The organism is Streptomyces sp. GB4-14 (assembly GCF_022696125.1).
Classification (GTDB): Bacteria; Actinomycetota; Actinomycetes; order Streptomycetales; family Streptomycetaceae; genus Streptomyces; species Streptomyces werraensis.
This window is the reverse complement of sequence record NZ_RZHO01000002.1, coordinates 1942048-2398077: the sequence shown is the minus strand read 5'-3', so window position 1 is coordinate 2398077 and position 456030 is coordinate 1942048. Positions and strand designations below refer to the sequence as shown.

The following is a 456030-nucleotide window of genomic DNA, read 5'->3' as shown; positions in this document are numbered from 1 at the left end:
GATCAGCCGGCCGGGCTGGAACTCATGACGCAGCACGGCTCACCTCCGCCTGCCCCGCGCCGACCCGGAGGTCGAGCCGCAACGTGCCCGCCTTCCCGGCGCCGGCGGGCGGCTCCAGGGTCATCTCCTTGTACTTGCCCGGCCCCACGTCCACGTCCTTCCGTCCGTCGCCCGGCACCTGGATGTCACCGAGCCCCACCTCGACGTGCAGCCGCACGGTCACGTCCTGCGGGACGATCACATGGATGCGGCCCAGTCCCACCTCGACCTGCGTGGAGACCGTGTCGCCCGCGGGGACGCGGACCGCCGACAGGTCCAGTTCCCCCTCGCCGGCGCCCAGGTCGTACACGGGGCGAATCTGCGCGACCGAGGCGGGCTGCCAGCCCGTGCGGGTCCAGTCCGTGCCGATGTCGTCGGGCACGGCGGTCGATCCGGCGAGCAGGCCCGCCGTGAGGAGCGCGAGGACGACCGATCCGGCACCCGTGCGGCCCAGGAAGGCGCTGACGGCGATCCCGAGGCCGATGACGCCCAAGGCGCACGCCAGACCCGTCTGCAGGCTGGTGCCGAGGGGCTGCGTCTCCCAGGTGAGACCCGTGCCCAGACCGGCCGCGAGCAGCGCGAACAGGAAGACCCGGCCGCCGATCCCCCGCGGGCCTCTCGGCTTGGGCGGGCGCGCCTGCGGCGGGCGCCACACGTCCTTCACGCCGCCGCTGCCGGAGCGGACGCCGACGCCGACCGCGGTGGCGATGTCCAGATCCCGCGAGTCCTCCGGGCCCCACAGATAACCCGTGCCCCCGACATAGGTGCCGTCCTTGACGATGGGCTCGCGCCACCACGACGGATACGCGGCCGGGACCGGCGGGGCCTGCGGCTCGGGCGGGGCGTCGGCGGCGGCCTGCGCGGCTATCGGGTCCGGGCTCGGCGTACCGCGCCGCCGCGACCAGTACGCGGCGCCCGCGAGCAGCAGGGACAGTATGACGGCGAAGCTCAGCACCCCGTCGTTGCTCAGCATGGACAGGAAGATCCCGCAGCCGACCAGCGCGAACAGCACCGCCGCCAGCGTGTGGCCGTCGACCCGGCCGGTGAGCAGCCGGCGGACCTGGTTCTCGTCCTCGTCGTCGTACGGGACGAACAGCCAGGCGAAGCCGTAGAAGATGAGGCCGATGCCACCGGTCGCGGAGAGCACGGCGAGCGTGATCCGGAAGATCACCGGGTCCATGTCGTACTGCCGGGCGAGACCGGAGCAGACGCCGCCGAACATCTGGTGGCGCCGGTCGCGCCGGAAGTGCCGGCCGGGGTCGACGGTCTCCGCCGGTGCGCCGGCCGTCCCCTCCTTTCCCGCGCCCGCACGCGAGGGGCCCGCGGCGGGCGCGCCGGGTCCGGACCCGGGACCCGGTCCCGGACCCGACGCGGCATGCTGGTGATCCGTCATGCGTCCATGGTGACGGCCGGGCCGCCCGAGCGGCAGTCGGAACGACCCTGGCCGGACCCTGATATCCGCCCCTGAGGCAGGCCTCGGGGCGGCGGGGCGAGGGGAGCGCGCCTTGGCCGGGCGCCCCCAGCCCAGGACCTCGCCTCACGCTCCCAACGGTCCGGAGCCCGACGGCTCCCGGTCCGGGGCTGGGTGCTCCGTGGTCCGGAGCCGCATCCCCATGGCCGGGGTGCGGGCCTTGCGGTCGGGGCCGGCGCCCCGGGGGTCCGGGCCGCCCCGCCTCGCCGGCCCGGCGGCAGCCGGCCCGTACGCCGGGATCAGGGGAGTCTCCGGGGCGGACCCTGATGCCCTGGACTGCTCGGCGTGTGACCATCGTTGGCATGTCGGAAGCCGCAGCAGCGTCCCTCGCCGAGCCGCGGCCGCCGCGCAAGCTCTACCGCAGCAGTGACGGACGCTGGCTCGGGGGAGTGGCGCGGGGGCTCGCCGGGCATCTCGGCCTGCCCGTGATCTGGGTGCGCCTCGCGTTCGTCGCCCTGTTCATGGCCGACGGTCTCGGGGCCCTGCTGTACGCCGCGTTCTGGTTCTTCGTGCCGCTCGGGGTGGGCGGCGTCGATGCGCAGAGGCCGCCCTCGCCGGTCACCACCGAGACCACCCCGGACGGCCGCCGCAGGCTCGTCACGCGGAAACCGGACAAGGGGCAGATCGTCGCCCTGCTGCTCATGGTCGTCGTGGCCATGATCTTCGTGGGCAGCGTGGACCTCACCAACGGCGCCCGGGCCTACCTGTGGCCGACCGTCCTGGTCGGCGCGGGCGTGGCCCTGGTGTGGCGGCAGGCGGACAACGCGCGCCGGGCCCGCTGGATGGAGGTCGGCCGCCGCAGGCGGACGGTCACGCTGCTGCGGGCGGTGGCGGGCGTGCTGCTGGTGACGGCGGGCGCCTCCGGCATCTTCGTCCTGCGCGGCTCCGGCAGCCACCTCGGCGCGGTGCTGCAGGCCGCCCTCGCGGTCCTCGTGGGCGTCACCCTGCTCGCCGGGCCGTACCTCGTCCGCATGACCCAGGACCTCTCCGAGGAGCGCCTGATGCGCATCCGCGCACAGGAGCGCGCCGAGGTCGCCGCCCACGTCCACGACTCCGTGCTGCACACCCTCACCCTGATCCAGCGCAACGCGGACAGTCCCGGCGAGGTGCGCCGCCTGGCGCGGGCCCAGGAACGCGACCTGCGCGCCTGGCTCTACAAGCCGGAGGGGAACGGCAAGGACGAGGACGAGGAGCCCACCACCCTCGCCGAGGCGGTCAAGCGCAACGCAGCCGAGGTCGAGGACAAGCACGGCGTCCCCCTCGAGGTCGTGGTCGTGGGCGACTGCCCCCTCGACGAGAAGATCGGCGCGCAGATGCAGGCCGCGAGGGAAGCGATGGTCAACGCCGCCAAGTACGGTGGCGACGGAGGCGCGGTCCAGGTCTACGCGGAGGTCGAGGGGAGGACGGTGTTCGTGTCCGTCCGGGACCGCGGTCCCGGGTTCGACCTCGACTCGATACCCGCCGACCGCATGGGCGTCAGAGAATCGATCATCGGCCGCATGGAACGCAACGGCGGCACGGCGCGGCTGCGCGCGGTGCCGGACGGCGGCACCGAGGTCGAGCTGGAGATGGAGAGGGCGGAGAAGACGTCATGAGCGAGCCGACCGAGGCGAACGCAGCGGCGGAAGCGGCACCGGCGGACGGGACCGCGGAGCCGGCCGGCGGCACCGGGCGGCGCCATGTGCGCGTGGTCCTCGTCGACGACCACCGCATGTTCCGTACGGGGGTCCAGGCGGAGATCGGGCAGACCGAGCAGACCGGCGTCGAGGTGGTCGGCGAGGCCGCCGACGTCGACCAGGCGGTCACGGTCATCACCGCGACCCGGCCCGAGGTGGTGCTGCTCGACGTGCACCTGCCCGGGGGCGGCGGTGTGGAGGTGCTGCGGCGCTGCACGCCGTTGATGGGCGACCCGGAGCGGCCGGTGCGTTTCCTCGCGCTGTCCGTGTCGGACGCGGCGGAGGACGTCATCGGCGTCATCCGGGCCGGGGCGCGCGGCTACGTCACCAAGACGATCACGGGTGCCGACCTGATCGACTCGATCTTCCGGGTGCAGGAGAACGACGCGGTGTTCTCGCCGCGGCTGGCCGGGTTCGTGCTGGACGCCTTCGCGTCGACGGACGCCCCGCCGGTGGACGAGGACCTGGACCGCCTCACCCAGCGCGAGCGGGAGGTGCTGCGGCTGATCGCCCGGGGCTACGCGTACAAGGAGATCGCCAAGCAGCTGTTCATCTCGGTGAAGACGGTGGAGTCGCACGTCTCCGCGGTGCTGCGCAAGCTGCAGCTGTCCAACCGCCATGAGCTGACCCGCTGGGCGACGGCGCGGCGGCTCGTCTGAGCCGCCCGAACCGCCCGGCCGGCTGTGCCCGGTCACACCACGCGTGTCGCCCCCGCGAACGGCATCTGGTCGACGGGGGCCACGCGGACCGGGGCCGAGGGGTTCGGGGCGTGGATCATCTGCCCGTTGCCGATGTAGAGGCCGACGTGGCTGATGCCCGAGTAGAAGAACACCAGGTCTCCGGGGAGAAGTTCGGAGCGGGAGACCCGGCGGCCCGCGTCGATCTGCGCGTACGTCGTGCGCGGCAGGGAGACGCCGGCGGAGCGGTACGCGGCCAGCACGAGGCCCGAGCAGTCGAAGGCGTCGGGGCCGGTCGCGCCCCACACGTAAGGGCTGCCGAGCTTCTGGTGGGCGTAGGCGACGGCCTGCGCGGCGCGCGCATTCGGCGCCTGCGACAGGGCGGCGGCGTCCCGGACCGTACCGCCGGCCGAGCGGGCGGCGCGGCCGGAGCCGCCGGTGATCCGGACGCGCTCCTCGGGTGACATCCGCGACAGCGCCTGGCGGGCGGCGGACAGCTTCTCGGTGACCGTCCTCTTGTGACGCTCGAGTTCGGCCCGGCGGGTGGTGAGCGTCTTCACCTCGACGCGGGCCGCGCCGCGCAGCTTCTCGATCTCCCGGAGCCGGGCGCGCACCCGGCCCAGTTCGGCGTGGTGGCGGCTGCCGGCGCGTTCGGCGAGGGCCGCGCCGTCGAGGTAGGCGTCGGGGTCGTCGGACAGCATCAGCCGCAGGGCGGGGTCGAGGCCGCCGGCGCGGTACTGCGCCGCCGCGACCGTGCCCAACGCCTCCCGGGCCTTGTTGAGCCGTGCCTGGGCGCGGGCCGTCTCGTCCTGGAGGTCGCGCAGCCGCTGCCGCGCCGAATCCGCCTTCTCCTTCGCGCCGTTGTACTTCTCGGTGGCGACCTCGGCCTCGCGGTACAGGCGGCTGACGTCGGCGCCGGGTGGCGTCGGCCGCGGAGCCGCGTGTCCCGCTCCGTCGAAGCCGGCCGCGGCGGCCGCTCCCGCGAGGACCACGGTGGCGGCCGCACGGGCCGTGGTGCCGCCCACCGTGTGCTGCCGTGACCTGCGGTGCGCTGCCACCCTCGAAGCCGTCCTTCCCACCGACGCCCGCCGTGGCCGGACGACTGCCCGGCGGTCCGGCGGCGGGGTGACAGGGGAGCCGTCCGCCGCCGGACCCTTTCCTCGGCGGAGGTGTCCGGCCGCCGCTCCTGGCCCGAGCGGCGATGCGGAGCCGGTCACCTGGGGCAGGACGCTAGGCCCGGCCGCGCGGAGCGGGACACGGGTTGTGCGGAACTGTTGCCCACGGACCGCCGGGTGACCGTAAGTGACCGTAGTGCCGCACACCGCGGCTCGCTCTCACTCAGGGTGATGACCGATGTGGTGAAGGCGGGAAGGATGAGGGCGGCGGAATGCTATGGGACGCCCCTGGCTAGGCTCCGGCCTCATGGACGTACTCATCCACATCTTCGTCGGTCTGCACATCATCGGCATCGCGTCGCTGCTCGGCGGTTTCCTCACCCAGATGAAGGCGATGGGCGCGGGCACCGCCCGCTTCGTCCCCGCGATGCTGCACGGCGCGCTGACGATGCTGGTCACCGGCGTGATCCTGGTGGGTCTCAACCAGGCCCAGGACCACTCCGTGGACAACATCAAGATCGGCGTGAAGCTGGCGCTGCTGATCGTGATCCTCGGCCTGGTCTACGTGAAGCGGGACGAGGAGAAGGTGGACAAGGGCGTCTTCGGCCTGGTCGGTCTGCTGACCGTGGCGAACATCTTCATCGCGGTCCTCTGGACCTGAGCCCCCGCCCCGGAACGCCGGGCCCCCGCCGTCGACGCGAGACCGCCGGCCGAGCCGTCACAGGGCCGGCCGGCGGTTTCGTGTCCGCGCGTCGAGGGGTCCGTCAGGCCGGGCGGACGATGCTGTGGATCGCGGAGTCGCCGTCGTAGTAGACCGACTCCTCGCGGACGTACGTGCCCGGCTTCGGGGCGTGGATCATCATGCCGTTGCCGATGTAGATGCCCACGTGGGTGACGTCGTCGTAGAAGAAGACGAGGTCACCGGGTTGGGCCTGGGACACCGGGACGGTGGTGCCCGCGTTCACCTGGTCGTACGTGGTGCGCGGCAGGGAGACGCCGGCGGCCTTCCAGGCGGCCTGGGTCAGCCCCGAGCAGTCGTAGGAGCCGGGGCCGGTCGCGCCCCAGACGTACGGCTTGCCGATCTGCGCGCGGGCGAAGGCGAGGGCCTTCTCGGCCTTGGTGCCGTACGACGAGGCGGCCGGCGGGGTCCCGGTCGAGCCCGTGGACCCGGCCTCGGAGCCCTCCGAGGCGCCGCCGCCCTGCTGCGCGGCCTCCTCGCGGGCCTGCTCCTGCTCCGCCTGCTGCCGGGCCAGCTCCGCGGCCTTGCGGGCGGCCTCCTCCTGCTTGCGCCTCTCGATCGCGGCGAGCCGCGCCTTCTCCTCGGCGGTCAGCTTCGACAGGAGTTCGCGCGCGTCGGCGAGCTTCTTCTGGACGGTGGCCTTGGCCGTCTTCAGGTCGCCCTGCGTCTCGGTGAGCGTGCGGAGGCTCTCGGTGGCCTCCTGCCGCTTCTTCATGGTCTCGGTCTGCCGGGTGACGTAGTCGTCCACCGCCGCCTTCTGGCGGCCGGTCATCCGGTCCAGCACCTGACGCTGGTCGAAGATGTCCTGCGGGGTCTCCGCGAGCAGGAACGTCGCGGTGTCGGGCAGGCCCGCGCCGGTGCGGTACTGGGCGGCCGCGTACGAGCCCAGCTCGGCCCGTGCCTCGTTCAGCTTCTGCGTGCGCTGCGCCACGTCGTCGAGGAGGGTGTCGACGCGCTTGCGCTGCTTGGTGGTCTGCTCCTTGGCCGCGTTGTACTTCTCGGTCGCCGACTCGGCCTGGCGGTAGAGGTCGCCGACCTTCTTCTCGACCTCCTCCAGGCTCGGCCGGTCCTCGCCCGGAGCGGCGTCGGCGGTCTGGGAGAGCAGGGCCACGGAGGTGAGCGCGGCCGTGGCGAGGGCCGGGGTGCGTATGCCTGCCACGCGCGTGCCCGGGGTGCGCGACTTGCGGTGCGACGCCAAGGGAGGCGACTCCTTCCAGTGCTCCGCCTACCGGGTTAGCTGTCGGGTTCGGGCGAGTGGCTGGAAGGGTTGCCCTACGGCCTGCTCCGAAGAGTGGGCCGATTCACCCCAGGTCTCGGTGGGTCCCCGGATCCGGCTGCCACGGCGGACAGTGACGGACTCGGCGGGGGCCGCACGGTCCGGCGAGGTTCGCCGGCGGGGGACGAGCGGCCCGGACCGCACGGTAGCCAACTGGTGTGGCCCTTGTGAAGGTTGATGGGTGATATGCCCGATACATTTTCGTGACCTTCCCGTGGATGTCACGCAGGGTGAGTCGGTGACCGTGGAGGGTGCCCGCCCCGGCGCCCCCGGGAAGGGCCGGGGGATGTTTCCGGGGCGGCCCCGGGTTGTCGGTGGAGCGCCCTAGACTCGGAGAGCGATGAGCAGCCTCTTTGACGACAGCTTCCTGGCGGACCTCCAGGCCCAGCGCGGCCCGGCGGACGAGCCCCCGCCGCCGCCCGAGGACGAGCACGCCCCGGAGCCCCTGCCGGACGACCTGTTCGGCGGGAAGTTCGACGTGCCCCCGGAGCGGGACTCCTACTACCGGGACGGCGCCCCCCGCCCGGTGATCGACTCCGCCGCGCTGCTGGAGGGGCTGAACGACAACCAGCGCGCCGCGGTCGTGCACTCCGGCTCCCCCCTGCTCATCGTCGCGGGAGCCGGGTCCGGCAAGACCCGCGTGCTCACCCATCGCATCGCCTACCTGCTCGCCGAGCGGGACGTCCACCCGGGCCAGATCCTCGCGATCACCTTCACCAACAAGGCCGCGGGCGAGATGAAGGAGCGCGTCGAACAGCTCGTCGGCCCCCGGGCGAACGCGATGTGGGTCATGACCTTCCACAGCGCGTGCGTCCGCATCCTGCGCCGCGAGTCCAAGAAGCTCGGCTTCACCTCGTCCTTCTCGATCTACGACGCCGCCGACTCCAAGCGCCTGATGGCCCTCGTCTGCCGCGACCTGGACCTCGACCCCAAGCGCTTCCCGCCGAAGTCCTTCAGCGCCAAGATCAGCAACCTGAAGAACGAGCTGATCGACGAGGAGGACTTCGCCGCGCAGGCCACGGACGGGTTCGAGAAGACCCTCGCCCAGGCCTACGCGCTGTACCAGTCGCGCCTGCGCGAGGCGAACGCGCTGGACTTCGACGACCTGATCATGACGACGGTCAATCTGCTCCGCGCCTTCCCCGACGTCGCCGAGCACTACCGCCGCCGCTTCCGGCACGTCCTGGTCGACGAGTACCAGGACACCAACCACGCCCAGTACGCCCTGGTGCGCGAGCTGGTCGGGGGCGCCTCGGAGCACCCCGTCGACGTCCCGCCGGAGGCCGAGGTGCCGCCCGCCGAGCTGTGCGTGGTGGGTGACGCCGACCAGTCCATCTATGCCTTCCGCGGCGCGACGATCCGCAACATCCTCCAGTTCGAGGAGGACTACCCGGACGCGACGACGATCCTGCTGGAGCAGAACTACCGCTCCACGCAGACGATCCTGTCCGCCGCCAACGCCGTCATCGAGCGCAACGAGTCCCGCCGCCCGAAGAACCTGTGGACCAACGCCGGCACCGGCGCGCTCATCACCGGCTACGTCGCCGACACGGAGCACGACGAGGCGCAGTTCGTCGCCGACGAGATAGACCGCCTCACGGACGCGGGCGAGGCCAAGGCCGGCGACGTCGCCGTCTTCTACCGCACCAACGCACAGTCCCGTGTCTTCGAGGAGATCTTCATCCGCGTCGGCCTGCCGTACAAGGTCGTCGGCGGCGTCCGCTTCTACGAGCGCAAGGAGGTCCGGGACGTTCTGGCCTACCTGCGGGTGCTGGCCAACCCGGAGGACTCGGTGCCGCTGCGCCGCATCCTCAACGTCCCCAAGCGCGGCATCGGCGACCGCGCCGAGGCCATGATCGACGCGCTCGCCCAGCGGGAGAAGATCAGCTTCCCGCAGGCGCTGCGCCGCGTCGACGAGGCGTACGGCATGGCCGCCCGGTCGGCGAACGCGGTCAAGCGGTTCAACACGCTGATGGAGGACCTCCGTACGGTCGTCGAGTCGGGGGCGGGGCCGGCGACGGTCCTCGAAGCCATCCTCGAACGCACCGGCTACCTCGCCGAGTTGCAGGCGTCCACCGATCCGCAGGACGAGACCCGCATCGAGAACCTGCAGGAACTCGCGGCCGTCGCCCTGGAGTTCGAGCAGGAGCGCGGCGAGGGCGAGACCGGCACGCTGGCAGACTTCCTCGAGCAGGTCGCCCTGGTCGCCGACTCCGACCAGATCCCCGACGAGGAGGACGGCGACGGCGTCATCACGCTGATGACCCTCCACACCGCCAAGGGTCTGGAGTTCCCGGTCGTCTTCCTCACCGGCATGGAGGACGGCGTCTTCCCGCACATGCGCGCCCTCGGCCAGACCAAGGAGCTGGAGGAGGAGCGCCGCCTGGCGTACGTCGGCATCACGCGCGCCCGCGAGCGGCTCTACCTCACGCGGTCGGTGATGCGCAGCGCCTGGGGCCAGCCGTCGTACAACCCGCCCTCGCGGTTCCTGGAGGAAATCCCGGCCACGCACCTGGAGTGGAAGCGGACCGGGGGGAGCGCGCCGATGTCCTCCGGGCCGGCGTCCGGGGTGGCGGCGTCGCTGTCGTCGACCCGCTCCCGCTCGTCCGCGTCGGGCGCGTCCGGCTTCGCCACCCGGCGTACTTCGGAGAAGCCCGTGGTGTCGCTGGCGGTCGGGGACCGGGTCACGCACGACCAGTTCGGCCTGGGCACGGTCGTCGCGGTGAAGGGCACGGGGGCGAACGCCGAGGCGACGATCGACTTCGGCGACGAGAAGCCCAAGCGCCTGCTGCTGCGGTACGCGCCGGTGGAGAAGCTCTAGACGTACATGCGGGGGCCCGTCGTGGGCCGGGGTTCGCTCCGGTGCCGCGACGGGCACCGGAGCTCGGGCCGGCCTACGTGGGTTCCAGGCCGTGGCTGCGGAACCAGGCGAGGGGGTCGATCGACGAGCCGCCGCCGGGGCGGACCTCGAAGTGAAGGTGCGGGCCGGTCGAGTTGCCGGAGTTCCCGGAGAACGCGATCTGGTCGCCGGCCTTGACGGTCGCGCCGGAGGGTACCTGGTAACTGGAGAGGTGGCAGTACCACGTCTCCGTGCCGTCCATCGCCGTCACGATCAGCATGTTGCCGTAGGCGGAGTTGTACTGCGTGCGCACCGTGCCGTCGGTCGCCGCCAGCACGGGCGTGCCGTACGAGACGGGGAAGTCGATGCCGGTGTGGAGGGACATCCAGTTGATGCCGGACTGGCCGTAGTAGGCGCTGAGTCCGTGCTGGGCCACCGGGAGCGCGAACTTCGGGCGGAGCCGCTCCTTGCGGGCCGCCTCCTCGGCCGCCCGCCTGCGCTCGAGCTCCTGCTGGGCCTTGAGGTCGATGCGGCCCTGGGCGCGGCTGGCCCGGTCGGCGAAGTCGTCGGCGCCGGCGGCGAGGCTCTCGAGCTGGGTGTCCAGCTTGACGTTGGCGGCGGACGGCTGGACCGGCTGGGCGTCCGCGGCGGTCGTCCGCGCCTCCTGGCCGCCCTCCTCGGACAGATCGCCCACCGAGGCGGCCGCGATGCCGGCGACCCCCATCACACACGCCGAGGGCACGGCCACGGTCAGCAGCGCGGAGCGCTTGGGCGGGGTGCGGCGGCGGGAGCGGGACCCGGAGCGGGAGGCGGCGCGCGGTGCGGGGGCGACCTCCTCCTGCTCGTCGAGGAGGGAGACGGCGGGCAGTTCGCCGGTGTCGGCCGGTTCACCGGCGCCGGGTTCGTCCGGACCGGGCTCCCCGCGGTAGTCGTCCTCCGCGTACGGCTGGTCGGGCGCGTCCTGCTGGTAGGACTCCTGGGAGAAGTTCTCCTGGCCGAAGTCCTGTTGTGCCGCGAAGTCCTCGTGTGCCGCGAAGTTCTCCTGCTCGTACGGCTCTCCGCCGTACTGCGCGTCCGGCGCGGGCGTCCCGCCGCCGTCGGAGTTCCACTCGGTGGCGTCGTAGACGCCGCTGTCGAAGGTCTGCGTGCCCCAGTCCCACTGCTGGGTCGGGTCCGCGGGCTGCTCGGCCTGGTCGGGCTGGAGCCACGCGTTCGCGTCCCACTGGCCGGTCTCGGGGGATCCGCCCTGCTGGGGAATCACCGCCATCGGCTGCCGGCCGGTGGTCCAGGCGGTCGCGTCATGGCCGCCGGTGTCGTACGCGGCCTGCTGGAAGGCGTAGGCGTCGTAGTGCCCGGTGTCCTGCGCGCCGGCCGTCCACTGACCGGTGGTCCAGGTGGCCTGCGCGGGGTCCTCGCCCGGCATGCTCCCGAAGAGGGGGTCGGCGGCGAAGGTGCCGGCGGCGTGCTCGCCGGTGCCGTAGTAGGTGGCGTCGTAGCCGCCGTAGGAGGTGACGTCCCCGTACGGGACCCCCTGGCTGCCGTACGACGCGTAGGGCGCCGAGGCGGCATCGGAGGCCGGAGCCGGGGTCATGGTCCCCGACGGGTGACGGTCGTTCACCAACTTCTCTTTCGCCTCGACAACAGGGGCTGCCAGAGCAGTGCGGCGACTGTACCCGGCGGTATGCGGGCGCGACAATCTTCCCCAGGTTTCGCGCCCGCAGGAAACGGGCATTCGGTCGGGTTTCGGCGGTCGGCGGACGCGGTCTTGGCCCTGTGTTCGACTTGTGTTCGAAATTGTGACGCGTGGGCGCGGGCAAGTCGGCCGCCCCTGACCGATGTTGTTCGCTTCTGGACGGGAGGGATCACTAAGTGCGGGCGGAGGGGTGCGGGCGTGTCGTGCGCCCCCGCGCCTCAGGCCACCGTGAGCCCGTTCGCCCGTCCGCCGGACGGTTCACCCGGATGCGCCGTGTCCAGCGCCTCCCGGATGCCCGTCGCCACCGCCGGGTGCACCGGCAGCGCCAGGTGCCCCACGCCGCTCACCCGCACATTGACCGCCTTCAGGTCCGGGTGCTCGACGCACGCGTTCTCCAGCGGATCCATGATGTGGTCGAGGTCGCTCCAGAACGCCACGAAGTGCGTACGGCACCCGGGGGCGGGCCGGGCCAGCTCCTCCAGCACCGGCGAACCGGGACGCATCTGCCGCACGATCGGATGGGCGTTGGCCAGCGGCGCCACCCGCGTGCCGGAGTGCGGGGTGCCGAGCGTGACCAGCGTCCGCACCCTCCGGTCACCGCCCAGCCGCTGCACGTAGTACCGCGCGATCAGCCCGCCCAGGCTGTGCCCCACCACGTCCACCCGCTCGCTGCCCGTGCGCTCGCAGACCTGCTCGACATGCCGTCCGAGCAGCTCGGCGGCCGTGCGGATGTCGCACGTCAGCGGAGAGTAGTTGAGCGACTCGATCTGCTGCCGGCCGTGCTGGGCCAGGCTGCGGCGCAGCAGCACGAAGACGGAGCGGTTGTCGATGAAGCCGTGCAGCAGCACGACCGGGGGCTTGGCCTCCGTCGGCAGCTGCGCCGTCCCCCCGGGGGCGGTCAGCGCGGAACGGTCGGGGCCGCGCCGCTCCTGGACGATGCCGGCGGGATAGAGGAGGACATGGCCCGCCAGGATCGCCAGCTCCAGGGCGGTCGCCTTCAGCAGGCTCACGGAGAGATCCGCCAGCCGGGCCGGCAGAAGGCGCCGGCAGAGGGGCAGGAACGGAAGAGCTGCCTGGGTGACCTTCATGGCCGACCTCCTGTCGGCACGCGAGGGGACAGCCTCGTCCCCCGTGTGCCCTCGTGGAATGGCGCTCCGAGTGCGGTCGACGGTGCGCGCCGGTGAAGCGCGGACGGTGCGCGGTGGTGGGTCGACCTCGAGGCGCATCCCTTATGCGCATGTTCCCACTGTTGTCCGTGTGCCGCACGAGAACTCGGCCTGGAGGCCGGGCCCGGAAACGCTGCGCGACGGACATGTCCCACCGTGTGATTTCCCCCTCCCTCTGCACCGCGAAACTGCCGGTTGCGGGATGCTGGGGATAACGTTCGTTCACTTCTGCGGCCGGTTCGGGCCGGGGAATCCGTGCGATGTGTGCGGTACTGGTCGATGTCGATACGGATGGATGTAGTCGCTTCATGGAGGCAGTGATGGGTGTGGCAGCCGGTCCGATCCGCGTGGTGGTGGCCAAGCCGGGGCTCGACGGCCACGATCGCGGGGCCAAGGTCATCGCGCGGGCCCTGCGCGACGCCGGTATGGAGGTGATCTACACCGGGCTCCACCAGACCCCCGAGCAGATCGTCGACACCGCGATCCAGGAGGACGCCGACGCGATCGGCCTGTCCATCCTCTCGGGCGCGCACAACACGCTGTTCGCGGCGGTCATCGACCTGCTCAAGGAACGGGACGCGGAGGACATCCTCGTCTTCGGCGGCGGCATCATCCCCGAGGCGGACATCCCCCCGCTGAAGGAGAAGGGCGTCGCGGAGATCTTCACGCCGGGCGCCACCACGGCGTCCATCGTGGACTGGGTGCGGGCGAACGTGCGGCAGCCCGCGGAGGCGTAGGCGCGGGGTCGCTGCGGCAGGCGGGTGTCGTACCGCCGGGGCGGCTGCGCCGGTCGTGGGCGCCCGTGAGGCGGCCATCGCCTGTGCCCGAGTGGCGGCGGCCGCGGGTGCCGGGGCGGCCTCCGGGGCGTCCGGGGCGGGTGCGACCGGGGCGTCCGGTGCCGGGGAGGCGAGGGCGTCCGGTGCCGGCGCGGCCAGGGCGACGCGCGTCGGCGTCGCGGGGGGCGCGGGGTCCGGCGCTGCCGATGCCCGCGATGCGGGAGCCGTCGCCGCCCGCGTGACGGCGGGCGGCGGGATGCCCGTCTCCGGGCGCCGGCGCCGAGGGCGTCCGCCGCTGTACGCGCCGCCCCACTCGGCTCCGGCGGTGAGCCGGGACGCGACGAGGCCGACCGGTCCGGTCAGGCGGCCGGTCGCTCCGGGGCCAGCTCCGCCAGCATCGCGCCACGCAGCCGCAACGTGGTCACCAGGCGCTGGAACGCCTCCGACCAGTAGCTCCCGGCGCCGGGCGCGGCGTCCTCCGGCTCGTCCGGTATCGCCAGCAGCGCGTCCAGACGGCTCGCCTCGGACGGGTCGAGACAGCGCTCGGCCAGGCCCATGACTCCGCTGAAACTCCATGGATAACTCCCTGCGTCCCGCGCGATGTTGAGCGCGTCGACCACGGCCCGCCCGAGCGGCGGGGCCCAGGGCACCGCACACACCCCGAGCAGCTGGAACGCCTCGGACAGGCCGTGTGTCTCGATGAACCCGGCCACCCACGCCGCCCGTTCACCGGCTTCCAGGGTGGCCAGCAGCCGGGCGCGCTCGGCCAGGGACACCGCCCCGGGACCGCCCGCCTCCGGCGCGGACGGCTCCCCCAGCAACGCGCGGGACCACTCCGCGTCCCGCTGCCGCACCGCCGCCCGGCACCAGGCCGCGTGCAGTTCGCCCTGCCAGCCGTCGGCGACCGGCAGCGCCACGATCTCCTCGGGGGCACGCCCGCCGAGCCGCCCCGGCCAGGTGCCGAGAGGCGCCGCCTCCACCAGCTGACCCAGCCACCACGACCGTTCCCCCCGTCCGGCCGGCGCCTTGGCCACCACGCCGTCGCGCTCCATCGCCGCGTCGCACTCGTGCGGCGCCTCCACGACGATCGTCGGCACGTCCCGCGTACGGTCCACCGCCACGCACGCGGCGGCGCGCACCGCCATCCGCGCGGCCAGCGCCGACGCGGGCAGCGCCGACAGCAACTCGGCCGCCGTCGCCCGAACGTTGCGGCTGCGGTCGGCCAGCGCCCGTTCCAGGAAGGTCTCGTCGTCCGGGCCGAGTCCGGCGCGCAGGGAGTCCAGGAACATCAGCCGGTCCTCGGCCCGCTCCGTCGCCCACGTCTCCTCCAGCAGGGAGCGCGCGGCGGCCGCGTCACGGGAGCGCAGAGCGGTGAGCAGCGTGACCCGTTCGGCGAAGAGGCCTTCCTGCCAGAGCCGCCGTATGCCCTGCGGGTCGCGGAGGTCGGGGGCCGAGGGGCCGCCGCCGGGGGCCGCGCGCAGGGCGAACCGCCAGTCCGGGTTGAGCCGCGCCAGCCACAGCGCGCGCGGGCCCGCGAACCGCAGCGCCGCCGGACGCAGGTCGGTGCGGCCCCGCGCGGCGTCGAGCAGGGCGGGCAGCGCCTGCGGGGGCGCCGCGTAACCGCGGGCGTTCGCCGCCTGGAGCCACTGCGGCAGCAGCTCCATCAGGTCCGGCGCCGCGCCCCGGCGGCCGCCGCCGGACGCGCCGGGACGGTGGGCGAGCAGCGCCGCGAGCCTGCGTGCGGCGGCGGGCGGCAGCTGAGGGCGCGGGTCCTCGGGAGCGGGGCGCAGCCGCTCGGCGGGCCGCGCGGGGCGCAGCCCGGCCCGGCGCCGTACGGTCGCCGCGGCCGCCGCGTCGAGCAGGTCCGACGGCGCCTGCGGTCCGGGCGCCACGCCCGGCGGGGTGCGCCGGTCGGTGCCCAGCAGAGCCGTGGTCACCAGTTCCTCCCAGCGGTCCGGAAGGGACGCGGCCACGGTGGCGGTCGTCCTGCTCATGAGCTTCCTTTCCGGCGGGGGTCCCGGTGCGGTCGAAGACTCACGCGCACCGGGTGTCCAGCGATGTCCGAAAGATGCATGGGGGCGGGTGGGGTCGAGAGGGCCGAGGGGCGGAAGTGGCTGGTCAGCACAGGGGCACCGTCTCTCCCGGACCCTGCGGCCAGGCCGCCAGGGGAGTGAAACCCCGGGGGCCGCACTCGCCGAACACCCGGACCGGGGCGCCTCCGGACAGGGCGACCAGCCGCCACAGCCCCGGGCGGGACCGGGCCACCGCGCCGACCGGCAGGGCGTGGTCCTCGTCGGCGTCGGCCAGCTGCCAGCCGTCGCTGTCCGGGACCGGCACCACGCGGTCCAGCGTCACCGGGACCGACTCCCGCCACGGGTCGTCGCGCAGCGCGGCGCCGTAGCGGGCGAGCGCCCCGGACGTCGTCGTGCCCGGCGGGCGCACCGTCGTCGGCGCGGGCGCCCCGAACCGCTCGGTCAGCGCCATCCGTGGCTGTCCGGCGCCTGGGTAAGGGGTCAGCTCCGCGTCGACCGCCAGCCCGGCCGGGAGCGTCAGGTCGGGGGCGCGGCCTGCCGCCCCGTAGGAGAGGAGCAGCGCCGTACGCCCGGACGCGGCGCCGTACAGCCATGTGCGACGGGTGGTCAGGCGGCTGTCGAAGGTGTCGTACTGGGCGAGGACGAGCCAGTCGTCGCGGATCGCGGGGCCGTCCGGCGACGCGGTCAGGCCGACACGGGAGCGGACCGTCGCGGCGAGCGGCTCGGGCAGCCGGTCGCGCCGTAGCCAGGCCCGGGCCAGGAGGTGGAGCAGGGCGCACTCCTCCAGCACACGCACGGGGGCGTCCGCTCCGGTGCTCGCGAGCGCCCCCAACTCCCGCACCCGGCCGGCCAGTCCCGGGGCCTGCGCGTCGACCATGCGGGCCGCGGTCTCCTCCCACAGGGCGGAACCGGACTGCTCCGCCGAGATCAGTCCGCCGCGCAGCAGGTCAGCCAGACGCTGCTCCAGCTCGGCCGCCCCCGCCGTGATCCGCTCGGCCCGCCGCTCCGCCCGCCGCCGGGCGGCCGGGGACACGTGCGGTGGGGATGCGGGGTCTGCGGCCCCGGCCGCGCCGGGCGTGGGCTCATCGGGACCGCCCGGCACGGGCTCGCTCGAAGTGCCGGACAGGAGACCGTCCCCGCCCGTCACGGATGTGGCCAATCCGGCCGGCGAGGGCTCGTCCCCACCGTGGGACAGGGGGACGCCCTCGTCGGACGCGGGCTCGCCCGCCCCGCCGGACGGACGCCCGCCCCCGCGGAGCACGGGTTCGCGTGACCCGTCCGACGCGGCGTCACATGCCTGTGCCGGCACCTGGGTCACGGTCCGGCGCACCCCCTCGTCAGTCATGTCCTCGACGGTAGGTCCCGCCACTGACAGTCCGTGCCGGGCGGGCATGTGTGCAGGCCGGGGGTGATTGTCAGTGGCGTGGTGCACGGTGGGTGACAGATCCGAACCGGCCGAGCTGGAGGGGGGACCCAGCCATGTCTGTGTCCGCAGAACCGACGTCCGTCGACCCGCGGCGGAACGGCTCAGTGCCCGCGGACACCGGCGCCGCGCGGACGGACACCCTGCGTCCGCATGCCGAGCACGCCTTCGCGGACGAACTGGCCGCGCTGGCCGCCCAGGACGACCGCCCGCGTCCGGCCCGCTGGCGTCTGTCGCCGTGGGCCGTCGCCACCTACCTGCTCGGCGGGACGCTGCCGGACGGGACGGTGATCACCCCCAAGTACGTGGGGCCGCGCCGGGTCGTGGAGGTCGCGGTGACCACCCTCGCCACCGACCGCGCCCTGCTGCTGCTCGGCGTGCCCGGGACCGCCAAGACCTGGGTCTCCGAGCATCTCGCCGCCGCCGTCAGCGGCGACTCGACGCTGCTGGTGCAGGGCACGGCCGGCACCCCGGAGGAGGCCATCCGCTACGGCTGGAACTACGCCCGGCTGCTCGCCCACGGCCCCAGCCGCGACGCCCTCGTCCCCAGCCCCGTGATGCGGGCGATGGCCGAGGGCAGGACGGCCCGTGTCGAGGAGCTGACCCGGATACCGGCCGACGTCCAGGACTCCCTGATCACGATCCTGTCCGAGAAGACCCTGCCGATACCGGAGCTCGGCCAGGAGGTGCAGGCCGTCCGCGGCTTCAACCTGATCGCCACGGCCAACGACCGGGACCGCGGCGTCAACGAGCTGTCCAGCGCCCTGCGCCGCCGGTTCAACACAGTGGTGCTGCCGCTGCCGGAGACACCGGAGGCGGAGGTCGACATCGTCACGCGTCGCGTGGAGCAGCTCGGGCGGTCGCTCGACCTGCCGGCGGTGCCCGACGGCGTCGACGAGATCCGCCGGGTCGTCACCGTCTTCCGCGAGCTGCGCGAGGGCCTGACCGCCGACGGCCGGACCAAGCTGAAGTCGCCCAGCGGCACGCTGTCGACGGCCGAGGCGATCTCCGTCGTCACCGGCGGGCTGGCCCTCGCCGCCCACTTCGGCGACGGCGTGCTGCGGGCCGGTGACGTCGCCGCGGGCGTGCTCGGGGCGGTCGTCCGCGACCCGGCGGCGGACCGGGTCGTCTGGCAGGAGTACCTGGAGACCGTCGTCCGTGAGCGCGACGGCTGGTCGGACTTCTACCGGGCCTGCCGCGAGGCCGGCGCATGAACGGGGGGCGGTCACGGGACGCGGGGGAGCCGCTGCTGCTCGGAGTACGGCACCACGGGCCCGGCTCGGCGCGGGCCGTGCGTGCCGCGCTGGAGGCGTCCCGGCCGCGCGTCGTGCTCATCGAGGGCCCGTCCGAGGCCGACCCGCTGATCCCGCTGGCCGCGGCGGAGGACATGCGCCCGCCGGTCGCCCTGCTCGCCCACGCCGTGGACGAGCCCGGCCGGTCGGCGTTCTGGCCGCTCGCCGCGTTCTCCCCGGAGTGGGTGGCGCTCCGCTGGGCGCTGGAGCACGGGGTGCCCGCCCGGTTCATCGACCTGCCGGCCACCCACACGCTCGCCTGGGAGCGGGACGAGGAGGACGGGGAGGAGGACGGGGAGGACAGGGACGGGGAGGACGGCCGCACGGACGCCGGGGCGGAGCAGGGCGCCCTGGACGAGGACGTGCGGGTCGATCCGCTGGGCGTGCTCGCCGGCACCGCCGGGTACGACGACGCCGAGCGCTGGTGGGAGGACGTCGTCGAACACCGGGGCGCGGGGAAGGGGGACGCGCTCGCGCCGTTCACCGCCCTGGAGGAGGCCATGACGGCGCTGCGGGAGACGTACGGCAGCGGCGGGCACGGGCGGGACCTGATCCGTGAGGCCCATATGCGGCTGCGGATACGGGAGGCGCAGCGTGAGTTCGAGGACGGCGTGGCCGTGGTCTGCGGGGCGTGGCACGTGCCGGCGCTGCGACGGCGTAGGGGCGTGACGGCCGACCGGGCGCTGCTCAAGGGGCTGCCGAAGGTGAGGACGGACGTGACGTGGGTGCCGTGGACGCACCGCAGGCTGTCCCGGGCCGGCGGGTACGGCGCGGGCATCGACGCGCCCGGGTGGTACGCGCATCTGTTCGCCGCCCCGGACCGGCCGGTCGAGCGGTGGCTGACCAAGGTCGCGGGACTGCTGCGGGCCGAGGACCGCACCGTGTCGCCCGGCCACGTCATCGAGGCGGTGCGGCTCGCCGAGACCCTCGCCGCGCTCCGCGGACGGCCGCTGCCCGGCCTGGGCGAGGCCACCGACGCCGTGAGGGCGGTGATGTGCGAGGGCTCCGACGTGCCGCTGGCGCTGGTGCGCGACCGGCTGGTCGTGGGCGACGTGCTGGGGGAGGTGCCGGACACGGTGCCCGCGGTGCCGTTGCAGCGGGACCTGGAGCGGACGCAGCGCCGGCTGCGGCTCAGACCGGAGGCGGCCGAGCGGGAGCTGGACCTCGACCTGCGCGAGGAGACCGGCGCGGAGCGCAGCCGGCTGCTGCACCGGCTGCGGCTGCTCGGCATCGACTGGGGACGCCCCGCCGTCTCACGCTCCGGCACCGGCACCTTCCGGGAGACCTGGCGGCTGCGCTGGGAGCCCGAACTGGCCGTGCGTACCGCCGAGGCGGGGGTGTGGGGGACGACCGTGCCGGCCGCCGCGACCGCCAAGGCGGAGGCGGACGCGATCGCCGCGCGCGGCCTCGCCGACGTCACCGCACTCGCGGAGCACTGCCTGCTCGCCGCCCTGCACGACGCCCTGCCGGTGGTGATGCGCGTCCTCGCCGACCGCGCCGCCCTCGACACCGACGTCGCCCACCTCGCGCAGGCGCTGCCCGCCCTGGTCCGCTCCCTGCGCTACGGCGACGTCCGAGGCACCGACACGGCAGCCCTCGCCGAGGTCGCCGCGGGCCTCGCCGAGCGGGTCTTCGTCGGACTGCCCCCGGCCTGCGCCGGGCTGGACGCCGACGCGGCCGAGGAGATGCGGCGCCATGTCGACGCGGTGCACGGCGCGCTGGGCCTGCTCGGCGACGCCCCCGCGGCACGCGACGGGAGACTGCGCGCCCGCTGGCGGACCGTGCTGCGGACGCTGTCCGCGCGGGACACCGTGCCCGGGGTGCTGCGCGGGCGGGCCGTGCGACTGCTGCTCGACGAGGGCGAGCTGGCGCAGGACGAGGCGGCGCGGCTCATGGGACTCGTGCTGTCGCCGGGCACGCCCCCGGCGGACGCGGCCGCGTGGATCGAGGGGTTCGTCGGCGGCTCCGGGGGCGGGCTGCTGCTGGTCCACGACGAGCGGCTGTTCGGCCTGGTCGACCGGTGGCTGACGGCCGTCCCGGCGGAGGCGTTCACCGATGTGCTGCCGCTGCTGCGGCGGACGTTCTCGGCGTACGACCCCGGGGTGCGGCGCACGCTCGGGGAACTGGTCCGCCGCGGACCGGGACGGCACGACCGCGCGGACACCGCGGTGGCCGGCGTGCCCGGCTTCGGGCCGGGCGTGGACGAGGCGCGGGCGGACGCCGTCCTGCCGGTGCTGCGGCTGCTGCTGGGCCCGGACGGCGACGGGGAGACGCGCGGGGAGCGAGTGGAGGTGCGGCGATGACGGGGGACGCGGCGGGGGAGCGGCTGCGCCGGTGGCGGCTCGTGCTCGGCGGGGACACGGCCGACGGCACCGGACACGCGCTGTCCGGGCAGGACGCCGCGATCGACGACGCCCTCACCGCCCTCTACGGCAAGGACGACACCCCCACGACGGGGCGCGAGCGGGCGGGCGGACTCGGTGCGTCGGCGCCGTCGGTGGCGCGCTGGCTCGGCGACATCCGCACGTACTTCCCCACGTCCGTCGTCCAGGTCATGCAGCGCGACGCCATCGACCGGCTCGGCCTCGGCACGCTGCTGCTGGAGCCCGAGATGCTGGAGGCGGTCGAGGCCGACGTGCACCTCGTCGGCACGCTGCTGTCCCTCACCAAGGCGATGCCCGAGACGACGAGGGAGACGGCGCGGCAGGTCGTGCGCAAGGTCGTCGAGGACCTGGAGCAGAGGCTCGCCACGCGGACCCGGTCGACCCTCACCGGCGCCCTCGACCGCAGCGCCCGCGTCCGCCGGCCCCGCCACCACGACATCGACTGGAACCGCACCGTCGCGGCCAATCTCCGGCACTACCTGCCCGAGCACGGCACGGTCGTGCCCGAGCGGCTCGTCGGCCACGGGCGCGCCTCACGGTCGGTGAAGAAGGAGGTGGTGCTCTGCGTGGACCAGTCCGGGTCGATGGCGTCGTCGGTCGTGTACGCCTCGGTGTTCGCGGCGGTCCTCGCGTCCATGCGGGCGGTCGCCACCCGGCTCGTCGTCTTCGACACGGAGGTCGTCGACCTGACCGAGCGTCTGGACGACCCGGTCGACGTCCTCTTCGCCACCCGGCTCGGCGGCGGCACGGACATCAACCGGGCCCTCGCGTACTGCCAGTCGCGCATCACCCGGCCCGCCGACACGGTCGTCGTGCTGATCAGCGACCTCTACGAAGGAGGGATACGCGACGAGATGCTGAAGCGGGTGGCGGCGATCAAGGCGTCCGGCGCGCAGTTCGTGTCGCTCCTCGCCCTGTCCGACGAGGGCGCGCCCGCGTACGACAGGGAGCACGCGGCGGCCCTCTCGGCGCTGGGCGCGCCGGCGTTCGCCTGCACCCCCGACCTCTTCCCGGAGGTGATGGCGGCGGCGATCGAGAAACGGCCGCTGCCGATACCGCACGCGGGGACCGCCGGGCCGGACTCCCCACGCTGAAAACGGACATGAGTGCCCATCGGTGACACGGGGGTTGCGGAACCGCGGGCGTCGCGTGCAAGGATCGGGGGCGTTCGATCGAGGACCCGTGAAGGTGTCCGGTGGTCCCCGCAGTCCGGAGAGGGAACGCCCTGTCGACCTGGTCAGCAACAGCCGTGCCCGGGGCCGCCGCGCGCATGGTGCGCGCCGCGGCTCCGAGGCGTGCGGTCCGGCTGGCGCTGGTGGCGGGGGCGGTGTTCGTTCTGGGCGTCCTGTTCGGGGAGCAGGCCCAGGCCGCGGACGGACCGCCGCCCGCCGGAGGAATCGTGCGGGCCGACGCCGGGGGCGTCGGGACCGTGCCGGACGGCCTCACGGCGGAGAGTGACGAGGCCGCGGCCCGGAAGCCGGCCCGGAGTGCGGGGCGCCCCGGGGCTGAGCGGGGTTCGCGGCCCGGCGCCGGGGCGGTGGCGCGGCCCATGGCCGAGTCCGGCGCGCGGCGTGCGGAGACGCGGGTGGCGCCGTCCGGCGGTGATCAGGCCTCGCGGTCCGCGGCGCGGGCCGTTCGGCAGTCCGTGGCTGAGTCGGGCGCGCGCTCCGCGGTCACGTCGGGCGGGGCGCCCGGCGGTGAGCGGGTGGCGCGGCCCAGGGTCGAGTCCGGTGCGCGGTCAGGGAAGAAGCAGGCCGCGCTGTCTGACGGTGAGGCGGTGCGCGGCGCGGACGAGCGCGTACTGCAGTCCGCCGTGGCGCGGGTGACGCGTCCTGTGGGCGAGCGCGTGGTGCGCCCTGTCGTGGAGCGGGTTGTGCGGCCGGCCGTCGAACAGCCGGGAGAGAGGCAGGGCTCGGCGGAGAGGCCTCTCGAACGCGTTCTGCGGCCCGTCGGGCAGGTGGTCCGTGGTGTGACCCAGGAGTTGGGCGCCGTCACCTCGACCCTGCCCGCCGTCTCGCTCCCCGCGCTGGAGCAGCCCGCCGTGCTGCCGCCTCAGGTGGTGCCCGAGCTTCCCGCCCTGCCGACCCTCCCCGGACCCGCGGGACTCCCCGTACAGCTCCTTCCCGCTCCCGCCGTCCCCGCCGATCAGGCACCCGCGCCCTCACAGGCCGCGGCGGACACCCCCGCCGTACCGGCTGCGCACGGCCCCCTGCCGTCCGTAGCCACCCTCGCGACCGCCTCCCAGGCCGCCTCCACCACCCACCGGACGGCCCACCGGGCGACCCCCGCCCCGCCGCAGGCGCCCGCCGCCCCCACAGGCGGTGGCGAGGGCGACGGCGCTCCCGGCAGCCGCTCGTCCGCCGATCACGGCACTGCCCGGCACGCCGACGCCGGTGCCGTGCCCGCCGCTCACCGGCCCGTGCCCCGGCTCGTGCCGGGTGCCGCCGCGCCCGCGGAGACCCCCCGCACGCGCGAGCAGAGCCGGGACGTCCACGTCCCGCCCGCCTAGGCCGTACGGCGACACTCCCGCGCAGGCGCGCGCAGCCGTCCGTACGGACACATGCCCGGTCCCGGCCGAAACCGCCGTGGACCGGCCGTCCCCACGTCATCCGGTGCGCACCCGCCTGTCACCCGTTCCTGACTCACGGGTAACAAAGGACTCCGCGGGGCATGAGGACCCGGACAGCCGAAAGCCGTCGGTTCGTCCGGCCGCGACCTCGCGGAAGGGAGGCCGGCGCCCATTGGGGAATGGAGGCCGGCCGCCCCGCAACCCCGGACCACGGCGTCACAGCCCTGTCCGGGTTGTCCGGCAGGGCCTCACCGGGTCAACCCCAGCCCGGTGAGGCCCCTCACGCGCGGCACGCGGTGCCGGAGAAGCCGACATCATGTGACAGGTATCACCGCTCACGTGTGACCCGCGATTTAGAGGCTCCCCCCATGCGGCGATAACCTGCGAGACGGACATGCCGCGCGCTCGGACACCGTGTGCGCCTCCCTTGTGACAGAGCGGACGTCACGTTGCCCTTCGCGGCACGCCCACGCATCCAACGAACCGCGAGATCACTGATAGGGACGGAAGCGCGTGGACCTGTTCGAGTACCAGGCGAGGGACCTCTTCGCCAAGCACGATGTACCGGTGCTGGCCGGTGAAGTCATCGACACGCCTGAGGCGGCCCGCGCAGCCACCGAGCGTCTCGGTGGCAAGTCCGTCGTCAAGGCCCAGGTGAAGGTCGGCGGCCGCGGCAAGGCCGGCGGCGTGAAGCTCGCCGCCACCCCGGACGAGGCCGTCGCCCGCGCGACGGACATCCTCGGCATGGACATCAAGGGCCACACGGTCCACAAGGTGATGATCGCCGAGACGGCCCCGGAGATCCTGGAGGAGTACTACGTCTCCTTCCTCCTCGACCGTGCCAACCGCACCTTCCTCTCCATCGCGTCCGTCGAGGGCGGCATGGAGATCGAGGAGGTGGCGGCCACCCGCCCGGAGGCCGTCGCCAAGATCGCGATCGACGCCATCGACGGCGTGGACGAGGCGAAGGCCCGCGAGATCGTCGAGGCCGCCAAGTTCCCGGCCGAGGTCGCGGACAAGGTCGCGAACGTCCTGATCAAGCTGTGGGACACCTTCATCAAGTCGGACGCCCTCCTCGTCGAGGTCAACCCGCTGGCGAAGGTCGCCTCCGGCGACGTCATCGCCCTGGACGGCAAGGTGTCGCTCGACGACAACGCCGAGTTCCGTCACCCCGAGTACGAGGAGCTCCAGGACAAGGCCGCGGCGAACCCGCTCGAGGCCGCCGCCAAGGAGAAGAACCTCAACTACGTCAAGCTCGACGGTGAGGTCGGCATCATCGGCAACGGCGCGGGTCTCGTCATGAGCACCCTGGACGTCGTCGCGTACGCCGGTGAGAAGCACGGCAACGTCAAGCCGGCCAACTTCCTGGACATCGGCGGTGGCGCCTCCGCCCAGGTCATGGCCAACGGCCTCGAGATCATCCTCGGCGACCCGGACGTCAAGTCCGTCTTCGTCAACGTCTTCGGCGGCATCACCGCCTGCGACGAGGTCGCCAACGGCATCGTCCAGGCCCTGAAGCTGCTGGAGGACCGCGGCGAGAAGGTCGAGAAGCCGCTCGTCGTGCGCCTCGACGGCAACAACGCCGAGCTCGGCCGGCAGATCCTCACCGACGCGAACCACCCGCTGGTGCAGCGCGTCGACACCATGGACGGCGCGGCCGACAAGGCCGCCGAGCTGGCCCACGCCGCCAAGTAAGCACTCAGGACGAGGACACAACACACCATGGCTATCTGGCTCAACAAGGACAGCAAGGTCATCGTCCAGGGCATGACCGGCGCCACGGGCATGAAGCACACCAAGCTCATGCTCGGTGACGGCACCAACGTCGTGGGCGGCGTCAACCCGCGCAAGGCGGGTCAGACCGTGGACTTCGACGGCACCGAGGTACCCGTCTTCGGCACCGTCAAGGAGGCCATCGAGAAGACCGGCGCCAACGTCTCCGTCATCTTCGTGCCGGAGAAGTTCACCAAGGACGCGGTCGTCGAGGCCATCGACGCCGAGATCCCGCTGGCCGTCGTGATCACCGAGGGCATCGCCGTGCACGACACGGCCGCCTTCTGGGCGTACGCCGGCAAGAAGGGCAACAAGACCCGGATCATCGGCCCGAACTGCCCCGGCATCATCACCCCGGGCCAGTCGAACGTCGGCATCATCCCGGGCGACATCACCAAGCCGGGCCGCATCGGCCTGGTCTCGAAGTCCGGCACGCTGACGTACCAGATGATGTACGAGCTGCGCGACATCGGCTTCTCGACCGCCGTCGGCATCGGCGGCGACCCGATCATCGGCACCACCCACATCGACGCGCTCGCCGCGTTCGAGGCCGACCCCGACACCGACCTGATCGTGATGATCGGTGAGATCGGCGGCGACGCCGAGGAGCGGGCCGCGGCGTTCATCAAGGAGAACGTGACCAAGCCGGTCGTCGGCTACGTCGCGGGCTTCACCGCGCCGGAGGGCAAGACCATGGGCCACGCCGGCGCCATCGTCTCCGGTTCCTCCGGCACCGCGCAGGCGAAGAAGGAGGCCCTCGAGGCCGCCGGCGTCAAGGTCGGCAAGACGCCGACCGAGACCGCCAAGCTGGCGCGCGCGATCCTCGCCGGCTGAACCGCCGGCGCGGCAGCGCATCGAACGGGTGGGCCCGTTCCCCTGACGGGGGACGGGCCCACCCGTCTTTCGCGCGCGGGACGCGGCTCAGCGGGCCAGGGGGGTGAGGCGTTCCGGGCCGTCGAGCAGGGCCTTGCGCAGTCGGTCGCGCAGCTCGCGCTGCTCGTCCGAGAGCGGGCCCGGCGCCACCCGGGGCGGCACGCCCCGCACCGTCTCGCCCGGGGGCACGGGCGGCACGTAGTGCGTCGGCGCCGTGTGCAGGGTCATCGCCGTGCTGCCGATCAGGACGACGGTCACGGCCGCCGCCGTCCGCGTCCACAGGCGCGCCCGGCGCTCGCTGCCGCCGCGCACCGCCGCCGGTTCCGCCGCCCGCGTCCGGCCGGTGGACGCCAGCTCCGCCAGCCGGACGTGCAGCTCCGCCGGATCGGCCAGCTCCGGAAGCCGTTCCGCGAGGACCTCGCGCGCGTACATCAGCCTCCCGGCCGCGGCCCGCGTGCTGGCCTCCGTCTCCGCCGCCGTCTCGGGCAGGTCCAGGCCGACCCCGTCGTACAGCACGAGCGTGCGGCGGTACGGCGGCGGCAGGCTCAGCAGCGCGTCCAGCAGCGTGCGGTCGTCGTCCTCGGGCGGCGGGGGCTCGGGGTGCCGGTAGCGGCGGCGGAAGCGATGCCAGGGGGACAGCGCCCAGTCGTGCGCTGCCGCACGCACCCACCCGGGCGGGTCCGGGTCGCGCGCCACCTTCGGCCAGTGGTCCCACGCCCGCTGGAAGGCCCGCTCCACGGACTCGTGCGCGAGGTCCCGCCGCCCGGCGAGCAGGTACGCCTGCCGGACGAGGGCGGGGGCGCAGTACGCGTACAGCGCGTCGAAGGCCTGCGCGGGCGTCAGATACGGCCCCGCCTCCCGTGCGGCGGGGACGGCCCCGGACGCGCGCTCCCGCCCCGACGGCCGCAACACCCGCGCCCCCGACGGCCGCAACACCCGCGCCCACGAGGGCCGCGGCCGCCCACGCCCTCCACCACGGGACGCACGCCCACGCCCCGGCACGGCCCCGCCGCTGGACGACTCCCCGCGCGCCGGCTCGGGGTTGCCGGCCGGCATCGCTTCCTGCTCCGGGGCTGCTCCGCGCGCCGGCGCGGGTCCACCGTCCGGCCCGCGGTCGCCGGCCGGCACCGGATCCCGCTCCGACGCGGTGCTGCTTCCGGATCCGGGCCTGCCTCCCGACACCGGGCCACGTTCCGACGCCGAACCGTTCCCCGGCTCCCGTCCGCTCTCCGGGATCGGGCCGTCCTGCGACGCTGGTCCGCCGTCCGACTCGGTCCCGTCCTGGAATTCCTGGCCGCGGCCCGGGGTCCGCCCGGCCCCCGGCGGCGGGCCGTCTGCCGCGCCCGGCTCACGCCTCGCCGCCGGCCCGGCCCCGACGGACGCCCCGCTCCCTGGCTGCCGCTCGCCCGACGAACCCTCGGCCGCCGATCCCGGTCCCCCTGCTGACCGCGGCCCGGCGCTCGGCGTCGATCCAGGCCGGTCCCCCGCCACCCGGCCGGCCGGGACCGGTTCTGACGGTGCGTCCGCCTTCGGCGACACGAGCGCGGCAGAGGTCAGGACGAGCGACGTGGGGTCGGGGGCCGCGCCCTGCCCCGACGCGTCGGCGTCTCCGGCCGGTGCCGTACGGATCGTCACCTCGGCGGAGACGGGCGTCGTCTGACGGGCCGTGTCCTCCGCCAGCGTGGACAGCAGCTCCGCGTAGGCGGCCCTGTTGCGCCCCCGAGGCGTGCTGCGGCCCGACTCCCAGGCGCGCACCGTGTCCGGGCGTACTCCGAGCCGCTTCGCGAGCTGAGCGCGTGTCAGCGCACGTGCCTCCCGCAGCCGTCGGCGTTCGCTGGGCGGGGGGAGCGGAAGGGCACGGCTTCGCGTCACTGGGCGTCCCTCAGTACAGAAAAGTACATAAACGTATATTGAGCGACACAGCCGAGCTTCGCCCGTTACGCCAGTAAAGCGCGTGTCGTTGGGAGCATGGCGGGCGTGATCCAGACGACCGTACGCCGATCGATGCCGGCTTCCCTGCTCCTCCGGGTGCGTCACCGCTCGCCCGGGCTGGCCTGCGGCCTTGTCGGTGGCGCCCTCGCGGCCGGGCTGGGCCTCGCGGCGTTCACCGTGCTCGTGATGCTGCTGTGGGTCAGCTCGCCCTACCCGGACAGCGGACCCGGTGGCGCCCTGCATGTCGCGGCGGCCCTGTGGCTGCTCGCCCACGGCGCCGAACTGGTCCGCGTCGACACCCTCTCCGGCGCCCCCTCCCCGATGGGCGTGCCCCCGCTGCTGCTCGCCGCGGTGCCGGTGTGGCTGCTGCACCGGGCGGCGCGGGACACCGCCGAGGGAGGCGCCCGCGACAACGCCCCGCCGGTGCCGGGCCGCATCGCCTGGACGGGTGTCGTCCTCGGCTACCTCGCGGTCGCCGCCCCCGCCGCCCTCTACGCCGCCGGCGGTGCGCTGCGGCCCTCCTGGACGTGGACGGTGACGTGCGTGCCGCTGGTCGCGGTGGTGGCCGCCGGCACGGGGGTGTGGACCGCGTACGGACGGCCCAGCGGACCGTTGGAGCAGGTGCTGGGTGCGGTGCTGCCCCGGGGCGTGCGGCACCTGGTGCTGGGCCCGGACGGCCGTCCCGGTGTCGCGGCGCGCGCGGCGGCGGCCGGGGCGACGGTGCTGGTGGCGGGCGGTGCGGTGCTGCTGACGGTGTCGCTGGGCTGGCACCTCGGCGAGACCCGCAGGGCGTTCGGACGGCTGACCGAGGGCTGGTCGGGGTGGCTCGCGGTGGCGCTGCTCTGCGTCGCGCTGCTGCCGAACGCGGCGGTGTGGGCGGCGGCCTACGCCCTGGGCCCCGGCTTCCTGCTCGGTGTCGGCGTCCCGGTGACGCCGCTCGGTGGGCAGGGAGCGCCGCTGCTGCCGCCGTTCCCGCTGCTGGCGGCGGTGCCGGACCCGGGCGCGGGCACGGCGCTGCACGGGACGGTCGCGGCGCTGCCACTGACGGCGGGGGCCGTGGTGGGGTGGTACGTCGGGAGGGGGTCCGTGACGGGCGGGGGGCGCTTCGGCATCTGGACGACCGGGCGGACCGCCGGTGCGGCCGCATTCGCGGCGGGGCTGTCCGGGGTGCTGCTGGCGCTGCTCGCCGGGCTGGCGGGCGGCCCGCTGGGCACGGCCGCGCTGGCGAGGTTCGGCCCGGTGTGGTGGCAGGTGGGTCTGGCGACGGCGGTGTGGCTCGGGCTGACGGCCGCCGTGACGGCCCTGACCGTACGGGCGTGGTGCCTCCGGCGGTCGTACGGGCGGGGCGGGGGCGAGCGTCGTCCGGACCGTGTGGTCGCGCCCCGGCGCCGTCCTGTCCCGCCGCGCCCGGCTCCGAGGGCGCGGCTCCCTCGCGGCAGGTGGTTCGAGCGGAAGCCCGGGCGAAGCGCCCCCGCCCCTGCTCCCGTCGCCGACGACGAGCCCTACCTGCTCCTCGATGACGGTGACCGTGACCACGGCGACCGCGGCGCCCTCCCGGACGGCACAGGCTCCCTCGGCCTCCGCGACCTCCGCCCCCGCCCCGATCCCCTGGCCCCGGACGACACCGGACCCCGCCCACCCGCCTGAGCGGTTGGACGGGGTCCGGGGAGACGTCCGGTGCGCCTTCCGTCAGCCTTGCTCGTCCAGCAGGCCCCGCAGCTGCTCCGGCAGGTGGTCCGCGCAGGACTGGCGCGCCTGCTGCGTGAGGGCGTCGCTGGTGCACTCGTAGTAGTCGCTGTAGACCAGACGGGCGCCGAAGACCCCCGCCACCAGCAGCAGCGCCAGGCCCGCCGTGACCAGGCCGCTCACCGCCGCCGTGGTCTGCGGGCGGCCCTTCTGCTCGGACGCCGGGGTGTCCGGGTCCTGGCCGCGGGGCTTGGCGCGCAGGGCGCTGATGCTCCAGTACAGGGCGAGCGCGCCCAGAAGGAGCGCCAGGTAAGGCCAGTTGAACAGGGCGAAGAAGAAGGCCCACATGCCGCCGAGCAGGGCGTAGCGCGCGCGGCGCTGGGCCGGGTCCGTGGGGTCCCAGCGCATGCCCGGACCCTGCTGGCCGCCGCCCTGCCCCTCCGGGCCGCGCGGACGCTCGCCGAAGCCGCCGGGGGAGCGGCCGGGCTGCCGGTCGCTCCAGTTGCGGCCCCACGGGGAGCGGCCGCCGCCCTCGCCCTCGCCGCCCGAGGGGTGGCGGGGCTGCCAGGGGCGGTCGGGCGTGCCTTCCGGCGGGGGCGCGAACGGATTGTCGTCCTGGCCAGCCCCCTGACCGTCCCGGGAGTCCTGGCCGTCACGGCGGTCGTCGCCGTCGCCGCGGGGGGCCTCGGGCGGCGAGGAGGGGCGCTCCCGCAGCAGCACGGCGCCACGCTCCCCTCCCTGGGCCGACTGCTGGGGGAACGTGAGGAGTCGCAGGCTGCGGTCCGGCATCAAGTGAGCGTCTTCCCCTTTGTGAAGCACGGCGTGAGTGCGGTGTGACCGCCTCGCACGACGTATCGACTACGAGTGAGCGGTGAGCTGGTGCGTTCCCGTCAGCTCCGCGCGGCCCGGGTCCGTCGCCCTGTGAACGAACGGTGCGCGGTCGGCGTTCCCGTGCGCCCCGGTGTCCAGGAGCTGCGTACCCCGGCCTGCTCCTACCAGACGCTACCTTCCGGCCACGCCCCCGTCCCGTGGGGGCCCGTCGGGAGTGCCGGTATCGTTGCTGCCGGTCGGCCGCTTCGTAGGCTTCCCCGTATCAGGGGGCGCGAAGCATTCGTAGGAATGTACAAAGCGCTGTGCCGCCGGCCGTACAGACGCTCCCCGAGAAAGGGCCCCACCGTGGCCGCCAAGCCCGTGGCCGAGCGCGCCAGGCGTCGTCTCGTCGTGCTGGTCTCCGGATCCGGCACCAATCTGCAGGCGCTCCTCGACGGGATCGCCGCCGTCGGACCCGACGCCTACGGGGCCGAGGTCGTCGCCGTCGGCGCGGACCGCGAGGGCATCGAAGGACTGGCCCGCGCCGAGCGCGCCGGGCTGCCGACCTTCGTGTGCAAGGTCAAGGACCACCCGACCCGCGAGGAGTGGGACGCGGCGCTCGCCGAGGCCGTCGCCGCGTACGAGCCCGACCTCGTGGTGTCCGCCGGGTTCATGAAGATCGTGGGGAAGGAGTTCCTCGCGCGCTTCGGCGGGCGGTTCGTGAACACCCACCCCGCCCTGCTGCCCAGTTTCCCGGGAGCCCACGGCGTACGGGACGCGCTCGCGTACGGCGCCAAGGTCACCGGCTGCACCGTCCACTTCGTCGACGACGGCGTCGACACCGGGCCGATCATCGCGCAGGGCGTGGTGGAGGTCCGGGACGAGGACGACGAGAGCGCTCTGCACGAGCGCATCAAGGAAGTCGAGCGCAAGCTGCTCGTCGAGGTCGTGGGGCGCCTCGCCCGCAACGGCTATCGCATCGAGGGACGAAAGGTAGTTATCCAGTGACCGCCGAGAGCAACAAGCGGGCCATTCGACGGGCGCTCGTCAGCGTCTACGACAAGACCGGCCTCGAGGATCTCGCGCGCGGCCTGCACGAGGCCGGGGTGGAGCTGGTCTCCACCGGGTCCACCGCCGCGAAGATCGCCGCCGCGGGCGTCCCCGTGACCAAGGTCGAGGAGCTGACCGGCTTCCCCGAGTGCCTGGACGGCCGGGTCAAGACGCTGCACCCCAAGGTGCACGCCGGCATCCTCGCCGACCTGCGTCTCGCCGACCACGAGCAGCAGCTCAAGGACCTCGGCGTGGAGCCGTTCGACCTGGTCGTCGTGAACCTCTACCCGTTCCGTGAGACCGTCGCCTCCGGCGCCACGCCCGACGAGTGCGTGGAGCAGATCGACATCGGCGGCCCCTCGATGGTCCGCGCCGCCGCCAAGAACCACCCGTCGGTCGCCGTCGTCACCAGCCCTGCCCGCTACGGCGACGTCCTCGCCGCGGTCCGGGCCGGCGGCTTCGACCTCACCACCCGCAAGCGGCTCGCCGCGGAGGCCTTCCAGCACACGGCCGCCTACGACGTGGCGGTCGCCTCCTGGTTCGCGTCCGAGTACGCACCCGTCGACGACTCGCAGTTCCCCGACTTCCTCGGCGCCACCTGGGAGCGCAAGGACACCCTGCGCTACGGCGAGAACCCGCACCAGCCCGCGGCCCTGTACGTGTCCGGCACGGGCGGCCTCGCGCAGGCGGAGCAGCTGCACGGCAAGGAGATGTCGTACAACAACTACACGGACACGGACGCCGCGCTCCGTGCCGCGTACGACCACGACGCCCCGGCCGTCGCGATCATCAAGCACGCCAACCCGTGCGGCATCGCGGTCGGCGCGGACGTCGCCGAGGCGCACCGCAAGGCGCACGCCTGCGACCCGCTGTCGGCGTTCGGCGGGGTGATCGCGGTGAACCGCCCGGTCTCCAAGGAGATGGCCGAGCAGGTCGCCGAGATCTTCACCGAGGTCATCGTGGCCCCGGACTACGAGGAGGGCGCCCTGGAGGCGCTCACCAGGAAGAAGAACATCCGCGTGCTGCGCGCCCCCGAGGCGCCGTCCGCCCCGGTCGAGGTCAAGCCGATCGACGGCGGCGCGCTGCTCCAGGTCACCGACCGGCTCCAGGCCGAGGGCGACGACCCGGCGACCTGGACGCTGGCCACCGGCGAGGCCCTGTCCGAGGCCGAGCTGGCCGACCTGGCGTTCGCCTGGAAGGCCTGCCGCGCGGTGAAGTCCAACGCGATCCTGCTCGCCAAGGACGGCGCGTCCGTCGGCGTCGGCATGGGCCAGGTCAACCGCGTCGACTCCGCGAAGCTGGCGGTCGAGCGCGCCGGCGCCGAGCGCGCCCGCGGCTCCTTCGCCGCGTCCGACGCGTTCTTCCCCTTCCCCGACGGCCTGGAGATCCTCACCGAGGCCGGTGTGAAGGCCGTGGTCCAGCCGGGCGGTTCGGTCCGTGACGAACTGGTCGTCGAGGCCGCGAAGAAGGCGGGCGTGACGATGTACTTCACGGGGACGCGGCACTTCTTCCACTGAGCACCGAGCCGGACGGCGGTGGCCCGGTCCTCACCAGGACCGGGCCACCGCCGTCCGGCGTGCCCGCGTCGCACCTGCGAGGGTCATCTCCGGCCGGGCGGGGCGTACTCCTTCAGGTAATGGGCGACACGGTCGGCGTAGGAGCGGTACGTGGCGGGGACGCCCCCCGCGTCGTTCACCCTGCGCCACGACGTGCGGTAGGCGGCGGCGATCAGCACCCGCCGGTCCTCCCGCAGGTCGTCGTCCAGCCGGGGCGCGATCCAGCACAGGTAGCGGCCCATCGCGGGCACCGACTCGGCGGGCGGGAACGGCGGCTCGGGGACCGTCTCGCCCGGTGTGCCGTCCTCGTTCATCCACCACCGCAGCACCTTCGGCGTCCAGCGCGCGATGCCGTACTCGTTCCTGGCCGGGTCCGACAGGTCGGGGTCGAAGTCGCTCTCCACCTTCAGCATGGCCGCGATCAGCGGCGCGGTGACGTCCTCGCTGCGGCAGTCGTGCGCGGTCTCCACGATCAGCAGCCGGTAGGCGGCCGGCACGCCGCGGTCCGTGCGCAGCACGTCGGCGCCGTACGTGGCGGAGGCGTTGGCGCTCGCGCCCGGCTCGCCGTCGGACAGGGCCCACCGGTCGACGCCGTACCCGACGAGGGCCACCGCGGCGGTCGCCAGGGCCGCCGAGACGGCGACCGTACGCCGGGAGCGGCGCCGCGCGGACAGCCGCCGGCGCAGCCGGAAGGGGCGTTCCGCACCGGCCGCGTCCCGCACCCGGCGCACCAGTTCCTCCACGCCGATCCGCTCCGCGTGCGTGCGCGACAGACAGGCGCGGACGACGTCCCGCCAGGCGTCGGGGAGTTCGGGGGAGAGCCGCAGCTCCTCGGTGCCGGCGGCGTACGCGGCGGCGGCCGTGCGGCGGGCCGCCGGGGTGGCGCCGGGCAGCGGGAACGCACCGGTGAGCACCAGATGGGCGAGCACGCCGAACGCCCACACGTCGGCGGACGCGCGGATGCGACGGCCCCGCTCGCCGATCTCGGACCACAGCAGCTCGGGCGGGGTGTAGTCGGGTGTGGAGAACGCGGACGTGTAGGCGTGCGTGCCCTCGAGCTCGGCGGCCATGTTGAAGTCGGCGAGCCGGACGGAACCGTCCGCCATCAGCAGCACGTTGCCCGGTTTCAGGTCGCCGTGCACCCAGCCCGCCCGGTGCAGCTGCGCCAGCCCCTCGCAGATCTGGGCGAGCAGGCCGGGCCCGGCGCCGGGCCGGGGCGAGGCGTCCAGCAGCGCGGACAGCGAGCCCTCCGCCTTCTCCAGCACCAGCACGGTGGCGCCGTCCAGCTCCGGGCGGCCGGGGTCGTCGACGGTCAGCGTCTCGAACATCCGGATCAGGCGCGGCTGTCTCAGCCGGCGCAGCACCTCGACCTCACGCTCGGCCAGCTCACGCAAATGGTGCAGCTGGCGCGGGGTGCGGGTGCCGGTGGGCAGGAACTTCAGCGCGACGTCACGCGGGCCGTCCCCGCCGCCTCCGGTGCGGCGGCCGGCGTACACGCTGCCGAAGGCGCCCGTGGCGATCGGCTCGCGCACCTCCCACGCGCCCACCCGGTACCCCTTGGGCACCGGCACGGCGTACGTCTCCGTCACCGGACCTCCTGGCGGAGCGGCGCCGCCAGGACCACCAGGTCGTCCTCGCGGACCAGGTCGAAACGGAGCGCCAGGGAGACAAGCGACTCCTTCTTGCCGTTCAGCCGCGGACCCGGATCCGCGTTCTCCGGGCCGGGCTTGAGGCGCAGCTTCACCGCCAGATAGTCGATGTTCCACCGCACCGTGGTGCGGGACGCGGCCGGCCACACCGGGCGCAGTCGCTCCGCCACCTGCTCCACCGTGGGCAGCGGCGCGTGCGGCGCCCCGCGCAGCCGCGGCTCGCACAGCGCGGCCAGCACGGCGAAGTACCGCTTGGAGCGGTCCAGGGAGAAGGCGGGGGCGGTGGCGGCGCCGTCGTCGCCGGAGTCCAGGCGGACGTGCTCGTGGCAGGGCGCCCACACCTCCAGCGGCAGCAGATCGCCGCAGGCCGGCAGCACGATCCGGGAGAACTCGAACGGCACCGGCGCGTCCAGGCGGCCCGGCCCGACCTTGATGTGCTCGCCCGCGCCCTCCGGGTTCTCCACGACGTACGTCTGCTCCCGGCTGAGGTTGCTCAGCAGCCAGTAGGCGCCCTGCGCGGTGATCTCACCGGCTCTGCGGGACACCCCGTCGTGCGCGATGCACAGGCCGTTGCCGTGCGGGGCGCGGCCGAAGGAGAGGCGCTCGCCGGGGGCCAGACGGAGCCGGTCGCGGCGGCCCGAGTCCTCCGGCGCGGTCGCCGGAGGTACGACGATGAGGCTGTACACGGTGCATCCCCCCATGCCTGACAGCTACTCGGTCAGGGTAGGGCGGCACGCCTGGGCCGGGCCTCCCCCGATCGGGTGCGACACGGGTGTGCGGCGGGAATGGCGTGAATCGGGCGGGTCCGTTGCCGGAAACACCGAGGCCGTGTCCCCCTGCGAGGGGCGGACACGGCCTTGTGGTGGAACGCCGGGACGGACGGTCTCCCGGGATCAGTACCTCGGGCGCCGGAACCACTCGGCGCTCGCCCGCTTCGCGCAGAACACGATCACCAGGATCGACACGACCCAGATGACCAGGCCGAGCAGGTAGATGGCCAGCGCGAAGAGGCCGCTGACGATGGCGAACGACGCGTACACGATGGAGCAGACGCGCACCGAGCTGCCGCCCTTGGCGTACTGCAGCAGGAGGACCAGGCCGAGGATCGCGAAGACGGCGGCCAGGCCGGCGAAGAAGACGACGACGCCCTTGCCGAGGTCGGCGTACTGCTCGGCCTCGGCCGTGAGGTTCGCCTCGCGCATCGACTCGTCCCACTGCGCCAGCGCCACGCCGTACACGGCCGCGATGATCACGTGTGCGAGCGCGATCACGCCGACCAGGATCTGCGCGGCGCGCGTGATGCCGGGCATCTGGGTGGGGACGTAACCGCCGCCGTACGGCTGGCCCACCGGGGGCGCCGACGGGTAGCCGTACCCGGGCTGGCCGGGCTGCTGGGGGTAGCCGTAGCCGGGGCCGGCCTGGGGCTGCTGGGGCGGCTGCCCGTAGGGGTTGTTCGGGTCGCCGAAACTCATGGCGGTTCTTCCTCCGTTGCGCTTCTGGTGCGGGGACGCGAGGCACGGCGCGGAGGAAGTACTACAGATGCGGTCCGTCCCCCCGGTTCTGCCCGCGGCACTGTGCGTTCATCGTTCTTGACCGTTCCTTTCCTTGTCCAGCGGTACGACATATGTGTTGTGCAAGTGCAACATCGCGATCTTGCTCGTATTGCGGCCGATGGTGAGCGAATGCCCGGTCCGGGCGCCGCGGCCGACCGGAATGCGGGCTGATTGGAACAGGGGCCCGGTCATCCGCGAGGATGGGGCCATGACCGCCCAGATTCTCGATGGCAAGGCCACCGCAGCCGAGATCAAGTCCGATCTGACCGCCCGCGTGGCGGCGCTGAAGGAGAAGGGCGTCACGCCCGGCCTCGGCACGATCCTCGTGGGGGACGACCCCGGCAGCCAGAAGTACGTCGCCGGCAAGCACCGCGACTGCGCCCAGGTGGGCATCGCCTCCATCCAGCGCGAACTGCCCGCCACCGCCACGCAGGAGGAGATCGAGGCGGTGGTCCGCGAGCTGAACGAGGACCCGGCCTGCACCGGCTACATCGTCCAGCTGCCGCTGCCCAAGGGCATCGACGAGAACCGCATCCTCGAGCTGATGGACCCGGAGAAGGACGCCGACGGCCTCCACCCGATGAACCTCGGCCGTCTCGTCCTCAACGAGCCCGCCCCGCTGCCCTGCACGCCCAACGGCATCATCACGCTGCTGCGCCGCCACGGCGTGGAGATCAAGGGCGCCGAGGTGGTGGTCGTCGGCCGCGGCGTGACCATCGGCCGTCCGATGCCGCTGCTGCTGACCCGGCGCAGCGAGAACGCCACCGTGACCCAGTGCCACACCGGCACCCGCGACCTGTCCGCACACCTGAAGCGCGCGGACATCGTCATCGCCGCGGCGGGCAGCGCCCACCTGATCCGTCCCGAGGACGTCAAGCCGGGCGCGGCCGTCCTGGACGTCGGCGTCTCCCGCAGCGCCGAGGGCAAGATCGTCGGCGACGTCCACCCGGGCGTGGCCGAGGTGGCCGGCTGGGTCGCGCCCAACCCCGGCGGCGTCGGCCCGATGACCCGGGCGCAGCTGCTCGTCAACGTGGTCGAGGCGGCGGAGCGCAGTGTCGGCTGAGCGGAAGGCGCCGGACGCCCCGCAGGCGCCCGCGGCGGTGGAGGAGTCCCCTGAGGACGTCACCGTGCGCGACGCGGTCAGCGCGCCCGACGCCGAGGGCGTCCCGCGCCGCGCCACCCGCAGGTTCCCGCTGTTCACCCGGGACACCGCGCGCCCCGAGGGCGGCGGCCGCGCGGCCCCCGGCGACGCCCCCGCGCCCGCCCGGCAGTGGCCGATCCTGGCCGTGCTGCTCACCGTGGGCCTGGGCCTGCTGCTGACCGCGCTGGACGTGTTCCGGGTCGGGCTGCTGCTGATCGGCGCGGCGCTGGTGGCCGGTGCGGTCCTGCGCTGGGTGGTGCCGGACGTCGGCATGCTCGCCGTGCGCTCCCGCTTCACCGACATCGTCACGTACGGCGGCCTGGGTCTGGTGATCGTGCTGCTGGCGCTGATGATGCAGCCGGATCCGCTGCTGCGGTTCCCGTGGCTGCAGGACGTGCTGCACTTCACGGTCGACAGCTGAGCCGCCCGCACGGCGGAACGGCGGCCCGTCCACACCCCCGTGAGAGGACGGGCCGCCGCCGCGCACCACGTTCCTGCACGGCGGACGGCCCGATCAACGACGGCCCGGCCGCTGTGGCATGGAAGTAACCGTTCCGGTACGCGGTCCGGAATCCCCGTACACCCTTGCGATGACTCCGGCGCCTGTTCGCGACGCGGGTGTCCGCGCGAGGGTGATGTGGCCACCGACACCTCCGCGTGAGGGTGCCGGGGTGGTAGGACAGGAAGACGGTGGGACGGTCGTACCGGTCCGGTTCACCCGGTCCGCGGATTCCGGGGTTCCGTTCGGCCGGGAGGCCGACCGGTGGGACACTGGAGCGCAAGCGACTGGGCGTGCACGCCGCACGCGCCCTGTTGCTCCCGTGCGCCCCCACCCCGGGAACTGAGACCCGTCCCGGTGGCATCCCTGTGGGTAGCCAGACGGGACGTGGCAGCGGGCACCATGCGCGAGGGAAACACCAGCACGAACCGGGGGGAAGAGGGGGAAGCAATGCCTCGTTGGAAGGCCTTGCCGGATGAACTCGATCCGCAGATCAGAGAGTTCACCAGTCAGCTCAGGCGGCTGGTGGACCGCAGCGGGCTGAGCGTCGCGTCGGTCGCCGACCGCACGGGCTACAGCAAGACGTCCTGGGAGCGCTATCTGAACGGCCGGCTGCTCGCGCCGAAGGGCGCGATCGTGGCGCTGGCCGAGGTCACCGGGACCAACCCGGTGCACCTGACCACCATGTGGGAGCTCGCCGAGCGCGCCTGGAGCCGCTCGGAGATGCGGCACGACATGACCATGGAGGCGATCCGGATCTCGCAGGCGCGCGCCGCGCTGAGCGAGCTGGCCGGGCCGCCGTCGGGCGGAGGCGGACGCTCCCGTGGCGGCGGGACCCGTACGGGGATCGCCGGTCCGGCCGGGGTGTCGCCGAGTGTGCCGCCGCAGCCGACCGCCACCGACGTGCGCGACGCGTCGGGCAGCGGCAACTCCTGGGGGGTCGTCAACCCGGACGCCGGTTACCCGGGGGCCTACGGCCCCGGGGCGCCCGCGGCGGGCGGGTACGGCCCGCCGCCCGCGGAGCCGTCCGGTCCGGGCGCCGGTCCCGGCCGTCCCACGGGCAAGCGGCGCACGGCGATGTTCCTCGTCGGCGCGCTCGGCGCGCTGGTGGTGGTCGCCGCCGGGCTGTACGTCACCGAGACCCAGGGCGACAAGAAGGAGGCCAAGCCCTCCCCGTCGCCCACCGTCACCAGAGAGGCGAAGCTGCCTCCCGGCGTGAAGTGCAGCGGCAAGAGCTGCGCGGGCAAGGACGCCGAGGTCATGGGGTGCAGCGGCGAGCTGGTCACCACGGCCGGCTCCGCGGTCGTCGGCGCCACCACCGTCGAGGTCCGCTACAGCGAGGTCTGCGCCGCCGCGTGGGGGCGCATCACCCAGGCCGCGCAGGGGGACACCGTCGAGATCAGCTCGGGCACGTCCCAGCAGACCGACTCGGTCGGCGCGCCGGGCGACACGGTCGCCTACACGATGATGGTGCCGGTCGCCTCCGCGACCGAGGCGAAGGCCTGCGCGGTGCTGGCCGCGACGGGCGAGAAGGGCTGCACCGGCTGACGGTCCGGCCGCTCCTGCGCGGCGGCCGGATCCCGGGCCACCGGCCACCGTGCCGTCGGGGCAGGGCGGCCGATTCCCTCGCCCGTGTAGGCCGTACGGGGCGTGACATGTGAGGGAACCGTGGTGACGTGAATGCGGCCGCCTGGGGCGGGCACGCGAGAAGTACCCCCACGGGATACCGGCACGGTCGGTCCCGGACGGCGGCCGCCCCGCCCTCACCTCTCCCGGACGGAGCGGCCGCCCCCTTCCCTCTCTCCTCATCTCTCCGCCGCCACCGGTTACCCGCGTGCGCGCGCGGTCACTCTGTGGGGCGGGCCACAGGGAGCCCGGCCGTGCGCGCCGGCGGATGCGCGATAGCCTGACCGCTGGATCTCTCTTGACGCCAAGAGATCGATCATTCGAACCGGTGATCGATCATCCTGGCGGGCGCCGGTCACGAGCCGGAACGGGGATCCCGCACCAGGGGGCAGGGACCGCCCCACCGCCAGCTGTCATACGGAGAACGCCATGACCCGCACTCCCGTGAACGTCACCGTCACCGGCGCGGCCGGCCAGATCGGTTACGCCCTGCTCTTCCGCATCGCCTCCGGCCAGCTGCTCGGCGCGGACGTGCCGGTCAAGCTGCGCCTGCTGGAGATCACCCCGGCGCTCAAGGCCGCCGAGGGCACCGCCATGGAGCTGGACGACTGCGCGTTCCCGCTGCTGCAGGGCATCGAGATCACGGACGACCCGAACGTCGCCTTCGACGGCGCCAACGTCGCCCTCCTCGTCGGCGCCCGGCCGCGGACCAAGGGCATGGAGCGCGGTGACCTCCTCGAGGCCAACGGCGGCATCTTCAAGCCGCAGGGCCAGGCCATCAACGCCCACGCCGCGGACGACATCCGCGTCCTGGTCGTCGGCAACCCGGCCAACACCAACGCCCTGATCGCCCAGGCCGCCGCCCCGGACGTCCCGGCCGAGCGCTTCACCGCCATGACCCGCCTGGACCACAACCGCGCGCTGACCCAGCTCGCGAAGAAGACGGGCTCCTCGGTCTCCGACATCAAGCGCCTGACCATCTGGGGCAACCACTCCGCCACCCAGTACCCGGACATCTTCCACGCCACCATCGCCGGCAAGAACGCCGCCGAGGTCGTGAACGACGAGAAGTGGCTGGCCGAGGACTTCATCCCGACCGTCGCCAAGCGCGGCGCCGCCATCATCGAGGCCCGTGGCGCCTCGTCGGCCGCCTCCGCCGCCAACGCCGCCATCGACCACGTCCACACCTGGGTCAACGGCACCGCCGACGGCGACTGGGTCTCCATGGGCATCCCGTCCGACGGCTCCTACGGCGTTCCCGAGGGCCTCATCTCCTCCTTCCCGGTCACCGTGAAGGACGGGAAGTACGAGATCGTCCAGGGCCTGGAGATCAACGAGTTCTCCCGCGCCCGCATCGACGCCTCCGTCAAGGAGCTCGAGGAGGAGCGCGAGGCGGTCCGCTCCCTCGGCCTCATCTGACCTGGCCCTCACGGCCTTCGCGGGGCCCCGTACCGGTTCGTCCGGTGCGGGGCCCCGCGCGTCGCACGGTCCCGTCGGCCCCTGTGGTCAATTCGGTTCGCACCCGCCCGCCCTTCCCCTATGCTGATGCCCCGTCACTCCGTGTGGTGGTGACGTCGATTCGCGTATCGGGGGATCCGCGTGAGCACTGCCTTCGTGCCCCAGCAGCAGCCACAGCACCCGGGCGGGACGCCGGACGGCCCGCCGTCCGTGCCCCCGTACGCCAGCGAGGCGTCCCGGCTGCTGTGCGCGGGAACCTACCTGGACGCCGGCTACCGCGACCGGGTCATCGAGGAGCTCTACCTCCACGAACAGCGGGTCGTCGCGCCCTCGCTCGGCTTCGACGCGGCCCGCGTTCTCGCGCACGCGCTGCGGGCCCGGCGGCTGGAGATGCTGTGGGCGGCGGCGATCCTCGGCCTGTGGCTCGTGGGCGCGTTGATCAGCGGAGGGCTGCTCGCCTACTTCCTCGTCCCCAGTCTGCTGCTCGCCGTCGCGCCCCTGGCGCCCCGGGCCGTCGCGCCCCTGGTCCGCTGGAGCGGCCGGATCATCACCGTGTTCGTCCTGTACAGCCTCGGTGCCGCCGCGTTCGGCGGCACGGACGGCGACTCCGGGTACGAGTCCTCCTACGAATCCGGCGGTGACGACCCGCTGAGCGCGATCGCCGACGGCCTCGCGGCAAGCGCCGAACCCTGGCAGGCGTGGTTCGGGATCGGCGTGCTCGTGGTGATCGGCCTGTGCGTGGCGGGACGGCGTGACCAGTTCGCCCGCGTCCTCGCCGAGGAACTCTCCAGGGACCGCTTCCCCGACGCCGCGGGCGACCGCGCCGAGCAGTCCGGCGGGCAGCGCCTGCGCAGACTGATCCGGCGCATCCGGATCGAGCAGCACTCGCCGCTCGTCATGTATCACGAGGCGCGCCCCTTCTGCGGGACGGGTTCGCCGTACGACACCTGGGTGCTCGCCGTCGAACTGCGGCCCGACGAGGACGCGGACCAGCAGCCGCTGGGCAACCGGGCCGTCCTCGACCGGGTCCGGCCCCTCATCGAGCAGCTGCGGATCCCGGCCGAGCACGCGGGCCCCGGCGTACGGGACCGGCTGCGGCGGCTGGAGATCGACGAGTGCGTGTTCCTGCCCGTCGAAGGGCTGCGGAACCGCGAGGAGGCGCCGTACGCGCCGGGCGACTTCGAGCAGCACCGGACCCGGGCCGTCGAGGAGGGCGGCGAGAAGCGGAGGCACTTCCTGCGCATCCGCGTCGGAGGCTGGGAGGAGGAGCTGGTCGTCACCGTCTTCGTCCGCGTCCACACCCAGGGCCGGATGCTGATGCTGGAGATCGCGCCGCACGTGCTGCTGCCGGTCCGCGCGGACTTCAAGGACGCCGACCGTGCCCACCAGGAATTCCGTGACGACCGGACCGGCAGGATCGCCGGCGCCGCCGTCCTGGTGCCTCGCTCCGCCGGTGAAGCGCTGATCACCCTCGGCCGGGGCCTGCCCTTCGCGTGGCGGCTGCTGACCGGCGGCCACGCCCACGCACTGCCCGACGGGCCCGCCCTGTCCGTGCGGGAGCTGGCCGCGGCGCCCGCCGGGTCCACCTTCCAGGACATGGACGTCGCCCGGTACCTGCGCAGTGTGCAGGACCGCATCAGCCGCGGGGTGCGGCTGGCGCTGGGCGAAGCGGGCTACGAGACCGGCGAGTTCGTGCAGAAGATCGTCAACATCAGCAGCGGCGCGGTGCACATCGGACGCGCCGACAACTCGTCGTTCGCCTTCGGCGACCACGCGCGCGCCCAGACCACGACCGGCGGCCCCGAGCCGCAGAAGGGATCCGACTGACGATGGCAACCGACGAACCGAACGTCAGCATCGGCCGCGCCGACAACTCCTCCTTCGCGTTCGGCGCCAACGCCCGCGCCGAGACGCACAACACCACGGCGACGGCACGCGACGAGACCGCCGAGGAGCTGCTGGCCGCCGTTCGGGAACTGCGCGCCGACCTCACCAGGCTGCGGGAGAACGAGCAGGTCGCGCGGCTGGACTCCACCCTCGCCGACACCGAGGAGGAGATCACCCGCACCGGGACCGCCGGCGAGGGCCGCATACAGCGGCTGCGCGAGGCGCTCACGGACGCCCAGAGCGTCCTGACCCTGTTCTCGTCGGCCGGGGCCGTCGCCGCGCTGCTGGGAATGTGAGAGGGACGCCATGACCGGGGGACAGCGGTACTGGAACGAGGACGCCCAGCGCTGGGAGGACGGCGACGGCACGGCCGCGCCGGTGACTCCGCCGCCGCCTCCTCCGCCGTCGTTCCAGCCGGTCGTGCCCACGGCAGCCCAGGGCGGGGTGACCGATCCCGATGCCCCGGCGGGCGGGGCGTGGTCCGTTCCGGAGCCGCCGAGGCCGGGGGCGCCCGACGCCGGACGGCGGCGGATGGTGTGGGGTGTGCTGGGCGGGGCCGCGGGGGTGGGGGTCGCGGTGGCGCTGGTGTTGAGTGCGGTCGTGGGGGACGACGGCGGGGGCGGTGGCGCGGACGATCGGGCGGGGGGTACGCGTACGAACACCGCGCAGGTGTCGCCGTCGCAGGCGGGGGAGTCCGAGGCGGCGCCCGCGGAGTCCTCCGGGACGTCGGAGTCGCCCGGTGCCGAGACGCCGCCGCTGCCCGAGGGCTTCGAGCTGCACGACGACGCCGAGGGGTTCACCGTCGCCCGGCCCACGGGGTGGGAACGGCAGACGGTGCCTTCGCAGCACGGCTTCGACGTCGTGAACTACCGGAGTCCGGACGGGTTCCGGCGGCTTCAGGTGTACGAGGTCGCCGAGTCGTCGCCGGAGGAGTCCTTCGACCTGTACCTGTCGGAGGAGACGCCGAAGCCGGACGGCTTCCAGCAGGTCGAGCTGGTGCGGCTGGACGAGGAGGGCGTGAACGGACTGCGCCTCGCCTACCTCGCCGACTCGCTGCGCGGCGAGCCCGACGTGGGCAGTTGGCACGTCCAGGACGTGCGTTTCCGCTCACCGCACGACGGCAAGGTGTACGCGATCGCCGCGTACGGCGCGCCCACGGACGGGGTCGATCCGGAGCTGGAGCTTGCGCTCACGGCGGTGCGTCACTTCTGTCCGCCGTCCGCGACGTGCGCGTCGTCGTGATCTGACGTCCTGTCGGCCGCAGCGGGCCGGGGGAAGTCCGCGCGACTCGGCGCCGGCGAGGCGTCGCCCGCGCCCACCTGTGCCGCCCGGGAGTACCTCCCAGGCCCTCAAGGCACTGAGGGAGGCACGAATGCCCGCGGTCTGCTGCGAGGCCGGCCCAGCCCCGGGGGCGCCGTGACGAAGCGCACTCCGTGCGTTGATTCCGCATGTATTTCGCCCCGCAGGGCAGGCGCACCCGGTCTCGGGGGTAGCACGCATGTGACTCACGGGCGCGGAACAGGACGGAAGGCAGTAACCGATCATGGCGGACAGCACAGAACTGCGGGCGCGCGACACCATTCACGCGGGAGGCGAGTGGCGGGCCGCCGTCTCCGGGGCCACCCGGGAGATCCTCGACCCGGCGGACGCCCGGCCGTTCGCCGTGGTCGCGGAGGGCGACGAGAAGGACACCGACCTCGCCGTGGCGGCGGCGCGCCGCGCCTTCGACGAGGGGCCCTGGCCGCACACCCCCGTCGCCGAGCGGGCCGCGCTGCTGCGCCGTGTCGCCGATCTCCTGGTCCGTGACCGTGAGGAACTGGGCCTGCTGGAGAGCCGGGACGCGGGCAAGACCGTCGAGGAGGGCCGCGTCGACATCGACTGCGTGGCCGACGCCTTCCGTTACTTCGCCGATCTGGTCGCCGCCGAGGCGCCCGGCCGGGTCGTGGACGCGGGCTCGCCCGACATCCACAGCGTGGTCGTGCACGAGCCCGTCGGTGTCTGCGCCCTGATCACCCCCTGGAACTATCCTCTGCTGCAAGCCAGTTGGAAGATCGCCCCGGCGCTCGCCGCGGGCAACACCTTCGTGGTCAAGCCCAGCGAGATCACCCCGCTGACCACCGTCGCGCTGATCGGCCTGCTCACCGAGGCGGGTCTGCCCGCGGGCGTCGCCAACATCGTCACCGGCCCGGGTCACACCGTCGGCGCGCGGATGGCCGAGCACCCCGACGTCGACCTGGTGTCCTTCACCGGCGGCCTGGTCAGCGGCACCAAGGTCGCCCAGGCGGCCGCGCCGACGGTCAAGAAGGTCGCCCTCGAACTCGGCGGCAAGAACCCCAACGTCGTGTTCGCCGACGCCTGCGCCACCGAGGAAGGCTTCGACACCGCCGTCGACCAGGCCCTCAACGCGGCCTTCATCCACAGCGGCCAGGTCTGCTCGGCCGGTGCGCGCCTCATCGTCGAGGAGTCCGTGCGGGATCGTTTCGTCACCGAACTCGCCCGCCGCGCACAGAAGATCCGGCTCGGCCGGGGCACCGAGGACGGCGTCGAGTGCGGCCCGCTGGTCTCCGCGCAGCAGCGCGAGAAGGTCGAGTCGTACGTCGAGTCCGCGCTCAAGGAGGGCGCGGTACTGCGCTGCGGCGGCAAGCGGCCCGAGCCGGCGCCCGAACGCCCCGCGTCCGGCTACTTCTACGAGCCGACCGTCCTCGACCGCTGCCACCGCGAGATGCGCGTGGTGCGCGAGGAGGTCTTCGGACCGGTCCTCACCGTGGAGACGTTCCGCACCGAGGACGAGGCCGTCACCCTCGCCAACGACACCGAGTACGGCCTGGCCGGCGGCGTGTGGACGGCCGACCCGGGCCGCGCCCGCCGGGTCGCCGGACGGCTGCGCCACGGCACCGTGTGGATCAACGACTTCCACCCCTATCTCCCGCAGGCCGAGTGGGGCGGCTTCGGCAAGAGCGGCACCGGCCGCGAACTCGGCCCGGCCGGTCTCGCGGAGTACCGCGAGACCAAGCACGTCTACCAGAACCTGGCGCCGGCGCCGGTGCGGTGGTTCCGCGGCTGACGCCGTGACCCGGCGGTGCCGTGACGTCGCACGTCGCGTGGCGGCCGCGGCGCCGTGGGGGCTGATCGCGCTCACGCGGCGGAGCCGCATGTCGACAGAGCCCCGCGCCCCCTTCGGGCGCCCCTCCCGGGGCGTCCTTCCCGTCCGAGCCCCTGGAGTACCTCCATGACCCAGAAGACTCCTGTCTACGACTACGTCGTCATAGGCGGCGGCACCGCCGGTTCCGTCATCGCCTCCCGCCTCACCGAGAACCCGGACGTCACCGTCGCCGTCATCGAGGGCGGCCCCAGCGACGTCGGCCGCGAGGACGTGCTGACGCTGCGCCGCTGGATGGGGCTGCTCGGCGGCGAACTCGACTACGACTACCCCACCACCGAGCAGCCACGCGGCAACTCGCACATCCGGCACAGCCGCGCCCGCGTCCTCGGCGGCTGCTCCTCGCACAACACCCTCATCGCGTTCAAGCCGCTGCCGTCCGACTGGGACGAGTGGGAGCGGGCCGGCGCCAAGGGCTGGGGCGCCGTGCAGATGGAGGCGTACTACGCCCGGCTGAAGAACAACATCGTCCCGGTCGACGAGAAGGACCGGAACGCCATCGCCCGCGACTTCGTCGACGCCGCGCAGAACGCGCTCGGGGTGCCGCGCATCGAGGGCTTCAACAAGAAGCCGTTCACCGAGGGCGCCGGCTTCTTCGACCTCGCCTACCACCCCGAGAACAACAAGCGGTCCTCCGCCTCGGTGGCGTACCTGCACCCGGTGATGGACGAACGGACCAACCTGACGCTCTGGCTGGAGACCTGGGCGTACAAGCTGGAACTGGACGGCACCCGTGCCGAGGGCGTCCATGTGCGCACCAAGGACGGCGAGGAGGTGCTGATCCGCGCCCGCAACGAGGTGGTGCTGTGCGCCGGCGCCGTCGACTCGCCGCGGCTGCTGCTGCACTCCGGCATCGGACCGCGCGAGGACCTGGAGGCGCTCGGCATCCCCGTGGCGCACCACCTGCCGGGGGTCGGCGAGAACCTGCTCGACCACCCCGAGTCGGTGATCGTGTGGGAGACCGAAGGGCCCATCCCGGAGAACTCGGCGATGGACTCCGACGCCGGTCTGTTCGTGCGCCGGGACCCCGGACACGCGGGCCCCGACCTGATGTTCCACTTCTACCAGATCCCCTTCACGGACAACCCGGAGCGACTGGGATACGAGCGGCCGGAGTTCGGGGTCTCCATGACGCCGAACATCCCCAAGCCGAAGAGCCGCGGCCGGCTGTACCTGACCAGCGCCGACCCCGAGGTCAAGCCGGCGCTGGACTTCCGGTACTTCACCGACGAGGACGACTACGACGGCCGCACGCTCGTCGACGGCATCCGCATCGCGCGCGAGATCGCCAGGACCGAGCCGCTCGCGCACTGGCTCAAGCGGGAGGTGGCGCCCGGTCCGGACGTCACCGGCGACGAGGAGCTGAGCGAGTACGCCCGCAAGGTCGCGCACACCGTCTACCACCCGGCCGGCACCTGCAGGATGGGCGCCCCCGACGACGAGGCCGCGGTCGTCGACCCCGAGCTGCGGATCCGGGGCCTCGAGGGCATCCGCATCGCCGACGCCTCCGTCTTCCCGACCATGACCGCCGTCAACCCGATGATCGGCGTGCTGATGGTCGGCGAGCGCGCCGTTGAGCTGATCGGCGGTGATGCGCGATGAGCGCGACGACCGTGGCCGGCTCCGCCGCATCCGCGTCCAACCCGGGCACCCCGCCCGTCTTCTCCGTCGACGGACTGTGGAAGGTCTTCGGGCCCCGCGCCGACAGGGTGCCCGCCGACCCCGCACTCGCCTCCCTCGACGCGGCCGAGCTGCGCGCCCGCACCGGCTGCACCGCAGCCGTGCGGGACGTCTCCTTCGACGTCCGCAAGGGCGAGGTCTTCGTCGTCATGGGCCTGTCCGGCTCCGGCAAGTCCACACTGGTGCGCTGTCTGACCCGGCTGATCGAGCCGACCGCGGGCCGTATCGCCATCGACGGCGAGGACGTCCGCGCGATGGACGGGACGCGGCTGCGGGAACTGCGGCGCCATCGCGCCGCCATGGTCTTCCAGCACTTCGGCCTGCTGCCGCACCGCACCGTCCTCGACAACGTCGCCTACGGCCTGGAGATCCAGGGGATGGGCCGCGCCGCGCGGCGCGAGAAGGCCGCCGAGGTCGTCGCCAAGGTCGGTCTCGCCGGCATGGAACGCCGCCGGCCGGCCCAGCTCTCCGGCGGCCAGCGGCAGCGGGTCGGACTGGCCCGCGCCCTCGCCGTCGACCCCGAAGTGCTGCTGTTCGACGAGCCGTTCAGCGCGCTCGATCCGCTGATCCGCCGGGACATGCAGGACGAGGTGGTGCGGCTGCACCGTGAGGAGGGCCGCACGATGGTCTTCATCACGCACGACCTCCAGGAGGCGCTGAAGCTGGGTGACCGCATCGCGCTGATGCGGGACGGCCGTGTGGTGCAGCTCGGCACGCCCGAGGAGATCGTCGGCGCGCCCGCCGACGACTACGTGCGCGCGTTCGTCCAGGATGTACCGCGCGAGCAGGTCCTGACCGTCCGTACGGCCATGCGTCCCGCCTCGCCGGCGGAACGGGCGGGCACCGGTCCGACGGTCGCCCCCGACACCACGGTCTCGGAGGCCATAGGAACGGTCGCCACCGCCGGTGCCCCCGCCCGCGTCCTGGACGGGGGCGAGTGCGTGGGCGTCGTGGACGCGGAAGCGTTGCTGAACGTGGTGGCCGGCCACCCCACCGCCACGCCCGCGGACACCTCCGTGGATGACGCCGCGAGCGGCAGCGCCGCGCTCACGGACGCGAGCGGTCCCGCCGACGCGGCGTCGGACGGACCGGCCGCTGCCGGAGGCGCCGGCGGCTCCGCCCACCGGGGCGCGGGCACGCCCGCCGGGTACCCGGCCGCAGGCGGGGACGCTCCCGCCGGCCCGGGCACGGGCGCGTCCGCCGATGACGCCGCGGTCGGCGGTGCCGCCGGGCCGGACACCGACGGGCCCGCCGACGGCGGGGCGGACGGGCCGGCCGGCGCCGGACGGCCCGGCGTGCCCGCCCCGGGCGCCGGCAGGGCGGCCGCCTCCGCCGCCGGTGAGGAGTCCGTCTGATGACGACCCTCACCGCCACCACGCGGGGGACCGCGACCTCCGGCGTCCTCGGCAATGCGCTCGTCCGCAAGCTCGGCGTCCTGCTCGTCCTCGCCGCCGTCGTCGTGCCGTTCGCGGCGAGCCGGTGGGGGAGCGGGGCGTGGCCCGGGGCGTTGACCGTCGACCTGTCCGGGCCCCTCGGCACCGCCAGTGACTGGATCGTCGACAACCGCGACTCCCACCCCCTGTTCCTGTACTTCCTCGGCCACGTCAGCAACGCCGTCGTCATCGCCGTACGCGCCGTCTATCTCGCTCTCCTCGCCGTCGGCTGGGCGGGAGTGACCGCGGTGGCCGCGCTGACCGCCTGGCGTGTCGCGGGCGTCCGGCTCGCGCTCGGGACCGCCGCCGCGTTCCTCGCCTGCGGACTGCTGGGCATGTGGGTGCCCACCATGCAGACACTCGCGCTCATGGTGGTCGCGGTCGCCGCGTCCGTCGTGGCGGGCGCGCTGCTCGGGCTCGCGGCCGGGCTGTCCGACCGTATGCACCGGGCACTGCGCCCGGTCCTCGACACCATGCAGGTGCTGCCCGCCTTCGCCTACCTCCTGCCGGTCGTGCTGGTCTTCGGCATCGGCGTCCCCGCGGCCGTGCTCGCCACGGTCGTCTACGCCGCCCCGCCGATGGCCCGCCTCACCGCGCTCGGGCTGCGCGGCGCGGACAAGGAGGTGCTGGAGGCCGTCGAGTCGCTCGGGACGACCGCACGCCAGCGCCTGCTGACCGCCCGTGTCCCGCTGGCCCGCAAGGAGCTGCTGCTCGGCCTCAACCAGACGATCATGATGGCCCTCTCCATGGCCGTCATCGCGTCGGTGATCGGCGCGGGCGGCCTCGGTGACCGCGTCTACCAGGCGCTCGCCTCGGTCGACGTGGGCGCCGCGCTCGCCGCCGGCATCCCGATCGTGCTGCTGGCGGTCGTCCTGGACCGGGTGACCGGCGCGGCCGGCGCCCGGCTCGGGGACGCGCCCGCCCCCGACGCCCGCCTGCTCGGCGCGTGCGCCCTGGCCGCCGCGGTCGTCGTCGCGGCCGTGGGACGTCTCGCGGGCCGGCTGGAGTGGCCGGAGAGCTGGGAGGTCGGGATCGCGGAGCCGGTCAACCGGGCCGTGGACTGGATGACCGCGCACCTGTACTCGGGCGTGCCCGTGGTCGGCGGCACCGCCGACTGGGCGGGCCGTTTCACCACCTGGGTGCTCGACCCGCTCCGCGACGGACTCCAGTGGCTGCCCTGGTGGAGCGTGCTGCTGATCGTCGCCGCCCTGGCCTGGCTGATCGGTACCTGGCGCACCGCCCTCACCGCCGTGCTCGCCATGGCCGCCATCGGGGTGCTCGGCGTGTGGGGGCCGTCGCTGGACACGCTGTCGCAGGTCCTCGCCGCCGTCGCCGTGACCCTCGTCATCGGCTTCGCCACGGGCATCGCCGCCGCGCGCAGCGACCGCGTCGAGCGGCTGCTGCGCCCGGTGCTGGACGTGTTCCAGACGATGCCGCAGTTCGTGTACCTGATCCCCGTGGTCGCCCTGTTCGGCGTGGGCCGCGCCCCGGCGGTCGCCGCCGCGGTCGTCTACGCGCTGCCCGCCGTCGTCCGCATCACCGCGCAGGGGCTGCGCCAGGTCGATCCCGCCGCCCTGGAGTCGGCGCGCTCGCTCGGCGCCACCGGCGCCCAGCAGCTGCGGCAGGTGCAGCTTCCGCTGGCCCGCCCGGCGCTGCTCCTCGCCGTCAACCAGGGCGTGGTCCTGGTCCTGGCCGTGGTGATCATCGGCGGTCTGGTCGGCGGCGGCGCGCTCGGCTACGACGTCGTCTTCGGTCTTGCGCAGGGCGACCTGGCGACCGGACTGGTGGCCGGCGCCGCGATCGTCTGCCTGGGCCTGATGCTCGACCGGGTCACCCAGCCCACCGGACGCCGCACGACGAAGGGAGCGTGACATGCGGATCCGTACGATGCCCGCCGTGGCGGCGGGCTGCGCGCTCCTGCTGCTGACCGGCTGCGGGGCCGCCGACATGACCAGGCAGGCCTCGCCGTTCGCCAACGCGCGCGGGGCGAGGACGGTCACCCTCTCGGTGCAGTCCTGGGTCGGCGCCCAGGCCAACGTGGCCGTCGCCCAGTACCTGCTGGAGCACGAGCTGGGTTACCGCGTCGACACCGTGCAGGTCGACGAGGTGCCCGCCTGGGACGCCCTCAGCCAGGGCCGCGTGGACGCGATCCTGGAGGACTGGGGCCACCCCGAGCAGGAACAGCGGTACGTCGAGGAGAAGAAGACCATCGTGGGCGGCGGCGACCTGGGCGTCACCGGGCACATCGGCTGGTTCGTGCCGACGTACTTCGCCAAGCGGCACCCGGACGTCACCGACTGGAAGAACCTGAACAAGTACGCCGGTGAGTTCCGCACCCCGGAGAGCGGCGGCAAGGGCCAGCTCCTCGACGGCTCGCCGTCCTACGTCACCAACGACAAGGCGCTGGTGAAGAACCTGAAGCTGGACTACCGGGTGGTGTTCGCGGGCTCCGAGGCCGCGCAGATCACCCAGATCCAGCAGTTCGCCAAGGAGAGGAAGCCCTTCCTCACCTACTGGTACACCCCTCAGTGGCTGTCCGAGCAGGTGCCGATGACGGAGGTGAAGCTGCCGCCGTACGAGGAGGGCTGCGACGCGGACCCGGAGAAGGTCGCCTGCGCCTATCCGCACACCCCGCTGCAGAAGTACCTCAACGCGGACTTCGCGCGCAACGGCGGCAAGGCGGCGGAGCTGCTGCGGAACTTCGAGTGGACGACCGAGGACCAGAACGAGGTCTCCCTGATGATCGCCGAGCAGAAGCTGTCGCCGGGAGAGGCGGCGAAGAAGTGGGTGGACAGCCACCGCTCCGTCTGGGAGAAGTGGCTGCCCTGACCGCTCGCTAGTGGCGCTGTCCCGGCTGGTAGTGGCCGGGCGTCATCCGGCAGGTCACGCCGAACCGGTTCCAGGCGTTGATCACCGCGATGGCGGCGATCAGCTGGGACAGCTCCGCCTCGTCGAAGTGCTTGGCGGCCCGCTGGTACACCTCGTCGGGCACGAAGCCGTCCGTGAGGACCGTGACCGCTTCGGTCAGCTCGATCGCGGCGATCTCCTTCTCCGTGTAGAAGTGCCGCGACTCCTCCCACGCGGACAGCTGGATGATCCGCTCCACGCTCTCGCCCGCCGCGAGGGCGTCCTTGCTGTGCATGTCCAGGCAGAAGGCACAGTGGTTGAGCTGCGAGGCGCGGATCTTGACCAGCTCGGCCAGCTTCGGGTCCAGGCCCTTACGGGCCGCGGCGTCCAGCCGGACCATCGCCTTGTAGACCTCGGGGGCGTGCTTCGCCCACTCCATGCGGGCGGGCTCCTCCGCCGCGTAGGGGACCGTCCCGGTCGTGTCGGTGTTCGTCATGCCGTCGACCCTAGGGGCGAGGAAGCCCAGGAGTATGGTCCAGTTCCATGGCGGAACGCTGGGCCACTTTCGGCATCGACCTGCACCTCGACCCGGCCGGGCCCGGACTGCGGCGCGGCCTGACCGACGCCCTGCGCGAAGCGGTCCGCAGCGGCCGGCTCGCCCCGGACACCCGGCTGCCCTCCTCCCGCTCCCTCGCCGCCGACCTGGGCATCGCCCGCAACACCGTCGCCGACGCCTACGCCGACCTGATCGCCGAGGGCTGGCTCACCGCCCGCCAGGGTTCCGGCACCCGGGTCGCCCCGCGCACCGTCCCCGAGCGCCCGGCCGCCCCCACCCCTCGCCGTACCCCCGGCCGGCTCCCGTACAGCCTGCTGCCCGGCACCCCCGACCTCGCCTCCTTCCCGCGCGCCGAGTGGCTCAGGGCCACCCGCCGCGCCCTCGCCGCCGCACCCCACGACGCCTTCGGCTACGGCGACCCGCGCGGCCGCCCGGAACTCCGCGAGGCCCTCGCCGGCTACCTCTCCCGGGTCCGGGGCGTACGCGCGGACCCCGGGCACGTCGTCGTCTGCTCCGGCTTCGCCCACGGCCTCCAGCTGCTGTCCGAGGTGCTGCGTGCCCGCGGCGCCCGCACCCTCGCCGTCGAGCCGTACGGCCTCGACGTCCACTGGGACCTCGTCCACCGCGCCGGCCTGGAGACCGCGCCGCTCGCCCGGGACGCCCTCGGCACCCGTGCCCAGGACCCGGGCGACGCCGACGCGGTGCTGCTCAACCCGGCCCACCAGTTCCCGCTCGGCGGGGCGCTTCTCCCGGAGCGCCGGGCCGCCGTGGTGGAGTGGGCGCGCCGCACCGGCGGCCTGATCCTGGAGGACGACTACGACGGCGAGTTCCGCTACGACCGCCAGCCCGTCGGCGCCCTCCAGGACCTCGACCCCGGCCGGGTGGTCCACCTCGGCACCGCGAGCAAGTCCCTCGCCCCCGGCCTGCGGCTGGGCTGGATGGTGGTGCCGCCGTGGCTGCTGCCGGACGTCGTCGACCACGGCGGCGGCAGGACGGTCGGCGTCGTGGAACAGCTCACCCTCGCCGAGTTCCTGACCTCCGGCGCCTACGACCGCCAGGTCCGCGCCGCCCGCCTGCGCTACCGGCGCCGCCGCGACGCCCTCGTCGAGGCCCTCGCCGCACGGGCGCCCCACGTCCGCGTCACCGGCATCGCGGCCGGACTGCACGCGGTGCTCGAACTGCCCGCCGGCACCGAGCAGTCGGTGCGGCGGTCGGCCACCTGGCAGGGCCTCGCCGTGAAGGGCCTGGACTCCTTCCGTCACCCCGGCGTCACCGACCCCGTCGGCGACGCCCTCGTGGTCGGCTACGCCACCCCGCCCGACCACGCGTGGGCCGGCACCCTGGACGCGCTGCTCCGCTCCCTGCCGTGACCGCGCCCGAGCCGCCTCCCGCGACCGGAGCCCGGGGTCTTCCGCCGGCGCCGATCGGTCATAGCGCACCACACGCTGACAAACCGTCACCGCCGACGCGGGCGGGAGCGGGGGCTCCCGTGCGGCCCGGCGGAACGGTCTCTAGGCTGTCCGCCGCGAGCCGGGCGACACGGGAACGGTCCGGCGCGACACGAGGGGGAACGAAGGGCATGGCGCAGACACGGCGACGGCTGCGGTCCAGCACGGTGGTGCTGGGCGGCATGGGCGTGCTCGCGGCGGCACTGTCGGCCTGCGGGTCCGACCCGGACCGGCGGTGCGTGGACCGCGACAGCTACACCCTCGGCGACGGGTACAAGGTCGTCTCCGACAAGAACTGCTCCGGCGGCTCCTCCGGCTCCCGGGGCAAGAGCAGGTCCCGCACCACCGACGCCGACTGGTACTACGACTCCGACGTCCGCAACGGCTACGCCGAGCACGGCACCTTCAGCCGCAGCGAGGCCGTCGACCGGGGCGGCTTCGGCTGCTCCGGCAGCGGCGGGGGCTGAGCCGCCGTGGAGCGGCGCACCACCGAGCCCCGCCCCGGCTGGCAGCAGACCGTCGAGGAACAGGGGCTCATCTACCCGCTGACCCGCTACCCCGACGACTCCCTGCGCCCCTACTGGGACGAGAGCGCCTACTACGTCTTCGCCCTGGACGAGGTGGAGGCGCTGGAGGAGACCGTCGAGGAACTCCACGCGATGAGCCTGGCCGCGGCCGGGCACATCGTCACCGAGGGCCGCTTCGCCGACCTCGGCATCACCGACCCCCGGGTCGTGGACGCCGTCACCGAGTCCTGGCACCGCAGGGACGAACTGCCGTCCCTGTACGGCCGCTTCGACCTCCGCTACGACGGCACCGGCCCGGCGAAGCTCCTGGAGTACAACGCGGACACCCCGACCTCCCTGGTGGAGGCGGCCTCCCCGCAGTGGTTCTGGATGGAGGAGCGCTTCCCCGGCGCCGACCAGTGGAATTCCCTGCACGAACGGCTCGTCGACGCCTGGAAGAAGCAGTCCGCGCTGCTCCCGCCGGGCAGCCCGCTGTACTTCGCCCACACCGCGGGCGACGAGAGCGGCGAGGACCTGATGACCGTCGCCTACCTCAAGGAGACCGCCGAGCAGGCCGGTCTGGAGACCGACTGGCTCTCCATGGAGGAGATCGGCTGGGACCGCCTCTCGGGCCGCTTCGTCGACACCCGCCTGCGGTTCATCCGCAGCATCTTCAAGCTGTACCCGTGGGAGTGGCTCACCACCGACCGCTTCGCCGACCACGTGCTCGACACCCTCGACAACGGCGGAGGCACCGGCTCCACCCTGTGGATCGAACCCGCCTGGAAGATGCTGCTCAGCAACAAGGCCCTGCTGGCGATCCTCTGGGAGCTCAACCCGGGTCACCCCAACCTCCTCCCCTCCTACCTCGACGGCCCCCGCGAACTCGCGGACACCACCGGCTGGGTCGCCAAGCCGCTGCTGGGCCGCGAGGGCGCAGGCGTCACCGTGCACGAGCCCGGCACCGCCCCGGGACTCCGCGACGAACCCTGCTGCTACCAGCAGCTCGCCCCGCTGCCCGACTTCGACGGCAACCGCGTCGTCCTCGGCACCTGGGTGGTGGAGCACGAGGCCGCCGGCCTCGGCATCCGCGAGTCCTCCGGCCTGGTCACCGACGGGTACGCCCGCTTCCTGCCGCACGTCATCCTCTGACCGGCGGCCCCGCGCCGACGGCGGGGCGCCGCTCACTCCCGTATCGCGGACACCCGCCGCGCCGGTCCGGGCCACCCGGTAACCTGGCCCGCGGGCCGTGACTGGCGCGCTGGGATGGGACCAACCATCGGGGAGCGGCCCGCGAGGAACGTGCCGTGCGCCTGGGCCATCCGTACCGTGAACGCTGAACGCTACGTCCGGAGGTCCCCATGTCTGCCGAGCATTCGCTCACCCCCGAGTCCACCGCCTTCCGCTCCGCCCTCGACGTGATCCGCGCCGTCGAGCCGCGCGTCGCCGACGCGATCGGGCAGGAGGTCGCCGACCAGCGCGAGATGCTCAAGCTGATCGCCTCCGAGAACTACGCCTCCCCGGCCACCCTGCTGGCGATGGGCAACTGGTTCAGCGACAAGTACGCCGAGGGCACCGTCGGCCGCCGCTTCTACGCCGGCTGCCGCAACGTGGACACCGTGGAGTCGCTGGCCGCGGAGCACGCCCGCGAGCTGTTCGGCGCCCGCCACGCCTACGTCCAGCCGCACTCCGGCATCGACGCGAACCTGGTCGCCTTCTGGGCCCTCCTCGCCGACCGCGTCGAGGCGCCCTTCCTGGAGAAGACCGGCGTCCGCCAGATCAACGACCTCTCCGACGCCGACTGGGCGGAGCTGCGCCAGGCCTTCGGCAACCAGCGCATGCTCGGCATGTCCCTGGACGCCGGCGGCCACCTCACCCACGGCTTCCGGCCCAACATCTCCGGCAAGATGTTCGACCAGCGCTCCTACGGCACCGACCCGGCCACCGGCCTGATCGACTACGAGGCGCTGCGCGCCACCGCCCGCGAGTTCAAGCCGCTGATCATCGTCGCCGGCTACTCCGCCTACCCCCGTCTCGTGAACTTCCGGATCATGCGGGAGATCGCCGACGAGGTCGGCGCCACGCTCATGGTCGACATGGCGCACTTCGCGGGTCTCGTCGCCGGCAAGGTCCTCACCGGCGACTTCGACCCCGTGCCGCACGCCCAGATCGTCACCACCACCACCCACAAGTCGCTGCGCGGCCCGCGCGGCGGCATGGTGCTCTGCGACGACTCCCTCAAGGACCAGGTCGACCGCGGCTGCCCGATGGTCCTCGGCGGGCCGCTGCCGCACGTCATGGCCGCGAAGGCGGTCGCCCTCGCCGAGGCCCGCCGGCCCGCCTTCCAGGACTACGCCCAGCGGATCGTGGACAACTCCCGCGCCCTCGCCGAGGGCCTGATGCGGCGCGGCGCCACCCTCGTGACGGGCGGCACCGACAACCACCTCAACCTGATCGACGTCGCCTCCTCCTACGGCCTCACCGGCCGGCAGGCCGAGGCGGCGCTGCTCGACTCCGGCATCGTCACCAACCGCAACGCCATCCCGGCCGACCCCAACGGGGCCTGGTACACCTCCGGCATCCGCATCGGCACCCCGGCGCTGACCACGCGCGGGCTCGGCACGGCGGAGATGGACGAGGTCGCCGGTCTCATCGACCGCGTCCTCACCACCGCCGAGCCCGGCACCACCAAGTCCGGTGCGCCGTCCAAGGCGTCCCACGTCCTCGACGAGAAGGTCGCCGACGAGATCTCGCGCCGGGCCACCGATCTGGTCGCGGGCTTCCCGCTGTACCCGGAGGTCGACCTCGGCTGAGGTCGCCTGCCGGCTCCGTCACACGTCCAGGAGTTCCTGGCGGGGTCCGTCGCCCCGGCCCCTGCGGTCGCGCACGGCGGCCGCACCCCGGAGCGCGTACGGGCGCAGTGCCAGGGCCAGGACGGCTCCCGCCGCCAGGCCCGGTACCGCCCACCACCAGGCGGCGCCGTCACCGCCGCCGTCCGTGGCGGAGGCGGCTGCCGGCGTGGGGGCCATGTGCAGGTCCTCACGCGGGGTCGGCTGCGCCGCGGGCGCGGAGGCGCCGGTGGCCGTCACGCCCAGCTGCGCGAGCAGGGCGCGGAGCTTGGCCGGCTGCTCGGCGCGGTGCCAGGTGCCGTCGTTGCCGTCCGTGATGCGGGTGGACGTGTGTATCCAGGCGTCCTGACTGCCGTCGGGGAGGGCGATCTGGTGCACCCGCCACGGGGTCACGTCGTGGACCATCCACGTCACGTTGATGTGCTGGCCGGAGGCCGTGGCGAGGTGGGGCGGCCTGGTGCGGGTGCCCTGGTGCACGGGGCCGAGCAGGCGCTCGAGTGCTGTGTAGCGCTTGTCGGCGTAGTACAGGCTGGCGGTCTTGCCGGTCGTCGCCGAGACGATCAGGACGCTGGTGGGGCCTCCGGCGGTGGCGGGTGGGGTGGCCCAGGTGAGCAGGGCCAGGGTGGCGACGAGGATCGCCCTGAGGTGTCGTCCGGTGCCGTCCTTCCAGGTGTGCATGTGTGGTCCCCCACTGGGCTGGTCGAACTTCGTGCGGCTTGGTGAGAGCCGCCTGTCACTTTTGATACACCGGTCGGTGCGGTGGGGTTCCCAGGGGGTTTTCGCCCCCGCCGCCCCTTCCCTTCCCGTCCCTGGGGCTGCGCCCCAGACCCCCTGTCGACATCCCAGCCCCTCCGGCGTTTGAGGAGCGGGGTCCGGGGCGGAGCCCCGGGAGGGCGGTCACGTGCCGGACCCGGGGGTGATGGACGTCGCTATCTCGCGCGCCCGCGCACGCGACTCCACCCCCTCCAGGCGGAGGGTGACCCGGCCGGCCGGGCTCCACAGCAGCGTCGGCCCCGCCGTCCGTTCCTCCCGCGTGAACCTGCGCCCCTCCCCGTCCACCATCCAGAAGGTCAGCACATGCGGCCGTGGGAACCACAGCCCCTGGCCCCCCACGTCCAGCCACTCCGGCTGTTCCCGCACCGTCTTCGTGAACATGAGGTCCAGACGGCCCGGGAACTGGTCCAGGCGGACCGTCCGGCCGTCGTCGTCCATCCAGCACAGGCTGACCAGGGACCGCCCGTGCGGCAGGGCGCCGACCGACACCGCGTCCGGCGGACCCAGCGCCTCCGGGACCATGGGCGTGAAGCCCGCCCGCCGGGCCGCCTCCTCCAGCCGCACCGGAGCGGCGCAGTCCGGCACCCGGCCGCCCGGGGTGGGCACCGCCGACGGGTCGTGCCGTACCTGGACGCCGTGGAAGCCGAACCAGTCGCTCACCGTCGCCCGCACCGGGGGCGTCAGCACCAGCACCGTCAGCAGACCGCACAGGGCGGTCAGGAGAGAGCGCCAGCGGGTGCGCGTCCAGTGCCGGATCGCACGTACGCGGGACCGAGGGGGCGGCTCCGGGGCGGGGAGTTCCTCTGCGAGTATCCGGGCGAGCACCCGCTCGGCCATCGTCTCCGCACCTGCCGGCCCGTCCGGCGCGTCCAGGGTGCGGCCGTAGGCGCGCAGCTCCTCGCGCAGACGCCGCAGCTCCTCCTCCTGCCGTCCGCTCACGCCGGCGCACCCCCTTCCGGCAGCAGCCGCCGGAGCCGGCGCAGGGCGCGGTTCAGACGGGACTTCACCGTGCCCCGGGGCCAGCCCAGGGCCTCGGCCGTCTCCCGCTCGTCCATCTCCAGCAGGTACCGGTAGGTGACGACCAGCCGGTGCTCCTCGCTCAGCTGCTCCAGGGCGGCCAGCAGGGCCGCGCGACGCTCGGTCTCCAGCGTGGCGACGGCGGGGTCCGCCGACTCCGGTATCACCGGCTCGGCCCCGACGAGGGCCGCCTCCCGGCCGGCCAGGGTCGTCCTGCGTGCCGCCGCGCGCACTGTGTTCCTCGTCTCGTTGGCCACGATCGACAACAGCCACGGCCGGAAGGCCGCGCCGTCCCGGAAGCGCCCCAGCGCGCAGTACGCCTTCACGAAGGCCTGCTGCACCACGTCCTCCGCGTCCGGCCCCGCCCCGAGCGCGGCGGCCGCCCTGAGCGCGATGCCCGTATGGGCGCGCACCAGCTCCGCGTACGCCTCCGGCTGCCCGGCGCGTACGCGTGCGATCACCGCGGCCTCATCGACGATGCGGCCCCCCTCCCGCGTCCTCACTCTCTTGTTACACCCCGCGGAACGGATCGGTTCCCACCTGTTCCCGGTCCGTTCCGGACCGCCCCGCGGAACCTGAGAGAATGGTGTGCATGGCGACTGACCGACCCCGCGTGCTCTCCGGAATCCAGCCCACAGCAGGCTCCTTCCACCTCGGCAACTACCTCGGTGCCGTCCGCCAGTGGGTGGCGCTCCAGGAGACCCACGACGCCTTCTACATGGTCGTCGACCTGCACGCGATCACGGTCCCGCAGGACCCGAAGGAGCTGCGGGCCAACACCCGGCTCGCCGCGGCCCAGCTGCTGGCCGCCGGTCTCGACCCGGACCGCTGCACCCTCTTCGTGCAGAGCCATGTGCCGGAGCACGCCCAGCTCGCCTGGGTGATGAACTGCATCACCGGGTTCGGCGAGGCCTCCCGCATGACCCAGTTCAAGGACAAGTCCGCCAAGCAGGGCGCCGACCGGGCCTCCGTCGGCCTGTTCACGTACCCGATCCTGCAGGTCGCGGACATCCTGCTGTACCAGGCCCACGAAGTGCCGGTGGGCGAGGACCAGCGCCAGCACATCGAGCTGACCCGCGACCTCGCCACGCGCTTCAACGGCCGGTTCGGCGACACCTTCACGCTCCCGAAGCCGTACATCCTCAAGGAGACGGCGAAGATCTACGACCTCCAGGACCCGGCGGTCAAGATGAGCAAGTCGGCGTCCACCCCCAAGGGCCTGATCAACCTGCTCGACGAGCCGAAGGCCACCGCCAAGAAGGTCAAGAGCGCCGTCACCGACACCGACACGGTGATCCGCTACGACGTGGCGGAGAAGCCCGGCGTCAGCAACCTGCTCACGATCTACTCCGTTCTCACCGGCACCACCGTTCCGGAGCTGGAGGAGAAGTACGCGGGCAAGGGCTACGGCGCGCTCAAGACGGACCTGGCGGAGGTCATGGTCGACTTCGTGACTCCGTTCCGGGAGCGCACCCAGCAGTACCTGGACGACCCGGAGACGCTCGACTCGATCCTCGCCAAGGGGGCCGAGAAGGCGCGCGCCGTCGCGGCGGAGACCCTCGCCCAGGCGTACGAGCGGGTCGGCTTCCTGCCCGCCAAGCACTGAGAGCACCGCGCCGGACACGGCACCGGCGCGGTGAACGGGCCCACGGGCCCCGTCCGTACCACCGCACAGCGCTGTACATCACTCCTCCTGCGCCTGCCCGCATCCGGGTCGTGGTCGTACAGTCGAGAACGGGTGACCGCTTCGGCGGTCACCCGGACGCGCACCCGCTCCACCACCGCGCTTCACCACCACAACGACAGGAGACGACGTGGGGACCGTAACGATCGGCGTGTCGATCGCGGTCCCGGAGCCTCACGGCAGCCGGCTTCAGCAGCTGCGCGCGGGCTTCGGCGACGCCGCCGCCTACGGCATCCCCACGCACGTCACCCTGCTGCCGCCGACGGAGGTCGCCGACACGGCCGTCCCGGCCGTCGAGGCGCACCTCGCGGAGGTCGCGGCGGCGGGCAGGCCGTTCCCGATGAGGCTGTCGGGCACGGGCACCTTCCGGCCGCTGTCGCCGGTGGTGTACGTCCGGGTCGTCGAGGGCGCCGAGGCCTGCACGCGGCTGCAGCAGCAGGTCCGCGACCCGTCCGGGCCGGTCGCCCGCGAGCTGCAGTTCCCCTACCACCCGCACGTCACCGTGGCGCACGGCATCGACGAGGCGGCCATGGACCGCGCCTACGAGGACCTCGCCGGGTACGAGGCCGAGTGGCCCTGCACCGGCTTCGCCCTCTACGAGCAGGGCGCCGACGCGGTGTGGCGCAAGCTGCGCGACTTCCCCTTCGGGACCGCCGTGGTGCCCCCGCAGGCGGGACACGTCGACCGGGGCTCGGTCTCCGCGCGTTGACCCCGGCGGCCGGCCCTCACACCGGCAGCCGGCGGAACACCCCGCGCGGCAGATGCCGCAGCGCCGACATCACCACGCGCAGCGCGCCCGGCACCCACACCGTCTCCGAGCGGCGCCGCAGCCCCAGCTCCACGGCCGTCGCCACCGCATCCGGGGTGGTGGCGAGCGGCGCCTCGGGCAGCCCCGCCGTCATCCGCGTCCGCACGAACCCGGGACGCACCACCATCACGTGCACGCCCGTGCCGTACAGCGCGTCGCCCAGGCCCTGCGCGAACGCGTCCAGGCCCGCCTTGCTGGAGCCGTAGATGAAGTTGGCGCGGCGTGCCCGCTCGCCCGCGACGGACGACAGCACCACCAGCGAGCCGTGCCCCTGCGCCTGAAGGGCGCACGCGCACACCAGGCCCGCGGAGACCGCGCCGGTGTAGTTGGTCTGCGCGACCCGCACCGCGGCCCGCGGGTCCCGCTCGTCGCGCGCCTGGTCGCCCAGGGTGCCGAAGGCGAGCAGCACCATGTCGACGTCGCCCTCGGCGAACACCTTGCCGAGCGCGTCCTCGTGGCCGGCCGGGTCGAGCGCGTCGAAGTCGACGGTGTGCACCTCGGCGCCGAGCGCGCGCAGCTGCCCGGCCGCCTCGTCGAGGCCGGGGGAGGGGCGGCCGGCCAGCCACACCGTGCGGGTGCGGCGGGCGATCAGCCGCCGCGTGACCGCCAGCGCGATCTCGGAGGTACCGCCGAGCACGAGCAGGGACTGGGGGAGGCCGAAGGCGTCCTTCACGACAGCTCCTCAGGGGGCCGGGAGAGGGGAGGGGGTCACAGGCGGAGGCGGCGGGACAGGTCCGAGGTGAACACCCCGCGCGGGTCCAGCTCGGCGCGCAGGGCGCGGAAGTCGTCCAGCCGGGGGTACATGGCCGCGAGCAGCTCGGGACGCAGCCGGGAGTCCTTGGCGAGGTAGACGCGGCCGCCGGCGGCGGCGACCTCCTCGTCGAGCTCGTCGAGGAAGGCGCCGAGGCCGGGCAGCGACGCCGGGATGTCCAGCGCCAGGGTCCAGCCGGGCACCGGGAACGACAGCCAGCCCGGGTCGGCGTCCCCGAACCGCTTGAGGACGGCGAGGAACGACGGGCAGCGGCGCTGGGAGATCCGGCGCACGATCCGGCGCAGGGTGTCCTCCCGGCCGTGTCCGACGACGAACTGGTACTGCACGAAGCCGCCCCGCCCGTAGATCCGGTTCCAGTGCGGCACGCCGTCCAGCGGGTGGAAGAACGCGGGGATCCGCTGGAGCTGCCCGGTCCGCGAGCGGGGCGCCTTGCGGAACCACAGCTCGTTGAACAGCCCCACGGTGGTCCGGCTGAGCAGCCCCTCCGGCACGAAGGAGGGCGCGGCGGGCAGGCGCGAGGTGCGGAACGACAGCGGCTCACGGCGGGCGGAGCGCGGCAGGGCGTCGAGCGGGGCGTGGTCGCCGCGGGTGAGGACCGCGCGCCCGGTGGCCCTGCCGCGCGCCAGCAGGTCGATCCAGGCGACCGAGTAGCGGTAGCGGTGGTCGGTGTCGGCGAGACGGGCCATCAGATCGTCGAGGTCGGACGCGCGTTCGGTGTCGACGGACATCCAGGAGGTCCGCACGGGCTGGAGGCGGACCGTCGCGGTGAGGATCACCCCGGTCAGCCCCATGCCGCCCGCGGTCGCCTCGAACAGCGGCGTGCCCGGAGCCACCGTGCGCACCTGCCCGTCGGCGGTGAGCAGCTCCAACGACAGCACATGGCGTGAGAAGGACCCGCTGACGTGGTGGTTCTTGCCGTGGATGTCGGCGCCGATCGCCCCGCCGACCGTCACGTACCGCGTGCCGGGCGTCACCGGCACGAACCAGCCGAGCGGCAGCAGCACCTCCATCAGCCGGTGCAGGGACACGCCCGCGTCGCACAGCACGGTGCCGCCGTCGGCGTCGATCGCGTGGATCCGGTCCAGACCGGTCATGTCGAAGACCTCGCCGCCCGCGTTCTGCGCGGCGTCCCCGTACGCCCGGCCGAGGCCGCGCGCGATGCCGCCGCGCGCCCCGCACCCCCGGACGGCGAGGGCGGCCTCCTCGAACGTCCGCGGACGGACGAGCCGGGCGGCGGACGGAGCGGTGCGGCCCCACCCCGTGACGGAAACGGTGTCGGCAGGCATGACGGCGACCGTATCGCCCCTCTGTGAGCCGTTGGTTTTGAAACGTGAATCCCGTCCCCGAAACGGGTGATTAATGGGATGTCGTCCCGAAGCGATGGAATTCCGGTGCGCCGGGGGTGAACAGTGAGCCACATGGACGACCAGCACGACCTCTTCCGGCCCCGCGGTCTCCACGGGGTGGACCACCGGATCGTCTCCGCGCTCAGGGCGTGCGGCTCCGACCCGCGCGTGGCCGGGGCCGCGCGCGCCCTGTCCTGGGCGGGGGAGCACGGCGCCGTGTGGGTCGCGGCGGGCCTCGCGGGCGCCGTCGTGGACCGACCCCGGCGCGGCGCCTGGCTGCGCGGCACCGCGCTCACCGCGGGCGCGCACGCGGCGAGTTCCGTGGTGAAACGGGTCGTGCGCCGCCCCCGCCCGGCTCATGTCGAGCCCCTGGTCGGCACCGTCGGACGGCACTCCTTCCCCAGCTCCCACGCCACCTCCGCCGCGGCCGCCGCCGTCGCTTTCGGCGCGCTCGGCGCCCGCGCGGTGCCGCCGCTGGCCGCCGCCGTGTGCGTGTCACGGCTGGTGGCCGGCGTCCACTACCCGTCGGACGTCGCCGCCGGCGCCGCCCTCGGCGCGCTCACCGCCCGGCTCGGTGCCCGCTGGATGACGGGAGGCACGGCGTGACGCTGCTGCGCGAGCGCCCCGAGCGGGAACGGGCGGAACCGTCCGTCCGGGGCGGGCTCCTCACCGGCCTGCTGCGCACCGCGCGCCCCAAGCAGTGGGTCAAGAACGTCCTGGTGGCCGCTGCCCCGGCCGCCGCGGGCGTCCTCTTCACCGCGCACGCCCTGACCCGGCTCGCCCTGGTGTTCACGCTGTTCACCGCCTGCGCCGCCGCCGTCTACCTGGTCAACGACGCGCGCGACGCCGAGGCCGACCGCGCCCACCCCGTCAAGTGCCGCCGCCCGGTCGCCGCCGGACAGGTCCCGGTGCCCGCCGCCTACGCCGCCGGAATCACCCTCGGCGTGCTCGCCCCGGCCGCCGCCGCGCTGCTGTGCCCGCCGGAGCTGGCCGCGCTGCTCGCCGGCTACCTCGTGATGCAACTGGCCTACTGCGTCAGCCTCAAGCACGTCCTCGTCGTCGATCTCGCCGTCGTCACCGCCGGGTTCGTGATGCGCGCGACGGCCGGCGGCCTCGCCCTCGGCATCCCGCTGTCCCGCTGGTTCCTCATCACCACCGGCTTCGGCGCCCTGTTCATGGTCGCCGCCAAGCGCTACTCCGAGGCCGTGCAGCTCGCCGGGAACGGCGGAGCCACGCGCGCGCTGCTCACCGAGTACACCACCGGCTACCTGCGTTTCGTGTGGCAGCTCGCGGCCGGGGTCGCCGTCCTCGGCTACTGCCTGTGGGCCCTGGAGGAGGGCGGCGTGCCGCACACCAGCGTGCTGCCCTGGCGCCAGCTGTCCGTCGTCGCCTTCGTCCTCGCCGTGCTGCGCTACGCCGTCTTCGCCGACCGGGGCACCGCGGGCGAACCCGAGGACGTGGTCCTCGGCGACCGCGCCCTCGCCCTCATCGGCCTGGTGTGGGCGGCGATGTACGCCCTGGCGGTGGCCGACTGGTGAGGGACCGCCTGCGCCGGCACCGGCGGGAGCTCCTCGGCTTCGCGACCGCCGGCCTCCTCGCCTACGCCGTCGACCTCGCCCTCTTCACGTATCTGCGCGGCCCCGGCGGACTCGGGCCGCTCACCGCGAAGGCGCTGTCCTTCGTCGCCGGCTGCTCCGTCGCCTACACGGCCAACGCCCACGGAACCTACCGCGACCGGCGCGTGCGCGGCGCCCGCCCGTTCGCGGTGTTCTTCGCCGTCAACCTCGCCGGCGCCGCCGTACAGCTCCTCTGCCTCGCCGTCAGCCACTACGGGCTGGGTTACACCTCGCAGCGCGCGGACACCGTGTCCGGGGCGCTGGTCGGTATGGCACTGGCCACCGTCGTCCGTTTCTGGGGGACCAGGACATTGGTCTTCCGGGATGCGGGCAGAGTCGGATCGTGGACTGGCTGAAGAAGCTCCCTGTGGTGGGGCCCTGGGTGACCCGGCTGTCGCTCACGCACGCGTGGCGGTCGTTCGAGCGGCTGGACCGGGTGCACTGGACGCGGCTCGCCGCGGCGATGACGTTCCGCAGCTTCGTCGCGCTGTTCCCGCTGCTCACCGTGGCCGCCGCGATCGGCGCGGCGACCCTCGGCAAGGAGCGCCAGGACACCCTCCAGAACACCATCACCGACCAGGTGCCCGGCATCTCCGACCAGCTCGACGTCGGGGAGCTGGCGGCCAACGCGGGCACCGTCGGCCTGATCGCCGGCGCCGCCCTGGTGTTCACCGGGATCAGCTGGGCCGGCTCCATGCGGGAGTGCCTGCGCGCGGTGTGGGAGCTGCCCGACGACGAGGAGAACCCGCTGCTGCGCAAGGGCAAGGACGCGGGCATCCTCGTCGGCCTCGGCGGCGCGGTCCTCGTCACCCTGGCCGCCTCCGCCGTCGCCACCGCCCTGGTCGGACGGATCAGCGACGCCGCCGGACTGGAGAAGGGCGGCTGGGGCGGGGTGATCCTGCAGATCGCCGCGTTCGCCGTCGCCGCCGGCACCGACTTCCTGCTCCTGCTCTACGTCCTCACCCTGCTGCCCGGCGTCGAGCCCTCCCGACGCCGGCTGACCGTCGCCGCGCTCACCGGCGCCGTCGGCTTCGAACTGCTGAAACTGCTGCTCAGCGGCTACATCCAGGGCGTCGCCGCGAAGAGCATGTACGGCGCTTTCGGTGTCCCCGTGGCGCTGCTGCTGTGGATCAATCTCACCACCAAACTCGTCCTGTTCTGCGCGGCCTGGACGGCCACCCCGAGCAAGGACGACGAGGCCGCCGAGGTCACGGACGGGAACGGCGGCGCACCAGGTCCGGCAGCGGCCAGCGCCGGTTGACCAGGAACGTGCCGCCCGCGAGCAGCACCACCACCCCGCCGGCGATGCCGAACGCCACACCCATGCCGTCGGCGCCGCCGCCCGTGTGCGCGCTCGCCACCGGCTTCGACCCGGCCCCGGTGCCCCCCGCCTGGCCGGGCGACGCGGACGGACCGGCCGCGGCGTTCGCCTCCTCCACGCTCTTCGGCGGCACCAGCTCGCCCACCGGCTCGACCTTGCCGGCCGCGGCGAAGCCCCAGTCGAAGAGGCGCGCGGTCTCCTTGTAGACCCCGTTGGACTCCTTCTTCTGCGGGTTCATCACGGTCACCAGCAGCACCTTGCCGTCGCGCTCGGCGACCCCGGTGAAGGTCGCCCCGGCGTTGGTGGTGTTGCCGTTCTTCACCCCGGCTATGCCCTGGTAGACGGGCACGTCGTAGTCGCCGCTGAGCAGCCGGTTGGTGTTCTGGATCTCGAAGGACCCGCGGACCCGCTTGCCCTTCTTGTTCTTCTTCGTCTCCCCGGGGAACTGCGCCCGCACCGTCGAGCAGTACTCCCGGAAGTCCTTCTTCTGCAGCCCGGAGCGGGCGATCAGGGTCAGGTCGTACGCGGAGGACACCTGGCCCGGGGCGTCGTAGCCGTCGGGGCTCACGGCGTGCGTGTCGCCGGCCTGCAGCTCCTCGGCGTGCTCGTTCATCTCGTCGACGGTCTTCTTCACGCCGCCGTTCATCGCGGACAGCACGTGCACGGCGTCGTTGCCGGAGCGCAGGAAGACGCCGAGCCACAGGTCGTGGACGGTGTACGTCTCGTCCTCCTTCACGCCCACCATGCTGGACCCGGCGCCGACACCCGCCAGGTCCGAGGGCTCCACACGGTGCGTAGTCGTGCGCGGCCACTTCGGCAGCAGCGTGTCGGCGAACAGCATCTTCAGGGTGCTCGCCGGGGCCATCCGCCAGTGCGCGTTGTGCGCGGCGAGCACGTCGCCGCTCTCGGCGTCCGCGACGATCCACGACCGGGCGGACAGCTCCTTCGGCAGCACCGGCACCCCGGCGGCCAGGTTCACCTGGGTCCCCGGCCTGCCCAGCCGCTCCCCGCCCACGGTCGACATCCGCGCAGGCGGTACGGCGGACGGGGACGTCGTCGGCTCGGGCGCCGCGAGGGCGGCCGGCGCGGTCAGCGCGGTGGACAGCAGGACGGCGGAGGCGATCAGCGCGGAGCGCCGGACGGTCTTCTCGGTAGCGGGCACGGTCCGCAAGGTACATGCCATCCCTGGGGACGTCCCCGCCCGGTCCCCACCCCGCGAAGGGAACCGGACAGCGCGTGGCGATACTGGACGCATGAAGCTCAGCCGCCCCGTCTCCTGGTTCCTGCTCGCCTTCGGGGTGTGGAGCTGGGTCATCTGGATCACTTTCGTCAAGAACCTGGTCAAGGACAGCAGTGGGCTCGCCTTCGACGACGGGCACCCCACGGCGTACTTCTTCGTTCACCTGACGCTCGCCGTCGTCTCCTTCGTACTGGGGACGGTCGTCGGGGGCATCGGGTTGCGCGGTCTGCGCGCATTGAGCCGGACGTCACGGACCTCGTGACGCCGTAACGGGAAGCAGGGGAAGTCCGCCTCGTGGCCATCGTCTTCGTACTCGTCGCACTGCTGGTCGTCGCCGTCCTGGTGACGGGCAACTGGTACGTGTGGCGCCGACTCTTCCGGGACACCACGGCGGGGCCCGGCCCCGTGCGCCGCATCGGCGCGGCGGTGGTCGTCGGAGGGTGGCTGCTGTTCATCGGCGGCATGGTCGCCTCCCGCACGGAGGCGCCGTTCACCCTGCAGCGCGTGCTGGCCTGGCCGGGGTACCTGTGGCTGGCCCTCACCCTGTACCTGCTGCTGGCCCTGCTGGCCGGTGAGCTGGTCCGCCCCGTGCTGCGCAGGGTGCTGGAGCGGCGGGCGCGGACGTCCGCACCGGCGTCGGCCCGCGCCCCGATACCGGCCGGCCGGGCGGCGGGCGCGGACCCGGAGGCCGAGGGCCCGGCGGAGGAGCCGGAGACCACGGACACCGCCGGAGCCGGCGACGGCCCCTCCCGGCGGCTGTTCGTCTCCCGGGTCGTCGGCGGAGCGGCCGCCGCGGCCGCGGTCGGAACCGTCGGGTACGGGACCTACGGCGTGCTGCGCGGGCCGAAGGTCAAGCGGGTCACCGTGCCGCTGGCCAAGCTGCCGCGCGCCGCACACGGTTACCGGATCGCCGTGGTCAGCGACATCCACCTGGGACCGGTGCTGGGGCGCGGCTTCGCGCAGAAGGTCGTCGACACGGTCAACTCGACCCAGCCCGACCTGATCGCGGTCGTCGGCGACCTGGTCGACGGCAGCGTGCAGGACCTCGGCCCGGCGGCCGCCCCGCTGGCCCAGCTGACGGCACGTCACGGGTCGTTCTTCGTCACCGGCAACCACGAGTACTTCTCCGGCGCCGAGCAGTGGGTCGAGGAGGTCCGCCGGCTCGGCCTGAACCCGCTGGAGAACGCCCGCACGGAGCTGCCCCACTTCGACCTCGCGGGCGTGAACGACGTCGCAGGCGAGGACGAGGGCCAGGGACCGGACTTCGCCCGCGCCCTCGGCGACCGGGATCGCGCGCGGGCGTGCGTGCTGCTGGCCCACCAGCCGGTGCAGATCCACGAGGCCGTCGACCACGGCGTGGACCTCCAGCTCTCGGGCCACACCCACGGCGGCCAGCTCTGGCCGGGCAATCTGATCGCGCGCGGCGCGAACCCGACCGTGGCGGGCCTCGACCGCTACGGCGACACCCAGCTCTACGTCAGCCGAGGCGCCGGCGCCTGGGGCCCGCCCACCCGGGTGGGCGCCCCCTCGGACATCACGGTGATCGAACTGGCCTCCCGCCAGGCGTAGCACCGGCAGACGCGTTCGCCTCCGGCGACGGGCCGGTGGCAGCGCCCCGCGGGGGATGACCCGCGTACTGCCCCGGGACGCTCGGCCTCCGGCCGGCGGGCGGTGTCCGGGGGCCGGCCTCGCGCCGGGCCGGCGGCGGTCCGCGATCGGCCCGCAGGGCCGGTCGGCGGGCTTGGCCCAGGCTCTCCGGGCCGGTAGGGGGCGCCCGCCATCGCTGTTCCCTGGGGCGGTCGGCGATCGGCGTGCTGCCCCGGGACGCTCGGCCTGCGGCCTGCGGCCGGTGGGCGGTGTCCCGGGGCCGGCCTCGCGCTGGCCGACGGCGGGCCGGTTCGGCTCCCTGGGGCGATCGGAAGCGTCCGCCCGCCGCGCTCCCGGGGGCGCCCACTCAGTCCGCCCGCGCGGCCTCCTCCGTGCACGACGGCAGCGTCACCGTGACCGTCAGGCCGTTCCCCGGGGCCGTGTCCACCGTCACCTCGCCGCCGTGCGCGTGGACCACGCCTTGGACGATCGCCATGCCCAGGCCGCTGCCCGCGCCGCCGCCCGCGCGGAAGAAGCGGTCGAAGACCCGGGTCGCGTCCTGTGGGGCGAGGCCCGGACCCTCGTCCGTGACCCACAGCCGCACCTCGCCGTCCGTGCGGGAGACGCCGAGCCGTACCGGCACGTCCGCCGGGGTGTGCGTGCGGACGTTGCCGACCAGGTTGCCCAGGACCTGGCGCAGGCCCGCCTCGTCCGCGTGGACCAGGACCGCGCCGTCCGCGTCCACCCGCACCGGGCGGTCCGGCTGCTGCACCCGCAGGTCCTGCGCCGCGTCCCGCGCCAGCCGGCACACGTCCACGTTCCGCTTCCGCAGCTCCGGGCGCTGGTCCAGGCGCGCCAGCACCAGCAGCTCGTCGACCAGCCGCCCCATCCGGTCGGACTCGGTCGTCATCCGGTCCCAGGCCCGCTTGCGCTCGGTGGGGTCGCGCAGCATGCCCCGCTCGTGGAGCTGGAGGTAGCCGCGGATCGCGGCCAGCGGGGTGCGCAGCTCGTGGGAGGCGTCGGCGACGAACCGCCGCAGCTGCGCCGCGCTGCGCTCCCGGGTGCGGTACGCCGACTCCACCTGCTGGAGCATCGAGTTGAGCGCCAGCCGCAGCTGCTCCACCTCCAGAGAGGTGTCGCAGCTGGAGGGCACGCGCCGGGTCAGGTCGCCCTCGGCGATCGCCGACGACGTCTCCACCATGTCCTCCAGCGGCCGCATGCGCCGCCGCACCCCCATCATGGTGAGGCAGGCCAGCACCAGCAGCAGCAGCGTGCCGATGGCCAGGTCGAACTTGACCGCCTTGACGATGCTGTCGTGCAGCGGCTGGGTCGAGCCGGCGACGAGGACGCCGGTGCCGTCGGCGAGGCGGGTGGCGGTGACCCGGTAGGTGTTGCCGCGCACGCTGACGTCCCGGGGCTCCGGATCCCGGATCAGCGGCTCCGGGTCGCCCACGGCGTCCGCCAGGTCGCGCTGGACCCGGGACGGGGCGAAGCCGAACACGGGCACCGGCTCGCCCGCGCGGTCCACGGCGGCGAAGACCGAGTCGGGGTCGTCGTCGTCCCGGTTCCACTCCGGGTCCACCCGGTCGCGGAGGAAGCGCAGCGCGCTCAGCGAGTCGATCTGCCGCAGCGTCAGCTCAGAGCCGCCGAGGGAGTCGCGGGTGCGGAGCAGCTCCGTGTCGATCTGGTCGAGCAGGTAGTACCGCATGCCGAGCACGCTCACCGCGGTCGCGGCGACGATGCCCAGCGCCAGCAGCACGACGTTCGCCAGCGTGAGCTGCGCCCGCAGCGACCGGACCCGGGGACGGCCGGGGCGCGGCAGCCGTGTCCGGGATGTCACGTCAGCCCGTACCCGACGCCGCGCCGGGTGGTGATGACCGGCGGGCCGAGCGTGTCCAGCTTGCGCCGCAGATAGCTGATGTAGGTCTCCACGACGGTCGACTCCTGCGGGACGTGCTCGTACTGCCAGACATGGCGCAGAAGTTGGTCCTTGGGCACGATCCGGCCGGCGTTGCGCACGAGGAAGCGCAGCAGCGCGTACTCGGTCGGGGTGAGCTCGACGCTGCGGCCCGCGCGGCGCACCGAGTACGTCGTCTCGTCGAGCTCCAGGTCGCCGTGGCGCAGCGGCGCCCGCTGCGGCAGCACGTCGGCGGGGCGGGTGCGGCGCAGCACGGCCGTGATCCGGGCGACCACCTCGTCGATGTTGAACGGCTTGGTGATGTAGTCGTCGCCGAACCCGAGCGCGCCGACGATCTCCGCGGGGGCGTCCCGCGCGGTGAGGAACACGAGTGCCGTCTCGGGCCTGCGCTCGCGCAGTTCGCGGCCGAGGGCGCGGCCGTCGCCGTCCGGCAGCATCACGTCGAGGAGGGCGCAGTCGGGCCGGGTGTGCTCGGTGAGGGCGAGCGCCTCGCGGACCGTGCCCGCGGTCATGACCTCGAAGCGGTGGTAGCGCAGCGCGATCGCGAGGACGTCCGCGATGCTCTCCTCGTCCTCCACGACCAGCACCGTGCCGGGAGCTGTCGTCATGTCCCCCAGTATCGGCGTGACCGTCCGGCGAAGTGCCGGTTGTCGCTTTGGAGTTCCTTGAGAGTCCCGGGCGAGCCGTGTCCTCGGGCGGGTGCCGCCGCCGATTCTGCTGCCAGGACCCGGGGGACCGACCGAGCGACAAGGAGCGGACACGTGGCGGTATTGGCACGCTGGTGCTATCGGCATCGGCTGGTGGTCCTGGTGCTGTGGGTGGGGGCGCTGTTCGGACTGGGCGTGACGGCGAGCAGCGCGGGCACGAACTACGCGGAGGTCTTCTCCCTCCCGGACACGGACTCCAAGCGGGCCTACGACCTGATGCGCAAGGCGTTCCCGGAGCGCGCCGGGGACACGGACACCGTGGTGTGGAAGACCGGCGAGGGCACCGTGCGCGACGCGGCGGTGCGCTCCCGGATGGAGGACGCGCTCGCGGAGATCGGGCGCATGGAGGGTGTCGGCGCGGTCGCCGGGCCCTACGACGGGCGGGGCGCGGCGCAGATCAGCGAGGACGGGCGGATCGCCTACGCGCAGGTGACGTTCGCCGAGCAGGCGGACGCGGTGCCGAAGGCGCTGGTGCAGGACGTCGTCGACACGGCGCGGGCCGCGGCGGGCGACGGGCTCCAGGTGGAGCTGGGCGGCCAGGCGATCGCCCGCGTCCAGGAGCCGCCGACGGGCACGGCCGAACTGGTCGGCATCCTCGCCGCGGCCGTGGTGCTGTTCGTCGCGTTCGGGTCGGTGTTCGCGATGCTGCTGCCGATCGTGGTCGCCGTGTTCGGCGTCGCGGGCGGCATGTTCGGCACGCAGCTGATCAGCCATGCCACCGACGTCCCCGAACTGGCGTCGCTGCTGGCCACGTTGATCGGTCTGGGCGTCGGCATCGACTACGCCCTGTTCATCGTCACCCGGCACCGCAGGGGCATCCTGAGCGGCAAGGACCCGGAGGAGGCCGCGGTCGCCGCGCTCAACACCTCCGGCCGGGCGGTGCTGTTCGCGGGCGGCACGGTGTGCATCGCGCTCGCCGGGATGCTGGTGACCAACCTGCGGTTCCTGGACGGCGTCGTCATCGGCACCTCCCTGACGGTGGTGCTGAGCGTGCTCGCCGCGATCACCCTGCTGCCCGCGCTGCTCGGCGTGCTGGGGCAGCGGGTGCTCAGCCGCCGTCAGCGCCGCCGGCTCGCGGCGGCCCCGGACGCGAAGGGCGAGCCGGTGAGCGGTCTCGCCGCGCGCTGGTCGGCGACCGTGCAGCGCAGGCCGCGCGCGGTGGCCGCCGTGGCGGTGGTGCTGATGGCCGCGCTCGCGGTGCCGCTGCTGTCGCTGCGCCTGGGCACCGTGGACCAGGGCAACGACGACGCCTCGACGACCACCCGCAAGGCGTACGACCTGCTCGCCGAGGGCTTCGGGCCCGGCTTCAACGGCCCGCTCCAGGTGGTCGTGGACGGCGAGGCGCCCAGCGCGCTGATCCGGGCGGTCGAGGACACCGAGGGAGTCGCCCAGGTGGCGGCGGCCCCGGCCGCGAACGGGGTCAGCGTCATCCAGGTCGTGCCGACCACCTCCCCGCAGGACGTGGAGACGGACCGGCTGATCGACACCCTGCGCGAGGACGTCATCCCCGCCGCGGGCGTCGACGCCCATGTCGGCGGCGTCACCGCGGTGTCCAAGGACTTCGCCTCGGTGACCGGGGACCGGCTGCCCCTCTTCGTCGGCACGATCATCGGCCTGGGCTTCCTGCTCCTGCTGCTCGCGTTCCGCTCCCTGGTGGTGCCGCTGACGGCCGCCGTGATGAACCTGCTCGCGGCGGCGGCCTCGTTCGGCGTGCTGGTCATGGTGTTCCAGTGGGGCGTCGGCCTGGACGTGCTGGGGCTCGGCAAGGAGGGCCCGATCGCGTCGTTCCTGCCGATCATCATGCTGTCGCTGCTGTTCGGGCTCTCCATGGACTACCAGGTGTTCCTGGTGAGCCGGATGCACGAGGAGTGGGTGCACACCCGGGACAACGCCCGCGCGGTGCGGGTCGGCCTCGCGGAGACCAGCCGGGTCATCAACTCCGCCGCCCTGATCATGGTCTGCGTCTTCCTCGCCTTCGTGCTCAGCGGCGACTACGGCGCCGCCATGGCCGGCGTGGGACTGGCCGCAGCGGTGGCGCTGGACGCGTTCGTGCTGCGCACCGCGCTGGTCCCGGCGGTGATGCATCTGCTGGGTCGGGCCAACTGGTGGCTCCCGGCCGGGCTGGAGAAGCGGCTGCCGCACCTCGCGGTCGAGCCCAAGGAGGAGGACGATGCCACGCCGATGCCCGCGCCGGAGGAGAAGCCCGTGGACGGGGCCGCCTCGGTGGTGCACGGCTTCGTCCGCACCCCCGAGGGCGAGCCGGTGCGGGACGCGGCCGTCACGCTGCTCACGCCCGGGGGGCGTCAGCTGGACCGGGTGGCGTCCCTCGCCGACGGGGCGTACGTCGTGGCGGTCCCGTCGCCGGGCACCTATCTGCTGGCGGTGTCGGCCTCGCCGCACGGGGCGCGGGCGGCGCACGTGACCGTGGGGGAGGGGCCGCTCGTGCACGACGTGGAGCTGACGCCGGGCGGGGTGGACGTCGTCAACTGACGGCGGCGACGGCGACGTCAGGCGTCGTCGCCGGGGCGGCGCTCCTCCCCGTCGTCCCCGGCGCCCTTGCCCCGCCGGCCGGAGTCCTTCCGGCCGGCGGGGTCGGGCAGCGCCCGGGTCATTCCGGGCAGGAACTCCGTGAACAGTTCGTGCACGTCCCGCACCAGCGGGCGCAGCACCCGGAACCGGGCCAGGGCGACTCCGCGTGCGGTGAGCCGGGCGCCCCGCTCGGCGAGCCGGTAGCTGCGCTCGCGTCCCTCCGTGCGGTCGAAGATCCAGTACAGGCACAGCCCCATCTGGGACAGCCACATCAACTCGGGCAGGACGTCCCGCAGTTCCTCCGGCACCTTGGTCTTCGTCCCGGCCAGCACGGCCCGGTGCACGCTGATCGCCTCCTCGCGCGCGTGCTCCGACTCGGGCGAGAAGGGGCTGAGCGGGCTGTCCGGGTCGGCGGCGTTCTTGAAGAACTGCACCGCGAACTCGTGGTACGGCGTGGCGATGTCCAGCCAGGCCTTCAGCACGCCGGCGAGGCGCGCCTCCAGGTCGGTCTCCCGTGCCAGGACGTCCCGGACCGCCACCTGGTGCTCGGCAGCGATCCGGTCGTAGAACCCCTGGATCAGGTGTTCCTTGCCCTCGAAGTAGTAGTACGCGTTGCCGACAGAGACCCCGGCCTCCTTGGCGATCGCCCGCATGGTGGTCCGGTCGTAGCCGCGCTCCTGGAACAGCCGCATGGCCGTCTCCAGGATCAGGGCGCGGGTCTGCTCGGACTTGCTGAGGTGGGCGCCGGGGTCGGGGCCGTCGTTCTTCGCGGGCACGGGAACAGAGCCTAACGTCCGCCGCGCCCGGGCTACGGGGCGGCGCAGGCGTCGGAGCCGCAGCCCGGCGGGGTGTGGTGCCAGCCGTCGCGCGGGTCGTACGTCCACCCGTCGCCGGACCGGTGGACGCGGCCGCCCCTCGGGGCCGTCGCGCCGCGCCACTTGGCGGCGGCCAGCACCGCGGCCCTGGCGAACGGCATCCCGGAGGGTGTGCTCAGCCGGTGCGCGAGCCGCCGGTGGTCGCGCAGGGCCCACAGGGTGACGATCCAGGCGGCGGCGCCCCGGTACACCTGCCCGCAGTCCCCGACCACGGTGATCTCGGACAGGGTGGACCCGTGGTCGAGGCCGGGGAAACGGGCCTGGGCGGTCGGCGACCCCGCCGGGACGAAGTCCAGGGGGACCAGCTGGGGTCGCTTGGTCAGCCAGTCGCGGACGTAGGTGCAGAGCGGGCAGTCCGCGTCGTACAGCACGGTCAGCCTGTGGACCGGAACGCCGTACCCGCGGCCGATGGGGTGCCTCGCAGTGTCGTGCGCCGGGTGCGGCCCGTCGGGGGCCGGTCGCGCGGTTCCCCGCGCCCCTGGGTGCGTCGACCCGCCGGGGTTCGCGCTCACGCCTGGGCCGCCGGGGCGGTCCAGCCCTGCGGGGGCACCGGCGGGTTCTGTTCCCGCTCCATCACCCCGCGCCGCCGGATGCGGTTCAGCACGTACACGTTGGCCAGGTGCATCGCGCCCAGGACCAGCAGCACCACGCCCAGCTTGGCGGAGAGCGCCTCGAAGATCCCGCGGGTGTCGGTGACGGTGTCGTCGTCGCTGAGGTAGAGGGCGACGAAGCCGAGGTTCACCAGGTAGAAGCCGACCACCAGGAGGTGGTTGACGGCGTCCGCGAGCTTCTCGTTGCCGTGCAGCACGTCGGCGAGGAAGACCCGCCCGTTGCGGCTGAGCGTGCGGGCCACCCAGACGGTCAGACCGATGCTGACGACCAGGTAGATGACGTAGGCGATGACGGTGCGGTCCATGCCCCACCCCTTCTTGAACGCGTTCAAAACGCTGACGGGGGAGACTGTAGCGCCTTCTTTTGAACATGTTCAACTGGATTGTCGCCGGCGGCCCGTGTCGTCCCGGGGCACCAGGCCCGCTCGCCGGCCGGTGCGTACGCACCAGGCGAAGACGGTGACGGGCGACGATGCCCGCGAGGGCCGCCGGACGGAACGGTGGGACGTGCTCACCGACCCCTACGAGAACGGGACGTCCATGTCCGACACCCTGCTCCCGCCGCCGCGTTTACGGCGGCCCGCGATCGCCGCCCTCGGGGTGCTGGCGCTCGCCCTGGGCGCGCTCCAGTCCGTGGTGGAGCCCGCGCTCCCGCTCCTCCAGCGCGAGCTGGGGCTCGGCCCCTCCGAGGGCGCGCTCGTCGCCAACACGCTGCTCGTCACCGGCGCGGTCCTCACCCCCGTCGCGGGAAAGCTCGGCGACCGCTACGGCGGCAAACGCGTCCTGCTCCGGCTGATGGCCGTCGTCGCCGCCGGCGGACTGCTGGCCGGGCTGGCCCCCGGACTGCCGCTGCTGCTGCTCGGCCAGGTCCTCCAGGGCGCCATGGTCGGCGTGCTGCCGCTCTCCTTCATCCTGGTCCGCGTCCATCTGCCGGCCGGACGCACCCAGGCGGCGATCGGCGTGGTCGTCGCCCTGTTCACCGGCGGCGGCATGGTGGGCGTGCTGGGCGCCGGCCTGATCGCGGATCACCTGTCCTGGCACTGGATGTTCGTGCTGCCCACCCTGGTGGTCGTCGTGGCGGCCTTCTTCGTGGCGCGGCTGATGCCGTCCGACGCACCGGTCCGGCAGGGCGAGCGGATCGACTGGCCCGGCGTGGTCCTGCTGAGCGCCACCCTGCTCGTCTTCATGCTCGGTCTCGTCCTGCTGACCGGCGGCGGTCTTCCGCCCCTCGCCGCGGGCGCGTTGCTGGTGCTCGTGGCCGTGCTCGCCACCGCCTGGGTGCGCGTCGAGCGCCGGGCCGTCTCCCCGATGGTCGACCTGCGCATGCTCGCCCGGCCCGCGATGTGGCAGGCGTGCCTGCTCACCCTGCTCGTCACCGTCACCCTCGGCATGGTCACCCTGCTGCTGCCGCAGCTCCTCGCCGTGTCGGGCGACGGTTACGGCTTCGACGCCGACACCACGGACATCGGCCTCTACCTGCTCCCCGGCGCGATCGCCGGGGCCATGAGCGACGCGGTCGGCGGGCTCGCCGCCCGCAGGTTCGGCGCCCGTGCCGTGGTCGTCGTGGCCGTCCTCGCCACCGCCGCCGCCATGTTCGGGCTGGCCGCCCAGCACGACTCCGCCTGGCAGCTCGCCCTCGCCAAGACGCTGACCGCGTTCGCCGCGGGCCTCGCCACCACCGCGCTGCTGGCGGGCACCGCCACCGCCGTCGACCCCGGGGACACCGGCATCGCCACCAGCCTGCTCGTGGTCACCCGGGTGATCGGCATGGTCGTCGGCTCCCAGATCGCGGGCGCCCTGCTCACCGCCGGGACCGTCGCCGGCACCAAGGTGCCCGCCGAGGCGGCCTTCACCACCGGCTTCGCCGTCACCGGCGTCACGGCGGCGCTCGGCCTGCTCCTCGTCCGCGCCACACGCGCCTCCCGCTCCCCGCGCCCCGTCGGGCCCGCCCGGACCCCCGCGAAGGAAGGAACCCGTCCATGACCGCCCCGCGCACCGTCCTGATCTCCGGAGCCAGCGTCTCCGGCCCCGCCCTCGCGTACTGGCTCCACCGTGCCGGATTCGCGGTCACCGTGGTGGAGAAGGCCGGCGCCCTGCGAGGCGGCGGCTACCCCGTCGACATCCGCGGCACGGCGACCGAGGTGATCCGGAGGATGGGCCTGTGGCCGCGGCTGCGCCAGGCACACGTCGGCCCCCGGCGCGCCACCTTCCTCGACGCCGCCGGCCGCACCGTCGCCTCGCTGCGGGCCCACGCCGGCGAGGGTGAGCCCCGCGACCTGGAGGTACGGCGCGGCGACCTCGCCGACGCCCTGTACGGGCTGGTCCGCGACGACGTGGAGTTCCTCTTCGGCGACTCCGTCTCCCGCTTCGACCCGGCCGCGCACGGCGTGGACGTCACCTTCCGCAGCGGGCGTCAGGGCACGTACGACCTGGTGATCGGCGCGGACGGCATGCACTCGGCCACCCGGGCCGCCCTGTTCGGCCCGGAGGACCGCTACCACCGCTATCTCGCCCACTGCTTCGCCCTGTTCACCCTGCCGAACCCCGCGCATCTCCACCGTGAACTGGTGCTGTGGAACACCCCGGGCAAGGCCGCCGCCCTCTACGCCACCGGCGACGGCCCCGAGGTGCACGGCTTCCTCACCTTCCACCGCCCCGAACCCCCGCGCGACGCCCTCCGCGACCCGGACGCCCAGCGGGCACTCGTGGCCGAGGTGTTCGCGGGCGAGGGCTGGGAGATCCCCCGCATGGTGACGGCCGTGCGCGACACCGAGGACCTGTTCTTCGACACGGCCGGACAGATCCGCATGCCCCGCTGGACGCACGGCCGGGCCGCCCTCGTCGGCGACGCCGCGTACGCCCCCTCCTTCCTCACCGGGCAGGGCACCAGCCTCGCGCTGTCCGGCGCCTACGTCCTCGCCCACGCCCTGGCCGCCCACCACGACCACACGGCAGCCTTCGCCGCCTACGAGGACCGTATGCGCCCGTACGTGACGGCCAACCAGGCGCTCGTCGACGAGGGCGGCGCCACGCTCTTCCCCGTCACCGCCCGCGCCCTGGAGCAGCGCGACGCCCGGCTGCGCACCCTCGACGCCCTGCCCTCCGCGCGGCCACGCCCGGCCCACACCGCCCTGACCCTGCCGGACTACGAGGAGCCTCCGGCCCCGTCCTCCGGGGTGACCCGCGCCAGGCCGGTCCGGTAGGCGATGACGACGAGCTGCGCGCGGTCGCGGGCCTCCAGCTTCGTCATCGCGCGCTGCACATGGGCGCGCACGGTGAACGGGCTGAGGACCATCCGCTCGGCGATCTCCTGGTTGGACAGGCCGGTCGCCACCAGCGCCACCATCTCGCGTTCGCGCGGGGTGAGCACGTCCAGCCGGCCGGCGTCCTGCGGAGGGGCGCCGGCCGGCGAGGCGAGGAACCGGGCGACCAGCGAGCGGGTGGCGGCCGGCGACAGCAGCGTCTCGCCCTCGGCGACCGTCCGCACCGCGTCCGCCAGGTCCTCGGCGCCGATGCCCTTCCCCACGAAGCCGGCGGCCCCCGCGCGCAGCGCCCGCGCCACGTTCTCGTCCGTCTCGTACGTGGTGAGGATCAGCACGCGGGTGGCCCGCAGATCCGGGTCCGCGCAGATCTCCGTGGTGGCGGCCAGACCGTCCGCCTCCGGCATCCGGATGTCCATCACCACGACGTCCGGGCGCAGTTCGCGGGTCAGCCGGACCGCCTCCCGGCCGTCGCCGGCCTCGCCCACCACGGTGATGTCGTCGGTGCTCTCCAGCAGCAGCCGGAACGCGCCGCGCAGCAGCGCCTGGTCGTCGGCGAGCAGCACCCTCAGCGTCATGCCGTCCTTCCCCCGTCCGTCGCCCCGGGCGTCCGCCCCGTCCCCTCACCGTCCGCCGCCACGTCCCGTACGGGCGGCAGGGGCAGCCGGGCGGTCACCAGGAAGCCCCCCTCCGGGCGCGAGCCCGCCGTCAGCTCGCCGCCCACCGCGGCGGCTCGCTCCCGCATGCCGATCAGCCCGTACCCCGGCGGCCGGTCCGACAGGGCGGGCGGCCCGCCCGGGGCGCCGCCGTCGTCGGCCACGGTGACGGTCAGCAGTCCGCCGCCCCAGTCGAGCCCCACCCGGGCGCCACGGCCCGCCGCGTGCTTGGTCACGTTGGTCAGAGCCTCCTGCACGATCCGGTACGCCGTGAGGTCCACGCCCGGCGGCAGCGCCCGCGCCCGTCCCTGCTGACGCACCGCCACCTCGAGCCCCGCCCGCCGGAACGACTCCAGCAGGTCCGGCAGCCGCGCCAGCCCGGGCGCCGGACCCTCGCCGGCCGCCGTGTCCGCGTCCCCGGTCTGGCGCAACAGGCCGACCGTGGCCCGCAGTTCGTCCAGGGCGTGCCCGGTGGTCTCGACGAGTTCGCGCAGGCTGACCCGGGTCTGCTCCGGGCGGCTGTCGAAGAAGTGGGCGGCGACCGTGGCCTGCGCGTTGGCCAGGGTGATCTGGTGCGCCACCAGGTCGTGCAGCTCCCGGGCGATGCGCACCCGCTCCTCGGCGACCCGCCGCCGGGCCTCCAGCTCCCTGCTCTCCTCGGCCCGCCGCGCCCGCTCCTCCACGGCCGCCAGATACGCCCGCCGGGTCCGCACCGCGTGCCCGACCAGCCACGCCACGAGCGGCGCCGCCGCCACCGACCCCATCCGGCTCGCGTCCCGCCAGGAGAGGTTCCCGTCCAGCGGCACGGACCCGGCCAGCAGCGCCACGGAGGCCAGGACCGCCGCGCCCGCCGCACGCCGCTCGCCGGGCAGGCCGAGCGCGCAGGCGTAGGCGGCGACCAGGGCGGGCGCGATCACGGGCGGGCTCAGCACCAGACCGAGGGGCTGGGCCGCGACACCGGCCGCGGTGGTGGCCGCCAGCACGGCCAGGGGACGCCGCCGCCGCGCGGGCAGTACGGCGCAGGACACCAGGGCGAGCAGCCAGCCGGCGAGCGGCGGCGCGGTGAGGGTGTCCTCGACCCGCACGGTCCCGCCGAGCAGACAGACCACGAACGCGGCCGCCACGACCGCGCCCTCCCGCCCCCGCCCCGCGGTGTCCGATGCCGGCAGCACGCGGCCCAGCTTAGGGGCCCTGTTCACAGGAGTGCGCATGCTCCCACCCTCCGGTCCCGCCCCCGCCCCGGCATCCTCCTTCGGTGCCGTCCCGTCCGGTGCGTACGCACCAGACCGTCTGCCCCGCCCTGGTGCGTACGCAGCACACACACGCCCGAGGGCCCCGTCTCCGCAGAGGAGACGGGGCCCTCGGGCCTGCGGGCGGGGTACCTCAGTAGCGGCGCGTGATGAGCGCGCGCTTCACCTCGGCGATCGCCTTGGTGACCTCGATACCGCGCGGGCAGGCGTCCGTGCAGTTGAACGTGGTGCGGCAACGCCACACGCCGTCCTTGTCGTTGAGGATCTCCAGGCGCTGCTCCCCGGCCTCGTCACGCGAGTCGAAGATGAAGCGGTGCGCGTTGACGATCGCGGCCGGGCCGAAGTACTGGCCGTCGTTCCAGAACACCGGGCACGAGGTGGTGCACGCGGCGCACAGGATGCACTTGGTCGTGTCGTCGAAGCGCTCGCGGTCCTCGGCGGACTGCAGCCGCTCACGCGTCGGCTCGTTGGTGTCCTTCGTGATCAGGAAGGGCATCACGTCCCGGTACGCCTGGAAGAACGGCTCCATGTCCACGACCAGGTCCTTCAGGACCGTCAGGCCCTTTATGGCCTCGACCGTGATCGGCTTCTCGGGGTTGATGTCCTTGATCAGCGTCTTGCACGCCAGGCGGTTCTTGCCGTTGATCCGCATGGCGTCGGAGCCGCAGATGCCGTGGGCGCAGGAACGGCGGAACGTCAGCGTGCCGTCGAGGTCCCACTTGATCTTGTGCAGCGCGTCGAGGACACGCTCCTTGGGGTCGATCTCCAGCTGGAAGTCTTCCCAGGTCGCCTCGGCGGAGATCTCCGGGTTGAACCGGCGGATCCGCAGGGTGACGGTGATGTAGGGGGAGTCGGCGAAGCCGGGCTCGGGGGAGCCGGCCGCGTCCGCCTTGTCCAGTACGGGGGTAGCCATCAGTACTTACGCTCCATCGGCTGGTAGCGGGTCTGGACGACCGGCTTGTAGTCCAGACGGACGGTCTCGGTGCCGTCGGCGCCGACCTCGCGGTACGCCATCGTGTGGCGCATGAAGTTGACGTCGTCGCGGTTCGGGTAGTCCTCGCGGTAGTGACCGCCGCGGGACTCCTTGCGGGCCAGCGCGGACACGGCCATGACCTCGGCCAGGTCCAGCAGGTTGCCCAGCTCGACGGCCTCCAGCAGGTCGGTGTTGAACCGCTTGCCCTTGTCCTGGATGGCGACGTTCTTGTAGCGCTCGCGCAACTCGGCGATCTTCTCGACCGCCGTCTTGATCGTCTGCTCGGTGCGGAACACCATGACGTTGGCGTCCATGGTCTCCTGCAGCTCGCGGCGCAGCTCGGCCACCCGCTCGTTGCCGGTGGAGGACCGCAGCCGCTCGATCTGGCCGACCACGAAGGCCTCCGGGTCCGCCGGCAGCTCCACGAAGTCCGCGGTCTGCGCGTACTCGGCCGCCGCGATGCCGGCCCGCTTGCCGAACACGTTGATGTCCAGCAGCGAGTTGGTGCCCAGACGGTTGGCGCCGTGCACCGACACGCAGGCCACCTCGCCGGCCGCGTACAGGCCGGGGACGACCGTGGTGTTGTCCGCGAGGACCTCACCCCTGACGTTGGTCGGGATGCCGCCCATCGCGTAGTGCGCGGTGGGCTGGATCGGGATCGGGTCCGTGTAGGGCTCGATGCCGAGGTAGGTCCGCGCGAACTCCGTGATGTCGGGCAGCTTGGCGTCCAGCTGCTCCGGCGGGAGGTGCGTGAGGTCCAGGTAGACGTGGTCGCCCTCGGGACCGCAGCCGCGGCCCTCGCGGATCTCCGTGTAGATGGAGCGGGAGACGACGTCGCGGGAGGCGAGGTCCTTCATGACGGGCGCGTACTTCTCCATGAAGCGCTCGCCGTCCTTGTTGCGCAGGATGCCGCCCTCACCGCGGGCGCCCTCCGTGAGCAGGATGCCCATGCGCCAGATGCCGGTCGGGTGGAACTGGAAGAACTCCATGTCCTCCAGCGGCAGACCCCGGCGGTACACGGCGGCCTGGCCGTCACCGGTCAGGGTGTGCGCGTTGGACGTCACCTTGAAGAACTTGCCGGTGCCGCCGGACGCGTAGATCACGGACTTCGCCTGGAAGATGTGGATCTCGCCGGTCGCCAGCTCGTACGCCACGACGCCGGCCGACTTCTTGACGCCGTCGACCTCGGTGATCAGCTGGTCGAGGACGTAGAACTCGTTGAAGAACTCCACGCCCTCCTTGACGCAGTTCTGGTACAGCGTCTGGAGGATCATGTGGCCGGTGCGGTCCGCGGCGTAGCAGGACCGGCGGACCGGGGCCTCGCCGTGGTTGCGGGAGTGACCGCCGAAGCGGCGCTGGTCGATGGTGCCGTTCGGCGTGCGGTTGAACGGCAGGCCCATCTTCTCCAGGTCGAGGACGGAGTCGATGGCCTCCTTCGCCAGGATCTCGGCGGCGTCCTGGTCGACCAGGTAGTCACCGCCCTTGACCGTGTCGAAGGTGTGCCACTCCCAGTTGTCCTCCTCCACGTTGGCGAGCGCGGCGGCCATGCCGCCCTGCGCGGCGCCCGTGTGGGAGCGGGTGGGGTAGAGCTTGGTCAGCACGGCGGTGCGGCTGCGCTTGGTCGCCTCGATGGCGGCCCTCATACCGGCGCCACCGGCGCCGACGATGACTGTGTCGTACTTGTGGATCTTCACTGATCTCGCCTCACTGCGGGGCTTTGTCGGAGACGGTGGTGCGAGCATCGGCCGGGGGTCCGGGGGTCGTCCCCGGGGAACGCAGCATGATTCTCGCAGCCCCGTGCCTAGCGGATGTTCGGGTCGAAGGTGAAGATCACCAGCGTGCCCAGCAGGATGGTGAACACCGTGGCCGTGTAGAGCAGGCCCTTCAGCCACAGGCGGGTGTTCGGCCGCTCGGCGTAGTCGTTGATGACCGTGCGCAGGCCATTGGCGCCGTGCAGCATCGCCAGCCACAGCATCGCCAGGTCCCACACCTGCCAGAAGGGGCTCGCCCAGCGGCCCGCCACGAAGGCGAAGCCGATCTTGGAGACGCCGCCGTCCAGCACCAGCTGGATCAGCAGGTGGCCGATGACCAGCACGACCAGGACGACACCGGACAGACGCATGAACAGCCACGCGGCCAGTTCGAAGTTGCCGCGGGTGCTCTTCGGGGTCTTCTTGGTCCGCTTGCGCGGGGGCTCGATGACCGGCGCCGGGTTGTCGACGGAGTACGGCGAGGCGCCTTCGACGGGGCCGACGCCCGAGGCGGAGGTTTCAGTCGTGGACATCTGCGTCAGCTCCCGAACAGTTCACGAGCGGCGTGGCCGAGGACGGGGTAGATCGCCCCGAGCATCAGCACGATCCACACGGCGACGACGGTCCAGAGCATCTGCTTCTGGTACCGGGCGCCCTTGATCCAGAAGTCGACGGCGATGACACGCAGGCCGTTGAGCGCGTGGAAGAGGATGGCGGCGACGAGGCCGTACTCCAGCAGCGCGACGATCGGCGTCTTGTACGTGGCCACGACGTCGTCGTAGGCCTCCGGGGACACCCGCACGAGAGCGGTGTCCAGCACGTGAACGAACAGGAAGAAGAAGATGAGGACGCCGGTGACTCGGTGAGCCACCCAGGACCACATTCCTTCCCGGCCGCGGTACAGCGTTCCAGCCGGCACGGAAATTTCCTCCGGGAGCGGGGATTGGGGCCGCGCCGGCTTTCCTTGTCGGTCGGGCCCGGCCGGGTACGGTCCACCGGCCCCCAGCATGGTAGCGACGGTTGCCTGCGGCGCTTACGGGGGGCCTGCCGGTGTGATCAAACTTGCACCCGAAAAGGGGGGCCGGGGTGGGGCCGCGGCTGCCGAGGCGGGGGATTCACGGTCATTTGCCGGGTGCGGCGGTCCTCGGGTCGCTCGCGCGGCTCCCGGCGTCCCTGAGGGTGTGGTTCAGGCGCTCCCTGGCGAGCAGGCGGAGTTGCTCCTTGGTGACCTGGTGTTCGTCCTCCGGATCGTTCGCCAATCGTGACCGGATGTTCTCCAGGACGCGGTCGAGGACCTCGTTCTCGGGGACGCCGTCCAGGCAGAGGACGAAGACATGGCCGAACTTGGCCTCGTAGGCCGCGTGGGCGGCGTTCAGGGCGGTGTGCGCCGCCGAGTAGGTGTCCTCGGGGAGCGAGGGAAGGGGCTCGAAGGCCAATGCCTCGGCGACCTCCTCCGGGGAGAGGTCGTACGTCGCCTCGTCCGCGGCGGCCAGGAGCGACGCCGAGTCGGGGTAGGGGCGGTGGCCGGCCAGCAGGCGGGCCCAGCGGGGGCTGTGCAGGCAGGACAGCAGGGCGCGCTCGGCGTCGGGTCCGGGAGCGTCGTTGAACCGTGCGAGCGGGGGCGGGGTTCCGGGCGCGCCGCGGGACTGTTCGGGTATGGCGACTCGGCCGGGGAGGTCTGGGAGTCGGTGCGCAGGCAGCGTGGGTCCTCGTGGGCGTCGCGTGAGTGTCGTTGGCAGATGCTGTGAGAGTTGTGACGTCACGTTATCGAGTGAGTCCGAGACGTGTCCGATCGGTACCCCCATTTCACCCGGACGGCAGAGTTTGAGAACGGCTTGTGGACGCTTCTCACCCGAACAGGTCGTACGTTGGCAGGGTGAGTCGGCACAGGCAGCACGGTCAGCGCAGGCGGCGTCCCGGTCCGGAGGCGACGGCGAGGCGGCGGAGGGTCACCGCCGTCGCGGTGGCCGTGGGGGCGGTGGTGGTGGCCTCCGGCGTGGGCCTCGGCCTGTGGGCCTCGGGGGACGACGGCGGTCCGGCGGCCGCCCCCTCCTCGCCGTCGCCGACGCCGAGCCCCACCCGCAGCTACCCGCTGTCCGAGGCCCCGCGGACCATACCCGCCGTGCGCGAGCACACCGCCGAGCGCGGCCCCGGCTGGCGGCCCGCATCCGGGCACCGGGTGGTCGTGTCCGACCCGGCGCTCGCCGACGAGGGCCGGCTCACCGCCCAGGAGCTGGGCCTGACGTACGCGGGGGAGAAGGACGACGAGCGGCCCGGCGACGTGCGCCTGGAGCTGAACCGGGACGCGGGCGCGAACCCGGAGTCGTACACCCTGACCGTGCGCGGCGGGCGGGTCACCGTCAGCGGGCCGGGGGAGGCGGGGGTCTTCTACGGCACCCGCACCCTCAAGCAGGAGATACGCGGGGCCGGCGCCGCCCCCGAGGGCGTGGTGCGCGACGAACCCGCCAAGCCGCGGCGCGGCATGATGCTGGACATCGCGCGCAAGCACTACGACGCCGGCTGGATCGAGGACCGCATACGCGAGCTGGGCGACCTGAAGTACAACGAGATCGGTCTGCACTTCTCCGACGACCAGGGCTTCCGCATCGAGTCCGACTCGCACCCGGAGATCGTGTCCGAGGACCACCTCACCAAGGCGCAGGTCCGGAAGATCGTCGAGCTCGCGGAGAGCCGGCACATCACCGTCGTCCCCGAGATCGACTCGCCCGGACACCTCGGCGCCGTCATCGACGCCCACCCCGGCCTCCAGCTGCGCAAGGCGAACGGGGAGGCGGTGCGCGGCGCCATCGACATCGCGGACCCGAGGTCCGCCGAGATCGTCGACGACCTGCTGGACGAGTACGCCGGTCTCTTCCCCGGCGACCGGTGGCACCTCGGCGGCGACGAGTACCAGGCCCTCGTCGTCCCCGACCCCGAGGCGGCCTTCCCCGGTCTCGCCGCCGCGGCCCGCGAGAAGTACGGCTCCGGCGCCACCGTCGAGGACCTCACCACCGGCTGGCTCAACGACCGCGCCGCCACCGTCCGCGCCCACGACCGCGTCCCCCGCGCCTGGAACGACGGCTTCTTCCGCGACGGGTCCGTGCAGGCCGCCGAGGACATCCGGGTCGCCTACTGGACCGGCAAGGAGATCGGGGCGCGCAAGCCCGCCGAGTACCTGGCCGAGGGCCGCGAGGTGATCAACTACAACGACGAGTTCCTCTACTACGTCCTCGGCGAGCCGCTCACCTTCGTCTACCCGACCGGAGAGCGCATCTACGAGCAGTGGACCCCGCGGGTGCTGCGCGGCACCGAGCCCGTGCCCGCGAAGTACGACCGGCAGATCCTCGGCGGATCCTTCGCCGTCTGGGGCGACCTGCCCCGCTCCCAGACCCAGGAACAGGTCGCGGCCGGCATCAGGATGCCGCTGCGGGCCCTCGCCCAGAAGCTGTGGGACGCGCGCGAACCCACGCTGTCCTGGGCCGAGTTCCGCACCCTGGCGGGCCGGCTCGGCTGACGGATTGCCGCGAACGCCTGCGAACCCCCGTACGGCTGTGGTGATGTTCTGGCGAGCCGACGGCTCGGCGCGCCGGGCCGGGAACCGACACGCGGGGGGAACACCGGCACATGGGCTACTGGGGTTATTTCGTCGTGGGCCGCTCGGAGCGGCCGCTGGCGGGACTGGACGCGCTGGCCGGCGCGGGCGGGGAGCTGACCCTGCGCACCGAGGCCCCGGACGGCTGGCAGGTGTGGGAACTGCCGGGCCGCGAGGGCGAGCTGGGCAGCATGAACGAGCTGGCGACGGAGACGGGCGCGCCCGCGCTGTTCGGCTACGTGATGGCCGGCGAGTGCGTGGCCGTGGAGGCCGCTTCGCCCGAGAGCGGGGTGTGGACGGCCTGCCTCGGCCGGGACGCGATGGCCGGGTACCTCGACGGGCGCCAGGAGGGCCTCACCGTCGACGACTACTTCCTGGAGCCCGCGGACGCCGCCGAGCGGGCCGTCTTCTGGGCCGAGGAGGCCGGGCGCGAGGTCGCCGCCCAGGAGGTCCTGGAGGTGCTGACCGCGGACCCCGGACCGATGGCTGAAAACGGTTTCTTCCGGCTGCTCGACCGGTTGCGCGTGGTGCCCGAGTGACACTCCCGGCTTGTCGCACGCAGTAAGGGGAAATGCGGGCTCCGTGAGGGACGAGGCCCGTCAAGGCCTTATCAGGGGGCCTGCGGAACCCGCAGAGGGAGGCGTGGATGAGCCTGGAGGAACTGATCGCACAGGCCGACGAGCGCGGACTGGCCGTCAGCGGGGTGGCTTGTTTGGATCGGTGCGTGCCGCTGCTGGGCGGTGACGACGAGGCGCTGCGGCCGCTGTGGGGCGCCCTCGCCGGGAGTCCCGCCGACGGCGACTGGGGGGAGGTGCTCCAGCAGACGCGCGAGAAGCTGGACGCGGCGGCGGGCGAGGCCGCGGACGGCTGCGCCGGCGAGGCGGCGGAACTGGCGCGCGGCATGCTCGCCGCCGCCCCCCTGGACCGGTCCGGGGCGGCGCTGCGGGAGTGGGCCGACAGGTGCTCGGCCGACGCGCTGCGGATCCACCTGCTGCTGGACGGCGCGGGCGACACCGACGACGCCGACCTGGCGGCCGCGCGCCGTGAGGGCCGTACGGACGGACTGTCGCCGCTGCTCGCCGCGGAACTGCGGCGGCAGACCGCCGTCCTGGAACTCGTCGCCGCCCGCGGAGCGGCCGGGCTGCGCGGCGCGCTGGAGGTGTCCACGGAGGGGCGCCGGGTGCTGCGCGCGGCGGTCTCGCGCCGCAGCCGGCGGGACGGCTGACGGCCTGCCGGGAGCCCGGCTCGCGGACATGCGGCGACGGCCGTGTGCGTGTCCTGGGGCGGTCGTGCACCTGTTGTGGGGAAGCGCCGGACCGGGGTGACGAAACGCTTCGCCGCAGCGCTCTCCAGAGTGTGACGACTGCGACGACTGTGACGACACAGCAGGAGACCAGGCCCTCGGCGGCGACGAAGCCGGCCCGCTGGGCGGCGGACGCGGTGGCGGCGATGCGCGAGGGGGCACGGATGCGCCTCGACTACTCGGCGCGCAGTCTGTGGAGCGTCGACCGGATGATCGAGGACATCCGCCGAGAGTCGGCCCCGTACGCCGCCGTGGAGCTGGTCCTGCGCGGCTTCGGGGCCTACGCGGGCGAGGTGATCGTGCGCCAGACCGGCGGCGAGTGGTGGGCCTCCGGCGGCGACCACTGGGTCCGCACCCCCGACGGCCGCCTCTGGGACCCCATCGACGAGGCCCGCCGCTGCTACACCCAGGACGGCTCGCTCCGGCTCCTGTGCCGGGACGCGACGGCGGGGGCACGGCGGGACTGACCCCTGCCGGGGGCGGCCCTCGGCGGGGGCGGACGCCGACGGGGCTGCGGCCCGGCCGGGCACCACCCCGCGTGGCCAGGCCTTCGCCGGATCGGAGGCGGGTGAGGGCTCGGAGCTGGCGGGGGCGGAGCCTCCGCGGGGACGCCCGGCGGGGCCGGACCCGGTGGGGGTCGCGTCTGTCCGGAAGTGTGCCGTCGGGGGGCCCGTGGGGGCCGTGAGGGGCCTGGGACGGGCGTTGACCTGTGACACTTTGGCCGCCCTGCACGCTGAGGTCGCTGGGGGTGTGACACGACAGACGTGCACATGTCATGCGAGGCGCATCGCGCTCGGTACGGACGAGGACGGTTCTTGGGCCACGGAGGGGAATCCCGCCGCACGCAGGCGTTCGACGGGGAACTGGGCGACGCCGTCGCGCGTGCCCAGCAGGGCGACGAGGCCGCGTTCGCCGTGGCCTACCGGCTCGTGCAGCCCGGACTCCTCGCGTACGTGCGCGGACTGGTCGGCGCCGACGCCGAGGACGTGATGTCCGACGCCTGGCTGGAGATCGCCCGCGACCTCGGTCGGTTCAAGGGCGACGGCGCCGGGTTCCGCGGCTGGACGGCCACCATCGCCCGCCACCGCGCCCTGGACCACCTGCGCCGCCAGCGCGTACGCCCCCGCGCGTCCGCACTGGAGCAGGACGTCCTGGAGCTGCCCGCCCCGCACAGCACGCACGACCAGGCGATGGAGGCCATGTCCACCGAGCAGGCCCTCGCCCTCGTGGGCCGGCTGCCGCGGGACCAGGCCGAGGCGGTGCTGCTGCGGGTCGTCGTGGGCCTCGACGGGCCCGCGGCCGCCCGTGTGCTCGGCAAGCGGCCGGGCGCCGTACGCACGGCAGCGCACCGCGGTCTGCGGCGCCTGGCGCGGCAGCTCGCGGCCGACGGTGTGACGGATGAGGCGCCCAGGACGCTGGGTGAGTCGACGTGACCGTGGGCCGGAACGGTGGTCACGCCGCACGGCACGGCCTCGGCGGCTGAACGGGCCGGGCGGACGGAACGTATCCGTTTGTCCGGGGCCCGAACGGCTCCCCGCTGGTGGGAGGGGGCGCGCCGTCCGTCAGGCCTCGGACACGGGACACAGAGGCAACGGACGGAACCGGACAGGCCGGACATGAGCGAGCAGGGGCGGAACGGACATGGGTGAACGGCAGAGCGGCGGCGGGCAGGCCGGCCGTCGGCGTGTGCACCCAGAGCGCTCCGACTGCCCTGAGGGTGCAGCGGCCGCGTCCGGGCCCGCCGTATCCGTCTCCGCCGAGAGGCCGGCCGGTGACACGGCCCGGCTGGAGGCGTTGCTCGTCGCCGCCCTGGTGCGTGACGGGGTGGACGCCGGGGCCGAGCAGCGGGCCGTCGCCGCGTTCGTGGCCGCCCGGGAGTCGGGGGCGCATGGCGCGCGCACCCGCCACCGGGACGACTGGCGGCCCTCCCGACGGCGGTTCGGCGGGCGGTCGCTCCGGGCGACGCTGGGGGCGCTGGTCGCGGGCTGTGCCCTCAGTGGGGTGGCCTGGGCCGGGATCCAGGCGGCGGAGGCGCCGAGCGGCGGGCGGTCCGAGGACACCGGGCCGGCTCGGACGCCGTCCGCCGCCTCGGCTCCAACGGTTCCGGACGCGTCCCGTGCCGCCGGTGCCGCCGGAACTCCGCGGGTGTCGGCGCCGGCGTCCGCCACGGAGGCGGGACGTGACGGTGCGGCGCGCGGCTCGGGGCCCGCGGAGGCCGCGGGGACCGTCGAGGCGCAGTGCCGGGCCTACGAGCGGGTCGCCGGGCGGGGGCGGGTGCTGGACGCGCCGGTCTGGGAGCGGCTGGTGGCGGCGGCGGGAGGTGCCGGGCGGGTCGAGGCGTACTGCGCGGGGCGCGCCGGGGACGCGCCGCCCACGGCTTCCGTGCCGGCTCCGGAGGGTGTTCCGCCCGTGGCGGGAGACGAAGCGGGCCCAGGCCGCCCCACGGGGAAGGCGGCCGGAGCCGATTCCTCCGGCGAGGACAAGGGCAAGGGCGAGGAAGCTGGGCGGAAGCCCTGAGGTTGACGTGGGTCACCTGTACGGGGGTGTTTCGCAGCCCGGCGATCGCGGGGCGCCGTCGCGCCTGAGGCGCCGTCACCTGTGTCCGCGGGGACGGCCGGGGCCGCCACCCCCCACAGGAGAGGCCCCGGCCGTCGCGCGGTACGGGCCGCGCGCGACCCGTACCTTCTACAGCGCCGGGCATGCGTTTTCTGTCACACGTCCCGTGTCACGGGTTAGTTGCATCTTGTACGGTCATGGACGGGGAGCGGTTTCAGGTCGTAACGTGCCTTTCGCGCCAGGCCGCGGGAGACAAACGACCACATCTCCGCGGCCTCGAGACCGCAACGACCGACTGAGCAACGACGACGGCGAGCAACCCGGTCCGCGAGAGCGGCGCCGGTTCAGGCGCAGAAGGGCGCACGCGTGCTGGGGGACGACGCGGAGCTGACCGCCGCGGTGCGCGCGGCACAGGACGGGGACGAGACCGCGTTCCGGACCGTGTACCGCGCCGTGCACCCGCGGCTGCTGGGGTACGTACGGACACTGGTCGGCGAGCCCGACGCCGAGGACGTCACGTCCGAGGCCTGGTTGCAGATAGCCCGTGACCTGGAGCGGTTCTCCGGCGACGCGGACCGCTTCCGCGGCTGGGCCGCGCGCATCGCCCGCAACCGCGCGCTGGACCACATCCGTATGCGCGGCCGCCGCCCGGCGATAGGCGGCGACGAGACCGAGCTCACCGGACGGCCCGCCGAGTCGGACACGGCCGGCGAGGCGATCGAGGCGCTCGCCACCGACGGCGCCTTCACCCTGATCTCCCGGCTGCCGCAGGACCAGGCCGAGGCCGTCGTCCTGCGCGTGGTCGTGGGCCTCGACGCCAAGACGGCCGCGCAGACCCTGGGCAAGCGCCCCGGCGCCGTACGGACGGCCGCGCACCGCGGGCTGCGCCGGCTCGCCGAACTGCTCGGCGACGATCCGGACGGCCATCCGGAATCCGCCGGTGTGCTCGACGCCCTTCCGCCCCAGAGAGAACCACGCCGTCGTACGGTGACGTCCGCGAGTGTGACGCAGTTGCGAGCGCGGACGCAGAAGGACTTGTGATGGCCGATGAGCGGTACAGGTGGCTGGACGCGGAGGCGGCGGAGCGCCTGCTGAGCGGTGAGACACCCCGGGCTGCCGATCCACCCGCCGGTGACCAGGCCGAACAACTCGCCGGAGTGCTCCGCGCGCTTTCCGCGCCCCCGCCCACGGCCGAGACCGAACTTCCCGGGGAGGCGGCCGCGCTGGCCGCCTTCCGCGCGTCGAGGGACGCACGGACAGGACAGGCCGACTCGGCCCCGCACACCGGTCACGGCACCGGCACCGGGAACGCCGACGTCGGCCTGATCCGTCTCCGCGCCCCGCGCACCGGCCGTACCGGAACGCCCGGCGGAGCCCGCAGGCCGCGTACCGCCCGGCTGGCGCTGGCCGCCGCGCTGGTCGCCGGCATGGTCGGCGGCACCGCCGTGCTCGCCGGGACCGGGCTGCTGCGCACGCCCTTCGACGACTCGCGCTCCGGCCCCGCGGGCGCCGCCACGGCCACGCACCCCCAGCGCCCGCTGATCTCCCCGCCCGCCCAGGGCGCCACCCCGGACGAGGGCGACCGGGGCGACTCCGTCGACGGGGGCCGCGACGGCGCCGAGGGCGGCGAGGACCCCGACCGCACACCCGAGGGCTCGGCGCACGACGGCAAGACCGCCCACGGCGCCCGCTGGAAGCTCGTCGTCTCCGCCTGCCGGTCCTGGCACCAGGGCCGGCCGGTGAACGGCGAACGCCGCCGCGCCCTGCACGAGGCGGCCGGCGGCGCCTCCCGCGTCGCCGCGTACTGCCGCGGCGTCACCGCCGAGGACGGCGCCGAGGACGGCACGGCCGGCAAGGGCGCCGGGGGCGGCACGCACGACGCCGGGACGCGCCTCGACGGCGGCGAGGGCGAGCAGCGGAACACTCTCCCGGGCCAGGACAAGGGCCGCCCCGACACCGACGACGACAGCGGTGAGAACAAGGGCGACAACGGGGACGGCGAGGGCCACGGGAACGGCGGAGGCCGCGGCAACAGCGGCTCCCGCACCGACGACCACCCCTCCAAGGGCCAGGGGAGCGGCAACGGGAACGGCAAGGGCAACGGGAACAGCCAGGGCAAGGGCAACGACGAGGGCAACGGGAACGGCAAGCAGGACTAGGCGGGCGGGCCGGATTCTCCCCTCACCCCGCTGAGCTGCGTAAACGCCCCCGCGTCCGACGTACGTACCGACCGGTGTGACACTTCCGGCCCTCGTGACGCAGTACTGAGTGAGCCGACTGGTCATCGGCCGTAGCACTGAGCCGGGGTTCCCCCCGTACCCACGGCTCGTGCACCTGGCGCGGGCGGGACACGTTCCCCCGGTCCCGCCCGCGCCCCTCTCTCCTCAGGCCGCAGGTCTCACCAGTGGACGACGACCTTGTCGCCGTCCCGCACCTGCTCGTACAGCCGCGCGATCGCGTCCTCGTCGCGCACGTTCACACAGCCGTGCGAGGCCCCCGCGTAGCCCCGCGCGGCGAAGTCGGCCGAGTAGTGCACCGCCTGCCCGCCGCTGAAGAACATCGCGTACGGCATCGGCGAGTCGTACAGCGTGGAGACGTGGTGCCGGGACTTCCAGTAGACGCGGAAGACGCCCTCCCGGGTCGGCGTGTACTCGGAGCCGAAGCGGACCGGCGTCGTCGACACCGTCCGGCCGTCGATCATCCAGCGCAGGGTGCGGCTGGACTTGCTGATGCACATCACCCGGCCGGTCATGCAGCGCGGGTCGGGCGGGTCGGCCGGCTGGCCGCCCATCAGATACAGCTCCCAGCGGCCCGGCTCCCGCGTCATGGCGAGCAGCCGCTGCCAGGTCACCGTGTCCGTCACGCCCGTCTCCGGCAGACCGCGCTTGCCCTGGAAGCCGCGGACCGCCTCCGCCGTCAGGTCGTCGTAGGTGCCGGTGGGGCCGTGGAAGATCCAGGCGATCTGCCGCAGCCGCGCCTGGAGTTCACGGACGTCCCGCCCCTCGTCGCCCGGCGACCACAGCACACGCGCCGGCGTCGGACGGCTGGAAGGGGCGACGGGCGGAGACTTCTTCGCGGGCGCCTGAGGCGTCCGGCTCGGCGACGCGGACTTCCCTGGCGCGTCCGGCGTCCGGGACGGCACCTCGATCCGCACCGGCGGCGCGCCCTTCCCGTCCGTCCCGGCCGGCTGCACCGTGCACCCGGCCGCACCCACCGCCATCGCGCCCAGCACCGCCAGGACGCCTGCGCCCTGCCTCCCCATGACCCTGCCGCGCACCCCGGCCCCCCCCGTCGTCCCGCCGCACCGGTCCCGCCCGGTCGTCATCCCGGTTCTACCCCGGACATGACCGGAGCGGAACAAGGAGGCATGGTGGGGAGTGACCGGATGCGACGGCCGCACAGGAGAAGGCCTTGTGAGCGGGGTCCCACGGAAGTTGTGAGGAAGGTCCCAGCGTGTGCCCCTCCACCGGGCCGCACGCGCACCGCTACAGTCCGTCGAGGGGTCGGCCTGTACTGGTGAGCAACTGGCGGGTGACCGGCGATCGGATCGAGCAACGCTGCTCAGCGGGAGGCATGAACATCATGGCGCGCGAGTCGGAGTCCGGACTGCCCATCGAACCGGTCTACGGGCCGGAGGCTCTCGAGGGCTGGGACCCGGCCGAGAAGCTGGGTGAGCCGGGCTCGTACCCCTTCACGCGGGGCGTGTACCCGACGATGTACACGGGCCGTCCGTGGACGATGCGCCAGTACGCCGGTTTCGGCACGGCGACGGAGTCCAACGCCCGCTACAAGCAGCTGATCGCGAACGGCACGATGGGTCTGTCGGTCGCGTTCGACCTGCCGACGCAGATGGGGCACGACTCCGACGCGCCGATCGCGCACGGCGAGGTCGGCAAGGTGGGTGTGGCGATCGACTCGATCGACGACATGCGGGTGCTGTTCGGCGGGATCCCGCTGGACAAGGTGTCCACGTCGATGACGATCAACGCCCCGGCCGCGCTGCTGCTGCTCCTGTACCAACTTGTCGCGGAGGAGCAGGGCGTCCCCGCCGACAAACTCACCGGCACGATCCAGAACGACGTGCTGAAGGAGTACATCGCCCGCGGCACGTACATCTTCCCGCCGAAGCCCTCGCTGCGGCTGATCGCCGACATCTTCAAGTACTGCCGTGCCGAGATCCCGAAGTGGAACACGATCTCGATCTCCGGCTACCACATGGCGGAGGCGGGCGCCTCGCCGGCGCAGGAGATCGCGTTCACCCTCGCTGACGGCATCGAGTACGTCCGCACGGCCGTCGCGGCCGGGATGGACGTCGACGACTTCGCGCCGCGCCTGTCGTTCTTCTTCGTGGCCCGCACGACGATCCTGGAGGAGGTCGCCAAGTTCCGTGCGGCCCGCCGGATCTGGGCGCGGGTGATGAAGGAGGAGTTCGGCGCGAAGAACCCCAAGTCGCTGATGCTGCGCTTCCACACGCAGACGGCCGGGGTGCAGCTGACGGCCCAGCAGCCCGAGGTGAACCTGGTGCGCGTCGCCGTGCAGGGCCTCGCGGCGGTGCTGGGCGGCACGCAGTCGCTGCACACCAACTCCTTCGACGAGGCGATCGCGCTGCCGACGGACAAGTCCGCCCGGCTCGCCCTGCGCACGCAGCAGGTCCTCGCCTACGAGACCGATGTGACCGCCACGGTCGACCCGTTCGCCGGCTCCTACGTCATCGAGAAGATGACCGACGACGTGGAGGCCGCCGCGGTGGAGCTGATGGAGAAGGTCGAGGACCTCGGCGGCGCGGTCAACGCGATCGAGCGCGGCTTCCAGAAGAACGAGATCGAGCGCTCCGCCTACCGCATCGCCCAGGAGACCGACTCCGGCGAGCGGGTCGTCGTCGGCGTCAACCGCTTCCAGCTCGACGAGGAGGAGCCCTACGAGCCGCTCCGCGTCGACCCGGCCATCGAGGCCCAGCAGGCCGAACGCCTCGCCAAGCTGCGCGCCGAGCGCGACCAGCAGGCGGTCGACACCGCGCTGGCCGCGCTGAAGAAGGCCGCCGAGGGCGAGGACAACGTCCTCTACCCGATGAAGGACGCCCTCAAGGCCCGCGCCACGGTCGGCGAGGTCTGCAACGCGCTGCGCGAGGTGTGGGGCACGTACGTGCCGAGCGACGCCTTCTAGGCTTCCAGGCAGCGTTCTCGCAGGTCGAGACAGGGGCGACGAGTGCCGCACGGCGTGCGACACTCCTTGCCATGTTCGGTGTCGTCGACCTTCCCACCTATCTGGCGGGCCTGGTGCTGATCATCCTGCTGCCCGGGCCCAACTCGCTCTACGTCCTGTCCGTCGCCGCCCGCCGCGGGGTGCGCTCCGGCTACACGGCCGCCGCCGGCGTCTGGTGCGGGGACGCCGTCCTGATGACGCTGTCGGCCGCCGGTGTCGCCTCCCTGCTGCAGGCGAACGCGGTCCTGTTCGGCATCGTGAAGTACGCCGGCGCAGGCTATCTGGCCTGGCTGGCCGTCGGGATGCTGCGCGCCGCGTGGGGCATGTGGCGCGGACGCGGGGAGGAGCGCGCGGAGGAGACTGCGGGCGCCGGGACGCCCCACGAGCGTCCGTTCCGCCGGGCGCTGGTCGTCAGCCTGCTGAACCCGAAGGCGATCCTGTTCTTCATCGCCTTCTTCGTGCAGTTCGTCGACCCCGCCTACGCCTACCCGGCCCTGTCCTTCGTGGTGCTCGGCGCGTTCGCCCAGATCGCGAGCGTGCTCTACCTCAGCGCGCTGATCTTCAGTGGCACCCGGCTCGCCGCCGCGTTCCGCCGCCGGCGCCGGCTGTCGGCGGGCGCCACCTCGGCGGCGGGCGCCCTGTTCCTGGGCTTCGCGGCGAAGCTGTCCACGGCGAGCGCGTAGGGCGTACGCGGACCGGGATCCACGGATGCGCCGTCAGGGCCTCACGAACCGGGCCAGGTAGGCGCCGAGCCCGTCCGGGGTGTCCCCGGTCCAGCCCACGTAGCCGTCCGGGCGGACCAGGAACAGGCCCGTGCCGTACGTCCCGTGGGACGGCCCGCGCACCAGCCGTACACCCTCTGGCGGTTCGGGGGCGTCCGTGCCCAGCGCCAGCAGGGTCCAGTGCGGGCCGCGGAAGGCGTCGAAGAGACGTGTGCCGTCCACGCGGCCGTCCGGGGCCCGGTCGCCCGCGCGCACCGGTCCCGGCTCGGCGCGCGTCTCCGCACTGAGGGCGGAGTCCCGGTACCCCAGGTCCAGTTGCAGGGTGGCCCCGCCGCGCTTCGCCTCGCCCCGGTGGATGCGGGTGGACAGGCCGAGCATGTCCGAGGCGACCGCCCGCCGCTCCTCCTCGTAGCTGTCGAGGAGGGACGGGTCCGCGCCGCCGGACAGCACCGCGCCCAGCTTCCAGCCCAGGTTGTAGGCGTCCTGCACGGAGGTGTTGAGGCCCTGGCCGCCGGCCGGGGAGTGCACGTGCGCGGCGTCGCCCGCGAGGAACACCCGCCCCGCCCGGAAGCGGTCGGCGAGCGCGGCGCGCGGCCGGAAGTCGGAGGCCCACAGGACCTCGGCGACGTCCTCGGCGGCGAGGTGGGTGCGGGCGGCCACGACCCGCCGTACGGCGTCGGGGGAGAGGTCCACCCGGGTGCCCTCGGTGAACCGGGCGACCAGCTGGAAGTCGTCCGTGCCGGCGAGCGGGCAGAGGGTGAGGAACTCGTCCCGGCCCTCGCGGGGCGGGAACATGTGCCACCAGTCCCGGTCGAGGCCCCTGACCCGCACGTCCGCCACCAGCATCGGCAGCGGGTCGACCGCCTCGCCGGTCATGCCGGCGCCGACCGCCCGGCGCACCGCCGACCGTCCGCCGTCCGCCGCGACGAGGTACCGGGCGCGCAGCGGCGGCCCAGCGGCGAAGTGGGCGGTCACGCCGTCCTCGTCCTGGGTGACGTCCGTGACCTCCCGGCCGTAGGCGATCTTGCCGCCCAGCTCCTCCAGACGGTCCCGCAGGATCCGCTGGGTGCGCCACTGCGGCACCATCCAGCCCTCGTACGGCGCCTCCTCGGTGGTCTCCACCGGGTCCATCAGGTGGTGCTCGCCCAGCCGCTTCCCGTCGCGCCAGAGCATGCCGACCGGGTAGCGGCCGCCGCCCGCCCGGACCGCGTCCAGCACGCCGAGGTCGTCGAAGACCTCCATGGTGCGCGGCTGGAGGCCCTTGCCGCGCGATCCGGGGAACAGTCCGTCCTCCCGCTCCACGACCAGCGCCGGGACCCCGCGCCGGGCGAGGTCGATGCCGAGGGTGAGGCCGGTCGGCCCCGCGCCCACGATCAGGACAGGGGTGTCGCTCATGATCCGTCTCCTTAACAGCGTTAAGTGGCCCGCCGCCCGAGCGTCTCCCTAACGGTGTTAAGTTGTCAAGCGTGAGCACCGAACGACGCGCGCCGCTGGACCGCCGACGGGTCGCCAGCACGGCGCTGAAGCTGCTGAACGAGGCAGGCCTCGACGGGCTGACCCTGCGCGCCATCGCCAAGGAGCTCGACGTCAAGGCGCCCGCCCTGTACTGGCACTTCAAGGACAAGCAGGCGCTGCTGGACGAGATGGCGACCGAGATGTTCCGCCGGATGACCGACGGCATCGAGCCCGACCCGGACGACAGCTGGCAGGAGCGGCTGCTGCGGGCCAGCCGGGTCCTGCGCCGCACGCTGCTCGCCTACCGCGACGGCGCCAAGGTGTTCAGCGGCACCCGCTTCACCGGCCTGGAGCACGCCGAGCAGCAGGAGGCGAACCTCCGGCTGCTCACGTCCGCGGGCCTCACCCTGACCCAGGCGGCCCGGGCGCTGCAGACGACGTTCCTCTACACGCTCGGTTTCGTCGCCGAGGAGCAGGGCGTCGAACCGATGCCCGGCGAGCGCCGCGAGGGCTTCGACGTCGAGGCCCGCGCCCGTCTGATGGCCGGCCATCCCCTCGCCGCCGAGGCCGGGGCGGCGCTCTTCGGCGACTACGACGAGCACTTCGAGGAGGGCCTCGCCCTGATCGTCGCCGGCATCGAGTCCCGCTACGGGACGAACTGAGGGGCCTCGGGGCGGGTGCCGGCCGGTGGGGGCCGCTCGCGCAGTTCCCCGCGCCCCTGGGTGGGTGGTCCGACCCGCGGGCTCAGAGGCTGACGGTGCCCGATGCCACCGTTCGCGCAGTTCCCCGCGCCCCTTTCGGCGCGCTTCCCGACCGGCGCCCTCAAGGGGCGCGGGGAACCGCGCGACGAGCCCCCACCGGCCCGCGGCCGGCGTCGCCCCCGAGCCCCGGCCGGCGCGCCGCCTACCGCCTCCCGCCCCGGCGGACCGCCCGGCCCACCTTCCGTTTCGCGCGCGCCGCGCGGACCCGGGCGCGGGTGGCCGGGCTGCTGCCCGGCAGCCCCAGTTCGGCCAGGCGCAGGGCCGGGAAGTACGCGGCGGGGCTGCCGGCGAGGTGGGTGCGCAGCCACTTCTCCGCCTGGTCCCGCAGCGCCGGATACGTCCGGGGCTGCATACAGAAGCCCATCGTCCGCACCAGCGGCTCCAGCGACGCGGGCGCCGCGCCCAGCACCGCCGGGGTCTCGTCCCGCTCCAGGTCCGGCACCAGGTGGTCGACCAGCGCCAGGGGTATGCGGTTGCTGTTCTGGTAGGGCCGCAGCCGGTCGAGGACCAGCGCCGTCCCCACCCGCGCCACCGGCACGTCGTAGTAGGCGGACGCGGTCACCATCGCCGTGGAGAAGCAGCCGACGACCAGCTCCGGGCGGGCGTGCTCGTACAGCGTCTCCGCGAGCAGCGGCGCGTCCAGCACGGTGAGCTGGACGCCCGCGTCGGCCGCCGCCTTGTGCAGGGCCGCCGAGTAGCCGGCGGGGGCGGTCGGATGGGGCTTGAAGACGATCGAGCGGTGACCGGCGCGCACCGCCCCGGTGAGCATGCGCACGTGCAGGTCCTCCTCCTCGCGCGCGCTCAGGATGTTGATCGCCGCCAGGTACTGGCCGAGCAGCACGGCCGTCGGCCGCTCCTCGCGCACAGGGGCGAGGAGCGGGTCGTCCGCCGCCTCCCGGGCGACCTCGTCCAGCACCGCGCGGAACGCCCCGTCCGGCACGATCACCGGCTCCACGTCGTACTCGGACAGCAGCAGCGGGCGCAGTCCGGGCACCAGGTCGAGATGGAGCAGGCGGCGGACGCGCCGGCCGAGGGTCAGCGGCAGCTTCTCCCGGGTCGGGCCGTAGCTCATCAGCCCGTCGGCGTACACGTCGACGGAGGCCTCGGAGAAGATCGCGACCAGCGCGCGGGCCGGGTTGGCCTGGATCGACTCGACGGCCAGGTCGACCCGGTCGTCCTCGCCGATGTTCCACAGCAGCCGCAGCGCCCGCTGCCACAGCACGGTGTCGGAGCCGCGCGGGCCCCAGGCGCTCGGGTGGTACGGGCTGATCGCCTCGTTCCAGCTCACCACCTCGTCGAAGCGGGCGGCCAGCGGGCCGTAGCCGTGCATCTCGTCCAGCCGCAGCGCGGTCTCCGGGACGGCGGCGTTGTGCGAGACCAGCAGGATCCGGCGGGCCTGTCCGCGCGGTCCGTACAGCCCCGCGTCCAGCGCCGCGGCCAGGGTGGCGGCGCCGTACAGGGTCGAGACCTGGAAGATCTGAGTCGTGCGGTCCATGGGTCAGGCAGCCTTCCGCCCGTCGCGCAGGCGGCCGAGGAGCCTGCTCCGGGTGCTGTCGATGGTGGCCAGGGTCTCCTCCAGCGCGTCCTGCGGCATGCGCAGCAGCGCCTGACGCGCCTCCTGCCGCAGCCGCGCCGCCGCCGACGGCTCGTACGCGTCCGCCTTGCCGAGATGGAAGGCGATCATGGCGCAGTAGGTGCGGACCGCCTTCAGCAGGAAGCGGTCGCACTCCGGGTCGTTCCGCACGTCTGCCAGCAGCAGGTCGTACGCCGGGATGAAGTCGAGCTGACGGTCGTCCTTGATCTGGGTGAGGGAGGTCGCGACACCCCGCCGGTAGAACACCCCGTGCAGTCCGAGGGAGGCGTAGCTGCGCGCCGTGAGGTGCAGCCGCCAGATCCACAACCGGTCCTCGGCGGTGCGCAGTTCGGTGACGAAGCGCATCCCGCCGTCCTCGAAGAGGCGCCGGCGGTAGACGCCCGCCCAGACGAACGGGTAGTCGACCATGGTCTCCGTGTCGGCGGGCGCGATGCCGTCGCGCGGGTCCATCACCGCGTTCCGCACCGGCGCCGGCGGCCGCTTGATCACCCGCTCGGTGCCGGTGACCTGCACATGGTCGGTGCGGGCGAAGTCGCAGCCCAGCTCGTCCATCGCCCGCACCAGCGCGGCGAGATGACGGGGCCCGTACCAGTCGTCGCCGTCGAGGAACGCCAGGTACTCCCCTTCTGCCGCGTCGATGCCGGAGTTCCGCGCCTGGGCGATCCCCCGGTTGGTGTCGTGCCGGATCACCCGCGCGCCCGGCAGCTTCTCCGTCCACCGCTCGATCACCCAGGGTGTGGCGTCCGTGGAGCAGTCGTCGACGATCAGGAACTCGACGTCGGGGTGCGCGTTGGCGGCGAGACTGCGCAAGGTGCTCTCCGCGAACGCCTCCACGTTGTGCATCGGGACGACGACGGACAGTTTCGGCACGGGGTTTCTCTCTTTCGGGACGGGAAGCGGCGGCGGTGCGGTGGGTCAGGCCGGGCCGAACACCTCTCTCAGCTCGCCGAGGTTGGCGCGGGTGACCTCCCACAGGGGCCGCTGCGCGGCGTGCACGTCCGCCACGGCGCCCGCGTGGTCGTCGAGGACCGCCGCCGCCCGCTCCAGGAGCAGCGGCCCGAGGTCCCGGTCGTGCACCGACAGCCCCCACTCCTCGCGGCCGATGTCGGACAGGAAGTACGCCAGCTTCGGGTGCGAGACGAGACTGAGGATGGGAGTGCCGCAGCCGAACGGGATCATCCCGGCGTGCCCGCGCATCCCGATCACCAGCCGGGACGTGCGGAACAGCGCGCGGATCTCGTCGTTCGTCCGCTCGTAGAGCTGCTCCACGGGCAGCGTGAGGCCGTGCACCCGGCGCAGGTCGTCCACGAACCGCTCGTCGGCGGGCATGTGCGCCGCGTACCGCACGTCCGCCCGCTCCCGCAGGCCGCGCAGCGCGAACGCCATCTGGGCGAGGAAGTGCCCGTAGTCGTGCCCGAAACGCAGCCCCGCGCGGTCGTACGCGCAGTTCACCAGCACCGTGTCGGTCCGCTCGGCCGGGTCGGTCCAGCCGGGCACCAGACGGCGGGCGACCGTGGTGGGGCAGGGCTGGTACCGCACCCTGTCCCGCAGCCCGGCCGGGAGCAGTTCGCGGACGCGGTCGATGGAGCCGTGGTTGCGCAGGCCGAAGAACGCCGACCGCTCGACCAGGACGCGCAGGCTCTCCGCGAACCGGGCGCGCCGGTAGGACTGGCCGTCGAACACGTTGTAGCCGACCGCGAACACCGCGAGCGGCGCGGTGAGCCGTTCCAGCAGATCGTCCGGGACGTTCCACTGCCAGTGGCTGTTGCCGTTGGGGGAGGTGTCCGGCAGGAACAGCCCGCCGCCGCCCACGACCACCCCGCGCCGCGCGTTCAGCTCCTCCAGCGCCGCCTCGTCGACCAGCCGGTGCACGGGCTGCGCGTACCAGCGGCGCGGTCCGGTGCCGGGCCCGAAGCAGAGCCGTACGGCCTCCGGGAGCACCTTGTCGCCGGCGTTCTCCCGCCCCTCCGCGAACAGCGCGACGTGCGCGAGCTGTTCACGCGCGTGCGCCGGCTCCCCGCCGTCCTCCGCCTGCTCCTCCTCCGCCCGGGTGCGGACGTGCCAGGCGTGGCAGCCGGCGTCGGTGGGGTCGGCGTCCAGGCCCTGGAGGGCGTACCGGCGGGCGTCCTCGTCCCGCCCCAGGATCCAGGCCAGGCGCGCCAGTTGCGCGTAGGCGCGGGGCGCGACGTCGGGGGAGGCCGCCGCGAGCAGCAGCCGCGCCTCCGCCTCCGCGTAGCGCGACAGCGCCATCAGGCACACGCCCAGCGTCTCCTGGCAGCGCGGCGCGTCCAGCCGGTCGCCCACCACCGGGGCGAGCACCTCGACCGCCTCGTCGTACCGTCCCTGCCTGCGGTGCACCTCCGCGACCGTCCGCGCCAGGTCCAGGGAGGGACGGGCCGCCAGCAGCGGCGGCGCGAGGTGCGCGAGCAGCTCGGGGTGCTTCTCGCCGGGCAGCGCGCAGTACGCGGCCCGGAACGCCTCGTCGTCGGTCTCGAACCGGCCCCGCGCCTCGGCGGCCGGACCCGACGCCGGCGCGCCGGACCCGACGGGGAAGCGCAGCACCGCCACGTCCGCCGGCACCGGCAGGTCGTCGCCCAGCCGGGCGGCCGGGAAGTCGTACCGCCCGTCCACCGGGGTCAGCACCTTCTCCAGCGCCGTCGCCGGGTCCTCGCCCGCCGCGAGCCGCGCGAGGAGCGTCTCGTCCAGGTCGGCGCGCTGCACCACCAGCAGGCCGTCGAGCGGCCCGCCCCGCACGTCGTCCGCGCCGGTGCGCGGCACCGCGCCGACCCCGTGCCGCAGCCGCAGCAGCGGACGGACGTCGCCGAGCACGACCGAGTCCGCGGTGAGGACGACGACCGTGTCGTACCCGGCCGGCCGCAGCAGGTCCGCGAGGCCTCCGTCGCGGCGTGCGACCACGCGCGGGTGCAGCCGGCGCAGCACGTCGAACTCCTCGTCCGGCAGGCCCGGGTGCAGCACCACGACGTCCTCGCAGACGTCGGGGGCCGCGAGGGCGAGGCTGCGCAGCAGGGCGGCCGTGCCGGGCAGTCCGGCGGCGTCGGTGCGGACGGCGAAGGCGATCCGGCGTCTGCCGGTGACGGCGCTCCGGTCGTCCGCCGGGGCGGTGTTCATCGCAGGGCGGTCCTCATCGTGCGGTCGTCGACGTGCGTGGCGCGGTCCCGGACCCAGGCGGCCTCCCGCGGCCGCAGCGTGCCGCCGCCGTCGAAGCCGATCAGGTCCAGGCGGGGGGTGACGTCCAGGAAGTCCAGCAGGCGCAGGACGGTGAAGGCGGTGGTGGTCCGGGCGTCCCAGCCGTCCTCGCCGAGCAGCGCCGGATCGTCCAGCGGGCGGCGCAGCGAGGCGTCCCCGACGTGGCTCTGCGCCCCGGCCGTCAGCCGCTGCCGCAGGGCGCGCCGCCAGGCGGCCGCCGGGTCGCCGAACACCAGCCGGATCCCGGCCGGGCGAGTCCAGGCGGGCCCCTCCCACGGGGTGTCGCCGCGCAGCGTCACCGCGTGCAGGCCGGTGCGCTCCCCGGTGCCCCCGGCGCGGATCCGGAACGCGTCGCAGCGCACCACGACGTCGTAGCCGTCGATCAGTTCGCCCAGCGTGCTGTCGCCCACCGCCGGGGCGTTGGAGACCAGGCACACGCTCCGGCCCGCGAGCAGCCCTCGCAGCCCGGTGACACCGACCGGCTCGGCTCCGCCGAGCAGCGGGTCGGGCAGCGCGGACCGCTCCAGCAGCCGCCGGTAGCCGGCGTGGAGCGCCAGCAGCCGCCGTACGGCGTCGTCCTGAGGGCCCCGCTCGGACAGGCGCGCCCGCACGAACGAGGCGAACTCGGCCGCCGTGACCGACGTGGTCCGGCCCGCCGGGGCGAGCAGTGTGTCCGCCGCCCCCGGGAACAGCGCGGCGGCCTCCTCCAGGCAGGCGCGGCGGCGGCGCAGCGTGGTGACCCGGCGGGCCACTTCACCGGCCGCCTCCGCGCCGAGCTCCAGGCAGCGGTCGTACGACTCCAGCGCCTCGGCCTCCCGGCCGAGCCGGTCCAGCGCGAGACCGCGCAGCCGCCAGGCGCCCTTTGACCGTTGCCGGATCTCCACGGCTGTGTCCGCGACGGCCAGCGCCAGATCCGGCGCGCCGGGACCGCCCGCCTCCAGGGCCCGCTCGCCGACCCGCAGCAGGGCGTCGAACGGGTCCGCCGACGGACTCGCGAGCGCCCCCGCGTACCCGCCGATCGCCCGGACCAGCCGCGCGCCGCCGGGACCCGTGCCCTCGCCGCGCTCGGCGAGGTGGTCACCGCACAGGCGCAGCCCCCGGGCGAGGAGCGCTTGCGCGGGGGCCTCCTTCCGCCGCGCCCTGAACAGTCCCGCCAGGGAGTTCGTCATCCGTGCCACCGTCCTCGTTCCGGACGCCGAATGTGCCCGAGCACGGCGGGCCGCCGGTGGCGTGAGGATGGACACTCGGTGAACAGTCCTCGGCGGGCGGCCGTCGGCCGCTCGCGCCCGGTCGCGCCTCATCTTCCGACCGCCTTCCGCAGCGCCCGCACCTGCCGCACCACCCGCCGGGCGGCCCGGCTCCGCGGCAGGAACGCCAGCCGGCGCGGCACACCCCCGGGCAGCCCCAGCGCGGTGAGCCGCCGCCGGGGGAACCACCGCGCTTCCCACGCGCCCGCCGCGAGATACCGCTCCGCCTCGGCCCGCAGCGCGGGACGAACCGGCGGGCGCATGGTGAACGCGAGGGCGCTCAGCAGCCCGTCCAGGTCGCCGGCCGCGGGCGCGCCGCCCGCCGCCCCGGGCAGCACCGCCTCCGCCAGCACCAGCGCGGCCCGCCGCGGATGGTGGTACGGCGTCAGCCGGCCCAGCAGGTGCTCCGTGCCGACGCGGGCGACCGGGAGGCCGTACAGGGCGGACGCCGTGAACAGCGCGGCCGACGCGCAGCCGACGACCAGCGCCGGGCGGGACGCCTCGTACAGCGCCTCCACCGGGACGGGCGTGTCCAGAACCGTGAGGTCCACGCCGAGGCGGCCGGCCTCGGCCCGCAGCCCGGCGGCGTGCCGGGACGGGGAGGCGGGGTGGGGCGCGAACACCACCCGGTCGTGGCCGCGTCGGGCCGCCGTCCGCACCATCTCCGCGTGCGGCGCGTCCTCCCCGCCCGCCCGGTCCGGCGGGCGCTCCCCGACCACCAGCGCCGCCCCCTCCGGCACCCCCGTCACCGCCGAGGCGACCTCCTCGGCCACCGCCCGGAAGGCGTCCGCCGGGATCGCACGCGCGGGCGCGCCGAACTCGCCCAGCAGCAGGGGCGTGAGGCCCTGCACCAGGTCCAGGTGCAGCACCTGCCGCACCCGTGTGCCGATCAGCGGGTCGAGCTTGCCGCGCGTGGGCCCGTAGCCCGCCGGGCCGGCCGCGTACACGTGCAGGGGAGCGCCCGTGAACACGCGGGCCACCGACTGCGCCGGCGCGGTGTCCGGGGCGCCGAGGACCAGCTCCACCCGGCCGTCCCCGAGCCCCCACAGCTTCCTGACGTACCGTTCCAGCAGCGGCACGTCCTCCGTGCGCGGCGTCCAGGCCGCCGGGTGGAAGGGCCGTATCGCCTCGTTCCAGGACAGCACGGCGTCGAAGCGGGCCCGCAGCCGTGCGAAGCCCGGCACCTCGTCCCACGGCGGGGCCGCCTCCGGCACCGGCGTGTCGTCGCACACCAGCAGCACCCTGAGCCGCGCCTGAGGCAGCAGCCCGGCCTCGGCAGCCGCGGCGGCCACCACGACGTCCGTCAGGCCGCTCGCGCAGACGATCTGTGTACCGGCCGCCCTCACGCGGCACCCCTTCCCGCGCGCAGCGGCGCCCGTCGCAGCCGGCGCAGCCGCGCCGCCCGCCCCGCGTCCATCGAGTCCAGCACCTCGTCCAGCACGTCCCGCGGCAGCCGCCGCAGCGCGTCCGCGCACAGCCGCCGCAACCGCGCGGCCACCGCCGGCTCGAACTTGTCCCGCTCGTCCACATGACGGTCCATCACCGCGCAGTACGTCCGCACCGCCTTCGGCAGCAGCCGGTCCGCGTCCCGGTCCGCCGCCGTCTCCGCCACCACCCGGTCGAAGGCCGGGACGAAGTCCAGCTGCCGCTCGTCCCCGACGCGGGTGAGGGAGGAGGCGACGCCCTTGCGGTAGAACACGCCCAGCAGGCCCACCACGGCGAACGACTCCGCCTCCCGGTGCAGCCGCCAGATCCACGGCCGGTCCTCCGCCGTGCGCAGCTCCTCCCGGAAGTGCAGCAGCCCCCGCTCGAGCAGCCGCCGGTGATACACCCCGGCCCACACCTGCGGATAGTCCACCGCGGTCGTCCGGTCGGCGGGCAGGATCACCTCGCGCGGGTCCAGCACCTCGTCCCGCAGCCCCACCGGGACCCGCCGCACGGACCGGGAGCGCCCGGTGACCCGCACGTGGTCCGTGCGCAGGAAGTCGCAGCCCAGCTCCTCCACCGCGGCGACCAGGTCGGACAGGTACCCGGGGGCGTACCAGTCGTCGCCGTCCAGGAAGGTCAGGTACTCGCCGGTCGCCGCGTCCAGACCGGTGTTGCGCGCGACGGAGATCCCGCCGGCGCTCTCCCGTCGGACATGGCGCACGCGCGCGACACGGGACAGCTCCTCGGCGGCCCTTTCCAGGAGCACCGGGGTGTCGTCCTCGGAACCGTCGTCGACCAGAACGAACTCGAAATCCGGGCGGGCATTCGCGCGCAGGCCGCCGAGGGCGTCCGGCGCGTATTGCCGGACATTGCGGAAGGGGACGATCACGGAAAGCTTCGGCACCCGGAAAACATTAGGAGAGTGCCCGGCGCGCTTTCTTTCCGCCGGCCGTACGGACCGTGAACTCCGTGTGTCGGTCCGGTGGACCGCGCCTACCTCGGGTGTTTTCCCGGGCCGGTTCGGCCTCCGGCTGTGTGTTGTTAACTTTTCGTTGAGACGCGGTTGGGCCGTTCGCGGAATTCGCTTCCTAGCTTTTCCGGCGTGCCAGCAAGTGCAACGAAGCCCCTCAGGGTGGCGGTCCTCGCGGATTCCGACACCCGCTGGAAATGGGGCACGCTCACCGCGAACCGCATCGCGCCGCGAGACATCCGCCTGGACGGACTCCTGCTGCGGGGCCGCGCCACCCCCACCCCGCGCCAGCTCGGCGAGGTAGGGGTCACCGCGGACTCGCTCCGCGAGGTCACCGCCGTCGAGTTCCTGCGCACGATGCGTGAGGAGTCGTACGACGTCCTCGTGCTCGCCCTGGTCGGCGGCGGGGTGCAGGCGATGCTGCACGGACTCAAGCGGATCTGGGAAGACCGGCCGCGGCGGCCCGTCGTCGTCACCGGCTACGTCGGCGTCGTCTACGAGAAGCTCGCCGACGGCCTGCTGCTGCGCCACGGCGCCGACCTGGTGCTGGCCAACTCCCGCCAGGACGCGGACCGTTTCCGTGCCGTGTACGACGGCGTGGGCGCCGACGCCTCCTCGGTGACCGAGGTCGCGCTGCCGTTCCTGGGCGGCGCCGCGTACGAGGGCGAACACGAGGGGCGCGGGCCCTACACGGTCGTGTTCGCCGCCCAGCCCTCCGTCCCGGACACCCGCAGGGACCGTACGTACCTGCTGGAGCGGCTGGTGCGGCACGCCCGCCGGCACCCCGAGCGCGAGGTGCTGCTGAAGCTGCGCTCCAAGCCCGGCGAACACACCACGCACATCGAGGAACTGCCCTACCAGAAGCTCGCCCAGCGGCACGATTTGCCGCCCAACTTCCGCCTCGTCTACGGGCACATGGGCGAGGTCCTGGACCGCACCGACCTGCTGGTCACGGTCAGCTCGACGGCCGCCCTGGAGTCGCTGCACCGGCGCATCCCCACCGCGGTCCTCACCGACCTCGGCATCCGGGAGGCGCTCGGCAACCACCACTTCGTGGGCTCCGGCTGCCTCGCCTCCTGGGACCAGCTCGACGACGGACACCGCCCGGAGCCCGACGAGGAGTGGCTGGCCCGGCAGGGCGTGGCGGCCGACGGCGGCTACGCGACGGCGTTCGACACGGCCCGCGCCCGCATCGCCGCGCTGCTCGACCGGCCCGGCGGGCTTCCGCCGATCACCCCGTACTACACCCCCGTCACCGCGCCCGGCTATCTGCCCGGCGTCCTCGCCCGCCACCACCTCGGCCCCGACGGGACGCCGCTGCCCGGCGCGCCCGCCGCGGACCGGGAGCCCGGCCCGGTCCGGCGGATCGTGCGCCGCACCGCACGCGGCGCCTACCGCCACGGCGTGCAGCGCGTGGCGCCCGTGATCCGCCGCATGGGCGAGCTGTGACCGCCCGCACCCCCCATCGAGGAGCTGACCCCATGTCCGACTCTCCGGCCGTCCGCCGGGTGCTCGCCGTCATTCCCGCGCGCGGCGGCTCCAAGGGCGTCCCCGCGAAGAACCTCGCCCCCGTCGGCGGTGTGCCCCTGGTGGCCCGCGCCGTACGGGAGTGCCGCGCCGCCCGGCACGTCACGGACGTGGTCGTCTCCACCGACGACGCGGCCATCGCCGAGACCGCGCGGCAGGCGGGCGCCGAGGTGGTCCTGCGGCCCGCGGCCATCGCCGGCGACACCGCCACCTCCGAGGCGGCCGTGCTGCACGCCCTGGACGCCCACGAGGCGCTGCACGGCGCCCGGGTGGACGTCGTCCTGCTCGTGCAGTGCACCAGCCCCTTCCTCACCCGCGAGGACGTCGACGGGGTGGCCGCCGCGGTCGCCCACGGCGGCGCCGACACGGCGGTGACGGTCGCCCCGTTCCACGGCTTCGTCTGGCGCGAGTCACATGCCGGGGCCGCCGGGGGAGGCCACGGCGTCAACCACGACAAGTCCGTGCGCCCCCGCCGTCAGGACCGCCCCCAGGACTTCCTGGAGACCGGCGCCGCCTACGCCATGGACGCAGCGGGCCTGCGCGAGCACGGCCACCGCTTCTTCGGCCGCACCGAGCTCGTGCGCACCGACCCGGCGCGCGTCCTGGAGGTCGACGACCCGCACGACCTCGCGCGGGCCCGCGCCCTCGCGCCCCTTCTCGACGCGGGCCGCACCGGCCTGCCCACCGCCGACGACATCGACGCGGTGGTCCTCGACTTCGACGGCACCCAGACCGACGACCGGGTGCTGATCGACGCGGACGGACGGGAGTTCGTCTCCGTGCACCGCGGCGACGGCCTCGGCATCGCCGCCCTGCGCCGCAGCGGCCTCAAGCTGCTGATCCTGTCCACCGAGCAGAACCCGGTCGTCGCCGCGCGCGCACGCAAGCTCAAGCTCCCCGTGCTGCACGGCGTCGACCGCAAGGACCTCGCCCTCAAGCAGTGGTGCGAGGAGCAGGGCATCGCGCCCGAGCGCGTGCTCTACGTCGGCAACGACGTCAACGACCTCCCGTGCTTCGCCCTCGTCGGCTGGCCCGTGGCGGTCGCGAGCGCCCACGACGCCGTACGCGGCGCCGCCCGTGCGGTCACCACCCTCCCCGGCGGTGACGGCGCGATCCGAGAGATCGCCGGCTGGATCCTCGGTCCCTCTCTCGATTCCCTCCCCCAGTAAGGAAACCCCTGGTCATGAGCACCAACTCCCGCATCCGCACCCTCGGTTCCCGCGAGGCCGGCCCCGGCCGCCCCGTCTACGTCACCGGCGAGATCGGCATCAACCACAACGGCGACCTCGACAACGCCTTCAAGCTGATCGACGCCGCCGCCGAGGCCGGCTGCGACGCCGTCAAGTTCCAGAAGCGCACCCCCGAGATCTGCACCCCGCGCGACCAGTGGGACATCGAGCGCGACACGCCCTGGGGCCGGATGACGTACATCGACTACCGCCACCGCGTGGAGTTCGGCGAGGACGAGTACCGCCAGATCGACGCGTACTGCAAGGAGAAGGGCATCGACTGGTTCGCCTCCCCGTGGGACACCGAGGCCGTCGCCTTCCTGGAGAAGTTCGACGTGCCCGCCCACAAGGTGGCATCCGCCTCCCTCACCGACGACGAGCTGCTGCGCGAACTGCGTGCCACCGGCCGCACGATCATCCTCTCCACCGGCATGTCCACCCCGAAGCAGATCCGCCACGCGGTCGAGGTGCTCGGCAGCGACAACATCCTGCTCTGCCACGCCACCTCCACCTACCCGGCCAAGGCGGAGGAGCTGAACCTGCGGGTCATCAACACCCTCCAGCAGGAGTACCCGAACGTCCCGATCGGCTACTCCGGCCACGAGACCGGCCTGCAGACCACCCTCGCCGCGGTCGCCCTCGGCGCCTGCTTCGTCGAGCGCCACATCACCCTCGACCGCGCCATGTGGGGCTCCGACCAGGCCGCCTCCGTCGAGCCGCAGGGCCTGACCCGTCTGGTCCGCGACATCCGCACCATCGAGGCCTCCCTCGGCGACGGCGTGAAGAAGGTCTACGAGTCCGAGCTCGGCCCGATGAAGAAGCTGCGCCGTGTCACCGGCGTGGTCGCCGAGGCGGAGATCGCCACGGCCGCCGGCGAGCCCGTCTCGGTCTGACCCGCCCTCACCCACCCCTACGACGGGAACGGTCGTACGTCGATGAGCCCCCGCGCCGGCCGCACCGGCCCCCGCACGCTCGCCTTCGTGGAGAGTCCGGTCCAGCTGCTCAACGTGCTGGAGTGGGCGCACGCCCACGCGCCCGGCGCGGGGCTCGACCTCGTGGTGCTGTCCCCGGTCGACCCGATGACCCGCGGCCAGCTCCGCCGCATGGCGGAGCTGGCCCGCGAGGAGGGACACGACGTCCGCTGGGAGGAGGCGCGCGGGGGCGCGAGCGCCCCGCTGCGCACCATAGGCGGCCTCGCCGTGCCCCTGCGCCGGGCCCGGCGGGTCGTCCTCGGCGACCCGTTCTCCCGGTACGTGCAGCTGTTGCTGACCATCACCCGGGCACCCGAGGTGGTGGTCGTCGACGACGGCACGGCGACCATGGAGTTCGCGGGCCAGCTCGCCCGCGGCGAACGCCTGGTGCGCTGGCACCGCAAGGGCGGCCGCCCCGGCCCCCGCGACCTGGTGTTCGCCCCCGTGTCCGCGGTCGCCCGGCGCCGGCTCAGCCCCGGCCGGGACCGCACCGTGGAGGTCTTCACCTCCATGCCGATGGCGGACGTCCCGCCCGGCGTCACCGTCCGCGCGCACACCTTCGCCTGGACCCGCGACCGCTTCGGACCGCCCCGCGTCACCCAGGGCGCCGATCTGGTGGGCACCTCCCTGGTGGAGACGGGCGTCGTGGACGCCGACGCCTATGTGCGGGCGGTCGGCGGCCTCGCCCGCACCCATGGCGCCCGCCGCTACTTCGCGCACCGCCGCGAGACCACCGAGAAGCTGCACCGGCTGGCCGTGGAGACCGGCCTGGAGATCGTCCGCCCCGAGCTCCCCCTGGAACTGGTCGCCCGCCGGGGCCCGGTGGGCCGCACGGTGGTCAGCTTCCCCTCCACCGTCGTCCACACCCTGCCGCTCGCCCTGGCCGGCACCGGAGTGCGGATCGCGGTGTGCGACATCGACCCGGCGTGGCTCACCGCCCACGCCTCCCCGCGCGCCCAGGGCTTCCTCGCCGACGTCGTCGGCACCGCGCGCGACGCCCACCCGGTGCGGCCCGCCACACCCCCGGGTCCTGACCCGCTGTCCGCCAGATGAACCGTCCGGCGTGGGTTGGGCCGGACGTGGTAACCGTGGGAAGTACGGATGGTGCCGACGCCCGCGCGGGTACTGTGACCGGCCTCATGGCCCGGCAGGCCGAGCGCCCCTACCCTCCCAAAAGGGCGGTGAGTGTACCCATCTCGCTGAACAGCTATGCGTAGGGCAGCCGGATTATCTCCCTCCAACGGGCTGATTTTTCTTGATCAGGGGTCGGTGGAGCGCTTCGGAGCCCTACTCTTCAAAGGGTGAAGCCACTGATGTCACTGGAGTCCGAGATCGATCTCCCCGGGGGAGCGGTGCTCCCCGGCGCGCTGCCCGAGGCACTGCGCGCGGAACTCGTGGCGTTCCGGCGAGACCTCCACATGCACCCGGAGCTGGGCAACCAGGAGTTCCGTGCGACCGCCGCGATCAAGGAGCGCCTGCAGCGCGTGGGCCTGAGCCCCCGCGTACTCTCCAGCGGGACCGGGGTGATCTGTGACATCGGGACGGACGAGGAGGCCGGCACCGACGCCGCCATGCTCGCCCTGCGCGCCGACATCGACGCCCTGCCCATCCCCGACATGAAGACCGGCTGCGCCTACCGGTCCACCGTGCCCGACCGCGCCCACGCCTGCGGTCACGACGTGCACACCACCGTGGTGCTCGGCGCCGGCCTGGTGCTGGCCGAACTGCACCGCCAGGGCCTGCTGCCCCGCCCGGTCCGGCTGATCTTCCAGCCCGCCGAGGAGGTGCTGCCCGGCGGCGCCGCCGACGTCATCGCCGACGGGGCGCTCGAAGGCGTCGGCCGGATCCTCGCCGTGCACTGCGACCCGCGGGTCGACGCCGGCAAGATCGGGCTGCGCCAGGGCGCCATCACCTCCGCCTGCGACCGGCTGGAGATCGCCCTGGAGGGCCCCGGCGGCCACACCGCCCGCCCGCACCTGACCACCGACCTGGTCACCGCCGCCGCCCGGGTCGTCACCGACGTGCCCGCGCTGGTCGGCCGTCGGGTCGACACCCGCAGCGGGCTCGCCGTGACCTGGGGCCGGGTCGAGTCCGGCCACGCGCCCAACGTCATCCCGCAGCACGCCGAGCTCTCCGGCACCGTCCGCTGCCTGGACCTGGAGACCTGGCGGCAGGCGCCGGACATCGTGGTCGCCGCCATCGACGAGGTGGCCAATCTGCACCGCGCCAAGTCGGAGATCAACTACGTGCGGGGCGTCCCGCCGGTCGTCAACGAGGCCGGGGCCACCGAGCTGCTGCGCGACGCGATGATCGCCCGCCGCGGCACGGAGGCCGTCGAGGGCACCGAACAGAGCCTGGGCGGCGAGGACTTCTCCTGGTACCTGGAGCGCGTCCCGGGCGCCATGGCCCGCCTCGGCGTCCGCACCCCCGGCGAGCGCGTCGTGCGCGACCTGCACCAGGGCGACTTCGACGTGGACGAGCACGCCATCACCGTCGGAGTGGAGCTGTTCACCGCCGCGGCCCTGCTGGACGCGCTGCGGTAGACGGCGTACGTGTGAGGACGGCGGCCGTGTCCCTGGCGGACACGGCCGCCCCCTTTCCCGTGCCGCCTCCGCCCGGCCCCCTCCGCTTGCGGCCCGGTCGCCGGGGGTGCAGCGTGGGGCCGTGCAGACGCGTATGCCCGGTTCGCTCCCCTGCGACCCCCTGGTTCACAAGGGCGTAACCGGCCAGCGGCACGAATGGATAACGGCCCCGCTCGACCCCGTTCCCAGGAGTGTCTACGCGCGTTAATGTGCGCCGAACCGAGCACCCGCTGCGGGGCTTTGGAGAATGGGGAACTTCAGATGCGTCGGATATCCAAACTGACCCGCGTAGCGGTGGGGGTCGCTTCGCTCGCGCTCGCCGCCACCGCCTGCGGCGGAACCAGCAGTGACAACGGTGACAGCGGCGGTTCCAAGGACGACCTCGGCGTCGCCATCGCCTACGACATCGGCGGCAAGGGCGACCAGTCCTTCAACGACGCCGCGTTCGCCGGCCTCACCAAGGCCAAGGACGAATTCGGCTTCAAGACCGCCGACGTCGAGCCCACCGAGGGCGAGACCGACGCGGACAAGGAGCAGCGCCTGGCCTCGCTGGCCCGCCAGGGCTACAACCCGGTCATCGGCGTGGGCTTCGCCTACGGCCCCGCGATGGAGGCCGTCGCCGCCAAGTACCCCGACACCACCTTCGGCATCGTCGACTCCGTCGTCGAGGGCGAGAACGTGGCCTCCCTGGTCTTCGCCGAGGAGCAGGCGTCCTACCTCGCCGGTGTGGCCGCCGCCAAGGCCACCAAGAGCAACACCGTCGGCTTCGTCGGCGGTGTGGACATCCCGCTCATCCACAAGTTCCAGGCCGGCTACGAGCAGGGCGTCAAGGACACCAACGCCAAGGTCAAGGTCGTCTCGCAGTACCTGACGCAGACCGCGGAGGAGGGCGGCTTCTCCAGCCCCGACAAGGGCAAGGCCGCCGCCGAGGGCCAGATCGAGAAGGGCGCCGACGTCATCTACCAGGCGGCCGGTCTCTCCGGCCAGGGCGTCATCGAGGCCGCGGCCAAGGCCAAGGTCTGGGCGATCGGCGTCGACTCCGACCAGTACAACCAGGAAGCCCTCGCCGGGTACAAGGACTTCATCCTCACCTCCGCCCTGAAGGACGTCGGCGGCGCCGTCTACACGCTGACCAAGTCGGTCCAGGACGGCAAGCCGCTCACCGGCACCCAGGTCTTCGACCTCAAGGTCAACGGCGTCGGCCTGTCCGACAGCAACCCCAAGATGGCCGAGATCCCGGGTCTGAAGGAAGCCGTGGACGAGGCCAAGAAGGGCATCACCGACGGCACCATCAAGGTCAACACGGAGTGACCCCGCCGCCGGACCCGGTCCGGCGCCGGCCTCCCGTACGAAGCGGGCGGGCGCACCTCGCGCCCGCCCGCTTCGCCGTCCCCGAGGGCCGCCCGGAAACGGCCGTCCGGACGCGTCCGGACGGGCCCGGCGCTCACCCACCGCCACCTTCCGTTCGCGAACAGCAACACCTTGTCCCGGCAGGCGGAACCGGCTTGAACACGGGCGCATAACAAGGTGGACAGAAGGGGTTTTCAGGCAGGTCTACGCGCGTTAATCTGCGGCGAAGCCAGCGCCGTACCTCGTACCGTTCCCGGCGCTTGTAAGACTAGGAGCACCACACATGCGCCGGATTTCCCGGATCACGGTCGCAGGCGCAGCGACCGCCTCCCTGGCCCTCGCCCTCTCCGCCTGCGGCGGCACCTCGACCTCCTCGGGCTCCTCGGAGTCGAAGGAGGGCAAGGGTCTCGCCATCGCGTACGACGTCGGCGGCAAGGGCGACCAGTCCTTCAACGACGCCGCGTACGCGGGCCTGGAGAAGGCGAAGAAGGAGTTCGGCTACGAGACGGCCGACGTCGAGCCCACCGACGGTGAGACCGACGCCGACAAGGAGCAGCGCCTCGTCTCGCTGGCGAAGCAGGGCTACAACCCGATCGTCGGCGTCGGCTACGCCTACGCGTCCGCCGTGAAGGCCGCCGCGGAGAAGTTCCCCGACACCACCTTCGGCATCGTCGACGACGCCACCGTCGAGGCGAAGAACGTCGCCGACCTGGTGTTCTCCGAGGAGCAGGCCTCCTACCTGGCCGGTGTCGCCGCCGCCAAGAGCACCAAGACCGACGTCGTCGGCTTCGTGGGCGGTGTGGACATCCCGCTGATCCACAAGTTCCGCGCCGGCTTCGAGCAGGGCGTCAAGGACACCGACCCCAAGGTCAAGGTCATCTCCCAGTTCCTCACGCAGACCGCGGAGGAGGGCGGCTTCTCCAGCCCCGACAAGGGCAAGAGCGCCGCCGAGGGCCAGATCGAGAAGAAGGCCGACGTGGTGTACGCGGCCGCCGGTCTGTCCGGTCAGGGCGTCATCGAGGCCGCCGCCGCCAACAAGGTGTGGGCGATCGGCGTCGACTCCGACCAGTACAAGCAGGAAGCCCTCGCCAAGTACAAGGACTCGATCCTGACCTCGGCGATGAAGGATGTCGCCAAGGCGGTCTACAACCTGGCGAAGTCGGTCGAGGACGGCAAGCCCGCGACCGGTATCGTCAAGGGCGATCTCAAGACGGGTGAGGTGAGCCTGTCGAACTCCAACCCGAAGTTCGCGGACGACGCCGAGCTCCAGAAAGCCATCGAGACGGCCAAGGAGAAGATCATCAGCGGCGAGATCAAGGTCAAGTCGAGCTGAGTCACACCCTGAACCACCGCGGGGTCGCGACCGCTCGACGGGGTGCGAGGAGCCTGGCTCCTCGCACCCCGTCGGTCAGGTGTGCCACCCCTTTGTATGCCGTAGGGGCGCTACGCGCGTAGACGGCCCCCGTCCCCAGGAGAGTGCGTCATCAACGCGTCCAGCAGCCCTCCGGCCGGAGCGGCGGTCAACAAAACGGTGACCGCCGTGGAGCTCGCCGGGATCACCAAGCGCTTCCCCGGTGTCGTCGCCAACCACGACATCCACCTGACCGTCCGCAAGGGCACCGTCCACGCCCTCGTCGGCGAGAACGGCGCCGGCAAGTCGACCCTGATGAAGATCCTCTACGGCATGCAGAAGCCGGACGAGGGCACCATCACGGTCCACGGCGAACAGGTGAACTTCTCGTCGCCCGCCGACGCCATCGCGCGCGGCATCGGCATGGTGCACCAGCACTTCATGCTGGCCGACAACCTCACCGTCCTCGAGAACGTCGTCCTCGGCAGCGAGAAGCTCCACGGCATCGGCGGCAAGGCCCGCCGCCGCATCAAGGAGCTGTCCGAACGTTACGGACTGGACGTGCGCCCCGACGTCCTGGTCGAGGAGCTGGGCGTCGCCGCCCGTCAGCGCGTGGAGATCCTCAAGGTCCTCTACCGCGGCGCCACCACCCTGATCCTCGACGAGCCGACCGCCGTGCTTGTCCCGCAGGAGGTCGACGCGCTCTTCGACAACCTGCGCGAGCTCAAGGCCGAGGGCCTGTCCGTCATCTTCATCTCCCACAAGCTGGGCGAGGTGCTGTCCGTCGCCGACGACATCACCGTCATCCGCCGCGGCACCACGGTCGGCACCGCCGTGCCCTCCGAGACCTCCCCGCGCCAGCTCGCCGAACTGATGGTCGGCAGCGAGCTGCCCACCCCGGAGACGGCCGAGTCCACGGTCACCGACCGGCCCGTCATCACCGTCGACAAGCTGCGTCTGACCGCCCCCGGCGGCAAGGCCCTCCTCGACGACATCTCCTTCACCATCCACGAGGGCGAGGTCCTGGGCATCGCCGGTGTGGAGGGCAACGGCCAGACCGAACTGGTCGACGCCCTCATCGGCCTGCGCCACGCCGACTCCGGCGTCATCCGGCTGGCCGACGAGGAGATCACCGCCTGGCCCACCCGCAAGCGCCGCGAGGAGGGCATCGGCTACATCCCCGAGGACCGCCACCGCCACGGCCTGCTCCTGGAAGCCCCCCTCTGGGAGAACCGCATCCTCGGCCACGTCACCGAGAAGCCCAACGCCAAGGGCGTCTGGCTGGACCCGAAGGCCGCCCAGGAGGACACCCGCCGGATCGTCACCGAGTACGACGTCCGCACCCCCGGCATCGACGTCACCGCCGCCTCCCTGTCCGGCGGCAACCAGCAGAAGCTGATCGTCGGCCGCGAGATGAGCCACAAGCCGCGCTTCCTGATCGCCGCCCACCCCACCCGCGGTGTGGACGTCGGCGCGCAGGCCGCGATCTGGGACCACATCCGCGAGGCCCGCCGCGAGGGCCTGGCCGTGCTGCTGATCTCCGCCGACCTGGACGAGCTGATCGGCCTGTCCGACACCCTCCGCGTGATCTACGACGGCAAGCTGGTCGCCGACGCCGACCCGGCCACCATCACCCCGGAGGAACTCGGCACCGCCATGACCGGCGCCGCCGAGGGCCACCTCGAACACGAAGAGACCCCTGCCGAGACCCAGGCCGACGTGTCCAAGTCCGCCGAGTCTCCGGAAGACGAGGCCCGCTGATGAAGAAGTTCGACAAGGAGCGCGTGCTCCTCGCGGTGGCCGGCCCGGTCATCGCGCTCGCCGTGGCCTTCGTGCTGAGCGCGATCGTGCTGGTCGCCTCCGGCAAGAACCCGGTCGAGCCGTTCACCCTCATGTTCGAGCAGGCCGGGTACTCGGACGTCCAGGTGCTGATCCTCAACCAGGCCTCGATGTACTACATCGCGGCCCTGGCGGTGGCCATCGGCTTCCGGATGAACCTGTTCAACATCGGCGTCGACGGCCAGTACCAGCTCGGCGCGATGATGGCCGCCATCGTCGGCGCGCACGCCGACCTGCCGGCGTTCCTCCAGGTCCCGCTGCTGCTGCTGACCGCCGTCTTCACCGGCGCCTTCTGGGCCGGCATCGCCGGCGTCCTCAAGGTCACCCGCGGCGTCAGCGAGGTCGTCGCCACGATCATGCTCAACGCGATCGCCACCTCGCTGATCGTCTACATGTGGAAGCCGGACGTCTTCGGCGTCAAGATCGGCAACAACAGCACCACCGGCGAGATGCACGAGTCCGGCTGGATCCCGGGCATCGACCTCGGCGCGGCCGGCGAGATCTACGGCCTGGTGATCCTCGCCGTGCTCCTCGGCATCGGCTACTGGGTCGTCCTCAACCGCACCCGCTTCGGCTTCGACCTGCGCGCCTCCGGCGCCTCCAGCTCCGCCGCGGCCGCCAGCGGCGTCGACCCCAAGCGCATGGTCCTCACCGCCATGCTGCTCTCCGGCGCCATCGCCGGCCTCGCGGGCCTGCCGATCCTGCTCGGCGACTCCCACACGTACAACCTGAACTTCCCCACCGGCATCGGCTTCCTCGGCATCGGCATCGCCCTGCTCGGCCGCAACAGCCCGGTCGGGATCGTCTTCGCCGCCCTGCTGTGGGCCTGGCTCGACAAGGCGTCGCCCGAGCTGGACTTCCACGGCTACGACAAGGAGATCGCGGTCATCATGCAGGGCCTGATCGTCCTCTCGGTGGTCGTCTCCTACGAGGCCGTCCGCGAGTGGGGCCTGCGCCGTCAGCAGCGCCGGGTCGGCGCCGAACTCGCCGCGGGACACGTCCTGGGCGCCGACAACAACACCACGAAGGAGGTGGCCGGCCGATGACCGCTCCGACCACAGCGACCGACGTCAACCAGCCGTCGCTGGAGCACGCCCCGGGGACCGGCCGCCGCATGTCGCTGCCCGTCCTGATGCTGGTCATCGCCGGAGCCCTGGCCCTGACCTCGATCGTGCGCCTGATCACCGGCGCCGACGGCATCACCAACGTCAGCCAGATGTCCACCGCCCTCCAGCTCGCCGTGCCGATCGGCCTCGCCGGCCTCGGCGGCCTGTGGGCCGAGCGCGCGGGCGTGGTGAACATCGGCCTCGAAGGCATGCTGATCCTGGGCACCTGGTTCGGCGCCTGGGCCGGATTCCAGTGGGGTCCGTGGACCGGCGTCCTCGTCGGCATCGTCGGCGGCTGCCTCGGCGGCCTGCTGCACGCCATCGTGACCGTCACCTTCAACGTCAACCACATCGTCTCCGGTGTGGCGATCAACATCCTCGCCCTCGGCGCCACCCGCTACCTGGCACCGCTCGCCTTCGAGGGCCACCAGGGCGGCTCCGCCAAGCAGTCCCCGGCGGTCGAGTCCCTCGGCAACTTCACCGTGCCGGGACTGTCCGACTGGCTGACCGACCTCAACGCCAAGGGCTGGTTCTTCCTCTCCGACATCGCCGGCCTGCTCGGCGGACTGGTCACCAACGTCTCCTGGCTTACCCTGATCGCCGTCGCGCTCGTCCCCGCCACCTGGTGGATCCTCTGGCGCACCGCGTTCGGCCTGCGCCTGCGCTCCTGCGGCGAGAACCCGGTCGCCGCCGAGTCCCTCGGCGTCAACGTCTACAAGTACAAGTACCTCGCGGTGATCATCTCCGGCGGACTGGCCGGCCTCGGCGGCGTCTTCCTGTCCATCGTGGCCAACCCCTTCTACCTGGAGGGCCAGACCAGCGGACGCGGCTACATCGGCCTCGCCGCGATGATCTTCGGCAACTGGATGCCGGGCGGCCTCGCCATCGGCGCCGGCCTCTTCGGCTACACCGACAGCCTCAACCTGCGCGGCGGCTCCACCAACGTGCACGCCCTGCTGCTGCTCGGCGCGCTGCTGCTGGTCATCGGCGCGATCTGGCTGGCGATCCGCAAGAAGTACGTTCAGGCGGCCGTCACCTTCGTCGTCGGCGCCCTCGTGTTCGCCTGGTACGCCGGCACCAACGAGGTCCCGAGCCAGGTCGTCGCCGCCACCCCGTACGTCGTCACCCTGGTCGTCCTCGCCCTCTCCGCCCAGCGGCTGCGCATGCCGAAGGCGGACGGCATGCCGTACCGGAAGGGACAGGGCAAGTGACCGCGGCCGCCGACGTCGACTGGGAGGCGCTGCGCGCGGCGGCGCGGGACGCCATGTCCTACGCCTACGCCCCCTACTCGGGATATCCGGTGGGCGTCGCGGCCCGGGTCGACGACGGACGCACGGTCACCGGCTGCAACGTCGAGAACGCCTCGTACGGACTGGGCCTGTGCGCCGAGTGCGGACTGGTCTCGGAGCTGCAGCGCACCGGGGGCGGGCGGCTCACGCACTTCACGTGCGTGGACGGCGGCGGCGAGATCCTCGTCCCGTGCGGCCGCTGCCGTCAGCTGCTGTACGAGTTCGGCGGCCCCGGACTGCTGCTGGAGACGCCCGAGGGCATCCTGCCCCTGTCCGAGATGCTGCCCCAGGCCTTCGGCCCCCAGCACCTCACCAAGTAACTCCCGTGCGGCCCCTCCCGCCGCCGCCCGGCACCCGGGCGTCGAGCGGAGGGGCCGTGCTCTTCGCACCCCGGAAGGAACGCCAGCCATGGCCATGGACGTCATCTCCGTCATCCGCACCAAGCGGGACCGCGGCGAACTCACCGACGAGCAGATCGACTGGGTCATCGACGCGTACACCCGCGGGGAGGTGGCCGACGAGCAGATGTCGGCCCTCGCCATGGCGATCCTGCTCAACGGCATGAACCGCCGGGAGATCGCCCGCTGGACCGCCGCGATGATCGCCTCCGGCGAGCGCATGGACTTCTCGTCCCTGTCCCGCCCCACCGCCGACAAGCACTCCACCGGCGGCGTCGGCGACAAGATCACTCTGCCCCTCGCGCCGCTGGTCGCCGCCTGCGGCGCGGCCGTCCCGCAGCTCTCCGGCCGCGGCCTCGGCCACACCGGCGGCACCCTCGACAAGCTGGAGTCCGTCCCCGGCTGGCGCGCCCTGCTCTCCAACGAGGAGATGCTGCACGTCCTCGACACCACCGGCGCGGTGATCTGCGCGGCCGGCGACGGGCTCGCCCCCGCCGACAAGAAGCTCTACGCGCTGCGTGACGTCACCGGCACGGTCGAGGCGATCCCGCTGATCGCGTCCTCGATCATGTCGAAGAAGATCGCCGAGGGCACCGGCTCCCTGGTCCTGGACGTGAAGGTCGGCTCCGGCGCCTTCATGAAGACGATCGAGGACGCCCGCGAGCTGGCCTCGACCATGGTGGGCCTCGGCACCGACCACGGCGTGAAGACGGTCGCCCTGCTCACCGACATGTCCACCCCTCTGGGCCTCACGGCGGGCAACGCCCTGGAGGTCCGCGAGTCGGTGGAGGTCCTGGCGGGCGGCGGCCCCTCGGACGTCGTCGAGCTGACGATCGCGCTGGCCCGCGAAATGCTGGACGCGGCCGGCATCCGCGACGCCGACCCGGCGCAGGCCCTCGCCGACGGCTCCGCGATGGACGTCTGGCGCCGCATGATCGCCGCGCAGGGCGGCGACCCCGACGCGCGGCTCCCGGTCGCCCGCGAGCAGCACGTGGTGAAGGCCCCGTCCTCGGGCGTCCTCACCCGCCTGGACGCCTACGACGTCGGCGTCGCCGCCTGGCGCCTCGGCGCGGGCCGTGCCCGTAAGGAGGACCCGGTGCAGGCGGGCGCGGGCGTCGAGATGCACGCCAAGCCCGGCGACCAGGTCACCGAGGGCCAGCCCCTCCTCACCCTCCACACGGACACCCCGGACCGCTTCGAGTACGCGCTCCAGTCCCTGGAGGGGGCCTTCGACATCGGTTCCGGCGCGGACTTCACCGCCACGCCGGTGGTCCTGGAACGCCTCGCCTGACCAGCGCTTTCTCCTTTCGGGTGAACGGGACCGGTGGACCCCTGCCGGTCCCGTTCGTCATGCTGTACTCGGCGACGTACCGATAGGAGACCGCCGTGAGCGCACTCACCGTGAGCCAGGACCCCGAGCAGAGCTGGGACGACCTCGTCCGGTTCTGGGAGGAGATGGAGTGGCCCGAGGGCAGCAAGGTGGAGATCATCGAGGGGATCGTCACCGTGTCACCCGCTCCCGCGTATCGCCACAATCTGATCGCTGAGAGTATTCAGCGGCGCCTTTACTCAGTGATTCCGCTGGACTGGGGAATCTTTCAGACGCTGGCGATCGCAGTCCCGTCGCGCCTGGGCATGCTCATCCCGGACCTCGTAGTCGCTCCCCGGCGGGACCACACCGAGTCCGAGACCCACATCCCGGCCGGCCTGGCCGAACTGGTCGTCGAAGTCACCTCGAAATCCAACGCCCGCCACGACCGCGTCAGCAAGCCTGCCGCCTACGCGGCCGCCGGGATCCCCCTCTACCTGCTGGTCGACGCCTGGGCCCCCGACGGCGCGACCGTGACGCTCTACGGTGAGCCGAAGGACGACGTCTACCGGCCGTTGAAGAGCGTGAAGTTCGGCGAGCCCATCGGGCTCCCCGCCCCCTTCGGCCTGGTCATCGACACGGCCGAGTTCCCCGAAGCCTGATCACCCCAGCACCGCCGCCACTGCCACCAGGACGGGGACCGAGAGCGCCGTCGAGATCAGGATGGACTCGCGGGCCAGGCGTTCGCCGACGCCGTAACTGCTCGCGTAGGTGAAGAGGTTCTGGGCGGCCGGGAGCGCCGAGGTGACCACCACGTCGAGCAGGTGCGCCCCGCGCAGGCCGAACACGCCCACCGCCAGCGCCCAGGCGGCCAGCGGCTGGCCCACCGCCTTCAGGCCCACGGCCAGCAGCACCGCCCCCCGGTCGCCGCTGCGCAGCGGCAGGGTGCTGCCCCGCAGCGAGATGCCGAAGGCGAGCAGCACCGCCGGGACCGCCATGTTGCCGATGAGCTGCACCGGGTCCCACACCGGGCCGGGGATCTCCACGCCCGCCGCCGACACCGCGACCCCCGCGAGCGACCCCAGCGCGACCGGATTCCGCAAGGGGGTGAGCAGCCGCCGCCACAGGGGCTGCTTCCCGCCCGCCGTCGACAGGTCCAGGATCGTCAGCGCGACCGGCGTGACCCCCACCAGTTGGAACAGCAGCACCGGCGCCACCAGCGAGGCGTCCCCCAGCACGTACACGGCGATGGGGATGCCCAGGTTGCCGGAGTTGACGTAGCTGGAGCACAGGGCGCCGATGGTGGTGCGGCCCACGCCCCAGCCGCGCGCCACGCCCACCGCGACGAAGACGCCCGCCACCGCCGCCGTGCTCAGCGCGGTGACCAGCAGGCGGCCGGAGAAGACCACCGACAGGTCGGCGCGGGCGAGCGTCGTGAACAGCAGCGCCGGGGACGCCACATGGAACGCCAGCCTGGTCAGCACCTCGCTGCCCTGCGCGCCGAGGTTCCCCCGCCGTCCGATGACGTAGCCGACGCCGATGACGACGGCGATCACCAGGAACCCGCTCAGCACTCCCTGCACGGCGGCTCCCCGTGACGGTGCAGGGCGCCGGGCCCCAGGGGCGGCGATGATCTATGGCGCATACAGCCAACCCTCCGGGGAGGGCCGCGCCAGGGTCAATGTGATCCTCGGCGCCGTGCGACCGGACGCCGCGCGATGAGTTACGGACGCCCGGCCGGTCTACCGCTCGTGGACGCCATGACACCGCCCGTACTCGTGCTCAGCGGCCCCCTCACCCCGGGCGAGGTGGGCGGGCCGTGCGAGGCGCTGCGCGCCCTGCTGGACGGCGGAGGGCGCGGCCGTGTCGTGGTGTGCGACGTCGCCGGGCTGGGACCGCCGGGCCTGGCCGCCGTGAACCTGCTGGCCCGGCTGCAGCTCACCGCCCGCCGGGCCGGCGGACGGATACGGCTGCGCGACCCCTCACCCGCGCTGTGCGCCCTGCTCGACCTCGTCGGTCTCCGCTTCGAGACGGAGGGGCAGCCCGAACAGCGGGAACCACCGCTGGGTGTCCAGGAAGCAGTGGAACCCGGTGATCCGGCCGTCTGAGATCTCCAGCGCCTGGACCGCCCACGGCGTGTACCCGCCGTTCTCCGGGTCGGGCTTGTACTGCGCGAACCCGGGCAGTCCGTTGACCTCGACGGGCAGCAGCTTCGAGTGCGCGCAGGCGGCGCCCATCGTCGTCATGAAGCCCGTGATGTCGTCGGCGCCGGTCAGCCACAGGTCGAACGGCGGCATCGTCATGATGGCGTCCTCGTGCAGCAGTGCCGTCAGCGCCGACATGTCGTAGCCCTCGAAGGCGGCCACATACCGGTCGAGGAGCTTCTTCTGGTCCTCGTCCAGCGGGTCGGCGACCGCCGCGTCGGCGCCCGGCTCCCGCCGCTCGGCGAGCGTCGCCCGGGCCCGCTGCAGCGCGCTGTTGACCGACGCGACCGACGTGCCGAGCAGCTCGGCGACCTCGCTCGCCTTCCACGCCAGCACCTCGCGCAGGATCAGCACCGCCCGCTGCTTGGCGGGCAGCCGCTGCAGCGCCGCCATGAACGCCAGCCGCACGGACTCCTTGGCGACCGCGGCCTCGGCCGGGTCGGCGGGGGTGGGCAGCACCCGGTCGTCGGGCATCGGCTCCAGCCAGGTGTGGTCCGGGCGGGGGGACAGGGCGGCCCGCGCGAGCGGCGTGGACTCCGTGAGGTCCATCGGGCGGGCGCGCTTGTTGCCCGCGGACAGCATGTCCAGGCAGACGTTCGTCGCGATGCGGTAGAGCCAGGAGCGGAGGCTGGAGCGCCCCTCGAACTTGTCGATGCTGCGCCAGGCACGGATCATCGTGTCCTGCACCGCGTCCTCGGCCTCGAAGGACGAACCGAGCATCCGGTAGCAGTACCCGGTGAGCTCCACCCGGTACTGCTCCAGCGTGGCGTCCAGGTCCGTCGTCGCCGTGCCGTTCGTCATCGTCCACCCACCCCAAGCGGCCTCATGGCGGCGCGCCGTCGCGCCCACCACCTCGGAAGCTACCGCAGCCCACTGACAACGGCTCCCCGAGTGGACGAATCCGCAGGTGAAGTGCGGTGTGAACCTGCCGTGCACGCGCCCTGGGCGACCGTCAGGCGGCCCGGGCCTCCCCGGCGCGGACCGCCGCCCGCGTCCCGGCCAGGGTGATCGCCGCGACGCCCGCCACGGCCACCAGACCGACCGCCACCGTCCCGGACCAGCCGCCCGCGTGGAACGCCAGCGCCCCCACCGCGCTGCCCGCGCTCGACCCGATGTAGTACGCGGACTGGTACAGCGCCGCCGCCTGCGCCCGGCCCTCCGTCGCGGTCCTGCCCACCGCCGACGAGGCCACCGCGTGCCCCGCGAAGAACCCGGCCGTGATCAGCACGAGCCCCAGCAGCACCAGCGGCAGCGTGTCCGCGAGGGACAGCAGCAGTCCGGCCGCGGTGGTCGCGCCGCCCGCGTACAGGGCGCCCCGGCGGCCCAGCCGGCCCACCAGCCGTCCGGCCGCGGACGCCGACACCGTGCCCACCAGGTACACCAGGAACACCGACCCGGCGACGCCCTGCGGCAGCGAGAACGGCTCCTCGGTCAGCCGGTACCCGATGACCGTGTACACGCCCCCGAACACCGTCATGAACAGCGCGCCGATCGCGAACAGCCGCCGCAGCAGCGGGTTCCCGAGGTGACGGCGGACCGTGCCGGCCAGCACGCGGGGCGCGAGCGACCCCGCCCTGAAGTGCCGCGGAACCGGCAGCAGCAGCCGGAACGCCACCGCGCACGCCACCGCGACCAGCCCGATCACGCCGACGGCAGCACGCCAGCCCCATTCCTGCGCCACCCAGCCGGTGATCACCCGGCCGCTCATCCCGCCCACGCTGTTGCCGGCCACGAACAGCCCGATCGCCGTCACCAGCGCCTTCGGCGTGACCTCCTCCGCGAGATACGCCGTCGCCGAGGCGGGCAGCCCGGCCAGCGCCGCGCCCTGCAGCGCCCGCAGCGCCACCAGCGCGCCCAGCGACGGGGCGAACGGCACCAGCAGCCCGAGGGTCACCGCGACGGCCAGCGAGGCCGTCATGACCGTACGCCGCCCGAACCGCTCGGACAGGGCGCTCATCGGCAGCACGAACAACGCCAGACCACCGGTCGCCGCCGACACCGTCCAGCTCGCGTCGCTCGCGCTGACCGCGAAGTCGCCGGAGACCAGGGGCAGAAGGGCCTGGGTGGAGTAGAGGAGCGCGAAGGTCGCGACACCGGCGAGGAACAGGGCGAGACTCATCCGGCGGTAACCGGGACCGCCCGGGGACATCCGGGTCTCGACGGCGGGCGGCGGGGCGGAGGGGACGGATGCGACGGCGTCCACGCGGGTGGACGCCCCGGTACTGGCGGGAGTCATGCCTCGAACGTACGGAGGCCTCCGCTCATCCGTCCAATGCATGGAATCGCCATAATCGTTCCCATGGAGCATCAGCAGAGGTCAGGCGGTCGCCTGTCACGAACCGGTGACACACGAGACAGAGAAGAGATGGCACGGCTGCTCGCGCCGCGCCTCGCCCACTTCGCCGGGGTGGCCCGCACCGAGCACGTCACCCGGGCCGCCCAGGAGATGCAGGTGCCGCAGTCCACCCTCTCCCGCGCCCTGGTCCGCCTCGAGGACGACCTCGGCGTCGAGCTGTTCGCCCGGCACGGCCGGACCGTCTCCCTCACCCCGGCGGGCCGCACCTTCTACGCCTCCGTCGAGCGCGCCCTGGACGAGATCGGGCGCGCGGCCGAGGCGGTCCGCGCCGACGCCGACCCCGCCACCGGCAAGGTCGCCTTCGGCTTTCTGCACACCATGGGCGCCGAGACCGTGCCCGGCCTGCTGCACGCCTTCCGCGCCGACCACCCCGGCATCCGTTTCAGCCTCGTCCAGAACTACGGCGAGGCCATGCTGGAGGGACTGCGCGGCGGCGAGCTGGACCTGTGCCTGACCTCGCCGGTGCCGTCCGCCCCGGACCTGGTGGCCCGCCGCCTCGACGAGCAGAAACTGCGCCTGGTCGTCCCCGCCGACCACCGCCTCGCCGCCCGTCGCAGGGTCCGCCTGGCCGAGGCGGCCGACGAGACGTTCGTGACCCTCGAACCGGGCTACGGGCTGCGCCGCATCACCGACGACCTGTGCGCCCAGGCCGGGTTCGCGCCGCGCATCGCCTTCGAGGGCGAGGAGGCCGAGACCCTGCGCGGCCTGGTCGCGGCGGGCCTGGGCGTCGCCCTGCTGCCCCCGCCGCCCTTCCCGCGCCCCGGCGTGGCCGAACTGACGGTGACCGCCCCGAGGGCGGCCCGGGAGATCGGCGTGGCCTGGCTCGCGGGCCGCCCGGACACCCCGCCGGTGGCGGCGTTCAAGAAGTTCCTGCTGTCGAAGCGGGGGAGCCTGCTGCCGGGGTAGCGGGGCGGCCTCAGTGCCGTAACGTCGTCCCGAACCCCGCCGCCAGCGGCATCCGCAGACCCAGCGGCGGCGGAGCGGCCAGCGCGTCCTGCACCGGGCGGGAGAAGTCCCGGCCGAACAGCACGCCCATCACGAAGTCCTGGGCCAGTGCCAGCACTTCGTTCCGGTACTGGCTCAACCCGTGGCCGTCCGCGTGCACTTCGAAGCGGCACACCTCGTGGTTCGCCTTCTTCGCGCGTGCCGCCAGGCGGAAGGACAGCTCGGGGTCGGTCCGCGCGTCGTTCGTGCCGTGCACGATCAGCACCTGGCGGCCGGCGAGCTGTTTCACCGGCTCGGCCGGGGCCGCACCGTCGTCCTCCGGCAGCCAGGGCGCCAGTGCCACCACGGAGCTGACCGCCTCGTGGCCCGCCGCGCGCAACGCCGCCCTGCCGCCCATGCCGAGGCCCACCAGGCACACGGGCACGTCCCCGTAGCGCCGTACGGCCTCGTCGGCGGCCCAGGCGGCGTCGTGCGCGAGGTGCGCCTCGTCGCCGTTCCAGCCGCGGTAGCGGTAGTGGACGACATGCGTGGCCAGATGCTGGTCGCGTCCCGCACGGGCGAGCCTGCGTCCCAGGCCGCGTACGGGGACCGCCGCCAGCGGCGACGGTCTGCGGGCGGAGGACTCCTCGCCGTCCGGGAGCAGCAGCGCCACCCCATTCACCGTGGCCGGCTCCGAGCCGAGCGCCCTCCCCAGCCGGGCCGTGCGCACCGGCGTCGCTTGCTGTGCCATGGCAGAACATTCTCAGAAGACGCGGTGGACGCGACCCGTCCGTGCGGTCACCTTTCCGTATCGGCGCGTACGGGCACCAGGTGATCTACGCGCGTAGGAGTTATGGTGCGGAAATGACGAGCCAGACCATCGCGAACGCCCCCACCTCGGACCAGATCCGCCGGGCGCCCAAGGTTCTGCTGCACGACCACCTCGACGGCGGACTGCGCCCCGGCACCGTCGTCGACCTGGCCCGCGGGACGGGCTACACCGACCTGCCCCACACCGACCCCGACAAGCTCGCCCTCTGGTTCCACCAGGCCGCCGACTCCGGCTCCCTGGAGCGCTATCTGGAGACCTTCACGCACACGGTCGGCGTCATGCAGACCCGTGACGCGCTGGTCCGGGTCGCCGCCGAGTGCGCCGAGGACCTCGCCGAGGACGGCGTCGTCTACGCCGAGGTGCGCTACGCGCCCGAGCAGCACCTCGAAGGGGGGCTGACGCTGGAGGAGGTCGTCGAGGCCGTCAACGAGGGGTTCCGCCAGGGCGAGCGGCGGGCCAGGGAGAACGGCCACCGCATCCGCGTCGGCGCCCTGCTCACCGCGATGCGGCACGCCGCCCGCGCCCTCGAGATCGCCGAACTCGCCAACGGCTACCGCGACCAGGGCGTCGTCGGCTTCGACATCGCGGGCGCCGAGGCCGGCCACCCGCCCACCCGGCACCTCGACGCCTTCGAGTACCTGAAGCGCGAGAACAACCACTTCACCATCCACGCCGGCGAGGCGTTCGGACTGCCGTCCATCTGGCAGGCGCTCCAGTGGTGCGGCGCCGACCGGCTCGGGCACGGGGTGCGGATCATCGACGACATCCAGGTCCACGACGACGGCACGGTGGAGCTCGGCCGGCTCGCCGCCTACGTCCGCGACAAGCGCGTCCCCCTGGAGCTGTGCCCCAGCTCCAACCTCCAGACCGGCGCCGCCTCCTCGTACGCCGATCACCCGATCGGGCTGCTGCGGCGGCTGCACTTCCGGGCCACGGTGAACACGGACAACCGGCTGATGTCCCACACCAGCATGAGCCGCGAGTTCGAGCACCTGGTCGAGGCCTTCGGATACACGCTCGACGACATGCAGTGGTTCACCGTCAATGCGATGAAGTCCGCATTCATTCCTTTCGATGAACGGCTGGCCATGATCAACGACGTGATCAAGCCCGGATATGCGGAACTCAAATCCGAATGGCTGTTCCGTCAGACCGCCTCCACCAGCACTTCTTCCCTCACGGAAGACTGAAAGGGGCGTCACCGGTAATGGTGAACGCGCAACGCGTTCACCATCCGTCCTCATTTCGATATTTGCGGCGGACAGGGACGCCTGATTACGGTCGCAGCACCGCTCACATCCCCGTATCCCATTTCGAGGACGCCTTTCATGAAGCAGTCTGCTGCCAAGACCCTCGGTGTCGCCGCTCTCGGTGCCGCCTTCGCCGCCGCCGGTGCGGGCGCCGCCCAGGCGGCCCCGGCCCTGCCGGACGCCCCGGGGCTGAACACGGTCACCCAGGCCCTGCCGGCGGACCAGGCGTCCGGCGCGCTGCCCGGTGCGGCCGAGGCGCTGTCGACGGGTCAGGACGTGGCCGGCAAGGGTCTCGGCACCGCCAAGCCGGTCGCCGGCGAGCTCGGCTCCCAGGTGCCGGGCGCCGGTCTCCTCGGCGGGCTGCCGGTGAACCAGATGCCGACCAAGGGCCTCAACGTCAACGGCCTCCCGCTGGGCGGCCGCTGACCTCCCGGCCGGAGACAGGCCGATGGGGCGCGCCCGGAATCGGGTCGCGCCCCATCGGCGTACTCGGAGGTCCACGGTCCCGCGTGAGGCCTCAGGGAGATGATGCCGCGCAGGACCGGGAGGCCGGCGTCGTCCGGCGCCTCGGGGGTGAGGGCGCCGCACGGGCCGCCTACCAGGCCGTGCGGGCCTTGTCCTCCGAGGGCAGCAGGACCCACAGCGCCAGGTACAGCAGGAACTGCGGACCCGGGAGCAGGCACGAGACCAGGAACACGACGCGCATCGTCTTCGCGGAGGTGCCGAACCGCCGGGCCAGCCCGGCGCAGACACCGCCGATCATGCGGTCGTCGGTGGGGCGGGCGAGGCTGCTCATCGCGACTCCTTCGTGAACGGTGCGAGGCACCCCGTCCGGCTGCCTCCGTACCTCCACGTTACGGAGACGAAGGGGGCAAAGCGTCGCTCCACGGGGCGATCCCGACCCTGGGAATCGTCGGGGTCCGCCCCTGAGGGACCTCCTCCCTCCGGACAGTCCTGTCCGTCGCCGGGAGGACCGTCCGCCGGCGCAGCCAGGCGCGTCCCGCGGGCACCACGGCGGCGTGGGCGAGCGCGGCGCCCGCCGTGTTCAGCAGCAGGGAGTCGACGTCCACCACCTGTCCCGGCACCGCGGTCTGCAGCAGCTCCACAGCCAGCGACACCAGGGCGGTCGCGGCCATGGTGCGGATCAGCGAGCCCAGCCGGGACACGGCCGGCCGGCCCCCGGCCATCGGCAGCAGCACGCCCAGCGGCGCGAGCAGTGCCATCGACTCCCCGGTCCGGCGCAGCCCCGTCGCCCAGCCCAGCGCGAAGTCGGCGCGGATCCCGTCCAGCGGCCGCAGATTGGCGGGCATCACCCACGGGACGTCCAGGGGGCGCAGCGTGTACCAGGCGACGAACGCCAGATGCGCGGCCAGGAGGACGCCTCCTGTCACACGGATACGGGATGCGGCGGTGCCGCCGTGGAAGCCTTGACGCTGCACGATCCCCAAGACGCGGCGCGCGCCTCGGCCGGTTCCGGGATGTCACCCGTTCAACCGCGGAGGCGTGCGCCACACTGCGGCGCCGCCCCCGCGGACACCCGCCGGGTCAGCTTCCGGCGGCCTCGGTGGAGGGCGGCTTCCCGGCCGACGGACGGGCCCGAACGTCGTCGGTGCAGCGGTAGCGGCGCGGCGTCGCGTCGTCGGGGCCGCCCAGGATCACCGAGCCGTTGCCCTCGGCCGCCGCCGAGTCGGAGAAGGTGCACACGATCTGCGCGAGCGCCGTCGCGGACAGCTCGGCGGGCGGGGTGCTCAGCCGCAGCGTGTCCTCCGGGTCGCCGGCCCGCGGCCCGGTCACGGTCGTCCCGGGCCGCACCCGCGTGGTGTAGCCGGCCTCCCGCTCGGACGTCGTCGGCTCCCGCGTCAGCTCGTCCATCAGGCCCTGCGCCACCAGCACCCGGCGCGCGTCCGTGGCCCCGTCCGCCACCCGCACCGCCCGGTCCACGGCCACCAGCGACGGCCCGCACACCAGGAACACCTGCACCGGCAGCCCGCGCTCCCCCTGTCCGGCGCCCTCGGGCTCGCCCAGCGAGCAGCGCACCCGGGAGGGCGCGGGACCGAAGTCGGTCGGCACCTCGGTCGCCCGGATCCCGCACCCGGACAGCAGGACGCCCAGCGCCACGACCCCCACGAGGGCCGGCAGAGCGGTCCGGTGTCGTGCGTGTCGTCCGTTCATCAGGCGTCTCCCTCGGCGCCCTCGTCACCGGCGTCGCCGGCCTTCTCCCCGGACTCCGCGGCGGACACGTCCCGCGGCAGCCGCAGGGTGAACACGGCGCCGCCGTCGGGCGAATTGGCCGCGGTGATCTCGCCGCCGTGGATGTGCGCGTTCTCCAGCGCGATGGACAGGCCGAGGCCGCTGCCCTCGGAGCGCGGACGGGAGGCGCTGGCCTTGTAGAAGCGGTCGAAGACGTGCGGCAGGACATCCTCCGGGATGCCCGGACCGTGGTCCCGCACCCGGATGACGACCGAGCCGCCCGGCACGTCCTCCGCCTCGGCGCCGTCAGTGGTCTCCGCGCCCTCCGCGGGCTCCTCCCGCACCGAGACCCGCACCGGCGACCCGCCGTGCTTGAGGGCGTTGCCGATGAGGTTGGCGAGGATGACGTCCAGGCGGCGCGGGTCGATCCGGGCGTGGATGCCGCGCGCGGCGTCCAGCTCCACCGCGTCCAGCCAGGCGCGCGCGTCGATGCAGGCGGTGATCTGGTCGGCGACGTCGACGTCGTCGAGGACCAGCCGGGCGGTGCCCGCGTCGAAGCGGGTGACCTCCATCAGGTTCTCCACCAGGTCGTTCAGCCGCCGGGTCTCGCTCACCACCAGCCGCACCGCGGGCTGGATCATCGGGTCGATGCCCCCGCCCTCGAACTCCAGCTCCTCCTCGAGGACCTCGGTCACGGCGGTGATCGCGGTCAGCGGGGTGCGCAGCTCGTGGCTCATGTCCGCGACGAACCGGCGGGACGCCTCGTCCCGCGCCGCCATGTCCGCGACCCGCTTCTCCAGCGCCTCGGCGGCCTTGTTGAACGTCCTTGACAGATCGGCCAGTTCGTCGGTGCCCGACACCCTCAGCCGGGTGTCCAGCTTTCCCTCCCCGAGCCGCCGCGCCGCGGCCCCCAGCCGCTGCACCGGCTTCAGCACGGTCGTCGCGGCGGCGTGCGCGAGGAGGGCGGAACCTATCAGCGCCAGACCGGTGGCGATCCCCAGCGACCAGGCCAGCGAGCCCAGATCCTTCTCCTCCGGCTCCAGCGACTTCAGCATGTAGCCGGTGGTGCCGCCGCCGATCAGCTGGGCCCCCGCCACCAGGTACGGGGTGTCGTCCTCGACGATCCGCTGCCAGTACAGATGATGCGGGTACTTGTTGTTCGACGTGACCTTCAGCCGCTCGGTCACCGCCTCGCGCAGCGACTCGGGCACGTCCCCCAGCGAGAAGCCGTTCAGCCCGCCCGAACTGCCGTACACCGTCTGGCCCTCGGGGTTCTCGGCGACGAGCAGCACGGCGAAGCGCTGACTGCTGTTGGCCATCTGCCCCGCCGTGCGCTGCAGTTCGTCCTGCGTGGGGTGCTCGGGCAGCGCGCCCGCACGGTTCTGCATCTCCTGCTCGAAGGCGCGCAGCACCGCGTCCTGCGTACGCGTCAGCACCGACTCGCGGTTCAGCCAGTACGCGATCCCCGACGCGGACACGGCGGCCGTCAGCGCGACCAGGCCGAACACGACGACCAGCCGCAGGCGCAGGCTCGTGAAGCGCAGCCGCGACCAGACTCCCTTGCGCGCCGCGGACCAGCCGCGGCCCCCCTCCTGGTGCTCCTGTGTCACTGAGGCGGATCCAGCCGGTAGCCGACACCGCGGACGGTACGGATCAGCGTCGGGGACGACGGCACGTCCTCGACCTTGGCGCGCAGCCGCTGCACGCACGCGTCCACCAGCCGTGAGTCGCCCAGGTAGTCGTGCTCCCACACCAGCCGCAGCAGCTGCTGGCGGGACAGCGCCTGGCCGGGCCGCCGGCTCAGCTCCAGCAGCAGCCGCAGCTCCGTCGGCGTGAGCTGGAGGTCCTCGCCGTTCTTCGTCACCGTCATCGCCGCGCGGTCGATGACCAGGCTGCCGAAGGCCGCCGAGTCGCTGGACTCGCGTTCCCCGCGCCGCAGCACCGCGCGGATCCGGGCGTCCAGCACCCGGCCCTGCACGGGCTTGACCACGTAGTCGTCGGCGCCGGACTCCAGGCCGACCACGACGTCGATGTCGTCGCTGCGCGCGGTGAGCAGGATGATCGGCAGCTGGTCCGTGCGCCGGATGCGACGGCACACCTCGAAGCCGTCGATGCCGGGCAGCATCACGTCCAGCACGATCAAGTCCGGCCGCTGCTCGCGCAGCAGCTTCAGACCGTCCTCACCACTGGCAGCGGTCGCCACCCGGTGACCCTGGCGCGTCAGTGAGAGCTCCAGGGCCGTGCGGATGGCGTCGTCGTCCTCGATCAGCAACAGGGAAGGCACGCGCTCATTCTGGCCCATGGAGGGCTTCCTGTTCGACCCGTGCGCGTCGGGTGCCCCTTGGGCCCGGATACGTGCCGCTTCGTGCCCGCCGAGCTGTGAAGGAAGTGTGCGGTCACGGTGGCCTGCCCCTGTGACACGTCTGTGACAGTCGGCGGACACGGCCATGAAAGTGGCGCGGCAAGCTTTTCGGCACAGCACAACCGCAGGCGAGAACACCGGAAGTCCACGACGGGGGGCGCGAGATGAACACGCTGCACGGCACCAGCACCAGCGCAGTTGTCACGCGTCTGCACGACGTGCACCGGGGTTCCGAGAAGTCCGGCGCCGCGGGCATGCGGGGGTGCGCTCGCGGCGCCGGGCGTCAGCACACCGTGATCATGACGGTGGTTGACACGTCCACGGGGGACACCGACGGGGGAAGCGCGTACAGGGAGGAACCGGGGGAGCGTCGCTCGGTGAGCGAGGCGGAGTTCACCGCCTACGTCCAGGAGCGCCGCGCCTCCCTGTACGCCACCGCCTACCACCTGACCGGCGACCGTTTCGAGGCCGAGGACCTGCTGCAGAGCGCGCTGTTCTCGACCTACCGGGCGTGGGACCGGATCAGCGACAAGGCGGCGGTCGGCGGATACCTCCGCCGCACCATGACCAACCTGCACATCAGCGCGTGGCGCCGCCGCAAGCTGAACGAGTACCCGACCGAGGAGCTGCCGGAGACGGCCGGCGACACGGACGCGATGCGCGGCACCGAGCTGCGCGCGGTCCTGTGGCAGGCGCTGGCCCGGCTGCCCGAACTCCAGCGCACCATGCTGGTCCTGCGCTACTACGAGGGCCGCACGGACCCGGAGATCGCGGACATCCTCAACATCAGTGTCGGCACGGTGAAGTCCAGCATCTGGCGGTCCCTCCGCCGGCTGCGCGAGGACGAGGTCCTCAGCTTCGGCCGTGACGAGGAGAACGCCTTCGGGGAGCTCGTCGCCTGAGGGTCGGGGGAAACCGGGGGAGCTGCCAGGGCGTCGGGGGGCGTCCGCGCGGTGAACGGGGATCGGGGGAACCCGGGGGAAACGGGGGAGCACGGGGGAACAAGGAGGGGGAGCACCACGGGGGGTGCGGAAACAGCGGGACTGCGCGGGGCCGGGGGGCCCGTCACGCGGTCCCGCTTTTTCGTGCCGTCACGGCGCGCTCGTCGGCGCCGGCCGTCCGGCGACCGCCGCCGCGGCCAGGCGGCTCAGCGCCTCCTCACGGTCGCAGGCGTACGCGCCCAGCGCCGTCTGACGGGCGACGATCGACCGCTCGAGACGCATCAGCCGCCAGCCGCGCCGCAGCAGGAACGGCACCGATTTGCGGCCCTCCTTCAGGTCCCGCAGGAAACGGCGCCGGAACGTCCGCACCGGACCGCGGCTCAGGCACAGCGCGTCGGCCAGCAGCCCCAGTTCGCGGCAGCGGTCCACGATCTCCGCGGCGAAGATCCCCTCGGCGATGAACAGCGGTGTCCCGCCGATGTCCACGGTCGTCTCGCCGGTGCGGGCGCTCAGCGAGATGTCGTACACCGGGACCTGCGCCGTGCGCGTCCTGCACAGCCGCTCGATCGCGGCGACCGCGGTGTCCGCGTCCCAGGAGGCGGGGTCGTCCCAGTCGATGTCGGAGGTGCCCGCCACCAGCGGCAGCGTCGGGTCGTCGCCCTCCTTGTAGAAGTCGTCCAGGCGCAGCACCGGAAGGCCGGAGCGGGCCGAGACGAGGGACTTGCCGGAGCCGGAGGGGCCGCAGAGCAGCACGACTCGCGCGGATATGGGCGACTGGGAACTCACGGGACACCAGTGTGAGGCATCGCGCGGGTGGCGTACGACCCGTAGGGGCGACTTTGAAGCGCGGCTCACATCTCAACTACGCTGCGCGTCCGACCGTTGACCCTGTGAAGTCAGAAGGTGGCACAGTGATGGCCCGACACAAGGCACCCAGGACGCCCGTCGTCCGGCGCTCCATGGCCGTACTCGCGACGGCGGGAGCGGCGCTCGGCGTCGCGGCGGCGACCGCGTCCGCCGCTCAGGCGCAGGTGCTGCCCGACGACGCCGGCCAGGTCGTCGGAACGGTCGCGGACCTCAAGCCCAACCCGCTCGCCGGCACGGGCGTGGACCCGCTCGACAACGGCGCCGGCACGCAGGTCGCCGACTTCCGCGCGGTGGACTCGCGCGAGGTGACCGGCCCGGTCGCCCAGGCGGAGTCGGTCGGCTCCATCCCCGGGGTGGGCGCGGTGACCGACACGCTGAGGCGCTGACGGGCGCGTACGACACGGCGGAGCGCCGTGCCCCTCCCGGACGGAGGAGGGGCACGGCGCTCCCGCTGCAGGGGCCGGCGTACGGCTCAGTAGGAGGAGCCGGACGCGCCCAGCGAACCCGTCGGGTGCCAGACCGTCTTGGTCTCCAGGAAGGCCGTCATGCGCTCCGTGCCGGGCGCTGCCGTCCAGTTGTCCACAGGCTGTGGACGGAGAACGCGCTTCAGGTTGTCCGCGGCCGCGATCTCCAGCTCCTTCGCCAGCACCTCGTCGGCGCCCGCGAGGTCGATCGCGTTGACATCCTGGTGCGCGGCGAGCGGCGCGGCGATCTCCGCCGTACGGCCGGAGAGGATGTTGACCACACCGCCGGGCAGGTCGGAGGTGGCCAGCACCTCGCCGAGGGAGAGGGCGGGCAGCGGCGCCTTCTCCGACGCGATCACGACCGCCGTGTTGCCCGTCGCGACGACCGGCGCGACCACCGACACCAGGCCCAGGAACGACGACTCCTGCGGCGCGAGCACGGCCACCACGCCGGTCGGCTCCGGGGAGGACAGGTTGAAGAACGGGCCCGCGACCGGGTTGCCGCCGCCCACCACCTGGGCGATCTTGTCGGTCCAGCCGGCGTACCAGACCCAGCGGTCGATCGCCGCGTCCACCTGCGCCGCCGCCTTGGACCTCGACAGGCCCTCGGCCTCGCCGACCTCCCGGACGTACTGGTCCCGGCGGCCCTCCAGCATCTCCGCGATCCGGTACAGGATCTGGCCGCGGTTGTACGCCGTCGCGCCGGACCAGGCGCCGAACGCCTTGCGGGCCGCGACCACCGCGTCACGGGCGTCCTTGCGGGACGACTGCGGTGCGTTGGCCAGCCACTTGCCCTTGGCGTCAGTCACCTCGTACACCCGGCCGCTCTCGGAACGCGGGAACTTCCCGCCGACGTACAGCTTGTAGGTCTTGAAGACGGAGAGGCGCTCGGTCCGCTCGGACTTGTCGATCTTCTCGGTCTTCTCGGGCTTGTCAGACATCGAGGTACGCCTCCAGGCCGTGGCGGCCGCCCTCGCGGCCGAAGCCCGACTCCTTGTAACCGCCGAACGGCGAGGTCGGGTCGAACTTGTTGAACGTGTTGGACCAGATCACGCCCGCGCGGAGCTTGTTCGCCACCGCCAGGATCCGCGAGCCCTTCTCGGTCCAGATGCCCGCCGACAGGCCGTACGGGGTGTTGTTGGCCTTGGCGACCGCCTCGTCCGGCGTGCGGAACGTCAGGACGGACAGGACCGGGCCGAAGATCTCGTCGCGGGCGATCGTGTGCGCCTGGGTGACGTTCGTGAACAGCGTCGGGGCGAACCAGTAGCCGCTCTCCGGCAGTTCGCAGGCCGGGGACCAGCGCTCGGCGCCCTCCGCCTCGCCCTGCTCGGCCAGCGCGGTGATCCGGGCCAGCTGCTCCGCGGAGTTGATGGCGCCGATGTCGGTGTTCTTGTCCAGCGGGTCGCCGAGGCGCAGCGTGGACAGCCGGCGCTTCAGGGAGTCAAGGAGCTCGTCGTGGATCGACTCCTGGACCAGCAGGCGCGAGCCCGCGCAGCAGACCTGGCCCTGGTTGAAGAAGATGCCGTTGACGATGCCCTCGACGGCCTGGTCGATCGGGGCGTCGTCGAAGACGATGTTGGCGCCCTTGCCGCCCAGTTCCAGCGTCAGCTTCTTGCGGGTGCCCGCGACCGTGCGCGCGATCTCCTTGCCGACGGCGGTGGAACCGGTGAAGGCGACCTTGTTCACGTCGGGGTGGGCGACCAGCGCGGCCCCGGCGCGGCCGTCGCCGGTGACGATGTTCACGACGCCCTTGGGCAGACCGGCCTGGCGGCAGATGTCCGCGAAGAAGAGGGCGGACAGCGGGGTCGTCTCGGCGGGCTTCAGCACCACCGTGTTGCCGGTCGCGAGGGCCGGGGCGATCTTCCACGCGAGCATCAGCAGCGGGAAGTTCCAGGGGATGACCTGGCCGGCGACGCCGAGCGGGCGCGGGTTCGCGCCGTAGCCCGCGTGCTCCAGCTTGTCGGCCCAGCCCGCGTAGTAGAAGAAGTGCGCGGCGACCAGCGGGAGGTCCGCGTCGCGGGTCTCCCTGATCGGCTTGCCGTTGTCCAGGGTCTCCAGGACGGCCAGCTCGCGGCTGCGCTCCTGGATGATGCGGGCGATGCGGAAGAGGTACTTCGCGCGCTCGGAGCCCGGCAGCGCGGACCACTTCTCGAAGGCCTTGCGGGCCGCCCGCACCGCGCGGTCGACGTCCTCCTCGGACGCCTCCGCGACCTCGGACAGGACCTCCTCGGAGGAGGGGGAGACGGTCTTGAAGACCTTGCCGCCGGCCGCCTCGGTGAACTCGCCGTCGATGAAGAGGCCGTAGGACGGGGCGATGTCGACGACCGAGCGGGACTCGGGCGCCGGGGCGTAGTCGAAAACAGGTGCCATGGTGATCAGTCCACCGTCACGTAGTCGGGGCCGGAGTAGCGGCCGGTGGCCAGCTTCTGACGCTGCAGCAGCAGGTCGTTCAGCAGCGAGGAGGCGCCGAAGCGGAACCAGTGGTTGTCCAGCCAGTCCTCGCCCGCGGTCTCGTTGACCAGGACCAGGAACTTGATCGCGTCCTTGCTGGTGCGGATGCCGCCGGCGGGCTTCACACCGACCTGGATCCCGGTCTGCGCGCGGAAGTCGCGCACCGCCTCCAGCATCAGGAGGGTGTTCGCCGGGGTCGCATTCACCGCGACCTTGCCCGTCGAGGTCTTGATGAAGTCCGCCCCGGCCAGCATGCCGAGCCAGCTCGCCCTGCGGATGTTGTCGTACGTCGACAGCTCGCCCGTCTCGAAGATGACCTTCAGGCGGGCGTCCGTCCCGCAGGCCTCCTTCACGGCGGTGATCTCGTCGTAGACCTTCATGTAGTTCCCCGCGAGGAACGCGCCGCGGTCGATGACCATGTCGATCTCGTCCGCACCGGCGGCGACGGCCTCGCGGACGTCCGCCAGCTTCACGGCGATCGGGGCGCGGCCGGCCGGGAACGCGGTGGCGACCGAGGCGACCTTGACGGACGAGCCGGCGACGGCCTTCTTCGCCGTGGCCACCATGTCGGGGTAGACGCAGACCGCGGCGGTGGCGGGCGTCGTGCGGTCGGTCGGGTCGGGGCGGACCGCCTTCGCGCCGAGCGCCCGGACCTTGCCCGGGGTGTCCGCGCCTTCCAGCGTCGTCAGGTCGACCATCGAGATGGCGAGGTCGATGGCGTACGCCTTCGCGGTCGTCTTGATCGAGCGGGTGCCGAGGGAGGCGGCACGCGCCTCCAGGCCGACCGCGTCGACGCCGGGCAGCCCGTGGAGGAAACGGCGCAGCGTGCTGTCGGACGCGGTGACGTCGCTCAGAGCGTGGGGTGCAGTGGTGGGCATGGTCACCAGACGAGCATATCTACGCGCGTAGCGGCTGTACAGCCCCGGAACGGATCCGGGGCTGGGGTGCCTGTGGCGGAGGGGGCGAGGTGAGCGGCCTTCGGGTCCGGGGCGGGGGTCGTGCAGAATCGGGGGCATGACGACCCCCGACCCGTCGCGCGAGCCGGAGCCCACGAAGCCCGCCGGGACCGCGACGACCCCGTACAAGGACCGCGTCTACCGCTCGCCCGCAGGCGTTGTCGGAGGCGTGCTGGTGCTCGCCATCGTCGCCTGGCTCGGCATCGACGCGGTCGTCGTCGGCGAGGGCCGCACCCCCTGGCTCGCCCTCGCCACCATGCTCTTCCTCATGCCCGTGGTGTTCGCCTACACCCTGCGGCCCGCCGTCTTCGTCAACGACGACCGGCTGCGCATCCGCAACCCGCTGCGGCTGATCGTGCTGCCGTGGGGACAGGTCGCCTCGCTGCGGTCCGGGTTCTCCAACGAGGTCGTCGACGACTCCGGCACCACGTACCAGCTCTGGGCGCTTCCCGTCTCCGTACGGGCCCGCAGCAGGGCGGCACGGCAGGACGCGCGGGCCGCGCGTGCCGCCGCCCGTGCCGGGCAGGGCGGGTCGGGGCGCGGCCGTGCGGGGGCCGCCGTGCCCGGAGGCGTGGTGGGCGCCGCTGACCTGGGGACGGACGCGGCCGTGGCGGGCGGGCCGCGTCGGGCCGAGACGGACCAGGCCATGGACGAGCTGCGTGAGCTGCACGAGCGGCGGCAGGGGGAGCCGGGGACGCAGGGGGAGGTCACCGTGCGGTGGGCCTACGAGATCATCGCCCCCGCTGTGGCGGGGGCTGTGCTGCTGGGTGTGCTGTGGGGGCTGGGCTGAGGGGGCTGGGCTGAGGGGCCGGTCGGGTGAGCTGTGAGCTGTCAGCAGTGAGCTGCGGCGGGGGCGGTCCTTTCGGGCCGCCCCCCTTTTTTCAGATGCCCGCGGCTTCGGACAGGTCCCGCTTGACGGCGGTCAGGAGGGCCGTCGCCTTGGCGCGGGCCTCGGGGAGGTCCGCGCCGGTGGCGACCGGGATCACCACCTCCAGGTAGCACTTCAGCTTCGGCTCCGTGCCGCTGGGGCGGACGACGACCCGTGCGCCGTCCAGCGTGTAGCGCAGGCCGTCCGTGGGCGGGAGCTTGTCCGTGCCCTCGGTCAGGTCCTCGGCCTTGGTGATGCGCAGGCCCGCCAGCTCCGTGGGCGGCTGCTCGCGCAGGCGGCGCATCGCGGAGGCGATCAGGCCCAGGTCCTTCACGCGGACGCTGAGCTGGTCCGTCGCGTGCAGGCCGTGCTCCACGGCGAGGTCGTCGAGGAGGTCCAGGAGAGTGCGGCCCTCCGCCTTGAGTTCGGACGCCAGCTCCGTGAGGAGGAGGGCCGCCGTGATGCCGTCCTTGTCGCGTACGCCGTCCGGGTCCACGCAGTAGCCGAGGGCTTCCTCGTAGCCGTAGCGCAGGCCCTCGACGCGGGCGATCCACTTGAAACCGGTCAGGGTCTCCTCGTACGGCAGGCCCGCCTTCTCGGCGATACGGCCGAGGAGGGACGAGGAAACGATCGACTCCGCGAACGTGCCGGTCGCGCCGCGGCGGACCAGGTGGGCGGCGAGGAGCGCGCCGACCTCGTCGCCGCGGAGCATGCGCCAGTCGTCGCCGTCCTTCACGGCGGCGGCGCAGCGGTCGGCGTCGGGGTCGTTGGCGATGACCAGGTCGGGGTTCGTCTCGCGGGCCTTCGCGAAGGCCAGGTCCATCGCGCCGGGCTCCTCAGGGTTGGGGAACGCGACGGTCGGGAAGTCCGGGTCGGGGTCGGCCTGCTCCGCCACGAGGTCGGGGGCGGGGAAGCCCGCGCGGGCGAAGGCGGCCAGGAGGACGTCCTTGCCCACGCCGTGCATCGCCGTGTAGACCGTGCGGGCGGTGCGGGGGGAGTCCTTGGACAGGACCGCGTCCGTGCGGGCGAGGTAGGCGTCCAGGACGGCGTCGTCGAGGGTGTCCCAGCCGGTGGTGGGGCGGGGGACGGTGGTGAGCGACGCCACGGCGTCGATCTCCGCGGCGATCTCCGCGTCCGCCGGGGGGACGATCTGGGAGCCGTCGCCCAGGTACACCTTGTAGCCGTTGTCGCGGGGCGGGTTGTGGCTGGCGGTGACCTCCACGCCGGCGACCGCGCCGAGGTGCCTTATGGCGAACGCCAGGACCGGCGTGGGGAGGGGGCGGGGGAGGACGGCGGCGCGGAGGCCGGCGCCGGTCATGACGGCGGCGGTGTCCTCGGCGAAGGTCCGCGACTTGTGGCGGGCGTCGTAGCCGATGACGACGAGGCCGGCCGTGTCGGTCCCGTGGGGGGTCCCCTGCTTCTTGAGGTACGCGGCGAGGCCGGCGGCGGCGCGGATGACCACGGAGCGGTTCATGCGGAGGGGGCCGGCGCCGAGTTCGCCGCGGAGGCCGGCGGTGCCGAACTGGAGGGTGCCGGCGAAGCGGGCGGTCAGTTCGGCGTGATCGCCGTCGTCGATGAGGCGGGCGAGTTCCTCGCGGGTGTCCGGGTCGGGGTCCTCGGCGAGCCATGCCTGGGCCTGTGCGATGAGCGCGTCGTCTGCCACGGTCGGTCGGCCTCTCTCGGTCGGTGTGGTGTCAGGTTCGCATGGGGCAGGGGGTGCCGTGCCTGGGGCACGGGGTCCGCCCGGTGGGGGCTGGGGTCGTGTGCCTGCGGCGCCCGGAGGGGGCTGGGGTCTGACGCCTGCGGCGCAGGGTTCTGTCCGGTGGGGGTTGATGTGGCGCCCATGGCGGGTGGGTGGTGCGGGGCCGGGGTGGGGGCGGGCGTCCTCGGTCTGGCGCGAGAGTGCCGGCTGGAGAGGTGCGGGGTGTGGACGCGCCAGCCGCTGCGGGCGCCCGCCCCCACCCCGTCCCCTCCCCGCCGCGGGCGGCTCAATTCCGCCCACGCCGGGTTCCTCACTCGCCATACGCGGCTACCCCCATCGACGCGGTGCGCCCAGCCCCGCACCTGGGGACGGCGGGAGGAGTCCCCGCCACCCGCGGGCGCGCCAAGCTGCCGCCAACCGCGGGCATTCGTGCCGCTGGGGCGGCACGGGTGGGCGCGGCGGCACCGCGTGAGCGCTGGGCTGCGCGAACTCCCCCCGGCCCGCACCCACTCCGGGTGTCACTGAAGCCCACCGCTCCGAAGGCACCCACGGCCCCCAGGTGTACAGCCCCGCTGTGAAGGAGGGGGTTACAAACGCCCCAGCACCTGAGTGAGCAGCGCGCCCATGCGGGTCGCGCTGTCGCGGCCCGCCTGGAGGACCTCCTCGTGGTTCAGCGGTTCGCCGGTCATGCCGGCGGCGAGGTTGGTCACCAGGGAGATGCCCAGGACCTCGGCGCCCGCCTCACGCGCGGCGATGGCCTCCAGGACCGTGGACATGCCCACGAGGTCCGCCCCGATGACGCGGGCCATGCGGATCTCCGCGGGCGTCTCGTAGTGCGGGCCGGGGAACTGGGCGTAGACGCCCTCCTCGAGGGAGGGGTCGATCTCCTTGCACAGCGCGCGCAGGCGCGGGGAGTACAGGTCGGTGAGGTCGACGAAGTTCGCGCCGACGATCGGCGACGTCGCCGTCAGGTTGATGTGGTCGCTGATCAGGACCGGCTGCCCGGGGCGCATCCCTTCGCGCAGGCCGCCGCAGCCGTTGGTCAGCACGATCGTCTTCGCGCCCGCCGCGACCGCCGTGCGGACGCCGTGCGCGACGGCGGCCACCCCGCGGCCCTCGTAGTAGTGGGTGCGGCCCAGGAAGACCAGGGCTCGCTTCTGCCCGATGCGGTAGGAGCGGATCTTGCCTCCGTGGCCCTCGACCGCCGGCGGCGGGAAACCGGGCAGCTCGGTGACCGGGTGCTCGGCCTCGGGGGTGCCGAGCGCGTCCGCGGCCGGGGCCCACCCGGAGCCCATCACGAGGGCGACGTCGTGGGTCTCGGCGCCTGTGAGTTCGCGCAGTCGGGCTGCGGCGGCGTCGGCTGCGGCGTACGGGTCGCCCTGGATGTCGTCCGGAAGAAGAGAAGCGTTCACGTCGACGAGGGTAGCCGCAATTCGCCTACGCGCGTAGATGTGGGAGGTGACGGGATGGCGATCGTTGTCTTGTCGTTTCCGTCAGCAGGGGCGCTTACGGAGCTCCATCACGTAGTCGTGGGGCGCCCCCGCGGACTCCGCCGCGTCGGCGATCTCGCCCAGGTAGCGGGCGGAGGGCAGGCCGCCCTCGTAGGAGTTCAGGACGTACGTCCAGGCCTGCTCCTCGCCGTCCAGGGTGTGCACGCGGACCCGGGTGCGGCGGTAGATGTCCAGGCCGGTGCCCTCCCAGCGGTCCAGGGACTCCTCGTCCATGGGCGCGATGTCGTAGAGGGAGACGAAGACCTGGGAGAGCGGGTCCTCGACCAGGGTCGCGAGTGCGCCTTCCCAGCCCATGTGCTCGCCCCCGAACGTCAGCCGCCAGCCGTTGAGCCAGCCGGTGGCCCGCAGCGGTGAGTGCGGGGCGCGGCGGGACATCAGCCGGGCGTCGAGGTTGCCGGCATAAGCGGCGTAGAGCGACATGGGGGAAGGGTACGGCAGGGGGTGCCGGGACGGTCGTGGCTCGGGCGACGCACCCCCGGGCGGGCGCACGGTGAAGTGTGCGGGACAATGGAGTACGTGACTCGGATCGTGATCATCGGTGGCGGACCCGGCGGATACGAAGCGGCGCTGGTCGCCGCACAGCTCGGCGCGGAGGTGACCGTCGTCGACTGCGACGGCCTGGGCGGGGCGTCGGTGCTGACCGACTGCGTGCCGTCCAAGACCCTGATCGCCACGGCCGAGGTGATGACCACCTTCGACTCCTCCTACGAGGAGCTGGGGATCATCGTCGCCGACGACACCCCGCCCATGGAGCAGGCCGCCCGGGTGGTCGGCGTCGACCTCGGGAAGGTCAACCGGCGTGTGAAGCGGCTCGCGCTGGCCCAGTCGCACGACATCACCGCCTCGGTCACCCGGGCCGGTGCGCGTGTCATGCGTGGGCGCGGGCGGCTCGAAGGGATGCAGGCGCTCGACGGGTCGCGCAAGGTCGTCGTCACCGCTGCCGACGGGTCCGAGGAGACGCTGACCGCGGACGCCGTGCTCATCGCGACCGGCGGTCATCCCCGTGAGCTGCCCGATGCCCGGCCCGACGGTGAGCGCATCCTGAACTGGACCCAGGTGTACGACCTGGACGAGCTCCCCGAGGAACTCATCGTGGTCGGTTCCGGCGTCACCGGCGCCGAGTTCGCCGGCGCCTACCAGGCCCTCGGCTCCCGCGTCACGCTCGTGTCCTCGCGCGACCGCGTGCTCCCCGGTGAGGACCCGGACGCCGCCGCCGTGCTGGAGGACGTCTTCCGGCGGCGCGGCATGAACGTCATGGCGCGGTCGCGCGCCCAGTCCGCCAAGCGGGTCGGGGACCGGGTCGAGGTCACACTCGCGGACGGCCGGGTCATCACCGGCACGCACTGTCTGATGGCCGTCGGCGCCATCCCGAACTCCGAGGGCATGGGCCTGGAGGAGGCCGGCGTGCGGCTGCGCGACTCGGGGCACATCTGGACCGACAAGGTCTCGCGGACCACCGCTCCGGGTGTGTACGCGGCCGGTGACGTCACCGGTGTCTTCGCCCTCGCCTCGGTGGCCGCCATGCAGGGGCGGATCGCCATGTACCACTTCCTCGGCGACGCGGTCGCCCCGCTGAATCTGAAGACGGTGTCGTCGAACGTCTTCACCGACCCCGAGATCGCCACCGTCGGCTACTCGCAGGCAGACGTGGACGGCGGGAAGATCGACGCGCGTGTGGTGAAGCTGCCGCTGCTGCGCAACCCGCGCGCCAAGATGCAGGGCATCCGCGACGGCTTCGTCAAGATCTTCTGCCGCCCCGGTACCGGCATCGTCGTCGGCGGCGTCGTCGTGGCGCCGCGCGCCTCGGAACTCATCCACCCCATCTCGATCGCGGTCGACAACAACCTGACCGTCGAACAGATCGCGAACGCCTTCACCGTGTATCCGTCGCTGTCGGGCTCGATCGCCGAGGTGGCGCGGCAGCTGCACACGCGGAAGGCGGGCGCCGAGGCCTGACCCGGCCCTATACCACTTGCCGTGGGGCCGTGCGAACAACTTCTGCTATTCAGCGCAAACTGCTGAAAGCAGACGGTCGTCGGCGTTACTGTCAGTTTCGTGTTCGCTGCAGAACGTCGCCAATTGATCCTCGAAATGGTGCGAGCGAACGGAGCCGTGTCGCTCCGTGAACTCGCCCGCGTCGTCCAGACCTCCGAAGTGACCGTACGGCGGGACGTGCGCGCGCTGGAGGCAGAAGGACTCCTCGACCGACGGCACGGCGGTGCGGTGCTGCCGGGCGGTTTCACACGCGAGTCCGGCTTCCCGCAGAAGTCGCACCTCGCCACCGCCGAGAAGACCGCCATCGCCGACCTCGCCGCGAACCTCGTGGAGGAGGGCGAGGCCATCGTGGTCGGCGCGGGCACCACCACACAGGAGCTGGCCCGCCGGCTCGCCCGGGTGCCCGGGCTGACGGTCGTCACCAACTCCCTGCTGGTCGCCCAGGCGCTCGCCCACGCCAACCGGGTCGAGGTCGTGATGACCGGCGGCACGCTGCGCGGCTCCAACTACGCCCTCGTCGGCAGCGGCGCCGAGCAGTCCCTGCAGGGGCTGCGGGTGTCCCGGGCGTTCCTCTCGGGCAGCGGCCTGACCGCCGAGCGCGGGCTGTCCACGTCCAACATGCTGTCGGCGTCCGTCGACCGGGCGCTGGTGCAGGCCGCCGCCGAGGTGGTGGTCCTCGCCGACCACACCAAGCTCGGCACGGACACCATGTTCCAGACGGTGCCCACGGACCTCATCACCCGGCTGGTCACCGACGAGCCGCCCGCGCAGGACGACCGCGCGGCGACCGAGCTCCAGGCCCTCGCGGACCAGGGCGTGCAGATCGCCGTCGCGGGGGCGCCGGGGGGAAACGGCGGCGCGGGAGGTGACGGCCCGCCGTCCGGGCGGCAGCGCCGTGACGTCCCGCTGCCCGGCCCGAGGCGACAGGCCCCCGGACTGCGTACGGCCGTGGCGCTGGGCGCCGCGTCCGACCAGGGGCAGGGCGCCGAGCGGGCCGCCCGGGTGGCGGACATGCGGCGGCGCTGAACGGCGTACACGAAAGCGCCCGGCGCCCCCCGTGGGAGGGCGCCGGGCGCTGTGACGTGAGCGTCAGTCCTTGATCTCGCAGATCGCCGCGCCGGACGTGACCGAGGCGCCGACCTCCGCGTTCAGGCCCTTGACGGTGCCGGAGCGGTGGGCGTTGATGGGCTGCTCCATCTTCATCGCCTCCAGGACGACGACCAGGTCGCCCTCCTTCACCTCCTGGCCCTCCTCCACCGCGACCTTGACGATCGTGCCCTGCATCGGGGAGGCAAGGGTGTCACCCGAGGCCGCCGGGCCCGACTTGCGGGCGGCGCGGCGCTTCGGCTTGGCGCCGGCGGCCAGACCCGTGCGCGCCAGGCTCATGCCGAGCGACGCGGGCAGCGAGACCTCCAGGCGCTTGCCGCCGACCTCGACGACGACCGTCTCGCGGCCGGCCTCCTCCTCGGCGTCCGCGTCCACGGGCGAGGCGAAGGGCTTGATGTCGTTGACGAACTCCGTCTCGATCCAGCGGGTGTGGACCGTGAAGGGCTCGGCGGAGCCGGTCAGCTCGGGAGCGAACGCCGGGTCCTTGACCACCGCGCGGTGGAACGGGATGGCCGTGGCCATGCCCTCCACCGTGAACTCCTCCAGGGCCCGCGAGGCGCGCTGCAGGGCCTGCTCACGGGTGGCGCCGGTGACGATCAGCTTCGCCAGCAGGGAGTCCCACGCCGGGCCGATCACACTGCCGGACTCCACACCCGCGTCCAGACGCACACCCGGGCCGGACGGCGGGGCGAACGCGGTGACGGTGCCGGGGGCGGGCAGGAAGCCCCGGCCCGGGTCCTCGCCGTTGATGCGGAACTCGAAGGAGTGACCGCGCAGCGGCGGGTCGTCGTAGCCGAGCTCCTCGCCGTCGGCGATGCGGAACATCTCGCGCACCAGGTCGATGCCGGAGACCTCCTCGGTCACCGGGTGCTCCACCTGGAGGCGGGTGTTGACCTCGAGGAAGGAGATCGTGCCGTCGTTGCCGACGAGGAACTCCACCGTGCCCGCGCCGACGTAGCCGGCCTCCTTCAGGATGGCCTTGGAGGCGCGGTAGAGCTCCGCGACCTGCTCGTCGGAGAGGAACGGCGCCGGGGCCTCCTCCACCAGCTTCTGGTGCCGGCGCTGCAGCGAGCAGTCACGGGTGGAGACGACCACCACGTTGCCGTGGCTGTCGGCCAGGCACTGGGTCTCGACGTGCCGGGGCTTGTCCAGGTAGCGCTCGACGAAGCACTCGCCGCGGCCGAAGGCGGCGACCGCCTCGCGCACGGCCGAGTCGTACAGCTCGGGGACCTCTTCGAGGGTCCGGGCGACCTTCAGGCCGCGCCCGCCGCCGCCGAAGGCGGCCTTGATGGCGATCGGCAGGCCGTGCTCCTCGGCGAACGCGACCACCTCGTCCGCGCCGGACACCGGGTCGGGCGTACCCGCCACGAGGGGGGCGCCGGCGCGCTGGGCGATGTGCCGGGCGGCGACCTTGTCACCGAGGTCGCGGATGGCCTGCGGGGGCGGACCGATCCAGATCAGGCCCGCGTCCAGTACCGCCTGGGCGAATTCGGCGTTCTCCGAGAGGAAGCCGTAGCCGGGGTGGATCGCGTCGGCCCCCGACTCCCGCGCGGCCTTCAGCACCTTGTCGATGTCGAGGTAACTGGTGGCCGGAGTGTCACCGCCCAGGGCGAACGCCTCATCCGCGGCGCGGACATGCAGAGCGTCCCGGTCCGGGTCGGCGTAGACGGCAACGCTCGCGATCCCGGCATCCCGGCAGGCCCGGGCAACGCGGACAGCGATTTCGCCACGGTTGGCGATGAGCACCTTGCGCACGATTGAGGCTCCCTCCTTGAAACAAGCCGAGTTTAGGGACTGCCGACACGGCACTTCGACCCGTCCCCAGTGGTGAGCTTGCCCACACGGAGCGTGATGCGAGGCTCGCTCGACCCGCGAAAGCCCTTGTCGCACCTCGGTACGCAGGCCTCCTCCCGGAAACCCTAGCCTCGTCGTGTGGTCAAGGTCTCTGTGAGAGCGTGCTGCGGCCCACTTCGTTTCTTTGTGGAGTCCCTACGAATGGCCCAATGATTCTTTGCCCGTCGCACGCCCCTTGTACCTAGGTTTACCCGTTAGTAGCCTTCGCGTCGTCCCGAACATACTCGGGGTAACCACAGTCGTGCTCGAAAGTGGGTGGGGGCCGGTGGTCCGCAGACCGGTGGCGTGGATCGTCGCGCTCGTGCTGTTCGCCGAGGCGCTGGGAGTGCTGGCGGTGAACTGGTTCCTGGGGGTCGTCGTCGACCGCCAGGACATGTCGCTGGCCGGCCTCGACCCGGACGTGATGTCGGTGTCGTCGAAGGCCGGCGGAGTGGTCTTCGGGCTCTACTTCGGCCTGTGCGGCCTGGTGGCCCTGCTGGTCGCCCTGCGCGACCGGGCCCCGGCCGGGTTCGGCAAGGTGCTGCTGATCAGCGCCGCCGTGGTGCACGCGCTGCTCGGCGCCTTCGCGTGGGGCCTGATCGGCTGGACGGCGTTCCTCCTCATGGTCGTCGTCCTCGCGCTGATCGTGCTGCTCCTGATGACGTACGACGGGCGGCCGGAGGGGCCCGAGCCCGTCGATGCCGGGGCGCCCGTCAGTCCTCCCGCGGCGCCCACAGCTCCGTGATGCCGACGCCCAGCTCGGCCAGCAGGCGCCGGACCAGTGGCAGGCTGATGCCGATCACGTTGCCGTGGTCGCCGTCGATGCCGTCGATGAACGGCGCCGAGCGGCCGTCCAGGGTGAACGCCCCCGCCACGTGCAGCGGTTCGCCGGAGGCCACGTAGGCCGCGATCTCCTCGTCCGAGGGTTCGCCGAAACGGACCACCGTGGAGGCGGTGGCGGAGGCGTAGCGGCCGCTGAGGGTGTCGTAGACGCAGTGGCCGGTCTGGAGCGTCCCCACGCGGCCCCGCATCGCCTTCCAGCGCGCGGTGGCCTCCTCGGCGTCCGCCGGCTTGCCGAGGGCCTGGCCGTCCAGCTCCAGCACCGAGTCGCAGCCGATCACCAGCGCGCCCTTCACCTCGGGCCTCGCCGCGACCACGGACGCCTTCGCCTCGGCCAGCGCCAGCGCCAGCTCGGCGGGGGTGGGGGCGGAGACGGCGTCCTCGTCGACGCCGCTGACGATCACCTCGGGGGCCAGTCCTGCCTGGCGGAGCAGCCCGAGCCGGGCGGGGGACTGGGAGGCGAGCACGAGGCGGCGGCGCGGCTGATCTGTCATGCGGTCAGCGTATCGGCGTCCTCCGGATGCCTCATCCCGCGTCCCGGACGCCCCTGGTACCGGGCGGGAGGCGCCTCACCTCACGCCGATCACGAGCATCGCCACGACCATGGCCAGTGCCATGAGAACGCCCAGCCGCCGCAGCATCTCCTGCGTGTCGCGCAGTTCCTTCGGCGGCTTGTTCTCGGGGTCGGACCACAGCATTCCTCCAGCGTGCGGCGGAGCCGGCGGAGGGCGCCTGAGTACGCGTACTCAACTTGGCGGAACGCGGCCGGGGACGCCGTACGGGCCGTACGCCTCGTGTACGGCCCGTACGGCGTCCGGCGGGATCAGCCGCCCGGCCAGTACGTCCGTGACCACGACGCCGGGCCCGGCTGGGGCACGCGGCGCGCGGCGATGCGCGACGGGTCGGACCAGGCGTCGGGAACCGTGGGCGCGCCGGACGGCAGGGCGGCCGCCGCCGCGGCGCGCGCCCTGACCACCGCCAGTGCGGCGGCCAGCTCCTCCGGGGTCGGGTTGCCCCGTACGACCTTGATCGTCACAGCGGCTCCTTACAGGGGGATGTTGCCGTGCTTCTTCGGGGGCAGGCTCTCGCGCTTGGTCCGCAGCTGACGCAGACCGCGCACGATGTGGCGGCGGGTGTCGGACGGCATGATCACCGCGTCGACGTAACCCCGCTCGGCGGCGACGTAGGGGTTGAGGAGGGCGTCCTCGTACTCCTGCATCAGCCGGGCGCGGGTCGCCTCGGCGTCGTCCGACTCGGCGATGGTGCGACGGTGCAGGATGTTGACGGCGCCCTGCGCGCCCATCACCGCGATCTGGGCCGTCGGCCAGGCCAGGTTGAGGTCGGCGCCCAGGTGCTTGGAGCCCATGACGTCGTACGCGCCGCCGAACGCCTTGCGGGTGATCACCGTGATCAGCGGGACGGTGGCCTCCGCGTACGCGTAGATCAGCTTCGCGCCGCGGCGGATGATGCCGTCGTGCTCCTGGTCCACGCCGGGCAGGAAGCCGGGGACGTCGACGAAGGTCAGCACCGGAATGTTGAAGGCGTCGCAGGTCCGCACGAAGCGGGCCGCCTTCTCCGACGCGGTGATGTCCAGGCAGCCGGCGAACTGCATCGGCTGGTTCGCCACGATGCCGACGGGGCGGCCCTCGACGCGGCCGTACCCCGTGAGGATGTTCGGCGCGAACAGGGGCTGCGTCTCGAAGAACTCCGCGTCGTCCAGGACGTGCTCGATGACCGTGTGCATGTCGTACGGCTGGTTCGCCGAGTCCGGCACGATCGTGTCGAGTTCGCGGTCCTCGTCGGTGACCGTCAGGTCCGCCTCCTCGGGGAAGGAGGGGGGCTCCGAGAGGTTGTTGGACGGCAGGTACGAGAGGAGCTGCTTGACGTACTCGATCGCGTCCTTCTCGTCGCCCGCCATGTGGTGCGCGACGCCCGAGGTGGAGTTGTGGGTCCGGGCGCCGCCCAGCTCCTCGAATCCGACGTCCTCGCCGGTGACCGTCTTGATGACGTCCGGGCCGGTGATGAACATGTGGCTGGTCTGGTCGACCATGATCGTGAAGTCGGTGATCGCGGGGGAGTAGACCGCGCCGCCCGCGCAGGGGCCCACCACCAGGCTGATCTGCGGGATCACGCCGGACGCGTGGGTGTTGCGGCGGAAGATCTCGCCGTACGCGCCGAGGGAGGCCACGCCCTCCTGGATGCGGGCGCCGCCGGAGTCGTTGATGCCGATGACCGGGCAGCCGGTCTTCAGCGCGAAGTCCATGACCTTCACGATCTTCTGGCCGTAGACCTCGCCGAGGGCGCCGCCGAAGACGGTGAAGTCCTGGGAGAAGACGGCGACCGGGCGGCCGTCGACCGTGCCGTAACCGGTGACGACGCCGTCGCCGTACGGGCGGTTCGCGTCGAGACCGAAGTTGGTGGAGCGGTGCCGGGCGAACTCGTCCAGTTCGACGAAGGAGCCCTCGTCGAGCAGGAGGTCGATCCGCTCACGGGCCGTCAGCTTGCCCTTGGCATGCTGCTTTTCGACGGCACGTGCGGAGCCGGCGTGCGTCGCCTCTTCGATACGACGCTGGAGATCCGCGAGCTTGCCCGCGGTGGTGTGGATGTCAGGCTGCTGCTCTTCCGGCTCGGACATCGGGATGCGGCTCCCTGCCTGCTCAAAAGGGGGGACGGTTACTCATCCGTAGCGTAGTGGGGGGCTGTGCGTTCGGCAGTGCGGTGTTTCCCACACCTAGTGTGGGTTGCATGACACCCCGAGATGACTCCGAATCCTCCGGGCCCCGGCGTAGCCGGTGGTCCGATCTCGACCGGCCTCCGCTGAACGCCGCCGCGGTGCGGCGCGCCCTGGTGCGGGAGGGGAGCCTGTGGCGGGAGGTGGACGTGGTGCAGCGGACCGGGTCCACGAACTCCGATCTCGTGGCGCGGGCGGCTGCCGGTGGCGGGCTGAGGGAGGGGGTCGTTCTCGTCGCCGAGGAGCAGAGCGCCGCGCGCGGGCGGCTGGACCGGAAGTGGGTCGCTCCGGCTCGGTCCGGGTTGTTCTTCTCCGTGTCGCTGCGGCCTGGGGATGCCGGTGTGCCGATGGAGCGGTGGGGGTGGCTGCCGTTGCTGACGGGGGTTGCCGTGGCCGCGGGGCTGGCTCGGGCCGGGGGCGTGGACACGGCCTTGAAGTGGCCCAACGACGTGCTGGTGACGGTGGGGGGCGAGGAGCGGAAGGCCGGGGGGATCCTGGCGGAGGCCGCCGGGGACGGGGGTGTGGTGGTGGGGGTCGGTGTGAACGTCAGCCTGCGGGCCGACGAGCTGCCTGTGCCTACGGCGGGGTCGCTGGCGTTGGCGGGGGCTGTGAGCACGGACCGGGATCCGCTGCTGCGGGCCGTGCTGCGGGGGCTGGAGGACTGGTACGGGCGGTGGCGGGCGGCCGGCGGTGACGCCGGTGCGTGCGGGCTGCAGGAGGCGTACGCGGCGGGGTGCGCGACGCTGGGGCGGCGTGTGCGGGCGGAGCTTCCGGGGGATCGGGCGCTGGTGGGGGAAGCGGTCGCGGTGGACGGCGACGGGCGGTTGATCCTGGCGACGGAGGCGGGGGTGCAGGAGCCGGTGGGGGCGGGGGACATCGTGCATCTGCGGGCGGCGGGGTGAGGGGACAGCGGTGACGGCCGGTGGGGGGTCATGTTTGACGCCTGCGGCGCATCGTCCTGTCCGGTGGGGGTGGGCGTGGCCCCTGCGGTGGGTGGGTGGTGCGGGGACGGGGTGGGGGCGGTCGTCCTCGGGCCGGCGCGAGAGTGCGTCTCGAGAGGTCAAGGGTGCGGACGCGCCGGCCGCTGCGGGCGACCGCCCCCACCCCGTCCCCTTCCCGCCGTACGCGGCTACGCCGACACCGCCCGGCCCACTCCCGCCTGCGCCGGGTGTGCGACACCCGCCCCCGCCGTACGGCCGTGGCTGAAAACGCACCCCGGGGCAGGCGCGCCTCTCATACCTCACCCACGGCCCAACCTGACGGAGTGAGCTACCGCACACCTGCCGTAGAGTTGAGCCCGGTCGAGACATGGCCGTGACAGATCGGAAGGGCAGCAACGCGTGAGCGTCGACGACTCGGGTTCCGGTGCGGACGCGCAGGGCGACGGCGAGGATCCGCTTGCTCTGCGCCTCGAGCAGCTCATTCTGGGCGCCGAGCGCCGTTACACGCCGTTCCAGGCGGCCCGCAGCGCCGGTGTCACGATGGAGCTCGCCACCCGCTTCTGGCGTGCCATGGGCTTCGCCGACGTGGGTCAGGCGAAGGCCCTGACGGAGGCGGACGTCCTCGCCCTGCGCCGCCTCGCGGGTCTGGTGGAGGCCGGCCTCCTGAGCGAGGCCATGGCCGTCCAGGTCGCCCGGTCCACCGGTCAGACCACCGCGCGTTTGGCCGAATGGCAGATCGACTCCTTCCTGGAAGGGCTCACGGAGCCGCCCGAGCCCGGCATGACCCGTACCGAGGTCACGTATCCGATCGTCGAGCTGCTCCTGCCCGAGCTGGAGGAGTTCCTGGTCTACGTGTGGCGGCGGCAGCTCGCCGCCTCGGCCGGGCGTGTGGTGCAGGAGGCCGACGACGAGGAGATGGTGGACCGGCGGCTCGCCGTCGCCTTCGCCGACCTCGTGGGCTTCACCCGCCTCACCCGGCGGATGGAGGAGGAGGAGCTCGGCGAGCTGGTCGAGGCCTTCGAGACGACCGCTGCTGATCTGGTCGCCGCCCGTGGCGGGCGGCTCATCAAGACCCTCGGTGACGAGGTGCTGTACGTCGCCGACGACGCCGGGACCGCCGCGGAGATCGCCCTGCGGTTGATAGAGACCATGGCGAACGACGAGACCATGCCGGAACTGCGCGTCGGCATGGCGTTCGGCACCGTCACCACCCGGATGGGCGATGTCTTCGGCACCACCGTCAATCTCGCCTCCCGGCTGACCTCCATAGCCCCCCGTGACGCGGTCCTCGTGGACGCCGACTTCGCCCAGGAGCTGATCCGCACCGGCGACGCGCCGGCCAGTGAGGCCGCCGCCGCCGAGGCGGCTGCCGCGGCGGAGAAGGAGGGTGAGGAGCCGCCCTCGTACCGTTTCGCCCTCCAGCCGATGTGGCAGCGGCCCGTTCGTGGTCTCGGCGTGGTCGAGCCCTGGCTGCTGAACCGGAGGACTCCCCCGGAGGCCTGACCGTCGGCGTGACTCTCAGCCGCCCAGGCAGATGTTCAGCAGCGGGAGGCAGAGGCCGCGGTCGTCGTTGTCGTCCTCGTTCTCGTCGTCGTCGGGCGGTGGGGGTGGGGGTGCGGGTGTCGTTGCCGGCGGTGGCGCTGTCGGTTGCTGCTCCGGTGGAGGTTCGGGCGTCGGTGACGTGCGGGGCGGCGGGAGCGTCTCCGTGTGCGGGCTCGGTGGTGCCGTCGGCGTCCGGGACGGTGTCGGCCGCTGCGTGAGCGGCGCCTGCGCCTTTCCGCCCTGGGCCCTCGGTGACGTCGGGCTCGGGTGAGGGGCCGACGGGGATGTCGTGCTCCTGGTGGAAGCCGCTTCCTCGCTCGCCGTGGTGGGGGCGCCGCTCTCCTCCGGCGAGGGGAGGGCGGCCGCTCTCGTGTCCCTCGGCGGGGCGTCCGGCGTCGCCAGGTGGATGAGCGTCGCCGCGCCCGCCGTCAGGGTCAGGGCGCCCGCGGCCAGGAGGGCGCGGCGGTGGCGGGGTCTGCGGTGGCGTCCTCGGGGGACGGTGCGTGTCTCGTCCGGTGTCATCGTCTGTCTCCCCCCTGCGTGCGCCCCCGGCGCGCCGCGGTGTGCGCACGCTACGCGCCGGGGCCGTGGGGGCGAGGCGAGTCGGTCGTATGTCACTCGAACGGGTGGACCCTTTTCCTCGGCGGCTCCCGGCTGCCATGATCGGGGCGGGCCACGTTAACCCGCGTTAACCGGAGGGTGTCATGAGTGAGGAACGGTTCGGGGAGTTCGTGCTGGTGCGTCGGCACGAGCGGGGACATGTCGCGGAGCTCGTCCTCGACCGGCCGAAGGCCATGAACGCGGTGTCGACCGAGATGGCCCGCTCCATCGCCGGCGCGTGTGCGGCTCTGGGCGAGGACCGGGACGTACGGGCGGTGGTGCTGACCTCGTCGCACGAGCGGGCGTTCTGCGTGGGGGCCGACCTGAAGGAGCGGAACTCCTTCAGCGACGCCGATCTCGTGCGGCAGCGGCCTGTGGCGCGTGCCGCCTACACCGGGGTGTTGCAGCTGCCGGTGCCTTCTGTCGCCGCTGTGCACGGCTTCGCCCTGGGGGGAGGGTGCGAGCTCGCGCTGTCGTGCGACGTGATCGTGGCCGACCGTACGGCCGTCATGGGGCTGCCCGAGGTGTCCGTCGGCGTCATCCCGGGCGGGGGCGGTACGCAGTTGCTGCCCCGGCGGGTGGGGTCGGCGCGGGCGGCCGAGCTGATCTTCACCGCGCGGCGCGTCGAGGCCGAGGAGGCGCGGGAGATCGGGCTCGTGGACGTGCTGGTGGACGAGGGGCGGGACCGCGAGGACGCGCTGGCCATGGCCGCGCGGATCGCCGGGAACTCGCCCGTGGGGCTGCGGGCCGCCAAGCGGGCGCTGCGGCTGGGGCACGGGCTCGACCTGCCGGCCGGTCTCGAGGTCGAGGACGCGGCCTGGCGGTCCGTGGCGTTCTCCGGGGACCGCGCCGAGGGGGTGGCCGCCTTCAACGAGAAGCGGCGGCCGGAGTGGCCGGGGGAGTGACGCTCCCCTCGCCCTCGATGTCCCTATAAGCAGAAAATCTCCCTAATCTGGGGGAATGGGTGAGGAGAGCCGGCTGGCGGCCGTGGTGGCGCTGGCTCAGGGCATGGCCGCCGCGCACAGTTCGCGGGAGGCGTGGCGGGCCGCCGCCGGCGGGGCCCGCCGGGCCCTGGGCGGGAGTTTCGCCGCGCTGTCGGTGTGGGAGCGGGAGCTCGGACGGCTGAGGGTGCTGGTGAACGTCGGGGAGCTCGCCGAGGGGGAGGAGGAGTTCCCCGAGGACGAGTCGTACCCGGTGCACCAGTTCGCCGAGATCACCGAGTTCCTGCACGAGCGGTGGGCCGGCGGGGGCGAACCCGACGCCTGGGTGGAGACCGCGCAGGGCCCCGGGGAGGGGCGCGCCGGCTACTGCCACCAGCGGGTCGCGGCGCTGCGGCGGCGCGGGCGCGGCTGCTGCGTGGTCGCGCCGATCGTGCTGCACGGGCTGGCCTGGGGCGAGCTGTACGTCGCCCGGCCGGTCGGCGAACCCGTGTTCGGACCGGCGGACGCCGACTTCGCGACCGTGCTGGCCGCCGTGGTGGCCGCGGGGATAGCGCAGACCGAGCGGCTGGAGGAGGCGCGGCGGCTGGCCTTCACCGACTCGCTGACGGGTCTTGCCAACAGGCGGGCCGTGGACGCCCGGCTGGACGAGGCGGTCGAGCAGCACCGGCGGGACGGGGCCGTCGTCAGCCTGGTGGTGTGCGACGTGAACGGGCTGAAGCGGGTCAACGACACCCTCGGGCACTCCGTGGGGGACCGGCTGCTGGAGCGGTTCGGGACGGTGCTGTCGCTGTGCGGGGCGATGCTGCCGGGCGCCCTGGCGGCGCGGCTCGGCGGGGACGAGTTCTGTCTGCTGGCGGTGGGGCCGTCCGCCGACGAGGTGGTGAAGGCGGCCGACGAGGTGTGCCGGCGGGCGGTGGAGCTGGGCATCGGCGACGGTGTCGCGTGCGGGGTGGCGTCCACGGAGGACCCGATCGGGCCGGTGTTCTCGGCGCGGCGGCTGTTCCGGCTGGCCGACGCGGCGCAGTACCGGGCCAAGGCCGAGCGGGCCGCGCGCCCCGTGGTGGCCGGGCGGCAGGGGCCGGACGACCCCGTGGTGCGGCTCGCGGACGAACCCTCGCGGGAGGCCGACGGGGAGCGGCGCCGGTTCCGCGGGCGGCACGCGCCCGGGTAAGGGGCGCGGGCCGGGTCCGGTGGTGACAGTGAGGCATTCACTGCGTAGGCTCCTGAATATGGATATGCACACAGTGGTGGTGGGGACGTCGGGCGTGACCGCGTCCGACGTGCTGGCCGTGGCGCGCGCCGGCGCCCGCGTCGAACTGTCCGGGGAGGCGGTGGCCGCCCTCGCCGCGTCCCGCGAGATCGTGGACGCCCTGGCCGCCAAGCCGGACCCGGTCTACGGCGTGAGCACCGGCTTCGGCGCCCTGGCGACCCGGCACATCAGCCCCGACCTGCGCGCCCAGCTCCAGCGCAACATCGTCCGCTCGCACGCAGCCGGCATGGGGCCGCGGGTGGAGCGGGAGGTCGTCCGCGCGCTGATGTTCCTGCGGCTCAAGACCGTCTGCTCCGGACACACCGGCGTCCGGCCCGAGGTCGCGCAGACCATGGCGGACGTGCTGAACGCCGGGATCACCCCGGTGGTGCACGAGTACGGCTCCCTCGGCTGCTCCGGCGACCTCGCCCCGCTCTCGCACTGCGCCCTCACGCTGATGGGCGAAGGGGAGGCGGAGGGCCCCGACGGCAGCGTGCGGCCCGCCGGCGACCTGCTCGCCGAGCACGGCATCCGGCCCGTCGAACTGCGCGAGAAGGAAGGGCTCGCCCTCCTCAACGGCACCGACGGCATGCTCGGCATGCTGGTCATGGCCCTCGCCGACCTGGACCTCCTCTACCGGTCCGCCGACGTCACCGCGGCGCTGAGCCTGGAGGCGCTGCTCGGCACCGACAAGGTGCTCGCCCCCGAGCTGCACGCCATCCGCCCGCACCCCGGGCAGGCCGCCAGCGCCGCCAACATGCTGGCCGTGCTGGAGGGTTCGGAGCTGACGGGGCATCACCAGGACGACGCCCCCCGGGTCCAGGACGCCTACTCGGTGCGCTGCGCCCCGCAGGTCGCCGGCGCCGGACGCGACACCCTCGCGCACGCCCGGCTGGTCGCCGAGCGCGAACTCGCCTCGGCCGTGGACAATCCGGTCGTGCTTCCTGGGGGTACCTCCCAGGCTTTCGGCTCTGGGGGAGGCCGGGTGGAGTCCAACGGCAACTTCCACGGGGCGCCGGTCGCCTACGTGCTGGACTTCCTCGCCATCGCCGTCGCCGACCTCGCCTCCATCACGGAGCGCCGTACCGACCGGCTGCTGGACAAGAACCGCAGTCACGGGCTGCCGCCGTTCCTCGCCGACGACGCCGGCGTCGACTCCGGGCTGATGATCGCCCAGTACACGCAGGCCGCCCTGGTCGGCGAGCTGAAGCGGCTCGCCGTACCGGCGTCGGCGGACTCCATCCCGTCGTCCGCGATGCAGGAGGACCACGTCTCCATGGGCTGGTCGGCCGCGCGCAAGCTGCGCACCGCCGTCGACGGCCTGACCAGGGTGGTCGCCGTGGAGCTGTACGCCGCCACGCGGGCCGTGGAGCTGCGCGAGGGCCTCACCCCCGCCCCGGCGACGCGGGCGGTGCTGAAGGCGCTGCGGGAGGCCGGCGTGGGCGGTCCCGGTCCTGACCGGTACCTGGCGCCCGACCTCGCCGCCGCGGAGACCTTCGTGCGGGACGGGCGGCTGGTCGAGGCCGTGGAACGGGTCACAGGGCCTCTGAAGTGAGACGGCCGGGGCCCCGCGGACGGCTCCGCGGGGCCCCGGTACGCCGTGGGAGGGGCGCTCAGAACTCCAGGCGCTCCCGGCGGACCGAATAGACGACGAAGCCGGCGCCGAGGGCCAGACAGGCCGTGCCGCCGACGATGTACGGGGTGCTGTCGAAGCTGCCGGTGTCCGCGAGGCGCACCTCCTGGCCGGTGCTCTCCAGGTGGGCCGACGTCGCGCTCGACACGCCTCTCGCCTGCTCGGTGACCTGCGGGGACGGGCTCGCGGACGGTGCGGTCCTGGCCGTGGTGTCCGAGGTCGCGTTCGCGGACGGGACGAACCACAGGGCGCACAGCAGGGTGCCCGCGGCGGTGGCGGTCAGCAACGGACGGAGCGCGGATGACACGGAATATCGATCCCCTTGTGGCGCTGGCGAATTGGCCGTGTGGGCCGATGGTAGTGAACCGCGCGGGTCACAGGAAAGTCACGGGAGCCCTTCCCTGTGCGCTCCGGCTGTGACCCCTCGGAGGATGTGGCGGTTCATGCGGTTTCGTCCGGAGGGGAGGATGCGCAGGTGCTGAACGGGCTTGTGGGCAAAGGGTTGTGACCGAGGACACAGTAAGAATCCCCGAGTCCTCTTACGTATCCGTTCGCGCTGGTCGGCGGGGGTGGGGAGGGCGCGACCAGGGCGGGGCGCGTGCGGCGGTGGGCGGTGGGACGGCGACCGGTACTCGCGTGGAGGGGGAAGCGGCGACGAGGATGGCGACCGGTTCGACGAGGACTGCGAAGACGAGTCCGACGACGAAGAGTCCCACCACGGCGACGCGTCCTGGCGACGGCTCCCGCGGCGGCTGAGGCGACTTGAGGAAATGTTGGCCCCGGGAGGCAACCGACGCCCCGGGCCGGCACGTCTCAACCGGCGCACCGACCGGCGTTCCCGCGGTCCGCGACGGCGGACGTGGTGAGTCCCACACGCGTGAGATTCGGGAACCGGATCACCCGGTCGTAGCGTTGATGGTTGTGGACGAGGCGCCTCGGCTCCCGCCAGGGGCCTCGTGGGGTTGGGATTCTGGCAACGATGGAGAAGCGTGTGATGACGGACGGTAAGCGGCGGCGCAGGGGTCTGGCGGCCGCGTCCGCTCTGCTCGGCGGAGTGCTGGTGCTCTCGGCGTGTTCCGGCGGGGGCGACGACGCCGCGGGGTCCGACGGCAAGGACACCTCGCAGGCGCAGGTCGACGAGGCGGCGGCCAAGAAGTCCTCCGAGGCGCAGATCAAGATCACGCCGAAGGACGGCTCGACGAACGCCTCCATCAACAACTCGGCCACGGTGACCGTCGAGAAGGGCGAGCTCACCGAGGTCACGATGACCACCGCCGACGGCACCGCCGTCGAGGGCCGGATATCGGCCGACAAGAAGAGCTGGCAGCCCAGCGGCCAGCTCGAGCGCGCCACCACCTACAAGCTGTCGGCCTCCGCGAAGGACTCCGAGGGCCTCGTCGCCCACGAGAACGCGTCCTTCACGACGGTCTCCCCGTCCAACAGCTTCATCGGCAACTTCACCCCGGACGACGGCACCACGGTGGGTGTCGGCATGCCGGTGTCGATCAACTTCGACAAGGCCATCACCAACAAGGCCGCCGTGCAGAAGGGCATCGAGGTGTCCTCCAGCAGCGGCCAGGAGGTGGCCTGCCACTGGTTCAACGCCAACCGCATGGACTGCCGCCCCGAGCAGTACTGGCAGGAGGGCTCCACCGTCACGCTGAAGCTGGCGCTCGACGGGGTCGAGGGTGCCGAGGGCGTCTACGGCGTCCAGCAGAAGACGGTCACCTTCAAGATCGGGCGCAACCAGGTCTCCTACGTCGACGCCGAGACCAAGCAGATGAAGGTCACGCAGAACGGCAAGACCATCAAGACCATCCCGATCTCCGCCGGCGCGCCCGAGAACAAGACGTACGAGGGCCAGATGGTGATCTCCGAGAAGTTCAAGGAGACCCGGATGAACGGCGCCACGGTCGGCTTCACCGACGACGACGGCAAGGGCGAGTACGACATCAAGGACGTGCCCCACGCCATGCGTCTGAGCACCTCCGGCACCTTCATCCACGGCAACTACTGGGGCGCGAAGTCCATCTTCGGCAGCGTCAACACCAGCCACGGCTGCGTGGGTCTCGCCGACGCCAAGGGCGCCAACGACCCGAGCACCCCGGGCGCCTGGTTCTACAACAACTCGATCATCGGCGACGTGGTCGTCGTGCAGAACACCGGCGACAAGACCATCGCCCCGGACAACGGCCTCAACGGCTGGAACATGAGCTGGGAGCAGTGGAAGGCGGGCTCCGCGGTCTGACGCCCCCTCCGCCACGACGGACCCACACCACACGGCCGATGCCCTCGTCCCCTCCCTCGGGAGCGGCGACGGGGGCATCGGCCGTCCGGCGTCCCTCCCGCCCCAACCGCGCGATTCTGTAACGGAGTTCCTGCGGGCACATCACAGTCACCCGGCGACTTCCCGACCACTGCCGAACCCCCTTGAGCCGCTTGATCACCGGTCGGCATACTCCGAGCACCGGGGGGTGCGCGCAGGCGTACGAGACCACCCCCGGCCGGGTGATGCTTCTGCCGCCCGGAGACTTCGCTAGGGGGAACCTTGCGCAGACAAGTCAAAAGAGCATGCGCGGCCACGATCGCCACGGCGACCGCCGTGGCGCTCGCGGCGGGCATGGCCGGCCCCGCGTCGGCGAACGGGGGGAACGGCACGGCCGCCGGGGCGTCCGCGAGCGCGGCGGCGCTCAAGGGGAAGCACCGCGTCACCCTCATCACCGGCGACCGGGTCGCCCTGGACGCCAAAGGCCGCGTCGTGGGCCTGGAGCCGGCCGAGGGCCGGGAGCACATACCCGTCCAGATCCGCCGCAGCGAGGGCCACACCCTGGTCGTCCCGGCCGACGCCGCCCGGCTGGTCGCGTCCGGCAAGCTGGACCAACGGCTGTTCGACGTCACCGAGTTGAACAAGGCGGCGACCCGCACCGCGCACCGCGGCGGCCTGAAGGTCATCGTCGGCTACCGGGGCGCCGCGAAGACGGCCAAGGCCGACGTCCGCGACGCGGGCACGGTCCGCCGGGCGCTGACGTCCCTGAACGCGGACGCGGTGCAGACGCCGCACGAGGCCACCGCCGGGCTGTGGAAGGCCGTCACCGACGGCGACCGCACCGCCTCCGGTGTCGCTCGCGTCTGGCTGGACGGCGTCCGCAAGGCGTCCCTGGACACCTCGGTCGGGCAGATCGGCACTCCCAAGGCGTGGGAGGCCGGCTACGACGGCAAGGGCGTCAAGATCGCCGTCCTGGACACCGGTGTGGACGCCACCCACCCCGACCTCAAGGGCCAGGTGAGCGCGGCCAAGAACTTCACCTCCGCGCCCGGCACCGGTGACGTGGTCGGCCACGGCACCCATGTCGCGTCCATCGCGGCCGGCACGGGCGCCCAGTCGAAGGGCAAGTACAAGGGCGTCGCGCCCGGCGCGAAGATCCTCAACGGCAAGGTCCTCGACGACTCGGGCTTCGGCGACGACTCCGGGATCCTCGCCGGCATGGAGTGGGCGGCCGCCCAGGGCGCCGACATCGTCAACATGAGCCTCGGCGGCATGGACACCCCGGAGACCGACCCGCTGGAGGCGGCGGTCGACAAGCTGTCCGCCGAGAAGGGCATCCTCTTCGCCATCGCGGCGGGCAACGAGGGCCCGCAGTCGATCGGTTCGCCGGGCAGCGCGGACTCCGCCCTCACCGTCGGCGCCGTCGACGACAAGGACAAGCTCGCCGAGTTCTCCTCCACCGGCCCGCGCCTCGGCGACGGCGCCGTCAAGCCGGACGTCACCGCCCCCGGCGTGGACATCACGGCCGCCTCGGCGAAGGGCAACGACATCGCCAAGGAGGTCGGCGAGAAGCCGGCCGGTTACATGACGATCTCCGGCACCTCGATGGCCACCCCGCACGTCGCGGGCGCCGCCGCGCTGCTCAAGCAGCAGCACCCGGAGTGGAAGTACGCGGAGCTGAAGGGCGCGCTCACCGCCTCCGCCAAGGACGGCAAGTACACCCCGTTCGAGCAGGGCTCGGGCCGCGTCCAGGTGGACAAGGCGATCGCGCAGACCGTGATCGCGGAGCCGGTGTCGCTGAGCTTCGGCGTGCAGCAGTGGCCGCACGCCGACGACAAGCCGGTCACCAAGAAGCTCACCTACCGCAACCTCGGCACCGAGGACGTCACGCTGAAGCTGACGTCGACCGCGACCGACCCGAAGGGCAAGGCCGCCCCGGCCGGCTTCTTCACCCTCGGCGCCTCCACCCTGACCGTCCCGGCGAACGGCACGGCCTCCGTGGACGTCACCGCCGACACCCGCCTCGGCGGCACGGTCGACGGCACGTACTCGGCGTACGTGGTCGCCACCGGCGCCGGCCAGAGCGTGCGCACCGCCGCCGCGGTGGAGCGCGAGGTCGAGTCCTACACCGTCACGCTGAAGGTCCTCGACCGCTCCGGCAAGGCGACCCCGAACTACTCGACGTACCTGTCGGGCCTCACCGGCCTGGGCAAGGACCGGTCGTTCGCGCCGTACGAGGCCGACGGCACCGTCAGCGTGCGCGTGCCCAAGGGCGGTTACGTCCTGGACGCCAGCGTGTTCGTGGGCGCCGACCCGGAGAAGTGGCAGGGCGCCGACTGGCTCGCCCAGCCCAAGCTGGACGTCACCCGGAACACCACGGTGACGCTGGACGCCCGCAAGGCCGAGCCGGTCAAGGTCACCGTGCCGGGCAAGGGCGCCAAGGCGCAGTTCGCCCTGAGCGACTACACCGTAGAGACCAAGGACAGCGCGGTCTCCTACGGCTGGTGGCTGGAGAACTTCAGCGGCTTCCGCACCGCGCACCTCGGCCCGCAGATCACCGACGGCACGCTGAGCCAGCAGTGGAACGCCCACTTCAGCAACGGCGCCAAGGCGCAGTACAGCGCCGTCAGCGGCGGCAAGGTGAAGAAGGTCGCCACCGGCTACACCCGTGCCTTCAAGGCCAAGGAGTTCGCCACCGTCCAGGTCGGCATGGGCGCCGCGGCGAGCGGCAAGAAGGGCGCCGTCTCCGCGTACGGCTGGCTGCCCGGCGGCTCGGGCGCGTCCGGCTTCTCCCAGGAGCAGAAGCTGCCCAGCACCCGCACGCTGTACCTGTCCACGGTCAACGGCGTGACGTGGGACCTCGACTTCGAGCAGCTCGGCGGGGTCGACGAGGAGGGCTGGCCCGTCTACGACGCCGGCTACACCATCGGCGTCGGCAGGACGTACAAGGGCGGCAAGACCTACAAGGAGACCGTGAACACGGCCGTCTTCGGCCCGCGTCTCACCTCGTCCTACGGCGTCTTCCGCGACGGCAACGGCATCTACGGCCTCATCCCGCTGTTCGCCGACGGCAAGGGCCACGCGGGTTCCTCCGACTACTCCTCCGCCGTCACGACCCTCTACCGCAACGGCAAGAAGGTCGGCTCCAACAACGACCCGCTGTTCGGCGAAAAGGCCTTCACCGTCCCGTCCGGTGACGCCGCCTACCGGCTGACCACCTCGGTCAAGCGGAGCGCCAAGGTCGCCGCCGCGTCCACGCGCATCGACGCGAGCTGGACCTTCCGGTCCAAGAAGACGTCGGGCGAGAAGCAGCTGCCCGTCTCCTCGGCCCGGTTCGCCGCGGTCACGGGGCTCGACAGCAAGGTCGCGGCCGGCAAGAAGGCCACCTTCCCGGTCGTCGTGGAGGGCGCCGCCAAGGGCAAGAACCTCAAGTCCCTCGCGGTGTACGTCTCCTACAACGGCGGCAAGACCTGGAAGAAGACCACGGTCACGAAGGGCAAGGTCACCGTCAAGAACCCCGCGAAGGGCAAGGCGGTCTCCCTCCGCGCCAAGATCACCGACAAGAAGGGCAACGCGTCCCTGATCACGGTCTACAACGCCTACTACGGCAAGTAGTCCGACCCCGGCGACGGCCCGCCGGAGGCACCTGCCTCCGGCGGGCCGTTCCCGTCCTTGCCCCGCCTCTCAGGCGGCCGGCGTCCGCGGTCCGTCCGCCGGCGTGTCCGCGTTCCAGCTGCCCAGCAGACGCAGCGCCTCGGCAGACGGCGACCCGGACTCCGCGAAGTACGTCACCAGCGACTGCTCGGCCTCCCCGGCCGGGCGGAACGACTCCCACAGCAGCGTCAGCTCACCGACCAGCGGGTGCCGCAGTCGCTTCACGCCGTGGCTCTTCTCCTTGACGTCGTGCCGCGCCCAGAGTGTGCGGAACTCCTCGCTCTTCACGGACAGTTCGCCCACCAGCGCGGACAGCGCGGGGTCGTCCGGGTGCCGTCCCGCGTCCATGCGCAGATAGGCGACCATGTCGCAGGCCTTCTGCTCCCACTCCACGAACAGCTCGCGCTGCGCGGGGTCGAGGAAGACCATCCGCGCCCAGTTGCGCTCCTGCGGCGGCAGCGCGCCCCAGTCGCCGAAGACCGCCGTCGCCATCCGGTTCCAGGCGAGGATCTCCGAGCGCCGGCCCACCACGTACGCCGGGACCGTCTCCATCGCGTCCAGCAGCTGCCGCAGCGCCGGACGGGCCTGACGGCTGCGGGGCTCCGGGCGCCCGGCGCGCCGGCCCGGCCGGGCGAGATGCGTCAGATGCGCGTGCTCGGCGTCGCTCAGCCGCAGTGCGCGGGCGATCGCGTCGAGGACCTCCGTCGACACGTTGCGCCCGTTGCCCTGCTCCAGGCGTGTGTAGTACGCCACGGACACCCCGGCGAGCTGCGCCAGCTCCTCCCGGCGCAGACCGGGCACCCTGCGGTGCCGCCCGAGGTCAGGCAGTCCCACGTCCTGCGGCTTCAGCCGGGCCCGCCGTATGCGCAGGAACTCGCTCAGCTCGGCACGAGGGTCCAGGCCGCCGCCCCGGGCGCCGGCCGGGTCGTCCCTGTGCTCGTCCATACGTCCATGGTGCCCGTTCGTACGCACCTCGTGCCTGTCCCCGCCAGTGGTAGGCACAGCGTGCGTAGGCAACCCGGAAGTCTGGGTACGCGCCGACCGTTGTCGCAGGCTGGACACCGTGCGGGCCCGGGATGAGACGTTCCGGGCGCACGACCCCCTCAGGAGGAGAAACTTCGTATGACCACTGTCGCCGCGTACGCCGCGCCCGCCGCCAAGGCACCGCTGGAGCGCACCACCATCGAGCGGCGGGCCGTCCGCGAGCACGACGTGCTGATCGACATCAAGTTCGCCGGGATCTGCCACTCGGACATCCACCAGGTCCGTGAGGGCTGGGGCGAGGCGATCTTCCCCATGGTCCCCGGCCACGAGATAGCGGGCGTCGTCTCCGAGGTCGGCCCCGGCGTGACCCGCTTCAAGGTCGGCGACCGGGTGGGCGTCGGCTGCATGGTCGACTCCTGCCGCGAGTGCGAGATGTGCCGGGCCGGCAAGGAGCAGTACTGCCTCCAGGGCCAGACGCCGACGTACAACGGCATCGGCCGGGACGGCGAACCCACCTACGGCGGCTACTCCGAGAAGGTCGTCGTCGACGAGAACTTCGTCGTGCGCATCCCCGACGGGCTCGCCCTCGACGTCGCCGCGCCGCTGCTGTGCGCGGGCATCACCCTGTACTCCCCGCTGAAGCGCTTCGGCGCGGGCCCCGGCCGCAAGGTCGCGATCGTCGGCATGGGAGGCCTGGGCCACATGGGCGTGAAGATCGCGCACGCGATGGGCGCCGAGGTGACGGTCCTGTCGCAGTCCCTGCGCAAGAAGGACGACGGGCTGCGGCTGGGCGCCGACCACTACTACGCCACCAGCGACCCGAAGACCTTCGAGGAGCTGAGCGGCTCCTTCGACCTGATCGTGTCGACGGTGTCGGCGCCGCTGGACTTCGGCGCGTACCTGTCGCTGCTGAAGCCCGAGGGGACGCTGGCGAACGTGGGCGCCCCGGAGGAGCCGGTGTCGCTGAACCTGTTCTCGCTGATCGGCGGCGGCCGGTCGCTGGCCGGCTCGATGATCGGCGGCATCCCGGAGACCCAGGAGACGCTGGACTTCTGCGCCGAGCACGGCATCGGGGCGGAGATCGAGCTGATCGCGGCGTCCGAGATCAACGAGGCCTACGAGCGCGTCGAGAACAGCGACGTTCGCTACCGCTTCGTGATCGACACGGCGACGATCTGATTCCGCGCGCACCGGACGGCCGCGGCCCTGCTGCCGCGGCCGTCCGGCGCCGGACGACTACGACGCCGTGGCCAGGGAAGGCGGCACGGTGACGATCAGTCCGCCGACCGGCCCCACCCGGCCGCAGCCGTCGCAGGAGGCACCGGTGCAGGAAGGACCCGCCGCGCCCGAGGACGCGCCCGCCCCTCCCCTCGCGGAGGATCCGGAGGAGGAGGGCCTGTCCCTGGACGCCCTGCCGCCCGCCTGGACCGCCTGAGCGGCCCCGCTCCTCCTCCGGGCAGCGCCGTGGTGCGGGACGTCACGCGTCCGTGTACTCCACGTACAGGGGGCTCGCGACCAGCAGGCCGGGCGGCTTCGTGGCGGGAAAGCCCGTGGTGACGCGGGCGTAGCCGCGCATCGTCGCCGCCGTCTCCGGGTGGGTCTGGGCGTCGATGCGGGCCAGGAGGGCGTGCAGGGCGCCGACCAGGGAGGGGCGGCGGCCGTCCGGGCCGGTGCCGAGGTCGTCGGAGAGGGCGGCGAGCAGCGCGCCGGGCGCGCTGGCGTCGGAGCCGAGGAGGTTCCGCACGAGCGTGCCGGACTGCCGGGTCTCGTCGGTGACGCGGGTCGGCGGACCCGCGATCAGATGGTCCGCCGAGCCGTGCAGCAGCAGCCGGACCGGGCGGTCCGGTTCCGGGGTGTCCGCGAAGAACACCATCGTCGGGTCGGCGCCGTCCAGGACGAAGTAGTTGAGCGGCGCCTCGAAGGCGATCCACTGCCCCGGCCGCACCCCCGCCTCCGTGTACCAGCGCGCCGACTCCTCGACCCGGCGCACCACCCGCAGCAGATGTCTGCCCCACAGATCGGACGTGGGCCCGGGCGACGGGTCCACCTCCACCCCGCCGAACGGCGTGGAGACGCTGACCCGCTGCCGGGGCCACGCGGACCGCAGTCCGGGCAGAAACTGCGAGAGTTTCCGGTCGGACAGGTAGATGACTTCCTGCACTCCTGCTCCGTTCTTCACACGTCCCCGTCGTTCACACGTCCCGGCTCGTCACACGTCCTGGAGTCCCAGGAACTCGAAGGCCGCCGGCGGCAGCAGCTCCGAGGGCCGGAAGAGCCCGTCCGGGCCCGGCTCCATGTCCCGCACGATGCGGTCCAGCAGCTCGTCGAGGCGGGGGCGGTCGTCCGGGTCCGGCCGCAGGCAGGGCGCGACGACGTCCACGAAGGCGTCCGGCACCCCGCTCAGGTCGGGCGCCTCGGTCTGCATGCGGAGCATGGTGCGCACGGGGTCGCTGCCCGGGTACGGGCTGTGCCCGGTCGCGGCGAACACGAGCACCGCGCCCAGTGCGTACACGTCGCTCGCGGACGTCACCTTCCGGGCGTCCAGCGCCTGCTCGGGCGACATGTAGGCGGGCGTGCCCAGCGTGGTGTGCGCGACGGTCAGCTTGCTGGCCGCCGCTGCCGCCGCCAGGGCGAGCCCGAAGTCGATCACGCGCAGGCCGTCCACGCCGACCAGCACGTTGGACGGCTTGAGGTCGCGGTGGACGATGTCCGCCGCGTGCACCGAGCGCAGCGCCTCCACCGCCTGCGCGGCCACCCAGAGCAGCGCCCCCAGCGGCAGCGGCCCGCACGCGTCGACGAGGTCCTTCAGGGACGGCGCCGAGACGTAGGCGGTGGCCAGCCAGGGGATGTCCCCGGTGGTGTCCGCGTCCACGACGGGTGGTGCGTAGAAGCCGTTCACGCCCCGCGCGGCGGCCACCTCACGCTGGAAGCGCCTGCGGAACTCCAGGTCGTCGGCCAGTTCCTCCTTGACGACCTTGACGGCGAGCAGCCGCCCGGCCGGGGTGCGCCCGAGGAACACCCGGCCCATCGACCCGCTGCCGATCCGCCGCAGCACCGTGTACGGCCCGACCCGACGCGGGTCGAAGCGCTGCAGCGGCTTCCAGCGGGACGTGGGGTCCCACTCGTGATGCGTCGGGCGCAGCACCGAGCCGGCGGGCGGCGCCGCGGGCGACGGCACCCGGGGCAGGGACGCGGCCGTCTCCTGCACGACGCCCAGGGCGTCGATCAGCTCCCGGACCACCGTCGCCTCGACGGTGGCCGACGCCGACCGTACGAAGTGGCCCAGCTCGGTCATCTTGTCCAGGACGACCTTGCTGTCGACCCCGGCCTTCTCGGCCAGCTCGTAGACCCGCACGTTCGCCACACCCGACTCCTCCACCGACAGGCCCGTCCTGGCCTCGCAGGGGTCAAGAATATGGGTGCGGACGGGTCAAAATAGGGACAAACACCGGGGCGTCGCGCGGGTGTTGACGTCAGTGCGGCAGCGTGGCCGGGCTGCCGCCGTTCGCCTCGTAGCCGGCGACCGCCAGGGCGCGGTACACGGCGAACTCGGCGGCCGGGTCCGGGGAGAGCGTCCACGGCAGGGCGCCGACGTGCCCGTCGACGTGTATGAGCTGGCCCATGGCCTCCGCCCAGCGCTCGGAGCGGACCAGGAAGAAGATCAGCATGTGCCGCACGTGCGCGAGCATCGGGTCGTCCGCGCGGGCCGAGTGCACCGCGTGCAGCGCGCCGTGGATCGCCTTGGAGACGACCTCGCTCTGGTAGAACCCGCTGACCAGGTTCACCTCCGGGAGGTGCTCGAACACCGCGAACAGCGGCATCGCGGCCAGCAGCGACCCCTCGGGCGCCCGCGCCGCCGCGGCCTCCGCGAAGTCGTACGCCTGCTGCCGCGAACCGTGCCACTTCTCGCACCAGTAGTGCAGCGCGGCCAGGTGCGCGCCCATGTGCGCCGGGGCGCGGTCCAGGATCTTCAGCCAGACCTGCTCGAACTCCTGCTGGGAGTAAGCGAGTCCGCGCGCCACGGAGAGCTCCACGATGTACGGCACCGGGTCGCCGGGGGCCAGCAGCGCGGCCTCGCCGCACGCCGCCTTCGCCTCCTCCATGATGATCCGGAACTCGTCCGATCCGGGCGCGGCCGTGCGCCACGCCTGCTGCACCAGGAACTCCGCGTGCACCGCGGCGCCGCCCGCGTCCTTGGGCGCCTCGGAGCGCCACACCCGCAGCCACTGGCCGCCCGGCGTCTCGGAGACCCCGCCGGGCCGCTGCGCCAGCTCCAGGGACGCGGCGCCGGCGAAGGCCTGCACCCGCTGCCAGCGCTGCTCGCCGTCCGCGGGCGTGCCCGCCAGCAGCTGCTGCGCCGCGCGGTAGTCCTGGGTGCGCTGGACCACGTCGAGGACGTCCAGCAGGTCCTGGTCGGGGCCGGGCATGCGGATGTCCAGCTCCTCCTGGCGCGCGAAGCCGTAGTTCGCCGGGTCCGCCGCGTCCGGGTGGCCGGCCGGGACGAGCCCCACGGCGCCGCGCCGGCGCCGCAGGAACGGCAGCAGCACGAAGCCGATCATGAGGAGGGCGATCAGGACCCACAGAATCTCCATGTCACAAGCGAACCAGACCGCGCGGCCGAATGGCCAACCCGGTGCCCGTACCTGTGGAAAAACCCCGCCGCCCGCCCGAAAAGGCCCCTTCGCCCCGCCCGGACCGGCGGCGGACGTCATCACACCGTTCCGCGCACTACCCTCGGGCGCATGAGCGACAGGCACATCAGTCAGCACTTCGAGACGCTCGCGATCCACGCGGGCAACACCGCCGACCCCCTGACGGGCGCGGTCGTCCCGCCGATCTACCAGGTGTCCACCTACAAGCAGGACGGCGTCGGCGGCCTGCGCGGCGGTTACGAGTACAGCCGCAGCGCCAACCCGACCAGGACCGCGCTGGAGGAGAACCTGGCCGCCCTCGAGGGCGGCCGCCGCGGACTCGCGTTCGCGTCCGGACTGGCGGCCGAGGACTGCCTGTTGCGCACGCTGCTCGCGCCCGGCGACCACGTGGTCATCCCGAACGACGCGTACGGCGGCACGTTCCGCCTGTTCGCGAAGGTCGTGGCGCGCTGGGGCGTGGAGTGGTCGGTGGCCGACACCTCCGACCCGGCGGCGGTGCGGGCCGCGATCACCCCGAAGACCAAGGTCATCTGGGTGGAGACCCCCTCCAACCCGCTGCTCGGCATCACCGACATCGCCGCCGTCGCCCAGGTGGCGCGGGACGCCGGCGCCCGGCTCGTCGTCGACAACACCTTCGCGACGCCGTACCTCCAGCAGCCGCTGGCGCTCGGCGCGGACGTCGTCGTGCACTCCCTGACCAAGTACATGGGAGGCCACTCGGACGTCGTCGGCGGCGCCCTGGTCACCGCCGACGCGGAGCTGGGCGAGGAGCTGGCGTTCCACCAGAACGCGATGGGCGCGGTCGCCGGGCCCTTCGACTCGTGGCTGGTGCTGCGCGGCACCAAGACGCTGTCGGTGCGCATGGACCGCCACAGCGAGAACGCGACCCGCGTCGCCGACATGCTCACCCGTCACCCGCGCGTGACGGGCGTGCTGTACCCGGGCCTGCCCGACCACCCCGGTCACGAGGTCGCCGCCAAGCAGATGCGTTCCTTCGGCGGCATGATCTCCTTCCGCGTCGAGGGCGGCGAGCAGGCGGCCGTCGAGGTCTGCAACCGCGCGAAGGTGTTCACCCTGGGCGAGTCCCTGGGCGGCGTCGAGTCGCTGATCGAGCACCCGGGCCGGATGACGCACGCCTCGGTCGCCGGCTCGCAGCTCGAGGTGCCGGCCGACCTGGTGCGCCTGTCCGTCGGCATCGAGAACGTCGACGACCTGCTCGAGGACCTGCAGCAGGCCCTCGGCCGCTAGGGCACGCCGGAAGGCCCGGTCACCAGCCGGTGAGGGGTGGGGTCGTCCCGGACGGCGGCTCCACCCAGGGCCGGGCGGTCAGCGCCCACACCGTGAACGCCACGGTCGCCGCGCACAGCAGCAGCCACATCACGCGCCGGGCGTACGTGCGTCGCCGGAGGACGCGGTCGCCGCGCCGCACCGCCTCCGCGGCGAGGTCGGGCGGCAGCGCCGGAGGGCCCGTCACCATCAGCCGCCGCACCCGCTCCTCGCGGTTCGACCGGTTCACCACGCCTCCCCGGTCATGAGGGCACCGTGCCGGCGCGCCCCAGGGCGGGTGCGGGCCCCGGCGCGGGACGCAGCACGACGGCCATCGCACGGTTCTGCACGGCCCGTACGCGCTCCGTCGGCAGCCCCAGCAGGGCCGCCGTCTGGTCCTCGCCGATGCCCTCGTGCAGCCGCATCACCAGGATCAGCCGCTCCTGCGGGCTCAGCCCGGCCAGCGGGCCGCCGGGCGGGGGTTGGAAGGGGAGCCGCCCGCCGTACCGCAGGGTGCTGAGCGCGAACCTGATCATCAGATAGCGCCGGGTGTGGTCGTAGGGGTCCTCGCCGTGCAGCCGGTCCCAGCAGGCGTACGTACGGGCCAGGGCGAGGGTGAGCAGGCGCTGGGCGCGTGGGTTGGCGTCCCGGGGCTCTGCCGTCAGCAGGGTCGCGGTGTGCAGCAGCCGTCCGCCCGCGCCCGCCACGTACGCCCGGAACTCCTGGGCGCGGCGGACGTCGTCGCACGCATGCCGTGGTCGCACCCGCACCTCCTGAAGCCCCCGCGGAGGGCCGCCCCGCGCCGTGCGGCGGACGGGGACCCTCCCCACATATCAGGCCAGGACGCACCTCCGGGTCAAGAGGCGCGCACGGTGCCGGAGCGCGGCCGGGTCAGGAGTCGCCGCGGTCGTTCCCGGCCATCCGGGCGGACAGCGCGCCGTTAAACCGGGTGAGCAGCGCGCAGAACGCCTCACGCTCCTCCGGCGCCCAGTCCTGGGTCAGCTCGGCCATCAACTGCCGCCGGGAGGCGCGCACTTCCTCCAGGCGGGCCTGGCCGCGCGGGGAGAGCTGGAGCACGACGGCGCGGCCGTCGTCCGGGTGCGAGGTCCGCTTGACCAGGCCGGTGTCCACGAGCGGCGCCACCTGACGGGTGACGGTCGAGGAGTCGATCCCCATGCTCGCGGCCAGGGCCTTGACGCCCATGGGGCCTTCCTTGTCGAGCCGGTTGAGCAGCAGGTAGGCGGCGCGGTCCATGGAGTTCCGCACCTGGCCGACCCCGCCGAGCCGGGTCTGTTCGGCACGGCGGGCGAAGAGCGCCACCTCGTGCTGCAGAGTGTCGAGAAGACCGGTGTCGCCGACCGCGGTCAGATCGGTCGTCATGTCCATCGACATTTCAGGTGTAGTGGGCATGGCGGGGGGCTCACTTCGTGATGGGCTGCTGATGGGAGGACAGGGTACGCGGCCGGGGCGCGGACCGTACCGGGGCTGTGCAAAGCGGTCGTCCGCGGGTTGGTCACACCGGGGCCGTCCCTGTGGAAACTGCGATGCTGGAGGCATGAGCTACCGCACGGCCGACCGGCTGCGCACCGTCACCCTCGACGACGTGCGCGGCGCCCACAAGATGCTCTCCGGCGTGGCCCGCACCACCGCCCTGGAGGGCAGCCGGCACCTGTCCTCGCAGGTGGGCGCGCCGGTGCTGCTGAAGTGCGAGAACCTCCAGCGGACCGGCTCGTTCAAGCTGCGCGGCGCGTACGTGCGGATCGCCGGGCTGCTCCCCGAGGAGCGGGCGGCGGGGGTCGTCGCGGCGAGCGCGGGGAACCACGCGCAGGGCGTGGCGCTGGCGTCGTCGCTGCTCGGCGTGCGCTCGACGGTGTTCATGCCGAAGGGCGCCCCGCTGCCGAAGATCAGCGCGACCCGGGAATACGGCGCCGAGGTGCGCCTGCACGGCCAGGTGGTGGACGAGGCGCTGGCCGCGGCGCAGGAGTACGCGCACGAGACGGGCGCGGTGTTCATCCACCCCTTCGACCACCCGGACGTCATCGCAGGGCAGGGCACGGTGGGACTGGAGATCCTGGAGCAGTGCCCGGAGGTGCGGACGATCGTCGTCGGGGTCGGTGGGGGCGGGCTGGCGGCCGGGATCGCGGTCGCGGTGAAGTCGCTGCGGCCGGACGTGCGGATCGTCGGGGTGCAGGCGGAGGGCGCGGCGGCCTACCCGCCGTCCCTGGCCGCCGGGCGCCCGGTGTCGCTGAGCCACCCGGCGACGATGGCCGACGGGATCAAGGTGGGGCGGCCCGGCGAGGTGCCGTTCGCGCTGGTGGGCGAGCTGGTGGACGAGGTGTGCACGGTCACCGAGGACGAGCTGTCGGCCGCGCTGCTGCTGTGCCTGGAGCGGGCCAAGCTGGTCGTCGAGCCGGCCGGGGCGAGCCCGGTCGCGGCGCTGCTGAGCCGGCCGGAGGCCTTCGAGGGGCCGGTGGTCGCGGTGCTGTCCGGCGGGAACGTGGACCCGGTGCTGATGGAACGGGTGCTGCGGCACGGCATGGCGGCGCAGGGCCGCTACCTGGCCGTACGGCTGCGGCTGACCGACCGGCCGGGCGCCCTGGCCTCGCTCCTCGGGGCGTTGTCAGTGGTCGACGCTAACGTCCTCGACGTGAGCCACGTGCGGACGGACCCGCGGCTGGGACTCACGGAGGCGGAGGTCGAGCTGCACCTGGAGACCAAGGGACCGGCGCACTGCGCCGAGGTACAGCAGGCCCTGCGCGACGCGGGTTACACGGTCATGGGCTGACGCCGGACGCGGCTTCACCCCTTCGGGCAATTCCATTGAGAGACGCGATACATCGCGTTATGGTGTGTGCTCCGTCACGGCGTGGCCGCCGGTGACCCCCGGCGCCCCCGGGGCGGCACCGGGCGCATGCCGGCACACGAACCTAGGCTTTTCCGAAGAATCACGATGACGTGGAGATTCATATGCCAGGTGCCATTCAAGCCGAAGGTCTGGTGAAGACCTTCGGAGACGTCAAGGCACTGGACGGCGTCGACCTCGAGGTCCCGGAGGGGACCGTCCTGGGGCTGCTCGGGCCGAACGGCGCGGGCAAGACCACCACCGTCCGCTGCCTCACCACGCTTCTGCGTCCCGACAGCGGCAGGGCCGTCGTCGCCGGGATCGACGTGCTGAAGCACCCCGACGCCGTGCGCCGCTCGATCGGTCTGTCCGGTCAGTTCGCCGCCGTCGACGAGTACCTCACCGGCCGGGAGAACCTCCAGATGGTCGGCCAGCTCTACCAGATGAGGGCCAAGGCCGCCCGGGCCCGCGCGGACGAGCTGCTGGAGCAGTTCCACCTGGCGGACGCGGCCGACCGCACGGCGAAGACCTACTCGGGCGGCATGCGCCGCCGCCTCGACCTGGCCGCCGCCCTGGTCGTCTCCCCGCCCGTGATGTTCATGGACGAGCCGACGACCGGACTCGACCCGCGCAACCGCCAGCAGCTCTGGGACGTGATCAAGGACCTCGTCTCCGGCGGCACCACGCTGCTCCTCACCACGCAGTATTTGGAGGAGGCCGACCACCTGGCGCACGACATCGCGGTCGTCGACCAGGGCAAGGTCATCGCCCAGGGCACCTCCGACCAGCTCAAGGCCCGCACCGGCGGCGAGCGCGTCGAGGTCGTGGTGCACGACCGCGAGCACATCCGCACCGCGGCCGCCCTCCTCGACAAGTACAGCCTGCGCGGCCTCGGCCAGGGCGACACCACGGTCGAGGAGCACATGCGCAAGATCACCACGCCGGTCTCCGGCGGCGCCAAGCTGCTCGCCGAGATCATCCGCGAGCTCGACGCCGAGGGCATCGAGATCGACGACATCGGACTGCGCCGCCCCACCCTCGACGACGTGTTCCTCTCCCTCACCGGCCATGTCGCCGAATCCGCGCAGTCCGAGCACGAGGAGGCCGCGAAGTGAGTGCCGTCACCGAATCCGTGCGGGTCGCGTCCCCCGGGAACGCGTTCAGCCGCTCCGTCCGCGACTCGCTGGTCGTCGCCAAGCGCAACCTGATCCGCATGGTCCGCATCCCCGAGGTGGTCATCTTCGGGCTGATCCAGCCGATCATGTTCGTGGTGCTGTTCTCGTACGTGTTCGGGGGCTCCCTGGACATCGGCGGTTCCACCAGCCCGCAGGTCTACCGTGAGTTCCTGATGGCCGGCATCTTCGCCCAGACCGTCACCTTCGCCACGGCGGGGGCCGGAGCGGGCATCGCCGAGGACATGCACAAGGGGCTCATCGACCGCTTCCGCTCCCTGCCGATGGCGCGCGGTGCTGTGCTCACCGGCCGAACCCTCGCCGACATGGTGCAGACGGCGCTCACCCTGCTCGTCCTCGCCGTGGTCGCCCTGCTGGTCGGCTGGCGCACGCACACCAGCTTCGGCGAGGTGCTCGGCGCGTTCGGCCTGCTGCTGCTCACCGGGTACGCGTTCACCTGGATCGGCGCGGTCATCGGCCTGTCGGTGCGCACCCCCGAGGCGGCCACCTCCGGCGGCCTGGTCTGGCTGTTCCCGGTCACGTTCGTGTCGAACGCGTTCGTGGACTCCAGCAACATGACGCCCTGGCTGCAGCACATCGCGGACTGGAACCCGTTCAGCGCCACCGTCCAGGCGTGCCGCGAGCTGTTCGGCAACCCGGGCGTCTCCACCTCCGACGCCTGGCCGATGCAGCACCCGGTGTGGGCGTCGGTGATCTACTCGGTGCTGATCATCGTGATCTTCCGCACCCTGGCCGTGCGCAAGTACCGCTCGGCGGCGGCATGACGAAGCCCCCGGCGCCGCTCGGGGCGCCGGGGGCCCGTGGGGACTCGCGTGCGGCCGGTCAGCCGCTGTAGGGCTCGGCCTTGAGGATCGTCACCGAGGCCTTCTTGCCGTTCGGCAGCTCGTACTCCGCGTCCTCGCCGACCTTGTGGCCCATCACGCCGGACCCCAGGGGGGACTGCGGCGAGTACGTCTCGATGTCGGAGCTCGCGTACTCGCGGGAGGCGAGCAGGAAGGTCAGCGTGTCGTCCTCGTCGCCGTCGAAGGCGATCGTGACGACCATGCCGGGCGCCACCTCTCCGTCGGTCGCCGGGGGCGTGCCCACCTTGGCGTTCTCGAGGAGCTGGGTCAGCTGGCGCACACGGAGCTCCTGCTTGCCCTGCTCCTCCTTGGCCGCGTGGTACCCGCCGTTCTCACGCAGGTCGCCCTCCTCACGCGCGGCGGCGATCTTGGCGGCGATCTCCGTGCGCGCGGGACCAGTAAGGTACTCAAGCTCGTCCTTGAGCTTGTTGTACGCCTCCTGGGTCAGCCAGGTGACGTTCTCGCTGGTCTGGGTCACAGGTGCTCCTCGTAGGTACTGGGAATACAAAGCATCGCCCTACCCAGAAGGATGGTCCCCCAGGGACGGGCGAAACCACGAGCCTAACAATTCAGTGCCCGCAGGGGGAGGACATAAGCCACTGTTCTCACATCAGCGCAGGTCAGTGGCCGGGTATTCCCCGCCCGCTCATTCGGCGTGACAGCCGACGAGCTCCGCGCTGGTGCCGGGGGAGGTGGTCCGCAGCGTGACCACCTGGTCGATGCGGGTGGCGTCCCCGTCGAAGCGGAAGTCGGCCCGGCCGACCTCGGCGCCGTCCGCGGACTGGGAGCGCACGGTGCAGTAGCCGACGACGCCGGCGTCCTTGTGCACCTCCAGGTGCACCTTCACCGCGTCCTCGCCGGTCTCGAAGCGGATCAGCTCGGCGCTGATCTCGTTCTGGGCGACGTAGTGGTAGCCGAACCAGCCGATCAGGGCGGCGAACAGGACGGCCAGCACACCGCCGACGACCTTGAGGGTGCGGTCGGCACGCTGGTCCGAGGAGCGGCCGTAGCGGCCCTCGGGCAGCCGCGTGCTCGACGTACTCATGATCGTCTCCTCGGAAGGAAGGGACCGGCGTCCCCGGACCGTCCCCGGGAGCGGCGCTCCGGAATTTTTCGCCCCCCGGTTCCGTCACTATAGAAGCCTGCGACTGCGCCGCCGCACACAGGGCGCCCAACGACTTGAGGATTGAGTCTTGACCGACAAGCTGCGACTGATGGCCGTCCACGCCCACCCCGACGACGAGTCGAGCAAGGGCGCGGCCACCATGGCGAAGTACGTGTCCGAGGGGGTGGACGTGCTGGTGGTGACCTGCACGGGCGGGGAGCGCGGCTCCATCCTCAACCCGAAGCTCCAGGGGGACGCGTACATCGAGGAGCACATCCACGAGGTGCGCAAGAAGGAGATGGACGAGGCCCGCGAGATCCTCGGCGTGAAGCAGGAGTGGCTGGGCTTCGTCGACTCGGGTCTGCCCGAGGGCGACCCGCTGCCGCCGCTGCCGGAGGGCTGCTTCGCGCTGGAGGACGTCGACAAGGCGGCGGGGGAGCTGGTGCGGAAGATCCGCTCCTTCCGGCCGCAGGTGATCACCACCTATGACGAGAACGGCGGCTACCCGCACCCCGACCACATCATGACCCACAAGATCACGATGGTGGCGTTCGAGGGCGCGGCGGACACCGTGAAGTACCCGGAGGACGAGTTCGGCCCGGCGTACCAGCCGCTGAAGGTGTACTACAACCAGGGCTTCAACCGGCCCCGCACCGAGGCGCTGCACAACGCGATGCTGGAGCGCGGGCTGGAGTCGCCGTACGGCGACTGGCTGAAGCGGTGGGACGAGTTCGAGCGCAAGGAGCGCACGCTCACCACGCACGTGCCGTGCGCCGACTTCTTCGAGATCCGGGACAAGGCGCTGATCGCGCACGCCACGCAGATCGACCCCGACGGCGGCTGGTTCCGGGTGCCGCTGGACCTCCAGAAGGAGGTCTGGCCGACGGAGGAGTACGAGCTCGCGAAGTCGCTCGTGGACACCTCCCTCCCCGAGGACGACCTCTTCGCGGGCATCCGGGACAATGGCTGACATGAGCGCAAGCGCAAGCCTGGCAATGACCCACCTGGTCCCCCTCGCCAAGGAGTTCGACGAGGACAAGGTCACCCCCGGTGTCCTCGGCTTCATCGTCTTCGCGGTGATGGCCCTGGCGGTCTGGGGCCTGATGAAGTCGATGAACCGGCACATGGGCCGCGTGAACTTCGCGGAGCCGGACGACAAGTCCGCGGACGCCGCCGCGCCCGACGCCGGCAAGTCGACGGCCTGACCCAGGCGCACAGACGTACGGCACCCGGCAGACGCGCCGGGTGCCGCACCTTGCGTGCCCGGAAGCGGCCTACGCGTCCAGCGGGACGGGTACCCCCATCACCTCCCGTGCGTGGCGGGTGGGGACCAGGCCCAGGTTCCAGGCCTGCCAGCCCGTGTCGAGGGTGACGCCCCGCTCCAGGAGGAGCTGGTAGGAGTCGACGCAGTCGGTGAGCTTGGGGTCGCGGGCCGGGTGAGGGGCGGCGGCCAGCTCCGTGAGTTCCTGCTGCGCCACCGCCGTGCCGACCTCCGTGCCGCCCGGCGCCGCGTACGGCAGGAGAGTGCAGCGCAGGAAGCGCGCCCAGTCCTCGCCGCGCCGGTCGCCGTAGGAGGCGAACAGCGCGACCGCCTCGTCGCACAGCGCCAGCGCCTGCTGGGTGCGCGCGTTGCCCGCGTCGACGACCGCCAGCTCCAGGCACGTCCACGCCTCGCCGTGCGCCACCCCGATCCGCTGGAAGTCGGCGCGCGCGTCCACCAGCAGCTGCCGGGCGAACCCGGAGTTGCGCAGCGAGCCCGTCCTGGCCGCCCGCTGGTCACGGGTGACCCGCGCCGAGTGGTGCCGGGCGCAGGCGAGGCCGTAGACGTCCCGCATACGGGAGAACATCGTGCGGGCACGTTCCAGCTCGCGCACCGCGCGGTCCAGGTCGCCGCTCTCCTCCAGCGCCTGCCCCAGGTAGTACAGCGTCCACGCCTCGCCGCGCGCGTCCTCGTTGTCCCGGTGCCGCGCGGCCGCCCGGCGCAGCTCCTCCACCGCGGGACCCGCCTCCCCGTCCACCAGCCGGGCCCGCGCCAGCTCGGTCAGCGCCCATGCCTCGCCGCGCGCGTCCCGGGTCCGGCCGTACAGGTCGAGGGCGGTGCGCAGCTCACCCTCCGCGCGCGGCACGTCCCCCCGCCGCAGATGCAGCTGACCGAGCTGGAAGTGCGCCCACGCCTGCCCGTGCAGGGACTCGCCGGCACGGTGCAGCACCAGCGACTCGCCGAGCAGCTCCAGCGCCTCGGCCAGCCGGGCCCGGTCCCGTTCCACCGCGGCCAGCGCGTGCATCGTCCAGGCGCGGTCGGCGGCCAGCGCGTCGGACGCCTGGAGGTCCAGCGCCTCCCGCAGCCGCGCCGACGCCTCCGTCAGGTTTCCCTGGTGGTGCAGCGTGATGCCGAGCGAGGTCAGCGCCCGTGCCTGGCCCGCCTCGTGCTGCGCCTCCCGGTACAGGTCCACCACCGACGTCAGGGTGGTCCGCGCCGTGTCCAGCTCGCCGAGCTGACGGGCTGCGATGCCGGTGCGCCACTGCACCGAGCGGATCAGCAGCCCTTCGTCGACGGCCTGCGCCAGCTCGTTGATCTCACCCAGCCGGTAGAGGTCGCCGCGCAGCAGGCAGTAGTCGCACAGCGCGCCCAGCAGATTCAGCACCGCCCCCTGGTCGACGCCCTCGGCGTGCCGCAGCGCGGCGGTGATGAAGCTGGACTCGTCGTCCAGCCAGCGCAGCGCCTCGTCCAGGGAGGTGAACCCGTAGGGGCTGAAGCGGTCGGAGCGGGTCGACATGTTGCCGTCGACCAGCCGCAGCACCGAGTCGGCTAGCTCGGCGTAGTTGACGATCAGCCGCTCCTGCGCGGCGGCGCGCTCGTCCGGGTCCTCCTCGTCGAGAAGACGGGCGTGCGCGAACGCCCGCACCAGGGCGTGCAGCCGGTACCGGCTGTGCCGCACCCGGTCGATCAGCCCGGCCCGGTGCAGCGCCTCCAGGTGCCGGGTGGCCTCCGCCTCGTCGGTGGACAGCAGCGCCGCCGCGGCGGCAGCGCCGAGCGACGCCCGCCCGGCCAGCGCCAGCCGCCGCAGCAGCCGCCGTACGGTGTCCGGCTGGTCGGTGTAGCGCAGCCACAGCGCCCGCTCGACCGGCTCGACGGGCCCGTAGGCGTCGAGGTCGGTGGCGAGGGCGAGCGTCGAGCGCGGCCCGAGGGCGGCGCCGGCCAGCCGCAGCGCCAGCGGCAGGCCCCCGCACAGCTCCCGCACCCGCTCCGCGGACTCGGCGTCGTACGGCCCCGAGGCGTCCTGCGCGGCGGCGGTCAGCAGCTCCTCCGCGCCGGCCGCGTCCAGCGGCTCCACCGGCAGCCGGTGCACCCGCGCGGGCAGGTCCTCGGACAGCCCGAGCGGGGAGCGCGAGGTGACGAGCACCAGGCTGTCGGAGCGCTCGGGCAGGAGCGTGCGCACCTGCTGCGGGTCGGAGGCGTCGTCGAGGACGATCGTGACGGGCGTGCCGGTCAGATGCTGGTGGTACAGCTCGCTCAGCCGCTTGACCTGCTGGTCCGGCGAGGTCCGCTCGCGGAACAGGAGCTGCTCGCGGGGCGCGCCGAGCCGGTTCAGCAGATGCAGCAGCGCGTCCCGCGTGGACAGCGGGGGCTCGCCGGAGCCCTCGCCGCGCAGGTCGACCACGCAGGCCCCGCGGAAGTAGTCCTTCAGCTCGTGCGCGGCCCGCACCGCCAGCGTCGTACGGCCGCTGCCCGGCTCCCCGTGCAGCACCACGACCGTGGGCCGGGTCTCCGTGCTCGCGCGGGCCGACTGCACCCACTGCCGGATCCGGGCCATCTCCTGCCGCCGCCCGGCGAACGGGCCGTGCGGCTCGGGGAGCTGCCCGAACGACTGCTCCAGGACGTTTCTCCCGCGGGCCGCCGCGCTCTTGTCGGTGCCGCGCAGCCGCGGCCCGGTCCGCTGGGGCGCCGTGGACGCGGCGAGGACCCGCTGCTGGTCTAGGAACGGCCGGATGCCCCGCACCTCCAGCGCGGTCAGCCACTGCAGGCGCAGCTGCTCCACCCCGCCCGGCTGGCCCGCCGCCCCGGCGTGGTGGTGGGCGGCGGGGAGGTGCGACCCGGCGACCTTCACCACCGTCGCCGCCGCCCCGACCACACCGACGGCCACACCCGCGCCCAGCGCGGTCCCGGTATCCGTGCCGAACGCCAGGTCGGCGACCACCGCCGCGACGCCCGCCACCCCGGCCACCAGCAACGGCGTCCCGCCGCCCTCGCGCGCGTACCGCTGCCGGAACGACTGCCGCCCCGCCTCCGCCTCGTCCAGTGCGCGGGTGTAGGCCTCGTACTCCTCGGCCGCCGTGCGCGCCATCGCGTCCAGCGCCCCGCGCGCCCGGGACAGCAGCACCTTCCCGTCGGTGCGCCCGCCCGACCGGCGCACCTCCTCCTCCACGGCCCGCGCCAACAGCCGTTCGGCATCGGCCCGATGACCGTCCCTCATGTCCCGTCCCCCTCCGGCGGCGACTCCATTGCCTACGAGTGTCCTTGGGACACGCCCGACGCGCGAGGGGGTGGCGCCCGAAGGTCCGGTCCGTGGAGCGGCAGGGGTACTTGACGGAACGGTCAGTCCGAGGCGAGCGGGTCCCGGTGGTCGGGTTCGTCCCGCTTCCAGTAGCCCTTGGCGTAGGCACGCTGCCGGTCCAGGCCGAGGTTCTGCTGGAAGTGGCGGCGGATCTCCCGGACAGCGCCGGACTCCCCGGCCGCCCAGGCGTAGGCGCGCCGCTCCGGCGCGGGGGCCTTCAGCACGGCGTCCCGCAGTGCCTCGCCCTTCGCCCGGCCGGAGCGGTGGACCCATACGACGTCCAGTGCGGCCCGGGTGTGCACCTCGGTCTCGGCCTCGGGGCCCTCCACTTCCAGATAGACGGTGCCGCGCACGCCGGCCGGCAGACTCTCGGCGATGGTCAGGACCGCCGGCTGGGCGCTCTCGTCCCCCGCCAGCAGGTAGGAGCCGACACCGGGGTCGGGACGGAACGAACCGCGGGGGCCGCCGAAGGAGACTTCCTGACCCACGTGCGCCGTCTCGGCCCAGCGGGCGGCCGGGCCGTTGCCGTGCAGCACCACGTCGATGTCGATACGGGGTTCGGACGGGTGCTGGTGGCGCACGGTGTAGGCACGCCCCACCGTCCGGCCGTCACGGGGATCGGGGACGTGCAGCTTCACCCACTGTGTCGGTTCCTCGCAGCGGAAGGCCGACATGCCGGGCCCTCCCAGGGTGATGCGGGCCATGCGCGGTGCGATCAGCGAGACGGCCTCGACCGTGGCGGTGTGACGGCTGCGCCGGGTGCGGAACATGGGGAAGGGGTCCTTCGGTCGGAGAGTCGGTCGGAAGGGCGGCGGGAGGGAGCGTCGGCGCGCCAGTACGCCAGGGCCGTGCCGGTCAGATGCCGGACGAACGTCGCGTCCAGCGGCCTGCGCGTCGTGAACGCCCGGTGGAAGGCGGGGCCCGCGAGCAGGTCCAGGAGCTGGTCGGCGTCGTACCGGGCCGGGGCGGTGCGGGCGTGCGGGGCCAGCAGGGCACGCATGCGTTCGCGGTCGTGCTGCCGCTGCCGTTCCAGTACACGGCCGCGGAGGGTGGTGGCGGTGCCCGGGTCGTGCAGGGCGAGGCCGATGAGGACGAACAGGACACGGCCGGTCGGGGACTCGGTGAAGAGCCGGGACAGGTGCGTCACATGGGTCTCGAGCGCGGCCCGCCGGCCCTCCGCCCGCATCGGCCAGGGTGCCCCATCGGCCAGGTCCTCCTCCAAGACGTCGAGCAGGACGGCCGCCTTCGAATGCCACCAGCGATAGATGGTCTGCTTGGCGACCCCCGCACGGTCGGCGATCGCGCCGACCGTCAGACCGCGGTAGCCGACGTCCGCCAGCAGGTCGTCCGCGGCTCGCAGCACCGCGATGCGTGCGGCCTCGCTGCGCCTCGGACCGCTGCGGGTGCGCACGGCGGGGGTCTCGTCCCGTCGTCGCAAGGCGTCCCGCCTGTCGTGCTGTGTGTCGATGACGCGTCCTCCTCACGGCGTCGCGGTCCCCGCGCGGCCGCCGTCCAGTCAGACTAGACGCAACGGTGCGTTTGATCAAAGCCCGGCTGAGCGGATCTCCGCCACCGCACGGCCGAACAGCAGCCGGGTCCGCATCCGGTGGACGGTGTCACCGTGCTGGTTGTCCGCCTCGACCACGAAGCGGACCGTGCCCGTGTCGGGGCGCCGGGAATGCGGTGCGGCCTCCTCCACGACGGCCCGCCCGCGCAACTGGTCCCCGGGGCGCACGGGCCTGAGGAACCGGACCTCGTCCATGCCGTAGGAGCCGTGGCAGGCGGAGTCGGCGAGCAGGGTACGGACGAACTGCCCCATGACCACGGCCCCGGTGTGCCACCCGCTGGCCACCAGACCGCCGAAGGGGGAACGGGCGGCCGCCTCGGGGTCCAGATGGAACGGCATCGGGTCGAAGTCGCGGGCGTAGCGGACGATGTCCTCGCTCGTCAGCCTCGTGACGCCCAGGTCGTAGGTGCTGCCGACGGGAAAGTGCTCGAAGTGCCGCACGATGAGTGATCCTTCGTCGTCTCGGATTTCGCGGACAGGGCAAGGGTGTGGTCCTTGAACGGCCGGCGACGCACACCGGCGGGGCCCGGGGCCCTGCAGGTGACGGTGACGCCCCTGCGGCCTACCCGGTCGGGCTCGGGGCGTGAACGGGCCGTGTGCGGGGGCGTTCGCGACGGCGCCGCCGTGCGCTGAACCATTCCGCGACGCGGAAGGCCAGATCCAGCGACTGCTCGCGGTTCAGCCGGGGGTCACAGGCGGTCTCGTAGCGCCGGTGCAGGTCCTCGAGGAGCACCTCGCGGCTGCCGCCGACGCACTCGGTGACGTCCTCGCCCGTCAGCTCCAGGTGCACACCGCCGGGATGCGTGCCCAGGGCGTGGTGCACCTCCAGGAAGCCGGTGATCTCGTCCAGCACGTCGTCGAGGCGCCGGCTCTTGTGACCGCTCGGTGCGGTGAAGGTGTTGCCGTGCATGGGATCGCACACCCAGACGACCTGGGCGCCCTGCGCGCGCACCGCCTCCACCAGAGCGGGGAGCCGGTCGCGCACCAGTTCCCGGCCCATCCGGGTGACGAAGGTGAGACGCCCCGGAGTGCGCAGCGGATCCAGCCGCTCCAGCAGCCCGAGTACGTCGTCCACGGTCGCGTCCGGTCCCAGCTTGACGCCGAGGGGGTTGCCGATGCCGGCGGCGAACGCGACGTGCGCCCCGTCGAGTTGGCGGGTGCGCTCGCCGATCCACAGCAGGTGCCCGGACAGGGCGTACCGCCGGCCCGTGTCGGGGTCCGTGCGGACCAGGGCGGACTCGTAGTCGAGGAGCAGGGCCTCGTGACTGGCGAACACTTCGGCGGGGCGCTTCGTCGAGGTGCTCATGCCGCACGCACGGGCGAACGCCAGCGCCGCACCGATCTCGTCCGCCAGCGGCCGGTAGTGACGCCCCGCCGCGGACCCGGCCACGAAGTCGCGGTTCCACTCGTGCACCCGGCGCAGATCCGGGTGACCGCCCGCGGCGAAGGCCCGCATCAGGTTCAGCGTCGCCGCGGACGCGTGGTAGACACGCTCCAGCCGGGCCGGGTCGGGGGTGCGGGCCGCGGGGGTGAATTCCCGTCCGTTGACGGCGTCACCGCGGTAGACGGGAAGGGTCACCCCGTCCCGCGTCTCGGTGGGCCGGGAACGCGGTTTGGCGTACTGGCCGGCCATGCGGCCGACCTTGACCACCGGGACGCCGGTCGCATACGTCAGGACGGCCGCCATCTGGAGCAGAACGTCCAGTTTCCCCCGCACGGACCGGGCGCTCACCGAGCCCAGCGTCTCGGCGCAGTCACCGCCCTGGAGCAGGAAGGCGCTGCCACGCGCCACCTCGCCCAGGCGGTCGAGCAGAGTGTCGCACTCCCTGGCGAACACCAGCGGCGGGGCGCATTCCAGGGCCGAGACGACCGTCCCCAGCGCCGCGGGATCGGGCCAGTCGGGCTGCTGCGCAGCGGACAGGGCCCGCCAGGCCTCGGGCGGCCCCGTGTCGTGCGGGCCGCCGTCCGCGCTCGGCGGGCGGGGGGATACGGGAGGTGAGGACACCGGACGCATCAGGGTTTTCACGCTGAAGACCTCAACGCCTTCTGTTCCGAGGACAGGGCACGGGCTTGCGGTGGGCGCAGCCTGGCACGCGTCCGAAGGCCCCGGGCAGTGGGTCGTTCTGGCTAGAAACGCGGCACTACTACTCCCGTACTAGCCCCAGCGGCCGACTGTCGGGGCGGGGCGTGCCCCTGGAGCATTTCGGCAGGCGCGGACCACCGGCGCGATCCGCCGGCAGCGCGGTCCGGAGCCCGCTCCTCCCGACCACCGGCTTCGAAAGGTGATTACGCATGAGCAGCACCGCCGGGCCCTCCGGGTCCGCCTCCCGCCCGCAGACCGGGGACGAGTACCTCGAGAGCCTCCGGGACGGCCGGGAAGTGAGGATCTACGGCGAGAAGGTCGCCGACGTCACGAGCCACCCGGCGTTCCGCAACAACTCCCGCATGGTCGCCCGCCTCTTCGACGCCCTGCACGACCCCGGGCGGGCCGGCCGGCTGGTCGTCCCCACCGACACCGGCAACGGCGGCTTCACGCACCCCTACTTCAAGGCCCCCTACAGCTCGGACGACCTCCGCGCCGCCGCACGGGCCATGGAGGAGTGGGCGCGCATGACGTACGGCTGGCTGGGCCGCACCCCGGACTTCAAGGCCGCCTTCCTGTCCACCCTGGGCTCCAACAAGGAGCACTACGCGCCCTTCGAGGACAACGCCTCCGCCTGGTACCGCAAGGCGCAGGAGAACGTGCTGTTCATCGGTCACGGCATCGTCAATCCGCCGATCGACCGCAACCGTGGGCTGACCGAGCTGAAGGACGTGATGCTGACGGTGGACCGGGAGACCGACGCCGGTCTCGTGGTGTCCGGGGCCAAGGTGGTCGGTACCGGCGCGGCACTCACCCAGCACATCTTCATCGGGAGCTACGGAGCCATTCCGCAGGGCGCCAAGGAGTTCTCCGCGTATTTCGTCGTGCCCACCAACAGCCCGGGCCTGAAGATCATCTCCCGCCCGTCCTACGAGTTCGCCTCGGCGACCGTCAGCAGCCCCTTCGACCAGCCGCTGAGCAGCCGCCTGGACGAGAACGACGGAATCCTCGTCTTCGACCAGGTGCTGATCCCGTGGGAGAACGTCTTCTGCTACGACGTGGACAAGGCGAACAACTTCTTCTACGGCTCCGGGTTCTTCTACCGGGCGATGTTCCACGCCTGCGTCCGCTTCGCGGTGAAGATGGACTTCCTGACCGGCCTGCTCGCCAAGTGCCTGGAGACCACCGGCACGTCCGAGTTCCGCGGGGTGCAGAGCCGGCTCGGCGAGGTCCTCGCCTACCGCAACATGTTCTGGGCGCTGGTGGACTCCATGGCCGAGAACCCCACGCGGTGGCCCGACGGCACCGTCACCCCCAACGGCGAGACGGCGCTGGCCTTCCGGGTGCTGTCGTCGTCCGTCTTCCCCAAGGTGCGCGAGATCTTCCTGCGGGACCTCGGCAGCGCCCTCATCTACAACAACTCGCACGCGGCCGACTGGTCGGACCCCGAGATCCGGCCCTACCTCGACAAGTACGTGCGCGGCCTGGGCGTGGAGGCGATCGACCGGGTCAAGCTGATGAAGCTGGCGTGGGACGCGGTCGGCACCGAGTTCGGGGCCCGCTGGGAGCTGTACGAGATGAACTACGCGGGCAACCACGAGCAGATCCGCTTCGAGGCGCTGCACGCCCAGCAGGCGTCCGGGAAGTTCGACGAGTACAAGCGGCTCGTCGAGCAGTGCCTGGCCGAGTACGACGAGAACGGCTGGAAGGTCCCGGACCTCCTCGACCCCAAGGACACCACCGTCGTCGGCGGCGGTGCACCGGGCACCACGGCAGCGGACCGGGCAGAGGCCGCATCGTGAGCAGCCGCACCCCGGCTGCTCCGGGCGGGCCGTCCGGGGCAGCCGGGGCCCTCCGCGCCGACACGGCTCACCTGCGGCACGTGCTCGGGCAGTACGTGACCGGCGTGTGCGCGGTGTCCACCCGCTTCGAGACCCGGACCGGCGTGCGCCACGACGCCATCGCCGTCAACTCGTTCAGCTCGGTCTCCCTCGACCCGCCCCTGGTGTCCATGTACCTGCGGGACGACTCCACCTTCCTGCGCCGGGTGCGCGCGTCCCGGCAATGGGCCGTGTCCTTCCTCGGCAACCGGTCGCGCCCCCTGGTCGGGGTCCTCACCGCGCCGGCCGCCGAGCGCCCCTCGGTGGAGGACGCCGCCGACTGGGCCGTCGGACCGCACACCGGCTGCCTGGTCCTGCTGGACGCGCCCGGCACCCTCGAATGCGCACTGCATCTCACCCAGCGGCTGGGCGACCACGTGCTCGTCGTCGGACGAGTGCTCGGCGCCGTCGGCCGCGAACACGACCCCCTGGTGTTCCACCGTGGCACGTTCACCGCACTGGCACCGGTCACCTGACCGCCGGCCGTACGGCGGGCCCGGCCGGTGTGCGCACACCGTCACGGGCCGCCGGGGGCACGTGGCGCGCAGACAGCGACGAAGGAGAGGAGACGCCATGACGGCGCGACATCCGTACGTGGCCGTGGTGGGCGGCGGCATCGGAGGGCTGGCCCTCGCGCTCGGCCTGCGGCGGCAGGGAATCGAGGCAGTCGTGCACGAGCAGGCACCCGGACTCGCCCACGCGGGAGCCGGCATCGCGATCGGCGCGAACGGCCACAGGATCCTCCGTGAACTGGGCGTCGCCGAACCGCTGGCCGCCACGGCGGTCCGGCCGCTGCGTGCCGACTTCCGGCACTGGCGCACCGGCCGGTCCATGGTCGCCCACCGGCTGGCCGACACCTACGAGCAGCGCTTCGGGGCGCCCTTCTGGACCGTGGAACGGGCGGCCGTCCAGCAGGCCCTGCTCACCGCCCTGGGGCCGCGGCATGTGCGGCTCGGCGCGCGGTGCACGGGCGTGGAGCAGACCGCCGACGCGGCCGTGATCCGCTTCGCCGACGGCAGCACGGCCGAGGCCGATGCGGTCGTCGGGGCGGACGGCATCCACTCCGCGGTGCGGCACAGCGTCTTCGGCCCCGACGAGGCGGTGTTCTCCGGCACCAGCGGCTACCGCGCCCTGGTCCCCATGGAACGGCTGCGACACATACCCGAACTGGCCGAACCCGTCCTGTGGCTGTGGTTCGGGCCGGGCCGGCACTTCATCGCCTACCCGGTCGCGGCCGGCCGCCTGCTGAACTTCCTGGCCGTCGTGCCGGACCGGAACTGGACGGTCGAGTCCTGGTCCGCCCAGGGCGATCCCGCCGTACTGCGGGCCGCCTTCGCCGGCTGGCATCCGTTCGTCACCGAGATCCTCGACGCCGCCGAGCACCCCGGCCGCTGGGCCCTGTACGACCGTGAACCGCAGCGCACCTGGAGCACCGGCCGTGTGACGCTGCTGGGTGACGCCGCCCATGCGATGCTGCCGCACCACGGGCAGGGCGCCAACCAGGCGCTGGAGGACGCGGTGACTCTCGCCCGCCTCCTGGCGCGCACGGATGCCGGCCGGGCCGCCTCCGCCCTGCGCGCCTACGAGCGCCTGCGCCGCCCGCGCACCCGGCTGCTGCAGGCAGGGTCGCGTAAGAACGCCGGCTGCTTCCAGCTCCCGGACGGACCGGAGGCGGACGCCCGCAACGCCCGGCTGGCCACGCTGCCCGACGACCTGGCCTGGATCCACGGGCACGACGCACTCGGCGCCCTGCACACGACTGCCCCCGAACCGGTATGAGCCGCCGCCCGCACCAGCCCCGCCCCCGCATCGACGAACGGTGAAGCCCGACATGGCACAGATCTACTCCTTCGAAGGCAAGGTCCCCGCCGTCCACCCGACCGCGTTCGTCCACCCCGACGCGGTACTGATCGGCTCGGTGGAGGTCGGCCCCGGCTGCTACGTCGGCCCGCTGGCCAGCCTGCGCGGCGACTTCGGGCACATCGAGCTCCGAGCCGGCTCCAACATCCAGGACGGCTGCGTACTGCACTGCTTCCCCGGCGCGGACACCGTCGTGGAGGAGGACGGGCACGTGGGCCACGGCAGCGTGCTGCACGGCTGCCGGGTGGGCCGGGACAGTCTCATCGGCATGAGATCCGTCCTGATGGACGGGGTCGTCGTGGGCCGGCAGGCATTCGTCGGCGCCGCGGCCTTCGTCAAGTCGGGCTTCCACGTCCCGGAACGGCATCTGGTGGCCGGCACTCCGGCGAAGGTGGTGCGCGAACTCACCGCCGAAGAGATCGCCTGGAAGGGCAACGGGACACGGCAGTACCAGAAACTGGCGCAGCGCTGCATCGCCGGACTGCACCCCGCTCCGGCCGTCACCGAGCGCGCGGCGCCCGAGGACACCGCGGACGACGCCGAGCCCGAGCACGTCACCCTGCACGCCTATCGCGCCCGCTGAAGCCACCGGCCGCCGAGGCCCTCCCCGGAACCCGGGGAGGGCCTCCTTCTGTCGCAGGCCTGTTGCCGGCGGCCGTCCAGGAGGGGGCCTAGTACCTCGTTCCTATGCCCAACAGGCGACTACCGGCCCTCGTGGCGAAAGCCGACGCTGAAGGGGCTTCCCGCGGCGCACCGGGCCGCGGTTCTTCCCACCCAGGAGGCCAGCCATGAGCAGCACAGTCACCTCCCGGCTCGTCGTCGGCGACCGGTTCCGCGACTTCGCCGAAGCCGTCGGGGCCGACACGTTCTCAGGTCTCGCCCGCCTGCTCGACGCGGGCGATCTGGACGCCGTGGCGGGACCGGTGTTCGTGGTCGCCGGCCAGGGCATAGGCGAGTACGAGATCACCTACCTCGAGGACGCCGTCCAGCGGCGGCAGCTGGGCGACCGGATCGTGCTGGTGCCTTCCGCCGGGAAGCCGGCGCCCCGGCAGCAGCTGCACAAGGCCCGCGAGGACAACGTCCTGGTGGCCGGTCTCACGCAGACCGGCGAGAGCACCTTCGAGGCGGCACTCCGGCTGCACGACCACAACGAACTGCTCGTCGACGTGCAGGACCGGGTGCACGTGCAGGGCATGGTGGTCATCGAGGCGGCCCGTCAGATGTTCCTCGCCGTGGTGGAGCGCTTCTTCACCTCACGCTGGCCGCAGCAGCGCTACTACATCGTCCTCAACTCGATGAACACCGCGTTCAGCAACTTCCTCTTCCCCGTGGGCGCGACCCTGCGGCTGACCGTGGACGAGGCCGACCTGTCGGAACCCAGCCGGCTGACGCTGCGTACGACGGTGGTCGTCGAGCAGGCCGCACGGGACGCGGCGCGGGTCACGGTGGACGCGGCGGCGTTCGCCCCCGGACTGCTGGAGGACAAGGAACTGCGCCGGGCCAAGGGCGCCGCGGCGGCCACGGTGGACGCGGCGCTCGCCACCGCCTGACATGGGGACGTCGGTACAGCCCATGCGCCGGCTGGCGTATCTGGGACCGGAGGGCACCTTCACGGAACAGGCCCTTCGCTCGCTCCCGGAGTCCGCGGGTGCCCGGCTGACGCCGGCCGCAACGGCCGGGGAGGCACTACGGCTGGTGTGCCGGGGAGCGGTGGACGCCGCCATGCTCCCCGTGCACAACACGGTGGCCGGGCCGGTCGCGGACACCGTGCGCGCGCTGGCCGGGTCGCCGGTGCAGGTGCTCGTGGACGTCGTGCTCCGCGTCGAGTTCGCCCTGCTGGTACGCCCCGGTACGCGGCTCGCCCGGATCCGCACGGTGAGCGGCCACCCGCATGCCCGGGCCCAGGTCGGCGGCTGGCTCGACAGCCGCCTGCCGTGGGCCCGCTGGACCGCGGCCCCGTCCAACGCCGAGGCGGCACGCCGGGTGCGGGACGGCGTGTGCGACGCCGCCGTGGCCGGCGAATTCACCGCCGCGCCCTACGGACTGCGGGCCCTGGCCACAGGACTGCAGGACACCGCCGGTGCGACCACCACCTTCCTGCTGTGTGCGCTCCCCGGCGCACCCGCCGCGGTGCGGCGCCGGCAGGCCGACCGCACCTGCCTGGTCGGAGGACACAGGGGCGGACCCGAGGACCTGCGAGGGCTGCTGGGTCCCCTGTACCGCCACCCTCTGCTGCGCGGTGCGTCCCTGCACGTGCTGCCCGACGGACGGGACCGCTGCTGTCTCTTCGTCGACCTCCCGGGCAGCGTCCGGACGGCGGCCACGGCACGCGCGGCCGGCTTGCTGCAATCGCGAGTCCCCGGTCTTCGGCCCCTCGGGTCGTACCCCTCGACGACCGCCGCCCTTCCCTGCGCGTCGGGCGCCGCACGAGACCCGGCGCCGCCCGGCATCCCCTCGTACGAGTACGAACGGAGCATCACGGTCATGGACCTCGGAGCCACCGTCACAGGCGGCCACGACAGCGAGCCCACCGCACGGGACATCGCGCGGCTGCGGCAACAGATCGACGCCTTGGACCGCAGTCTCATCGGCACGCTGAAGCAACGGCTGGCGGCCTCCCGCGAGATCCAGCGGATCCGCACCGAGCGAGGCGGCTCACCGCTCGACACGGGCCGGGAGCTGGCCGTGCGAGACCGGTACGCCCAGGAGCTGGGCGAGAGCGGTACGTCTCTCGCCGAGGCGCTGCTGGAGTTGTGCCGGGGGCGGTCCGGGACATGACGCCGCGGCCGGTGGCGGCCGTGCGGCCGCCGTCCCCGCGCCGCGGGCGCGGGGACGTCCTCGCAGCCGCGGCCGCGCTCTTCCACGAGCGGGGGGCCGACGCGACGAGCATGCACGACGTCGCCGCCCGACTCGGCGTCACCAAGGCGGCGCTGTACCGGCATGTGCGCGACAGGGCCGAGCTGCTCCGTGCGGTCACGGCTCCGGTGCGTGCCGAGGTGCGGGACGCGCTGGCCGCGAGCGCCGCCGCGGACGACTGCCCCGCGGCGGACCGGATCACCTCGCTGCTCGACGCGCTGGCTCGCGCGGGCGTGGCCGATCCGGTCCGGCATGCCCTGTTCTGGGGATCCGACGGCGCGCCGAGCCGGGACCCGGCGGACGCCGCGTGCCGTGAGGCGGTGGTGCAGCGCCTGGCACAGCTGCTGGAGCAGGCGGCCACCCGTGGCGAGGTACGTGACGACATGGCGCCCCGGATCGCCGCGCGGCTGCTCCTGGGCGCGGTCACCGGCGCCGTGGCCGGCCGGGACACGGCTCGCTCCGGCGTCCCGGACCCGGCCTCCTCAACGCCGGTCGTCACCGCCTTGCTCGAAGGGCCGGTCCGGTCGCTCGCCGGCGGCCGGCGGACCCGATGAGAGCAGCCCGCCGGGCGGAGCCGGGGCCTGCGGGCGGGTGAGCGCGGACCGTACGGCATCGCGAAGCCACACATGGACGGGTTCGGTCTCGTGCCGGGGGTGCCACGCCTGGCATATGTTGATGGGCTCCGTGCTCACCGGCAGCTCGAACAGCTCGATCGGGACGGACCGCCTTGCGCTGGCGGCGAGCGAGCGGGGCATCGCGGTGACCAGATCGGTGGAGGGGATCATCAGCAGCGCCGCGCCGTAGTCCGGCACGGAGGCGATCACCTCCCGGCGCAGGCCGATGGCGCGCAGCGCGGTGTCGATCGGTCCCGTCATCCGGCCCTTGCGGGAGACGCTGACATGGCGTGCCGACGCGAACGACTGCGCGGTCACCTCCGCGTCCAGCAGCGGATGCCCGGCCCGGACCACGCCCATGAAGCGGTCCTCGAAGAGTGGCTCGATACGCAGTTCCGGGCTGGGTTCGTCGATGATGCCGACTTCGATGTCCACGGCGCCCTCCCGCAGGGGAGAGCTGCCGTGCGTGCTCTCCACGGTGAACGCGAACCGGGCGAGCGGCACCTGCACGCTCGCCCGGTTCAGCAGCACCGGTGCCAGCACCGCCGCGTAGGCCTCGTCCGCCACTATGGTGAGCGTCCTGGAGACCTGCGTGAGATCCTCCTGCCGGCTGGGGGACAGCAGGGACTCGGCTTCTCCCAGCAGGGCGCGCACCTTCGGCCGCAGTTCCAGTGCCCTGGGCGTCGGCACCAGACCACGTCCGGCGCGGACCAGGACGGGGTCGCCGAGGGCACGGCGGATCTTGGCCAGCGCACGGCTCATGGCGGGAGGGGACAGCGCCAGCCGTTCTGCCGCGCCGGTGACGCTGCCCTCCTGCAACAGGGCGTCGAGCGCCGGGAGCAGACGCAGGTCCACGGTGCACGCATGATGGCCGGAGAGGTCGTCGGCCCAGTCGCCCTGGTCGCCGACACCGGTCTTGCTCACTGCTTCTCCCCAGGGATGCGCTGCTGCTGTCGCCTTGGCCTCAGCCACGTTACGACCAGGAAAGCAGCGATGAGCAGTACGAGCCCGATCACCCGCAACGACTCGGCCATCCCCGTGGCGAACGCCTCGCGCACCTGCGCCGACAGCGGTTCCGCCCCGGCTCCGGACCGCTCGACGCCGTGCAGAACCGAGCCCAGGGCCTGCCCCCCGGCGGAGCCGCCGGGCAGCCGCAGCCCGTCCGGGAGGGCCGCGGCGAACCGGGTGTTGAGCAGGGTGCCGAACACGGCGAAACCCAGCGCCCCGCCGATCTCGCGGCTGAAGCTGTTGACTCCGGAACCGACACCCGCCTGGTGGGCGGGCACGGAGGTGACGACGGCGTTCGACAGCGGCGGATTGGACAGCCCCGAACCCGCACCGACCACGGCGATGCACCCGGCGTACAGCAGGTACGGGGTGGCGGGGCCGCACAGGGAGAACAGCCCCAGGCCGGCCACCACGACGAGCAGCCCGCAGGCGACGACGGGACGGGCGCCGAACCGGTCGGCCAGCCGTGCGGCCCGGGGGGAGACCAGGAAGATCACCACGGCGAGCGGAGCTGTTCCGAGCCCGGCCAGGACGGCCGGGTAGTCCTTGACGTCCATCAGGTACTGGCCGTTGAGGCAGAAGACCGAGTACATCGCGACGAAGGACACGGTGATGCCGAGAGTCCCGGCCCGCATGCCCGGGCGGCGGAACACCCGGGGGTCCAGCAGCGGGTGCCTCCGGCGGAGCTCATAGCGGCAGAACACGAGGAGGAATCCGGCGGCTGAACCGAACGCCAGCAGCACCCCGGGAGAAGTCCAGCCGAGTTCCGGTCCTTCGATGATGCCGAACAGCACGCCGCAGACGGTCACGACCAGCAGCAGCACTCCGCCCGTGTCGATCACATGGTCGTGACGCGGAACGCGTGGCACGCTCGCGGCCGTCGCGGCGAGCCCGCAGACAGCGAGGGGAGCCGCCACCGCGAACAGCGCCTGCCAGTCGAAGTACTCCAGTACGGCGCCGCCCACGACATTGCCCGCGACGCCGCCCCCACCGCTCAGCGCGGTCCACAGCGCGACAGCGTGCCCGCGCTTCTCCGGGGGGTAACAACTGATCAGCAGCGGCAGGCTGTTGGGCAGGATGAGAGCCGCTCCGGCCCCGGTGACCGCGCGAGCCGCGAGCAGCAGGGGGACGGTCGGTGCGACCGCGGAGGCCAGGGATCCCGTCACCGTCAGGGCGAGGCCGGTGAGCAGCGCGCCTTTGCGGCCGTAGCGGTCACCCACCGCCCCGGCGGGGATGAGCAGACAGCCGAAGACGATCAAATAGCTGTCGATGATCCACAGCACTTCCGTGGGCGAGGGGTGCAGGGCACTGGTGGCCAGCCGGCCGACGGCGAGGTTCACACCGGCGCCGAGACCGAACACCAGCATCACGCACAGGCCGAGGGCCGCGGCGGCCGTGCCCGCACCGGGGCGGCGCCCGCCCGGTGCCGTTGCGGATCCCGGCGCGGCACCGGTGGGCGACACCGTGCTCATGCGGCGGTCCGTTCCGGGCGTCCGGTGCGGGCGGGACCGGTGTACGTGGAGAGTTCGAGCCCCTGGCCGTCGGTGATCCCGACGGACACGTAGTCGCCCTGCGGATCACGGACGTACTCGAGGTAGGGGCGGGCGCCCGCCGCGAACTTCTCCGTGTCGTCCGCGTGCACCAGTGCGCCGGTGCGCAGCCAGGGCTCGGCGGCCCGGACGACGTCGAGGTAGAAGTCCGCCCAGCCGTCCAGATAGAGCAGGTCGACCGGTTCCGTCGACTTAGCGACGAGCGGGAAGGAAGACAGGACGTCCGCAGCCTCTCCCGTGATCACCTCGGCGTACTCGTCCACTTCGGCCGATTTCAGGTGCTCCCGGGCCGCCGCGCACTTCCCTTCGTGGAGATCCACCGTGTACAGCTTTCCGGCTCCGTTGTCCCGGAGCGCGGCGGCGATATGGATGGCGGTGAACCCGTAGGAGGTGCCGAATTCGAAAACCACCCGCGGGCGCATCGCGCGGACACATGTGTAGAGCATTCGGCCGATGGCCGCCGGTGCCGCGTAGTAGCCGGACGCACAGGCGTCCACGAGTTCCCGCGGAGTCCAGGGAGTTGTACGCCGCCGGACGATGTCGAGAAATTCCGGCTGTTCGACCGCGTCCACGCGCTGCTGCTCGGCGGCGATGGCGTCCAGCACCGTGCGGACCCGGGGAGAGGACAGGGAGGACGGCATGGGTGTGCTCCTCTTGAGATCGAACGAGAGAATTCAGCGAGGGGCTCGAAGGGGGCGTTCGAGCAATTCGGGATTCGGGATGCGTAGCATTCTCGAATGGGCGAACACCAGCGGCTGGATCAATAGGTCGACGCCCAGCAGGAAACATGCGGTCCCGATTCCCAGTGGGCCGCCCATGAGCCATCCCGAGAGCATCAGGGCTGTTTCGATGAGGCCTTTTGTCACCCAGAAAGGCCAGCGCCACCTGCTGGTCATGGTGAGAGCGAGCAGGTCGATCGCCCGAATTCCGAATCCGCTCATGATGATGAGCGCGGATCCGTAGGCACAGAGCAGCACGGCAAGCGCGAGAATGCCCACGGAAGAGAGTGGAAGCGCCCGGGCGGGATCGGACCAACGCAGCAGGTCGATCATGCCGCCGCAGAAGAAGAATGTGAACAACGGGCCCGGCAGCGGCCGTCGCCGAGTCCACAGCGCCACGCTGACCAGGCGCATCACGGCGACCAGGGTCTGCGAGAGGCCGACCGTCACGGGCAGGTGCTCCATCAGGCCGAGGCAGAAGACGTCGAGAGGGTCGGTGCCGAGTTCCGAGTGCATGAAGAGATAGGCGCCACCGGAGAATACGAGGCAGCCGGCGAGATAGAGGAAGTAATTGTTTCGCCTTGTGCGGGCAATGAGCATCGGCTCACCTCCGAGGCTCACTCTATGCTGGGGTGCCTATGTGATCCAGTGCAATGTATGCAACGTACATTTTCTGCAAGCGGAAGCTTCACGCCGACTCCTTGCCGGATCGGAGATGGTTTAGTGTGCGACCATCTCCTGTGAAGAAGCACACGTTTGATCCAGGGCTTTCGATCCGGACCATATACTCATTTCGCGATGTGCAATCATCGTGGAGTAGTGACCATGCATGACAGGGGGAAACACATGTCTGGCGTATCCCGTCCCGTGGCCGAAGGATTACATTCCCCTTTGCCGGCAGGGCAGTCGCAACCGGCTCCCGCGGTGCCGAGGCCGGCTTCTCCGCTCACGCCGCGGGAGCGTCAGGTTCTGGACGGGATCAAGGACGGTCGCTCCAACCGTATGGTGGCCCGACTGCTCGGGATTTCCGAGCGCACCGTCAAAGTCCATCTGCATTCGATTTTCATCAAACTGGGCGCAGCGTCGCGCACCGAAGCCGTCATCGAGGCGATAAGGAGCGGCTGGATCAGCCTGCACTGATCGCAGCACGAGGGCCCCGGCGATCCGTGCCGGGGCCCTCGTGCTGCGGTTGTGACCCGTTGCGCGACCGGTTCAGGACCGAGCGGCGGACAGCTCGCGTGCCAGGGCGAGTGTGACCCGGGCCGTGGTGTCCACCAGGCCCTTGTCGATGGGGGAGCCGAAGACCAGCGCGCGGTAGTGGAGCGGACCGAGCATCATGTCGACGAGGAGGTCGAGGCCGGAGTCGTCGACGGTGACGTCCTCACGGGCCAGGACCTCGCGCAGCCCTGCCGTGTCCAGCGCCCGCTGATCTTTGAGGAAGCCGGCCCGCAGGGACTTGGCCGTGTCCTCGTCCAGCTGGGCGTGGCCGAGGAGAGCCTGCAGCACCCGGCCGGCCGGTTCCTCGAAGAAGTCGGACACGCGTCGGAGGTGGGCGGAGAGGGCTTCCTCGGCGCTGTCGCCCTCGGCCGGATGCCACTGCAGGGCGTCGCGGGCGTCGTCGGTGAGCGTGTCGAGGAGGATGTCGACCTTCGACTTCCACCAGCGGTAGATCGTCTGCTTCGCCACGCCCGCGCGCTGGGCGATGCCCTCGATGGTCAGGGCGGCGAACCCCCGCTCGACGAGGAGATCGTCGGCGGCGTTCAGGACGGCCAGCCGGACGCTCTCGCTGCGGTGCGGCCCGGTACGGCTGACGACCTTGGTCCGCTCGCCGGCCGGTCGTGATTCCCGCGTGGCGCTGATGGCTCCGTAACCCTTCGATCGTGTCCGTCGGTGAGATTCTGGCACAGTGCCGCGGCCCGGGGACGGGCTCAGGTGCCTCCCCTCGTCAGGCAGCACCGGGCGGCGTCACGCGGGCGTTCCGGCCGGTGCGTACCAGGCTGAGCAGGACGCCCAGGCACAGCGCGGCCACCACCGCGCTGAACGTCTCCCCGGCCGGACGCAGGCTGGTCTCGCGGATCAGGACGCCCACCCCGATCGCGGGCAGGGCGAGCATCGTGTAGAGGATGGCGAAGAAGGTGGAGACGGAGGCTCCGCGGTGCTGCGGAGCGCTGCGGGTGGTGATGCCGCCGATGCCGTGACCCACGGCGATGCCCGTCGCCAGTCCGTTGAGCGTGGCTCCGGCGAGCAGCGGGGTGAGGGTGCCCGTGGCCATGGCGGTGGCGATCAGACCGGCCGCGGCGATCAGGCCGAGACAGGCCAGGGGCAAGGCGACACCCGGCCTGATGGTGCGGACGAAGAGCTGACCGAGAGCGGTGCAGGCGAAGGCGACGAAGACCACGAAGCCGGTCAGCGTGTGGCTGTCCTCGTGCAGCACGGTGCCGAGGAACAGGCCGGTCACCGCGGTCAGGACGCCGAGGACCGCGAAGCCCGCACCCGCCGCCATCGCCGAGCGCAGGAAGTCCGGGCGGATCTCGCCGGGGATGTGCAGCGGCTGGAACTGGAGGGAGAGGCCGGACCGGTGGGCGGAGCTCTCGCCGTTGAGCAGGACGCCGAGCGCGGCGAAGGCGGCGAGGACCAGCATGAACACCCAGGGGGTGCGCAGTGGTGACGGGGCGATGTCGGCCAGGATGCCGGCCAGCAGGGTGCCGCAGGCGAGGCCGCCCATGTTGGCGAACAGGGCGAGGGTGGCGGGTTTGATCCGGCTGTCCTGTCCGAGCCGCTCGGTGAGCGAGGCGGTGGCGGCGCCGGTCACCAGGGCTGCGGAGAATCCGGAGATCACCCGGGCGACGAGCATGACGGTGACGTTCTGGGCCAGCAGGAAGACCAGCGCGGCACAGGCCGAGAGCAGGGTGGCGGTCAGCAGAACTGGGCGGCGTCCCACCTGGTCCGACAGCCGGCCGAACGCCAGAAGACCGAGGACCACGCCCAGTGCGTAGACGGCGAAGACCACGGTCACGGTGAACGGCGTGAAGCCGAACTCCGCGCCGTACAGCGGGTAGAGCGGTGTGGGAGCGGTGGTGCCGGCCATGGTGATCCAGAAGGCGAAAGCCACGCTGGACACCGCGAGGCCGGTGCCGCGTGCCGGTGTTCGGGCGCCGGTCCGGTCGACGGCGCGGACGGTCGGGTTCCCCACTGCTGTGGCCTCTCGTGAGCGGATGGACGGAGCAGCGACGCGACGAGGCGTGCGCGTGGTACGTCTGCGCATGAAAAGACGCGACGTTGTGTCTACTCAGACTAGTGTGGACGCCGCGTCCATTCAAGCGTCTCGGGTGCGTCCCTCGCCCCGTTCCGCCGGCGGAGTGCGCGAGGATGGAGGTATGCCGAACCGACTCGCGCAGGCCACGTCCCCCTATCTCCTGCAGCACGCGGACAACCCGGTCGACTGGTGGCCGTGGAGTCCCGAGGCGTTCGAGGAGGCCCGGCGGCGCGACGTGCCGGTCTTCCTGAGCGTCGGGTACAGCGCCTGCCACTGGTGCCACGTGATGGCCCACGAGTCCTTCGAGGACCAGGCCGCCGCCGACTACTTGAACGAGCACTTCGTCAGCGTCAAGGTCGACCGCGAGGAGCGCCCCGACGTCGACGCCGTCTACATGGAGGCCGTGCAGGCGGCGACCGGGCAGGGCGGCTGGCCGATGACGGTGTTCCTCACCCCGGACGCCGAACCGTTCTACTTCGGCACCTACTTCCCGCCCGCCCCCCGGCACGGCATGCCCTCGTTCCGGCAGGTCCTGGAGGGCGTCCGGCAGGCCTGGGAGGAGCGGCGGGACGAGGTCGGCGAGGTCGCCGGCAAGATCACGCGGGACCTGGCGGGCCGGGAGCTGTCCGTGGGCGGCGACGAGGCGCCGGGCGAGCAGGAGCTGGCGCAGGCGCTGCTCGGGCTGACCCGGGAGTACGACCCGCAGCGCGGCGGGTTCGGCGGGGCGCCGAAGTTCCCGCCGTCCATGGTGATCGAGTTCCTGCTGCGCCACCACGCCCGCACCGGCGCGGAGGGCGCGCTGCAGATGGCGGCGGACACCTGCGAGCGGATGGCGCGCGGCGGCATCTACGACCAGCTCGGCGGCGGCTTCGCCCGCTACTCCGTGGACCGCGACTGGGTGGTCCCGCACTTCGAGAAGATGCTCTACGACAACGCCCTGCTGTGCCGCGTCTACGCCCACCTGTGGCGGACCACCGGCTCGGAGCTCGCGCGGCGGGTGGCGCTGGAGACGGCCGACTTCATGGTCCGCGAACTGCGCACACCGGAGGGCGGCTTCGCCTCCGCGCTGGACGCCGACAGCGACGACGGCACCGGGCGGCATGTGGAGGGCGCCTACTACGTGTGGACGCCTGAGCAGCTGCGCGAGGTGCTCGGCGACGCGGACGCGGACCTGGCCGCCCGCTTTTTCGGGGTGACCGAGGAGGGCACCTTCGAGGAGGGCGCGTCGGTGCTGCGGCTGCCGCAGCGCGACGAGGTGGTCGACGCGGCCCGGATCGACGGCGTCCGGGAACGGCTGCTCGAGGCGCGTTCCCGGCGGCCCGCGCCCGGCCGGGACGACAAGGTGGTCGCCGCCTGGAACGGCCTGGCGATCGCCGCGCTCGCCGAGACCGGCGCCTACTTCGACCGCCCGGACCTGGTGGAGGCCGCGGTGGCCGCCGGCGACCTGCTGGTGCGGGTGCACCTGGACGAGCAGGCCCGTATCGCCCGGACCAGCAAGGACGGGCAGGCGGGCGCCAACGCGGGCGTGCTGGAGGACTACGCCGACGTCGCCGAGGGCTTCCTGGCGCTGGCGTCGGTGACCGGCGAGGGCGTGTGGCTGGACTTCGCGGGCCTGCTCGTCGACCACGTGCTGTCCCGCTTCCTGGACGCGGAGTCGGGCGCGCTGTTCGACACGGCGTCGGACGCGGAGCGGCTGATCCGGCGCCCGCAGGACCCCACGGACAACGCCACCCCGTCCGGCTGGACCGCCGCCGCGGGCGCGCTGCTGGGCTATGCGGCGCACACCGGCTCCGAGCCGCACCGAGCGGCCGCCGAGCGGGCCCTGGGCGTGGTGAAGACGCTCGGCCCGCGGGTGCCGCGGTTCATCGGCTGGGGGCTGGCCGTCGCCGAGGCCGTGCTGGACGGGCCGCGCGAGGTCGCGGTGGTCGGGCGGGGCACGGACGATCCGGCGACCGCGGAGCTGCACCGCACCGCCCTGCTGGGCACGGCGCCCGGCGCGGTGGTCGCGGTGGGCACGGAGGGCGGCGACGAGTTCCCGCTGCTCGCCGACCGTCCCCTCGTCGGCGGCGCCCCGGCCGCCTACGTCTGCCGCAACTTCACCTGCGACGCCCCGACGACCGACCCCGGCCGCCTGCGCACGGCGCTCGGCGGACGCGCGTCGTCGGGGGCCCGGTAGGCGGGAGGTCTCAGAGGCCCCGGTCCGCCCGCGACGCCACCGCGCGCTCCACGATCGCCTCCAGCTGCTCGTGGTGCGCGCCCTTCCAGTAGGCGCGCCCGCAGTCGGCGCACTGGGCGAACACGTCGTACGTGCGGTGCGTGCCCTCCTTGAGCTGGTCGGCGACGTCCTCCTTGCCGGCCGCGCGCAGCAGCCCGTTGCAGGCGGTGCAGCGGGTCCAGGGCCGCAGCTCGGGCTCGAAGCGGTCCAGGACGTACGCCAGCTGCTCCTCGGGGCGGGTGCTGTAGACGAAGGCGCCCGCCCACAGCTCGCGGCGGCGCAGCAGGCCCCGGTCGCGGCTGAGCATGACCCGCTTCTCGGCGGCGGAGCGGGCGGCCAGCGCCGGGTCGCCGATGTCGGTCGACTCGTACGCCGTGTCCACGCCCAGCAGCCGCAGCCGTCGGGCGAGGGTGCCGAGGTGGACGTCGAGCAGGAAGCGCAGGGGAGCGCCGGGCACCCGCTGCGGGTGCGCGTGGGGGCGGACGGTCACCGACTCGCCGGCGGCGGGGACGTGCCCGGTGGGCGCCTCGCGGCCGTCCACCAGCAGGGTGCCGACCTCGGTCAGCGGGACGCCGAGGGACTCGACGACGTGACCGAGGGCGGAGAAGCCGTCGGTGACCGTCCTGAGGCTGCCCGTGGCGCGCGCCTGGGGGACGAAGACAAGCAGCTCGGGGGCGAACTCGACATGGATCTCGGGACCGTTCACCCGGTCAGGATGGCATGTCCGGTGCGCGCCGCCTCAGGATTTCGCGGCGGGCAGGCCGTGCTCGATCACGTGGATCGCCCGGTCGGCGAGGTCGGCGTAGTCGTCGCGGTGGCCGTGCTCGGCCCAGTACACGGTGGCCTCCAGCAGGCCGCCGACCAGGGACATCGCGTGCACCCGCGCCTCCAGTCCGTCCGGGTCGAGCCCGGTGCGGCCGACGACGGCCTCGGCGAGCGTCCGCCCGATGCCCGTGAGGGCCTCCCGCATCCGCGCGCGGACCGCGGGGACCTCCAGGACCAGCCGGGCGCGGAGCTCCGTGATCTCCGGCTGCTCGGTCATGGCGAGGCGGACGGCCTTGCGGATCACGTACCGGACGGAGTCGGTCCAGGGTTCGTCGGCGGGCCGTGCGGCGAGTTCGGCGAGCAGCGGCTCGTCGTACTCGTCGGTGATGACGATGTCCTCCTTGGTGGGGAAGTAGCGGAAGACGGTCGACGGTGACACCTCGGCGCGCTCGGCGATCTGCTCGATCGTCGTCGCGTCGTACCCCTGCTCCTCCACCAGCGCGTAGGCGGCGCCGCGGATGGCCTCCCGCGTCTTGATCTTCTTGCGTTCGCGCAGTCCGGGGCGCGGCGGGGCGTCGGGGGCGCGGGGGGATCGTGCGGCCGTCATGACGTTCATTGTCGGGCACGGGCCCCTCCCCCTGCAGGGATCGGGTGCGGGCACGGAAAGGCCGCGGCGTCGATGCCGCGGCCTTGTGGCGGGGCGGGGAGCCGTCCCCCCGGGGGGGCTTCCTACGCGTGCTGGTAGGCCACCAGCGAGATGCCCACGTAGTGGGCGATGAAGGCGGCCAGGGTGAAGGAGTGGAACACCTCGTGGAAGCCGAACCAGCGGGGTGACGGGTTGGGCTTCTTGATGCCGTAGACGATGCCGCCGGCGCTGTAGAGCAGGCCGCCGACCACGACCAGGACGACGACGGCGATGCCGCCGGTGCGCATGAAGTCCGGCAGGTAGAACACCGCGGCCCAGCCCATCGCGATGTAGCACGGCGTGTAGAGCCAGCGCGGGGCGCCGACCCAGAAGACGCGGAAGATGATTCCGGCGGCCGCGGCGGCCCATATGCCCCACAGCAGCAAGCGGCCCTTGGAGTCGGGCAGCAGCATGATCGTCAATGGGGTGTAGGTGCCCGCGATGATCAGGAAGATGTTGGCGTGGTCGAGGCGGCGCAGCACCCCGTCCATGCGGGGGCTCCAGTTGCCCCGGTGGTACAGCGCGCTCACGCCGAAGAGCAGGCAGGCGGTGAGGGCGTACACGCCACAGGCGAGGCGGCCCCGGGGGGAGTCGGCGAACGCGGTGAGGGCCAGACCGGCGACCAGCGCTGCCGGGAACATGCCGAGGTGGAGCCAGCCGCGGAGCTTCGGTTTCACGGGGTGCGGCAGAGAGGTCGCCACCGGGCCCCGGCCTTGGGCCTGAGGGTCCTTGGGCGTATCGGGGGCGAACGCAGTCATGCTCGCATGGTACCTACGGGACCGTAAGTTACACCTCCGAGCGACCTGTTGGGCTCGTGAAGTGGCCATCCTCTCATGCGGGCCGGTGCGCCGCGTCACGCAAAGAATCGGTTTCGTTCGCCCAACGTTCGCGTAAAGCCGCACGCCAGCCGTGGTCAGCGTCACGTTGCTCACTTGTGCGGCCCTCTGGACAGATGGGCGCGCGCATCGGATGATCAAATGAGTGCGGTCGACACCGGATGAGCGCCAGAGTCACCACTTTCACGCATCCGGGTCGCAGCCCCCACGGGGCCTCCAACCAAAAAACCCTCACTTAGGAGCAAACGTGGCGCGCGACATCGCGGAACCCGGCGTCCCCACCACCCACCAGGGACTGATCTCCTGGGTCGACGAGATCGCAGAGCTGACGCAGCCGGACAACGTGGTCTGGTGCGACGGCTCGGAAGCCGAGTACGAGCGCCTGTGCGAGGAGCTCGTCGCCAAGGGCACGTTCACCAGGCTCGACCCGGTCAAGCGTCCCAACTCCTACTACGCCGCCTCCGACCCGACCGACGTCGCCCGGGTCGAGGACCGGACCTTCATCTGCTCCGAGAAGGAGGAGGACGCCGGCCCGACCAACCACTGGAAGGCCCCCGCGGAGATGCGGGAGATCTTCCAGGGCGAGAAGGGCGTCTTCCGCGGCTCCATGCGCGGCCGCACCATGTACGTCGTCCCCTTCTGCATGGGCCCGCTCGGCTCGCCGCTGTCCGCCCTCGGCGTGGAGATCACCGACTCCGCGTACGTCGCCGTCTCCATGCGCACCATGACCCGCATGGGGCAGCCCGTCCTCGACGAGCTCGGCGACGACGGCTTCTTCGTGAAGGCCGTGCACTCGGTCGGCGCCCCGCTGGAGCCCGGCCAGGAGGACGTCCCCTGGCCCTGCAACCAGACCAAGTACATCTCGCACTTCCCCGAGGACCGCGAGATCTGGTCCTACGGCTCCGGCTACGGCGGCAACGCCCTGCTCGGCAAGAAGTGCTACGCCCTGCGCATCGCGTCCGTCATGGCCCGCGACGAGGGCTGGCTCGCCGAGCACATGCTGATCCTGAAGCTCACGCCGCCGCAGGGCGAGTCCAAGTACGTGGCCGCGGCCTTCCCGTCCGCGTGCGGCAAGACCAACCTCGCCATGCTGGAGCCGACGATCTCCGGCTGGACGGTCGAGACCATCGGCGACGACATCGCCTGGATGCGCTTCGGCGAGGACGGCCGCCTCTACGCGATCAACCCCGAGGCCGGCTTCTTCGGCGTCGCGCCCGGCACCGGCGAGCACACCAACGCCAACGCGATGAAGACCCTGTGGGGCAACGCGGTCTTCACCAACGTCGCCCTCACCGACGACAACGACGTGTGGTGGGAGGGCATGACGGAGGAGACCCCGGCCCACCTCACCGACTGGAAGGGCAACGACTGGACCCCGGAGTCGGGGACCCCGGCCGCCCACCCCAACGCCCGCTTCACGGTGCCCGCGTCGCAGTGCCCGATCATCGCGCCCGAGTGGGAGGACCCCAAGGGTGTGCCGATCTCCGCGATCCTCTTCGGCGGGCGCCGCGCCACGGCCGTGCCGCTGGTGACGGAGTCCTTCGACTGGAACCACGGCGTCTTCCTCGGCGCCAACGTGGCCTCCGAGAAGACCGCCGCCGCCGAGGGCAAGGTCGGCGAGCTGCGCCGTGACCCGTTCGCCATGCTGCCGTTCTGCGGCTACAACATGGGCGACTACATGGCCCACTGGATCGACGTGGCGAAGGACAAGGACCAGTCCAAGCTGCCGAAGATCTACTACGTCAACTGGTTCCGCAAGAACGACGAGGGCAAGTTCGTCTGGCCCGGCTTCGGCGAGAACTCCCGTGTCCTGAAGTGGATCGTGGAGCGCCTGGAGGGCAAGGCGGAGGGCGTCGAGACCCCGATCGGCGTGCTGCCGACGAAGGCCGCCCTCGACACGGACGGCCTCGGCCTCTCCGACAGCGACCTGGACTTCCTGCTCACCGTGGACAAGGAGGTGTGGCGCGAGGAGGCCGCCCTGGTCCCCGAGCACCTCAACACCTTCGGCGACCACACCCCGAAGGAGCTGTGGGACCAGCACCGCGCGCTCGTGGAGCGCCTGGGCTGACCACGCCCGCACAGACCCCGCGGCCGGCCGGCACGAGGATGCCCTGACCAGCGATCGTCACGCCACGGCCGGCCGCGGAACACACCGGCGGGGCCCCGCACAACGGCGTGCGGGGTACCGGTCCCGGCGCCGCCCCTCCCGTCCGCCCCGACGGGAACCCGCGGCTCAGGGCCCGCCCTCGCCCCCTTCGGCACGGCCCTGCCCAGGGGCTCACGAACGTGCCGAGACCCGACGGACGCCCCGGTTCTTCCTGGACCGGGGCGTCCGGCTGTCGGTCCCGGGCGCGGCCGGATCACGTCCTGCGCGCGGCCGGATCACGTCCTGCGCGCGGTCAGATCACGCGGAACAGGTCCGCCGCCCTGTGGACGTCCGTCAGGTCGTCGACCGTGCGGAGGTTGTCGCAGAGGGACTCCAGGATTGAGCCCGAGGCGGTGGCCGTGCCGGGGGTGGCGATGGCGATGCCGAACAGGCGGAAGTCCAGGCGGCGTTTGATCTCGTTCCACAGGCGGGTCCATGTCTCCGAGACCTCGCAGGCGTCGTCGGTGATCAGGACGATGTCGCCGCGGGCGCGGGACGCGTCGTCGAACTCCTCCTCCAGGATCTTCGCCGCCGTGCCCAGCGGGCGCTGGAAGTCGGTGCCGCCGCCGAGGAACGTCTCCGCGAAGTCCAGGACGTCGGTGACGCGGGCGGGCCGGTCGCCCGGGAAGCGGAAGACCTGGAGCTTGTCGGCGGCCGAGAACAGGATGCCCACGAAGTCCCGGCCGGCGTGGCGCGCCTGGTCCAGGAGCGCCAGCGCGCACGCCTTCGACCACGCCTCCCGGGTGACCCCGCCGGGCCCTTCCGCGTACATGGAGTGCGACGTGTCCACGCACGCGATCACCGCGCCCCTGCCGGTGCCCTGCTCGCCCCGGCTGTCGTACAGCATCAGCTCCCCGGCGGCGTACCGCGCGGCGAACACCGCGCGCAGTTCCGGCACGCCGAGGACGGCCAGCTCGGAGGGGATGACGCGGGAGAGGTCGTCGCCGAGGGTGACGCCGACCAGCTCGCCGGTGGCGTGCTCCACCTTGCGGGCGCGTTCGCCGGCCGCCATCTGCCGGAAGCGGCCGATCAGTTCGGCCCACCGCGCGAGACGCCCGGAACGCAGCCGTTCGGCGAGGCGGGCGCGCTCCTCGAACGGCATTCGTTCCGTCTCGCCCGCGTCCACGCCCCACGCCCGCATCAGCGCCGCCTCCTGCCGGACGGCCTCGGCCGCCGCCGACGCGGCGTTCCGGGCGGCGGACCGGATGCCGGGGACCGCCGCCGCCATCGCCTGCGCGGCGGCGCCGTCCTCCCGCCGGGCCTCGTCCTCGGCGGCCTCGGCCGCCCCGACCGCCCGGCGCACGGCGGCGGCGACCGGCGCGGGCACCTGCCCCTGCCCGTCGGCCTTCTCCGCGGCCTGCCGCAGCGCCTCGCCCACGGCGGCCGCCGCGGCCTCGGCCTCCTGCCGGGCCCGGTCCGCCCGCCCGGTCCGCTCCCGCACCTCCCGTGACCGCTCCAGCAGCCCCCGCAGCGCGGAGGCCTGGGCGAGCACGGCCATGGCGGCGGCGTAGGCGTCGCCCGCCGTGTCCCGGCGCAGGGCGGCGAAGCCGGGGGACTGCGTGAGCGCCGTGACCACCTGGTGGTGGAGCAGACGGGACGGCGCCATGACCGTGCTGTCCCGCAGGCGCGGGGCTGCCTGGTACGCGCACAGGAAGACGTCCGCCAGCAGGTCGGGGGCGTGCGCGTGGCGGGTGAGGAGCTGCGCCGCCAGCTCACGCAGTGCCGCCGACCGCGCGTACACGTCGCGCCACGCGACCCGGTCGTATGGCCCCGCGACCACGGCCGTGGTGTGCCGTTCGGCGGGGGAGGCGGACAGGGCCAGCCACCGGCCGGCCTGCTGGGTGAGCGCGTCGAGCCGCTCGGTCTCCTCGTCCATACGCGTCTCAGAGCCGGGTCGGCACCATGGACGCGTCCACGCCCAGCGCCTCGGTGAGCACCCGGGCGCGGACCGCGCGCTGGCGGCCGGTCACCCGGTCGACGGTCGCCGTGGACCGGCCGGCCGCCGCGGCCTCCTCCCGCAGCCGCTCCAGCCGCTTGCCCGCCATGGCCAGCTTGTGGTGGGCGTTCTTGATGACCCACTCGCTCAGTGCCTCCCGCGACTGTCCGGCCATCGCGTCGAGCTGCGCCTCCAGCTCCTCGATGACGTCGGCCAGATCGAGCGCCTCCCGGGCGTCCGGGTTCACCAGGTTCAGCACTTCCCGCTCCACGACCGGGCGCTGGGCGGGAGAGTCCCACAGCACATGGGCCAGGACCGACAGGTCGGTCCCGGCGACCTCCGTCCGCCCGTCCAGGTACGCGGACGCCTGGAGCAGACCGACCGCCTGCCGCCACCGCCGGTCGGAGGCGACGAGCTCCTTGCGGCGCAGGGCCGCCCGCAGCGTCACCACCGCGTCCACGATCGCGTCGGGCACCCCCACCGCCGGGACGCCCTCGGTGACCGCCCGCTGGAGCGCGCCCAGTCCGAGGGTGGTGCGCGACGGGGGTCCGGCGGGCCGGCCGACGGCGGACCGCACCAGCGCGGCGAAGTTCGACGGGTCCTCCAGATAGCCGACCTCGATCCGCACCAGCAGCCGGTCGTAGATCGCGGCGGAGTCCTCCCCGTCGGGGAGTTCGTTGCTCGCGGTGATCGCGCCGATCAGCGGGCAGCGGATCGGGGCGCCGCCGTTCTCGGGGTGGTAGATCCGTTCGTTGAGATAGCCGAGCGTCTCGTTCAGCGCGGCCGTCGAGCACTTGAAGATCTCGTCGATGAAGGCGACGTGCGCGGTCGTCGCCCGCCCGTCGTACACCTGCCGGTACTCGCCCCGCGCCAGCGCGGCCACGTCGATCGGCCCGAACATCCGCGTCGGCGCGGTGAACTTCGACAGCAGGATCTCCCAGTACGCGGCCCCGTCGATCCGGCCCGTCAGCTCCCGCGCCAGCTCCGACTTGGCCGTGCCGGGCGGGCCCAGCACCAGCGAGTGCTGCCCGGCCAGCAGCGTCACCACCAGCGTCCGTACGACGTCGTCCCGCTCGAAGAACCGCTCCGACAGTTCCTCGCAGACCGCCCGCAGCCGCAGCGCCGTGTCCTGCGCGTCCCCCGCCATGCCGTGTACCTCCCCGTCCCCGCCCAGGGGCGTCCTCGGTCACCCGTGCGGCCAACGCTACCCACGCCCGGGCCGGTCCGGGCGCGGGAAGCGGGCTCGCACCGCGTCGACGCAGGTGTCGCGGGACGTGGGGCCGCCGAAGCGGAGCCGGTCGTAGGCCGTGAACGCCGGTTCCAGGGCGTCGAGCTCGTCGACCAGGGCGTGCAGCCGCACCGCATCGGCGTCGGGATCGTCGACGGCGGCGCCGATCGCGGCCGTCAGCTGGTCCTTCCGCCGGATGGTGGCCGGGGTCACCGAGTGCAGGCACACGTACTGCCCGCTGAGATACGCGTCCCACTCCGCCTTCCCGGCGGCCGGGTCGGCCCAGTGGGCGGTGAACCAGGCTTCGAGCAGCTCCACGCCGCCGGCCTCGTCGGCGAGCGCGAACAGGTCGGCCGGCACCATCTCGGCACCGTCGGACCGCAGATAGCCCGGGAGCGGGAGACGCCCGTCCAGCATCAGCCGGCGCACATCTTCGGGATCGCGGCTCTGTACCGCGCACAGCTCCTCCAGGACGACGAACTGCGCGCTGACGTACGCGTCGTCCGCGGCGGTCATCGGATGGTCCCCGTTGACCTTCCGGAACCGCTCGGCGAGCCGCTGCTTCAGATCCGTCTCCGGCACGGGTGAACCTCCAGGTCACCGGCGCGGGCCCCTCCCGCGCGGGACTCGGCACGCTACGGGCCGGACGGTTCGGCGCACACCGAACTGTGGACGGAGTCCGTTACGTTCCGACGGCGGTGCTGCCGCCGACCTGCCACCGACCCTAAGGAGGAGCGGGGCAGCCGCCGTAGGGTGCTCCGATCGTCCGGCGGGTGAGCGATGAGTTCGGGCGGCGGACGGAGTCTGCTCCGTCATGACTGGTCACACCACCACCGTCAAAGCCAACGGGGTCACCCTGGGCGTCGAGTCGTTCGGTGACGACGACGCGCCGCTCGTCCTGCTCGCGGGCGGGACGACGATGCTCTCCTGGCCCGACGCGCTGTGCGAGCGCCTCGCCGTCGGCGGGCGCCGCGTCGTGCGCTACGACCTGCGGGACAGCGGCGCGTCGACGACGCTCGACCCGGAGGCCCCCGCCTACACCCTGCGCGACCTGGCGGCCGACGCGGCGGCCCTCACCGACGCGCTCGGCGGCCGCCCCGCGCACCTCGCCGGGATCGGCGTCGGCGGGATGGTCGCCCAGGTCGCCGCGCTCGACCACCCGGACGCGTTCTCGGCGCTCACGCTGGTCGGCACCCGCGCGGTCGCGCCCGGCCCGTCCGACGACGACCTCCCCGACCACGACCAGGGCACGATGGGCCGGCTGTTCGGGCACCCGATGCCCGACTGGAGCGACAGGGAGGCGGTCGCGGACTTCGCCGCCGCCGGGGCGGAGATCCTCGGCGACGACCCCGTCGCCGCACGCGCGGTCGCCGCGCGCATCTGGGACCGCACGCCGGGCACCGCGCCGGCGGTCCAGATGGCCAACCAGCTGGGCATGGTGTTCTCCAGGCTCGACTGCGCACCCCGCTGGCGCGAGCGCCTGCCGGAGATCAAGCTCCCCACACTCGTCGTCCACGGACGCCGTGACCCGTTCTTCCCCGTCGGCAACGCCGAGGCGATCGCACGCGAGATCCCCGGAGCACGGCTGCTCGTCCTCGAGGAGGCCGCCACGACGATCCCCGACACGGCGGCCGGCGCGGTCACCGAGGCGATGCTCACGCTCGGACAGGTGACGGCGGGTGACGGGCGGGCCCGGCCCCCACGTCGGTGAGAGGCCGGTGCACACCGATGGTCAGCGGTGGCCGTCCTCTTCCCTCAGCCGCCCCGGCATGTTCGCACGGTCCGGCTGGAGCACCAGGTCGCACTGGTACCAGGTGCCTGGCTCACCACTGAGGTGGGCCGGGTCGGCCGGACCGGCGGGGACGAATCCGGCCTTGGCCAGCACCTTCTGCGAGGCGGCATTGCGGAGGGTGGTGGCCGCCCGCAGGGTGCGCAGCCCGTACTGGGCCGCCGCCAGCCGGCACAGCTCCCGGACGGTCGCGGTCGCCACGCCACGACCGGCGACACGCTGGGCGACCCGGTAGCCGAGTTCCGCGGTGCGGTCCTCGATGTCCATCAGGTTGAACCGGCCGAGAACCGAGCCGTCCTCGGCGACGAGCACGTGGAAGGCGCAGACACCCGCTTCCTGCTCGGCCAGCAAGGCGTTGAACCGGGCCGTGAACCGGTCGAAGAACTCGTCGCCGCGGTCGGGGACGGAGGCGGCGAAGTAGGCGCGGTTCGCCCGCTCGAAGGCCAGGACCGCCGCGGCGTGACCGGCGTGCAGCCGTTTCAGCTCGGACATTCGCCCGACCTTACCCAGGTCGCCCGCCGTGGCCACCTGGGTTTCTGCCGGCGGCGCACAGCCCCGGCCTGCACGGCGTCGGCCCGGAGGCGAGGGTGACGCGTACTCGGCGCTCCCGGAGATCCGCGGCGCGGCGGGCGCGTCGGCGTACGCGGGCCGGCCGGCGAAGTGAGAGGGCACCCGGTCCGCGCGTCGCTGCGGGTGCGCGCGGACCGGGGCCGTGGAGGGGAGCCCGGTGAGGGGCTCAGTGCGCGGAGGACGCGAGCGGGCGCGGCTTCAGAGCCGCGGTGTGCGCGTCCATCCGCTCGGCGGCCAGGATCGCCGCCGCCGTGTCCGCGCGGGACGCGGCGACGACCAGGGCGCGCCCGGCGAGCGCGTGCGCCTTCCGGTGCAGGGCCGTCGCGTCCGGCTCGCGGCCGCGCGTGGACGTGGTCGCACGGGCCGGCGTACGTCCTCCCCGCAGGCGGATGATCTCCTGGGTGAGCCGCTCGGCCGCGGTGTCCAGATCGGCCGAGGGCGCCGCCATGCGCAGCTCGTCGGTGACGGCGAGCAGCGCGGCGAGATGGCCCGCGAGCTGGATGTCCAGCTCCTCCTCGCGGGACCTGTGGGGGAAGTCGTCAGGGCCGGCCATCGTGCTGTGGACCGACTTGGAGCGGATCGGTTCGTACATGGATGGCCTCCTGGGTGCTGACAGGAAGCCATCCTAGCTTAGATTCTGTCTAAAGTTGAGTCGCGGTCGAAAGTGATCGGCACTCAGTGCGTCGATGCGCGGGTGCGCGGCTGTCAGTGCTGGCTGTAGCCGTCCAGGAAGCGTGCGATGCGGCCGACCGCGTCCCGCAGGTCCGTGGCCGAGGGCAGCGTGACCACGCGGAAGTGGTCCGGCTCCGGCCAGTTGAAGCCGGTGCCCTGCACGACCATGATCTTCTCGCGGCGCAGCAGGTCCAGCACCATCCGCCGGTCGTCCTTGATCTTGAAGACCTCGGGGTCCAGGCGCGGGAACAGGTACAGCGCGCCCTTCGGTTTCACGCAGCTCACGCCCGGGATCTGGGTGAGCAGCTCGTACGCCACGTCCCGCTGCTCGCGCAGCCGTCCGCCCGGCAGGACCAGGTCGTTGATCGTCTGGCGTCCGCTGAGCGCGGCGACCACGCCGTGCTGGCCGGGCATGTTGGCGCACAGGCGCATGTTCGCCAGGACCGTCAGGCCCTCGATGTAGGAGTCGGCGTGGGCGCGCGGGCCGGAGATCGACATCCAGCCCACCCGGTAGCCGGCCACCCGGTACGCCTTCGACATGCCGTTGAAGGTGAGGGTGAGCAGGTCGGGGGCGACCTTCGCGGTCGGCACGTGCCGCGCGTCGTCGTAGAGGATCTTGTCGTAGATCTCGTCCGAGCAGACCAGCAGGTTGTGGCGGCGGGCGATGTCGGTGAGTCCCTTGACGACCGCCTCGTCGTAGACCGCGCCGGTCGGGTTGTTCGGGTTGATGACGACGAGGGCCTTGGTGCGGTCGGTGACCTTGCGCTCCACGTCGGCCAGGTCGGGCATCCAGTCGGACTGCTCGTCGCAGCGGTAGTGCACCGCCGTGCCGCCGGAGAGGGAGACGGCCGCCGTCCACAGCGGGTAGTCCGGCGCGGGGACCAGCACCTCGTCGCCGTCGTCCAGCAGGCCCTGCATCGCCATCACGATCAGCTCGGACACGCCGTTGCCGATGAAGACGTGCTCGACGTCGGTCTCGATGCCGAGCGTCTGGTTGTGCATGACGACGGCCCGGCGCGCGGCCAGCAGGCCTTTCGCGTCTCCGTAGCCGTGCGCCGACGACACGTTGCGGAGGATGTCCTCGAGGATCTCGGGCGGGCACTCGAAGCCGAACGCCGCCGGGTTGCCCGTGTTCAGCTTGAGGATGCGGTGACCGGCAGCTTCCAGCCGCATCGCCTCCTCGAGCACCGGGCCCCGGATCTCGTAACAGACGTTGGCGAGCTTGGTCGACTGGATCACCTGCATGCTGGGAGCTTACGGCCCGGTATGGCCCTTCGGGCCGTGTTTTCCGCCACGTGAGACGCGTCGGTTCGGGTGGTTTTGTCCTCGGCGTGGCGATCGCGGGCGGACGCCTCCATCACCTCCACACCGGGCCTCCCCACGCCCGGCCCCTCTTTCCCCAGGTCCAGGGGTGACCCTGGAGGCCGTCCCGCGCCCGGCCGCCGGGAGGGTGCGTCGTGCCCGGGGCGGGGGGTGCGTCGTGCCCGGCGGCCGGGGGTGTGTGCCGCCGGACCGTCACCGGGGAAAACGCGTCCTTGCCCGTCCGGCGTCCCCGTGCTGACAATGCGCATGACAACTTTGTGGGCGGCCGGAGCGATCCGGCCGCCCGACGCCGCATTGAGGGGACCCCCATGAGAAAACCTCTCGTCGTCGCGCTCTGCGCCCTGGCACTCGCCGGCGCGGGCGCGACCCCCGCGGTCGCCGCCGCGCCATCCCCCACGGGCGCGGACACGACCACGGGCACGGCCCCGGCCACGTCGCTGACGGACGTCGTCGGCGACACGGTCGGGGCCGTCGCGGACACCCTGTCGGGGCTCACCGCGCCGAAGTCGGCCGCGGTGAACTTCGCGGGCACCGTCTCGCTGAGCAACTGCTCCGGCTCCGTCGTCCGCATGCCGAACTCGGCCGCCTCCGACCCGGCGCTGGTCCTCACCAACGGCCACTGCCTGGAGAGCGGCTTCCCCGCGCCCGGCCAGGTCCTCACCGACCGGGCGTCCAGCCGCACCTTCGGCCTGCTGAACGCCTCCGGCGCCAAGGTCGCCACCCTGCGCGCCGACCGGCTGGTCTACGCGACCATGACCGACACGGACGCGGCGATCTACCGCCTGACCACCACGTACGCGCAGATCAAGAGCGCGTACGGGATCGACCCGCTCACCCTCAGCAGCTCCCGCCCTGCCGCCGGCACCGCCATCAGCGTGGTCTCCGGCTACTGGAAGCGGATCTACAGCTGCTCCGTCGACGGCTTCGCCTACCGGCTGAAGGAGGGCGACTGGACCTGGAAGGACTCGGTCCGCTACACCTCTGCCTGCAACACCATCGGCGGCACCTCCGGCTCCCCGGTGGTCGACGACGCCACCGGCAAGGTGGTCGCCGTCAACAACACCGGCAATGAGGACGGCGCCCGCTGCACGGTCAACAATCCGTGCGAGGTCGACCAGAACGGCGGTGTCACGGTCCGTCAGGGCATCAACTACGCCCAGCAGACCTACCCGTTCACCGCCTGCTTCACCACCGGCAACCGCCTCGACCTGAGCGCGAGCGGCTGCACTGTGCCCAAGCCCTGACGGGCCCGGCGGGGCGGGCGGTCAGCGCGGGGTCCCGCGCACCGCCCGCCCCGCCAGCACGTCCGTGCGCCGCCCGTCCTCGATCACGAACCGCCCGTCGACCAGCACGTACGGAATGCCCGTGGGCAGCGTCCGCGGCTCGGCGAAGGTGGACCCGGCGTCCACCGTCCGAGGGTCGAACAGCACCAGGTCCGCCTTGTAGCCCTCGCGGACCAGCCCCCGGTCCGGCAGCCGTAGCCGCGCCGCCGGGCGCGAGGTCAGATGCGCCACGCACTCCTCCAGCGACAGCACCCCCAGCTCCCGCACGTAGTGACCGAGGTAGCGGGGAAACGTCCCGTACGCGCGCGGGTGCGGCTTCGCGCCCTGGAGGATGCCGTCCGAGCCGCCCGTGTGCACCCGGTGCCGCATGATTGCCCGGACGTTCTCCTCATGACCCACGTGCTGGAGGATCGTCGGGGCGAGCCGGTCCTTCAGCAGCAGCTCCCGCGCCACCGTCCAGGGGCTCTCGCCGCGCGCCCGCGCCGCCTGGAGCACCGTGCGGCCCACGTACTCGTCCAGCGCCGGATCGCCCACCCCGGAGATCTCGACGGTCTCCCACTCCACCGGCACGCCGTGGCAGCCGTCCGAGCCGGTGACCTCCAGGTCGTGCCGGATCCGCTCCGCCGTCGCCTCGTCCGCGAGCCGCCGCAGGACCTCCTCCGGGCCGCCCTCGCTCGCCCAGCTCGGCAGCAGCGCCACGAGGGTCGTGCAGCCGGGGGTGTACGGATAGGTGTCCAGGCTGATGTCGGCGCCCGCGTCCAGCGCCTCGTCGAGCAGCGCCAGCAGCTCGGGGGCCCGGCCCTTGTTCACGCCGAAGTTCATGGTGGCGTGCGCGAGATGCAGCGGGCAGCCCGCCTCCCGGGTGAGGGCCACCATCTCCGCGTACGCCTCCAGGGCGCCGGCGCCGTAGGAGCGGTGGTGCGGGCAGTAGTAGCCGCCGTACGACGCCACCACCCGGCACAGCTCGGTCAGTTCGGCGTCCGGGGCGTACATGCCCGGCGTGTACGTCAGCCCGGACGACATGCCGACCGCGCCCTGCTCCATGCCCTCCGCGACCAACCGCCGCATGCGGTTCAGCTCTTCAGGGGTCGCCTCGCGGTCCTCCCATCCGACGGCCAGCGCGCGCACGGTGCCCTGCGGGATCAGGTACGCCGCGTTCACCGCGACGCCCCGGTCCAGCCGGTCCAGGTACTCGCCCACCGAGCGCCAGTCGAAGTCGATGCCGTCGCCCGGGCCGTTCCACCCGGCGATCGCCCGCCGCACCTCGCCCAGCGTCCGGTCGTCCACCGGCGCGTACGAGAGTCCGTCCTGGCCGAGCACTTCGAGGGTGACCCCCTGCGCGGCCTTCGCGCTGTGGTCGGGGTCGCGCAGCAGGGCGAGGTCGCTGTGCGCGTGCATGTCGATGAATCCGGGGGCCAGCACCAGCCCCTCCGCGTCCAGTTCGCGCCGTGCCTTCGGACGCTGGCAGCCCGCGTCCGCCGCCTCCTTCACGATGGAGACGATGCGTCCGCCGTCCACCACCACGTCCGCGCGGTAGGAGTGGTCGCCGGAGCCGTCGACGACGTCCGCGTCCCGGATGACGAGCTCTTCCACGGTCCTGCCTCCTAGAAGAAGGTGCGGATGTAGTCGACGACCGTGCCGTCCGCCTCCGCCACGGGGATCAGCGCCCACTTGTCGAAGGACGTGCAGGGGTGCGACAGACCGAACCCCACCCAGTCTCCCACCTCCAGATCCGCCTCCGAAGAGGTGCGCAGCCACGCGTGCTGGTCGGACAGACCGGTCACCTCGATGCCCGTGGCCGGCCGCTCCACCCCCTCCCGGCGCACCGCCCGGGCCACCGGCAGATCCAGGTCGTACGCCGCGTCCCGCTTGCCCGCGTTGGTGAACGCCTGCTCCGCCGACGGCCGCGACACCACCTGCGTCCACAGCCGGAACGCCGGCTCCAGACCGCCCTCGCCCGGCACCCGGTTGAACGGCGTCAGCCGCTCGTAGTGCCCGTCGTCGTGCGACACGTACGCGCCCGAGCGCAGCAGCTTCAGCACCGGCGCCGACAGCTCCGGCACCTCCGCGAAGACGTCCGCGACCGCGTCGAACCAGGCGCTGCCGCCCGCGCTCACCACGATCTCGTCCAGCCCCGCGAACCGCCCCGCCTCGTCGAAGTCCACGGCCAGCGCCACCAGCCGCCGCAGCCAGGCCCGGACCCTCTCGGGGTCCGCCCGGGGCACCTCGCCCTCGTACCCGGCGACCCCGACCAGCCGCAGCGCCCGCGCGGCCGCCACGGCGTCGGCGACCACCGCGCACTCCGCCTCCGTCCGCACGCCCGTCCGTGCGCCCTCACCCGCGGCCAGCTCGACCACCACGTCCACCGGCCGTGACGCCCCGGCCAGCGCCGCGTCCATCAGCTCCACCCCGCGCACGGAGTCGACGTAACAGACGAACCGGAACGCCGGGTCGGCGTCCTGCTCGGCGGCGATCCACCGCAGCGCCGCCGCGTCCACCAGCTCGTTCGCCAGGAAGACCCGCTCGATGCCGAACTCCCGCGCCACGCGCACCTGATGGGGTACGGCCAGGGTGATGCCCCAGGCGCCCCGCTCGATCTGACGGTGGAAGAGCTGCGGCGCCATGGAGGTCTTGCCGTGCGGCGCGAACGCCAGCCCGTGCCGCTCGGCGTACGTCTCCAGCGCCGCCAGGTTGTGCTCCAGCCGCTCGGCGGACAGTGCGAGCACGGGGGTGGTGAAGCCGTCGGTGAAGAGGTTCCGCCGCTGTGCGGCCAGCTCGCCCACGGTGAGGTCCGCGGCGTCCGGCGGGAGACCCTTGAAGCGGTGGCCGACCCGTTCCTCGGCGAGGCGGGCGAGAGCATCGAGGACCATGACAGCCTCCCTGATCAGGTGCGTTGCGTGCACTGCAACACTCATTGCGTATATCGCTCACCGCTGTCTAACATCTCCGCCACACGCGGTCAACGGACACCGCGCCCCGCCCCGACGAGGAGCCCCGCCATCGTGACCGTCACCGGAACCCGCAACGCCCCCGACGTCGTGGACGTCGTCGCGCTCGGCGAGTCCATGGTGACGTTCCTGCCGGCCCGGCCCGGCCGCCTCGCCGACGTCCCCGCCTTCCACCGGTCGATCGGCGGCGCGGAGTCCAACGTGGCGTGCGCGCTCGCGGCGGCCGGGCACACCACCCGGTGGGTCAGCCGCGTCGGTGCGGACGGCTTCGGCGACCACCTCGTCGAGGCGATCGGCGCGTACGGCGTCGACGTGTCGTACGTCCGCCGCGACCCCTCCCGCCCCACCGGCGTCTACTTCCGCACGGCCGGCGACCGCGCGGACGACACCCACGAGGTCGCCTACTACCGGGCGGGCTCGGCGGCGTCGGCGATGTCGCCGACGGAGGTGGACCTGGAGGCGGCGCGGGCAGGACGCGTCCTGCACCTCTCGGGCATCACGGCGGCGCTCTCGCCGGACTGCCTGGACCTGATGCGCGAGCTGACGGCCCCCCGGCCGGGGCGCCCTCTCGTCTCCTTCGACGTGAACCACCGCCCGGGTCTGTGGGGCGAGGGCCAGGATCCGGACGTCCTGCTGGAGCTGGCCCGCGGGGCGGACATCGTCTTCGTGGGAGAGGACGAGGCGCGCCAGGCATGGGGGCTGCACGGCGCCCGTGCGGTGCGGGAGGCCCTTCCCGAACCTGAGATCGTCGTCGTCAAGCAGGGCAAGGGCGGAGCGGTCGCCTTCGCCAAGGACACCGACGGCCCCTGCGAGGACGCCGACGGCACCGCGACGTTCGTACGCGCCCTGCACGTCGACGTCGTCGCGGCAGTCGGCGCCGGCGACGCCTTCGCCGCCGGCTTCCTCTCGTCCACCCTCCGGGGTCTGCCCGTACGGGACCGTCTTCGCCACGGCCACCTCGCCGCCGCCGCCACCCTCATCACCCCCGGTGACCTGGCCCCACCCCCGCCCCGAACCCTCGCCGACCGCCTCGCCGCCCTCGACGACCCCGCGTGGGGGAGACTGCGTCTCGGCCCCGGCTGGACAGACGCCGACGCAGAGGCCGCAGAGGAGGCACGCACCCCATGAGCCAGACCGTAGACCGCGCCCTGAGCATCCTTCCGCTGCTCGCGGAGGGCCCCGCCGACCTCGGCCAGGTCGCCGACCGCCTCGGCGTGCACAAGTCCACGGCCCTGCGCCTGCTGCGCACCCTCCACGAGCACGGCCTGGTCTACCGCCAGTCCGACCAGCGCTACCGCCTCGGCGCCCGCCTCTTCGCCCTCGCCCAGGAGGCGATGGAGAACCTCGACGTGCGCGAGATCGCCCACGCCCACCTCGTACGCCTCAACGAGCAGTGCGGGCACACCGTCCACCTCGCCGTGTACGAGGAGAACGAGGTCCTCTACATCGACAAGGTGGAGAGCCGCTACCCCGTGCGGATGTACTCCCGCATCGGCAAGCCCGTCGCCATCACGGTCGCCGCCGTGGCCAAGCTGCTCCTCGCCGACCTGCCCGAACACGAGCGCCGCGCCCTCGCGGAGAAGCTCGACTACCCCATGTACACGCCCCGTTCGACGCCCCACGCGGCCGCGTTCCTCCAGGAGCTGGCCAAGGTGCGCGAACAGGGCTGGGCCACCGACCTCGGCGGCCACGAGGAGTCCATCAACTGCGTCGCCGCGCCGATCCGCGGCGCCGACGGCCGGGTGGTCGCCGCGATGTCGGTCTCCGCGCCGAACGTCGTCGTCACCGCCGACGAACTCCTCACCCTGCTCCCGCTGGTGCGCCGTACCGCGGACGCCATCAGCGGCGAGTACTCCGGCCGGACCCCGGCAGAACCGAAGTAAGGACATCCCCCGCATGACCGAGAAAGTCGCGCTGACCCCGAAGACCCACACCACCCCGCCCGCGAAGTTCTCGCACGGCGTCCGCAAGGGCAACATCCTCCAGGTCGCCGGCCAGGTCGGCTTCCTGCCCGCCGAGGAGGGCAGGCCGCCCACGCCCGCCGGTCCCACCCTGCGCGAGCAGACCCTCCAGACCCTCGCCAACGTCAAGGCGATCCTCGAGGAGGGCGGCGCGAGCTGGGACGACGTGATGATGATCCGCGTCTACCTCACGGACGTGGACCACTTCGCGGAGATGAACGACCTCTACAACGCCTACTTCGAGGAGCAGGGCCTCACCCAGCCCCCGGCCGCCCGCACGACCGTCTACGTCGGTCTCCCCGCCGGCCTCCTCATCGAGATCGACGCGCTCGCCGTCCTCGGCTGACCCCCTTCACCACCCGCACACCGCACGTCGTCACGGCACGGCGCCCCGCACCCCGGGACGCCGTGCCGCGATCCCCCCTGCCCGAAAGCACCATGCCCTTACCCAGAGGACCCCCCGATGTCCCATCCGTCCCTCCCGCTCGCCGCCTCCGCGCCCGCCGAGACACCACCGCACACCGGAGGACTGCTCCTCCTGATCGACGGCACCGCGGGCCTGCTCACCGTGGCCGCCATCGGCATCGCCCTGCTGCTCTTCCTGATCATCAAGGTCCGCCTCCAGCCGTTCGTCGCCCTGCTCGGCGTCTCCATAGCCGTCGGCCTGCTCGCGGGCCTGTCGGTCACCGAACTCTTCGGCACCGTGCAGAAGTCGGACGCGGTGTCCACCATCGAGTCCGGGATGGGCGGCATCCTCGGCCATGTCGCGATCATCATCGGCCTGGGCACCATGCTCGGCGCGATCCTCGAGGTCAGCGGCGGCGCCGAGGTGCTGGCGTCCCGGCTGCTCGGACTGTTCGGTGAGAAGCGGGCGCCCCTCGCGATGGGCCTGACCGGCCTCATCTTCGGCATCCCCGTCTTCTTCGACGTCGGCATCTTCGTCCTCGCGCCCATCGTCTACGCGGCCGCCAAGCGCTCCGGCAAGTCGATCCTGCTCTACTGCCTCCCCCTCCTCGCCGGTCTCTCCGTCACCCACGCCTTCCTGCCCCCGCACCCGGGCCCGGTGGCCGCCGCCGGACTGCTGCACGTGGACCTCGGCTGGGTCATCCTCATGGGCGTGGTCTGCGGCCTGCCCGCGGTCGTCGCCGCGTGGGTCTACTCCGCGTGGATCGGCAAGCGCATCTTCGTCGCCGTCCCGCAGGACATGGTGGAGGCCGCGCAGGAGGCCAAGGACGCCGTCGCCGCCGAACAGCGCGCGTCGGGCGTTCAGCCGCGCGAGACGCCGGTGCCGCTCGGCACGGTCCTCGGCATCATCGGCACGCCGCTCCTGCTCATCCTCGCGGCGACCTTCTCCTCCATCGCGCTGGACCCCTCCACCCTGCGGTCGGTCATCGAGTTCTTCGGCCACCCGTTCGTGGCGCTCACCCTCGCCCTGTTCCTCGCGTACTACCTGCTGGGCATCCGGCGCGGCTGGTCCCGCAAGTCCCTGGAGACGGTGTCCACCTCCTCGCTCAAGCCGGTCGGCAACATCCTGCTGGTGGTCGGCGCGGGCGGCGTCTTCGGCGCCGTGCTCAAGGGCAGCGGGGTCGCCCAGGCCCTCTCCGACACCTTCAACGACGTCGGCCTGCCGGTCATCGTGCTGTCGTACCTGATCTCCGTGGTGCTGCGGGTGGCGCAGGGCTCGGCGACGGTCGCCATCGTCACCACGGCCGGCATCGTGGCGCCGCTGCTCTCCGGGGGCGACCACTCGCAGGCCTTCGTCGCCCTCGTCATCATGGCCATCTCGGCGGGCTCGATCTTCGCCTCGCACGTCAACGACGGCGGGTTCTGGATGGTCGCCAAGTACTTCGGCATCAGCGAGCGGGACACGCTGAAGACGTGGACGGTGCTGGAGAGCGTGCTGTCCGTCGCCGGGTTCGTCGTCGCGGCGGCGCTGAGCCTGGTGGTGTGACCCCGGGGGCGCGGTGAGGCGTGGTGCCCGTGTAGGCGTCTGATAACGAAGTCGGGGCTGGCTGTGACGCGCACAGGATCGTCGACCATACTCCTGCGGTGTGGAGCAGCGCATAGGTTCGAGCAGCAGCAAGCCCCTGGAGGGCGCCGGCTTCGACCCGGCCTTCATCCCCGGGCTCACCGCGCCCGCGACCGGCCGCGAGGAGGACGCGAAGGACACGCCCGGCACGGACGGGGACGGAGCCGTCGACGACACCGCGACGGAAGCCGCCTCGGATGCCTCCCCGGCGGCCGACGAGCCGGAGAAGTCCGGTGACTCCCCGGCCGCCGGGGACGACCAGGCCGCCGGTGACGACGAGCCGGAACCCGCCCCCGACGGCCCGGTCTTCGAGGCGTCCGACCGCCGTGCCGCCATCGTCGCCGACCACCGCGGCGTGCGGCTGAAGCTGGACGACCAGGAGTGCGATTTCCGCTGGGACGAGATCGGCGCGGTGGAGACGGAGACGGCCCGCTTCGGCAAGCGGTTCACCGTCACCGTCCACACCCCGGACCGGCGTTGGTACCCGATCGAGATCGAGGCCGACTCACGCCGCCGGTTCGCCGAGTGGGACGCCGCCCTGGACAAGGTCCTCGACGCGTACTTCGACGACGGCGCCGGGGAACAGGCCGGTTCCGACGACGCGAAGGACGACGCCGAGGACCGGGCGGAGGACAAGGCGGAGGACCAGCAGGCCGAGGCCGAGGGCAAGGCCGAGGCGGCCGGCAGGCCCTAACGGCAGTACTGGCCCTCCTTGCCGACCACCCGGTACATGCAGTCGGCGTTCTCCAGGAGCTGGAGGACGGCGTCACGGTTGCGGGACGTCTCCCGCTCGATGACCTCGTCGGGCGGGTAGAACCCGCCGCCGGACGCCGACCTCGGGTACATCTCGAAGGTGTAGCCGAAGATCTTGTGGGCGCCCCAGAGGTAGTCGTCGATCGACCCGTCGGTGATGTACAGGTCGCTGGACTGCTGGGCCGTGTAGCCGTTGCTGGCGGCCATCTTCTGGCCGACGGCCTTGAACGCGGCGTGGTCGTCGGCGGTCATGCCGGTGGTGGTGTCGGAGTAGGTGTAGCCGAACGGCCACAGCACCAGCTCGCTGTAGGTGTGGAAGTCGATGCCGGCCTTGATCTGCTGCACCCCGCCGACCACCCTGCCGCGCACGAAGTCGGCGACCACCTTCACCTCGGGTGCCGACTCGGGCGCCGAACCCCGGTAGGTCTCGGACGACTTGGAACCGGAGGAGCCGCCGCAGCAGCCCCAGCGGTAGTCCCAGTTGCGGTTCAGGTCGGTGCCCACGTACGACGAACCGGAGTTGGGCTGGCGGTTCTTGCGCCAGGACCGGTAGGAGCCGGTGGCGATGTCGTACTCGCCGCCGTCCGGATTGAGGTCGGGGACGATCCAGATCTCCCGCTCCTGCACCATCTTCGTGACCCGGGCGTCGCTGCCGTACCCGGCGCCCAGCTCCCGCAGCAGGTACAGGGCCATTTCGACGGTGAGGTGCTCGCGGGCGTGCTGGTGGTGGGTGAAGAGCACCTCGGGCTCGGCCTCGTCGGCGCCGACGTTGTCGCTGACCTTGACCGCGACGATGTCCCGGCCCTGGTAGGACTTGCCGATCACGCGTTTGCTCATGATGGACGGGTACGCGGCGATCCGCTGGTCGATCTCCGCGTTCATCTCGGCGTAGTTGTGGTAGCGGGAGTCCGCCGAGGGGAAGTCGAACAGGCGCGGTCCGTCGGCGGCCGTGGAGCGGTCGGGGGCCGTGCCCAGCGGGGTGACCTCGTAGCCCTGGCGGCGCAGTTCGCGGATCTGGTCGGCGCGGCCGGAGACGACCACGGTCTCCTCGTCGGCCTCGTCCACGGTGACGCCGGCCCGCTGGATCGCCGTACGGGTCACGGGCGTGGTGCGCTGGTGGATCTCGTACTGGCGGATGTCGTCCGCCGAGGGGGCCGCCCGGCGCGCCCCGTCGGCGCCGGCCGGGGCGGCCGCGGTGAGCGACAGAGGCGCGGCGAGCGCGAGGGCGAGGAGTGCGGCGAGCGCGGCGGGGCGTCTGCCGCGGGAACGGAGTCGCATGAATTCTCCTTGTGGGGAGGTGGGGTGGTTCATGGCGACGTGCGTGGTGCGGTGCGGCCATCGTCGAGAGCTGACATGATCAGGTCAAGAGTGCGGCGTCGGCCGCCCCGCCAGGGGGAACCGGTGAAGATCCCGGCACGCCCTCTTGTGGGACCGGCACCCGTCCGCTTTCTTGACCCCATGGCGGACACCACGGGAAACACCCAGGACATCGGCGCGCAGGAAGGGCCCGGCCCCCGGCCGCGCGGGTCCAGTTGGCGCTACATCGGCCCCGGCATCGTCGTCGCCGCGACCGGCGTGGGCGCCGGTGACCTCGTGGCCACCCTCATCGCGGGCAGCAACTTCGGCTACACCCTGCTGTGGGCCGCCGTCGTCGGCTGCCTGGTGAAGATCTCCCTCGCGGAGGCGTGCGGCCGGTGGCACCTGTCCACCGGGCGCACCCTGTTCGACGGCTGGGCCACGCTCGGCCCCTGGACCACCTGGTTCTTCGCCGTCTACGCCGTCATCTGGGGTTTCGTCTACGGCGCCGCCGCCATGTCCTCCAGCGCGCTGCCGCTCCAGGCACTGTTCCCGGACGTGATGGACCTCGAGTACTGGGGCATCGCCTGCGGACTGGTGGGCCTGGTCTTCGTCTGGTTCAACAAGTACGCGGTGTTCGAAAAGGTCATGACCGTCCTGGTGGGCGTCATGTTCGTGGTCACCGTCTACCTGGCGTTCCGCGTCACGCCCAACCTGGGCGACGCCTTCGCCGGCCTCCTCCCCGTGGTGCCCGACGAGAAGGACTCCATCCTCAACACCCTCGGCCTGATCGGCGGCGTCGGCGGCACCATCACACTGGCCGCCTACGGCTACTGGGTCAACGCCAAGGGCTGGACCGACAGCGGCTGGATGAAGGTCATGCGGCTGGACAACCGGGTCGCGTACATCACCACCGGCATCTTCGTCGTCGCGATGCTCTTCGTCGGCGCGGAGCTGCTGCACTCGGCGAACGTCGCCATCTCCGGGGGCGACCAGGGGCTGATCCAGCTCGGCGACATCCTCGAGGACCGGTACGGGGCGACCACCGGCACCCTGTTCCTGGTCGGCTTCTTCGCCGCCTCCTTCACCTCCCTGATCGGCGTCTGGCACGGCGTGAGCCTGATGTTCGCCGACTTCCTCGCCCGGCAGCGCGGTGAGCGTCAGGCGCGCGCCGACGAACTGGCCTCCGGCCGCCGGGAACGCTCCTGGGCCTTCCGCGCGTACCTGCTGTGGCTGACGTTCCCGCCCATGATCCTGCTGTTCCAGGACGAGCCGTTCCGCCTGATCATCATCTACGGCGTCCTCGGCGCCGCCTTCATGCCGTTCCTCGCCCTGACCCTCCTGTGGCTGCTGAACTCCTCACGCACCCCGCGCGAGTGGCGCAACGGCCACCTCAGCAACGGCATGCTGACGGTCGCGGGCCTGCTGTTCCTGGTCCTGGCGGTCAAGCAGATCTGGGACCAGCCGTGGTCGGAGTTCTTCTGACCGGTCCGCCGTCCGGCCCGCCTCACGCCCCCGCGTCCCACACCGTGCTCAGCGCGATCTCCCGCAGCTGCGCCAGGGTGAGCGCGGGGGCGTCGCGCGTGGCGTCCTCGTTCTGGGCCGGCGTGTTGAAGGCGCTGACGACGACGCGCAGCCCGTCGGGGCGCAAGGTGTCCGCGGTCCACATGACGACGTCCTTGCCGGCCTTCTCCCCGGGCGACTTCCGGGTGGTGACCAGCGTGCCGTCGGCCAGCTTCTCGGCGTCCCGGAACAGGTCGCCGGCCACGTCGGACATACCGGGCTGCACATTGATCTGGACGAGGCTCCCGCCCTTGCCGTCGTCGACGACGAGGTACGCGTAGTCGCCGCCCGGGCCGCTCCGGCCGGTCACCTTCACGTTCTCGGGCAGCAGACCCATGAGCGTCTTGGCGATCGCCCCGGACGGCCTGCCCTCCAAAGGCGCCTCGCCGGTCACGGACGGGTTCGGACTCTGCGGCATGGCGGCGGCGACCCGCCGCCACACGTCGGCGGTGACGACCTCCTTCAGCTGCTCGACGGAGAGCGGGGGCTGCGGGCGCGACACCGGCGCGTCCTTCTGCGCGGGCGCGTTCCATTCGCTCAGGGTCACGTGCACCCCGTCCGGCGTGACCAGTTCGGCGTTCCACCACCTGGTGTCCACCCGCCGGTCCGGGTACTCGTAGCCGCGGAGCACCATGAGCCGGGAGCCGTCCGGCTGCGTGGCGCTGGTGCAGTCGTCGTAGGAGACGATGCTCTTGTCCGGGCACGTCGTCCACTGGGCGGCCTGCTCGCCGCCGGGGTCCGTCCGGTCGACGCTCAGACCGAGTGCCGCCGCGCCCGCGCCGTCGTCGAACACCAGCCGCGCGTACGGGGGCGTCGTCGCCCCCGTGCCCTGGGCCTGCTCCTCGCTGAACGTGCCCTGCGGCAGCAGCTCCTTGAGCGAACGCAGCATGTCGTCGCCCGTGAAAGTCCCGGCGGGCGACGGGATCGCCGCCGACGGGCTCGCCGTCGCGGCAGGACCGGCCGCCGCGGAGGTCCGCCGGGGGCCGTGCACGTCGGCGGGCAGGAGCAGCGTCGCACCCACACCGACCAGGGCGACACCGGTCATCCCGCCGAGCACGGCCGTACGCCGCAGCAGCTGCTTCCGCCGTCCGCGCACCTCACCTCTGCCGGCGAGGGCGGCCGGGTCGTCGGCGCGGAAGCTGTGGCCGGTGTCGCGCAGCGCTGCGGCGAACCGGTCCTCGAAGGGATCGGTGTACTGGTTCTCGGGCATGACGAACCCACCTTTCTGCGGGTGTGAGCGTAGGAGGTCGATGAAGGGGCCGGGCGGCCGGCGTCAGGGGCGGGAGAACTCGTGGAGGTCCTCGCCCAGCAGCTCCCGCAGCCGGCCGAGCGCGCGGACGCACCGCGTGCGCACGGCCGCCGAGCTGACGTTCAGCGCGTCGGCGGTCTGCTCCACCGAGCGGTCCTCCCAGTAGCGCAGGACGACCACGGCGCGGTCCTTGACGGGCAGCCTGGCGAGCGCGGCCATCAGCGTCAGCCTCAGTGGCGCGTCACCGCCGTCGGCGCCCGGCAGGTCGGGGAACGAGTCGGTCGCCCGCTCCCGGCTGCTGCGCAGTCTGCGGTGGGCGAGGAAGGTCCGGGTGAGCACGGTCTGCGCGTACGCGGCCGGGTTCTCCGCCCGTGAGACGCGCCCCCAGCGGAGGTACAGCCGGCCGAAGGTCTCCTGCACGAGGTCCTCGGCGAGGTGCGTGTCCCCGGCGGTGAGCAGGCACGCGGACCGGTACAGGTGGCCCGCCCGCGCCGAGGCGAACTCCGTGTAGTCCGCTCTGCGCTGCTGTCTCATTCCGCCGTCCCCCGTCGTGGCTCCCCGAACCGCTCTCACCTCACTGATGCGGTGGACCCGGAGAAATGTTTCATGTGGCGGCGGACACAGCGCGCGCGGTCCGTTGTCAGTGGCCGCTGCCAGGATGACCGCGTCCTTCACCGGCGCGCACGAGCGCCGGCCGTCGACCTGTCGGGGAGCCATCGTGGGCATGATCGGGGAGTACGCGCGCCTGACGGCCGCCGAGTTCGAGCGCGCGGTCGGCGATCCGGACTGGGCGTACGAGCGTGTTCAGGAGCTGACCGAGCAGGAGTGGGACGTGGAGCCGCCGGGGGACCGGGCGCGCCGCTTCGAGACCGACAAGATGTGGCACGCCCTCGACTTCCTGCTCCGGCGCATCGGTTTCCCCGTGGACGTCGTCTTCGGCGAGGAGGAGATACCCGGCGCGGGGAACTGGAGCTACGGACCGCCCCGCTGCCTCACCCCGGAGCAGGTCCGCACCGCCGCCGAGGCCTTCGCCGCCACGCCTTCCGCCCGGCTGACCGAGGGGGTCACCCCGGCCGACCTGGCCGCGGCGGACATCTACCCGACGATCGTCTGGGAGCGCGGTGAGCCGCTGGACGAGGTGACCGCCCACTACGAGGCCCTGGTGCCGTACTTCCGCGCGGCGGCCCGTGACGGGGACGGCCTTCTGCTCTGGATCAGCTGACCGGCGCGGAGACACCGCGCCCCTGCCCGGTGGGCCGGACAGGGGCGGTCGGGGCGGAAGCCGGATCGGCTACGGCAGCGCGTGGACGTGCGGGCCCACCGCGTTCGACCAGGCGTTGCCCGCCGTGGCGTCCCAGTTGGTGGACCAGGTCATCGCGCCACGCAGACCCGGGTAGGTCTTCGAGGGCTTGAACGAGCCGCAGTTGGTGCCGCGGGTCAGGCAGTCCAGGGCGGCGTTCACCACGGACGGCGCGACATAGCCGCTGCCCGCGCCCCGGGTGGAGGCCGGCAGGCCGAGGCCCACCTGGGACGGGTCGAGGCCGTTCTCCAGCTGGATGCAGGCCAGCGCGGTGAGGAAGTCCACCGAACCCTGGCTGTAGACCTTGCCGTCGCAGCCCAGCATCGAACCGCTGTTGTAGTACTGCATGTTGACGACCGTGAGGATGTCCTTCACGTTCAGCGCCGTCCGGAAGTAGGAGTTGGACGTCGACTGCATGTCGATGGTCTGCGGCGCCATCGTCAGGATCATCGACGGGCCCGCCTTCGCGGACAGCTGCCGCAGCGCCTGCGTCATGTAGGTCGCGTTCAGCCCGTTCTCCAGGTCGATGTCGACGCCGTCGAAGCCGTACTCCCGCATCAGGGCGTACACCGAGTCGGCGAAGTTCGTCGCGGAGGCGGAGTCGTTCACCGCGACGGTGCCCTTCTCGCCGCCCACCGAGATGATGACCTTCTTGCCGGCCGCCTGCTTGGCGCGGACGTCCGCCTTGAACTGGTCGACGGTGTAGCCGTTCAGGCCCGCCGAGTCCAGGTTGAAGGTGACGGCGCCCGGGGTGCCGGTGGCGTCGGCGAAGGCGACCGCGATGATGTCGTACTGGGCCGGCACGTCGGAGATCTTCTGCACGGCCGCGCCGTTGTTGAAGTTCTGCCAGTAGCCGGTGACCGCGTGCCGGGGCAGGTCACCGCCCCCGCCGCCGTTCTCCCGGGTGCGCACGGACACCGCCGCCGACTTGGCGGACTCGCCCGCGGCGTTGGTCGCCGTGACCTGGAAGCTGTACGACGTGGAGGCCGCGAGCCCGGTCACGGTGGCCGAGGTGCCCGTCACGGCGGTCGCCCGGGTGCCGTCGCGGTAGACGGTGTAGCCGGTCGCGCCGGACACCGCGTTCCACGCCAGCGTCACCGAACCGGCCGTCGTGCCGGAGACGGTCAGCCCGCCCGGGGTGGCCGGGACCGTCGGCTCCGGGTCACCGCCGCCGCCTCCGTCGGGGCCGAGGACGGACACGTCGTCGACGTAGTAGGGCTGCTGGCCGTACCAGCCGTGGGTGTAGACCGTCACCGAGGTGGTGCTCGAGCCGGTGGTGAAGCTGGTCGACAGCTGCTTCCAGGCGGAGGAGTCCGGCGTCCACGTGGACACGTCCGTGGTGCCGGTGCCGGTCACGCCCAGGTAGGCGTACCCGCCCTGCACCCATCCGGTCAGCCGGTACGTCGAGCCCGGCCGCACCGCGACCGTCTGGGAACAGCGGGCGTTGTCCTGCCCGGCGGGCGTGGCCTTCAGCGCGGACGCGCCGCCGTGCACGGGGGAGGAGACGACACTGCCGCTGTTCGCGGAGCAGCTCCAGCCGCTCAGGCCCGACTCGAACCCGGCGTTCTTCGCGTTGTTGACGTCGGCCGCGGTCGCCTGGCCCGCTCCGGCGAGGGGAAGGGCGAGGGCCAGGGCGGAGACGAGGGCGGCCGCCCAGGGGCGTCTGCCGCGTCCGGGCGTACGGGATGCGCGGTCCACTTGGGGCCTCCGGTGGGGGAGTTGGGGAGGGGAAGCGACGGTGGCCACCGTTGATGCGTCACACCGTGGTCCAGACCAATCCGCTTGTCAATAGGTCCAGACCGGAAACGGCGGCGCCCGCACGCGAGTAGGGCGACGGGCGGGTGGGAAGCGTGGCCCGGAGGGACCGGAGCGGGTCCGGCGTCAAGCCGGGTGCACCAAACCCGCACGGTCGGTGCCGTATCGAGACCGGCGAGATGATCGACCTGCCCCGGTTTGACGCATTGTGAGTCCGAGGAGTTGCTGTTCGGCTGCCCAAAGGCTGTTCTCCGGTCACAGACCCGCGGATACAGTGCTGAGGTAGTCACGCAGTGAAGTCACGAGGGTGCACCGGAGTAACACCCGGTGGGCCGACGGGCATGGGGAGAACGGGGAGCCGCGCGTGCCAACTGCCGTTGCCGTGACCGGCGCCGACATGGCGCTGCCGGCGCAGGACGAACGGACGCTGCCCGCCGTCGTGCTGCGCGACGTCGACACCCGCCCGCTCGATCAGGTGCTGACCGAGCTCCAGGCCGTCGTCGAGACGCACGGCCATGTCGTTGTCGTGTGCTCCCCGGCCACCCCGGCCCCCGTCCTGCGACGGCTCCACACCCTGCGCTCCCTGCTGGAGAGCGACCGGATAGCGCTGTTCCGCCCCGACCTGCCGCCGCTCGCCGTGGCCGTGCTGGCCCGCCAGTTACGGCAGCTCGCCTCCTGCGACATCGGTCCCGGCGTGCTCGCCTCGGCCGGCCGGCTGCTCACCCACTACCTGCACGCCGGGGCGCTGCTGGGCTCCGTCGCCCGCCTCGACCGGGTCCCCGTCGACCTCAAGCAGCACGCCAAGTCCTGGCTTCCCGGCAGCCAGTTCGCCGTCCTCGCCCACCCCCAGCCGCAGCTCGTGCGCCTCGGCCCCGACGCCATGCTGGACGGACCCGAGTTCGGCACCTGGATGCTGGTCGCCCGCGGCCAGCTCCCCTCCGACTGGGTCACCACCACCCTGGCGCCCGCCTGGCGGGTGCAAGGCCTGCGCGAGGCGCCGCTGCCCGCCGAGTCCGGGCGCTGGTGGGGCACCGGCAAGCTCGTCGAGTTCTGCACCTTCCTGCCCGACCTGTCCGTCCTCTACCAACTGGTCACGTCCGTACGGCGCGGCACCTGCCACTGGTGCGGCATCGACGTCATCGGCGACCGCTGCGTGTTCTGCTCGGCCACCCCGCCCGCCCCCGAGGCCAGACCGGCCCTCACCCGACGCACCTGACCCGTCCGTCCACCGCACGAGCCCGCACCGTCCCGCTCGACCGCCACCCCCCAACGAGGTTGCACGGTTCATGAACTCCCGTCAGCGCCGAGGCGTGATACTCATCCTCCTGTCGGTCCTGTGCGCCCTCGGCGCGTTCGCCGGCGTGCTCTCCGTCATCAACGACGTGCGCTCCAAGGTCGGCCCCGAGGTCGCCGCCTACCGGCTGAAGACCGACATCGCGCCCTACACCACGCTCGGCGCCGACCAGTTCGAGCGGATCGAGATGCCCGAGCGCTGGCTGTCGGAGAACGCCGTCACCGACCTCGACGACATCCGCGGCAAGATCGCCGTCACCACCCTGCGCAAGGGCTCGCTGCTGCAGACCGACATGATCGTGGACCGGCCCGCCCTCCGGCCGGGGCAGCAGGAGGTCGCCATCATGATCGACGCGGCGACGGGCGTGGCCGGCAAGATCACCCCGGGCTCCACGGTCAACGTGTACGCCACCTTCGAGGGGCAGCGCGAGGGCGACCCCGACCAGTCGAAGATCATCGTCACCGGCGCCAAGGTCCTCGACGTCGGCCGGCTCACCGCCCTCCAGCCCGACGAGGACGACCGCCGGGGCCCCGCCGACGCCGTCCCCATCACCTTCGCGCTGTCCACCCTCGACGCCCAGCGCATCACCTACGCCGAGTCGTTCGCCCAGCGGGTGCGGCTCGCGCTGGTCGGCCCCGGGGGCGACACGGGCGTCCCCGAGAAGGACCGGACGTACGAACTCGCGCAGGACAAGTGAGAGGCCCGCATGTCCACCAGGATCCTCCCGGCAGTCGGTGACGCGGACGCGGCCCGGTCCCTCACCACCCTGATCGGCCAGCTCCCCGACACGGAGCCGATGGCCCCGGTGACCGACTCCACGCAGCTCGTCGACACCCTCTCCCGGCTGGCCGCCGAGTCCCTGGACGAACTGCCCGAGGTGGTCGTCGTCCACGAGCGGATCGGCCCCGTCCCCGCGCTGGAACTGATCCGCGAGGTCGCCCTGCGCTTCCCCGCCGTCGGCGTCGTCCTCGTCACCTCCGACGCGAGCCCCGGCCTCTTCCAGGCCGCCATGGACCACGGCGCCCGCGGCCTGGCCGCCCTCCCGCTGAGCTACGAGGAGCTCGCCAGCCGGGTCCAGGCGGTCGCCCAGTGGTCGGCCGGCGTACGGCGCCACCTGGGCGCCGGCGCCGACCCGGTCTCCGGCGCCGGCGGCACCGTCGTCACCGTCAGCGGCGCCAAAGGAGGGGTCGGCGCCACCCTCACCGCGGTGCAGCTCGCGCTCGCCGCCCAGACCTCCGGACGCGCCACCGCCCTGGTCGACATGGATCTCCAGACCGGGGACGTCGCCTCCTACCTGGACGTCCAGTTCCGGCGGTCCGTCGTCGACCTGGCCGCGATCAACGACATCTCCCCGCGCGTCCTCGCCGACGCCGTCTTCCGCCACGACAGCGGACTCGCCCTGCTCCTCGCCCCCGCCGAGGGCGAACGCGGCGAGGAGGTCACCGACCGGGCGGCCCGTCACATCGTCGGTGCCCTGCGCTCCCGCTACGAGGTCGTCGTCGTCGACTGCGGCGCCCAGCTCGGCGGCGCCGGCGCGGCGGCCGTGGAGATGGCCGACCGGGCCCTGCTGGTCACCACCCCCGACGTGATCGCCGTACGGGGCGCCAAGCGGGCCGTGCGGATGTGGGACCGGCTGCAGATCCGCAAGGCGGAGGAGACCACGGTCGTCGTCAACCGGCACACCCGGTCCACGGAGATCCAGCCGCCGCTCATCGCGCGGATCACCGGCACCGCGGTCGCCGTCACCACGGTCCCCGCCCACTTCAAGGAGCTCCAGGGCGTGGTGGACGCCGGACGCGTGCACGAACTGGAGGCGAAGAGCACCGTGAAGCAGGCGATGTGGGCGCTGGCCGGCGAACTCGGCCTGGTACGGGCCGCGCAGACCGGCCACAAGGGCGGCCGGCTGCGCGGCGACCGGGGCGCGGTCAGCTTCCGGCGGCGCAGGGACGGCACGGGATGAGCGGCCACAGGTGGGCGAGGGCGACGGGGCCGGGCCGCGACCGGGGGCAGGTCACCGTCGAGTTCCTCGGCATGACCCCGACGATCCTCGTCACGCTGGTCGTGCTGTGGCAGCTCGTGCTCGTCGGCTACACCTTCACCCTCGCCGGGAACGCCGCCGACGAGGCGGCCCGCGCCGGGACGGCCGCGTCCCCCGGCGCACGCCAGGGCGCCTGCCAAGCGGCCGGCACGGACAAGCTGTCCGGCGCCTGGGGCAGCGGAGCCACGGTGACCTGCGCGACGGGCGGCGGCATGGTCACCGCCGACGTGAGGATCAGGGTGCCGATCCTCTTCCCCGGCACGCTGTCGTTCCCGTTCGACGTGACCGGTCACGCGGGCGCGGTCGAGGAGGAGACGGACTGACATGGCGTACCGATCCGACATGCCGCACCGGCAAGGTGACCGTCGCCGCGACCGCGGGCAGGTGGCGATCGAGTACCTGGGTTTCCTGCCGGTCCTGCTGATCGTGGCGATGGCCGGGGTGCAGCTCGGCCTGATCGCCTACACCGCACAGCAGGCGGGCACCGCCGCCCGCGCGGGCGCCCGCAGCGCCTCCCTGAACCAGGGCGCCCAGGCCGCCTGCGCGGCCGCCGTCAGCTCCTGGCTGGCCGGCGGCACCTCGTGCGGCACGTCGGGCGGCGGCGACGAGGTCACCGTCACCGCCCGGGTCGACATCCCGTCCGTCGTGCCCGGCTGGGACTTCGGATCGGCGGGGAGGAGCGCCACGATGCCCGTCGACCACTGACCCCACCACCACCGGAGCGCCCGACGAACCAGGAACCGGGACGAGGACGACGAGGAGCGAGCCACTCATGAGCCTGCGGGCACGCATCAACTCCCCCGAGGAGAGGACCGGGCGGGGCGAGGAAGGCCACCTCGTCGCGTCCTTCCGCGCCAAGCTCCTGGAGGAGATCGACCTCGCGGAGATGAGCGCGCTGTCCCCGGCCGAGCGCCGGGCCCGGCTGGAACGCGTCCTCGGCCACATCATCAGCCGCGAGGGCCCCGTCCTGTCGACGGTCGAACGCTCCCAGCTGATCCGACGCGTCGTCGACGAGGCCCTCGGCCTCGGCATCCTCGAACCGCTGCTGGAGGACCCGTCCGTCACCGAGATCATGGTGAACGGCCCCGACGCCGTCTTCGTCGAGCGCGGCGGCCGGGTGGAGCAGCTGCCGCTGCGGTTCGCCTCCAACGACCAGCTCATGCAGACGATCGAACGCATCGTCTCCACCGTGAACCGCCGCGTCGACGAGTCCAACCCCATGGTCGACGCCCGGCTGCCGTCCGGGGAGCGCGTCAACGTCATCATCCCGCCGCTGTCCCTGACCGGCGCGGTCCTCACCATCCGCCGCTTCCCCCGCTCCTTCACCCTCCAGGAGCTGATCGGCCTCGGCTCGCTCGACGAGCCCATGCTGTACCTGCTGGCCGGACTGGTGCAGGCCCGCTTCAACATCATCGTGTCCGGCGCCACCGGCACCGGGAAGACGACCCTCCTCAACGCCCTGTCCGGTCTGATCCCCACGGGCGAACGCATCATCACCATCGAGGACTCCGCCGAACTCCAGCTCCAGCAGCCGCACGTCATCCGCCTGGAGTCCCGCCCGCCGAACGTCGAGGGCAAGGGCCGGGTCACCATCCGCGACCTGGTCCGCAACTCCCTGCGGATGCGGCCCGACCGCATCGTCGTCGGCGAGGTCCGCGGCGGCGAGTCCCTGGACATGCTCCAGGCCATGTCCACCGGACACGACGGCTCCCTCGCCACCGTCCACGCCAACAGCGCCGAGGACGCCCTCACCCGGCTGCAGACCCTCGCCTCCATGTCCGACGTGGAGATCCCCTTCGTCGCCCTGCACGACCAGATCAACAGCGCCGTCGACGTGATCGTCCAGCTCACCCGGTTCGCCGACGGCGCCCGCCGCATCACCGAGATCGCCCTGCTGGAGAGCCACGGCGGGGAGCCGTACCGGCTGGCCACGGTCGCCCGTTTCGACGCGCTCCCGATGACCCCCGACGGCCGCGTCCACGGCTCCTTCGTCCACCATCCCCTGCCCCGGCGGACCGCCGACCGCCTCTACATGGCGGGCCAGCCCGTCCCGCAGGCGTTCGGCATCGCCCACTCCGCCGACCAGCTCGCCACCCGAGAAGCCAGGTAGGTACCGCCCCCATGGAGCTGCAGAACCTGATCACGCTGACCACCGGCGTCACCCTGCTGACCTGCGTCCTCGCGGTCGCAGGCGTGCACGTGTACGCGGCCGGGCGGGCGCAGCGCCACGCACTGGTGGACCGGCTGTCGGCCACCGGGGAGCTCCCGGCCGCCGGCCGCCGGCGCCGCTTCCCGACGCTGGACCGCCGGCTGCGCCGCACCCGCCTCGGCCACAAACTGGAGCTGCGCCTGCTCGCCACCGGCCTGGACGTCACACCGGGCGAGTTCTCCGTGGCGATGCTCACCGCCGTCGCCGGACTGTGGCTGGCCGGGCAGGCCGCCCTCGCGCCCTTCTTCGGCCCGATCGCGGGACTCCTCGGCGTGTGGGCCGCCCTGCAGTTCCTCGACTGGCAGCGGCAGAAACGCATCGAGCGGTTCATCAACCAGCTCCCCGAACTGGCCCGCATCCTCGCCAACGCCACCCAGGCGGGCCTCGCCCTGCGCACCGCCATCGGCATCGCCGCGGAGGAGCTGGAGGCCCCGGCCGGCGAGGAACTCGCCAAGGTGGCCAACCAGCTCGCGATGGGCGCCTCCATGGAGGACGCCCTCGGCGAACTCTCCGACCGGCTCCCCTCGCGCGAACTCGTCGTCCTGGTCACCACGCTGGTGCTGGCCAACCGGGCGGGCGGCCAGGTGGTGAGCGCCCTGCGCAACCTCACCGAGACGCTGGAGGAACGCAAGGAGACCCGGCGCGAGGTCCGCACCCAGCTCTCCCAGGTCAGCATGACCTCGTACGCCGTGCCGGTGCTCGGCGTCGGCTCGCTGTTCCTGATGAACGGCGTGAAGGACGGCGCCCTGGAGCGCATGACCGGATCGACGGCCGGACAGATCGCGGTCCTCGTCGCCTTCGGCCTGTACGCCGTCGGCTTCCTGCTCATCCGCCGCCTGTCCCGCATCGACGTCTGAGCCGGGAAGGGGACGACGACATGGCACTCGCGCTCGCCGCACTGACGGCCCTCGCCGTGTGCGGCATCTTCGCCGGCATCCGCATGTACCGGGCGGAGGCGAAACTCCCCGGCGACCTGATGCTCGCCCTGGAGGTCGGCTCCACCCGCACCGGCGCGGTCGACTCCCTCATCGACCGCATGGGCATGCGCTACGCGCCCGCCGTACTGCGCCTCATGGGACCCGGACTGGTCGCCAAGTACCGCCGCAGGATCGACCTCGCGGGCAACCCCGGCGGCCTCACCATCCACCGCTACGCCGCCCGCCGCGCCGTCTACGGCGCCCTCGGCGGCTTCGGCTTCCTGGTGTTCCTGATGCGCGGCCAGCTGTTCGTGGCGCTGCTGCTGCTCGCGTTCGGCGCGTTCTGGACGGAGGTCGGCATCTGGTCGGCGATCCGCGTCCGCAAGGACGTCATCGAGCGGACCCTGCCTGACTTCCTCGACGTCCTCGCCGTCGTGGTCAGCGCGGGCCTCGGCTTCCGCCAGGCCCTCGAACGCGTCTCCTCGCAGTACGAGGGCCCCTGGGCGGACGAACTGCGCATCACCCTGCGCCAGATGGACCTCGGCATGAGCCGGCGGCAGGCCTTCGCCGAACTGCGCCGCCGCAACGACTCCGAACAGGTCGCGATGTTCGTCACCGCCCTCCAGCAGGGCGAGGAGCTGGGCGCGCCCATCGTCGACACCCTGGTGGCGCTCGCCAAGGACATGCGCCGCACGGACGCGCAGAACGCCCGCCGCAAGGCGGCCCGCGCGGTCCCCAAGGCCACCCTGATGATCACCACATTCATGGTCCCGGCCACGATGATCCTCCTCGGCGCCGGCCTGATCCTCGGCTCCGGCACCGACTTCGGCTCGCTCACGGGCGAGTGACGGGAGGCGGAGTGCGATGACGACGACTCGGACACGCAGGGGACGGGCGTGGCGGCGGCGCCGCGGCCCGGCCGTTCAGCGGCGGGCGGGGGCGGGGCCGTCCGCGCCCGCCGCGCCGGTCGCGGCGTGTGCGCGGACGCCGCAGGGGGTGACGGAGGCAGGGGCCCCGGGGGGTTCGCCTCGGGCGGCCCGCACACCTCAGGACCCGCCCGCCCCGCCGGTCACGGACACCCAGCTCCAGGTGAACGCCCTCCAGGCGCTGTGCCGCCAGGCCTTCGGCTTCCGGCTCGCGATGATCGCCCTGGCCGCCCCGTCCGCCCTCCTCAACGCGGGCCCCGGCTGGGGCGTACGCCTGGTCGGCAGCGCCGTCGTCGTCACCTTCATGGTGTCGTACGCCCTCTTCCGCGACTGGGAGCGCTTCGGCCCCCTCCTCCTGCGCCACCCCACCCTCCTCGCGGCGGACACTCTCTTCGGCGCCCTGCTGCTGGTCTCCGCCGGCCCCGACACCACCCTCGCCTACGTCAGCGTCTGCACGCCGCTGCTCGCGGGCCTCATCTACGGCTGGCGGGGCGCGGCCGTCTTCGCCTCCCTCCAGGGCGTGATCCTGCTGCTCGTCCACGCCACGCTGGACAACCCGCACACCGAACCCGCCGAGACGCTGATCCTGCCCGGCCTGTGCGTCGTCGCGGGGGCGGCCGGATCCAGCCTGCGCAAGCTGATGCTCCGCCTCGGCGAGGCGACCCGCGCCCTGGCCGCGGTCCGCGCCCGCCTCGCGGTCACGGAGGCGGTCGACGCCGAACGGGCGCGCCTCGCACGGGAGATGCACGACTCGGTGGCCAAGACGCTGCACGGGGTCGCCCTGGCGGCGGACGGCCTGGCCTGCTCGGCGGGCGCCGCCCGCATGGACCCCGCCCTGGTGAAACGCCAGGCGGAACTGGTGGCGCGGTCCGCGCGGAGGGCTGCCGCGGAGTCGCGGGAACTGCTGACGGACCTGCGGAGGGAGGGGCGGCCGGGGCGGGCGGTGGACGTGCTGGGGGATCTGGCGTGCGCGGTGCGGGACTTCAGGGCGCGGAGTGGGGCGCCGGTGACGTACGCGAGGACGGGTGAGGGCGGCCGGCCGCTGCGGGTGCCCCCGGCGGTGGCCCGCCAGCTCCTCTCCATCACCGAGGAGGCGATGGAGAACGCCCACCGTCACGCACGGGCGAAGAGGCTGGACGTGCGGGCCGGAGTCCAGGGTGGGGTGCTGACGGTCGGCGTCCGCGACGACGGCACGGGCCTGCCCGGCCTCCCCGCCGCCCCCGACCTCGACCGCCTGCGCCGCTCGGGCCACTTCGGCCTGGTGGGCATGGTGGAACGGGCCGCCTCGGTCGGGGCGCGCGTCAGCTTCGGACCGGGCGAACGGGGGCGCGGGACGGAGGTGCGGGTGGAGTGGCCGCTCGCGCTGCCGAGGACGGAGGTCCGCCATGCGCGGTGAACCGGACCCGTTCGGGGAGGTGCCGCCTCCCGAGCCTCTGCGGCTGGTCGTGGCCGACGACAACCCGGTGGTCCGCGCGGGGTTGACGGCCCTCCTCTCCGGCCGCGAGGACCTGGAGGTGGTGGCGGAGGCGGCGGACGGGAGGGAGGCGTACGTGGCGACGCTGGCCCACACACCGGACGTGGTGCTGCTGGACGTCCGCATGCCGGGGGTGGACGGCCTCGCGGCCCTCCCTCACCTGGTGCCGCTGACGGCGGTCCTGATGCTGACGTACAGCGGGGAGTCGGACATCGTCCACGAGGCACTGCGCCGGGGCGCCAACGGGTATCTGGTGCACGGCGACTTCACACCGGACGAGCTGGTGACGGCGGTACGGGACGCGAGACGGGGGAGGCCGCACTTGACGCCTACGGCGGCGGGGAGATTGCTGGCGCAATTACGGGAGGGGGGTGGCACAGATTCCGCTTTCGGGGTTATGTCTGGCGGAAGTTGGCAGGACGCCGGGCCTACTTCTACGAAAAACCTTTCGCAAGTGCAACCGGATGTGGCACAGTCGGAGTCCGACAGGTCGACGTACGGGCTGAGTGCGAGGGAGGCGGAGATCATGGAGCTCATCGCGTCCGGCATGAACAACCAGCAGATCGCCGCCACCTGCTTCATCAGCGAGAAGACGGTCAAGAACCACATCAACCGCATCTTCGCGAAGCTGCACAGCACGAGCCGCGCCGAGGCCGCTGCGAAGTGGCGCGGCACGGGGAGGACTTCGGCCCGGGACGGGGGTGGCCGGTGGTGAGGCACACACCGACGACACGCTGGGCCCGCCTCTGGGTCCGGAAATGGGCCCCGGGACCCTTGAGGGGCCTGACCAACCCCTCGTACGGTGCCCAGGTCGACAGCGGCCCCGGGACCAAGGCCGCCACCGCGTCAGTCGGAGGGGAACACCATGGGCAACTGGATCAACACGACGGTCAGGTACCTCCAGACCCGCGCGTCCCGCCGCGACGATCGGGGGCAGACGGCGGTGGAGTATCTGGGGATCATCGCGGTGGTGGTGGCCATTGTGCTGGCGATCACGGGGACGGACATCGGGCAGACGATCTTCAATGCCATCACCGACAAGATCAGCGAGGTCACCGGCATCTGACCCGTCGACGGCTCTTCGCCGATTCCGGGCAGGCCTTTCCCATCTACATCACGGTGGTGGGGGGTCTGCTCTTTCTCGCGTTCGCGTACCTGGCGGTCGGCCAGGCTGCCGCAAACCGGAACGGCGCTCAGACCGCCGCCGATGCGGCGGCTCTCGCAGCCGCACAGGAGCGGCGTGACCAGCTGTCCGGGGCGTGGGTGGAGAACCTCCTCGACCCCGAGAAATGGCAGGACATCTTCGACGGCATGGCGGCCGGGCTGACACCGACGTGCTGGAGGGCGGAGGAACTGGCCGCCAGCAACGATGCCACGGTTTTGAACTGCTACGCGGACGGCCTCCTCAGCTACACGGTCGAAGTGCAGACGAACAAGACGGTCGGGGATTCCATCGTGCCCGGCACCGAGACGAAGAAGTCGCGGGCGACGGCCACCGCGGTGATCGAGCCCCGCTGCGGCTTCGAACTCCCTCCCGAGGGAGAAGAAGCTGACGAGGCGGAAAAGCTCCCGACGCTCAACTGCAAGGGCGGGATCGACTGGGAACTGGACCCCGAGGCGCCCCAGGACCTGCTGCCGAAACCCGAGGATCTTTTCGACGTTCACCTGGCCGACTGACAAGCTAACGACGAGTGACTGAGGATGCAGGGTATGAGCGTTCGGTTCACAACGAGGGCCCGTAGCGGGGCCGTCACGCTGGTTGTTGCGGCCGGACTGGCCCTGGGCGTGGCCGGCTGCGGCGGTGGCGGGGATGACGACGGCAAGCCGGAGAGCACCGCGTCCACATCACAGGAACGCGGGTCCGAACCGAGTGCGCAGGAGAACCAAGCCACGGAGACGCTCGCGGAACTGCGGGGACCGGACGGCTTGCTGCTCCAGGTCACCTCGGCCGAGCGGGACGACGGCGGCTTTGTCACGGTCAACGGAACCTTGAAGAACGACAGCGACAAGTCGTTGAACCTGCCCGCGCAGCTGAGCGGCAACGAGACCGAGGTCATCCGCAACGGTCGGTCGCTCGGCGGGGCAACGCTGGTCGACAGCAAGGGCAAGAAGCGCTACTACGTCCTGCGGGACACGGACGGCCGCCCTCTGACGACCACGGGCATCACCGGGATCAAGTCCGGTGAGTCGGTGCCGGTCTTCATGCAGTTCCCCGCGCCGCCCACGGACACGGTCAAGGTTTCCCTGCAGTTGCCCATGTTCGCCAGCGGCACCATCCAGATCTCTGGGTGAGGCCGGGATGACACACACGCGCCTCCTCCTCATCGGCACGGTCACCACCCTGCTGGCCGTCGGCCCGGCCGTGGCCCGCGCCGACGACGGACCGAGCGTCCCGCCGGGCACGGAAGCCAGCGCTTCCGCGCCCGTGGAGCTGGACCCCAACGACCCCGACCTGAAACTCCCCGACGGGGCCACCCTCGCCGAGCCGAAGGTGCTGGACATCAAGTCCGTCGTCGAGGACCAGAGCGGGGACGAGCGCCGCGAGGACACGAACACGAGCGTGACGTTCGCCCTCCAGGCGGAGGTCCTCTTCGGCAAGGACAGCGCCAGGATCTCCGCGCAGGCGAGGGCCCGCATCTCCGTCATCGCGAGCGAGATCAGGACGCAGAACGCGACCCGCATCCGCGTTTTCGGCTTCACGGACAACCTCGGCTCGTCCGCGCACGGCGACGTGCTGTCCCGCAAGCGGGCCAACGCCGTGCACGGCATCCTCGAGCAGGAGCTGAGCGACGCGAACATCACGTACGAGGTGCGCGGTTACGGCGAGGACTACCCGATCGCGGACAACTCGACGGAGGAGGGCAGGAAGAAGAACCGGCGGGTGGAGATCTCGTTCCCGCGAGGGGCGAACTGAGCGGGCTCAGCGGAGTTCACGCACCTCCACCACCGCCCCGACGCCCAGCCCCCACCCCGCCATGGCCCCCGCCTCCGCCTCGACGACATGCCGCGCCCGGACACGCGGCCGCCCCAGCCGTCCGGGCGGCATGGTGCGCACGTCGAGGACGCGGAGCCGCCGGTCGAGGTAGGCGACGTCGATGGGCATGCGCATACGGAAGGTGTGGATGCTGTTGGCGGGCGAAAGCAACAGGGCGCCTTCGAGGCTCTCCCGCCCGAGCAGTCCGCGTGTCCGCGCCCGATAGGAGGCCGCGATCTCGAGCGGCACCCGGGCACTGACGCCCCCGTCCTGCTTCCGCACGACCAACTCCCCACGCCCGTCCCGCCAGCGCACGACCGCGCCTCCCCTCACCCCGGCGAACGTACCCCGCGACGCTGGATAACGTGACCCCACGAAAGCGACGCCTCGCCCCACCGGGAGCCTCCTTGAACCGCCGCACCGTCTTCCTCACGACGCTCGCCGTCACCTCGGCCCTGACCTTGACCGCGTGCGGCAGCGACGAGCCCGACACGTCGGCGAAGGGCGGCGACAAGGCGACTGGTTCCACGGGGCGGACCCCGGCGCCGTCGACCCCGGCCTCGGATGACCGGCCGGCCGTCGACCTGCCCAGCGACCTCTCCTACACCTTCGACTGGCCGAAGACCGGCGACAAGGAGAAGGACGCGGTCCTGGCCGACAGCGAGCAGTCCATCAAGGCGGTCGACCAGGCGATCGTGCACCAGAACCCCCGCGATAAGGCGTACCTCTCCTACTACGAGGGTGATGCCGCCGTTCAGACTAAGCAGTTCATCCAGGCGTACGTCGACGCCAAGGCGCGAGTCACCGGAAAGTACCGCTACTACAACCCCACGGTCCAAGTACGCGACAGCGGCTCGGCCTCGCTTGTCTACTGCGAGGACCAGAGCAAGGCGTTCGACATGTACCTCAAGGACCGGAAGGTCAACAGAACGCCCGTCACCGCCAACAGCTACGTGCTCTACACCACGCAACTGCGGAAGAACGACGAGGGCGTCTGGGTCGTCACCAAGCTGCTGTCCGAAAGGGGACACGACCAGTGCCGACCCTGAGCATGCGGCGCGTCTGTCGTCGCAGCGGGGAAGTGTCAACCCTGACGTAGGGCTCCGCGTCCCAATTCGGTATTAGCTGTGTTGCAGTTGCCCCAATCGCTCTGGTGTCGCACTGTGACCGCTGGATAGCGTTGGCACGCTGATGTGACGCCTCGCCCCACCGGGAGCCGACTGTGAACCGCCGTCCCACCCTGCTCGCAGCGCTTGCGCTGACCGCCACCGCGGCGTTGACGCTGTCCGCGTGCGGAAGCGACGACGACAGTCCGTCCAAGGGTTCCGACGAGATTGCCGGCGCCGACACAGGGGGTGGGAAGTCCGCGTCCCCGAGTGCATCGGCCGCAGCGCCCACGGACCGACCCAAGATTGAGCTGCCACCGGACCTCAAGCTGACCTTCGAGGGCGGCGAGACGGGAGACCCCGTCAAGGACGCGATCCTGGCTGACAGCGCGGAGCGGATGCGTGCCGTGGACGCCGCCATCACGGGGACGGACCCCGAGGGCGAGGCCCTCGCCTTCTACAACACGGGCAAGGCTCTGGAAGCCGCGCTGAGCTGGGTCGCCCAGTTCGAGGAGGCCGGAGCCACCATGACGGGCGAGGCCCGCTACTACGACCGCAAGGTGACGCTCAAGAACAAGGACTCCGCAACGTTGGTCTTCTGCGCCGACGAGAGCAAGGGCTTCAGTAAGGACAAGAAGACCAACAAGATCCACAAGACGCCGGTCACGAAGAACAGCTACGTGCTGTACAACACGAGGCTCGACAAGAACGCTGAAGGCGTCTGGCAGACATCCCAGATCATCTCTACGAGGGGGGCGGCTCAATGCCAGCCGTAGCGAGGATCTCGGTGGGAGCGGCCCTCATGGCCGCGCTCACTGTGCTGGCCTCAAGTCCGACAGCACATGCCGACTTCGTGCCGGGCGGCAAGGGAACGGGCAGCGAAACGCAGGTCGACGGCGGCCAGGGCGACGGGACGATCTCGGCGTCGGCCGGTGTCGTCGTGTTCGACCGCTCGAAGAACGGATCCGGTCCGAAGGCCGGCCCCGTCACCTCCGCCACCACCTGGACTCCACCCGCCTGCTACTACGCGCCGAAGTACACCCCCGAGCAGCTTCAGAAGTATCTGGAGCCGATCTGGGAGGCGGGAAGTACAGGCCACGAGTGGGACCTCTCGCAGCGCAAGCGGTATGTCGAGGGCGAGCCCTACAAGGACTTCAACAAGGAGAAGACCGGGGAGGGCTACTGGTGGGACTCCTACGTCACACCGGGCCGCATCGGCGACCCTGGGGCGCTCGACTGCGACGAGCCCATTTTCTGGGTGGACAACAACGACGACCCGCCCGCCGACATCCCGCAGGCCATCACTCCGGAGATGCTGGCCCAGCTCGCCTACGCCGAGATCCGAGTCCCCTCGACCGAGGTGGAACTCGCTCCGGACGGCGCGACCAAGGTGAACCTGCCGACCTGGATGTGGCTGGACGGGGCGGACTTCAAGCCGGTCTCGGTCACGGCGTCCGTGCCGCTGCTGGGCATCCAGGCGACCACCACGGCCGAACCGCTCTCCGTGCGGATCGAACCGGGGACGCCCGACGCGGAGACGTATCCGGCCTCCGGCGTCTGCGAGATCAACAACGGCCGTATCGGTGAGCCGTACGCCAAGGGCAAGGCGAACCGTACGCCGCCGTGCGGTGTGAAGTACCTGCGCTCTTCGGGCGACGACGCCTACAAGCTCCAGGCCACAGTCACCTGGAAGATCTACTGGACCGGCACCGGAGTCGCTGGCGAGCAGCGGCTCCCGGACGGCACGTTCGGCGGCGAGCAGGACGTCGTCGTCCAGGAGATCCAGGCCGTCAACCGATAGCCGGACGCGCACTGCTCCGCCCGCCCCGGCGATGGTTTGCCGGGGCTCCGCCCGCCCCGGCGATGGTTTGCCGGGGCGGGCCCCCGTGGGTAGGTACACCCGCATGACGACGACACTCGGTGCTGTGTTCCGCCCTCAGCTCGCCCCCGAGCGGCTGCGCTCCGTCGTGCGTACCGCCGACGCCGCCGGGCTCGACGAGCTGTGGCTGTGGGAGGACTGCTTCCGGGAGGGCGGCATCTCCACCGGCGCCGCCGCCCTCGCGTGGAGCGAGCGTCTGCGCGTGGGCATCGGACTGCTGCCCGTCCCCCTGCGGAACGTCGCCGTCACCGCCATGGAGGCCGCCTCCCTGCACCGGATGTTCCCCGGCCGCCCGATCCTCGGCGTGGGGCACGGCGTGCAGGACTGGATGGGGCAGGTCGGCGCGCGCGTCGAGTCGCCCCTCACCCTGCTCCGCGAGCATCTCCTCGCCCTGCGCGCCCTGCTGGCCGGCGAGACGGTCACCTCCAAGGGGCGCTACGTCGCCCTCGACGACGTCACGCTCGACTGGCCCCCGCCCGGCCCCGTCGACGTCCTCGCCGGCGGCATGGGCCCCCGTACCCTACGGCTCACCGGGGAGGCCGCCGACGGCACCATCCTCACCGCCGACACCTCCGCCGACGGCGTCCGGCAGGCGTGCGGGCTGATCCGGGAGGGCCGCGTCGCGGCGGGGCGTGACCCCGACGGCCACCGGGTCGTCGTCTATCTGCTGACCGCGACCGGGGACGGGGCGCGGGAGCGGCTGGAGGCCGAGCTGGTCGCCGAGGGGCACGCCGCGGACACCGGCCTCGGGGTGGCCGGGGACGCCCGCGCCGTCGCCGACGCCGTACGGCGGCTGGCGGAGGCGGGCGCCGGCACGGTCGTCCTCCAGCCCACCGGTGACGAACCCGACCCGGAGGGCTTCGTCCGCTTCGCGGCGGAGGAGGTACGGCCGCTCCTCGCATAGACCGCCCTCGCGCGGCCGGCGGAAAAGCACGCGACGGACCGGTCCGTCCTCGGGCATCCTCGCCGCATGAGCCGGCCGCAACCCCGCACCCAGCCCCGTACGTTGGACGAACTCCTCGCCGAAGGCGCCTCCGTGCCCACCGAGGGGTGGGACTTCTCCTGGTTCGAGGGGCGCGCCACCGAGGCCCGGCCGTCCTGGGGCTACGCCACCACCGTCGCCGGCAGGCTGGGCACGGTGGACGGGCCCGTGCTCGACGTCCAGACCGGCGGGGGAGAGGTCCTCGCGTTCGCCCTCGGCCGGGCGTCACGGCGGCCCCCGCTGGTCGCCGCCACCGAGGGCTGGCCGCCCAACGTCCGCAAGGCGGCGCACACGCTCCGGCCGCACGGCGCCACCGTCGTCGCGGCGGCCGAGGACGCGCCGCTGCCCTTCGCCGACGCGTCCTTCTCCCTCGTCACCAGCCGGCACCCCGTCCGGCCGCACTGGCACGAGATCGCCCGGGTGCTCAGGCCCGGCGGCACCTACCTCGCCCAGCACGTCGGGCCCGCCAGCGCCTTCGAACTCGTCGAGTACTTCCTCGGCCCGCTGCCCGAGGAGAGCCGCACCGCGCGCGACCCCGAGCGGGAGCGGCGGGACGCCGAGGCGGCCGGTCTCGAGGTCGTGGACCTGCGGGCCGAGCGGCTGCGCATGGAGTTCCACGACATCGCGGCCGTCGTGCACTTCCTGCGCAAGGTGATCTGGATGGTCCCCGGCTTCACGGTCGAGGCGTACCGGCCGCGGCTGCGGGAGCTGCACGAGCGGATCGGGGCCGAGGGGTCCTTCGTCGCCCACAGTTCACGGCACCTCGTCGAAGCCCGCAGGTCAGGGAGGCGCACCGGAGGTCCACGCGCGTAGTTTCCGCATCGTTATGGGTGAAAGCTGGTTTCCGCGGCGGCGCATCGCTTAGGTTCGGACCAATTGATTCGCGTGAGCAAAGCTGCGCGGAAGGAGCACCGCGCAGTGGAGGGGGCTGCGCGGTGCCCCCACTCACCGGTCCTCGGCGTCCCGTCTCCGGGTCAAGCCGTGACCCGCTTCGGGGTCACCCGTCGGGGGGACGGCCGGAAGAGTGGCCGGAAAGGTGCAGGGTTGGTGTCACACCATGCACAGAGTCCCCTCAGTGCCCTTTCTTCGCGTGATTTCGCCGGGTTCAGGCCATAAAACCCCCCTGAATCGGCCCCTCCGACGGCATCCGGGCGTCGCCGGACGGTTTCGGAGAGTAGTTGTGTCGCGCCGATGCACGCGGCATCACTTACGAAGGGTTATGGTGGAAACCCCCCCTCGGGCCGGTCCGTCTCCCCCCCACGGACCGGCCCGTTTTTCTTGCCCGCCGTCCGGCATCCTTCGTGCCCGCCCTCCGGCGCGGCTCCCGTCGCGATCCGCCACTCCCTCGCCGCCCCGCGCGGCCCGCCGGCCACGGACGGCCCGGCCCCGATGCCCGGCCCCGTCCGTGCCGCGCAGACCGTGATTCTCGCGACGTTCGGAACCGGCGTCCCACTGACCGTCGCCGTCGCCGGCGCGGGCGCCACCCTGCCGGGCGTCCCCGCAGCAGTGGTTCCGAGGCGGCGCGCAAACGGCGTGCCGCCGCAGCACAGCTGACAAAAGCACGCCAGACCGGACGTTGGGGACCCCCGCCCCGGCGGGGGTACGCTTCGCCTCTGGGGACCGCCATACGGGCAGGGACCGCCCGCGGCCGAGACCGGGCCGCTTGCCGCGCGACGCGGCGGGGTGCCGCGCCTGTCCGATCCGTACGGAGGGGCTGACGATCACGTGAACCTGCGCGACAAGCTGCGGAGCCTGCTGGTCAGGCTGTACGCGCGCCGGGTGGAAGGCCACCTGGACACCGCTCAGGTGCCGAAGCACATCGGCGTCATCATGGACGGCAACCGCCGCTGGGCGAAGGCCGCGGGTTCCAGCACGGTGCACGGCCACCGGGCCGGCGCCGAGAAGATCGAGGAGTTCCTCGGCTGGTGCTCCGAGACGGACGTCGAGGTGGTCACCCTGTGGCTGCTGTCGACGGACAACTTCGACCGGCCCAAGGAGGAACTGGTCCCGCTCCTCGGCATCATCGAGGACGTGGTCCGCACCCTCGCCGCCGACGGACGCTGGCGGGTGCACCACGTGGGCACCCTCGACCTCCTGCCCTCCGGGATGCAGACGGTCCTGAAGGAAGCGGAAGCGGCCACGGCGCACGTCGACGGAATAGTCGTCAACGTCGCCATCGGGTACGGCGGACGCCAGGAGATCGCCGACGCCGTGCGCTCCATGCTCCACGAGGCCCACGACAAGGGCATCCCGATGGACGAGCTCGCCGAGTCCGTGGACGTCGACATGATCGGACGTCACCTCTACACCAAGGCGCAGCCCGACCCGGACCTCGTCATCCGCACGAGCGGCGAGCAGCGGCTGTCCGGATTCATGCTGTGGCAGACGGCCCATTCGGAGTACTACTTCTGCGAGGTCTTCTGGCCGGCCTTCCGCAAGGTGGACTTCCTGCGCGCGCTGCGCGACTACGCGGCCCGCCACCGTCGCTTCGGCGGCTGAGCGCCCGCACCCGCCTCCGCACCCCGCCTCCCGCCCCTCTTCTCCCGCACCCGCCGCGTCACCGCGTCACGACGGGGCGTCCCCGCATCACCTCGCGCCATCCCGCGCCCCCCTTGTGTCACCAGGGGTCACGCACCGTTCACCTGCACGCCGTCACAGGCCGTGGCATGGCAGCGCTCGTTCGAGGGCATAACTCAGTCAGGTCGACGCCCGAACCACGGGTGTCGGATCTCAGCGGACGGCACGGGAGCCGTCCGCCCGGGAGGCCCTTTGCACCAGCCCGACCGTGCGGTCACGGCACGGAAGAAGCGGCTAAGGGCCGGTTCTCGGCCCGTCGTGCATCGGGGCCGTCGACCGGTCCAGCTCCGCCTCGTCGCTCCCCGACCTCATCCGAGGGGGTTCGTCCTTCCGTGGTGACCAGCGCAAAGCGCCACAAGCCAGACCGGCGCACCTACGTTCTCGACACCAGCGTCCTGCTGGCCGACCCCCATGCACCGAGCCGCTTCGACGAGCACGAGGTCGTGCTGCCCGTCGTCGTGGTGACGGAGCTGGAGGCCAAGCGGAACCATCCCGAGCTCGGCTACTTCGCCCGCCAGGCCCTGCGCCTGCTGGACGACTACCGGGTGCGGTACGGCCGTCTCGACGCCCCCATCCCGACCGGGGACCTCGGCGGGACCCTGAGGGTCGAGCTCAACCACTCGGACCCCAGCGTGCTGCCCAGCGGCTACCGCCTGGGGGACAACGACTCCCGCATCCTCGCGGTCGCCCGCAATCTGCAGGCGGAGGGGTTCGACGTCACCGTCGTCTCGAAGGACCTCCCGCTCCGGATCAAGGCGTCCTCCGTGGGCCTCCTCGCCGAGGAGTACCGCGCGGAGCTCGCCATCACGGACTCCTCCGGCTGGACCGGAATGTCGGAACTGACCCTGCCCGGCGAGCAGGTGGACATCCTCTTCGAGGAAGGCCACGTGTATGTGCCCGAGGCGGCCGAGCTGCCCGTGCACACCGGCCTGACCATCCAGTCCGAGCGCGGCAAGGCGCTCGGCAGGGTCACCCCCGAGGGCAACGTCCGGCTGGTGCGCGGCGACCGGGAGGCGTTCGGCATCAAGGGCCGCAGCGCCGAGCAGCGGATCGCGCTCGACCTGCTGCTCGACCCGGACGTCGGGATCGTGTCCATGGGCGGCCGGGCCGGCACCGGCAAGTCCGCGCTCGCGCTGTGCGCGGGTCTGGAGGCCGTGCTGGAGCGGCGGCAGCACCAGAAGGTGATGGTCTTCCGTCCGCTGTACGCGGTGGGCGGGCAGGAGCTGGGCTATCTGCCCGGCACCGAGGCCGAGAAGATGAGCCCCTGGGCCCAGGCCGTGTTCGACACGCTGTCGGCGGTCACCAGCCGTGAGGTCATCGAGGAGGTCACCGCGCGCGGCATGCTGGAGGTCCTGCCGCTGACCCACATCCGGGGCCGTTCGCTCCACGACGCGTTCGTCATCGTGGACGAGGCCCAGTCGCTGGAGCGGAACGTCCTGCTGACCGTTCTGTCCCGGATCGGGGCCAACTCCCGGGTCGTCCTGACGCACGACGTGGCGCAGCGCGACAATCTGAGGGTCGGCCGGTACGACGGTGTGGTCGCCGTCGTCGAGAAGCTGAAGGGGCATCCGCTGTTCGCCCACGTGACCCTGAACCGGTCCGAGAGGTCCCAGATCGCGGCCCTTGTGACCGAAATGCTCGAAGACGGTCACATCTGACCCTCGCGTCCCAACGCGGGTCGACCGTGTGCGAGTTGGCGCCGTCCGGAAAAGGCGTAGAGCCTAGCCGGGCGGCGTCGGCGCGTGTGCGGCTTTCCGGTAATCCCTGGGGCCAAACGGCATGTGAGCTTTCACACGCAACAGAGAATTGCCTTGCGCCGCCCGGTTACGGCAGAGTCTCACTCCTGTCAGGCCCCGCATACGACACAGCTGCACCCCCAGCGGTGCAGAACCACACAGGAACACCCTTTCAACTCCATAGCCTCGTCGTATGCCGCCCGAGCACCACGCGGCGCTCCTGTCGAAGGAGTTGCCCACCGGGCCCGTGCCTCCCGTGACCCGTAGTTGGGGAGGCCAGTGTCAGGGGCACGATTGCGTCCGCGAGGGTCACCGAAGCGGGCGATGCTGGAAGGAAACCGTGTGAGCCGGATCTCGGTCCGGGGATTCGCAGTGGCCTCGGCCACGGCGGTCACCGCTGTCGGAAGCGTCGTCGGCGTTGCCTCGGGCAGCACCGCAGCGCAGAACAACGACGCCGAAGCGACGGCAGCCGGCACCACGCTGCTCGCGGACATCCCCGCGGGGCAGCAGGCGCAGGTGCAGACCGCGTCGCTGACGCAGCAGGCCCAGACGATGGCCATCGCCGCCGACGCGACCGCCAAGAAGGACGCGGAGGAGGCAGCCCGCAAGGCCGCCGCCGAGATCGCGATCGCGAAGAAGAAGGAAGCCGAGAAGGCCGCACAGGAGGCCAAGGAGCGCGAGGAGGCCGAGAAGGCCGCCAGCCGCTCCGCCGTGCGTGACGCGTCCTCCTTCGCCGCCCAGGCCTCCTACTCGGTCGCCGACGTCCAGGCCATCGCCCGCCAGATGGTGCCCGCCGACCAGTTCCAGTGCTTCAGCAACATCGTGGACCACGAGTCCAGCTGGAACTACCAGGCCTCGAACCCCTCCTCCGGCGCCTACGGCCTCGTGCAGGCCCTGCCGGGCTCCAAGATGGCCTCCGCCGGCGCCGACTGGCAGACCAATCCGGCCACCCAGATCAAGTGGGGCCTCAACTACATGGACAGCCGCTACGGCAGCCCGTGCGGCGCCTGGGAGTTCTGGCAGGCCAACCACTGGTACTAGGTCCTCAGGACCGCTCCGCCGCCCCGCGGCGCGCTCGACTCCGCGACAGCCCCGCACCGTCCTACGGTGCGGGGCTGTCGCCCTGTACCGTCTGACCGACGGCGCCAGGGGGACTGGTGGGCAGGAACGGGGGAAGAGGACGGATCATGTCGCGACTGCCAGGGTGGCTCGACCGGGTCGGAGCCGGACTGACGAAGGTCGGCAAACGGCTGGAGGAGCGCCGCGCCGAAGTCACGCGCGACCAGGGGCCGGACGACGACCCCGAGCGCCACACCGCCGACCCCGACCGGCCGCCCCCGCCCCCCGAGTACACCCAGGTCGTGCTTCCGGCGCGTCCCGACCCGGCGCAGGCCGTGCCCTGGGGCGTCAGGGTCGCCGCCGAGGCCGGCTGGCGTCTGCTGGTGCTCGCGGGCACCGTCTGGGTGCTGATGCGCATCATCAGCGCCGTCCAACTGGTGGTGCTGGCGTTCGTCGCCTCGCTGCTCATCACCGCGCTGCTGCAGCCCACCGTCGCCCGGCTGCGACGGCTCGGGGTGCCGCGCGGACCGGCCACCGTGCTGACCGCGCTGTTCGGCTTCGTCGTGATGGGCCTCATCGGCTGGTTCGTGACCTGGCAGGTCATGGAGAACGTCGACACTCTCGCCGACCAGATCCAGGACGGCATCGACGAACTGCGCAACTGGCTGCTCAACAGCCCCTTCCACGTCACCGACAAGCAGATCAACGAGATCGCCAAGAACCTGCGCGAGGCGGTCGGCGCCAACACCGAGCAGATCACCTCGGCCGGCCTGGAGGGCGTCACGGTCGTCGTCGAGGCGCTCACCGGCATCCTGCTGGCGGTCTTCTCGACGCTGTTCCTGCTCTACGACGGCAAGCGGATCTGGCAGTGGTCGCTCAAGCTGGTCCCGGCCGCGGCCCGTCCGGGCGTCGCCGGCGCCGGCCCGGTCGCCTGGCGCACGCTCACCGCGTACGTGCGGGGCACGGTGGTGGTGGCGCTGATCGACGCCATCTTCATCGGCCTCGGCATCTACTTCCTCGACGTGCCGCTGGCCGTGCCGCTCGCCGTCTTCATCTTCCTGTTCTCGTTCATCCCGCTCGTCGGCGCGGTGGTCTCCGGCGCGCTGGCCGTCGTCGTCGGGCTCGTCACCCAGGGCGTCTTCACCGGCGTGATGGTGCTCGTGGTGGTGCTGGCGGTCCAGCAGATCGAGGGCCACATCCTCCAGCCGTTCATCCTCGGGCGCGCGGTGCGGGTCCACCCGCTCGCGGTGGTGCTGGCCGTGGCCTCCGGCGGTCTGGTGGCGGGCATCGGCGGCGCTGTGGTCGCCGTGCCGCTGGTCGCCGTCTCCAACACCGTCGTCGGCTATCTGCGGGCCTTCTCCCACGAGGCGGCGCTCGCCCAGTCGCCCCGGCCGCGGGGCGCGACGGCCATGTCGGCGCCGGACGCCCCGGAACCGGCCCACCCCGAACCCCTGCCCCCGGCCACCGGGTCCGAGCGGCCCGGCGAGTCCGACCGGCCCTCGGGCGAGCGCTAGCGCACGGCGCCGGCGCGCGAGCGGCTGCCGCTCACGGCGTCCGTCGGGGGCGCGCGCCGCATGGACCGGCGCCCGCCCGCGAGGCGCGCGGAAACGGCGACGGGCCCGCCCACCCCGGCGGGGGTGGACGGGCCCGTGCACGACGGGGCGGGCGCGGAGCTACTCCGCGAGCGCCGCCTCGGCGTCGAGGGTCGCGGCGACGGCCTGGACCACCGCGGCGATCTTGAACGCCTCCTGGATCACCTCACGGTCCACACCGGCCTTGCGCAGCACCTGCTCGTGCGAGTCGAGGCACATGCCGCAGCCGTTGATCGCGGAGACCGCGAAGGACCAGTACTCGAAGTCGACCTTGTCGACGCCCGGGTTGCCGATGACGTTCATCCGCAGCCCGGCCCGCAGGTTGCCGTACTCGTGGTCCGACAGCAGGTGGCGGGTGCGGTAGAAGACGTTGTTCATCGCCATCACCGCGGCGGCGGCCTTGGCGGCCGTGTACGCCTCGGGCGACAGGTTCGTCTTCGCCTCCGGCTCCAGCTCGCGCAGCACGATGGGGGAGCGCGAGGCGATCGCGGTCGCCAGCACCGTGCCCCAGAGCTGCTGGGCGGGCAGGTCGGAGTTGCCGATGACCGAACCCAGGTTGAGCTTCAGGTCCTTGGCGTAGTCCGGTATGCGGGACTTCAGGGAGTCGAGGGACATGTCAGCTCACTCCCCGGCCAGCAGCGCGACCGGGTCCAGGGTCTCGTCGCCCTTGGACCAGTTGCACGGGCAGAGCTCGTCGGTCTGCAGGGCGTCCAGGACCCGCAGGACCTCCTTCGGGTTACGGCCGACGGAGCCGGCGGTCACCATGGAGAACTGGATCTCGTTGTTCTGGTCCACGATGAACACGGCGCGCTTGGCGTAGCCGTCCTCGCCCTCGATGCCGAGGTCGCGCATCAGCTCGTGCTTCGGGTCCGCCATCATGGGGAACGGCAGGTCGCGCAGGTCCTCGTGGTCCTTGCGCCAGGCGTGGTGGACGAACTCCGAGTCACCGGAGAAGCCGAGGACCTGGGCGTCGCGGTCGGCGAACTCGTCGTTCAGCTTGCCGAAAGCGGCGATCTCGGTCGGGCACACGAAGGTGAAGTCCTTGGGCCAGGCGAAGACGACCTTCCACTTGCCCTCGTAGGTCTTGTGGTCGATCGTCTCGAACTCCTTGCCCTTCTCCAGCGAGACACAGGCGGTCAGTTCGAACTCGGGGAACTTGTCACCGACAGTGAGCACAGGCTCTCCTTGCAGCGAAGAAACACCCCAATTGCGGGTGTTTCCCATGGGTTGGACCTGGTTGATGTTGGCACAGAGTGCATTGATCAGTGAAATAGCTACACTCGGTCGGGTTGATCGGAGGGACCTATCAGTGACTGTCGGTGACCGGCGCAGGCAGCCGAGCCTGGCCCAGCTGCGGGCGTTCGCGGCGGTGGCCGAGCATCTGCACTTCCGCGACGCCGCCGCGGCCCTGGGGATGAGTCAGCCCGCGCTGTCCGGAGCGCTGTCCGCGCTGGAGGAGACACTCGGCGTGACCCTCGTGGAGCGTACGACACGCAGAGTGCTGCTCACCCCGGCCGGGGAGCAGCTCGCCGCCCGCGCGAAGTCCGTGCTCACGGACATCGGCGCGCTCATGGAGGAGGCGGACGCGCTGCGGGCGCCGTTCACCGGGGTGCTGCGGCTCGGCGTCATCCCGACCGTGGCGCCGTATCTGCTGCCGACGGTGCTGCGGCTGGTCCACGACCGCTATCCGCGCCTCGACCTCCAGGTGCACGAGGAGCACACCGCGAGCCTGCTCGAGGGGCTGGCCGCCGGGCGGCTCGACCTGCTGCTGCTCGCCGTGCCGCTCGGCGTCGCTGGCGTCACCGAACTGCCGTTGTTCGACGAGGACTTCGTGCTGGTCACCCCGCCCGGGCACCGGCTCGGCGGGCGTGACGGCATACCCCGCGGGGTGCTGCGCGAGCTGAATCTGCTGCTGCTCGACGAGGGGCACTGCCTGCGCGACCAGGCCCTCGACATCTGCCGCGAGGCCGGCAGCGCCGGGGTGGCGGCCACCACCACGGCGGCCGGACTCTCCACGCTGGTCCAGCTCGTCGCGGGCGGCCTCGGCGTCACACTGCTGCCGCGCACCGCCGTCGAGGTGGAGACCAGCCGCGCCGACCGCCTCCTCACCGCCCGCTTCGCCGATCCCGCCCCGAAACGCCGCATCGCCCTCGCCATGCGCACGGGCACGGCGAGGGCGAGGGAGTACGAACAGCTGGCGGCGGCGCTCCGCGGGGCGATGCGCGACCTGCCGGTCCGCACGGTGGAGGACCGAGCGGGGGACTGACGTCCCGGGTCACTCCGTACGGAGACCGTCCGGGCGCATCATCTTCATCAGGGGCGGGAGGCTGAGAAGGGTGACCAGGGCGACCACGCCCGCGCCGACGCCCGTCATCCCGAGCACGCTGCCCCAGTCCACCCGAACCGGCGTCGCGGTCATCCGCAGCAGCACCGCCCCGAGGACCGTGCCCACCACCGCGGAGAGCGCGAGCCCCAGACCGATCGGGATCACCGTCTGCCACAGCACCGACAGGCTCAGCGTGCGGCGCCGGGTGCCGAAGGCGACCAGGGCCGAGAGCAGCTTGCGGCGCTCCCGCAGCTGTTCGAGCTGGGAGACCAGCAGACTCGCCCCGATGAGGAAGAGCACGGCGGTGGCGCCGACGAACAGGCCGGTGCGAATGGAGTCGAACCGGGTGGTGCGCTCGGTGGCGGCCCAGGTCGACGCGTGGGCCAGCGGGTCGACGGCGGCGGCCGTGTTGCGTACCCGGTCCTGCACGTCGGGCACCGATTCGTCGACGGAGAGCCACAGCCTCCCGGACAGCCGCTGCGCCACCTCGGGCGTCAGGGCGCCCGGCGTCAGCAGGAACCCGCTGTTCAGCATCCCTGTGGGGTCCTGCACGGACGGGACCCGCTGCACGGCCTGCGGCACGGTCCAGACGGCGTCCCCCTGTGCGCCGGCCGTCCCACCGGGCTCCAGATGCAGCGCGCGGCCCGGCCTGTTCAGGATCGGCGTGTCCGTGTCGTGGTCGGCGCCGGTCAGCATGAAGACGTCACCGTCCGCGCAGCCGGTCAGCTTCGCCACCAGCCGCAGGGCCGAGCAGTCGCCGACGGTCAGCTGCGCCCCGCGGCCCGGTTCCTCCGAGTCGGCGGGCTTCTCGTACGCGTAGACGGAGGAGAGCGCGTGGACGTCGCGCACGCCCTCGGTCTGCTCGAACTCCGCCGCGGCCGGCGCCATGGGAAGACCGTCGGGCAGGTCGACCTGCATCTGCGCGAGGGTCACGTCCTTGTCCGTGTCGCGGGTGTACTGGTCGTCGATGCCGGTGAACAGCATCTGCAGGGCGATCGCGCCGGCCACGGCCACGGCGATGCCGTTGACCATGCGGGCCGCCGTGCCGCTGCTCAGCTGGAGCCGGCGCACCGCCAGCTGCCAGGCCAGGCCACCCGCGCCGAGCCGGGCGACGACCGTCTCCACGATCCACGGCAGCAGGGCGGTGACCCCGACGAGGAGGCACATCACCCCGCCGACGACCAGGTACTGGTTGAAGTCGCCGTTGTCGCGGCCCTGGCCGGTCATCGGCACGAGCATGGCGACGCCCGCGAGCGGCAGCAGCAGCCGCCACCACAGCCGGCGGCGGGCCGGCCGCGCCGTGCGGACCACGCCCAGCGGCTCGATCACCACGCCGCGCAGCGCGAGCAGGGTGACGGCCACCGCGGCGGCCGGGACCGCGGCCGCGACCAGCAGCACCAGCAGCGGAGAGGGGTTGAGGTCGCTCGGGAAGACGCTGACGCGGAACAGCTCGACGGATGCCGCGAACTCGCGTCCGGCCAGGAAGAACACGGTGCCGAAGACCAGCCCGAGCACCGCGCCGGCGAGCGCCTCGCCCGCGGCGATCCTCCGGGTCATCCGGCTGTCCGAACCGACCAGCCGCAGCGCGGCGAGCCTGCGGTCGCGCCGCTCGCCGCCGAACCGCACGGCGGTGGCGATGAACACGGCGACCGGCACCAGCAGCACCACGAAGATGACCAGCGTCAGCATCACCAGGACGGGGTCGAGCGGCTCGGTGTACTGGCTGCGGTCCGCGCCGAAGGCGTCGATCCGCATGACCGTCGGGCTGTCCAGCCGCTCGGCGAGACCCGTGGTGCCCGCGTACCAGGCGAGTTCCTGGGAGCCGATCAGTCCTGGGTCGCCGATGGTGCCCACGATGTCGTACGGCAGACGGTCCTTCAGCAGCTTGCCCTCGTCGGATTCGAGCAGCTCCTTCAGCGCGGGGGAGACCACCATCGTGCCGGGCTCCGGCAGTTCGCCCACGCCGGGCGGCACCGGGGCGTTCGGGCCCTCGGCCTCCACCAGGCGGCCGCGGAGGTCCGTGTCCCTGAAGTCGCTGTTGGCGTGCGCGATGAGCAGGGTGTCGTCAGACGGGCGCAAGGTGTCCTGGGCGTAGGCGTTGTCCTGGCGGGCGTCCTCCCGCCGGTCGCGTCCGTCGAGCAGGTTCGGCACCGCGGCGGTGAGCAGCAGCAACGCCACGCCCAGCCCCACGCCCACGGCGGTGAGCAGCGCCCGGGTCCAGCCCTCGCGGCCGCCGGTGACGGCGAAGCGGACGCCGAGGGCGAGGTCCCGCGCCCACTGACGGGCGCTCATACGACCCGCTCCATGTCGCGCGCCTTGCCGTCACGGACGACGATCTCGCGGTCGGACCAGGCGGCGACCCGCGCCTCGTGCGTGACGAGGACGACGGCGGCGTTGGTGGAGCGGGCGGCCTCGGTGAGCAGCTCCATCACGCGCTCGCCGTTCAGCGAGTCCAGCGCGCCGGTCGGCTCGTCGGCGAACACCACCCGCGGTCCCGTGACCAGCGCGCGGGCGACCGCGACCCGCTGGCCCTGACCGCCTGACACCTCGCCGGGACGCTTCTTGCGGACGTCGTCGACCTCCAGGCGCTCCATCCAGGTGAGGGCGGTGCGCTCGGCCTCCTTGCGGGGGGCGCCGTTCAGCCGCAGCGGCAGCGCGACGTTCTCCACGCAGGTCAGCTCCGGCACCAGCTGCCCGAACTGGAACACGAAACCGAACTCGGAGCGGCGCAGGGCGCTGCGTTCGGAGTCGTTCATCGCGGTCAGCTCGCGGCCGTTGTACGTGATGGACCCGGCGTCGGGGGTGACGATCCCGGCGAGGCAGTGCAGCAGGGTGGACTTGCCGGAGCCGGAGGGGCCCATGACGGCGACGACCTCGCCCGGGTGGACGGAGAACGCGGCGCCGTCGAGCGCCTTGGTCGGGCCGTACGTCTTCTGCAGGTCCCGTGCGGCGAGCAGGGACCCGGCGGGTGCGGTCGTGGTCATCGGGCCACCGCCTCACGGAGTTTGTCGAGGCGCGCGGCGGTCAGTTCCAGCCAGCGCAGGTCGGCCTCGAGGTGGAAGAGAGCGTGGTCGCAGATCAGCTGGTCGGCGAGGTCGCCCTTGCGCTTGCGCTCGGTGAGGGCGCGCATGCTGCGCAGATGCTCCGACCGCTGCGTGTCGAGGATGTCGGCGGCGTCGCGCTCGGTGAGGAGCGCGAGGACGACCTTGGTGTAGAGCGTCGACTGGAGGTACGGCTCGGGCTTCTCCGGCGTGGCGAGCCAGCGGGCGACGTCGGTGACGCCGGCCTCGGTGACGGCGTACCGCTTGCGCTCGGGACCGCCGCCGGCCTCGATGCCGTCGACCTCGACGAGGCCGTTCTTCAGCAGCCGCGACATCGTCGAGTAGACCTGGCCGTAGTGCAGCGGCCGGTCGTGACCGAACTTCTCGTCGAAGGCCCGCTTCAGGTCGTAACCATGGCGCGGACCGGACTCCAGGAGCCCCAGGAGGGTGTGACCGATGGACATGCGGAGCACTCTACACACCGTGTATACGCAGTGTGTATACGTGGAGTGCGCAGATCCCGCGCACCCTCGTGACGCCGCAGGTGGGGGCCCGTTGTCACGGTTCTGTCACCGAGGTCCGGGCGCACGTCGGCCCCCGCCTCGTGCGGCGGGGGCCGGTTCAGTCGGAGGGCGGGGTCCCGCCCGACGGGGGGCGGGCGCCCGGGGGGCGGCCTCGGCGGGGGAGGGGGCCCGTCTCGCCGGGGAGGCGGCCCGCCTCCGCGAGGGCGCGGCGCAGCAGGAACTCGATCTGTGCGTTCGCCGAGCGCAGTTCGTCGCCCGCCCAGCGGGCCAGCGCCTCGTACACCGCCGGGTCCAGCCGCAGCAGCACCTGCTTGCGCTGCGGCCGGCGCTGCGGGGCCGGGCCCCCGGACGGCGCGGTCACTGGTAGAGCGTCCCGGTGTTGAGGACCGGCTGCGCCGAACGGTCACCGCACAGCACGACCATCAGGTTGGACACCATCGCCGCCTTCCGCTCGGGGTCGAGGTCCACGATGTCCTGCTCCTGGATACGGGCCAGGGCCGTCTCGACCATGCCCACGGCGCCCTCCACGATCTGCTGCCGGGCCGCGACGACCGCGCCCGCCTGCTGCCGCTGGAGCATCGCCGAGGCGATCTCGGGGGCGTAGGCGAGGTGCGTGAAGCGGGACTCGATGATCTGCACGCCGGCGGCCTCGACGCGCGCGTGCAGTTCGACCGCCAGCTTCTCGGTGATCTCCTCGGCGTTGCCGCGCAGCGACAGGCCGTCCTCGTCGTGGGCGTCGTAGGGGTACTCGATGGCGATGTGCCGCACGGCCGCCTCGGTCTGGGTGGAGACGAACTCGACGTAGTCGTCCACCTCGAAGGTGGCCTGCGCGGTGTCCTCGACCCGCCAGACCACGACCGCGGCCAGCTCGATCGGGTTGCCGTAGGCGTCGTTCACCTTCAGCACCGCGGTCTCGTGGTTGCGCACCCGGGTGGAGATCTTGGTGCGCGAGGTGAAGGGGTTCACCCAGCGCAGGCCGTCCTGGCGGATGGTGCCCCGGTAGCGGCCGAAGAGCTGCACGACCCGTGCCTCGCCCGGCGCCACCATGTTCAGCCCGCACATCGCGAGGAACGCGGCGAGCGCGACGACGATGCCGCCGGTGATGAGGCCGGCCTTCGCGCCCGTGCTCCCGACCGCCGTGGCCGCGACGACCATCGCCACGCCGCCCAGCAGTCCGAGCAGTCCGAGGAGCAGGGCGAGGCCGCCGCCGATGCTGTGCGCCGGGACCTCCCGGACGCGCGGCGCCGGCATCTCGGGCACGTCGGCCGTGACCTGCGGGTCGTGTGCGGTCATGGAGGATCCCCCGCTTCTCCGCGCGTCACCGGCGCGGTGTTCGCTGTCTATCGTCTGCCTATCTAAGTGATATCACATTACCCGTTCATGGCAACCTCGTACCGCTTTCGAACGTCGGTTCCGTTGGAGTGGGTGCTGATTGTCACGTCCGTAAAGGCCGGATCGGCAGCCCTTTGTCATAGCTCCCGGTGTTAGCTTGCTGAGCTGACCTGAGCGGCGAACGCGTGTGCCGCGTGAGCACACAGATACGAAGCGGAGCGGAACAGGCGCATGGGACGAGCGGAAGAAAGACGCGCACGACAGCGCGGCGGGCGCCGTGCGGCACCCAAGGGCCGCCGCGCTGCCGCCGCGGGCGGCCGCACCGGCATACGCCGCCTCTTCACCTGGAAGAAGATCGTCGGCACGTTCTTCACCCTGTGCCTGCTCGGCATGGGCGCCTTCATCGTGCTGTACATGCTGATCGACATTCCGGAGGGGAACGCCGACGCCGAGCTGCAGAGCAACGTCTACGAGTACAGCGACGGCAGCCTCATGGCCCGGGACGGCGACCGCAACCGCGAGATCGTCGACCTGGCCCGGGTCCCCAAGCCCGTGCAGCGCACGTTCGTCGCCGCCGAGAACAAGACGTTCTACAAGGACTCCGGCGTGGACCTGAAGGGCACCGCCCGCGGTGTCCTCAACACCCTGTCCGGCAAGGGAGCGCAGGGCGGCTCGACGATCACCCAGCAGTACGTCAAGAACTACTACCTGACGCAGGAACAGACCGTCTCCCGCAAGCTCAAGGAGCTGGTCATCTCCCTGAAGCTGGACCGGGAGAAGTCCAAGGACTACATCCTCGCCGGGTACATCAACACCAGCTACTACGGCCGCGGCGCCTACGGCATCCAGGCCGCCGCCCAGGCCTACTACCGCGTCGACGCCGAGGACCTCACCGTCGAACAGGGCGCCTACCTGGCCGCGCTGCTCCAGGCGCCCAACCAGTACGACTGGGCGATCGCCAGCGACAAGGGCAAGAAGCTCGTCCAGGAGCGCTGGGACTACGTCCTGGACAACATGGTCGAGCAGAAGTGGCTGGACGCCGGCGAGCGCGCGGACATGAAGTTCCCCGTGCCCGAGGAGCCCAAGGCGGCCCCCGGCATGGAGGGCCAGACCGGCTACCTGGTCGAGGCGGCCAACGCGGCCGTCAAGCAGCAGCTCGTCGACCAGGGCGTCGCCGAGGACCTGGAACAGGCCAAGGCGCTGCTGGACCGCGGCGGCTACACCATCACGCTGAACATCGACAAGAAGAAGCAGAAGGCGCTGGAGAAGGCGGTCAAGGACCGGCTCACCAGCAAGCTCGACCCGAAGAAGCGGGACGTCGACGCCGACGTCCAGGCCGGGGCCGTCTCCGTCGACCCGAAGACCGGCAAGGTCGTGGCGATGTACGGCGGCGTGGACTACGTGAAGCACTACACCAACAACGCCACCCGCAAGGACTACCAGCCGGCCTCCACCTTCAAGCCGGTGATCCTCGCGGCGGCCGTCGACCGGGGCGCCGAGACCCAGGACGGCGTGCCCATCACGGCCGACACGCTCTACGACGGCGACAGCAAGCGCCCCGTGGTCGAGGACGGCAAGAAGGTCGGCTTCGCCCCGCCCAACGAGGACGACCGGGACTACGGCGACATCACCGTCCAGGAGGCGATGAACAAGTCCGTCAACTCCGTCTTCGCGCAGATGGGCGTCGACGTCGGCATGACGGACGTGATGAAGACCGCGGGCGCGCTCGGCATGAGCGAGGATCTCGACCCGTTCCCGGCGCAGACCCTGGGCACCATGGGCGCCAGTCCGATGCAGATGGCCGGCGTCTACGCCACCCTCGCCAACCACGGCAAGCAGGTCACGCCGTCGATCGTGAAGTCGGTCGAGCACAAGGACCGCACGATCGAGATGCCCGACCCGGTCGGCGGGTCCGTCATCAGCCGGCGCGCCGCCGACACGGTCACCTCGGTGCTCACCGGCGTGGTCGACGACGGTACGGCGAAGGCGTCCGTGCGGGACAACCCGCTGCGCGACGGCCAGCAGGTCGCAGGCAAGACCGGCACCTCCGACGACAACAAGTCGGCCTGGTTCACCGGCTACACGCCCGACCTGGTCACCTCGGTCGGTCTGTTCGGCGAGGATCCGAAGACCGGCAAGCAGGTCCCGATGTACAAGGCCGGCGGCGTCGACTACCGCGTCAACGGCGGTGGCTTCCCGGCCGAGATCTGGGCCGCGTACACCTTCGGCGTGCTGGACGAGGTGTCCAAGTTCGACCTGGAGACCGAGCAGGGCGCGGGAGTGGCCCCCACCCGGAGCCCGTCGCAGTCGGAGACGGAGTCCGAGACGCCGTCGCAGACGCCGACGACGGAGGAACCGACGACGTCGGCCCCGCCGTCGACCACGTCCCCGCCGCCGACGACGGAGCCCCCGACCCAGACGCCGACGTCACCCCCGCCGTCGCAGACGCAGACGACCCCGCCGCCTCCGACCTTCGACCTCCCGGGCGGCCCGGACGAACCTCTGGACAACGACCGCGAATAGGGCCCGACACGCGCGGTTCCCCGCGCCCCTTCAGGGACGCGGGGAACCGCGCGAGCAACCCGCGGAGCACTCAGCCGTGGTTCAGCTCGAACCACACCACCTTCCCGGTGCTCAGCCGAGTGGCCCCCCACCGCCGGGCCAGCCGGTTGACCAGATACAACCCACGCCCGCCCTCGTCCGTCGCCCGCGCCTGCCGCAGCCGCGGCAACTGCGGCACGTCGTCGCCGACCTCGCACCGCAGCACGTCCGTGCGCAGCAGCCGCAGCGTCACCGGCCGCGACGCGTACCGCACGGCATTCGTCACCACCTCACTGACCAGCAGCTCCACCGAGTCGCTCAGCTCGTCCATGCCCCAGCGGGACAGCTGCCGACGGGCCAGCCGACGGGCCCGGCCGGGCGCCGCGTCCTCCGGCTCCAGGAACCAGTACGCGACGTCGCTCGGCGCGATCCCGTCGAAGCGGGCGGCGAGCAGCGCGATGTCGTCGTCCCGGTCGCCCGGGCCGAGCATGTCGAGCACCTCGTCGCACAGCGCCTCGAGCGGCGGCGGATGGTCCGGCCCGGTCAGCTGCGCGGTCGCGGCGAGCTTCTCCCGCAGCTGCTCGATGCCGGTCCACACGTCACGCAGCCGGGACTCCACCAGACCGTCGGTGTAGAGCAGCAGGGTCGCCCCGGCGGGCGCCTCCAGCTCCACGGCCTCGAAGTCCACCCCGCCCACGCCGATCGGGGCGCCCGCGGGCACCCGCAGCACCTCCGCGCGCCCGCCCAGGTGCAGCAGGACGGGCGGCGGATGGCCGGCGTTGGCGACGGTGATGCGGTGCGCTACCGGGTCGTACACCGCGTAGAGGCAGGTCGCCATGCGGTCCACGCCGAGCCGCTGGGCCTGCTCGTCGAGGTGGTGCAGCACCTCCTGCGGCGGCAGGTCGAGCCCGGCGAGGGTCTGCGCGGTGGTGCGCAGCTGGCCCATGATCGCCGCCGACGTCATGGAGTGGCCCATCACGTCGCCGACCACCAGCGCGACCCGGCTGCCGGGCAGCGGGATCGCGTCGTACCAGTCGCCGCCGACCCGCGCGGTCTCCGCGGCCGGCAGGTACCGCGACGCCAGCCGGACGCCGGTGCAGCGCGGCAGGGTCTCCGGCAGCATCGTGCGCTGGAGCTCGTCCGCGATGTACGCCTCACGCCCGTACAGCACGGCCTTGTCGATGCCGAGGGCGCTGTGCGTGGCGAGCTGCGCCGCGACCAGCAGGTCGTCGGCCTCGAACGGGATGCGCTCGGGACGGCGCAGGAACAGCGCGGCGCCGATCACCCGGCGGCGTCCGCGCAGCGGCGCGAGAACCGCGCGCTGGCCGTCCGGGACGGCCGCCGCGCCCTCCTCGCCGAGGAGTTCGGGCAGCGCCGCCCGCGCGGCCGGGGCGTCCGTGAACACCGGACGGACCCCGCGCAGCACCTCGGCGAGCGCGCTGCCGGGCCGCACCGTGCACAGCTCCTCGCCGACCGAGTCCAGCTCGGACGGCTGCTCCGGCGGCGCGATCGGCATGAACCCGCCGCCCTCGGTGTCCCGCTCGGCGGGAATCCGGTCGGTGCGGCGCAGCCGCAGCACCAGCGGGCCCGTGGGCCGCTCGTCGCCGACCGGCAGCGGGTCGCGCAGATACACCAGGATCGCGTCGGAGAAGGTCGGCACGGTCGCCCGGCACAGCCCCATCACGATCTCGTCCAGGTCGATGCCGCGGGCGATCCGCCGGGTGGCCGCGCCGACGAAGCGCAGCCGGTCCCCGTCCCGCCGCATGGGCGTGGGGCGGCCCGGCCGAGTCACCTGGCCCGTGCGGCGCTCCTTGCCGACCGGGGCCCGGTCCACCCGGCCCTGCCCGTCGGCGGGCTGCACCGGGATGCCGTCCGGCGCGGGCCGCGGACGGTGGGCGTCCGGCTCCGCGTCCGGGCCGGCGCCCGGCTGGGAGTGCTCGGACGCGGGACCGTCCGCCGCGTCGGGCGCAGGCCCGCCGGGGGTGATGGCGCCGGGCGCGGGCGGCTCACCGCCGGAGCGCCCCTGTGCCGGTAAAGCGGCCCCCGTACCGGCCGCCGGGGAACGCAGGAACGCCCCGCGGGGATCCGCGGGGTCCACGCCCGGCTGGGGGCGCTCGAAGGAGGTCGGCTGCTCCGTCACGCGTGTCGAGTCCATCCGTCCGGCGCACGCCGTGCGCGCGGTTCGCTCCGCCGAAACTCCGATACCCGGAACAGGTGCCCCCGGAACGGATTTCGCGTGTGGTCAGAGGTTGTTCCTGCGACGCCGGCCGGCCGTCGTCGGCCCGTGCCGGTGGTTCCGTACCCCTCGCTCACGTCCTGCCGCCCCTCGGTGACATCCGGTCAAGCTTCGCGCGCGCTCCGGTGGTTGCTGCTCCGCGCCCTTGCGGACGACGATCCTACGTTTCCTGCCCGGGGGCGCAGCAAGGGTCTCACGGGGATGCGTGCGCCGCTGTGCGGTCCCAGTCCTGTGGGAGTGACGGTACAGCCCAGGACGGATCCGGACGCCAGTTCTCCCAGCCGTCCGAGAACGGAGACCCCCAGGCGTCGATCACCGCGACCGCGGCGCGCCCGGCCTCGCGCACCCGCCGGGCCAGCGCGGGGTCCATCAGACCGTCCCGCTGGGCCTGCGCGAACTCGTCCTCGTCCCGCCAGTGCCAGCCGCCGTCCGGCTGCACGGAGATGTCGAGGAAGTGGTCCTCGGAGTCCACCCCGCCCGCCCAGCGGACGAGCGGCTCCTCCAGGTTCACGTACCAGTTCTTGAACCGCCAGCCCGGCTCCCAGAACAGCCACACCGACCAGGGCTCGCCGGGCCGGGCCAGCTTCAGCACGCCGGTGCCGAACCAGCGGTCCTTCTGCACCGTGCGCGGCTTGGTGTAGCGGGTGGCGAGGGGCTCCCGGTGGACGGGGGTGCCGTCGGCGAGGACGGGTCTCACGCACTGGGTGCCCGGCGCCATCCAGACGGCGAGCAGCTCCGAGTCGTCGCGCACGACCGTGACGGGGCGCGCGATGTGGATGCGCGCGCCGCCGTTCTCCCGGTACCGCCACAGGATGTGCGTCCCGGGCTCCCAGTGACGGGCCGCTCCGCCCGCGTGGCCGCGCGTCGTGGTTCCACCCTCTGTCATGCGCAGATATTAGGTGGCCGGACCACACAGCGCTGCGGCCCCCGTCACGGTTCACCCCCGGTGCGCCGGCCTTTACGGCCGTGTCATCCGCAGGACATCCAGCGCCTCGTCCAGTTGTTCCACGGTCAGGTCGCCGCGCTCGACATAGCCGCCCTCGAGCACGACCTGACGGATCGTCTTGCGGTCCGCGAGCGACTTCTTGGCGACCTTGGCGGCCTCCTCGTAGCCGATGTACTTGTTCAGCGGGGTGACCACGGACGGTGAGGACTCGGCGTACTCGCGGGCCCGCTCCCGGTCGGCGGTGATCCCGTCGACCGTGCGGTCCGCGAGGAGGCGGGAGACGTTGGCGAGCAGCCGCACCGACTCCAGCACGTTCTTGGCGATCACCGGCAGCATCACGTTCAGCTCGAAGTTGCCGGACGCGCCGGCCGCGGCGACGGTCGCGTCGTTGCCCGTGACCTGCGCGCACACCATCAGCACGGCCTCCGGGATCACCGGGTTGACCTTGCCGGGCATGATCGAGGAGCCGGGCTGGAGGTCGGGCAGGGCGATCTCGGCGAGGCCGGTGCGCGGACCGGACGCCATCCACCGCAGATCGTTCGCGATCTTCGTCAGGCCGACGGCGATCGTGCGGAGCTGGCCGCTGGTCTCCACCACGCCGTCCCGGGCGCCCTGCGCCTCGAAGTGGTTCCGTGCCTCGGTCAGCGGCAGCCCGGTCGCCCGCGCCACCTCCTCGATGACGGCGGCGGAGAACCCGGGCGGGGTGTTGATGCCGGTGCCGACGGCGGTGCCGCCCAGCGGCAGCTCGGCCAGCCGGGGCAGCGAGGCGCGCAGCCGCTCCACGCCGTACCGCACCTGGGCGGCGTACCCGCCGAACTCCTGGCCCAGGGTGACGGGTGTGGCGTCCATCAGATGGGTGCGCCCGGACTTCACCACGTCCGCGAACTCCTCCGCCTTGCGCTCCAGGGCGGCGGCGAGGTGCTCCAGGGCCGGGACCAGGTCCCGGGTGACCGCGGCGGTGGCGGCGATGTGCAGCGACGAGGGGAAGACGTCGTTGGACGACTGCGAGGCGTTGACGTGGTCGTTGGGGTGGACGTCCCGGCCCAGCCGCTCGGTGGCGAGGGTGGCGATCACCTCGTTGGTGTTCATGTTGGACGAGGTGCCGGACCCGGTCTGGAACACGTCCACCGGGAAATGGTCGTCCCACCGGCCCTCGGCGACCTCCGCGGCCGCCTCCTGGATCGCCTCGGCGATGTCCTTGTCCAGCACCCCGAGCCGGGCGTTCACCTTGGCCGCGGCGCCCTTGATACGGGCCAGCGCCTCGATGTGGGCGCGCTCCAGGCGCTGCCCGGAGACGGGGAAGTTCTCCACCGCGCGCTGGGTCTGCGCCCGCCACTTGGCGTCGGCCGGGACCCGCACCTCTCCCATGGAGTCGTGCTCGATGCGGTAGTTCCGGTCGTCGTCCGTCGTCGTCATCGTGTACCTCCCGTGGAGCACAGCAGCGGTGTCGGACGAGCGTATTCCCCGGAAAGGCCGTCCGCCCCGCCGCGTGTCGCGCGGCGGGGCGGGGACCCGTGGGGGGTGTCAGGCGCTCTGCAGGCCGACGTCGTCCAGCAGGAAGCCGGTCTGCAGGCTGTAGTCCTCGGTGGCGGTGAAGGCCACGGTGACCGTCTGCCCGGCGTACGCGGACAGGTCGGCCGACCGCTGAATCCAGCCGCCGCCCGCGTGCACGTTGGACCAGGTCGCCAGCGTGGACCCGTTCGCCCGGACGGTGAACGTGTCGTACGCCCGGCTGCCGGACTCGGCGGTCTCGATCTGCAGCCAGAAGACCAGCGACGCGCGCGTGCAGTCCGCCGGCACGGTCACCGTCTGGCTCACCGACTCGGTGCTCGTGGAGCCGTTGCCGCCGAGCCAGGCGAAGCGTGTGCCGCCGTGCGCGGTCCGGCCGGAGTGGGCGGCGATGACCGCGGTGGTCCCGGTCCAGGGCGTGGTTCCGCTCTCGAACCCGCCGTTGCCGACGACGCCGGCCGGGTCGCAGGTGCCCCCTCCGCCGCCGGTGCCGACGGCCTGCTGCCACAGGGTGTACGCGATGCCGTCGGCCGCGCGGTCGAGACCGGTGGTGTTGACGTTGGTCAGCGTGTCGCACGCCCGGTGGTAGCACGGGTCGTACGCCGAGCCGGACGTGCCGCCCCACTTGGCGGCCTGCGCGGAGGTCTTGCGGGCGCTCGCGCCCATCGCGTAGCCGGACGTGGGGATGCCGTACCGCTCGAAGGAGTAGTCGTCGCTGCGGCCGGCGCCCTCGGTGTTCTCCTCGGGCTGAAGGCCGAGCGAGTCCCAGTACGCCTTCATCGGCGCGGCGGCCGCGGAGGTGATGTGGTTGATGAAGTAGCCGCCGTTGAGTGAGGCGACCATGTCGAAGTTGTAGTACGCCTTGATCCTGGCGCGTTCCGCGGAGGACAGCGTACGGACGTAGAAGTAGCTGCCGTTGAGGCCCTGCTCCTCGTCGGTCCACCAGGCGAAGCGGACGCGGTTGCGCATGTCCGGGTTCTCCCGGGCGAGCGTCAGGGCGTTCTCCAGCAGGGCGGCGGATCCGGAGCCGTTGTCGTTCATGCCGGGACCGGCGGAGACGCCGTCGAGGTGGGCGCCGAACATGTAGACGCTGTTGGCGTCGCCCCGGGGCCATTCGGCGATCAGGTTGGGCCCGGCGCCGCTGGTGCAGCCGGAGGTGCAGGGCTGCTCGGTGACGGTGTAGCCGGCGGCCTGCAGCTTGCCTTTCACATAGGCGACGGAGTCGCGGTAACCCTGGGTCGTGGAACGGCGGTTGCCGCCGTTGCGGGCGGCTGCGGCGCTGAGCTCGTCGAGGTGGGCCCGGACCGCGGTGACGCTGATGTCGGGGGCGGCTTGGGCGGTCGTGGAGGCGGGGGACGTGCCGGACGGGGTGGCCGCGGCGGGGAGTGTGCCGAAGCCGAGCACGAGGGCGAGCAGGGTGCCCGCCAGGGCGAATCTTCGTTTCACCTGGACTCCTCCGGACGGTGGCTGTGGGGTCGCCACACGGTGGCCCGGTCATGGCATGTGCATGCCGGGCTGTCAGGAAGGGTCACAGTGGTTGTTGATCGAATCAACGGTACGGGGTGGGCGGGGCGAGGTTTGTCCGAAAGCGGTACAGGGATTCCGGTATGCGGACGCGGGTGGGGGCGGGCCCGGGGAGTTCGCCCCTCCGCCCCTTCCCGTCCCGTCCCGTCCCCGGGGGGCTCCCCCGGACCCCGCTCCTCAAGCGCCGGAGGGGCTGAATGTCAGCCCGTCCGGCGTTTGAGGACGAGGCCCGTCAGGGCCGATACAGGCTCAGGCGAGTCCGGGCCCCCGCACCGGGATCGACGTGAACGTCGGCTGGGGCGCCGGATCCTGGAAGAAGTCGTTCCCCTTGTCGTCGACGACGATGAACGCGGGGAAGTCCTCGACCTCGATCTTCCAGACCGCCTCCATCCCCAGCTCCTCGTACTCGACGACCTCCACCTTCTTGATGCAGTCCTGCGCGAGCCGCGCCGCCGGACCGCCGATGGAGCCCAGGTAGAAGCCGCCGTGCTCGGCGCACGCGTCGGTGACCTGCTTGCTGCGGTTGCCCTTCGCCAGCATCACCAGCGAGCCGCCGGCCGCCTGGAACTGCTCCACGTAGGAGTCCATCCGCCCGGCCGTGGTGGGTCCGAACGAGCCGGACGCGTAGCCCTCGGGCGTCTTCGCGGGGCCGGCGTAGTACACCGGGTGGTCCTTGAGGTACTGCGGCATCTCCTCGCCCGCGTCCAGCCGCTCCTTGATCTTGGCGTGCGCGATGTCGCGCGCCACGACCAGCGGGCCGGACAGCGAGAGCCGGGTCTTCACCGGGTACTTGGACAGCTCGGCGAGGATCGCCTTCATCGGCTGGTTGAGGTCGATCCTCACGACGTCGCCGGACTCGTCGAGCTGCTCGTCCGTCGTCTCCGGCAGGAAGCGCGCCGGGTCCGTCTCCAGCTGCTCCAGGAAGACGCCCTCGGCGGTGATCTTCGCGACGGCCTGGCGGTCGGCGGAGCAGGACACGGCGATGGCGACGGGGCACGAGGCGCCGTGCCGCGGCAGCCGCACCACGCGCACGTCGTGGCAGAAGTACTTGCCGCCGAACTGCGCGCCGATGCCGATCTTCTGGGTCAGCTCGAAGACCTTCTCCTCGAGCTCCTTGTCGCGGAAGCCGTGTCCGAGCGGGGAGCCCTCGGCGGGGATCTCGTCCAGGTAGTGCGCGGAGGCGTACTTCGCGGTCTTCAGCGCGTACTCGGCGGAGGTGCCGCCGACGACGATCGCCAGGTGGTACGGCGGGCAGGCGGCCGTACCGAGCGAACGGATCTTCTCCTCCAGGAACTTCATCATGGAGGCCTCGTTCAGGACGGCCTTCGTCTCCTGGTACAGGAACGACTTGTTGGCGGAGCCGCCGCCCTTGGCCATGAAGAGGAACTTGTAGGCGTCGCCGTCCGTCGCGTACAGCTCGATCTGCGCGGGGAGGTTGGAGCCGGTGTTCTTCTCCTCCCACATGGTGAGCGGTGCCATCTGCGAGTAGCGCAGGTTGAGTTTCTGGTACGCGTCGTAGATGCCCCGGGACAGGGCCTCCTCGTCGCGGCCCGCGGTCAGCACGTTCTGCCCGCGCTTGCCCATGACGATCGCCGTGCCCGTGTCCTGGCACATGGGCAGCACGCCCGCCGCCGCGATGTTCGCGTTCTTCAGCAGGTCCAGCGCGACGAACTTGTCGTTGCTCGACGCCTCGGGGTCGTCGATGATGCGGCGCAGCTGGGCGAGGTGCGCGGGACGCAGGTAGTGCTGGATGTCTCGGATGGCCTCCTCGGCGAGCTTGCGCAGCGCCTCCGGCTCGACCTTGAGGAACGTCCGGCCGTCGGCCTCGAAGGTGGACACACCTTCGGAGGTCACCAGCCGGTAGGGGGTGGTGTCCTCTCCCATGGGGAGCAGATCGGCGTACTCGAACTCAGGCATCTCGCCCATTCCTCACTCGACGGAAGACCGCCCGCCTCCGTCGGCGGGCCTTCCCAGCCTAGGACCTGCCTTCGGCGCCGATCCTGTGAGGTTGTCCTCAGTTGTCCGCGCCGCGGGGTAGTCGCGATCTATCGCGTTTGGGTACGCTGCTGCCGTGGACCTTCAGAAGCACGCCCAGCAGCCGGACACGCCGCCGCGGAGCACCGAGCTGCGCGCCTCCGACGCCGACCGGGACCGCATCGTCGAGCTGTTGCACGACGCGCACGCCGAGGGCCGGCTGACCGCCGACGAGCACGCCGAGCGCGTCGAGGGCGTGCTGACCGCCAAGACGCTGGGCGAGCTGGAAGGGTTCATCCAGGACCTTCCCGCCGCCCACGAGCGGCGCGCGGCCCCCTTCTCCGCGCCAGGGCGCCCCGCCGCCGGCGTCTTCCCGGTCGACCCCGACGACAACGTGGTCGCGGTGTTCAGCGCCGCCGCCCGCAAGGGCCGCTGGCGCACCGGCCGCCGCATCCACGCGTACGCGGTCTTCGGCAGCGTGGAGATAGACCTCAGTGAGGCGCTCTTCGACCACCAGCAGGTGATGATCAAGGCGTTCTCCGTCTTCGGCAGCGTCGAGATCCGCGTCCCGGAGAACGTGTCGCTGCGCGGCACCGGCGGCGGCGTGCTCGGTGCCTTCGAGGTGGATCCGCAGGACTCCGACGACGACAACGCCCCCGTCATCTACGTCGACGGCTGGGCGATCCTGGGCAGCGTCGAGGCCCGCCCCAAGCGCGGCAAGCTGGTGAAGGACATCCTCGACCGTGTGCAGCGCACGGTCGACCGCAGCATGCGCAAGCATCTGGGGCACTGAACGCGCGGCAGGCCGAGGCCTGTTGGGGACTCTGTGCATAGGCGCGCGCACATCGGGTAAGCCTTGACGCATCGTCTCCTTGGAGGGCGCCAGGGATTCACGCCGGGCCGACCCACGTGCATCCACGGCACTCGCCAGCTCGCGAAGCCGTCGTCAGGAGTAGACCGTGCTGCAACCGCCGCATTCGTCCCTGCAGGTAGCCGCCGTTCCGGCCCAGCGAGTGGCAGCGCGGGACAGGGACCAGGACGCCCCCTGGCACACCGAGGCGGTGTGCCGGCGCGACGAGGCGGGCCTGTTCTTCGCGCCGTCGAAGGAACCGACCGCCGCGCGGCTGTCCCGCGAGGAGGCGGCCAAGCGGGTCTGCGCCCGCTGTCCGGTCATGGTGGAGTGCCGCGAGCACGCCCTGCTCCAGCCCGAGCCCTACGGCGTCTGGGGCGGCCTGACCGCGGCGGAGCGCCGTGTCGTCCTGGCCCGCCGCAGGCGCCGCGAGATGGAGCTGAAGAAGGCCGCCCGGCAGAACCGCATAGCCGCGGCGGGCTGACCGCCACGCAGAGAAGGGGCGCCCCCTCCGCACAGGGGACGCCCCAACAGCGGTCCGTTCCGGCACGGGCCGGACCGCCTCCCCAGGGCCGCGGGGAACTGCGCGCTCGGCCCCCACGCACGCACCCGGCTGTGAGCCGCAGCCACCTGCTCCCGGCGCGGGTACGTCACGACGCCCCAGGGGCGCGGGGAACTGCGCGCTCGGCCCCCACGCACCCGCACCCGCCCGTGAGCCGCAGCCGCGGGGTACGTCACGGCGCCTCAGGGGCGCGGGGAACTGCGCGCTCAGCCCCCACCCACCCGCACCCGCACGGCGCACCCGCACCCGCCCCGACCGCGACAGGCCCCCGCCGCTACTTGGCGCGGTCGAAGTCGATCGCGCTGTACGCCCGCAGCTTGCTGAGCCGGTGCTCGGAGTCGATCCGCCGCACCGTCCCCGACTTGGACCGCATCACGATCGAGTCGGTCGTCGCCGTCTCCGAGCGGTAGCGCACACCCCGCAGCAGCTCGCCGTCGGTGATGCCGGTCGCCACGAAGAACACGTTGTCGCCGGTGACCAGGTCCTCGGTGGTCAGCACCCGGTCCAGGTCGTGCCCGGCGTCCATGGCGCGCTGCCGCTCCTCGTCGTCCTTCGGCCACAGCTTGCCCTGGATCGTGCCGCCCAGGCACTTCACCGCGCAGGCCGAGATGATGCCCTCGGGGGTGCCGCCGACGCCCAGCAGCAGGTCGATGCCGGTGCCCTCGCGCAGCGCCAGGATCGAGCCGGCCACGTCGCCGTCGGAGATCAGCTTGATGCGCGCCCCGGTCTCCCGGATCTCCTTGATGATGCCCTCGTGCCGCGGCCGGTCCAGGATCACCACGGTGACGTCCTCGGGGGTGACCCGCTTCGCCTTGGCGACCCGGCGGATGTTCACGCTCACCGGGGCGTTGATGTCGACGAAGTCCGCCGCCTCCGGGCCGGTGACCAGCTTGTCCATGTAGAACACGGCCGACGGGTCGAACATCGAGCCGCGCTCGGCCGCCGCCAGCACCGCGATGGCGTTGGTCATGCCCTTGGCGGTGAGCGTGGTGCCGTCGATCGGGTCGACCGCGATGTCGCACTCGGGGCCCGTGCCGTCGCCGACGCGCTCCCCGTTGAAGAGCATCGGGGCCTCGTCCTTCTCGCCCTCGCCGATGACGACGACGCCGTTCATGGAGACGGTGGAGACCAGGGTGCGCATGGCGCGCACCGCGGCACCGTCGGCGCCGTTCTTGTCGCCGCGCCCTACCCAGCGGCCCGCGGCCATCGCGGCCGCCTCGGTGACCCGTACGAGCTCCAGGGCGAGGTTGCGGTCGGGGGCCTCGGAGGGGACATCGAGCTCGGACGGCAGGTGGTGGTGTTCGGTCATCGGAGCGCACCTTTCTGTACGACGACGGCCGGATGAGGGTATGGCCACGACTCTATCGCCAGGCAGACAAAATGAGCAGGGGACCCCACGGATGAGCGCTCCGGGCACCTGCGACGATAGGAGGCGTGGCAGGAACGAACAGCATGCAGAAGTCCGCCAGGGACATGGTTCTCTCCCTGGCCCTCATCGTGCTCGCGGCGGGAGTGGTGTGGCTGTTCATCCCGCACACGGACGGTGAGCCCGAGGTCAAGCGCGTCGACTACCGGGTCGACCTGCTCACCGCCCGTCGCGCCGCCTCCTACCCCGTGGCCGCGCCCGAGGGGCTGGCCGAGACCTGGAAGCCCACTTCCGTGCGTTACCGCGGCACCGAGGACGAGGCCTGGCACCTGGGCTTCCGCACCCCCGAGGGGGAGTACGCGGCGGTCGAGCAGTCCGCGGGCAAGCGCAAGGCGTTCATCGAGGACAAGACCCAGCGCGCCGAGGAGACCGGGGCCACGCAGCGGATCGACGGCAGGACGTGGACGCGCTACGAGGGCGACCAGTACGACGCCCTGGTGCTGGAGGGCACCCCGGGCTCGACGACCGTGGTGACCGGCACGGCGTCCTTCGCGGAGATGACGAAGCTGGCGGAGGCGCTGCGCACGGAGTGACCGGCGCGCACACGAATCAGGGGCGGGGCCCCGGACCGTCCGGTCCGGGGCCCCGCCCCTTTCGGTGTCCCGTCCGGGCTCAGACGGTGGTGACGACCTGCTCGTAGTCAAGGCGCGGGCTGCGCGGGAACCAGGCGTCGGGGCCGGGGCGGCCGATGTTCACGACCATCAGCGGGGTATGGTCGTCGTCCAGGAACTCCTTGCGCAGGCCCTCCATGTCGCAGCCGGTCATCGGGCCGGCGGCCAGTCCGGCGGCGCGCACGCCGATGATGAAGTACGCGGCCTGGAGGGCGGCGTTCAGCGCGGCGGAGGACTCACGGACCGGACGCTCGCCGAAGACGGCGTCCTTGGCCTGCGGGAAGTGCGGGAAGAGCTGCGGCAGCTCCTCGTGGAACTCGTTGTCCGCGGACAGGATCGCGACGAGCGGCGCCGCGGCCGTCTTGGACCGGTTGCCCTCGGCCATGTGCCGCACCAGGCGCTCCCGCGCCTCGGGGGAGCGGACCAGCGTGACGCGCAGCGGCGACTGGTTCATGGACGTGGGGCCGTACTTGACCAGGTCGTAGATCGCCCGCACCTGCTCGTCGGTGACCGGCTCGTCGGTGAAGGCGTTGGCGGTGCGCGCCTCGCGGAACAGCAGGTCCTGAGCGGCGGAGTCGAGAACGAGAGACATGCGTGAACCTCATCGGGGGATTACGGCGGCCCGTAGGGGCATTAGCGGACCGCGGTCCGGTTTACCGCACCGAGAGTACCTCTATGAAGTTCAACGTTCAACTGCCTACTTCTCGCCGTCGTCCGCCTCCCCCTGCTCCTCCTCCGCGAGCGCCGCGTCCAGCCGGGCCCGCGCGCCGTCGAGCCAGCGCCGGCACACCTTCGCCAGCTCCTCGCCCCGCTCCCAGAGCGCGAGCGACTCCTCCAGCGACGTACCGCCCGCCTCCAGGCGGCGCACGACCTCGATCAGCTCGTCCCGCGCCTGCTCGTAGCCGAGCGCCTCGGCCACCGCCGTCTGCTCCGTCTTCCCGGTCATTCCGCCCACCCTATGCATCGACACGTACCGTGAACTCGCCCGCGGACACCCGCGCCCGGAGCACCTCGCCCGCCTCCACCTCACCGGGCGCGCGCACCGCGTGCCCGTCCTCCCGCTGCAGCACCGCGTACCCCCGCTTCAGCGTGGCGGCGGGGGAGAGGGCCACCACGCGCGCGTGGGTGTGCGTCAGCTCGGAGTCGGCCCGGTCCAGCTGGTGGCGCAGCGCCCGCCGCCCCCGGTCCAGCAGCATCGAGACCTCCTCGGCGCGCGCGTCGATCATCCGGTGGGGGTCCTGTATCGACGGCCGGGCCAGCGCGTGGGCCAGCCCCCGCTCCTCCCGCTCCAGCAGGGCGCCCACACAGCGGCGCGCGCGGTCCCGCAGCATCCGCACCCGCTCGTACTCCTCGCCCACGTCCGGCACCACCTTCTTGGCGGCGTCGGTCGGCGTGGAGGCGCGCAGATCCGCGACCAGGTCGAGCAGCGGGCTGTCCGGCTCGTGCCCGATCGCCGACACGACCGGCGTGCGGCAGGCCGCCACCGCCCGCACCAGCTGCTCGTCGGAGAACGGCAGCAGATCCTCCACGCTGCCCCCGCCCCGCGCCACGACGATCACGTCCACGTCCTCGATCGCGTCCAGTTCCTTCACGGCCTGGACCACCTGCGGCACCGCGTGCACGCCCTGCACCGCCACGTTCCGCACCTCGAAGCGGACCGCCGGCCAGCGGTGCCGCGCGTTCTCCAGCACGTCCCGCTCGGCCGCCGACGCGCGCCCGCACACCAGCCCGATCAGCTGCGGCAGGAACGGCAGCGGCTTCTTCCGCTCCGGCGCGAACAGACCCTCCCGCGCCAGCGACTTCTTCAGCTGCTCCAGCCGCGCCAGCAGCTCCCCGACCCCCACCGGGCGGATCTCCGCTGCCCTCAGCGACAGCTGCCCCCGGGGCGCGTACCACTCCGGCTTGCAGTGCACGACCACCCGCGCGCCCTCGCTCACGACGTCCGCGACGGCGTCGAACACCTGCCGGTAGCAGGTCACCCCCACCGAGATGTCGTACGACGGGTCGCGCAGCGTCAGGAACACCACACCCGCGCCCGGCCGCCGCGACAGCTGGGTGATCTGCCCCTCCACCCACACGGCGCCGAGCCGGTCGATCCACCCGCCGATGAGCCGCGACACCTCTCCCACCGGCAGGGGGGCTTCCGCGGACGTGTTCACAGCCATGCCCGCGAGCGTAGTGCGCCCCGCCGACACCGGTGCGCCGCCACCGACGGCGCACCGTGCCCGGACCCCGCCGACACGGCCCGTACGATGGGACGCATGACCGCTTCGACTGGCCGCCGTGTCCTGCTCGCCGCCCCCCGGGGCTACTGCGCGGGGGTGGACCGCGCCGTGATCGCCGTCGAGAAGGCCCTCGAGCAGTACGGGGCTCCCGTCTACGTGCGGCACGAGATCGTGCACAACAAGTACGTCGTGCAGACCCTGGAGAAGAAGGGCGCGATCTTCGTCGAGCGGACGGAGGAGGTGCCCCCGGGCAACATCGTGATGTTCTCCGCGCACGGCGTCGCCCCCGTCGTCCACGAGGAGGCCGAGCGCGGCCGCCTCGCCACCATCGACGCCACCTGCCCGCTGGTCACCAAGGTCCACAAGGAGGCGGTCCGGTTCGCCAAGGAGGACTACGACATCCTCCTGATCGGGCACGAGGGCCACGAGGAGGTCATCGGCACCTCCGGCGAGGCCCCCGACCACATCCAGCTGGTCGACGGCCCCGGCGACGTGGAGAAGGTCGAGGTCCGCGACCCGTCCAAGGTCGTCTGGCTCTCCCAGACCACGCTGAGCGTCGACGAGACCATGGAGACCGTCAACGCCCTCAAGGAGAAGTTCCCCCAGCTGATCTCGCCGCCCAGCGACGACATCTGCTACGCCACGCAGAACCGCCAGCTCGCGGTGAAGCAGATGGGCGCCGAGGCCGACCTGGTGATCGTCGTCGGCTCCCGCAACTCCTCCAACTCCAAGCGGCTCGTCGAGGTCGCCAAGCTGGCCGGCGCCCGCGAGGCGTACCTGGTGGACTTCGCCGACGAGATCGACGAGGCCTGGCTGGAAGGTGTCACCACGGTCGGCGTGACCTCGGGCGCCTCGGTGCCGGAGGTGCTGGTCGAGCAGGTCCTGGAGTGGCTGTCGCAGCGCGGCTTCGAGGACGTGGAGATCGTCAAGGCCGCGGAGGAGTCCATCACCTTCTCCCTGCCGAAGGAGCTCCGCCGCGACCTGCGCGAGGAGGCCGCCGCGCTGGCGGCCGAGCGGGGCGGCGCGGGCAGCGGGGCCTAGCACACCGCCCGTCCCGGCGGGCGGTTGCTCCCACGACGGCCGGTGGGCTTCCCCCGGTCGTCGTAACGTGGTGCCATGGAGATCTTCGGTGTGGACATCGGCGGATCCGGGATCAAGGGCGCCCCGGTCGACCTGGACAAGGGGGACCTGGCGCAGGAGCGCTGCAAGGTCCTCACCCCGCACCCGGCCACGCCCGACGCGGTGGCCGACGGGGTGAAGCAGGTCGTCGACCACTTCGGCTGGACCGGCCCGGTCGGCGTCACCTTCCCCGGAGTCGTCACCGACGGCGCCACGATCCGCACGGCGGCCAACGTCGACAAGGGCTGGATCGGCACCGACGCGCGGGTGCTGCTCGGCGACCGCCTGGGCGGCCTGCCGGTGACGGTCGTCAACGACGCGGACGCGGCCGGCGTCGCCGAGATGCACTTCGGCGCCGGACGCCACCGCAAGGGCACGGTGATCGTGCTGACCTTCGGCACCGGCATCGGCAGCGCCCTCTTCGTGGACGGCGTCCTCGTGCCCAACACCGAGCTGGGCCACCTGGAGCTGAAGGGCCACGACGCGGAGAAGCGGGCGTCCAGCAAGGCCAAGGAGGACCACGACCTGTCGTGGGACGAGTGGGCGCGGCGGGTGCAGAAGTACCTCGCCCACGTCGAGATGCTGTTCTCGCCCGAGCTGTTCGTGATCGGCGGCGGCGTCAGCCGCAAGGCGCACAAGTTCCTGCCGAAGATCGAGGGCATCAGGGCGGAGATCGTCCCGGCCCACCTGCAGAACAACGCGGGCATCGTGGGGGCGGCGATGCGGGCCGCCACGGGGGTGTAGCGGACCTCGGGCGGGTGCCTGCCCGCACCTCAGGCCGGCGCCTTGCCCGTCCGGTTGCGGGCGGGGCGGCGGCCGGCGGTCCTGGACCGCCGCACCCGCCGCACCCGGCGGACGAGCACCAGCGCACCCGCGAGCAGCGTCCCGCCGTAGAGCCAGCCCGCCTGGGTGGCGAGGCCGGTCACCATGCCCATCAGGCGGTCCAGGGCGCTTCCGCCGCCCTCGTCGGCGACCGGCACCAGCCCCACGGCGAAGGCGATCGGCACCACGACGGGCGCGATGAGCAGGTCCCCCTCGCGCACCCACAGCGCGGTCAGCACGCACACCGGCAGGAACAGCACGCCGTAGACGGTCAGGGAGGCGCCGAACAGCGTCTCGACGAGCAGCCCGAGCACCAGCATCACGGCCCCGCAGAACAGCCCGCCGCCCAGCCCGGTGAGCCGGGGCCCCGGCACGCGGCGCGCGGGGGGCGGGGGAGCGGGCCGACGTCCGGACGGCCGTGGGGACCGCTGGGGGCGCGGGGACCGGGCGACCCCGCCGCCCGTCGACCGTCCCGCCTGCGGGGGCAGCGGAGGACCGTGCGGCCGTGACGTACGGGGGGCCGCCGACGAGCCAGGCGTCGTCTCGCGTCGCGGTCCGTGCTGGGCGGGTCGCGTCCTGTGTTGCTCCACTGGACCAACTTAGGTCGTTTTATGTGTCCGGCAGCCCGTCAGACACGCCGGGATCCGGTCGTCGGCCGGGCGTTCGACACAGCGGACGGCCTGCCGCGGGCACGCCGTAGACTGGTGGATCGGTCCACGCCGGCCGCTCCGCCGGCCCTCGCCCCCCTCCTCACGTACGGGAAGTCGCAACGTGTCGCTCACGATCGGAATCGTCGGTCTGCCGAATGTCGGCAAGTCGACCCTGTTCAACGCCCTGACCAAGAACGACGTGCTGGCGGCCAACTACCCGTTCGCCACGATCGAGCCGAACGTGGGCGTCGTCGGCGTCCCCGACCCCCGGCTGACCAAGCTGGCGGAGATCTTCGGCTCGCAGCGGATCCTCCCGGCCACGGTCGACTTCGTCGACATCGCCGGCATCGTGCGCGGCGCGTCCGAGGGCGAGGGCCTGGGCAACAAGTTCCTCGCGAACATCCGCGAGTCCGACGCGATCTGCCAGGTCATCCGCGCCTTCAAGGACGAGAACGTCGTGCACGTCGACGGCAAGGTCTCGCCGAAGGACGACATCGAGACGATCAACACCGAGCTGATCCTCGCCGACCTCCAGACCATCGAGAAGGTCCTCCCGCGCCTCCAGAAGGAGTCGCGGATCAAGAAGGACGTCGCGCCCAAGGTCAAGGCGGTCGAGGAGGCCAAGAAGATCCTGGAGAAGGGCGACACGCTGTTCTCGCAGGGCATCGTCCAGGGCACCGAGCGCGCGGAGCTCCTCCACGACCTGCACCTGCTCACCACCAAGCCGTTCCTCTACGTCTTCAACGTCGACGAGGACGAGCTGACCGACGAGGACTTCAAGAACGAGCAGCGCGAGCTGGTCGCCCCCGCCGAGGCGATCTTCCTCAACGCCAAGCTGGAGGCGGACCTCGCCGAGCTGGACGAGGACGAGGCCCTGGAGCTCCTCCAGTCCGTCGGCCAGGAGGAGCCCGGCCTCGCCACCCTCGCGCACGTCGGCTTCCGCACGCTCGGCCTGCAGACCTACCTCACGGCCGGCCCCAAGGAGTCCCGCGCCTGGACCATCAAGAAGGGCGCCACCGCCCCCGAGGCCGCCGGTGTCATCCACACCGACTTCCAGAAGGGCTTCATCAAGGCGGAGGTCATCTCCTTCGAGGACCTGGTCGAGTCCGGCTCGGTCGCCGAGGCCCGCGCGAAGGGCAAGGCCCGCATGGAGGGCAAGGACTACGTCATGCAGGACGGGGACGTGGTGGAGTTCCGGTTCAACGTGTGACCGGTTCGCCACTATCCGCCAGGGGCTTCGTCAATCGCTCAGGCAGCAAGGGCCGGCTCGTTCGAGCTGGCCCTTGCTGTTTCCCATGCCTGAGATCTGCCCTTCGTCCGCATCTGCTCTGCCTATGAGTGAGGGAAGTGGTACTCCTCGTGCAGCGACACGGACACGCCTCGGACAGGGCCTTCCCCAGGGACGGGCACAGTGTCTGCCATGGCCACCAGTTCAACACGGACATTGTTGTACGGCGCGGAGATGTGGCCGGTTTCCGCAGGTCATACTCGGTCCGTGAATCGGGCGGCGATGTACGACTGTCTCGGGGATGTCGATCGTGTTCCCGAGCTGCTGGGGCGGGTCGAGCGGGGGGACGACGCCGAGGCGTGGGAGGAGCTGGGGCACCGGCTGCTGCTCGAGTGCGAGACGGTGTTCCCCGCCAGTTTCGCCGCGCTGCCGCGGTTGGTGCGTCTCGCGTCACACAGTGCGCGGGCGCGCGAGCTCGCCGGGCTGATCGTGATGTGCGTCCCGTCCCCTCACGGCTGTGACGACCTGCTGCCGGGCTGCGCCGACGCGATCAGGACGTTCCGCGAGGTCCTCGACCGGCACCTGCGGTCGCGGCCGGACGACTACCTGGCGAGCTTCCGCTTTCTGCTGGCGACCGAGCAGCAGTACCACTGGAGCGCGGTCCTGGGGGACTTCTCGGACGACTTCTACGAGGTCGCCTGCCCGCACTGCGCCGTCGACGTGACGATCGCCATCGGCGCGTACGGGCGCTATTCGGCGCTTCGGGACTGGCACCTCGGGGACGTGGACCGGCGCGACCTGAGGCCTGCGGATCCCGCGGCCCTCTCCGGCGTGGGGCGACGGATGCACGCGACGGCCGTCCGCGACGGCCAGGGTCCCCTCGCCGACGGCATCGCCCACCTCTTCGGTCACGCGGAATGCCCCTGCTGCGCCAGCGTCTTCAACGTCGCCGAGGAGTACACGTCCGCCAACCGCCCGGTCATATGAGGGATGCACCGACGCGCATGTTGCTAACCTCAATGTTACTAACCTGAATGTTAGTAACACCAATGGTTTCGTCGGCTCCATCAAGTGGCTCGAGCAGGCCCCCTTCGACCGGCACGACCTCGCCGCGCTCCACCGTCACCGCGCCGCCCTCACCGACCAGCCACTCCCCGTCGTGGCGGTCTCCCGGAGCGGCGTGGACTGTCAGGGGTTCGACGCCATCTACGGCCCCGATGATCTGCTGGCCGCCTGGCCTCTGTGAGAGGCGTGCGACTCCGTGCCTCACAACCGCCGGTCCGCAGCAACATCACACGCACGCTCGTCCCGTCGTCCGCCGCCGCCCCGCCGAGGACGGCCAACTGGCCGTAGGGGCGCAGCTCACAGGCCTGGTGGGTGAGGTGCGCCTCCCGGTCGGACCGGGACTGCTCCCGCTGGACCTCACGGACCTCACCCGCGGCGCGCGCGTCGAGAAGACGTGGTCCGGGACGGGCGCGGCACCTGGAACGGGGCCCGGTCGGGCCGTAGAGGACCCCCGTCGACCACGACGATCACGGCCCTGCGGGGGCGCCGCCCGTGCGCCGGTCCCGCTCAGCGCGCGGAGCGCACCGCGCACTCCGCCGCCGCCAGAACCGTGCGTGCCTGGAGGTCCGCCTGGGCGCGCACCGGGACCCAGCGCAGGCCCAGGGCGTGGGTGAAGTCCTCGCACCAGGCCATGAACAGGGCGTGCAGTTCGTCGTGGAGCGCCGGTGCGGCGGGGTCGGCGGACGCCGACAGCAGGCGCATCAGCAGCCCGGCCGCGCGCAGCGGCTGGCGGCGGGCCACCACGTCCAGGGCGCAGACCTGGGCCGTGGTGAGGCGCTCCCCTCCCTCGGCCGCCTGCCGGGCCAACGGCTGCCAGGAGTCGGCGACCAGGTCGTACAGGCCGTCCGCCATCCACTCCAGCACACGCCGGGGTGCGCTCTCCTCGGGCGGCGGCAGGAATCCGCGCGCCTTGTCGAGGACCGCGGTCACCTGCTCGCCCCCGTCCCGCACCAGCCGGGACAGCCCGCGCAGGGCGCGTACGGCGTCGGGGTGCGGGGCGGGATCGTCGGCCAGGGCGCTCGCCCACATCGGGACCTCGGCGATCGCGGTGACACCGCCGTACCGCTGGGGCGCGCACCATGTGGACCGGCCGATGTTCTCGGAACCGGCCGCGAGCCGTCCCGTGCTCTCCGGCGGGGGCAGGACATGGACGCCGGGGGCGGGGTTCTCCCAGTACAGGGCGTCGAAGGTGCCGTGCTGGACCGGGACGGACAGGTCGGCGGCCGCCGTGTGGAAGCCCTCGGCGAAACCCGGCAGGTTCTCGGTCAGCTGGGTGAACGTGCCGCCGGCCTCGATGCCGTGCAGGGAGCACTGGAGGAGCGGCCGCCGTTCGTCGATCAGGTCGAACAGGGCCCGGCTCTCCGGGAGGCGGGACGACTCGATCGGCGCCCACTCGGGCTGCTCCGCCGCGACCGGGCGGAACGCGGTCCGGAAGTAGCGCTCCAGGGCGGGCGCGGGACCGGCCGTCGCCTCCTCGATGCCCTCGCTCAGCGCCGCCCCGTCCGGGTCGAGGCACAGGACGACGTCCCAGGTGACGCGCGCCGGGTCGGTCGCCGGGGTGCGCCCGTCGCCGCGTGCCACGCGCTCGGCCAGGGTGAGCGCGGTGACGGCGCCGACCGGTTCGTCGGGGTGGGGACGGGCGACCACCAGGACGTGCGCGGGGCCGTGCCCGACGGACAGCATCTCCAGCGGACGCCCCGCGCGGGACGTGCCGACACGGCGCAGACGGCCGGCCCCCGGATACCGGGAGACCAGCCGCCGCGCCGCTGCCGAGACCTCCGCGACCGTGAGGTAGCGGTCCATCCTGGCCGTCCGTCAGCTGCCGCCGTTGCCACCGCTGTCGCCGGTGGTCTCCTTCTTGTCCAGCGGACGGATCTCGATCTTGTTCGCCATGCCGTTCCTCCCGTCGTCCGTTGCGTGCGAAGGGCCAGATGTGCGCTTGCCAGCGTTCGCCCACCGGGCAATCGTTGTCAATGTGCGTTGAGGGAGCGGCAGTTGGGACCGACGAGATTGGCGCGAAGATGACGGTGCGGGCCACTGACCGGGCGGCCACGGTCCGGACGATGCGGCGACCCCGGATCAAGCCCGAGCACCGGGCCTACCGGACGGTCGACGGCAACGTGCGGATCGGCAGCGTCGTCCACGGCATCGGCGCCGAGGTCCTCGACCCCGACGGCTGGGTGTGGACCCTCGTCGAGGCCATGGACGGCACACGCGGCCCCGACGACGTCGTCGCCGAGGTCACCCGGCGCCATCCCCGGCTCGCCCTGGCCGACGAGGACGTCACCGGCGCGATGGACGACCTGATCCGGGCCGGGTACGTGGAGGACGCCGGCGCCCCGCCGCCCGCCGAACTGACCGCACGCGAGCAGGAGCGGTACGGGCGGGGGATGACCCTGATGCGCTGGATGGACCTGCGGCCCCGCGCCAGTTCCTGGGAGCCTCAACTGATGCTGCGCCGCGCCCGCGTGCTGCTCGTCGGCGTCGGCGGCACGGGCGGGGCGGCCGCCCGCGACCTCGTCGCGTCCGGCGTGGGCCATCTGCACTGCGTCGAACCGGACGTCGTCGAACTGTCCAACCTCAACCGGCAGACCCTCTTCGGCGAGGGCGACCTGGGCCGGCCCAAGCTCGACGCGGCACTGACCGCGCTGCGCGCCCTCAACGCGGACACCACGCTCACGGGGGAACGCCGCGAGGTGCGCGGCCCGGGCGACCTGGAGGACCTGCTCACCGCGGCGAAGCCCCGCCACCCGGACGGCGCCCCGTACGACCTGCTTCTCCTCGCCGCCGACCGGCCCCCCGAGATCCGCAGATGGGCGAACCGGGTCTGTCTGGCCACCGGCACCCCGTGGGCCGAAGCGGGCTATCGCGGGCCGCTCGTCAGCGTGGGCATGTTCGCCCCCGGCCGCGGCGCCTGCTGGCAGTGCCTGCGTGACGCCGAGGTCGAGCGGCGCGACCTGCGTCTCGCGCCCGGCCAGGACGAGGACGTGGCGTCGCCGCGCATGCCGTGGAACCCGGTCAACGCCGTGACCGCGGGCCTGTCCGGCAGCCTGCTCGCGCACGCCGCGCTCACCCTGCTGTGCGGCATACCGCCCGTGGAACCCGGCTGCCGCTTCGGCCTCAACCTCATGGTCCCCGGCGACCCGGTCCTGCAGCGCTCCGAGCGGCGCGACGACTGCCCCGCCTGCGGCACGCGACCGGCGGTGACCACGCCGGACGGGGAGGCCCGGTGACGGACACCGCCGCCGGGACGCCACCCCGCGTCGGACCCGACGCCCGCGTCGCCCTGCACGAGCTCTCGATGCGGCGCGACCGCGACGAGTGGATCGTCGGACGCATGGCGACCCGCACTTTCGTCGCCCTGCCGCCCGCCGGGGCGCGGGCCGTGCGCCTGCTGGGCGAGGGGCTGAGCGTGGCGCGTACGCAGGAGCGGCTGCGCGCGGACACGGGCGAGGAGTTCGACATCGCGGACTTCGTCGCGGACCTGGCCGCCCTCGGGTTCGTCGCGCGGATCGACGGCCGTCCCCTGCCCGACCCCGCGCCGCCGCCCGCCTCCCTGCCGTGGCTGCGCCCCCGCCACGTACGGTTAGCCCTGCACCCGGTGCTCCCCGTCGCCGTGGCCGTCCTGCTGACGGCCGCCCTCGTCACCCTGCTGCTCCGCCCCGGCCTGCTGCCCGGCTACCGCGACCTGCTGTGGAGCCCGCACGGCAGTGTGGTCCTGCTGAGCGGGGCGGCCGCCGGATGGACGCTGCTGCTCGCCCACGAACTGGCCCATCTGGTCACCGCCCGCGCCGCCGGGGTGCCCGGCCGGATGCGGCTCGGCACCCGGCTGCAGTTCCTGGTCATGCAGACCGACATCAGCGGCATCGAACTCGCTCCCCGCCGCCACCGGCTGACGGCCTACCTGTCCGGCATCGCGCTCAACCTGTCCGTCGCCTCGGCGCTCGTGCCGGTCCTCGCCGCGACCGACCCCGCGTCGACGGCCCACCGGCTGTCGGCGGCCGCCCTGCTGCTCGCGCTGATGCCGCTGCCGTTCCAGCTCATGGTGTTCACGCGGACCGATGTGTACTTCGTGCTGCAGGACCTCACCGGCTGCCGGGACCTCTACGGCGACGGGCTCGCCTACGCCCGCCACCGGTACCGGCGGGCGCTGCGCGCGCTGCGTCCCGGCGCCCGCGCGGCGGCGGGGGAGGACGACCCGAGCGCCCGGCTGCCCGCGCACGAGCGCCGGGCGGTCCGCGTCTACAGCGTCGTCCTCGTCGTGGGCACGGTCGCGTGCCTCGCGTTCATGGCCGCCGTCACCCTGCCCCTCGACATCGCCCTGCTGTCCCGCGCCGTACGGGGGCTGGCGCCCGGCAACACGCCCGCGGGATACGCCGACTCGGCGGCGGTGCTGGTCACCCTCGGCGGGGTCAACGTCCTCTGGCTGGTCACCAAGTGGCGCGACCACCGCTCACGCCGGCGCGCGAAGGCGGGGGCGCGGGCCCGGACGTGACGCGCCGTCGCTCAGACCAGCTCGGGCTTGGCGCCCGTCGCGCCGGACTCCCCGGACTCCCCGGCTTCACCGGTCGTGCCGGTCCCGGTCGTCGCGGCCAGGGCCGCCCCGGCCTCGGCCGCCCCAGCCGGATCCGCCGGTTCCGCCGAGTCCGCCCGTTCCACCGACTCCTCCGGCGCCGGCCGCTGCCCCGGCACCTCCGGCTCCGGTCCGCGGTCGCGCGCGGTCCGTGCCGCCCGCGCCGTCCGCAGGTACGCGTAGATCACCGCGCCCGTCACCAGCAGCAGGAGCGGGCCGAAGAGCCAGGGACGGGCGGCCATCTCCGTGGGGAGCCAGCGGTAGGAGGCCAGCAGGGCGGCGAAGACCGCCGTGCCGAGGGTGACCAGGCGGACGCCCGCGCGGTCCCAGCCGTGCGCGGAGCAGCGCATCGCCGTCTCGATGGTGAGGGCGAAGACCACGCCGGCGAGCAGGTCGGCGCCGTAGTGGTAGCCGAAGCCGAGGGTGGCCGTGAGGGTGCCGACCAGCCAGAAGGTGCCCGCCCAGCGCATCGCCCGGGAGCCGTCACGGGAGTGGACGAAGAGGGTGACCGCCCACGCGGTGTGCAGGCTGGGCATGCAGTTGCGCGGGGTGATGCCGTCGAACGGGATCGGCTGCGGGTCGGTGACCGGCGGCAGGATGTCCGGCCAGAGGTTCGCCGTCGCCCAGGCGCCGCCGTCCGTGCCGTACGCGAAGACGGGGCCGACCACCGGGAAGATCATGTAGATCGCCGGGCCGAACAGGCCGATCACCAGGAAGGTGCGCACCAGGTGATGGGCGGGGAAGCGCCGCTCCACCGCCACCCGGCGCAGCTGGTAGAGGCCGACGAGGGCGGCGGCGAGCGGGAGCTGGCCGTAGACCACGTGCAGGATGCCCGTGCTGACCGGCGCGGTCGCGTTCAGGAAGCGGCCCACCAGCCACGACGGGTCGGCCAGGGCGTGGTCGGCGGCGGCCACGTACGCGTCGAGGACGGTCGCGCGGGTCTTCGAGGTGATGAGCAGCCAGGTGTCGCCCGTCTTGTGACCGGCGACCAGCAGCAGACCCAGCCCGGTGCCCTTGAGGAGCAGTGTCCGTTCCCGGCCGGTGCGGCGCGTGAGGCCGAGGACCGCGACACCCAGCACCACCCACAGCGCGCCGTTGCCGAAGTTCATGTCGGCGTCGAGCGCCCACCGCACCAGGAAGAACGCGACGTCCACGCCCGCGGCGGTCCCCAGCGCGATCAGCCGCTGCCGCCAGGTGAGCACCACCATCGTCAGCGCCAGTCCGCCGTAGAGCAGCGGACCCGACTCGGGGGCGAAGATCACCTCCCGGGACTGCTCGGTGATCGGCCCCGAGAAGCCGTAGCCGCGCGCCACGATCTCCAGCGCGACGAGGAAACCGAGGGTCGCCACGCCCGCCGCGGTCCACAGGACCACGCGGGGCCGGCGCCACGGGGCGGGCTGCGTCCCGCGGTCGTCCCGCGGCGGTATTCGAGTGGGTTCGGTTATCAACTGGTTCGCCTGGTGATTCGGTTGCGGGCAGGTGGCTTCGCGGGCGGGTGGCGCATCGCGCGGGAGGGCAGGGTCTTCCGGTGGACAGCCGGTGAACGAGGACATCCGTCGTGAGTTCGAACATGTTAACGGTGGCGGGCGGGGAGTCCATGGGGTGGCTGTGGCGTCTCTGTGCCGGACGGCCGTGCGCGGCGGGGCCGGGGCGTCCGGTGTCCGGATCGGAACGGCGACGTCCGTAAGTCGCCGAGGCGCCCTTGTGCAATTCCTGTGCAACCCTCAATCTTTCGGCTGACGCCCCGGACGCGGTCACCCTTGTCATGATCCCGACATAAGTGGCCGTACGCCCCCGTGCGTCACCGCACCACCCCCCCACGAACGCGCACCACCGATTGAGGAGGAACCCTCCATGGCAGTGATGCGTCACCCCCGGCGAAGACTGGCCGTCCTCGGCGCCGCGGCCTCCGCGGCGCTCGTCGCGAGCCTGGTCTCCGCACTCCCCGCGGGGGCCGCCCCGGCCGCACCCGAAGGCCGTGTCCAGTACGCGGGCGCCCCGAACGCCGTCGCCGGCAGCTACATCGTCACCCTGAAGGCCGACGCCGCCCGCTCGACCACGGCGAAGGGCCGCGCCCTGGCCGAGAAGTACGGCGCCGCCGTCGAGCGCACCTACTCCAAGGCGCTCAACGGCTACGAGATCGAGGCCTCCGAGGCCGAGGCCAAGCGCCTCGCGGCCGACCCGGCCGTCGCCTCCGTGGTGCAGAACCGCACCTTCACCGTCTCCGCGACCCAGTCCAACCCGCCCTCCTGGGGCCTGGACCGCATCGACCAGCGCAACCGCCCGGTCAACAACGCCTACACCTACCCGGACTCGGCCGGGCAGGGCGTGACGGCGTACATCATCGACACGGGCGTCCGCATCAGCCACACCGACTTCGGCGGCCGTGCCTCCAACGGCTACGACGCCGTCGACCGCGACAACGTCGCCCAGGACGGCAACGGCCACGGCACGCACGTCGCCGGCACCGTCGCGGGCACCGCATACGGCGTCGCCAAGAAGGCGAAGATCGTCGGTGTCCGCGTGCTGAACAACTCGGGCTCCGGTACCACCGCCCAGGTCGTCGCCGGCATCGACTGGGTGGCGCGCAACGCGGTCAAGCCGGCCGTCGCCAACATGTCGCTCGGCGGCGGCGCGGACAGCACGCTCGACGCGGCCGTCCGCAACGCCGTCGCCGCCGGCGTCACGTTCGTCGTCGCGGCCGGCAACGAGTCGACCAACGCCTCCACCAAGTCACCGGCCCGGGTGACGGAGGCGATCACGGTCGGCGCCACCACGTCCACCGACGCCCGTGCCAGCTACTCCAACTACGGCTCGGTGGTGGACCTGTTCGCGCCCGGTTCCTCCATCACCTCCACCTGGCGCACCAGCGACACGGCCACCAACACCATCTCCGGCACCTCGATGGCCAGCCCGCACGTCGCCGGCGCCGCCGCGCTGTACCTGGCCGGCAACCCGTCGGCCACCCCCGCCCAGGTCTCGTCCGCGCTGACCTCGTCCGCCACCACCGGCGTGGTCACCAGCCCGGGCAGCGGTTCGCCGAACCGCCTGCTGTACGTGGGCTGAGAGCGTCCGCGGCGGTGCTGACACCGGCCGGTCCAGCGGACCGGCGCCCCGCCCCCGGGAGGCATCCCCCGGGGGCGGGGCCCGTCACCGTCCGCCTACGATGCGCGTCGTGTCGATACCTCCGCCCGCCGGGCCGCACTTCCAAGGCGGCGCCCAGCCGCCGCACTCCCCCCACCAGGGCCCGCCCGGACCCGGGCCGTACTTCCCCTACGGCCCGTACGGGCCCCGCCCGCCCGCCGCCGTCAACGGTGTCGCCATCGCCGCCCTGGTCTTCGGAGTGCTGTGCTTCCTGCCCGCCGTGGGGCTGGTGCTGGGGCTGATCGCGCTGCTGCAGATCAAACGGCGGGGCGAGCGCGGGAAGGGGATGGCGGTCGCCGGCGTCACCCTGTCCTCGCTCGGGCTGGCGCTGTGGACGGTGGCGCTCGTCACCGGTGGCGTGGCGGCGTTCTGGGAGGGCTTCCGGGACGGAGCGCGCTCCGACAGCGTGCTGTCCCTGCGCAAGGGCGACTGCTTCACCTCGCCCGGCGGACTCGAGGGCTGGACCGTCAAGGCCCACAAGGTGCCCTGCGCCGACGAGCACGACGGCGAGGTCTTCGCCCTCGTCGCCGTCCCCGGCGGCGACTTCCCCGGCGACGACAGCCTCACCGAGCTGAGCGAGGACCGCTGCTACGAGCGGCGGAGCGCCTACGTCATGGACGGCTGGTCCCTGCCGGAGGAGATCGGCGTCTACTACTTCGCCCCGTCCGAGGAGAGCTGGAGCTTCGGCGACCGTTCCGTCGCCTGTGTGCTCGGCCGGGAGGACGGGACCCGTTTCAGCGGGTCGCTGCGCAGCGACGCGACCACGCTCGACGCCCACCAGCTGGCCTACCTGGAGGCGGCCGGGGGGCTCAACGCCGCGCTGGACGAGGTGCCCGAGTCCGGTTACTTCGACGACGACGTCAGCGACGACCGGGAGTGGGCCGGGCAGGTCGAGGAGGCGGTCACCGAGCAGGTGCGGCTGCTGCGCGCGCACACGTGGCCGGCGCCGGCGCGGGAGCCGGTGGACGAGCTCGTAGCCCGCCTGGGGAAGGCGCGGGTCGCCTGGGGGCGCGCGGCGAGCGCCGCCGACCCGGACACGTACTGGATCCGTGAGGAGGAGGCCTGGGAGGCGACCGACCCCTCCTTGTCGATCACCGTGCGCGAAGCTTTGGGGTTGGCGACTTCACCGCCCGCTTACGACGAGGAGGTCGAGCGGGAGCCGGAAGCCGGTGAGATGGAGGTGTGAGCTCCTCCATAGCGGGGAGAAAGTGCCTGCGTAAAGCCCTTCTTCCGCAGAAGTCATCACATCGAGTGATTCTCTGGCCTTGGCTTGCTTCGGACAACCCAGGGTTGCCACTCTGTTGCTGTCTGTACAGCCCGATGGGAGCGGCCAGTGACATTCGGTGAGCAGCCGGCGTACCTGCGCGTCGCGGGTGATCTCCGCAAGAAGATCGTCGACGGTCGGCTGCCGCCCCACACCCGGCTCCCCTCCCAGGCCCGCATCCGCGAGGAGTACGGCGTCTCGGACACGGTCGCGCTGGAGGCGCGCAAGGTGCTGATGGCCGAGGGGCTCGTCGAGGGCCGCTCGGGGTCGGGGACGTACGTGCGGGAGCGGCCCGTGCCGCGGCGGGTCGCCCGGTCCGGCTTCCGCCCGGAGCGGGGGGCGACGCCGTTCCGGCAGGAGCAGGCCGACGTCGGCGTGCGCGGGACGTGGGAGTCCAGCAGCGAGCAGACGGACGCGAGCGCGTCGGTCGCCCAGCGGCTGGGCATCGACCCGGGGGACCGTGTCATGCGCACGAAGTATCTGTTCCGGGAGGCCGGCGAGCCGATGATGCTGTCCACGTCGTGGGAGCCCCTCGCCCTCACCGGGCGCACGCCGGTGATGCTGCCCGAGGAGGGCCCGCTGGGCGGCATGGGCGTGGTCGAGCGCATGCGCGCGATCGACGTCATCGTGGACAACGTGACGGAGGAGGTCGGGGCCCGCCCCGGCCTCGCGGAGGAGCTGATGCTGCTGGGCGGCGTCCCCGGCCACGTCGTCCTGGTCATCCAGCGCACGTACTTCGCGTCGGGCCGCCCGGTGGAGACGGCGGACGTGGTGATCCCGGCGGACCGCTACCGGGCGGCGTATCACCTGCCGGTGAAGTAGAAGCCGGGGATGTGAGGGCGCCCCTCGCGCCGGAGTGTTGCCGCCGGGGGCGCGACGGCCGCGTCAGCCGCCGCCGAAGTCCCGGTCCATGAGCCCTCCGCCTCACGCCGCGACGGCCGCGCCCCGTCGCGGTGCAGCACCGAACGAGGTGCGGGCGCCCGCGCACCGGGCCCCGGAGCGCAAGGGCCCCTCGCGGCACGCGCGCGCATCGAAGAACCTCGGCCACGCGGCACGCCGCCGGCGCCAAAGGGCCGCGCCCTTCGCCCGTCCGCCGCGCCCCGCCCCCTCGCGCCGTCCGCCGAGGGGATCCGCGCCTCCCCAGTCGCCCCATCGCCCCCGCGCGCTCCCCTTCGCGCCCCGCGTCATGACTCCGCTCCGGCGTGGGGCTCGGCCCGCGCCGGGCCGGCGGGCGAAGGGATTTGGCCGTTCTTGCAGGTCGCCCCAGGGACAGGGCGAGGACGGTCATACGGCGCTGACCGGACATGTCGCCCTCGGTGCACGGCGCATCCGCCACCGTGCGCCCCCTCCGTGCTGGCCGGTTGCGTGCCTGTTTGTGAAAAGCCGTATTCGCTCAGTGAAGGTAAGGCGTAGGCTCGGGCATATGCGGACTGCGGTTTCCTTACCGGGCGGGGCGCGGCACAGGCCGCGGAAGGCAAGTGGAGGGGAGCGATGAGCGACGGCACGGTGACTCTTCCCTGGCTCGTCGTGCGTCAGGACGACAACGGCAACCGCTACCGGGTGGGCCGTTACGCGACACGCGCCGAGGCGGAGAAGATCGCGGACAGCCTCGACGGCCGCGGCCACAAGCAGCTCTACTGGGTCGAACGCATCGGCCAGAGCGGCTCCACCGTCAGCTGAACCGACCGGGACGCCCACGGCCGGGTCCGTCAGGGCCGCACCCGTGATGTTTCCGGCCTGCCTCCCGCGCCGCCGGTCACCGCGCCGGGCCGTGCCGTGCGCCGGTGCATCCGTGACACCGCCGTGCACTGGAGCGCCATCGACAGCGCCATGGCCAGACAGACCCCCGGCAGGCCCCACCCCGACAGGCCGGTGGCGAAAGCCAGTTGGAGGACCGTCCCGCAGAAGGTGACGCGCGCCAGGGCCCGGGCCCGCCCGCTGCCCTCGAAGACGCCGCCCAGCGCGATGAAGCAGGCGAGCAGCACCAGATACGGCCCCACGCAGCGCAGGAAGAGCGTCCCCGCGTCGGCCACCCCGCTCTCCGCGCCGAAGCCCCGCATGATCCACGGCGCGCCCGCCAGCAGCACCGTCGCCGCCGTCAGCCCCAGCCCGCCCGCCAGCAGCAGCGCCTGGCGTCCCACCTCCCGCCGCTCGTCCCGCCCCGCGCCCAGCAGATGCGCGGTGTGGATGGAGGCGGCCTGGCGCACCGCGTAGAAGGCCATGGTCGCCACGTACATCGCCTTGGTCGCGATCCCGTACGCCGCCACCTCGTCCACGCCGATCCGCGCGACCACCGCGACGAGCGCGAGGGCCCCGGTCATCCGGACCAGGAAGTCGGCCGACATGGGCAGGCCGGTCGTCGCCGTCCCGCGCAGATCGGCGACCAGGCCCATGAACCCGCAACTCCGGGGCAAGGAGAGGCGGAAGAGTCCTCTGCGGCGCAGGACCGCCAGTCCGCAGACCAGCGCCGCCGTCCGGCCCAGCACCGTCGAGACGGCCGCCCCGCGCACCCCGAGGCCCAGCCCGAACACGAACAGCGGGTCCAGCGCGAGGATCAGGCCGTTCGCCAGCAGCGACAGCCGCATCGGGGTCCGGGTGTCGCCCGCGCCCTTGAGGACGCCGTCGACCACGGTGGTCGCGTAGAACACCGCGATGCCCGGCAGCGCGACCGCGAAGTAGCCGGCCGCGAGCGACACCGCGCGGCCGTCGTCGCCGCCCAGCACCAGCCGGGCCAGCGGCTCCCGCGCCAGGAACCCGCCGGCCGCGACCACCGGAGTGACGAGCGCCCACAGCGCCCAGCCGCCGCGCACGGCGGACCGCAGCGCCGCCGCGTCCTGCGCGCCCCTCGCCCGCGCGACCCGGACGGTCGTGCCCGAACCCGCCACGAGGATCACCCCGAGCAGCAGGTTCTCCACGTTCGTCGCGACCGCCACCGCGGCGACCGCGTCCCCGCCCAGCCGGGTCACCCAGACCATGTTGATGATCCCGGCCGTCACCCCGGCGAGCAGCTCGACATAGACGGGGCACGCCAGCGAGACCAGCGTGCGCCGATGCCGTACGGCTTCCACGACTACCTTCCTCGTTTCGTGGTACCTCGAATCGAGGTGCCGCGAAAAGAGATAGCATCGAGCCGCCGTGCGGACAAGCGCGCGGACGGGAGCGGCCACATCGAGGACAGGGGAGCGGCCATGCTGGAGCTGTCGATCCTGGGGTTCCTCCACGAGGAGCCCCTGCACGGTTACGAGCTGAAGGCGCGCATCCAGGCGCTCCACGGCCACATCCGCCCCGTCAGCGACGGCGCCCTGTACCCCGCCATCACGCGGCTGGTGAAGGCCGGCTCGGTCGAGCAGCGCACCGAACCCGGCAGCGGCGCCGCGGCCCGCCGGGTGCTGTCCCTCACCGACGCGGGGCGCGCCGCGCTCATGGACCGGCTCAGGGAGCCGAAGGACGTCGAGATCACCGACGGGCAGCGCTTCTTCACCCTGCTGGCGTTCCTGCGCTTCCTTCCCGACCCCGCCGGGCAGGTCGCGGTCCTGCGGCGCCGGAAGGCGTTCCTCGACACCCCGTCGAGCTTCTTCCACCGCGACGGCGAGCGGATGCGGGCCGAACAGGCCCCGGACCCGTTCCGGCGGGGCATGCTGCGCATCGCCCGTGCGACCACGGCCGAGGAGCGCGCGTGGCTGGACGAGACGATCGCCGCCCTGGAGGACCGGACGTGAGGAGCGCCCCCGCCGGGCCGCTAGGGTCCTGCCCCAGGTGACGGACGACGGAGGCGGAGTGATGCCGACCCTGATCGACACGGTGGCGTGGGTGCGCATCGAGGACGGCAGGATCCTGTGCGCCCGCCCGCGCGGCAAGGACGTCTTCTACATCCCCGGCGGCAAGCGCGAGGGCGCGGAGAGCGACGTGGAGACGCTGCTGCGCGAGATCGAGGAGGAGCTGACCGTGCTCCTCGACCCCGCCACGGCCACGCACGTGGGCACCTACGAGGCCGAGGTGCCCGGCGCCCCGGACGGCACCGTGGTGCGCATGAGCTGCTGGACCGCCGACTTCGCCGGGACGCTCGCCGCGAGCAGCGAGATCGACGAGATCGCCTGGTTCTCGTACGCGGACCGGCCCCGGGTGCCCCCGGTCGACCAGTTGCTCTTCGACGACCTGCGCGCCGCGGGCAGCCTGGACGTCTGACGCGCGGTTCCGGCACGGCCGTCCCGGCGAGGCGATCCCGCGGCGTGGCGATTGAGGCGCACCGATGTGAGAGTGACGATGTGTGAGCGCGCCGTGGGCACCCGGCCGCGCGGGCTGCCCGCGCCCCGCGCCGTTGTGCGCGGTACTCCGTCCGGGATATCGGGTATGTGGCTATTGACCACATGAAACCGGACACGGTCGGACTGCCTGACTCGCTCGGCGGGGAGGTGATCCGCGTGACCGACACCGACGGCGACCGGGCCACGTGGACCTTCGCCGCGGACCCGAACGCGGTGCGGACAGCCCGTTGCGCCGTACGCGAACAGCTCGGCCGGTGGGAGCTGGACGGCGTCGCCGATCTCGCGGAGCTGCTGGTCAGCGAACTCGTCACCAACGCCCTGCGGCACGCCACCGGACCCGTCGGCGTGTGCCTGACCCGGCCCGCCGGACGGACCGGGGTGCTGCTCGTCGAGGTGTCCGACCCGGTCCCCGAACCGCCCCACGAACGCGTCGCCCGGCCCGACGACGAGGGCGGGCGCGGACTGCAGCTCCTGGCCCGCTCCTCCCGCCGCTGGGGGCACCGGTCCGGGCCGCACGGGAAGACGGTGTGGTGCGAACTCGTGGTCCCCCGGTGAGGTCCCGCACGGCCGTTCGCAGGTGTGCGCGGACCCTCGCCGCACCCCGTGACCGGTAACCGTCCATGACGGTTGTCGAACCGGGGGATTCGACGGCGTGTCCGCTGGTTAGAAGACTGGGAGTGTTCTCACGGCGTGGACCGAAAAGCATCGGGACCGTGCTGTGATCGTGAACACCGTGTTGTGCGGCGCCGTAGTGCTGGATACTGCGGGCAGCCGCCCCCGGTGACCGGTGCCGGACGCGGTGAGCTGGAGGGGACGGTTCGCGTGAGCGAGATACCAGCGAAGGCCACGGAGTCCGAGGACTCGTCGGGCGGCTCGAGGAGCGAGGCCGCCGACGGCCTCCTGCCCGGCGATGCTCCGTCCGGCGACGCCATGTGGCAGACCGCCCCGCCCGGCTCCATGTACGACTACATCAAGGTCGCGTCCTTCTCGATCGGCCCCGACGGGCTGGTCGACCAGTGGAGCCTGCGCGCCGAGCAGATCTTCGGCATCCCCGCGGAGCGCGCCGTCGGCACCGACCCGATCGAGGCGTTCCTCGAACCCGTCCGCAGGGAGCGCGGCCAGCGGAAGATGGCCGAGATCCTCGACGGCCGCGAGTGGACCGGCGTGGTGCCGTTCCGGCTGCCCGCCCACCTGGCCGGGGACGACCGCGACCGCGAGGGCATCGCCGAGGTCTACGTCATGCCGACACGGACCGAGGCGGGCGAGAAGGCCGCCGTCTGCATCGTCGTCGACGTCCGCACTCTGCGCCGTATCGAGACGGACCTGGCCGCCTCGCAGGCCATATTCGGCCAATCTCCCTTCGGCTTCGTGCTGATCGACCGGGACCTGCGGGTCCGGCGCGCCAACGAGCGGTTCGCCTCCCTCTTCGGCGGGACGCCCGACGACCACCGCGGCAAGGGCGTCCACGACTACCTGCCGCGCGGCGAGGCCGAGCGGGTCGCGGCGACCCTGCGCAGGGTGCTGGAGACCGGCGAGTCCATCACGGACATGCACGTCACCGGGTTCGTCCCCGGCTCCGACGAGCGCCGTCACTGGTCCGTCAACCTCTACCGGGTGCACAGCGGCAGCGGCCGTCCCATCGGCATCGCCTGGCTGGGCATCGACATCACCGCCCGCCGCGCCGCCGCCCGCGAGGCCGCCGCCGCGCGGCGCAATCTCGCCCTGCTGAACGAGGCCGGCGCGCGCATCGGCAACTCCCTCGACCTGGAGACCACCGCGCGCGAACTGCTCGACGTGGTCGTGCCCGGCTTCTGCGACCTGGCCACCGTCGACCTCTACCAGGGGCTGCTGGCCGGGGACGAGACCCCGCCCGGCCTCGCCGACGGCAGCGCCGAGGTGCGCCGTGTCGCCTTCGCCAGCGCCGTGTCCGACGGGCCCATCAGCGGCACCGGGGAGCCGGTGAAGCTGGGCGCCGTCCACCACTACCCGTTCAACTCGGCCTGTGCGGACGCCCTGCGCACCGCCCGCCCGCAGACCGTGCCCGGCGAGGACGGCGGCCTGGTGCAGTCCACGCTCGCCGTGCCGATGGTCGCCCACGACACCGTGGTGGGCCTCGCCCAGTTCGCCCGCACCAAGGGCAGCGAGCCGTTCGGCGACCGCGACCGCGACCTCGCCGTGGAACTGGCCGCGCGCGCCGCCGTCTGCATCGACAACGCCCGCCTCTACCGCCGCGAGCACGAACGCGCGCTGATACTGCAGCGCTCCCTGCTCCCGCCCGGCGACCCGGAGGCGTCCGGCCTGGACATCGCCTGCCGCTACCTGCCCGGCAACGCCGCGAGCGGCCGCACCGGCGAGGTCGGCGGCGACTGGTTCGACGTCATCGAACTGCCCGGCCACCGCACCGCGTTGGTCGTCGGCGACGTCATGGGCCGCGGCCTGCGCGCCGCCGTCGCCATGGGCGAACTGCGCACGGCCGTACGCACCCTGGCCCAGCTCGACCTCGAACCGGCCGAGGTGCTGTCCCAGTTGGACGAGATCGCCCGGGGCCTCGGCGCACCCGGCGGCCCCTCCCAGGCGTTCGCCGGAGGCGTCCAGCAGGCCACCCGGGCCGCCCGCCGCCCGCGCGAGGCGGACCTCTCCGAGGTGTACCTGGCCACCTGCGTCTACGCCGTCTACGACTCCGTCACCCGCCGCTGCACGTTCGCCAACGCGGGTCATCTGCCCCCCGTCCTGGTCGAACCGGGGGAGAACGCGCTGATGCTCGACGTGCCGCCCGGCATGCCGCTCGGCGTCGGCGGGGAGCCCTTCGAGGAGGTGGAGGTCGAACTGCCCGAAGGCGCCCTGCTGGCGCTCTACACGGACGGTCTGGTCGAGAGCCGCGACCACCCCCTGGACGAGGGCCTCCAGGCGTTCGTGGGCGCGCTCACCGACCCGTCCGCCCCGCTGGAGGACGTCTGCGACCACGTGCTCAACACGCTCGACACCCATCACGGCGAGGACGACATCGCGCTGCTGATGGCACGTGTACAGGGTCTGCCCGCCGACTCCGTGGGCGACTGGACCCTGCCGCGCGAGCCGCGCAGTGTGGGCCGGGCCCGCGAGTACGCCCGCGCCCAGCTCCTCGCCTGGGACATGGAGCCGCTGGTCGACACCACCGAGCTGCTCGTCAGCGAGCTCGTCACCAACGCCCTGCGGTACGGCGAGGGGGAGATCAGGCTCCGGCTGCTGCTCGACCGCACCCTGGTCTGCGAGGTCTGGGACTCCGGGCTGGTCCAGCCCCGCCGGCGGCGTGCCCGCGACACCGACGAGGGCGGCCGCGGCCTCCAGCTCGTCGGGCTGCTGAGCGCCGCGTGGGGCTCACGCCGTACGCCCCGGGGCAAGACGGTGTGGTTCGAACTGCCGCTTCCCGGGGCCGACACCGGCCTCACCGACCCGGCCGAGGCCCTGCTCAGCCTGTTCTGACGCTCCGTCCACCCGGCGCCCACCCTTCGTGATCACGAAGGCGCAGGCGCAACCGCACCACCCGTTCCCCTCGTCCTCACCCCCAACATCCGACGACGAGGGGAGCGGCGGCATGGACCACACGGAGTCGCGGGACGGCACGGCAGGCACGGACGATCCCATGGACGAGACCCGTGCGACGCCCGATCCCACGCCCGAGCCAGGGTCCGCGCCGGAACCCGCGCCCGAGCCGGGCAGGAAACGCCGCAGACCCTGGGTGCGCCGCGTCAGACGCACCGCCCTCGTGCTCGCGCTGCTGCTGATCGTGCCGCTCGTCGCCGTCGAGACGGCGCTGCGGGTCAACTACATGGGCGACCCCGCCGACGGCACCTACACCCGCGGCCGGGACGCCATGTGGCTCGGCCACGCCTGGGTCGACGGACGCAAGAAGGACGCCGACGTCACCGCCCTCGCGGGCCGCCTCAAGGACACCGGCGTCCGGGACCTCTACGTCCACACCGGCCCGCTGGAGCACGACGGCACCCTGCCGAAGTCGGTCTATCCCCGCGCCCGCTGGTTCATCGACGCGGTGCACCGGGAGCTGCCCGGGGTGCGCGTCCAGGCGTTCCTCGGGGACGTCCTCGCCAACGGCGGCCCGGAAGGGCTGGAGCTGGGCGACGCCGCCACCCGGGCCGAGGTGGTGCGCAGCGCAGGCCAGGTCCTCGACACCGGCTACGAGGGCGTCCACCTGGACCTTGAGCCGCTGCACTCCGGCGACGAACACTACCTCGACCTGCTCGACGACCTGCGGGAACTCACCCGGGAGCGGGACGCGCAGCTGTCCGTGGCCGCCCACCAGATCGACCCGCTGCCGCACCTCCACTCGGTGGCGGGCTTCGTCGCCGACCACCCCAAGTGGTGGTCGCAGGAGTTCTTCGGGCAGGTGGCGCGGCGCGTCGACCAGATCGCCGTGATGTCGTACGACACCGCGCGCCTGTTCGAGAGCACCTACGGCGGCTACGTGGCCCAGCAGACCTCGCTCGCCCTGGAGGTCACCCCGCCCACCACCCACCTGCTGATGGGCCTGCCCTTCTACTACGAGAGCAACCCGAGCCACTGGGGGCACGCCGAGACCGTCGCCGCCGCCGTCCGGGGCGCCCGCCTCGGCCTGTCCCGCACGGACCCCGACCGCGAACTCTTCGGTCTCGCCCCGTACATCGACTTCGCGGCGACGGAGACCAACTGGAAGGAGTTCGAGGAGGGCTGGGCCCGCAGGCCCTAGGTCCGGCGGCGGATCCTGCTGCCCAGCCAGACCAGCGGGTCGTACTTGCGGTCCACCGCCCGTTCCTTCAGCGGGATCAGCGCGTTGTCCGTGATCTTGATCCCCTCGGGGCAGACCTCCGTGCAGCACTTGGTGATGTTGCAGTAGCCGAGGCCGTGTTCGTCCTGGGCCGTGCGCCTGCGGTCCAGGCCGGACTCCTCGGCCGCGTCCAGCGGGTGCATGTCCAGCTCCGCGATCCGCATCAGGAAGCGCGGCCCGGCGAACGCCGGCTTGTTCTCCTCGTGGTCGCGGACCACGTGGCAGGTGTCCTGGCACAGGAAGCACTCGATGCACTTGCGGAACTCCTGCGGACGGTCCACGTCCTCCTGCATCATCCGGTACTCGCCCGGACCCACCCCGGCCGGCGGCACGAACGCCGGTACCTCGCGCGCCTTGGTGTAGTTGAAGCCGACGTCCGTCACCAGGTCCCGGATCACCGGGAACGCCCGCAGCGGGGTCACCGTGACCGTCTCGTCCCGGCCGAACACCGACATACGGGTCATGCACAGCAGCCGTGGGCGGCCGTTGATCTCCGCCGAGCACGAACCGCACTTGCCGGCCTTGCAGTTCCAGCGCACGGCGAGGTCGGGGGCCTGGGTGGCCTGGAGGCGGTGGATGATGTCGAGAACCACCTCACCGTCGTTCACCTCGACCCGGAAGTCCTCCAGGCCGCCTCCGTCGACGTCCCCCCGCCACACCTTGAAGCGGGCCTCGTAGCTGCTCACTCGTAGAGCTCCTCTTCGGCCAGGTACTTGACCAGCTCGTCCTTCTCGAAGAGGGCGAGCAGGTCGGGGCGGACGGGTTCGGTGGTCTCACGGGTCAGGGTGATCTGCCCGCGCACCGCGTCGGTGGCGGCGAGGCCGCCGGAGGGGTCGGTGAGCGTACACAGCAGGTTGACGTTGCGCCAGGCGCGGTCCATGGCGGCGTGGTCCTCGCGGGTGTGGCCGCCGCGCGACTCGGTGCGCTCCAGCGCCGCGCGGGCCACGCACTCGCTGACCAGCAGCATGTTCCGCAGGTCCAGCGCGAGGTGCCAGCCCGGGTTGAACTGCCGGTGGCCCTCCACGCCCGCGCGCCGGGCCCGCGCCCGCAGCTCGGCCAGCTTCTCGAGGGCCTGCCGCATCTCGTGCTCCCGACGGATGATGCCGACCAGGTCGTTCATCGTCTGCTGGAGCTCCTGATGCAGCGTGTACGGGTTCTCCGGCGGGCCGTCGGCCGGCTCCTCGCCCTCCGCGGAGAACGGGCGCAGCGCCTCCGCCGCGGCAGCGTCGACCTGGGCGTCGTCCACCGGGGGGCGTGCGGAGCCCGCGCCGCGCGCGTACTCGGCCGCGTGCAGGCCCGCACGGCGTCCGAACACCAGCAGGTCGGACAGCGAGTTGCCGCCCAGCCGGTTGGAACCGTGCATGCCGCCCGCGACCTCGCCGGCCGCGAACAGCCCCGGCACCCCGCGCGCCGCCGCCGAGTCGGAGTCGACGGCGATGCCGCCCATCACGTAGTGGCAGGTCGGGCCGACCTCCATCGGCTCGGCCGTGATGTCGACGTCCGCCAGCTCCTTGAACTGGTGGTACATCGAGGGCAGCCGGCGTTTGACGACCTCCGCCGGCATCCGTGTGGACACGTCCAGGAAGACCCCGCCGTGCGGGGAGCCGCGGCCCGCCTTGACCTCGGCGTTGATGGCGCGGGCGACCTCGTCGCGGGGGAGCAGCTCGGGCGGGCGGCGATTGTGGTCCGGGTCGTCGTACCAGCGGTCCGCCTCCTCCTCGGACTGCGCGTACTTCTCCTTGAAGACGTCCGGGATGTAGTCGAACATGAACCGCTTGCCCTCGGAGTTGCGCAGCACCCCGCCGTCGCCGCGCACCGACTCGGTGACGAGGATGCCCTTCACCGACGGCGGCCAGACCATGCCCGTCGGGTGGAACTGCACGAACTCCATGTTCAGCAGCGGCGCGCCCGCGAGCAGCGCCAGCGCGTGTCCGTCACCGGTGTACTCCCAGGAGTTCGACGTGACCTTGAAGGACTTGCCGATGCCGCCGGTGGCGATCACCACCGCCGGCGCCTCCAGCACGAAGAAGCGGCCGGACTCACGCTCGTAGCCGAAGACTCCGCCGACCTCGTCGCCGTCCTTCAGGACCCGGGTGACCGTGCACTCCTGGAACACCTTCAGCCGGGACTCGTGGTCGCCGGTCTCCGCGTGGTCCTCCTGTTGCAGCGCGACGATCTTCTGCTGGAGGGTGCGGATCAGCTCCAGGCCGGTGCGGTCGCCGACGTGCGCCAGACGCGGGTACTCGTGGCCGCCGAAGTTGCGCTGGGAGATCCGGCCGTCCTCGGTCCGGTCGAACAGCGCGCCCCAGGTCTCCAGCTCCCAGACCCGCTCGGGCGCCTCCTGGGCGTGCAGCTCGGCCATCCGCCACTGGTTGAGGAACTTGCCGCCGCGCATGGTGTCGCGGAAGTGCACCTGCCAGTTGTCGCCGGAGTTGACGTTGCCCATCGCCGCCGCGATGCCGCCCTCGGCCATCACGGTGTGCGCCTTGCCGAACAGCGACTTGCAGATCACGGCCGTACGGGCGCCCCGCTCCCGCGCCTCGATCGCGGCGCGCAGACCGGCGCCGCCGGCCCCGACCACGACGACGTCCCACTCCTGTCGGTCGACCACGGACATGGATGAAGGCCCCCAGTCAGAAGAAACGCGGATCGTCGAAGACACCGGACGCTACGAGATAGACGTAGAGGTCGGCGACCGCCACGCTGATGAGCGACGCCCAGGCGAGCTGCATGTGCCGGGCGTTCAGCCGGCTCACCCACTGCCACATCCGGTAGCGCACGGGATGCTTCGAGAAGTGCTTGAGCTTCCCGCCGACGATGTGCCGGCAGGAGTGGCAGGACAGGGTGTACGCCCAGATCAGGACGATGTTCACCAGGAACACCAGGGTGCCGAGCCCCATGTGGCCCCACGCGTAGTCCTCGTCGCGGAAGGCGAGCACGGTGTCCCAGCTCAGCACGCAGGCGACCAGCAGCGCCGCGTAGAAGAAGTACCGGTGGACGTTCTGCAGGATCAGCGGGAACCGGGTCTCGCCGGTGTACTTCGCGTGCGGTTCGGCGACCGCGCAGGCGGGCGGGGACGCCCAGAAGCTCCGGTAGTAGGCCTTGCGGTAGTAGTAGCAGGTCAGCCGGAAGCCGAGCGGGAAGATCAGGATGATGATCGCCGGCGAGATGCCCCACCAGTTTCCGAACAGCTCCCAGTTCGGGCCGCCGCGCATCGGCTCGCAGTTCTCCGCGAGGCAGGGCGAGTAGAACGGCGACACGTACGGCGCCGCGTAGTAGTCCGCGTCGGCGAAGGCCCGCCAGGTCGAGTAGACGACGAAGGCGAGCAGCCCGGCCGCGGTGGCGGCCGGGGCCAGCCACCAGCGGTCGGTGCGCAGGTGCGGGGCGGAGATCGCGGCGCGCGTGCCGGATCTCACGCCGCCGCGGTGCTCGGGTTCGGTCGCAGGGGGTTCCGTACCAGTGGCCACGCTGTCCACTCCGGTAGGGGTCGGGGACGCCGGGTCGGCGGGGGCGGAGGTCGGGCGGCGGTCAGGGGGCGCGGCGGTCGCGGGCGCCGAGCCCCTCGTCGTCGCTGTCCACCCACAGCGACACGTCGTAGGGGGTGTCGGAGATCGTCACGAGGTCGGGCCGCTTGGCCGGGCCCGCCGCGCCGACGGCGGTCTCCCGGAGCAGCGCGAGGCTCTCGCGCAGGTGGTTGGTGTCGGAGCGGACGCGGCGCAGCTCCATACTGCCGCTGCCCAGCTGCTTCTCCAGGCGCCCCACCGACCTGAGCAGGTCGTCGAGGCAGCGCTGGACGGTCGCCAGTTCATCGTGCACGGACATGACGTGACCTCACTTCCACGGGTCCTTCAGGCCCAAGGCGGTGCAACGGTCATGCGCCTGCGAGTGTTGCGCGTCACACCTTGCGCTGTGAAGGGATGTGCATCGATTGGCCGAGGCGCATGGGTGCATCGTCCGGTGCGAAGCCGCGTGGCGCCGGGTACGTTGCGCCGCACGGGTGGGCTTGGCGTCCGTGGCCGCCGTGTCGGCCGGGAACGCGGAACCCCTTCCTCTTCAGTGGGCCGCATACATCGGATGAACGCCCAATACCAAGTGTGATCACCATGCCCGCGGCTTTCCGGAGGTATCCAGAGATGTCCCACGACGGCATCGGCCCGCGCGCTGTCCTGCGTTCGGTCGCCTTCCTCACCGCCGGCATGCTCACGGTGCCCGCCCTGGCCGGATGCGGCTCCGAGGACCCCGCGGGCGAGCCCCTCGCGGGCGCGGACGTCGCGGCCGCGGACCGGTCCGACATCGCCGACGGCGGGACCCTGCGCTGGGCCGTGGACACCGTCCCGGACACCCTGAACACCTTCCAGGCCGACGCCGACACCACCACCGCCCGGATCGCCGAGGCCGTCCTGCCGTCGATGTACCGCACGGACGGCCGGGGCCGGGCGGTGCGCAACGCCGACTACCTGGCCTCCGCAGACGTCGTCGACACCGAGCCCAAGCAGGTGGTCGTCTACCGGCTCGCCCAGCAGGCCGTCTGGAGCGACGGCCGGGAGATCGGCGCCGCCGACTTCGCCGCCCAGTGGCGCGCCCTGTCCGGCAAGGACACCGCCTACTGGACCGCCCGCAACGCCGGCTACGACCGCATCGAGAAGGTCGAGCGGGGCAGGAACGACCTCGAGGTCAAGGTCACCTTCAGCCGCCCCTACGCCGACTGGAAGTCGCTGTTCAGCCCGCTCTACCCCAAGGAGGTCATGGGCGCCCCGGACTCCTTCAACGACGGGGCGCGCAAGAAGCTCAAGGTCACCGCCGGGCCGTTCACGGTGGACAAGGTGGACACCAAGGAGGACGAGGTCGTCCTCACCCGCAATCCCCGCTGGTGGGGCAGGGCCGCCAGGCTGCAGAAGATCGTGCTGCGCGCCGTGCCGCACGACAAGCGCGTCTCCGCGCTCAGCGACGGCACCCTCGACCTGGCCGAGATCGACCCCGAGGCCGCCCGGCGCATCACGGTCGCCGCGCTGCCGCAGGACGGGAACACGCCCCTGATGGGTCCCGAGGCCGACCGTTCCGCCGCGGACGCGCTGCACTCCTGGGCAGTCGCCAACGGCTCCGACGAGGACGCCGCCGACGAGGAGATCTCCGCCCGCGAGAAGCTGCGCAAGAAGGCGGAGAAGTACGCGCGGCAGCAGAAGGCGCTCGGCGGCTTCGAGGTGCGCAAGTCCCTCGAGCCCGCCTACACCCAGCTCGCCCTCAACGGCGCCGAGGGTCCCCTGTCCGACGAGCGGGTCCGCCGCGCCGTGGCCCGGGCCCTGGACCGTGAGGACCTCGCCGGGGCCGTGCTGAAGCCGCTCGGCCTGCCCGCCGAGCCCGTCGGCAGCCATCTGGCGCTGTCCGGCCAGGCCGCCTACTCCGACAGCAGCGGCGCCCTCGGCAAGCCCGACGCCAAGGAGGCCCGGGCCCTTCTGTCGGACGCCGGGTGGGTGCCGGGCGGCCCGGTGAAGGAGGAGAAGGACTCGAAGAAGGACGAGGGCGAGGAGGCGGCCGGCTCCGAGGCAGACACGGAGGACACGAAGGACTCGGGCGGCTCGGAGGACTCCGGCGACGGCGACGACGGCACCTACGTCGTCGGCGAGGACGACGGCAGGAACCACGGGACGGGTGACGGCAAGGCCCCGCACGACTCCGGCACCGGTCAGCTGAAGCAGGGCGGCGCCCCCGCCGGCGCCTACGCGCCCAAGGGCACCGCGGCACCGGCCCGCGCGGACACCGCCCCGGTCGCCAAGGACGGCAAGGCGCTGGTGCTGCGGTTCGTGCTGCCGTCGGGGCCGGGCTCGAAGACGCTGGAGACGGTGGCCGGCCGGATCGCGGAGATGCTGGAGAAGATCGGCATCCGCGCCGACATCTCCAAGGTCGACAACGACAGCTACTTCAAGGACCACATCGCGTCCGGCGACTTCGACCTGGCCCTCTACTCCTGGCCCGCGACCGCCTTCCCCGCCACCGACGCCCGCCCGGTCTACTCCAAGCCGGTCCCGGCCGCCGACGGCTCGCTGAACGTGGAGCAGAACTGGACGCGGGTCGGCACCGACCAGGTCGACCAGCTCTTCGACCAGGCCATCGCCACCCTCGACGACTCCGAACGCCGCGACCTGATCCGCAAGGCCGACTCCCGGATCTGGGCGGCGGCCGGCTCCATCCCCCTCTACCAGCGCCCGCAGCTGGTCGCGGCCCGCAAGAACCTCGCCAACGCCGGCGCCTTCGGCTTCGCCACGCCGGTCTACGAGGACATGGGCTTCCTGAAGAAGTCGGCGCAGGGGCCGGAGGGGTCGCCGGGGGCGGAGAACAGCGACTCCGGAAGCTGACCCCGGACCGGCCGGAGACGCGACGCGGCCCGGCGCCCCCACGAGGGGCGCCGGGCCGCGTCGGCTGCGCGGTGCGGTGATCAGCCGTGCTTGGCGCGGCTCGCGGCGCGGGCGCGCTCGCGGGCGTCCAGGTTCACCTTGCGGATGCGGATGGCCTCCGGGGTGACCTCGACGCACTCGTCGTCGCGGCAGAACTCCAGGGACTGCTCCAGCGACAGCTTGCGCGGCGGGACGATCGACTCGGTCACGTCGGCCGTGGACGACCGCATGTTGGTGAGCTTCTTCTCCTTGGTGATGTTGACGTCCATGTCGTCGGAGCGGGAGTTCTCACCGACGATCATGCCCTCGTACACCTCGGTGCCGGGCTCCACGAAGAGCACGCCGCGCTCCTGCAGGTTGGTCATCGCGAAGGCGGTGACCGCGCCGGCGCGGTCGGCGACCAGCGAGCCGTTGTTGCGGGTGGTCAGCGTGCCGAACCAGGGCTCGTGGCCCTCGTAGATGGAGTGGGCGATGCCGGTGCCGCGGGTCTGGGTGAGGAACTCCGTCCGGAATCCGATCAGACCGCGGGACGGCACCACGAACTCCATGCGCACCCAGCCGGAGCCGTGGTTCGACATGTTGTCCATGCGGCCCTTGCGGACGCCCATGAGCTGCGTGACCGCGCCCATGTGCTCCTCGGGCACGTCGATGGTCATGCGCTCGACGGGCTCGTAGACCTTGCCGTCGACCTCCTTGGTGACCACCTGGGGCTTGCCGACGGTGAGCTCGTAGCCCTCCCGGCGCATGGTCTCGACGAGGATGGCCAGCGCCAGCTCGCCGCGGCCCTGCACCTCCCAGGCGTCGGGGCGGTCGGTCTCCAGGACGCGGAGCGAGACGTTGCCGATCAGCTCCCGGTCCAGACGGTCCTTGACCTGGCGGGCGGTGACCTTGCGGTCCTTGACGGCCGCCTTGTTGTCGGCGCCCTTGCCGGTGCCGCCGCGGCCGACCAGCGGGGAGGTGTTGGTCCCGATGGTCATCGAGATCGCGGGCTCGTCGACCGTGATCAGCGGCAGGGCGACCGGGTTCTCCGGGTCGGCCAGCGTCTCGCCGATCATGATCTCCGGGATGCCGGCCACCGCGCAGATGTCACCCGGGCCGGCCTTCTCGGCGGGCTTGCGGGTGAGCGCCTCGGTCATCATCAGCTCGGAGATGCGGACGTTCTGCACGGAGCCGTCGCGCTTCATCCAGGCGACGGTCTGCCCCTTCTTCAGCTCGCCCTGGTGGACGCGCAGCAACGCGATGCGGCCGAGGAAGTTGTCGGCGTCCAGGTTGGTGACGTGGGCCTGGAGCGGGGCGCCCTCCTCGTAGGTGGGGGCGGGGATGTGCTCGAGGATCGTCGAGAAGAACGGCTCGAGGGAGTCGGAGTCGCCGGGGACCGTGCCGTCGTCGGGCTTGGTCAGCGAGGCGATGCCGTCACGGCCGCAGGCGTAGACGATCGGGAACTCGATCTGCTCCTCGTCCGCGTCCAGGTCGAGGAAGAGGTCGTAGGTCTCGTTGACGACCTCGTCGATCCGGGCGTCGGGACGGTCCGTCTTGTTGATGCACAGGATGATCGGCAGCCGCTGCTGCAGCGCCTTGCGCAGCACGAAGCGGGTCTGCGGCAGCGGGCCCTCGGAGGCGTCCACCAGCAGCACGACGCCGTCGACCATCGACAGACCGCGCTCGACCTCGCCGCCGAAGTCGGCGTGACCGGGGGTGTCGATGATGTTGATCGTGATGGGCTCCCCGCCGTCCTTGGGGTGGTACTTCACCGCCGTGTTCTTGGCGAGGATCGTGATGCCCTTCTCACGCTCCAGGTCGTTCGAGTCCATCATGCGGTCGTCGACCTGGTCGAGCTGGTGGGCGGCGAAGGCGCCGGCCTGCTTGAGCATGCCGTCGACGATGGTGGTCTTGCCGTGGTCGACGTGGGCGACGATGGCGACGTTGCGGATGTCGTGACGCGTTACAGACGGTGCCATGAAAGGCGTACTCCCGGAGGTGGTGAAGGTTGCCCGCCGCAGACGTCTGTGGTGCGAGGGCCCTGCCGGGCTGGACACGCCTCGGCCTTCCTCCATGGTACGGGGCCGCCACCCCGTATGCCCGCGCGTGCCGGGGGGCCGGTGCCCGGGGCGGCCGGCGCCCGGGGCGGGGGACGTCTCCGGGCGGTCGCACGTGCTTCCGGCAAACGCAACATCTCGTTCGCATATCGGTGATCACGCGTGCGGGTTTCGGACATGTAAACCGAAAATGCGCGCCGAATGTCCGAATTGTCGAATTCGGTTGAGATGTGTCAAGCGCGCGCAGGTGTCGATCTCTGCAATATTTCCTCAAAAAAACGACGGTAGGGAGATCCCTATGTCGTACGCCCTTGACGCGCGTTGAGTCTCTTGGCGAAAGTTCCCCCAAACCGCAGTACCTGCCGGTATCTGCGCTGCGCTCAACTCTCCAACCCCCCGGGGGACGAACACGATGACCAGTCCAACTAAGGCTGAGGACTCCGGGTCCGCGGCTGTCTTGGACCCCGAGCTCACGGCGGCCGACGAGGTCGTCAAGGGCGAGAAGCAGCCCGAGGGCCGGTCCCCCGGCCAGTTGATGTGGCAGCGCTTCAAGCGCGACCGTACCGGGGTCGTCTCCGCGTGCGTAGTGATTTTCTTCTTCGTGGTCGCCGCTTGTGCCCCGCTCATCGCGAAGCTGTACGGGAAGAACCCCTACACGCTGTACGCCCAGGAGCCGGAGTACCCGTTCCTCCTGGACGACTTCGCCATGCCGACCGGTTCCTTCGGCGGCATGTCGGGCGACTTCTGGTTCGGCGTGGAGCCGAAGCTGGGCCGTGACGTGTTCACCATGCTGCTCTACGGCATGCGGACCTCGCTGTACATGGCCGTGGTCGTCACCGTGCTGTGTGTGGCGACGGGCGTGATCATCGGCATGGTCAGCGGGTACTTCGGCGGCCGGGTGGACTACTGGCTGGGACGGGTCACGGACTTCTTCCTGGCCTTCCCGAGCCAGCTGTTCTTCATCGCCTTCATGCCCGTCGTGACCGCCATGTTCGTCTCTCCCGCGGATGAGACCCCCACCTATCTGCGGGCCGTGGCGATCATCCTGGTGATGTGGTTCCTCGGCTGGATGGGCCTGGCCCGTCTGGTGCGCAGTTCCGTACTGTCGCTGGCGGAGAGGGAGTTCGTGGAGGCGGCCAAGGTGTCCGGTGCTTCTCCCTGGCGCATCGTGCGCAAGGAGATCCTGCCGAACATCGTCACCCCGATTCTGGTGCAGGCCACCTACATCCTCCCCAGCACGATCCTCACCATCGCCTTCCTCTCGTTCATCGGTGTCGGCTTCGTCGAGCCGACCCCCGACTGGGGCCGGATGTTCGCCGTCGGCGCCGACGTGTACGAGCAGGACCCGATGTTCATGTTCTTCCCGGGCGTGGCGCTGGTGACCTTCGTTCTCGCCTTCAACCTTCTCGGAGACTCCGTCCGGGACGCATTCGACCCCAAGACCGGACGCTGATCGTCCATTGGTGGTGGGGGAGCTGCCGCCCCCGTGCCGGGTGACCGGACCGTCAGGCAGCACTCGTGGACAACTAACGACAGGTAGGTGCATCGGCATCATGAAGCCCATCAGAACGCGCACCACGCGCGCCATCGCCGTGGCCATCGTGGCCGGCTCTCTGGCCCTGACCGGCTGCTCCGGCAACGACAACGGCGGCGGCAAGGGCAAGAGCGACGCGAAGTCCCAGAAGGACGCCGCCGAGCAGCAGGACCCTGTCGCGTACGGTGACGCCGCCGCCTCCACCGGCCCCGCCGAGGAGGTCCCCGGCGCCAAGTCCGGCGGTTTCATCAACGTCTACATGCAGTCGGACCTGTCCCACATGGACCCGGGTCAGATCTACGTCAGCGACGCGGGCCAGTTCGCCAACCTGATCCACCGCGGTCTGACCAACTTCCAGGAGGACGAGAAGGGCAACCTGACGGTCGTCGGTGACATCGCCACCGACTCCGGCAAGTCCTCCGACGGCGGCAAGACCTGGACGTACACGCTCAAGGATGGCATCAAGGACGAGGACGGCAACGTCATCACCTCGGCCGACGTCCGCCACACCATCGAGCGTCTGTACTCGAAGGTCATCTTCGACGGCCCGACCTACGTCCAGTCCTGGCTCTCGGGCAACGACTACCGCAAGGCGCTGCCGGACGGCCCCTACAAGGGCAAGCACCTGCCGGACTCCGTGCTGGAGACCCCGGACGACAAGACGGTCGTCTTCCACTTCGACCAGCCGCGCCCGGACCTCCCGCAGGCCCTGGCCATGGCCGGTTACGCCATCGTGCCCCAGAAGCAGGACACGAAGGAGAAGTACGACGACGCCCCGGCGGCGCTCGGCCCCTACAAGATCGCCGAGTACAAGGCCGGCAAGTCGATGAAGCTGGTCAAGAACGACCAGTGGGACCCGAAGACGGACTCGGTGCGCCACCAGTACGTCGACGGCTACAACTTCACCTCGACGATCGACCAGCCCAGCCAGACCAAGCGTCTGATCGCCGACCAGGGCGAGGCCAAGAACGCCATCCAGTTCACGGACTCGGTCGACCCGGCGCAGCTGTCCACGGTCATCAGCGACCCGGACGCCAAGAAGCGCACCGTCCAGGGCTACCAGCCCTACGTGTGGCAGCTCACCTTCAACCTCGACCGCGTCAAGGACAAGAAGATCCGTGACGCGATCACCTACGCCATCCCGAACCAGTCCATGGTCCAGGCGGACGGTGGCCGCTACGGCGGTGAGGTCGCCGGCGGTCTGCTCGCCCCGACCCTGCCGAACTTCGACCCGACGTACGACCCGTTCGGCAAGCTGAAGAAGCCCAACGGCGACATCGAGAAGGCCAAGGAGCTGCTGAAGGAGGCGGGTGTCAAGGAGGGCACGAAGCTCACCTACGCCTACTCCAACACCCCGCGCGGCCAGGCCCAGCAGGTCATCATCAAGGACGCCCTGGGCAAGATCGGCTTCGACGTCCAGGCCAAGGAGATCGACCGGGCCAGCTTCTACGAGCAGGTCGGCAAGCTGGACAACCCGTACGACATCTACATGACCGGCTGGGGCCAGGACTGGCCGTCGGCGTCCACGGTCATCACCCCCGTGTACGACGGTGAGCTCATCCAGGACGGTGCGTCGAACTACTCGCACATCAACGACAAGCAGGTCAACGCGCTCATCCAGAAGGCCCTGAAGCAGGAGCCGGAGGAGGCCGCCAAGACCTGGGAGCAGGCCCACAAGCGCATCGTGGAGGAGATCAACCCCGCTGCTCCGGTCTACTACTCGAAGCAGATCCAGCTCTACGGATCGAACATCGGTGGCGCCAAGTACAGCACCGAGTCGAGCTACATCGACATCAACGACCTGTACCTGAAGCAGCCGTAACCGTCAGCTCGGCTGACCGCGGGGGTGTGCGCCAGGCGGAGCGCACCCCCGCGGACGGTTTCCCCTCCCTGCCGCCGCGTTTCGAAGAGAGCATTCACCCGCCATGCTTCAGTTCCTCATCCGCAGGCTGATCGGCGCCGTCGTCATCATGTTCCTGATCGGCGCCTTCACGTTCTTCCTGTTCTACACGGTTCCACAGGACTTCGCTGCGCTGTCCTGCGGCAAGAACTGCTCGCCCGAGAACCTCGCCGTGATCCGCGAGAACCTGGGTCTGGACAAGCCCATCACCACCCAGTTCTGGGAGTTCATGTCGGGCATCGTGACCGGCCGTGACTTCCCGCAGGGGCACTGCTCCGCGCCGTGCCTGGGCGTCTCCTTCGACAGCGGCAACTTCGTCTGGGACTCCATCGTCGACCGTTTCCCGCTGACGCTGTCGCTGACCGTCGGCGGTCTGGTGATCTTCCTGACCCTGGGCCTCGGTTCGGGTCTGCTCGCCGCCTGGAAGCGCGGCACCGTGGTCGACAAGATCGTCTCCGGCGCCTCGATCGTGCTGAGCTCGTTCCAGATCTACCTGCTCGGACCGATCGTCCTCGGCATCCTGGTCTACAGCTCCGGCATCATGGAGAACCCCAAGTACCACCCGTTCACCGAGAACCCGGGTGCCTGGGCCCTCGGACTGCTCATCCCCTGGGTCGTGATGGCCACCATCTTCACCGCCCAGTACACGCGTATGTCGCGCTCGACCATGATCGAGCAGCTGCAGGAGGAGCACGTCCGCACCGCGCGCGCCAAGGGCATGTCGCAGCGGTACGTCTTCTTCCGCTACGCCTGGCGCGGCTCCCTCATCCCGATCGTCACCATCCTCGGCATCGACCTCAGCGCCCTGCTCGCGGGCGCGGTCGTCACGGAGTTCACCTTCGACCTGCCCGGCCTCGGCCGGCTCGCGGTCGACTCCTCGCTGACCAAGGACCTGCCGCTGACGATGGGCATCATGCTGTTCGGGGCGTTCTTCATCCTGATCCTGAACATCATCGTCGACCTCGCGTACGCATACATCGACCCGCGCGTGCGGCTCAGCTAGGAGAAACACCGTGACCACACTGACCAAGACCGAAGGCGACAAGGCCCCGACCGGGCCTGGCTCCTTCCTCTCGGTCCGCGACCTGCGGGTGCGGTTCTCCACCGAGGACGGCATCGTCAAGGCGGTCGACGGACTGTCCTTCGACGTCGAGCGCGGCAAGACCCTCGGCATCGTGGGCGAATCGGGCTCCGGCAAGTCCGTGACCAACCTGACCGTCCTCGGTCTGCACAACCCCAAGAGCACCACCGTCGAGGGCGAGATCCTCCTCGAGGGGCAGGACCTGGTCACCGCCTCCGAGAAGGAGATGGAGAAGCTCCGCGGCAACAAGGTCGCGATGATCTTCCAGGACCCGCTGACGGCGCTCTCGCCGTACTACACGGTGGGCCGGCAGATCGCCGAGCCGTTCATGAAGCACACCGGTGCCTCCAAGAAGGAGGCCCGGGAGCGGGCGATCGAGATGCTGACCAAGGTCGGCATCCCGCAGCCCAGGACCCGTGTGGACGACTACCCGCACCAGTTCTCCGGCGGTATGCGCCAGCGCGCCATGATCGCCATGGCGCTGGTCTGCGACCCCGACCTGCTGATCGCCGACGAGCCGACCACGGCCCTGGACGTGACGGTCCAGGCGCAGATCCTCGACCTGCTCAAGGACCTCCAGCAGGAGTTCGGGTCCGCGATCATCTTCATCACCCACGACCTCGGCGTCATCTCCGACATGGCCGACGACCTGCTGGTGATGTACTCGGGCCGGGCCGTGGAGCGCGGCAGCGTCCGCGAAGTGCTGCGCGCGCCCAGGCACCCCTACACCTGGGGCCTGCTCAGCTCGATGCCGCGCCTCGGCGGCGACACCTCGCAGGCGCTCAACCCGATCCCCGGATCGCCGCCCAGCCTGCTGAACCCGCCCTCCGGCTGCCCCTTCCACCCGCGCTGTGCCTTCACGGACAAGGTGTCGGGCAACCGCTGCAGCACCGAGCGCCCGGCGCTCGGCGAGGGCCGTGCCGCTGCCTGCCACCTGACGGCGGAGCAGAAGCAGACCATATTCATCGACACGATCCAGCCCCGGCTGCGCTAGGGAGATCCGAGACATGAGCGACAACCTCACCCTCCCCGCACAGCAGGGCTCCACCGGCGCGTCGACCGAGGCGCTGCTGAAGGTGGAGGGCCTGACCAAGCACTTCCCGATCTACGGCGGCTTCCCGATCAAGCGGAAGGTCGGTGCCGTGCAGGCCGTCGACAACGTCGACCTGACCGTCGGCGTCGGCGAGAGCGTCGGCCTGGTGGGTGAGTCGGGCTGCGGCAAGTCGACCACGGGCCGGCTCATCACCCGGCTCCTGGAGCCCACGGGCGGGAAGATCGAGTACGCGGGCCAGGACATCACGCACGCCAAGCGCAAGCAGCTCGCGCCGGTACGGTCCGAGATCCAGATGATCTTCCAGGACCCGTACTCCTCGCTGAACCCGCGCCAGACCGTCGGCACGATCATCAAGTCGCCGATGGAGGTCAACGGGATCAACCCCGCGGGCGGCCGGGAGAAGCGGGTCCGCGAGCTGCTCGAGCTCGTCGGCCTGAACCCGGAGCACTACAACCGCTTCCCGCACGAGTTCTCCGGCGGCCAGCGCCAGCGCATCGGCGTCGCCCGCGCGCTCGCGCTCAACCCGAAGCTGATCGTGGCGGACGAGCCGGTCTCCGCGCTCGACGTGTCGATCCAGGCGCAGGTCGTCAACCTGCTGCAGAAGGTCCAGGAAGAGATGGGCATCGCCTTCCTCTTCATCGCGCACGACCTCGCCGTCGTGCGGCACTTCTCGCAGCGCGTGGCCGTCATGTACCTGGGCAAGGTGGTCGAGGTCGGCGACCGCGACTCCATCTACAACCGCCCGCGGCACCCCTACACCCACGCCCTGCTCTCGGCCGTGCCCGAGGTGGCGATGGACGACGAGACGGAGAACCGCGAGCGCATCCGCCTCGCCGGTGACGTCCCCTCGCCGATCTCGCCGCCGTCCGGCTGCCGGTTCCGCACGCGGTGCTGGAAGGCGCAGGACAAGTGCGCCACCGAGGAGCCGCCGCTGGTGCAGCTCGGGGGCAACACGGCGGGCCACCTGACGGCCTGCCACTTCCCGGAGGAGCCCAGCATCGAGGCGCGCTCCGAGGACGTCGTGATGGACCCGGCCCTGAAGGCGCTGGAGAAGGACGGGGACGTCTCCAAGAACTGACCCCCTTCGCCCCGAAGGACGCACGGCCCCGAGGACCGGGGGCGGGAGGAGACCTCCCGCCCCCGGTCCTTGTCCGTGGCCGCCGCCGTGCGCCCGTCCGGCGGATCGTGCGACCCGTACGGCCCCGGCGGGCGTGCGCGCCGGGATCCCCGCTTCCAGGCTGACCCGGTAAGGGACCCGGGCACGAGGAGGCACCCGATGCGCACCACCACGCACGCCAGATGGGCCGTCTGCGCGATGGCGCTCGTCCTCGCCACGGCGGGGTGCGGCGGCGGGGGAGACAGCGGCGACTCCGAAGCCGTGCTGAGCGCCTCCTGGGGCGACCCGCAGAACCCGCTGGAGCCGGCGAACACCAACGAGGTGCAGGGCGGCAAGGTCCTCGACATGATCTTCCGGGGCCTGAAGCGCTACGACCCGGAGACCGGCGAGGCCCAGGACATGCTCGCCGAGAAGATCGAGACGTCGGACTCGCAGAACTTCACCGTCACCGTCAAGGACGGCTGGACCTTCAGCAACGGCGAGAAGGTCACCGCCCAGTCCTTCGTGGACGCCTGGAACTACGGCGCGAGCCTGCGCAACAACCAGCGCAACGCCTACTTCTTCGGCTACATCGAGGGCTACGACCAGGTGCACCCCGAGGAGGGCGAGCAGACCGCGGACACCCTGTCCGGGCTGAAGGTCACCGGCGAGCGCACCTTCACCGTCAAGCTCACCCAGAAGTTCTCCACCTTCCCCGACACCCTCGGCTACAACGCCTTCGCCCCGCTGCCCCGGGCGTTCTTCGACGACCACGACGCCTGGGTGAAGAAGCCGGTCGGCAACGGTCCCTACCTCGTCGAGTCGTACACCCGGGGCTCGCAGATGTCGCTGCGCAGGTGGGACGACTACCCCGGAGACGACAAGGCGGAGAACGGCGGTGTCGACCTGAAGGTCTACACCGACAACAACACCGCCTACACCGACCTGCTGGCCGGCAACCTCGACCTGGTCGACGACGTGCCCGCCGCGCAGCTGAAGAACGTGAAGAACGACCTGGGCGACCGGTACCTCAACACCCCCGCCGGCATCATCCAGACCCTCGCCTTCCCGTTCTACGACCCGGCGTGGAACACCGAGGACGCGAAGAAGGTCCGCCAGGGCCTGTCCATGGCGATCGACCGCAAGCAGATCACCGACACGATCTTCCAGAAGACCCGCACCCCCGCCACCGACTGGACCTCTCCCGTGCTCGGTGAGGACGGCGGCTTCCAGGACGGACTGTGCGGCGACCTCTGCGAGTTCAAGCCCGACGAGGCGAAGAAGCTGATCGAGGAGGGCGGCGGACTGCCCGGCGGCAAGGTGACGATCACCTTCAACGCCGACACCGGCTCCCACCGCGAGTGGGTCAACGCCGTCTGCAACTCCATCAACAACGCCCTCGACAACGAGCGGGCGTGCACCGCCAACCCGGTCGGCACGTTCGCGGACTTCCGCAACCAGATCACCGACCGGAAGATGACCGGGCCGTTCCGGGCCGGCTGGCAGATGGACTACCCGCTCATCCAGAACTTCCTCCAGCCGCTGTACTACACCAACGCCTCGTCCAACGACGGCAAGTGGTCGAACAAGCAGTTCGACGACCTGGTGAACCGCGCCAACCAGGAGACCGACACCGCCAAGGCCGTCGGCCTGTTCCAGCAGGCCGAGGAGGTCGTCCGCGACAACATGGCGGCGATCCCGCTCTGGTACCAGAACGGCAGCGCCGGCTGGTCGGAGCGGCTCTCCGACGTCAAGCTGAACCCCTTCAGCGTCCCTGTGTACGAACAGATCAAGGTGAGCTGATCCGCCATGGGGCGCTACGTCGTCCGGCGGCTGCTCCAGATGATCCCGGTCTTCATCGGGGCCACGCTGCTGATCTTCCTCATGGTCAACGTGATGGGCGACCCCATCGCGGGCCTGTGCGGGGAGCGGCAGTGCGACCCGGCGACGGCCGCCCGTCTCGAGCAGGAGTTCGGCCTCGACAAGCCGGTCTGGCAGCAATACGTGACGTACATGGGGAACGTCTTCACCGGTGACTTCGGCACGGCCTTCAACGGCCAGGAGGTCACCGAGCTGATGGCGACGGCGTTCCCCGTCACGGTCCGGCTCACCCTGATCGCGATCCTCTTCGAGATCGTCATCGGCGTCACCCTCGGCGTGGTCACCGGACTGCGCCGGGGACGGCCGGTGGACACCGGGGTGCTGCTGCTGACCCTCGTGGTGATCTCCGTGCCCACCTTCGTCACCGGTCTGCTGCTCCAGCTGCTGCTCGGGGTGAAGTGGGGCTGGATCCGGCCGTCGGTGTCCTCCGAGGCGCCCTTCGACGAGCTGATCCTGCCCGGCCTGGTGCTGGCGTCGGTGTCCCTCGCCTACGTCACCCGGCTGACCCGCACCTCCATCGCGGAGAACCGCCGCTCCGACTACGTCCGCACCGCGATCGCCAAGGGCCTGCCCCGGCGCCGGGTGGTCGTCCGGCACCTGCTGCGCAACTCCCTGATCCCCGTGGTCACCTTCATCGGCGCCGACATCGGCTTCCTGATGGGCGGGGCGATCGTCACCGAACGGATCTTCAACATCCACGGCGTCGGCTACCAGCTCTACCAGGGCATCCTGCGGCAGAACACGCAGACGGTGGTCGGCTTCGTCACCGTGCTGGTGCTGGTCTTCCTCGTCGCCAACCTCGTCGTCGACCTCCTGTACGCCGTACTCGACCCGAGGATCCGCTATGTCTGACCGTCACGAGGAACCAGAGGCCGCCATCGCCGGCACCAGCATGGGCGGCGCCATGGACCTGGGCGTCGACGAGGCCGAGAGCCTGGAGAAGAGGCCGGGACCGGACGGCGCGGAACCGGAGGAGCGGCCGCGCTCGCTGTGGTCGGACGCCTGGCGGGACCTGCGCCGCAACCCCGTGTTCATCGTCTCCGCGCTGGTCATCCTGTTCCTGGTCTTCATCTCCCTGTGGCCGTCGGCGATCACCTCCGGCTCCCCCCTGAAGTGCGACCTGTCCAAGGCGCAGGAGGGCTCCCGGCCCGGCCACCCCTTCGGCTTCGACGGGCAGGGCTGCGACGTCTACACCCGCACCGTCTACGGGGCCCGCACCTCCGTCGCGGTCGGCGTCCTCGCCACCCTCGGGGTCGCCGTCCTCGGCAGCGTGCTGGGCGCGCTCGCCGGGTTCTTCGGCGGGATCTCCGACTCGGTCCTGTCGCGGATCACCGACGTCTTCTTCGCCATCCCCGTCGTCCTCGGCGGTCTGGTGCTGCTGTCCGTCATCACCAGCAACACCGTCTGGCCCGTCATCGGCTTCATCGTGCTGCTCGGCTGGCCGCAGATCTCCCGCATCGCCCGCGGCGCCGTGATCACCGCCAAACAGAACGACTACGTGCAGGCCGCGCGGGCGCTCGGCGCCTCCAACTCCCGGCTGCTGCTGCGGCACATCGCGCCCAACGCGGTCGCCCCGGTCATCGTCGTCGCGACCATCGCGCTGGGCACCTACATCGCGCTGGAGGCGACCCTGTCGTACCTCGGGGTCGGGCTGAAGCCGCCCAGCGTCTCCTGGGGCATCGACATCTCCGCGGCCTCGCCGTACATCCGCAACGCCCCGCACGCGCTGCTGTGGCCCTCCGGGGCGCTGGCGATCACGGTCCTGGCGTTCATCATGCTCGGCGACGCGGTGCGCGACGCCCTCGACCCGAAGCTGAGGTGAGCCGCGGTGCTGCTCGAAGTCCGCGACCTGCACGTGGAGTTCCGGACCCGGGACGGGGTGGCCAAGGCGGTCAACGGGGTCACCTACGGCGTGGACGAGGGGGAGACCCTGGCCGTGCTGGGCGAGTCCGGCTCCGGCAAGTCGGTGACGGCCCAGGCGATCATGGGCATCCTCGACACCCCGCCCGGCCGGATCACCGGCGGGGAGGTCGTCTTCCAGGGCCGGGACCTGCTGAGGCTCAAGGAGGAGGAGCGCCGCAGGATCCGGGGCGCCGAGATGGCGATGATCTTCCAGGACGCGCTGTCCGCGCTGAACCCGGTGCTCACCGTCGGCGACCAGCTCGCCGAGATGTTCACCGTCCACCGGGGCATGTCCCGCAAGGACGCGCGGGCCAAGGCGGTCGAGCTGATGGACCGGGTGCGCATCCCGGCCGCGCGGGAGCGGGTGCGGCAGTACCCGCACCAGTTCTCCGGCGGTATGCGCCAGCGCATCATGATCGCGATGGCGATCGCCCTGGAACCGGCGCTGATCATCGCCGACGAGCCGACCACCGCCCTCGACGTCACCGTCCAGGCCCAGGTGATGGAGCTGCTCGCGGAGCTCCAGCGGGAGTACCGGATGGGGCTCATCCTCATCACGCACGACCTGGGCGTGGTCGCCGACGTCGCCGACCGCATCGCGGTGATGTACGCGGGCCGGATCGTGGAGTCGGCGCCGGTGCACGACATCTACAAGGCCCCGGCGCACCCGTACACCCGGGGCCTGCTGGACTCCATCCCGCGCCTGGACCACAAGGGCCGGGAGCTGTACGCCATCAAGGGCCTGCCGCCGAACCTCACCCGCATCCCGCCGGGCTGCCCCTTCCACCCGCGCTGCCCGCTGGCCCGGGACGTGTGCACGACCGACGACCCGCCGCTGTACGAGGTCTCCGGCACGCGCGGGAGCGCCTGCCACTTCTGGAGGGAGTGCCTGGATGGCTGAGCCGATCCTTGAGGTCAGCGGCCTGGTCAAGCACTATCCGCTGACCCGGGGCATCGTCTTCCGCAAGCACGTCGGGGCCGTGAAGGCGGTCGACGGCGTGGACTTCCGCCTGGACGCGGGCGAGACGCTGGGCATCGTGGGGGAGTCCGGCTGCGGCAAGTCGACGGTCGCGAAGATGCTGGTCAACCTGGAGCGGCCGACGGCCGGTTCGATCCGCTACAAGGGCGAGGACATCACCCGGCTGTCCGGCAAGGCGCTCAAGGCGGTGCGCCGCAACATCCAGATGGTCTTCCAGGACCCCTACACCTCGCTCAACCCCCGTATGACGGTGGGCGACATCATCGGGGAGCCGTACGACATCCACCCCGAGGTGGCACCCAAGGGGGACCGGCGGCGCCGGGTGCAGGAGCTGCTGGACGTCGTGGGCCTCAACCCGGAGTACATCAACCGCTATCCGCACCAGTTCTCCGGCGGCCAGCGGCAGCGCATCGGCATCGCGCGGGGGCTGGCGCTGCGCCCCGAGGTGATCGTCGCCGACGAGCCGGTGTCCGCGCTGGACGTGTCGGTGCAGGCCCAGGTCATCAATCTGATGGACCGGCTGCAGAGCGAGTTCCACCTGTCGTACGTGTTCATCGCGCACGACCTGTCGATCGTCCGGCACATCTCCGACCGGGTCGGGGTGATGTACCTGGGCCGGATCGTGGAGACCGGCACGGACACCGAGATCTACGACCACCCCACGCACCCCTACACACAGGCGCTGCTGTCCGCGGTGCCCGTGCCCGACCCGCGGGCGCGGGAGCACCGGGAGCGGATCGTGCTCACCGGGGACGTGCCGTCGCCGACGAACATCCCCTCCGGCTGCCGCTTCCGCACCCGCTGCTGGAAGGCGCGGGAGCGGTGCGCGGTGGAGGTGCCGGCGCTTGCGGTGCCGCCCTGGTTCGCGGAGTCCGGGGGCCCGGCGGCGCACGACTCGGCGTGCCACTTCGCGGAGGAGAAGCACGTGGTGCCGGCGGAGGACGGGCCGGCGTGAGGGCGCTCCGCCCCCGAACGGGGCACGGGCCGGGGTGACATGGCGCACCCCGGCCCGTTCACGGCACCCGCACGGCCGTACGCTGACCAGCCTGCCCTGTCCGTATATCGGTACCGCTTCGGGTGAGTTGCCCCGGTGTTAACGCGGGGCGGAGGCGTCCGGGAGGGACAGGGCGCGCTTGAGGAAGCCGAGCTGGAGACGGAGCAGGTTCTCGGCGACCTCCTCCTGGGGCGTCATGTGCGTGACACCGGACAGCGGCAGCACCTCGTGCGGGCGGCCGGCCGCGAGCAGGGCGGAGGACAGCCGCAGGGAGTGGGCGACCACCACGTTGTCGTCGGCGAGGCCGTGGATGATCATCATCGGCCGGTGCCGGCCGGCCGCGTCGACCAGACCCGCGTCGTCGATCAGGGAGTTGCGGCGGTAGACCTCCGGCTGCTCGTCCGGGTGCCCGAGGTAGCGCTCCTGGTAGTGGGTGTCGTACAGGCGCAGGTCGGTGACCGGGGCGCCGACCACGGCCGCGTGGAAGACGTCGGGGCGGCGCAGGACGGCGAGGGCGGCCAGGTAGCCGCCGAAGGACCAGCCGCGGATCGCGACCCGGTCCAGGTCCAGCGGGAAGTCCCCGGCGAGCGCCTGGAGCGCGTCGACCTGGTCCTGGAGGACGACGGCCGCGATGTCGTCCTTGACGGACTTCTCCCAGGCGGGGGAGTGTCCCGGGGTGCCCCGTCCGTCGGCGACGACGACCGCGAACCCCTGGTCGGCGAACCACTGCGAGGTCAGGTGCGGGTTGTGGGCGGCCGTGACCCGCTGGCCGTGCGGACCGCCGTAGGGGTCCATGAGCACCGGCAGAGGGGTGTCACCGGCGTAGTCCCGAGGCATAAGCACGGCGCACGGGATGCGGCGTGCGCCCCCCTGTGTCAGCGTCACGCGGGGGGACAAACCAGGGTCTTCGGCGTACGAGGGGACAGTCGCCGTCTGTTTCCCGTCACGGAGCACCCGCACCCGCGAACCTGGCCGGTCCAGGGTCGCCGAGACCAGCACCGTGACCCCTCCGGAGCGCACCGCGGTGTGCACCCCGGGCTCCTCCGAGACGCGCTCCACGCCCAGTTCGTTCACCCGGTAGACATGGACCTCGCCAATTTCCGGAGCGGCCGCCTCCGCGCCCGCCGACGCCGAGACCAGCACGTCGTCGTCCGAGACGTCGAGCACCGCGCGGATGTGCAACTGGGGTCCGGTGAGCGGTCGTTCACCCACGGCGAGACGCCGGGCGCCCCCTTCGTCGGCGATCCGCACCAGCTGTCCCGAGGGGCTCCAGCAGGGCACACCGGGGAAAAGTTCCAGCCATTCCGGATCTTCGTCGGCGTGCACCATCCGGGTCGTCCCGGTGTCCGGGTCGACGGCCAGGATCAGCTGCGCCCGCTGGTCGCGCGCCTGTACGAGCAGCAGCGGGGCACCCGCCGCTGACCAGTGCACTCGCGCCAGATACGGGTAGCGCGCCCGGTCCCAGGAGACCTCCGTCCGCGTGCCTTCGAGGTCCACGACGAACAGCCGTACGTCCGCGTTCGGGGTGCCGGCCGCCGGGTAGCGGACGCGGTGCGGCGCACGGTCCGGGTGGGCCGGGTCGGAGATCCACCACTCCCGCACCGGCGTGTCGTCCACCCGCGCCACCAGCAGCCGGTCCGACTCCGGGGACCACCAGAAGCCGCGCGAACGGCTCATCTCCTCGGCCGCGACGAACTCGGCCAGACCGTAGGTCACCTCCTCCGATTCGGGGGTGGTGAGCGCGCGGTCGTCCGCCCCCTCCGCCGAGACCACCCGCAGCGCGCCCCGGGCGACGTACGCGACGTGGCGTCCGTCGGGCGACGGACGGGGGTCGATCACCGGCCCCGGAGTGGGCAGTTCGCGTGCCGTGCCGGCCCGCAGCTCGGCCGTGAAAAGCCGCCCTGACAAGGCGAAAGCCGCCAGCTCCACCGCCGCGTCGGTGGCGTAGCCGACGATGCCGGCCCCTCCCTCGCGACTGCGTTCGCGCCGCGCGCGCTCCTCGGCGGAGAGCTGCTCGGACGCGCCGCCCAGGAGGGCGCGCGGGTCGGCGGCCACACGCTCCCCGCCCCCGTCCGTGTCGAGCACCCACAGGGCGTTGGCCCGGTCCGTGCCGGAGCCTGAGCGGAGGAACACGACACGTGAGCCGTCGGGCGCCACGCTGAAGGAACGCGGCGCGCCGAGGGTGAAGCGGAGGGTGCGGGCGTGCCGCCGGGGGAAGGAGTCCGTCTCGGTCGTCATGCCCTGACCATATTGGCCATGCGCCCCCTTGTGCGGCTGTGCGCCGATCGATGCGCACGTACGGATAGTTATGATCGTTAGCGCATAGTGGGTATGAACCTGCTGCCTGCTGTGTGGACGTACTGCCCCCATATTCCTGACCCCCCCGCGCCCCTGGGATCCTTGGAGGTGAGCCGCCGTGGCACTCTCGATTTCGGCGGTGGTGCTGCTGGCGATCATCGTCTTCCTGCTGATCAAGAAGTCGGGACTGAAGGCAGGGCACGCGATCGTGTGCATGCTGCTCGGCTTCTACCTGGCCTCGTCGACGATCGCGCCCACGATCAACGAAGTCACCACCAACATCGCGGGGATGATCGGCAGCCTCAACTTCTGAGCGCGGCCGTCGCCGGCCTCTCGCGTGTTACCCGTCGGTAAGCAATGATGGGCGGGCCAGCATCCACGCGCGCAGGGCGGAGCCGACGGTGACGACATCCGAGGAACAGAGCCAGGGACGCATGCAGGCGCGGACCAGGGTCCACGTCTTCCGTGACGACGCCCTGGGCGACCTGGACGCGGTGGGCCTCGCCGCGGCGATCCGGCGGGGCGAGGTGAGCGCCGCCGAGGTCGCACGGGACGCGGCGGCCCGGGTCCGGGACGCCGACGCCCGGCTGGACGCCGTCCAGGTGCACCTCGACGTCCCGGCCCACCACGCCTCCGACGGCGGCGTGTTCGCCGGGGTGCCGACTCTCGTGAAGGACAACACCGACTTCGCGGGTCTGCCCACCGGCCACGGCAGCGCCGCGTTCGTGCCGCGCCCGGCCCGGCGGCACGCCGCGTTCACCCGCCAGCTGCTGAGCACGGGCGTCACGGTGCTCGGCAAGACCCGGCTGCCCGAGTTCGGCTTCAGCCCCACCACGGAGTACGAGGAGGGCCCGCCGGTCAGCAACCCGTGGAACACCGGTCATTCGGCGGGCGGTTCGTCCGGTGGCGCCGCTGCCCTGGTCGCCGCGGGCGCCGTGCCGGTCGCGCACGCCAACGACGGCGGCGGCTCGATCCGCATCCCGGCCGCCGCTTGCGGTCTCGTCGGCCTCAAGCCGACCCGCGGCCGGACGGTGCCGAACGCGCAGGGCCGCCAACTGCCCATCGACATCGTGGTCGACGGCGTCGTGAGCCGCACGGTGCGCGACAGCGCGGCGTTCCTCGCGGCGGCGGAGCTGCACCACCGCAACCCGAAGCTGCCCGCCCTCGGACTCGTCGAGGGCCCCGCGGACCGCCGGCTGCGGATCGGGCTCCTCGTCGACTCCCCGAACGGCGCCCGCACCGACGACGCCACCCGCGCGGCCGTCACCGACACCGCCCGGCGGCTGGAGGGGCTGGGCCACACGGTGACCCCGGTGGAGCTGGCCATCGACCCGCGCTTCACCGAGGACTTCCTCACCTACTGGGGCCTGCTGTCGTTCCTCATCGGCGCCACGGGACGCACCATGGGCGCGGAGTTCGACCGCCACCGCATGGACGGCCTGAGCCGCGGCCTGCGCGCCACCTACGTCGCCAACTGGCGCCGTACGCCGGGTGTGGTGCGGCGGCTGAAGCGGACGCGGGAGGCGTACGCGGCGGCCTTCCGGGGCCTGGACGTCATCCTGTCCCCGGTCCTGGCCCACACCACCCCGCCGCTGGGCCACCTCAGCCCGTCCGTCCCGTACGCCACGCTGATCGAACGCATCCTCGCCTACGTGGCGTTCACCCCGGTCAACAACGTCGTCGGCACCCCGTCGATCTCCCTCCCGGCGGCGTCCACGACGGCGGACGGCCTGCCGGTCGGCGTGATGTTCTCGGGCCGCCCGGGCGCCGAACGCACCCTGCTGGAGCTGGCGTTCGAGCTGGAGGCGGAGCAGGGGTTCCCGAGCATCACGGACGCCTGACTTCCTGGTCACAGCAGGAGCAGGACCGCCGCGCCCCACAGGACCGTCAGGGCGACCAGGGGAGGGCCGACGGGCATGCCCTGCTGGCCCGAGGTGGCCTCGGCATCCGGGCGGAGGTCCGGTCGGTGCAGAAGGGCCCGCACCTCGTCGGCGACGCGCTCCGCGCCCGGCTCGCGGCCCGTGCGGCGCTCCAGCCACGCCCAGCCGGTGGGGGAGAGATCCACCGAGGAGTCCTTGGCCCGGCCGACGCGGATGCCGTCCTCGTGGTGCCGCACGGACGTGATCACGTCCCACGGCACCCGCCGCACGCGCCACGCCCCGGTCACCCACAGCCCGTCACGGTCGGCGGTGATCCGCCAGGTGAGTGCCGTCGCCACGGACGTCAGCAGCCACGGCAGGGCCGGCACCAGCCACAGCCAGCTCCACGACGGCCCGTCGTCGAGCGCGGCCCAGACGCCACCGCCCTGCACCAGCAGCAGACCGAGACCGATCGCACGCGAGAAGCCGTGCGCCCGCCACACCCGCGGGCCCGCCGTGGGGGTCATGCGGGCGGCGATCTCGTCGGCCGACCGGCGCGGGGACGTGCGCTCACGGCGCTGCGGTCCGCGCCCCCGCCACTCCGGCAGGGTCGGTTTCACCGCGGTGACACTGCATTCCACGGCCACCTCGGGGTCGTCCTCGTCCTCGCGCGCGGCGAAGGCGACTTCGGCGCCGGCGTAGGGAGCGCCGTACAGGACGGCCTCCCGCAGCGGAGGAGTGGGACCGCCGCCCCGGAGGATCTCCGCGATCTTGCGCAGGTCGGGGTCGTCGCCCGATGCGGGGTCGCCCCCGTCGAACTCCTCCCGGTCGAACTCCTCCTCGTCGAAGTCCTCCTCGTCGTCCTCGAAGGCGTACAGCGAGTGGAAGCACAGGACGGGCCGTCTGCCTTCCGTGTCGTCGGCCGCGAACACGTAGGTGCGGCCGTCCTCCTCGCCCTCGCGCACCAGCACGTGCAGCACGGGCAGCGGCTCGCGCCGCAGCCGTCGCGCGGCCAGGTGCCCGGTGATGCCGTTCGCGAGGAAGGCCAGCCCCACCACCGAGCCGCCCAGCACCAGCAGTTCCCAGCCGAAGGCGTCGTACGGCTCCGCGACCAGCACCGCTCCGTCGCCGTCCGCGACGAGATCGACGCGGGTGCCCGCCGGGAAGTCCTCGGGGAAGGCCGTCTCGACGCGGCGGGTACGCCCCTCGGCCGTCACGGTGAGGACGCCCTCGCCCTCGTCCACGGCCGTGACCTCACCGGAGAGGTGCGCGGCCTTCGCAGCCCGCTGCTCGTACGCGTCGGCGACCCCGAGGGCCTGCCACACGCCGAACCCGGCGACGGCGAGGAAGACCGCCGCCAGCACGAAGGACAGCCGGCCTCGGCGGAACGTCCGCGCGGCCTCGGGGAGCGGCTGGGCGGCCGACCCGGCGGCCTCCAGCGCCAGCGCCCGCTGCCGCCCGGCGACGGCCAGCCGGTGCACGAGCCCGGCCACGGCGAACCCGGCCGCGAGCAGGTACGCGAGCGCGGAGGGCCGGGCGAACGCGGAGACGCCGTCCTCGGCGGCGAGCGCGACCACGGTGACGGCCAGCCCACCGATTGCGAGCCGCGGCTGCCGCCACACCCAGTACAGGGACAGCACCAGAACGACGGCCACCGCGAGCCCCGGCCAGTCGCTCCCGCACGGCTCGGCGGACGTACAGGCGGGCACGGGTGCCGCCGTCACCTCCCAGGCGACGGAGACCGCCAACGCGAGGAAGGCGAACAGCGGATGCGCCCAACGGGCGGGCACGGCGTCGAGCCAGCGGCGGACGTCGGCGGTCCGCCACTCGGGGGTCCCGGGAGGTATGTGCTCCGCGGGCAACGGCACGGGTCGTCTGGACACCCGCGCATTATGACCGGACCTGGGGGTCTGTCCGTCTTCAGCCCTTACGCGCGTACGGCACGAAGCCGGCCCATGCGGCCGGGGTGAAGGTGAGGCGGGGGCCGTCGGTGGTCTTGGAGTCGCGGACGTGAACGGTGGTGGGGTCCGTGGCGATCTCGACGCAGGAGTCGCCCTCGCTGCCGCTGCTGTAGCTGCTCTTGAACCACACGAGGTCGCAGGGCGTGCTTCGGATCATGTCTCCCCCAGCAGATCTTCGACGAAGGCGATGGACTCGCGCGGTGTCAGTGCCTGAGCGCGGATGATGCCGTAACGCAGCTCAAGGATACGGAGCTGCCGCAGGTCCGACACCGCTCGGCCGCCCGCCACGGCCGGTGAGCGTCCGACCGCCGTACCGTCCGCGAACTTCAACACTTCGATACCGCCGTCCACTCCGGCGTGCTCCTGCCGGTCCGTCGGCATCACCTGAAGCTCGACGGTGGGCAACCCTGCGACTGCCAGCAGGTGTTCCAGTTGTGCGCGCAGCACCTCCCTGCCGCCCAAAGGACGCCGAAGCGTCCACTCCTCCAGGATGAAGCCGAGCTCCGGCGCGGGATCGCGGTCGAAGATCGTGCGGCGGGCCACGCGCGCCGAGACGAACCGCTCCACCTCCTCGGTCGAGTAGGCCGGTCGGCGCATGGACAGCAGGGCTCGCGCGTACTCAGGCGTCTGGAGGAGCCCGTGGATGTGGAGCGGGTCGTAGAGCTGAAGCTCCACCGCCCACGCCTCCATCTGCGCAAGGTCCCGCACCTTCTTCGGGTACCGGACCTTCCTCACGTCCTCCTTCATCGCCGCGACGAGGCCGCCCGCCCTCAGGATCTCGTCCGCGGTGTCCAGATACTCGGGGCGGGGGATCCGCTTGCCGCTCTCGATCTTGTAGACGAGGTCCTCGCCGTACCCGGCCGCCACCGCGAACTCGGGCACGCGCATGCCCACGGCCTCCCGCCGGAGCTTCAACTGGCGTCCCACGGTGGCCACCACGGCCAGTGCCCAGTCGTCGTCCGGGTCCACCTCCCAGCCCGGTTCGTCCGCCCGGCCCGTACCGGGACCGACCCGTACCGCCTCACCGTTCACCGACATGTGCGTGCCCCTCCGTGGTGCCGTTCCGTGATCGCGGCCTCCGCGTGTCGGGTCCGGCCGACAGCCCGGACACGGCCGGACAAGCAGTGGACGGTCACTCTACGCAGCGCTGCGATCACTCATCACGGTACGGCCGTTCGGCCACGCTGAGTCACGTGAACCAGAAATTCGCCCTCACGGGGACCACGCGTCCCGATGCCCAAGTGCGCCACATCAGCGTGCTGTTGTCGTCGACGGCGCGGGGCGCGCGCCTCGCCCGGCTGCTCGCGGTGGACGCGCTGCGGAGCTGGGAGGTCCCGTACGAGACGGCCGGCCAGGTCGTCGCCGAGCTGGCCGCCAACGCCGCCACCCACGGGCGCGTGCCCGGCCGCAGCTTCCGGCTGACGCTGTACGTGGTCGGCGCCACGCTCCGCATCGAGGTCACCGACACGCGCGGTGACCGTCGGCCGGTGCTGCGCGAGCCCGACGACATCGCGGAGTCGGGCCGTGGGCTGTTCCTGGTGGACGCGCTCGCCGACCGCTGGGGCGTCGCCGAGGGGCGCCACCCCCGCAAGACGGTCTGGGCGGAGATCGACTTCGCTCCGGCACCGGAACGCGGAACTTCGCGCTTCGGTGACGACGGCGACTGAAGACCAACAAGAACCGGGGCCCCCGCCGGGACGGCAATCCCAGTGCGAGGGCCTGACCACCGAGGAAGAACGGACCTTCCCGATGGGTATCCAGAACCCTAGCGCGCCCCCCCCGCGCCCACGTCCGCGTTGCGGGCAACAAGCATCCGAACCGGGCCCACCGCACCGGCGGGCTCCAGCACATCCACGCGACCCCCGACGGTCCCCGCTACGCCACCCGCAAGGACTTCGTCTACGGCGAGGACGTCACCATCGGCGAATGGACCATCCCCACGGACGCCCTGCCGCGCTACCGCGACGAGGAGAGCGGTCAGGACTCGGTGAGCGGTTGACCCGCCTCCGCCGGACAGGTCCGCAGGACGGGCCCCGCGCCACATAGGCTGGAGCCCATGACGGAACTGCCCGAGCGGCGTCTGATGCTGGTGCACGCGCACCCGGACGACGAGTCGATCAACAACGGCGCGACCATGGCGCGCTACGCGGCCGAGGGCGCCCATGTGACGCTGGTCACCTGCACCCTGGGTGAGCGTGGCGAGGTCATCCCGCCCGAGCTGCGGCACCTGAGCGGCCCCGCCCTCGGCGGGCACCGGCTGGGCGAGCTGCGTGAGGCCATGACGGCGCTCGGCGTCACGGACTTCCGGCTGCTCGGCGGGGCCGGGCGGTACAGCGACTCCGGGATGATGGGGCTGCCCGACAACGACGACCCCGGCTGCTTCTGGCAGGCCGACGTCGACCAGGCCGCCGAGCTGCTCGCCGAGGTCGTCCTCGACGTACGGCCGCAGGTGCTGGTCACGTACGACGACAACGGCGGCTACGGGCACCCCGACCACATCCAGACGCACCGCGTCGCGACGCGCGCGGTCGAGCTGGCCGCCGGGCGCGGCTGGGACGTGCCCAAGGTCTACTGGAACCGCATCCCCCGCTCCGTGGCCGAGGAAGCGTTCGCCCGGCTGGAGCGCGACCTGCACGCCCTCCCCTTCGACAAGTCGGCCTCGGTCCAGGACGTCCCCGGCGTGGTCGACGACGGGCGGATCACCACCGCCGTCGACGGCACCGCGTACGCCGGCGCGAAGGCCGCCGCGATGCGCGCCCACGCCACCCAGATCACCGTCGCCGACCAGCCCTACTTCGTGCTGTCGAACGAGCTCGCGCAGCCGCTGTTCACCACCGAGTACTACGAGCTGGTGCGCGGCGAGCGCCCCGCGGGCCGTGAGGACGACCTCTTCGCGGGCGTCGCCACGGGAGCGGCGTCGTGAGCGGCGACCGCGCGCCCCTGATGGCGCAGCCCCTGCGCCCCCCGTCCCCGGGGCGCGCCGCCGCCCTGCTCGGACTGCTGGTGCTCGGCGCCCTGGTCGGCGTCGCCGGGGCGCTGGTCCAGCCGGCGTGGTTCCCCGGCGGGCTGCTGCTCGCCCTGGCCGGCGAGGCCGGCACGGTGCTCGGGGCGGCGCGGCTGACCCGGAGCCGCTCCGGCGGGATCGCCGTGGCCGCCGGCTGGATGATCACCGTCGTCCTGCTCACGGTCAGCCGTCCGGAAGGCGACTTCCTGTTCGCCGCGGGCAGCGGCTCCTACCTCTTCCTCCTCGGTGGCATCGCCGTTGCTGTGATCTGTGCCACCTTCGGACCCGGGAAGCAACCGGACGGGGGCCCCGCCCGACTTCGCAAGTGACGTACCACTTCGCCGTGCCAGGGGCGTGATGGTCCGGTGTGGGTTTCCCCGGCGGTACTGGGATACGGGCCGGATATGGCCAGTAAGGTGGTGCGCGCCGCCGAGCCTCCCTCGAACCCTCGGCCTCGCCCGAGCTGGGAGGACCCCCACCGTGAGGTCGTGACGGGCGGCGGAGCCAACCGGGAGAACCTGCCTTGAGTCGTGAAACTGACACTCCGTCCTCCGGGCCCAACGGGCGCGGCGGAGCCGCCTACCCGTCGGGCACCCCGCCCTACGGGATCCCGGCGATTCCGGACGAGGGCACGGACGCGGGCCGTTCGGCCGCGCGGCCGGAGGAACGCAAGACCGAGACCACGCTGACGACCCGGATCCGGATCAACATCCCCGGGTCGCGCCCGATTCCGCCGGTCGTCGTGCGCAAGCCCGTCACGGACGCGGAGAGCAAGAAGGCTGCCGCCGACACCGAGCCGGCCGCCGGGCCCGCTCCCGTCGCTCCCGCCGCCGACCCCGTCGAGCCGCCCGCGCGGCCCGAGCCGGCCGACAGGCCCGCCGCCGAGGAGAAGCCCGCGAGCGACTGGTTCGCGCCGCGCAAGTCCCCGGCCGGCAAGCCCGGTCAGACCGGCGGTGCGGCCAAAGGCGCGCCCGTGCCCGGCACTTCCGGCGCGCCCTCCGGCGCGCCGGAGGGCGCCGCTCCCAAGGCCCCGGGTGCCGCGCCCAAGACTCCGGGCGGCCCGTCCGCCCCGAACGGCGCCGGACGTCCCGGCGGCGTGGCCGGCTCCATGGGCGCGCCTGGCGGACCCCGCCACGGCGGCCCGAAGGCGCCCGGACCCACCGGCGCCACCGGTGCGACCGGCGGACCCGTGGCTCCCGGTCACGGCGGCGGCACCGGCTCCTTCGACGTGACCGAGGCGCTGGCCGGCGCTCCCGGCGGCAACCGCGCCGACCGAGGCGGCGAACCCCGCCGCGACGACCTGCCGTACGTCGCCGACGACGCCCAGGGCGGCCCCCGGCGCGGTCCCGGAGCCCCCGGCGCCCGCCCCGGCGAGGGCGTGCCCGGCCCCGGGCGTCCCGGCGGCCCGACGGCGCCCGCCGGGCCCACCGGCGGCCCGGTCACCGGCGACGGCCCGATGACCGCGCCGGGCGGCGGCACGCCCTTCACGGAGGAGCGCACCGGCTCGCACGCGATTCCCGGCGGCGGACTGAGCGACGACACCGCGATCCTCACCCCGCAGAAGCCCGCCGCGCCCGGTACCCCCGGCTACCCGCGCCACGACAACGTCTCCGGGCACACCGTGACCAGCGGCATCCCGGTGATCCCGCCGAGCGCCTCCTTCGACGCGCCCGGCACGGGTCCGAACGCCCCGGGGCCGCACACCCCGCCCAGGCTGCCCGAGCCGGTCGCCCCGCCCCCGGCCAGCTCCGCCAAGGCGCCGAAGAAGAAGGGCCGCAACAAGCTGGTCCTCCTGGCCACCGGCGTCGTCCTCGTCGCCGGCGTCGCCTACGGAGCGGGCCTGCTGATGAACCGTTCCGACGTGCCCAAGGGCACCACGGTGCTCGGCATCGAGATCGGCGGCGGCACCCGCGACGAGGCCGTGAAGAAGCTCGACGGCGCGCTCGACGGCCGGCTCGACAAGCCGCTGAAGCTGTCCGTCGACGGCAAGACCTTCGCACTCCAGCCGGACAACGCCGGCCTTCAGGTCGACATCGACGCCACCGTCGGCAAGGCCGCCACCAGCGACTACAACCCGGTCAACGTGATCGGCTCGCTGTTCGGCCAGTCGCGCGTCGTCGAGCCGGAGATCCCGGTCGACCACGAGAAGCTCCAGGCCGCCCTGGAGAGCGCCGCCGGAGGCGCCGGCACGGTCAAGGAGGGCTCGATCAAGTTCGAGTCCGGCAAGGCCGTCCCGGTGTACCCGCAGGCGGGCAAGGGCGTCGACGTCGCCAAGGCGGCCGACGTGGTCGCCGCCGCGTACCGCACGCAGGTGGAGACCGGCGCCGCCGCCGCGGTGGACGTCCCGACGACGACCCAGCAGCCGAAGGTCACCAAGGCCGAGGTCGACCGGATGATGAAGGAGTTCGCCGAGCCCGCGATGTCGGACCGGGTCACCGTGCAGACCGACCCGGCGCACTCGGTGCCGATGAGCCCCGAGAAGTCGCTGTGGAAGTTCCTGCGCGTCGAGGCGGTCAACGGCAAGCTCGTCGAGAAGCCCGACCTGAAGGCCCTGGAGGACCTGTACGGCCAGGCCTTCGACGGAGTGCTCATCACCCGGGGCAACGGCGAGAAGACCCCCGTCACCCCGCAGGACGTCTACGGCGCCCTGCGCCAGGCGCTGGTCAGCAAGGGCGACCGTACGGCCGTCATCGAGACGAACGCGAGCTGACGCACGACGGAAGCGGCGCCGCACGGGACAGTGCGGCGCCGCTTCCGTTCGCGCGGGCTGCCGGCCGCCCGTCCCCGGCCGCCACGATGGCCGCATGACGACGACGGACACGGTCGTGTTCGACCGGGTGACCAGGAGATACGGCGACGCGCGGGCCGTGGCCGACGTGACCCTCACGCTGCGGCCCGGTGAGACCGCGGCGCTCCTCGGCCCGAACGCTCGACCCTCCGCACCGGAGCCGCGGACCCGCGCCGGACGCCCCGTGCGGGCGGTCGAAGGGGCCTCGGTCCGCCGGGCGGGCACCGCACGACGGCGGGCGCGGCCGGGCGAGCGCCGAGACGGCGACGCGTGTCCGCGTCACCACGGACGGGGACGCCCGCGCGGGACGGCGGGCCGGGCGCGCCCGGTCGGCGGTGCCCGGCAGGCGACGGGTGCCGTCGAGTCGGGTGACGTGGCCCCCTGGGCCTCGCACGCCGTCGGCTCCGCCGGCACGGGACCGGCGGTGGTCGCGGGTTCAGTTGAGCAGGGCCCGCGCCGCCAGCGCCTCCCCCCGGACGCGGTCCGCCGCGGCCGGGTCGACCGCCGCGACGATCTCCGCGTACGCCTCCAGTTCGGCCGCGCCCGCCGTGAACTCGCCGCGCTGCACGAGGAGCTGGGCGCGCTCGTAGCGCAGGCGGGCCGGGTGGGAGGGGAGGAGCAGGGCGAGGTCCAGCGCCCACAGGCCGACGTCGGTGCGCTCGGGGCGGGTCGCCGCCCAGGCCCGGACGTTGTTCAGGATGCGCGCGACCACCTCCAGCGTCCCCGCGGGGGTCAGCATGGACGGCTCCAGCGGGCCTCCGGTGGCCCCGGCGACCAGCAGCTCCGCGTCCGGTCCCGTCAGCACCCGGCCCCCGTCGAACGGGTCGGCCAGCACCTGCCCGGCGCCCGGTCCCTCCGGGGCGCCGAAGCCCACGACGAAGTGCCCGGGCAGCGCCACGCCGTACACCGGCGCACCCGCCCGCCGGGCCACCTCGATCCACACCACCGACAGCAGGATCGGCAGTCCGCGCCGCCGCCGCAGCACCTCGTGCAGCAGCGAGGACTCCAGCCGCCGGTAGTCGTCCGGCAGACCGTGGAAGCCGTACCGCTCGCCCAGCAGGTCCCGCAGCGCCACCGCCCACGCGTGCGGCGAGCCCGGCCGGTGGGGCAGCTCGCCCGCCAGCCGGTCCAGCTCGATCTCCACCGCGTCCATGCCCGCCTCGTCGAGCGTGCCGTCGCCCTCCGCGGCCACCAGCAGGCACAGCGCGGACAGGCCGGGCCGCTCGCAGCGCACCTCCTCGGCGAACCGCTCGCGCAGTTCGGCGGAGCGCCCGGGCGGTGGCGGACAGGGGGAGCGCATACCCGGTTCGTGCCCGCTCACGACGTCCCGTCACCCACCGGGGCCGATGAATACGCGGCGGATCCTTCCGATGCGGGTTCCTCCGGTGCGCGGTAGTGGTGGTACGCGTGGTGCGGGGCGAAGCCCAGACGGCCGTACAGCGCCCTCGCGCCCTCGTTGTCCGTCTCGACCTGCAGCCAGGCCGCCGAGGCGCCCTCCTCCAGGGCGCGGGCGGCCAGCGCCGCCATCACGGCCGTGGCCAGGCCCTCCCGCCGCCGCGCCGGATCCACCTCGACCGCCGCGAACCCGGCCCACCGGCCGTCGACCACACACCGTCCGATCGCGGCCGGCGCCTCGGCACCCTCGTCCCCCGGCACGGTCGCGAACCACACCGACGGCTCACCCGGGCGTGGGGCGCCTCCGCCCAGCACCCGCAGGGCCGCTTGACCGACCCCCTTGCGCCGGTACCGCGCCAGCCACGTCCCGTCCGCGTCCCGGGACAGCAGCACCCCGGACGTGTCGTCGCCCAGGTCGGCGACCGGGGCCAGGGCGCCCGTCCACAGCTCGGCGGTCACCTCGCGGACCCACCCGCGCCGCTCCAGCTCGGCGCACAGCAGCTCCTGCGTGCCCTCCGCTCCGGTCGCGGTCTGCACGTACGCCGGCAGTCCCCGGGCCGCGTACCAGCGGCGCACGGCCGTCAGCGCGTCGTCGAGCGGCAGGCCCGGGTCGCCCAGCGGCAGCACGGAGTTGGCCCGCCGCGTGAACCCCGCGGCCGCCCGCAGCTCCCACTCGCCGAGCCGCTCGCTCTCCACCGGCCGCCAGCCCCGCGCGGTGATCCGCGCCAGCTCCTCGTAGGACGCGGCCGGACCGCGCCGACGCGCCGGGGCGGCCGGGACGACCTTGCCCGCGACCAGCGTGGACTCGGCGACGCGGACACTTTCTCCGCTCTTCCTTGTGATCCGCAACACGCCGTTGTCCCATGATGTGAGAACCCCGACCGTGTCGCTGAACTTCTCACCCGAGGGACCATGTTCGATCAAGCTCCTTACGGAGACCCGTTTTCCCACGTCAGCAGCGGTGATGCGGACCTCTAGGCGCCCGGCGGCTGAGATTTCCACAGGTCAGTTCACCCCTCCTGTTCGGATCATGCTCCGGAACGGAGATACTAGGGGCGGGCATCGACGACGCCGCGCTCCCGCGCGCCAGGCGGCGGAGCCTGAGGAGGCCCGCCAGCGCCCTATCGAGGAGGAACGACAGCGTGACCTACGTCATCGCGCAGCCTTGTGTCGACGTCAAGGACAAGGCGTGCATCGAGGAGTGCCCGGTCGACTGCATTTACGAGGGCCAGCGGTCCTTGTACATCCACCCGGACGAATGCGTCGACTGCGGCGCCTGTGAACCGGTCTGCCCGGTCGAGGCCATCTTCTACGAGGACGACACTCCGGAGGAGTGGAAGGACTACTACAAGGCGAACGTCGAGTTCTTCGACGATCTCGGCTCCCCGGGCGGCGCCAGCAAGCTCGGTCTGATCGAGCGGGACCACCCGTTCATCGCCGCGCTGCCGCCGCAGGCCTGACCGCCCCTGAGCGGTCCCGCACCGACGCGTCGCCCTCGGTCCCGTACGGCCCGCCCGCCGTACGGGACCGAGGCGTTCGCCGAACCAGAAAGTGAGCCCCCGCCCGTGTCCGCAGTCTCCGACCGGCTGCCCGCCTTCCCCTGGGACAAGCTGGAGCCGTACAAGAAGACGGCTGCCGCGCACCCCGACGGCATCGTCGACCTCTCGGTCGGCACGCCCGTCGACCCGGTGCCCGAGCACATCCAGAAGGCGCTGATCGCCGCGGCGGACTCGCCGGGCTACCCCACGGTGTGGGGCACCCCGGAACTGCGGGACGCGCTCACCCGCTGGGTGGAACACCGGCTCGGCGGCCGCGGGGTGACCCACCGGCACGTGCTGCCGGTCGTCGGCTCCAAGGAACTCGTCGCCTGGCTCCCCACCCAGCTCGGCCTCGGCCCCGGCGACCAGGTCGCCTTCCCGCGCCTGGCCTACCCGACGTACGAGGTCGGCGCCCGCCTGGCGCGCGCCGAGCACGTGGCGTACGACGACCCGACCGAGCTGGACCCCTCGCGGCTGAAGCTGCTGTGGCTCAACTCGCCGTCCAACCCGACGGGCCGGGTGCTGTCCAAGGAGGAGCTGACCCGGATCGTCGCCTGGGCCCGCGAGCACGGCGTCCTCGTCCTCTCCGACGAGTGCTACATCGAGCTCGGCTGGGAGGCCGACCCCGTCTCGGTGCTCCACCCGGACGTCAACGGCGGCTCCTACGACGGCATCGTCGCCGTCCACTCCCTGTCCAAGCGGTCCAACCTGGCCGGCTACCGCGCCGCGTTCCTGGCCGGCGACCCGGCGGTGCTCGGCCCGCTGCTGCAGATCCGCAAGCACGGCGGCATGATGACCCCGGCGCCCACCCAGGCGGCCGTGGTGGCGGCCCTCGGCGACGACGAGCACGTCCGCGTCCAGCGCGAGCGGTACGCGGCCCGCCGCACCGCCCTGCGCGACGCGCTGCTCGCCCACGGCTTCCGCATCGAGCACAGCGAGGCCAGCCTCTACCTGTGGGCCACGCGCGACGAGTCCTGCTGGGACACCGTCGCCCACCTCGCCGACCGCGGCATCCTGGTCGCCCCCGGCGACTTCTACGGCCCCGCCGGCGACCGCTTCGTCCGCGTGGCCCTGACCGCGACGGACGAACGGGTCCGGGCAGCGGTCACCCGCCTCACCGCCTGACGCACCCCAGGGCCGCTCCGGGCATGCCGAAGGGGCCCGGGGGAGAGGTTCCGGGCCCCTTCGGTTTCGCCGGGGGTCGCCTTCGGCGGAGGGGGTCAGCCGAGAGGCAGGTCCTTGACCGGCAGGTTCTTCGTCGGGCCGCCCTTGCCGAGGGAGTCGGTCGGCAGCTCCTTCACCACCGGCACGGCCTTCTTCACGGTCGTGCCCGCGGCCGGGGCCACCTCGGTCGCGTCCGGGGTGGTCTTGCCGACGCCCCGCGACACGTTGTCCACGGTCTTGCCGGGCGCGCCGTCCAGGGCGCTCAGCCCGAGGTTCGGGGCGGACGGCAGCGCCGGCGCCGCGCTCGCGGAACCGGCCGCACCGACCCCGGCGGCCGCTCCCGCAGCGACGAGCAGCGCGGCACGGGCGATCCGACGGGTCAGGGGGAGGGACATGGTGCTCCTTCGACGGCAGACAACGTTGGTGTCGAGCCGGCCGGTCATGACCGGCCGGCCGGACGCACTGATTACCGCCCGACCGCCGAGAAGGTTGCGCGCGTGTCCGGCAAAGAGTCGGCAATGCGGCGCAATGTCGGACCCGTGCAACGCCTCCGGGTGATCACCCGCACGCCTGCACGGGAACGCCCCGGACTACTGCCCGGTGGTGATCCGCACGGCGTCCGCTTCCGCGTCGGAACCCGCGGACCCCTTGCCGTCCAGTGGCCGCCACTGGCTGTCGGTGTGCCCGGCGACCCACTCCCGGCCGGCGTAAGAAACACTCCGTATGTGCAGCTCGGAGGCGTTGGCCACGGCCCAGTGAGCGAGCTGCCAGCCCCGCGCCCCGGCGTCCCGCCGGTCGCCGGAGACGGTGGTGACCGGCAGCGTCACGGTGCCGTCGCCGGATTCCGCTTCCGTACCGGGCGGCTCCGGTGAGGAGGAAGCCCGCCCCGTGCCGTCGTCCACCTCGGCGCCCGCCGGCTCCAGCACGTCCCGCCCGAAGTCCCGGGCGAGCGCGGCCCGTACCGCGTCCGGGCCCTTCGCCCGGGTGGCCGCCGGACGGCCGTCGCACGTCAGCGTCGCCCCCGAGCGCCCGGTGAGGGCGGCGGCGAGCAGCGTCGCGTCCGGCTCGTGCTTGGCGTACGCCTGCGGGAACCCGCTGCGCTGCACCTTCTGCGCGGCCACGGTGAGCGGCAGCCGGGTGTAGCCAGGCACCTTCTCCAGGTGCTCGTAGAACTTCTCCGACGCGTACGCCGGGTCCATGATCTGCCGCGGCGTCCCCCAGCCCTGCGAGGGGCGCTGCTGGAACAGGCCCAGCGAGTCACGGTCGCCGTAGTCGATGTTGCGCAGGGCCGACTCCTGGAGGGCGGTCGCCAGCGCGATCGTCACGGCCCGCTCGGGCAGGTGGCGCGCGGTGCCCACGGCGGTGATCGTCGCCGCGTTCACCGCCTGCTCGGGGGTGAACTCGTAGGTCGCCCCGTCGCCCTTGCCGGACACGACCTTGCAGCCGGGGCCGCCCGTGCCTCCGGTGACGTACTGCACCACGAGGTAACCGGCGACCGCGGACAGCACCGCGAAGGCCGCGCCGCAGCGGAGCAGACGGCCACGGCGCTTGCGCTGGGGGGTGGGGTACGGCTCTGGCACGCGTACAAGGTACTGGAGAGTACGTTCTTGTGTGAGCCGGGTGTGGACAGTGGGCCCGGGCCCGTCCGCGTTAGGGTCGACGGCATGGCCGACACCCCGCTTGACCTCACGCTGGACGCCGCGCGCCTCACCGCGCAGCTCGTCGACTTCCCCTCCGAGAGCGGCACCGAGAAGCCGCTGGCGGACGCGATCGAGACGGCGCTGCGCGCGCTGCCGCACCTGGCGGTCGACCGGCACGGCAACAACGTCGTGGCCCGCACCCGGCTGGGCCGCCCGGAGCGGGTGATCCTCGCCGGCCACATCGACACGGTCCCGATCGCAGGCAACGTGCCCTCGCGTCTCGACGAGGACGGCGTCCTGTGGGGCTGCGGCAGCTGCGACATGAAGGCGGGCGTCGCCGTCCAGCTGCGCATCGCGGCCACCGTTCCCGAGCCCAACCGCGACCTCACCTTCGTCTTCTACGACAACGAGGAGGTCGCCGCCGACCTCAACGGCCTGGGGCACGTCGCCGAGGCGCACCCCGACTGGCTGGAGGGTGACTTCGCGGTCCTCCTGGAGCCCTCCGACGGGCAGGTCGAGGGCGGTTGCCAGGGCACCCTGCGCGTGCTGCTGAAGACCTCCGGCGAGCGCGCCCACTCCGCGCGCGGCTGGATGGGCTCCAACGCCATCCACGCCGCCGCCCCCATCCTCCGGCGCCTCGCCGAATACGAGCCCCGGTGGCCGGTCATCGACGGCCTGGAGTACCGCGAGGGCCTCAACGCGGTCGGCATCTCCGGAGGCGTCGCCGGCAACGTCATCCCCGACGAGTGCGTCGTCACCGTGAACTTCCGCTACGCCCCCGACCGCACCGAGGAGGAGGCCGTGGCGCACGTCCGGGAGGTCTTCGCCGACTGCGGCGTCACCGAGTTCGTCGTCGACGACCACAGCGGCGCGGCCCTTCCCGGCCTGTCCCACCCGGCCGCGGCGGCCTTCATCGAGGCGGTCGGCGGCACCCCGCAGCCCAAGTACGGCTGGACCGACGTCTCCCGTTTCTCCGCGCTGGGCGTCCCCGCCGTGAACTACGGCCCCGGCAACCCTCACCTGGCCCACAGGCGGGACGAACGCGTCGACACCGCCAAGATCCTCGCGGGGGAGGAGCGGCTGCGGTCCTGGCTGACCGCCTGACGCCCGTACGGGCGAGCGCGCGTTTGGAACGCTCTCCCGTGGACATGCTGACGTCCCCCGCACGTAACCCGCGTAGATCTACGCTGAGGCGGTACGACCTGGCAAACGGAGGGAGCGCACATGGCTACGGGCAACCCTGAGGGGAAGCGGCAGCCGCCGGAGGAGAAGCGCCTGGGGCCGGTCCTCCGCCGGCGCGGTCAGGTGGACTCCAGCACCACCGACCAGCGGCTGCTGGACGAGCGCGCGCCGAGCGACTGGGTGCACACCGACCCCTGGCGGGTGCTGCGCATCCAGTCGGAGTTCATCGAGGGCTTCGGCACCCTGGCGGAACTCCCGCCCGCGATCAGCGTCTTCGGCTCCGCCCGCACCCCCGCGGACTCGCCCGAGTACGACGCGGGGGTGCGGCTCGGCCGCGGCCTGGTCGAGGCGGGCTTCGCCGTCATCACCGGCGGCGGCCCCGGCGCCATGGAGGCGGCCAACAAGGGCGCCCTGGAGGCCGACGGCGTCTCGGTCGGCCTCGGCATCGAGCTGCCCTTCGAGCAGGGCCTGAACCGGTACGTCGACATCGGTCTGAACTTCCGGTACTTCTTCGTCCGGAAGATGATGTTCGTCAAGTACGCGCAGGGCTTCGTCGTCCTGCCCGGCGGCCTAGGCACGCTCGACGAGCTCTTCGAGGCGCTCACCCTGGTGCAGACCCAGAAGGTCACCCAGTTCCCCATCGTGCTGTTCGGCACGGAGTACTGGGGCGGCCTCGTCGACTGGCTGCGGTCCACGGTGATCGCCCAGGGCAAGGCGGCCGAGAAGGACCTGCTGCTGTTCCACGTCACGGACGACGTGGACGAGGCCGTGGCCCTGGTCTCCAAGGAAGCGGGCCGCTAGACGCCCGCGGGGGCGGCCGGGGAGGGGTCCCCGCCGCCCCGGTTCCCGTCACGCCAGCCCGCGCCGCGCCACCGCCGGCTCCCGGTCCCCGGCGATCGACGACACCATGTCCAGCACCTGACGCGTCTCGGCGACCTCGTGCACCCGGTAGACCTGGGCGCCCAGCCACGCCGACACCGCCGTCGTCGCGAGCGTCCCCACCACCCGCTCCTTCACGGGGCGGTCCAGCGTCTCGCCGACGAAGTCCTTGTTCGACAGCGACACCAGCACGGGCCAGCCGGTGGCCACCATCTCGCCGAGCCGCCGGGTCGCCTCCAGGCTGTGCCGGGTGTTCTTGCCGAAGTCGTGCCCCGGGTCGATCATCACCGACTCCCGCCGCACCCCCAGCTCCACCGCCCGCTCGGCCAGCCCCAGGGTCACGTCGAGGATGTCCGCCATCACGTCGTCGTACGTCACCCGGTGCGGCCGGGTCCGCGGCTCGGCCCCGCCCGCGTGCGTGCACACCAGCCCCGCGCCGTACCGCGCGGCCACCTCGGCCAGACGCGGGTCCACCCCGCCCCACGCGTCGTTCAGCACGTCCGCGCCCGCCTCGCACACGGCCTCGCCGACCTCGTGCCGCCAGGTGTCCACGCTGATCACCACGTCCGGGAAGCGGCGGCGCACCTCGGCCACGAAACCGACCGTCCGCCGTACCTCCTCCTCGGCCGACACCTCCTCGCCGGGTCCCGCCTTCACCCCTCCTATGTCGATGATCGCGGCGCCCTCGGCCACCGCCTGCTCCACCCGCGCGAGCGCCGGCTCGTCGCGGAAGGTGGCGCCCTGGTCGTAGAAGGAGTCCGGGGTCCGGTTCACGATCGCCATGATCACCCGCTCGTGCGGTGCGAATTCCCGCCTGCCCAGCCTGAGCATCCCCTGGAACCTCTCCTCGTCCGGCCGTCCGGACCGCCTCCGTCCGCCCGGCGGTCCCGACTGTCAGACTCGCATGGCACGATCGGAGCCACACATCCGACTCCGACTCATCCGACCGTGGGGGCCCCGGCGATGGTTATGTTCCTGTTCCTGGTCGTCGCGCTGGCCGTCGTGGTGGGCGCGGTGACCCTCGCCGTGGTGGGCGGCGGCGACAACGCCCCGCTGCCCGAGGCGGCGCCGGAGCGGCTCCAGGACTCCCTGCCGCCCGACCGTCCGGTCAGCCGCGCGGACGTCGACCGCCTGCGCTTCCCGCTCGCCGCCCGCGGCTACCGCATGGCGGACGTGGACGACGCCCTCGGCCGCCTCGCCGCCGAGCTCGCCGAGCGGGACGCCCGCATCGCCGACCTGGAGTCCGCGCTGGCCGGCGCCCGCGCCGCCGCGGCACACCTGTCCATGGACAAGCCCGCCTCGCACCCGGAGGACGAACAGCGGTGAGTGACCCCGCCGGCGAGACGCCGCTCGGCCCTGACGGCCTGCCCCGCTGCCCCTGGGCGCTGTCCGCCCCGGACTACCTCGCCTACCACGACGGGGAGTGGGGCCGCCCGGTGCACGGCGACGACGCCCTCTTCGAGCGCCTCAGCCTGGAGGCCTTCCAGTCCGGGCTGTCGTGGATCACCATCCTGCGCCGCCGCCCCGGCTTCCGCGCCGCCTTCGCGGACTTCCGCATCGAGGACGTCGCCGCCTTCACCGACGCCGACCGCGAGCGCCTGCTGGCCGACCCGGGCATCATCCGCAACCGCGCCAAGATCGACGCCACGCTGGCCAACGCGCGGGTGCTGGCCGGCTGGAAGCCCGGAGAACTGGACACCCTGATCTGGTCCCACGCCCCCGAGGAGCCCGGCCCGGCCCCCCGCACCCTCGCGGACGTCCCCGCGGTGACGAAGGAGTCCACGGCCCTCGCCAGGACCCTCAAGAAACAGGGCCTCCGCTTCGTGGGCCCCACGACGGCCTACGCGCTGATGCAGGCCTGCGGCCTGGTCAACGACCACCTGCAGACCTGCGCGGCAAGGGGATAGGGGCGCGGGGAACTGCGCGACGGGCCACGACGAAGCCGCACCCGCGACCCCGCCGTGGCCCGCCCCACCTCACCGCCCCAGATACTTCGGCTTCTCCTTGTTCACGAACGCCCGCACAGCGATCGCGTGATCCTCGGAGGACCCCGCCCGGGTCTGCAGCTCGTCCTCCTTCTCCAGCGTCTCCTCCAGAGAGTGGCTCATCCCGAACGCCACGGACTCCTTCAGCGCCGCATACGCGACCGTCGGCCCCTGGGCCAGCCCCCGCGCCACCTTCTCGGCCTCCGCCCGCAGCTCGCTCCCCGGCACCACCCGGTTCGCGATCCCCAGCTCGTACGCCTCCTGCGCGGAGATGTTCCGCGGGAACAGCAGCAGGTCCGTCGCACGGCTCGGCCCGATCACCCGCGGCAGCGTCCAGGAGATGCCGGAGTCCGCGGTCAGCGCGACCCCCGCGAACGACGTGTTGAACGTCGCCGTCTCCGCGACGATCCGGTAGTCCGCGGCCAGCGCGAACCCGAACCCGGCCCCCGCCGCCACGCCGTTCACGGCGGCCACCACCGGCTTCGGCGCACCCGCGATCGCCTGCACGATCGGGTTGTAGTGCTCGCGCACCGTGGACATGGTCTGCCCCGACCCGTTCTCCCGGTCGGCGGCCAGCAGCCCGATGTGCTCCTTGAGGTCCTGCCCGACGCAGAACGCCCGCTCGCCGGCCGCCGTCAGCAGCACCGCCCGTACGGCCTCGTCGTCCGCGGCGGCCCTGACCGCGTCCCGGAGGGCGACCTTCGCGGCGACGTTCAGCGCGTTCATCGCCTCGGGGCGGTTCAGCGTGATCGTCGCGAGTCCGTCGCTCACCTCGTAGAGCACGGTGTCGGCCATGGTCGTATCCCTCCGTGTGCGGCTCGGGACGTACTGGTGAGTACATCCTCTTCCGGAGGACAGCATGACCCAGTTCAGGGGCCCCGGCGGACGGCCTCGGTGTGACCTGCGTCAAACATTTGTGTCGGGATTCCGGAGCCCGAATGTCCATGCGAGGACGCAGTATGGCAGCCACATCGCCGAATTGAGTGGTTTTGCTCGCGTGCGTTGCCCAAGCGATGCCTGCTGATGTTGGTCATCGGGTCCCGCCATGCGGGATAATGGCCTGGAAGCAATGTGTTCGATGCCGGTGGCGTGTGTCCTGCTTCAAGGACCGCAGGTGCCCTTCAGTGGGCCGTCGGCTTAGACGGTTGAGCTGGGTTTCAGGAAGGGGAACGAGCATGGCGGCCATGAAGCCGCGGACGGGTGATGGCCCGCTCGAGGTGACCAAGGAGGGGCGGGGCATCGTCATGCGCGTTCCGCTCGAAGGCGGCGGTCGGCTCGTCGTCGAGCTGACCCCGGACGAGGCCGACGCGCTCGGCGACGCCCTCAAGAAGGTCGTCGGCTGACGCGGAAGCGACCATACCCTTTCAGCCGCCCCGGTGCCGCACGCGGTGCCGGGGCGGCTGTTTGCGCACACGTCCGGGGGAACGGCGTCGGAGGATTGCCGTGACACGGCAGGTCACCGCTTCACGGCGCACAGCAGCCCGTCCCCCACGGGCAGGAGCGACGACACCAGCTCCTGGCTCTCGCGAACGGTCCGCACGAGCTCCCGCAGCCGCAGCACCTCCGTCGGCTGGGGGCCGGAGTCCACGGTGCGCCCGTTCGCGAAGACGCCTTCGAAGGCGACCAGGCCTCCAGGGCGCAGAAGACGCAACGATTCGGCGAGATAGTCCTGGTACTCCTGCCGGTCGCCGTCGCAGAACACCAGGTCGTAGCCCGAGTCCGCGAGACGCGGCAGCACGTCCAGGGCCGGGCCGGGGATGAAGCGGGCCCGGTTGCCGGCGAAACCGGCCTCACGGAAGGCCTGCCGGGCCGACTGCTGGTGCTCCGGCTCCTGGTCGACCGTCGTCAGCACCCCGTCCGGGCGCATGCCGTGCAGCAGATGGATCCCCGACACGCCGCAGCCCGTGCCGATCTCCGCGACCGCCTTGGCGTCCACGCTGGCGGCGAGCAACCGCAGGGCCGCGCCCGTGCCGGGCGACACCGAGCGCAGGCCGGCCTCGCGGGCCCGGTCGCGGGCCCAGCGCAGCGCCTCGTCCTCGGCGACATAGGCGTCGGCGAACGCCCAGCTCGTCTGCCGGTTGGCGGTAATGACCCTCTCCTGTCCCCGTGGTTGCCTGGGCGTGACTGTATCCGTTGGCGTCGGGAACCCGCAGATGGGACCAGTCGTTCAAAGGAGAAGAGAGAGGCGCGTGCCGGGAAGGGGGGCGAGGAGTGGACGAGGACGCCGAGCAAGTGCGGGCGCAGTCGTACGAGCCGTGGCAGCCCGAATCAAATTCTCGTAAAACCGCTTATCCGGAGCTAACGGGCGAGGTGGCTATGGTAGGGGCTCCACTGGACACCACCAGAGCCGACAGGGGAGGTGCGGCTGCGCCTGTGGATCGTGCGGGAGTGCTGCGGCGCTTCCTCGGATCGGCAGGCAGGCCGAAATCCGTGAACAACACCGCTGCTGACCATGACCGCGCCGGCGACCCGGCCCAGACCGCGACCTTCTCCGGCGACGCGGACGGGCAGGCGTGGACTCCGCCCACGTGGGAGGAGATCGTCAGCATGCACAGCGGCCGGGTGTACCGGCTCGCCTACCGTCTCACGGGCAACCAGCACGACGCCGAGGACCTCACGCAGGAGGTCTTCGTCCGTGTCTTCCGCTCCCTGTCGACGTACACGCCGGGCACCTTCGAGGGCTGGCTGCACCGCATCACCACGAACCTCTTCCTGGACATGGTCCGCCGCAAGCAGCGCATCCGCTTCGACGCGCTCGGCGAGGACGCGGCCGAGCGGCTCGCCAGCAAGGAGCCCTCGCCGCAGCAGGTCTTCAACGACGCGCACTTCGACGCCGACGTCCAGCAGGCCCTCGACACGCTCGCCCCGGAGTTCCGCGCCGCCGTCGTCCTGTGCGACATCGAAGGACTGTCGTACGAGGAGATCGCGGCCACCCTGGGCGTGAAGCTCGGCACCGTCCGGTCCCGTATCCACCGCGGCCGTTCCCAGCTGCGCAAGGCCCTCGCGCACCGTTCGCCCAAGGCGCGCGCGGACCGCCCCTCCTTCGTGCCGCGTGTCCCCGCACTGGGGGGAGGGGGCGCGAGCGCGTGAGCAGTTCACTGCCGAAGTCCCCCGAGGGACACCTCGCGGAGCATCATCTGGGAGACCGGCTCGCCGCCCTCGTGGACGGGGAACTCGGTCATGACGCGCGTGAGCGCGTACTGGCGCATGTCGCCACCTGCGCCAAGTGCAAGGCGGAGGTGGACGAACAGCGCCGCCTGAAGAACGTGTTCGCGGCCGCCGCGCCGCCGCCGCCCTCCGAGAGCCTTCTGGCGCGCCTGCAAGGGCTGCCCGCCGGAAGCGGATTCGGCGACGGAGGCTCACCGCTGGGCGGCTCCGCGCTGCCGGGCGGCTCCACCGCCGGAGTCTTCGGGACGCGGCGCGGCGAGCGCTTCGAGTTCGCCTACGCGCCCGTGCGGCGTCACCAGCCCGCGGCCGCCGCAGCGGGCCTCGCCGCCGCCCGGCCGTCCTCGCGCGGGCTGCGGCTCGCGTTCGTCGCCGCCGGCGCGGTGTCGCTGGCCGCGATCGCCCTCGGCGGCGTCTCCACCGTCACCCCGGTCGACGCGGAGACGCGCGGCCAGGGCAAGGGGAGCAACGTGACACCGGTGCGCACGCAGGGCGGGGGCGCGGCCACCACGCCGGACCCCCGGCGCCGAGGCGTCGGCCCGCTGCTCGGACAGGCGGCCGGCGGTCACAGCGCGCTCGGCTCGGGTCCCGTCGTCCCCACCGGCGTCGCGGCCCCGCTGCTGCCCGGCATCCCTTCGCCCGCGCAGGGCGGCGCCGCGGCGGTGTCCCCGCACATACGCCCGCTGAACCCGGCCCCGCCGTTCGGACTGGGCGCATGGGCGTCGGCGGCCGGGCTGAAGAGCCCCGGCCTGGTCACGGCCGCGCCGTCACCGGCGCCCTCGCCCACGCACAGCGCGCGGGCCGCCCGCTGACCGGGCCCCTGCGCGGGGGCGCGCGAACCTGATTAGATTCCGGGTGGCGCGCCCGGGCCCACTGCGGCCGGGCGCCGAGCCGGGCTCCACCGCACTGGGCGGACCGGAGCACGGTGCCGACGATCCGTGCCGGTCCAGCCGTGGGGAGAGCATGAACGAGGGGAAGCCGGGCACGCCTGGGGCGTCCGAAGGACCCGACGGCGACTTCGTACTCGCCCGCCCGGAGCGGCCTGACGGCGACTACGAACTACCTCGCCCTCACGACGCGACGGCTTCCACCCCGGCGGCCGGCGTGCCCGACGGCGGTGCACCGGACCCGCGGCGCCGGGGCGGCACATCCGCGGACGCCTCCGAGCCCGCCCCCGCGCAGAGCGCGGACACCCCCGCCTCCACCCCCGCCCCGGGCGCCGACGCCCTCGCCCACCCCCAGCCCCTCCACGACCCCGACCCCTACAGCACCCCGCCCTACGGGGAGCCCGGGCCGTGGGCTCCTGCCCCGCCTGTGCAGCATCCGGCGGCCACCCCGGCGCACGGAGTGGCCGTGGGCGTGCCTCCGGTGCCGCACGAGGCCGCCCCGGCCGCCCCCGTCACGCCGGCCGCCCCCGTCGCCCAGGACGCCCCCGCCACGCCGGTGACCGACCTCTGGGCGCGGTACGACCCCTGGGCGGCTCCGGCGGCCGTCGCCCCGTTGCAGCAGGCCGACCCCGTCGAGGAGGACGTGCGACGCCGACGCGGTCGCCGCAGGCGCGCGCTGGCCGGCGGCGCCCTGGTCATCGCCCTCGTGTCCGGCGTCGCCGGCGGTGTCGTCGGCGTACAGCTGGAGCGGAACGGCGGCATCGGCGCCGTGGAGCTGCCGCAGGCCGGTGTGGAGGCGCCCGACCGGGACCCCGACAGCGTCGCCGGGATCGCCGCGCAGGCGCTGCCCAGCGTCGTCACCCTGCACGTCAGCGGCGGCGGCAAGGCCGGCACGGGCACCGGCTTCGTGCTGGACGACCGGGGCCACATCCTCACCAACGACCACGTCGTCGAGCCCGCCGGGGAGGACGGCGACATCACCGTCACCTTCCACAGCGGCGACACCGCCGAGGCGACCGTCGTCGGCCGGGACAGCGGCTACGACCTCGCCGTCGTACGGGTCAAGGGCGTCCGCGGGCTCGCCCCCCTGCCGCTCGGCAACTCGGACAACGTGCGGGTCGGCGACCCCGTCGTCGCCATCGGCGCCCCCTTCGACCTGGCCGGCACCGTCACCTCCGGCATCATCAGCGCCCGCGAGCGGCCCATCACCGCCGGCGGCGAGAAGGGCGACGGCAGCGACGTGTCGTACGTCGACGCCCTGCAGACCGACGCACCCATCAACCCCGGCAACTCCGGCGGACCGCTGCTCGACGGCAAGGGCCGGGTGATCGGCATCAACTCGGCCATCCGCTCGGCCGACGGCGGGCTCGACCCGGAGGGCGGCCAGTCCGGCTCGATAGGGCTCGGCTTCGCCATCCCGATCAACCAGGGCAAGCGGGTCGCCGAGGAGCTGATCGAGACCGGCAAGGCCACGCACCCGGTGATCGGCATCACCCTCGACATGGAGTACAGCGGCGACGGCGCCCGGGTGGCGGCCGAGGGCAGCGACGGCGGACCCCCGGTCAGCACGGGCGGCCCCGGCGCCGAGGCGGGCATCCGCCCCGGCGACGTCATCACGAAGGTCGACGGCCGCCCCGTGCACTCCGGCGAGGAACTGATCGTCAAGACCCGCGCCCACCGCCCCGGCGACCGGCTGGAGCTGACCCTGGAGCGGGGCGGCGAGGAGCGCACGGTGTCCCTGGTGCTCGGCTCCTCCGACGACGGCTGATCCTCCGACGGCGGCCGACTCACGACCGGTCCGACGCCGCCGGGACGCCGGGACGGTACCGGTGGCGCCGGAGGTCCGGGTACCGTGGACCCGGCCCGGACCACGGAGGGCGAACGACCGGCACCGAGGGCCGAGGACCGAAGGCATCGCGAGGAGCTTCAGGTGTTCAATGACATAGGACCGCTCGAGCTGGTGACGCTCATCGTCCTCGCCGTGCTCATCTTCGGTCCGGAGAAGCTCCCCAAGGTCATCCAGGACGTGACCCGCACGATCCGGAAGATCAGGGACTTCTCGGAGAGCGCCAAGCAGGACATCCGGCAGGAACTGGGCCCGGAGTTCAAGGACTTCGAGTTCGAGGACCTCAACCCCAAGACGTTCATCCGCAAGCAGCTGGACAACGACGACCTGGGGCTGAAGGAGATCCGCAACGGCTTCGACCTGAAGAAGGAGATGGCCGAGGTCACGGACGCCGTCCACGGGCGCGACACCGACCCGTCGCCCTCACCCGCCGCCCCCGGCGGCCGGGTGGACATGACGAAGAAGCCCGAGACGCCGGCCGCCGACGACCGCCCGCCCTTCGACATGGACGCCACCTGACCGGTCCCCGGGGCGTGCGCCGGCGCGTACGTGACGCGTTTCATACTCCACCCGAGCTGCGGACGGCCTGATCCGGGCGCCCGAACGCCTCACGCGCCGGGCGGTTTCCCTGCCTGTGGCGGCAGGATGGTTATGCTGCCGAGTTGTTGTGCGGAACGGACGAGTACGCCCGAAAGGGGGGCGGGCCGTCCGGTCCGACGAGAGCGAGGAGGCGTCCGGGCACATGGAGACGACGAGTTCGGCAGTCGCGCAGGCGCCGGCCGCGGAGGACGGACAACCAGTCCCCTCCGCCCGGCGTACGGTCGACGGCTACCTGCGTGCGCCCTTCCCCTGGTACGGCCTCGACGAGGCCTTCACGGGGCCGCGCTGGCTGATGCAGGTCGGCCTCTCGGCCGACGGGGCCGTGGAGCACGGATCGGTCGGACACGGCGACGAGCCGTCCGTCCGCAGCGAGTTCGCGGCCGGGGGCGACCAGGACGCCAAGGAGAAGTTCGCGGTCGTGGTGACCGTGGCGGCCAACCCGGTCCGCCGCAGCGCCGACGGCACGGGACTGCTGGAGGCCACCTCGGTGTCCTCCGCCGCCTGGCTCGCCGGGGTGGGGCTGCTGTCCTTCACCTGGCCCGGCCAGATGGACCACTCCCTGCGCGACGACTGGCTGGAGCAGCAGACGGAGACCGCCTGGGTGCTGGCGGACGACCTGGAGGGCGAGGACTGGTCGACACTCTCCCTGCCCGTGGACGGCGTGCCCACGCCGTTCCACTACCGGGAGTCCGAGTACGGCTGGGTGCTCGCCGGATCCACCCAGGCCGGTGTCCACGTCGGCGCGTACGGCCGGGGGATGAGCGCGTACGGGCTGGGGTTCGCCGTGGTGAAGGACATCGCCGCCTACCAGGGCTGAGCGAGCCGCCCGAGAACGCCGGAGGGCGCCGTCCGCAGCGGACGGCGCCCTCCGGCGTGCGCACGGGCCTCAGAACTTGTTGCGCGGGGTGATCCCCAGGGACATGCCCGACAGACCGCGCTGACGGCCGCCCAGCTTGCCCGCGATGGAGCGCAGCGCCGAGCCCGCAGGGGACTCCGGGTCGGACAGCACCACGGGCTTGCCCTCGTCGCCGCCCTCGCGCAGCCGCACGTCGATCGGGATGGCGCCCAGCACCGGCACGTTGGCGCCGGTGGTGCGGGTCAGGCCCTCGGCGACGGTCTGGCCGCCGCCGGTGCCGAACACGTCGACCATCTCGCCGCAGTGCGGGCACGGCAGCCCCGACATGTTCTCGACCACGCCGACGATCTTCTGGTGCGTCTGCACCGCGATGGAGCCCGCGCGCTCGGCCACCTCGGCCGCGGCCTGCTGCGGGGTCGTGACGACCAGGATCTCCGCGTTCGGCACGAGCTGCGCGACCGAGATCGCGATGTCACCGGTGCCGGGCGGCAGGTCGAGCAGCAGCACGTCCAGGTCGCCCCAGTACACGTCGGCCAGGAACTGCTGGAGCGCGCGGTGCAGCATCGGGCCGCGCCACACCACGGGCGCGTTGCCCGGGGTGAACATGCCGATGGAGATCACCTTCACGCCGTGCGCCGACGGCGGCATGATCATGTTCTCGACCTGGGTGGGACGCCCGTCGGCGCCGAGCATGCGCGGCACCGAGTGGCCGTAGATGTCGGCGTCCACGACACCGACCTTCAGGCCGTCGGCCGCCATCGCCGCCGCCAGGTTCACCGTCACCGAGGACTTGCCGACGCCGCCCTTGCCGGACGCCACGGCGTACACCCGGGTGAGGCTGCCCGGCTTGGCGAAGGGCACCTCGCGCTCGGTCTGGCCGCCGCGCAGGGCGCTCGCCAGCTCCTTGCGCTGCTCGTCGCTCATCACGTCCAGCGTCACGTCGACCCGCGTCACGCCCTCGACGCGGGACACCGCGTCCGTCACGCGCTGCGTGATGGTGTCGCGCATGGGACAGCCGGAAACCGTCAGGTACACGGTGACCGCGACCGCACCGTCCGCACCGATCTCCACCGATTTGACCATCCCGAGCTCGGTGATGGGCCGGTTGATCTCGGGGTCGTTCACCGTCGCCAGTGCTTCGCGCACCGCGTCTTCCGTAGCCATAAGGACGATGGTACGGCTCCGGGTACACCCGCCGGTAAGGACGTCAGCGGTCGTCTGCGTCACGTCCCGGCGGGTGTTCCGCCCGCATCGCCGGATGCGTACCGTGATGGTCCTTGTGGCCGTTCTGCCGGATCTCCAGCTCCTTGACCAGGTCCTCCAGCTCGGAGCGGATCCAGTCCCGGGTGGCCACCTCGCCGAGCCCGATCCGCAGCGCGGCGACCTCACGGGTCAGATACTCGGTGTCGGCGATCGACCGCTCGTTCTGCTTGCGGTCCTGCTCCAGGTTGACCCGGTCGCGGTCGTCCTGCCGGTTCTGCGCGAGGAGGATCAGCGGGGCCGCGTAGGAGGCCTGGAGGGACAGCGCCAGGGTCAGGAAGATGAACGGGTATTCGTCGAACCGCAGCTCCTTCGGGGCGGACACGTTCCACAGCACCCACAGGATGATGACGACCGTCATCCAGACGATGAACCGCCCGGTGCCCAGGAAACGCGCGATGCGCTCCGAGAGCCGGCCGAAGGCGTCCGGGTCCCACTCGGGCAGGATCCGGCGCCGGGGAGGACGCGGCTGGTCCAGCCGCGGCGCACGCGGCCGTCCCGCCGCCGTGGCCCCGGCCAGGGTCCGCTCGCGCACGTCGCGCTCACCCGCCATCGGGCACCTCCCCCTCCTCCAGGTGGAACTCGGTCTCCCGCCAGTCCCCCGGCAGCATGTGGTCCAGGACGTCGTCCACGGTCACCGCGCCCAGCAGCGACCCGGCCTCGTCGACCACCGGCGCCGCCACCATGTCGTACGTGGCGAAGAACCCGGCGACCACGGGCAGCGTCGCCTCCGGGTCCAGCGGCCGCAGGTCGTCGTCGAGCATCGAGCCGACCAGCGTGTAGGGGGGATCACGCAGCAGCCGCTGGAAGTGCACGGTGCCCAGGTACTTGCCGGTCGGGGTCTCCTCCGGCGGCCGGCACACGTACACCTGGGCCGCGTGCGCGGGCGACAGGTCGGGCTCGCGGATCCGGGCGAGCGCGTCCGCGACGGTCGCGTCCGGCCGCAGGATGATCGGCTCGGTGGTCATCAGACCGCCCGCCGTGTGCTCCTCGTACGACATCAGGCGGCGCATGTCGGCCGCGTCCGCGGGCCGCATCAGGCTCAGCAGGCGCTCCTTGTCCGCCTCCGGCAGTTCGCCCAGCAGGTCGGCCGCGTCGTCGGGGTCCATCGCCTCCAGGACGTCCGCGGCCCGCTCCTCCGCGAGGACGCCCAGGACCTCGATCTGGTCGTCCTCGGGCAGCTCCTCCAGGACGTCCGCGAGCCGGTCGTCGTCCAGGGCGGCGGCCACCTCGGCCCGCCGCTTGGGGGACAGGTGGTGCAGCACGTTGGCCAGGTCGGCGGGGCGCAGCTGCTCGAAGGTGGCGAGCAGGTTCTCCGCGCCCTGCCCGTCCTCCTCCAGCGAGAACCCGGTGACGGCGGACCACTCCACGGTCAGCGTCTCGCCCTTGCCGCGCCGGAACGCGCCGCCCTTCTTCCCCTTGCGCACGAAGACCCGGTCGATCTCCCACTCGCGCCGCGCCTGCAGTTGATGCACCGACAGGTCCAGGACGGTGACCTCCTCGCCGGACTCCACGAGGGTGACGCGCCGGTCGAGCAGCTCCCCGAACACCAGCCGCTCGGTGGGCCGCTGCTCGAAGCGGCGGACGTTGAGCACCCCGGTGGTGATGACCTGGCCGGCCTGCACGGAGGTCACCCGGGTCATCGGCAGGAAGATGCGGCGCCGGGTGGAGAGTTCGACCACCAGGCCGAGCAGCCGGGGCGGACGGCGGCCGGGACGCAGGATGACGACGAGATCGCGCACGCGGCCCACCTGGTCGCCCGCCGGGTCGAAGACGGCGACACCGGAGATGTGGGAGACGAAGAACCGGGGTGCGCCCGATGCCATTCCGGCGGCTCCTTTGCGTGCGTGCGGAAGTGTTCCGTGCCGTGTACTGCCTGGTGCGTCTGTTTTCCGGATTGCCCGCTCGGACGGGCTTCAGGCTAGCCCGTCCCGATCGGTGCCGCGCTGGCGGCCGGTCCGGACGGACTGACTCCGTCCGGCCCCACCGGCCCCGGTACTCTGCGGTATTCCGTTCAGGTCCCCCGTCAGAGAGGCAGCCCACCTGTGATTCCGATCTCCCCGGGCCGTTCCCGCAGGGCCACGCTGGCCGGCGCCGTGTGCGCGCTGCTCGTGGCGGGGACGGCGCTCACGGGATGCTCCGAGGATCCGAACGAGGGAACGAACGGCGTCGGCAGACTTCCCGCCGACCAGATCCAGACCAAGGCGCAGAAGGCGGCCGCGTCCGTCGGCACCGTGCGGCTGCACGGCTCGGTGCGGACCAGCGGCCGCACCTACACCCTCGACATGCGGCTGAAGCCCCAGGGCGGCATCGGCTCGGTCAGCACCCAGGGGGAGACCTTCCGGCTGCTGCGGGTCGGCCAGGAGCTCTATCTGAAGGCCGACGCCGCCTTCTGGGGGAAGGGCGGCGACGGGGACGGCGACTCCAAGGCGGCGGACAAGCTCGCCTCGAAGTACGTCAAGGTGCCCAAGGGCGACCCCTCGTACACCAAGTTCATCGGATTCACCGACAAGGACGTGCTGCTCGGCGGACTGCTCACGCTGCACGGCGAGCTCGGCACGGACGGCCACCACGAGCAGGACGGGACCCGCACCGTCCGGGTCACCGGCGACGACGGCGCCGGCGGCACCCTGGACGTCTCCCTCGAGGGCAAGCCGTACCCGCTGCGGCTGGTGCGCGCCGGGGAGGCCGGCACCCTCACCTTCTCCTCCTGGGGCGCCGACTTCCCGCTGGAGAAGCCCGCCAAGGACGACACCCTCGACTACGGCAAGCAGCTCCCGACGTCCTGACCGCCCCGGAAGTCAGCCGCGCCGCCTGCGCCTCGCCAGCAGGCGCGGCAGCCCGGCGGGCAACGGCGTCCGGGTCGTCGCCGGGGTGGGCAGGGGAGCCGCGGAGAGGTCGCCGTCGGGCAGCGCGCCCGTCGCGCCGGTCGGTTCCAGACGCAGCACCCGGCACTCGCGGGCCCAGCGCTCCGGCATGGCCTCGCCGTCGGGGGCGTTGAGCCGCTTGCCCTTGAGACCGTCGACGGCCGCCGTCCACTCCTCGGAGCCGGAGGCCAGTTCGCGGACCGTCGCGGTCCAGGTGACCAGCCGGCCGCCCTTGTCCTTGCTGCGCACCGTCACCTCGGCCCGCGCCCCGTCGGCGAGGCCCGTCAGGGGCTGTTCGCCGGGGCCGTCGCCGACCACGCAGGCGGCGCCCTCGTGCCACACGTGCCACAGCGGTCGGGCCGGGACGCCGGGTCCCTCGACCCAGATGAGGCCGGACTTCTTCGAGGCCTCCTCGATGAGGGCCCGGTCGAGCAGCTCGCCAGTCATGCGCCCAGCCTATCCAGGCGGGGGAGGCCGTCTCAGAGCCAGCCGTTGCGCTTGAGCGTGCGGTGGATGCCGAGGCAGATGGCGACCGTGACGCCGAGCACCACCGGGTAGCCGTACTTCCAGTGGGTTTCCGGCATGTAGTCGAAGTTCATGCCGTACACCCCGCAGACCATGGTCGGGACGGCGATGATCGCGGCCCACGAGGTGATCTTGCGCATGTCCTCGTTCTGCGCGACGGACGCCTGCGCGAGGTTGGCCTGGAGGATGGAGTTCAGCAGCTCGTCGAAGCCGATGACCTGCTCCTGCACCCGGGCCACGTGGTCGGCGACGTCGCGGAAGTACTTCTGGATCTCCGGGTCGATCAGCCGCATCGGCCGCTCGCTGAGCAGCTGCATCGGGCGCAGCAGCGGCGCCACGGCCCGCTTGAACTCCAGCACCTCGCGCTTGAGCTGGTAGATCTCACCGGCGTCGGTGCCGCGCGGGGTGCCCTTGCGGCCGGGGGAGAAGACCTTGGTCTCGACCTCGTCGATGTCGTCCTGCAGGGCGTCGGCGACCGCGATGTAGCCGTCCACCACGTGGTCGGCGATGGCGTGCAGCACGGCAGAGGGGCCTTTGGCCAGCAGCTCCGGGTCGTCCTGGAGGCGGTGGCGCAGGGCGCGAAGGGAGCCCTGGCCGCCGTGCCGGACGGTGATGAAGAAGTCCCGTCCGGTGAAGCACATGACCTCGCCGGTCTCCACGATCTCGCTGGTGGAGGAGACGCGGTCGTGGTCGAGGTAGTGGACGGTCTTGAAGACCGTGAACAGGGAGTCGTCGTAGCGCTCCAGCTTGGGCCTCTGGTGCGCCTGGACGGCGTCCTCCACGGCCAGCGGGTGCAGCCCGAACTCGGCGGCGATTCCCGCGAATTCGGCCTCCGTGGGCTCGTGGAGGCCGATCCAGACGAAGCCCCCGTCGCGGCGCACCCGGCGCATCGCGTCCTGAGGGCTGAGCGGGCCGCCCCCGGTGTCCTGGCGGCGGCCGTCCCGGTAGACGGCGCAGTCGACGACGGCGGTGGCCGCCGCACGCTCCCGCGAGGTCTCGTACGGGCCGCTCTCCTTGCGGAGCGAGATGCGGGAGGCGGGACGGACCACGGCGCGCAGGTCGCGGATCATCGACATGGCGGGCTCCTTCGCGAACGGGCAACGAAAGGCGCCGGGGCGACGGGTGGAACAACCCGGAATGAGGACGTCCTGGACTGCGCATGTTTGGCACGTCCACAAAGCGGGGAGCACCGCACCGTCGCGGTGGCGAGCTTCGTCGCTGATACAGCTACTGGGGCAGATCAGTCAGAACGAAACGAGTGCTCTTCCGATGAAGACGCGCGAAGCGAAAGGCGGGAGCCGAAAGGGGAACAGCTACCTCAGCGGGCGGAAGAGCGGGTGATACTGCACGGTCGACTTCGGTCCATGCCAGCCCCACCTCCTCCGGCCGGTCCCTCGTGAGGGACGATCGCGATCCCCTGGGGGATTCCCCCGATGAGCGGGGAGTGTCACACAGGCGTTCAGGCAGTGTCGGAACGCTTGACGCGTGCTGCCCGAACCACCGGCCAAGCGTATCAGCCGACTGCTGTGTCAAGGCTCTGCTTTGCCCGGTACTGACGAGTTCTATGCTCGCCGCATGGCTGATGTTCTTCCTCTGGTCGAGGCCCGGCTGCGCAGCGCGCTGGGCGAACCGGACGCGCGCGCCGCGGTCACCTTTCTGGGCACGGACCGCATCGAGGTGCTGCGGTTCCACGAGGGGGACATCGTGCGCTACGCGACCCTCGGCATGTCCGCCCGGCCCATGACGGACCCCACGGCCGTGATCGCGGACCCGGTCGCCGGACCCCGCGCCGAGCTGGTGCTGTCCGTGCGCGGCGGCGTCGCCGACACCGACAAGGCGCTCCGTCCGCTCGCCGTACTCGCCGCGTCCCCGCAGGTCGAGGGGCTCGTCGTGGCCCCCGGCGCCTCGCTGGACGTGGGGGAGCCGCTGTGGCCGGGCGCCCCGTTCACCTCGGTGCTGGTCGCCGAGCCGGGCGGCCTGGTGGAGGACCTCGAACTCGACGCGCCCCTGGAACCGGTGCGCTTCCTGCCGCTGCTGCCGATGACGCCGAACGAGGCCGCCTGGAAGCGTGTGCACGGCGCCCAGGCGCTCCAGGAGCGGTGGCTGAACCACGGCACGGACCTCAGGGACCCGTCCCGGAAATCCGTGCCGCTGGACTAGCGCCCGAGTGAGGAACCTCACCAACCCCGTTCCGGGCACACTCAGTTGGCGAGGACGCCCACGCCGTCCTCGGTGGCGTGCCCGGGCCGGAGCTCCTCGGCCTCGGCGGTGAGCGCCCGGCGCCGCACCAGCACCACCAGCGCGCCCAGCACCGCTGTCACCGCGGCGACCGTGAACGGCATGTGGATGTCGCTCCACTCCTCGATCTTCGGTGCGAGGAACGGCGCGGCCGCTGCCGCGAACCAGCGCACGAAGTTGTACCCGGCGCTCGCCACCGGGCGCGGCGCGTCCGACACCCCGAGCGCCAGTTCCGTGTACACCGTGTTGTTCACGCCGATCAGCGCGCCGGACAGCACGGTGCACACGACGGCCGTGGTGTGGCCGCCGTGGCCGAGCACCAGCACGTCCACGGCCAGCAGCACCAGCGAACCGCCCAGCACCCGCAGCGAGCCGAGCCGCTTCTGCAGCCGCGGGGCCACGATCACCGAGAACACGGCGAGCAGCACGCCCCAGGCGAAGAACACCGCGCCGGACCGGTAGGGGGACATGTTCAGCACGAACGGCGTGAAGGCCAGCACGGTGAAGAACGTGTAGTTGTAGAAGAACGCCGAGACGGCCGTGGAGGCAAGGCCGCCGTGGCCGAGCGCCTTGACCGGGTCCAGCAGGGAGGTCCTGCGGGCCGGCCGGGGCTGCTCCTTCAGGAACGCGGCGATGCACAGGAAGCCGACGGCCATCAGGGCGGCCGTGCCGAAGAAGGGGTAGCGCCAGCTCGCGTCGCCGAGCAGCGCGCCCACCAGCGGGCCGCAGGCCATGCCCAGGCCCAGGGCGGACTCGTACAGCAGGACGGCGGCCGCGCTGCCGCCGGCCGCCGCGCCGACGATGACGGCGAGGGCGGTCGAGACGAACAGCGCGTTGCCCAGTCCCCAGCCGGCGCGGAAGCCGACCAGCTCACCGACCGACCCCGACGTGCCCGAGAGCCCGGCGAAGACCACGACGAGCGCGAGCCCGAGCAGCAGTGTCCTGCGCCCGCCGATGCGGCTGGAGACGAAGCCGGTCACCAGCATCGCCAGCGCGGTGATCAGGAAGTACGAGGTGAAGAGCAGGGAGACCTGTCCCGCTGTCGCGTCGAGGCCCTGGGCGATGGACGGCAGGATGGGGTCGACGAGGCCGATGCCCATGAAGGCGACGACGGACGCGCCGGCGGTCGCCCACACGGATTTCGGCTGCCTGAGGATGCTGCCCGATCCCGTGTCGATGGGGTCCATGGGTGCTCCAATCCCGGGACGTGGGGGGATGCCGGCCGCCGGAGGGAAGACACCGGACGGCCGGAGAGATGGTTGGAATGTACACACAGTAGGTTAGTCAGCCTAATTAATGCAAGATACATCTATCTCGGTTCCTGAGCCGCCGTTCCGTCCGGTCGGGTGATCGTCCTTGACGTGGCGCTGCGGACCTAGGACCGTGGGGCTCTATGAGGGGCGAACCCAGTTGCCCGAAGTGCGGTGGCCGGGTCAGGGCTCCCGGCCTCTTCTCGGATGCCTGGCAGTGCGACGTGCACGGCGCCGTGCACCCGCTGCAGCCCGTGATACCGCCGAGCGTCGAGGCCCTCGAAGTCGTCGTGCACCGCACCAAGGTGCCGGTGTGGATGCCGTGGCCGCTGCCGGTGGGCTGGCTTTTCACCGGTGTCGCGTCCGCGGGCGACGACCGCAGCGGGGGCCGGGCGACGGCCGTCGCGTGCACCGGCCCCGGCCCGCTCGGCGGGATGGGCGAGCTCATCCTGGTCGCCGAGGAGCTCGGCGTCGGACTCGGCGCGCGGTACGCGGGCATCGACGGCCCGGACCCCGGGCCCTACATGGACGTCGAGAAACCGCCCCAGGCCAAGGTGCTGGCCGCCGGCCGCCCCACCCCGCTCTGGCACGTCGCCCGCACGCCCGACGACCGCGCCGTGTTCGCGGGCGAGGCGCTCGGCCTGTGGCTGTGGGCGGTGGTGTGGCCCGAGCAGTCGGGCCTGCTGATGTACGACGAACTGGTGCTCGCCGACCTGAGGGACGCGGGCGCCGAGGTGGAGCTGGTGCCGTGCGGAGCCCTGTCCCCGCGTCTGCTGGAGAAGTGACGGGGCGCGGCCGGTGATGTAGGGGGCGCTCGTCGGGTTCGGGTGTGACAGCGGTGGCCAAAAATCCGGTTATCCTGGAGCGTCCCCGTCCGCCCGTCCCGCTTGGAGTACCGCGTCGTGCGTATCGACCTGCACACCCACTCCACCGCGTCCGACGGCACGGACACCCCGGCCGAGCTGGTCCGCAAGGCCGCCGCGGCCGGACTCGACGTCGTGGCCCTCACCGACCACGACACCACGCGCGGCCACGCCGAGGCGCTCGCGGCGCTGCCCCGGGGTCTCACCCTGGTCACCGGCGCCGAGCTCTCCTGCCGCCTCGACGGGGTCGGCATGCATCTGCTGGCCTACCTCTTCGACCCCGAGGAGCCCGCCCTGCTCGCCGAGCGCGAGCTGGTCCGGGACGACCGGGTGCCGCGTGCCAAGGGCATGGTCGCCAAGCTGAACGAGCTGGGCGTGCCCGTCACCTGGGAACAGGTCGCGCGGATCGCCGGCAACGGCTCGGTGGGCCGCCCGCACGTGGCCAGCGCACTGGTCGAGCTCGGCGTGGTGGACAGCGTGAGCGACGCCTTCACGCCCGAATGGCTCGCCGACGGCGGCCGGGCGTACGTGCCGAAGCACGAGACCGATCCCTTCGAGGCCGTACGGCTGGTGAAGAACGCGGGCGGCGTCGCCGTCTTCGCGCACCCCGCCGCGGCCAAGCGGGGCAGGACCGTGCCGGACTCCGCGATCGCGGAGCTGGCCCGGGCCGGGCTCGACGGCATCGAGGTCGACCACATGGACCACGACCCCGACACCCGGGCGCGGCTGCGCGGCCTGGCGGGCGAGCTGGGGCTGCTGGTCACCGGTTCGAGCGACTACCACGGCAGCCGGAAGACCTGCGTCCTCGGCGAGTTCTCCACGGACCCCGAGGTCTACGGCGAGATCACGCGGCGCGCGACCGGGGCGTTCCCGGTGCCGGGGACCGGCGGAGCGGTCTGACACCCGGGGTGACCGCCGGGTCCGGCGTCCCGCTCCCACCACGCCTTTCTCTTCCGCTTCCACTTTCGTTCTCGCGCTAGGCAGTCATGTTCGACGTCGCCGTCTTCGGCTCTCTCTTCCTGACCCTTTTTGTCATCATGGATCCCCCTGGGATCACCCCGATCTTCCTGGCGCTGACCGCGGGCCGTCCGGCCAAGGCGCAGCGGCACATGGCCTTCCAGGCGGTGTGCGTCGCGGGCGGCGTGATCGTCGTCTTCGGTCTGCTCGGCCACCAGATCCTGGACTACCTGCACGTCTCCATACCGGCGCTGATGATCGCCGGCGGCCTGCTGCTCCTGCTGATCGCGCTGGACCTGCTCACCGGCAAGACCGACGAGCCCCAGCAGACCAAGGACGTCAACGTCGCGCTGGTCCCCCTCGGCATGCCGCTGCTGGCCGGTCCGGGCGCGATCGTGTCGGTCATCCTCGCCGTGCAGAAGGCCGACAGCGTGGCGGGACAGGTCTCCGTGTGGTCGGCGATCCTCGCCATCCATGTCGTCCTGTGGCTGGTGATGCGCTACTCGCTGCTGATCATCAGGGTCATCAAGGACGGCGGTGTGGTCCTGGTGACACGGCTCGCGGGCATGATGCTCTCCGCCATCGCCGTGCAGCAGATCATCAACGGCGTCACTCAGGTGATCCAGGGCGCCTGACGTCCGGCCGCGAGCACACCGGAGCCCCCGTACCCGAGTGGTACGGGGGCTCCTCGAGCATGCGCACAGATTACGAGGCCGGTGTGTCGGCCGGGCGGATCCACAGTCGCTGCCCGATGGCGGCGGCCTGTTGAACGATGCGGTTGACGGAGGCGGCGTCCACGACGGTCGAGTCCACGGTCGTGCCGTCGACGTCGTCGAGTCGCATGATTTCGAAGCGCAAGGGCTTCTCCCTTCGTCTGGTCATCCTCCTGAAGGAGAACTACTGGGTGAAGGCCCACGGACCGGACGGGCCCGTGTGCCGCACAGGGTTCAACGAGGTGCGTGATGCAAACATTCCCTACGCTAAGGAAAATTTTCGAGCGACTAAATACTGACGAGTAAGGTTTTCGAACGGGACCGACCGGGACCGGTTGTGTTCGTTGCGTGACCGGCGGAACAATGAGAGGTGATGAACGACGACCTCGAGGCTCTGCATTCCCGTATCGACCGCACGAACGAGCTGCTCCAGCGCATGCTCGCCGAGGTGGCCAAGACGCCCTCCACGCACGCGATCTTCGTGGACGCCGGCTACCTCTACGCGGCCGCGGGGCGGCTCGTCGCGGGGACGGAGGACCGCCGCGCCTTCGACCTCGACGCCGAAGGGCTGATCGACGCGCTCATCGACCGGGCCCGCACCATCTTCGCCGACAGCAGGCTGCTGCGCGTCTACTGGTACGACGGCGCCCGGCGCCGCATCCACACCGCCGAGCAGCAGTCCATCGCCGAACTGCCCGACGTCAAGGTCCGCCTCGGCAACCTCAACGCCAACAACCAGCAGAAGGGCGTCGACTCCCTGATCCGCTCCGACCTGGAGTCACTGGCCCGGCACCGCGCCATCAGTGACGCGGCCCTGCTCGGCGGCGACGAGGACCTGGTCTCCGCCGTCGAGGCCGCCCAGGGCTACGGCGCCCGCGTGCACCTGTGGGGCATCGAGGCGCCGGAGGGCCGCAACCAGGCCGAGCCGCTGCTCTGGGAGGTCGACAGCCAGCGCACCCTCGACCTCGACTTCTTCAAGCCGTACGTCTCCCGGCGCACGGCGCCCGCGTACGAACCGGCGGGCGGCCGGCCCACCCGCGAGAACGTGCGTTTCGTCGGCGCGCAGATCGCCGCGAAGTGGCTGGTCTCGCGCGGACGCGAAACCATGATGGAGCTGCTCCCCGGCCACCCCTACCTGCCCGGCTCCGTCGACCAGGACCTCCTGGTCGAGGCCGAGGGCCTCCTCCAGTACTCCCTGCGCGGCCAGGCCGATCTCCGCCGCGCCCTCCGCGACGGCTTCTGGGACCACTTGCAGGCGCAGTACTAGGACCCTTCGCCCGGCCCCTGCTGCCGGATCGCGGGGTCCTCCCCGGGCTCGCCCCGGCCGACGGCGGCGGCCCAGGTCACCCCGGGCGGCGCGGTCACGTGCACGGTTCCCGCCAGGCGGGCGGCCTGGACGGCGAAGTCGGCGCCCTTCACGAGGGGTTCCCCTCTGTCGCACTCGACCGTGAAGGCCGCGCGCAGTACGGGAACCCGTACGTGAAGGGTCCCGGCGCCCTGGCACTCGAAGGAGAAGCCCACGGGGACGTCCCGGACGCCGGCCGCGTAGCTGAAGACCGCGTTGCCGCGAACGGGACCGTACGTGCCGGCCGGGCTGCCGAGCTGCGGCGGGGCCACCGTGGCGGTCGGCAGTGGGTCGGGGCTGGTGCCGGAAGCGACGGCCGGAGGCGAGGAGGCCGGAGGCTCGGCGGTGTCCGTCTGCGACGTGCAGCCGACGGCCGCCGGGAGCAGGAGGAGCAGGGCCCCACTGCGGGCGTGGTTCATCGGACCGCCAAGGTGTCGAAGAAGTCGGCGAGGGACTGTGCCGTGGGGGTGGGGCGGTCGGTCATGGGGGTGTGGCCCGCCCCGTCGACCACCGTGCGACGGGCCCGGAGACGGCGGGCCATGGCGTCGAGGCCGGGCACCGGCCAGGTGTCGTCGTGCGAGCCGGAGAGCACGTGGAACGGCAGGGGCACGGCGGCCAGTTCCGCGACCCGGTCCGGCTCCGCGCACAACTGCCGTCCGGTGGCGAGCAGCTGGGCGGGCTTGGTGGTCAGCCAGCGCTTCCGGAGCTGCTCCGGACCGCCGATTCCCCTTGCGGGGCCGCCCACTTCCTCCGGCGGGCCCATCGCCAGGATCGCCTCCCAGCACTCAGCCATCGACATCACCGCGAGGGCGTCCCGCAGCAGCGTCACCCGCTGCTCCTGCGAGGCGGAGATGCGCGCGGCGCCCGAGGAGACGAGCGTCAGCGAACGGAACGGGGAGTGGTCCAGAAGCACGGCCGCGCGGGCGATCTGACCGCCCATCGAATGCCCGACGAGATGCACGGGCGTGTCGAACGCGCGTGCCTGCGCCAGCACGTCCTTCGCCAACTCGTCCTGCGCGTAGGGGGATTCGTCGTCGGCGGGGCCGTCCGTGTCGTGCTGACCGCGTCCGTCCACGGCGACGGCGCGGTAGCCGCGCGCGGCGAGCGGTCCGAGGACCGGGGTGAAGTCCTCCTTGCTGCCGGTGTAACCGGGCAGCAGCAGCACGGTCCCCCGCACCGTGGCACCGGCGGTCGGCGGCACGTCCAGGACGGCGAACTCGCCCCGCCCGGTGGCGAGTCGACGTGGGCGGAGATCGGGTAACCGAGCGGGGGAGAAGGCGGTGATCACCCGGGTGAGGGTAGCGGGTGCGCGCACCGACGCCGACGGCCCGGCCCCCCACGAGCGGGGACCGGGCCGTCGGCGTCGGTGCGGTGTCAGCTCTCCGCGGAGTCCGCGGGGGCCGCGGCCTTACGGGTGCGGCGCGCCTTCGGCTCCGCCGTCTCCGTGGCCTCCGGCGCGGACGCGGCGGCCTTGCGGGTCCGGCGGCGCGGCGCGGCGGCCTCGGCGGCCTCCCCTTCCGGGGCGGTCTGCGCGGGCACCGTCCTCCGGGTGCGACGGGGCTTGGCCTCGGCGCCTTCGGCCGTGTCCACGGGTGCCTCCGCCTTCTTGGCGGCGGTCTTCCGCGTGCGCTTCGGCTTCTCCTCGGCCTCCGGCGCGGACTGCGCCGGAATCTCCACGGTCTCGGCGGCCTTGCGGGTGCGGCGGCGCGGCGTCGCCTCGGCGCCTTCGGCCGTGTCCACGGCGGCCTCCGCCTTCTTGGCGGCGGTCTTCCGCGTGCGCTTCGGCTTCTCCTCGGCCACGGGGGCCTCGGTCGCGACGTCCGCCTCGACCGCCACCGCCTTCTTGCGGGTGCGGCGCGGCTTGGCCTCGACGGTGCCTTCAGCGGTGTCGACGGCGGTCTCCGCCTTCGCGGCGGCCTTCCGCGTGCGCTTCGGGGCGGCCTCGGCCGTCTCCGTCGTGCCCTCGGCGGTGTCCGAAGCCGTCTCGGCGGCCTCGGCCGCCTTGCGGGTACGGCGGCGGCGCGGGGCGGCCTCCTCCACCGGGGCGGACTCCGCGACGACGGGCTCGGCGGCCTGCGCCGGAACCGACGGCTGCTCCGTCACGGCCGTGGCCTGCTCGGCCGACCGGCGCGTGCGGCGACGGCGCGGCTTCTCGACGGTCCCGTCGGCCCCTGCGGTCTCGGCGGTCTCCACCGACGGGCCCTCGGCCGTGTCGACGGCGGCCTCCGCGGCCCCCTGCTCCACCGCGCCCACGGTGTCGGCGACCCCGCCACGGGTACGGCGACGGCGGCGCGGGGTGCGCGGGGCCTCGCCGGCCTCCGCCTCCCCGGCGCCCACGGCGGCCGGCGCGGCAGGCTGCTGCCCCGCCGCGTCGAGCGGCGTCCCGCCACGGGTACGGCGACGGCGGCGCGGCGTACGCGTCGACGCCTCGCGCTCGTCGGAACGCTCGGACCGGCCACCGCGACGCCCGTCACGGCCGTCCCGGCCGCCGCGTCCGCGCGGTCCGCGCCCGCCGACCTCGCCCAGGTCCTCGATCTCCTCCGCGTCCAGACCGGCCCGGGTGCGCTCGGAGCGGGGCAGGGTGCCCTTGGTGCCCTCGGGGATGCCCAGGTCCGTGTACAGATGCGGGGAGGTGGAGTACGTCTCGGCCGGGTCGCCCAGACCCAGGTCCAGCGCCTTGTTGATCAGCTGCCAGCGCGGGATGTCGTCCCAGTCGACCAGCGTGATCGCCGTGCCCTTCGCACCCGCGCGGCCGGTGCGGCCGATGCGGTGCAGGTACGTCTTCTCGTCCTCGGGCGTCTGGTAGTTGATGACGTGCGTGACGCCCTCGACGTCGATGCCGCGCGCGGCGACGTCGGTGCAGACGAGGACGTCCACCTTGCCGTTGCGGAAGGCGCGCAGCGCCTGCTCGCGGGCGCCCTGGCCGAGGTCGCCGTGGACCGCGCCGGAGGCGAAGCCGCGCTGCCCCAGCTGGTCGGCCAGGTCGGCGGCGGTGCGCTTGGTGCGGCAGAAGATCATGGCCAGGCCACGGCCGTCGGCCTGCAGTATCCGCGCGACCATCTCGGGCTTGTCCATGTTGTGCGCGCGGTAGACGAACTGCTTGGTGTTCGCGACCGTGGCGCCCTCGTCGTCCGGCGCGGTGGCGCGGATGTGCGTGGGCTGCGACATGTAGCGGCGGGCCAGACCGATGACCGCGCCCGGCATGGTGGCTGAGAACAGCATGGTCTGCCGCTTCACCGGAAGCAGGTTGATGATCTTCTCGACGTCGGGCAGGAAGCCCAGGTCGAGCATCTCGTCGGCCTCGTCGAGGACGAGGGCCTTGACGTGCGACAGGTTGAGCTTCTTCTGCCCGGCGAGGTCGAGCAGCCGGCCCGGGGTGCCGACGACCACGTCGACGCCCTTCTTCAGCGCCTCGACCTGGGGCTCGTAGGCCCGGCCGCCGTAGATCGCGGTGACGCGCACGTTGCGCACCTTGCCGGCGGTCAGCAGGTCGTTGGTGACCTGCGTGCACAGCTCGCGGGTGGGGACGACGACCAGCGCCTGCGGCGTGTCGGTGAGGTCCTCGGGCTTCGCGCGGCCGGCCTCCACGTCGGCGGGGACGGTGACCCGCTCGAGGAGCGGCAGACCGAAGCCGAGCGTCTTGCCGGTGCCGGTCTTGGCCTGGCCGATGACGTCCGTGCCCGTGAGGGCCACGGGGAGCGTCATCTCCTGGATGGGGAAGGGGGTGGTGATGCCGACGGCTTCAAGGGCTTCGGCTGTCTCGGGGAGGATCCCGAGCTCTCGGAACGTCGTAGTCAGGGTGCTGCCTCTTCTGTGTGCGCGGTGCGAGGCGAGCGCGGGGGTCGTGTAGGGACCGTGCCGGGGACGACGGCTGCCATACGGTCGAGGCCGTAGGACACGGGACCACTGCCGACGCTCGAGCGCTCGTACCGCTGAGGTGTCCCTCCGCATCCCGTACGCGATGTGCCGTACGAACAGAGGGCTGTCGGGTCGGAGCCGATCGGGCCACCGACCGGGCATCCTCATACATGCTGCGGCCCGTCGGACACGTCCGAGTACGTCAGACTGCCCAGCAGGCGCATTACCACCATACCCCGGATTCGCGCACACGCCATGGCCGATTTGGTCACGTAGTCGTCGTCACACTGATCGACCAGGACCTTCCGGGGCAGGCCGAGCGGGCTATTGTGCGCTGCATGACGAGCTCTGACAGCCCTGCCAACGCCGCGGAAACCCCCGAGACCCCTGCCGAACGGACCGGCGTCGCCGCCATGGACTGGGCGGCCGCCTCCGCCGACCTCCAGTACCGTGCCGCTGTCGTGGATCTGCTCGGCGCGCTCGCGTACGGGGAGCTGGCGGCGTTCGAGCGGCTCGCGGAGGACGCCAAGCTGGCGCCCACGATGGCGGACAAGGCGGAGCTCGCGAAGATGGCGTCGGCCGAGTTCCACCACTTCGAGCGGCTGCGGGACCGGCTGGCCGAGATCGGCGAGGAGCCGACGCAGGCCATGGAGCCGTTCGTGGCCGCCTACGACGGCTTCCACAAGCAGACGGCGCCGTCCGACTGGCTGGAGGGCCTGGTCAAGGCGTACGTGGGCGACTCCATCGCCAGCGACTTCTACCGCGAGGTCGCGGCGCGCCTCGACTCCGACACCCGCGCGCTGGTCCTGGCCGTCCTGGACGACACGGGCCACGGCGGCTTCGCCGTGGAGAAGGTCCGCGCGGCCATCGAGGCCGACCCGCGTGTCGGCGGCCGGCTCGCCCTTTGGGCACGCCGCCTGATGGGCGAGGCCCTGTCCCAGTCCCAGCGAGTGGTCGCCGACCGCGACGCCCTGTCGACGATGCTCGTGGGCGGCGTGGCGGACGGCTTCGACCTCGCCGAGGTCGGCCGGATGTTCTCCCGCATCACGGAGGCCCACACGAAGCGGATGGCGGCACTCGGGCTGGCTGCCTGACGGCACCCCCACCGTACGGCCGTCCGACGGCGCCGGTAAGCCGCGGGCGCCGTCGATCTCGGCGGCGCCCCCGCAGGAGACGGTCGCCCCTGCGGGCGGACGGTGTCCGGTCCGGGCGCCCTCCGCCCGTGGGCGGTCGCGGTGGCCCGGCGCTCGGCCGAAGAGGTGGACGACCGCCCCGGCGGGCGGTCAGGCCGTTGCCGAGTGGCGGAGTCTGCCCGCCGGGCGCAGCAGCAGGGAGAGGGAAGCGGTCGAGACGATCGCCGCGCCCAGCAGCATCGTCAGCAGGTTGCCCGCGTCCAGCGCCGTGTTCATGACGAAGGCGCCGAACAACGCCCCGGCCACACCGGTCGCCAGCACGAGGGCGCGCCGGGGGAGCCGGTGGGACAGACGGCGGTACGCCCCCCAGGCCAGGGCCAGGCCGAGAATCGCGGAGCTGAGCGCTTCCAGAAGCATGTCGGGGTCCCTCCCACACGGCCGGCCTGCTCGTCCATGTCTTGGTCCTGTCCCGGTTTACCCCTGACCTGCGGAATCCAATCCTCCCCACACGGCCTCACCTGTAGGCCGTCCGGGGGTTTCCGAGGGGCGCGGGCCCGCGCGCACGGAGAAGGGCCCGGCGGTTTTGTCACCGCCGGGCCCTTCTCCTACGCGTACCGCTCCCCGGCCCGCCCTACAGGGCGCCGAAGCCCACCTTGCGCGGGGCGGGCTCGCCGATCTCGACGTAGGCGAGACGGTCGGCCGGGACCAGGATCTTGCGGCCGTGCTCGTCCACGAGGCTCAGCAGCTGCGACTTCCCGGCCAGCGCCTCGGCCACCACGCGCTCGACCTCCTCGGCGCTCTGACCGCTCTCCAGAACGATCTCGCGGGGCGCGTGCTGCACGCCGATCTTGACCTCCACGGCTATGTCCCTCCGACGGTCAGTGAAGTGCGCGGCCTTCCGCGCCGTACCTGCACACATTAGCCCGGTGAGGGGATCCGCACGCTTCGCCCGGCAACGCCAACAGCGAACAGCCGACGGGAACAGACGACCGCCGGCCGCGCCGGTCAGTGCGGCTGGTCGCTGCCGTGCAGCGGGAACCCGGCGATGCCCCGCCAGGCCAGCGAGGTCAGCAGCTGCACCGCCTGGTCGCGCGGCACGCTGCGGTCGCTGTGCAGCCACGACCGTGCCACCACCTGGGCCAGCCCGCCGAGCCCCGACGCCAGCAGCATCGACTCGGCGCGTGACAGGCCGGTGTCCTCGGCGATGACGTCGCAGATGGCCTCCGCGCATTCGTTGGTGACCTTGTCGACCCGCTCGCGCACGGCGGGCTCGTTCGTCAGGTCCGACTCGAAGACCAGGCGGAACGCGCCGCCGTCGTCCTCGACGTACGCGAAGTAGGCGTCCATGGTCGCCCGTACGCGCTGCTTGTTGTCCGACGTCGACGCCAGCGCGTGCCGCACCGACCGGATCAGCGCCTCGCAGTGCTGGTCCAGCAGCGCCAGATACAGGTCGAGCTTGCCGGGGAAGTGCTGGTACAGCACCGGCTTGCTGACACCCGCGCGCTCGGCGATGTCGTCCATCGCCGCCGCGTGGTAGCCCTGCGCGACGAAGACTTCCTGGGCGGCGCCCAGCAACTGGTTCCGCCGGGCACGGCGCGGAAGGCGTGTACCCCTCGGGCGTACCGCGTCCGTCTGCTCGATGGCTGTCACGCCGCCTCCCATAGTCGTCCACATGCGGGATCAGCCGCGTCGCCATCGTACTTTTCGGTAATCCTGATGCGCGCGGTGCACGTGCAGAATTTCACGGACCGGACAGCGGGAGAAGCGGCACGGACGGTTTCAGAAGCTGTCAGAGCGGGCAAAACATGTCCCCTTCCGGACGGCTGACGCCCCGGACGGCGCACCTCTCACCGGTAGTCGTCCTCGTCGAGCTGGACGACACGCGCCTGTTCCACCAGATCCGCCTCGTTCGCGCGGTCGGGGTCCACCTCCTCCAGCGGGTCGTCCTCCTGAGGCCGTACCTCCGCCTGCTGCTCGGCCGCGTCCACCTCCGGCGCCTCGACGTCGAACTCCACGCCTTCCTGCACGTCCTCGTCCTCCTCGAACGTCTCGGGGTCGGTCGGATCCACGGCCATCGCTGGGCTCCCTTCCTGCTCACGCCCCTGAGGCATGCAGGGGCCACGTACGGGTGCCCTCTGTACGAGCCTAGGAGACACCCGATTCGGACGCCATGCCATCCTGTGACGCCGAACACGTGAACCATGGCGTGATCGTCTCGTAACATTGCCGCATGTCTTCGACCGAGCTGCCGTCCGTGCCGCCGACCGGCGTGCTGCCCGAGCCGGTGGCGGTCAGGGTGGCCGAGGGCGAGCGGCTGAGGTCGGTGCGGGTGCCCGGCGCCACGCTCACGGTCAGATACCGGCCGCCGGCCCGCGAAGGACTGCCGCCCGCCTTCTACGTCCACGGCCTCGGCGGCTCGTCGCTCAACTGGTCGCCCCTGATGGCTCTGCTGGACGGCGTCGTCGACAGCGAGGCCGTCGACCTCCCCGGGTTCGGCGACTCCCCGCCGCCGGACGACGGCGACTACTCGATCACCGCGCACGCACGCGCGGTGATCCGCTGTCTGGAGGCGTCCGCCCGCGGACCGGTGCACCTCTTCGGCAACTCCCTCGGCGGCGCGGTCGCCACCCGGGTCGCGGCCGTGCGTCCCGACCTGGTCCGCACCCTCACGCTCGTCTCCCCGGCCCTGCCGGAGCTGCGCGTGCAGCGCTCCGCCGTCCCCACCGGACTGCTGGCCGTACCCGGTGTCGCACTCCTGTTCACCCGGCTCACCCGTGGGTGGACCGCCGAGCAGCGCGTCCGGGGCGTCCTGAACCTCTGTTACGGCGACCCCTCCAAGGTGACGCCGGAAGGCTTCCGGCACGCCGTGCAGGAGATGGAGCGCCGACAGAGGCTGCCGTACTTCTGGGACGCGATGGCGCGCTCCGCGCGCGGTCTCGTCAGCGCCTACATGCTCGGTGGCCAGCAAGGACTGTGGCGTCAGGCCGAGCGGGTGCTCGCGCCGACCCTGCTCGTCTACGGCGGCCGGGACCAGCTCGTCGGCTTCCGCATGGCGCAGCGCGCCGCCCGCCACTTCCGCAGTTCCCGGCTCGTGACACTCCCGGACGCGGGGCATGTGGCGATGATGGAGTACCCCGAGACCGTGGCGTCGGCGTTCCGTGAACTCCTGAGGGACGCGACGGCTCCCGCGGACGAGGGCGATACTGTGCAGCCGGACGCACAGCGCGATCCGGGTCCGTCCGCCGACACCGGTGGCCCGACCGCCACGACCGAGACGACAAGGGGCTGAGGCGCGACGTGGGACGCCACAGCCGGCGCGGGCCCGCCCCCAAGGGCGGCACCGCGGACAGCACCGCAGCCGCCGCACGCGGCGTACAGGACGCGCCCGAGGCGCGGTACGACGACCGCTGGGACACCGGCCAGGAGGCGGCGCGGCCGCAGCAGCAGACCCAGGGCACCGCGCCGTACGGCACGCCGCCGCACGGCACCCCGGTGCACGGATACGGGGCGCCGGGGCGCGGCAGACCGGCACCGGGGGTACCGCCCCTGCCGGACGGATGGCAGCAGGGAGGGACCCCGTCGCGCGGCGTCCCCCGGTACGACCGGTACGGCGGTCAGCCCCAGGGCGTCACCGGGTACGGCGACGGCACGCCGCCGCGTGGTGTGCCGCAGTACGGCGAGGGGACTCCCGGCCACGGCTTCCCGCGCCACGGGAACGGAGTTCCCGCCCAGGGCCCGCCCCGTGCCGGGGGAGGAACATCTCCGCAGGGCGGGCCGCGCCGCGGCGACGGCACTCCCGCACACGGTGTCCCCGGGCACGGGGACGGCACCCCTCCGCACGGTGTCCCGCGCTTTGCGGACGGCACTCCTGCGGACGGCACCCCCCGGGTCCGCGGCGGGCACCCCGAGCAGCAGGAGACCGGGGGCGGCCGGACGACCCTGCACGGACGGACCGCCGCCGGCGCCGGGTACGGCGCGCCGGCCGCCGAGCAGGGCGTGCCCCTGCCGAGGCAGCGCCAGGCGCCCGTGGAAGGACCGCGCCGGGACTACGTCGAGGCCTTCGACAGGAACGACGACCTCTTCACCCCGCGCAAGCCCGTGACCCGCGGCCCCGCGGACCCGCACGCCACCGTCACCGACCGCGACGGCGCCCCGGACACCGGCGCCTTCCCGGCCACCGACGCGGTCGACGACGAGCCGCCGACGGGCGTCCCCGCGCAGACCAGGGGCGGCAAGGGGCGCGCGTTCACCGGCATCGCGGCCGCCGCCGTTACCACCGTGCTGGCCGTCGTCGTCGCCGGTCAGGTCACCGACGAGCACGACAGCCCGGCCGTCCAGTCGCAGTCCGTCGGCGAGCAGGCGCGCGACGCGCGCGACTCCACCTCGCGCGGCGACGGCCGGGCGACGCCAGGCGTGCCCACGGCGAAGCCGCTCACGTACGAGCAGCAGATGGACCGGAAGTTCCCGTTGGCCGCCACCCGCGGCGGCACGGGCAGGTTCTACGCCGTCAAGGGGATCGACAAGGCGCCCGGCAAGGGGCGGAAGGTCACCTACCGGGTGGACGTGGAGCGAGGGCTCGACCTGGACGGCGCGCTGTTCGCCGAGGCCGTGCACCGGACGCTCAACGACAGGCGGAGCTGGGCGCACGACGGCCTGACCTTCGAACGGATCGAGTCCGGCCACGCCGAGTTCGTGATCACCCTGGCCAGTCCCGGGACGACCGCCGACTGGTGCGCCAAGTCGGGCCTCGACACCACCGAGGACAACGTCTCCTGCGACTCCGCGGCCACCGAGCGCGTGCTGATCAACGCCTATCGCTGGGCGCAGGGCGCCGAGACGTACGGCGACAAGATGTTCGCCTACCGCCAGATGCTGATCAACCACGAGATCGGCCACCGCCTCGGCCACAACCACGTCACCTGTGACAAGGACGGCGACCTGGCCCCGGTGATGCAGCAGCAGACCAAGTTCCTCGAGTACAACGGGATCAGCTGCCGGCCCAACCCCTGGCCCTACCCCAACAGCTGACCGGCCAGGACGACCGACCGCCTGATGCCTCGCCCGACCCCTTGTGGGCGCGCGCCGGGTGGTGGTTCCGGACCGGCGCGCGCCCGTCGTGCACCGGTCTCAGCACGGCGAACGCACTCCGCGCCGGAAAGTTACGCCCGTTCACCCCTTTTGGTGGCGTGATGGACAACCGTCCATCACGCCACCGTCCTGTCCGCATACGTTCGTCCCGCTGCGAGCCGCCGGGCCAACGGCGGCTCCCGACGGGAGAACGGGGGTGCACACGTGCGCATCGGACTGCTTACGGAGGGTGGCTATCCGTATGTGGGCGGTGAGGGCGGGGTGTGGTGCGACCGCCTGGTGCGCGGGCTCGACCGACACGAGTTCGACGTCTACGCGTTCAGCACCGGCCAGGCCCAGGAGGACGCGGGCTGGCTCCCGTTGCCGCCCCAGGTCGCGCGGGTGCGCACGGCGCCGCTGTGGGCCGCCGAGGAGGACGGCGTGGTCCACGGCCGCCGCGCCCGCAGGCGTTTCACCGAGCACTACGGCGAACTGGCCGCCGCCCTCTGCCACGCCGCGGAGCCCGGCACCGCCGAGAAGCCTGGCACCGCTGAGGCGGACCGTTTCACCAACGCGCTCCACGGGCTCGCCGAGCTCGCCCGCGACGAGGGCGGACTGGTCGCCGCGCTGCGCTCCGAGCAGGCCGTGCGCGCCCTGGAACGCGCCTGTCGTGCGCCCGGAGCCCGCCGCACCGCGCGCGAGGCCCGCGTCCCCGACCTGCTGACCGTCGCCGACCACCTGGAGCGCGCCCTGCGCCCCCTCTCGCTCGACTGGTACGAGGAGGACGGCCTCGGCGCAGTCGATCTCTGCCACGCCGCGTCCGGCGGCATCGCCGTGCTCCCGGGCCTGCTCGCCCGCCACTTCTTCGGCGTCCCGCTCCTGGTCACCGAGTACGGGGTGCGTCTGCGCACCCACTACCTCACGCGCCCCGACGCCTCCCCCGCCGTACGGTCCCTGCTCGCCGCCTTCCACGGCCTGCTCACCGCCGAGACCTACCGCGCCGCCTCCTACCTCGTCCCCGGCAACGCCCACGCCCGCCGCTGGCAGGAGCGCTGCGGCGCCGACCGGGCCAAACTGCGCACCATCCACCCCGGCCTGGACGCCACGCCCTTCACACGCGTCGGTGAGGACCGGTCGGAGGGCCGGGAGAAGGGCGCCGAGCGGGAGCACGCCGGCCCGCACACCCTCGTCTGGATCGGCCGGGTGGAGCCCGCCAAGGACCTGGTCTCGCTGCTGCACGCCTTCGCGGAGGTCCGCGCGGCCGAGCCCGGCACCCGGCTGCGCATCGTGGGCCGCCCTTCAGGGCCCGAGGGCGAGGCCTACCTCGGCCACTGCCGGGCCCTGGCCGCACAGCTCTTCCCGGACGAGGCCGACGGCCCGCACGCCGTCGGGCGGAATCCGGTGACCTTCGAGGAACTCGGCGGGCCCGGCGCCGAGACCACCGCCGATGTCCACGCCGGCGGGACCGTCACCGTGCTCTCCAGCGTCGTCGAGGGGTTCCCGGTCGGGCTGATCGAGGCGATGTTCTGCGGACGCGCGACGGTGTCCACGGACGTCGGCGCGGTCGTCGAGGTGATCGGCGGCACCGGTCTCGTCGTACCGCCGCGCAATCCGCGGGCGCTCGCCGAAGCGTGCGTCTCGCTGCTGCGCGACCCCGAGCGCCGTGCGCGCCTCGGAGCGGCCGCGCGCGCCCGCGCACTGGAGCTGTTCAGCGTCGAGCAGAACGTCGCGGCGTTCCACGCCCTCTACCTCGAGACCGTCGCGCGCACCCCGGTACGCCGGCCCGTCCTCGACGGTGCCGGAGACCCGCAGCCCTTCGCCGCGCCCGCCGAGGCCCACGTCCCCGGCCACTGGACCGGACCCACCCCCCGCGCCGTCCCCACCTGGGCCGTGGAGACGCCGGAGCCCGTCACGGAGACCGTCCGATGACCGACCTGAGCGAACTCGACCGCGGCGCCGCCCCCGGCGCGGCCGACCCGGTCAAGGTGCTGCTGCACCGCCACCGCGAGCTGTGCGAACGCGCCGTGGACCCGCTGGAGATCGCGGCGGGCCTGGAGGCCCACGGCATCACCGACCGGACCGCCGCCCGCTTCCGCCACCGCGACGTCTTCTCCCTCGCGGAGGAGCTCTACGCCCGCGTCCCGCGCGACGCCGACACCGTGACCGACGCACCCGCCGCGCCGGACGCCCCGGCCCCCGAGGGAGGCCGCCGGTCCGTCATCGTGCTCCTGCTCCCGCTGCTGCCCGGCGCGCTGTGCGCCGCCGCGCTGGTCGCCCTGGCCCGCACCCACGGCCAGACCCGCCTCTACGCGGCCGCCGCCGGCGTGGTCGCCGTCGCCCTCGCCCTGCGCGCCGCGCTGCGGCGCGGACCGCTGGCCCTCCCCGACGGCCTCGCCTCCCGGTCGGCGACCGGCTCCTGGACCTGCTGGCTCCTCGCCTACGCCGTGCTGGGCGACGGCCTGCTGCGCACCGCCCTCACCGGCGGCCCCGACGGGCTGCCCGACGGCACCACGGGAGGCGACTGGCCCCTGGCCCTCGCACCGCTCCTGGCCCTCGCCCTCGCCGTCGCGCCCGCGACCTGGACGGCCGGTCTCTTCCTCGCCCACGCGCGCCGCAAGCTGGCCGTCAGCCGTGACCTGGAGGACTTCGCCGCCTCGGTCCGGCCCGTGCTGCTCGGCGCCGTCGCCCTGTTCGTGGGGGCGCTGGCCGTGCTCGTCGCCCTGTGCGCGCCGTTCCTGGACGCGGGGCCCGTCTCCCCGGCGGTCCTCGCCCTGGGCGCCCTCCTCTTCGTCGCCCGCCTGCTCACCGTGCACGGCTTCACCCACGCCCCGCGCGTGATCCTCATGCTCACCGCGACCGCTCACGTGCTCGCGCCCGCCACCGTCTTCGCGGCCCGGCTGCCCGGCTGCGCCGCACTGGGCGCACCGGTGGAGGCCCTCACCGCCGCCTGGGGTCCCACCGCCGTACCCGTCCTGACCTGTGGTGCGGGCGCCCTGATCCTGCTCGTGCACGCCGCCCGCACCCTCGCCCGCGCCTCGGCGCACCTGCGGCCGGAGCAGGCACGGTGACCGGCCGCGACCGCCGCGCGGCCCGGACGGCCGCGGTTACGGAGCCCTCGACCCCCCTTTGAAGGAGAACCTCGCATGACCTGCCGTCCCGCCACCGAACGCCGCGAAGGAGCCGACCGATGAGGGTCCTGCTGATCGGAGCCAACGGCTACATCGGCCGGTTCGTCGCCGACCGCCTGCTCGCCGACCCCGCCGTCCAGCTCACGGCCCTCGGCCGGGGTGACGACGCCGACGTCCGTTTCGACCTCGCCACCGGCAGCCCGGGCGCCCTCACCCGTTTCCTCGACGCCGTCCACCCCGGCGTCGTCATCAACTGCGCCGGCGCCACCCGGGGCGGCGCCCGCGAACTCACCCGGCACAACACGGTCGCCGTCGCCACCATCTGCGAGGCGCTGCGCCGCAGCGGCTGCGGGGCGCGGCTCGTCCAGATCGGCTGCGGCTCCGAGTACGGCCCCAGCCAGCCGGGCTCCTCCACCGCCGAGGACGCCGTCCCCCGTCCCGGCGGGCCGTACGGCGTCAGCAAGCTCGCCGCCACCGAACTGGTTCTCGGCTCCGGCCTGGACGCCGTGGTGCTGCGGGTCTTCTCGCCCGTCGGACCCGGCACCCCGGCAGGCTCCCCGCTCGGCCGGCTCGCCGAGGCGATGCGCCGCGCCATGCAGTCCGGCGACGGCGAACTGAAGCTCGGCGGGCTCGGCGCCCAGCGCGACTTCATCGACGTCCGCGACGTGGCCCGCGCCGTGCACGCAGCCTCGCTCTCCGCCGCCCAGGGCGTCATCAACATCGGCTCCGGCCGCGCCGTCCGCCTCCGGGACGCCGCCGGGATCCTCGCCCGGGTGGCCGGTTACGGCGGCGCCCTCAACGAGCTCGACGGCCTGCCCCACCCCGGGCCCGTCCACACCACCCACACCCCCCACGCGACCCACCTGCGGGCGACCATCGGACACCCCCGCGCCGAGGCGGACCACCACCCCGCCGCCTCGCCCGCCGCGTTCCCGTACCCCGACGGGTGCGGGACCTGGCAGCAGGCCGACGTGCGCACCGCCCGCGACCGCCTCGGCTGGCGTCCCCGCATCAACCTCGAGGAGTCGCTCGCGGACATCTGGATGGAGGCGGCATGCCGTATCTGACCCGGACCAGACAGGACCACACCGCCACGGGGCTCGGCACCGGCCTCGGCGTCCCGGGCGTCGCGCACCCGCTCCTCGCCCCCGACGAGTGGAACCGGCTGGGCCGCCCCGGCACGCCCCTGCACTGGGTGGTGCTCAACGTCGCCGACGGCCCCGGCGTCCAGCCGGACCCGCACTGCCTGGAGGCGGCGGGCCGGCTGCGCAACGCGGGCGTCCGCGTCCTCGGGCACATCGACGCCGCCTACGGGCTGCGCGGCTTCGGTGAGATCGTCTCCGACGCCCATCGCTTCCACGACTGGTACCGGGTCGACGGCTTCCTCCTGGACCGCTGCCCCGCCGGCCGCGAGGACCTGCCCGAGGTGCGGCGCACCGTCGCCACGCTCCGGGTGATCAACGAGGACGCCCACGTCGTCCTCGGGCACGGCACCCATCCGTACCCCGGCTACGCCGAACACGCCGACCAGCTCGTCACCTACTCCGGTCCGTGGAGCGACTACCGCTGGTCCCAGGTGGCCGAGTGGACCGCCGACCATCCGCCGGAGCGGTTCTGCCACTTCGTGCACGGCGTGCCCCGGCCGCACCTGGAGGAGGCGCTGCGCATCGCCCGCTGGCAGGGCGCCGGCACCATCTACTTCACCGACCACTCGGACCGGGTCTCCGGCCGCGCGCGACCGGCGGATCCATGGGGGCCGCTGCCCGGCTACTGGGACGACATCGTCTCGCGTGTCGGAACGGGTGTCTCGGAATGAAAAAGGGCATGGCAGTGTTAAGCGGAGAACAACCGTAGTGATTGACCGACCAACGGAGTCCCCGTGTCGCTGCCACCCCTGGTCGAGCCGGCCCCCGAGCTCACCGTAGACGAGGTCCGCAGGTACTCCCGCCACCTGATCATCCCCGACGTGGGGATGGACGGGCAGAAGCGGCTGAAGAACGCCAAGGTGCTCTTTGTGGGCGCCGGCGGCCTGGGCTCGCCGGGTCTGATGTACATGGCCGCGGCGGGCGTGGGCACGCTCGGCATCGTGGAGTTCGACGAGGTCGACGAGTCGAACCTGCAGCGCCAGATCATCCACAGCCAGTCCGACATCGGCCGCCCCAAGGCCGAGTCCGCCCGTGACACGATCAAGGGGATCAACCCCTACGTGAACGTGGTCCTGCACGAGGAGCGGCTCGAGGCCGACAACGTGATGGACCTGTTCAGCCAGTACGACCTGATCGTCGACGGCACGGACAACTTCGCGACCCGCTACCTGGTCAACGACGCCTGCGTCCTGCTGAACAAGCCGTACGTCTGGGGCTCCATCTACCGCTTCGACGGCCAGGCCTCCGTCTTCTGGTCCGAGCACGGCCCCTGCTACCGCTGCCTCTACCCGGAGCCCCCGCCCCCCGGCATGGTCCCCTCCTGCGCCGAGGGCGGCGTCCTGGGCGTGCTCTGCGCGTCCATCGGCTCCATCCAGGCCAACGAGGCCATCAAGCTGCTGGCCGGCATCGGCGAGCCCCTCGTCGGCCGCCTGATGATCTACGACGCCCTGGAGATGCAGTACCGCCAGGTCAAGGTCCGCAAGGACCCCGACTGCGCGATCTGCGGCGAGAACCCGACCGTCACCGAGCTCATCGACTACGAGGCCTTCTGCGGCGTCGTGTCCGAGGAGGCGCAGGCGGCGGCCGCCGACTCCACGATCACTCCCAAGCAGCTCAAGGAGTGGATCGACGACGGCGAGAACATCGAGCTCATCGACGTCCGTGAGCCGAACGAGTTCGAGATCGTCTCCATCCCGGGCGCCCGGCTGATTCCCAAGAACGAGTTCCTCATGGGCAACGCCCTGGAGAGCCTGCCGCAGGACAAGAAGATCGTCTTGAACTGCAAGACGGGTGTCCGCAGTGCGGAAGTCCTCGCGGTCCTGAAGTCCGCGGGCTTCTCCGACGCCGTCCACGTCGGCGGCGGCGTCATCGGCTGGGTCAACCAGATGGAGCCGGAGAAGCCGGTCTACTAGGCCGCACCGGCCGGAGAGGTCCGCACGACCGCGCCGGCCGTCACCGGGTCCTCGTCGGGGGCTCCGGGCACCACCTCGGGTGCCCGGAGCCCCCGACGCCGTTACGGGCAGCGCCGCTACGAGCAGACCTTGCCGTCCTGCGGCACCTTGCCCTCCAGCACATAGGCGTTCACCGTCGCGTCGACGCAGTCGCTGCCGCTGCCGTAGGCGCCGTGGCCCTCGCCCTTCCAGGTGAGCACCACCCCGACGCCCTCGCCCAGCTCGTCCGCCATCCGCCGCGCCCCCTCGTAGGGGGTGGCCGGGTCGCCCGTGTTGCCCACGACCAGGATCGGCTCCGCGCCCGGCGCGCTCACCTCGGGCGTCTCGAACTGGCCCGGCACCGGCCAGTCGTGGCACCAGCCCGCCGTGTCCCAGCCCAGGAACGGACCGAAGACGGGAGAGAGCTTCTCGAACTCGGGCAGCAGCTTCCTGGTCTCCTCCACCGTCGGCCGCTGCTTGTCGTCCAGGCACGATATGACCCTCTGGGAGTGGGTCGTGGTGCCGTAGCTGCCCGAGGCGTCCCGCTCGTTGTAACCGTCCGCGAGGGCCAGCAACTCCGTGCCGTCCCCGTCCTCGGCCGCCTCCAGCGCGCTGGTCAGCGCCGGCCAGCTGGACTCGCTGTAGAGGGGCAGCACGATGCCGATGATCGCCAGCGACTGCGTCAGCTCCCGGCCGGAGGAGGACGTCGGCAGCGGTTCGGTGTCGATCCGGTCCAGCAGGTCCGCGATCTCCCGCGAGCCCTCCTCCGGGTCACGTCCGGTGGACCGCAGGTAGTTGTCGAGGGCGGTCTGAAAGCCGCGGGCCTGGTTCTTGGCGTGGCCGATCGTGTCGGCCGTCGGGTCCACCACCGCGTCCAGCGTCATCCGGCCGACCTTGTCGGGGAAGAGATGGGCGTAGACCCCGCCGAGCTCGGTGCCGTAGGAGATGCCGAAGTAGTGCATCCGGTCGTCGCCGAGAGCCTGCCGGATGCGGTCCATGTCACGGGCGGTGTCGGTGGTCGAGACGTGCGCCAGCAGCTTTCCGGCGGCCTTCTGGCAGCCCTTGCCGAAGTCGGCCGCGTCCTCGAGGAAGACCCGCTCCTCCACCGGGGTGTCCGGCGTCCAGTCCACGGCGGCCTCCGCGGCCTCGATGGCCTTGTCGTCACGGCAGCGGACACCGCCGCTCGCGCCCGTCCCGCGTGGGTCCCAGCTCACCAGGTCGTACCGCTCGCGCAGGTCGGCGGCCATGTCGGCGTAGGCGGGCAGGGTGGAGACGCCCGAGCCGCCCGGCCCGCCGAAGTTGAACAGCAGGGAGCCGATGCGGTCGTCGCCCGTCGCCTCGGCGCGGATGAGGGCGAGGTCGATCGTCTCGCCGTCCGGCTTCGACCAGTCCAGCGGCACCTCGAGCGTGGCGCACCGCCACTCGTCGCCGGGCGCCGGACCGTCCTCGGTCGCCTCGCAGCGCCCCCAGTCGAGCGCGCTGTCCCCTCCGCCCTTGTCGTCCTTGCCGGAGTCGTCCTTCGACGGCCCGCCCCCGCCGCAACCGGCCGTGAGCAGTGCGGCGGCGGCGGTCAGGGCCGCCCACCGAGTGAACCGGGTCATCTGCCACATCCCCCCTCGTGGGCCGTCCGCGTCGTGCGGCGAACGGCTGTCCCGACATCGTAGGCAGGTCCGGCGTCGGCCGGGGAGGCCTGTGGAAAACCCTCTGAACTGGGCTTTCGCCGGGCGGTCCTGCCGCCCCCGCCGTCGCACGGCCGGGCGGGTCAGGGGCAGACGGCTTCGGGCTCCGGCACCTTGCCGTCCAGCAGATAGCCGTGGACCGCATCCCGGACGCAGCGGTCGTCGCTGTTGTAGGCGCCGTGCCCCTGCCCGTTGTACGTGAGTTCCACGCCGACCCCCTCACCGAGCGCCCTCGCCATGCTGCGCGCGCCCTCGTACGGGGTGGCCGGGTCGCCGGTGTTGCCGATCACCAGGATCGGGGCCGCGCCCGGAGCGCTGACGTCCGGATGGTCGGCGGCACCCGGCACGGCCCAGTCGGTGCAGGTGATCATTCCCCAGGCCATGAAGTCCCCGAACAGCGGGGACGCCTTCCGGAACTCGGGCAGCAGCCGCTCCACGTCCGCGGGTGTGTAACGGGGTTCGGCGTCCGCGCAGTTGATGGAGACGTTGGCGGGCACCAGATTGCTGTACTCGCCGTTCGCGCCGCGTCCGTTCATCGAGTCGGCCAGCACCATCAGGATCGTGCCGTCACCGTCGTACGCCTGCTCCAGGCCGTCGGTGAGGAACGCCCAGAAGTTCTTCGAGTACAGGGCCTGCACGATCCCGCTCGTCGCCATCGTCTCGGTGAGCCGGCGGGGGAAGACGCCGGGGACGGGCCGGCGGTCCAGGTCCCGCAGCAGCTCGGCGATGCGGTTCTTCACGTCCTGGACGCTGTCGCCGACGGGGCAGTCCTCGACCTGCGAGACGCAGTCCTCGGCGTAGTTGTCGAGGGCGCGCTGGAAGCCCCGGGCCTGTCCGAGCGAGGCCTGCCCGGAGTCCAGTGCCGGGTCGACGACGGCGTCGAACACCGCGCGGCCCACCGTGTCGGGGAAGAGATGCGCGTAGACGCCGCCGAGTTCGGTGCCGTAGGAGATGCCGAAGTAGTACAGCTTGTCGTCGCCGAGGACCTGCCGCATCAGGTCGAGGTCACGGGCCGCGTCGGTGGTGCGCACGTGCGGCAGGATCCGCCCGGAGTTGTCCTCGCAGGCCGCGTTGAACTCCGCGGTGCTGTCCAGCAGTTCCGTGCGTTCCGCGCTGTCGTCGGGGGTGCCGTCCTGCTGGAAGTACGTGTTGAGCTCCTGGTCGTCCTGGCAGGTCACGGGCGCGCTGCGGCCGACCCCGCGCGGGTCGAAGCTCACCAGGTCGTACCGGGTGCGCAGGGTGGCGTAGTCCCGGCCGAACGCGGGGAGGGTGGTGACGCCGGAGCCGCCGGGGCCGCCGAAGTTGAAGATCAGCGAGCCGATCCGCTCGCTCTCCGGACCGCTCGACCGGACACGGATCAGGGCGAGGCCGATGGTGTCGCCGTCCGGGTCGTCCCAGTCCAGGGGCGCCTTGAGCGTCGCGCACTCCCACTGACCTCTGGCGCCCGGCAGCGGCGACGGCGACGCACCGCCGCCCTGGGCCTCGTCGGGGGCGGGGCAGGCCTTCCAGTCCAGCTTCTGCCGCGTCAGGTCCTGGGCCGGGTCGTCCCCCTCGGCGCAGCCCGCCAGCAGTGCGGGCAGCAGGAGGGCACAGGCGGACAGGGCTGCGGCACGGAACCGGAAGGGGCGGGGCATGTGCCCATCCTGCGGTCGCCCGCGGCGGCGCGCGCGGGACACGGGCCGTCCGAGGGAGGGCCGCGCCCGGCCGGCGTCTCAGCCGGTCACAAGGCCGCTTTGCGGGTGAGGTGGTTGAAGGCCAGCCAGCCCGGCAGCACGGGCAGCCACAGGGTCAGCAGCCGGAAGAGCAGCACGGCGGGCGCCGCGACCTCCTTGGGCAGGCCGACGGCGATCAGACCGACGGTCAGGGTGGCCTCCACGGCGCCCACACCGCCCGGCGTCGGCGCGGCGGACCCGAGGGCGTTGCCCGCGAGGAAGACGACGGCGACGCTGGCGATGCTCACCGAGGTCGACTCGTCGCCGAACGCCCGGATCGAGGCGTCCAGGCACATCACGAAGCAGGCGGTCAGCAGCAGCATGCCGCCGATGCCGGTGACCAGCTTCTGCGGCCGCTGCAGCACGTCGAGCATGCGCGGCACGACGCCCGCGAACAGCGACCGCACGCGCGTGACGACGAACTTCCGCAGGAACGGCACCGAGGTCACCACGAGCACCAGCACCGCGACCGTCAGCAGACCGCCGATGACCGTGCGGGACGGCGACAGCGAGGGCGTCTTCTCGGTACCGGTCAGATAGCCGAACGCCAGCAGCATGAGGATGTGGCAGCCGAGCCCGAACAGCTGCGACGCGCCGACGCTCGCCACCGCGAGTCCCGGACGCACCCCCGCGCGCTGGAGGAAGCGGGTGTTCAGCGCGACGCCGCCGACCGCGGCCGGGGCGACGATCTTCACGAAGGAGCCGGCGACCTGCGCCGCCACGGTGCGCGGGAACGGCACGCGTTCCGGCACGAACCCGAGCAGCGCCATCGCGGCCGCCACGTAGCTCAGCGCCGAGAACAGCACCGCCGCGGCCACCCAGCCCCACTCCGCGTTGGAGATCAGCGGGCCGAACTCGATGTGGGTGAGCTGCGTCAGCAGGAAGTACGCGCCGATCGCGCCCGCGATGAGGCTGATCAGCGTGCGCGGGCGCACCCGCTCCAGCCGGGCCGGCTCGACCGGGGCCTGCGGCCTGATCCGCAGCACCTCCTGCCGGATCTGGCTGAGCAGATCCTCCTCGCGCGCCTCGTCGAGTGCCTCGTCGATGGCCCGCTTCTCGGCCCGCTGCTCCGCCCGTACGGCCTTCTTGTCCGCCTTTTCGAGCACGACGGGGCGGGAGACGTCGGCGTCGTGCGCGCGGGCCGGACGGGAGTGGCGGGAAGCCTCCAGGACGGCCTCGCGTTCCCGCTCGGCGCGCTCCCGGGCGAGCCGGCGCAGCGTCGCGCGCGTGGAGCGGCTCAGCGCGATCGGCTGGAGCATCGGCAGACAGTCCGCCACGGCGTCGGGGCCGAGGACGCTCAGCGCGGAGGCCACCGCGCGTTCGGCGCCCACCCGCAGACCCAGCGTCACCAGCAGCTGGGAGACGTCCATGCGCAGCAGCAGGTCGCCGGCCGCGATCTCCCCGCCGCGCAGGTCGGTGAGGATCACCGTGCCGGAACGATCCACCAGGATGGCGTCGCCCACCAGCCTGCGGTGCGCGATACGGCGGGACTGCAGCGCCATCACCTGGTGCCAGGTGTCGCGCAGCAGCTCGTCGGTGATCTCCTCGTCGTCCAGCGAGTCCAGCGTGCGTCCGCCGGTGTGCTCGTAGACCAGCATCACCGCGTCGGGGCCCAGCTCCGATGTGGCGATCAGCTTGGGCGCGTTGGCGCCGGCCGCGATGGCGGCGTAGGCCAGCAGGGCCTCCTGCTCCAGCGCCTGGCGCAGCGACTGCAGGCTCCGGCGGGTGGCGAAGCCGCGCAGCGCCAGGTTGCGCCACGCGCGGTAGAAGAAGCCCTGCGCCTGCTGCTCGCGGTCGACGACGGTGACGTCGAGGGGCGGGCCGTCCTCCAGGGTGACGAAGTAGCGCCGCCCCCGGTCGCCGCCCTCGGCCGCGTCCACGGCCTCCTCCCGGGAAGCGGTCACGGGGCGGAAGCCGACCGTGCGGAGCCCCGCCATCAGCGTGCGGCCGGTGGGCCGGACGTTGGGCGAGCCGACCGCGTACAGCGTGCCGTAGGCGACGGTCCAGCCGATCAGCACCGTGAGGATGATGGAGAACGGGGTGGTGTACCCGGTGACCAGCATCGAGAAGGCGTCGAGCAGCAGCACCACCCACAGCACCGCCCGCCACCGCGGTCTGCGGGACATGCCGACGGCGGTCATGTACGCGATGACCGGTGCGAGGTAGCCGTGCACCGGGTCGGTGAGGGCGTGGATGTCGCCGGGGGAGGGCTGGGTGAGCGCGTCCTGGATCGAGTCGGGAGCGGCCCGCGCGACCCACAGGTCGGTGGCGAGCGTCACCCCGTGCGCCAGCACGGCGGCGAGCACGCCGTCGGCGATCCGCAGCCCGTCCCGTTTGATCAGACGTTCGATCGCGAAGGCGACCGGGACCAGCAGGATGGCGATGCTGGACGCCAGGCCGGCGATCTTGATGAGCAGGTCGGGCGCCTGTCCGGTGCCCTTGTTGATGTCCTGTTCGAGACCCGAGGTCGTGCCGTGGGCGAACGCGGCGATCGCCAGCAGCACCACGACCGCGAGCACGCCGCCCACCAGCCGCATGAGGTCGGACGGGCGGTGCACGCGCGCGGGGAGCAGCGGTTCGTCGCCCTCCACCTCGTCGATGTGCGCCACGTCCCGGTGCGCCCCGCCGGACTGCTTCGCGGTGTCCGGGCGCGACGAGGCGTCAGGGGTGCCCTCCGTGTCCTCGGGGTGCGCACCCTGCTGCTTCATCGTCTCTTCTCGATCTCGTATCACCGGTCACCGCCCGCACGATGGTGGCATGCCGTACCGCCACAAGGGGGCATCAGGGTCCACAAGCGGGGCGGCACAGTCTGCCCGAAGCGGTGCTCCGGGGCGAGTCGCCCGCGCGTGTCCGCGGACACGCCGCGTTGTCGGTGGGGTGGGGCAGGATGGTCCGGATGAGCCAGGAGAGTCTTCCGTCCGACGGGGGTCCGGAGCACCCGGACGCCCTGCCCGCGTACGCCGAGCGGGTCCTGGAGGTCGCCGAGCTGATCCCGCCGGGGCGTGTCATGACGTACGGGGACGTGGCCGAGTGGCTGGGGGAGGGCGGGCCACGGCAGGTGGGGCGCGTGATGGCGCTCTACGGCGGTGCCGTCCCCTGGTGGCGCGTGGTCCGCGCGGACGGCGTGCTGCTGCCCGGCCACGAGCTGCGGGCCCTCGGTCACTACCGCGCGGAGGGCACACCGCTGCGGGAGGCAGGCCGGGCGGCGGAGGGCCATGTGCCACGCCTCGACATGAGACGCGCGCGGTGGGACGGCGGCGCGGACACCGGGGGTCACACCTGACAGCTTCCGCCATCCCCGCCGTCGCCGTGTGACCTGTGATGCTTCAGGGGGACATGAGGCACATCCACGGCATGACGTACGTTCGTGGGTCGAGGGGCACGGGTGCCCGGAGGGACGGGAGAGAAGAAGCGGAAACCCTGCTTCCGCTCCGGTCCCCGGCGTAGCGTCGGCTGCGCGTGACCCCCTCACCCCCCGACCACCGCCCCGCGCACGCGGCGCCCCACAGCACACCCACCAGGACCGGCGAACCACGTGAGCTCCTCTTCCTCCACCAGCGGCCTGTCGCACCCCCAGGTGCGGCGGGGGAGCCGTGGCGCCTATCGACTGGTGCGTACCCCTCCGGCCCGCGTGGATCCCCCTCCACTGGACGCCGCCCAGCGTTCCGTGGTTGAGCACGGCTCCGGGCCGCTGCTCGTCCTCGCCGGTCCCGGCACCGGCAAGACCACCACGCTCGTCGAGTCCGTGGCCGCCCGTGTCGCGCGCGGCGGCGACCCCGAGCGCATCCTGGTGCTCACCTTCAGCCGCAAGGCCGCCGTCGAGCTGCGCGACCGCATGGCGCTGCGCATCGGCGCCGCCCGTGCCCCGCAGGCGACCACCTTCCACAGCTTCTGCTACGCCCTGGTCCGCGCCCACCAGGACAGCGACCTGTTCGTGGAGCCGCTGCGGCTGCTCTCCGGACCCGAGCAGGACGTCACCGTGCGCGAGCTGCTCGCCGGCCAGGTGGACCTGGAACGGCTCGGGCTGTCCCACGTGCGCTGGCCGGACGACCTGCGCGCCTGCCTGACCACCCGCGGCTTCGCCGACGAGGTCCGCGCGGTGCTCGCCCGCAGCCGTGAACTCGGGCTCGACCCCGGCGCCCTGGACGCCTTCGCCCGCCGCATCGGCCGCCCCGACTGGCGCGCCGCGTCCGCCTTCCTCGCCGAGTACCTCGACGTCCTCGACCTCCAAGGCGTCATCGACTACGCCGAACTCGTCCACCGCGCGGTGCTTCTCGCCCGGCGGCCCGAGACCGCCGGGCAGCTCGCCGACCGCTACGACGCCGTCTACGTCGACGAGTACCAGGACACCGACCCCGCCCAGGTACGGCTGCTGCGCGCCCTGGCGTCCGGCGGCCGCACCCTCGTCGCCTTCGGCGACCCCGACCAGTCGATCTACGCGTTCCGGGGCGCCGACGTCGGCGGCATCCTGGAGTTCCCGCACGCCTTCCCGCGCGCGGACGGCCGCCCCGCGCCCGTCCAGGTGCTGCGCACCTCCCGGCGCTCCGGCGCCGCGCTCCTCGAAGCCACCCGGCGGATCACCCGCCGCATGCCGCTGCCCCGGCTGCCCGCCGAGAAGGTCCGCCTGCACCGCGAGCCGGCGCCCGTGCGCGAGGGCGGCCGGGTCGAGGTGTACACCTACCCGACGGCAGGCACCGAGCTGGACAACGTCGCCGACATCCTGCGCCGCGCCCACCTGGAGGACGGCGTCCCCTGGAACGACATGGCGGTCCTGGTCCGCGCGGGCGCCCGCACCCTGCCGGTGGTCCGCCGGGCCCTCACGTCAGCGGGCGTCCCCGTCGACGTCGACGGCGACGACCTGCCCCTGCGGCACGAGCCGGCCGTCGCCCCGCTGCTGACCGCGCTGCGCGCGGTGGCGAGGGCCGAGGAGGAACGGCGGCCGGGCGCCGCGCACGCCGAGGGCGTGTGGGGTGCGGGGGACGCGGCGGGCGACGGTTCCGGTGCGGCGGGCGCCGGCTCGGGCGAGGCGGATGCCGGTTCCCATGCGGCGGACCTGGGTTCCGGTGAGGTGGACGCCGGTGCGCGTGCCGGTTCCGGCGAGACGGGCGGCGGTTCCGGTTCCGGCGAGGCGACCGACGGCGACGGGCCCGGAAGCGGCCGGGGCGGTTCGGCGACCGACGGCGACGAACCCTGCTGGCTCGACACCGAGACCGCCCTCACCCTCCTCACCTCCCCCCTCGCCGGCATGGACGCGGCCGACCTGCGGCGGCTCGGACGCGCGCTGCGCGAGGAGGAGCGGGCGGCCGGGAACCCCCTGCCGCCGCCCTCGGACGAGCTGCTCGCCCGCGCGCTGGCGGAGCCCGAGCGGCTCGCCGTGCACGATCCCGTCTACGCGCGCGGGGCGCAACGGCTCGGCGCCCTGCTGCGCCGGGCCCGCGAGTGCCTGGCCGGCGGCGGCACGGCCGAGGAGGCCCTCTGGGAGCTGTGGGACGGCACCCCCTGGCCGCAGCGGCTGGAACGCGCAGCCCGCCGCGGCGGCGCCGCCGGCCGCAACGCCGACCGCGACCTCGACGCCGTGTGCGCGCTGTTCGCCACCGCCGCGCGCGCGGAGGAGCGCACGGGCGGGCGCGGCGCCCTCAACTTCCTCGAGGAGATCGAGGCCGAGGACATCGCCGCCGACACCCTCACCCGCCGCGCCGCGCGCCCCGACGCCGTACGCCTGATGACCGCGCACCGCTCCAAGGGCCTGGAGTGGGGCCTCGTCGTCGTGGCCGGGGTCCAGGAGGGCCTGTGGCCGGACCTGCGCCGCCGCGGCTCCCTGCTGGAGGCCGACCGCATCGGCCGTGACGGGCTCGCCGAGCCCCTCACACCCGGCGCGCTGCTCGCCGAGGAGCGCCGCCTGTTCTACGTCGCCGCCACGCGCGCGCGTGACCGCCTCGTGGTGACGGCCGTGAAGGCGCCGTCCGACGACGGCGACCAGCCCTCCCGCTTCCTCACCGAGCTCGGCGTGGAGCCCCGGGACGTCACCGGACGCCCGCGGCGCCCGCTGTCCGTCGCCGCGCTCGTCGCCGAGCTGCGCGCCACCACGGTCGATCCCCGCGTCTCCGACGCCCTGCGCGAGGCCGCCGCCCGGCGGCTGGCCCGGCTCGCCGCGCTCGCCGACGAGGACGGCCGTCCCCTGGTGCCGTCGGCGCACCCCTACCGCTGGTGGGGCATGGACGAGCCCACGCACAGCAAGGTGCCGCTGCGCGACCGTGACAAGCCCGTGGTGCTCTCCGGCAGCGCCCTCGACCAGCTGGCCAACACCTGCGCCCTCCAGTGGTTCCTGGGCCGTGAGGTGAAGGCCGACGCGCCCGCCACCGCCGCCCAGGGTTTCGGCAACGTCGTCCACGTCCTCGCCGACGAGGTCGCCTCCGGGCGCACCCCCGCCGATCTCGACGTCCTCATGGAACGCCTCGACTCCGTGTGGAACGCCCTCGCCTTCGACGCGCCCTGGAAGTCGGCGCAGGAGAAGGAGAACGCGCGCGTGGCGCTCGAGCGCTTCCTGAAGTGGCACGTCATGGACCGCACCGGACGCACGCCGGTGGCCAGCGAGCACGACTTCGACGTCACCCTGGAGTCCGGCGACTACCAGGTCCGCATCAGGGGCCAGATGGACCGCGTCGAGGCCGACGGCGAGGGCCGCGCCTACGTCGTCGACTTCAAGACCGGCAAGCAGGCGCCCAGCTCCAAGGAGGTGGAACGCCACCCCCAGCTCGCCGTGTACCAGCTCGCCGTCCGCGAGGGCGCCGTCGACGAGGTCTTCGACGGGGTGCGCCCCGAGCCGGGCGGCGCCGAGCTCGTCCAGCTGCGGCAGGGCGCCGCCAAGCGGGACGGCGGTGAGACCCTGCCCAAGGTGCAGGCGCAGGAGCCGCTGGAGGGGGAGTGGGTCGGCGATCTGCTGGCCACCGCCGCCGGCAAGGTCCTCGACGAGCGGTTCACCCCGACCGCGGGCCAGCACTGCGCGCACTGCGCGTTCCGGGCGTCGTGCAGCGCCCGTCCCGAGGGCCGCCACGTCGTCGAGTGACCGGCGTGAACGGCGCGCGTGACGTATCGCACCACCCGCGCCGACCTGCGCTTCTTTCCTCCCGGCGGGCTCGGTGGGCCCGCGCTGTCAGTCGTCGCCGCTAGATTCTCGGTGTGCCCGCCCGTATCACCGATCCCGACCAGCTCAAGGAGCTGCTCGGGATCCCGTTCACCCCGGAGCAGACGGCCTGCATCACCGCGCCGCCCGCCCCGCAGGTGATCGTGGCCGGAGCGGGCTCCGGCAAGACGACGGTGATGGCGGCCCGCGTGGTCTGGCTGGTCGGCACCGGCCAGGTCGCCCCCGAGCAGGTCCTCGGCCTCACCTTCACCAACAAGGCCGCCGGGGAGCTCGCAGAACGCGTCCGCACGGCCCTGATCAAGGCCGGCGTCACCGACCCTGATGCCATCGACCCGGACAACCCGCCGGGCGAGCCGGTGATCTCCACGTACCACGCCTTCGCCGGCCGGCTGCTCACCGACCACGGGCTGCGCATCGGCCTCGAACCGACGTCCCGGCTGCTCGCCGACGCCACCCGCTACCAGCTCGCCGCGCGCGTGCTGCGCGAGGCGCCCGGCCTCTACCCGGCCCTCACCCGCTCCTTCCCCGACCTGGTGGGCGACCTCCTCACCCTCGACTCGGAGCTCTCCGAGCACCTGGTGCGCCCCGAGGACCTGCGCGCCCACGACGCCGAGCTGCTGCGCGCCCTGGAGAACGCCAAGCTCACCAACGCCGACCTGCGCAAGGTCCCCGAGGCCGCCGCCGCCCGCCGAGAACTGGCCGAGCTGGTGCGGCGCTACCGGGCCGCCAAACGCGAACGGGACCTGCTCGACTTCGGCGACCAGATCGCCCTGTCCGCCCGGCTCGCCGGCCTGCCCGAGGTGGGCCGCGTGCTGCGTGAGGAGTTCCGGGTGGTCCTCCTCGACGAGTACCAGGACACGTCGGTCGCCCAGCGCGTCCTGCTCGCGGGCCTCTTCGGCGGCGGCGCCGGTCATCCGGTGACCGCCGTGGGCGACCCCTGCCAGGCCATCTACGGCTGGCGCGGGGCCTCCGTCGCCAACCTCGACGACTTCCCCGAGCACTTCCCGCACGCCGACGGCCGTCCCGCCACCCGCCAGTCGCTCAGCGAGAACCGCCGCAGCGGCGGCCGGCTGCTCGACCTAGCCAACGGTCTCGCCGAGCCGCTGCGCGCCATGCACGCGGGCGTGGAGGCCCTCCGCCCGGCGCCCGGCGCCGAGCGCGACGGCATCGTCCGCTGCGCCCTGCTGCGCACCCATGCCGAGGAGATCGACTGGCTCGCCGACTCGATCGCGCACCTGGTGAACACCGGCAAGGCGCCCGGCGAGATCGCCGTCCTGTGCCGGACGGCGACCGACTTCGGCGAGATCCAGGCCGCGCTGGTCGCCCGGGACGTGCCCGTCGAGGTCGTCGGTCTGTCCGGGCTGCTGCACCTGCCGGAGATCGCCGACCTGGTCGCCGTCTGCGAGGTCCTGCAGGACCCCGGCGCCAACGCCTCCCTCGTCCGGCTGCTGACCGGCCCGCGCTGGCGGATCGGCCCCCGCGACCTCGCCCTGCTCGGCCGCCGCGCGCGCCGGCTGGTGTCCCACGCGCGCGTGGACGGCGACGACGCCCCGGACCGGCGGCTCGCCGAGGCCGTCGAGGGCGTCGACCCCGCCGAGGTGATCTCGCTCGCCGACGCCCTCGACACGTTCCTGGAGACCCCGATGGAGGGCGGCGGGGACGACGACGGGCTGCCCTTCTCGCCCGACGCGCGCGTCCGCTTCGCCCGCCTCGCCGCCGAGCTGCGCGACCTGCGCCGCTCCCTCGCCGACCCGCTGATGGACGTACTGCACCGGGTGCTCGCCGTCACCGGTCTCGAGGTCGAGCTGTCCGCGTCCCCGCACGCGCTGGCTGCCCGCCGCCGGGAGACCCTGTCCAACTTCCTCGACGTCGCCGCGTCCTTCGCCGCCGGGGACAACGAGGCCACCCTGCTCGCCTTCCTCGGCTTCCTGCGCACCGCCGCCCAGTACGAGAAGGGCCTGGACAACGCGCTGCCAGGAGGCGAGAACACCGTCAAGGTGCTCACCGCCCACAAGTCCAAGGGGCTGGAGTGGGACGTCGTCGCCGTCCCCGGCCTGGTCACCGGCGCCTTCCCCAGCGACCGGGGCCGCGAGAAGTGGACGGCGCAGGGCAAGGTGCTGCCGCACGCGCTGCGCGGCGACGCCGACACCCTCCCCGACGTGCCGTCCTGGGACGCGCGGGGTTTGAAGGCCTTCCACGAGGCGATGAAGGAGCACCAGCACACCGAGGAGCTGCGCCTCGGCTACGTCACCTTCACCCGCCCCCGCTCCCTGCTGCTCGGCTCCGGCCACTGGTGGGGCCCCAGTCAGAAGAAGCCGCGCGGTCCCTCCGAGTTCCTGCTCGCCCTCCACGACCACTGCGCCGCCGGGTACGGCGAGATCGAGGCGTGGGCGGAGGAGCCCGAGGAGGACGAGGAGAATCCGGCGCTGCGGCAGGCCGGCGACGTCCAGGCGTGGCCGCTGCCCCTGGACGACGCGGCCCTCGCCCGGCGCCGCGCCGCCGCCGCGACCGTCCTCGCGCACCTCGACCGTCTCGCCGCCGACCCGCACGGCGCGGCGGCCCTCCACGACCCGGGCGCCTACGACGACCAGGACTGGCCGCCCCCGCCGGACGACGAGGAGCCGTACCCGGAGGACTTCCGCGACGAGCCGTACGCCGAAGACCCGTACGCCGAAGACCCGTACGCCGAAGACTCGTACGCCGAAGACCCGTACCCCCACGCGTCCGGCGCGCCGGACGCCGCTCCCGCGGACGCCGGCCCCGCCGGCCCCGGCGCCGACGACTGGGACTCCCTGCCCACCCGGCGCCCCGTCGTCCCCCACCAGGCGACCGCCCCGGACGGGTCCGCACGAACAGGGCCGGACCTCCCCGCACCCGACGAGGCACGCCTCACGCCCGAGGAGGCCCGCACCGTCGCCTCCTGGGACCGCGACCTGGACGCCCTCACCGGGGAGCTGCTGCGCGCCCGCGACACCGTCACCGAGGTGCGGCTGCCCGCCTCCCTCACCGCGTCCCAGCTGCTGCGGCTCGCCGCCGACCCCGACGGCTTCGCCCGAGAGCTGGCCCGCCCCATGCCGCGCCCGCCCCAGCCCGCCGCGCGCCGGGGCACCCGCTTCCACGCGTGGGTCGAGGCGCGCTTCGAGGAGCTGACCCTGCCCATGCTCGACCCGGACGAGCTGCCGGGCGCCGACGCCGAGATCGCCGACGAGCGTGACCTGGAGGAGCTGAAGGAGGCCTTCGAGCGCACCGAGTACGCCCACCGCACGCCCTACCGCGTCGAGGCGCCGTTCCAGCTGTCGATCGCCGGCCGGGTCGTCCGGGGCCGCATCGACGCCGTGTACCGGCACGAGGACCCCGAGGGCCCCGAGGACGGCGACGCGGTGACGTACGAGATCGTGGACTGGAAGACCGGCCGGGGCCGCACCGCCGACCCGTTGCAGCTGGCGGTCTACCGGCTCGCCTGGGCCGAGCAGCAGGGCGTCCCCCTGGAGTCGGTCACCGCCGCGTTCCTGTACGTCCGCACCGGCGAGGTGGTCCGCCCGGAGCGGCTTCCCGGCCGTGCCGAGCTGGAGCGGCTGCTGCTCGACGACCCGGACGGCGGGACACCGCACGCCGCACGGTGAGATACCGCACTCCGAGGACACCCCCGCGGGCCGATAGGCTCGTAGACATGAGCCAGCACGTTGACAATGCCGTCGACGCCGTCCGTACGTACATCGCAGACCATCGCACGGCGTTCCTCGACGACCTCTCCGCGTGGCTCCGCATCCCGTCCGTCTCGGCCCAGCCCGATCACACCCCCGACGTGCGCCGCAGCGCCGACTGGCTGGTCGCCGCCCTGAAGGACACCGGCTTCCCGGCCGCCGAGGTCTGGGACACCCCGGGCGCCCCGGCGGTGTACGCCGAGTGGCCCAGCGACGACCCCGGGGCGCCGACCGTCCTGGTGTACGGCCACCACGACGTGCAGCCCGCCGCCCGCGAGGACGGCTGGAACAGCGACCCGTTCGAACCCGTCGTCCGCGGCAACCGCCTCTACGCGCGCGGCGCCGCCGACGACAAGGGCCAGGTCTTCTTCCACACCCTGGGGGTGCGCGCCCACCTCGCCGCCACCGGCCGCACCAGCCCCGCCGTCCACCTCAAGCTGCTGATCGAGGGCGAGGAGGAGTCCGGCTCCCCGCACTTCCGGGAGCTCGTCGTGCGGAACGCGGACCGGCTCGCCGCCGACGCCGTGATCGTCTCCGACACCGGCATGTGGTCCGAGGACACCCCGACCGTGTGCACCGGCATGCGCGGCCTCGCCGAGTGCGAGATCCGCCTCTACGGCCCCGACCAGGACATCCACTCCGGCTCCTTCGGCGGCGCGGTGCCCAACCCGGCCACCGCGGCCGCCCGGCTGGTCGCCGCCCTGCACGACGAGCAGGGCCGGGTGGCGATCCCCGGCTTCTACGACGGCGTCGTCGAGCTCACCGACCGCGAACGCGAGCTCTTCGCCCGGCTGCCCTTCGACGAGGAGCGGTGGCTGAGCAGCGCCAAGTCGCACGGCACCGGCGGCGAGGCCGGCTACAGCACCCTGGAGCGCATCTGGGCGCGGCCCACCGCCGAGGTCAACGGCATCGGCGGCGGCTACCAGGGCCCCGGCAGCAAGACGATCATCCCGTCCTCCGCGATGGTGAAGCTGTCCTTCCGGCTGGTCGCGGGCCAGGACCCCGCGCACGTCCGGGACGCGGTCGCCGCCTGGGTGCCCGGCCGGCTGCCCGAGGGCGTCCGGCACGAGATCACCTTCAGCCCGGCCACCCGACCCTGCCTGACCCCGCTCGACCACCCCGCCCTGCAGTCGGTCGTCCGCGCGATGGGACGCGCCTTCGACAAACCCGTGCTGTTCACCCGAGAGGGAGGATCGGGACCGGCCGCCGACCTCCAGGACGTCCTGGACGCACCGGTGCTCTTCCTCGGCATCTCCGTCCCGTCCGACGGCTGGCACGCCCCCGACGAGAAGGTCGAGCTGGACCTGCTGCTGAAGGGCGCCGAGACAAGCGCCCACCTCTGGGGCGACCTCGCCGAGCACTGGCGGCACGCCCCCTGACCACCCGAGCCGTCCGAAGCGGGCGCCCGCGCGCGGCACACTGGAAGAGCCGCGCCACCGCCGCGCCCGCAGGACCCGGTCCCTCCCGCCCTCGTCCGCCAGACCGCCCGCGACCCGATCCGTTCCCCCGGGGGAGTTGGAAGCACCCGTGACCACCAGGACCGACCACACCGCCGACCGGCCCATCTCGCTCACCGCCCCGAGCGGCATCGACCGCGCCGCCCACCACCGGCTCGACGAGGCATGGCTCGCGGCGGCGTGGAGCCACCCCTCGACCCGCTGCTTCGTGGTCTCCGGCGGCCAGGTCCTCATCGACGAGGCACCGGACGGGCGCACCGAACTCGTCATGACCCCGTCCTTCGAGGCCCCGCTCACCGAGGCCCACCGCTACTTCCTCGGCATCGACGAGGACGGCGTCAGCTACTTCGCCCTGCAGAAGGACTCCCTGCCCGGCCGCATGGACGACTCCGCCCGCCCGGCCGGCCTGCGCGAGGCGGGGCTGCTGCTGTCGCCGCGCGAGGCGGGCCTGATGGTGCACGCCGTGGCGCTGGAGAACTGGCAGCGGCTGCACCGCTTCTGCTCGCGCTGCGGCGAGCGCACCGTCATCGCCGCCGCCGGGCACATCCGCCGCTGCCCCGCCTGCGGCGCCGAGCACTACCCGCGCACCGACCCCGCGGTGATCATGGCGGTGATCGACGACAAGGACCGCATCCTGCTCGGCCGCCAGGTCCACTGGCCCGAGGGCCGCTTCTCCACGCTCGCCGGGTTCGTCGAGCCGGGCGAGGCCATCGAGCAGTCGGTGCGCCGCGAGGTGCACGAGGAGGTCGGCATCGCCGTCGGCGAGGTCGAGTACGTCGCCAGCCAGCCCTGGCCGTTCCCCTCCAGCCTGATGCTCGGCTTCGTCGCCCACGCCACCTCCCATGAGATCACCGTGGACGGCGACGAGATCCACGAGGCCCGCTGGTTCTCCCGGGACGAACTGCGCGCCGCCTTCGAGTCCGGCGAGGTGCTCCCGCCCTACGGCATCTCCATCGCGGCCCGGCTGATCGAGCGCTGGTACGGCGAGGACCTGCCCACCCGCAGCGCCTTCTGAGCCGAGGGACCCGCACACGACGAAGCGGACGGCCGGTCCCGTGAGGGACGGCCGCCCGCTTCGTGCGCCCGTGGGACGCTCAGACGCCGATCTTCTGCTTGACCTGCGCGAGCGAGGGGTTGGTGAGCGTCGAACCGTCGGGGAACAGCACAGTGGGCACCGTCTGGTTGCCGCCGTTCGCCTTCTCCACGAAGGCCGCCGACTCGGGGTCCTGCTCGATGTTGATCTCGGTGTACGCGATGCCCTCACGGTCCATCTGGCTCTTCAGCCGACGGCAGTAGCCGCACCACGTGGTGCTGTACATCGTCACAGTGCCCTGCATGCCTCTCGCTCTCCTTCGGCGGCTCGGGAAACTCCTCGGTCCTCCGGGGAACGTACTTGAAAGCGAAGGCATTCCCGCCGTCCCTCCGGCCCCGGCAGCCGAGGCGTGACGCTTGTCGCATTCGTACGACCGTGAGCCCTTCCCTGTGGACAACCGGCTCACCCGCCACGGGCGACCTGGCAGCATGGCGGTGTGACAGCAGCAACGCACTCCACCCTCTTCCCGCGGGTACCGGACTCGGCCGACGCGGTGCTCGAAGGTCTCGACCCCGAGCAGCGCGCCGTCGCCACCGCGCTGCACGGGCCGGTGTGCGTGCTGGCGGGCGCCGGCACCGGCAAGACCAGGGCGATCACCCACCGCATCGCCTACGGGGTGCGCGCCGGGATCCTCCAGCCGTCCAGCGTCCTCGCCGTCACGTTCACCAACCGTGCGGCAGGGGAGATGCGCGGGCGGCTGCGCCAGCTCGGAGCGGTGGGAGTCCAGGCGCGGACGTTCCACTCCGCGGCCCTGCGTCAGCTCCAGTACTTCTGGCCCAAGGCGGTCGGCGGACCCCTGCCCCGGCTCGTCGACCGCAAGATCCAGCTGGTCGCCGACGCGGCCGCCGCCTGCCGGATCCGCCTGGACCGGGGCGAGCTGCGGGACGTCACCGCCGAGATCGAGTGGTCCAAGGTCACCCAGACCGTCCCCGCCGACTACACGGCCGCGACCGCCAAGGCAGGCCGGGAGACACCCCGCGACCCCGCCGAGATCGCCCAGCTCTACGCCGCCTACGAGGACCTCAAGCGCGAGCGCTCCGTCATCGACTTCGAGGACGTCCTGCTGCTCACCGTCGCCGTCCTCCAGGACCGGCACGACATCGCCGAGCAGGTGAGGGCGCAGTACCAGCACTTCGTCGTCGACGAGTACCAGGACGTCAGCCCCCTCCAGCAGCGCCTGCTGGAGCTGTGGCTCGGCGACCGGGAGAACCTGTGCGTGGTCGGCGACGCCAGCCAGACCATCTACTCCTTCACCGGCGCGACCCCGGACCATCTGCTCGACTTCCGCGTCCGCCACCCGGGCGCCACCGTCGTCAAGCTCGTCCGCGACTACCGCTCGACGCCCCAGGTGGTCCGCCTGGCCAACGGCCTGCTCGCCCAGGCGAAGGGCCGCGCCGCCGACCACCGGCTCGAGCTGGTCTCCCAGCGCCCCGCGGGACCCGAGCCGGTCTTCACCGAGTACACCGACGAGCCCGCCGAGGCCGAGGGCGCCGCCCGCCGCATCCGCGAGCTGATCGGCTCGGGCGTCCCGGCGAGCGAGATCGCCGTCCTGTTCCGCACCAACTCCCAGTCCGAGACCTACGAGCAGGCACTCGCCGACGCCGGCGTGCCCTACCAGCTGCGCGGGGCCGAGCGGTTCTTCGACCGTCCCGAGGTGCGCAACGCCATCACCGCCCTGCGCGCCGCGGCCCGCTTCGGCGGCAACGACGCGCTCCTCGACGACGCCCCCGACCTGCCCTCCCAGGTGCGGGCCGTGCTCTCCGGCAAGGGCTGGACGCCCCAGCCGCCGGCCGGGTCGGGCGCGGTCCGGGAGAGCTGGGAGTCCCTCGCCGCACTGGTGCACCTCGCCCAGGACTTCGCCGCCGCCAACGCCGGCGCCACGCTCGCCGACCTCGTCGTCGAACTGGACGAGCGGGCCGGCGCCCAGCACGCCCCCACGGTCCAGGGAGTCACGCTCGCCTCGCTGCACGCGGCCAAGGGCCTGGAGTGGGACGTCGTCTTCCTGGTCGGCGTCGCCGAAGGGATGATGCCGATCACCTACGCCAAGACGGACGAGCAGATCGAGGAGGAGCGCCGTCTCCTCTATGTCGGCGTCACCCGCGCCCGCGAGCACCTCCACCTCTCCTGGGCGCTCGCCCGCTCCCCGGGCGGCCGTGCGAACCGGCGCCCGAGCCGCTTCCTCACCGGACTGCGCCCCGGCTCACAGGCCGTTGCCGGCCGCGCGGGCGCGGCAGGAGCGGGCGCGGTGGAGCACGGCTCCTGGACGGCGGCGGCCACCGCGGTCCCCGAGCAGGCGCCGCGCCGCAGGCAGCGCACCCCCGCCCGCTGCCGCGTCTGCGGCCGCACGCTGACCGACGGCGGCGAGATGAAGCTGATGCGCTGCGAGGACTGCCCCTCCGACATGGACGAGGGCCTGTACGAGCGGCTGCGCGAGTGGCGCGGTGAGCAGGCGCGGCGCAGCGGCCAGCCGGCCTTCTGCGTCTTCACCGACAAGACGCTGATCGCCATCGCCGAGGCGGTCCCCGACGACGAGCACGAACTGGCCCGCATTCCCGGGGTGGGCATGCGCAAGCTGCGCCGTTACGGCGCCGACGTGCTGGCCCTCTGCGCGGGCCGCGACCCCGCCGAGGGACAAGATCAGGACTGACGCGAACTCGTCGGAAAAATAGTTTGCGCATGCCCCGGGAATCCCCATAGGTTCTTAGCCACGGGGACAGCGGCCTTCTCGGAGGCCCTGATTCCGTGTTGTACTTGCATATCCGCGGACCGGTTCGCCCGGTCCCCCTGAGACGCCGAGAGGAGGCGAGTCCAGTGATCAGCATCAACACCAGCGTCAAACTGACCGATCGCTCGGCCGTCTCCCTGTGCATGCTCGGCGCCTCGAACCAGGGCACCGGTCTGTCCGGCATTCGTGCCGTCCGTCCGGCGTCCTCCCTCGCTCCCGCGGGCCTTGTCGTCCGTGAGCGCGATGAGCGACCGACCAAGGCACTGGAAGCAGCAGTAGTGGCACAGGCGCAGGCCTATGCCTTTGCGGCGGCCGGTGCCGGATTCCGGAAGCAGACGACGCAGCACCACCTGATGTGGGCCTTCCGTGGGCCAGAACCCTGGAGTGATCCAGCCTGATTCGATCAGGCCGGCGCCTTCAGGGCCGCGGAACCCCATCCGGGATCCGCGGCCCTTCTGTTTGCCCGAACGGGGAGACAGGACAAGGCGCCTCGGGACAAGAAAAGAACCCGGTACCAGCCGCACACCCGGCCGACCGGCCGGAAACGACCAGACGAGGAAGACCAGCCGTGCAACTCGAAGCGCACGCCCCGTCCGTACCGCCTTCCGACACGATCCCCAAGCCCGGCTCCACGGAGGACCCGACCTTGACTCCGCTCACCGCGCTCACCGCGCTCGACGACGCCATCGAGAACCTCGGCGTACCCGTCCCGTGCCGCTCCTACGACCCGGAGGTCTTCTTCGCCGAGTCGCCCGCGGACGTCGAGTACGCCAAGTCCCTCTGCCGTACCTGCCCGCTGGTCGAGGCCTGCCTCGCCGGCGCCAAGGAGCGGCGTGAGCCCTGGGGCGTCTGGGGTGGCGAGCTGTTCGTCCAGGGTGTTGTCGTCGCCCGGAAGCGGCCGCGTGGCCGCCCGCGCAAGAACCCGGTCTCGGCATGAACACCCCCGGAACGATCGACCGCCCCCTCACGCACGACCCCCAGAAGCAGGCCCCGATGACGCCGTCCACCCACGAGCCCGCCGGCTCCGCGACCGAAGACTTCACCACCAGCGGTGCGAACGACTCGCGCCAGAACAGGACCCGAGAGATGCAACTCATCCCAGAAGCCCTGGCTCGTGCGCATATGCACGACCGACTGCAGGAGGCGCAACGGGAGAGGCAGGCCAGCAGCCTGCTGACCGCGCGCCGGATGCAGCGCCGGGCCGAGCGCGCCTCGCGGCGTGCCCGCCGGGCGCTCGCCATGGCGGTCATGCAGTAGGCCACGCCGCCTGAAGCGACGGCCTCCGAGCCGGAGGCCCCGATCTTCCCGCGGGGGCCGGTCCGTGTGAACGGACCGGCCCCCGCGGTGCGTTGAGGAAGCGGAGTGCTCGGCACGGGGTTATCGTCGCCGCGTGACCAGTCCTCACGAAGGCGACGACGAGGGCTCCGCCGCGGAGCCCGAGCCGCTTGCCTGCGCCCGCTGCGGTGTCCTCGCCGAGGGGACGCCGCCGACCTGGACCCTCTCCGTGGAGAACGGCGTCCGTCTGCACTGCTGCGAGCGCTGCTCCCGGGAGAACCTGCGCGCGATCGAGGGGCGCCTCGACTCGCGGTGGTGGTGAACGCCCCGGCCCGGCCGGGACCCCGGCACGCCCGGCCCGGGTACGGTCAGGCCTGCGCCGCTTCCTCCTCCTCGCCCGGCTCCCCGGGGACGAACTCCGGCAGCCAGTCCTCCAGTTCGTCCCGCAGCCGCACCGTCGCCCCGAGCTGGCACAGCACACCGATGGTGCTCAGCGTGACCCGGTGGATCAGCAGATAGGCCGGCGGCAGATTGAGCTGCTTGGCCAACTGGTAGGCGGGGGACCGGACGTCCGCTATCCGGGCCGCCTGACCGCGCATCCAGCCACGGGTGAACGTGAACGCCTCGACCCGGGCCGGCTCGATGATCGGCAGCAGGTAGTCGAGGACCGCGTCGGGGTCCAGCTCGACGGACTCCTTGACGAAGCCCTCGGCGCAGAGCATCTCGTAGACGGCCTCCGCCTCGCCGTCCAGTGTCATCCGCAGCGCCTCGCCGATGGGGGCGGGCAGCCCGCCCGGCAGCCGGTCGACCGTGCCGAAGTCCAGGACGCCCAGGCGCCAGTCGTCCTCGCCGCCGGGACCTCCGGGCAGCAGACGGAAGTTGCCCGGGTGCGGGTCGGCGTGCAGCAGACCCGTGCGGGCGGGCCCGGAGAACAGGAAACGAGCCAGCAGTTGCCCGGCCCGGTCGCGCTGCTCCTCGGTGCCGTCCGCGATGACCTCCGACAGAGGGGTGCCGTCGAGCCACTCGGTGACCAGCACCTGGTCGCACTGGTGCACCACGTCCGGCACGACCACGTCCGGGTCGCCGGCGAACTCCTCCGCGTGCGCCCGCTGCGCCTGCGCCTCCAGGCCGTAGTCCAGTTCCTCGGAGACCCGGTCCTTCAGCTCCGTGATGAGCGGCTTGACGTCCATGCCGGGGACCAGCGGTCCCAGCAGCCGTGCGAAACGGCTCAGCTGGTTGAGATCGGAGAGCAGGGCCTCACCGGCGCCCGGGTACTGCACCTTGACCGCGACCTCACGGCCGTCGTGCCACACCGCCCGGTGCACCTGACCGATGGAGGCCGCCGCGGCCGGTTTGTCGTCGAAGGTCAGGAACAGCTCCTGCCAGTCCTCGCCCAGGCGCTCCGCCAGCACCCCGTGCACCGTGCGGGTCGGCATGGGCGGGGCGGCCTCCTGAAGCTTGGTCAGGGCGGCGCGGTAGGGCCCCGCGACCTCCTCGGGCAGCGCCGACTCGAACACCGACAAGGCCTGGCCGAACTTCATGGCGCCGCCCTTGAGCTCGCCCAGCACCTTGAACAGCTGGTCGGCGGTGCGCTGCTGGAGCTCGCGGCCGACCAGCTCCGCGGACTCGCCCACGATCCGCTTGCCGAGTCCCCAGGTGGCCCGCCCGGCGAAGCCGAGCGGGAGCGCGGCCAGCTTGGCGGTGCGGGTGACCGCCTTGCGGGGAAGATCAGACATGCGCCCTCCAGGTCCCTGCCGGCCGCTCCGCGTCCGCCTGACGGCGCGACTCCTTCGACGGCCCGTGCCCGGCCATTGTCTCGCGCGACCCCCCGTCGGCGGAGGTGTGTTCTCCCTTACCTTTCTCCGGGCCGCTGTCACCCCCGTCAGGACCGGTGCCCGCCGCCCCGCACGGGCAGCGGCGGTGCGGCACGACAGGCCGGGGCTGCCAGTGCAACTGGGGCAGGGACACCTCCCAGCGGGCGCCCGCGCTGGACGGGACCCGCCCGTCGAGGAAGGCCAGCGCGTGCGCGGCGGCCAGACCGGCGACCGTGGCGGCCAGCGTCAGATCGCAGGCGCCCACCCTGCGCTGCCGGCCCGAGCGCCACTGGGCCACCAGCCGCGGCCACGCCGGGTCCCGGTCGATCCGCTCCTCCTGGAGACAGCCCGCGCACGCCGTCTCGCCGGGCAGGACGAGGGGACCGACGACACCGGTGCCCTCCACCACCCCGGTATGGAGATGCGGAGTGCCTGACGCCAGGAGAGGTTCGGCGGACACCGGATCCGGAGCGTGCACGGCGACGTCGTCCCGCGGGGCGAGCACGACCAGGGAGTGGCCGGTGACGTCCTCGGCCAGGGCCGAGCGGGCCGTACCGCGCGGAGGGCGGTCAGGCGCGCACCGGCGTACGAGCCGACGGGCCGCCTCCTCCCTGCGCTCGCCGACCGCCTCGGCCGGCAGCCCGCCCGGCGCCACGTCCCACGGCTCCACCCGGCCGACGTCCCGCACCTCGACCTCACCGACACCCGCCCCCGACAGCAGCGCCGCCACCGCCGCCCCCACCCGGCCCAGGCCTCTGACCTGCACCCGCATGCTCCGCCGCGCCGCCAGCACGCGCAGCGGGTCGCCCGGCCCGGCGGTGGTCAGGCCGAGCGAGGCCCAGTCAGGACGGAGCCGGTCCAGCACCTCGGGTCTCCCGCGCAGGGCGTCGGCGGCCGGCCCGCCACCCCGGGAGTCGTCCATGAGCCCAGCTTGTGACAGCCGCCGCACCAGTCGGTCGACATGACCGTCGGGCAGCTCCATGCGGCGGCCCTCCTCGCGCAGCAGCTCCAGTCCTCGCGTGCCGTCGAGCAGCTCCAGCAGGCTGCCCGTGGCCGTGTCCACCGGGCCCAGGGTCAGCGCCTGGGCCGGCGTCATCCCGAACTGCACGGTGTTGCGGTCGCGCCAGCCGCGCCTGAGGGCGGGCTTGAGCATCGGATGCATGACTGACCCCCGTCTGTCCTGATACGCACCTGGTCCACCCCTGCGGCCAGGAGTGACGCCTCTCACAGACCGGCCCGGTTCCGTCGCGGGTCCCGGGGCCGGCGCTGCCAGCATGCCCGGGTCCGTCACCGGGCCGTCGGGAGTTGTCCACAAGTGCCCGAATTCGTCGTACAAATCCGGCGCTCGGTGACGGGATCGTCGGAGAAGCGTCCCGGAGCCGGGACTTCCCCCGGTCCAGCGGGTACGGTCGGGACGTGCCCGCCGACCCACTGCACCGCGCCGGAACGTCTCAGCGCAGCGCGAAGAGCCAGCCGACGGACGGCTCACGGGCGAGCGCGATCGAGGTCCGCAGGAGTGCCCGCCGACGCCGGACGGTCTCCGCGTACCGCGAGGGCGATCGCACCGTCGTGCTCATCCCCGCCCGGATGTCCGAGGCGGAGGAGCAGCGCTGGGTGCGCGTCATGCTCGACAAACTCGCCGCCCAGGAGAGCAGACGGACCCTCGGGGACGCCGAGCTGGCCGAGCGCGCGCGGCGCCTGTCCGCGCAGTACTTCGACGGGCGGGCCCGCCCCCGCTCGGTGCGCTGGGTGACCAACCAGAACACGCGCTGGGGTTCCTGCACCCCGTCCGACGGGAGCATCCGGCTGTCCCACCGGCTCCAGGGCATGCCGGAGTACGTCGTCGACTACGTGCTCTGCCATGAGCTGGCGCACCTGCTGGTGCCCGGTCACGGACCCCGGTTCTGGCGGCTCCTCGAGGCCTACCCGCGGACCGAACGGGCCCGCGGCTACCTCGAGGGCGTGGTCGCGGCCGACCGCCTGCCGCACGTCCCCGGCGTCCGGGACGAGTGACACCGCCCGGCGCAGACGTCCCCGGACGCCTCCCGGCGGGAACGCGGAGCGAGGGCTCCTGCGCGTTCTGTACCGGGTCTGTACCGACTCCCTCCGGTGTCGGGTATTGCCGTTAGCCTGGCGCGACGCACTCACATACGGGATGGGGGACGGTCGTACGTATGGCCAGGGAATTCCAACGCGGCCACAAGGCCAGGATCAGTGACCTCACCGCGGGCACGGACCTGTACGTCGGGGTACAGATCGCCGGCCCGGGGCTCAGCTTCGACATCAGCTGCTTCGGACTCGACGCCGACGAACGGCTCTCCGACGACCGGTACTTCGTCTTCTACAACCAGCCGAAGTCCCCCGAGGAGTCCATCCAGCTGCTGGGCGCCCAGGCGGGCGACACGGAGTCCTTCCGCGTGACGCTCGACCGGATCCCGCAGCAGATCAGGAAGCTCTCCTTCACGGCGACCATCGACGGCGCCGGGCAGATGTCGCAGATCGGTCCCGGGTACATCCGTATCGTCGCCGGCGGCGAGGAAGTGGCGCGGTACCCGTTCAACGGCTCGGAGTTCACCACCGAGCGGGCCGTGATGCTCGGCGACTTCTACTTCAAGGACGTGTGGCGGTTCGCCGCCGTCGGGCAGGGCTTCGACGGCGGTCTCGACGCGCTGCTGCGGAACTTCGGCGGCGAGGTGGCCGAGGACGAGCCCGCGGCGCCCGAGCCGCAGCAGGCCCCGCAGCCGCAGACCCCGCAGGCCGCGCCCGGTTTCGCCCCGCCCGCGTTCGGCGTTCCCGGAGGCGGCGCGCCCGCACCGGCCCCCGCTCCCGTGCCGCAGCCCGCCCAGGGGTTCGCGCCCCCGCCGGCCCCCGCGCCCGCCGCACCGCCGGTGCACTCGGCGCCGACCATCGTCGCGCCCATGCAGACGCCGCCCGGCGGCTCGCCGGTGCCGCCCCCGGCCCCGGCGCCCGCCCCCTACGGCGGCCAGACGCCCCCGCCGCCCCCGGGCTACGGACAGCCGCCCGCCCCACCGCAGGCCCCTGCCCCGCCGCCGGGTTACGGCCAGTCCCCGGCCGCGCCGCAGGCCCCCGCGCCCCCGGCCGGTTACGGCCGTCCGCCCGCCGCCCCGCAGGCGCCCGTTCCGCCGCCCGGCTACGGACACCAGCCCCCGCCCGGACAGATGCCGCCCGGTCAGATGCCTCACCAGCAGGCCCCCTACGGCGCACCCCAGGGGATGCCCCAGGGGATACCTCAGGGAATGCCGCAGGGCGCACCGCAGACACCCGGCGTGCTCGGCGCGCTCCAGCAGTTCAAGGAGACGCCCACCGGACAGCGCTGGACCCAGCAGAACAAGAAGCTGGTCCGCGCCGACCTGAGCATCGGCGGCACGCCCGTGCTGGCCCGCCAGGGCAGCATGGTGCTCTACCAGGGCAAGGTCGACTTCAGCTACAAGGGCGCCGGCTTCACCGGCCGTGTCGTCGGCAACGCCACCGGCCAGGAGATGCAGCTGATGCGCTGCACCGGCCAGGGTCAGGTGTTCTTCGCCGAGAACTCCACGATGCTGCACCCGATCGAGCTCCAGGGCGACGCCGTGTGCGTCTCCGCCGAGAACGTCCTCGCCTTCGACGAGGGCCTCCAGTACGAGGTCCGCCGCATCGAGGGGCACGGCATCCCCTGCGGCGCGCTGTTCACGATGCAGTTCCAGGGCACCGGCACGATCGTCGTGAAGACGCACGGCATCCCCGTGGTGCTGCCGGTCACGCCCACCACGTTCGCCGACGCCAACGCCGTCGTGGCGTGGTCCGCCGCCGCCCAGGTGGTCGTCTCCAGCCAGGTGCGGATGCGCCGCAACTCCTACCCCGGCGCCACGGGCGAGAGCGTGAACCTGCAGTTCCGGGGCGCGCCCGGCAACTTCATCGTCGTCCAGCCGTACGAGATCTGAGGGAGCCCGTCATGAACCAGCCACTCGCGGGCTACGCCCCCGCACCCGTCACCGCCCGCATGGAGAACCACGGCAACCACATGCTGAAGGTCGCCATGCAGACCGGGCACGACCTCCTCGCGCGCGTCGGCTCGATGGTCGCCTACGAGGGCTTCGTCCAGTACGAGCCCAACCCGCCCGCCGTCCGGCAGATCGCGAAGGACTGGCTCACCGGCGAGGGCGCCCCCCTGATGAAGTGCTCCGGCGACGGCCTGCTCTACCTGGCCGACTACGGCGCCAACGTCGTCGTGATCAACCTCAACGGCGAGGGCATCTCCGTCAACGCCACCAACCTGCTCGCCTTCGACGCGCACCTCACCTGGGGCGTGGAGCGGGTCAAGGGCCTGGCCAAGTTCGCCGGGCAGGGCCTGTGGAACACCAAGATCTCCGGCCAGGGCTGGGTCGCGCTCACCTCGCGCGGCAAGCCCATCGTCGTCGACTGCGGAGGAGGCGAGGACGAGACGTACGTCGACCCGGACGCGCTGGTCGCCTGGTCCCCGAACCTCAAGGTGAAGGGCAAGCGCAGCTTCCGCGCCCAGTCGCTGATCGGCCGCGGCAGCGGCGAGGCCTACCAGATGGCCTTCTCCGGTCAGGGCATCGTCGTCGTCCAGCCCAGCGAGGACAGCACCGACCGTCTCCGGGTCCGGGGCTGAGGGGGAGCAGCACACCATGCAGAGTCCGCTTTTCGCGCACAACGAGCAGCAGACCCAGGACCGCTGGAGCCTGCAGAACCAGCAGATGCTCCGGGTCGCCCTCGACGGCCACGAGGACGTCCTCGCCCGCAAGGGCGCCATGGTCGCCTACCAGGGTCTCGTCGAGTTCGACGCCGAGTACCAGAGCAACCAGCAGTCCCGCGCGCGGGCGCACACCGGCGAGGGCCTGGACCTGATGCGCTGCCACGGGCAGGGCACCGTCTATCTCGCCAATCTCGCCCAGCGCATCCACATCATGGACGTCGAGCAGGACGGCCTGACGGTCGACAGCAGCTACGTCCTCGCCATGGACTCCTCGCTGCACCACGAGGTCATCGCCGTCGACAGCCTCTACGGCATCTCCGGCTCGGGGAAGTACCAGCTCAACATCACCGGCCGGGGCAAGGTCGCGCTCATGACGTCGGGCATGCCGCTGCTGCTCCAGGTGACGCCGGACAAGTACGTCAACTGCGACGCCGACGCCATCGTCGCCTGGTCCACGTCGCTGCGGGTGCAGATGCAGGCCCAGACGCACTCCTCCGGGGTGTGGCGGCGCCGCGGCAACACCGGCGAGGGCTGGGAGCTCAGCTTCATGGGCAACGGCTTCGCGTTGGTCCAGCCGAGTGAACTGCTGCCGCCGCAGAACGCCCAGATCGGCGGCGGCCTCGCCGCGCAGTACGGCATGGGCCAGCAGGGCGCACGCGGCCAGAACCAGGGCAACGTCTGGAGCTGACGCCCCGGGCACCCGAGCCGGCCTCCGGAGCCGGGCACCGGCTCCGGACAATGAAAGGGGCCGCGCCTTCTCGAAGGCGCGGCCCCTTTCACGTGCCTCAGGCGTCGAGCCTCGCGCGCGTGGCGTCGAGCAGCCGTACGACCGAGTCGTCCGCCACCTCCGGCACCTCGTCGTACGGGAACCAGCGCACGTCCAGGGACTCGTCGCTGACCGCGTGCACGGCGTCCGGCGTGGCCAGGGCCGCGTACTGCACGTCGAAGTGGCAGTGGCAGGGCGGCGGGATGGGATGCCGGTCAAGGCGCACCGGACCGCCCGGGAGCAGCGTCAGACCCGCGACGCCCGACTCCTCGGTCGCCTCCCGCAGCGCCGCCGCGGCCAGCGTGGCGTCGCCGGGCTCGCAGTGGCCGCCCATCTGGAGCCACATCCGCAGCTTCCTGTGCAGGGTCAGCAGCACCCTGCCGCGCTCGGGGTCGACCACCAGCGCGCTCGCCGTGAGATGGCCGTCGCCGCACGCCTTCCACAGACCGTCCGGATGCGCGGCCAGGTGCTCCAGGTACGCGTCCCTCAGCTCGGGCTGGTCCTCGTACGCCTTGAGGACCAGCACCGCGTCGTCGTGCAGGCTCACTCGGTGCCGTCGCCCTTGTCCTTGTCGCCCCTGCCGTCCCGGTCGCCCTCGTCCGCGGCGTCGGTGTCCTTGGTGTTCCCGGCCTCCCCGGCGTCCTTCTTGCGCAGGTCGGGCTTGTCGGCGGCCTCGCCGAGCATCTTGTCCAGCTCGGAGAAGTCGATCTGCTCCCGGTGCACGAAGCCGTCCGGGTCGTCCAGATCGGTGGCCGTCGGCAGCATGTCCGGGTGCGCCCACAGCGCGTCCCGGCCGTCCACCCCGCGCGCGTCGGTGAGCGAGGCCCACAGGCGCGAGGCGTCGCGCAGCCGGCGCGGACGCAGCTCCAGGCCGATCAGCGTGGCGAACGTCTGCTCGGCAGGACCGCCCGAGGCGCGGCGGCGGCGCAGCGTCTCCCGCAGGGCGTCCGCCGACGACAGCCGCGGCTTGGCCGCCGCGTGCACGACGGCGTCCACCCAGCCCTCGACGAGCGCCAGCGCCGTCTCCAGACGGGCCAGGGCCGCCTTCTGCTCGGGCGTGTCCTCCGGCTGGAACATGCCCTGCTGGAGCGCCTCCTGCAACTGCTCCGGGTTCTGCGGGTCGAACTGGCCGACCACGTCCTCCAGCTTGCCGGTGTCGACCTTGATGCCGCGGGCGTAGCCGTCGACCGCGCCGAACAGATGCGAGCGCAGCCACGGGACGTGCGCGAAGAGGCGCTGGTGGGCGGCCTCGCGCAGGGCGAGGTACAGCCGCACCTCCTCCTGCGGGACGCCCAGGTCCTTGCCGAAGGTCTCGACGTTCAGCGGCAGCAGCGCGGCCTTGCCGGCCGGGCCCAGGGGCAGGCCGATGTCGGACGAGCCGACGACCTCGCCGGCGAGCACGCCGACGGCCTGGCCGATCTGCGTGCCGAACATGGCGCCGCCCATGGAGCGCATCATGCCGATCAGCGGGCCGGCCATGGCCTGCATCTCCTCCGGCAGGACGTCGCCCATGGCGTTCCCGACGCGCTCGGCGACCGGGTCGACCAGCTCCCGCCACGCGGGCAGGGTCGCCTCGACCCACTCCGCGCGGCTCCAGGCCAGCGCGGAGTTCGCACCGGACGGCAGGGAAGTTGCGTCGTCCAGCCACAGGTCGGCCAGCCGGACGGCGTCCTCCACGGCCCTGCGCTCGGCGGGGCCGACGCTGGCGTCCTTGGAGCCCTGCGCGGTGCCCTGGGCGACCGTCTGGCGGGCGATCTGCTTGGCCATGTCCCAGTTCACCGGGCCGCCCTCGTAGGAGAGCATCTGTCCGAGCTGCTGGAACGCGGCGCCCAGATCGCCCGGGTTCATCGACCCGAACATCGCGGCGAACGGATTGTCCGCGCCGGAACCGCCAAAGCCGCCCGCCCCGGGCATGCCGAAGCCGAACGGGTTGGCCGGGCCCTGACCACCGCCGCCCTGCGGGTCCTTCTTCTTGCCTTCGTCGCCGTCGTCCGGCTCCTCCGGCGGAAGGCCGAATCCGAATGGGGTGTCACTCACGGGTTTCCTCGGCTTGTAGGGCCACCGGTTCTTTCCGGCGGCACGGCTGCCCGACAACACCACCCAGCGTAGACACCTGAGACGGTTCGGGCCTCGGTGCTTCGCCGACAGGAGGCCTGCGGCAGGATGGATGCCACCTGGTACGTACGCGTCGCTTGCGCTCGTACTGAAGACAACCGCTGGAGACGCCCGGTGAGTTCCCCAGATCCGCAGGTTCGCGCAGCGCGAAACAAGTCAACCAGTCGTCCGCCCCGCGGGCCCGTCGTGGCGGTCACCGGTGCCGCCTCCGGCGTCGGGGCCCTGCTCACCGAGCGGCTCGCCGCGTCGGAGGAGGTCAAGCAGGTCGTCGCCATCGACGAGCGGCGCGGCGGGTGCGCCGAGGCCGAGTGGCACATCCTGGACGTCCGCGACCCCGCGATCGCGGACCGGCTGCGCGGGGCCGACGTGGTCGTCCACCTGGCCCTCGACCTGGACCTGGAGACCGACGCGGCCGCCCGTACGGCCTACAACGTGCGCGGCACGCAGACGGTGCTGACCGCGGCCGCGGCGGCCGGGGTGCACCGGGTGGTGCTGTGCACCTCGACCATGGTCTACGGGGCGCTGCCCGACAACGAGCTGCCACTGTCCGAGGACGCGGAGCTGCGCGCCACCGCCGAGGCCACGGGCGTCGGCGACCTCCTGGAGATCGAGCGGCTGGCCCGCCGGGCGCCCCGCGCGCACCCCGGGCTCAACGTCACCGTGGTGCGCCCCGCCGTGCTGGTCGGCGGCACCGACACCGCGCTGACCAGGTACTTCGAGTCGCCGCGGCTGCTGGTGGTGGCCGGTTCCCGGCCCGCTTGGCAGTTCTGCCACGTCGACGACCTGTGCAGCGCCCTGGAGTACGCCGTGCTGGAGAAGGTCGACGGCGAGCTGGCCGTGGGCTGCGACGGCTGGCTGGAACAGGAGGAGGTCGAGGAGCTCAGCGGCATCCGGCGGATGGAGCTGCCGTCGGCGGTGGCGCTCGGCGCTGCGGCCCGGCTGCACCGCATCGGGCTCACCCCGTCCCCGGCCGGTGACCTGGCGTACACCATGCACCCCTGGGTGGTCAGCGGCAGCCGGCTGCACGACGCCGGGTGGCGTCCCGCGTACACCAACGAGGAGGTGCTCGCGCAGCTGCTCGACGAGGTGTCCGGCCGGCACACGGTCGCGGGCCGCCGGCTGGGCCGCAAGGACGCGACGGCCGCGGGCGCGGCGGGCGCGACGGTCGCGCTGCTCGGCGCGGCGGCGGTGGTGCGCCGGGCCCGGAAGGCGCGCCGCCGGATCTGACCCGGACCGGCCCCTCCGGGGAGGCCGCGCACCGGCGCCTTCGGAGGACCCTCCGAAGCACCACGCGCGCGTACCGGGCGATCCGGCTGTTCCGCGCCGTCGGCGGCGTGGGGCACGATGGGGGCATGGCACCCACGACGGACCACCCCGGTGAGCAGCCCGCCCAGGACCCGGTCAAGCTGATCGCGATCCGCGACACCGCCCTGTCGGTGGACGAGATCCTGCGCGCGGTAGGCGACGACGCGGCCGGCGGGACGGCGCTCTTCGTGGGGACGGTGCGCAACCACGACGGCGGCGCCGACGTGGACGAGCTGGGCTATTCCTGCCATCCGAGCGCCGAGGACGAGATGCGGCGGATCGCGGAGAAGGTCGCCGCCGACTTCCCCGTGCGGGCCCTGGCCGCGGCCCACCGGGTGGGCGACCTGCGGGTCGGGGACCTCGCCGTGGTCGCCGCCGTGTCGTGCGCCCACCGGGGCGAGGCGTTCGAGGCCTGCCGCCGGCTCGTCGACGAGATCAAGCACGGGGTGCCCATCTGGAAGCACCAGCGCTTCTCCGACGGCACCGAGGAATGGGTCGGCGTCTAACGATCGCCTTTCCCGTGCGGTTGCGTAACCGCACCCCTGAGGTGAGCGTTGTCACTGCGGATGGTTAATCTGCTGATCAGTCAGTGTTGCGGACGCTCATGGGGTTGGGAGGTCGGCATGGCGGCGCTTGCCTGGTTGCTGATTCCGCTGGTGGCCGCGATCGGAGCGGGACTGTGGGGCAGTTGGGCCAACCGGACCCGCAAGGTGCGCAGCGACGGTCCCGAACTCATCGGCTACGCCCGTTTCCGTGAGGCGATGGAGCGGGAGCGGACGGGCCGCTGAGCCCGGAAACCGCAGGCCGGGACGGACAGCGGGGTCGGGGCCGCTCGACCGGGCGGCCCTGACGGTGCGCCGACAGGCCCGTCCCGTACTGTCGAGGCATGCCACGCCGTACGGCGACGATGCTCGCCTCCACCCTGATGCTGATCGCGCTCCTGTGCGCGGGAGTCTTCATCCCCGTGCCCTACGCGGAGATGTCGCCGGGGCCGACGGTGAACACACTGGGCGAGCACGACGGCGAGCCGGTGCTCCAGATCGCCGGACGCAAGACCTACCCGGCGGACGGTCACCTCAACATGACCACCGTGCGGGTCACCAGCGCCGACTACCGGATGAACCTGGTCGAGGCCGTGTACGGCTGGCTCGCGCACGACACCAAGGTCGTCCCGCACGACACCCTGTACCCGGACGGCAAGACGGAGGAGGAGTCGACCCAGGAGAACGCCGAGGAGTTCAGCCAGTCCCAGGAGAGCGCCAAGGTGGCGGCCCTGAAGGAGCTGGACATCCCGGTGAGGTCCTGGGTGATCGTCTCCACGGTCGTCAAGGACGCGCCCGCCGAGGGCAAGCTGCACGCGGGCGACGTGATCAAGGCCGTCGACGGCAAGCCGGTGAAGGAGCCCTCCGACGTCGCCGACCTGGTGACCGAGCACCGGCCGGGCGAGGACGTCGTCTTCACCGTCGTCCCCGCCAAGGAGCAGGCCGCCGCCGAGAAGGAGAAGCGGACGGCGGTCAGGACGGAGAAGGTCACCATCACCACCCGGGCCTCCGACGACGCCGGTGAGAAGCGCGCCGTCGTCGGCATCTCGGCCGGGACCGACCACACCTTTCCGTTCGCCATCGACATCAAGCTCGCCGACGTGGGCGGCCCGAGCGCCGGGCTGATGTTCGCGCTCGGCATCTACGACAAGCTCACCCCGGGCAGCCTCACCGGCGGCTCGTTCGTCGCGGGCACCGGCACCATCGACGACGAGGGCAAGGTCGGGCCGATCGGCGGCATCGAGATGAAGACGGTCGGCGCGCGCGACAAGGGAGCCGAGTACTTCCTCACGCCCGCCGACAACTGCGCCGCCGCCGCCAGGGACATCCCCGACGGCCTGACCCTGGTGAAGGTCGGCACGATCGACGACGCCCTGGACGCCCTGAAGGACATCCGCGCGGGCGACACCGCCGACCTGCCGACGTGCACCACGTCCTGATCCGAAGACCTAGTCCTCGAACGTCGCCGTCAGCGCCTGGGCCAGACCCGGCACCAGGTCCGAGCCGGTGAGCACCTCGGTCGGGGAGTCCTTCTCCCGCAGCCGGAGCGCCGACTCGCGGGAGCCGTCGCGCAGCACCGCGACCGTCATCCGGACCTCCTGACGCTCCGGGTGCTCCGCCACCCACTTGGTGAGGGCGGCCTCGTCGAGGTCCTTGGGAACCTCCGCCTCCGCGGACGGCGGCAGCATCAGCCGCTCCACGGTGAGCGCGCAGCCGGTGACCGCGTCGGGCCACGCGATGGTGCCGAGGAACTCGTCGAGCGGTTTGCCGGCGGGAATCTCCTCCTGCTCGATCGGGGTGAGGGCGGCGGCCTCCTCCCCGCCGTCGAGGCCGAGGCGGTCCGCGAGGGAGGGCTGTTCCGCCCGAAGCCGGGCAGTGTCTACGAGGGCGAACAGTCGGGCGGGCTGGTCCCAGCCCAGTCCGGACACGTACTCGTCGATCTCGAGCACGGCCCGGGTGAGGGGGTTCGCGGCCATGGGTGTGTTGGACATGGTCACAATCCTCTCTCGTTCCTGGCCGGAATCGGGAACCGAGTAAAGGGTGAGTAAGTTGCATAGGGTGTGGGCCCGCGATCACGGGGCCCACGACGGTCCGTGAAGACGCGGGCTCGACGAATCAACAGCGAACTTCGAGGTGCCTACCTTGGCTTTCCAGATGCCGGACCGCGGCGGAGGCCCGACGGGGCCACGGATCAGAGTGGGCCGGCCGTCCCGGCGGGTCCGGACCCTGCTCATGACACTGGGCGTCCTTGCCGTCCTCGGCATGGTGTTCACCATGTTCGCGGGGTTCTGGACCGACTGGCTGTGGTACCGATCGGTCGACTACTCGTCGGTGTTCACGACGACCCTGTCGACCAAGATCGGGCTGTTCTTCGTCTTCGGTCTGCTCATGGCCGTCTCGGTCGGCTTCAACATCTGGCTGGCGCACCGCCTGCGGCCCCCGCTGAGCGCCATGTCGATGGAGCAGCAGAACCTCGACCGGTACCGGATGGGGATCGCGCCCTACAAGAAGTGGCTCCTGCTCGGCATCACCGCGCTGGTTGGCCTGATCGCCGGCGCCTCGGCCTCCAGCCAGTGGCGCACGTGGCTGATGTGGGTCAACGGCGTCTCCTTCGGGCAGAAGGACCCGCAGTTCAACCTCGACGTCTCCTTCTACGCCTTCGACCTGCCCTGGTACCGGTTCCTGCTGGGCTTCGGCTTCGCCGCCGCCATCCTGGGGCTGATCGCCGCCGCGCTCACCCACTACCTCTACGGCGGGCTGCGCATCACCAGCCCGGGCGCGCGCGCCACGGCCGCCGCCACCGGGCACCTGTCGGTGCTGCTGGGCATCTTCGTCGCGCTGAAGGCGGTCGCGTACTGGCTCGACCGGTACGGACTGGCCGTGAAGTCCAGCGACTTCAAGGCCACGGACAGCTGGACGGGTCTGCGGTACGTCGACGCGAACGCCTACCTGCCCGCGAAGACCATCCTGTTCTGCATCGCCGTCATCTGCGCGCTGCTGTTCTTCGCCACCCTCTGGCGGCGCACCTGGCAGCTGCCGGTCATCGGCTTCGGCCTGATGGTCCTGTCGGCGATCCTCATCGGCGGCCTGTACCCGGCGATCGTGCAGAAGTTCCAGGTCCAGCCCAACGAGCAGGCCAAGGAAGCGCCGTACGTCGAGAAGAACCTCTCGGCCACGCGTGAGGCCTACGGCATCGACGACTCGCAGGTCACCGAGTACCCGGGCGTCGCCCAGACCAAGGACCAGGCGAAGCTGCGGGACGACGTGGCGAACGCGGCCAGCATCCGCATCATGGACCCGAACATCGTCTCGCCGACGTTCCAGCAGCTCCAGCAGATCAGGAACTACTACGCGTTCCCGACCAATCTGGACGTCGACCGGTACGCCAAGGACGGCAAGGAGCAGGACACCGTCATCGGCCTGCGCGAGCTGAACTACGCGGGCATCCCCAAGCGGAACTGGATCAACGACCACTTCCGCTACACCCACGGCTACGGTGTCGTCGCCGCCGAGGGCACCAGCGCCGACTCCGGCGGACGCCCCGCGTTCACCGAGTCCGACCTGCCGTCCAAGGGCGACCTCGGCACGTACGAGCAGCGCGTCTACTACGGCGAGCGGACGACCACGTACTCGATCGTCGGCGGTCCCCAGAAGGAGATCGACTACTCCGACGACAGCGGCGAGAAGACGTACAGCTACAAGGGCGACAGCGGCGTCAACCTCGACAACCCGGTGAACCGGGCCGCCTACGCGGTCGCGTTCGGCGAGCCGCAGATCCTCTACTCCGGCGCCATCGGCGAGGGTTCGCGGATCCTGTACAACCGCACGCCCAAGGAGCGCGTCGAGGCGATCGCGCCCTGGCTGACCATCGACGGCGACGCCTACCCGGCGGTCATCGACGGCCGGATCCAGTGGATCGTCGACGCCTACACGACCACCAACGGCTACCCGTACGCGTCACGGACCACGCTCGGCGACACCACGGCCGACTCGCTGACCGCCACCAACGACCAGCGCGCGGTGGTGGCCCAGCAGAACCAGGTCAACTACATCCGCAACTCGGTGAAGGCGACCGTCGACGCGTACAGCGGCGAGGTCAAGCTCTACCAGTGGGACACCCAGGACCCCGTCCTGAAGACGTGGATGAAGGCGTTCCCGGACACCGTGGAGCCGCGGAGCGAGATCTCCCAGGACCTGATGGACCATCTGCGGTACCCGCAGGACCTGTTCAAGGTGCAGCGTGAGCTGCTGACCCGCTACCACGTGAAGGACGCCAACACGTTCCTCTCCGGCAGCGAGGTCTGGCAGGTGCCGGACGACCCGACGAACAAGACGGGCGAGACGGTCCCGCCGTACTACCTCAGCATGAAGATGCCGGACCAGAACGAGCAGGTGTTCTCGCTCACCACGACGTTCACGCCGAACGGCCGTGACAACCTGAGCGCGTTCATGGCGGTCAACGCCGATCCGGGCACCCAGGACTACGGCAAGATCAGAATCCTGAAGCTGCCGACCAGCACCACGGTCTCCGGACCCAAGCAGGTGCAGAGCCAGTTCAACTCCCAGCAGGACATCGCCGAGACGATCAGGCTGCTGCGAGGCGGTGACTCCGAGGTCGAGTACGGCAACCTGCTGACCGTCCCGCTGGACGGCGGACTGCTCTACGTGGAGCCGGTCTACGTACGCGGTGGCGGACTGAAGTACCCGCTGCTGCGCAAGGTTCTGGTGACCTACGGCGGCCAGACGGCGTTCGAGGACACGCTGGAGAAGGCGCTCGACAAGGTCTTCGGCGGCGAGGGCACCCCGGTCGAACCGCCGGCCGACGACGGCACCGAGGAGGACGAGGGCACCACGCCCCCGCCGAGCACCCAGCAGCCCTCGACCGTCCAGGAGGCCCTGACCGACGCGCAGAAGGCCTTCGAGGCCGGCCAGGAAGCCCTGAAGAACAACGACTGGGAGGCCTACGGCCGGGCGCAGGAGGACCTCGAGGACGCGCTGCGCAGGGCGGAGGAGGCCCAGTCCGGCGGGGCCGGCGGCGCACGGAGCAGCCCCCGTGCGACCCCGAGCGCGAGCCCAGGCTCGAACAGCTGATCCGAAGGCCTGGTCACAGGCTCCCCCCGCGCCGTGCTACGGTTGCAGCACAACGGCGCGGGGTGGAGCAGCTCGGTAGCTCGCTGGGCTCATAACCCAGAGGTCGCAGGTTCAAATCCTGTCCCCGCTACTGACGTCGCGACAGCGACACCGAAGGCCCGGATTCCCTTGGGAATCCGGGCCTTTGTGGTGGGCGAACGCATGTGCCCCGCTTCCCGACGGCCGTGCCGCCGACGGGAGTTGGGCGATCTGTGTTTGACTTGTCTCTCTGTGGGCATGTCGACAAAACGCTGAAGTGACCTCACTGGCTGCGGTATACCAGGTGTACCCAGGTTGCAGGTGGTGCGACGATGGATGTTATGGGGGACAAGGCAACTCTGTACGAGTCAGGGCGTTTTGTGCAGTCCTCCCCTCGGGAGGAGCACCCCCACGACGCGGGGGAGGTGGCCGACGAGGCGGCGGAGGAGCTGCGCCGGCGGCTCGCCGCCGAGGCCGGTGACGTCGAGGCGATGAGCGTCCTCGGCGCCATGCTGCTGCGCCGCGGTGACCTCGACGGAGCCGAACCCCATCTGCGTGCCGCCACCGCCGCGGGCGACCGCGCCGCCGCCAACAACCTGGGGGTCCTGCTGCACCAGCGGGGCTACCCCGACGAGGCCGCCGGATGGTGGCGGATCGCCGCCGTCGCCGGTTCCACGGCCGCGGCCCACGCGCTCGGCCGGCACCACCGCGAGCGCGGCGACGAACCCGCCGCCGAGTACTGGCTGCGCCAGTCCGCCGAGCAGGGCCACACCCTCGGCGCGTACGCCCTCGCCGACCTGCTGGAACACCGGGGGGACACGGAGGGCGCCGAGCGCTGGATGCGGGCGGCCGCCGAGCGCGGTCACCGCGAGGGCGCCTACCGGCTCGCCCGCGCCCTGGACCGCAAGGCCGCGCGGGGGTCCGGCGACGACGGCACCGCGCTGGTCGAGGAGGCCGAGCAGTGGTACCGGCAGGCCGCCGCGCGCGGACACCGCCGGGCCGCCCTTCACCTGGGCACGATCCTGGAGAAGCGCGGCGAGCTGAAGGAGGCCGGGCGCTGGTACCTGACCTCCGCCAAGGACGGCGAACCGCGCGCCGCGTGCGCACTGGGCTTCCTGCTGCGCGACGCCGGGGACACCGAGAACGCCGCCGTGTGGTGGCTGCGCGCCGCCCAGGACGGCGACGGCAACGCCGCCAACGCGCTGGGCGCGCTGCACGCCGAGCGGGGCGAGACGCAGACCGCCGAACGGTGGTACCGGGCCGCGATGGACGCCGGCGACATCAACGGCGCGTACAACCTCGGCCTGCTCTGCGCCGACCAGGGGCGCACCACCCAGGCCGAGCAGTGGTACCGCCGCGCCGCCTACGCCGGACACCGGGAGGCGGCGAACGCGCTGGCGATCCTGCTGCTGCGGGCGGGTGACGAGACCGGCGCGGAGCCGTGGTTCTCCAAGGCCGCGGAGGCCGGGAGCGTCGACGCCGCGTTCAACCTCGGCATCCTGCACGCCGGCCGGGGTGAGGACCGGGCCGCGCTGCGCTGGTACGAGCGGGCCGCGGCGGCCGGGCACACCGAAGCGGCGCTCCAGGTCGGCATGGCGCGGCTGCGCGACGGCGAGGAGGGCGAGGCCGAGCGGTTCCTGCGGTGCGCGGCGGGCGGTGGCAGCGCGGAGGCCGCGTACCGGCTGGCGACCGTGCTGGACGCCCGCAGGCCGCCGGAGCCCGCGCACGAGCTGGGGGAACCGGTGCACCGGCGCAGCGAGTGCGAGGAGTGGTACGAGCGGGCGGCGTCCCAGGGGCACCGGCGGGCGCAGGTGCGGGTGGGCATGCTGGCCGCGGCGCGGGGCGACGTCGTCGAGGCGGCCCGGTGGTACCGGGAGGCCGCGGAGGCCGGGTCGCGCAACGGGGCGTTCAACCTGGGGCTGCTGCTGGCGCGGGAGGGGAGCGAGCCGGAGGCGGCGGTGTGGTGGACCCGCGCCGCGGATGCGGGGCACGGGCGTGCGGCGCTGCGGCTGGCTCTGGTGTACGCCCGGCGGGGCGAGCTCGCGGAGGGGCAGCGGTGGGCGGACCGGGCGGCGGAGTTGGGGCCTCCGGCGGTCACGGAGAGGGCGACTCGGCTGCGGGACGCCCTCCGCGAGGAGCTGTCCGCCTAGCCGCGGGCCCTCTCGGGGGGCTTCGCCCTCCTCGGGCCTCCGTTGCGCAGTTCCCCGCGCCCCCAGGGGCGCGCTGCGCCGGGCCCCGAGAAGCGCGCAGGTAATGGATTTGCTTCTGTCCGGCACCTTGACGTAGCGTTGGGGACATCGCCGCGGGGTGGAGCAGCTCGGTAGCTCGCTGGGCTCATAACCCAGAGGTCGCAGGTTCAAATCCTGTCCCCGCTACTGATGGCCGAGGGCCGGAATCCGAAAGGGTTCCGGCCCTCGGTCGTTCCAGGGGACGACGCGTCCCGCGTTCCGGCATGACGAAGGGCCCCGGGCACTCGGAAGTGGCCGGGGCCTCGTGCAAGCCCTGTGTGACGGTCAGGCCGACGCGCAGTTGGGGCACAGGCCGCGGTACGTCACCTCGACGTCGGACACCGTGAAACCGAACCGCTCCGTGTCGGGCAGGTCGGCCAGCGGGTTGCCGGTCGGGTGGACGTCGCGGATCGCCCCGCACTGTGCGCACACCAGGTGGTGGTGCGGACGGTGGGCGTTCGGGTCGTAGCGCTTGGCCCGCTTGTCCGTCGCGACCTCCAGCACCTCGCCGAGCGTGACCAGCTCGCCCAGGGTGTTGTAGACGGTCGCCCGGGAGATCTCGGGCAGCTTGGCGACAGCTCTGGCGTGCACCTCGTCGGCCGTCAGGTGGACGTGTTCGCCGTCGAGGACCTCGGCCACCACACGGCGCTGCGCGGTCATCCGCCAACCGCGTCCGCGAAGTCGTTCCAGAAGGTCACTCATAGGCACCAGCCTAACAGCAGGGGGGAGTCGGATCCCGAACGGGTGTGACTTTGGAGCCTTACTTGACTTAGACAATGTCCATTGTAGGATCGAGCTCGGCTTTAGCCAAGGCACAAGTTGCAGTACTGACGCAGGAGGCGCACGTGACGCAGGGACCGCTTACGACGGAGGCCGGAGCTCCGGTCGCCGACAACCAGAACAGCGAGACCGCGGGCGTCGGCGGCCCGGTCCTCGTCCAGGACCAGCTCCTGCTCGAGAAGCTGGCCCACTTCAACCGTGAGCGCATTCCGGAGCGCGTGGTGCACGCCCGCGGCGCCGGCGCGTACGGCACCTTCAAGGTGACCGCCGACGTCACGAAGTACACCCGGGCCGCGTTCCTGTCCGAGGTGGGCAAGGAGACCGAGGTCTTCCTGCGCTTCTCCACGGTCGCGGGCAACCTGGGCGCGGCGGACGCGGTGCGCGACCCGCGCGGTTTCGCGGTGAAGTTCTACACCGAGGAGGGCAACTACGACCTCGTCGGCAACAACACCCCGGTGTTCTTCATCCGGGACGCCATCAAGTTCCCCGACTTCATCCACACCCAGAAGCGCGACCCGTACACCGGCTCGCAGGAGGCGGACAACGTCTTCGACTTCTGGGGTCTGTCGCCCGAGTCCACGCACCAGGTGACCTGGCTGTTCGGCGACCGCGGCATCCCAGCCTCCTACCGCCACATGGACGGCTTCGGCTCCCACACCTACCAGTGGAACAACGAGGCCGGCGAGGTCTTCTGGGTCAAGTACCACTTCAAGACGGACCAGGGCATCAAGAACCTGACCGCCGAGGAGGCCGAGATCCTCGCGGGCAAGGACCCCGACTCGCACCAGCGCGACCTGCGTGAGGCCATCGAGCGCGGCGAGTACCCGTCCTGGACCGTGTACGTCCAGATCATGCCGGCGGCAGAGGCGGCCACCTACCGCTTCAACCCGTTCGACCTGACCAAGGTCTGGCCGCACGCGGACTACCCGCTGATCGAGTTCGGCAAGCTGGAGCTCAACCGCAACCCGGAGAACATCTTCGCCGAGGTCGAGCAGTCGATCTTCAGCCCCGCCCACTTCGTGCCGGGCATCGGTCCCTCCCCGGACAAGATGCTCCAGGGCCGTCTCTTCGCGTACGGCGACGCCCACCGCTACCGCGTCGGCATCAACGCCGACCACCTGCCGGTGAACCGTCCGCACGCCACCGAGGCGCGCACCCACTCCCGTGACGGCTACCTGTACGACGGCCGCCACAAGGGGGCGAAGAACTACGAGCCGAACAGCTTCGGCGGCCCCTTCCAGACGGACCGCCCGCTGTGGCAGGGCGTCCCGGTCACCGGGGTCACCGGTGAGTCGGTCACCCCCGTCCACGCCGAGGACAACGACTTCGTCCAGGCGGGCAACCTCTACCGGCTGATGTCGGAGGACGAGAAGGAGCGCCTGGTGAAGAACCTGGCGAACGCCATCTCGGGCGTGACGCGCGACGACATCGCCGAGCGCGCGATCAACAACTTCCGCCAGGCCGACGAGGACTTCGGCAAGCGGCTGGAGGCCGCGGTGCAGGCCCTGCGCGGCTGATCCCAGCGCTGGACCGCTTGCCGATCGACGGGCCGGATCCCCTCACGGGGGTCCGGCCCGTCCTCGTGCCCGTCAGGCGGGCACCTGCGGGGCCCGCTCCCGGGCCGGGGCCCAGCAGCGGATGATGTCGCGGACCGAGACGATGCCCGCGGGCCCGCCCCGGTCGAGGACGATCAGATGGCGGAAGCCCCCGTGGGCCATGGCGGCCGCCGCCTCCTCGACGGTCCAGGAGGGGGTGGCGAAGACGACGTCGGTGGTGGTGTGGGCGTGGGCGCGCTCCGCGTCCGGGTCCTGGCCCAGACCCACGGAGTTCAGGACGTCCCGTTCGGTCAGGATGCCGATCCCGGTGCCGTCGGGGTCGAGGACCACGGCCGCGCCCACCCTGCGCGCGGACATCAGGGCGGCGGCCTGGCGGAGCGTGTGGGCGGGGCCGATGGTGAGGACCACGGTGCTCATGGCGTCACGGACGAGCATGGATGGAGCCACCTCCTACCGGAAAACGCGAGGTCAGGGGCCCGGTGACCCGCTCGTTCGCGCTTTCACAAGTTCACAAGTGGGGGGACTCTCAGAGTGGCAGGCAAAGCGGGGGTCAACAAGGGGGCGCGCGCGGCCGGCCGGGGGCGCGCGGCGCGACCGCGGCCGGATCAGTAGCGCTGGTTGAGATACCCCAGCAGCTCGTCGTGGAGCAGGCCGTTCGACGCGGCCGCGTTGCCGCTGTGCGGGCCCGGCCGGCCGTCGAGGCCGGTGAAGGTACCGCCGGCCTCCGTCACCACGATCGCCGTGGCCGCCATGTCCCACAGCGACAGCTCCGGCTCCGCGCAGATGTCCACCGAGCCCTCCGCGACCATCATGTACGGCCAGAAGTCGCCGTACGCGCGCGTACGCCACACCTCGCGGGTGAGGTCCAGGAAGCCGTCCAGCCGCCCCTGCTCCTCCCAGCCGGTGAGCGAGGAGTACGCGAAGGAGGCGTCGGAGATCCGCGAGACGCGCGAGACCTGGAGCCGGGTGGCCGAGGACAGGCTGCGTCCCGCGTAGGCGCCGTGGCCCTTCGCCGCCCACCAGCGGCGGCCCAGGGCGGGCGCGGACACCACGCCGACGACCGGCTGGAAGCCGCCCTCGCCGGCCTCCATCAGCGCGATCAGCGTGGCCCACACGGGCACGCCGCGCACGTAGTTCTTGGTGCCGTCGATCGGGTCGATCACCCAGCGGCGCGGGCCGGTGCCCTCGACGCCGTACTCCTCGCCGAGGACGGCGTCGCGCGGACGGGCGCGCTGGAGGTGGCCCCGGATCAGCTCCTCGGCGTTCTTGTCCGCCTCGCTCACCGGCGTCATGTCGGGTTTGGTCTCCACCTTGAGGTCGAGAGCCTTGAACCGGTCCATGGTCGCGGCGTCGGCGGCGTCCGCGAGGACATGGGCGAGACGCAGGTCGTCGAGGTAGTCGGGCATGCAACGAACGGTATCGGCCGAGATCGGTTCCGGGCCACCGGGGGCCGGTTCCGCGACCCCTTGACAGCCCCCGACACCCCGTCAAATCTGAACCGCAGGGTCTCGGCCGCTCGCCCCGAGGGAGGCGATGATGCCTGCAGCGCGGGAATCACTGCTGGACGCCGCTTACACCGCACTCGCCCGCCGTCCGTGGTCCGCCGTGCGGATGGTGGACGTCGCCGCCGCGGCCGGGGTCTCCCGCCAGACCCTCTACAACGAGTTCGGCAGCAAGGACGGTCTCGCCCGGGCCCTGGTCCGCCGGGAGGCCGACGGGTATCTGGCCGGCGTCGACCGGGCCCTCACCGCGCACGCGGACCCCCGGGACCGCCTCACCGCCACCGCCGAGTGGACCATGCTGAGCGCCCGCGAGAACGCCCTCGTGCGGGCCATGCTCACCGGCTGCTGGACCGAGCGCCTGCCCGCACCCGGCCTCGCGGCCGTGACGTCCGGCTCCCCGGTGCCCGCGCAGCGCCGCGCCGACGGGCCGCTGCCCTCGCCCTCCGACTTCGTGCACCTGGTCCGGGACCGGGCCGTCGCCGTGCTCGCCGGTCCGGGGCACGGGCGCGACGACACCGCCGACCTCGCCCGGTCCTGCGAGACGGTGATCAGACTCGCCGTGTCTTGCGTCGTCGCGCCCCCGCCCGACGACGGAGTGGCCGAGCTGGTCCGGGGTGCGCTGCACCGGCAGCCGGCGTCGTAGGAGACGGGCCCCTGTGAACGGGGGACGGCTCAGTGCGCCGAACCCGAGAGCTGCAGCCCGATCACCCCGACGATCACCAGGCTGATCGAGACGATCTTCAGGGTGGACACCAGATCCCCGAGGAACACCATCCCGTAGATGGCCGTCCCCGCCGCCCCGATGCCCGTCCACACCGCGTACGCCGGTCCCACGTCCAGCTTCCTCAGCGCCAGGGTGAGCAGTCCGAAGCTGCCCAGGGCGAACGCGCAGAAGGCGACGGTCGGCCACAGCCGGGTGAACCCGTGGGAAAGCTTCAGACACACGGCGAAACCGGTCTCGAGCAACCCGGCGACGATGACCAGCAGCCACGCCATGTGTGTCCTCCCGCATTCCCCGCGTACAGTGACCGCTTCGTCTGGTTCGTGTCCGGCTCGGTGCGATTATGCACTTACCGGCGACACCACGGGGCAAACACGACGCGGGTCAGTCTCCCTCGCCGCGCTCCCGCGAGGCGAGCAGCCGCCGCAGCGAGTACAGCCGCGCCGGGTCCGCGTGGCCCTCCGCCACCCAGTCGTCCAGCGCGCAGTCCGGCTCGTCGTGACTGCACGCACGCGGACAGCCCTCCGTGCCCGGCTCCAGGTCGGGGAAGGCGTGGATGACCCGTGACGGGTCGACGTGGGCCAGCCCGAACGACCGGACGCCCGGTGTGTCGATCACCCAGCCCTCGGCGCCCGCGAGCGGCAGTGCCAGCGCGGACGTCGTGGTGTGCCGGCCGCGCCCGGTCACCGCGTTGACGTGACCGGTGGTGCGACGCCGCTCGTCGGGCACCAGCGCGTTGACGAGAGTGGTCTTGCCGACGCCGGAGTGGCCCACGAACGCGGTGATCCGGCCGTCGAGCTGCTCGCGCACCCGCTCCACCGCCTCCCCGCTCTCCAGCTCCGCGCGGCTGGTGACGACGTACGGGATGTCCAGGTCGCCGTACAACTCCAGCAGCTTGTCGGGCGGGGCCAGGTCGGACTTGGTCAGCACCAGCAGCGGCTCCAGGCCGCCGTCGAAGGCGGCGACCAGGCAACGGTCGATCAGGCGCGGCCGGGGCTCGGGGTCGGCGAGGGCGGTGACCACGGCGAGCTGGTCGGCGTTGGCGACGACCACCCGCTCGTAGGGATCGTCGTCGTCGGCGGTGCGGCGCAGCACCGAGGACCGCTCCGCGATGCGCACGATCCGGGCGAGGGTGTCCTTCTTGCCGGACAGATCGCCGACGAGGGCCACCCGGTCACCCACCACGGCGGCCTTGCGGCCCAGCTCGCGGGCCTTCATCGCGGTCACGACGCGGTCATCGACGAGGCAGGTCAGCCGGCCCCGGTCGACCGTGAGCACCATGCCCTCGGCGGCGTCCTCGTGCTTGGGCCTGATGTGGGTGCGCGGCCGGTTGCCCTTGCGGTTGGGGCGGGAGCGGATGTCGTCCTCGTCGGTGTGCTTGCCGTAACGGCGCATCGTGAACCCCTATGCCCCGAGCATCCCGGTCCACAGCTCGGGGAAGTCCGGCAGGGTTTTCGCCGTGGTCGCCACGTTCTCGATCTGCACGCCCTCGACCGCCAGGCCGATGATCGCACCGGCGGTGGCCATGCGGTGGTCCTCGTAGGTGTGGAAGACCCCGCCGTGCAGCCGGCGCGGGCGGATGTGCAGACCGTCGGCCGTCTCGGTGACGTCACCGCCCAGCTCGTTGATCTCCTTGGTGAGCGCGGCCAGCCGGTCCGTCTCGTGCAGCCGCAGATGCGCCACGCCCCGCAGGGTCGACGGGGAGTCCGCGAGAGCCGCGACCGCCGCGATGCCCGGCGTCAGCTCGCCCACCTCGCCGAGGTCCACGTCGATGCCGTGCACCGCGCCGGAGCCGGTGAAGACCAGCCCGTACTCGGTCAGCTCGCAGGAGCCGCCCATCTTGGTGAAGATCTCCCGCAGCCGGTCGCCGGGCTGGGTGGTCCGCGCGGGCCAGTCGGGGATCACCACCTTGCCGCCGGTGATCAGCGCGGCCGCCAGGAACGGCTGCGCGTTGGACAGGTCCGGCTCGATCGTCAGGTCCCGGCCGAGCAGGGCGCCCGGGGTGACCCGCCAGACGTTCGGTTCGCCTCCGGACTCGGGGGTGTCCACCTGGGCGCCGACCGCGCGGAGCATGTCGACCGTCATCCGGATGTGCGGCATCGACGGCAGCGTCGCGCCGGTGTGCCGCACCTCCACGCCCTGGTTGAAACGCGGCGCCGACAACAGCAGGGCGCTGACGAACTGGGACGACGAGGACGCGTCCACCTCGACCGTGCCGCCGTCCAGCGCGCCCCCGCCGTGCACCGTCATCGGCAGCGCGCCCCGGTCGTCGTCGTCGATCCGGGCGCCGAGCCGGCGCAGCGCGTCGATGACGCCGTTCAGGGGACGCTCGTAGGACCGCGGGTCGCCGTCGAAGCGCACCGGGCCGTCCGCCAGGGTGGCCACCGGAGGCAGGAAACGCATCACCGTGCCCGCGTTGCCCACGTCCACGGTGGCCGGGCCGCGCAGACCGGCCGGCACCACACGCCAGGCCTCGCCCGTCCCGTCAGGACCGACGCCCTCCTCGATCTCCACGCCCAGCGTGCGCAGCCCGCCCGCCATCAGCAGCGTGTCGCGCGAGCGCAGGGGGCGGCGCAGCCAGCCCGGCTCGGAGGCGAGGGCGGCGAGGACGAGAGCGCGGTTGGTGACCGACTTGGATCCGGGCACGTGGACCGTCGCGTCGACGGCTCCGCTCGCGTGCGGGGCGGGCCAGAGGGCGGTGTGCGTGGGATTCGGGGCCATGGGGCCACTTTATAAGGAGGCGGGGAGCCCGGCCGTTCCGTGCCCGCCAGGCGGAACACCGCCCGGTCACCCCGCCGGCCCCCGGGTCACAGGCCCAGCAGCCAGCGCCCTCCGCCCAGGAGCGAGCACACCGACACCGCGTGGAAGAGGAACAGCCACATCCCCGCCGGCACGTGCGTCAGCCGGGACAGCTGGTCCGCGTCCGAGTCCCCTGCGCCCCCGCGCCGCCGCTTGGCCTGGAGCTCGAACGCCGGGCGCACCCCGCCCAGCAGCAGGAACCACACCACGGCGTACGCGAACGCCGCCTGCACCTGGGGTCCCGCGAGCCACGACACCAGCACGAACGTGCTCCCGGTGACCAGCACCGACACCGCCCCGTAGGCGTTGCGGATCATCACCAGCACCGCCAGCAGCAGCGCGGTGGCCAGCCACAGCAGCAGTGTGATGCGTCCCGCGCCGAGCAGCGCGGCCCCGCCCAGGCCCAGCAGCGGTGGAGCGGTGTAGCCGGCGGCGGCCGTGAGGATCATGCCGATGCCGGTCGGCTTGCCCCGGCTGACGGTCAGGCCGCTGGTGTCGGAGTGCAGGCGTATCCCCGTCAGAGTGCGGCCGGTGAGCAGCGCCACCAGGCCGTGCCCGCCCTCGTGCGCGATCGTGACGGCGTTCCGCGCGATACGCCAGGGAGCCTGCGGCACCACCACGGCGAGGGCCGCCACCAGGGTCGCGACGACCACCCACAGGTCCGGGTCGGGCTGGGTGCCCGCGACCTCGTCCCAGAGGGACGCGAGGGACGCGGGCGCGGTGCTGGCCATGCTCGTCATGTGTGTTGGATCGCTCCCTGTGCGCGTGCGGAGTCTGGCAGTGTTGCACGTATGTGCGGACGGTATGCAGCGAGTCGCAGGCCCGAGGATCTCGCCGGGATCTTCGAGATCGAGAAGTGGGAGCCCGAGGAGACCCTGGAGCCCGACTACAACGTGGCGCCGACCAAGGAGGTCTACGCCGTCCTCGACCGTCCTCTGAAGGACGCGGACGACCCCCGCCCGGTTCGGCAGCTGCGCACGCTGAAGTGGGGACTGGTGCCCTCCTGGTCCAAGACCCCCGAGGGAGGCGCCCGGATGATCAACGCGCGCGCGGAGACCGTCCACGAGAAGCCGTCGTACCGCCGTGCCTTCGCCTCCCGCCGCTGCATCCTCCCCGCCGACGGCTACTACGAGTGGGTCACCGGCAAGCAGGAGCGCGACCTGGAGGTCGAGGGCAAGAAGAAGCGCCCCCGCAAGCAGCCCTACTTCGTCACCCCGGCCGACGGCTCGGTCTTCGCGATGGCCGGACTGTACGAGTTCTGGCGCGACCGCACCCTGCCCGACGACCACCCGCGCGCCTGGTGGGTGACCTGCTCCGTGATCACCACCGAGGCCGAGACGAGTCCGCTGGCCGTGGCCCCGGCGGAGGGGCCGCACGCGCTGGCCGAGATCCACCCGCGGATGCCGCTGATGCTCACCCCGGACCGCTGGGACGCCTGGCTCGACCCGTCCCGCACCGACCCCGAGGACCTGCGCGGGCTGCTCGCCCCGCCGCCGCCCGGTCTGATGCGCGCCTACCCGGTCACCACCGCGGTCAGCAACGTCCGCAACAACGGCGCGGAGCTGCTGAAGGAGCTGGCCGCCCCGGAAGAGGGCACACTCTTCTGACGTGACCACCGAGTCTGACGCGACCAGCGATGTGACCACCGAAACGATCACCACGGACGCCGGCGACGCCCGCATCACCTGGCACCACGCCGGGCAGCCGCGTCTCGTCCTCGCCGCGGGCCACGGCGCGGGCGGCGGCATCGGGGCCCGCGACCTCGCCGCGCTCGCCGCCGTCCTGCCCGCGCACGGCGTGACCGTCGCGCTCGTCGAACAGCCATGGCGGGTGGCCGGCAAGAAGGTCGCCCCAGCGCCGAAGACCCTGGACACCGGCTGGCGCGGCGTCTGGCCCGCGCTGACGAGGCCCGGGCTGCCGGTGATCTCCGGCGGACGCAGCGCCGGCGCCCGCGTCGCCTGCCGCACCGCGACGGAATTGGGCGCCCGGGCCGTCCTGGCACTGAGCTTCCCGCTGCACCCGCCGGGCAGGCCGGAGAAGTCCCGCGCCGACGAACTGCTGGGCGCGGGCGTCCCCGCACTCGTCGTCCAGGGCGGCAACGACCCCTTCGGGAAACCCGCCGAGTTCCCCGAGGGGGACCACGAACTGGTGGAGGTGCCGCAGGCCGACCACGGCTTCGCCGTGCCCAAGCGGGCGGACCTCGCACAGGAGGAGGCCCTCCGGGTCGTCACGGACGCGGTCGTGCGGTGGACGGCCGCCCTGGGCTGAGGCGCTGGCCGGGAATGCGAGCGCGGCCCCCGCTGTTGTGGGGTGCGTACGTGCCGGTCGAACGGCACCGCCGCCGTAGGAGAGGAAGTCCACCGCATGGGTTCCACGTTCTGCCCGAGCCGCAGTGCCCGCGCCGACCTCGACTGGACGGTGCTGCACGCGGCCAAGACCGCCCCGATTCGGGCGGCGGGCGGACCGCATCGTCGTCTATCCTCCGATTCGGGTGAGGCCGGTGTCGGTCTCGCGACGACATTCGAGGAGGTGGGTCCGGTTCCCGGTACCGACGCAGGGACCGAACACGGCCAGGCGGAGCAGCCCGAGGGCCAGGGCGACACGCGCGCGGAGTCGACCACGGAGCGCAGCGCGCGCTTCGAACGGGACGCGCTCGAGTTCCTCGACCAGATGTACTCGGCCGCGCTGCGCATGACGCGCAACCCGGCCGACGCCGAGGACCTGGTGCAGGAGACCTACGCCAAGGCGTACGGGTCGTTCCACCAGTTCCGCGAGGGCACCAACCTCAAGGCGTGGCTGTACCGGATCCTCACCAACACCTTCATCAACTCGTACCGCAAGAAGCAGCGCGAACCCCAGCGCTCCGCGGCCGAGGAGATCGAGGACTGGCAGCTCGCGCGCGCCGAGTCGCACATGTCCACGGGTCTGCGCTCCGCCGAGTCGCAGGCGTTGGACCACCTGCCGGACTCGGACGTGAAGGAAGCCCTGCAGGCGATCCCGGAGGAGTTCCGCATCGCGGTGTATCTCGCCGATGTCGAGGGCTTTGCCTACAAGGAGATCGCCGACATCATGGGGACACCCATCGGAACGGTGATGTCCCGGCTTCACCGGGGACGTCGCCAGCTGCGCGGCATGCTCGAGGACTACGCGCGCGAGCGCGGGCTGGTCCCGGCCGGTGCCGGGGAGTCGAACGAAGCGAAAGGCTCGGGGTCATGAGCTGCGGAGAGCCGCACGAGACGGATTGCAGCGAAATCCTCGATCATCTCTACGAGTTCCTCGACCGTGAGATGCCGGATGCCGACTGCCGGAAGTTCGAGCACCACTTCGAGGAGTGCTCGCCCTGCCTGGAGAAGTACGGGCTGGAGCAGGCGGTCAAGAAGCTCGTCAAGCGGTGTTGCGGCCAGGACGACGTGCCGGGCGACCTGCGGTCGAAGGTCATGGGCCGGATCGACCTGATCCGCTCCGGCCAGTCCGTGCCCGAGCAGGACGTCACGGCCGCTCCGCAGGAGTCCTGACACCTCCCCACCCCGGGGCCCGCGTCACCCGATTGTGCTAATCCGCCGGTGGTCCGCCCGCGGCGGCGCCCGCGCCCGTCCTAGGCTCCAGAGGCCGGCGGACGGAGAAGGACGCGCGCGGCACGGTCGGGGGAGGGGCTCATGGAGGCGTTACCGGCGCGGGCCCGGGTGTATCTCGTAGGCGTCACCCTGCTGGGACTGTGCTGTCTGCTCCCCCTGCCGGGCGTCCCCCGGCCGGGGGTGCTGTCGTCCCTGCCCGACCCGCGCGTCCCCTGGTGGCCGGTCGTCCTGCTCGCCGCCCTGTACGCCGGATGCGAGCGTCTCGCCCGGTCCCGTCTCGTCGCCGGTCCGCATCCCGGCGGCACCTTCCACCCCGTGCTGCTCGCCGGGGCCTTCTTGCTGCCGCCCACAGCCGCCGCCCTCGTCGCGCTGCCCGGGGCGCTGCTGCTCCCCGTCGAGCACGGCCCGCGGCTCGCGCGCCGGCTGTGGCGCACCGGCCGGCTCGTCGTCGCCGTGTGGGCCGCCGGCCTGGTCCACCTGAAGACCGGCGGCCGGGACGCGGTGGCGCACTGCGACATGCCGGGCGCCCTCGCCACGGCGGGCGCCGCCGTGCTCGCGTTCTGCCTCGTCCTCACCCTGCTCGACGGCGGCGTCCTGGCGCCCGCCCCCGGCGCGCTGCCCCGCAGCCGTCCCGTGGCCGCCTGGTGGAGGCTGTTCCTCGGTTCACTGGCGCCGCTCACCGTGCACGGCCTGGCCGGGCTGATGATGGCCCTGCTGTGGCGCAGCCCCTACGGGCCGGTGGCGGCGCTGCTGGTGCTGCTGCCGATGGGCGTCTCGTGGTGGGCGTTCGCCCAGTACCACCGGGAGCGCGCCGCGCACCAGGCCACGATCCGCGCGCTGGTGCAGGCCGTCGACATCAAGGACGGCTACACGCGCGGGCACAGCGAGCGCGTCGGCCGGGCGTCGATGCTGATCGCGCGCGAACTCGGCATGGACGACGAACGGGTCGAGATGCTGCGCTTCGCGGGCATCCTGCACGATGTCGGCAAGCTCGGGGTGCCCACCCGGCTGCTCACCAAGAACGGCCCGCTCACCCCCGAGGAGCGGCGCGTCATCGAACTGCACCCCGAGTACGGGCACGAGATGGTGCGCGGCATCTCCTTCCTCGGCGAGGCGCGCGCGGCCGTGCTGCACCACCACGAGCGGCTCGACGGCAAGGGCTACCCCTACGGGCTGGCGGGCGGTCAGATCCCGGAGTCCGCGCGGGTCGTCGCGGTCGCCGACGCCTTCGACGCGATGACGTCCACCCGCAGCTACAGCAGGGCGCGCCCGGTGCCTGTGGCGCTGGAGGAGCTGGAGCGGTGCGCGGGGACGCACTTCGACCCGCGGATGGTGAAGGCGCTGGTCCGCGCGATCGGCCGCACCGGCTGGCACCCCGCGGTGACCGCCGACGAGCCCCGGCGGACGGCCGTCCCCGGTCCCGCCGCACCCGTCACCGGCCGTCCCGGTGCGCGCCGGTGAGGCCCCGCGCGCACACCGTCCCGCTGCACACCGTCGTGCACCTGTGCGCCGCCGTCCTGGCGGCCGGGTCGCTGGGCGCCACGCTGTACCACGGCGTCGAGGACCGCTCCACCGCCCTCGCCTTCGGCACGCTCGTCGCGGTCGGCGAGCTCACCCGGCGGGGCGGCCGGGGGATCCGGGAGCCCGCGCCGCTCGCCGCGGCCGGCGCGCTGGCGTACGCGCTGCTCGGCGAGGTCGCGGGGCGGCCCGCCGAACTCGGCGCCGCCCAGGTCGTCACCGTGGTGCTCGCCGCGTCGCTGCTCGGCAGCGTCCCGCACGTCGGACGCGGCGACGGGCCCGCCCTGGACCCCGTGACCCGCAGGGTGCTGACCGTCGGCTTCGTCGCCGTGTGCTTCCACCCGCTGCACGCCCGGGGCGCGTTCGACGACTTCAGCGGGCCGGGACACGCGCTGTTGCTGCTCGTCCTGCTGACCTTGACCGCGCTGTGCGACGCCGTGCTCGCCGCCGCGCTGGCCCACTCCCGCACCGGCTGGCCCTTCCCGCCGCTGCTGCGCGACGAACTGCGGGCGGTGTCCGGCATCGGCGCCGCCGTCGTCGCCACCGGCGCGGTGATGGCGCTGGGCGCGGCGGTCGTGGGGCTGTGGGCGCTGCCCGTGTTCTCTGTACCGCTGCTGCTCGCGCAGCTGTCCCACCGGAGGTACACGGCGGTGCGCGCCACCTACCGGCAGACCATCGCGTCCCTCGCGCGCGCCACCGAGATCGCCGGGTACACCCCGCACGGGCACTCGCGCCGGGTCGCCGCGCTCAGTCAGGCGGTGGGCCGGGACCTCGGGCTGACCGAGCCGGAGCTGACCGTGCTGGAGTACGCGGCGCTGATGCACGACATCGGGCAGCTCAGCCTCGTCGATCCGGTTCCCGAGGGCGCCACTGCCGGGCTGCCGCCCGCCGAGCAGCGGCGGATCGCGCTCCTGGGCGGCGCGGTGGTGCGGCAGACCGGGGTGGATCCCCGGGTCGCCGGGATCGTCGAACGCCAGGCCGACCCGCACGCCGAGCAGCCGCTCGCCGCCCGTATCGTCCGGGTGGTGAACGCGTACGACGAGAAGTGCAGGGAAGGAGGGCCCGGGGGGCCGCTGACCGCGCTGGAGGAACTGCGGCTGGGGGCCGCCGGGGAGTACGCGCCGGAGGTCGTCGAGGCCCTGGCCAGGGTTCTGTCCCGGGACACGGAGGGGACGCGTGAGCAGGTGGACCGGTCGTGGTGAGAGGGCGGACCGGGCGGTCTGGTTCCCGGCCGAGCTGGGTAACCCATGGGTAATGAGCGCCCTCGCGGCCGTACGTGGTTGGATGCGAAGGAGAGGGTGTCCGGGGGCGCCGATCGCTGCGGCCGGCCCACCGAACGGAACTGGCAGGCGGGAATCGTGAGGATCTTCGGCAAGGGACGTCACCGGCCCTCCGCCTCCTGGCGGCAGGCCACGGACCGCGCGTTCACGCTCATCGGCGACGGCCGGTACGAGGACGCGGGCGCGCTGCTGACACGGGCCGCCGATCTGGAGCCCTGGCTGTCGGAGTCCTGGTTCAACCTCGCGCTGCTGCACAAGTTCCGGCACGACTGGGAGCAGGCGCGCGCCGCCGGACTGCGCGCCGTCGCCCTGCTCGACCGCGACACCGGGGCGCCGGACTGGTGGAACGTGGGCATCGCCGCCACCGCCCTGCAGGACTGGCCGCTGGCCCGCCGCGCCTGGCAGGCGTACGGGCTCAAGGTGCCAGGACCCGCGACCGACTCGGGCGAGCCCCTCGGCATGGACCTGGGCAGCGCGGCCGTGCGGCTGTCCCCGGAGGGGGAGGCCGAAGTGGTGTGGGGGCGGCGGCTCGACCCGGCCCGCATCGAGGTGCTGTCCATCCCCCTGCCGTCCTCGGGTCGCCGCTGGGGCGAGGTCGTCCTGCACGACGGGGTGCCGCACGGCGAGCGGAGCACCGCCGCCGGGCACACCTACCCGGTGTTCGACGAGATCGAGTTGTGGGCGCCCTCGCCGGTGCCGACCTGGGTGGTGCTGCTGGAGGCGGCGTCCGAGGCCGACCGGGACGCGCTGGAACAGCTCGCGTCCGACGCCGGGTTCGCGGCCGAGGACTGGTCGTCGTCGGTGCGGCTGCTGTGCCGGATGTGCTCGGAGTCGCGGATGCCGTCCGACGAGGGTGACGGCGAGCATCTCGATCCGCACGATCACAGCGAGCCGGGGCATCCCGGGCCGTTGGGGCACCGGACGGACGGGCAGTTGTGGGTGCCGGAGCGGGAATGCGGCATTGCCGCGCCCGCGTCCTTGGTCCGGGGGCTGCTGGACGGGTGGGTCGCCGACAGTCCGGACTCCCGGGACTGGCGGGATCTCGAAGAGGTCTGCTAGGGCCCGCTGCCGGATGCGGGCTCGTCGTGGCTGATCGCGCCCACGCGGCGGAGCCGCACACCGATGCTGCCCAGCGCCCCTCACGGGCCGCTGCCGCTTACCCTTGTCACATCACCTCCGGTTTCTCAGGAAGGCACACGTCGGTCATGGCTCAGCAGGACACCGATCAGCAGCACGCGGGCGTGCTCCCCGTCGACGACGAGGGCTACGTCATCGACACGGAGGACTGCGAGAAGCGCGAGGCTCAGTGGCGGGAGCGCGGCACCTCGCGCCCGATCACCGTGGTCGGCAACCCGGTGCTCCACAAGGAGTGCAAGGACGTCACGGACTTCGGCGAGGAGTTCCAGCAGCTCGTCGCCGACATGTTCGCCAGCCAGCGCACCGCCGAAGGCGTGGGCCTGGCCGCCAACCAGATCGGTGTCGACCTGAAGGTCTTCGTCTACGACTGCCCCGACGACGAGGGCGTGCGCCACGTCGGCGTGGTCTGCAACCCCAAGCTGGTCGAACTGCCCGCCGAGCGGCGCCGGCTGGACGACAGCAGCGAGGGCTGCCTCTCGGTGCCCACCGCGTACGCGCCGCTGGCCCGGCCCGACTACGCCGAGGTGACCGGCCAGGACGAGAAGGGCAACCCGATCCGGGTACGCGGAACGGGTTACTTCGCGCGCTGCCTCCAGCACGAGACGGACCACCTGTACGGCTACCTGTACATCGACCGTCTGTCGAAGCGCGAGCGCAAGGCCGCGCTCAAGCAGATGGCCGAGAACGAGCCGCGCTACCCCGTGGTCGCCAACGACTGACCGACTTCACGGCTTCCTGCACATCGCGCGCACGGCGCCCGATCCGGTACATCCCGGACGGGCGCCGTTCGTCTGTGCGCATCCAGAAGTAGTGAAAGGAGCAAATCCGTTCCCAGAGCGGTCAGTTGTGGTGCTGAATGGAGGTACGGGGATACGCACGGCGTACGCCCGGCTCGGGGGGCGGGCGCTCAACTGGCGGCTGAGAGGGGAATGTTCGTGCATGCTTTGTCACACGGCTCCACATCGACACCGACCACCATCGCGGTTCCACCGGCGCTGTCTCTTCCGGTGATCGAGGCGGCGTTTCCCCGGCAACTCCACCCGTATTGGCCGAAGCTCCAGAGGGAGACCCGGGCATGGCTGCTCGAAAAGCGGCTCATGACGCCGGAGAAGGTGGAGTCATATGCCGACGGCCTGTGCTACACGGACCTCATGGCGGGCTACTACATAGGCGCGCCCGACGAGGTCCTCCAGGCGATAGCGGACTACAGCGCCTGGTTCTTCGTCTGGGACGACCGTCACGATCGCGACATCGTGCACGGCCGGCCCGATGCCTGGCGGCGGCTGAAGGACCTGCTGCACAACGCCCTCGACCGCCCCGGTGACCACCTGGGTCACCAGGACCCCGTGGTCGCGGGCCTCGCCGACAGCGTGCAGCGGCTCTACGCGTTCCTTCCGGACACCTGGAACGCGCGGTTCGCGCGCCACTTCCACGCCGTGATCGAGGCGTACGACCGGGAGTTCCACAACCGCACCGAAGGCATCGTCCCGACCGTCGAGGAATACCTCGAACTGCGCCGCCTCACTTTCGCGCACCGGATCTGGACCGACCTTCTGGAACCGAGCGCGGGGTACGAACTTCCGGACGCGGTGCGGAAGAACCCGGCCTATCGGAAACCGGCGCTGCTCAGTCAGGAATTCGCCGCCTGGTACAACGACCTCTGCTCGCTGCCCAAGGAAATCGCCGGAAACGAGGTGCACAATCTCGGCATCAGTCTCGTCACCCACGAGGGAATGACCCTCGAAGAGGCGATCGCCGACGTACGGCGCCGCGTGGAGAAATGCATCAGCGAATTCCTGGACGCGGAACAGGAGGCATTACGGTTCGCCGACCGGCTCGACGACGGGACGGTGGGCGGAAAGGAGACGAGCGCCGCCGTGCGCGCCTGCGTCGGCAACATGCGGAACTGGTTCAGTTCCGTCTACTGGTTCCACCACGAGTCCGGCCGGTACCGGGTCGACAGCTGGGACGACCGGTCCACGCCCCCGTACGTCAACAACGCAACGGAAGGTGAGAAATGACCGTCGAGTCCGTACGCCCGAAGGACACCACCGCGACGGCGGAGCCGCCCGTGGCGGGCGGCGCGGTCCCGCTCCTCGGCCACGGCTGGCGCCTGGCGCGCGACCCGCTGGCCTTCCTGTCCCAGCTGCGCGACCACGGCGACGTGGTGCGCCTGAAGCTGGGCCCCAAGACCGTTTACGCCGTCACCACCCCCGCGCTCACCGGAGCGGTGGCGCTCAGCCCGGACTACATCATCGCCGGGCCCCTGTGGGAGTCGCTGGAGAGCCTGCTCGGCAAGGAGGGCGTGGCCACCGCCAACGGCACGCTGCACCGCCGCCAGCGGCGCACCATCCAGCCGGCGTTCCGGCTCGACGCGATCCCCGCCTACGGCCCCGTCATGGCCGAGGAGGCCCGTGCGCTCGTGGAGCGCTGGCGGGCCGCGGCCGGGGTGCTGGACATCACGTACGAGTCGTTCCGCGTGGCCGTGCGGGTCGCCGCCCGCTGTCTGATGCGCGGCAGCTACATGGACGCCCGCGCCGATCGCATATGCGCCGACCTCACCACCCTGTTCGCGGGGATGTACCAGCGCATGGTGGTGCCGCTCGGACCGCTCTACAAGGTTCCGCTTCCATCCAATCGGGAATTCAACCGCGCACTGGCCGATTTGCATGTCCTGGTCGACGAGATCGTCGCCGACCGACGGGCAAGCGGTCAAAAACCGAACGATTTGCTGACGGCTTTGCTGGAGGCGAAGGACGACAATGGCGACCCCATCGGGGAACAGGAGATCCACGATCAGGTCATCGCCATCCTGACCCCCGGCGCCGAAACCGTCGGATCCACGGTCATGTCGTTGCTCCTGGTTCTCACCGAGCACCCGGAACTCGGCGACAAGATCCGCGACGAGGTGGAATCCGTGGTCGGCGACCGCCCGGTCGCATTCGACGACGTGCGGAAGCTGACGTACACCGCGAATGTCGTCACGGAGACCCTGCGGCTGTATCCGGCCGTATGGATATTGACCCGCCGCGCGGTCGCCGACACGGAACTCGGCGGTTACCGCATTCCGAAGGGCGCGGACCTCATCTACAGCCCGTACGCGATCCAGCGCGACCGGCGGTCGTACGAGCGGAACGAGGACTTCGACCCGGACCGCTGGCTCCCGGAGCGGTCCAAGGACGTGCCCAAGTACGCGATGAGCCCGTTCAGCGTGGGCAACCGCAAGTGCCCCAGCGACCACTTCTCCATGGCGGAGCTCACGCTCATCACCGCCGTGGTCGCCCACGCGTACCGCTTCGAGCACGCGCCGGACTCCGACCCCCGGCCCCGCATCGGCATCACGCTGCGGCCCCGCCGGCTGATGCTGCGGGCGCTGCCCCGCTGACGTCCCGCCGTCCGGCGTGCGGTCAGGCGGCCTCCGGGCCCCTGAACGCGCGCCGGTAGGACTGCGGGGTGGTCCCGACCGCGCGCACGAAGTGGTGGCGCAGCGCGGCCGCGTTGCCGAAACCGGTGCGGCCCGCGATCGCGTCCACCGTCTCGTCCGTCTTCTCCAGCAGATGCTGGGCCAGCAGCACCCGCTGGCGCAGGATCCAGCGGTAGGGCGTGGTGCCGGTCTCCTGCTGGAAGCGGCGGGCGAAGGTGCGCGGCGACATGAGGGCGCGGGCGGCGAGCTGCTCGACGGTGACCTCCTCGTCGAGGTGCTGCTCCATCCACACCAGCACCCCGGCGACCGAGTCGCCCCCGGGCTCCGGCAGCGGACGCTCGATGTACTGGGCCTGTCCGCCGTCGCGGTGCGGCGGCACCACCATCCGCCGGGCGATCCGGTTGGCCACCTCCGGGCCCTGCTCCTTGCGCACCAGATGCAGACAGGCGTCGATGCCCGCGGCGGTGCCCGCCGAGGTGATCACCGGGTCCTCGTCGACGTAGAGCACGTCGGGCGCCGCCGTCAGATGGGGGTACCTGCGGCTCAGCTCCTCCGCGTGCTTCCAGTGCACGGCGGCGCGCCGGCCCTCCAGCAGCCCGGCGGCGGCCAGCACGAACACCCCCGTGCACACGCTCAGCACCCGCGCGCCCCGGTCGACGCCCCGGCGCAGGGCGTCCAGCAGCTCGGGCGGGAACTCCCGCGTCACGTAGGAGGCGCCGGCCGGCACGGTGATCAGGTCCGCCGTCTCCAGGCGCTCCAGCCCGTGCTCGACGTGAAGCGAGAAGCCCGTACTGGAGCGCACCGTCGGTCCGTCCGCCGAGGCGACGGCGAAGTCGTAGACCGGCAACCCGTCGTCGCTGCGGTCGATGCCGAACACCTCGCAGACCACACCGAGTTCGAACGGATTCACGCCGTCGAGGAGGACGGCCGCCACATTCCGGAGCATGACTCCAGTGTGCCTCGCCGTTGGCAGTAAATCGAGGGTGCACGGCAGTCCTGCCACTCCCGGTCAGGAGTGTCCGGCGCGACAGTGGTGTCCATGAACACGACGCAGATGGAAGCACTGATCTCGATGGTGGCCGTTCTCGGCCTGTTCGTCCTCATGACCGCGCCCGCCGTGATCGGCATCCTGCGCGACCGCCGCATCGACCGGCAGCTCCGGCAGGCCGAGGTTGCCCCCGTCACCGAGCCGCCCGACCGGCCGGCCGCGTCCCGCCCGGAGCACCGGGCCGCCCCGCGCCGCCATGCACGGGCGGCGTGAGACGGTTCCGGCGCCCGGGTCCTAGAAGTCCTCGTCCAGGTCGACCGTGCCCTCCACGGCGACCTGGTACGCGGACGGACGGCGCTCGAAGAAGTTGGTCAGCTCCTGCACGCCCTGCAGCTCCATGAAGGAGAACGGGTTCTCCGAGCCGTACACCGGCGCGAAGCCGAGGCGCAGCAGACGCTGGTCGGCGACGCACTCCAGGTACTGCCGCATCGACGCGGTGTTCATGCCGGGCAGCCCGTCGCCGCACAGGTCACGGGCGAACTGCAGCTCCGCCTCGACGGCCTCGCGCAGCATGTCGGTGACCTGCCGTCCGAGCTCCTCGTCGAACAGCTCCGGCTCCTCCTTGCGCACGGTGTCCACCACGTCGAAGGCGAAGCTCATGTGCATCGTCTCGTCGCGGAACACCCAGTTGGTGCCGGTCGCCAGGCCGTGCAGCAGACCCCGGCTGCGGAACCAGTAGACGTAGGCGAACGCGCCGTAGAAGAACAGGCCCTCGATGCAGGCCGCGAAGCAGATCAGGTTCAGCAGGAAGCGGCGCCGGTCGGCCTTCGACTCCAGCCGGTCGATCTCCTCCACCGAGTCCATCCACCGGAAGCAGAACTCGGCCTTCTCCCGGATGGAGGGGATGTTCTCCACGGCCGCGAAGGCCGCCGCCCGGTCGTCCGGATCGGGCAGGTAGGTGTCCAGCAGGGTCAGGTAGAACTGGACGTGCACGGCCTCCTCGAACAACTGCCGCGACAGGTACAGCCGCGCCTCGGGCGAGTTGATGTGCTTGTACAGCGTCAGCACCAGGTTGTTCGCCACGATCGAGTCGCCGGTGGCGAAGAACGCCACGAGCCGGCCGATCAGATGCTGCTCCTCTGGCGTCAGCTTCGCCAGGTCGGCGACGTCCGAGTGCAGGTCCACCTCCTCGACGTGCCAGGTGTTCTTGATCGCGTCCCGGTAGCGCTCGTAGAAGTCCGGGTAGCGCATGGGGCGCAGGGTCAGCTCGAAGCCGGGGTCGAGCAGGTTCTTGGTCGTGCTGGTGGTCACTGGCAGGCCTCGCAGGATTCGGGGTTCTCGAGAGAGCAGGCGACGGCCTCGGGATCGGCCGGCTGCTGGACGGGGACGGCGGCGCGGGCCGCCCGGGCGATCCGGGTCGCCGGGCGGGAGCGCAGGTAGTAGGTGGTCTTCAGCCCCTGCTTCCAGGCGTAGGCGTACATCGAGGAGAGCTTCCCGATGGTCGGCGTCTCCAGGAACAGGTTGAGCGACTGCCCCTGGTCCAGGAACGGGGTGCGGGCGGCGGCCATGTCGATCAGGCCGCGCTGCGGGATCTCCCACGCCGTGCGGTACAGCCGCCGTACGTCCTCGGGGATCCACGCGAAGTCCTGCACCGAGCCGCCCGCCTCCCGCAGCGCCTCACGGGTGCGGGCGTCCCACACGCCGAGCCGCTTGAGGTCCTCCACCAGATACGAGTTGACCTGGAGGAACTCCCCGGACAGCGTCTCGCGCTTGAACAGGTTGGACACCTGCGGCTCGATGCACTCGTACACGCCGGCGATGGACGCGATGGTCGCGGTGGGCGCGATCGCCAGCAGCAGCGCGTTGCGCAGACCCGTCGCGGCGATCCGGGTCCGCAGCGCGTCCCAGCGCTCCGGCCAGGCGAGCTCGACGCCGTAGTGGTCGGGGTGCAGCACGCCCCGGGCGGTACGGGTCCTCTCCCAGGCGGGCAGCGGGCCGTGCCGCTCGGCCAGGCCGGCGGACGTCTCGTACGCGGTGAGCATGATGCGCTCGGCGATCCGGGTGGACAGCGCCTTCGCCTCGGGGGAGTCGAACGGCATCCGGAGCCGGAAGAACACGTCCTGCAGCCCCATCACGCCCAGACCCACCGGGCGCCAGCGGCTGTTGGACCGGGACGCCTCCTCGGTCGGGTAGAAGTTGATGTCGACCACGCGGTCCAGGAACGTCACGGCGGTGCGGACCGCCGCGTCCAGGCGCTCCCAGTCCATGCCGTCCGCTCCCGCGAAGGCCGCGAGGTTGACCGAGCCGAGGTTGCAGACCGCCGTCTCCCCGTCGTCGGTGACCTCCAGGATCTCCGTGCACAGGTTGGAGGAGTGGACGACGTGGCCCGGCTCGGCGGTCTGGTTGGCGGTGCGGTTGGCGGTGTCCTTGAAGGTCATCCAGCCGTTGCCGGTCTGGGCGAGGGTGCGCATCATCCGGCCGTACAGCTCGCGCGCCGGGAGCGTCCTGCGCGCCAGGCCCTTCGCCTCGGCGGCGCGGTAGGCCGCGTCGAACTCCTCGCCCCACAGGTCGACCAGCTCGGGCACGTCCACCGGGGAGAACAGCGACCACTGCGCGTCGTCGGCGACCCGGCGCATGAACTCGTCCGGCACCCAGTGCGCCAGGTTCAGGTTGTGCGTACGGCGGGCGTCCTCACCGGTGTTGTCGCGCAGTTCGAGGAACTCCTCGATGTCCGCGTGCCAGGTCTCCAGGTAGACCGCGGCCGCGCCCTTGCGCCGGCCGCCCTGGTTCACGGCGGCGACCGAGGCGTCCAGCGTCTTCAGGAACGGGACGATGCCGTTGGAGTGCCCGTTGGTGCCGCGGATCAGCGAGCCCCGGGAACGGATGCGGGAGAACGACAGGCCGATGCCGCCGGCGTGCTTCGAGAGGCGGGCGACCTGGTGGTAGCGCTCGTAGAGGGAGTCCAGCTCGTCCTTGGGGGAGTCCAGCAGGTAGCAGGACGACATCTGCGGGTGGCGGGTGCCGGAGTTGAACAGCGTGGGGGAGGAGGGCAGGTAGTCCAGCCGGCTCATCAGCCCGTACAGCGCGGCGACCTCCTCCAGCGCCCGCTCGCTCTCGTCCTCGGCGAGCCCGCAGGCGACCCGCAGCAGGAAGTGCTGGGGCGTCTCGACCACCTTGCGGGTGACCGGGTGGCGCAGCAGGTAGCGGCTGTGCAGGGTGCGCAGCCCGAAGTAGCCGAACCGGTCGTCGGCGTCCGTGTCGATCAGCGTGTCGAGCCGGGCCGCGTGCAGCCGGACGAACGCGGCGGTCCGGTCGCCGATCAGGCCCTCCCGGTGCCCTGCGGCCACCGAGCCGGTGAACGAGGTGACGCCCTGCGAGGCGGCCTCGGCACGGATGCCGAGGGTGAGGAGCCGGGCGGCGAGCCGGGAGTAGGCGGGGTCCTCGGAGATCAGCCCGGCCGCCGCCTCGGTGGCCAGGTCCCGCAGCTCAGCCTCGTCGGCGGCGGCGGACCGGCCGCGCAGCGCGGCGGCGGCAACCCGGCCGGGGTCGGCGTCGGGCAGGTCGGCGGTCAGCTGGGTCAGGGTCCGCAGCAGCGCGGCCCCGGGGCCGTCGCTCTCCTCGGTCACGCGGGTCGCTGAAGCCGGATCGGCTGGCGCGATGGTCACGTGGGGCTCTCCCTCGCTCGGCACGGGGGCCTCGAAGAGCGCAGGGGGCAGCACACGAACGCACGCGGCGTCGCGTCCACCGGCCCATTCCGCGAGGCCCGGACGTCAGGGCACCCGGACCGGAAGGGCCGGGCGCACTGTCGGCAGGTCCTCGGACTGACTCCCGTGCGCGCCCGTGGGCAGGCATGGGTACACCGTTGCGGGACAGTTCCGGATTCGCACCGGATTCCCCTGCGGCGACAGCGAGCATGAGCATACATCTTGTGTCGGGTGCCGCCGACGGACCCATATGTTGTGTCGCGGAGGAGTTAGGGTGGTGCCGCGCGGAAGAGTCGTGCCGCACCGGAGGCCGGGCGCCGGGTGGAGAGGGGCCCCGGCTGTCAGAGCGTCAGCTCGTAGACGAGCAGCATGATGTCGTCCAGCTCCGGCAGCGGGTTCCAGTCCCGCGCGGGGTTGCGCGTGAAGCCCAGCCGCTCGTACACCCGGTGCGCGGAGTGCATCGTGCGCTGCGTGGACAGCACCGTCCGCCTGCGGCCGAGTGCCCGCGCCCGGTCGGCACAGGCGCGCACCAGGGCCTCGCCGGCGCCCCGGCCGCGGTGGGCGGGGGAGACCGCCAGCATCCGTATCTCCGCCTCGCCGGGCTCCGCGAGGTCGGCCATGGGTCCGGGACCCGGCACGAAGGTGACCCCGCCCAGCAGCGCGCCGTCCGCCACGGCGACCAGCACCTCGGCGGCCGCCGCCCGCTTCGCCACGTCCCGCAGCTCGCCCAGGTAGGCGTCGGACTCCCCGAAGTCCAGCAGCCCGTCGCCGAGATAGGCCTGCGCGGTGATCTCACCGAGTTCCGCGTGCTCGCCGGCGGTCACCGGCCGGATGACGATGTCCATGCGGGGAGTCTGCCGCACGCGGACGGCAACGGGCCGCCGGTTTTCCACCGGCGGCCCGCTGCCCTGTGCTCGGCGGCGTCAGTGCGCGCTGCCCGCCGTGGCCGGCGGGAGCTCCACCTGCACGCCCGGGTCGCCGGCGTCCGCCGTGTAGTCCTGCGGCTTGGTCTCGTCCACGCCCTCCGGCGCCTTGACCGCCCGCATGACGAAGGTCAGGACGACCGTGACCAGCACGTTGATCACGAAGGCGGTGAGACCGATGTAGCCGATCTCCCCGATGCCCGGGATCTCCTTGGCGGAGCCGCCGAAGTGCTTCTGCGTCGGCGACGCCACCCCGTACGCGGCGACCGTGCCGTAGATCATGCCGACCGCCCAGCCGCCGATCAGCGCCCAGCGGTGGAACCAGCGGGTGAACAGGCCGCCCACCAGCGCCGGGAAGGTCTGCAGGATCCAGATGCCGCCCAGCAGCTGGAAGTTGATCGCGACCGTCTTGTCCATGGTCAGGACGAAGACCAGCGCGCCCACCTTCACCAGCAGGGACACGACTTTGGAGACCGCGGTCTCCTGCTTGGGCGTCGCGTCCGGCTTGATGAAGTCCTTGTAGATGTTGCGGGTGAACAGGTTCGCCGCCGCGATCGACATGATCGCCGCCGGCACCAGCGCACCGATGCCGATCGCCGCGAAGGCCACACCGGCGAACCAGTCCGGGAACATGTTCTCGAACAGCTGCGGGATGGCCAGCTGGCCGTTCTGCACCTTCACCCCGGCCGCGATCGCCATGAACCCGAGCAGTGCCAGCAGGCCCAGCATCAGCGAGTACAGCGGCAGGATCGTGGTGTTGCGGCGGATCACCTCACGGCTGCGCGAGGACAGCGTCGCGGTGATCGAGTGCGGGTACATGAACAGCGCGAGCGCCGAGCCCAGCGCCAGCGTGGCGTACGTCCACTGGCCCGCCTCGCCCGGCACCAGGGCGCCGCGCGGGGCGCCCGTGGCCGGGTTGGTCTCGCTGTACGCCTCCTGCGCGGAGGCGAAGATCTCGTCGAACCCGCCCAGCTTGATCGGGATGTAGATGATCGCCACCGCGATGACGAGGTAGATCAGCGTGTCCTTGACGAACGCGATCAGGGCGGGGGCCCGCAGACCCGACGAGTAGGTGTACGCGGCCAGCACACCGAAGGCGATCAGCAGCGGCAGGTCCTTGATGAACCAGTTGGTGTTCTCGCCGCCGCCGACGCCCATCACGTCCAGCACGGCCTGGATGCCGACCAGCTGCAGCGCGATGTACGGCATCGTCGCCAGGATGCCGGTGACCGCGACGGCCAGCGACAGCCCCTTCGAGCCGAACCGCCCGCGCACGAAGTCGGAGGTCGTCACATAGCCGTGCTTGTGCGACACCGACCACAGCCGGGGCAGGAAGGTGAAGATCAGCGGATACACGAGGATCGTGTACGGCACCGCGAAGAAGCCGGCCGCGCCCGCCGCGTAGATGGCCGCCGGGACGGCCACGAAGGTGTACGCGGTGTACAGGTCGCCGCCGAGCAGGAACCAGGTCACCCAGGTGCCGAACGAGCGCCCGCCCAGGCCCCATTCGTCGAGGGTGTGCTCGTTCGCGGCCTTCCGCCAGCGCGCGGCCAGGAAGCCCATCACGGTGACGAGCAGGAAGAAGAAGATGAAGACGGCGAGTGCCACGCCGTTCACGCCGTCGTTCACTGCTCCGCACCGCCCTTCGTGGCCGTGCGGGCGCGCTGGTCACGCTGCCAGAGCTTGTACGCGACCATCGTCAGCGCGGTCGAGATCAGCACCCACAGCATCTGGTACCAGTAGAAGAACGGGATGCCGATGAACACCGGGTCGGTCTTGGCGTAGGACCCGACCCACAGCATGGCGACGAATGGTGCGAGCAGACAGAGGCCGATGACGACGCGCACGGGCGTCACCACCGGCCCTGGTGTTGTTTGCGGGGTTTGCGACATCAGACGGCTCCCGTTCCCTCACTGATCGCCGACGTTGGCTCGCGGCAATGTAGGTGAGGATCCGGGGCGGTCGTAACCCCCTGTAGGAGGGGCGGTATGCAGCAGCAGCGCAACCGCAAGGCAACAGCAACGAAAATCCTGTCAACCACCCGGTCTGTCGGAATCCGCGGTGCCGCGGCCGGCCCTCCGGCGGAGTGCGGGTCTCAGTCCTGGGGGCGCTTGAGGCGCGCGACGAACTTGTACCGGTCGCCCCGGTACACCGACCGCACCCACTCCACGGGCTGCCCGTCCCGGTCGAGCGAGTGCCGGGACAGCATCAGCATCGGCAGGCCCACGTCGGTCCCGAGCAGGCCCGCCTCGCGCGGCGTGGCCAGGGACGTCTCGATGGTCTCCTCCGCCTCGGCGAGATGCACGTCGTACACCTCGGCGAGAGCCGTGTAGAGAGAGGTGTACTTCGTCAGGCTGCGGCGCAGCGCCGGGAAGCGCTTGGCGCTGAGGTGGGTCGTCTCGATGGCCATGGGCTCGCCGTTGGCCATGCGCAGCCGCTCGATGCGCAGCACGCGGCCGCCGGCGGTGATGTCGAGCAGCCCGGCCAGCCGGTCGTCGGCCGTGATGTACCCGAGGTCGAGGAGCTGCGAGGTCGGCTCCAGACCCTGGGCGCGCATGTCCTCGGTGTAAGAGGTGAGCTGGAGCGCCTGGGACACCTTGGGCTTGGCGACGAAGGTGCCCTTGCCCTGGATCCGCTCCAGACGGCCCTCGACCACCAGTTCCTGAAGCGCCTGGCGCACGGTGGTGCGGGAGGTGTCGAACTCGGCCGCCAGCGTGCGCTCGGGCGGGACCGGCGTGCCGGGGGGCGCGGTCTCGGTCATGTCGAGCAGGTGTTTCTTCAGCCGGTAGTACTTGGGCACGCGCGCCGTACGGACCGCGGTCCCACCCTCGTTCTCCGCGCTGCTGACGTCGGTGCTCATGCTCTGCCTTCCCGGCTCCGGCTGCCGAAGCGGCCGACAGACCGTCGGCCACGGCTGACATCGTGGCACGGCTCCGGCGGGGGCGGACCCCCGCACGCTCCGTGATCCCTTTTGTATACCCCTGTGACCAGTGATGGTCCAGACCACGGGCGGTGGTCAGAGGCCCTGCCACTCCGGCTTGTTGACGTAGGTGTGCCGGAAGTAGTCGGCGAGCTTCAGCTTGGAGGCGGCGGCCTCGTCGACCACCACGGTGGCGTGCGGGTGCAGTTGCAGCGCGGACGCCGGGCACACCGCGGCGACCGGGCCCTCGACGGTGGCGGCGACCGCGTCCGCCTTGCCCTCGCCGGTGGCCAGCAGCACCAGGTGCCGGGCCTCCAGGATGGTGCCGATGCCCTGGGTGATGACGTGGTGCGGCACCTGGCCGATGTCGCCGTCGAAGAAGCGGGCGTTGTCCACCCGGGTCTGCTCGGTCAGCGTCTTGATGCGGGTGCGCGAGGCGAGCGAGGAGCACGGCTCGTTGAAGCCGATGTGCCCGTCGGTGCCGATGCCGAGCAGCTGGAGGTCCACCCCGCCGGCCTCGGCCAGCTCACGGTCGTAGCGCTCGCACGCGGCCTGCACGTCCTCGGCCGTGCCGTCCGGCCCCAGGAAGGCGTCCATCGGGATGCCGAGCGGCTCCAGGACCTCGCGCCGCAGCACCGAGCGGTAGGACTCGGGGTGGTCGGCGGGCAGCCCCACGTACTCGTCGAGCTGGGCCACGCGCGCACGGGAGGTGTCCACGGCGCCGGCGCGGACCTTCGCCGCCAGCGCCTCGTAGACGGGCAGCGGCGTGGAGCCGGTCGCCACGCCCAGCAGGGCGTCGGGCTTGCGCCGCAGCAGCCGCGCCATGGCCTCGGCGACGAGCTCGCCTCCCGCCTTGGCGTCCGCAACGATGACAACTTCCACGGTGGGCCTGCCGATCTTCCGGTGGACTCGACTGGGACGGGCCCCGGACGCCGGGGCCATGTGGTTTAGACCAATCTCAATCTAGCAGAGGGCCGCCCGCCCGCCGAGGCGAAACCGGCCCTCCGGGCCCGAACCGCCCCCCGCGCCCGGGTGCCCCGAAATCGTGGCGTCCGACCCGCCCCGCGAGGACCCCTGTCGGGTTAGGCTGCGTGGTGGACCGGTCTGCGTCCCTCAGGGGCGCGGAGCGACCGTCGAAGAAGGCCGTACGACGCATTTACAGGCGCAGTGGTCTAGTCCACAATGCGTAGCAGGACACACAGACCTGCCTTCCCCGCACAGGAAGGCGGACCGAGGATCCGAGGCTCTCTGCCCTGACTGCCCCGGCTCCTCATCCTTCGGCCGACCGGGACCGCACACCCCACCGGCCGATATTGCTCCGGGCTGCGGTGCCGGGAGGGTTGAGGGTCCCTCCCAGGCGCCGCGGCCCGCGGGTGTTCCCGGGGGTCACAGGCACACAGGTACGCTCGCTGACGTGCCCTCCATGAACGAACTCGTACGCCAGCACACCGCCCTCGACGACACCGACCTCGAGTGGCTCCACCTGCTGGTCTCGGAGTGGCAGCTGCTCTCCGACCTCTCCTTCGCCGACCTGGTCCTGTGGGTCCCCACCCGCGACGGCACGCGCTACGTCTCCGTCGCCCAGATGCGGCCCAACACCGGCCCGACCTCCTACCAGGACGACATGGTCGGCCATCTGGTCCCGCGCGGCCGCCGGCCCATGCTGGACGCGGCGCTGGACGAGGGCCGCATCGTGCGCGAGGGCGACCCGGAGTGGCGCGAGGAGGTCCCGGTCCGCGTCGAGTCCATCCCGGTACGGCGCGAGGGGCGGGTCCTCGGCGTCATCGCCCGCAACACCAACCTGCTCACCGTGCGCACCCCCAGCCGGCTGGAGCTCACGTATCTGCAGAGCGCCTCGGACCTGGCCCAGATGATCGCGGCCGGCGCCTTCCCGTTCGCCAACCAGCAGCTGGAGATGGACGCCTCGCCGCGCGTCGGCGACGGTCTGATCCGGCTCGACGCGGACGGCGTCGTCCAGTACGCCTCGCCCAACGCCCTGTCCGCCTACCACCGCCTCGGTCTCGCCGCGGATCTGGTGGGCCATCACCTGGGGCGGACCACCGCCGAACTGGCCCCCTCGCGCGGGCCGGTGGACGAAGCGCTGGCGAAGGTCGCGAGCGGCTGGGCGCCCCGCGAGTTCGAGATCGAGTCCGGCGACGGCGTCATCCAGTTCCGCGCGATCCCGCTGAAGCCGAAGGGCACCCGCATCGGCTCCCTGGTGCTGCTCCGGGACGTGACCGAACTGCGCCGCCGTGAACGCGAGTTGATCACCAAGGACGCCACCATCCGGGAGATCCACCACCGGGTGAAGAACAACCTCCAGACCGTGGCCGCCCTGCTGCGGCTGCAGGCCCGCCGCATCGGGTCGGAGCGCGGACGGGCGGCGCTGGAGGAGGCCGTGCGACGGGTCGGGTCCATCGCCATCGTCCACGAGACGCTGTCCCAGAACCTGGACGAGCGCGTGGAGTTCGACGAGATCGCCGACCGGGTGCTCGCCATGGTCGCCGAGATCTCCCCGGGCAAGGTCACGGGCCGGCGCTCGGGCCGCTTCGGGATACTCGACGCCGAGGTGGCCACACCGCTGTCCATGGTGCTGACCGAGGTGCTGCAGAACGCGCTGGAGCACGGTTTCCGCGAGGGCGAGACCGGAACCGTCGAGGTGTCCGCGGTGCGCGGGGGCACCTCACGGGAGGCGCGCCTGCTGGTCACCGTGCAGGACGACGGCGTGGGCCTGCCCGAGGGCTTCGACCCGCACACTGCGGGCAACCTGGGCCTGCAGATCGTACGGACGCTGGTGGAGGGGGAGTTGGGCGGCACCTTCGACATGGTCCCGGCGCCGGAGCGGGGGACCCGGGTGATCCTCGACATCCCGGTGCAGGCGGACTCCTGACCACAGGGGCCCGGCGTGACCCGGGCCCCGCACCTCCTCAGGACGGCGAAAGGTCCCGGAACAGCAAAAGACCCCGGACCTCGGTCCGGGGCTGATGCTCGTTCCTCGCTTCCCCTGCCCGATCGGGCGGACACCGGGGAACTTCGCGCTGCGGCTCGGGGCGGGAGATGCGTGTGCGCCGTCCACGGAATCATCCGGACGGGCGCACACGCGCCGCCAAGCTCAGGCTGTTTGCTGGGGCGGGGTCGTCAGGCGGAGGCCTGACGCGCCCGGTTGCGGGCAGCGCGGCGCTTCATCGCGCGACGCTCGTCCTCGCTGAGACCACCCCAGACGCCGGAGTCCTGACCGGACTCGAGCGCCCACTGCAGGCACTGCTCGATCACCGGGCAGCGGCGGCAGACGGCCTTGGCTTCCTCGATCTGCAGCAGCGCGGGACCGGTGTTGCCGATGGGGAAGAAGAGCTCGGGGTCTTCCTCGCGGCAAACGGCGTTGTGACGCCAGTCCATGGCTGCTACCTCTCCTTGGTATTACTGCAGGTGCTTGTGAATGTGAACGCTTTCACGAATCCCCCAACAAGTGAAGGGCCGACCGCCAGGTTGCCTGGCGTGGTCCTTGAGTTTGAAGAGGGGTTCCGGTGATCTGTGGAGGCCGGTGTTGCGGGCCGTCCCGATCGCCAAGAAGAGACTCGCAAACCTCGGCGGCGGATACAACCCCTTCCGGAAAGTTTTTTTTGATTCTTCGGTGTCGACTAGGTCACAGCCGTACTTCCATGGGGTGGATCCTGGCCTAAACGTTCGACTGAAAGGACTTTGGCCCTTTCTGCTCACACAATCACACGCAGTGCACGGCGAACGCCTGTGAACGTCACGCTGGTGCGCAGCCCGAGGTGGTCACCGTCCATCTGAAGGGGCAGCGGCACCTTCGAATGCAAGGTGAAGCGTGTCAGATCGTGCCGCGTCACGGCGTGCTTGCCGCGGGGGCCGCGCTCCGGGGACGAAGTGAGCAACTGCGTGCCATACCGGGCAACCGCGGGGGTGGACATCCGGGTGAGACCGAAGAGATCGAGTCCCGTGTCGAAGGACGCCTGGGGCGAGGCGTAGATCGGGCGGTTGCCGAGGAACGTCCACGGCGAGGTGTTCGAGACTATGGAGAGCACCAGGTCCTCGACCGGCTCCTCGTCCACGAGGTCCAGCGTGATCATCCCGTTGCGGCGGTGCGGGTCGCCCAGCAGCTGACGCACCACCTGGCGCATGTACAGCGCGTGCGTCGACCGCCGGCCGCGCTCCCGCTGCTGCTCCACCCGGCCGACCACGCCGGCGTCGAAGCCCAGCCCCGCGTTGAAGGTGAACCAACGCGCGGGCACCGCCTCGTCCTCGGTGCCCGGTGTGCCCGAGGTCAGCCCCAGGCCCACCGTCCGCTCCCGGCCCTCGCGCAGCGCGTCCAGCAGCACGCCGGTCGCCTCCACGGGCTGGTTGGGCAGACCGAGGGCGCGGGCGAAGACGTTGGTGGAGCCGCCGGGGACCACGGCGAGACCGGGCAGGCGCTCCGGATCGGGGCCAGCGTGCAGCAGACCGTTGACGACCTCGTTCACCGTGCCGTCGCCGCCCAGGGCGACCACCAGGTCGACCTCGCCGCTCTCCGCCGCCTGCCGGCCGAGGTCCCGGGCGTGACCGCGGTACTCGGTGGTCACCGCGTCGAGTTTCATCTCACTGGCGAGCGCGTGGATCAGCACGTCGCGCGTGCGCGCACTGGTGGTGGTTGCCGCCGGGTTGACCACGAGAAGTGCACGCATGACGTGCAGGGTACCTACTGAGCGGTACCCGGCCCAGACCGAGGTCCCGCCCTGTGGACGGCGCGGGGGCGTGAACCTCGCCACGGGACGGCGGCCCCGCGGCGGCTACCCTGCAGGGGTGAGCAGCGAGCAGACCCCCGTCACCAGCCCCGACGACACCGGCGACCGTCCGCGCCGCCTCACGTACGCCGCGGTCCTCGCCGCGCTGGAGGGGCTCGCGCTGGTCGTCGGCGGCGTCTGGCTGCTGGTGCTCGGCCTCGCGGGCGAGCCGGACGACCGGCAGCAGTCCGTCACCGGCGGGGTCACCCTGATCGTGCTGGCGCTGCTGCCGCTGCTGGCCGCGCGCGGCCTGTTCGCCCGGCGGAGCTGGAGCCGCGGGCCCGCCGTCATCACGCAGATCATGGCGCTGCCGGTGGCCTACAACATGCTGACGTCCGACGGCGTGGCCATCCCCGCCGGGATCGTGCTCGCCGTCGTCGCCGTGACCGCGCTGGCGCTGCTGGTCAACGCGGAGACCACCCGGGCCCTCGGCATCCGCGGACCCGGGAACGCGGGCGACGCCGCGAAGTGACGCGCGGGCCGGCGCCTACTCCTCGACGAGCAGCTTCTCCCGCAACTGGGCCAGGGTGCGGGCCAGCAGCCGGGAGACGTGCATCTGCGAGATGCCGACCTCCTGCGCGATCTGCGACTGGGTCATGTTGCCGAAGAAGCGCAGCAGCAGGATCCGCTTCTCGCGCGGCGGAAGGTCCTCCAGCAGCGGCTTGAGCGACTCCCGGTACTCCACGCCCTCCAGCGCCTCGTCCTCCGCGCCGAGGGTGTCGGCGACCGCCGGGGACTCGTCGTCGGTGTCGGGGACGTCCAGGGACAGCGTGGAGTAGGCGTTCGCCGACTCCAGGCCTTCCAGGACCTCCTCCTCCGAGATCGCCAGCTTCTCGGCGAGCTCGTGCACCGTGGGGGAGCGGCCGTGCAGCTGGGACAGCTCCGCCGTGGCCGTGGTGAGCGCCAGCCGCAGCTCCTGGAGCCGCCGCGGCACACGCACCGCCCAGCCCTTGTCGCGGAAGTGGCGCTTGATCTCGCCGACGACCGTCGGGGTGGCGTACGTGGAGAACTCCACGCCCCGGTCCGGGTCGAAGCGGTCGACGGACTTGATCAGACCGATGGTGGCGACCTGCGTCAGGTCGTCCAGGGGCTCGCCGCGGTTGCGGAAGCGGCGCGCCAGGTGCTCGACGAGCGGCAGATGCATCCGCACCAGCCGGTTGCGCAGCTCCGCGTACTCCGGACTGCCGTCCTCCAGCGTGCGCAGTTCGAGGAAGAGGGCGCGCGCCCCGCTGCGGTCCTGCGGGTCGTGGTGCGCGTGCGTGCCCGGCACACCCGGTGTGCTCCGTGCGCCGGAGGCAGGCGGCGCCTGCTCCTCGGCCTCTCGCTCGTGCTCGCTCATCGTCCCGCCCGTCGCCCTTCCCCGAGCGCTCGCCTCGTCCCCCGCCACCGGCTCGGCCAGGGCGGGGACGTCCCCGCCGGGAGCGGCCGGCCCGGCCGCGGACGTGTCCCGCACGGCGCCTCCGGCCTGCCCGCCGCCCGGCCGGACGCTCTCGGCGGAGTCGTCCTCCGGATGCGGCCGGGCCTGCTCGGGGATGCCGTCGATGCCGTCCGGCACGCGCTCGGCCGGCAGCTCCCGTGTGCCGCGTTCTTCGTCCCGCACCGGCCCGTCCTCGCTCCTCACGCCGGCCCGGGTCCCGCGCCGCGCTGTTTGTAGAGGCTGATCGACACGGTCCTGTCCTCGTCCACGGCGGAGGAGACCTTGCCCGCGAGCGCGGACAGCACGGTCCAGGCGAAGGTGTCCCGCGAGGGGGCGTGGCCGTCCGTGGTGGGCGCGGAGACGGTGACCTCGAGCGAGTCGTCGACGAGCCGGAAGACGCAACTGAGCACCGATCCCGGCACGGCCTGCTGCAGCAGGATCGCGCAGGCCTCGTCGACCGCGATGCGCAGGTCCTCGATCTCGTCGAGGGTGAAGTCCAAACGGGCCGCGAGGCCGGCCGTGGCCGTACGCAGCACCGACAGGTAGGCCCCCGCGGCCGGCAGCCGGACTTCCACGAAGTCCTGGGTCGCGGGCTCGCCAGCGATCTGGGACACCCTCACCTCCAAGGTGGTACAAGCGTTTCAGGGCCTGTGTTCGCCCCCGGGCAACGCGCTACGTGGTTCAGCGGTGACGCTATCGCGCTCCCGGCGGTCCTGTCGCCCGGACCCCGACCCGATGTCGTCACTCATAGTAAAACTCTGAACACGCTCCGTGGCTAGGGGTCTGCGGCGGCCAAATGGGAAGAGCGCGCGCCGCATTGACGTACCCAGGCGCCGGACCGTCGAACCGTCCGGCACCATGGCCTCGCCACGTCACACCAGTACGTGGTCGACGAAGCACCACCGCCAGTCCTCACCCGGCTCGAAGGTCCGCATCACCGGGTGGCCGGTCTCCCTGTGGTGCCGCGTCGCGTGCCGGTTCGGCGAGGAGTCGCAGCAGCCGACGTGACCGCAGGTGAGACAGAGGCGCAGCTGCACCGGATCCGTCCCCTCCCGCACGCACTCCGGACACGTCTCATCGAGCGCGGCCGGTTCCGGGTGCGGCAACGTCTCGACGTGCGTGCACTGTTTCATGATTGCCAGATTACGACGGTCGCGCGGACGACCGCGCGAAAAACGAGGGTGGGCCCGACATGGATGTGATGCCCCTGCTGCTCCTGGTCGCGGGCAGCGCCGCGGTGGCGGCCGCCGCCCGGCGGACGCCGGTGCCGCCGCCGCTGGTGCTCGTCGCGGTGGGCCTGGTGGTCAGCTACATCCCGGGCGTGCCCGAGTACGCCCTCGACCCGCACATCGTGCTGCCGCTGATCCTCCCCCCGCTCCTCTACACGGCGGCCGTGGAGAGCTCCTACCTGGATCTGCGGGCGCAGCTGCGGCCGGTGGCCCTGCTGTCCGTCGGGTACGTGCTGTTCGCGACGCTCGCCGTGGGCTGGGTGCTGTACCTGCTGGTGCCGGACCTGCCGCTCACCGCGGCGCTGGTGTTCGGCGCCGTGGTGGCGCCCCCGGACGCCGTCGCGGCGACGGCGGTGGCCCGCAGGGTGGGCCTGCCCTCGCGGATCACGACGATCCTCCAGGGCGAGTCGCTGTTCAACGACGCCACCGCCATCACCGCGTTCCGGGTCGCCGTGGCCGCGTCCGTCGGCGAGGGCGTGAGCTGGGCCGGGGGAGTGGGGGAGTTCCTGCTGGCCGCGGTGGGCGGCACGGCGGTCGGCCTGGTGCTGATGGCGCCGCTGCACTGGCTGCGCACCCACCTGCGCGAGACGTTGCTGCAGAACACGCTGTCGCTGCTCATCCCGTTCGTCGCGTACGGCGTGGCCGAGCAGGTCCACGCCTCCGGGGTGATCGCCGTCGTGGTGGTCGCGCTGTACCTCGGGCACCGCGCGTGGGAGGTCGACTTCGCCACCCGGCTCCAGGAGAGCGCGGTGTGGGGCATGGTCGCGTTCGTCCTGGAGTCGGCCGTGTTCGCCCTCATCGGGCTCCAGCTGCCCGTCGTCATGCGCGGGCTCGGCGAGCACGAGGGCATCGCCTCCGCCTGGTACGCCCTGCTCGTCTTCGTGGTGGTCGTCGTCGTGCGGTTCCTCTGGGTGTACCCGGCGGTCTGGCTGCCGTGGCGGGTCTCGGCGCGGGTCCGGGCGCGCGAGCCCAAGCCGGACTGGAAGGGCCCGTTCGTGATCTCGTGGGCGGGGATGCGCGGAGTGGTGTCGCTCGCCATCGCCTTCTCGATCCCGGTCACCGCGGAGGGCGAGGACTTCCCGCACCGGTACCTGCTGCTCTTCCTGACCTTCACCACCGTCATCGGCACCCTCGTCGTGCAGGGCCTCACCCTGCCCCCGCTGATCCGGCTGCTGCGGCTGCCCGGACGCGACGCGCAGACCGAGACCCTCGCCGAGGCCAACGCGCAGGCGCAGGCGTCCCGGGCCGCCGAGGAGCGCCTGGACGAACTGCTCGCCGACGAGCGCAACGCCCTGCCGGCGCCGCTGGCCGACCGGCTGCGCAGCGTCCTGGAGCGCCGCCGCAACGCCGTCTGGGAGCGGCTCGGGCAGGTCAACCCCGTCACCGGGGAGTCGGTGGACGACACCTACCGGCGGCTGTCCCGGGAGATGATCGGCGCCGAGCGCGAGGTGTTCGTGAAGCTGCGCGACGGGCGCTACATCGACGACGAGATGCTGCGGACGCTGCTGCGCCGGCTGGACCTGGAGGAGGCCGCGGCCTACCGGGAGGCGGAGTAGGCCTTCCCGTCACGGGCGCGCGGGTTCACGGGAACGGCCGCCCCGTGATCACCGCGGCGACCGTGCTGCCGCGCGGGAAGGCGCCCTCACCGGCCAGGGTGACAAGGGCACGAAGCAACTTGGCGACATAGATACGTTCCAGGGGGACGCCGTGACGCTGTTCGAAGTCCACGGCGAACGTCTCCAGGTCCTCCGGCACGCGCGCGTAGCCGCCGTGGTGGAACCGCTCGTCCAGGCTCCACTGCCCGCGCGGCCCGCCGAAGGCCTCCGTCTGCAGGGCCCGTATCTCCGCCGTGAGGAAGCCGCCCCTGAGCACCGGTATGCCGAGTGTGCGGGCGCTCCCGGCGAGCCCGGCGGCCAGTCCCGCGAGCGTGCCGCCCGTGCCGCAGGCCACCGCGGCCACGTCCGCCGCACCCGCCAGCTCCCGGCCGAGTTCCACGCACCCGCGCACCGCGGCGGCGTTGCTGCCGCCCTCGGGCACGACGTAGGCGTCCTCCGCGTCCGCGGCGCGCAGCACCTCCGCGAGGGTGTCCGGATCGGCCTTGCGGCGGTACACCGAGCGCGCCACGAAACACAGCCGCATGCCGTCGGCCGCACAGCGCGCCAGCGACGGATTGAGCGGCCGGTCCGCCAGCTCCTCGCCGCGCACCACGCCCACCGTGCGCAGCCCGAGCAGCCGGCCGGCGGCGGCCGTGGCCCGCAGATGGCTGGAGTACGCCCCGCCGAACGTGAGAACCGTCCGCCCGCCGGCCGCCGCCAGGTTCGGGGCGAGCTTGCGCCACTTGTTGCCGACCAGCTCGGGGTGGACGAGGTCGTCCCGCTTCAGCAGCAGCCGCACCCCGTGCCGCTCGAACCGCGCGTCGACGGCCTCCTGCAGCGGCGAGGGGAGCCGCGGGCGCAGGCCGGCGAGTACGTCGGAGCTGGTCATGCGGGCCATTGTCGCCCGACGTGGGGACAGGCGCGGGTGCCGGTGTTCCGCGTGGGGGGTGTCACGAGGGCGGAACACCGGCGACGAGCGCCCGGTGCCGGTCACGTCGGACGGTCGCGTCGCCCGGGTCACTTCAGACGGTCGCGGATCCGTTTGCGCATCGACGCCATGGTGAACCCGCGGGGGTCCACCTTGCCCGGCTGCCACTCCAGGTGGCCGATCACCGACTGCTCGTTCCAGCCGTGGTAGCGGCAGACCGCCGCCGCGGCCTTCTCGATCGCCTCCAGCTGCGCCGCCGGCCACGGGTCCTTCCCGTCGCCGAGGTTCTCGCACTCGAAGCCGTAGAAGTGCCGGTTGCCGTCGGTGTTGGCCTCGTTGTCCGGCGGGAACGTCTTCTTCTCGGCGATCACCGCCCGCAGCACGTCGTCGTCGCCGAGCCCCGCGTGGTTGGCGCGGCCGTAGCCGACGAGGTGCACCCGGCCGTCCTTGGTGATCACGCCGTGGCACAGCGGCCCCGGCAGACCCGAGTAGCCCTTGCGGCAGATGTCGACCGTCGCCTTGCTGCCCTTGGTCACGGTGTGATGGATCATCACCCCGTGCACCGGCCCCCAGGGGCCCTTGTGGTTGCGGTTGTGGTCACGCCAGTCGCCGACCTCGACGACCGTGAGACCCTCCGCCCTGAGAGCGCGCAGGAACGCGCTCGCGGACATGGGTGGGGCCATGCCGCCCTCCTTCGCACCGGACGACGGCCGCCGGGCGCGGCCGTCTGGTACAGGGCCTATAGCCGAAAGTCGGCCTTTCAAGTACTCGTCCGTCAGCTGTGCGAGCCGATCCGGACAGTTCCTTCCGCCCGGCCGCCGTCACCGCCGTCGGCCGGCCGGCCAGTCTGCCCAGGCTCGCCAAGATCCAACCCCGCTCGATCGTGTAATGGCGCGGGCACGGCGCGTGAGGAACGCTTGATCACGCACCACGACGCCCGGCACGGCCGGGCGTGGATCTACTGGGGAGGGCAATTCTCAATGTCGGTAGGCGAAGAGGTCCGCACGGAGCAGACCAGGCAGCAGCAGAGCCTCGGTACGGCGGCGGCGCGGAACCTGGCCACCACGACCAAGTCCGTGCCGCAGATGCAGGAGATCAGCTCGCGCTGGCTGCTGCGGATGCTGCCCTGGGTCGACGTGCAGGGCGGCACGTACCGGGTCAACCGGCGGCTCACCTACGCCGTGGGCGACGGCCGGCTGACCT

The 456030-nt window shown here is 72.6% G+C and carries 408 protein-coding genes, 2 tRNA genes, 6 pseudogenes and 3 riboswitches (2 of these 419 cut by a window edge); of the genes and pseudogenes, 236 read left to right on the top strand and 180 right to left on the bottom strand.

What is annotated here, in order from left to right:
- Nucleotides 1-36, bottom strand: partial view of a hypothetical protein gene (locus ELQ39_RS11940; RefSeq protein WP_190004897.1) — the start only. It extends 213 nt beyond the left edge of the window; 36 of the gene's 249 nt are visible here — the first part of the coding sequence; its start codon is at nt 34-36; its stop codon lies beyond the left edge, outside the window.
- Nucleotides 23-1432 (bottom strand): PspC domain-containing protein, encoded by a 1410-nt coding sequence (locus ELQ39_RS11935; RefSeq protein ID WP_242591879.1) that lies wholly within the window; start codon nt 1430-1432, stop codon nt 23-25. The genes ELQ39_RS11940 and ELQ39_RS11935 overlap by 14 nt, the downstream gene beginning before the upstream one ends.
- A gap of 380 nt (nt 1433-1812) precedes the next feature.
- Here ELQ39_RS11935 and ELQ39_RS11930 point away from each other — a divergent pair, with 380 nt between their 5' ends.
- Nucleotides 1813-3105: an ATP-binding protein gene (locus tag ELQ39_RS11930; RefSeq protein ID WP_190004895.1), complete on the top strand. Its 1293-nt coding sequence runs from the start codon at nt 1813-1815 to the stop codon at nt 3103-3105.
- Entirely contained in the window at nt 3102-3845 is a 744-nt protein-coding gene (locus tag ELQ39_RS11925) for a LuxR C-terminal-related transcriptional regulator (RefSeq protein WP_190004894.1), read from the top strand. Before ELQ39_RS11930 ends, ELQ39_RS11925 begins: the two co-directional genes overlap by 4 nt.
- 32 nt (nt 3846-3877) lie before the next feature.
- Here the strand turns inward: ELQ39_RS11925 and ELQ39_RS11920 are convergent, their stop codons facing one another.
- Nucleotides 3878-4921: a C40 family peptidase gene (locus tag ELQ39_RS11920; RefSeq protein WP_242591878.1), complete on the bottom strand. Its 1044-nt coding sequence runs from the start codon at nt 4919-4921 to the stop codon at nt 3878-3880.
- 364 nt (nt 4922-5285) lie between these two features.
- Here ELQ39_RS11920 and ELQ39_RS11915 point away from each other — a divergent pair, with 364 nt between their 5' ends.
- Nucleotides 5286-5639: a hypothetical protein gene (locus ELQ39_RS11915; RefSeq protein ID WP_190004892.1), complete on the top strand. Its 354-nt coding sequence runs from the start codon at nt 5286-5288 to the stop codon at nt 5637-5639.
- 103 nt (nt 5640-5742) lie between these two features.
- Here the strand turns inward: ELQ39_RS11915 and ELQ39_RS11910 are convergent, their stop codons facing one another.
- Nucleotides 5743-6915 carry a C40 family peptidase gene (locus ELQ39_RS11910; protein WP_242591877.1) on the bottom strand — a complete coding sequence of 391 codons (1173 nt, stop codon included), beginning with the start codon at nt 6913-6915 and terminating at the stop codon, nt 5743-5745.
- Between the two features lie 7 nt (nt 6916-6922).
- Nucleotides 6923-7091, bottom strand: a riboswitch (cyclic di-AMP (ydaO/yuaA leader).
- Between the two features lie 242 nt (nt 7092-7333).
- On the opposite strand from ELQ39_RS11910, the gene pcrA reads away from it, so the two are divergent.
- A complete protein-coding gene (gene pcrA, locus ELQ39_RS11905) occupies nt 7334-9814 on the top strand; it encodes a DNA helicase PcrA (protein WP_225629161.1) in 2481 nt (826 codons plus the stop codon).
- Nucleotides 9815-9887: 73 nt separating this feature from the next.
- On the opposite strand, the gene ELQ39_RS11900 is transcribed toward pcrA, so the two are convergent.
- Both ELQ39_RS11900 and ELQ39_RS11895 read right to left on the bottom strand, forming a co-directional pair.
- Nucleotides 9888-11423 carry a peptidoglycan DD-metalloendopeptidase family protein gene (locus tag ELQ39_RS11900; RefSeq protein WP_242595591.1) on the bottom strand — a complete coding sequence of 512 codons (1536 nt, stop codon included), beginning with the start codon at nt 11421-11423 and terminating at the stop codon, nt 9888-9890.
- 320 nt (nt 11424-11743) lie between these two features.
- Entirely contained in the window at nt 11744-12613 is an 870-nt protein-coding gene (locus ELQ39_RS11895) for an esterase/lipase family protein (protein WP_242591876.1), read from the bottom strand.
- A gap of 398 nt (nt 12614-13011) precedes the next feature.
- Here ELQ39_RS11895 and ELQ39_RS11890 point away from each other — a divergent pair, with 398 nt between their 5' ends.
- Nucleotides 13012-13428, top strand: a complete 417-nt coding sequence (locus ELQ39_RS11890; RefSeq protein WP_190004888.1) for a cobalamin B12-binding domain-containing protein — start codon at nt 13012-13014, stop codon at nt 13426-13428.
- Between the two features lie 398 nt (nt 13429-13826).
- Here the strand turns inward: ELQ39_RS11890 and ELQ39_RS11885 are convergent, their stop codons facing one another.
- Together ELQ39_RS11885 and ELQ39_RS11880 are read right to left on the bottom strand one after the other, a co-directional pair.
- Nucleotides 13827-15461 (bottom strand): DUF5691 domain-containing protein, encoded by a 1635-nt coding sequence (locus ELQ39_RS11885; protein ID WP_242591875.1) that lies wholly within the window; start codon nt 15459-15461, stop codon nt 13827-13829.
- A gap of 124 nt (nt 15462-15585) precedes the next feature.
- A complete protein-coding gene (locus ELQ39_RS11880; protein ID WP_277994674.1) occupies nt 15586-16893 on the bottom strand; it encodes a hypothetical protein in 1308 nt (435 codons plus the stop codon).
- Between the two features lie 86 nt (nt 16894-16979).
- Between ELQ39_RS11880 and ELQ39_RS11875 the strand changes: the two genes are divergently transcribed.
- From ELQ39_RS11875 to sucD, 6 genes are all read left to right on the top strand, one after another.
- Nucleotides 16980-18137 (top strand): ATP-binding protein, encoded by a 1158-nt coding sequence (locus ELQ39_RS11875; RefSeq protein ID WP_242591873.1) that lies wholly within the window; start codon nt 16980-16982, stop codon nt 18135-18137.
- Complete coding sequence (locus ELQ39_RS11870) at nt 18134-20518, top strand: DUF5682 family protein (RefSeq protein WP_242591872.1); 2385 nt, start codon at nt 18134-18136, stop codon at nt 20516-20518. Before ELQ39_RS11875 ends, ELQ39_RS11870 begins: the two co-directional genes overlap by 4 nt.
- The gene (locus ELQ39_RS11865; RefSeq protein WP_242591871.1) at nt 20515-21693 is read left to right on the top strand and encodes a VWA domain-containing protein; all 1179 of its coding nucleotides are present in this window, start codon (nt 20515-20517) and stop codon (nt 21691-21693) included. Before ELQ39_RS11870 ends, ELQ39_RS11865 begins: the two co-directional genes overlap by 4 nt.
- Nucleotides 21694-22568: 875 nt before the next feature.
- A complete protein-coding gene (locus ELQ39_RS11860) occupies nt 22569-23108 on the top strand; it encodes a hypothetical protein (protein WP_242591870.1) in 540 nt (179 codons plus the stop codon).
- Nucleotides 23109-23681: 573 nt separating this feature from the next.
- Complete coding sequence (sucC, locus tag ELQ39_RS11855; protein WP_242591869.1) at nt 23682-24863, top strand: ADP-forming succinate--CoA ligase subunit beta; 1182 nt, start codon at nt 23682-23684, stop codon at nt 24861-24863.
- A gap of 27 nt (nt 24864-24890) precedes the next feature.
- Entirely contained in the window at nt 24891-25775 is an 885-nt protein-coding gene (sucD, locus tag ELQ39_RS11850; RefSeq protein ID WP_190004880.1) for a succinate--CoA ligase subunit alpha, read from the top strand.
- A gap of 87 nt (nt 25776-25862) precedes the next feature.
- Here sucD and ELQ39_RS11845 read toward each other — a convergent pair whose 3' ends face one another.
- Nucleotides 25863-26942, bottom strand: coding sequence for an RNA polymerase sigma factor (locus ELQ39_RS11845; protein WP_435813080.1), 1080 nt, complete (start codon nt 26940-26942; stop codon nt 25863-25865).
- 621 nt (nt 26943-27563) lie between these two features.
- Nucleotides 27564-27686: pseudogene (locus ELQ39_RS32680) on the bottom strand (RNA polymerase subunit sigma-24); the annotation flags it as partial.
- Between the two features lie 96 nt (nt 27687-27782).
- Between ELQ39_RS32680 and ELQ39_RS11835 the strand changes: the two are divergent.
- The gene (locus tag ELQ39_RS11835) at nt 27783-29393 is read left to right on the top strand and encodes a cell division protein PerM (protein ID WP_242591868.1); all 1611 of its coding nucleotides are present in this window, start codon (nt 27783-27785) and stop codon (nt 29391-29393) included.
- A 42-nt stretch (nt 29394-29435) separates the two neighbouring features.
- Here ELQ39_RS11835 and ELQ39_RS11830 read toward each other — a convergent pair whose 3' ends face one another.
- The gene (locus tag ELQ39_RS11830; protein ID WP_225625984.1) at nt 29436-30221 is read right to left on the bottom strand and encodes a hypothetical protein; all 786 of its coding nucleotides are present in this window, start codon (nt 30219-30221) and stop codon (nt 29436-29438) included.
- Between the two features lie 387 nt (nt 30222-30608).
- Between ELQ39_RS11830 and purN the strand changes: the two genes are divergently transcribed.
- Together purN and purH are read left to right on the top strand one after the other, a co-directional pair.
- Nucleotides 30609-31250: a phosphoribosylglycinamide formyltransferase gene (purN, locus tag ELQ39_RS11825; protein WP_190004877.1), complete on the top strand. Its 642-nt coding sequence runs from the start codon at nt 30609-30611 to the stop codon at nt 31248-31250.
- Nucleotides 31247-32809: a bifunctional phosphoribosylaminoimidazolecarboxamide formyltransferase/IMP cyclohydrolase gene (purH, locus tag ELQ39_RS11820; protein ID WP_242591867.1), complete on the top strand. Its 1563-nt coding sequence runs from the start codon at nt 31247-31249 to the stop codon at nt 32807-32809. Before purN ends, purH begins: the two co-directional genes overlap by 4 nt.
- Nucleotides 32810-32892: 83 nt before the next feature.
- Here the strand turns inward: purH and ELQ39_RS11815 are convergent, their stop codons facing one another.
- From ELQ39_RS11815 to ELQ39_RS11805, 3 genes are all read right to left on the bottom strand, one after another.
- Entirely contained in the window at nt 32893-34437 is a 1545-nt protein-coding gene (locus ELQ39_RS11815) for a protein kinase domain-containing protein (RefSeq protein WP_242591866.1), read from the bottom strand.
- The gene (locus ELQ39_RS11810; protein WP_242591865.1) at nt 34434-35183 is read right to left on the bottom strand and encodes an FHA domain-containing protein; all 750 of its coding nucleotides are present in this window, start codon (nt 35181-35183) and stop codon (nt 34434-34436) included. The genes ELQ39_RS11815 and ELQ39_RS11810 overlap by 4 nt, the downstream gene beginning before the upstream one ends.
- Nucleotides 35184-35390: 207 nt before the next feature.
- The gene (locus tag ELQ39_RS11805) at nt 35391-35969 is read right to left on the bottom strand and encodes a hypothetical protein (RefSeq protein ID WP_225644827.1); all 579 of its coding nucleotides are present in this window, start codon (nt 35967-35969) and stop codon (nt 35391-35393) included.
- Between the two features lie 289 nt (nt 35970-36258).
- Between ELQ39_RS11805 and ELQ39_RS11800 the strand changes: the two genes are divergently transcribed.
- From ELQ39_RS11800 to ELQ39_RS11745, 12 genes are all read left to right on the top strand, one after another.
- Complete coding sequence (locus tag ELQ39_RS11800; RefSeq protein WP_033272374.1) at nt 36259-37113, top strand: bifunctional methylenetetrahydrofolate dehydrogenase/methenyltetrahydrofolate cyclohydrolase; 855 nt, start codon at nt 36259-36261, stop codon at nt 37111-37113.
- Complete coding sequence (locus ELQ39_RS11795; RefSeq protein WP_391669178.1) at nt 37103-37612, top strand: DUF3017 domain-containing protein; 510 nt, start codon at nt 37103-37105, stop codon at nt 37610-37612. Before ELQ39_RS11800 ends, ELQ39_RS11795 begins: the two co-directional genes overlap by 11 nt.
- Nucleotides 37613-38140: 528 nt before the next feature.
- Nucleotides 38141-39238 carry a helix-turn-helix domain-containing protein gene (locus ELQ39_RS11790; protein WP_242591864.1) on the top strand — a complete coding sequence of 366 codons (1098 nt, stop codon included), beginning with the start codon at nt 38141-38143 and terminating at the stop codon, nt 39236-39238.
- A 507-nt stretch (nt 39239-39745) separates the two neighbouring features.
- Nucleotides 39746-40735, top strand: coding sequence for a malate dehydrogenase (locus tag ELQ39_RS11785; RefSeq protein ID WP_190004870.1), 990 nt, complete (start codon nt 39746-39748; stop codon nt 40733-40735).
- Between the two features lie 180 nt (nt 40736-40915).
- On the top strand, nt 40916-42601 hold the full coding sequence (locus tag ELQ39_RS11780; RefSeq protein ID WP_242591863.1) for a hypothetical protein: 1686 nt from the start codon (nt 40916-40918) through the stop codon (nt 42599-42601).
- Nucleotides 42602-42603: 2 nt separating this feature from the next.
- Nucleotides 42604-42957, top strand: coding sequence for a hypothetical protein (locus tag ELQ39_RS11775; protein ID WP_190004868.1), 354 nt, complete (start codon nt 42604-42606; stop codon nt 42955-42957).
- A 10-nt stretch (nt 42958-42967) separates the two neighbouring features.
- Nucleotides 42968-43903: a hypothetical protein gene (locus ELQ39_RS11770; protein WP_242591862.1), complete on the top strand. Its 936-nt coding sequence runs from the start codon at nt 42968-42970 to the stop codon at nt 43901-43903.
- 301 nt (nt 43904-44204) lie between these two features.
- Nucleotides 44205-45725: an aldehyde dehydrogenase family protein gene (locus ELQ39_RS11765; RefSeq protein WP_242591861.1), complete on the top strand. Its 1521-nt coding sequence runs from the start codon at nt 44205-44207 to the stop codon at nt 45723-45725.
- 165 nt (nt 45726-45890) lie between these two features.
- Nucleotides 45891-47423 (top strand): GMC family oxidoreductase, encoded by a 1533-nt coding sequence (locus tag ELQ39_RS11760; protein ID WP_242591860.1) that lies wholly within the window; start codon nt 45891-45893, stop codon nt 47421-47423.
- Entirely contained in the window at nt 47420-48856 is a 1437-nt protein-coding gene (locus tag ELQ39_RS11755) for a quaternary amine ABC transporter ATP-binding protein (protein ID WP_242591859.1), read from the top strand. Before ELQ39_RS11760 ends, ELQ39_RS11755 begins: the two co-directional genes overlap by 4 nt.
- On the top strand, nt 48856-50805 hold the full coding sequence (locus ELQ39_RS11750; protein ID WP_242591858.1) for an ABC transporter permease: 1950 nt from the start codon (nt 48856-48858) through the stop codon (nt 50803-50805). The genes ELQ39_RS11755 and ELQ39_RS11750 overlap by 1 nt, the downstream gene beginning before the upstream one ends.
- Nucleotide 50806: 1 nt before the next feature.
- Nucleotides 50807-51763, top strand: a complete 957-nt coding sequence (locus ELQ39_RS11745) for an ABC transporter substrate-binding protein (protein WP_190004862.1) — start codon at nt 50807-50809, stop codon at nt 51761-51763.
- A gap of 7 nt (nt 51764-51770) precedes the next feature.
- On the opposite strand, the gene ELQ39_RS11740 is transcribed toward ELQ39_RS11745, so the two are convergent.
- Nucleotides 51771-52277, bottom strand: coding sequence for a carboxymuconolactone decarboxylase family protein (locus ELQ39_RS11740; protein WP_242591857.1), 507 nt, complete (start codon nt 52275-52277; stop codon nt 51771-51773).
- A gap of 47 nt (nt 52278-52324) precedes the next feature.
- On the opposite strand from ELQ39_RS11740, the gene pdxR reads away from it, so the two are divergent.
- The 4 genes from pdxR (at nt 52325) to ELQ39_RS11720 (ending at nt 57104) form a co-directional block, all read left to right on the top strand.
- The gene (pdxR, locus tag ELQ39_RS11735) at nt 52325-53707 is read left to right on the top strand and encodes a MocR-like pyridoxine biosynthesis transcription factor PdxR (RefSeq protein WP_242591856.1); all 1383 of its coding nucleotides are present in this window, start codon (nt 52325-52327) and stop codon (nt 53705-53707) included.
- 209 nt (nt 53708-53916) lie between these two features.
- Nucleotides 53917-54252 carry a hypothetical protein gene (locus ELQ39_RS11730; RefSeq protein WP_190004859.1) on the top strand — a complete coding sequence of 112 codons (336 nt, stop codon included), beginning with the start codon at nt 53917-53919 and terminating at the stop codon, nt 54250-54252.
- Nucleotides 54253-54258: 6 nt separating this feature from the next.
- Nucleotides 54259-55443: a glutathionylspermidine synthase family protein gene (locus ELQ39_RS11725; RefSeq protein WP_242591855.1), complete on the top strand. Its 1185-nt coding sequence runs from the start codon at nt 54259-54261 to the stop codon at nt 55441-55443.
- A gap of 87 nt (nt 55444-55530) precedes the next feature.
- Nucleotides 55531-55617, top strand: a riboswitch (ZMP/ZTP riboswitch).
- Nucleotides 55618-55652: 35 nt separating this feature from the next.
- Nucleotides 55653-57104 carry a glycine hydroxymethyltransferase gene (locus ELQ39_RS11720; protein ID WP_242591854.1) on the top strand — a complete coding sequence of 484 codons (1452 nt, stop codon included), beginning with the start codon at nt 55653-55655 and terminating at the stop codon, nt 57102-57104.
- A gap of 18 nt (nt 57105-57122) precedes the next feature.
- Here the strand turns inward: ELQ39_RS11720 and ELQ39_RS11715 are convergent, their stop codons facing one another.
- The 3 genes from ELQ39_RS11715 to ELQ39_RS11705 all read right to left on the bottom strand — a co-directional run bounded on the left by ELQ39_RS11715 (nt 57123) and on the right by ELQ39_RS11705 (nt 59392).
- The gene (locus ELQ39_RS11715) at nt 57123-57818 is read right to left on the bottom strand and encodes a hypothetical protein (RefSeq protein WP_242591853.1); all 696 of its coding nucleotides are present in this window, start codon (nt 57816-57818) and stop codon (nt 57123-57125) included.
- 219 nt (nt 57819-58037) lie between these two features.
- On the bottom strand, nt 58038-58853 hold the full coding sequence (locus ELQ39_RS11710; protein WP_242591852.1) for a hypothetical protein: 816 nt from the start codon (nt 58851-58853) through the stop codon (nt 58038-58040).
- Nucleotides 58850-59392: an RNA polymerase sigma factor gene (locus tag ELQ39_RS11705; RefSeq protein WP_225626010.1), complete on the bottom strand. Its 543-nt coding sequence runs from the start codon at nt 59390-59392 to the stop codon at nt 58850-58852. The genes ELQ39_RS11710 and ELQ39_RS11705 overlap by 4 nt, the downstream gene beginning before the upstream one ends.
- Nucleotides 59393-59523: 131 nt before the next feature.
- On the opposite strand from ELQ39_RS11705, the gene trpS reads away from it, so the two are divergent.
- Nucleotides 59524-60537: a tryptophan--tRNA ligase gene (gene trpS, locus ELQ39_RS11700; RefSeq protein WP_190004853.1), complete on the top strand. Its 1014-nt coding sequence runs from the start codon at nt 59524-59526 to the stop codon at nt 60535-60537.
- Between the two features lie 208 nt (nt 60538-60745).
- Nucleotides 60746-61324, top strand: a complete 579-nt coding sequence (locus tag ELQ39_RS11695; protein WP_190004852.1) for a 2'-5' RNA ligase family protein — start codon at nt 60746-60748, stop codon at nt 61322-61324.
- Nucleotides 61325-61340: 16 nt separating this feature from the next.
- On the opposite strand, the gene ELQ39_RS11690 is transcribed toward ELQ39_RS11695, so the two are convergent.
- Both ELQ39_RS11690 and ELQ39_RS11685 read right to left on the bottom strand, forming a co-directional pair.
- Complete coding sequence (locus ELQ39_RS11690) at nt 61341-62096, bottom strand: decaprenylphospho-beta-D-erythro-pentofuranosid-2-ulose 2-reductase (protein WP_242591851.1); 756 nt, start codon at nt 62094-62096, stop codon at nt 61341-61343.
- A gap of 35 nt (nt 62097-62131) precedes the next feature.
- Nucleotides 62132-63481 carry an FAD-binding oxidoreductase gene (locus ELQ39_RS11685; protein WP_190004850.1) on the bottom strand — a complete coding sequence of 450 codons (1350 nt, stop codon included), beginning with the start codon at nt 63479-63481 and terminating at the stop codon, nt 62132-62134.
- 132 nt (nt 63482-63613) lie between these two features.
- Here ELQ39_RS11685 and ELQ39_RS11680 point away from each other — a divergent pair, with 132 nt between their 5' ends.
- From ELQ39_RS11680 to ELQ39_RS11665, 4 genes are read left to right on the top strand one after another with little or no spacing between them, the layout of a single operon-like run.
- The gene (locus tag ELQ39_RS11680; protein WP_033272352.1) at nt 63614-64147 is read left to right on the top strand and encodes a phosphatase PAP2 family protein; all 534 of its coding nucleotides are present in this window, start codon (nt 63614-63616) and stop codon (nt 64145-64147) included.
- Entirely contained in the window at nt 64144-65079 is a 936-nt protein-coding gene (locus ELQ39_RS11675) for a decaprenyl-phosphate phosphoribosyltransferase (RefSeq protein WP_190004849.1), read from the top strand. Before ELQ39_RS11680 ends, ELQ39_RS11675 begins: the two co-directional genes overlap by 4 nt.
- Nucleotides 65076-65513: a GtrA family protein gene (locus tag ELQ39_RS11670; protein ID WP_242591850.1), complete on the top strand. Its 438-nt coding sequence runs from the start codon at nt 65076-65078 to the stop codon at nt 65511-65513. Before ELQ39_RS11675 ends, ELQ39_RS11670 begins: the two co-directional genes overlap by 4 nt.
- Complete coding sequence (locus ELQ39_RS11665) at nt 65501-66418, top strand: YihY/virulence factor BrkB family protein (protein ID WP_190004847.1); 918 nt, start codon at nt 65501-65503, stop codon at nt 66416-66418. Before ELQ39_RS11670 ends, ELQ39_RS11665 begins: the two co-directional genes overlap by 13 nt.
- Here ELQ39_RS11665 and ELQ39_RS11660 read toward each other — a convergent pair.
- A complete protein-coding gene (locus ELQ39_RS11660) occupies nt 66366-67640 on the bottom strand; it encodes a D-alanyl-D-alanine carboxypeptidase family protein (protein ID WP_337663003.1) in 1275 nt (424 codons plus the stop codon). The genes ELQ39_RS11665 and ELQ39_RS11660 overlap by 53 nt on opposite strands.
- A gap of 91 nt (nt 67641-67731) precedes the next feature.
- On the opposite strand from ELQ39_RS11660, the gene ELQ39_RS11655 reads away from it, so the two are divergent.
- Both ELQ39_RS11655 and ELQ39_RS11650 read left to right on the top strand, forming a co-directional pair.
- Complete coding sequence (locus ELQ39_RS11655; protein ID WP_048457923.1) at nt 67732-67980, top strand: SCO4848 family membrane protein; 249 nt, start codon at nt 67732-67734, stop codon at nt 67978-67980.
- 32 nt (nt 67981-68012) lie between these two features.
- The gene (locus tag ELQ39_RS11650; protein ID WP_242591848.1) at nt 68013-69287 is read left to right on the top strand and encodes a metallophosphoesterase; all 1275 of its coding nucleotides are present in this window, start codon (nt 68013-68015) and stop codon (nt 69285-69287) included.
- Nucleotides 69288-69672: 385 nt separating this feature from the next.
- Here ELQ39_RS11650 and ELQ39_RS11645 read toward each other — a convergent pair whose 3' ends face one another.
- Nucleotides 69673-71145 (bottom strand): sensor histidine kinase, encoded by a 1473-nt coding sequence (locus ELQ39_RS11645; RefSeq protein WP_242591847.1) that lies wholly within the window; start codon nt 71143-71145, stop codon nt 69673-69675.
- Nucleotides 71142-71831: a response regulator transcription factor gene (locus ELQ39_RS11640; RefSeq protein ID WP_190004843.1), complete on the bottom strand. Its 690-nt coding sequence runs from the start codon at nt 71829-71831 to the stop codon at nt 71142-71144. Before ELQ39_RS11640 ends, ELQ39_RS11645 begins: the two co-directional genes overlap by 4 nt.
- 162 nt (nt 71832-71993) lie before the next feature.
- Between ELQ39_RS11640 and ELQ39_RS11635 the strand changes: the two genes are divergently transcribed.
- Nucleotides 71994-74420, top strand: a complete 2427-nt coding sequence (locus tag ELQ39_RS11635; RefSeq protein WP_242595588.1) for an MMPL family transporter — start codon at nt 71994-71996, stop codon at nt 74418-74420.
- Nucleotides 74421-74437: 17 nt separating this feature from the next.
- Here the strand turns inward: ELQ39_RS11635 and ELQ39_RS11630 are convergent, their stop codons facing one another.
- The 3 genes from ELQ39_RS11630 to ELQ39_RS11620 all read right to left on the bottom strand — a co-directional run bounded on the left by ELQ39_RS11630 (nt 74438) and on the right by ELQ39_RS11620 (nt 76250).
- Nucleotides 74438-75235 carry a TetR family transcriptional regulator gene (locus tag ELQ39_RS11630; RefSeq protein WP_242591846.1) on the bottom strand — a complete coding sequence of 266 codons (798 nt, stop codon included), beginning with the start codon at nt 75233-75235 and terminating at the stop codon, nt 74438-74440.
- 32 nt (nt 75236-75267) lie between these two features.
- Complete coding sequence (locus ELQ39_RS11625; protein WP_337663002.1) at nt 75268-75705, bottom strand: thiol-disulfide oxidoreductase DCC family protein; 438 nt, start codon at nt 75703-75705, stop codon at nt 75268-75270.
- A 137-nt stretch (nt 75706-75842) separates the two neighbouring features.
- The gene (locus tag ELQ39_RS11620; protein ID WP_242591845.1) at nt 75843-76250 is read right to left on the bottom strand and encodes a hypothetical protein; all 408 of its coding nucleotides are present in this window, start codon (nt 76248-76250) and stop codon (nt 75843-75845) included.
- A 235-nt stretch (nt 76251-76485) separates the two neighbouring features.
- On the opposite strand from ELQ39_RS11620, the gene ELQ39_RS11615 reads away from it, so the two are divergent.
- The gene (locus ELQ39_RS11615; RefSeq protein ID WP_242595586.1) at nt 76486-77928 is read left to right on the top strand and encodes an MFS transporter; all 1443 of its coding nucleotides are present in this window, start codon (nt 76486-76488) and stop codon (nt 77926-77928) included.
- A complete protein-coding gene (locus tag ELQ39_RS11610; RefSeq protein WP_242591844.1) occupies nt 77925-79148 on the top strand; it encodes an FAD-dependent monooxygenase in 1224 nt (407 codons plus the stop codon). Before ELQ39_RS11615 ends, ELQ39_RS11610 begins: the two co-directional genes overlap by 4 nt.
- On the opposite strand, the gene ELQ39_RS11605 is transcribed toward ELQ39_RS11610, so the two are convergent.
- The 7 genes from ELQ39_RS11605 to ELQ39_RS11575 all read right to left on the bottom strand — a co-directional run bounded on the left by ELQ39_RS11605 (nt 79091) and on the right by ELQ39_RS11575 (nt 85598).
- A complete protein-coding gene (locus tag ELQ39_RS11605) occupies nt 79091-79783 on the bottom strand; it encodes a response regulator (protein WP_225626030.1) in 693 nt (230 codons plus the stop codon). The genes ELQ39_RS11610 and ELQ39_RS11605 overlap by 58 nt on opposite strands.
- A complete protein-coding gene (locus tag ELQ39_RS11600; RefSeq protein WP_225643161.1) occupies nt 79780-81060 on the bottom strand; it encodes a sensor histidine kinase in 1281 nt (426 codons plus the stop codon). Before ELQ39_RS11600 ends, ELQ39_RS11605 begins: the two co-directional genes overlap by 4 nt.
- A 184-nt stretch (nt 81061-81244) precedes the next feature.
- The gene (locus tag ELQ39_RS11595) at nt 81245-82024 is read right to left on the bottom strand and encodes a succinate dehydrogenase iron-sulfur subunit (RefSeq protein ID WP_190004836.1); all 780 of its coding nucleotides are present in this window, start codon (nt 82022-82024) and stop codon (nt 81245-81247) included.
- A complete protein-coding gene (sdhA, locus tag ELQ39_RS11590) occupies nt 82024-83778 on the bottom strand; it encodes a succinate dehydrogenase flavoprotein subunit (protein ID WP_190004835.1) in 1755 nt (584 codons plus the stop codon). Before sdhA ends, ELQ39_RS11595 begins: the two co-directional genes overlap by 1 nt.
- Before the next feature lie 107 nt (nt 83779-83885).
- Nucleotides 83886-84368: a succinate dehydrogenase hydrophobic membrane anchor subunit gene (locus ELQ39_RS11585; protein WP_033272338.1), complete on the bottom strand. Its 483-nt coding sequence runs from the start codon at nt 84366-84368 to the stop codon at nt 83886-83888.
- A 5-nt stretch (nt 84369-84373) separates the two neighbouring features.
- On the bottom strand, nt 84374-84754 hold the full coding sequence (gene sdhC, locus ELQ39_RS11580; protein ID WP_026244279.1) for a succinate dehydrogenase, cytochrome b556 subunit: 381 nt from the start codon (nt 84752-84754) through the stop codon (nt 84374-84376).
- Nucleotides 84755-84956: 202 nt separating this feature from the next.
- Nucleotides 84957-85598 (bottom strand): 2-oxo-4-hydroxy-4-carboxy-5-ureidoimidazoline decarboxylase, encoded by a 642-nt coding sequence (locus tag ELQ39_RS11575; RefSeq protein ID WP_242591843.1) that lies wholly within the window; start codon nt 85596-85598, stop codon nt 84957-84959.
- Between the two features lie 200 nt (nt 85599-85798).
- On the opposite strand from ELQ39_RS11575, the gene ELQ39_RS11570 reads away from it, so the two are divergent.
- The 8 genes from ELQ39_RS11570 (at nt 85799) to ELQ39_RS11535 (ending at nt 93445) form a co-directional block, all read left to right on the top strand.
- Nucleotides 85799-87349 carry a family 20 glycosylhydrolase gene (locus ELQ39_RS11570; RefSeq protein WP_190005009.1) on the top strand — a complete coding sequence of 517 codons (1551 nt, stop codon included), beginning with the start codon at nt 85799-85801 and terminating at the stop codon, nt 87347-87349.
- A 110-nt stretch (nt 87350-87459) separates the two neighbouring features.
- Nucleotides 87460-87966 (top strand): hypothetical protein, encoded by a 507-nt coding sequence (locus ELQ39_RS11565; RefSeq protein WP_190004833.1) that lies wholly within the window; start codon nt 87460-87462, stop codon nt 87964-87966.
- A 107-nt stretch (nt 87967-88073) separates the two neighbouring features.
- Nucleotides 88074-88652 carry a hypothetical protein gene (locus ELQ39_RS11560; protein WP_242591842.1) on the top strand — a complete coding sequence of 193 codons (579 nt, stop codon included), beginning with the start codon at nt 88074-88076 and terminating at the stop codon, nt 88650-88652.
- Between the two features lie 149 nt (nt 88653-88801).
- Nucleotides 88802-89197 (top strand): hypothetical protein, encoded by a 396-nt coding sequence (locus ELQ39_RS11555; protein WP_190004831.1) that lies wholly within the window; start codon nt 88802-88804, stop codon nt 89195-89197.
- Between the two features lie 348 nt (nt 89198-89545).
- A complete protein-coding gene (locus ELQ39_RS11550; RefSeq protein ID WP_190004830.1) occupies nt 89546-90163 on the top strand; it encodes an RNA polymerase sigma factor in 618 nt (205 codons plus the stop codon).
- 208 nt (nt 90164-90371) lie between these two features.
- On the top strand, nt 90372-91247 hold the full coding sequence (locus ELQ39_RS11545) for a hypothetical protein (RefSeq protein WP_242591841.1): 876 nt from the start codon (nt 90372-90374) through the stop codon (nt 91245-91247).
- A 405-nt stretch (nt 91248-91652) separates the two neighbouring features.
- Nucleotides 91653-92327: an RNA polymerase sigma factor gene (locus tag ELQ39_RS11540; protein ID WP_048460809.1), complete on the top strand. Its 675-nt coding sequence runs from the start codon at nt 91653-91655 to the stop codon at nt 92325-92327.
- Nucleotides 92327-93445, top strand: coding sequence for a hypothetical protein (locus ELQ39_RS11535; protein WP_242591840.1), 1119 nt, complete (start codon nt 92327-92329; stop codon nt 93443-93445). The genes ELQ39_RS11540 and ELQ39_RS11535 overlap by 1 nt, the downstream gene beginning before the upstream one ends.
- 239 nt (nt 93446-93684) lie before the next feature.
- On the opposite strand, the gene ELQ39_RS11530 is transcribed toward ELQ39_RS11535, so the two are convergent.
- Nucleotides 93685-94548 (bottom strand): L,D-transpeptidase family protein, encoded by an 864-nt coding sequence (locus tag ELQ39_RS11530; RefSeq protein WP_225643075.1) that lies wholly within the window; start codon nt 94546-94548, stop codon nt 93685-93687.
- A gap of 320 nt (nt 94549-94868) precedes the next feature.
- Between ELQ39_RS11530 and ELQ39_RS11525 the strand changes: the two genes are divergently transcribed.
- Both ELQ39_RS11525 and leuE read left to right on the top strand, forming a co-directional pair.
- Nucleotides 94869-96449: an acyl-CoA mutase large subunit family protein gene (locus ELQ39_RS11525; RefSeq protein ID WP_242595585.1), complete on the top strand. Its 1581-nt coding sequence runs from the start codon at nt 94869-94871 to the stop codon at nt 96447-96449.
- A gap of 71 nt (nt 96450-96520) precedes the next feature.
- Nucleotides 96521-97171: a leucine efflux protein LeuE gene (gene leuE, locus ELQ39_RS11520; protein WP_190002297.1), complete on the top strand. Its 651-nt coding sequence runs from the start codon at nt 96521-96523 to the stop codon at nt 97169-97171.
- Between the two features lie 33 nt (nt 97172-97204).
- Here the strand turns inward: leuE and ELQ39_RS11515 are convergent, their stop codons facing one another.
- Nucleotides 97205-98605, bottom strand: coding sequence for an FAD-dependent oxidoreductase (locus tag ELQ39_RS11515; protein ID WP_242591839.1), 1401 nt, complete (start codon nt 98603-98605; stop codon nt 97205-97207).
- A gap of 71 nt (nt 98606-98676) precedes the next feature.
- On the opposite strand from ELQ39_RS11515, the gene ELQ39_RS11510 reads away from it, so the two are divergent.
- Nucleotides 98677-99327 (top strand): TetR/AcrR family transcriptional regulator C-terminal domain-containing protein, encoded by a 651-nt coding sequence (locus tag ELQ39_RS11510; RefSeq protein WP_242591838.1) that lies wholly within the window; start codon nt 98677-98679, stop codon nt 99325-99327.
- A gap of 241 nt (nt 99328-99568) precedes the next feature.
- Here the strand turns inward: ELQ39_RS11510 and ELQ39_RS11505 are convergent, their stop codons facing one another.
- From ELQ39_RS11505 to ELQ39_RS11480, 6 genes are all read right to left on the bottom strand, one after another.
- On the bottom strand, nt 99569-100921 hold the full coding sequence (locus ELQ39_RS11505) for an alpha-2,8-polysialyltransferase family protein (RefSeq protein ID WP_242591837.1): 1353 nt from the start codon (nt 100919-100921) through the stop codon (nt 99569-99571).
- A 3-nt stretch (nt 100922-100924) separates the two neighbouring features.
- Nucleotides 100925-101890, bottom strand: coding sequence for a glycosyltransferase family 2 protein (locus ELQ39_RS11500; protein WP_242591836.1), 966 nt, complete (start codon nt 101888-101890; stop codon nt 100925-100927).
- Nucleotides 101891-101935: 45 nt separating this feature from the next.
- Nucleotides 101936-104149: a polysaccharide pyruvyl transferase family protein gene (locus ELQ39_RS11495; protein WP_242591835.1), complete on the bottom strand. Its 2214-nt coding sequence runs from the start codon at nt 104147-104149 to the stop codon at nt 101936-101938.
- The gene (locus tag ELQ39_RS11490) at nt 104146-105396 is read right to left on the bottom strand and encodes a tetratricopeptide repeat protein (RefSeq protein ID WP_242591834.1); all 1251 of its coding nucleotides are present in this window, start codon (nt 105394-105396) and stop codon (nt 104146-104148) included. The genes ELQ39_RS11495 and ELQ39_RS11490 overlap by 4 nt, the downstream gene beginning before the upstream one ends.
- A gap of 128 nt (nt 105397-105524) precedes the next feature.
- On the bottom strand, nt 105525-106820 hold the full coding sequence (locus ELQ39_RS11485) for an alpha-2,8-polysialyltransferase family protein (protein ID WP_242591833.1): 1296 nt from the start codon (nt 106818-106820) through the stop codon (nt 105525-105527).
- The gene (locus ELQ39_RS11480; RefSeq protein ID WP_242591832.1) at nt 106817-107806 is read right to left on the bottom strand and encodes a glycosyltransferase family 2 protein; all 990 of its coding nucleotides are present in this window, start codon (nt 107804-107806) and stop codon (nt 106817-106819) included. The genes ELQ39_RS11485 and ELQ39_RS11480 overlap by 4 nt, the downstream gene beginning before the upstream one ends.
- 198 nt (nt 107807-108004) lie before the next feature.
- Between ELQ39_RS11480 and ELQ39_RS11475 the strand changes: the two genes are divergently transcribed.
- The 13 genes from ELQ39_RS11475 (at nt 108005) to ELQ39_RS11415 (ending at nt 123485) form a co-directional block, all read left to right on the top strand.
- Nucleotides 108005-109321, top strand: a complete 1317-nt coding sequence (locus ELQ39_RS11475; protein WP_242591831.1) for a DUF6716 putative glycosyltransferase — start codon at nt 108005-108007, stop codon at nt 109319-109321.
- A 32-nt stretch (nt 109322-109353) separates the two neighbouring features.
- Entirely contained in the window at nt 109354-110568 is a 1215-nt protein-coding gene (locus ELQ39_RS11470) for a cytidylyltransferase domain-containing protein (RefSeq protein WP_225626054.1), read from the top strand.
- 14 nt (nt 110569-110582) lie between these two features.
- A complete protein-coding gene (locus ELQ39_RS11465) occupies nt 110583-111521 on the top strand; it encodes an N-acetylneuraminate synthase family protein (RefSeq protein WP_006133408.1) in 939 nt (312 codons plus the stop codon).
- A 42-nt stretch (nt 111522-111563) separates the two neighbouring features.
- Nucleotides 111564-112652, top strand: a complete 1089-nt coding sequence (locus tag ELQ39_RS11460; RefSeq protein ID WP_190002309.1) for a hypothetical protein — start codon at nt 111564-111566, stop codon at nt 112650-112652.
- 260 nt (nt 112653-112912) lie between these two features.
- Nucleotides 112913-114142 (top strand): M20 family metallopeptidase, encoded by a 1230-nt coding sequence (locus ELQ39_RS11455; protein WP_242591830.1) that lies wholly within the window; start codon nt 112913-112915, stop codon nt 114140-114142.
- Between the two features lie 300 nt (nt 114143-114442).
- On the top strand, nt 114443-115492 hold the full coding sequence (locus tag ELQ39_RS11450) for a BMP family lipoprotein (protein WP_163085926.1): 1050 nt from the start codon (nt 114443-114445) through the stop codon (nt 115490-115492).
- A gap of 322 nt (nt 115493-115814) precedes the next feature.
- Nucleotides 115815-116864, top strand: coding sequence for a BMP family lipoprotein (locus ELQ39_RS11445; RefSeq protein WP_190002311.1), 1050 nt, complete (start codon nt 115815-115817; stop codon nt 116862-116864).
- A 198-nt stretch (nt 116865-117062) separates the two neighbouring features.
- The gene (locus ELQ39_RS11440; RefSeq protein WP_225626056.1) at nt 117063-118643 is read left to right on the top strand and encodes an ABC transporter ATP-binding protein; all 1581 of its coding nucleotides are present in this window, start codon (nt 117063-117065) and stop codon (nt 118641-118643) included.
- The gene (locus ELQ39_RS11435) at nt 118643-119767 is read left to right on the top strand and encodes an ABC transporter permease (protein WP_190002313.1); all 1125 of its coding nucleotides are present in this window, start codon (nt 118643-118645) and stop codon (nt 119765-119767) included. The genes ELQ39_RS11440 and ELQ39_RS11435 overlap by 1 nt, the downstream gene beginning before the upstream one ends.
- Nucleotides 119764-121038, top strand: coding sequence for an ABC transporter permease (locus ELQ39_RS11430; protein WP_242591829.1), 1275 nt, complete (start codon nt 119764-119766; stop codon nt 121036-121038). Before ELQ39_RS11435 ends, ELQ39_RS11430 begins: the two co-directional genes overlap by 4 nt.
- Entirely contained in the window at nt 121035-121436 is a 402-nt protein-coding gene (locus ELQ39_RS11425) for a cytidine deaminase (protein ID WP_078894992.1), read from the top strand. Before ELQ39_RS11430 ends, ELQ39_RS11425 begins: the two co-directional genes overlap by 4 nt.
- An 88-nt stretch (nt 121437-121524) precedes the next feature.
- The gene (locus ELQ39_RS11420) at nt 121525-122805 is read left to right on the top strand and encodes a thymidine phosphorylase (RefSeq protein ID WP_242591828.1); all 1281 of its coding nucleotides are present in this window, start codon (nt 121525-121527) and stop codon (nt 122803-122805) included.
- Nucleotides 122806-122900: 95 nt separating this feature from the next.
- The gene (locus tag ELQ39_RS11415) at nt 122901-123485 is read left to right on the top strand and encodes a Uma2 family endonuclease (RefSeq protein ID WP_242591827.1); all 585 of its coding nucleotides are present in this window, start codon (nt 122901-122903) and stop codon (nt 123483-123485) included.
- Here ELQ39_RS11415 and ELQ39_RS11410 read toward each other — a convergent pair whose 3' ends face one another.
- The gene (locus tag ELQ39_RS11410; protein ID WP_190002317.1) at nt 123486-124406 is read right to left on the bottom strand and encodes an AEC family transporter; all 921 of its coding nucleotides are present in this window, start codon (nt 124404-124406) and stop codon (nt 123486-123488) included.
- A 135-nt stretch (nt 124407-124541) separates the two neighbouring features.
- Here ELQ39_RS11410 and ELQ39_RS11405 point away from each other — a divergent pair.
- Nucleotides 124542-124784 (top strand): annotated as a pseudogene (locus tag ELQ39_RS11405) (STAS domain-containing protein); the annotation flags it as partial.
- A gap of 21 nt (nt 124785-124805) precedes the next feature.
- Here the strand turns inward: ELQ39_RS11405 and ELQ39_RS11400 are convergent.
- Together ELQ39_RS11400 and ELQ39_RS11395 are read right to left on the bottom strand one after the other, a co-directional pair.
- Entirely contained in the window at nt 124806-125828 is a 1023-nt protein-coding gene (locus ELQ39_RS11400; RefSeq protein WP_190002318.1) for a sigma-70 family RNA polymerase sigma factor, read from the bottom strand.
- 151 nt (nt 125829-125979) lie between these two features.
- The gene (locus ELQ39_RS11395) at nt 125980-127263 is read right to left on the bottom strand and encodes an MFS transporter (RefSeq protein WP_225626095.1); all 1284 of its coding nucleotides are present in this window, start codon (nt 127261-127263) and stop codon (nt 125980-125982) included.
- A gap of 63 nt (nt 127264-127326) precedes the next feature.
- On the opposite strand from ELQ39_RS11395, the gene ELQ39_RS11390 reads away from it, so the two are divergent.
- On the top strand, nt 127327-128289 hold the full coding sequence (locus tag ELQ39_RS11390; protein WP_242591826.1) for a LysR family transcriptional regulator: 963 nt from the start codon (nt 127327-127329) through the stop codon (nt 128287-128289).
- A gap of 10 nt (nt 128290-128299) precedes the next feature.
- Here the strand turns inward: ELQ39_RS11390 and ELQ39_RS11385 are convergent, their stop codons facing one another.
- On the bottom strand, nt 128300-129058 hold the full coding sequence (locus ELQ39_RS11385) for an alpha/beta fold hydrolase (RefSeq protein WP_190002321.1): 759 nt from the start codon (nt 129056-129058) through the stop codon (nt 128300-128302).
- Nucleotides 129059-129171: 113 nt separating this feature from the next.
- Between ELQ39_RS11385 and ELQ39_RS11380 the strand changes: the two genes are divergently transcribed.
- Together ELQ39_RS11380 and ELQ39_RS11375 are read left to right on the top strand one after the other, a co-directional pair.
- Nucleotides 129172-130329: an adenosine deaminase gene (locus tag ELQ39_RS11380; RefSeq protein WP_225643103.1), complete on the top strand. Its 1158-nt coding sequence runs from the start codon at nt 129172-129174 to the stop codon at nt 130327-130329.
- A gap of 138 nt (nt 130330-130467) precedes the next feature.
- A complete protein-coding gene (locus ELQ39_RS11375) occupies nt 130468-130815 on the top strand; it encodes an ATP-binding protein (protein WP_190002323.1) in 348 nt (115 codons plus the stop codon).
- Nucleotides 130816-130984: 169 nt separating this feature from the next.
- On the opposite strand, the gene ELQ39_RS11370 is transcribed toward ELQ39_RS11375, so the two are convergent.
- The 5 genes from ELQ39_RS11370 to afsQ1 all read right to left on the bottom strand — a co-directional run bounded on the left by ELQ39_RS11370 (nt 130985) and on the right by afsQ1 (nt 134863).
- Complete coding sequence (locus ELQ39_RS11370; RefSeq protein ID WP_093552503.1) at nt 130985-131185, bottom strand: PspC domain-containing protein; 201 nt, start codon at nt 131183-131185, stop codon at nt 130985-130987.
- A gap of 58 nt (nt 131186-131243) precedes the next feature.
- Nucleotides 131244-131828: a VanZ family protein gene (locus ELQ39_RS11365; protein ID WP_242595584.1), complete on the bottom strand. Its 585-nt coding sequence runs from the start codon at nt 131826-131828 to the stop codon at nt 131244-131246.
- Nucleotides 131829-131934: 106 nt separating this feature from the next.
- Nucleotides 131935-132561, bottom strand: coding sequence for a hypothetical protein (locus tag ELQ39_RS11360; RefSeq protein WP_242591825.1), 627 nt, complete (start codon nt 132559-132561; stop codon nt 131935-131937).
- Complete coding sequence (locus ELQ39_RS11355) at nt 132561-134189, bottom strand: ATP-binding protein (protein WP_242591824.1); 1629 nt, start codon at nt 134187-134189, stop codon at nt 132561-132563. The genes ELQ39_RS11360 and ELQ39_RS11355 overlap by 1 nt, the downstream gene beginning before the upstream one ends.
- Complete coding sequence (gene afsQ1, locus ELQ39_RS11350; RefSeq protein WP_164393744.1) at nt 134186-134863, bottom strand: two-component system response regulator AfsQ1; 678 nt, start codon at nt 134861-134863, stop codon at nt 134186-134188. Before afsQ1 ends, ELQ39_RS11355 begins: the two co-directional genes overlap by 4 nt.
- Before the next feature lie 242 nt (nt 134864-135105).
- Between afsQ1 and ELQ39_RS11345 the strand changes: the two genes are divergently transcribed.
- Nucleotides 135106-135843, top strand: a complete 738-nt coding sequence (locus ELQ39_RS11345) for a SigE family RNA polymerase sigma factor (RefSeq protein ID WP_190002327.1) — start codon at nt 135106-135108, stop codon at nt 135841-135843.
- 189 nt (nt 135844-136032) lie between these two features.
- Here ELQ39_RS11345 and ELQ39_RS11340 read toward each other — a convergent pair whose 3' ends face one another.
- Entirely contained in the window at nt 136033-136737 is a 705-nt protein-coding gene (locus ELQ39_RS11340) for a uridine kinase family protein (protein ID WP_242591823.1), read from the bottom strand.
- A 59-nt stretch (nt 136738-136796) separates the two neighbouring features.
- On the opposite strand from ELQ39_RS11340, the gene ELQ39_RS11335 reads away from it, so the two are divergent.
- The gene (locus ELQ39_RS11335) at nt 136797-137135 is read left to right on the top strand and encodes a hypothetical protein (protein ID WP_242591822.1); all 339 of its coding nucleotides are present in this window, start codon (nt 136797-136799) and stop codon (nt 137133-137135) included.
- An 86-nt stretch (nt 137136-137221) separates the two neighbouring features.
- Here the strand turns inward: ELQ39_RS11335 and ELQ39_RS11330 are convergent, their stop codons facing one another.
- From ELQ39_RS11330 to deoC, 3 genes are read right to left on the bottom strand one after another with little or no spacing between them, the layout of a single operon-like run.
- A complete protein-coding gene (locus ELQ39_RS11330; protein WP_242591821.1) occupies nt 137222-138154 on the bottom strand; it encodes an aldehyde dehydrogenase family protein in 933 nt (310 codons plus the stop codon).
- A complete protein-coding gene (locus ELQ39_RS11325; RefSeq protein WP_225626110.1) occupies nt 138147-139583 on the bottom strand; it encodes an aldehyde dehydrogenase family protein in 1437 nt (478 codons plus the stop codon). Before ELQ39_RS11325 ends, ELQ39_RS11330 begins: the two co-directional genes overlap by 8 nt.
- 5 nt (nt 139584-139588) lie before the next feature.
- Nucleotides 139589-140542 carry a deoxyribose-phosphate aldolase gene (gene deoC, locus ELQ39_RS11320; protein ID WP_242591820.1) on the bottom strand — a complete coding sequence of 318 codons (954 nt, stop codon included), beginning with the start codon at nt 140540-140542 and terminating at the stop codon, nt 139589-139591.
- 136 nt (nt 140543-140678) lie between these two features.
- Here deoC and ELQ39_RS11315 point away from each other — a divergent pair, with 136 nt between their 5' ends.
- Nucleotides 140679-141410: a PH domain-containing protein gene (locus tag ELQ39_RS11315; RefSeq protein ID WP_242591819.1), complete on the top strand. Its 732-nt coding sequence runs from the start codon at nt 140679-140681 to the stop codon at nt 141408-141410.
- Nucleotides 141411-141501: 91 nt separating this feature from the next.
- Here the strand turns inward: ELQ39_RS11315 and ELQ39_RS11310 are convergent, their stop codons facing one another.
- From ELQ39_RS11310 to ELQ39_RS11300, 3 genes are all read right to left on the bottom strand, one after another.
- Nucleotides 141502-143151 carry a phospho-sugar mutase gene (locus ELQ39_RS11310; RefSeq protein ID WP_242591818.1) on the bottom strand — a complete coding sequence of 550 codons (1650 nt, stop codon included), beginning with the start codon at nt 143149-143151 and terminating at the stop codon, nt 141502-141504.
- Between the two features lie 626 nt (nt 143152-143777).
- Complete coding sequence (locus tag ELQ39_RS11305) at nt 143778-144602, bottom strand: purine-nucleoside phosphorylase (RefSeq protein ID WP_048455940.1); 825 nt, start codon at nt 144600-144602, stop codon at nt 143778-143780.
- 81 nt (nt 144603-144683) lie between these two features.
- A complete protein-coding gene (locus tag ELQ39_RS11300) occupies nt 144684-145121 on the bottom strand; it encodes a gamma-glutamylcyclotransferase (protein WP_190002335.1) in 438 nt (145 codons plus the stop codon).
- 87 nt (nt 145122-145208) lie between these two features.
- Here ELQ39_RS11300 and ELQ39_RS11295 point away from each other — a divergent pair, with 87 nt between their 5' ends.
- Nucleotides 145209-146657, top strand: a complete 1449-nt coding sequence (locus tag ELQ39_RS11295) for an NAD(P)H-quinone dehydrogenase (RefSeq protein WP_190002336.1) — start codon at nt 145209-145211, stop codon at nt 146655-146657.
- Between the two features lie 99 nt (nt 146658-146756).
- The gene (locus ELQ39_RS11290; protein WP_190002337.1) at nt 146757-147722 is read left to right on the top strand and encodes a DeoR family transcriptional regulator; all 966 of its coding nucleotides are present in this window, start codon (nt 146757-146759) and stop codon (nt 147720-147722) included.
- Between the two features lie 63 nt (nt 147723-147785).
- Here the strand turns inward: ELQ39_RS11290 and ELQ39_RS11285 are convergent, their stop codons facing one another.
- On the bottom strand, nt 147786-149558 hold the full coding sequence (locus ELQ39_RS11285) for an acetyl/propionyl/methylcrotonyl-CoA carboxylase subunit alpha (RefSeq protein ID WP_190002338.1): 1773 nt from the start codon (nt 149556-149558) through the stop codon (nt 147786-147788).
- A gap of 364 nt (nt 149559-149922) precedes the next feature.
- Here ELQ39_RS11285 and ELQ39_RS11280 point away from each other — a divergent pair, with 364 nt between their 5' ends.
- Complete coding sequence (locus ELQ39_RS11280; protein WP_242591816.1) at nt 149923-150381, top strand: hypothetical protein; 459 nt, start codon at nt 149923-149925, stop codon at nt 150379-150381.
- Here the strand turns inward: ELQ39_RS11280 and ELQ39_RS11275 are convergent.
- The 4 genes from ELQ39_RS11275 to ELQ39_RS11265 all read right to left on the bottom strand — a co-directional run bounded on the left by ELQ39_RS11275 (nt 150350) and on the right by ELQ39_RS11265 (nt 153111).
- Nucleotides 150350-150970: a Maf family protein gene (locus ELQ39_RS11275; RefSeq protein WP_225626120.1), complete on the bottom strand. Its 621-nt coding sequence runs from the start codon at nt 150968-150970 to the stop codon at nt 150350-150352. The two genes, ELQ39_RS11280 and ELQ39_RS11275, sit on opposite strands and share 32 nt — an antisense overlap.
- Before the next feature lie 75 nt (nt 150971-151045).
- Complete coding sequence (gene mmpB, locus ELQ39_RS32410) at nt 151046-151174, bottom strand: morphogenic membrane protein MmpB (RefSeq protein WP_267461839.1); 129 nt, start codon at nt 151172-151174, stop codon at nt 151046-151048.
- Nucleotides 151175-151299: 125 nt separating this feature from the next.
- Complete coding sequence (locus ELQ39_RS11270) at nt 151300-151512, bottom strand: acyl-CoA carboxylase epsilon subunit (protein ID WP_190002341.1); 213 nt, start codon at nt 151510-151512, stop codon at nt 151300-151302.
- Nucleotides 151513-151521: 9 nt separating this feature from the next.
- A complete protein-coding gene (locus tag ELQ39_RS11265; protein WP_190002342.1) occupies nt 151522-153111 on the bottom strand; it encodes an acyl-CoA carboxylase subunit beta in 1590 nt (529 codons plus the stop codon).
- A gap of 110 nt (nt 153112-153221) precedes the next feature.
- On the opposite strand from ELQ39_RS11265, the gene ELQ39_RS11260 reads away from it, so the two are divergent.
- The 5 genes from ELQ39_RS11260 (at nt 153222) to hutH (ending at nt 160035) form a co-directional block, all read left to right on the top strand.
- Nucleotides 153222-154109, top strand: coding sequence for a biotin--[acetyl-CoA-carboxylase] ligase (locus tag ELQ39_RS11260; protein WP_242591815.1), 888 nt, complete (start codon nt 153222-153224; stop codon nt 154107-154109).
- Between the two features lie 438 nt (nt 154110-154547).
- Entirely contained in the window at nt 154548-155651 is a 1104-nt protein-coding gene (locus ELQ39_RS11255) for an adenylate/guanylate cyclase domain-containing protein (protein WP_225643124.1), read from the top strand.
- Between the two features lie 743 nt (nt 155652-156394).
- Nucleotides 156395-157195 (top strand): enoyl-CoA hydratase/isomerase family protein, encoded by an 801-nt coding sequence (locus tag ELQ39_RS11250; protein WP_225626121.1) that lies wholly within the window; start codon nt 156395-156397, stop codon nt 157193-157195.
- A gap of 55 nt (nt 157196-157250) precedes the next feature.
- The gene (locus ELQ39_RS11245) at nt 157251-158402 is read left to right on the top strand and encodes a GGDEF domain-containing protein (protein ID WP_242591814.1); all 1152 of its coding nucleotides are present in this window, start codon (nt 157251-157253) and stop codon (nt 158400-158402) included.
- Nucleotides 158403-158466: 64 nt separating this feature from the next.
- The gene (gene hutH / locus ELQ39_RS11240) at nt 158467-160035 is read left to right on the top strand and encodes a histidine ammonia-lyase (protein WP_190002675.1); all 1569 of its coding nucleotides are present in this window, start codon (nt 158467-158469) and stop codon (nt 160033-160035) included.
- 58 nt (nt 160036-160093) lie between these two features.
- Here hutH and ELQ39_RS11235 read toward each other — a convergent pair whose 3' ends face one another.
- Nucleotides 160094-160420, bottom strand: coding sequence for an LAETG motif-containing sortase-dependent surface protein (locus tag ELQ39_RS11235; protein ID WP_225626122.1), 327 nt, complete (start codon nt 160418-160420; stop codon nt 160094-160096).
- A 687-nt stretch (nt 160421-161107) separates the two neighbouring features.
- On the opposite strand from ELQ39_RS11235, the gene ELQ39_RS11230 reads away from it, so the two are divergent.
- Together ELQ39_RS11230 and ELQ39_RS11225 are read left to right on the top strand one after the other, a co-directional pair.
- A complete protein-coding gene (locus ELQ39_RS11230) occupies nt 161108-162361 on the top strand; it encodes a L,D-transpeptidase (RefSeq protein WP_242591813.1) in 1254 nt (417 codons plus the stop codon).
- 300 nt (nt 162362-162661) lie between these two features.
- Entirely contained in the window at nt 162662-165994 is a 3333-nt protein-coding gene (locus ELQ39_RS11225) for a S8 family peptidase (protein WP_242591812.1), read from the top strand.
- Between the two features lie 69 nt (nt 165995-166063).
- Here the strand turns inward: ELQ39_RS11225 and ELQ39_RS11220 are convergent, their stop codons facing one another.
- Nucleotides 166064-166978, bottom strand: coding sequence for a helix-turn-helix domain-containing protein (locus tag ELQ39_RS11220; protein ID WP_242591811.1), 915 nt, complete (start codon nt 166976-166978; stop codon nt 166064-166066).
- A 177-nt stretch (nt 166979-167155) separates the two neighbouring features.
- Between ELQ39_RS11220 and ELQ39_RS11215 the strand changes: the two genes are divergently transcribed.
- Nucleotides 167156-168196: an NAD(P)-dependent alcohol dehydrogenase gene (locus tag ELQ39_RS11215; RefSeq protein ID WP_242591810.1), complete on the top strand. Its 1041-nt coding sequence runs from the start codon at nt 167156-167158 to the stop codon at nt 168194-168196.
- Between the two features lie 88 nt (nt 168197-168284).
- Nucleotides 168285-168452, top strand: a complete 168-nt coding sequence (locus tag ELQ39_RS11210) for a hypothetical protein (protein ID WP_242591809.1) — start codon at nt 168285-168287, stop codon at nt 168450-168452.
- Between the two features lie 42 nt (nt 168453-168494).
- On the opposite strand, the gene ELQ39_RS11205 is transcribed toward ELQ39_RS11210, so the two are convergent.
- The 3 genes from ELQ39_RS11205 to ELQ39_RS11195 form a co-directional block, all read right to left on the bottom strand.
- Complete coding sequence (locus ELQ39_RS11205) at nt 168495-169178, bottom strand: SAVMC3_10250 family protein (RefSeq protein ID WP_242591808.1); 684 nt, start codon at nt 169176-169178, stop codon at nt 168495-168497.
- 48 nt (nt 169179-169226) lie between these two features.
- Nucleotides 169227-170381 carry a translation initiation factor IF-2 N-terminal domain-containing protein gene (locus tag ELQ39_RS11200; RefSeq protein WP_242591807.1) on the bottom strand — a complete coding sequence of 385 codons (1155 nt, stop codon included), beginning with the start codon at nt 170379-170381 and terminating at the stop codon, nt 169227-169229.
- A gap of 109 nt (nt 170382-170490) precedes the next feature.
- Nucleotides 170491-171609: a hypothetical protein gene (locus ELQ39_RS11195; protein WP_190002352.1), complete on the bottom strand. Its 1119-nt coding sequence runs from the start codon at nt 171607-171609 to the stop codon at nt 170491-170493.
- 150 nt (nt 171610-171759) lie between these two features.
- Between ELQ39_RS11195 and ELQ39_RS11190 the strand changes: the two genes are divergently transcribed.
- Nucleotides 171760-172917, top strand: coding sequence for a cystathionine gamma-synthase (locus ELQ39_RS11190; protein ID WP_225626134.1), 1158 nt, complete (start codon nt 171760-171762; stop codon nt 172915-172917).
- A 19-nt stretch (nt 172918-172936) separates the two neighbouring features.
- On the opposite strand, the gene ELQ39_RS11185 is transcribed toward ELQ39_RS11190, so the two are convergent.
- The 3 genes from ELQ39_RS11185 to ELQ39_RS11175 form a co-directional block, all read right to left on the bottom strand.
- Nucleotides 172937-173185 (bottom strand): hypothetical protein, encoded by a 249-nt coding sequence (locus tag ELQ39_RS11185; protein WP_242591806.1) that lies wholly within the window; start codon nt 173183-173185, stop codon nt 172937-172939.
- A 13-nt stretch (nt 173186-173198) separates the two neighbouring features.
- On the bottom strand, nt 173199-173699 hold the full coding sequence (locus ELQ39_RS11180; protein WP_242591805.1) for a sigma factor-like helix-turn-helix DNA-binding protein: 501 nt from the start codon (nt 173697-173699) through the stop codon (nt 173199-173201).
- Between the two features lie 127 nt (nt 173700-173826).
- The gene (locus tag ELQ39_RS11175; RefSeq protein WP_391667354.1) at nt 173827-174315 is read right to left on the bottom strand and encodes a MarR family winged helix-turn-helix transcriptional regulator; all 489 of its coding nucleotides are present in this window, start codon (nt 174313-174315) and stop codon (nt 173827-173829) included.
- A gap of 175 nt (nt 174316-174490) precedes the next feature.
- On the opposite strand from ELQ39_RS11175, the gene ilvA reads away from it, so the two are divergent.
- From ilvA to ELQ39_RS11160, 3 genes are all read left to right on the top strand, one after another.
- Nucleotides 174491-175720, top strand: a complete 1230-nt coding sequence (gene ilvA / locus ELQ39_RS11170) for a threonine ammonia-lyase (protein WP_242591804.1) — start codon at nt 174491-174493, stop codon at nt 175718-175720.
- Nucleotides 175721-175902: 182 nt separating this feature from the next.
- Nucleotides 175903-176892 carry an ATP-binding cassette domain-containing protein gene (locus tag ELQ39_RS11165; protein ID WP_190002357.1) on the top strand — a complete coding sequence of 330 codons (990 nt, stop codon included), beginning with the start codon at nt 175903-175905 and terminating at the stop codon, nt 176890-176892.
- Nucleotides 176889-177734 carry an ABC transporter permease gene (locus ELQ39_RS11160; RefSeq protein ID WP_225643142.1) on the top strand — a complete coding sequence of 282 codons (846 nt, stop codon included), beginning with the start codon at nt 176889-176891 and terminating at the stop codon, nt 177732-177734. The genes ELQ39_RS11165 and ELQ39_RS11160 overlap by 4 nt, the downstream gene beginning before the upstream one ends.
- Before the next feature lie 58 nt (nt 177735-177792).
- Here the strand turns inward: ELQ39_RS11160 and greA are convergent, their stop codons facing one another.
- Nucleotides 177793-178290 carry a transcription elongation factor GreA gene (gene greA, locus ELQ39_RS11155; protein ID WP_190002359.1) on the bottom strand — a complete coding sequence of 166 codons (498 nt, stop codon included), beginning with the start codon at nt 178288-178290 and terminating at the stop codon, nt 177793-177795.
- A 168-nt stretch (nt 178291-178458) separates the two neighbouring features.
- Nucleotides 178459-178857, bottom strand: a complete 399-nt coding sequence (locus ELQ39_RS11150) for a DUF4307 domain-containing protein (protein WP_190002360.1) — start codon at nt 178855-178857, stop codon at nt 178459-178461.
- A gap of 148 nt (nt 178858-179005) precedes the next feature.
- Between ELQ39_RS11150 and mca the strand changes: the two genes are divergently transcribed.
- A complete protein-coding gene (mca, locus tag ELQ39_RS11145) occupies nt 179006-179887 on the top strand; it encodes a mycothiol conjugate amidase Mca (protein WP_190002361.1) in 882 nt (293 codons plus the stop codon).
- Nucleotides 179880-180122: a hypothetical protein gene (locus ELQ39_RS11140; protein ID WP_242591803.1), complete on the top strand. Its 243-nt coding sequence runs from the start codon at nt 179880-179882 to the stop codon at nt 180120-180122. The genes mca and ELQ39_RS11140 overlap by 8 nt, the downstream gene beginning before the upstream one ends.
- A 69-nt stretch (nt 180123-180191) precedes the next feature.
- Here ELQ39_RS11140 and ELQ39_RS11135 read toward each other — a convergent pair whose 3' ends face one another.
- The 5 genes from ELQ39_RS11135 to ELQ39_RS11115 form a co-directional block, all read right to left on the bottom strand.
- Nucleotides 180192-183392, bottom strand: coding sequence for a tetratricopeptide repeat protein (locus ELQ39_RS11135; protein WP_242591802.1), 3201 nt, complete (start codon nt 183390-183392; stop codon nt 180192-180194).
- 122 nt (nt 183393-183514) lie between these two features.
- Nucleotides 183515-184243 carry a siderophore-interacting protein gene (locus ELQ39_RS11130; protein WP_242591801.1) on the bottom strand — a complete coding sequence of 243 codons (729 nt, stop codon included), beginning with the start codon at nt 184241-184243 and terminating at the stop codon, nt 183515-183517.
- Nucleotides 184189-184911, bottom strand: coding sequence for a TetR/AcrR family transcriptional regulator (locus ELQ39_RS11125; protein ID WP_242591800.1), 723 nt, complete (start codon nt 184909-184911; stop codon nt 184189-184191). The genes ELQ39_RS11130 and ELQ39_RS11125 overlap by 55 nt, the downstream gene beginning before the upstream one ends.
- A gap of 105 nt (nt 184912-185016) precedes the next feature.
- Entirely contained in the window at nt 185017-185481 is a 465-nt protein-coding gene (locus tag ELQ39_RS11120; protein WP_242591799.1) for a MaoC family dehydratase, read from the bottom strand.
- A 121-nt stretch (nt 185482-185602) separates the two neighbouring features.
- On the bottom strand, nt 185603-187066 hold the full coding sequence (locus tag ELQ39_RS11115) for a class II 3-deoxy-7-phosphoheptulonate synthase (protein ID WP_242591798.1): 1464 nt from the start codon (nt 187064-187066) through the stop codon (nt 185603-185605).
- A gap of 266 nt (nt 187067-187332) precedes the next feature.
- Here ELQ39_RS11115 and ELQ39_RS11110 point away from each other — a divergent pair, with 266 nt between their 5' ends.
- The 7 genes from ELQ39_RS11110 to ELQ39_RS11080 all read left to right on the top strand — a co-directional run bounded on the left by ELQ39_RS11110 (nt 187333) and on the right by ELQ39_RS11080 (nt 194273).
- The gene (locus ELQ39_RS11110; protein ID WP_242591797.1) at nt 187333-188925 is read left to right on the top strand and encodes a 4-hydroxyphenylacetate 3-hydroxylase family protein; all 1593 of its coding nucleotides are present in this window, start codon (nt 187333-187335) and stop codon (nt 188923-188925) included.
- Nucleotides 188922-189479 carry a flavin reductase family protein gene (locus tag ELQ39_RS11105; RefSeq protein WP_242591796.1) on the top strand — a complete coding sequence of 186 codons (558 nt, stop codon included), beginning with the start codon at nt 188922-188924 and terminating at the stop codon, nt 189477-189479. The genes ELQ39_RS11110 and ELQ39_RS11105 overlap by 4 nt, the downstream gene beginning before the upstream one ends.
- Before the next feature lie 97 nt (nt 189480-189576).
- Nucleotides 189577-190782, top strand: a complete 1206-nt coding sequence (locus tag ELQ39_RS11100) for an FAD-dependent monooxygenase (RefSeq protein WP_242591795.1) — start codon at nt 189577-189579, stop codon at nt 190780-190782.
- Nucleotides 190783-190834: 52 nt separating this feature from the next.
- On the top strand, nt 190835-191446 hold the full coding sequence (locus ELQ39_RS11095; RefSeq protein WP_242591794.1) for an acyltransferase: 612 nt from the start codon (nt 190835-190837) through the stop codon (nt 191444-191446).
- 205 nt (nt 191447-191651) lie between these two features.
- Nucleotides 191652-192413: an AfsA-related hotdog domain-containing protein gene (locus ELQ39_RS11090; RefSeq protein ID WP_242591793.1), complete on the top strand. Its 762-nt coding sequence runs from the start codon at nt 191652-191654 to the stop codon at nt 192411-192413.
- A gap of 1 nt (nt 192414) precedes the next feature.
- Nucleotides 192415-193641 (top strand): chorismate mutase, encoded by a 1227-nt coding sequence (locus ELQ39_RS11085; protein WP_242591792.1) that lies wholly within the window; start codon nt 192415-192417, stop codon nt 193639-193641.
- Entirely contained in the window at nt 193638-194273 is a 636-nt protein-coding gene (locus ELQ39_RS11080) for a TetR/AcrR family transcriptional regulator (RefSeq protein ID WP_242591791.1), read from the top strand. The genes ELQ39_RS11085 and ELQ39_RS11080 overlap by 4 nt, the downstream gene beginning before the upstream one ends.
- Here ELQ39_RS11080 and ELQ39_RS11075 read toward each other — a convergent pair.
- The 4 genes from ELQ39_RS11075 to ELQ39_RS11060 are packed head-to-tail and all read right to left on the bottom strand — an operon-like array spanning nt 194202 to nt 198210.
- Nucleotides 194202-195257, bottom strand: a complete 1056-nt coding sequence (locus tag ELQ39_RS11075; protein WP_242591790.1) for a LysR family transcriptional regulator — start codon at nt 195255-195257, stop codon at nt 194202-194204. The two genes, ELQ39_RS11080 and ELQ39_RS11075, sit on opposite strands and share 72 nt — an antisense overlap.
- The gene (locus ELQ39_RS11070) at nt 195254-196813 is read right to left on the bottom strand and encodes an MFS transporter (RefSeq protein ID WP_242591789.1); all 1560 of its coding nucleotides are present in this window, start codon (nt 196811-196813) and stop codon (nt 195254-195256) included. Before ELQ39_RS11070 ends, ELQ39_RS11075 begins: the two co-directional genes overlap by 4 nt.
- Complete coding sequence (locus tag ELQ39_RS11065; RefSeq protein ID WP_242591788.1) at nt 196810-197532, bottom strand: O-methyltransferase; 723 nt, start codon at nt 197530-197532, stop codon at nt 196810-196812. The genes ELQ39_RS11070 and ELQ39_RS11065 overlap by 4 nt, the downstream gene beginning before the upstream one ends.
- A gap of 33 nt (nt 197533-197565) precedes the next feature.
- Nucleotides 197566-198210, bottom strand: coding sequence for a YczE/YyaS/YitT family protein (locus ELQ39_RS11060; protein ID WP_242591787.1), 645 nt, complete (start codon nt 198208-198210; stop codon nt 197566-197568).
- A gap of 225 nt (nt 198211-198435) precedes the next feature.
- On the opposite strand from ELQ39_RS11060, the gene ELQ39_RS11055 reads away from it, so the two are divergent.
- The gene (locus ELQ39_RS11055; RefSeq protein ID WP_242595583.1) at nt 198436-198750 is read left to right on the top strand and encodes a response regulator transcription factor; all 315 of its coding nucleotides are present in this window, start codon (nt 198436-198438) and stop codon (nt 198748-198750) included.
- Between the two features lie 72 nt (nt 198751-198822).
- Here the strand turns inward: ELQ39_RS11055 and ELQ39_RS11050 are convergent, their stop codons facing one another.
- Both ELQ39_RS11050 and ELQ39_RS11045 read right to left on the bottom strand, forming a co-directional pair.
- Nucleotides 198823-199515, bottom strand: a complete 693-nt coding sequence (locus ELQ39_RS11050) for a TetR/AcrR family transcriptional regulator (RefSeq protein WP_242591786.1) — start codon at nt 199513-199515, stop codon at nt 198823-198825.
- A gap of 40 nt (nt 199516-199555) precedes the next feature.
- Nucleotides 199556-200803, bottom strand: coding sequence for an MFS transporter (locus ELQ39_RS11045; protein WP_242591785.1), 1248 nt, complete (start codon nt 200801-200803; stop codon nt 199556-199558).
- A gap of 184 nt (nt 200804-200987) precedes the next feature.
- Between ELQ39_RS11045 and ELQ39_RS11040 the strand changes: the two genes are divergently transcribed.
- Nucleotides 200988-203042 (top strand): thioredoxin domain-containing protein, encoded by a 2055-nt coding sequence (locus ELQ39_RS11040; protein ID WP_242591784.1) that lies wholly within the window; start codon nt 200988-200990, stop codon nt 203040-203042.
- A gap of 10 nt (nt 203043-203052) precedes the next feature.
- Here the strand turns inward: ELQ39_RS11040 and ELQ39_RS11035 are convergent, their stop codons facing one another.
- The 3 genes from ELQ39_RS11035 to trhA form a co-directional block, all read right to left on the bottom strand.
- A complete protein-coding gene (locus tag ELQ39_RS11035) occupies nt 203053-203787 on the bottom strand; it encodes a Mut7-C RNAse domain-containing protein (protein ID WP_190002365.1) in 735 nt (244 codons plus the stop codon).
- 33 nt (nt 203788-203820) lie between these two features.
- Entirely contained in the window at nt 203821-204453 is a 633-nt protein-coding gene (locus ELQ39_RS11030; protein ID WP_443334335.1) for a TetR/AcrR family transcriptional regulator, read from the bottom strand.
- A gap of 122 nt (nt 204454-204575) precedes the next feature.
- Complete coding sequence (trhA, locus tag ELQ39_RS11025; protein WP_190002367.1) at nt 204576-205289, bottom strand: PAQR family membrane homeostasis protein TrhA; 714 nt, start codon at nt 205287-205289, stop codon at nt 204576-204578.
- A 325-nt stretch (nt 205290-205614) separates the two neighbouring features.
- On the opposite strand from trhA, the gene ELQ39_RS11020 reads away from it, so the two are divergent.
- Nucleotides 205615-207435 (top strand): phosphoenolpyruvate carboxykinase (GTP), encoded by a 1821-nt coding sequence (locus ELQ39_RS11020; protein ID WP_242591782.1) that lies wholly within the window; start codon nt 205615-205617, stop codon nt 207433-207435.
- A gap of 331 nt (nt 207436-207766) precedes the next feature.
- Here the strand turns inward: ELQ39_RS11020 and ELQ39_RS11015 are convergent, their stop codons facing one another.
- The 3 genes from ELQ39_RS11015 to ELQ39_RS11005 are packed head-to-tail and all read right to left on the bottom strand — an operon-like array spanning nt 207767 to nt 211259.
- Nucleotides 207767-209389, bottom strand: coding sequence for a VWA domain-containing protein (locus tag ELQ39_RS11015; RefSeq protein ID WP_242591781.1), 1623 nt, complete (start codon nt 209387-209389; stop codon nt 207767-207769).
- Nucleotides 209390-209396: 7 nt separating this feature from the next.
- Nucleotides 209397-210596: an AAA family ATPase gene (locus ELQ39_RS11010; RefSeq protein WP_242591780.1), complete on the bottom strand. Its 1200-nt coding sequence runs from the start codon at nt 210594-210596 to the stop codon at nt 209397-209399.
- Between the two features lie 57 nt (nt 210597-210653).
- The gene (locus tag ELQ39_RS11005) at nt 210654-211259 is read right to left on the bottom strand and encodes a DUF6058 family natural product biosynthesis protein (protein ID WP_242591779.1); all 606 of its coding nucleotides are present in this window, start codon (nt 211257-211259) and stop codon (nt 210654-210656) included.
- Nucleotides 211260-211491: 232 nt separating this feature from the next.
- Between ELQ39_RS11005 and ELQ39_RS11000 the strand changes: the two genes are divergently transcribed.
- Nucleotides 211492-212388 carry an alpha/beta fold hydrolase gene (locus ELQ39_RS11000; RefSeq protein WP_242591778.1) on the top strand — a complete coding sequence of 299 codons (897 nt, stop codon included), beginning with the start codon at nt 211492-211494 and terminating at the stop codon, nt 212386-212388.
- Between the two features lie 21 nt (nt 212389-212409).
- On the opposite strand, the gene ELQ39_RS10995 is transcribed toward ELQ39_RS11000, so the two are convergent.
- The 3 genes from ELQ39_RS10995 to ELQ39_RS10985 all read right to left on the bottom strand — a co-directional run bounded on the left by ELQ39_RS10995 (nt 212410) and on the right by ELQ39_RS10985 (nt 214953).
- Entirely contained in the window at nt 212410-212958 is a 549-nt protein-coding gene (locus tag ELQ39_RS10995; RefSeq protein ID WP_242591777.1) for a GNAT family N-acetyltransferase, read from the bottom strand.
- Nucleotides 212959-213202: 244 nt separating this feature from the next.
- The gene (locus ELQ39_RS10990; protein ID WP_190002374.1) at nt 213203-213628 is read right to left on the bottom strand and encodes an SCO4983 family protein; all 426 of its coding nucleotides are present in this window, start codon (nt 213626-213628) and stop codon (nt 213203-213205) included.
- Nucleotides 213629-213741: 113 nt separating this feature from the next.
- The gene (locus ELQ39_RS10985) at nt 213742-214953 is read right to left on the bottom strand and encodes a pyridoxal phosphate-dependent aminotransferase (RefSeq protein ID WP_242591776.1); all 1212 of its coding nucleotides are present in this window, start codon (nt 214951-214953) and stop codon (nt 213742-213744) included.
- A 386-nt stretch (nt 214954-215339) separates the two neighbouring features.
- Here ELQ39_RS10985 and ELQ39_RS10980 point away from each other — a divergent pair, with 386 nt between their 5' ends.
- Nucleotides 215340-216275: a S1 family peptidase gene (locus ELQ39_RS10980; RefSeq protein ID WP_242591775.1), complete on the top strand. Its 936-nt coding sequence runs from the start codon at nt 215340-215342 to the stop codon at nt 216273-216275.
- A 21-nt stretch (nt 216276-216296) separates the two neighbouring features.
- Here the strand turns inward: ELQ39_RS10980 and ELQ39_RS10975 are convergent, their stop codons facing one another.
- Together ELQ39_RS10975 and ELQ39_RS10970 are read right to left on the bottom strand one after the other, a co-directional pair.
- Nucleotides 216297-217907: an N-acyl-D-amino-acid deacylase family protein gene (locus tag ELQ39_RS10975; RefSeq protein ID WP_242591774.1), complete on the bottom strand. Its 1611-nt coding sequence runs from the start codon at nt 217905-217907 to the stop codon at nt 216297-216299.
- An 11-nt stretch (nt 217908-217918) separates the two neighbouring features.
- The gene (locus tag ELQ39_RS10970; protein WP_242591773.1) at nt 217919-219184 is read right to left on the bottom strand and encodes an alanine racemase; all 1266 of its coding nucleotides are present in this window, start codon (nt 219182-219184) and stop codon (nt 217919-217921) included.
- 132 nt (nt 219185-219316) lie between these two features.
- Between ELQ39_RS10970 and ELQ39_RS10965 the strand changes: the two genes are divergently transcribed.
- The 5 genes from ELQ39_RS10965 to ELQ39_RS10945 all read left to right on the top strand — a co-directional run bounded on the left by ELQ39_RS10965 (nt 219317) and on the right by ELQ39_RS10945 (nt 223946).
- Nucleotides 219317-220390 carry a sugar kinase gene (locus ELQ39_RS10965; RefSeq protein WP_242591772.1) on the top strand — a complete coding sequence of 358 codons (1074 nt, stop codon included), beginning with the start codon at nt 219317-219319 and terminating at the stop codon, nt 220388-220390.
- Entirely contained in the window at nt 220387-221145 is a 759-nt protein-coding gene (locus ELQ39_RS10960) for an IclR family transcriptional regulator (protein ID WP_019522387.1), read from the top strand. The genes ELQ39_RS10965 and ELQ39_RS10960 overlap by 4 nt, the downstream gene beginning before the upstream one ends.
- A 13-nt stretch (nt 221146-221158) precedes the next feature.
- Nucleotides 221159-221569 carry a RidA family protein gene (locus ELQ39_RS10955; protein ID WP_190002380.1) on the top strand — a complete coding sequence of 137 codons (411 nt, stop codon included), beginning with the start codon at nt 221159-221161 and terminating at the stop codon, nt 221567-221569.
- Between the two features lie 117 nt (nt 221570-221686).
- Nucleotides 221687-223174 carry a GntP family permease gene (locus ELQ39_RS10950; RefSeq protein WP_242591771.1) on the top strand — a complete coding sequence of 496 codons (1488 nt, stop codon included), beginning with the start codon at nt 221687-221689 and terminating at the stop codon, nt 223172-223174.
- Between the two features lie 100 nt (nt 223175-223274).
- Nucleotides 223275-223946 carry a hypothetical protein gene (locus ELQ39_RS10945; protein ID WP_242591770.1) on the top strand — a complete coding sequence of 224 codons (672 nt, stop codon included), beginning with the start codon at nt 223275-223277 and terminating at the stop codon, nt 223944-223946.
- Here the strand turns inward: ELQ39_RS10945 and ELQ39_RS10940 are convergent.
- Entirely contained in the window at nt 223943-225283 is a 1341-nt protein-coding gene (locus ELQ39_RS10940) for a M14 family metallopeptidase (protein ID WP_242591769.1), read from the bottom strand. The two genes, ELQ39_RS10945 and ELQ39_RS10940, sit on opposite strands and share 4 nt — an antisense overlap.
- Before the next feature lie 180 nt (nt 225284-225463).
- Here ELQ39_RS10940 and ELQ39_RS10935 point away from each other — a divergent pair, with 180 nt between their 5' ends.
- On the top strand, nt 225464-226786 hold the full coding sequence (locus ELQ39_RS10935; protein ID WP_242591768.1) for an Nramp family divalent metal transporter: 1323 nt from the start codon (nt 225464-225466) through the stop codon (nt 226784-226786).
- Nucleotides 226787-226808: 22 nt separating this feature from the next.
- On the opposite strand, the gene ELQ39_RS10930 is transcribed toward ELQ39_RS10935, so the two are convergent.
- Nucleotides 226809-228074 carry a hypothetical protein gene (locus ELQ39_RS10930; protein WP_242591767.1) on the bottom strand — a complete coding sequence of 422 codons (1266 nt, stop codon included), beginning with the start codon at nt 228072-228074 and terminating at the stop codon, nt 226809-226811.
- A 63-nt stretch (nt 228075-228137) separates the two neighbouring features.
- Nucleotides 228138-228647 carry a SigE family RNA polymerase sigma factor gene (locus ELQ39_RS10925; RefSeq protein WP_242591766.1) on the bottom strand — a complete coding sequence of 170 codons (510 nt, stop codon included), beginning with the start codon at nt 228645-228647 and terminating at the stop codon, nt 228138-228140.
- A 184-nt stretch (nt 228648-228831) separates the two neighbouring features.
- On the opposite strand from ELQ39_RS10925, the gene ELQ39_RS10920 reads away from it, so the two are divergent.
- Nucleotides 228832-229335, top strand: a complete 504-nt coding sequence (locus ELQ39_RS10920; RefSeq protein ID WP_242591765.1) for a YfbM family protein — start codon at nt 228832-228834, stop codon at nt 229333-229335.
- Between the two features lie 69 nt (nt 229336-229404).
- On the opposite strand, the gene ELQ39_RS10915 is transcribed toward ELQ39_RS10920, so the two are convergent.
- The gene (locus ELQ39_RS10915; RefSeq protein ID WP_225626181.1) at nt 229405-231111 is read right to left on the bottom strand and encodes a chitinase; all 1707 of its coding nucleotides are present in this window, start codon (nt 231109-231111) and stop codon (nt 229405-229407) included.
- A 439-nt stretch (nt 231112-231550) separates the two neighbouring features.
- Here ELQ39_RS10915 and ELQ39_RS10910 point away from each other — a divergent pair, with 439 nt between their 5' ends.
- From ELQ39_RS10910 to ELQ39_RS10845, 14 genes are all read left to right on the top strand, one after another.
- Nucleotides 231551-232384 carry a hypothetical protein gene (locus ELQ39_RS10910; RefSeq protein WP_242595582.1) on the top strand — a complete coding sequence of 278 codons (834 nt, stop codon included), beginning with the start codon at nt 231551-231553 and terminating at the stop codon, nt 232382-232384.
- Nucleotides 232385-232454: 70 nt separating this feature from the next.
- Nucleotides 232455-233159, top strand: a complete 705-nt coding sequence (cpaB, locus tag ELQ39_RS10905) for a Flp pilus assembly protein CpaB (RefSeq protein ID WP_225643307.1) — start codon at nt 232455-232457, stop codon at nt 233157-233159.
- A gap of 9 nt (nt 233160-233168) precedes the next feature.
- Entirely contained in the window at nt 233169-234422 is a 1254-nt protein-coding gene (locus ELQ39_RS10900; protein WP_242591764.1) for an AAA family ATPase, read from the top strand.
- A complete protein-coding gene (locus ELQ39_RS10895) occupies nt 234419-234823 on the top strand; it encodes a TadE/TadG family type IV pilus assembly protein (RefSeq protein ID WP_242591763.1) in 405 nt (134 codons plus the stop codon). The genes ELQ39_RS10900 and ELQ39_RS10895 overlap by 4 nt, the downstream gene beginning before the upstream one ends.
- A gap of 1 nt (nt 234824) precedes the next feature.
- Nucleotides 234825-235205 carry a TadE/TadG family type IV pilus assembly protein gene (locus ELQ39_RS10890; RefSeq protein WP_400006519.1) on the top strand — a complete coding sequence of 127 codons (381 nt, stop codon included), beginning with the start codon at nt 234825-234827 and terminating at the stop codon, nt 235203-235205.
- Between the two features lie 67 nt (nt 235206-235272).
- Nucleotides 235273-236610: a CpaF family protein gene (locus ELQ39_RS10885; RefSeq protein ID WP_190002391.1), complete on the top strand. Its 1338-nt coding sequence runs from the start codon at nt 235273-235275 to the stop codon at nt 236608-236610.
- Nucleotides 236611-236621: 11 nt separating this feature from the next.
- On the top strand, nt 236622-237566 hold the full coding sequence (locus ELQ39_RS10880) for a type II secretion system F family protein (protein ID WP_242591762.1): 945 nt from the start codon (nt 236622-236624) through the stop codon (nt 237564-237566).
- 20 nt (nt 237567-237586) lie between these two features.
- Nucleotides 237587-238474, top strand: a complete 888-nt coding sequence (locus ELQ39_RS10875; protein WP_242591761.1) for a DUF5936 domain-containing protein — start codon at nt 237587-237589, stop codon at nt 238472-238474.
- Nucleotides 238475-238490: 16 nt separating this feature from the next.
- Nucleotides 238491-239948 carry a sensor histidine kinase gene (locus tag ELQ39_RS10870; RefSeq protein ID WP_242591760.1) on the top strand — a complete coding sequence of 486 codons (1458 nt, stop codon included), beginning with the start codon at nt 238491-238493 and terminating at the stop codon, nt 239946-239948.
- Entirely contained in the window at nt 239938-240741 is an 804-nt protein-coding gene (locus ELQ39_RS10865; RefSeq protein WP_242591759.1) for a response regulator, read from the top strand. Before ELQ39_RS10870 ends, ELQ39_RS10865 begins: the two co-directional genes overlap by 11 nt.
- Before the next feature lie 150 nt (nt 240742-240891).
- Nucleotides 240892-241092 (top strand): Flp family type IVb pilin, encoded by a 201-nt coding sequence (locus ELQ39_RS10860; RefSeq protein ID WP_225626238.1) that lies wholly within the window; start codon nt 240892-240894, stop codon nt 241090-241092.
- A complete protein-coding gene (locus tag ELQ39_RS10855) occupies nt 241089-241703 on the top strand; it encodes a pilus assembly protein TadG-related protein (protein ID WP_242595580.1) in 615 nt (204 codons plus the stop codon). Before ELQ39_RS10860 ends, ELQ39_RS10855 begins: the two co-directional genes overlap by 4 nt.
- A 33-nt stretch (nt 241704-241736) precedes the next feature.
- Complete coding sequence (locus tag ELQ39_RS10850; RefSeq protein ID WP_242591758.1) at nt 241737-242318, top strand: hypothetical protein; 582 nt, start codon at nt 241737-241739, stop codon at nt 242316-242318.
- A 7-nt stretch (nt 242319-242325) separates the two neighbouring features.
- Nucleotides 242326-242940 carry an OmpA family protein gene (locus ELQ39_RS10845; protein WP_242591757.1) on the top strand — a complete coding sequence of 205 codons (615 nt, stop codon included), beginning with the start codon at nt 242326-242328 and terminating at the stop codon, nt 242938-242940.
- 6 nt (nt 242941-242946) lie between these two features.
- On the opposite strand, the gene ELQ39_RS10840 is transcribed toward ELQ39_RS10845, so the two are convergent.
- Entirely contained in the window at nt 242947-243333 is a 387-nt protein-coding gene (locus ELQ39_RS10840) for a DUF192 domain-containing protein (protein ID WP_242591756.1), read from the bottom strand.
- Nucleotides 243334-243407: 74 nt separating this feature from the next.
- On the opposite strand from ELQ39_RS10840, the gene ELQ39_RS10835 reads away from it, so the two are divergent.
- The 9 genes from ELQ39_RS10835 (at nt 243408) to ELQ39_RS10795 (ending at nt 253853) form a co-directional block, all read left to right on the top strand.
- Nucleotides 243408-244049 (top strand): hypothetical protein, encoded by a 642-nt coding sequence (locus tag ELQ39_RS10835; protein ID WP_242591755.1) that lies wholly within the window; start codon nt 243408-243410, stop codon nt 244047-244049.
- A 173-nt stretch (nt 244050-244222) separates the two neighbouring features.
- Nucleotides 244223-244882: a hypothetical protein gene (locus ELQ39_RS10830; protein WP_242591754.1), complete on the top strand. Its 660-nt coding sequence runs from the start codon at nt 244223-244225 to the stop codon at nt 244880-244882.
- A complete protein-coding gene (locus ELQ39_RS10825; protein ID WP_190002402.1) occupies nt 244870-245907 on the top strand; it encodes a hypothetical protein in 1038 nt (345 codons plus the stop codon). The genes ELQ39_RS10830 and ELQ39_RS10825 overlap by 13 nt, the downstream gene beginning before the upstream one ends.
- Nucleotides 245908-246010: 103 nt before the next feature.
- A complete protein-coding gene (locus ELQ39_RS10820) occupies nt 246011-246889 on the top strand; it encodes an LLM class flavin-dependent oxidoreductase (RefSeq protein ID WP_242591753.1) in 879 nt (292 codons plus the stop codon).
- Between the two features lie 66 nt (nt 246890-246955).
- Complete coding sequence (locus tag ELQ39_RS10815; RefSeq protein WP_242591752.1) at nt 246956-247780, top strand: class I SAM-dependent methyltransferase; 825 nt, start codon at nt 246956-246958, stop codon at nt 247778-247780.
- A 912-nt stretch (nt 247781-248692) separates the two neighbouring features.
- A complete protein-coding gene (locus ELQ39_RS10810) occupies nt 248693-249466 on the top strand; it encodes an isoprenyl transferase (protein ID WP_190002405.1) in 774 nt (257 codons plus the stop codon).
- 410 nt (nt 249467-249876) lie between these two features.
- Nucleotides 249877-251202: a PhoH family protein gene (locus ELQ39_RS10805; RefSeq protein ID WP_019522356.1), complete on the top strand. Its 1326-nt coding sequence runs from the start codon at nt 249877-249879 to the stop codon at nt 251200-251202.
- Between the two features lie 420 nt (nt 251203-251622).
- Nucleotides 251623-252321: a transglycosylase SLT domain-containing protein gene (locus ELQ39_RS10800; RefSeq protein ID WP_242591751.1), complete on the top strand. Its 699-nt coding sequence runs from the start codon at nt 251623-251625 to the stop codon at nt 252319-252321.
- A 146-nt stretch (nt 252322-252467) separates the two neighbouring features.
- Nucleotides 252468-253853 carry an AI-2E family transporter gene (locus ELQ39_RS10795; protein ID WP_242591750.1) on the top strand — a complete coding sequence of 462 codons (1386 nt, stop codon included), beginning with the start codon at nt 252468-252470 and terminating at the stop codon, nt 253851-253853.
- A 159-nt stretch (nt 253854-254012) separates the two neighbouring features.
- Here ELQ39_RS10795 and ELQ39_RS10790 read toward each other — a convergent pair whose 3' ends face one another.
- A complete protein-coding gene (locus ELQ39_RS10790; RefSeq protein ID WP_242591749.1) occupies nt 254013-254546 on the bottom strand; it encodes an alkyl hydroperoxide reductase in 534 nt (177 codons plus the stop codon).
- Between the two features lie 6 nt (nt 254547-254552).
- Nucleotides 254553-255107 carry a peroxiredoxin gene (locus ELQ39_RS10785; protein ID WP_006132071.1) on the bottom strand — a complete coding sequence of 185 codons (555 nt, stop codon included), beginning with the start codon at nt 255105-255107 and terminating at the stop codon, nt 254553-254555.
- Between the two features lie 133 nt (nt 255108-255240).
- On the opposite strand from ELQ39_RS10785, the gene ELQ39_RS10780 reads away from it, so the two are divergent.
- Nucleotides 255241-256197 carry a LysR substrate-binding domain-containing protein gene (locus ELQ39_RS10780; protein ID WP_242591748.1) on the top strand — a complete coding sequence of 319 codons (957 nt, stop codon included), beginning with the start codon at nt 255241-255243 and terminating at the stop codon, nt 256195-256197.
- A gap of 9 nt (nt 256198-256206) precedes the next feature.
- Here ELQ39_RS10780 and ELQ39_RS10775 read toward each other — a convergent pair whose 3' ends face one another.
- The 5 genes from ELQ39_RS10775 to ELQ39_RS10755 form a co-directional block, all read right to left on the bottom strand.
- Entirely contained in the window at nt 256207-258549 is a 2343-nt protein-coding gene (locus ELQ39_RS10775) for an ABC transporter permease (protein ID WP_242591747.1), read from the bottom strand.
- Complete coding sequence (locus tag ELQ39_RS10770; protein ID WP_190002409.1) at nt 258546-259241, bottom strand: ABC transporter ATP-binding protein; 696 nt, start codon at nt 259239-259241, stop codon at nt 258546-258548. The genes ELQ39_RS10775 and ELQ39_RS10770 overlap by 4 nt, the downstream gene beginning before the upstream one ends.
- On the bottom strand, nt 259238-259762 hold the full coding sequence (locus ELQ39_RS10765; protein ID WP_190002410.1) for a PadR family transcriptional regulator: 525 nt from the start codon (nt 259760-259762) through the stop codon (nt 259238-259240). Before ELQ39_RS10765 ends, ELQ39_RS10770 begins: the two co-directional genes overlap by 4 nt.
- 157 nt (nt 259763-259919) lie before the next feature.
- The gene (locus ELQ39_RS10760) at nt 259920-260183 is read right to left on the bottom strand and encodes a hypothetical protein (protein ID WP_198427585.1); all 264 of its coding nucleotides are present in this window, start codon (nt 260181-260183) and stop codon (nt 259920-259922) included.
- Nucleotides 260180-261115 carry an SPFH domain-containing protein gene (locus ELQ39_RS10755; RefSeq protein ID WP_190002411.1) on the bottom strand — a complete coding sequence of 312 codons (936 nt, stop codon included), beginning with the start codon at nt 261113-261115 and terminating at the stop codon, nt 260180-260182. The genes ELQ39_RS10760 and ELQ39_RS10755 overlap by 4 nt, the downstream gene beginning before the upstream one ends.
- A gap of 270 nt (nt 261116-261385) precedes the next feature.
- On the opposite strand from ELQ39_RS10755, the gene ELQ39_RS10750 reads away from it, so the two are divergent.
- Nucleotides 261386-263677, top strand: a complete 2292-nt coding sequence (locus ELQ39_RS10750) for a transglycosylase domain-containing protein (RefSeq protein WP_242591746.1) — start codon at nt 261386-261388, stop codon at nt 263675-263677.
- A 70-nt stretch (nt 263678-263747) separates the two neighbouring features.
- On the opposite strand, the gene ELQ39_RS10745 is transcribed toward ELQ39_RS10750, so the two are convergent.
- From ELQ39_RS10745 to ELQ39_RS10725, 5 genes are all read right to left on the bottom strand, one after another.
- Nucleotides 263748-265850, bottom strand: coding sequence for a SpoIIE family protein phosphatase (locus tag ELQ39_RS10745; protein WP_242591745.1), 2103 nt, complete (start codon nt 265848-265850; stop codon nt 263748-263750).
- A gap of 274 nt (nt 265851-266124) precedes the next feature.
- On the bottom strand, nt 266125-266817 hold the full coding sequence (gene fomD / locus ELQ39_RS10740) for a cytidylyl-2-hydroxypropylphosphonate hydrolase (protein WP_242591744.1): 693 nt from the start codon (nt 266815-266817) through the stop codon (nt 266125-266127).
- Nucleotides 266818-266889: 72 nt separating this feature from the next.
- Nucleotides 266890-268293 carry a class II fumarate hydratase gene (locus ELQ39_RS10735; RefSeq protein ID WP_242591743.1) on the bottom strand — a complete coding sequence of 468 codons (1404 nt, stop codon included), beginning with the start codon at nt 268291-268293 and terminating at the stop codon, nt 266890-266892.
- A gap of 108 nt (nt 268294-268401) precedes the next feature.
- Entirely contained in the window at nt 268402-269832 is a 1431-nt protein-coding gene (locus tag ELQ39_RS10730; RefSeq protein WP_242591742.1) for a M28 family peptidase, read from the bottom strand.
- A 327-nt stretch (nt 269833-270159) separates the two neighbouring features.
- Nucleotides 270160-271836, bottom strand: a complete 1677-nt coding sequence (locus tag ELQ39_RS10725) for a fumarate hydratase (RefSeq protein ID WP_277994666.1) — start codon at nt 271834-271836, stop codon at nt 270160-270162.
- Nucleotides 271837-271981: 145 nt separating this feature from the next.
- Here ELQ39_RS10725 and ELQ39_RS10720 point away from each other — a divergent pair, with 145 nt between their 5' ends.
- Together ELQ39_RS10720 and ELQ39_RS10715 are read left to right on the top strand one after the other, a co-directional pair.
- Nucleotides 271982-272677 (top strand): DUF1707 SHOCT-like domain-containing protein, encoded by a 696-nt coding sequence (locus tag ELQ39_RS10720; RefSeq protein ID WP_242591740.1) that lies wholly within the window; start codon nt 271982-271984, stop codon nt 272675-272677.
- Nucleotides 272678-272843: 166 nt separating this feature from the next.
- Entirely contained in the window at nt 272844-273218 is a 375-nt protein-coding gene (locus ELQ39_RS10715) for a WhiB family transcriptional regulator (protein WP_048455846.1), read from the top strand.
- Between the two features lie 352 nt (nt 273219-273570).
- On the opposite strand, the gene glpX is transcribed toward ELQ39_RS10715, so the two are convergent.
- The gene (gene glpX / locus ELQ39_RS10710) at nt 273571-274605 is read right to left on the bottom strand and encodes a class II fructose-bisphosphatase (protein ID WP_242591739.1); all 1035 of its coding nucleotides are present in this window, start codon (nt 274603-274605) and stop codon (nt 273571-273573) included.
- A 143-nt stretch (nt 274606-274748) separates the two neighbouring features.
- On the opposite strand from glpX, the gene ELQ39_RS10705 reads away from it, so the two are divergent.
- On the top strand, nt 274749-275255 hold the full coding sequence (locus tag ELQ39_RS10705) for a DUF4245 domain-containing protein (protein ID WP_190002683.1): 507 nt from the start codon (nt 274749-274751) through the stop codon (nt 275253-275255).
- 79 nt (nt 275256-275334) lie between these two features.
- On the opposite strand, the gene ELQ39_RS10700 is transcribed toward ELQ39_RS10705, so the two are convergent.
- The 3 genes from ELQ39_RS10700 to xseA form a co-directional block, all read right to left on the bottom strand.
- Complete coding sequence (locus tag ELQ39_RS10700; protein WP_190002419.1) at nt 275335-275925, bottom strand: malonic semialdehyde reductase; 591 nt, start codon at nt 275923-275925, stop codon at nt 275335-275337.
- A 105-nt stretch (nt 275926-276030) separates the two neighbouring features.
- On the bottom strand, nt 276031-276279 hold the full coding sequence (locus ELQ39_RS10695) for an exodeoxyribonuclease VII small subunit (RefSeq protein WP_033272190.1): 249 nt from the start codon (nt 276277-276279) through the stop codon (nt 276031-276033).
- A 10-nt stretch (nt 276280-276289) separates the two neighbouring features.
- The gene (gene xseA / locus ELQ39_RS10690) at nt 276290-277498 is read right to left on the bottom strand and encodes an exodeoxyribonuclease VII large subunit (RefSeq protein WP_225643353.1); all 1209 of its coding nucleotides are present in this window, start codon (nt 277496-277498) and stop codon (nt 276290-276292) included.
- 87 nt (nt 277499-277585) lie between these two features.
- On the opposite strand from xseA, the gene ELQ39_RS10685 reads away from it, so the two are divergent.
- Together ELQ39_RS10685 and ppgK are read left to right on the top strand one after the other, a co-directional pair.
- Nucleotides 277586-278599: a 4-hydroxy-3-methylbut-2-enyl diphosphate reductase gene (locus ELQ39_RS10685; protein WP_242591738.1), complete on the top strand. Its 1014-nt coding sequence runs from the start codon at nt 277586-277588 to the stop codon at nt 278597-278599.
- Nucleotides 278600-278674: 75 nt separating this feature from the next.
- Entirely contained in the window at nt 278675-279421 is a 747-nt protein-coding gene (gene ppgK, locus ELQ39_RS10680) for a polyphosphate--glucose phosphotransferase (protein ID WP_225628600.1), read from the top strand.
- Nucleotides 279422-279450: 29 nt separating this feature from the next.
- Here the strand turns inward: ppgK and ELQ39_RS10675 are convergent, their stop codons facing one another.
- The gene (locus ELQ39_RS10675; protein ID WP_190002424.1) at nt 279451-280089 is read right to left on the bottom strand and encodes a DUF6542 domain-containing protein; all 639 of its coding nucleotides are present in this window, start codon (nt 280087-280089) and stop codon (nt 279451-279453) included.
- 181 nt (nt 280090-280270) lie between these two features.
- Here ELQ39_RS10675 and ychF point away from each other — a divergent pair, with 181 nt between their 5' ends.
- The 3 genes and pseudogenes from ychF to ELQ39_RS10660 form a co-directional block, all read left to right on the top strand.
- On the top strand, nt 280271-281359 hold the full coding sequence (gene ychF, locus ELQ39_RS10670) for a redox-regulated ATPase YchF (protein ID WP_242591737.1): 1089 nt from the start codon (nt 280271-280273) through the stop codon (nt 281357-281359).
- A gap of 285 nt (nt 281360-281644) precedes the next feature.
- A complete protein-coding gene (locus ELQ39_RS10665; protein ID WP_242591736.1) occupies nt 281645-282364 on the top strand; it encodes a hypothetical protein in 720 nt (239 codons plus the stop codon).
- 67 nt (nt 282365-282431) lie between these two features.
- Nucleotides 282432-282623, top strand: a pseudogene (locus ELQ39_RS10660) (hypothetical protein); the annotation flags it as partial.
- 326 nt (nt 282624-282949) lie between these two features.
- Here ELQ39_RS10660 and ELQ39_RS10655 read toward each other — a convergent pair.
- Nucleotides 282950-284245, bottom strand: a complete 1296-nt coding sequence (locus tag ELQ39_RS10655) for a M14 family zinc carboxypeptidase (protein WP_242591735.1) — start codon at nt 284243-284245, stop codon at nt 282950-282952.
- Nucleotides 284246-284505: 260 nt separating this feature from the next.
- Between ELQ39_RS10655 and ELQ39_RS10650 the strand changes: the two genes are divergently transcribed.
- Entirely contained in the window at nt 284506-285675 is a 1170-nt protein-coding gene (locus ELQ39_RS10650; RefSeq protein WP_242591734.1) for a ThiF family adenylyltransferase, read from the top strand.
- Entirely contained in the window at nt 285672-286937 is a 1266-nt protein-coding gene (locus tag ELQ39_RS10645) for a hypothetical protein (RefSeq protein ID WP_242591733.1), read from the top strand. The genes ELQ39_RS10650 and ELQ39_RS10645 overlap by 4 nt, the downstream gene beginning before the upstream one ends.
- An 11-nt stretch (nt 286938-286948) precedes the next feature.
- Here the strand turns inward: ELQ39_RS10645 and ELQ39_RS10640 are convergent, their stop codons facing one another.
- Nucleotides 286949-288442, bottom strand: coding sequence for a phosphatase PAP2 family protein (locus ELQ39_RS10640; protein ID WP_242595579.1), 1494 nt, complete (start codon nt 288440-288442; stop codon nt 286949-286951).
- Nucleotides 288443-288869: 427 nt separating this feature from the next.
- Here ELQ39_RS10640 and ELQ39_RS10635 point away from each other — a divergent pair.
- The 4 genes and pseudogenes from ELQ39_RS10635 to ELQ39_RS10620 form a co-directional block, all read left to right on the top strand.
- Nucleotides 288870-290078, top strand: a pseudogene (locus ELQ39_RS10635) (S8 family peptidase); the annotation flags it as partial.
- 103 nt (nt 290079-290181) lie between these two features.
- Nucleotides 290182-291345, top strand: a complete 1164-nt coding sequence (locus ELQ39_RS10630) for a DUF4190 domain-containing protein (RefSeq protein ID WP_225643368.1) — start codon at nt 290182-290184, stop codon at nt 291343-291345.
- A 147-nt stretch (nt 291346-291492) separates the two neighbouring features.
- Nucleotides 291493-292245, top strand: a complete 753-nt coding sequence (locus ELQ39_RS10625; protein WP_190002431.1) for a GntR family transcriptional regulator — start codon at nt 291493-291495, stop codon at nt 292243-292245.
- Between the two features lie 645 nt (nt 292246-292890).
- A pseudogene (locus ELQ39_RS10620) lies at nt 292891-293103 on the top strand (hypothetical protein); the annotation flags it as partial.
- A gap of 29 nt (nt 293104-293132) precedes the next feature.
- Here the strand turns inward: ELQ39_RS10620 and ELQ39_RS10615 are convergent.
- Nucleotides 293133-294491, bottom strand: coding sequence for an MATE family efflux transporter (locus ELQ39_RS10615; RefSeq protein WP_242591732.1), 1359 nt, complete (start codon nt 294489-294491; stop codon nt 293133-293135).
- Between the two features lie 120 nt (nt 294492-294611).
- Here ELQ39_RS10615 and ELQ39_RS10610 point away from each other — a divergent pair, with 120 nt between their 5' ends.
- The 5 genes from ELQ39_RS10610 (at nt 294612) to ELQ39_RS10590 (ending at nt 300411) form a co-directional block, all read left to right on the top strand.
- Complete coding sequence (locus tag ELQ39_RS10610) at nt 294612-295142, top strand: PadR family transcriptional regulator (RefSeq protein ID WP_242591731.1); 531 nt, start codon at nt 294612-294614, stop codon at nt 295140-295142.
- A 61-nt stretch (nt 295143-295203) separates the two neighbouring features.
- Complete coding sequence (locus ELQ39_RS10605) at nt 295204-295608, top strand: NUDIX hydrolase (RefSeq protein ID WP_190002435.1); 405 nt, start codon at nt 295204-295206, stop codon at nt 295606-295608.
- A 182-nt stretch (nt 295609-295790) separates the two neighbouring features.
- Nucleotides 295791-296243 carry an ATP-binding protein gene (locus tag ELQ39_RS10600; protein WP_225628610.1) on the top strand — a complete coding sequence of 151 codons (453 nt, stop codon included), beginning with the start codon at nt 295791-295793 and terminating at the stop codon, nt 296241-296243.
- A 267-nt stretch (nt 296244-296510) separates the two neighbouring features.
- Nucleotides 296511-299150, top strand: a complete 2640-nt coding sequence (locus tag ELQ39_RS10595) for a SpoIIE family protein phosphatase (RefSeq protein WP_190002437.1) — start codon at nt 296511-296513, stop codon at nt 299148-299150.
- 112 nt (nt 299151-299262) lie between these two features.
- Nucleotides 299263-300411: a hypothetical protein gene (locus tag ELQ39_RS10590; RefSeq protein WP_242591730.1), complete on the top strand. Its 1149-nt coding sequence runs from the start codon at nt 299263-299265 to the stop codon at nt 300409-300411.
- Here the strand turns inward: ELQ39_RS10590 and ELQ39_RS10585 are convergent.
- From ELQ39_RS10585 to ELQ39_RS10570, 4 genes are all read right to left on the bottom strand, one after another.
- A complete protein-coding gene (locus ELQ39_RS10585) occupies nt 300408-301175 on the bottom strand; it encodes a succinate dehydrogenase/fumarate reductase iron-sulfur subunit (protein ID WP_242591729.1) in 768 nt (255 codons plus the stop codon). The genes ELQ39_RS10590 and ELQ39_RS10585 overlap by 4 nt on opposite strands.
- Nucleotides 301172-303106 (bottom strand): fumarate reductase/succinate dehydrogenase flavoprotein subunit, encoded by a 1935-nt coding sequence (locus tag ELQ39_RS10580; RefSeq protein ID WP_242591728.1) that lies wholly within the window; start codon nt 303104-303106, stop codon nt 301172-301174. Before ELQ39_RS10580 ends, ELQ39_RS10585 begins: the two co-directional genes overlap by 4 nt.
- A gap of 16 nt (nt 303107-303122) precedes the next feature.
- Nucleotides 303123-303956 (bottom strand): hypothetical protein, encoded by an 834-nt coding sequence (locus tag ELQ39_RS10575; protein WP_190002441.1) that lies wholly within the window; start codon nt 303954-303956, stop codon nt 303123-303125.
- A 61-nt stretch (nt 303957-304017) separates the two neighbouring features.
- A complete protein-coding gene (locus ELQ39_RS10570; protein WP_190002442.1) occupies nt 304018-304311 on the bottom strand; it encodes a hypothetical protein in 294 nt (97 codons plus the stop codon).
- A gap of 311 nt (nt 304312-304622) precedes the next feature.
- Between ELQ39_RS10570 and ELQ39_RS10565 the strand changes: the two genes are divergently transcribed.
- A complete protein-coding gene (locus ELQ39_RS10565; RefSeq protein ID WP_225643381.1) occupies nt 304623-306842 on the top strand; it encodes an ABC transporter family substrate-binding protein in 2220 nt (739 codons plus the stop codon).
- An 80-nt stretch (nt 306843-306922) separates the two neighbouring features.
- On the opposite strand, the gene typA is transcribed toward ELQ39_RS10565, so the two are convergent.
- Entirely contained in the window at nt 306923-308839 is a 1917-nt protein-coding gene (typA, locus tag ELQ39_RS10560) for a translational GTPase TypA (protein WP_242591727.1), read from the bottom strand.
- A 490-nt stretch (nt 308840-309329) separates the two neighbouring features.
- Here typA and ELQ39_RS10555 point away from each other — a divergent pair, with 490 nt between their 5' ends.
- From ELQ39_RS10555 to ELQ39_RS10510, 10 genes are all read left to right on the top strand, one after another.
- Nucleotides 309330-310370, top strand: coding sequence for an ABC transporter permease (locus ELQ39_RS10555; RefSeq protein WP_242591726.1), 1041 nt, complete (start codon nt 309330-309332; stop codon nt 310368-310370).
- Between the two features lie 100 nt (nt 310371-310470).
- Nucleotides 310471-312273 carry an ABC transporter substrate-binding protein gene (locus ELQ39_RS10550; RefSeq protein ID WP_190002446.1) on the top strand — a complete coding sequence of 601 codons (1803 nt, stop codon included), beginning with the start codon at nt 310471-310473 and terminating at the stop codon, nt 312271-312273.
- Between the two features lie 103 nt (nt 312274-312376).
- Entirely contained in the window at nt 312377-313354 is a 978-nt protein-coding gene (locus tag ELQ39_RS10545; protein WP_190002447.1) for an ABC transporter permease, read from the top strand.
- Nucleotides 313355-313364: 10 nt separating this feature from the next.
- Nucleotides 313365-314426, top strand: coding sequence for an ABC transporter ATP-binding protein (locus ELQ39_RS10540; RefSeq protein ID WP_190002448.1), 1062 nt, complete (start codon nt 313365-313367; stop codon nt 314424-314426).
- A 13-nt stretch (nt 314427-314439) separates the two neighbouring features.
- The gene (locus ELQ39_RS10535; RefSeq protein WP_242591725.1) at nt 314440-315564 is read left to right on the top strand and encodes an ABC transporter ATP-binding protein; all 1125 of its coding nucleotides are present in this window, start codon (nt 314440-314442) and stop codon (nt 315562-315564) included.
- A gap of 198 nt (nt 315565-315762) precedes the next feature.
- Entirely contained in the window at nt 315763-317385 is a 1623-nt protein-coding gene (locus ELQ39_RS10530; protein ID WP_242591724.1) for a peptide ABC transporter substrate-binding protein, read from the top strand.
- A 6-nt stretch (nt 317386-317391) separates the two neighbouring features.
- The gene (locus ELQ39_RS10525) at nt 317392-318315 is read left to right on the top strand and encodes an ABC transporter permease (RefSeq protein WP_190002451.1); all 924 of its coding nucleotides are present in this window, start codon (nt 317392-317394) and stop codon (nt 318313-318315) included.
- Nucleotides 318308-319285, top strand: a complete 978-nt coding sequence (locus ELQ39_RS10520) for an ABC transporter permease (protein WP_242591723.1) — start codon at nt 318308-318310, stop codon at nt 319283-319285. The genes ELQ39_RS10525 and ELQ39_RS10520 overlap by 8 nt, the downstream gene beginning before the upstream one ends.
- Before the next feature lie 6 nt (nt 319286-319291).
- Nucleotides 319292-320266: an ABC transporter ATP-binding protein gene (locus ELQ39_RS10515; protein WP_225643383.1), complete on the top strand. Its 975-nt coding sequence runs from the start codon at nt 319292-319294 to the stop codon at nt 320264-320266.
- Nucleotides 320259-321299: an ABC transporter ATP-binding protein gene (locus ELQ39_RS10510; RefSeq protein ID WP_242591722.1), complete on the top strand. Its 1041-nt coding sequence runs from the start codon at nt 320259-320261 to the stop codon at nt 321297-321299. The genes ELQ39_RS10515 and ELQ39_RS10510 overlap by 8 nt, the downstream gene beginning before the upstream one ends.
- 138 nt (nt 321300-321437) lie before the next feature.
- On the opposite strand, the gene ELQ39_RS10505 is transcribed toward ELQ39_RS10510, so the two are convergent.
- Complete coding sequence (locus ELQ39_RS10505; RefSeq protein WP_242591721.1) at nt 321438-323576, bottom strand: S9 family peptidase; 2139 nt, start codon at nt 323574-323576, stop codon at nt 321438-321440.
- 178 nt (nt 323577-323754) lie between these two features.
- Here ELQ39_RS10505 and ELQ39_RS10500 point away from each other — a divergent pair, with 178 nt between their 5' ends.
- Both ELQ39_RS10500 and ELQ39_RS10495 read left to right on the top strand, forming a co-directional pair.
- Entirely contained in the window at nt 323755-323949 is a 195-nt protein-coding gene (locus ELQ39_RS10500; RefSeq protein ID WP_024886769.1) for a hypothetical protein, read from the top strand.
- Nucleotides 323950-324037: 88 nt separating this feature from the next.
- A complete protein-coding gene (locus tag ELQ39_RS10495; RefSeq protein ID WP_443334334.1) occupies nt 324038-325477 on the top strand; it encodes an amidase in 1440 nt (479 codons plus the stop codon).
- Between the two features lie 8 nt (nt 325478-325485).
- On the opposite strand, the gene ELQ39_RS10490 is transcribed toward ELQ39_RS10495, so the two are convergent.
- The 3 genes from ELQ39_RS10490 to ELQ39_RS10480 are packed head-to-tail and all read right to left on the bottom strand — an operon-like array spanning nt 325486 to nt 328494.
- Nucleotides 325486-327378, bottom strand: a complete 1893-nt coding sequence (locus ELQ39_RS10490; RefSeq protein ID WP_242591720.1) for a hypothetical protein — start codon at nt 327376-327378, stop codon at nt 325486-325488.
- A gap of 37 nt (nt 327379-327415) precedes the next feature.
- The gene (locus ELQ39_RS10485; RefSeq protein ID WP_242591719.1) at nt 327416-327613 is read right to left on the bottom strand and encodes a DUF397 domain-containing protein; all 198 of its coding nucleotides are present in this window, start codon (nt 327611-327613) and stop codon (nt 327416-327418) included.
- Nucleotides 327610-328494, bottom strand: coding sequence for a helix-turn-helix domain-containing protein (locus ELQ39_RS10480; RefSeq protein WP_242591718.1), 885 nt, complete (start codon nt 328492-328494; stop codon nt 327610-327612). The genes ELQ39_RS10485 and ELQ39_RS10480 overlap by 4 nt, the downstream gene beginning before the upstream one ends.
- A gap of 155 nt (nt 328495-328649) precedes the next feature.
- Here ELQ39_RS10480 and ELQ39_RS10475 point away from each other — a divergent pair, with 155 nt between their 5' ends.
- From ELQ39_RS10475 to ELQ39_RS10455, 5 genes and pseudogenes are all read left to right on the top strand, one after another.
- Nucleotides 328650-329123, top strand: coding sequence for an ATP-binding protein (locus ELQ39_RS10475; RefSeq protein WP_242591717.1), 474 nt, complete (start codon nt 328650-328652; stop codon nt 329121-329123).
- A 173-nt stretch (nt 329124-329296) separates the two neighbouring features.
- Nucleotides 329297-329455 (top strand): annotated as a pseudogene (locus ELQ39_RS10470) (Uma2 family endonuclease); the annotation flags it as partial.
- Nucleotides 329456-329512: 57 nt separating this feature from the next.
- Nucleotides 329513-330379 carry an N-acetyl-1-D-myo-inositol-2-amino-2-deoxy-alpha-D-glucopyranoside deacetylase gene (gene mshB, locus ELQ39_RS10465; RefSeq protein WP_242591716.1) on the top strand — a complete coding sequence of 289 codons (867 nt, stop codon included), beginning with the start codon at nt 329513-329515 and terminating at the stop codon, nt 330377-330379.
- 20 nt (nt 330380-330399) lie between these two features.
- Nucleotides 330400-330789: a DUF6113 family protein gene (locus tag ELQ39_RS10460; protein ID WP_242595577.1), complete on the top strand. Its 390-nt coding sequence runs from the start codon at nt 330400-330402 to the stop codon at nt 330787-330789.
- A 194-nt stretch (nt 330790-330983) separates the two neighbouring features.
- Nucleotides 330984-333170 (top strand): hypothetical protein, encoded by a 2187-nt coding sequence (locus tag ELQ39_RS10455; protein WP_242591715.1) that lies wholly within the window; start codon nt 330984-330986, stop codon nt 333168-333170.
- Nucleotides 333171-333684: 514 nt separating this feature from the next.
- Here ELQ39_RS10455 and ELQ39_RS10445 read toward each other — a convergent pair.
- Both ELQ39_RS10445 and ELQ39_RS10440 read right to left on the bottom strand, forming a co-directional pair.
- Nucleotides 333685-334548: a transglutaminase-like domain-containing protein gene (locus ELQ39_RS10445; protein WP_242591714.1), complete on the bottom strand. Its 864-nt coding sequence runs from the start codon at nt 334546-334548 to the stop codon at nt 333685-333687.
- A 17-nt stretch (nt 334549-334565) separates the two neighbouring features.
- Nucleotides 334566-335645, bottom strand: coding sequence for a GNAT family N-acetyltransferase (locus ELQ39_RS10440; protein ID WP_242591713.1), 1080 nt, complete (start codon nt 335643-335645; stop codon nt 334566-334568).
- A 140-nt stretch (nt 335646-335785) separates the two neighbouring features.
- Here ELQ39_RS10440 and fdxA point away from each other — a divergent pair, with 140 nt between their 5' ends.
- Nucleotides 335786-336103 (top strand): ferredoxin, encoded by a 318-nt coding sequence (gene fdxA, locus ELQ39_RS10435; RefSeq protein ID WP_055572727.1) that lies wholly within the window; start codon nt 335786-335788, stop codon nt 336101-336103.
- Between the two features lie 105 nt (nt 336104-336208).
- Nucleotides 336209-337306, top strand: coding sequence for a bifunctional succinyldiaminopimelate transaminase/glutamate-prephenate aminotransferase (locus ELQ39_RS10430; RefSeq protein WP_190002465.1), 1098 nt, complete (start codon nt 336209-336211; stop codon nt 337304-337306).
- A gap of 95 nt (nt 337307-337401) precedes the next feature.
- Here the strand turns inward: ELQ39_RS10430 and ELQ39_RS10425 are convergent, their stop codons facing one another.
- On the bottom strand, nt 337402-337740 hold the full coding sequence (locus ELQ39_RS10425; RefSeq protein WP_190002466.1) for an ATP-binding protein: 339 nt from the start codon (nt 337738-337740) through the stop codon (nt 337402-337404).
- A gap of 195 nt (nt 337741-337935) precedes the next feature.
- Entirely contained in the window at nt 337936-338925 is a 990-nt protein-coding gene (locus tag ELQ39_RS10420; protein WP_337663001.1) for a heavy metal transporter, read from the bottom strand.
- 84 nt (nt 338926-339009) lie between these two features.
- On the opposite strand from ELQ39_RS10420, the gene dapE reads away from it, so the two are divergent.
- Both dapE and ELQ39_RS10410 read left to right on the top strand, forming a co-directional pair.
- Entirely contained in the window at nt 339010-340089 is a 1080-nt protein-coding gene (dapE, locus tag ELQ39_RS10415) for a succinyl-diaminopimelate desuccinylase (RefSeq protein WP_242591712.1), read from the top strand.
- A gap of 120 nt (nt 340090-340209) precedes the next feature.
- Entirely contained in the window at nt 340210-340968 is a 759-nt protein-coding gene (locus ELQ39_RS10410; protein ID WP_190002468.1) for a TIGR00730 family Rossman fold protein, read from the top strand.
- Between the two features lie 48 nt (nt 340969-341016).
- Here ELQ39_RS10410 and folP read toward each other — a convergent pair whose 3' ends face one another.
- Entirely contained in the window at nt 341017-341877 is an 861-nt protein-coding gene (gene folP / locus ELQ39_RS10405; protein WP_190002469.1) for a dihydropteroate synthase, read from the bottom strand.
- Between the two features lie 132 nt (nt 341878-342009).
- Between folP and ELQ39_RS10400 the strand changes: the two genes are divergently transcribed.
- Nucleotides 342010-342372 (top strand): DivIVA domain-containing protein, encoded by a 363-nt coding sequence (locus ELQ39_RS10400; RefSeq protein WP_190002470.1) that lies wholly within the window; start codon nt 342010-342012, stop codon nt 342370-342372.
- The gene (locus ELQ39_RS10395) at nt 342369-342953 is read left to right on the top strand and encodes a DNA-3-methyladenine glycosylase I (protein WP_337663000.1); all 585 of its coding nucleotides are present in this window, start codon (nt 342369-342371) and stop codon (nt 342951-342953) included. Before ELQ39_RS10400 ends, ELQ39_RS10395 begins: the two co-directional genes overlap by 4 nt.
- A gap of 69 nt (nt 342954-343022) precedes the next feature.
- Here the strand turns inward: ELQ39_RS10395 and ELQ39_RS10390 are convergent, their stop codons facing one another.
- Entirely contained in the window at nt 343023-343826 is an 804-nt protein-coding gene (locus tag ELQ39_RS10390; protein ID WP_190002472.1) for an enoyl-CoA hydratase/isomerase family protein, read from the bottom strand.
- Between the two features lie 380 nt (nt 343827-344206).
- Here ELQ39_RS10390 and ELQ39_RS10385 point away from each other — a divergent pair, with 380 nt between their 5' ends.
- Nucleotides 344207-344374 carry a DUF3117 domain-containing protein gene (locus ELQ39_RS10385; RefSeq protein WP_003966491.1) on the top strand — a complete coding sequence of 56 codons (168 nt, stop codon included), beginning with the start codon at nt 344207-344209 and terminating at the stop codon, nt 344372-344374.
- A gap of 113 nt (nt 344375-344487) precedes the next feature.
- On the opposite strand, the gene ELQ39_RS10380 is transcribed toward ELQ39_RS10385, so the two are convergent.
- Nucleotides 344488-345186, bottom strand: a complete 699-nt coding sequence (locus ELQ39_RS10380) for an O-methyltransferase (RefSeq protein WP_337662547.1) — start codon at nt 345184-345186, stop codon at nt 344488-344490.
- Between the two features lie 275 nt (nt 345187-345461).
- On the opposite strand from ELQ39_RS10380, the gene sigE reads away from it, so the two are divergent.
- From sigE to ELQ39_RS10355, 5 genes are all read left to right on the top strand, one after another.
- Nucleotides 345462-346121, top strand: a complete 660-nt coding sequence (gene sigE, locus ELQ39_RS10375; protein ID WP_093766907.1) for an RNA polymerase sigma factor SigE — start codon at nt 345462-345464, stop codon at nt 346119-346121.
- Nucleotides 346118-347008: an anti-sigma factor family protein gene (locus ELQ39_RS10370; RefSeq protein ID WP_242591711.1), complete on the top strand. Its 891-nt coding sequence runs from the start codon at nt 346118-346120 to the stop codon at nt 347006-347008. Before sigE ends, ELQ39_RS10370 begins: the two co-directional genes overlap by 4 nt.
- Before the next feature lie 151 nt (nt 347009-347159).
- On the top strand, nt 347160-348851 hold the full coding sequence (locus ELQ39_RS10365; protein ID WP_242591710.1) for a S1C family serine protease: 1692 nt from the start codon (nt 347160-347162) through the stop codon (nt 348849-348851).
- Between the two features lie 162 nt (nt 348852-349013).
- Nucleotides 349014-349448, top strand: a complete 435-nt coding sequence (locus ELQ39_RS10360) for a sec-independent translocase (protein WP_190002475.1) — start codon at nt 349014-349016, stop codon at nt 349446-349448.
- A gap of 223 nt (nt 349449-349671) precedes the next feature.
- Nucleotides 349672-350346 carry a hypothetical protein gene (locus ELQ39_RS10355; RefSeq protein WP_190002476.1) on the top strand — a complete coding sequence of 225 codons (675 nt, stop codon included), beginning with the start codon at nt 349672-349674 and terminating at the stop codon, nt 350344-350346.
- A 69-nt stretch (nt 350347-350415) separates the two neighbouring features.
- Here ELQ39_RS10355 and ELQ39_RS10350 read toward each other — a convergent pair whose 3' ends face one another.
- From ELQ39_RS10350 to ELQ39_RS10340, 3 genes are read right to left on the bottom strand one after another with little or no spacing between them, the layout of a single operon-like run.
- Nucleotides 350416-351549: a P-loop NTPase gene (locus tag ELQ39_RS10350; protein ID WP_189900948.1), complete on the bottom strand. Its 1134-nt coding sequence runs from the start codon at nt 351547-351549 to the stop codon at nt 350416-350418.
- Nucleotides 351550-351592: 43 nt separating this feature from the next.
- Complete coding sequence (locus ELQ39_RS10345; RefSeq protein ID WP_190002477.1) at nt 351593-352198, bottom strand: DUF1003 domain-containing protein; 606 nt, start codon at nt 352196-352198, stop codon at nt 351593-351595.
- Entirely contained in the window at nt 352188-353471 is a 1284-nt protein-coding gene (locus ELQ39_RS10340) for a magnesium transporter MgtE N-terminal domain-containing protein (protein ID WP_190002478.1), read from the bottom strand. Before ELQ39_RS10340 ends, ELQ39_RS10345 begins: the two co-directional genes overlap by 11 nt.
- A gap of 219 nt (nt 353472-353690) precedes the next feature.
- Here ELQ39_RS10340 and ELQ39_RS10335 point away from each other — a divergent pair, with 219 nt between their 5' ends.
- Nucleotides 353691-354434 (top strand): hypothetical protein, encoded by a 744-nt coding sequence (locus ELQ39_RS10335; RefSeq protein ID WP_225629228.1) that lies wholly within the window; start codon nt 353691-353693, stop codon nt 354432-354434.
- 12 nt (nt 354435-354446) lie between these two features.
- Here the strand turns inward: ELQ39_RS10335 and ELQ39_RS10330 are convergent, their stop codons facing one another.
- Both ELQ39_RS10330 and ELQ39_RS10325 read right to left on the bottom strand, forming a co-directional pair.
- On the bottom strand, nt 354447-354959 hold the full coding sequence (locus ELQ39_RS10330) for a hypothetical protein (RefSeq protein ID WP_190002480.1): 513 nt from the start codon (nt 354957-354959) through the stop codon (nt 354447-354449).
- Nucleotides 354960-354991: 32 nt separating this feature from the next.
- A complete protein-coding gene (locus ELQ39_RS10325) occupies nt 354992-356113 on the bottom strand; it encodes a magnesium and cobalt transport protein CorA (protein WP_190002481.1) in 1122 nt (373 codons plus the stop codon).
- A gap of 499 nt (nt 356114-356612) precedes the next feature.
- Between ELQ39_RS10325 and ELQ39_RS10320 the strand changes: the two genes are divergently transcribed.
- Nucleotides 356613-357197 (top strand): suppressor of fused domain protein, encoded by a 585-nt coding sequence (locus tag ELQ39_RS10320; protein WP_225629229.1) that lies wholly within the window; start codon nt 356613-356615, stop codon nt 357195-357197.
- Between the two features lie 41 nt (nt 357198-357238).
- Here the strand turns inward: ELQ39_RS10320 and ELQ39_RS10315 are convergent, their stop codons facing one another.
- Nucleotides 357239-358462 carry an MFS transporter gene (locus tag ELQ39_RS10315; protein WP_242591709.1) on the bottom strand — a complete coding sequence of 408 codons (1224 nt, stop codon included), beginning with the start codon at nt 358460-358462 and terminating at the stop codon, nt 357239-357241.
- A gap of 206 nt (nt 358463-358668) precedes the next feature.
- On the opposite strand from ELQ39_RS10315, the gene ELQ39_RS10310 reads away from it, so the two are divergent.
- From ELQ39_RS10310 to ELQ39_RS10300, 3 genes are all read left to right on the top strand, one after another.
- Entirely contained in the window at nt 358669-359310 is a 642-nt protein-coding gene (locus ELQ39_RS10310; protein WP_190002484.1) for a DUF6758 family protein, read from the top strand.
- Nucleotides 359311-359427: 117 nt separating this feature from the next.
- A complete protein-coding gene (locus ELQ39_RS10305) occupies nt 359428-360288 on the top strand; it encodes a PHP domain-containing protein (RefSeq protein WP_190002485.1) in 861 nt (286 codons plus the stop codon).
- 86 nt (nt 360289-360374) lie between these two features.
- Nucleotides 360375-360980, top strand: coding sequence for a MarC family protein (locus ELQ39_RS10300; protein WP_190002486.1), 606 nt, complete (start codon nt 360375-360377; stop codon nt 360978-360980).
- 70 nt (nt 360981-361050) lie between these two features.
- Here ELQ39_RS10300 and ELQ39_RS10295 read toward each other — a convergent pair whose 3' ends face one another.
- Entirely contained in the window at nt 361051-361203 is a 153-nt protein-coding gene (locus tag ELQ39_RS10295) for a hypothetical protein (protein WP_019522250.1), read from the bottom strand.
- Between the two features lie 228 nt (nt 361204-361431).
- Between ELQ39_RS10295 and ELQ39_RS10290 the strand changes: the two genes are divergently transcribed.
- Complete coding sequence (locus ELQ39_RS10290) at nt 361432-362325, top strand: NYN domain-containing protein (protein ID WP_190002487.1); 894 nt, start codon at nt 361432-361434, stop codon at nt 362323-362325.
- Here the strand turns inward: ELQ39_RS10290 and ELQ39_RS10285 are convergent.
- From ELQ39_RS10285 to ELQ39_RS10275, 3 genes are all read right to left on the bottom strand, one after another.
- Complete coding sequence (locus ELQ39_RS10285; protein WP_242591708.1) at nt 362322-362822, bottom strand: hypothetical protein; 501 nt, start codon at nt 362820-362822, stop codon at nt 362322-362324. The genes ELQ39_RS10290 and ELQ39_RS10285 overlap by 4 nt on opposite strands.
- Nucleotides 362819-363691: an alpha/beta fold hydrolase gene (locus ELQ39_RS10280; RefSeq protein WP_242591707.1), complete on the bottom strand. Its 873-nt coding sequence runs from the start codon at nt 363689-363691 to the stop codon at nt 362819-362821. Before ELQ39_RS10280 ends, ELQ39_RS10285 begins: the two co-directional genes overlap by 4 nt.
- Before the next feature lie 86 nt (nt 363692-363777).
- A complete protein-coding gene (locus ELQ39_RS10275; protein WP_277994665.1) occupies nt 363778-366108 on the bottom strand; it encodes a DEAD/DEAH box helicase in 2331 nt (776 codons plus the stop codon).
- Nucleotides 366109-366599: 491 nt separating this feature from the next.
- On the opposite strand from ELQ39_RS10275, the gene ELQ39_RS10270 reads away from it, so the two are divergent.
- Nucleotides 366600-367355 carry a ferritin-like fold-containing protein gene (locus ELQ39_RS10270; RefSeq protein ID WP_242591706.1) on the top strand — a complete coding sequence of 252 codons (756 nt, stop codon included), beginning with the start codon at nt 366600-366602 and terminating at the stop codon, nt 367353-367355.
- Between the two features lie 189 nt (nt 367356-367544).
- Here the strand turns inward: ELQ39_RS10270 and ELQ39_RS10265 are convergent, their stop codons facing one another.
- The 4 genes from ELQ39_RS10265 to ELQ39_RS10250 all read right to left on the bottom strand — a co-directional run bounded on the left by ELQ39_RS10265 (nt 367545) and on the right by ELQ39_RS10250 (nt 369469).
- Nucleotides 367545-367811 carry a hypothetical protein gene (locus tag ELQ39_RS10265; RefSeq protein ID WP_190002492.1) on the bottom strand — a complete coding sequence of 89 codons (267 nt, stop codon included), beginning with the start codon at nt 367809-367811 and terminating at the stop codon, nt 367545-367547.
- Nucleotides 367812-368025: 214 nt separating this feature from the next.
- Nucleotides 368026-368253 carry a DUF3107 domain-containing protein gene (locus ELQ39_RS10260; protein WP_019522837.1) on the bottom strand — a complete coding sequence of 76 codons (228 nt, stop codon included), beginning with the start codon at nt 368251-368253 and terminating at the stop codon, nt 368026-368028.
- A 146-nt stretch (nt 368254-368399) separates the two neighbouring features.
- Nucleotides 368400-369044, bottom strand: a complete 645-nt coding sequence (locus tag ELQ39_RS10255) for a TetR family transcriptional regulator (RefSeq protein WP_190002493.1) — start codon at nt 369042-369044, stop codon at nt 368400-368402.
- A gap of 197 nt (nt 369045-369241) precedes the next feature.
- The gene (locus tag ELQ39_RS10250; RefSeq protein ID WP_210634729.1) at nt 369242-369469 is read right to left on the bottom strand and encodes a hypothetical protein; all 228 of its coding nucleotides are present in this window, start codon (nt 369467-369469) and stop codon (nt 369242-369244) included.
- Between the two features lie 155 nt (nt 369470-369624).
- Here ELQ39_RS10250 and ELQ39_RS10245 point away from each other — a divergent pair, with 155 nt between their 5' ends.
- From ELQ39_RS10245 to moeZ, 7 genes are all read left to right on the top strand, one after another.
- Nucleotides 369625-370683 carry an alpha/beta fold hydrolase gene (locus tag ELQ39_RS10245; RefSeq protein WP_190002495.1) on the top strand — a complete coding sequence of 353 codons (1059 nt, stop codon included), beginning with the start codon at nt 369625-369627 and terminating at the stop codon, nt 370681-370683.
- A gap of 8 nt (nt 370684-370691) precedes the next feature.
- Entirely contained in the window at nt 370692-372422 is a 1731-nt protein-coding gene (locus ELQ39_RS10240; protein ID WP_242591705.1) for a DUF3152 domain-containing protein, read from the top strand.
- A gap of 264 nt (nt 372423-372686) precedes the next feature.
- Nucleotides 372687-374390, top strand: coding sequence for a DUF3492 domain-containing protein (locus ELQ39_RS10235; protein WP_242591704.1), 1704 nt, complete (start codon nt 372687-372689; stop codon nt 374388-374390).
- The gene (locus ELQ39_RS10230) at nt 374387-375529 is read left to right on the top strand and encodes a hypothetical protein (RefSeq protein WP_242591703.1); all 1143 of its coding nucleotides are present in this window, start codon (nt 374387-374389) and stop codon (nt 375527-375529) included. The genes ELQ39_RS10235 and ELQ39_RS10230 overlap by 4 nt, the downstream gene beginning before the upstream one ends.
- A gap of 119 nt (nt 375530-375648) precedes the next feature.
- Complete coding sequence (locus tag ELQ39_RS10225) at nt 375649-376656, top strand: NAD-dependent epimerase/dehydratase (RefSeq protein ID WP_225629344.1); 1008 nt, start codon at nt 375649-375651, stop codon at nt 376654-376656.
- On the top strand, nt 376644-377405 hold the full coding sequence (locus ELQ39_RS10220) for a spherulation-specific family 4 protein (protein ID WP_225629345.1): 762 nt from the start codon (nt 376644-376646) through the stop codon (nt 377403-377405). The genes ELQ39_RS10225 and ELQ39_RS10220 overlap by 13 nt, the downstream gene beginning before the upstream one ends.
- A gap of 63 nt (nt 377406-377468) precedes the next feature.
- The gene (moeZ, locus tag ELQ39_RS10215; RefSeq protein ID WP_242591702.1) at nt 377469-378647 is read left to right on the top strand and encodes an adenylyltransferase/sulfurtransferase MoeZ; all 1179 of its coding nucleotides are present in this window, start codon (nt 377469-377471) and stop codon (nt 378645-378647) included.
- A 116-nt stretch (nt 378648-378763) separates the two neighbouring features.
- Here the strand turns inward: moeZ and ELQ39_RS10210 are convergent, their stop codons facing one another.
- The 3 genes from ELQ39_RS10210 to ELQ39_RS10200 form a co-directional block, all read right to left on the bottom strand.
- Complete coding sequence (locus tag ELQ39_RS10210; protein WP_242591701.1) at nt 378764-380266, bottom strand: alpha/beta hydrolase; 1503 nt, start codon at nt 380264-380266, stop codon at nt 378764-378766.
- Between the two features lie 161 nt (nt 380267-380427).
- The gene (locus tag ELQ39_RS10205) at nt 380428-381978 is read right to left on the bottom strand and encodes an alpha/beta hydrolase (protein WP_242591700.1); all 1551 of its coding nucleotides are present in this window, start codon (nt 381976-381978) and stop codon (nt 380428-380430) included.
- An 86-nt stretch (nt 381979-382064) separates the two neighbouring features.
- Nucleotides 382065-384764: a lysylphosphatidylglycerol synthase domain-containing protein gene (locus ELQ39_RS10200; RefSeq protein ID WP_242591699.1), complete on the bottom strand. Its 2700-nt coding sequence runs from the start codon at nt 384762-384764 to the stop codon at nt 382065-382067.
- A gap of 188 nt (nt 384765-384952) precedes the next feature.
- Here ELQ39_RS10200 and ELQ39_RS10195 point away from each other — a divergent pair, with 188 nt between their 5' ends.
- From ELQ39_RS10195 to nudC, 5 genes are all read left to right on the top strand, one after another.
- Nucleotides 384953-385339 (top strand): MGMT family protein, encoded by a 387-nt coding sequence (locus tag ELQ39_RS10195; protein WP_086699442.1) that lies wholly within the window; start codon nt 384953-384955, stop codon nt 385337-385339.
- A 252-nt stretch (nt 385340-385591) separates the two neighbouring features.
- A complete protein-coding gene (locus tag ELQ39_RS10190; RefSeq protein WP_242591698.1) occupies nt 385592-389122 on the top strand; it encodes an ATP-dependent helicase in 3531 nt (1176 codons plus the stop codon).
- A 113-nt stretch (nt 389123-389235) separates the two neighbouring features.
- Nucleotides 389236-392823 carry an ATP-dependent DNA helicase gene (locus ELQ39_RS32405; RefSeq protein ID WP_337662999.1) on the top strand — a complete coding sequence of 1196 codons (3588 nt, stop codon included), beginning with the start codon at nt 389236-389238 and terminating at the stop codon, nt 392821-392823.
- A gap of 47 nt (nt 392824-392870) precedes the next feature.
- Complete coding sequence (locus ELQ39_RS10170; protein ID WP_242591697.1) at nt 392871-394283, top strand: dipeptidase; 1413 nt, start codon at nt 392871-392873, stop codon at nt 394281-394283.
- A 148-nt stretch (nt 394284-394431) separates the two neighbouring features.
- Nucleotides 394432-395376 (top strand): NAD(+) diphosphatase, encoded by a 945-nt coding sequence (gene nudC / locus ELQ39_RS10165; protein WP_242591696.1) that lies wholly within the window; start codon nt 394432-394434, stop codon nt 395374-395376.
- A 79-nt stretch (nt 395377-395455) separates the two neighbouring features.
- Here the strand turns inward: nudC and ELQ39_RS10160 are convergent, their stop codons facing one another.
- A complete protein-coding gene (locus ELQ39_RS10160) occupies nt 395456-395698 on the bottom strand; it encodes a mycoredoxin (RefSeq protein ID WP_033272097.1) in 243 nt (80 codons plus the stop codon).
- 192 nt (nt 395699-395890) lie between these two features.
- Between ELQ39_RS10160 and ELQ39_RS10155 the strand changes: the two genes are divergently transcribed.
- The 5 genes from ELQ39_RS10155 (at nt 395891) to ELQ39_RS10135 (ending at nt 399776) form a co-directional block, all read left to right on the top strand.
- Nucleotides 395891-398101 carry an ATP-dependent DNA helicase UvrD2 gene (locus tag ELQ39_RS10155; RefSeq protein ID WP_242591695.1) on the top strand — a complete coding sequence of 737 codons (2211 nt, stop codon included), beginning with the start codon at nt 395891-395893 and terminating at the stop codon, nt 398099-398101.
- A gap of 164 nt (nt 398102-398265) precedes the next feature.
- Entirely contained in the window at nt 398266-398577 is a 312-nt protein-coding gene (locus ELQ39_RS10150) for a hypothetical protein (protein ID WP_175449562.1), read from the top strand.
- A 170-nt stretch (nt 398578-398747) separates the two neighbouring features.
- Nucleotides 398748-399116, top strand: a complete 369-nt coding sequence (locus ELQ39_RS10145; RefSeq protein WP_006134966.1) for a WhiB family transcriptional regulator — start codon at nt 398748-398750, stop codon at nt 399114-399116.
- Nucleotides 399113-399436: a hypothetical protein gene (locus tag ELQ39_RS10140; protein WP_190002509.1), complete on the top strand. Its 324-nt coding sequence runs from the start codon at nt 399113-399115 to the stop codon at nt 399434-399436. Before ELQ39_RS10145 ends, ELQ39_RS10140 begins: the two co-directional genes overlap by 4 nt.
- A gap of 133 nt (nt 399437-399569) precedes the next feature.
- The gene (locus ELQ39_RS10135; RefSeq protein ID WP_225629463.1) at nt 399570-399776 is read left to right on the top strand and encodes a hypothetical protein; all 207 of its coding nucleotides are present in this window, start codon (nt 399570-399572) and stop codon (nt 399774-399776) included.
- Between the two features lie 46 nt (nt 399777-399822).
- On the opposite strand, the gene ELQ39_RS10130 is transcribed toward ELQ39_RS10135, so the two are convergent.
- Nucleotides 399823-401190 carry an ABC1 kinase family protein gene (locus ELQ39_RS10130; protein ID WP_225629462.1) on the bottom strand — a complete coding sequence of 456 codons (1368 nt, stop codon included), beginning with the start codon at nt 401188-401190 and terminating at the stop codon, nt 399823-399825.
- Nucleotides 401183-402430 (bottom strand): TOMM precursor leader peptide-binding protein, encoded by a 1248-nt coding sequence (locus ELQ39_RS10125; RefSeq protein ID WP_242591694.1) that lies wholly within the window; start codon nt 402428-402430, stop codon nt 401183-401185. Before ELQ39_RS10125 ends, ELQ39_RS10130 begins: the two co-directional genes overlap by 8 nt.
- A gap of 254 nt (nt 402431-402684) precedes the next feature.
- On the opposite strand from ELQ39_RS10125, the gene ELQ39_RS10120 reads away from it, so the two are divergent.
- The 4 genes from ELQ39_RS10120 (at nt 402685) to ELQ39_RS10105 (ending at nt 406673) form a co-directional block, all read left to right on the top strand.
- Nucleotides 402685-403281 carry a SprT-like domain-containing protein gene (locus tag ELQ39_RS10120; protein WP_190002513.1) on the top strand — a complete coding sequence of 199 codons (597 nt, stop codon included), beginning with the start codon at nt 402685-402687 and terminating at the stop codon, nt 403279-403281.
- A gap of 161 nt (nt 403282-403442) precedes the next feature.
- Nucleotides 403443-405209 carry a TerD family protein gene (locus ELQ39_RS10115; RefSeq protein ID WP_242591693.1) on the top strand — a complete coding sequence of 589 codons (1767 nt, stop codon included), beginning with the start codon at nt 403443-403445 and terminating at the stop codon, nt 405207-405209.
- An 11-nt stretch (nt 405210-405220) separates the two neighbouring features.
- On the top strand, nt 405221-405901 hold the full coding sequence (locus tag ELQ39_RS10110; protein WP_093766947.1) for an AIM24 family protein: 681 nt from the start codon (nt 405221-405223) through the stop codon (nt 405899-405901).
- 16 nt (nt 405902-405917) lie between these two features.
- A complete protein-coding gene (locus ELQ39_RS10105; protein ID WP_225628300.1) occupies nt 405918-406673 on the top strand; it encodes an AIM24 family protein in 756 nt (251 codons plus the stop codon).
- Nucleotides 406674-406770: 97 nt separating this feature from the next.
- Here the strand turns inward: ELQ39_RS10105 and ELQ39_RS10100 are convergent, their stop codons facing one another.
- The gene (locus ELQ39_RS10100; protein ID WP_242591692.1) at nt 406771-407298 is read right to left on the bottom strand and encodes an NUDIX hydrolase; all 528 of its coding nucleotides are present in this window, start codon (nt 407296-407298) and stop codon (nt 406771-406773) included.
- Nucleotides 407295-408788 (bottom strand): zinc-dependent metalloprotease, encoded by a 1494-nt coding sequence (locus tag ELQ39_RS10095; protein WP_242591691.1) that lies wholly within the window; start codon nt 408786-408788, stop codon nt 407295-407297. The genes ELQ39_RS10100 and ELQ39_RS10095 overlap by 4 nt, the downstream gene beginning before the upstream one ends.
- Nucleotides 408789-408980: 192 nt before the next feature.
- Here ELQ39_RS10095 and ELQ39_RS10090 point away from each other — a divergent pair, with 192 nt between their 5' ends.
- From ELQ39_RS10090 to ELQ39_RS10075, 4 genes are all read left to right on the top strand, one after another.
- Nucleotides 408981-410093 carry an NAD-dependent epimerase/dehydratase family protein gene (locus tag ELQ39_RS10090; RefSeq protein ID WP_190002518.1) on the top strand — a complete coding sequence of 371 codons (1113 nt, stop codon included), beginning with the start codon at nt 408981-408983 and terminating at the stop codon, nt 410091-410093.
- A gap of 125 nt (nt 410094-410218) precedes the next feature.
- Entirely contained in the window at nt 410219-410677 is a 459-nt protein-coding gene (locus ELQ39_RS10085) for a molybdenum cofactor biosynthesis protein MoaE (protein WP_225640689.1), read from the top strand.
- A 117-nt stretch (nt 410678-410794) separates the two neighbouring features.
- Nucleotides 410795-410959, top strand: coding sequence for a hypothetical protein (locus ELQ39_RS10080; RefSeq protein ID WP_190002520.1), 165 nt, complete (start codon nt 410795-410797; stop codon nt 410957-410959).
- Between the two features lie 98 nt (nt 410960-411057).
- Entirely contained in the window at nt 411058-412152 is a 1095-nt protein-coding gene (locus ELQ39_RS10075; protein ID WP_190002521.1) for a PDZ domain-containing protein, read from the top strand.
- A gap of 9 nt (nt 412153-412161) precedes the next feature.
- On the opposite strand, the gene ELQ39_RS10070 is transcribed toward ELQ39_RS10075, so the two are convergent.
- The gene (locus ELQ39_RS10070) at nt 412162-412704 is read right to left on the bottom strand and encodes a PPA1309 family protein (protein ID WP_190002522.1); all 543 of its coding nucleotides are present in this window, start codon (nt 412702-412704) and stop codon (nt 412162-412164) included.
- Nucleotides 412705-412867: 163 nt separating this feature from the next.
- On the opposite strand from ELQ39_RS10070, the gene ELQ39_RS10065 reads away from it, so the two are divergent.
- The 4 genes from ELQ39_RS10065 (at nt 412868) to ELQ39_RS10050 (ending at nt 418197) form a co-directional block, all read left to right on the top strand.
- On the top strand, nt 412868-415804 hold the full coding sequence (locus tag ELQ39_RS10065) for a UPF0182 family membrane protein (protein ID WP_242595572.1): 2937 nt from the start codon (nt 412868-412870) through the stop codon (nt 415802-415804).
- 56 nt (nt 415805-415860) lie between these two features.
- Nucleotides 415861-415934, top strand: a tRNA-Met gene (locus ELQ39_RS10060).
- A 220-nt stretch (nt 415935-416154) separates the two neighbouring features.
- Nucleotides 416155-417972: a tetratricopeptide repeat protein gene (locus ELQ39_RS10055; RefSeq protein WP_242591690.1), complete on the top strand. Its 1818-nt coding sequence runs from the start codon at nt 416155-416157 to the stop codon at nt 417970-417972.
- A gap of 151 nt (nt 417973-418123) precedes the next feature.
- Nucleotides 418124-418197: transfer RNA gene (locus ELQ39_RS10050), tRNA-Met, on the top strand.
- Between the two features lie 138 nt (nt 418198-418335).
- Here the strand turns inward: ELQ39_RS10050 and ELQ39_RS10045 are convergent.
- Nucleotides 418336-418752: a transcriptional repressor gene (locus ELQ39_RS10045; protein WP_190002525.1), complete on the bottom strand. Its 417-nt coding sequence runs from the start codon at nt 418750-418752 to the stop codon at nt 418336-418338.
- A 143-nt stretch (nt 418753-418895) separates the two neighbouring features.
- Here ELQ39_RS10045 and ELQ39_RS10040 point away from each other — a divergent pair, with 143 nt between their 5' ends.
- The gene (locus ELQ39_RS10040) at nt 418896-420347 is read left to right on the top strand and encodes a catalase (protein WP_225628294.1); all 1452 of its coding nucleotides are present in this window, start codon (nt 418896-418898) and stop codon (nt 420345-420347) included.
- A 72-nt stretch (nt 420348-420419) separates the two neighbouring features.
- On the opposite strand, the gene ELQ39_RS10035 is transcribed toward ELQ39_RS10040, so the two are convergent.
- Together ELQ39_RS10035 and hisN are read right to left on the bottom strand one after the other, a co-directional pair.
- Nucleotides 420420-420821: a CBS domain-containing protein gene (locus ELQ39_RS10035; protein WP_190002527.1), complete on the bottom strand. Its 402-nt coding sequence runs from the start codon at nt 420819-420821 to the stop codon at nt 420420-420422.
- Nucleotides 420822-420991: 170 nt separating this feature from the next.
- Nucleotides 420992-421792, bottom strand: a complete 801-nt coding sequence (gene hisN, locus ELQ39_RS10030) for a histidinol-phosphatase (protein ID WP_019522878.1) — start codon at nt 421790-421792, stop codon at nt 420992-420994.
- A gap of 127 nt (nt 421793-421919) precedes the next feature.
- Between hisN and ELQ39_RS10025 the strand changes: the two genes are divergently transcribed.
- Nucleotides 421920-422531 (top strand): TetR family transcriptional regulator, encoded by a 612-nt coding sequence (locus ELQ39_RS10025; RefSeq protein WP_190002529.1) that lies wholly within the window; start codon nt 421920-421922, stop codon nt 422529-422531.
- Between the two features lie 29 nt (nt 422532-422560).
- On the opposite strand, the gene ELQ39_RS10020 is transcribed toward ELQ39_RS10025, so the two are convergent.
- The 4 genes from ELQ39_RS10020 to ELQ39_RS10005 all read right to left on the bottom strand — a co-directional run bounded on the left by ELQ39_RS10020 (nt 422561) and on the right by ELQ39_RS10005 (nt 426139).
- Nucleotides 422561-422884, bottom strand: a complete 324-nt coding sequence (locus tag ELQ39_RS10020) for a DMT family transporter (RefSeq protein ID WP_190002530.1) — start codon at nt 422882-422884, stop codon at nt 422561-422563.
- Nucleotides 422885-422993: 109 nt separating this feature from the next.
- Nucleotides 422994-424004 (bottom strand): ribosome small subunit-dependent GTPase A, encoded by a 1011-nt coding sequence (gene rsgA, locus ELQ39_RS10015; RefSeq protein WP_190002531.1) that lies wholly within the window; start codon nt 424002-424004, stop codon nt 422994-422996.
- A gap of 9 nt (nt 424005-424013) precedes the next feature.
- Entirely contained in the window at nt 424014-425330 is a 1317-nt protein-coding gene (gene aroA / locus ELQ39_RS10010) for a 3-phosphoshikimate 1-carboxyvinyltransferase (RefSeq protein ID WP_242591689.1), read from the bottom strand.
- Nucleotides 425331-425416: 86 nt separating this feature from the next.
- Entirely contained in the window at nt 425417-426139 is a 723-nt protein-coding gene (locus ELQ39_RS10005; RefSeq protein ID WP_225628307.1) for a M50 family metallopeptidase, read from the bottom strand.
- A gap of 60 nt (nt 426140-426199) precedes the next feature.
- On the opposite strand from ELQ39_RS10005, the gene ELQ39_RS10000 reads away from it, so the two are divergent.
- The 10 genes from ELQ39_RS10000 (at nt 426200) to ELQ39_RS09955 (ending at nt 436303) form a co-directional block, all read left to right on the top strand.
- A complete protein-coding gene (locus tag ELQ39_RS10000; RefSeq protein WP_242591688.1) occupies nt 426200-427015 on the top strand; it encodes an SOS response-associated peptidase in 816 nt (271 codons plus the stop codon).
- A 1-nt stretch (nt 427016) separates the two neighbouring features.
- Nucleotides 427017-427676, top strand: a complete 660-nt coding sequence (locus tag ELQ39_RS09995; protein WP_242591687.1) for an alpha/beta hydrolase family protein — start codon at nt 427017-427019, stop codon at nt 427674-427676.
- 261 nt (nt 427677-427937) lie between these two features.
- The gene (gene sigR / locus ELQ39_RS09990) at nt 427938-428624 is read left to right on the top strand and encodes an RNA polymerase sigma factor SigR (protein ID WP_190002694.1); all 687 of its coding nucleotides are present in this window, start codon (nt 427938-427940) and stop codon (nt 428622-428624) included.
- Nucleotides 428621-428923, top strand: a complete 303-nt coding sequence (gene rsrA / locus ELQ39_RS09985) for a mycothiol system anti-sigma-R factor (RefSeq protein ID WP_190002534.1) — start codon at nt 428621-428623, stop codon at nt 428921-428923. Before sigR ends, rsrA begins: the two co-directional genes overlap by 4 nt.
- 141 nt (nt 428924-429064) lie before the next feature.
- Nucleotides 429065-430444, top strand: coding sequence for an HD-GYP domain-containing protein (locus ELQ39_RS09980; protein WP_242591686.1), 1380 nt, complete (start codon nt 429065-429067; stop codon nt 430442-430444).
- Nucleotides 430441-431703 (top strand): HD-GYP domain-containing protein, encoded by a 1263-nt coding sequence (locus ELQ39_RS09975; RefSeq protein WP_190002536.1) that lies wholly within the window; start codon nt 430441-430443, stop codon nt 431701-431703. The genes ELQ39_RS09980 and ELQ39_RS09975 overlap by 4 nt, the downstream gene beginning before the upstream one ends.
- 156 nt (nt 431704-431859) lie before the next feature.
- Nucleotides 431860-432840 (top strand): tetratricopeptide repeat protein, encoded by a 981-nt coding sequence (locus tag ELQ39_RS09970; protein WP_019522890.1) that lies wholly within the window; start codon nt 431860-431862, stop codon nt 432838-432840.
- Nucleotides 432841-432986: 146 nt separating this feature from the next.
- Nucleotides 432987-433637 carry a peptide deformylase gene (gene def / locus ELQ39_RS09965; RefSeq protein ID WP_190002537.1) on the top strand — a complete coding sequence of 217 codons (651 nt, stop codon included), beginning with the start codon at nt 432987-432989 and terminating at the stop codon, nt 433635-433637.
- 216 nt (nt 433638-433853) lie between these two features.
- Nucleotides 433854-434939, top strand: a complete 1086-nt coding sequence (cyc1, locus tag ELQ39_RS09960; RefSeq protein WP_242591685.1) for an epi-isozizaene synthase — start codon at nt 433854-433856, stop codon at nt 434937-434939.
- Nucleotides 434936-436303 (top strand): bifunctional albaflavenone monooxygenase/terpene synthase, encoded by a 1368-nt coding sequence (locus ELQ39_RS09955; RefSeq protein WP_242591684.1) that lies wholly within the window; start codon nt 434936-434938, stop codon nt 436301-436303. Before cyc1 ends, ELQ39_RS09955 begins: the two co-directional genes overlap by 4 nt.
- A gap of 22 nt (nt 436304-436325) precedes the next feature.
- Here ELQ39_RS09955 and ELQ39_RS09950 read toward each other — a convergent pair whose 3' ends face one another.
- The gene (locus ELQ39_RS09950) at nt 436326-437288 is read right to left on the bottom strand and encodes a GlxA family transcriptional regulator (RefSeq protein WP_225628285.1); all 963 of its coding nucleotides are present in this window, start codon (nt 437286-437288) and stop codon (nt 436326-436328) included.
- A 93-nt stretch (nt 437289-437381) separates the two neighbouring features.
- Here ELQ39_RS09950 and ELQ39_RS09945 point away from each other — a divergent pair, with 93 nt between their 5' ends.
- Entirely contained in the window at nt 437382-437603 is a 222-nt protein-coding gene (locus ELQ39_RS09945) for a hypothetical protein (RefSeq protein WP_190002541.1), read from the top strand.
- 21 nt (nt 437604-437624) lie between these two features.
- Here ELQ39_RS09945 and ELQ39_RS09940 read toward each other — a convergent pair whose 3' ends face one another.
- The 7 genes from ELQ39_RS09940 to nagB form a co-directional block, all read right to left on the bottom strand.
- Nucleotides 437625-438581, bottom strand: a complete 957-nt coding sequence (locus ELQ39_RS09940) for a ribonucleotide-diphosphate reductase subunit beta (protein ID WP_225628306.1) — start codon at nt 438579-438581, stop codon at nt 437625-437627.
- Between the two features lie 56 nt (nt 438582-438637).
- A complete protein-coding gene (locus tag ELQ39_RS09935; RefSeq protein ID WP_242591683.1) occupies nt 438638-440995 on the bottom strand; it encodes a ribonucleoside-diphosphate reductase subunit alpha in 2358 nt (785 codons plus the stop codon).
- Between the two features lie 125 nt (nt 440996-441120).
- Nucleotides 441121-441291: riboswitch (cobalamin riboswitch) on the bottom strand.
- Between the two features lie 84 nt (nt 441292-441375).
- A complete protein-coding gene (locus ELQ39_RS09930) occupies nt 441376-441879 on the bottom strand; it encodes a GNAT family N-acetyltransferase (protein WP_242591682.1) in 504 nt (167 codons plus the stop codon).
- A 78-nt stretch (nt 441880-441957) separates the two neighbouring features.
- Nucleotides 441958-443586: a monocarboxylate uptake permease MctP gene (gene mctP / locus ELQ39_RS09925; protein WP_190002544.1), complete on the bottom strand. Its 1629-nt coding sequence runs from the start codon at nt 443584-443586 to the stop codon at nt 441958-441960.
- Nucleotides 443583-443849, bottom strand: coding sequence for a DUF3311 domain-containing protein (locus tag ELQ39_RS09920; protein ID WP_190002545.1), 267 nt, complete (start codon nt 443847-443849; stop codon nt 443583-443585). Before ELQ39_RS09920 ends, mctP begins: the two co-directional genes overlap by 4 nt.
- A 203-nt stretch (nt 443850-444052) precedes the next feature.
- A complete protein-coding gene (locus tag ELQ39_RS09915; RefSeq protein WP_086701685.1) occupies nt 444053-444817 on the bottom strand; it encodes a GntR family transcriptional regulator in 765 nt (254 codons plus the stop codon).
- A gap of 156 nt (nt 444818-444973) precedes the next feature.
- Nucleotides 444974-445759: a glucosamine-6-phosphate deaminase gene (nagB, locus tag ELQ39_RS09910; protein ID WP_190002546.1), complete on the bottom strand. Its 786-nt coding sequence runs from the start codon at nt 445757-445759 to the stop codon at nt 444974-444976.
- A gap of 541 nt (nt 445760-446300) precedes the next feature.
- On the opposite strand from nagB, the gene ELQ39_RS09905 reads away from it, so the two are divergent.
- Nucleotides 446301-447767, top strand: a complete 1467-nt coding sequence (locus ELQ39_RS09905; RefSeq protein ID WP_190002696.1) for a sensor histidine kinase — start codon at nt 446301-446303, stop codon at nt 447765-447767.
- Between the two features lie 248 nt (nt 447768-448015).
- On the opposite strand, the gene ELQ39_RS09900 is transcribed toward ELQ39_RS09905, so the two are convergent.
- Together ELQ39_RS09900 and ELQ39_RS09895 are read right to left on the bottom strand one after the other, a co-directional pair.
- Complete coding sequence (locus tag ELQ39_RS09900; protein WP_003992873.1) at nt 448016-448273, bottom strand: WhiB family transcriptional regulator; 258 nt, start codon at nt 448271-448273, stop codon at nt 448016-448018.
- 317 nt (nt 448274-448590) lie between these two features.
- A complete protein-coding gene (locus ELQ39_RS09895; RefSeq protein ID WP_189912059.1) occupies nt 448591-449559 on the bottom strand; it encodes a diacylglycerol/lipid kinase family protein in 969 nt (322 codons plus the stop codon).
- Nucleotides 449560-449677: 118 nt separating this feature from the next.
- Between ELQ39_RS09895 and ELQ39_RS09890 the strand changes: the two genes are divergently transcribed.
- Nucleotides 449678-450130 (top strand): hypothetical protein, encoded by a 453-nt coding sequence (locus tag ELQ39_RS09890; protein WP_242591681.1) that lies wholly within the window; start codon nt 449678-449680, stop codon nt 450128-450130.
- A gap of 15 nt (nt 450131-450145) precedes the next feature.
- Here the strand turns inward: ELQ39_RS09890 and ELQ39_RS09885 are convergent, their stop codons facing one another.
- The 3 genes from ELQ39_RS09885 to ELQ39_RS09875 form a co-directional block, all read right to left on the bottom strand.
- Entirely contained in the window at nt 450146-451258 is a 1113-nt protein-coding gene (locus tag ELQ39_RS09885; RefSeq protein WP_242591680.1) for an RNA polymerase sigma factor SigF, read from the bottom strand.
- Nucleotides 451259-451275: 17 nt separating this feature from the next.
- Nucleotides 451276-451689, bottom strand: a complete 414-nt coding sequence (locus ELQ39_RS09880) for an anti-sigma factor (protein WP_006136266.1) — start codon at nt 451687-451689, stop codon at nt 451276-451278.
- A gap of 258 nt (nt 451690-451947) precedes the next feature.
- The gene (locus ELQ39_RS09875; protein WP_190002549.1) at nt 451948-452208 is read right to left on the bottom strand and encodes a UBP-type zinc finger domain-containing protein; all 261 of its coding nucleotides are present in this window, start codon (nt 452206-452208) and stop codon (nt 451948-451950) included.
- A 59-nt stretch (nt 452209-452267) separates the two neighbouring features.
- Here ELQ39_RS09875 and ELQ39_RS09870 point away from each other — a divergent pair, with 59 nt between their 5' ends.
- The gene (locus ELQ39_RS09870; protein WP_242591679.1) at nt 452268-453860 is read left to right on the top strand and encodes a Na+/H+ antiporter; all 1593 of its coding nucleotides are present in this window, start codon (nt 452268-452270) and stop codon (nt 453858-453860) included.
- A gap of 25 nt (nt 453861-453885) precedes the next feature.
- Here ELQ39_RS09870 and ELQ39_RS09865 read toward each other — a convergent pair whose 3' ends face one another.
- Together ELQ39_RS09865 and ELQ39_RS09860 are read right to left on the bottom strand one after the other, a co-directional pair.
- Entirely contained in the window at nt 453886-454788 is a 903-nt protein-coding gene (locus ELQ39_RS09865; RefSeq protein WP_242591678.1) for a 1-aminocyclopropane-1-carboxylate deaminase/D-cysteine desulfhydrase, read from the bottom strand.
- Between the two features lie 128 nt (nt 454789-454916).
- On the bottom strand, nt 454917-455498 hold the full coding sequence (locus ELQ39_RS09860; RefSeq protein WP_225628304.1) for an N-acetylmuramoyl-L-alanine amidase: 582 nt from the start codon (nt 455496-455498) through the stop codon (nt 454917-454919).
- 309 nt (nt 455499-455807) lie between these two features.
- Here ELQ39_RS09860 and ELQ39_RS09855 point away from each other — a divergent pair, with 309 nt between their 5' ends.
- Nucleotides 455808-456030, top strand: partial view of a family 2B encapsulin nanocompartment shell protein gene (locus tag ELQ39_RS09855; RefSeq protein WP_225640678.1) — the 5' end (the start) only. The gene runs 1184 nt beyond the window's last position; the window shows 223 of its 1407 coding nt (coding positions 1-223); the start codon lies at nt 455808-455810; its stop codon lies beyond the right edge, outside the window.

Coding starts and splice junctions, on each gene's coding strand:
- ELQ39_RS11935 (WP_242591879.1), bottom strand. CDS start 1,432: ATGACGGATCACCAGCATGCCGCGTCGGGTCCGGGACCGGGTCCCGGG.
- ELQ39_RS11930 (WP_190004895.1), top strand. CDS start 1,813: ATGTCGGAAGCCGCAGCAGCGTCCCTCGCCGAGCCGCGGCCGCCGCGC.
- ELQ39_RS11925 (WP_190004894.1), top strand. CDS start 3,102: ATGAGCGAGCCGACCGAGGCGAACGCAGCGGCGGAAGCGGCACCGGCG.
- ELQ39_RS11915 (WP_190004892.1), top strand. CDS start 5,286: ATGGACGTACTCATCCACATCTTCGTCGGTCTGCACATCATCGGCATC.
- pcrA (WP_225629161.1), top strand. CDS start 7,334: ATGAGCAGCCTCTTTGACGACAGCTTCCTGGCGGACCTCCAGGCCCAG.
- ELQ39_RS11900 (WP_242595591.1), bottom strand. CDS start 11,423: ATGACCCCGGCTCCGGCCTCCGATGCCGCCTCGGCGCCCTACGCGTCG.
- ELQ39_RS11895 (WP_242591876.1), bottom strand. CDS start 12,613: ATGAAGGTCACCCAGGCAGCTCTTCCGTTCCTGCCCCTCTGCCGGCGC.
- ELQ39_RS11890 (WP_190004888.1), top strand. CDS start 13,012: ATGGGTGTGGCAGCCGGTCCGATCCGCGTGGTGGTGGCCAAGCCGGGG.
- ELQ39_RS11885 (WP_242591875.1), bottom strand. CDS start 15,461: ATGAGCAGGACGACCGCCACCGTGGCCGCGTCCCTTCCGGACCGCTGG.
- ELQ39_RS11880 (WP_277994674.1), bottom strand. CDS start 16,893: ATGCCCGCCCGGCACGGACTGTCAGTGGCGGGACCTACCGTCGAGGAC.
- ELQ39_RS11875 (WP_242591873.1), top strand. CDS start 16,980: ATGTCTGTGTCCGCAGAACCGACGTCCGTCGACCCGCGGCGGAACGGC.
- ELQ39_RS11870 (WP_242591872.1), top strand. CDS start 18,134: ATGAACGGGGGGCGGTCACGGGACGCGGGGGAGCCGCTGCTGCTCGGA.
- ELQ39_RS11865 (WP_242591871.1), top strand. CDS start 20,515: ATGACGGGGGACGCGGCGGGGGAGCGGCTGCGCCGGTGGCGGCTCGTG.
- sucD (WP_190004880.1), top strand. CDS start 24,891: ATGGCTATCTGGCTCAACAAGGACAGCAAGGTCATCGTCCAGGGCATG.
- ELQ39_RS11835 (WP_242591868.1), top strand. CDS start 27,783: ATGGCGGGCGTGATCCAGACGACCGTACGCCGATCGATGCCGGCTTCC.
- ELQ39_RS11830 (WP_225625984.1), bottom strand. CDS start 30,221: ATGCCGGACCGCAGCCTGCGACTCCTCACGTTCCCCCAGCAGTCGGCC.
- ELQ39_RS11805 (WP_225644827.1), bottom strand. CDS start 35,969: ATGAGTTTCGGCGACCCGAACAACCCCTACGGGCAGCCGCCCCAGCAG.
- ELQ39_RS11800 (WP_033272374.1), top strand. CDS start 36,259: ATGACCGCCCAGATTCTCGATGGCAAGGCCACCGCAGCCGAGATCAAG.
- ELQ39_RS11790 (WP_242591864.1), top strand. CDS start 38,141: ATGCCTCGTTGGAAGGCCTTGCCGGATGAACTCGATCCGCAGATCAGA.
- ELQ39_RS11785 (WP_190004870.1), top strand. CDS start 39,746: ATGACCCGCACTCCCGTGAACGTCACCGTCACCGGCGCGGCCGGCCAG.
- ELQ39_RS11775 (WP_190004868.1), top strand. CDS start 42,604: ATGGCAACCGACGAACCGAACGTCAGCATCGGCCGCGCCGACAACTCC.
- ELQ39_RS11770 (WP_242591862.1), top strand. CDS start 42,968: ATGACCGGGGGACAGCGGTACTGGAACGAGGACGCCCAGCGCTGGGAG.
- ELQ39_RS11765 (WP_242591861.1), top strand. CDS start 44,205: ATGGCGGACAGCACAGAACTGCGGGCGCGCGACACCATTCACGCGGGA.
- ELQ39_RS11760 (WP_242591860.1), top strand. CDS start 45,891: ATGACCCAGAAGACTCCTGTCTACGACTACGTCGTCATAGGCGGCGGC.
- ELQ39_RS11755 (WP_242591859.1), top strand. CDS start 47,420: ATGAGCGCGACGACCGTGGCCGGCTCCGCCGCATCCGCGTCCAACCCG.
- ELQ39_RS11750 (WP_242591858.1), top strand. CDS start 48,856: ATGACGACCCTCACCGCCACCACGCGGGGGACCGCGACCTCCGGCGTC.
- ELQ39_RS11745 (WP_190004862.1), top strand. CDS start 50,807: ATGCGGATCCGTACGATGCCCGCCGTGGCGGCGGGCTGCGCGCTCCTG.
- ELQ39_RS11740 (WP_242591857.1), bottom strand. CDS start 52,277: ATGACGAACACCGACACGACCGGGACGGTCCCCTACGCGGCGGAGGAG.
- pdxR (WP_242591856.1), top strand. CDS start 52,325: ATGGCGGAACGCTGGGCCACTTTCGGCATCGACCTGCACCTCGACCCG.
- ELQ39_RS11730 (WP_190004859.1), top strand. CDS start 53,917: ATGGCGCAGACACGGCGACGGCTGCGGTCCAGCACGGTGGTGCTGGGC.
- ELQ39_RS11720 (WP_242591854.1), top strand. CDS start 55,653: ATGTCTGCCGAGCATTCGCTCACCCCCGAGTCCACCGCCTTCCGCTCC.
- ELQ39_RS11715 (WP_242591853.1), bottom strand. CDS start 57,818: ATGCACACCTGGAAGGACGGCACCGGACGACACCTCAGGGCGATCCTC.
- trpS (WP_190004853.1), top strand. CDS start 59,524: ATGGCGACTGACCGACCCCGCGTGCTCTCCGGAATCCAGCCCACAGCA.
- ELQ39_RS11685 (WP_190004850.1), bottom strand. CDS start 63,481: ATGCCTGCCGACACCGTTTCCGTCACGGGGTGGGGCCGCACCGCTCCG.
- ELQ39_RS11680 (WP_033272352.1), top strand. CDS start 63,614: ATGGACGACCAGCACGACCTCTTCCGGCCCCGCGGTCTCCACGGGGTG.
- ELQ39_RS11655 (WP_048457923.1), top strand. CDS start 67,732: ATGAAGCTCAGCCGCCCCGTCTCCTGGTTCCTGCTCGCCTTCGGGGTG.
- ELQ39_RS11640 (WP_190004843.1), bottom strand. CDS start 71,831: ATGACGACAGCTCCCGGCACGGTGCTGGTCGTGGAGGACGAGGAGAGC.
- ELQ39_RS11620 (WP_242591845.1), bottom strand. CDS start 76,250: ATGGACCGCACCGTCATCGCCTACGTCATCTACCTGGTCGTCAGCATC.
- ELQ39_RS11615 (WP_242595586.1), top strand. CDS start 76,486: ATGTCCGACACCCTGCTCCCGCCGCCGCGTTTACGGCGGCCCGCGATC.
- ELQ39_RS11610 (WP_242591844.1), top strand. CDS start 77,925: ATGACCGCCCCGCGCACCGTCCTGATCTCCGGAGCCAGCGTCTCCGGC.
- ELQ39_RS11605 (WP_225626030.1), bottom strand. CDS start 79,783: ATGACGCTGAGGGTGCTGCTCGCCGACGACCAGGCGCTGCTGCGCGGC.
- ELQ39_RS11595 (WP_190004836.1), bottom strand. CDS start 82,024: ATGGCTACCCCCGTACTGGACAAGGCGGACGCGGCCGGCTCCCCCGAG.
- ELQ39_RS11585 (WP_033272338.1), bottom strand. CDS start 84,368: ATGTCCACGACTGAAACCTCCGCCTCGGGCGTCGGCCCCGTCGAAGGC.
- ELQ39_RS11565 (WP_190004833.1), top strand. CDS start 87,460: ATGGGCTACTGGGGTTATTTCGTCGTGGGCCGCTCGGAGCGGCCGCTG.
- ELQ39_RS11560 (WP_242591842.1), top strand. CDS start 88,074: ATGAGCCTGGAGGAACTGATCGCACAGGCCGACGAGCGCGGACTGGCC.
- ELQ39_RS11545 (WP_242591841.1), top strand. CDS start 90,372: ATGGGTGAACGGCAGAGCGGCGGCGGGCAGGCCGGCCGTCGGCGTGTG.
- ELQ39_RS11535 (WP_242591840.1), top strand. CDS start 92,327: ATGGCCGATGAGCGGTACAGGTGGCTGGACGCGGAGGCGGCGGAGCGC.
- ELQ39_RS11530 (WP_225643075.1), bottom strand. CDS start 94,548: ATGGGGAGGCAGGGCGCAGGCGTCCTGGCGGTGCTGGGCGCGATGGCG.
- ELQ39_RS11525 (WP_242595585.1), top strand. CDS start 94,869: ATGGCGCGCGAGTCGGAGTCCGGACTGCCCATCGAACCGGTCTACGGG.
- leuE (WP_190002297.1), top strand. CDS start 96,521: ATGTTCGGTGTCGTCGACCTTCCCACCTATCTGGCGGGCCTGGTGCTG.
- ELQ39_RS11515 (WP_242591839.1), bottom strand. CDS start 98,605: ATGAGCGACACCCCTGTCCTGATCGTGGGCGCGGGGCCGACCGGCCTC.
- ELQ39_RS11505 (WP_242591837.1), bottom strand. CDS start 100,921: ATGGACCGCACGACTCAGATCTTCCAGGTCTCGACCCTGTACGGCGCC.
- ELQ39_RS11495 (WP_242591835.1), bottom strand. CDS start 104,149: ATGAACACCGCCCCGGCGGACGACCGGAGCGCCGTCACCGGCAGACGC.
- ELQ39_RS11490 (WP_242591834.1), bottom strand. CDS start 105,396: ATGACGAACTCCCTGGCGGGACTGTTCAGGGCGCGGCGGAAGGAGGCC.
- ELQ39_RS11470 (WP_225626054.1), top strand. CDS start 109,354: ATGTCCGACTCTCCGGCCGTCCGCCGGGTGCTCGCCGTCATTCCCGCG.
- ELQ39_RS11465 (WP_006133408.1), top strand. CDS start 110,583: ATGAGCACCAACTCCCGCATCCGCACCCTCGGTTCCCGCGAGGCCGGC.
- ELQ39_RS11460 (WP_190002309.1), top strand. CDS start 111,564: ATGAGCCCCCGCGCCGGCCGCACCGGCCCCCGCACGCTCGCCTTCGTG.
- ELQ39_RS11455 (WP_242591830.1), top strand. CDS start 112,913: ATGTCACTGGAGTCCGAGATCGATCTCCCCGGGGGAGCGGTGCTCCCC.
- ELQ39_RS11450 (WP_163085926.1), top strand. CDS start 114,443: ATGCGTCGGATATCCAAACTGACCCGCGTAGCGGTGGGGGTCGCTTCG.
- ELQ39_RS11445 (WP_190002311.1), top strand. CDS start 115,815: ATGCGCCGGATTTCCCGGATCACGGTCGCAGGCGCAGCGACCGCCTCC.
- ELQ39_RS11435 (WP_190002313.1), top strand. CDS start 118,643: ATGAAGAAGTTCGACAAGGAGCGCGTGCTCCTCGCGGTGGCCGGCCCG.
- ELQ39_RS11430 (WP_242591829.1), top strand. CDS start 119,764: ATGACCGCTCCGACCACAGCGACCGACGTCAACCAGCCGTCGCTGGAG.
- ELQ39_RS11420 (WP_242591828.1), top strand. CDS start 121,525: ATGGCCATGGACGTCATCTCCGTCATCCGCACCAAGCGGGACCGCGGC.
- ELQ39_RS11400 (WP_190002318.1), bottom strand. CDS start 125,828: ATGACGAACGGCACGGCGACGACGGACCTGGACGCCACGCTGGAGCAG.
- ELQ39_RS11395 (WP_225626095.1), bottom strand. CDS start 127,263: ATGACTCCCGCCAGTACCGGGGCGTCCACCCGCGTGGACGCCGTCGCA.
- ELQ39_RS11390 (WP_242591826.1), top strand. CDS start 127,327: ATGGAGCATCAGCAGAGGTCAGGCGGTCGCCTGTCACGAACCGGTGAC.
- ELQ39_RS11385 (WP_190002321.1), bottom strand. CDS start 129,058: ATGGCACAGCAAGCGACGCCGGTGCGCACGGCCCGGCTGGGGAGGGCG.
- ELQ39_RS11380 (WP_225643103.1), top strand. CDS start 129,172: ATGACGAGCCAGACCATCGCGAACGCCCCCACCTCGGACCAGATCCGC.
- ELQ39_RS11375 (WP_190002323.1), top strand. CDS start 130,468: ATGAAGCAGTCTGCTGCCAAGACCCTCGGTGTCGCCGCTCTCGGTGCC.
- ELQ39_RS11370 (WP_093552503.1), bottom strand. CDS start 131,185: ATGAGCAGCCTCGCCCGCCCCACCGACGACCGCATGATCGGCGGTGTC.
- ELQ39_RS11360 (WP_242591825.1), bottom strand. CDS start 132,561: ATGAACGGACGACACGCACGACACCGGACCGCTCTGCCGGCCCTCGTG.
- ELQ39_RS11345 (WP_190002327.1), top strand. CDS start 135,106: ATGAACACGCTGCACGGCACCAGCACCAGCGCAGTTGTCACGCGTCTG.
- ELQ39_RS11335 (WP_242591822.1), top strand. CDS start 136,797: ATGGCCCGACACAAGGCACCCAGGACGCCCGTCGTCCGGCGCTCCATG.
- ELQ39_RS11330 (WP_242591821.1), bottom strand. CDS start 138,154: ATGTCTGACAAGCCCGAGAAGACCGAGAAGATCGACAAGTCCGAGCGG.
- ELQ39_RS11325 (WP_225626110.1), bottom strand. CDS start 139,583: ATGGCACCTGTTTTCGACTACGCCCCGGCGCCCGAGTCCCGCTCGGTC.
- deoC (WP_242591820.1), bottom strand. CDS start 140,542: ATGCCCACCACTGCACCCCACGCTCTGAGCGACGTCACCGCGTCCGAC.
- ELQ39_RS11315 (WP_242591819.1), top strand. CDS start 140,679: ATGACGACCCCCGACCCGTCGCGCGAGCCGGAGCCCACGAAGCCCGCC.
- ELQ39_RS11300 (WP_190002335.1), bottom strand. CDS start 145,121: ATGTCGCTCTACGCCGCTTATGCCGGCAACCTCGACGCCCGGCTGATG.
- ELQ39_RS11295 (WP_190002336.1), top strand. CDS start 145,209: ATGGAGTACGTGACTCGGATCGTGATCATCGGTGGCGGACCCGGCGGA.
- ELQ39_RS11275 (WP_225626120.1), bottom strand. CDS start 150,970: ATGACAGATCAGCCGCGCCGCCGCCTCGTGCTCGCCTCCCAGTCCCCC.
- mmpB (WP_267461839.1), bottom strand. CDS start 151,174: ATGCTGTGGTCCGACCCCGAGAACAAGCCGCCGAAGGAACTGCGCGAC.
- ELQ39_RS11265 (WP_190002342.1), bottom strand. CDS start 153,111: ATGTCCGAGCCGGAAGAGCAGCAGCCTGACATCCACACCACCGCGGGC.
- ELQ39_RS11260 (WP_242591815.1), top strand. CDS start 153,222: ATGACACCCCGAGATGACTCCGAATCCTCCGGGCCCCGGCGTAGCCGG.
- ELQ39_RS11250 (WP_225626121.1), top strand. CDS start 156,395: ATGAGTGAGGAACGGTTCGGGGAGTTCGTGCTGGTGCGTCGGCACGAG.
- ELQ39_RS11245 (WP_242591814.1), top strand. CDS start 157,251: ATGGGTGAGGAGAGCCGGCTGGCGGCCGTGGTGGCGCTGGCTCAGGGC.
- hutH (WP_190002675.1), top strand. CDS start 158,467: ATGCACACAGTGGTGGTGGGGACGTCGGGCGTGACCGCGTCCGACGTG.
- ELQ39_RS11230 (WP_242591813.1), top strand. CDS start 161,108: ATGACGGACGGTAAGCGGCGGCGCAGGGGTCTGGCGGCCGCGTCCGCT.
- ELQ39_RS11220 (WP_242591811.1), bottom strand. CDS start 166,978: ATGGACGAGCACAGGGACGACCCGGCCGGCGCCCGGGGCGGCGGCCTG.
- ELQ39_RS11215 (WP_242591810.1), top strand. CDS start 167,156: ATGACCACTGTCGCCGCGTACGCCGCGCCCGCCGCCAAGGCACCGCTG.
- ELQ39_RS11195 (WP_190002352.1), bottom strand. CDS start 171,609: ATGGAGATTCTGTGGGTCCTGATCGCCCTCCTCATGATCGGCTTCGTG.
- ELQ39_RS11190 (WP_225626134.1), top strand. CDS start 171,760: ATGAGCGACAGGCACATCAGTCAGCACTTCGAGACGCTCGCGATCCAC.
- ELQ39_RS11175 (WP_391667354.1), bottom strand. CDS start 174,315: ATGACGACCGATCTGACCGCGGTCGGCGACACCGGTCTTCTCGACACT.
- ilvA (WP_242591804.1), top strand. CDS start 174,491: ATGAGCTACCGCACGGCCGACCGGCTGCGCACCGTCACCCTCGACGAC.
- ELQ39_RS11165 (WP_190002357.1), top strand. CDS start 175,903: ATGCCAGGTGCCATTCAAGCCGAAGGTCTGGTGAAGACCTTCGGAGAC.
- ELQ39_RS11150 (WP_190002360.1), bottom strand. CDS start 178,857: ATGAGTACGTCGAGCACGCGGCTGCCCGAGGGCCGCTACGGCCGCTCC.
- ELQ39_RS11140 (WP_242591803.1), top strand. CDS start 179,880: ATGGCTGACATGAGCGCAAGCGCAAGCCTGGCAATGACCCACCTGGTC.
- ELQ39_RS11135 (WP_242591802.1), bottom strand. CDS start 183,392: ATGAGGGACGGTCATCGGGCCGATGCCGAACGGCTGTTGGCGCGGGCC.
- ELQ39_RS11130 (WP_242591801.1), bottom strand. CDS start 184,243: ATGTTCCGCACCCGGCGCAGCCGTCACACCGCCACGGTCGAGGCCGTC.
- ELQ39_RS11110 (WP_242591797.1), top strand. CDS start 187,333: ATGAGCAGCACCGCCGGGCCCTCCGGGTCCGCCTCCCGCCCGCAGACC.
- ELQ39_RS11100 (WP_242591795.1), top strand. CDS start 189,577: ATGACGGCGCGACATCCGTACGTGGCCGTGGTGGGCGGCGGCATCGGA.
- ELQ39_RS11095 (WP_242591794.1), top strand. CDS start 190,835: ATGGCACAGATCTACTCCTTCGAAGGCAAGGTCCCCGCCGTCCACCCG.
- ELQ39_RS11090 (WP_242591793.1), top strand. CDS start 191,652: ATGAGCAGCACAGTCACCTCCCGGCTCGTCGTCGGCGACCGGTTCCGC.
- ELQ39_RS11085 (WP_242591792.1), top strand. CDS start 192,415: ATGGGGACGTCGGTACAGCCCATGCGCCGGCTGGCGTATCTGGGACCG.
- ELQ39_RS11080 (WP_242591791.1), top strand. CDS start 193,638: ATGACGCCGCGGCCGGTGGCGGCCGTGCGGCCGCCGTCCCCGCGCCGC.
- ELQ39_RS11070 (WP_242591789.1), bottom strand. CDS start 196,813: ATGAGCACGGTGTCGCCCACCGGTGCCGCGCCGGGATCCGCAACGGCA.
- ELQ39_RS11065 (WP_242591788.1), bottom strand. CDS start 197,532: ATGCCGTCCTCCCTGTCCTCTCCCCGGGTCCGCACGGTGCTGGACGCC.
- ELQ39_RS11060 (WP_242591787.1), bottom strand. CDS start 198,210: ATGCTCATTGCCCGCACAAGGCGAAACAATTACTTCCTCTATCTCGCC.
- ELQ39_RS11055 (WP_242595583.1), top strand. CDS start 198,436: ATGCATGACAGGGGGAAACACATGTCTGGCGTATCCCGTCCCGTGGCC.
- ELQ39_RS11040 (WP_242591784.1), top strand. CDS start 200,988: ATGCCGAACCGACTCGCGCAGGCCACGTCCCCCTATCTCCTGCAGCAC.
- ELQ39_RS11030 (WP_443334335.1), bottom strand. CDS start 204,453: ATGACGGCCGCACGATCCCCCCGCGCCCCCGACGCCCCGCCGCGCCCC.
- trhA (WP_190002367.1), bottom strand. CDS start 205,289: ATGACTGCGTTCGCCCCCGATACGCCCAAGGACCCTCAGGCCCAAGGC.
- ELQ39_RS11015 (WP_242591781.1), bottom strand. CDS start 209,389: ATGGACGAGGAGACCGAGCGGCTCGACGCGCTCACCCAGCAGGCCGGC.
- ELQ39_RS11010 (WP_242591780.1), bottom strand. CDS start 210,596: ATGGCGGGGGACGCGCAGGACACGGCGCTGCGGCTGCGGGCGGTCTGC.
- ELQ39_RS11000 (WP_242591778.1), top strand. CDS start 211,492: ATGACTGGTCACACCACCACCGTCAAAGCCAACGGGGTCACCCTGGGC.
- ELQ39_RS10995 (WP_242591777.1), bottom strand. CDS start 212,958: ATGTCCGAGCTGAAACGGCTGCACGCCGGTCACGCCGCGGCGGTCCTG.
- ELQ39_RS10990 (WP_190002374.1), bottom strand. CDS start 213,628: ATGTACGAACCGATCCGCTCCAAGTCGGTCCACAGCACGATGGCCGGC.
- ELQ39_RS10985 (WP_242591776.1), bottom strand. CDS start 214,953: ATGCAGGTGATCCAGTCGACCAAGCTCGCCAACGTCTGTTACGAGATC.
- ELQ39_RS10980 (WP_242591775.1), top strand. CDS start 215,340: ATGAGAAAACCTCTCGTCGTCGCGCTCTGCGCCCTGGCACTCGCCGGC.
- ELQ39_RS10970 (WP_242591773.1), bottom strand. CDS start 219,184: ATGGTCCTCGATGCTCTCGCCCGCCTCGCCGAGGAACGGGTCGGCCAC.
- ELQ39_RS10960 (WP_019522387.1), top strand. CDS start 220,387: ATGAGCCAGACCGTAGACCGCGCCCTGAGCATCCTTCCGCTGCTCGCG.
- ELQ39_RS10955 (WP_190002380.1), top strand. CDS start 221,159: ATGACCGAGAAAGTCGCGCTGACCCCGAAGACCCACACCACCCCGCCC.
- ELQ39_RS10950 (WP_242591771.1), top strand. CDS start 221,687: ATGTCCCATCCGTCCCTCCCGCTCGCCGCCTCCGCGCCCGCCGAGACA.
- ELQ39_RS10940 (WP_242591769.1), bottom strand. CDS start 225,283: ATGCGACTCCGTTCCCGCGGCAGACGCCCCGCCGCGCTCGCCGCACTC.
- ELQ39_RS10935 (WP_242591768.1), top strand. CDS start 225,464: ATGGCGGACACCACGGGAAACACCCAGGACATCGGCGCGCAGGAAGGG.
- ELQ39_RS10930 (WP_242591767.1), bottom strand. CDS start 228,074: ATGCCCGAGAACCAGTACACCGATCCCTTCGAGGACCGGTTCGCCGCA.
- ELQ39_RS10925 (WP_242591766.1), bottom strand. CDS start 228,647: ATGAGACAGCAGCGCAGAGCGGACTACACGGAGTTCGCCTCGGCGCGG.
- cpaB (WP_225643307.1), top strand. CDS start 232,455: ATGAACTCCCGTCAGCGCCGAGGCGTGATACTCATCCTCCTGTCGGTC.
- ELQ39_RS10900 (WP_242591764.1), top strand. CDS start 233,169: ATGTCCACCAGGATCCTCCCGGCAGTCGGTGACGCGGACGCGGCCCGG.
- ELQ39_RS10895 (WP_242591763.1), top strand. CDS start 234,419: ATGAGCGGCCACAGGTGGGCGAGGGCGACGGGGCCGGGCCGCGACCGG.
- ELQ39_RS10890 (WP_400006519.1), top strand. CDS start 234,825: ATGGCGTACCGATCCGACATGCCGCACCGGCAAGGTGACCGTCGCCGC.
- ELQ39_RS10885 (WP_190002391.1), top strand. CDS start 235,273: ATGAGCCTGCGGGCACGCATCAACTCCCCCGAGGAGAGGACCGGGCGG.
- ELQ39_RS10880 (WP_242591762.1), top strand. CDS start 236,622: ATGGAGCTGCAGAACCTGATCACGCTGACCACCGGCGTCACCCTGCTG.
- ELQ39_RS10875 (WP_242591761.1), top strand. CDS start 237,587: ATGGCACTCGCGCTCGCCGCACTGACGGCCCTCGCCGTGTGCGGCATC.
- ELQ39_RS10870 (WP_242591760.1), top strand. CDS start 238,491: ATGACGACGACTCGGACACGCAGGGGACGGGCGTGGCGGCGGCGCCGC.
- ELQ39_RS10865 (WP_242591759.1), top strand. CDS start 239,938: ATGCGCGGTGAACCGGACCCGTTCGGGGAGGTGCCGCCTCCCGAGCCT.
- ELQ39_RS10860 (WP_225626238.1), top strand. CDS start 240,892: ATGGGCAACTGGATCAACACGACGGTCAGGTACCTCCAGACCCGCGCG.
- ELQ39_RS10850 (WP_242591758.1), top strand. CDS start 241,737: ATGAGCGTTCGGTTCACAACGAGGGCCCGTAGCGGGGCCGTCACGCTG.
- ELQ39_RS10845 (WP_242591757.1), top strand. CDS start 242,326: ATGACACACACGCGCCTCCTCCTCATCGGCACGGTCACCACCCTGCTG.
- ELQ39_RS10825 (WP_190002402.1), top strand. CDS start 244,870: ATGCCAGCCGTAGCGAGGATCTCGGTGGGAGCGGCCCTCATGGCCGCG.
- ELQ39_RS10820 (WP_242591753.1), top strand. CDS start 246,011: ATGACGACGACACTCGGTGCTGTGTTCCGCCCTCAGCTCGCCCCCGAG.
- ELQ39_RS10815 (WP_242591752.1), top strand. CDS start 246,956: ATGAGCCGGCCGCAACCCCGCACCCAGCCCCGTACGTTGGACGAACTC.
- ELQ39_RS10795 (WP_242591750.1), top strand. CDS start 252,468: ATGTCGCGACTGCCAGGGTGGCTCGACCGGGTCGGAGCCGGACTGACG.
- ELQ39_RS10790 (WP_242591749.1), bottom strand. CDS start 254,546: ATGTCCCTCGACTCCCTGAAGTCCCGCATACCGGACTACGCCAAGGAC.
- ELQ39_RS10775 (WP_242591747.1), bottom strand. CDS start 258,549: ATGAGCGCCCGTCAGTGGGCGCGGGACCTCGCCCTCGGCGTCCGCTTC.
- ELQ39_RS10770 (WP_190002409.1), bottom strand. CDS start 259,241: ATGACCACGACCGCACCCGCCGGGTCCCTGCTCGCCGCACGGGACCTG.
- ELQ39_RS10765 (WP_190002410.1), bottom strand. CDS start 259,762: ATGTCCATCGGTCACACCCTCCTGGGGCTCCTGGAGTCCGGTCCGCGC.
- ELQ39_RS10755 (WP_190002411.1), bottom strand. CDS start 261,115: ATGACCGCACACGACCCGCAGGTCACGGCCGACGTGCCCGAGATGCCG.
- ELQ39_RS10750 (WP_242591746.1), top strand. CDS start 261,386: ATGGGACGAGCGGAAGAAAGACGCGCACGACAGCGCGGCGGGCGCCGT.
- ELQ39_RS10745 (WP_242591745.1), bottom strand. CDS start 265,850: ATGGACTCGACACGCGTGACGGAGCAGCCGACCTCCTTCGAGCGCCCC.
- fomD (WP_242591744.1), bottom strand. CDS start 266,817: ATGACAGAGGGTGGAACCACGACGCGCGGCCACGCGGGCGGAGCGGCC.
- ELQ39_RS10735 (WP_242591743.1), bottom strand. CDS start 268,293: ATGACGACGACGGACGACGACCGGAACTACCGCATCGAGCACGACTCC.
- ELQ39_RS10725 (WP_277994666.1), bottom strand. CDS start 271,836: ATGGGCGAGATGCCTGAGTTCGAGTACGCCGATCTGCTCCCCATGGGA.
- glpX (WP_242591739.1), bottom strand. CDS start 274,605: ATGACCGAACACCACCACCTGCCGTCCGAGCTCGATGTCCCCTCCGAG.
- ELQ39_RS10705 (WP_190002683.1), top strand. CDS start 274,749: ATGCAGAAGTCCGCCAGGGACATGGTTCTCTCCCTGGCCCTCATCGTG.
- ELQ39_RS10700 (WP_190002419.1), bottom strand. CDS start 275,925: ATGTCTCTCGTTCTCGACTCCGCCGCTCAGGACCTGCTGTTCCGCGAG.
- ELQ39_RS10695 (WP_033272190.1), bottom strand. CDS start 276,279: ATGACCGGGAAGACGGAGCAGACGGCGGTGGCCGAGGCGCTCGGCTAC.
- xseA (WP_225643353.1), bottom strand. CDS start 277,498: ATGGCTGTGAACACGTCCGCGGAAGCCCCCCTGCCGGTGGGAGAGGTG.
- ELQ39_RS10685 (WP_242591738.1), top strand. CDS start 277,586: ATGGGACGCATGACCGCTTCGACTGGCCGCCGTGTCCTGCTCGCCGCC.
- ppgK (WP_225628600.1), top strand. CDS start 278,675: ATGGAGATCTTCGGTGTGGACATCGGCGGATCCGGGATCAAGGGCGCC.
- ELQ39_RS10655 (WP_242591735.1), bottom strand. CDS start 284,245: ATGGACCGCTACCTCACGGTCGCGGAGGTCTCGGCAGCGGCGCGGCGG.
- ELQ39_RS10650 (WP_242591734.1), top strand. CDS start 284,506: ATGCGGCGACCCCGGATCAAGCCCGAGCACCGGGCCTACCGGACGGTC.
- ELQ39_RS10630 (WP_225643368.1), top strand. CDS start 290,182: ATGCGCGTCGTGTCGATACCTCCGCCCGCCGGGCCGCACTTCCAAGGC.
- ELQ39_RS10610 (WP_242591731.1), top strand. CDS start 294,612: ATGCTGGAGCTGTCGATCCTGGGGTTCCTCCACGAGGAGCCCCTGCAC.
- ELQ39_RS10605 (WP_190002435.1), top strand. CDS start 295,204: ATGCCGACCCTGATCGACACGGTGGCGTGGGTGCGCATCGAGGACGGC.
- ELQ39_RS10600 (WP_225628610.1), top strand. CDS start 295,791: ATGAAACCGGACACGGTCGGACTGCCTGACTCGCTCGGCGGGGAGGTG.
- ELQ39_RS10590 (WP_242591730.1), top strand. CDS start 299,263: ATGGACCACACGGAGTCGCGGGACGGCACGGCAGGCACGGACGATCCC.
- ELQ39_RS10580 (WP_242591728.1), bottom strand. CDS start 303,106: ATGTCCGTGGTCGACCGACAGGAGTGGGACGTCGTCGTGGTCGGGGCC.
- ELQ39_RS10570 (WP_190002442.1), bottom strand. CDS start 304,311: ATGTCCGTGCACGATGAACTGGCGACCGTCCAGCGCTGCCTCGACGAC.
- ELQ39_RS10565 (WP_225643381.1), top strand. CDS start 304,623: ATGTCCCACGACGGCATCGGCCCGCGCGCTGTCCTGCGTTCGGTCGCC.
- typA (WP_242591727.1), bottom strand. CDS start 308,839: ATGGCACCGTCTGTAACGCGTCACGACATCCGCAACGTCGCCATCGTC.
- ELQ39_RS10555 (WP_242591726.1), top strand. CDS start 309,330: ATGACCAGTCCAACTAAGGCTGAGGACTCCGGGTCCGCGGCTGTCTTG.
- ELQ39_RS10550 (WP_190002446.1), top strand. CDS start 310,471: ATGAAGCCCATCAGAACGCGCACCACGCGCGCCATCGCCGTGGCCATC.
- ELQ39_RS10545 (WP_190002447.1), top strand. CDS start 312,377: ATGCTTCAGTTCCTCATCCGCAGGCTGATCGGCGCCGTCGTCATCATG.
- ELQ39_RS10535 (WP_242591725.1), top strand. CDS start 314,440: ATGAGCGACAACCTCACCCTCCCCGCACAGCAGGGCTCCACCGGCGCG.
- ELQ39_RS10530 (WP_242591724.1), top strand. CDS start 315,763: ATGCGCACCACCACGCACGCCAGATGGGCCGTCTGCGCGATGGCGCTC.
- ELQ39_RS10525 (WP_190002451.1), top strand. CDS start 317,392: ATGGGGCGCTACGTCGTCCGGCGGCTGCTCCAGATGATCCCGGTCTTC.
- ELQ39_RS10520 (WP_242591723.1), top strand. CDS start 318,308: ATGTCTGACCGTCACGAGGAACCAGAGGCCGCCATCGCCGGCACCAGC.
- ELQ39_RS10510 (WP_242591722.1), top strand. CDS start 320,259: ATGGCTGAGCCGATCCTTGAGGTCAGCGGCCTGGTCAAGCACTATCCG.
- ELQ39_RS10505 (WP_242591721.1), bottom strand. CDS start 323,576: ATGACGACCGAGACGGACTCCTTCCCCCGGCGGCACGCCCGCACCCTC.
- ELQ39_RS10485 (WP_242591719.1), bottom strand. CDS start 327,613: ATGATCCGAAGCACGCCCTGCGACCTCGTGTGGTTCAAGAGCAGCTAC.
- ELQ39_RS10480 (WP_242591718.1), bottom strand. CDS start 328,494: ATGTCGGTGAACGGTGAGGCGGTACGGGTCGGTCCCGGTACGGGCCGG.
- mshB (WP_242591716.1), top strand. CDS start 329,513: ATGACGGAACTGCCCGAGCGGCGTCTGATGCTGGTGCACGCGCACCCG.
- ELQ39_RS10460 (WP_242595577.1), top strand. CDS start 330,400: ATGGCGCAGCCCCTGCGCCCCCCGTCCCCGGGGCGCGCCGCCGCCCTG.
- ELQ39_RS10445 (WP_242591714.1), bottom strand. CDS start 334,548: ATGCGCTCCCCCTGTCCGCCACCGCCCGGGCGCTCCGCCGAACTGCGC.
- ELQ39_RS10425 (WP_190002466.1), bottom strand. CDS start 337,740: ATGTCCCTCCCCCTGACCCGTCGGATCGCCCGTGCCGCGCTGCTCGTC.
- dapE (WP_242591712.1), top strand. CDS start 339,010: ATGGCCGACACCCCGCTTGACCTCACGCTGGACGCCGCGCGCCTCACC.
- ELQ39_RS10410 (WP_190002468.1), top strand. CDS start 340,210: ATGGCTACGGGCAACCCTGAGGGGAAGCGGCAGCCGCCGGAGGAGAAG.
- folP (WP_190002469.1), bottom strand. CDS start 341,877: ATGCTCAGGCTGGGCAGGCGGGAATTCGCACCGCACGAGCGGGTGATC.
- ELQ39_RS10400 (WP_190002470.1), top strand. CDS start 342,010: ATGGTTATGTTCCTGTTCCTGGTCGTCGCGCTGGCCGTCGTGGTGGGC.
- ELQ39_RS10390 (WP_190002472.1), bottom strand. CDS start 343,826: ATGGCCGACACCGTGCTCTACGAGGTGAGCGACGGACTCGCGACGATC.
- ELQ39_RS10385 (WP_003966491.1), top strand. CDS start 344,207: ATGGCGGCCATGAAGCCGCGGACGGGTGATGGCCCGCTCGAGGTGACC.
- ELQ39_RS10365 (WP_242591710.1), top strand. CDS start 347,160: ATGAACGAGGGGAAGCCGGGCACGCCTGGGGCGTCCGAAGGACCCGAC.
- ELQ39_RS10355 (WP_190002476.1), top strand. CDS start 349,672: ATGGAGACGACGAGTTCGGCAGTCGCGCAGGCGCCGGCCGCGGAGGAC.
- ELQ39_RS10350 (WP_189900948.1), bottom strand. CDS start 351,549: ATGGCTACGGAAGACGCGGTGCGCGAAGCACTGGCGACGGTGAACGAC.
- ELQ39_RS10345 (WP_190002477.1), bottom strand. CDS start 352,198: ATGGCGGGTGAGCGCGACGTGCGCGAGCGGACCCTGGCCGGGGCCACG.
- ELQ39_RS10340 (WP_190002478.1), bottom strand. CDS start 353,471: ATGGCATCGGGCGCACCCCGGTTCTTCGTCTCCCACATCTCCGGTGTC.
- ELQ39_RS10330 (WP_190002480.1), bottom strand. CDS start 354,959: ATGACTGGCGAGCTGCTCGACCGGGCCCTCATCGAGGAGGCCTCGAAG.
- ELQ39_RS10325 (WP_190002481.1), bottom strand. CDS start 356,113: ATGTCGATGATCCGCGACCTGCGCGCCGTGGTCCGTCCCGCCTCCCGC.
- ELQ39_RS10320 (WP_225629229.1), top strand. CDS start 356,613: ATGGCTGATGTTCTTCCTCTGGTCGAGGCCCGGCTGCGCAGCGCGCTG.
- ELQ39_RS10315 (WP_242591709.1), bottom strand. CDS start 358,462: ATGGACCCCATCGACACGGGATCGGGCAGCATCCTCAGGCAGCCGAAA.
- ELQ39_RS10310 (WP_190002484.1), top strand. CDS start 358,669: ATGAGGGGCGAACCCAGTTGCCCGAAGTGCGGTGGCCGGGTCAGGGCT.
- ELQ39_RS10300 (WP_190002486.1), top strand. CDS start 360,375: ATGTTCGACGTCGCCGTCTTCGGCTCTCTCTTCCTGACCCTTTTTGTC.
- ELQ39_RS10290 (WP_190002487.1), top strand. CDS start 361,432: ATGAACGACGACCTCGAGGCTCTGCATTCCCGTATCGACCGCACGAAC.
- ELQ39_RS10285 (WP_242591708.1), bottom strand. CDS start 362,822: ATGAACCACGCCCGCAGTGGGGCCCTGCTCCTCCTGCTCCCGGCGGCC.
- ELQ39_RS10275 (WP_277994665.1), bottom strand. CDS start 366,108: ATGACGCTCCCCGTGGCCCTCACGGGCACGGACGTCATCGGCCAGGCC.
- ELQ39_RS10270 (WP_242591706.1), top strand. CDS start 366,600: ATGACGAGCTCTGACAGCCCTGCCAACGCCGCGGAAACCCCCGAGACC.
- ELQ39_RS10265 (WP_190002492.1), bottom strand. CDS start 367,811: ATGCTTCTGGAAGCGCTCAGCTCCGCGATTCTCGGCCTGGCCCTGGCC.
- ELQ39_RS10250 (WP_210634729.1), bottom strand. CDS start 369,469: ATGGCCGTGGATCCGACCGACCCCGAGACGTTCGAGGAGGACGAGGAC.
- ELQ39_RS10245 (WP_190002495.1), top strand. CDS start 369,625: ATGTCTTCGACCGAGCTGCCGTCCGTGCCGCCGACCGGCGTGCTGCCC.
- ELQ39_RS10230 (WP_242591703.1), top strand. CDS start 374,387: ATGACCGACCTGAGCGAACTCGACCGCGGCGCCGCCCCCGGCGCGGCC.
- ELQ39_RS10225 (WP_225629344.1), top strand. CDS start 375,649: ATGAGGGTCCTGCTGATCGGAGCCAACGGCTACATCGGCCGGTTCGTC.
- ELQ39_RS10220 (WP_225629345.1), top strand. CDS start 376,644: ATGCCGTATCTGACCCGGACCAGACAGGACCACACCGCCACGGGGCTC.
- ELQ39_RS10210 (WP_242591701.1), bottom strand. CDS start 380,266: ATGACCCGGTTCACTCGGTGGGCGGCCCTGACCGCCGCCGCCGCACTG.
- ELQ39_RS10205 (WP_242591700.1), bottom strand. CDS start 381,978: ATGCCCCGCCCCTTCCGGTTCCGTGCCGCAGCCCTGTCCGCCTGTGCC.
- ELQ39_RS10200 (WP_242591699.1), bottom strand. CDS start 384,764: ATGAAGCAGCAGGGTGCGCACCCCGAGGACACGGAGGGCACCCCTGAC.
- ELQ39_RS10195 (WP_086699442.1), top strand. CDS start 384,953: ATGAGCCAGGAGAGTCTTCCGTCCGACGGGGGTCCGGAGCACCCGGAC.
- ELQ39_RS10170 (WP_242591697.1), top strand. CDS start 392,871: ATGAGCCAGCACGTTGACAATGCCGTCGACGCCGTCCGTACGTACATC.
- ELQ39_RS10160 (WP_033272097.1), bottom strand. CDS start 395,698: ATGCAGGGCACTGTGACGATGTACAGCACCACGTGGTGCGGCTACTGC.
- ELQ39_RS10140 (WP_190002509.1), top strand. CDS start 399,113: ATGAACACCCCCGGAACGATCGACCGCCCCCTCACGCACGACCCCCAG.
- ELQ39_RS10130 (WP_225629462.1), bottom strand. CDS start 401,190: ATGTCTGATCTTCCCCGCAAGGCGGTCACCCGCACCGCCAAGCTGGCC.
- ELQ39_RS10125 (WP_242591694.1), bottom strand. CDS start 402,430: ATGCATCCGATGCTCAAGCCCGCCCTCAGGCGCGGCTGGCGCGACCGC.
- ELQ39_RS10115 (WP_242591693.1), top strand. CDS start 403,443: ATGGCCAGGGAATTCCAACGCGGCCACAAGGCCAGGATCAGTGACCTC.
- ELQ39_RS10110 (WP_093766947.1), top strand. CDS start 405,221: ATGAACCAGCCACTCGCGGGCTACGCCCCCGCACCCGTCACCGCCCGC.
- ELQ39_RS10105 (WP_225628300.1), top strand. CDS start 405,918: ATGCAGAGTCCGCTTTTCGCGCACAACGAGCAGCAGACCCAGGACCGC.
- ELQ39_RS10085 (WP_225640689.1), top strand. CDS start 410,219: ATGGCACCCACGACGGACCACCCCGGTGAGCAGCCCGCCCAGGACCCG.
- ELQ39_RS10080 (WP_190002520.1), top strand. CDS start 410,795: ATGGCGGCGCTTGCCTGGTTGCTGATTCCGCTGGTGGCCGCGATCGGA.
- ELQ39_RS10075 (WP_190002521.1), top strand. CDS start 411,058: ATGCCACGCCGTACGGCGACGATGCTCGCCTCCACCCTGATGCTGATC.
- ELQ39_RS10070 (WP_190002522.1), bottom strand. CDS start 412,704: ATGTCCAACACACCCATGGCCGCGAACCCCCTCACCCGGGCCGTGCTC.
- ELQ39_RS10065 (WP_242595572.1), top strand. CDS start 412,868: ATGCCGGACCGCGGCGGAGGCCCGACGGGGCCACGGATCAGAGTGGGC.
- ELQ39_RS10055 (WP_242591690.1), top strand. CDS start 416,155: ATGGATGTTATGGGGGACAAGGCAACTCTGTACGAGTCAGGGCGTTTT.
- ELQ39_RS10045 (WP_190002525.1), bottom strand. CDS start 418,752: ATGAGTGACCTTCTGGAACGACTTCGCGGACGCGGTTGGCGGATGACC.
- ELQ39_RS10035 (WP_190002527.1), bottom strand. CDS start 420,821: ATGCTCGTCCGTGACGCCATGAGCACCGTGGTCCTCACCATCGGCCCC.
- hisN (WP_019522878.1), bottom strand. CDS start 421,792: ATGCCCGACTACCTCGACGACCTGCGTCTCGCCCATGTCCTCGCGGAC.
- ELQ39_RS10025 (WP_190002529.1), top strand. CDS start 421,920: ATGATGCCTGCAGCGCGGGAATCACTGCTGGACGCCGCTTACACCGCA.
- ELQ39_RS10020 (WP_190002530.1), bottom strand. CDS start 422,884: ATGGCGTGGCTGCTGGTCATCGTCGCCGGGTTGCTCGAGACCGGTTTC.
- rsgA (WP_190002531.1), bottom strand. CDS start 424,004: ATGCGCCGTTACGGCAAGCACACCGACGAGGACGACATCCGCTCCCGC.
- aroA (WP_242591689.1), bottom strand. CDS start 425,330: ATGGCCCCGAATCCCACGCACACCGCCCTCTGGCCCGCCCCGCACGCG.
- ELQ39_RS10005 (WP_225628307.1), bottom strand. CDS start 426,139: ATGGCCAGCACCGCGCCCGCGTCCCTCGCGTCCCTCTGGGACGAGGTC.
- ELQ39_RS10000 (WP_242591688.1), top strand. CDS start 426,200: ATGTGCGGACGGTATGCAGCGAGTCGCAGGCCCGAGGATCTCGCCGGG.
- rsrA (WP_190002534.1), top strand. CDS start 428,621: ATGAGCTGCGGAGAGCCGCACGAGACGGATTGCAGCGAAATCCTCGAT.
- ELQ39_RS09980 (WP_242591686.1), top strand. CDS start 429,065: ATGGAGGCGTTACCGGCGCGGGCCCGGGTGTATCTCGTAGGCGTCACC.
- def (WP_190002537.1), top strand. CDS start 432,987: ATGGCTCAGCAGGACACCGATCAGCAGCACGCGGGCGTGCTCCCCGTC.
- ELQ39_RS09955 (WP_242591684.1), top strand. CDS start 434,936: ATGACCGTCGAGTCCGTACGCCCGAAGGACACCACCGCGACGGCGGAG.
- ELQ39_RS09950 (WP_225628285.1), bottom strand. CDS start 437,288: ATGCTCCGGAATGTGGCGGCCGTCCTCCTCGACGGCGTGAATCCGTTC.
- ELQ39_RS09945 (WP_190002541.1), top strand. CDS start 437,382: ATGAACACGACGCAGATGGAAGCACTGATCTCGATGGTGGCCGTTCTC.
- ELQ39_RS09940 (WP_225628306.1), bottom strand. CDS start 438,581: ATGCGCTACCCGGACTTCTACGAGCGCTACCGGGACGCGATCAAGAAC.
- ELQ39_RS09930 (WP_242591682.1), bottom strand. CDS start 441,879: ATGGACATCGTCATCCGGCCGGTGACCGCCGGCGAGCACGCGGAACTC.
- ELQ39_RS09920 (WP_190002545.1), bottom strand. CDS start 443,849: ATGTCGCAAACCCCGCAAACAACACCAGGGCCGGTGGTGACGCCCGTG.
- ELQ39_RS09915 (WP_086701685.1), bottom strand. CDS start 444,817: ATGAGCACCGACGTCAGCAGCGCGGAGAACGAGGGTGGGACCGCGGTC.
- ELQ39_RS09905 (WP_190002696.1), top strand. CDS start 446,301: ATGAACGAACTCGTACGCCAGCACACCGCCCTCGACGACACCGACCTC.
- ELQ39_RS09900 (WP_003992873.1), bottom strand. CDS start 448,273: ATGGACTGGCGTCACAACGCCGTTTGCCGCGAGGAAGACCCCGAGCTC.
- ELQ39_RS09895 (WP_189912059.1), bottom strand. CDS start 449,559: ATGCGTGCACTTCTCGTGGTCAACCCGGCGGCAACCACCACCAGTGCG.
- ELQ39_RS09875 (WP_190002549.1), bottom strand. CDS start 452,208: ATGAAACAGTGCACGCACGTCGAGACGTTGCCGCACCCGGAACCGGCC.
- ELQ39_RS09870 (WP_242591679.1), top strand. CDS start 452,268: ATGGATGTGATGCCCCTGCTGCTCCTGGTCGCGGGCAGCGCCGCGGTG.
- ELQ39_RS09865 (WP_242591678.1), bottom strand. CDS start 454,788: ATGACCAGCTCCGACGTACTCGCCGGCCTGCGCCCGCGGCTCCCCTCG.
- ELQ39_RS09860 (WP_225628304.1), bottom strand. CDS start 455,498: ATGTCCGCGAGCGCGTTCCTGCGCGCTCTCAGGGCGGAGGGTCTCACG.